307 protein-coding genes, 6 tRNA genes, 3 pseudogenes and 2 CRISPR repeat arrays (1 of these 318 running past the window's edge) are annotated in these 367,620 nt (G+C 57.8%); of the genes and pseudogenes, 183 read left to right on the top strand and 133 right to left on the bottom strand.

Annotation, left to right across the window (positions count from 1 at the left end):
- The first annotated feature begins 1,022 nt into the window (after nt 1-1,022).
- A complete protein-coding gene (locus MPN23_RS17005; RefSeq protein ID WP_243545427.1) occupies nt 1,023-1,421 on the top strand; it encodes a hypothetical protein in 399 nt (132 codons plus the stop codon).
- 567 nt (nt 1,422-1,988) lie between these two features.
- On the opposite strand, the gene MPN23_RS17000 is transcribed toward MPN23_RS17005, so the two are convergent.
- Nucleotides 1,989-2,276 carry a hypothetical protein gene (locus MPN23_RS17000; protein ID WP_243545426.1) on the bottom strand — a complete coding sequence of 96 codons (288 nt, stop codon included), beginning with the start codon at nt 2,274-2,276 and terminating at the stop codon, nt 1,989-1,991.
- An 857-nt stretch (nt 2,277-3,133) separates the two neighbouring features.
- Here MPN23_RS17000 and MPN23_RS16995 point away from each other — a divergent pair.
- Nucleotides 3,134-3,457 (top strand): hypothetical protein, encoded by a 324-nt coding sequence (locus tag MPN23_RS16995; RefSeq protein ID WP_243545425.1) that lies wholly within the window; start codon nt 3,134-3,136, stop codon nt 3,455-3,457.
- Nucleotides 3,458-3,879: 422 nt separating this feature from the next.
- On the opposite strand, the gene MPN23_RS16990 is transcribed toward MPN23_RS16995, so the two are convergent.
- A complete protein-coding gene (locus tag MPN23_RS16990) occupies nt 3,880-4,029 on the bottom strand; it encodes a hypothetical protein (RefSeq protein WP_243545424.1) in 150 nt (49 codons plus the stop codon).
- Nucleotides 4,030-4,807: 778 nt separating this feature from the next.
- Between MPN23_RS16990 and MPN23_RS16985 the strand changes: the two genes are divergently transcribed.
- Nucleotides 4,808-5,152 (top strand): hypothetical protein, encoded by a 345-nt coding sequence (locus MPN23_RS16985; protein ID WP_243545423.1) that lies wholly within the window; start codon nt 4,808-4,810, stop codon nt 5,150-5,152.
- Nucleotides 5,153-5,370: 218 nt separating this feature from the next.
- Nucleotides 5,371-5,808, top strand: a complete 438-nt coding sequence (locus MPN23_RS16980) for a pentapeptide repeat-containing protein (protein ID WP_243545422.1) — start codon at nt 5,371-5,373, stop codon at nt 5,806-5,808.
- 812 nt (nt 5,809-6,620) lie between these two features.
- On the opposite strand, the gene MPN23_RS16975 is transcribed toward MPN23_RS16980, so the two are convergent.
- On the bottom strand, nt 6,621-6,911 hold the full coding sequence (locus tag MPN23_RS16975) for a hypothetical protein (RefSeq protein WP_243545421.1): 291 nt from the start codon (nt 6,909-6,911) through the stop codon (nt 6,621-6,623).
- A 1,301-nt stretch (nt 6,912-8,212) separates the two neighbouring features.
- Here MPN23_RS16975 and MPN23_RS16970 point away from each other — a divergent pair.
- Nucleotides 8,213-9,448, top strand: coding sequence for a pentapeptide repeat-containing protein (locus tag MPN23_RS16970; protein WP_243545420.1), 1,236 nt, complete (start codon nt 8,213-8,215; stop codon nt 9,446-9,448).
- A 33-nt stretch (nt 9,449-9,481) separates the two neighbouring features.
- Here MPN23_RS16970 and MPN23_RS16965 read toward each other — a convergent pair whose 3' ends face one another.
- Nucleotides 9,482-10,129, bottom strand: a complete 648-nt coding sequence (locus tag MPN23_RS16965; protein WP_243545419.1) for a YkgJ family cysteine cluster protein — start codon at nt 10,127-10,129, stop codon at nt 9,482-9,484.
- 165 nt (nt 10,130-10,294) lie between these two features.
- Here MPN23_RS16965 and MPN23_RS16960 point away from each other — a divergent pair, with 165 nt between their 5' ends.
- The 3 genes from MPN23_RS16960 (at nt 10,295) to MPN23_RS16950 (ending at nt 11,762) form a co-directional block, all read left to right on the top strand.
- Nucleotides 10,295-10,525, top strand: coding sequence for a hypothetical protein (locus MPN23_RS16960; RefSeq protein ID WP_243545418.1), 231 nt, complete (start codon nt 10,295-10,297; stop codon nt 10,523-10,525).
- An 85-nt stretch (nt 10,526-10,610) separates the two neighbouring features.
- Nucleotides 10,611-11,330, top strand: coding sequence for an urease accessory protein UreH domain-containing protein (locus MPN23_RS16955; RefSeq protein ID WP_243545417.1), 720 nt, complete (start codon nt 10,611-10,613; stop codon nt 11,328-11,330).
- A gap of 15 nt (nt 11,331-11,345) precedes the next feature.
- Nucleotides 11,346-11,762: a MarR family winged helix-turn-helix transcriptional regulator gene (locus tag MPN23_RS16950; protein WP_243545416.1), complete on the top strand. Its 417-nt coding sequence runs from the start codon at nt 11,346-11,348 to the stop codon at nt 11,760-11,762.
- 421 nt (nt 11,763-12,183) lie between these two features.
- Here the strand turns inward: MPN23_RS16950 and MPN23_RS16945 are convergent, their stop codons facing one another.
- Nucleotides 12,184-13,890, bottom strand: a complete 1,707-nt coding sequence (locus MPN23_RS16945; protein ID WP_243545415.1) for a Na+/H+ antiporter NhaC family protein — start codon at nt 13,888-13,890, stop codon at nt 12,184-12,186.
- 331 nt (nt 13,891-14,221) lie between these two features.
- Between MPN23_RS16945 and MPN23_RS16940 the strand changes: the two genes are divergently transcribed.
- Nucleotides 14,222-15,589: a protein kinase domain-containing protein gene (locus tag MPN23_RS16940; protein ID WP_243545414.1), complete on the top strand. Its 1,368-nt coding sequence runs from the start codon at nt 14,222-14,224 to the stop codon at nt 15,587-15,589.
- Here the strand turns inward: MPN23_RS16940 and MPN23_RS16935 are convergent, their stop codons facing one another.
- From MPN23_RS16935 to MPN23_RS16925, 3 genes are all read right to left on the bottom strand, one after another.
- The gene (locus MPN23_RS16935; protein WP_243545413.1) at nt 15,590-16,873 is read right to left on the bottom strand and encodes a protein kinase domain-containing protein; all 1,284 of its coding nucleotides are present in this window, start codon (nt 16,871-16,873) and stop codon (nt 15,590-15,592) included.
- A 162-nt stretch (nt 16,874-17,035) separates the two neighbouring features.
- Nucleotides 17,036-17,371: a thioredoxin family protein gene (locus MPN23_RS16930; RefSeq protein ID WP_243545412.1), complete on the bottom strand. Its 336-nt coding sequence runs from the start codon at nt 17,369-17,371 to the stop codon at nt 17,036-17,038.
- Nucleotides 17,372-17,526: 155 nt separating this feature from the next.
- Nucleotides 17,527-20,391: a sigma 54-interacting transcriptional regulator gene (locus tag MPN23_RS16925; RefSeq protein WP_243545411.1), complete on the bottom strand. Its 2,865-nt coding sequence runs from the start codon at nt 20,389-20,391 to the stop codon at nt 17,527-17,529.
- Between the two features lie 173 nt (nt 20,392-20,564).
- Here MPN23_RS16925 and MPN23_RS16920 point away from each other — a divergent pair, with 173 nt between their 5' ends.
- From MPN23_RS16920 to MPN23_RS16905, 4 genes are all read left to right on the top strand, one after another.
- Entirely contained in the window at nt 20,565-20,807 is a 243-nt protein-coding gene (locus tag MPN23_RS16920; protein WP_243545410.1) for a hypothetical protein, read from the top strand.
- A gap of 216 nt (nt 20,808-21,023) precedes the next feature.
- Entirely contained in the window at nt 21,024-21,404 is a 381-nt protein-coding gene (locus tag MPN23_RS16915; RefSeq protein WP_243545409.1) for a response regulator, read from the top strand.
- A gap of 111 nt (nt 21,405-21,515) precedes the next feature.
- The gene (locus tag MPN23_RS16910) at nt 21,516-22,796 is read left to right on the top strand and encodes a glycosyltransferase (RefSeq protein ID WP_243545408.1); all 1,281 of its coding nucleotides are present in this window, start codon (nt 21,516-21,518) and stop codon (nt 22,794-22,796) included.
- Nucleotides 22,793-23,347, top strand: coding sequence for a peptidylprolyl isomerase (locus MPN23_RS16905; RefSeq protein ID WP_243545407.1), 555 nt, complete (start codon nt 22,793-22,795; stop codon nt 23,345-23,347). Before MPN23_RS16910 ends, MPN23_RS16905 begins: the two co-directional genes overlap by 4 nt.
- Nucleotides 23,348-23,430: 83 nt before the next feature.
- Here the strand turns inward: MPN23_RS16905 and MPN23_RS16900 are convergent, their stop codons facing one another.
- The 7 genes from MPN23_RS16900 to MPN23_RS16870 all read right to left on the bottom strand — a co-directional run bounded on the left by MPN23_RS16900 (nt 23,431) and on the right by MPN23_RS16870 (nt 30,938).
- A complete protein-coding gene (locus MPN23_RS16900) occupies nt 23,431-24,597 on the bottom strand; it encodes a pilus assembly protein TadG-related protein (protein WP_243547414.1) in 1,167 nt (388 codons plus the stop codon).
- A gap of 10 nt (nt 24,598-24,607) precedes the next feature.
- Nucleotides 24,608-24,994 (bottom strand): TadE/TadG family type IV pilus assembly protein, encoded by a 387-nt coding sequence (locus tag MPN23_RS16895; protein ID WP_243545406.1) that lies wholly within the window; start codon nt 24,992-24,994, stop codon nt 24,608-24,610.
- Nucleotides 24,995-24,996: 2 nt separating this feature from the next.
- Entirely contained in the window at nt 24,997-25,398 is a 402-nt protein-coding gene (locus MPN23_RS16890) for a TadE/TadG family type IV pilus assembly protein (protein WP_243545405.1), read from the bottom strand.
- Nucleotides 25,399-25,601: 203 nt separating this feature from the next.
- Entirely contained in the window at nt 25,602-27,407 is a 1,806-nt protein-coding gene (locus MPN23_RS16885) for a PAS domain-containing hybrid sensor histidine kinase/response regulator (protein WP_243545404.1), read from the bottom strand.
- A gap of 157 nt (nt 27,408-27,564) precedes the next feature.
- Nucleotides 27,565-28,467 carry an isoaspartyl peptidase/L-asparaginase gene (locus MPN23_RS16880; protein WP_243545403.1) on the bottom strand — a complete coding sequence of 301 codons (903 nt, stop codon included), beginning with the start codon at nt 28,465-28,467 and terminating at the stop codon, nt 27,565-27,567.
- 4 nt (nt 28,468-28,471) lie between these two features.
- The gene (gene rarD, locus MPN23_RS16875; protein WP_243545402.1) at nt 28,472-29,395 is read right to left on the bottom strand and encodes an EamA family transporter RarD; all 924 of its coding nucleotides are present in this window, start codon (nt 29,393-29,395) and stop codon (nt 28,472-28,474) included.
- A 97-nt stretch (nt 29,396-29,492) separates the two neighbouring features.
- Nucleotides 29,493-30,938 carry an aminotransferase-like domain-containing protein gene (locus tag MPN23_RS16870; protein WP_243545401.1) on the bottom strand — a complete coding sequence of 482 codons (1,446 nt, stop codon included), beginning with the start codon at nt 30,936-30,938 and terminating at the stop codon, nt 29,493-29,495.
- 127 nt (nt 30,939-31,065) lie between these two features.
- Between MPN23_RS16870 and MPN23_RS16865 the strand changes: the two genes are divergently transcribed.
- The 6 genes and pseudogenes from MPN23_RS16865 to MPN23_RS16840 all read left to right on the top strand — a co-directional run bounded on the left by MPN23_RS16865 (nt 31,066) and on the right by MPN23_RS16840 (nt 38,404).
- Nucleotides 31,066-31,788 (top strand): AzlC family ABC transporter permease, encoded by a 723-nt coding sequence (locus tag MPN23_RS16865; protein ID WP_243545400.1) that lies wholly within the window; start codon nt 31,066-31,068, stop codon nt 31,786-31,788.
- Nucleotides 31,764-32,090 carry an AzlD domain-containing protein gene (locus MPN23_RS16860; RefSeq protein WP_243545399.1) on the top strand — a complete coding sequence of 109 codons (327 nt, stop codon included), beginning with the start codon at nt 31,764-31,766 and terminating at the stop codon, nt 32,088-32,090. Before MPN23_RS16865 ends, MPN23_RS16860 begins: the two co-directional genes overlap by 25 nt.
- Nucleotides 32,091-32,264: 174 nt before the next feature.
- Nucleotides 32,265-33,512: pseudogene (locus MPN23_RS16855) on the top strand (PAS domain S-box protein); the annotation flags it as partial.
- A gap of 298 nt (nt 33,513-33,810) precedes the next feature.
- On the top strand, nt 33,811-35,877 hold the full coding sequence (locus tag MPN23_RS16850; protein WP_243545398.1) for a hybrid sensor histidine kinase/response regulator: 2,067 nt from the start codon (nt 33,811-33,813) through the stop codon (nt 35,875-35,877).
- A gap of 145 nt (nt 35,878-36,022) precedes the next feature.
- Nucleotides 36,023-37,738 (top strand): AMP-binding protein, encoded by a 1,716-nt coding sequence (locus MPN23_RS16845; RefSeq protein ID WP_243545397.1) that lies wholly within the window; start codon nt 36,023-36,025, stop codon nt 37,736-37,738.
- A gap of 105 nt (nt 37,739-37,843) precedes the next feature.
- Entirely contained in the window at nt 37,844-38,404 is a 561-nt protein-coding gene (locus MPN23_RS16840; protein WP_243545396.1) for a DinB family protein, read from the top strand.
- Here the strand turns inward: MPN23_RS16840 and MPN23_RS16835 are convergent.
- Nucleotides 38,389-40,077, bottom strand: coding sequence for a PAS domain-containing sensor histidine kinase (locus tag MPN23_RS16835; protein WP_243545395.1), 1,689 nt, complete (start codon nt 40,075-40,077; stop codon nt 38,389-38,391). The two genes, MPN23_RS16840 and MPN23_RS16835, sit on opposite strands and share 16 nt — an antisense overlap.
- Before the next feature lie 264 nt (nt 40,078-40,341).
- On the opposite strand from MPN23_RS16835, the gene MPN23_RS16830 reads away from it, so the two are divergent.
- The 3 genes from MPN23_RS16830 to MPN23_RS16820 are packed head-to-tail and all read left to right on the top strand — an operon-like array spanning nt 40,342 to nt 45,828.
- A complete protein-coding gene (locus MPN23_RS16830; protein ID WP_243545394.1) occupies nt 40,342-41,106 on the top strand; it encodes a transporter substrate-binding domain-containing protein in 765 nt (254 codons plus the stop codon).
- A gap of 20 nt (nt 41,107-41,126) precedes the next feature.
- A complete protein-coding gene (locus MPN23_RS16825; RefSeq protein ID WP_243545393.1) occupies nt 41,127-43,403 on the top strand; it encodes an ATP-binding protein in 2,277 nt (758 codons plus the stop codon).
- 55 nt (nt 43,404-43,458) lie between these two features.
- Nucleotides 43,459-45,828 carry a GAF domain-containing protein gene (locus MPN23_RS16820; RefSeq protein ID WP_243545392.1) on the top strand — a complete coding sequence of 790 codons (2,370 nt, stop codon included), beginning with the start codon at nt 43,459-43,461 and terminating at the stop codon, nt 45,826-45,828.
- 265 nt (nt 45,829-46,093) lie between these two features.
- Here MPN23_RS16820 and MPN23_RS16815 read toward each other — a convergent pair whose 3' ends face one another.
- The 12 genes from MPN23_RS16815 to MPN23_RS16755 form a co-directional block, all read right to left on the bottom strand.
- On the bottom strand, nt 46,094-47,599 hold the full coding sequence (locus tag MPN23_RS16815) for a sensor histidine kinase (RefSeq protein ID WP_243545390.1): 1,506 nt from the start codon (nt 47,597-47,599) through the stop codon (nt 46,094-46,096).
- A gap of 55 nt (nt 47,600-47,654) precedes the next feature.
- Nucleotides 47,655-49,301 (bottom strand): sodium/proton antiporter NhaB, encoded by a 1,647-nt coding sequence (nhaB, locus tag MPN23_RS16810; RefSeq protein WP_243545389.1) that lies wholly within the window; start codon nt 49,299-49,301, stop codon nt 47,655-47,657.
- A 68-nt stretch (nt 49,302-49,369) separates the two neighbouring features.
- Nucleotides 49,370-49,792 carry a response regulator gene (locus MPN23_RS16805; protein WP_243545388.1) on the bottom strand — a complete coding sequence of 141 codons (423 nt, stop codon included), beginning with the start codon at nt 49,790-49,792 and terminating at the stop codon, nt 49,370-49,372.
- Complete coding sequence (locus MPN23_RS17120; RefSeq protein WP_341540083.1) at nt 49,761-51,083, bottom strand: response regulator; 1,323 nt, start codon at nt 51,081-51,083, stop codon at nt 49,761-49,763. Before MPN23_RS17120 ends, MPN23_RS16805 begins: the two co-directional genes overlap by 32 nt.
- Entirely contained in the window at nt 51,080-52,753 is a 1,674-nt protein-coding gene (locus MPN23_RS16790; RefSeq protein WP_243545387.1) for a sensor histidine kinase, read from the bottom strand. The genes MPN23_RS17120 and MPN23_RS16790 overlap by 4 nt, the downstream gene beginning before the upstream one ends.
- Nucleotides 52,750-55,392 (bottom strand): PEP/pyruvate-binding domain-containing protein, encoded by a 2,643-nt coding sequence (locus MPN23_RS16785; protein WP_243545386.1) that lies wholly within the window; start codon nt 55,390-55,392, stop codon nt 52,750-52,752. Before MPN23_RS16785 ends, MPN23_RS16790 begins: the two co-directional genes overlap by 4 nt.
- 13 nt (nt 55,393-55,405) lie before the next feature.
- On the bottom strand, nt 55,406-55,789 hold the full coding sequence (locus MPN23_RS16780) for a response regulator (RefSeq protein ID WP_243545385.1): 384 nt from the start codon (nt 55,787-55,789) through the stop codon (nt 55,406-55,408).
- A 130-nt stretch (nt 55,790-55,919) separates the two neighbouring features.
- On the bottom strand, nt 55,920-56,468 hold the full coding sequence (locus MPN23_RS16775) for a YIP1 family protein (protein ID WP_243545384.1): 549 nt from the start codon (nt 56,466-56,468) through the stop codon (nt 55,920-55,922).
- A 27-nt stretch (nt 56,469-56,495) separates the two neighbouring features.
- A complete protein-coding gene (locus MPN23_RS16770; protein WP_243545383.1) occupies nt 56,496-56,645 on the bottom strand; it encodes a hypothetical protein in 150 nt (49 codons plus the stop codon).
- 68 nt (nt 56,646-56,713) lie between these two features.
- Entirely contained in the window at nt 56,714-58,564 is a 1,851-nt protein-coding gene (locus MPN23_RS16765) for an SLC13 family permease (RefSeq protein WP_243545382.1), read from the bottom strand.
- A gap of 24 nt (nt 58,565-58,588) precedes the next feature.
- Complete coding sequence (locus MPN23_RS16760) at nt 58,589-59,491, bottom strand: CBS domain-containing protein (RefSeq protein ID WP_243545381.1); 903 nt, start codon at nt 59,489-59,491, stop codon at nt 58,589-58,591.
- Between the two features lie 2 nt (nt 59,492-59,493).
- Entirely contained in the window at nt 59,494-59,946 is a 453-nt protein-coding gene (locus MPN23_RS16755) for a response regulator (protein ID WP_243545380.1), read from the bottom strand.
- A 1,042-nt stretch (nt 59,947-60,988) separates the two neighbouring features.
- Between MPN23_RS16755 and MPN23_RS16750 the strand changes: the two genes are divergently transcribed.
- The 4 genes from MPN23_RS16750 (at nt 60,989) to MPN23_RS16735 (ending at nt 66,336) form a co-directional block, all read left to right on the top strand.
- Nucleotides 60,989-62,122, top strand: coding sequence for an HD domain-containing phosphohydrolase (locus MPN23_RS16750; protein ID WP_243545379.1), 1,134 nt, complete (start codon nt 60,989-60,991; stop codon nt 62,120-62,122).
- A 134-nt stretch (nt 62,123-62,256) separates the two neighbouring features.
- The gene (locus MPN23_RS16745) at nt 62,257-64,155 is read left to right on the top strand and encodes a methyl-accepting chemotaxis protein (RefSeq protein ID WP_243545378.1); all 1,899 of its coding nucleotides are present in this window, start codon (nt 62,257-62,259) and stop codon (nt 64,153-64,155) included.
- 54 nt (nt 64,156-64,209) lie between these two features.
- Entirely contained in the window at nt 64,210-64,860 is a 651-nt protein-coding gene (locus MPN23_RS16740; RefSeq protein WP_243545377.1) for a DUF47 domain-containing protein, read from the top strand.
- 9 nt (nt 64,861-64,869) lie between these two features.
- Entirely contained in the window at nt 64,870-66,336 is a 1,467-nt protein-coding gene (locus MPN23_RS16735; protein WP_243545376.1) for an inorganic phosphate transporter, read from the top strand.
- An 84-nt stretch (nt 66,337-66,420) separates the two neighbouring features.
- On the opposite strand, the gene MPN23_RS16730 is transcribed toward MPN23_RS16735, so the two are convergent.
- Nucleotides 66,421-68,091 (bottom strand): sensor histidine kinase, encoded by a 1,671-nt coding sequence (locus tag MPN23_RS16730; RefSeq protein WP_243545375.1) that lies wholly within the window; start codon nt 68,089-68,091, stop codon nt 66,421-66,423.
- A 237-nt stretch (nt 68,092-68,328) separates the two neighbouring features.
- Between MPN23_RS16730 and MPN23_RS16725 the strand changes: the two genes are divergently transcribed.
- From MPN23_RS16725 to MPN23_RS16700, 6 genes are all read left to right on the top strand, one after another.
- The gene (locus MPN23_RS16725; protein WP_243545374.1) at nt 68,329-70,872 is read left to right on the top strand and encodes a sigma 54-interacting transcriptional regulator; all 2,544 of its coding nucleotides are present in this window, start codon (nt 68,329-68,331) and stop codon (nt 70,870-70,872) included.
- Between the two features lie 270 nt (nt 70,873-71,142).
- Entirely contained in the window at nt 71,143-71,835 is a 693-nt protein-coding gene (locus MPN23_RS16720) for a TetR/AcrR family transcriptional regulator (protein WP_243545373.1), read from the top strand.
- A complete protein-coding gene (locus tag MPN23_RS16715; protein ID WP_243545372.1) occupies nt 71,832-72,923 on the top strand; it encodes an efflux RND transporter periplasmic adaptor subunit in 1,092 nt (363 codons plus the stop codon). Before MPN23_RS16720 ends, MPN23_RS16715 begins: the two co-directional genes overlap by 4 nt.
- A 2-nt stretch (nt 72,924-72,925) precedes the next feature.
- Complete coding sequence (locus tag MPN23_RS16710; RefSeq protein ID WP_243545371.1) at nt 72,926-76,027, top strand: efflux RND transporter permease subunit; 3,102 nt, start codon at nt 72,926-72,928, stop codon at nt 76,025-76,027.
- Entirely contained in the window at nt 76,024-76,779 is a 756-nt protein-coding gene (locus MPN23_RS16705) for a hypothetical protein (protein ID WP_243545370.1), read from the top strand. Before MPN23_RS16710 ends, MPN23_RS16705 begins: the two co-directional genes overlap by 4 nt.
- A gap of 81 nt (nt 76,780-76,860) precedes the next feature.
- Complete coding sequence (locus MPN23_RS16700) at nt 76,861-77,502, top strand: DsbA family protein (RefSeq protein ID WP_243545369.1); 642 nt, start codon at nt 76,861-76,863, stop codon at nt 77,500-77,502.
- Here the strand turns inward: MPN23_RS16700 and MPN23_RS16695 are convergent.
- On the bottom strand, nt 77,490-80,729 hold the full coding sequence (locus MPN23_RS16695; RefSeq protein ID WP_243545368.1) for a PAS domain S-box protein: 3,240 nt from the start codon (nt 80,727-80,729) through the stop codon (nt 77,490-77,492). The genes MPN23_RS16700 and MPN23_RS16695 overlap by 13 nt on opposite strands.
- 156 nt (nt 80,730-80,885) lie before the next feature.
- Between MPN23_RS16695 and MPN23_RS16690 the strand changes: the two genes are divergently transcribed.
- The 4 genes from MPN23_RS16690 to MPN23_RS16675 all read left to right on the top strand — a co-directional run bounded on the left by MPN23_RS16690 (nt 80,886) and on the right by MPN23_RS16675 (nt 84,766).
- Nucleotides 80,886-82,301, top strand: coding sequence for a sensor domain-containing diguanylate cyclase (locus MPN23_RS16690; RefSeq protein WP_243545367.1), 1,416 nt, complete (start codon nt 80,886-80,888; stop codon nt 82,299-82,301).
- 235 nt (nt 82,302-82,536) lie between these two features.
- Complete coding sequence (gene glnH / locus MPN23_RS16685; RefSeq protein ID WP_243545366.1) at nt 82,537-83,283, top strand: glutamine ABC transporter substrate-binding protein GlnH; 747 nt, start codon at nt 82,537-82,539, stop codon at nt 83,281-83,283.
- Nucleotides 83,284-83,361: 78 nt separating this feature from the next.
- A complete protein-coding gene (locus MPN23_RS16680) occupies nt 83,362-84,030 on the top strand; it encodes an amino acid ABC transporter permease (protein WP_243545365.1) in 669 nt (222 codons plus the stop codon).
- Between the two features lie 7 nt (nt 84,031-84,037).
- Nucleotides 84,038-84,766, top strand: coding sequence for an amino acid ABC transporter ATP-binding protein (locus MPN23_RS16675; protein WP_243545364.1), 729 nt, complete (start codon nt 84,038-84,040; stop codon nt 84,764-84,766).
- Between the two features lie 233 nt (nt 84,767-84,999).
- On the opposite strand, the gene MPN23_RS16670 is transcribed toward MPN23_RS16675, so the two are convergent.
- Entirely contained in the window at nt 85,000-86,382 is a 1,383-nt protein-coding gene (locus MPN23_RS16670) for a multiheme c-type cytochrome (RefSeq protein WP_243547412.1), read from the bottom strand.
- Nucleotides 86,383-86,409: 27 nt separating this feature from the next.
- Nucleotides 86,410-86,955 carry a NapC/NirT family cytochrome c gene (locus MPN23_RS16665; protein ID WP_243545363.1) on the bottom strand — a complete coding sequence of 182 codons (546 nt, stop codon included), beginning with the start codon at nt 86,953-86,955 and terminating at the stop codon, nt 86,410-86,412.
- Nucleotides 86,956-87,250: 295 nt separating this feature from the next.
- On the opposite strand from MPN23_RS16665, the gene MPN23_RS16660 reads away from it, so the two are divergent.
- Nucleotides 87,251-88,237: a hypothetical protein gene (locus tag MPN23_RS16660; RefSeq protein ID WP_243545362.1), complete on the top strand. Its 987-nt coding sequence runs from the start codon at nt 87,251-87,253 to the stop codon at nt 88,235-88,237.
- A gap of 145 nt (nt 88,238-88,382) precedes the next feature.
- Here the strand turns inward: MPN23_RS16660 and MPN23_RS16655 are convergent.
- Nucleotides 88,383-88,459, bottom strand: a tRNA-Arg gene (locus MPN23_RS16655).
- A gap of 416 nt (nt 88,460-88,875) precedes the next feature.
- Here MPN23_RS16655 and MPN23_RS16650 point away from each other — a divergent pair.
- The 12 genes from MPN23_RS16650 to MPN23_RS16595 all read left to right on the top strand — a co-directional run bounded on the left by MPN23_RS16650 (nt 88,876) and on the right by MPN23_RS16595 (nt 102,160).
- The gene (locus MPN23_RS16650) at nt 88,876-90,288 is read left to right on the top strand and encodes a DegQ family serine endoprotease (protein ID WP_243545361.1); all 1,413 of its coding nucleotides are present in this window, start codon (nt 88,876-88,878) and stop codon (nt 90,286-90,288) included.
- Between the two features lie 58 nt (nt 90,289-90,346).
- The gene (ispE, locus tag MPN23_RS16645; RefSeq protein ID WP_243545360.1) at nt 90,347-91,210 is read left to right on the top strand and encodes a 4-(cytidine 5'-diphospho)-2-C-methyl-D-erythritol kinase; all 864 of its coding nucleotides are present in this window, start codon (nt 90,347-90,349) and stop codon (nt 91,208-91,210) included.
- Between the two features lie 11 nt (nt 91,211-91,221).
- Nucleotides 91,222-91,296, top strand: a tRNA-Gln gene (locus tag MPN23_RS16640).
- A gap of 37 nt (nt 91,297-91,333) precedes the next feature.
- Nucleotides 91,334-92,272 (top strand): ribose-phosphate diphosphokinase, encoded by a 939-nt coding sequence (locus tag MPN23_RS16635; RefSeq protein ID WP_243545359.1) that lies wholly within the window; start codon nt 91,334-91,336, stop codon nt 92,270-92,272.
- 66 nt (nt 92,273-92,338) lie between these two features.
- Nucleotides 92,339-92,950 (top strand): 50S ribosomal protein L25, encoded by a 612-nt coding sequence (locus MPN23_RS16630; RefSeq protein WP_243545358.1) that lies wholly within the window; start codon nt 92,339-92,341, stop codon nt 92,948-92,950.
- Nucleotides 92,951-93,080: 130 nt separating this feature from the next.
- Nucleotides 93,081-93,713 (top strand): aminoacyl-tRNA hydrolase, encoded by a 633-nt coding sequence (pth, locus tag MPN23_RS16625; protein ID WP_243545357.1) that lies wholly within the window; start codon nt 93,081-93,083, stop codon nt 93,711-93,713.
- Between the two features lie 68 nt (nt 93,714-93,781).
- The gene (locus tag MPN23_RS16620) at nt 93,782-94,297 is read left to right on the top strand and encodes a CarD family transcriptional regulator (RefSeq protein WP_243545356.1); all 516 of its coding nucleotides are present in this window, start codon (nt 93,782-93,784) and stop codon (nt 94,295-94,297) included.
- 298 nt (nt 94,298-94,595) lie between these two features.
- Nucleotides 94,596-95,903, top strand: a complete 1,308-nt coding sequence (rho, locus tag MPN23_RS16615) for a transcription termination factor Rho (RefSeq protein ID WP_243545355.1) — start codon at nt 94,596-94,598, stop codon at nt 95,901-95,903.
- Between the two features lie 160 nt (nt 95,904-96,063).
- Nucleotides 96,064-97,467 (top strand): M48 family metallopeptidase, encoded by a 1,404-nt coding sequence (locus MPN23_RS16610; RefSeq protein ID WP_243545354.1) that lies wholly within the window; start codon nt 96,064-96,066, stop codon nt 97,465-97,467.
- A 225-nt stretch (nt 97,468-97,692) separates the two neighbouring features.
- Nucleotides 97,693-98,670, top strand: coding sequence for a bifunctional riboflavin kinase/FAD synthetase (locus MPN23_RS16605; protein WP_243545353.1), 978 nt, complete (start codon nt 97,693-97,695; stop codon nt 98,668-98,670).
- Nucleotides 98,671-98,672: 2 nt separating this feature from the next.
- A complete protein-coding gene (locus tag MPN23_RS16600; protein ID WP_243545352.1) occupies nt 98,673-100,535 on the top strand; it encodes a chloride channel protein in 1,863 nt (620 codons plus the stop codon).
- 53 nt (nt 100,536-100,588) lie between these two features.
- Nucleotides 100,589-102,160: a tetratricopeptide repeat protein gene (locus MPN23_RS16595; RefSeq protein ID WP_243545351.1), complete on the top strand. Its 1,572-nt coding sequence runs from the start codon at nt 100,589-100,591 to the stop codon at nt 102,158-102,160.
- Between the two features lie 137 nt (nt 102,161-102,297).
- Here the strand turns inward: MPN23_RS16595 and MPN23_RS16590 are convergent.
- A protein-coding gene (locus MPN23_RS16590; RefSeq protein ID WP_243545350.1) for an IS3 family transposase occupies nt 102,298-103,385 on the bottom strand; the annotation gives its coding sequence in 2 pieces (ribosomal slippage) (nt 102,298-103,133 and nt 103,133-103,385; 1,089 coding nt in all).
- A gap of 184 nt (nt 103,386-103,569) precedes the next feature.
- Between MPN23_RS16590 and MPN23_RS16585 the strand changes: the two genes are divergently transcribed.
- The 4 genes from MPN23_RS16585 to hslU all read left to right on the top strand — a co-directional run bounded on the left by MPN23_RS16585 (nt 103,570) and on the right by hslU (nt 107,205).
- Nucleotides 103,570-104,580 (top strand): linear amide C-N hydrolase, encoded by a 1,011-nt coding sequence (locus MPN23_RS16585; protein WP_243545349.1) that lies wholly within the window; start codon nt 103,570-103,572, stop codon nt 104,578-104,580.
- 120 nt (nt 104,581-104,700) lie between these two features.
- A complete protein-coding gene (locus MPN23_RS16580; RefSeq protein ID WP_243545348.1) occupies nt 104,701-105,267 on the top strand; it encodes a macro domain-containing protein in 567 nt (188 codons plus the stop codon).
- Nucleotides 105,268-105,807 carry an ATP-dependent protease subunit HslV gene (gene hslV, locus MPN23_RS16575; protein WP_243545347.1) on the top strand — a complete coding sequence of 180 codons (540 nt, stop codon included), beginning with the start codon at nt 105,268-105,270 and terminating at the stop codon, nt 105,805-105,807.
- A 33-nt stretch (nt 105,808-105,840) separates the two neighbouring features.
- Nucleotides 105,841-107,205, top strand: coding sequence for an ATP-dependent protease ATPase subunit HslU (hslU, locus tag MPN23_RS16570; protein WP_279388681.1), 1,365 nt, complete (start codon nt 105,841-105,843; stop codon nt 107,203-107,205).
- A 940-nt stretch (nt 107,206-108,145) separates the two neighbouring features.
- Nucleotides 108,146-108,968: a CRISPR direct-repeat array (repeat unit 29 nt; unit sequence CGGTTCATCCCCACACGTGTGGGGAACAC).
- Between the two features lie 230 nt (nt 108,969-109,198).
- Here the strand turns inward: hslU and MPN23_RS16565 are convergent.
- Nucleotides 109,199-111,289 (bottom strand): molybdopterin-dependent oxidoreductase, encoded by a 2,091-nt coding sequence (locus tag MPN23_RS16565; RefSeq protein WP_243545346.1) that lies wholly within the window; start codon nt 111,287-111,289, stop codon nt 109,199-109,201.
- Between the two features lie 336 nt (nt 111,290-111,625).
- Between MPN23_RS16565 and MPN23_RS16560 the strand changes: the two genes are divergently transcribed.
- From MPN23_RS16560 to MPN23_RS16550, 3 genes are all read left to right on the top strand, one after another.
- A complete protein-coding gene (locus tag MPN23_RS16560) occupies nt 111,626-112,078 on the top strand; it encodes a 4Fe-4S dicluster domain-containing protein (protein WP_243545345.1) in 453 nt (150 codons plus the stop codon).
- A gap of 70 nt (nt 112,079-112,148) precedes the next feature.
- A complete protein-coding gene (locus MPN23_RS16555; protein ID WP_243545344.1) occupies nt 112,149-113,276 on the top strand; it encodes a sulfite exporter TauE/SafE family protein in 1,128 nt (375 codons plus the stop codon).
- Between the two features lie 54 nt (nt 113,277-113,330).
- The gene (locus MPN23_RS16550; RefSeq protein WP_243545343.1) at nt 113,331-113,942 is read left to right on the top strand and encodes a hypothetical protein; all 612 of its coding nucleotides are present in this window, start codon (nt 113,331-113,333) and stop codon (nt 113,940-113,942) included.
- 220 nt (nt 113,943-114,162) lie between these two features.
- Here MPN23_RS16550 and MPN23_RS16545 read toward each other — a convergent pair whose 3' ends face one another.
- Nucleotides 114,163-114,636 (bottom strand): PH domain-containing protein, encoded by a 474-nt coding sequence (locus tag MPN23_RS16545; RefSeq protein ID WP_243545342.1) that lies wholly within the window; start codon nt 114,634-114,636, stop codon nt 114,163-114,165.
- A gap of 183 nt (nt 114,637-114,819) precedes the next feature.
- Here MPN23_RS16545 and MPN23_RS16540 point away from each other — a divergent pair, with 183 nt between their 5' ends.
- Genes MPN23_RS16540 through MPN23_RS16520 form a run of 5 tightly spaced genes read left to right on the top strand, consistent with a single transcriptional unit; the run spans nt 114,820 to nt 121,722 of the window.
- Entirely contained in the window at nt 114,820-115,764 is a 945-nt protein-coding gene (locus MPN23_RS16540) for a phosphate/phosphite/phosphonate ABC transporter substrate-binding protein (protein WP_243545341.1), read from the top strand.
- A gap of 2 nt (nt 115,765-115,766) precedes the next feature.
- Nucleotides 115,767-117,839: an ATP-binding protein gene (locus MPN23_RS16535; protein ID WP_243545340.1), complete on the top strand. Its 2,073-nt coding sequence runs from the start codon at nt 115,767-115,769 to the stop codon at nt 117,837-117,839.
- A 3-nt stretch (nt 117,840-117,842) separates the two neighbouring features.
- Complete coding sequence (locus tag MPN23_RS16530) at nt 117,843-118,202, top strand: response regulator (RefSeq protein ID WP_243545339.1); 360 nt, start codon at nt 117,843-117,845, stop codon at nt 118,200-118,202.
- Nucleotides 118,203-118,208: 6 nt separating this feature from the next.
- Nucleotides 118,209-120,677 carry a PEP/pyruvate-binding domain-containing protein gene (locus MPN23_RS16525; RefSeq protein ID WP_243545338.1) on the top strand — a complete coding sequence of 823 codons (2,469 nt, stop codon included), beginning with the start codon at nt 118,209-118,211 and terminating at the stop codon, nt 120,675-120,677.
- Nucleotides 120,658-121,722: a protein-tyrosine phosphatase family protein gene (locus tag MPN23_RS16520; RefSeq protein ID WP_243545337.1), complete on the top strand. Its 1,065-nt coding sequence runs from the start codon at nt 120,658-120,660 to the stop codon at nt 121,720-121,722. Before MPN23_RS16525 ends, MPN23_RS16520 begins: the two co-directional genes overlap by 20 nt.
- 374 nt (nt 121,723-122,096) lie before the next feature.
- Here MPN23_RS16520 and MPN23_RS16515 read toward each other — a convergent pair whose 3' ends face one another.
- The 18 genes from MPN23_RS16515 to hmcA form a co-directional block, all read right to left on the bottom strand.
- Nucleotides 122,097-122,843, bottom strand: a complete 747-nt coding sequence (locus MPN23_RS16515; protein ID WP_243545336.1) for an amino acid ABC transporter ATP-binding protein — start codon at nt 122,841-122,843, stop codon at nt 122,097-122,099.
- Nucleotides 122,844-122,855: 12 nt separating this feature from the next.
- Complete coding sequence (locus MPN23_RS16510) at nt 122,856-123,968, bottom strand: amino acid ABC transporter permease (RefSeq protein WP_243545335.1); 1,113 nt, start codon at nt 123,966-123,968, stop codon at nt 122,856-122,858.
- 1 nt (nt 123,969) lies between these two features.
- Nucleotides 123,970-125,124 carry an amino acid ABC transporter permease gene (locus MPN23_RS16505; protein ID WP_243545334.1) on the bottom strand — a complete coding sequence of 385 codons (1,155 nt, stop codon included), beginning with the start codon at nt 125,122-125,124 and terminating at the stop codon, nt 123,970-123,972.
- An 80-nt stretch (nt 125,125-125,204) separates the two neighbouring features.
- On the bottom strand, nt 125,205-126,224 hold the full coding sequence (locus MPN23_RS16500; protein ID WP_243545333.1) for an amino acid ABC transporter substrate-binding protein: 1,020 nt from the start codon (nt 126,222-126,224) through the stop codon (nt 125,205-125,207).
- Nucleotides 126,225-126,910: 686 nt separating this feature from the next.
- On the bottom strand, nt 126,911-127,285 hold the full coding sequence (gene tmcA / locus MPN23_RS16495) for an acidic tetraheme cytochrome c3 TmcA (RefSeq protein WP_243545332.1): 375 nt from the start codon (nt 127,283-127,285) through the stop codon (nt 126,911-126,913).
- A gap of 9 nt (nt 127,286-127,294) precedes the next feature.
- The gene (gene tmcB / locus MPN23_RS16490) at nt 127,295-128,635 is read right to left on the bottom strand and encodes an electron transfer complex ferredoxin TmcB (protein ID WP_243545331.1); all 1,341 of its coding nucleotides are present in this window, start codon (nt 128,633-128,635) and stop codon (nt 127,295-127,297) included.
- A gap of 21 nt (nt 128,636-128,656) precedes the next feature.
- Complete coding sequence (tmcC, locus tag MPN23_RS16485) at nt 128,657-129,319, bottom strand: TmcC family electron transfer complex membrane anchor subunit (RefSeq protein ID WP_243545330.1); 663 nt, start codon at nt 129,317-129,319, stop codon at nt 128,657-128,659.
- 13 nt (nt 129,320-129,332) lie between these two features.
- Nucleotides 129,333-130,586, bottom strand: a complete 1,254-nt coding sequence (gene tmcD, locus MPN23_RS16480) for an electron transfer complex subunit TmcD (RefSeq protein ID WP_243545329.1) — start codon at nt 130,584-130,586, stop codon at nt 129,333-129,335.
- A gap of 542 nt (nt 130,587-131,128) precedes the next feature.
- Nucleotides 131,129-131,533: an RrF2 family transcriptional regulator gene (locus tag MPN23_RS16475; RefSeq protein WP_243545328.1), complete on the bottom strand. Its 405-nt coding sequence runs from the start codon at nt 131,531-131,533 to the stop codon at nt 131,129-131,131.
- Nucleotides 131,534-131,569: 36 nt separating this feature from the next.
- Nucleotides 131,570-133,117, bottom strand: a complete 1,548-nt coding sequence (locus MPN23_RS16470; protein ID WP_243545327.1) for a hybrid sensor histidine kinase/response regulator — start codon at nt 133,115-133,117, stop codon at nt 131,570-131,572.
- 90 nt (nt 133,118-133,207) lie between these two features.
- A complete protein-coding gene (divK, locus tag MPN23_RS16465) occupies nt 133,208-133,564 on the bottom strand; it encodes a DVU0259 family response regulator domain-containing protein (RefSeq protein ID WP_243545326.1) in 357 nt (118 codons plus the stop codon).
- A gap of 100 nt (nt 133,565-133,664) precedes the next feature.
- Complete coding sequence (locus tag MPN23_RS16460) at nt 133,665-134,570, bottom strand: universal stress protein (protein WP_243545325.1); 906 nt, start codon at nt 134,568-134,570, stop codon at nt 133,665-133,667.
- 64 nt (nt 134,571-134,634) lie between these two features.
- A complete protein-coding gene (gene hmcF, locus MPN23_RS16455) occupies nt 134,635-136,026 on the bottom strand; it encodes a sulfate respiration complex iron-sulfur protein HmcF (RefSeq protein WP_243545324.1) in 1,392 nt (463 codons plus the stop codon).
- Between the two features lie 31 nt (nt 136,027-136,057).
- A complete protein-coding gene (gene hmcE, locus MPN23_RS16450; RefSeq protein ID WP_243545323.1) occupies nt 136,058-136,735 on the bottom strand; it encodes a sulfate respiration complex protein HmcE in 678 nt (225 codons plus the stop codon).
- A 31-nt stretch (nt 136,736-136,766) separates the two neighbouring features.
- Nucleotides 136,767-136,898: a sulfate respiration complex protein HmcD gene (hmcD, locus tag MPN23_RS16445; RefSeq protein WP_243545322.1), complete on the bottom strand. Its 132-nt coding sequence runs from the start codon at nt 136,896-136,898 to the stop codon at nt 136,767-136,769.
- A gap of 17 nt (nt 136,899-136,915) precedes the next feature.
- Nucleotides 136,916-138,085 (bottom strand): sulfate respiration complex protein HmcC, encoded by a 1,170-nt coding sequence (gene hmcC, locus MPN23_RS16440; RefSeq protein WP_243545321.1) that lies wholly within the window; start codon nt 138,083-138,085, stop codon nt 136,916-136,918.
- Nucleotides 138,085-139,188, bottom strand: a complete 1,104-nt coding sequence (gene hmcB, locus MPN23_RS16435) for a sulfate respiration complex iron-sulfur protein HmcB (protein WP_243545320.1) — start codon at nt 139,186-139,188, stop codon at nt 138,085-138,087. Before hmcB ends, hmcC begins: the two co-directional genes overlap by 1 nt.
- Before the next feature lie 33 nt (nt 139,189-139,221).
- The gene (hmcA, locus tag MPN23_RS16430) at nt 139,222-140,784 is read right to left on the bottom strand and encodes a sulfate respiration complex hexadecaheme cytochrome HmcA (RefSeq protein WP_243545319.1); all 1,563 of its coding nucleotides are present in this window, start codon (nt 140,782-140,784) and stop codon (nt 139,222-139,224) included.
- A 669-nt stretch (nt 140,785-141,453) separates the two neighbouring features.
- On the opposite strand from hmcA, the gene MPN23_RS16425 reads away from it, so the two are divergent.
- The 3 genes from MPN23_RS16425 to MPN23_RS16415 all read left to right on the top strand — a co-directional run bounded on the left by MPN23_RS16425 (nt 141,454) and on the right by MPN23_RS16415 (nt 147,381).
- Nucleotides 141,454-142,845: a sensor histidine kinase gene (locus MPN23_RS16425; RefSeq protein ID WP_243545318.1), complete on the top strand. Its 1,392-nt coding sequence runs from the start codon at nt 141,454-141,456 to the stop codon at nt 142,843-142,845.
- 75 nt (nt 142,846-142,920) lie between these two features.
- On the top strand, nt 142,921-145,173 hold the full coding sequence (locus MPN23_RS16420) for a mechanosensitive ion channel family protein (protein WP_243545317.1): 2,253 nt from the start codon (nt 142,921-142,923) through the stop codon (nt 145,171-145,173).
- Nucleotides 145,174-145,269: 96 nt separating this feature from the next.
- Entirely contained in the window at nt 145,270-147,381 is a 2,112-nt protein-coding gene (locus MPN23_RS16415) for an acetate--CoA ligase family protein (RefSeq protein WP_243545316.1), read from the top strand.
- A 25-nt stretch (nt 147,382-147,406) separates the two neighbouring features.
- Here MPN23_RS16415 and MPN23_RS16410 read toward each other — a convergent pair whose 3' ends face one another.
- Nucleotides 147,407-147,757 (bottom strand): gamma-glutamylcyclotransferase family protein, encoded by a 351-nt coding sequence (locus MPN23_RS16410; RefSeq protein ID WP_243545315.1) that lies wholly within the window; start codon nt 147,755-147,757, stop codon nt 147,407-147,409.
- A gap of 104 nt (nt 147,758-147,861) precedes the next feature.
- Between MPN23_RS16410 and MPN23_RS16405 the strand changes: the two genes are divergently transcribed.
- On the top strand, nt 147,862-149,862 hold the full coding sequence (locus MPN23_RS16405) for a hydantoinase/oxoprolinase family protein (protein WP_243545314.1): 2,001 nt from the start codon (nt 147,862-147,864) through the stop codon (nt 149,860-149,862).
- A gap of 6 nt (nt 149,863-149,868) precedes the next feature.
- Here MPN23_RS16405 and MPN23_RS16400 read toward each other — a convergent pair whose 3' ends face one another.
- Complete coding sequence (locus tag MPN23_RS16400) at nt 149,869-153,165, bottom strand: cache domain-containing protein (RefSeq protein ID WP_243545313.1); 3,297 nt, start codon at nt 153,163-153,165, stop codon at nt 149,869-149,871.
- Between the two features lie 4 nt (nt 153,166-153,169).
- Here MPN23_RS16400 and MPN23_RS16395 point away from each other — a divergent pair, with 4 nt between their 5' ends.
- The 3 genes from MPN23_RS16395 (at nt 153,170) to MPN23_RS16385 (ending at nt 154,556) form a co-directional block, all read left to right on the top strand.
- On the top strand, nt 153,170-153,331 hold the full coding sequence (locus MPN23_RS16395; protein WP_243545312.1) for a hypothetical protein: 162 nt from the start codon (nt 153,170-153,172) through the stop codon (nt 153,329-153,331).
- Nucleotides 153,332-153,372: 41 nt separating this feature from the next.
- A tRNA-Thr gene (locus MPN23_RS16390) sits at nt 153,373-153,448 on the top strand.
- Nucleotides 153,449-153,560: 112 nt separating this feature from the next.
- Complete coding sequence (locus tag MPN23_RS16385; RefSeq protein WP_243545311.1) at nt 153,561-154,556, top strand: tyrosine-type recombinase/integrase; 996 nt, start codon at nt 153,561-153,563, stop codon at nt 154,554-154,556.
- Between the two features lie 97 nt (nt 154,557-154,653).
- Here the strand turns inward: MPN23_RS16385 and MPN23_RS16380 are convergent, their stop codons facing one another.
- Nucleotides 154,654-155,556 carry a DnaB-like helicase C-terminal domain-containing protein gene (locus tag MPN23_RS16380; RefSeq protein ID WP_243545310.1) on the bottom strand — a complete coding sequence of 301 codons (903 nt, stop codon included), beginning with the start codon at nt 155,554-155,556 and terminating at the stop codon, nt 154,654-154,656.
- A gap of 242 nt (nt 155,557-155,798) precedes the next feature.
- On the opposite strand from MPN23_RS16380, the gene MPN23_RS16375 reads away from it, so the two are divergent.
- The 3 genes from MPN23_RS16375 (at nt 155,799) to MPN23_RS16365 (ending at nt 158,159) form a co-directional block, all read left to right on the top strand.
- On the top strand, nt 155,799-156,908 hold the full coding sequence (locus MPN23_RS16375; protein ID WP_243545309.1) for a PDDEXK family nuclease: 1,110 nt from the start codon (nt 155,799-155,801) through the stop codon (nt 156,906-156,908).
- A gap of 40 nt (nt 156,909-156,948) precedes the next feature.
- On the top strand, nt 156,949-157,641 hold the full coding sequence (locus MPN23_RS16370; RefSeq protein ID WP_243545308.1) for a metallophosphoesterase family protein: 693 nt from the start codon (nt 156,949-156,951) through the stop codon (nt 157,639-157,641).
- A 143-nt stretch (nt 157,642-157,784) separates the two neighbouring features.
- Nucleotides 157,785-158,159 carry a hypothetical protein gene (locus MPN23_RS16365; protein WP_243545307.1) on the top strand — a complete coding sequence of 125 codons (375 nt, stop codon included), beginning with the start codon at nt 157,785-157,787 and terminating at the stop codon, nt 158,157-158,159.
- Between the two features lie 49 nt (nt 158,160-158,208).
- Here the strand turns inward: MPN23_RS16365 and mobC are convergent, their stop codons facing one another.
- Complete coding sequence (gene mobC / locus MPN23_RS17250) at nt 158,209-158,361, bottom strand: plasmid mobilization relaxosome protein MobC (protein ID WP_424450079.1); 153 nt, start codon at nt 158,359-158,361, stop codon at nt 158,209-158,211.
- A gap of 870 nt (nt 158,362-159,231) precedes the next feature.
- Between mobC and MPN23_RS16360 the strand changes: the two genes are divergently transcribed.
- Nucleotides 159,232-159,414 (top strand): hypothetical protein, encoded by a 183-nt coding sequence (locus MPN23_RS16360; protein ID WP_243545306.1) that lies wholly within the window; start codon nt 159,232-159,234, stop codon nt 159,412-159,414.
- Nucleotides 159,411-159,671 carry a hypothetical protein gene (locus MPN23_RS16355; protein ID WP_243545305.1) on the top strand — a complete coding sequence of 87 codons (261 nt, stop codon included), beginning with the start codon at nt 159,411-159,413 and terminating at the stop codon, nt 159,669-159,671. Before MPN23_RS16360 ends, MPN23_RS16355 begins: the two co-directional genes overlap by 4 nt.
- Nucleotides 159,672-160,419: 748 nt before the next feature.
- Here MPN23_RS16355 and MPN23_RS16350 read toward each other — a convergent pair.
- The 5 genes from MPN23_RS16350 to MPN23_RS16330 form a co-directional block, all read right to left on the bottom strand.
- Nucleotides 160,420-161,478, bottom strand: a complete 1,059-nt coding sequence (locus MPN23_RS16350; RefSeq protein WP_243545304.1) for a type IV secretion system protein — start codon at nt 161,476-161,478, stop codon at nt 160,420-160,422.
- Nucleotides 161,479-161,480: 2 nt separating this feature from the next.
- Nucleotides 161,481-161,726, bottom strand: a complete 246-nt coding sequence (locus MPN23_RS16345) for a hypothetical protein (RefSeq protein ID WP_243545303.1) — start codon at nt 161,724-161,726, stop codon at nt 161,481-161,483.
- On the bottom strand, nt 161,726-162,565 hold the full coding sequence (locus MPN23_RS16340) for a type IV secretion system protein (protein ID WP_243545302.1): 840 nt from the start codon (nt 162,563-162,565) through the stop codon (nt 161,726-161,728). The genes MPN23_RS16345 and MPN23_RS16340 overlap by 1 nt, the downstream gene beginning before the upstream one ends.
- Nucleotide 162,566: 1 nt before the next feature.
- Entirely contained in the window at nt 162,567-164,024 is a 1,458-nt protein-coding gene (locus tag MPN23_RS16335; RefSeq protein ID WP_243545301.1) for a hypothetical protein, read from the bottom strand.
- A gap of 182 nt (nt 164,025-164,206) precedes the next feature.
- Nucleotides 164,207-164,470 (bottom strand): hypothetical protein, encoded by a 264-nt coding sequence (locus MPN23_RS16330; protein WP_243545300.1) that lies wholly within the window; start codon nt 164,468-164,470, stop codon nt 164,207-164,209.
- Between the two features lie 616 nt (nt 164,471-165,086).
- Here MPN23_RS16330 and MPN23_RS16325 point away from each other — a divergent pair.
- Nucleotides 165,087-165,398, top strand: a complete 312-nt coding sequence (locus MPN23_RS16325; protein WP_243545299.1) for a V-type ATPase subunit a family protein — start codon at nt 165,087-165,089, stop codon at nt 165,396-165,398.
- Between the two features lie 18 nt (nt 165,399-165,416).
- On the opposite strand, the gene MPN23_RS16320 is transcribed toward MPN23_RS16325, so the two are convergent.
- Nucleotides 165,417-165,575 carry a hypothetical protein gene (locus tag MPN23_RS16320; RefSeq protein ID WP_243545298.1) on the bottom strand — a complete coding sequence of 53 codons (159 nt, stop codon included), beginning with the start codon at nt 165,573-165,575 and terminating at the stop codon, nt 165,417-165,419.
- A 1,196-nt stretch (nt 165,576-166,771) separates the two neighbouring features.
- Between MPN23_RS16320 and MPN23_RS16315 the strand changes: the two genes are divergently transcribed.
- From MPN23_RS16315 to MPN23_RS16300, 4 genes are all read left to right on the top strand, one after another.
- Nucleotides 166,772-168,382 carry a methyl-accepting chemotaxis protein gene (locus tag MPN23_RS16315; RefSeq protein ID WP_243545297.1) on the top strand — a complete coding sequence of 537 codons (1,611 nt, stop codon included), beginning with the start codon at nt 166,772-166,774 and terminating at the stop codon, nt 168,380-168,382.
- A gap of 126 nt (nt 168,383-168,508) precedes the next feature.
- Nucleotides 168,509-169,606 carry a tRNA glutamyl-Q(34) synthetase GluQRS gene (gluQRS, locus tag MPN23_RS16310; protein WP_243545296.1) on the top strand — a complete coding sequence of 366 codons (1,098 nt, stop codon included), beginning with the start codon at nt 168,509-168,511 and terminating at the stop codon, nt 169,604-169,606.
- 193 nt (nt 169,607-169,799) lie between these two features.
- Nucleotides 169,800-171,008 (top strand): tryptophan synthase subunit beta, encoded by a 1,209-nt coding sequence (trpB, locus tag MPN23_RS16305; RefSeq protein WP_243545295.1) that lies wholly within the window; start codon nt 169,800-169,802, stop codon nt 171,006-171,008.
- 157 nt (nt 171,009-171,165) lie between these two features.
- A complete protein-coding gene (locus tag MPN23_RS16300; protein WP_243545294.1) occupies nt 171,166-174,879 on the top strand; it encodes a DUF748 domain-containing protein in 3,714 nt (1,237 codons plus the stop codon).
- A gap of 10 nt (nt 174,880-174,889) precedes the next feature.
- Here the strand turns inward: MPN23_RS16300 and MPN23_RS16295 are convergent, their stop codons facing one another.
- The 3 genes from MPN23_RS16295 to MPN23_RS16285 are packed head-to-tail and all read right to left on the bottom strand — an operon-like array spanning nt 174,890 to nt 179,046.
- The gene (locus tag MPN23_RS16295) at nt 174,890-176,050 is read right to left on the bottom strand and encodes an HD domain-containing phosphohydrolase (protein WP_243545293.1); all 1,161 of its coding nucleotides are present in this window, start codon (nt 176,048-176,050) and stop codon (nt 174,890-174,892) included.
- On the bottom strand, nt 176,047-177,258 hold the full coding sequence (locus tag MPN23_RS16290; RefSeq protein ID WP_243545292.1) for a response regulator: 1,212 nt from the start codon (nt 177,256-177,258) through the stop codon (nt 176,047-176,049). The genes MPN23_RS16295 and MPN23_RS16290 overlap by 4 nt, the downstream gene beginning before the upstream one ends.
- A gap of 3 nt (nt 177,259-177,261) precedes the next feature.
- The gene (locus tag MPN23_RS16285) at nt 177,262-179,046 is read right to left on the bottom strand and encodes an ATP-binding protein (protein WP_243545291.1); all 1,785 of its coding nucleotides are present in this window, start codon (nt 179,044-179,046) and stop codon (nt 177,262-177,264) included.
- A gap of 167 nt (nt 179,047-179,213) precedes the next feature.
- Here MPN23_RS16285 and MPN23_RS16280 point away from each other — a divergent pair, with 167 nt between their 5' ends.
- Nucleotides 179,214-180,632: a PAS domain-containing sensor histidine kinase gene (locus tag MPN23_RS16280; protein ID WP_243545290.1), complete on the top strand. Its 1,419-nt coding sequence runs from the start codon at nt 179,214-179,216 to the stop codon at nt 180,630-180,632.
- A gap of 129 nt (nt 180,633-180,761) precedes the next feature.
- Here the strand turns inward: MPN23_RS16280 and MPN23_RS16275 are convergent, their stop codons facing one another.
- Entirely contained in the window at nt 180,762-181,280 is a 519-nt protein-coding gene (locus MPN23_RS16275) for a YchJ family protein (RefSeq protein ID WP_243545289.1), read from the bottom strand.
- A 96-nt stretch (nt 181,281-181,376) separates the two neighbouring features.
- Here MPN23_RS16275 and arfB point away from each other — a divergent pair, with 96 nt between their 5' ends.
- The gene (gene arfB / locus MPN23_RS16270; protein ID WP_243545288.1) at nt 181,377-181,823 is read left to right on the top strand and encodes an alternative ribosome rescue aminoacyl-tRNA hydrolase ArfB; all 447 of its coding nucleotides are present in this window, start codon (nt 181,377-181,379) and stop codon (nt 181,821-181,823) included.
- Here arfB and MPN23_RS16265 read toward each other — a convergent pair.
- From MPN23_RS16265 to ispH, 4 genes are all read right to left on the bottom strand, one after another.
- Nucleotides 181,817-184,729, bottom strand: a complete 2,913-nt coding sequence (locus MPN23_RS16265) for a bifunctional diguanylate cyclase/phosphodiesterase (RefSeq protein ID WP_243545287.1) — start codon at nt 184,727-184,729, stop codon at nt 181,817-181,819. The two genes, arfB and MPN23_RS16265, sit on opposite strands and share 7 nt — an antisense overlap.
- A gap of 183 nt (nt 184,730-184,912) precedes the next feature.
- Nucleotides 184,913-185,917 carry a GTP 3',8-cyclase MoaA gene (gene moaA / locus MPN23_RS16260; RefSeq protein ID WP_243545286.1) on the bottom strand — a complete coding sequence of 335 codons (1,005 nt, stop codon included), beginning with the start codon at nt 185,915-185,917 and terminating at the stop codon, nt 184,913-184,915.
- A gap of 82 nt (nt 185,918-185,999) precedes the next feature.
- Nucleotides 186,000-186,362, bottom strand: a complete 363-nt coding sequence (locus tag MPN23_RS16255) for a molybdenum cofactor biosynthesis protein MoaE (RefSeq protein WP_243545285.1) — start codon at nt 186,360-186,362, stop codon at nt 186,000-186,002.
- 425 nt (nt 186,363-186,787) lie between these two features.
- Entirely contained in the window at nt 186,788-187,636 is an 849-nt protein-coding gene (gene ispH, locus MPN23_RS16250; protein ID WP_243545284.1) for a 4-hydroxy-3-methylbut-2-enyl diphosphate reductase, read from the bottom strand.
- A gap of 157 nt (nt 187,637-187,793) precedes the next feature.
- Here ispH and MPN23_RS16245 point away from each other — a divergent pair, with 157 nt between their 5' ends.
- Together MPN23_RS16245 and MPN23_RS16240 are read left to right on the top strand one after the other, a co-directional pair.
- On the top strand, nt 187,794-188,444 hold the full coding sequence (locus MPN23_RS16245; RefSeq protein ID WP_243545283.1) for a TetR/AcrR family transcriptional regulator: 651 nt from the start codon (nt 187,794-187,796) through the stop codon (nt 188,442-188,444).
- A 126-nt stretch (nt 188,445-188,570) separates the two neighbouring features.
- Nucleotides 188,571-189,437, top strand: coding sequence for a glutaminyl-peptide cyclotransferase (locus MPN23_RS16240; RefSeq protein ID WP_243545282.1), 867 nt, complete (start codon nt 188,571-188,573; stop codon nt 189,435-189,437).
- On the opposite strand, the gene lgt is transcribed toward MPN23_RS16240, so the two are convergent.
- Entirely contained in the window at nt 189,354-190,139 is a 786-nt protein-coding gene (gene lgt / locus MPN23_RS16235; protein WP_243545281.1) for a prolipoprotein diacylglyceryl transferase, read from the bottom strand. The genes MPN23_RS16240 and lgt overlap by 84 nt on opposite strands.
- Before the next feature lie 124 nt (nt 190,140-190,263).
- Here lgt and MPN23_RS16230 point away from each other — a divergent pair, with 124 nt between their 5' ends.
- From MPN23_RS16230 to MPN23_RS16220, 3 genes are all read left to right on the top strand, one after another.
- Nucleotides 190,264-191,010: a hypothetical protein gene (locus tag MPN23_RS16230; protein WP_243545280.1), complete on the top strand. Its 747-nt coding sequence runs from the start codon at nt 190,264-190,266 to the stop codon at nt 191,008-191,010.
- 25 nt (nt 191,011-191,035) lie between these two features.
- Nucleotides 191,036-191,695: a tetratricopeptide repeat protein gene (locus tag MPN23_RS16225; protein ID WP_243545279.1), complete on the top strand. Its 660-nt coding sequence runs from the start codon at nt 191,036-191,038 to the stop codon at nt 191,693-191,695.
- Nucleotides 191,696-191,828: 133 nt separating this feature from the next.
- Complete coding sequence (locus MPN23_RS16220; RefSeq protein ID WP_243545278.1) at nt 191,829-192,440, top strand: 3'-5' exonuclease; 612 nt, start codon at nt 191,829-191,831, stop codon at nt 192,438-192,440.
- 106 nt (nt 192,441-192,546) lie between these two features.
- Here the strand turns inward: MPN23_RS16220 and dxs are convergent, their stop codons facing one another.
- From dxs to MPN23_RS16180, 8 genes are all read right to left on the bottom strand, one after another.
- Complete coding sequence (dxs, locus tag MPN23_RS16215; protein WP_243545277.1) at nt 192,547-194,439, bottom strand: 1-deoxy-D-xylulose-5-phosphate synthase; 1,893 nt, start codon at nt 194,437-194,439, stop codon at nt 192,547-192,549.
- Between the two features lie 21 nt (nt 194,440-194,460).
- Nucleotides 194,461-195,354, bottom strand: a complete 894-nt coding sequence (locus MPN23_RS16210) for a polyprenyl synthetase family protein (protein WP_243545276.1) — start codon at nt 195,352-195,354, stop codon at nt 194,461-194,463.
- Nucleotides 195,351-195,590, bottom strand: coding sequence for an exodeoxyribonuclease VII small subunit (gene xseB, locus MPN23_RS16205; protein WP_243545275.1), 240 nt, complete (start codon nt 195,588-195,590; stop codon nt 195,351-195,353). The genes MPN23_RS16210 and xseB overlap by 4 nt, the downstream gene beginning before the upstream one ends.
- Nucleotides 195,591-195,626: 36 nt before the next feature.
- Nucleotides 195,627-196,619 carry a M23 family metallopeptidase gene (locus MPN23_RS16200; RefSeq protein WP_243545274.1) on the bottom strand — a complete coding sequence of 331 codons (993 nt, stop codon included), beginning with the start codon at nt 196,617-196,619 and terminating at the stop codon, nt 195,627-195,629.
- A 7-nt stretch (nt 196,620-196,626) separates the two neighbouring features.
- Nucleotides 196,627-198,051, bottom strand: a complete 1,425-nt coding sequence (gene xseA, locus MPN23_RS16195) for an exodeoxyribonuclease VII large subunit (protein WP_243545273.1) — start codon at nt 198,049-198,051, stop codon at nt 196,627-196,629.
- Nucleotides 198,052-198,251: 200 nt separating this feature from the next.
- Nucleotides 198,252-199,991: direct repeats of the CRISPR family, unit length 29 nt; unit sequence CGGTTCATCCCCACACACGTGGGGAACAC.
- A 233-nt stretch (nt 199,992-200,224) separates the two neighbouring features.
- Nucleotides 200,225-200,301: transfer RNA gene (locus tag MPN23_RS16190), tRNA-Arg, on the bottom strand.
- A 78-nt stretch (nt 200,302-200,379) separates the two neighbouring features.
- Nucleotides 200,380-200,456: transfer RNA gene (locus MPN23_RS16185), tRNA-Arg, on the bottom strand.
- Nucleotides 200,457-200,506: 50 nt separating this feature from the next.
- Complete coding sequence (locus MPN23_RS16180) at nt 200,507-200,962, bottom strand: pyridoxamine 5'-phosphate oxidase family protein (RefSeq protein ID WP_243545272.1); 456 nt, start codon at nt 200,960-200,962, stop codon at nt 200,507-200,509.
- A gap of 58 nt (nt 200,963-201,020) precedes the next feature.
- Between MPN23_RS16180 and MPN23_RS16175 the strand changes: the two genes are divergently transcribed.
- The 9 genes from MPN23_RS16175 to MPN23_RS16135 all read left to right on the top strand — a co-directional run bounded on the left by MPN23_RS16175 (nt 201,021) and on the right by MPN23_RS16135 (nt 210,364).
- A complete protein-coding gene (locus tag MPN23_RS16175; RefSeq protein WP_341540082.1) occupies nt 201,021-201,740 on the top strand; it encodes a phosphoadenosine phosphosulfate reductase family protein in 720 nt (239 codons plus the stop codon).
- 371 nt (nt 201,741-202,111) lie between these two features.
- Nucleotides 202,112-204,010, top strand: coding sequence for an NADH-quinone oxidoreductase subunit 5 family protein (locus MPN23_RS16170; RefSeq protein WP_243545271.1), 1,899 nt, complete (start codon nt 202,112-202,114; stop codon nt 204,008-204,010).
- Nucleotides 204,010-204,858 carry a respiratory chain complex I subunit 1 family protein gene (locus MPN23_RS16165; protein ID WP_243545270.1) on the top strand — a complete coding sequence of 283 codons (849 nt, stop codon included), beginning with the start codon at nt 204,010-204,012 and terminating at the stop codon, nt 204,856-204,858. The genes MPN23_RS16170 and MPN23_RS16165 overlap by 1 nt, the downstream gene beginning before the upstream one ends.
- A gap of 5 nt (nt 204,859-204,863) precedes the next feature.
- A complete protein-coding gene (locus MPN23_RS16160) occupies nt 204,864-205,307 on the top strand; it encodes an NADH-quinone oxidoreductase subunit B family protein (protein WP_243545269.1) in 444 nt (147 codons plus the stop codon).
- A 76-nt stretch (nt 205,308-205,383) separates the two neighbouring features.
- Nucleotides 205,384-205,701 (top strand): NADH-quinone oxidoreductase subunit C, encoded by a 318-nt coding sequence (locus MPN23_RS16155; protein WP_424450078.1) that lies wholly within the window; start codon nt 205,384-205,386, stop codon nt 205,699-205,701.
- 10 nt (nt 205,702-205,711) lie between these two features.
- Nucleotides 205,712-206,794 (top strand): hydrogenase large subunit, encoded by a 1,083-nt coding sequence (locus MPN23_RS16150; protein ID WP_243545267.1) that lies wholly within the window; start codon nt 205,712-205,714, stop codon nt 206,792-206,794.
- 12 nt (nt 206,795-206,806) lie between these two features.
- A complete protein-coding gene (locus MPN23_RS16145) occupies nt 206,807-207,379 on the top strand; it encodes a 4Fe-4S binding protein (protein WP_243545266.1) in 573 nt (190 codons plus the stop codon).
- Nucleotides 207,380-207,547: 168 nt separating this feature from the next.
- Nucleotides 207,548-208,621 (top strand): flavodoxin-dependent (E)-4-hydroxy-3-methylbut-2-enyl-diphosphate synthase, encoded by a 1,074-nt coding sequence (ispG, locus tag MPN23_RS16140; protein WP_243545265.1) that lies wholly within the window; start codon nt 207,548-207,550, stop codon nt 208,619-208,621.
- Nucleotides 208,622-210,364, top strand: a complete 1,743-nt coding sequence (locus tag MPN23_RS16135) for a proline--tRNA ligase (RefSeq protein WP_243545264.1) — start codon at nt 208,622-208,624, stop codon at nt 210,362-210,364.
- A 97-nt stretch (nt 210,365-210,461) separates the two neighbouring features.
- Here the strand turns inward: MPN23_RS16135 and MPN23_RS16130 are convergent, their stop codons facing one another.
- The 5 genes from MPN23_RS16130 to MPN23_RS16115 all read right to left on the bottom strand — a co-directional run bounded on the left by MPN23_RS16130 (nt 210,462) and on the right by MPN23_RS16115 (nt 216,746).
- Complete coding sequence (locus tag MPN23_RS16130; protein WP_243545263.1) at nt 210,462-211,073, bottom strand: flavodoxin family protein; 612 nt, start codon at nt 211,071-211,073, stop codon at nt 210,462-210,464.
- The gene (locus tag MPN23_RS17245) at nt 211,042-211,179 is read right to left on the bottom strand and encodes a hypothetical protein (protein WP_424450058.1); all 138 of its coding nucleotides are present in this window, start codon (nt 211,177-211,179) and stop codon (nt 211,042-211,044) included. The genes MPN23_RS16130 and MPN23_RS17245 overlap by 32 nt, the downstream gene beginning before the upstream one ends.
- A gap of 341 nt (nt 211,180-211,520) precedes the next feature.
- Nucleotides 211,521-214,670, bottom strand: coding sequence for an efflux RND transporter permease subunit (locus MPN23_RS16125; protein ID WP_243545262.1), 3,150 nt, complete (start codon nt 214,668-214,670; stop codon nt 211,521-211,523).
- Between the two features lie 6 nt (nt 214,671-214,676).
- Entirely contained in the window at nt 214,677-215,891 is a 1,215-nt protein-coding gene (locus MPN23_RS16120) for an efflux RND transporter periplasmic adaptor subunit (RefSeq protein ID WP_243545261.1), read from the bottom strand.
- Nucleotides 215,892-216,242: 351 nt separating this feature from the next.
- Nucleotides 216,243-216,746 carry a hypothetical protein gene (locus tag MPN23_RS16115; protein ID WP_243545260.1) on the bottom strand — a complete coding sequence of 168 codons (504 nt, stop codon included), beginning with the start codon at nt 216,744-216,746 and terminating at the stop codon, nt 216,243-216,245.
- A 489-nt stretch (nt 216,747-217,235) separates the two neighbouring features.
- Between MPN23_RS16115 and MPN23_RS16110 the strand changes: the two genes are divergently transcribed.
- From MPN23_RS16110 to MPN23_RS16065, 10 genes are all read left to right on the top strand, one after another.
- On the top strand, nt 217,236-217,547 hold the full coding sequence (locus MPN23_RS16110) for an FmdB family zinc ribbon protein (RefSeq protein ID WP_243545259.1): 312 nt from the start codon (nt 217,236-217,238) through the stop codon (nt 217,545-217,547).
- 119 nt (nt 217,548-217,666) lie between these two features.
- Entirely contained in the window at nt 217,667-218,962 is a 1,296-nt protein-coding gene (gene purB / locus MPN23_RS16105; RefSeq protein WP_243545258.1) for an adenylosuccinate lyase, read from the top strand.
- Between the two features lie 7 nt (nt 218,963-218,969).
- The gene (gene pyrE, locus MPN23_RS16100) at nt 218,970-219,527 is read left to right on the top strand and encodes an orotate phosphoribosyltransferase (protein ID WP_243545257.1); all 558 of its coding nucleotides are present in this window, start codon (nt 218,970-218,972) and stop codon (nt 219,525-219,527) included.
- Nucleotides 219,528-219,550: 23 nt separating this feature from the next.
- Nucleotides 219,551-220,813, top strand: coding sequence for a L,D-transpeptidase Cds6 family protein (locus MPN23_RS16095; RefSeq protein WP_243545256.1), 1,263 nt, complete (start codon nt 219,551-219,553; stop codon nt 220,811-220,813).
- Nucleotides 220,810-221,514, top strand: coding sequence for a hypothetical protein (locus MPN23_RS16090; protein ID WP_243545255.1), 705 nt, complete (start codon nt 220,810-220,812; stop codon nt 221,512-221,514). Before MPN23_RS16095 ends, MPN23_RS16090 begins: the two co-directional genes overlap by 4 nt.
- Before the next feature lie 130 nt (nt 221,515-221,644).
- Complete coding sequence (locus MPN23_RS16085) at nt 221,645-223,324, top strand: M14/M99 family metallopeptidase (protein WP_243545254.1); 1,680 nt, start codon at nt 221,645-221,647, stop codon at nt 223,322-223,324.
- Between the two features lie 192 nt (nt 223,325-223,516).
- Nucleotides 223,517-224,614 carry a spermidine/putrescine ABC transporter ATP-binding protein PotA gene (gene potA / locus MPN23_RS16080; protein ID WP_243545253.1) on the top strand — a complete coding sequence of 366 codons (1,098 nt, stop codon included), beginning with the start codon at nt 223,517-223,519 and terminating at the stop codon, nt 224,612-224,614.
- Nucleotides 224,607-225,470, top strand: a complete 864-nt coding sequence (gene potB, locus MPN23_RS16075; RefSeq protein ID WP_243545252.1) for a spermidine/putrescine ABC transporter permease PotB — start codon at nt 224,607-224,609, stop codon at nt 225,468-225,470. Before potA ends, potB begins: the two co-directional genes overlap by 8 nt.
- Nucleotides 225,467-226,234 (top strand): spermidine/putrescine ABC transporter permease PotC, encoded by a 768-nt coding sequence (gene potC / locus MPN23_RS16070; protein WP_243545251.1) that lies wholly within the window; start codon nt 225,467-225,469, stop codon nt 226,232-226,234. The genes potB and potC overlap by 4 nt, the downstream gene beginning before the upstream one ends.
- Nucleotides 226,231-227,271, top strand: coding sequence for an ABC transporter substrate-binding protein (locus MPN23_RS16065; protein WP_243545250.1), 1,041 nt, complete (start codon nt 226,231-226,233; stop codon nt 227,269-227,271). The genes potC and MPN23_RS16065 overlap by 4 nt, the downstream gene beginning before the upstream one ends.
- 404 nt (nt 227,272-227,675) lie before the next feature.
- Here MPN23_RS16065 and MPN23_RS16060 read toward each other — a convergent pair whose 3' ends face one another.
- Both MPN23_RS16060 and MPN23_RS16055 read right to left on the bottom strand, forming a co-directional pair.
- A complete protein-coding gene (locus tag MPN23_RS16060) occupies nt 227,676-229,094 on the bottom strand; it encodes a sigma-54-dependent transcriptional regulator (RefSeq protein ID WP_243545249.1) in 1,419 nt (472 codons plus the stop codon).
- Complete coding sequence (locus MPN23_RS16055; RefSeq protein ID WP_243545248.1) at nt 229,079-230,584, bottom strand: sensor histidine kinase; 1,506 nt, start codon at nt 230,582-230,584, stop codon at nt 229,079-229,081. The genes MPN23_RS16060 and MPN23_RS16055 overlap by 16 nt, the downstream gene beginning before the upstream one ends.
- A gap of 277 nt (nt 230,585-230,861) precedes the next feature.
- On the opposite strand from MPN23_RS16055, the gene MPN23_RS16050 reads away from it, so the two are divergent.
- From MPN23_RS16050 to MPN23_RS15995, 12 genes and pseudogenes are all read left to right on the top strand, one after another.
- Nucleotides 230,862-231,269 carry a response regulator gene (locus MPN23_RS16050; RefSeq protein WP_243545247.1) on the top strand — a complete coding sequence of 136 codons (408 nt, stop codon included), beginning with the start codon at nt 230,862-230,864 and terminating at the stop codon, nt 231,267-231,269.
- A 4-nt stretch (nt 231,270-231,273) separates the two neighbouring features.
- On the top strand, nt 231,274-232,959 hold the full coding sequence (locus MPN23_RS16045; RefSeq protein WP_243545246.1) for a sensor histidine kinase: 1,686 nt from the start codon (nt 231,274-231,276) through the stop codon (nt 232,957-232,959).
- Nucleotides 232,960-232,972: 13 nt separating this feature from the next.
- A complete protein-coding gene (locus MPN23_RS16040) occupies nt 232,973-233,344 on the top strand; it encodes a response regulator (protein ID WP_243545245.1) in 372 nt (123 codons plus the stop codon).
- 25 nt (nt 233,345-233,369) lie between these two features.
- Nucleotides 233,370-233,777 (top strand): sigma-54-dependent transcriptional regulator, encoded by a 408-nt coding sequence (locus MPN23_RS16035; RefSeq protein ID WP_243545244.1) that lies wholly within the window; start codon nt 233,370-233,372, stop codon nt 233,775-233,777.
- Between the two features lie 67 nt (nt 233,778-233,844).
- A pseudogene (locus tag MPN23_RS16030) lies at nt 233,845-235,108 on the top strand (sulfite exporter TauE/SafE family protein).
- Nucleotides 235,109-235,111: 3 nt separating this feature from the next.
- Nucleotides 235,112-235,819, top strand: a complete 708-nt coding sequence (locus MPN23_RS16025; protein WP_243545243.1) for a hypothetical protein — start codon at nt 235,112-235,114, stop codon at nt 235,817-235,819.
- Between the two features lie 40 nt (nt 235,820-235,859).
- The gene (locus MPN23_RS16020) at nt 235,860-238,469 is read left to right on the top strand and encodes a PEP/pyruvate-binding domain-containing protein (protein WP_243545242.1); all 2,610 of its coding nucleotides are present in this window, start codon (nt 235,860-235,862) and stop codon (nt 238,467-238,469) included.
- An 85-nt stretch (nt 238,470-238,554) separates the two neighbouring features.
- Nucleotides 238,555-238,830 (top strand): acylphosphatase, encoded by a 276-nt coding sequence (locus MPN23_RS16015; RefSeq protein WP_243545241.1) that lies wholly within the window; start codon nt 238,555-238,557, stop codon nt 238,828-238,830.
- A 206-nt stretch (nt 238,831-239,036) separates the two neighbouring features.
- A complete protein-coding gene (locus MPN23_RS16010) occupies nt 239,037-240,014 on the top strand; it encodes a chemotaxis protein (protein WP_243545240.1) in 978 nt (325 codons plus the stop codon).
- Nucleotides 240,011-241,594, top strand: coding sequence for a DUF885 family protein (locus tag MPN23_RS16005; RefSeq protein ID WP_243545239.1), 1,584 nt, complete (start codon nt 240,011-240,013; stop codon nt 241,592-241,594). The genes MPN23_RS16010 and MPN23_RS16005 overlap by 4 nt, the downstream gene beginning before the upstream one ends.
- Before the next feature lie 102 nt (nt 241,595-241,696).
- Complete coding sequence (locus tag MPN23_RS16000) at nt 241,697-242,545, top strand: phosphate/phosphite/phosphonate ABC transporter substrate-binding protein (protein ID WP_243545238.1); 849 nt, start codon at nt 241,697-241,699, stop codon at nt 242,543-242,545.
- A 4-nt stretch (nt 242,546-242,549) separates the two neighbouring features.
- A complete protein-coding gene (locus tag MPN23_RS15995; protein ID WP_243545237.1) occupies nt 242,550-244,046 on the top strand; it encodes a sensor domain-containing diguanylate cyclase in 1,497 nt (498 codons plus the stop codon).
- Here MPN23_RS15995 and MPN23_RS15990 read toward each other — a convergent pair.
- The 6 genes from MPN23_RS15990 to MPN23_RS15965 all read right to left on the bottom strand — a co-directional run bounded on the left by MPN23_RS15990 (nt 244,036) and on the right by MPN23_RS15965 (nt 252,830).
- Complete coding sequence (locus MPN23_RS15990) at nt 244,036-245,775, bottom strand: HD domain-containing phosphohydrolase (protein WP_243545236.1); 1,740 nt, start codon at nt 245,773-245,775, stop codon at nt 244,036-244,038. The two genes, MPN23_RS15995 and MPN23_RS15990, sit on opposite strands and share 11 nt — an antisense overlap.
- 7 nt (nt 245,776-245,782) lie before the next feature.
- On the bottom strand, nt 245,783-246,163 hold the full coding sequence (locus MPN23_RS15985) for a response regulator transcription factor (RefSeq protein WP_243545235.1): 381 nt from the start codon (nt 246,161-246,163) through the stop codon (nt 245,783-245,785).
- A 91-nt stretch (nt 246,164-246,254) separates the two neighbouring features.
- Nucleotides 246,255-248,804 carry an ATP-binding protein gene (locus tag MPN23_RS15980; RefSeq protein WP_243545234.1) on the bottom strand — a complete coding sequence of 850 codons (2,550 nt, stop codon included), beginning with the start codon at nt 248,802-248,804 and terminating at the stop codon, nt 246,255-246,257.
- Nucleotides 248,801-250,063 carry an ABC transporter substrate-binding protein gene (locus tag MPN23_RS15975; RefSeq protein ID WP_243545233.1) on the bottom strand — a complete coding sequence of 421 codons (1,263 nt, stop codon included), beginning with the start codon at nt 250,061-250,063 and terminating at the stop codon, nt 248,801-248,803. The genes MPN23_RS15980 and MPN23_RS15975 overlap by 4 nt, the downstream gene beginning before the upstream one ends.
- A 90-nt stretch (nt 250,064-250,153) precedes the next feature.
- The gene (locus MPN23_RS15970; protein WP_243545232.1) at nt 250,154-251,308 is read right to left on the bottom strand and encodes an ATP-binding response regulator; all 1,155 of its coding nucleotides are present in this window, start codon (nt 251,306-251,308) and stop codon (nt 250,154-250,156) included.
- A complete protein-coding gene (locus tag MPN23_RS15965) occupies nt 251,280-252,830 on the bottom strand; it encodes a PAS-domain containing protein (protein WP_243545231.1) in 1,551 nt (516 codons plus the stop codon). Before MPN23_RS15965 ends, MPN23_RS15970 begins: the two co-directional genes overlap by 29 nt.
- A 245-nt stretch (nt 252,831-253,075) precedes the next feature.
- Between MPN23_RS15965 and MPN23_RS15960 the strand changes: the two genes are divergently transcribed.
- The 9 genes from MPN23_RS15960 to MPN23_RS15920 all read left to right on the top strand — a co-directional run bounded on the left by MPN23_RS15960 (nt 253,076) and on the right by MPN23_RS15920 (nt 268,952).
- Nucleotides 253,076-255,898: an SIS domain-containing protein gene (locus MPN23_RS15960; protein WP_243545230.1), complete on the top strand. Its 2,823-nt coding sequence runs from the start codon at nt 253,076-253,078 to the stop codon at nt 255,896-255,898.
- 121 nt (nt 255,899-256,019) lie between these two features.
- Entirely contained in the window at nt 256,020-256,844 is an 825-nt protein-coding gene (locus tag MPN23_RS15955) for a TnsA endonuclease N-terminal domain-containing protein (RefSeq protein WP_243545229.1), read from the top strand.
- The gene (locus tag MPN23_RS15950) at nt 256,828-258,915 is read left to right on the top strand and encodes a transposase family protein (protein ID WP_243545228.1); all 2,088 of its coding nucleotides are present in this window, start codon (nt 256,828-256,830) and stop codon (nt 258,913-258,915) included. Before MPN23_RS15955 ends, MPN23_RS15950 begins: the two co-directional genes overlap by 17 nt.
- Entirely contained in the window at nt 258,916-260,565 is a 1,650-nt protein-coding gene (locus MPN23_RS15945; protein WP_243545227.1) for an AAA family ATPase, read from the top strand.
- A gap of 4 nt (nt 260,566-260,569) precedes the next feature.
- The gene (locus MPN23_RS15940; RefSeq protein ID WP_243545226.1) at nt 260,570-262,081 is read left to right on the top strand and encodes a TnsD family Tn7-like transposition protein; all 1,512 of its coding nucleotides are present in this window, start codon (nt 260,570-260,572) and stop codon (nt 262,079-262,081) included.
- Nucleotides 262,078-263,682, top strand: coding sequence for a Tn7-like element transposition protein TnsE (locus MPN23_RS15935; RefSeq protein WP_243545225.1), 1,605 nt, complete (start codon nt 262,078-262,080; stop codon nt 263,680-263,682). The genes MPN23_RS15940 and MPN23_RS15935 overlap by 4 nt, the downstream gene beginning before the upstream one ends.
- 99 nt (nt 263,683-263,781) lie before the next feature.
- Nucleotides 263,782-264,816 (top strand): DUF3800 domain-containing protein, encoded by a 1,035-nt coding sequence (locus tag MPN23_RS15930; protein ID WP_243545224.1) that lies wholly within the window; start codon nt 263,782-263,784, stop codon nt 264,814-264,816.
- 149 nt (nt 264,817-264,965) lie between these two features.
- Nucleotides 264,966-267,245: an ATP-binding protein gene (locus MPN23_RS15925; RefSeq protein WP_243545223.1), complete on the top strand. Its 2,280-nt coding sequence runs from the start codon at nt 264,966-264,968 to the stop codon at nt 267,243-267,245.
- A 9-nt stretch (nt 267,246-267,254) separates the two neighbouring features.
- The gene (locus MPN23_RS15920) at nt 267,255-268,952 is read left to right on the top strand and encodes a hypothetical protein (protein ID WP_243545221.1); all 1,698 of its coding nucleotides are present in this window, start codon (nt 267,255-267,257) and stop codon (nt 268,950-268,952) included.
- On the opposite strand, the gene MPN23_RS17240 is transcribed toward MPN23_RS15920, so the two are convergent.
- From MPN23_RS17240 to MPN23_RS15895, 6 genes are all read right to left on the bottom strand, one after another.
- Entirely contained in the window at nt 268,942-269,316 is a 375-nt protein-coding gene (locus MPN23_RS17240; protein ID WP_424450057.1) for a DndE family protein, read from the bottom strand. The genes MPN23_RS15920 and MPN23_RS17240 overlap by 11 nt on opposite strands.
- A complete protein-coding gene (gene dndD, locus MPN23_RS15915; RefSeq protein ID WP_243545219.1) occupies nt 269,273-271,273 on the bottom strand; it encodes a DNA sulfur modification protein DndD in 2,001 nt (666 codons plus the stop codon). Before dndD ends, MPN23_RS17240 begins: the two co-directional genes overlap by 44 nt.
- On the bottom strand, nt 271,270-272,679 hold the full coding sequence (gene dndC / locus MPN23_RS15910; protein ID WP_243545217.1) for a DNA phosphorothioation system sulfurtransferase DndC: 1,410 nt from the start codon (nt 272,677-272,679) through the stop codon (nt 271,270-271,272). The genes dndD and dndC overlap by 4 nt, the downstream gene beginning before the upstream one ends.
- A 1-nt stretch (nt 272,680) precedes the next feature.
- Nucleotides 272,681-273,781 carry a DNA sulfur modification protein DndB gene (gene dndB / locus MPN23_RS15905; protein WP_243545215.1) on the bottom strand — a complete coding sequence of 367 codons (1,101 nt, stop codon included), beginning with the start codon at nt 273,779-273,781 and terminating at the stop codon, nt 272,681-272,683.
- 716 nt (nt 273,782-274,497) lie between these two features.
- Nucleotides 274,498-275,442 carry a phosphotransferase enzyme family protein gene (locus MPN23_RS15900; RefSeq protein WP_243545214.1) on the bottom strand — a complete coding sequence of 315 codons (945 nt, stop codon included), beginning with the start codon at nt 275,440-275,442 and terminating at the stop codon, nt 274,498-274,500.
- A 31-nt stretch (nt 275,443-275,473) separates the two neighbouring features.
- Entirely contained in the window at nt 275,474-275,920 is a 447-nt protein-coding gene (locus MPN23_RS15895; protein WP_243545211.1) for a hypothetical protein, read from the bottom strand.
- A 195-nt stretch (nt 275,921-276,115) separates the two neighbouring features.
- On the opposite strand from MPN23_RS15895, the gene MPN23_RS15890 reads away from it, so the two are divergent.
- Nucleotides 276,116-277,054, top strand: coding sequence for a sensor domain-containing diguanylate cyclase (locus MPN23_RS15890; RefSeq protein ID WP_243545209.1), 939 nt, complete (start codon nt 276,116-276,118; stop codon nt 277,052-277,054).
- 5 nt (nt 277,055-277,059) lie between these two features.
- Here MPN23_RS15890 and MPN23_RS15885 read toward each other — a convergent pair whose 3' ends face one another.
- Nucleotides 277,060-277,293, bottom strand: coding sequence for a hypothetical protein (locus MPN23_RS15885; RefSeq protein ID WP_243545207.1), 234 nt, complete (start codon nt 277,291-277,293; stop codon nt 277,060-277,062).
- Nucleotides 277,294-277,328: 35 nt separating this feature from the next.
- The gene (locus tag MPN23_RS15880) at nt 277,329-278,801 is read right to left on the bottom strand and encodes an alpha,alpha-trehalose-phosphate synthase (UDP-forming) (protein WP_243545205.1); all 1,473 of its coding nucleotides are present in this window, start codon (nt 278,799-278,801) and stop codon (nt 277,329-277,331) included.
- A gap of 260 nt (nt 278,802-279,061) precedes the next feature.
- On the opposite strand from MPN23_RS15880, the gene MPN23_RS15875 reads away from it, so the two are divergent.
- From MPN23_RS15875 to MPN23_RS15860, 4 genes are all read left to right on the top strand, one after another.
- Entirely contained in the window at nt 279,062-279,322 is a 261-nt protein-coding gene (locus MPN23_RS15875) for a co-chaperone GroES (RefSeq protein WP_243545204.1), read from the top strand.
- Nucleotides 279,323-279,352: 30 nt separating this feature from the next.
- Nucleotides 279,353-280,939 carry a chaperonin GroEL gene (gene groL / locus MPN23_RS15870; RefSeq protein WP_243545203.1) on the top strand — a complete coding sequence of 529 codons (1,587 nt, stop codon included), beginning with the start codon at nt 279,353-279,355 and terminating at the stop codon, nt 280,937-280,939.
- Between the two features lie 126 nt (nt 280,940-281,065).
- On the top strand, nt 281,066-281,611 hold the full coding sequence (locus MPN23_RS15865; protein ID WP_243545199.1) for a hypothetical protein: 546 nt from the start codon (nt 281,066-281,068) through the stop codon (nt 281,609-281,611).
- A gap of 44 nt (nt 281,612-281,655) precedes the next feature.
- Nucleotides 281,656-282,963: a right-handed parallel beta-helix repeat-containing protein gene (locus MPN23_RS15860; protein ID WP_243545198.1), complete on the top strand. Its 1,308-nt coding sequence runs from the start codon at nt 281,656-281,658 to the stop codon at nt 282,961-282,963.
- A 99-nt stretch (nt 282,964-283,062) separates the two neighbouring features.
- Here the strand turns inward: MPN23_RS15860 and MPN23_RS15855 are convergent, their stop codons facing one another.
- A complete protein-coding gene (locus MPN23_RS15855; RefSeq protein ID WP_243545196.1) occupies nt 283,063-283,224 on the bottom strand; it encodes a bacterioferritin-associated ferredoxin in 162 nt (53 codons plus the stop codon).
- A 138-nt stretch (nt 283,225-283,362) separates the two neighbouring features.
- Here MPN23_RS15855 and MPN23_RS15850 point away from each other — a divergent pair, with 138 nt between their 5' ends.
- Complete coding sequence (locus tag MPN23_RS15850) at nt 283,363-283,641, top strand: DUF2325 domain-containing protein (RefSeq protein ID WP_243545195.1); 279 nt, start codon at nt 283,363-283,365, stop codon at nt 283,639-283,641.
- 6 nt (nt 283,642-283,647) lie between these two features.
- Here the strand turns inward: MPN23_RS15850 and MPN23_RS15845 are convergent, their stop codons facing one another.
- The 3 genes from MPN23_RS15845 to MPN23_RS15835 all read right to left on the bottom strand — a co-directional run bounded on the left by MPN23_RS15845 (nt 283,648) and on the right by MPN23_RS15835 (nt 286,491).
- Nucleotides 283,648-284,604, bottom strand: a complete 957-nt coding sequence (locus MPN23_RS15845; protein ID WP_243545193.1) for a chemotaxis protein — start codon at nt 284,602-284,604, stop codon at nt 283,648-283,650.
- A 178-nt stretch (nt 284,605-284,782) separates the two neighbouring features.
- Nucleotides 284,783-285,877 carry an N-acetylneuraminate synthase family protein gene (locus MPN23_RS15840; protein WP_243545192.1) on the bottom strand — a complete coding sequence of 365 codons (1,095 nt, stop codon included), beginning with the start codon at nt 285,875-285,877 and terminating at the stop codon, nt 284,783-284,785.
- On the bottom strand, nt 285,877-286,491 hold the full coding sequence (locus tag MPN23_RS15835) for a winged helix-turn-helix transcriptional regulator (RefSeq protein ID WP_243545191.1): 615 nt from the start codon (nt 286,489-286,491) through the stop codon (nt 285,877-285,879). The genes MPN23_RS15840 and MPN23_RS15835 overlap by 1 nt, the downstream gene beginning before the upstream one ends.
- A gap of 508 nt (nt 286,492-286,999) precedes the next feature.
- On the opposite strand from MPN23_RS15835, the gene MPN23_RS15830 reads away from it, so the two are divergent.
- The 7 genes from MPN23_RS15830 to MPN23_RS15800 all read left to right on the top strand — a co-directional run bounded on the left by MPN23_RS15830 (nt 287,000) and on the right by MPN23_RS15800 (nt 294,367).
- The gene (locus MPN23_RS15830) at nt 287,000-288,697 is read left to right on the top strand and encodes a long-chain-fatty-acid--CoA ligase (RefSeq protein WP_243545189.1); all 1,698 of its coding nucleotides are present in this window, start codon (nt 287,000-287,002) and stop codon (nt 288,695-288,697) included.
- A 7-nt stretch (nt 288,698-288,704) separates the two neighbouring features.
- A complete protein-coding gene (cysC, locus tag MPN23_RS15825; protein WP_243545188.1) occupies nt 288,705-289,298 on the top strand; it encodes an adenylyl-sulfate kinase in 594 nt (197 codons plus the stop codon).
- Between the two features lie 250 nt (nt 289,299-289,548).
- On the top strand, nt 289,549-290,727 hold the full coding sequence (locus tag MPN23_RS15820) for an ABC transporter substrate-binding protein (protein WP_243545186.1): 1,179 nt from the start codon (nt 289,549-289,551) through the stop codon (nt 290,725-290,727).
- Nucleotides 290,728-290,854: 127 nt separating this feature from the next.
- Nucleotides 290,855-291,775: a branched-chain amino acid ABC transporter permease gene (locus MPN23_RS15815; RefSeq protein WP_243545184.1), complete on the top strand. Its 921-nt coding sequence runs from the start codon at nt 290,855-290,857 to the stop codon at nt 291,773-291,775.
- A gap of 9 nt (nt 291,776-291,784) precedes the next feature.
- On the top strand, nt 291,785-292,855 hold the full coding sequence (locus tag MPN23_RS15810; RefSeq protein WP_243545182.1) for a branched-chain amino acid ABC transporter permease: 1,071 nt from the start codon (nt 291,785-291,787) through the stop codon (nt 292,853-292,855).
- Between the two features lie 10 nt (nt 292,856-292,865).
- Complete coding sequence (locus MPN23_RS15805) at nt 292,866-293,633, top strand: ABC transporter ATP-binding protein (RefSeq protein ID WP_243545180.1); 768 nt, start codon at nt 292,866-292,868, stop codon at nt 293,631-293,633.
- Entirely contained in the window at nt 293,630-294,367 is a 738-nt protein-coding gene (locus MPN23_RS15800) for an ABC transporter ATP-binding protein (RefSeq protein WP_243545178.1), read from the top strand. Before MPN23_RS15805 ends, MPN23_RS15800 begins: the two co-directional genes overlap by 4 nt.
- A gap of 1,376 nt (nt 294,368-295,743) precedes the next feature.
- Here MPN23_RS15800 and MPN23_RS15795 read toward each other — a convergent pair.
- From MPN23_RS15795 to dsrA, 7 genes are all read right to left on the bottom strand, one after another.
- Nucleotides 295,744-296,235, bottom strand: coding sequence for a peptidylprolyl isomerase (locus MPN23_RS15795; RefSeq protein ID WP_243545174.1), 492 nt, complete (start codon nt 296,233-296,235; stop codon nt 295,744-295,746).
- A 40-nt stretch (nt 296,236-296,275) separates the two neighbouring features.
- Entirely contained in the window at nt 296,276-296,599 is a 324-nt protein-coding gene (locus tag MPN23_RS15790; RefSeq protein ID WP_243545172.1) for a hypothetical protein, read from the bottom strand.
- Between the two features lie 9 nt (nt 296,600-296,608).
- Nucleotides 296,609-297,739, bottom strand: a complete 1,131-nt coding sequence (locus tag MPN23_RS15785; protein WP_243545171.1) for a DegT/DnrJ/EryC1/StrS family aminotransferase — start codon at nt 297,737-297,739, stop codon at nt 296,609-296,611.
- Nucleotides 297,740-298,000: 261 nt separating this feature from the next.
- On the bottom strand, nt 298,001-299,395 hold the full coding sequence (locus tag MPN23_RS15780) for a cobyrinic acid a,c-diamide synthase CobB (RefSeq protein WP_243545170.1): 1,395 nt from the start codon (nt 299,393-299,395) through the stop codon (nt 298,001-298,003).
- A 68-nt stretch (nt 299,396-299,463) separates the two neighbouring features.
- Entirely contained in the window at nt 299,464-299,700 is a 237-nt protein-coding gene (locus MPN23_RS15775) for a dissimilatory sulfite reductase D family protein (protein ID WP_243547409.1), read from the bottom strand.
- A 75-nt stretch (nt 299,701-299,775) separates the two neighbouring features.
- Nucleotides 299,776-300,921 carry a dissimilatory-type sulfite reductase subunit beta gene (gene dsrB, locus MPN23_RS15770; protein WP_243545169.1) on the bottom strand — a complete coding sequence of 382 codons (1,146 nt, stop codon included), beginning with the start codon at nt 300,919-300,921 and terminating at the stop codon, nt 299,776-299,778.
- A 17-nt stretch (nt 300,922-300,938) separates the two neighbouring features.
- A complete protein-coding gene (dsrA, locus tag MPN23_RS15765; protein WP_243545167.1) occupies nt 300,939-302,258 on the bottom strand; it encodes a dissimilatory-type sulfite reductase subunit alpha in 1,320 nt (439 codons plus the stop codon).
- 378 nt (nt 302,259-302,636) lie between these two features.
- Here dsrA and MPN23_RS15760 point away from each other — a divergent pair, with 378 nt between their 5' ends.
- The 14 genes from MPN23_RS15760 to hydF all read left to right on the top strand — a co-directional run bounded on the left by MPN23_RS15760 (nt 302,637) and on the right by hydF (nt 315,957).
- On the top strand, nt 302,637-303,320 hold the full coding sequence (locus MPN23_RS15760) for a YkgJ family cysteine cluster protein (RefSeq protein ID WP_243545165.1): 684 nt from the start codon (nt 302,637-302,639) through the stop codon (nt 303,318-303,320).
- Entirely contained in the window at nt 303,317-303,574 is a 258-nt protein-coding gene (locus MPN23_RS15755; RefSeq protein ID WP_243545164.1) for a hypothetical protein, read from the top strand. Before MPN23_RS15760 ends, MPN23_RS15755 begins: the two co-directional genes overlap by 4 nt.
- Before the next feature lie 684 nt (nt 303,575-304,258).
- On the top strand, nt 304,259-304,816 hold the full coding sequence (locus MPN23_RS15750; protein ID WP_243545163.1) for a 4Fe-4S dicluster domain-containing protein: 558 nt from the start codon (nt 304,259-304,261) through the stop codon (nt 304,814-304,816).
- On the top strand, nt 304,813-305,691 hold the full coding sequence (locus tag MPN23_RS15745) for a CoB--CoM heterodisulfide reductase iron-sulfur subunit B family protein (protein WP_243545162.1): 879 nt from the start codon (nt 304,813-304,815) through the stop codon (nt 305,689-305,691). Before MPN23_RS15750 ends, MPN23_RS15745 begins: the two co-directional genes overlap by 4 nt.
- 236 nt (nt 305,692-305,927) lie before the next feature.
- Nucleotides 305,928-307,910 (top strand): CoB--CoM heterodisulfide reductase iron-sulfur subunit A family protein, encoded by a 1,983-nt coding sequence (locus MPN23_RS15740; protein WP_243545161.1) that lies wholly within the window; start codon nt 305,928-305,930, stop codon nt 307,908-307,910.
- Nucleotides 307,877-308,383 (top strand): hydrogenase iron-sulfur subunit, encoded by a 507-nt coding sequence (locus MPN23_RS15735; RefSeq protein ID WP_243545160.1) that lies wholly within the window; start codon nt 307,877-307,879, stop codon nt 308,381-308,383. The genes MPN23_RS15740 and MPN23_RS15735 overlap by 34 nt, the downstream gene beginning before the upstream one ends.
- Nucleotides 308,380-309,324: a 4Fe-4S dicluster domain-containing protein gene (locus MPN23_RS15730; RefSeq protein ID WP_243545159.1), complete on the top strand. Its 945-nt coding sequence runs from the start codon at nt 308,380-308,382 to the stop codon at nt 309,322-309,324. The genes MPN23_RS15735 and MPN23_RS15730 overlap by 4 nt, the downstream gene beginning before the upstream one ends.
- A 4-nt stretch (nt 309,325-309,328) precedes the next feature.
- Nucleotides 309,329-310,381, top strand: coding sequence for a 4Fe-4S dicluster domain-containing protein (locus MPN23_RS15725; RefSeq protein ID WP_243545158.1), 1,053 nt, complete (start codon nt 309,329-309,331; stop codon nt 310,379-310,381).
- A complete protein-coding gene (locus MPN23_RS15720; RefSeq protein WP_243545157.1) occupies nt 310,368-311,201 on the top strand; it encodes an FAD/NAD(P)-binding protein in 834 nt (277 codons plus the stop codon). Before MPN23_RS15725 ends, MPN23_RS15720 begins: the two co-directional genes overlap by 14 nt.
- Before the next feature lie 298 nt (nt 311,202-311,499).
- Entirely contained in the window at nt 311,500-312,759 is a 1,260-nt protein-coding gene (locus MPN23_RS15715) for a [FeFe] hydrogenase, group A (protein ID WP_243545156.1), read from the top strand.
- 11 nt (nt 312,760-312,770) lie between these two features.
- The gene (locus MPN23_RS15710; protein WP_243545155.1) at nt 312,771-313,109 is read left to right on the top strand and encodes an iron hydrogenase small subunit; all 339 of its coding nucleotides are present in this window, start codon (nt 312,771-312,773) and stop codon (nt 313,107-313,109) included.
- 395 nt (nt 313,110-313,504) lie between these two features.
- On the top strand, nt 313,505-313,747 hold the full coding sequence (locus MPN23_RS15705) for a TM1266 family iron-only hydrogenase system putative regulator (RefSeq protein ID WP_243545154.1): 243 nt from the start codon (nt 313,505-313,507) through the stop codon (nt 313,745-313,747).
- A 55-nt stretch (nt 313,748-313,802) separates the two neighbouring features.
- Nucleotides 313,803-314,828, top strand: coding sequence for a biotin synthase BioB (locus MPN23_RS15700; RefSeq protein ID WP_243545153.1), 1,026 nt, complete (start codon nt 313,803-313,805; stop codon nt 314,826-314,828).
- Nucleotides 314,746-315,957 carry a [FeFe] hydrogenase H-cluster maturation GTPase HydF gene (gene hydF / locus MPN23_RS15695; RefSeq protein WP_243545152.1) on the top strand — a complete coding sequence of 404 codons (1,212 nt, stop codon included), beginning with the start codon at nt 314,746-314,748 and terminating at the stop codon, nt 315,955-315,957. Before MPN23_RS15700 ends, hydF begins: the two co-directional genes overlap by 83 nt.
- 23 nt (nt 315,958-315,980) lie before the next feature.
- Here hydF and MPN23_RS15690 read toward each other — a convergent pair whose 3' ends face one another.
- Nucleotides 315,981-316,721, bottom strand: a complete 741-nt coding sequence (locus MPN23_RS15690) for an SGNH/GDSL hydrolase family protein (RefSeq protein WP_243545151.1) — start codon at nt 316,719-316,721, stop codon at nt 315,981-315,983.
- A 441-nt stretch (nt 316,722-317,162) separates the two neighbouring features.
- Here MPN23_RS15690 and MPN23_RS15685 point away from each other — a divergent pair, with 441 nt between their 5' ends.
- Entirely contained in the window at nt 317,163-317,429 is a 267-nt protein-coding gene (locus MPN23_RS15685; protein WP_243545150.1) for an RNA recognition motif domain-containing protein, read from the top strand.
- Nucleotides 317,430-317,517: 88 nt separating this feature from the next.
- Here MPN23_RS15685 and katG read toward each other — a convergent pair whose 3' ends face one another.
- The gene (katG, locus tag MPN23_RS15680; protein WP_243545149.1) at nt 317,518-319,713 is read right to left on the bottom strand and encodes a catalase/peroxidase HPI; all 2,196 of its coding nucleotides are present in this window, start codon (nt 319,711-319,713) and stop codon (nt 317,518-317,520) included.
- 445 nt (nt 319,714-320,158) lie between these two features.
- On the opposite strand from katG, the gene MPN23_RS15675 reads away from it, so the two are divergent.
- Nucleotides 320,159-320,845: a class I SAM-dependent methyltransferase gene (locus tag MPN23_RS15675; RefSeq protein ID WP_243545148.1), complete on the top strand. Its 687-nt coding sequence runs from the start codon at nt 320,159-320,161 to the stop codon at nt 320,843-320,845.
- A 134-nt stretch (nt 320,846-320,979) separates the two neighbouring features.
- Here MPN23_RS15675 and MPN23_RS15670 read toward each other — a convergent pair whose 3' ends face one another.
- The 8 genes from MPN23_RS15670 to MPN23_RS15635 form a co-directional block, all read right to left on the bottom strand.
- Nucleotides 320,980-321,705, bottom strand: coding sequence for a TetR family transcriptional regulator (locus tag MPN23_RS15670; protein WP_243545147.1), 726 nt, complete (start codon nt 321,703-321,705; stop codon nt 320,980-320,982).
- Nucleotides 321,706-322,088: 383 nt separating this feature from the next.
- The gene (locus tag MPN23_RS15665) at nt 322,089-323,636 is read right to left on the bottom strand and encodes an AMP-binding protein (protein WP_243545146.1); all 1,548 of its coding nucleotides are present in this window, start codon (nt 323,634-323,636) and stop codon (nt 322,089-322,091) included.
- A gap of 122 nt (nt 323,637-323,758) precedes the next feature.
- The gene (locus tag MPN23_RS15660) at nt 323,759-324,535 is read right to left on the bottom strand and encodes an electron transfer flavoprotein subunit alpha/FixB family protein (RefSeq protein WP_243545145.1); all 777 of its coding nucleotides are present in this window, start codon (nt 324,533-324,535) and stop codon (nt 323,759-323,761) included.
- 287 nt (nt 324,536-324,822) lie between these two features.
- Nucleotides 324,823-325,572: a putative electron transfer flavoprotein FixA gene (gene fixA / locus MPN23_RS15655; protein ID WP_243545144.1), complete on the bottom strand. Its 750-nt coding sequence runs from the start codon at nt 325,570-325,572 to the stop codon at nt 324,823-324,825.
- 217 nt (nt 325,573-325,789) lie between these two features.
- On the bottom strand, nt 325,790-326,215 hold the full coding sequence (locus MPN23_RS15650) for a MaoC family dehydratase (RefSeq protein ID WP_243545143.1): 426 nt from the start codon (nt 326,213-326,215) through the stop codon (nt 325,790-325,792).
- Between the two features lie 79 nt (nt 326,216-326,294).
- Nucleotides 326,295-326,912, bottom strand: coding sequence for an MBL fold metallo-hydrolase (locus MPN23_RS15645; protein WP_243545142.1), 618 nt, complete (start codon nt 326,910-326,912; stop codon nt 326,295-326,297).
- Between the two features lie 77 nt (nt 326,913-326,989).
- Nucleotides 326,990-328,516, bottom strand: coding sequence for a BCCT family transporter (locus tag MPN23_RS15640; protein ID WP_243545141.1), 1,527 nt, complete (start codon nt 328,514-328,516; stop codon nt 326,990-326,992).
- Nucleotides 328,517-329,098: 582 nt separating this feature from the next.
- Nucleotides 329,099-330,649 (bottom strand): BCCT family transporter, encoded by a 1,551-nt coding sequence (locus MPN23_RS15635; protein ID WP_243545140.1) that lies wholly within the window; start codon nt 330,647-330,649, stop codon nt 329,099-329,101.
- Between the two features lie 1,218 nt (nt 330,650-331,867).
- Between MPN23_RS15635 and MPN23_RS15630 the strand changes: the two genes are divergently transcribed.
- The 6 genes from MPN23_RS15630 to MPN23_RS15605 all read left to right on the top strand — a co-directional run bounded on the left by MPN23_RS15630 (nt 331,868) and on the right by MPN23_RS15605 (nt 336,820).
- Nucleotides 331,868-333,007: an acyl-CoA dehydrogenase family protein gene (locus MPN23_RS15630; RefSeq protein ID WP_243545139.1), complete on the top strand. Its 1,140-nt coding sequence runs from the start codon at nt 331,868-331,870 to the stop codon at nt 333,005-333,007.
- Nucleotides 333,008-333,126: 119 nt separating this feature from the next.
- Nucleotides 333,127-334,380, top strand: a complete 1,254-nt coding sequence (gene caiB, locus MPN23_RS15625; RefSeq protein ID WP_243545138.1) for an L-carnitine CoA-transferase — start codon at nt 333,127-333,129, stop codon at nt 334,378-334,380.
- Between the two features lie 10 nt (nt 334,381-334,390).
- On the top strand, nt 334,391-335,176 hold the full coding sequence (locus MPN23_RS15620) for an enoyl-CoA hydratase/isomerase family protein (protein WP_243545137.1): 786 nt from the start codon (nt 334,391-334,393) through the stop codon (nt 335,174-335,176).
- 71 nt (nt 335,177-335,247) lie between these two features.
- Complete coding sequence (locus MPN23_RS15615; RefSeq protein ID WP_243545136.1) at nt 335,248-335,385, top strand: FAD-dependent oxidoreductase; 138 nt, start codon at nt 335,248-335,250, stop codon at nt 335,383-335,385.
- Complete coding sequence (locus MPN23_RS15610; protein ID WP_243545135.1) at nt 335,382-336,536, top strand: FAD-dependent oxidoreductase; 1,155 nt, start codon at nt 335,382-335,384, stop codon at nt 336,534-336,536. Before MPN23_RS15615 ends, MPN23_RS15610 begins: the two co-directional genes overlap by 4 nt.
- Entirely contained in the window at nt 336,533-336,820 is a 288-nt protein-coding gene (locus MPN23_RS15605; RefSeq protein WP_243545134.1) for a 4Fe-4S dicluster domain-containing protein, read from the top strand. Before MPN23_RS15610 ends, MPN23_RS15605 begins: the two co-directional genes overlap by 4 nt.
- A 59-nt stretch (nt 336,821-336,879) precedes the next feature.
- Here MPN23_RS15605 and MPN23_RS15600 read toward each other — a convergent pair whose 3' ends face one another.
- Nucleotides 336,880-338,355, bottom strand: a complete 1,476-nt coding sequence (locus MPN23_RS15600) for a sigma-54 interaction domain-containing protein (protein ID WP_243545133.1) — start codon at nt 338,353-338,355, stop codon at nt 336,880-336,882.
- A gap of 737 nt (nt 338,356-339,092) precedes the next feature.
- A tRNA-Leu gene (locus MPN23_RS15595) sits at nt 339,093-339,179 on the bottom strand.
- Nucleotides 339,180-339,319: 140 nt separating this feature from the next.
- Between MPN23_RS15595 and MPN23_RS15590 the strand changes: the two genes are divergently transcribed.
- Nucleotides 339,320-340,003: a DUF554 domain-containing protein gene (locus MPN23_RS15590; RefSeq protein ID WP_243545132.1), complete on the top strand. Its 684-nt coding sequence runs from the start codon at nt 339,320-339,322 to the stop codon at nt 340,001-340,003.
- A 121-nt stretch (nt 340,004-340,124) separates the two neighbouring features.
- Here MPN23_RS15590 and MPN23_RS15585 read toward each other — a convergent pair whose 3' ends face one another.
- From MPN23_RS15585 to MPN23_RS15570, 4 genes are all read right to left on the bottom strand, one after another.
- The gene (locus MPN23_RS15585; RefSeq protein ID WP_243545131.1) at nt 340,125-341,783 is read right to left on the bottom strand and encodes a SulP family inorganic anion transporter; all 1,659 of its coding nucleotides are present in this window, start codon (nt 341,781-341,783) and stop codon (nt 340,125-340,127) included.
- Between the two features lie 442 nt (nt 341,784-342,225).
- Nucleotides 342,226-342,723, bottom strand: a complete 498-nt coding sequence (locus MPN23_RS15580; protein ID WP_243545130.1) for a hypothetical protein — start codon at nt 342,721-342,723, stop codon at nt 342,226-342,228.
- 59 nt (nt 342,724-342,782) lie between these two features.
- Nucleotides 342,783-343,748 (bottom strand): AEC family transporter, encoded by a 966-nt coding sequence (locus MPN23_RS17235; protein ID WP_243545129.1) that lies wholly within the window; start codon nt 343,746-343,748, stop codon nt 342,783-342,785.
- Between the two features lie 69 nt (nt 343,749-343,817).
- A complete protein-coding gene (locus tag MPN23_RS15570; protein WP_243545128.1) occupies nt 343,818-344,309 on the bottom strand; it encodes a hypothetical protein in 492 nt (163 codons plus the stop codon).
- Nucleotides 344,310-344,481: 172 nt separating this feature from the next.
- Here MPN23_RS15570 and MPN23_RS15565 point away from each other — a divergent pair, with 172 nt between their 5' ends.
- The 15 genes and pseudogenes from MPN23_RS15565 (at nt 344,482) to MPN23_RS15495 (ending at nt 358,993) form a co-directional block, all read left to right on the top strand.
- Nucleotides 344,482-345,750: a cyclic di-GMP phosphodiesterase gene (locus MPN23_RS15565; protein ID WP_243545127.1), complete on the top strand. Its 1,269-nt coding sequence runs from the start codon at nt 344,482-344,484 to the stop codon at nt 345,748-345,750.
- Between the two features lie 159 nt (nt 345,751-345,909).
- Nucleotides 345,910-346,884 (top strand): universal stress protein, encoded by a 975-nt coding sequence (locus MPN23_RS15560; RefSeq protein ID WP_243545125.1) that lies wholly within the window; start codon nt 345,910-345,912, stop codon nt 346,882-346,884.
- Nucleotides 346,885-346,893: 9 nt separating this feature from the next.
- Nucleotides 346,894-348,265, top strand: a pseudogene (atpD, locus tag MPN23_RS15555) (F0F1 ATP synthase subunit beta).
- Nucleotides 348,262-348,645, top strand: a complete 384-nt coding sequence (locus MPN23_RS15550; RefSeq protein WP_243545123.1) for a F0F1 ATP synthase subunit epsilon — start codon at nt 348,262-348,264, stop codon at nt 348,643-348,645. Before atpD ends, MPN23_RS15550 begins: the two are co-directional and overlap by 4 nt.
- The gene (locus tag MPN23_RS15545; RefSeq protein WP_243545122.1) at nt 348,642-348,968 is read left to right on the top strand and encodes an AtpZ/AtpI family protein; all 327 of its coding nucleotides are present in this window, start codon (nt 348,642-348,644) and stop codon (nt 348,966-348,968) included. Before MPN23_RS15550 ends, MPN23_RS15545 begins: the two co-directional genes overlap by 4 nt.
- Nucleotides 348,961-349,248: an ATP synthase subunit I gene (locus tag MPN23_RS15540; RefSeq protein WP_243545120.1), complete on the top strand. Its 288-nt coding sequence runs from the start codon at nt 348,961-348,963 to the stop codon at nt 349,246-349,248. The genes MPN23_RS15545 and MPN23_RS15540 overlap by 8 nt, the downstream gene beginning before the upstream one ends.
- A gap of 12 nt (nt 349,249-349,260) precedes the next feature.
- Nucleotides 349,261-349,977, top strand: a complete 717-nt coding sequence (locus MPN23_RS15535; protein WP_243545119.1) for a F0F1 ATP synthase subunit A — start codon at nt 349,261-349,263, stop codon at nt 349,975-349,977.
- Nucleotides 349,978-349,980: 3 nt separating this feature from the next.
- Nucleotides 349,981-350,259 (top strand): F0F1 ATP synthase subunit C, encoded by a 279-nt coding sequence (locus MPN23_RS15530; RefSeq protein ID WP_243545117.1) that lies wholly within the window; start codon nt 349,981-349,983, stop codon nt 350,257-350,259.
- Between the two features lie 4 nt (nt 350,260-350,263).
- Complete coding sequence (atpF, locus tag MPN23_RS15525; protein ID WP_243545116.1) at nt 350,264-351,004, top strand: F0F1 ATP synthase subunit B; 741 nt, start codon at nt 350,264-350,266, stop codon at nt 351,002-351,004.
- Nucleotides 351,001-352,557: an alternate F1F0 ATPase, F1 subunit alpha gene (locus tag MPN23_RS15520; RefSeq protein WP_279388680.1), complete on the top strand. Its 1,557-nt coding sequence runs from the start codon at nt 351,001-351,003 to the stop codon at nt 352,555-352,557. The genes atpF and MPN23_RS15520 overlap by 4 nt, the downstream gene beginning before the upstream one ends.
- Nucleotides 352,557-353,444: a F0F1 ATP synthase subunit gamma gene (locus MPN23_RS15515; protein ID WP_243545114.1), complete on the top strand. Its 888-nt coding sequence runs from the start codon at nt 352,557-352,559 to the stop codon at nt 353,442-353,444. The genes MPN23_RS15520 and MPN23_RS15515 overlap by 1 nt, the downstream gene beginning before the upstream one ends.
- 101 nt (nt 353,445-353,545) lie before the next feature.
- Complete coding sequence (locus MPN23_RS15510; protein WP_243545113.1) at nt 353,546-354,535, top strand: 4Fe-4S binding protein; 990 nt, start codon at nt 353,546-353,548, stop codon at nt 354,533-354,535.
- A 158-nt stretch (nt 354,536-354,693) separates the two neighbouring features.
- Nucleotides 354,694-355,350 carry a CBS domain-containing protein gene (locus MPN23_RS15505; RefSeq protein ID WP_243545111.1) on the top strand — a complete coding sequence of 219 codons (657 nt, stop codon included), beginning with the start codon at nt 354,694-354,696 and terminating at the stop codon, nt 355,348-355,350.
- Nucleotides 355,351-355,523: 173 nt separating this feature from the next.
- On the top strand, nt 355,524-356,681 hold the full coding sequence (locus MPN23_RS15500; RefSeq protein WP_243545110.1) for an ABC transporter substrate-binding protein: 1,158 nt from the start codon (nt 355,524-355,526) through the stop codon (nt 356,679-356,681).
- An 842-nt stretch (nt 356,682-357,523) separates the two neighbouring features.
- Nucleotides 357,524-358,993: an aryl-sulfate sulfotransferase gene (locus MPN23_RS15495; protein ID WP_243545108.1), complete on the top strand. Its 1,470-nt coding sequence runs from the start codon at nt 357,524-357,526 to the stop codon at nt 358,991-358,993.
- A gap of 121 nt (nt 358,994-359,114) precedes the next feature.
- On the opposite strand, the gene MPN23_RS15490 is transcribed toward MPN23_RS15495, so the two are convergent.
- Together MPN23_RS15490 and MPN23_RS15485 are read right to left on the bottom strand one after the other, a co-directional pair.
- A complete protein-coding gene (locus MPN23_RS15490) occupies nt 359,115-359,432 on the bottom strand; it encodes an IscA/HesB family protein (protein WP_243545106.1) in 318 nt (105 codons plus the stop codon).
- Nucleotides 359,433-359,544: 112 nt separating this feature from the next.
- The gene (locus tag MPN23_RS15485; RefSeq protein ID WP_243545105.1) at nt 359,545-359,871 is read right to left on the bottom strand and encodes an IscA/HesB family protein; all 327 of its coding nucleotides are present in this window, start codon (nt 359,869-359,871) and stop codon (nt 359,545-359,547) included.
- A gap of 201 nt (nt 359,872-360,072) precedes the next feature.
- On the opposite strand from MPN23_RS15485, the gene pyrR reads away from it, so the two are divergent.
- The 5 genes from pyrR (at nt 360,073) to corA (ending at nt 363,997) form a co-directional block, all read left to right on the top strand.
- A complete protein-coding gene (pyrR, locus tag MPN23_RS15480) occupies nt 360,073-360,612 on the top strand; it encodes a bifunctional pyr operon transcriptional regulator/uracil phosphoribosyltransferase PyrR (protein ID WP_243545103.1) in 540 nt (179 codons plus the stop codon).
- A gap of 3 nt (nt 360,613-360,615) precedes the next feature.
- Nucleotides 360,616-361,152 (top strand): homoserine kinase, encoded by a 537-nt coding sequence (gene thrB / locus MPN23_RS15475; protein WP_243545101.1) that lies wholly within the window; start codon nt 360,616-360,618, stop codon nt 361,150-361,152.
- Nucleotides 361,149-361,763 (top strand): hypothetical protein, encoded by a 615-nt coding sequence (locus tag MPN23_RS15470; protein ID WP_243545098.1) that lies wholly within the window; start codon nt 361,149-361,151, stop codon nt 361,761-361,763. The genes thrB and MPN23_RS15470 overlap by 4 nt, the downstream gene beginning before the upstream one ends.
- A gap of 67 nt (nt 361,764-361,830) precedes the next feature.
- Nucleotides 361,831-362,946: a mechanosensitive ion channel family protein gene (locus MPN23_RS15465; RefSeq protein WP_243545097.1), complete on the top strand. Its 1,116-nt coding sequence runs from the start codon at nt 361,831-361,833 to the stop codon at nt 362,944-362,946.
- The gene (gene corA, locus MPN23_RS15460) at nt 362,939-363,997 is read left to right on the top strand and encodes a magnesium/cobalt transporter CorA (RefSeq protein WP_243545096.1); all 1,059 of its coding nucleotides are present in this window, start codon (nt 362,939-362,941) and stop codon (nt 363,995-363,997) included. The genes MPN23_RS15465 and corA overlap by 8 nt, the downstream gene beginning before the upstream one ends.
- 28 nt (nt 363,998-364,025) lie before the next feature.
- On the opposite strand, the gene cobT is transcribed toward corA, so the two are convergent.
- Nucleotides 364,026-365,096 carry a nicotinate-nucleotide--dimethylbenzimidazole phosphoribosyltransferase gene (cobT, locus tag MPN23_RS15455; protein ID WP_243547408.1) on the bottom strand — a complete coding sequence of 357 codons (1,071 nt, stop codon included), beginning with the start codon at nt 365,094-365,096 and terminating at the stop codon, nt 364,026-364,028.
- Nucleotides 365,097-365,254: 158 nt separating this feature from the next.
- Here cobT and MPN23_RS15450 point away from each other — a divergent pair, with 158 nt between their 5' ends.
- Together MPN23_RS15450 and MPN23_RS15445 are read left to right on the top strand one after the other, a co-directional pair.
- Nucleotides 365,255-366,082, top strand: coding sequence for a WcbI family polysaccharide biosynthesis putative acetyltransferase (locus tag MPN23_RS15450; protein WP_243545095.1), 828 nt, complete (start codon nt 365,255-365,257; stop codon nt 366,080-366,082).
- On the top strand, nt 366,079-367,077 hold the full coding sequence (locus MPN23_RS15445; RefSeq protein WP_243545094.1) for a glycosyltransferase family protein: 999 nt from the start codon (nt 366,079-366,081) through the stop codon (nt 367,075-367,077). Before MPN23_RS15450 ends, MPN23_RS15445 begins: the two co-directional genes overlap by 4 nt.
- 79 nt (nt 367,078-367,156) lie before the next feature.
- Here MPN23_RS15445 and MPN23_RS15440 read toward each other — a convergent pair whose 3' ends face one another.
- Nucleotides 367,157-367,620, bottom strand: the 3' portion of a protein-coding gene (locus MPN23_RS15440; RefSeq protein WP_243545093.1) for a DUF47 domain-containing protein. The gene runs 211 nt beyond the window's last position; 464 of the gene's 675 nt are visible here — the last part of the coding sequence; its start codon lies off the right edge, out of view; its stop codon occupies nt 367,157-367,159.

Genomic DNA, 367,620 nt, shown 5'->3' with positions numbered 1-367,620 from the left:
GACAAAATGAACGGCTTGCAGTAATATACTGCAAGCTGTTTTTCTTTTGGTAATATATAGTGGTAATACTGGAAGGATTGCCTTCTGCTTTGCTTCGCCCTTCCCTTCTTTTTTTCATTCCTCGCAGTATGCTCCTTTTTCTCTCGGGATGCCCATGCAAATTGTTTCCGGCAATTTCTTGGGACTATTGACGACAGGTTATACACTCCCGTCGTTACAACCAGGAGTTCTCAATGACGTTGCAAATGCAGCGGAATATGAATGGGCCGACCCGCAGGAAGTTGTCCTACATAGATCCGGAAGGCAAGGGGTATTGTATCATGCTTTTGCTTTCTATGAAAAAGGATATCGAATGACGATTTCCAATAAGAGAGTGTTTTGGAGAGGTTACGAGAGTCGAAGCTTTTTTTGAAGGATCTGGACGTTTTTGTGATTTGAGCGGGTTGTTTTTCCAAAAGATTAAATTTCAAACAGGGTCGGGCAGTTTTTAAGGTGCTGTTCCCGATTCTGCCACATGTTTTGAAGGATTTGCTGATTTTTCCGAAGTCGAATTTTGGTGGGTTTGACGTTGTTTAAAACCATTTTTTCATAAGGAGTTAGCCTCTGCGAGGCTAAATTCAATGGTGTAGTTATTTTGAAAACAGGGTTCAGAGATTATGTATATTTTAATTCAATAAAGTTTAATAACCGTTCTGTTTTTAGCCGTTTGAGGCTGTATACGGTATTGATTTCACAGACTGTGTATTCGGGGGAAAGTCTAATTTTGAATCAATAGATGATGGTAAATGTAAATTTCATTTTTTTAATTGTATAATTTCAAATAGTGGTATTGATGTTATTGGATGTAATCCAAAAAAATTGATTCTTATAAATCAATATGATATTACCAACAATTATTTCATAAACTCTCTTTGTGGAAAAAAATGGCTGCATCGAGGCTTGTACAGAAGGTAGGAAAATTTGCTTCAGCCTACGCGCGATTTCTATCAGCGCATGAAGGCTAAGTACAAGGGCGGAGAACAATGAATATGAGGCTTCCAAGTGGCATATTGCCGAGAAGGAGGCTCAGCTCAAACTGCTGGGCGAGAAGCAAAGGACTGGTCGCTTTGTCCTTGGACGCAGGAGCAAGCGGCGAAGATCAGGAATATTTTCAGTGGGGAAGACGTACAGTGGATCGTGAAGGCTTGGCGGCAAGGGCTTCAGAGTTCCTGACCTGTTTTGTTCTTTGGCTGTACAAGGTGTCCAGCGGGTTCGGGGAAAAACTACTGTTCGTGGATTTGCTGGCTTTTGCTGCTTTTTGGTGCTGCCTTACTTCTTCCCGGGGACATGCGGGAATACATTCCCTTGATGCAAGCGAATATTGCGAACGCATCCTCTGTCTTGAAAATCTTTCGAAATGGCCGGGTGGCAACTATTCATAACCATTCAGGCCGCCCTGTTTGCCTTTGCCCAGCGAAATCGATTCCGAAGTTAGGCATCCGTGCCGGAGGAGGCAACGCAGCCGGATATCAGGCCTTCGACGTTGCATACCTCTCCCTCCCTCAGGCGCAGGGCCGTGGGGCAGCCGGTCATGGCAGCGTCCTTTGCGGGAGCCGGGATACTGGCGACAGATTTCCCGGCTTGCAGTCGTGGATGGAACAGACGCGACGACCGTCCTCGAGCGTGGTGAGGCAGGGGAGGTCTTCGTGCTAGAGGTCCGTGCCTGGACGGACCCAGATGCGGTAGGAACCGTCGGGCTTCCGCCCCACCCATTCCAGAATGTCGGTACGCCCACGCTCACGCCACAGCGCCATCCTCTTCAGTATAATCCCGATGATAATCCAGCACGGAACAACATCTGCCGCACTGGATGCAGACAAAGTCTGCGTGCCCGTGGGAACCCTTATGCCGAGCCGCCCGCTTCCGGCCCGGTGCCCGTATGCGCCTTGCACCAAAACACCGCGGAACCTATCCGCGCCAAAGGCTTCCGGATCGGGATCAGCTTCAATTCAACAGCTTGCGCGCTGCGGTACTGCTGTCGTGCAGACTTCAGGCTTGGAAACACCCAGATCAGCGCGTTTCTCAGACTGTTCGGGCTGGCCGATACTGGTAAAATCGATGTACAAAATGAACGGCTTGCAGTAATATACTGCAAGCCGTTTTTCTTTTGGCAATACAAAGTGGTAATACGCTGGAAGGATTGCTTTCCGCTTTGCTTCGCCCTTTCCTCGTTTTTTCATTCCTCGCAGTATGCCCTTTTTGCTCTGCGGGATGCCCACGAAAATGTGTGTTTCCATCTGCAATTTCGAGATTATTGACGACAGGTTATACAATTCGTCGATACAAATCCTCAGGAGTTCTCAATGACGTGGTGCGTAAATGCGTGGAATATGAATTTGGCCGACCCGCAGGAAGTTGTCTACACCGATCCGGAAGGCAAGGGGTATTGTGTGTTTCATGCACCGCTCTATGAAAAAAAGGATATCGAATGACGATTTCACTAAGAGAGTGTTTGAGAGGTTGCGAGAGTCGAAGCTTTTTGAAGGATCTGGACGTTTTTGTGATTTGAGCGGGGTTGTTTTTCCGCAAGAGATTAAATTTCAACAGGTCGGGCAGTTTCCAAAGGTTCGGTTTAATTCTGCGTGTTTTGGAAGGATTTGCTGATTTTTCCGAAGTCGATTTTGGTGGGTTTGCGTTGTTTAAAGAAACCATTTTTTCACAAGGAGCTAGCCTCTCGAGGCTAAATTCAATGGTGTAGTATATTTTGGGAAAACAGAATTCAGAGATTATGTATATTTTAATTCAATAAAGTTTAATAACCGTTCTGTTTTTAGCTGTGTTGAAGCTTTATATGGTATTGCTCTACAGACTGTGTATTCGGGGGAAAGTCTAATTTTGAATCAATAGATGATTTTGTAAATGTAAATTTATTTTTTTTAATTGTATAATTTCAAATAGTGGTATTGATGTTATTGGATGTAATCTAAAAACAATTGATTTTATAAATCAATATGATATTACAAACATTCATTTCATAAACTTCCATGGGAAAAAAATGGCTGCATCGAGGCTTGTACAGAAGGTAAGAAAGATTTGCTTCAGCCTACGCGCGATTTCTATCAGCGCATGAAGGCCAAGTACAAGGCGGAGGACAATGAATAAGGAGGCTTCCAAGTGGCATATTGCCGAGAAGGAGGCTCAGCTCGTACTGCTGTGGCGAGAAGCAAAGGACTGGTCGCTTTGTCCTTGGACGCAGGAGCAAGGCGAAGATCAGGAATATTTTCAGTGGGAAGACGTACGAAGTGGATCGCGATGGCTTGGCGGCAAGGCTTCAGAGTTCCTGACCTGTTTTGTTCTTTGGCTGTACAAGGTGTCCAGCGGGTTCGGGGAAAAGCCCGTTCGTGGATTGTGCTGGCTTTTGCTGCTTTTGGTACTGCCTACTTCTTCCCGGGGGACATGCGGGAATACATTCCCTTGATGCAACGGAATATTGCGAACGCATCCTCTGTCTTGAAATCTTTCGAAATGGCCGGGTGGCAACTCCTCATAACCATTCAGGCCGCCCTGTTTGCCTTTGCCCTGCGAAATCGATTCCGAAGATAGGCATCCGTGCCGGAGAGGCAACGCAGCCGGATATCAGGCCTCGACGTTGCATACCTCTCCCCCCTAGGCGCAGGGCCGTGGGGCAGCCGGTCATGGCAGTGTGTTTGCGGGAGCCGGGATACTGGCGACAGATTTCCGGCTTGCAGTCGTGGATGGAAGACGCGACGATCGTCCTCGAGCGTGGTGAGCCAGGGGCAGGTCTCGGCGCTGGTCCGTGCCCGGACGGACCCAGATGCGGTAGGAACCGTCGGGCTTCCGCCCCACCCATTCCAGAATGTCGGTACGCCTGCGTTCGCGCTACAGCGCTACATCCTCTTCAGTACAATCCCGATGATAATCCAGCACGGAACAACATCTGCCGCACTGGATGCAGACAAAGTCCCGCATGCCCGTGGGAACCCATATGCCGAGCCGCCCTTCCGGCCCGGTGCCCGTATGCGTCTGCACCAAAACACCACGGAACATATCCGCGCCAAGGCTTCCGGATCGGGATCAGCTTCTTCAACAGCTTGCGCACGGTACTGCTGTTTATGGAGCTTCAGGCACGGAAACACCCAGAACAGCGCACAACCTCGAACTGTTCGGGCTGCGGCCCATACTGGGAAAAATCGATGCACACGGCTTCAACGGCTTCCGACGGGGTCAGGAAAATTGGGGGTATTCCTGTTCCATATTCAGCTCCTCTGCCTTTATAGGCCTGCTTCCATTGGAACACTATCCACGATTAGTCAAACGTGATTCGGGATATCCCTTTCGGGATTGAAATTCCCTTGCCCACTTCCACGGCTTGGCCCAGGGTGGCACAAATGAAAATCTGTAACGGAAAAACGGTCATGATCACCCAGAAACTGGATCTTCGACGCGATTTTCATCCCGACGACAAGTTGGTGGCTGGCGGAACGGCTCAAACGGTTCGAATTGCCCGCCATGATCGTCCAGTTCACCGCCCTCGTGCTCATGGCCTTGTCACAACCATCATGGCCCCGTTCGGTCTGAAATGGGCCATCCATACCGGGTGTGTATAATAAACTCTTGCGCATCGCACCTGGGACCAGCCGTGACCGAACGGTTGCGCCCGCTTTTAGCTTGACATTCAAAAAATACACAATCTAATTTTTGATCTTCAAACAATAAGGAGATCAAATGTTTTCCGACACCCTGTTCCTCAGTGGCCCTGCAATCATCGCTCACACTCGGGCTGGTGCATAGGTGAACTCTCCTGCGGGTGTTCCGGCTGGTTCTGGCTCCGTTCGTGGCCGGGGACAAAAGCGTGCCGTCGCGTGTTCGGCCTGACCTCCGCATTCATACTCGGCACCTCGCTGGCCGTTTCGCCATCGGCTTTGCACTGGGGTCACTCTCCGCCACCCTGCCTCCGCAGGCCCGATACATCACGGACACGCTCACCGCAGCCATCATCATCGTGCTGGGTGCCATACTGATCTTCCGCCCGCACCTCCTGCACAGTCACGACCACGAGCATGACCATACGGATCACGATCACGAACACCATCATCGCGAGCATGGTTGCGACTGCCATGTACACGGTGACAAAATGAACGGCTTGCAGTAATATACTGCAAGCCGTTTTTCTTTTGGTAATACAAAGTGGTAATACGCTGGAAGGATTGCCTTCCGCTTTGCTTCGCCCTTCCTCGTTTTTTCATTCCTCGCAGTATGCCCTTTTTGCTCTGCGGGATGCCCACGAAAAATGTGTTTCCATCTGCAATTTCTTGAGACTATTGACGACAGGTTATACACTCCGTCGATACAAATCCTCAGGAGTTCTCAATGACGTGTTGCAAATGCGCGGAATATGAATGGGCCGACCCGCAGGAAGTTGTCTACACCGATCCGGAAGGCAAGGGGTATTGTGTGTTTCATGCACCGCTCTATGAAAAAAGGATATCGAATGACGATTTCAATAAGAGAGTGTTTGAGAGGTTGCGAGAGTCGAAGCTTTTTGAAGGATCTGGACGTTTTTGTGATTTGAGCGGGGTTGTTTTTCCGCAAGAGATTAAATTTCAACAGGTCGGGCAGTTTCCAAAGGTTCGGTTTAATTCTGCGTGTTTTGAAGGATTTGCTGATTTTTCCGAAGTCGATTTTGGTGGGTTTGCGTTGTTTAAAGAAACCATTTTTTCACAAGGAGCTAGCCTCTCTGAGGCTAAATTCAATGGTGTAGCATATTTTGGGAAAACAGAACTAGAGATTATGTATATTTTAACTTAACAAAGTCGACAACCGTTCTGTTTTTAGCCGTGTTGAAGCTGTATTATTTGCATTGATTTCACAGAGACTGTGTATTCTGGGAAAGTCTAATTTTGAATCAATAGATGATGGTAAAAATGTAAATTTCATTCTTTATTGTATAATTTCAAATAGTGGTATTGATGTTATTGGATGTAATCCAAAACAATTGATTTTATAAATCAATATGATATTACAAACATTCATTTCATAAACTTCCATAAAAAATACATCGAGGCTTATACAGAAGGTAAGAAAGATTTGCTTCAGCCTACGCGCGATTTCTATCAGCGTACGAAGGCCAGACCATGGCGGGAGAACAATGAATATGAGGTTTCCAAGGTATATTGCCGAGAAGGAGGCTCAGCTCAAACTGCTGTGGCGAGAAGCAAAGGAGGTCGCTTTGTCCTGACGCAGGAGCAAGTGGAAGATCAGGAATATTTTCGGGAGGAGACGTAGAAGTGGATCGCGATGGCTTGGCGGCAAGGCTTCAGAGTTCTGGACCACGATTTTGGTTATTGGCTGTACAAGGCGTCCAGCGGGTCGGGGAAAATTGTTTGTGGATTGTGTGTGGCATTTTTGGCTGCTTTTGGACTGCCCCATTTCTTCTCGGGGGATATGCGGGAATACATTCCCTTGAGGAACGGAATATTGCGAACGCATCCTCTGTCTTGGAATCTGAAATGGCGGGGTGGCAACTCCTCATAACCATTCAGGCCGCCCTGTTTGCCTTTTGCCCTGCGAAATCGATTCCAAGATAGGCATCCGTGCCGGAGAGGCAACGCAGCCGGATATCAGGCCTCGACGTTGCATACCTCTCCCTCCCTCAGGCGCAGGGCCGTGGGGCAGCCGGTCATGGCAGCGTGTTTGCGGGAGCCGGGATACTGGCGACAGATTTCCGGCTTGTAGTCGTGGATGGAACAGACGCGACGACCGTCCTTCGAGCGTGGTGTAGCCAGGGGCAGTGTCTCGGCAAGCAGGGTCCGTGCCCGGACGGACCCAGATGCGGGTAGGAACCGTCGGGCTTCCGCCCCACCCACTCCGGAAGGTCGGTACGGCAGCGCTTCGCGCCAGCTGCGCCACATCCTCTTCAGTACAATCCCGAGGATAATCCAGCACGGAACAACATCTGCCGCACTGGGGGCAGACAGAAGTCCTGCATGCCGTGGGAACCCATATGCCGAGCCGCCCTTCCGGCCCGGTGCCGTATGCGCCTTGCACCAAAACACCACGGAACATATCCGCGCCAAGGTTTTCCGGATCGGGATCAGCTTCTTAAAGCTTGCGCAGGTACTGCTGTCGTACGGAGCTTCAGGCACGGAAACACCCAGAACAGCGCACAATTCCTCGAACTGTTCGGGCTGGGGCCATACTGGGGTAAATCGATGCACACGGTTTTAACGGCTTCCGACGGGGTCAGGAAAATGCGTGATTCCTGTTCCATATTCAGCCCTTGCCTTTTACAGGCCTGCTTCCATTGGAACACATATCCACGATTAGTCAAACGTGATTCGGGATATCCCTTTCGGGATTGAAAACTCTTTGCCCACCACGGTCTTGGCCCAGGTGGGCACAATCGGAAAAACTGTAATGGAAAAAACGGTCATGATCACCCAGAAACCGATCTTCGACGCGATTCTCATCCTTGACGACAAGCTGGGTCTGGCGGAACGGTCTAACGGTTCGAATTGCCCGCCGTGATCGTCCAGTTCACCGCCCTCGTGCTCATGGCCTTTGTCACAACCATCATGGCCCCGCTCGGTCGGAAATGGGTTATCCATACCGGGTGCAAGTATGACAAACTCTTGCGCATCTGCACCCGGGACCAGCCGCGACCGAACGGTTGCGCCCGCATTTTAGCTTCCACCATTCGAAATACACAAATTCTAATTCTTTTTGATCTTCAAACAATAAGGAGATCAAAATGTTTTCCGACACTTCGTTCCTCGTGGCCCTGCAATCATCGCTCACACTGGCTGGTGCATGGCGTGAACCCCGCGGGCACTCCTGGCTGGTTCTGGCTCCGTTCGTGTCGAGAGACAAAGCGGGTCGTCGCGTGTCTGGCCTGACCTCCGCATTCATACCGGCACTGGGCTGTTCGCCATCGGCTTTGCACTGGGGTCACTCTCCGCCACCCTGCCTCAGACAAAATGAACGGCTTGCAGTAATATACTGCAAGCCGTTTTTCTTTTGGTAATACAAAGTGGTAATACGCTGGAAGGATTGCCTTCCGCTTTGCTTCGCCCTTCCTCGTTTTTTCATTCCTCGCAGTATGCCCTTTTTGCTCTGCGGGATGCCCACGAAAAATGTGTTTCCATCTGCAATTTCTTGAGACTATTGACGACAGGTTATACACTCCGTCGATACAAATCCTCAGGAGTTCTCAATGACGTGTTGCAAATGCGCGGAATATGAATGGGCCGACCCGCAGGAAGTTGTCTACACCGATCCGGAAGGCAAGGGGTATTGTGTGTTTCATGCACCGCTCTATGAAAAAAGGATATCGAATGACGATTTCAATAAGAGAGTGTTTGAGAGGTTGCGAGAGTCGAAGCTTTTTGAAGGATCTGGACGTTTTTGTGATTTGAGCGGGGTTGTTTTTCCGCAAGAGATTAAATTTCAACAGGTCGGGCAGTTTCCAAAGGTTCGGTTTAATTCTGCGTGTTTTGAAGGATTTGCTGATTTTTCCGAAGTCGATTTTGGTGGGTTTGCGTTGTTTAAAGAAACCATTTTTTCACAAGGAGCTAGCCTCTCTGAGGCTAAATTCAATGGTGTAGCATATTTTGGGAAAACAGAATTCAGAGATTATGTATATTTTAATTCAATAAAGTTTAATAACCGTTCTGTTTTTAGCCGTGTTGAAGCTGTATACGGTATTGATTTCACAGACTGTGTATTCGGGGGAAAGTCTAATTTTGAATCAATAGATGATGGTAAATGTAAATTTCATTTTTTTAATTGTATAATTTCAAATAGTGGTATTGATGTTATTGGATGTAATCCAAAAACAATTGATTTTATAAATCAATATGATATTACAAACATTCATTTCATAAACTCTCCATGGGAAAAAAATGGCTGCATCGAGGCTTGTACAGAAGGTAAGAAAGATTTGCTTCAGCCTACGCGCGATTTCTATCAGCGCATGAAGGCCAAGTACAAGGCGGAGAACAATGAATATGAGGCTTCCAAGTGGCATATTGCCGAGAAGGAGGCTCAGCTCAAACTGCTGTGGCGAGAAGCAAAGGACTGGTCGCTTTGTCCTTGGACGCAGGAGCAAGGCGAAGATCAGGAATATTTTCAGTGGGAAGACGTACGAAGTGGATCGCGATGGCTTGGCGGCAAGGCTTCAGAGTTCCTGACCTGTTTTGTTCTTTGGCTGTACAAGGTGTCCAGCGGGTTCGGGGAAAAGCCTGTTCGTGGATTGTGCTGGCTTTTGCTGCTTTTGGTACTGCCTTACTTCTTCCCGGGGGACATGCGGGAATACATTCCCTTGATGCAACGGAATATTGCGAACGCATCCTCTGTCTTGAAATCTTTCGAAATGGCCGGGTGGCAACTCCTCATAACCATTCAGGCCGCCCTGTTTGCCTTTGCCCTGCGAAATCGATTCCGAAGATAGGCATCCGTGCCGGAGAGGCAACGCAGCCGGATATCAGGCCTCGACGTTGCATACCTCTCCCTCCCTCAGGCGCAGGGCCGTGGGGCAGCCGGTCATGGCAGCGTGTTTGCGGGAGCCGGGATACTGGCGACAGATTTCCGGCTTGCAGTCGTGGATGGAACAGACGCGACGACCGTCCTCGAGCGTGGTGAGCCAGGGGCAGGTCTCGGCAAGCAGGTCCGTGCCCGGACGGACCCAGATGCGGTAGGAACCGTCGGGCTTCCGCCCCACCCATTCCAGAATGTCGGTACGCCCGCGCTCGCGCCACAGCGCCACATCCTCTTCAGTACAATCCCGATGATAATCCAGCACGGAACAACATCTGCCGCACTGGATGCAGACAAAGTCCCGCATGCCCGTGGGAACCCATATGCCGAGCCGCCCTTCCGGCCCGGTGCCCGTATGCGCCTTGCACCAAAACACCACGGAACATATCCGCGCCAAGGCTTCCGGATCGGGATCAGCTTCTTTCAACAGCTTGCGCACGGTACTGCTGTCGTACGGAGCTTCAGGCACGGAAACACCCAGAACAGCGCACAATTCCTCGAACTGTTCGGGCTGCGGCCCATACTGGGAAAAATCGATGCACACGGCTTCAACGGCTTCCGACGGGGTCAGGAAAATGCGTGATTCCTGTTCCATATTCAGCTCCTTGCCTTTTACAGGCCTGCTTCCATTGGAACACATATCCACGATTAGTCAAACGTGATTCGGGATATCCCTTTCGGGATTGAAAACCCCTTGCCCACTTCCACGGCTTGGCCCAGGGTGGCACAAATCGGAAAATCCGTAACGGAAAAAACGGTCATGATCACCCAGAAACTGATCTTCGACGCGATTCTCATCCTGACGACAAGCTGGTGTCTGGCGGAACGGCTCAAACGGTTCGAATTGCCCGCCATGATCGTCCAGTTCACCGCCCTCGTGCTCATGGCCTTTGTCACAACCATCATGGCCCCGTTCGGTCTGAAATGGGCCATCCATACCGGGTGCAAGTATGACAAACTCTTGCGCATCTGCACCCGGGACCAGCCGTGACCGAACGGTTGCGCCCGCATTTTAGCTTGACATTCAAAATACACAATTCTAATTCTTTTTGATCTTCAAACAATAAGGAGATCAAATGTTTTCCGACACCCTGTTCCTCGTGGCCCTGCAATCATCGCTCACACTCGGGCTGGTGCATGGCGTGAACCCCTGCGGGCACTCCTGGCTGGTTCTGGCTCCGTTCGTGGCCGGAGACAAAAGCGGCCGTCGCGTGTTCGGCCTGACCTCCGCATTCATACTCGGCACCTCGCTGGGCTGCCTCGCCATCGGCTTTGCACTGGGGTCACTCTCCGCCACCCTGCCTCCGCAGGCCCGATACATCACGGACACGCTCACCGCAGCCATCATCATCGTGCTGGGTGCCATACTGATCTTCCGCCCGCACCTCCTGCACAGTCACGACCACGAGCATGACCATACGGATCACGATCACGAACACCATCATCGCGAGCATGGTTGCGACTGCCATGTACACGGTCCGACAGCCAAACGGTCCACCATGTGGGGGCTCGGCACACTTGGGTTCGTGAACATGATCGTGCCCTGCCCCACCGTGGCCATCATGTATTCCTATGCCCTCGAATCGGGCAGCGCGACCAAGGCGATGTCGGTCTTTGCCATCTATGCCGCAGGCACGGCCGTGGCGCTCGGCGGCGTCATCTTCGCCATCTACAAGGTAACAGGGCTGCTGCGAAAGATGCAGCATCCGTGGATCGAACCGGCCATCATGCGCACCGTGGGCGTCATGACCATCCTGTTCGGCACCTATTCCCTGTACACGGATTTCGTTGCCTGATAGCAGGAGTACCTCATGACAAGAAATGCCGAACTCACACAACTCATCGTCGAATTCTATGAAAAGCTGTCATCATGGGAACACTGCGTGGTCCGCGATCAGGGCTTCACGCTGCCCCAGATTCACACGCTGGAAATCCTTGGCACGCACGAACAGTTGCGCATGAAGGAACTGGCCGAGCGCATGGGCGTGACCACGGGCTCGCTCACGGTCATGGTGGACCGGCTGGAAAAGGCCGGACTCGTTCGCCGCCGCCCGCACGAATCCGACCGGCGATCCATCATGGTGGAACTCACCGACACCGGCCGAGACCTGTTCCGGGAGCATGACGAACTCCATTTGCAACTCACTCGGGACATCACCTCCAAGCTCTCGGATTCGGAACGCGACGAGCTCGCACGAATGCTGCGCGCCATGAATTCGGAGTTTTAAGGCCTTCGGCGACCCTCCCGGGGGGCTGGGCGCTGCCCAGACCTGCAAGGGGACGGACATCCCCTTGACCCCATTCTGTTTTCGGGAAATCGAGCAGCCTGATGAATGCCCTGCCGGGACATTCCTCAGGCTGCTCGATTTCCCGAAAACGGGTGGTCCCAAGGATACACTTCCTCTTTTTCCATTGACCGATTTCCCCTGAATCCTGTCCCTCGACAGGGCAAGTCCGGCTGTCCCGCAACCAACTACGCCGCCAAACGGGGAAAACTGGTTCCCGCATCCTCACAGGCGGCGTAGAACCAGAAAGTTTTGAAGAGTCACGAGAAACTTTTTCAAAAGTTTCTCGTGCCGCCGGAGGCAAAGACAAAAAGGCCGGGACTCCGTGGAGTCCCGGCCTTTGCTATTGGCAAAGAGGTTCAGGCTAGGAAGCCTTGGGAAGCGGCTTGCCCACGAACCGGACCAGAGCCGCGGTGGCAACGAGGCCCACAGGCAGGGTGACGTAGGCAGGCATTCCCAATCCTGCCGGAATGTAACCGAAGATGATGGCCACGCCCGCCACGCCGATGGCGTAGAAGAGCTGCGTCCTGACGTGGTCGATGTGATCGCATGCCGACCCCATCGAAGACAGGATGGTGGTATCCGAAATCGGAGAGCAGTGGTCGCCGAAGATGGCACCGGTGAGCACCGCGCCCACGTTCAGCAGGACGTAGTTCGGATCGGCCTGCAGAGCAAAGGACAGGGGAATGGCCAGAGGCATGAGAATGCCCATGGTGCCGTAGGACGTGCCGGTCGCAAACGAGATGATGGAGCCCAGAATGAAGATGATGGTGGGCAGCAGGAACGGCGGCAGCGCGTCGGACAGCACGTTGACCAGATAGGCCGCAGTGCCCAGCTCCTTGATGATGCCGGACAGGGACCAGGCCAGCAGCAGAATGACGGCGGTGATGTTCATGGACTTCACGCCCGTGACCCAGGTTTCGATGGCGTCCTTGATGGGCATGACCTTCTTGAAGATGGCCATGAAGATCGCCACGAGGCTGGCCACCAGAGCGGCCTGGAACAGAACCACGGAAGCGTCGGACGCGCCGAAGCATTCGCGCATGGCCGTGAAGCTCATGGGCGAGGAGTGGATCAGGTCCAGCAGGGCCTGATCTTCAATCGCATGGTAGCCATTGAAGTAGAAGCCGAGAAAGGCCGTCACGATCAAGGTGCCGATGGGAATGATGGCGCTCCAGATGCTGGGCACCACATGGGATTCGGGCTCGAGGCCGGAAGCCTCCTCCGAGGCCATGGGCGTGGAGCCGTCAGCCACGAGCTTGCCCTCGGTGCGTGCGCGGACCTCGGCCTGCCGCATGGGGCCGAACTCGCGCAGAAACAGGATGGTGAACACAACAAAGGCCAGAATGAAAATGTTGTAGAAGCGGAACGGAATGGTTTCCACGAATATGCCATAGGCGTTGGCCTTGATCCCGATCATCTGGTAGCCGTCGCGGATCAGACCGACCTCGTAAGCAACCCAGGTGGAAATCAGGGCAATGCCTGCAATGGGAGCGGCTGTGGCGTCGATGATGAAGGCCAGCTTTTCGCGGGAAATCTTCATGCGGTCGGTAACCGGACGCATGATCGGGCCCACGGTCAGGGAGTTGGCGTAGTCATCGAAAAAGATGAACAGCCCCATGACCCAGGTCACGAACTGGGAACTGCGCGGGGTCTTGGCGTGCTTGGCCAATGCGTCGGCAATGGCTCTGGCACCGCCCATCTTGGAAACCAGCGCGATCAGGCCACCAATGGCCAGGCACTGAAGCACGATGCCTGCGTTCCAGCTATCGGCCAGAGAAGCCAGCACCTCGCCGGAAAGACGCAGAAACCCGTCGATTACTGCGGAATAGATATCCCAGCCCTTGAGGTCCAGCATGAAGCAGCCGGAAAACACGCCAAGAAACAGGGACAGCACCACGTTTTTGGTAATGAAGGCGAGAACGATGGCCAGAACAGGCGGAATCAGGGTCAGAACTCCGAACAGTTCGGCGTTTGCCGCCCCCTTGGAAGAATCCGCAGCCAAGGCGGGGGCGGCCAGAAACAGGCCCACGGCGGCGCAGGTCAACAGCAGCGTGAACAGCTTTCTCATGAACAACCTCTCCAAAATGAATTTGTGACATCAATCCCGACCGAAACCCCTTTCGGTCGAAAACGACATTCACCCAGAAAATACAGATAATTGCGGAAGGTCCCCCATAGACCCCGCCAGCATCAGCGCCCATCGTGATGATAGAAAATTCCGAACAAGTCAATCAAAAAATCCGAAGAAGCCGAATTGATCACGGAAAACCTGCATGTTGGGCGAAAAAACGTGCGAATATCGTTCTCCCGTTGTCGTTTTTTCAAAGTGAAGGGGAAAAAGACCGGTTTCCGGCGTTTCGGAGTGGACGCGACTCGTGCCGCCGGGCTAGATTCGGAGCATGAAAATCGGACGATATGCCATCAAGGGACTGCTCGGCAGGGGCGGCATGGGGGTCGTGTACAAGGCGGCCATGCCCGTGACAGGACGCATGGTGGCGCTCAAGGTATGCCGCCCCGCGGAAATCATGGCCGACATCATGGGCATGGACGCAATACGCGACCTGTTCCTGCGCGAGGCCGTGACCATGTCGCGCATCGAACACCCCAACGTGGCGGGCATTCTGGACGTTCACGACGGAAGCGATGACATCGAACCGCATTTCACCATGGAATACTTCTGCGGCAACCTCGGCGTGCTCATGGGCGAGACCTACGAAGTGGAACAGGAATCCCGCAGATTGGGCGTGGAGTTTTCGGTGCATGCGGCCCGTCAGATGCTCGCGGGGCTGGACAGACTGCATTATGAAGACATCGTGCACCGGGACGTGAAGCCCTTCAACGTCATGCTTGCCGGCGACGAATCCGGCATGGGGCAGGTCAAGCTCATCGACTTCGGGCTGTCCAAGCTCCGGGGCGAACGCATGACGCGCCACAAGGGCATGGTGGTGGGATCGCCCTACTACACGGCCCCGGAACAGGAAACCGATCCCGAGGCTGCGGATGCACGCTCCGACCTCTACTCCGTGGGCGTTGCCCTGTACCGCATGCTCACGGGACGGCTGCCGGAACCCCGGGAAGCGGATCGTCCGTCCATCTGCACACGGCATCCCGACCTCGGCTGCGAGTGGGATGACTTTTTCACCTCGGCTCTGGCCCCGGAGCCGGAACGCCGTTTTCCCGACGCCATGACCATGATCCGGGAACTGGACAGGATGGCCTCGCTCTGGGCCAAGCACCGGGACGCGACCTGTTCCGGGCTGGACCAGCTTGACGAACCTGCCGCACGGCCCGCAACAGCGCCCCGCAGCACGCCGATCAAGGCTCCGCTTGGATCGGCACGCCAGACTTTCGGGCTGGATGCATTGTGGCGGCCGAAACAGTATCCGCGCCACGCGTTCACCGACAATGGAGACGGTACCGTGACCGATGCGATTTCCGGCCTGATCTGGGAAAAGCACGGATCGCGCCATCCCCTGAGCTGGGAACGGGCCGAAGCGCACTGTGAAAGGCTGAACCGGCAGAAATACGCCAATCGTTCGGATTGGCGGCTGCCCACCGTGGACGAACTCGCCACGCTCTTTACGGGTCGCACCGAACCCGGGGAATTCTGCATGGAATCCGTGTTCGATCCGGCCAAGGCCCGACTCTGGAGTTGCGATACCAAGGCGTTCACCGCAGCATGGTACGCGGATGCGGAACTGGGATTCGTGTGGTGGCAGGACCGGACGTGCCGATTCCACGCCCGCGCGGTGTGTGGCAACGCCTGATCAGGCCACGAGCCTGAGGTTCGCGCCACACTTCTCCAGACACCGCACCACGCCGGGCGCGAGTCTGGACTTGATGCCGGAGCGTTCCGACCTCCCGGCCAGCACAATGTCCGGGCCGTACTGACAGATCAATGCCGGAGCCGCCCGCCCGGGGTCCACGTTTTCCAGCACGCGCAACCCCCAAAGCAGTTCCTGCTCCCGGCACAGCTGCAACCCGGGCGCAAGCGTGGCAAAAAGCGCAGCCTTGAACCGCTCCAGCTCCCCGGTCGGCAACTGCACCGGAACCAGACTCACGAACAGCACGGCGACCTCTTCCTGCGCAGCAAGATTCAGGGCCGTTTCGAAAATCAGAGGGGCACGCTCGTCCGGCTGTACAAAGGCCATGACCCTGCTCCGGGAAGCGGACGACGCAGGGGGCGGCAGATCAACGGAACAGGCGTCCGGGCCCGCTTCTCCGGGCAGATACGGTGCAAAGGCAGCCACGATATCCACCATGCGGGGACGCCCGCGAGGATCGAACTCCAGACAGGCTCGTACCACTTCAACCACGTCCCGGGGAACATCGTCCCGCAGCAGGGAGGGCTTGAACAGAAACATGGGCCAGCCGTCGAACAGACGGTGATGAAAGGCAAAGGGCAGCCGATTGGCAAGAATGCGAAACGCCAGCACGCCAAGGGAAAAGATGTCCGAAACCCGCGCTCCATGCCTGCCGCGCAACTGTTCCGGGGCCGCATACCGCACATCGGCCGGAGACGGAGCGCTTCCGCCCCAGAAATCATTCCACCCCCGCCTGTGGGCAAGGCCGAACTCCCGTATCCACAAAGGTCCGTTTGCCGGTGCCACGAGCAGATTCCCGGGATGCAGAGCCAGATGCGCGATACCCGCTTCGTGCAGATCGGCCAGCGAAGCAACGAGCCGTGCGCACAGGGAAAGCCCCTGCTCGATGCCAAATTCGGAATCATCCAGAAGATCAGCCAGAACAGGACGTTTGGGTGCCGGCAATATCAGTCCCTGCTCCCATTCCTCCACAGGCCAGAGAAAACGGCAGTCATGCGGCAGACCGGCAAACCGGGCCGCGTTCTGCCAGGAGAGAAACGCCGTGGTATCCACGTCCAGAAACTGCCGAATTTCAAGCGGTTCATAATCCCGTACCGCCTCATAGCGGCGAAAGCCCATGATGGAAGGAATGCGACGACGCACACGCGCGCCGTTGATCTCGCTCCCCGGCTCCAAAGGTTCCGGGGCAGCCCCCCGAATGGCCATTTCCTGTATCCTTGCCCACATGGTCACAGCTCCCGCTGGAGAGTTTCCGCATGATTTCAGGACAATGGTACAACAAAAACGATCTTCGGGCCAAGCAGGGATTTTTCAAGACCGGTCAGGTGGGAAATCAGCCATGGCAAAATGCCGGTTTTTCATGTGGGCAGAACCATGTTCCCGTGGAATTCAGGCGGCTGGCGGTTCGCTCCGCAAGACGGAATGGAGCAGTTCATCCAGACCATCGCTGTCGGTCTCACCGATGATTCTTCCGGTCTCCCTGCCCTGCTCGAACAGCAGAAACGTGGGAGTTCCGCGAACCATGAACCGCTTCATGGCCGCTTCCAGAAAATCCGCATCGAACAGGAAGCAGCGGACCCTGCCGGAATACCGACGGGCCACATCGTCAAGCGCCTGCTCCTGCATGCGATACCTGTCGTTGCGCTTGAGAAAGGCGACAAGCATGGGACGATCCTGAGTCCGCAACTCAAGATCGAACATGCCGGGATCAATGTTTTTCACCATACCGCCCCTCCCCCGCGGCAGCTTCCTCCGCAAAAAATGCCGCCACGGCTCCATTCCCTGTGATCTCATAGGGAATAGATAACAACTCCACGGCAAAGTTGCATTATCACAAGCCATTAGAACGATTATAAATCGAAAGGGCAGGCAGAATTCGGTCAGTAATCCAGACCGTAGGCGCGCAATTTCCGGTACAAGGTAGCACGATGAACCCCCAGAATGCGAGCGGCTCTGACCTTGTTGCCTCCTGCCTTGAGCATGGCCTCGGCCACGGCTTCCGGTCCGGTGTCGCGCCTGAAGGATGACAGGGGCGCTTCGTGCACATCGCTGGCATGAGACTGCCCGGCAAGACGTCGCATATGGTCCACGAGGTCCCCGCGGATGGCGGAAAGCCCGATTTTCCCGCTGGGGGACAGAATGCACGCATGTTCCAGCAGATGCTTCAACTCGCGGATGTTGCCGGGCCAGTCGTACTTCATGATCAGGTCCAGTACCTCCGGCGACAGCCCGGTGAAGGTCTTGTTGAACTGGTCCCCGAACACTTCGAGAAAGTGTTCGACCAGCAGGGGGATGTCGGCCTGCCGCTCCCTGAGCGGCGGCAAATTGATCGGCATGACGTTGAGACGATAGAACAGGTCCTCGCGGAATATGCCCTGCCGGACCTTTTCCATCAGGTCCGCATTGGTGGCGGCCAGAATGCGCACGTCCGCGGAGCGTGTCGCGGACTCCCCGACGCGTTCGTATTCCTTCTGTTCCAGAAATCGAAGCAGCTTGAGCTGGATGAGCGGTGCAATGTCGCCGATCTCGTCCAGAAACAGGGTGCCGCCCTGCGCGGCCTGAATGCGGCCCACCTTGTCCTTGACCGCGCCAGTGAACGCGCCGCGCACGTGTCCGAACAACTCGCTCTCCAGCAGGCTTTCGGTCAGCGCCGAACAGTTGACCTTGACAAGTGGTCCTCCGGCGCGCGCACCGCCATAATGCAGGGCCTCGGCCACAAGTTCCTTGCCCGTACCGGATTCACCAAGAATCAGAACCGTGGAGTCGAGCTGGGAAAGCTGCTCCAGCAGACGATAGATTTCCTGCATCCGGGAACTGCGCCCCACTATGCCCCGGAATCCCAGCCGCTCCTGAAGCCGTTTCTCCAGATCGGCAATGCGGGACACGTCGCGTACCACGAGCACGGCGCCGACATGGTGCGTCTCCTCGTCAATGAGTGGAGAACAATGGATTTCCACCATGCGCTCGCCCAGATTCGGCAGGTCCACCTGTGTTTCGTAGCCGCGCACGGCCTTGCCGGTCCGCACGACCTGATCGAGCACCCCGAGCCATTCCCCGGCTGTGGGCGGCACAAGGTCGCGCAGAGGCTTGCCCTGTGCCTCCTCGGCCCGGGCCGCGCACAGAACGGCGGCCGCACTGTTCGTGGCAATGACCCGCATCCGACTGTCCACCGCAATGATGGCGTCCGGAATGCTTCGAAACGTGGCTTCCAGATTCAGACGGTACCGTTCCTTTTCCAGATTGGCCCGTTCCAGAGCGTGCTCCGCCTTTCTCCGGTCCGTAATGTCCCGGCCCACGGCCTGAATCTCGGTCAGGTTGCCCCGATGGTCGTAAATGGCGCGATTGGTCCAGTTGAACCAGCGCCATTCGCCGTCCCAATGCTGCAGAGGCTGCTCCAGCTCGCACACGTCGTTTTCGGGAGACACGTTGTGCATCCAGTCCAGCAGGACGGCCCGTTCCTTTTCCGGTACCCAGGGAAGAAAGTTCTGGCCCACGAGATCATCCTCATCCCTGTTCAGAAATCGCGCACAGGCCGGATTCACGAACGTGAGCACTCCATCCGGCTGAAACCGGGTGATGAGCTCGGTCTGGTCCTCGACCACGGCGCGGTAAAGCCGTGCGCCCTCGCGCAACGCCTCTTCCGCGATCTTTCGATGCGAGATGTCCTGAATGTAGACCGTGCAGACTTCCCGGTCCTGATGCACGAAATGACTGGTGGTGATCTCCACCGGAAAGACCGTGCCGTCCTTTTTGCGGTGATGCCGCAGAGGCAGGCGTTCCAGCCCGGAACGGATCAGGCCCATGGATCGTTCCGGATCGGCAGAGAGGTCCATGTACTCGAGCCGGGCCAGTTCCTCGGCCTCGTATCCATACATGTGCTTGGCAGCCGTGTTGAAATCGAGAATGGCTCCAGTCTGCTTGTCGATCATGATGATGGCGTCACGTGCGGCCTCGTACACGCTCCGGTAGCGCTTTTCGCTTTCCGCAAGTCCCTGCTCGGACTGATATCGCGCGGTCACGTCCCGCGCCACCACCACGAATCCGAGAAGCTCCCCCTTGTCGGCCACGGGACGCAGCATGGCATCGTAGACCGCATTGCCCCGGTACTCCTCCACATGTCCGGGCGTGCCCCGGCGACGAGCCCGGTCCAGCAGCCTCTGGTACAGATGCACCGAGGCCTTGGGAAGAACACTCAGAAAATCGTTTCCCAGCAGTTCCTCGACGGTCCGGCCAAGATAGGCGGCTCCGGTGCCGCCCACATGGGTGATGCGTCCGGCAGGGCCCAGCACGAAAACGGCTTCGTTCCCGCCCTCCACCAGCGCCTCCAGAAGGCTGTGCATCCGGGTCATGTTGCCGGCAAGGCGTTTTTCCCGCTGCCTGCGCTTCCGTTCGGCAAGGCCGTGCCGGGTCAGATATTCCAGCCGGGAACGTCCCACGGGCTTGCCAATGTAGGCAAAGGCTCCGAGAGACATGGTCAGCGCGGGCGGATCGGGTTCCAGACGGTCGGAAACAAGAATGACAGGGGCCTCGCGACCGAAACGCGACATCTCCTCCATGAGTCCGCGCCGTTCTCCTCCCATGAGATCGACGGCGCAGAAGACCAGATCCGGGTCCACGCGTTCCAGAACCGCCACGGCCTGCTCAAGGTCCGCCGCTTCCACGACCGCATGTCCCGAACGCTCCAGCAGATCGCGCACAAGCCGCAGTATGTCGATGTCGCTTTCGGCAATGAAAATGGTGCTCACGTCCACTCCCGCATGGAGAATCCTGTTTTTTCGAGACTACATCATTACGAGTGCTTTGCCCACAGAGCAATGCATCATCCCACTTATCGGGTAGGAATACGACAAAAAGCGGACAAACGCCAAATCGTGTGCTATTGCTTACGCAAACCCTATATCAGTCAAGGAGAAGAGGTATGCCAAACTACAACGAAGCCGACCTTCCCGTCGACGTGCACCATGGGGAAATGGTCACCCTAAACGATGGCACGACCATTCGATTCGAATCCAACGGCGAAGCCAAGAACGTCATGATCAATGATGACTTCGCCCCGGCTGCGACTCTGTTTCCGGGCAATGAATTCACTGTTCAGGCGGGCGGCAATTCCTTTTGCATGACCTGTTCCTTTGAAGACTCCATGAAAATCGAAAAGAAGTAATCCGCCCAAATGCGGCCCCCGGCCCGGGACAGCCCGGGCCGGCCGATTCCGGCTGCATTCCCATCCCGGCCAGCCCCGGCCTTTTCCACGCCTCCCGACGCCCAGGGACTTTACTTTTGCCCGCATCATGCTACATTCGGGACAGTATCCACCCGAAAGCCGTCCGGACGTTCCCGACGGCAAAACGTCAATGTCCTGCGTCGGGAGACATCCATCATGGCCAAGATTCTCATAGCCGAAGACGACCGCATCTCCCAGAAACTCGCGGCCAAAATCGTCGAGGAAATGGGCCATACCGCCTTTGTCAGTCCGCATGGCAAACACGCTTACGAAACCCTGAACGCAAGCAATGAATTCGACCTGCTCATCACGGACATCATGATGCCCGAAATGGACGGCAGGCAGCTCATCCAGACCCTGCGCGGCGACCAGCGCTTCATGAACTTTCCGATCATCATCATGTCCGCAGTGGTCGGTCTCAGTGAAATATCCAACCTGCTCCGCCTCGGAGCGACTCTGTTTCTGGCAAAACCTCTGGAAAGAGAAGAGCTTCAGGAATACATTCGCCGATGTCTCAAGGACGGCGCGAACAACTGACGCAACAATGTTCCGACTCCCCACCCCGGCTCCTCCCGTCGTTTTCCGTGCCGAGACATTCAGGCCTCGGCACGCCCTGATTCGTTCACCAGCACAACCAGGCAGGCATCCATGCGAATCCTGATCACGCACAACAATTTCCCGGCACAATTTCGTCATGTCGCGGAATATCTCGGCCGTTCCCCGGGCAACCAGGTGGTCTTCGCCACCAAGAATCCCCGTCCCGAATGGGAGATTCCCGGCGTGCGCAAGGCCATTTTCTCCGAGGTCGGGGAAACCACCAGAGAAACCCACCCGTTTGCCACGTCTCTGGACACTGCGGTTCGGCACGGTGCCTCCCTTGCCCGGCTCTGTCACGAGCTCAGGAAACAGGGGTTCGTGCCCGACGTCGTGCTCGGACACTCGGGCTGGGGCCAGACCCTGTTCGTGAAGGACGTGTTTCCGGACACGCCGTTCGTGGGCTATTTCGAATGGTATTATGATGCACGAAGCGAGGAAATCACCTTTGACGGACGGGAACGTTCCGTCACGGAAAAGGCGCTGTTGCGCATGCGCAACAGCGCCATCCTGCACGACCTCGTGGCCTGCGACGTCGGCATATCCCCCACCCAATGGCAGCGCTCCCGGTTCCCCCGGGAATTCCGGGACAAGATCGTTCGGGTGCACGACGGCATCAACACGCGCTATTTCTCGCCCGCCGATCACAGTCCGCTTCCACCTTCGGCACTGACTCTGGACGGCGTGGACCTGACCAAAGCCACCGAGCTGGTCACCTACTGCTCCCGGGGCATGGAACCGTACCGCGGATTTCCCCAGTTCTACAGGGCCCTGCCCGCCATACTGGAAGCCCGGCCCGGCTGCCACGTGCTCATCGTGGGCGAGGACCGCATCTGCTACAGCCAGCCGCGCAAGGACGGCCGAACCTACCGGGAGGCCCTGACCAGCGAGGTCGAGCTTGACGAATCCCGGGTGCATTTCACCGGCCCCCTGCCCTACGGAAAATACCGGCAGGTACTCCGGGCCTCCAATGCCCATGTCTACCTGACATGGCCGTTCGTGCTGTCCTGGTCGCTGCTTGAAGCCATGAGCTGCGGCTGCCTGTGCGTGGCCTCGGACACTTCACCCGTACGCGAAGTCATTGCCCATGAGCGAAACGGACTGTTGACGGATTTCCGGGATTCGGAAAAGATCGCGGCCTCGGTGGTGGATGCGCTGGAACGCGGCCCGGACACGGGCCCCCTGCGCGAAAACGCCCGGCGTACGGTGCTGAACAGATTCTGTCTGACCAAATGCCTGCCGATCCACCTGAACCTGCTGGACCGGGTCGTTCGGAACAATATCCAGCTTCCGACGCCGGAACCCGCGACAACCGCAACACGGACAGCTCAATGAAAAGAATCACCCTTCTGCTCACCGCTTTCGCGACCCTGCTCGCCCTGACAACGCCCTGTCTGGCCTCGGCCCCGGAAAACACCCTGTACATGGATCTGGAATTCGGCAGGGTGGAAATCGAAATGCGGCCCGACCTGGCCCCGGCCCACTGCAAACGGATCAAGGAACTGGTCCGCACGGGATTTTACGACGGCGTGGTATTCCACCGCGTGATCGACGGCTTCATGGCCCAGACCGGCGACCCCACGGGCACGGGCAGAGGCGGTTCCGGCCAGAACATTCCCGCGGAATTCAACAGCGAGCCTCATGTGCGCGGCACCGTGAGCATGGCCCGCGCCTCAAGCCCGAACAGCGCGGACAGCCAGTTCTTCATCTGTTTCGAAACCGTGCCGAGCCTGGATCGCAACTATACGGTCTGGGGCAAGGTGACCAAGGGCATGGAATACGTGGACATGATCACCAAGGGCGACAAATGGGCCAACGGCATGGTCAAGAATCCGGACAGGATCGTCTCCATGAAGGTCGCTGCCGACGTGCAGAAGGCCCAATAGCCAGACAAGTCGAACCAATCGAAACGCCGCGCCCCCATTCGGGACGCGGCGTTTTTTCATCATGCATGCAGGCATCCGCGGAATCAACTGCGGCTGGAATCCATGAGCAGACGGCTCATGCGCAGAATGCAGTCATCGTTTCCCGAGGGGTCCGGGTCCACGGCCACGGCATTGATGAATCGGGCCGAGACATTGCCCTGCCCGTCCACTCCCTCGATGAAGAACGCACCCAGCTCATAGACATAAATCGAATTTCTGCCGGAAATCGGCGGCTGCCGAGGGTCGTAGAACGCCATGAGCGCGACCCGGGGGCTGTCCATGGGATCATCGTACACGCTGCCCTCGACCGCATTCCTGGACGAATCCCAATACGCATAGGGGTCCTCGCCCAGAAGATCGTTCACTCCCTGCTTGACCGGCCCGGCGCTGTTGCCCGGCTCCAGCAGCAGTTCGTCGCCCGGTTCCACCAAGGTGTCGTTGGACCCGGTGCACCCCGCGATGTTCTCGCGCACCGCATCCGCCCCGGTCACGGGATCGCCCTTGTTCACGGGCGGCAGGTCCACGAGGTTGTACTGCCCCGGAGCAATGGCGAGCTGCGGATCACCGGGCTTGATGATGATCTGCGTGCCCACGTCGCCCTGATCGTAGCCAAGCACGTTCACCGAAGCGAGCTCGCCCGGACTTTCCACGTCCAGTTCCCCGTTCCCGTAGCCCTTGGTGCCCGGGTCCGCATAGTCGTCCCACTCGAACTTGGTGGGTACCACGAACGGCTTGACGCACTTGGAGCCGCACACCGGAACCAGCCCGGCCCGGGCCGTGACCGAAAGGTCCACCACGGGCACGCCAATGACTCCGCCGAAATGCAATGCCAGGGGATTTTCCCGTTCCCGGCTGAGCGTAATGGTCACTTCCACCTGATCGGGATCATCAGGATCGGGCGCTCCGTTTCCGAGAAACACGATGTCCGCATCCTGTATCGCGACCGCAACCTGATCCGCCTCATCCATGTTTCTGGCGGCATATGCCCTGATCACGGCCCGCAGTCCCGTGAAATCCCGACCATAGGCAAGCAGGGAATTGGCCCCGGCAAGCGCGGCGGTATCAGCAGCGGTCTGCAACCGGGCCCGCTTGAGATGAATGTGTCCCAGATCCACGGCCAGAGCCACCATGCCCATGATCACGGTCATGGACAGGGCCACAACCACGCTGGCAAGCCCATGCTCATCCCTGAATACATGATGAAAACGCATCACGACGCCCTCACTCCATTTTGGCCACGGCTGCGGTTGTCACTCCCTGCGGCATGAACTCCTCCCACGGAAAGATCGTATATCCGGAAAAATCATAGGCCAGCTCGACCTGCACTTCCTGCCCCAGACCGGGATTCGAGGCCGTGGTCACGGCCACATCCAGATTCTGATCCATGAGTCCGGCACGGGAGACGCATTCCCGCACCGCCTCGGTGGGGTCATGGCCTCTGGAAGCCATGATCACGCCTTCCCGCGCGGCACGGGCAAGGACATGGTTGATGTCGATGAACTTGGAAATGTCCCAGACCCCGGCCATGATCGGAATCAGGACCAAGGCCAGTGCCAGGGCGAATTCCACGGCGGCCGCGCCTTGTCTGCCTTCCTGCGTGCGCTTCATGCTCACCGCTCCCGGGTCATGACCGCGGTCGCCGCGACCTGATTCACGCTTTCAAGGCCGGGCACGATGGAACCGACCACCACGAATTCAAAGGGGACGGAAACGGAAACCGACACGGGCTGGCCGGAATTTCGCTCACCCACGCTCACGTTCGGAGTCTGATCCAGACCGCCCGAAGCGATCTCCCCGATCACCCGGTCCAGTATGTCGTTTTCCTCGGCCTCGACCAGAATGGCCATGCGCGCGCCCTCGTTGGCTGCGCCGCGTACCACGCTCTGCGTCCAGTACAGCCGGGCGAAATCCATGATCCCCAACAGAACCACCACAAACAGCGGCAGGATCAGCGCGGTTTCCACCACGGCCTGTCCACTTCTGCTTCGCGTATTCCGTCTGTCGTTTCTCATGCTTTGCCTCGTCCGGTTTCGGGCACACGGCCCCACCCGAACCAAAGCAAGGCACATGCCAAATCCGGGCACCGACACCAGGTCCAAAAACATGTATTATTTCAAGATGGTTATGAAGAACAGAAAACAGGAAGGCAAAAGGAGTCAAACCGCCCGATCCACCAAAAAGAGAGTTCACCGGTCGCCAATACATGATTTATGGATCATTCGACATTCTCGCCGGCATCCTCGGCAGCAGGGCCCAGCACATGCTCCAACTCCCGACGGAGGTCCTCCATGGTCATGGGCTTGGCCACATAGCCGTCCATGCCGTGAGACAGAAAACGCTCCCTGTCGTTGGGCATGCTGTGGGCCGTCAGGGCAATGATGGGCACCCTGCCCCGCTGCCCGGGCAAATCCCGTATTGCCCGAACCGCTTCCAGTCCATCCATCTGCGGAATGCGGATATCCATGAAAATGCAGTCGAACGCCTGCTCCGAGGCCATTTTCAATGCCTGAGGACCTGTCGAGGCTGTCGCGACCTTGTGCCCGAGGATTTCCAGAAACCGGCGTGCGGCAAGCCGGTTCACGGCCTCGTCCTCGACCAGCAGAACCCGATGGCAAACCTGTGCCCCCGTCTGCGTTCCCGAACTCACCTGTTCCGGCAGGGGAAGCGACACAGGAATGGACAGAAGCGCTTCGGTTCCCTTGTCCGGTTCGCTGCTCAGGCACAGTTCGCCGCCCAGCAAAAACACCAGATCACGGACCACACGCAGGCCAAGTCCCTTGTGCAGATAATCGCCCGAGTACGGGAGTCCGTTCGTCGTCTCGAACCGGAAGAGATCGGCAAGCTGTTCCACATTCATGCCCTTTCCCCTGTCCGCGATGCGAAGGACAAAGACTGCACCGCGCTCCACCCGGGAGTCGGTCACGGCCAGCATTTCCAGATCGACGTCCTGACGGGAAAACTTCAAGGCATTGGAAAGCAGGTTGAACAGAATCTGCCGCAGCTTGTCGGCATCGCCACACAGCAGCGAAGGAGTTCCCCGGGCAATGGAAACGTGCAGCTCGGCACCGCACTGCTTCAGCGTGGGCCGAAAAATCCGCATGGCCCATTCAGCCAGTTCCGCCGGGACAAAATGTTCGTGACACGTTTGATCGCGTCGAGGGTCGGCATGAGTCAGGTTGAGCACGTTTTCCAGCGCGGCAAGCAAGGCCCGGCCCGAAGCCACGGCGCTGGCCGCATATTCGCTCTGTTCCTCCTCCAGACCGGAATATTCGAGCAATTGCAGCATGCCCAGCACGGCATTGAGCGGTGTTCGGATTTCATGACTCATGTTGGCAAGAAACAGACTCTTGGCCCTATTGGCAGCCAAGGCAGCCTCCCGGGCAATGATCAATTCCTCCTCGGCCTTTTTCCGCTCGGACTGGTCGATGTGAATGCCCACCACGCGAAGCGGTCTGCCCAGATCATCCCGCATGCAGACCCGCCCCTTGGCCAGAACCCATGTCCATCCGCCATCCGCGTTGAGCAGCCTGTACTCGCATTCGTAGCTTTCGGAATGCCCATCCAGATGCTCCTGAAGCAGCTTGAGCACCCGAGCCTTGTCATCCGGATGAAGCAGGGCCTCCCAACTCTCGAAAAACGGCGGGAACCGATCCGGCATGTACCCGATCATGGTCACGAGATCGTCGCTGAAATCCACCTCGCCCGAAACCACGTTCCAATCCCAGGTGCCGACTCCGGCTCCGGTCAGGGTCATGGTCAGACGCTCCCGGCTGATGTCCAGCTCCCGGGCAACCTTTTCCACACGCTTGAGATATCTGGCGGTCAGATGAAAAATCAGCCCCGCGGTTATCAGGATGTACAGCCACCCCTTCCAGGTCTGAATCCGTGCATAGAGGTCGATGTTTCTGACCAGCAAACCGAGAACGTGATCGGACAGCAGAATCCATGCACCGCCGAAAGCAGCGTAGATGCACGCAGTCTTGAGCGCGGGGTATTGGTAGCGAAATTTGAATCGTGCCATACCTTTTCATGTCAGTTCCCAAAAGGGATTCACATGATAAACACAATGCCGATCAATTCGCCCGGCTTGCCACCCGAGCCTTCCGTGCATGCCGAAATTTCGGCCACGATCCGGAATCATTCCCTCCGGATGACGGCAGCAACGGATTGTTCGAGAATCAGTTGATACGGATGAACGGCCGGGGAACGCCGTTTTCGTCGGCATGGCAGAACGCCATGCGCGGAGTGTTGTGAGCGTATCCGTATTCGCCGTCCCGCGAAATCACGATCACGCCGCCATACCCCTTTCCACGATCCAGAAGCCTGTTCACGGCCAGCCCAGCCGCATCCATGGCCGAGGCACCGTTCAGGTTGTCGCATGCGGTCCGGCAGAGCAGTACACGAAGAATGGATTCGCCGTACCCGGTGGCCGAGGCCGCGCCGAACTCGTTGTCCGCATAGCCTCCGGCTCCCACGATCGGGGAATCGCCCACCCGGCCCGGGTGCTTGCGCGGAGTACCACCCGTGGACGTGGCACAGGCCAGATTGCCGTCATGATCCAGAGCCACGGCCCCCACGGTATCAGACGGCCCGCTGAACGCCTTGATGGGCTGAAAGTCCCTGTCATCCCTGAGGCGTCGATACAGCGCCAGTTCCCGTTCCGTAAGCAGCTCGCAAGGGTCGAGTTCCTGAAATCCGCATTCCCGGGCAAACTGCATGGCTCCCTGTCCGGCCAGAAAACGGAACCCGTCGCCGTGCATGGCCCGACGCGCCAGGGAAACCGGATGCAGCAGGTTGCGCACCGCGCACACCGCCCCGAAATCGAGTGTCGCGCCGTCCATGATCAAGGCATCCAGTTCGATGTCGCCCTCGGCATTGAGAAACGATCCGCGCCCGGCATCGAACGTGGGGTCTTCCTCAAGCAGGTTGACCGCCTTTTCCACGGCGTCCAGAGCACTGCATCCCTGTTGCAGCAGGGGAAAGGTCTCGGCCACGGCATGCTCGACGCCCCGCAGGTGATCCTCGACGAACTCGTCGGGAATATCCCAGGCTCCACCATGCACGATGAGCTTCGGTTCCATGCGATCACGACTTCCTTGCACCCGGCAGTCGGGGCTGTCTGTAGTTCCAGAGGGTTTCCCCGGAGAACACGGCCAGTCCGGCCCAGATGCAGACGAATGTCACGAGATGGCCGGACGTGAACGGTTCCTTGTATACGAAAACGCCGAGGATGAAGGCAAGACTCGGGCCGAGATATTGCAGAATGCCCAGCGTGGACAGCCTGATGCACCGCGCGGAAAACGCGAATCCGAGCAGAGGCAGGGACGTGACAGCCCCGGCTCCGATGAGCAGGGCGTCCGTTGTGCGGGAAACGTGCAGAAATGCCATGTCCCCGCTCCAGTACACATAGACGAGATATGCCGCGGCCAACGGACTCAGCAGCAGGGTTTCCAGAAACAGGCCGGGCATGGATGCCACGGCTGCGATCTTGCGGATCAGCCCGTACAGGCCGAAGGACACGGCCAGAGACAGGGCGACCCACGGCAGTTGGCCGTAGCCGAGCATGGAATTCGCCACTCCGGCAGTGGCCAGAGCAATGGCCACGTATTGCAGCGGCCGCATCCGCTCGCGCAGAAACACGAACCCCAGCAGCACGGAAACCAGCGGGTTGATGTAATAGCCCAGACTGGTCTCCACCACCCGGTTCGCGGTCACGGCCCAGATGTAGAGCAGCCAGTTGCCGCCGATGAGCAGACTGCTGCACAGAAGCAGAAACACGTCGCGCCCGGAACGAAACGGGGCCAGAGCCTCGCGCCACCGCCCCTGAAACGTGAGGATGCCCGCCACGAAGACCAGAGACCAGACAATGCGATGACACAGGATTTCCACAGGAAAAACGCCCTGAAGGGCCTTCCAGTAGACAGGCAGCAGGCCCCAGGCCGCAAAAGCGCCCAGTCCCGCCATCACTCCGGCAACAGGACTTTCCGAAGACAGGGATTCTTTCTGCATGGCCGGGGAGAGTACGCGGAGCCCATGCCGAGGTAAAGCGAAATTCCGGCGGCAGCCGGCCAATCAGGCAACGGGAGGCAAGCAGGACCAGGCCGGATCAATCGGCCATGCGTCGGGCCATGTTGCCGAGGGTTTCCAGTCCCTGTCGTATCTGCTCGCTCCAGATCGTGCCGCAACTCAGCCGGATGTAGTTGCTGAACTTGTCCTGCGTGGAAAAGATCGCGCCCGGTGCTATGCCTATGGAAGCATCCCGGGCCTCGAAGAAGAGGTCCACGGCATTGACCTTTTCCGGCAGTTCCAACCAGAGCACCAGTCCGCCCTCCGGGTGCGTGACACGTGTTCCCCTGGGGAAATAGCGGGTCAGATGCAGATGCATGGTGTCCATCTGCTGCTCCACCGTGGCCCGCAGCTTGCGCAGATGCCGCTCCATGCGCCCCTGACGCAGGTATTCGGCCACGGCCATCTGCGGAAGAACCGAAGAATGCACGTTGGTGGTGGCCTTTATTTCCCACGCCTTTTCCCGATACCGTCCGGGCAGAAGCCAGCCCACGCGAAACCCGCCGGAAATGGTCTTGGAAAACGAGGAACAGAGCAGCACGCGCCCGTCCCTGTCGAACTGCTTGTAGGTGCCGGGCCGCCGTGAACCGAAATGCAGGTCCGTGACCACATCGTCCTCGATGAGGGGAATGTCCCGCCGGGCCAGCAGGCCCACGATCTCCCGCTTGGCACTGTCCGGGGTCAGGCTGGCATCGGGGTTGTTGTAGTTGGGCGCAAGAACACACGCGGCGATATCAAAGGTCTTGAGGGCCCGGGCAATGTCCGCCGGAGACACGCCCCGGTCGGGATGGGACGGGACCTCGACCGCCCTGAGCCCGAGATTTTCCAGCAACTGGAGAAAGCAGTAGTAGGTGGGGGACTGAATGAGCACGGTGTCCCCGGTGCGGCAGACCGATCTGAGCGAAATGTACAGGGCCTCCAGACACCCCGCCGTGATCAGGGTATCCTCCGGGATCACGCTCATGGAATGCTCCATGCACCGAAGCGCCACCTGCGTGCGCAGTGCAGGCACACCGGACACGGGCGCATAGTCCAATGCCTCCCGGGTGTGGTCGCGCAAGATCGCCGTGGTGATTTTCGTCACGTCCCTGAGCGGCAGCAGATCGGCATCCGGGGCTATCACGCCCAGCGGCACGGCGTCCGGCCTGCCCAGACATTCCAGAACTGTGCGAATCAGCCCGGAGCGCGTCACTGGCCGAGGTCCGCCCTGATTGCCGGGCGGCGGTCCTTCGGTGCGCGGCAGACGACGGGATTTCCGACTCACGAAAAACCCGGATCTCGGACGGGACTCGATAACCCCCTTGCGCTCCAGTTCCAGATACGCCTGATTCACCGTGGACAGGCTCAATCCGGTCTTGGAGCTCAGAATGCGCAGGGAGGGCAGCCGATCCCCAAGCCCCAGACTCCCGGATTCGATCATGTCCAGAACATGCCGTTCAACGGCCTGGTACAGATACTCGCCCTGTTCCTTTCCATGGGATTGCATATTGTCTCGCTGATCTGTTGTGCTCTTTTTTTCAAAAAACTGTATCTGTACTCATGACAGTTTTTCTGGTCTTCTGCAATCACAGGCTGAGGTTCCCTGCAAAACACCCGAGAGAAAGAGAGAAGCCATGTCCGCGCACACCGCGGTGAAAACGCAAACAACCAATCAGGCGCTCCTGTCCGCGCTCCAGCACTGCTCGCCCGTGATCATGGGATTTCTGCCCGTAGGCGCGGCCTTTGGCGTGCTGGCGCAGAAAACCGGCATGTCCATGCTGAACACGGTACTCATGTCCGTCATGGTCTATGCCGGATCATCCCAGCTCGTGGCCGTGGCCATGCTGGCAGCCGGACTGGCTCCAGCCACGATCATCGCCACCACCTTCGTGGTCAACCTGCGACACATGCTCATGTCCGCCTCCCTTGCCCCGAATCTGCGGGGCTGGAAAGCATGGCAGCTCGCCGCGTTCGGCTATGAGGTCACGGACGAGACATTCGCCCTGCACACCACCCGATTTTCCCGGGGCGACCACGATACGCGAACCACGTTTCTGATCAACGCGATCTGTCACGGCACATGGGTGCTGGCCTCATGGCTCGGCTACGCGGCCGGGACCGCGATTCCGGCGGTGGAACCGCTCGGACTGGACTACGCCCTGCCCGCCATGTTCATCGGCCTGCTCGTGGCCCAGACCGCCACGCGACTGCACGTGGCCGTGGCCGTGCTATCCGGAGCGGCAGCCGTTCTCATGACCCTGAGCGGAGCGGACAACTGGAGCGTGATTCTGGCCACCATACTTGGAGCAACCTTTGGCGCGGGAGCGGAAACATGGATGAAACGACACTCTTCCTGACCATCACGGGCATGACACTGGTCACCTGCGGACCGAGAATCCTTCCTGTGCTGGCATTGACCTCCCGGCCTCTTCCGGCTCCGGTGGTGCGCTGGCTCTCCTTCGTGCCCGCGGCAGTGCTGTCGGCCATGCTCGCCCCGGCCCTGCTGGTCCACGATGGCGCCATTGCCCTGAATACGGACAACTACTACCTGTGGGCCGCGATTCCGGCCTTTCTTGTCGCCTGGAAGACACGCAGCTTTTTCGGCACGGTTGCTCTGGGCATGGCACTGGTCGCCGGAGCCAGACACTTTTTCGGCTGATCATGCCCCGCATCCGACCAGAGCGGCATCCTCCGAACCGGGAGGATGCCGCTCTCTGCTTTTTGTTCAGATTATCATGGAGTTGCCGCCGAGGAGAGCATAACGTACCGGGACTGCTTGCTGAACCCGTCCTGACAAGGGGCTTGCCCGTTGAAACGTGTTGTCTTTCCGATTGTGGCCGTTCTGCTTTTCGGCCTGTCACCGGCTGTCTTCGGAGCCGGGCTCGACCTGCGCGTCGGCATCCATGACAACGCCCCGCTGCTTGCCGATTCCCCGCCCTCGGGCATCTTCGTGGACATTCTGTCAAAAACCGCTTCCCGCAATGACTGGCGCATCACCTATGTTTCCGGAACTTTCGAACAGAACATGGACCGCCTGTCGCAAGGAGAAATCGACCTGCTTCCGGCGGTCGACTTTTCCCGGGAAACAGACGAGGCGCTCGACTTCACCGGGGAATCCGTCTCTGTGGACTGGGCAGTCCTTTACACCCGTCAGGATGACACCATCACGGACCCTACCAGACTGAACCGCAGACGGGTGGCCCTTGTGCGCGGCGGCATGCACAACGAAAAATTCCGCGATCTCATGGCCCGTCTGGAAGTCGAGCCCGACCTCATCGAGTATCCGAACTACGCTCAGGTGTTCAAGGCGCTGGTCAAGGGCGAGGTCTTCACGGGGGTGGTCAGCCGCCTCTACGGTGTGCGCCATGCCCGGAAACTGGGGCTGCGCGCCACCAGCATCCTGTTCAATCCGGTATCCATGCGCTTTGCCGCATCCCGATCCACCCCTCCATCGGTCCTTGCCGAGCTGAACAACACGATCCGCACTCTCAAGGCGGAGCAGGATCCCGCATTCCATTCGACCGACACCACATGGCTCAACCAACGAAAAAACGCCTTCTGGCGGCTTGATTCGCCTTCAGCATGGGGATTGGCCACCCTGCTCGCCACCCTTGCCGTCCTCTGCATCTGGTTCGGCCGAATGCTCTACCGGAAATCCCATGAAGTCACCCTTGCCAACAGGGAACTGCACAAGGAAACGCAGGTCCGCAAGCTGGCGCAAAAGGCGTTGTGGGAAAGCGTCGAGCGCCACCGGGCCATGTTCACGGACAATCGGCTTCCCCAGTTGGTGATCGATCCCGCCTCCAAGAGCATACTGGAGGTCAATCCATCTGCCGAAAACTTCTACGGCTACCCTTCGGAACAACTACAGACAATGAAGGCATGGGACATCAATGCGGAAGTCCCGGAACGGTTCCAAGGTCTTGTCAGCAGTCTGCAAAGCGGAGAAAGGACGTCGGTGGACACGGTGCACCGCCTTGCCTCCGGGGAGCTGCGCAACGTGGAGGTCCATCTCAGCCCCCTGTTCGTGGAGGGACGGGAACACCATCTGGTCACGGTGATCGACATCACCGAACGCATGAGGGTGGAGCTGGAAGTCGCGAATCTGGCCCGATTTCCCGAGGAAAATCCGAATCCGGTTCTGCGAATATCCTCTGAAGGAAGGCTGCTCTATGCGAACAAGGCGTGCGAACCGCTGCTGGGGCTGCTCGCTTTCCAAGGAAATCGAGCAATGCTCTCTGCCGGACCAATATCTGGAAATCGTACGGCAGGTTTTCTCTTCCGGGAAGAATCAAGGAACCGAAGTTTTCCCCAATGGACGAACCTATGCCCTGACCTTTGCCCCGATTCGCGAAGCCGGATACGTGAATGTCTACGGCATGGACATATCAGGCCAGAAACGCACGGAAAAAGCCCTTGCCGAAAGCGAAGAACGCCTGTCACTGGCCGTGAAGGGCGGAGACCTCGGATTCTGGGACTGGGATATCGAGTCCGACGAACTCGTTTTCAACGAACGATGGGCCGAAATGCTGGAATACGAATTCGACGAACTGCGCGAACGGTTCGACATCTGGGAGCGCAGGCTGCACCCGGACGACCGCGAGGCGGCTCAGGCAGCCATCTGGAATCATGTGGCTGGCAAGGCCCCGGAATACCGCGCCGAATTCCGGCTCAAGGTCCGATCCGGCGGCTGGCGGTGGTTTGTGGGACAGGGACGCATCTCCAGCCGTAGCCCGGATGGGCGCCCCCTGCGCATGACCGGTGTCATGTACGACATCAACGAGCGCAAGATGACCGAGCAGGGCCTGACCATGATCAACGAGTGCATGCTGGGATTCGGCCCGGACCCGGAGGAGAATCTGGAACGCCTGACCGATCTGGCCGGGAAAATACTTCAGGCGGACGCGGCGTTCTACAACAGGCCGGATGCGCCACCGTACTGCTGGACCAATACATGGGCCCCGGACCTGAAACGGGAATGGGCTCCTCTGGAAAAGGGACACATCTCCGAATCCCTGTTTTCCTCCCGGGGACAGAAGACCATTGTCCTGCACAATCTGCAGGACTCCCGCTTCGCCTCGACCGACCCCGACGTCAACGCCTTCGGGCTACGGGCCTATGCAGGACAGGCCGTCATGATCGAGGATCGTCCGGTCGCGGTTCTCGCCACCCTGTTCCGTCGCGATTTCAAACCGAACAACAGCAACCTGCGACTGTTCGGCATCATTGTCGGGGCCATGCGCGTGGAAGAGGAACGCCGCATGGCCAAGGAACAGATCGTCAAGGCCAGAGACAGCGCGGAACACGCCAACCGCTCCAAGAGCGAATTTCTGGCCAACATGAGCCACGAAATACGCACGCCCCTGAACGGCATATTCGGCATGCTGCAACTCGTACGCGGCTCCGAGCTTGACGAGGAACAGGCGGAATACGTGGAAACCGCCCTGAATTCCGGAAGAAACCTGCTGCGGGTCATCAACGACGTGCTCGACTTCTCCAAGATGGAAGCCGGCATGCTCCTGTTTGAAAACGAACCCTTCAACATCGGCTCGACCATTCGCGAGGTCATGGACACCTTTACCGTGGCGGCACGGGAAAAGGACCTCCGCCTTGACATCTCCCTGGACAAGGACATGCCCGAAGTCCTGATCGGAGACGAAGCGCGCATCAGACAGGTTCTGTTCAACCTGCTGGGCAATGCCATCAAATTCACGAACAAGGGCGAGGTCTCGGTCAGGGCCTTCACGCTTCCGGCACCTGACGGAAAGCAGGCTCTGCACCTCACGATCACGGACACGGGAATCGGCATTCCCCCGGACAAGATTCAACAGGTGTTCACGGCCTTTTCCCAGGCGGACGGATCCCATGCCAGACGATACGGCGGCACGGGGCTGGGGCTTGGCATCGTTCACCGGCTCGTCAGCCTCATGGGCGGACACATCCACGTGGACAGCGAACCGGGACAGGGCACCAGCATCCACGTCTTCATGCTGGTGTCTCCGGGAGACGGCAAACTCGCCCCCGCGAAAATCACCACCACGCCCGGACGCGATCCCGCAGCGGCCATGACCGTTCTGCTGGCCGAGGACGAACGCGTCAACCGCATTTCCGTGACCCGCCAACTTGAAAAGATGGGGCACTCGGTAATCTGCGCGGAAAACGGGCCGACCGTGCTGGACAAACTTCGAAAGAATCAGGTGGATGTGGTGCTCATGGACATCCAGATGCCGGGCATGGATGGGCTTGAGGTCACCGGAATACTACGAAGCGATCCGGAATTCGCCGCCCTTGCCGATGTGCCCATAGTTGCGCTCACGGCCCACGCCATGAAGGGAGACAGGGAAAAATTTCTGGCTGCGGGCATGGACGATTATCTGGCGAAACCCGTGGAATTTTCCGATCTGGCCGCGATTCTGGCCGAAATCCGCCCGCGAAAGCAGGTCTGATTCCCTTTTGCGAATCAAGCTGAAGTATCCGATGGCGCATACTCATGCTTGACCCCGTCCGCTGAAATGGTATGCCTTCCGGGCGCGGACGACCCACGAATTCCGATTCGGGCTGGCCCGTGCAATAGAACCCGGGAGTTTTCTAGTGAATTCAACAGATATCCAGACACTGAAAGAAGTGTTGGAAGCCGCTGCCGAGCGGTTCCGGGACCGTCCCGCCTTTTCCTTTGTGGGCGGTCAGTCCCTTACGTTCTCCGAATTTGCGGAGCGCGTCGCCGGAGTGCAAACCCTGTTGCGCAATCAGGGCATCCGCCCGGGCGACAAGGTGGCCATCATCGGCGAAAACATGCCCAACTGGGGCGCGGCCTATTTCGCAGTCACCACCATGGGCGCGATCATTGTTCCCATTCTTCAGGAATTCCACGAGACTGCGGTACACCACATCATTCGCCACTCCGAGGCCAAGGCCGCGTTTGCATCCAGACGCTTTCTCCACAAGGTGGAGGAGGGCAACCTGCCGGATCTGGAAACCCTGTTCGTGCTCGACGACTTTTCCATTCCGGGCAGCGAAGAGCCGGAAACCACCTTTGGCGAGGCAGTGGCCGCGGCCCGCGAGCAGATGAACAAATGGGGCGAAGCCGCGCGCAAGCTCATGGACAGAGGCAAACCATTCGAAATCAGCCCGGACGACGTGGCCGCCATTCTCTATACCTCGGGCACCACGGGCCATTCCAAGGGCGTCATCCTGACCCACCGGAACATCGTTTCCAACGCCCTTGCAGGCCAATCCATGGTGGACATCCGGGACGATGACCGCATGCTGTCGGTTCTGCCCATGGCGCATACCTACGAATGCACTCTGGGGCTGGTCCTGCCCGTACTCTGCGGCGTGGCGGTCTACTATCTCCAGAAGCCGCCGAGCCCCCGCACCCTGCTTCCGGCCATGGCCGAAATCAAGCCGACGTTCCTGCTCATCGTTCCGCTCATCATTGAAAAAATCTATCGCAACCGCATCAGACCGAAGCTTTCGGGCAAGGGACTGGTCGGCAGCATCATGCGTCTGGGAGCGGCCCGGAAAAAACTGTTTCAGGTGGCAGGCAGGAAACTGCTCGATGCCTTTGGCGGCGAACTCCGGTGCATGTGCATAGGTGGCGCGGCCCTGTCCCCGGAAGTGGAGGAATTCCTGGCCGAGGCCGGAATGCCCTACGCCATCGGGTACGGCATGACCGAAGCCGCGCCCATGCTGGCGGGCATCGGCCCGGGACGGCAGAAGCTCCGTTCCTGCGGCCCCCCGGTTCCGGGCGTACAGCTCATGCTGGAGAATCCGGACCCCAAGACCGGGGAAGGCGAAATTCTGGCCAAGGGTCCGAACATCATGCAGGGCTACTACAAGGCGCCCAAGGATACCGAGGACACCTTCACCGAGGACGGCTGGCTCAAGACCGGCGACCTCGGCTATTTCGATCAGGACGGATACTGTTTCATCCGCGGACGCATCAAGAACGTGATCATCGGCCCCAGCGGGGAAAACATCTACCCCGAAGAAGTGGAGTCCGTGATCAATGCCTGCGACTATGTGCTGGAATCACTGGTCTTCAGCCGGGAGAACCAGCTCTTCGCCCGCGTCCATCTCAATTACGATGCTCTGGACGAGGCCTTCGGCGTAGGCAAGATGATCGAATCCAAGGTGCGCGAAAAGGTGCAATCCATGCTTGAGGACATCCGCAAGCGCGTGAACAAGAAGGTTTCCTCCTTTGCCCGGGTGCAGCGCATCATGGAACAGGCCGAACCCTTTGAAAAGACACCGACGCAGAAGATCAAGCGTTTCCTGTATCTGGACAAGCACGATACCGAACGGTAGCGTGCCGCGACAATGCATTCAAAGGCCCGGTCCGCACTTGCGGGCCGGGCCTTTTCTTCCGTTATCCGGCTTTTCCCGAGGAAACGAAAAGGATAGACCGAACAAATGCAACGCAGTGATGCCCGAATCAATGTCGAGGCGCAGGCCGAAAACCTCGATGAAATGCGCAAGGACCTGCTCTCCTCGGTAGAGGGCCTCCCCCTGCGCGTGCTGAACCATTGCAACGCAGGACACTGGTCGCCGCTCATGGTAATCGAACACCTGATTCTGGCGGAACAATCCGTGCTCCGCGAGCCTTTCAACGATTTTTCCGAGACGCTCCCCAGCGGAGCTTCCCTGCTCGCCTCCCTGAAATGCTCGGGAGTCGGGCTTGCCCTGCGCTGGCGCATCCCGGTCCCGCTGGCATCGCCGGACATGATGCCCTCCGGCGCATTGCCACTCGGGGCACTCGCCTCCATGTGGGGAGAAAATCTCGCATGGCTTCGACAATATGCCCAGCAGGCAACGAACGCGGAATTGCGTTACCCGAACTTTCATCATCCCGTTGCGGGCCAGCTCACCATGGAACAGGCCTTGCGCCTGGCGGTGCTGCATGCCAGAGCGCACGAACAGCAGCTTGCCCGGGCCGTTCGCCACGGACTGTCCGCAGCTCAGTCCTGCTCCTGAAGCCTTTCCGGCGGGACCAGCGGCAGGACAAAGACGAACTCGCTTCCCTTGCCCACTTCGCTTTCCACCCAGATGAATCCGCCGTGACGGCGCACGATCTCCCGGCAGATGGGCAACCCCAGCCCGGTCCCCTGCGGCTTTTCCGTCAACTTGTTTCCAAGCTGGCCGAATTTGCTGAACACGTTTTCGTACTCGGCTTCCGGAATGCCCGGCCCGGTATCGCGAACACTGAACCGAACCCCCTCTTCCACCGCAGCGACCTCGATGCGCACACTGCCACGAGGCGTGAACTTCACGGCATTGGAAAGCAGATTCACCAGCACCTGATGAATCCGGTCCGGATCGCACTCGATGTCCGGCAGGTCCGAAGCCGCTTCCACGGAAAACTCAAGCCCGGAATCATCCAGCAGCACGCGCATGGACATGACAGCGCGTTCCGCCATCTCGGCTGGTCGACTCTTTTCCATGCTCCAGATGGCCCGGCCCGATTCCAACCTGGAAAGATCGAGATTTTCGTTGACCAGATGAATGAGCCTGTCTCCCTCGGAAAGGATGATGTTCAGGTTCTCCCGAATGCGCAGCGCCCGCCGGGTCAATTCCGCCTCCCCGACGCACAGGGGCATGAAGTGCGTATCGAAATTTCTGGCGATGAGCTTGGCGAATCCCTGAACCGAGGTCAGCGGGGTTCGCAGTTCATGCGACACGGTCGTCAGGAACTCGGACATGAGCGAGCTGGTCCGTTCAGCCATGTCCCGGGCCTCGACCATGGCCATCTCGGCCTGCTTGCGCTCGGTGATGTCCAGACAGTTTTCAATGATGGCGCTCACTTCACCGTTGTCGTCGAAGACAGGATGCGCGTGTACCTCCACATACTGCGTCCCGGAAACAGGCAATTCATGGATGTGTTCCACGACCACCGGCTTTCCGGTCCGAACCACTTCATCCAGCGGGCAGGTGTGCCCCTCCGTCGCGCACGGCACCGAGCTGCCGTGCGCCACCTCGTGACACCGCTTTCCCAGAGGATCGCCGTATTTGCGCGCCGAAGAGTTGGCGAGCAGGATGCGGTAGTCCCGAGCATTGATGACGAGCAGGCCGTGACCCAAAGATTCGATGATCAGATGCAGGTAATCCCGCTGCTGCCTCGCCTCGCTCTCGGCCCGAGCCAGCTCGCGGGTCCGTTCTTCCACACGCGCCTCCAGCAGGCCGTAAGCCTGCTGCAAGTCCAGCTCCGCCTTCTTGCGCCGCGAGATGTCCACCATGACGCCGATCAATCCCGCCACCTTTCCCGCGCCGTCATGAAACAGGGACTTGGTGAACAACACGTCGCGCACTTCATTATCCGCAAAGCGGACCCTGGTTTCATACCGTTGGGTCCCGCCGCTCTCGTACAATTCCTGATCGGCCTTGTAATATATCTCCGCCAACTCCGGGGGGGCCACCTCGAACACGGTCCTGCCCACGACTTCCTCGGCTGTCCTGCCAAGCATGCGGTAGAAGGCCTCGTTGCCGCCAAGGTACACTCCTTCCCGCGACTTGTAGAATATGGGACTGGAAATGCTGTCGATAAGCATCTGGAGCAGCAGGTTCCGATCCCGGAAGGAGGTTCCGATGCGTCGTATGCGATGCAGCGTCCCAATCACGCCCAGAAGACAGATGACGCCGAAACCGACCATGCCCCAAAGCCACAGATACGAGGCCGAAGGCAAGGCAACCGGTTCCGCAGACGCAAGCGCGACATCTCCCGCAAGCAACGGAGACAAGCCCGCAGCGAACAAGGCCGGGCCGATCGATTTTGACAGTCCCTTCATTCTGCCTTTTTACCACGCATGAGGCCAAAAGCAAGCAAGGCCGCGCTTTATCATGGCATTACTCGCCTTGAAATGTTTCATCTATGGTGTAGAATGGTTCCAATACACTTTCACGACAGGAGAAAATCCATGTCTTTTGTCCGTGCACTGGCGGTGCTCCTGTTTCTGTCTCTCGGCAGCATCCCCACGGCCCGAGCCGAGGGAATGCTCAAGGTGGTGACAGAAGGAGCCTATCCGCCCTTCAACTATCTGGATGAACAGGGACATCCGGCCGGATTCGACGTGGACATAGCCCGCGCCCTGTGTCAGGCCATGGACGTTGACTGCCGGATTCTCGCGGCCGACTGGGACGACCTGCTTCCGGGACTGGCGCAGGGGCGTTACGACATGATCGTGGCAAGCATGGCCAGCACGCCGGAGCGGGAACGCGTGGCCGATTTCACGGACGACTACTACCGCTCGCGTTCCATGTTCGTGGCCCGGCAGGGGATTCCCTTCACCCAGACTCCCGAAGGACTTGCCGGGAAAAAGCTTGCCGCACAATCCGGCACGGTGCAGGCCGAATATCTTGAACACCATTTCAGCAGACTGTCTCAAGTCATGCTCACGGACACTCTGGATATGGCACTGGACATGCTTGTACGACAGAAAGTGGACGCCGTGCTCACGGACAGTCTGGTAATATTCAGTTTTCTCCAGTCCCCGGACGGCAAACGTTTCGACTTCGCCGGCACGGCCCTGCCTGTCGACGACCCCTCCAGCAAGGCCAAGATAGCCGTTTGCAAGGGGAATGATTCCCTGCGCCAACGCCTGAACTCGGCGCTCCGGGAAATACGCCTGAACGGCACCTATGATCAGATCAATCGCAAGTATTTTCCGTTCAGCATCTACTGACCCGACGCACGGAGCCTGCATTGAGTCCTGACAGCAAGATATTCTCGACGACCTCGCGCCCCGGCCTTGTTCCGACCGTGGCAGCCTACTCCGTCATCGTTCTGGTCACGCTGCTTGCCTTCGGTCTGGTGGTATTCCAATCCCTGTCCGACATCACGAATCTGGCCACGAACACGCGGGACGCCGTGCTGCCCGAGGTCATCAGCCGCCAGCGGACCGCCGTGAATCTGGAACGTCTGGGCCGGTTCGCGGAAACCGTATACCAATCCCGCTCCCGGCAGGTCAGACGACAATTCAAGCTGGCCGCCCGCATCCTGTCCCAGGACTCGGTGTTCGAAAAGGACGCCCGGGTCAACAGTACTGTGCTGGAGGCATATTCGGACATTGATTCCATCTACAAATTCCGGCTTGCACAGGATGACGCGCAAGCCAAGGCGGACGAAATAATCCGCACGTTCCTGCCCGGCGGAGCGGACAGCCGAATTCTCGAATCCCTGCCCGACAGCATCACGCTGGTCAATCTGCTCTACAGGACGGACAAGGCCAACACCATGCAGGAACTGAAGCAGCAGAAGAAGCTGCTGCTTCAGTTCATTCCGCAGCTCGGCCAACTCTCCGGACCTCAGGACGCCCTGCTGGCCAAGGCCAAGACCTATCTCGCCCTGCGTACCCAGGTCCTTGCGGATGAGGACAAATGCCGCTCGCTCTGGAAACGCGTGAATCGGAATCTGGAACAGCTCGCCGACAATCTCTCGATCAATGCGGCGGTCACGGCCAGCGACAGCTTCACCATGATCTCGGCCAACGCGGCCAGAGTCCAATATACCACGCTTGCCGGTTTCGGCTTTTTCCTGCTCATCCTTCTCGTGCTCGTGTATTTCACCAGCCGAAACCTCGTGAAGCCCATTGTTTCCTATGTCCATGGCCTGCGCAGCATGGAAAACGGTTCCCCGCTGACCCAGCCCAGAGCGCGCATCCGGGAAATGGATGAAATCCGCGCGGCAGTGGAACATACGGGCAAGCTCATGTCCGCGCTGGCCGAACGGACGCAACAGCTTGAAAGAGCCAACGAGAACATGGCCCGGGAGGTGCAGGACCGGATCAGGACCGAAGCCGAACTGGCCCGGGCCAAGGATGCCGCAGAAGCGGCGGACCGGGCAAAAAGCGATTTTCTGGCAGGCATGAGCCATGAAATCCGTACGCCCATGAACACCATTCTGGGCATGGCCGACCTCATGCTGGAAACAAATCCGACAAATGAGCAGCGACAATACATTGAAATATTTCAGTCTTCCGGCGAGATGCTCCTCGGCATCATCAATGACGTCCTCGACCTGTCCAAGATCGAGGCGGGCCAGATACGACTGGAGACCACGACCGTCGACCTGAAATCCCTGATCGAACGCACCCGCTCCCTTGTCGAGGCCAGAGTGCACAAGAAGGGACTGCGGCTGCGCATTGAAATCGATCCCGACCTGCCGGAACGGTTCCTTGGCGACCCGTTTCGCATCCGGCAGGTTCTGGTCAACCTCATCGACAACGGCGTCAAATTCACGGAAGACGGCGAGGTTGTCCTGAGCGTCACACACGAACCGGGCGCACCGGACAACGCGCTGACCTTCTCGGTCTCGGACACGGGCATCGGCATTCCCGAAGAGGCCCAGACCGAAATATTCGAACGCTTCACCCAGGCGGATTCCTCCACCACGCGCGAATATGGCGGAACCGGACTGGGGCTCGCCATATCGCGCAAGCTCGTCCACCTCATGGGCGGTGAACTGCTCCTGCAAAGCACCCCGGGCAAGGGGGCCCGGTTCCATTTCTCCCTGACCCCGGAGCTCGTGGAAATGCCGGCGGAACTTCCTCCGGAGCCCACGGAAAGCGTGGAGGAACTTCGGGACCTGCTCAGCCATCGCGCTCCCTTGGTGCTCGTTGCCGAGGATTCGGAAAGCAACCAGGCACTTATCGAACTCTACCTGAAAAATGCAGGCTGCGGCATCGAGTTCGCGGAGAACGGTCAGGAAGCCTTGGAGAAATTCATTGCCGGACATTACGATCTTGTGCTCATGGACATCCAGATGCCGGTAATGGACGGGTATGAATCCACTCGCATGATCCGCGAATACGAGGAGGCCAATGCTCTGCCTCCCACCCCGATCATCGCAGTCACGGCAAACGCCTTCACCGAAGACCGGAACAAATGCCGCCAGGCAGGATGCACCTCCTATCTTTCCAAGCCGGTAAGCAAGGCAAGCGTACTGCGAACCGTGGCGCGCTTCGCAGCACGACGGGAATGATTCCCAAATGTATCCGCCCCCTTGCCTTGACTGTGTCATGTGCGTATGAAGGAATATGGCAAAATACCAGGACTACGCGCCCGAACTGCTTTCCCAGGTCTTTGACCATCGCCTGCAACAGGACGACATCCGACGCGTTCTGGATAGCCTGAGTTCCCGGGATCGGGAAATGTTTCTGGACAAGATTTCGGAAACATTCGAAAAATTCACCGCACTTCTTGAAGTTTCCAATCGACTTGCCGACTCGCTTTCTCTGGATGTACTCTTTTCCAGACTGGTATCTCTCACCACCGAGGCCCTGCATGCGGATCGGGGCACCATCTTTCTGAACGACACCGGAACCAGTGAACTCTTTTCCCGCATGGCCATGGGCGAAGGCACGAGGGAAATCCGCTTTCCCAATCGGGCAGGCATTGCCGGAAACGTCTTCTCGAACAATCAATCCCTCATAATACCGGATGCCTACGCAGACCCACGATTCAATCAGGACATCGACCGTAAGACCGGATACCGGACACGGAACATTCTGACCGCGCCCATCAAGAACAAATTCGGCACGCCCATCGGTGTCATCCAGATTCTCAACAAGCTCGAAGGGAATTTCTCGGAGGGCGACCTGTCCATGCTCGAAGCCATGGGCTCACAGGCATCCGCCGCACTCATCAAGGCCCAGCTGTATGAAGAGGTGGAACGCTCCCGCAAGGAAGAACGCGAAATGTTCGAGGTCACCCGAGCCATTTCCACGGAAATCCATCTTCAGCCGCTCATCACCAGGATCATGCAGACCGCATCCGCCATATTGGGCGCGGACCGCTCCACCCTGTTCCTGAACGATCCCAAGACCTCGGAGCTGTGGGCCATGGTCGCGCAGGGCGTGGAATCCCGGCAGATACGTTTTCCCAACCATCTCGGCATTGCCGGGCACGTGTTCACCACCGGACAGACCGTGAACATCCCGGACGCCTATGCGGACCCGCGCTTCAACCCCGAGGTCGACCGCAAGACGGGCTACCGGACCGACACCATTCTATGCATGCCCGTGCTGAACAAGAAAGGCGACGTCATCGGCGTGATCCAGTCCCTGAACAAGAAGGACGGCCCGTTCACGCCCAAGGACGAAGGCCGCATTCAGGCATTCTCGGCACAGGCCGCCATTGCCATCGAGAACGCCCGGCTCTTCGAAAACGTCCTGAACATGAAAAACTACAACGAATCCATCCTCGAATCCATGTCCAGCGGACTCATTACCCTGGACGAGGAAGGCAAGGTGGAAAAATGCAACCGCAGAGCCGTGGAAATTCTGGGCATGGATGCGAACGCCCTGCTCGGCCACTCCCCGGAAACCGCGTTCACCGGTTCCAATGCCTGGGTCGCGGAAACCGTGTGTCACACCGCAACCACGCGCAAACCCGAACTCGTCATGGACACGGAACTGACGGCTGCGGACAACCGGACGGTTTCCGTCAACCTTACGGCCCTGCCGCTCATCAACGACAAGGACGCCATCATCGGTACACTCATCGCCTTTGACGACATCACCGGTGAAAAACGGCTCAAGGGCACGCTGGCACGCTACATGACCAAGGAAGTCGCGGAGCAGCTCATGGAGGCAGGAGAAAGCGAACTCGGCGGGCAGATGAAGCCGGTTACCATCTTCTTTTCAGACATCCGCAGTTTCACCACCATATCCGAAAGTCTGGGCGCACAGGAAACCGTGTCCATGCTCAACGACTATTTCACGGACATGGTGGACATCATATTCGAATACAATGGCATTCTGGACAAATACATCGGCGATGCAATCATGGCCGTGTTCGGCGCGCCCTTTCCCACGGAGCGGGATGCGGACAACGCGGTCACTGCTGCCGTGCGCATGATGCGCGCCCTGCACGCCTTCAACCGGCAGCGGCTCGAAATCGGCAAGCAGACGCTGGACATCGGCATCGGCCTGAATACCGCCGAGGTGGTTGTCGGCAACATCGGCTCGGAAAAGCGCATGGACTATACCGTGATCGGCGACGGCGTGAATCTCGCCTCCCGCCTTGAAGGTGCGAACAAGGTCTATGGCTCCAACATCCTGATCAGCGAATTCACCCTTGCCGAACTGCACAACGGCTACACCATTCGCGAGGCAGATCTCATCCGCGTCAAGGGCAAGACCCGGCCGGTCGCGATTCACGAAATCCTCGACTTTCACACGCCAGCCACCTTTTCGAACATGGATGAAGTGCTGGACGCATTCGCCCGGGGACTCGCCCTGTATCGGGCCGGAGACTGGAACAAGGCGCTCCCCCTCTTCCAAAAGGCTCTGGCCGCGAATCCCAACGACCGCATGTCGCAGCTCTACGTCCAGCGATGCGAACATTTCCTGAAGAATCCGCCACAGGACAAATGGGACGGTGTCTGGATCATGACCAGCAAATAAAAGCCCCTCCCGGGGGGGCTGGGCGCTACCCAGACCCGCCAAGGAGCAAGGCCCCTTGGATCCCCGAAACGGGTTGCCCAAAAAACAAATCCTTTCTGCTCCTTACAACCTGTTTCCCGGAAGCATATTCCTCGACAGGACAAATCCGCAGGACGGCAGATCTGGACGCGGCATTCGCAGCGCCCGAAGGGAGAGGCCCTGGACGGGGCGAATCAAAGTTTCTCGTGCCGCCGGAGGCCTCTTCTCTCATGCCGGAACGCACGCGTCAGTTCACGTTGCGAACCACGGAAGCCATGGCTGGCGGCAAAAGCAGAGTCACGGTGGTGCCCTGCCCCTGACGACTTTCCAGCCGGACCGAACCGCCCAGCTCCTCCACGATCTTCTTGATCATGGCCAGCCCGAGTCCGCTACCTCCGTTCTTGGTGGAAAAGAACGGGCTGAACGCACGATCCATTTCCTTTTCGGACATGCCGGTTCCGGTATCATGAACAGCCAGAGCAACGGAATCGCCGCGCAATTCCGCGGTCACTTCGACAATCCCGCCGGACGGCATGGCCTCAAGAGCATTCTTGATCAGATTGACCAGACACTGCTTGATGGTTTCCGCGCTCCCGGCCACCTTGGGCATTTCCTGCGAACAGTGGACTTCGAACTCATAGCCCTGCCCGGCGTAACCAATGGACATGAGTTCTATGGTATCCTTGAGCACGGCGCACAGGTCCGAGGCTTCATCCGCACTCGCGGTAGGCCGCACGAACTTGAGCATGCTGGTAAGCATGGTATCGAGACGCTTGGTCTCCTCCACGAGAATCGCCGCCTTTTCCCTGTCCTTGTCCGATATGGTTTTGGACTTGAACAGGGAATTGGCGAATCCGCCAATGGCGAACAAGGGGTTGCGAATTTCATGGGCAAGATACGTGGACATTTCTCCGACCACGGCCAGACGTTCACGCTTCTGCTGATGCTTTTCCCGATAGGTGCGGTCCGTGATGTCGCGATGCATGATCATCACGTGGGTCATATGCCCCCGAATGTCGAAAAGCGGATAGGAATAGATGCGGTAGTAGCGGAGTTGGCCATTGCGATCCACGCGGGTCATCATGGCCTCGTCCTTGGTTTCGCTTGCAAGGGTCCGATAGAAGGGACAGGAAGGCACCAGACAGTCGCAGAATGCGGAACCGTCCGGCAGCCGGGCCGCCTCCCAGCACTGATGCCCGAGCAAATCCTTGCGCCGCAATCCCGCGCGCTGCCACACGGGCCGGTTCAGGTCCACCACGTTGCCGGACTTGTCCAGCAGGAAAATGTCCTCGCGGATTTCATCGATGATGGACTTGAGCAGGACGCGCTGCCGTTCCGAGTCGTCCCGGAAATGCCCCTTGACCAGCGCCATGTCATGCAGGCCGCAGAAGAACACGACCTCCCGATGATCCATCAGGGACACGTCGTCCGGCAGGTTCCGCCGGATGTTGGTCAGCTTGCGCTGGCTTCCGGTCAGTTCCACAACCAGATTGATGTCGTGATGCTTGTCCAGCATGGCCTGCCACGAACGGTACACGGGCACGGTCACATTCTGATGCGGCCGCAGGGGAAAATTCAGTTCGGACAGGGCCACGAGCCGCATGTCCGGAAAAAACTCGTGAAATGCATTGTTGAAAATCACGTCGAGAATGGCGTCGAATCCGGACCGATTGCCTACGATGCCTATGTTGAACCCGGTCTCGTTGCCGTCCCAGTAGCAGGTGCCCAGGGAATCGTACGCGAAATCCGTCATTGTCTCAGCTCCCTTTGCGCCGCGCCGGAACCCCGGCGCGGCGCGATGCGTTGCGCTATCCTCCGAAGAATCGGATAATGTCTTCCATGTACCATGTAGCCACAAGTCCGGCCAGCGACATGGTTATCGTATAGGGCAGGGCCTGCAGCACCATGCGGCCGTAGGAAAGCCGGATGACCGGAGCCAGGGCCGAGGTGAGCAGAAACAGGAACGCGGCCTGCCCGTTCGGCGTGGCCACGCTCGGAATGTTGGTGCCCGTATTGATGGCCACGGCCAGCTTGTCCAGATGGGCGACGATGCTCAGGGCCTGCGTTGCTGCGGCCTGCGGCATTCCTGCCACCACGTCGGCGCGGTTCAGATGCGGGTCCGTGAGCTTGTCCATGAGCTGTTGGCCGGTCATGCCGATGTCCGGAACAGCAGCCAGCATGTTCACGAAATGCATCTTGGTTTCCGAGATGTACACCGTGGCCACGAACACGTTGTCCGAGATCATGGAAAGCAGGCCATTGGCCAGATAGTAGGCCGCCAACTGGGTCTGCCCGGTCAGGTTGAGCACGTAGTTGATGACCGGACGAAACAGATGCTGGTCGTGAATCACGGCCACGATGGAAAAGAAGACCACGAGCAGGGCCGTGAACGGCAGCGCCTCTTCGAACGCATGGCCGATGCGGCCTTCCTCGGTGATGCCGGTCAGGGCCGTGAGCAGCACGATCACGGACAGACCGATGATCCCGACCTCGGCCAGATGCATTGCCAGAGCGATGACCAGCCAGACACCGGCCAATCCCTGCACCACGAGCGAAGCCCTGCCCTGCGGCCCGCGCTTGGCTTCCATCGCCGTTGCGGTCTCCAGCAGATGGGACCGGATGTTGCCCGGCATCTGGTATCCATAGGAAAACAGATGGAATTTTTCCACCACCACGCAGGTCAGCAGCCCGGTCGCGAGTACAGGCATGGAGATGGGGGCAACCTGAATGAAGAAATCCGCAAAATGCCAGCCCATTTCCGAAGCGATAAGCAGATTCTGCGGTTCACCCACCAGAGTGCAGACCCCGCCAAGAGCCGTACCCACTGCACCGTGCATCATGAGGTTGCGGAGAAAGCCGCGAAACTCGACCAGATCTGCACGATCCTTCTGCTTGACCAGTTCGTCGTTGCACAGGTCATGGGTTCCTCCCATGGCCTTTCCCGAAGCATAGCGATGATAGACATTGTAGAATCCGTAGGCCACGGCGATGATCACGGCCGTGACGGTAAGCGCGTCCAGAAACGCGGACAGAAATGCGCCCGCAAAGCTGAACAGCAGGGAGATCATGATCTTGGACCGCACTTTCACCAGAATGCGGGTAAAGGTGAACTGAAGGAAATCCTTCATGAAATGAATGCCGGCCACCATGAAGATGAGCAGCAGAATGACCTCGAAGTTGTGCTGGGCTTCATGGTAGACCCCTGCGGGAGTGGTCATGCCCAGAAACACGGCCTCAATGGCGAGCAGGCCGCCAGCCGGAAGCGGATAGCACTTGAGGGCCATGGCCAGAGTGAAGATGAATTCGGCGATGAGCACCCAGCCCGTGACGAACGGCCCTACGGTATGCAGCAGGATGGGATTCAGGACGAGAAAGGCGAGTATGGCCCTTTTGTACCAGCCCGGGGCATTGCCGAGGAAGTTGGCCCCGAAGGATTCCTTGAGCGTCTTGACCACGTTGAAACTCCTTGGTGATCGCGTGAAAGTGAATGCAGTGGCGGCAGGCGTTCGGCCGAGGCCGCGTATCAGATCGTGCCGGGGGCGATGTCCGAGGCATCGGCTTCCCCCTTTTCCACCAGCCGCCGCTCGTGGGCGAGCCGCACCTTTTCCACGATCTCCTCCAGGGATGCGGGCTTGATCAGATAATCGAAAGCCCCCTGACGGATCATGGCCGTGGCGTCATCCAGAGACACGTGACCGGAGAGGCAGATCACGGCGCAGTCCAGGTCGCGCTCGCGGATGCAGAACAGGGTGTCTTCGCCGGAAAGCTCGGGCATCTTCATGTCCAGCAGAACCACGTCGAACGGATCCTGCATCAGCTTTTCCAAAGCGCGAAACCCGTTTTCCGCTCCCTCTGCCTCAAAGCCCTCGATGTGCAGGGCGCGCACCAGATTTTCCCTGAAACGCGCCTCGTCATCAACCACGAGAATCCTGGGTAAGCGCTGCATGTTCCACCTCTTCGGTCTTCAGGGGAAGTCGCACGGTAAATACGGCCCCCTGTGTGTTCTTGGAATCCACGTACACGTCCCCTCCGAGTTGGCCGAGTATCCTGCGGCACATGGAAAGGCCGAGTCCCGTGCCCTCGCCCGGCGGGCGGGTGGTGAAAAACGGATCGAATATTCTGGGCAGGTCATCCCGGGAAATGCCCGGCCCGGAATCCTTGATGCGAACAAAGGCATGGTTGCGGCTCTTGCTGGTCACCACGGTAATCACGCCACCGTGACTCACTGCCTGCACGGCATTGTCCAGCAGATTGAGCAGGGCCTGCCGCAGCAGGGGCGGGTCGGTCGTGAGCCGGGGCATGTCCCGACCAAGAATGTTGATGATCTCCACACCGTCCGGCGACACCTCGCGCCGCACGAGGTGCACCATGTCCGAAACCATCTTGTTCAGATCGACCTCCTGCAGCACGGGTTTCCGGCTCCGCGCGAAATCCAGAAGCCTGCGAGTGATGTCCGAACAGCGCACCACCTGCTTGCGCACCTGTCTGAGGCCGTCGCGAAGCTCATCCTGATCCACGGCATCCAGATACGCGTCCAGATACTCCACTTCCTGCAGAATGATGTTCAGGGGGTTGTTGATCTCGTGGGCTATGCCCGCAGAAAGCTGGCCGAGGGACACGGTCTTCTGGAAACGGATGAGCTGTTCGTTCAGACTGGCCCGCTCCCGGGCCGCATTGCCGAGATCAACCTGGGCGCGCATGAGCAGCCATGACACCGCAACCCCGGCCGCGGCCGTGATCACGGCCGCATGCACGGGGTGCCGGGGCATGATCAGCACGGCGGCGGCAAAGCTCAGGGGCAGGAGGATGCTGCCCCCGATGAGCATGTTTCTGGTGGAGTTGAGCCTCACGCCCCACACCTCGCTCCGGTTGCGCCGCACCCGTTCAAAGGCGGCCCGGATGCGTTCCAGCAGGTCGTCTATGGTGAACGGCTTGAGCACGTAGTCGTACGCGCCCCGGCTCATGCCTTCCAGCCCGGACTTCACGGAACCGTGGCCCGTCAGCATGATGACTTCCACGTCCGGGTGCCGCTTCTTCATTTCCTGGAGCGCGTCCAGACCGTTCATGCCCGGCATTTTCACGTCCAGAACAACCACATCCACGGGATTCGCGGACATGTATTCCAAGGCATCGCGCCCGGACTGGGCCACGGCAATCTCCAGATTGCGCTTGGCCAGACGCTTTTGCAGGAGCTTCAGAAAATCCCTTTCATCGTCAACGGCTAGAACCCGGATCATATCACTCTCTCCTCATGCCTTGCCACGGCCTCGCCAACAGGCAGATGCACCGTGAACACGGTTCCCTTGCCAAATTCGCTCTCCACCGTGATGTCGCCGCCCAGCTTGCGGAGCGTGCTGTAGATGATGGAAAGACCAAGCCCGGTGCCTTCACCCACGGATTTTGTGGTGAAGAACGGATCAAACACCTTGTGCAGGTACTCCTTGGGAATGCCGGTTCCGGTATCCTCCACGGAGAGCCGCACTTCCTGATCCCCGGTCGCGGACCGAACCGTGATCACGCCGTCCTGCCCAATGGCGTCGATGGCGTTTTCCAGCAGATTCAGAATCACCTGCTGCACCTGATTCACGTCCGTGGTGATCTCGGGCAGGTCGTTCAGATCGAATTTCACGTCGATATTGCGGTGCAGTACCTCGTTGTCCAGAAACTTTGCGGTTTCCCGCGCCAGATGGTTGAGGTCCACGTTTTCCTGCAACGGCTCCATGCGCCGGGCGAATCCGAGCATGCGGTGGGTAACCTGACGGGCGCGCTCCACATGGCGTTCGATGTCGCCCACGGCCTCCTGCAACTCGTCCAGCGCCTCGTATCCGTCCAGTTCGCCGTCATTGATGAGATCGCGTATCCACCCCGCGCTCTCGCGGATGATGGACAGGGGATTGTTGATCTCATGCGCCACGCCCGCAGCCATCTTGCCCAGAGACGCCATCTTGCTGGACTGAAGCACGCCCGCGTCCATGGCCGCCTTTTCCCGGTCAGCCTGAACCAGCTTGCGCACCACGGAATTCGTGGTCAGCAACGCCCCGACCGCAATCATGATCACGCCCGCGCCGAACAGCAGCCCGGCAATGGACCGGGAACGCATGAGCGGCGACAGTTCCTCGCGCGGGTCTTCCGTGACCACAAGCACCCAATCCGTGCGATGCAACCGCGTGGCTCCGGCAACCCGTTCGCCTTCGGGCGTATTGCAGCGAAAGACGCGCACGTCCCCGCCCACGTCACGCAGGGGAAGATCAACCCGGGTCAATTCATTGCCCCGGAATCGGGAGGGTGTCTGCAACTGCATTTCGCGGTTCACCAGATAGGCGTCCCCGCCCTCGCCGAGTTGCAGACTGCGGACCAGCGTGGAAAACACATGCGAATCAATGGTGGCGCGAAGAATCCATGTCCGCCCGGCCTCGCGTCGCGTCACCGCGATGATGAAATGCGGATACTGCCGAAACCCCATGAACACGTTGCTGATGTACAGCCCCTTGAGCAGCACCTGATGAAACCACGGCTGTTCCTTGTAGTTGAGGCCCTTGAGTTCATAGGGGCCGGCATAGGCGACCTGCTTGCCGGAACTGTCGATGATGCCGAGATCAATGATGGAGCGGGACGTGCCGAGCAGCGTGTCGAGCAGGGAGTCCAGATATTTCTGATCGGTCATTTCGGCATAGGTATGCGTGCCCGCCAGATTCCTGAGCTGAACCACGCGCTCGGCCAGAAACACATCCACGGCATCGCGCTTGTTGGCCACGATGAGGCGCAGATGGTCCTCGACCTTGGTGGTATAGCTCTCGCTGAATTCGGAGTGCAGAAAATATCCGAGAGCCAGCAGAGGAATGAGCGAAAAGCAGAGCGTGATGACGATGAGCTTCCAGCGAAGCTTGCGATACGTGGCGATGGTCATTGCGAATCCTCCCCGGATTCCGGCTCCCCGTCGGCCCCGGAACGTCCGGGGCCTTGGGGATGAGGGTGAGGAATGCTGTCAGGCTTTCCAGTCGGGTGAAGAAAGGTTTCGATTTCCGTTTCGATTCGCTTGAGATACGCGTCCACGACCTCGGGTCCGGTCATGGCCATGTCCAGTTGCCGGGTGTGCACGGCCAGATGCCCCAGCACGACCATGGCATCCAGCACCACGGAAGCTTCCTCGTTTTCCATGCGAGCATACAGGGCGTCGCCCCGGACCTCGGTCACGAATCCGAGCGGTTCCAGCACCCGCCGAATCAGTTCGGCCCGAAGCTCGCGTCGGTCCTGTGCCGCGGCCCCGCCCTTGAATTGAAAGAACACGTAATTTTCGCCGGAGTCCGGACCGGCATGGCCCTCGACCGTACTGAAATGAAATCCGTACCGGGATTGCAGATTGCAGTAGTGCCGGTCGATCATGAAATAGTTGCGATCCGCCATGGAACTCCCCAATTCCGGAGAGAGTGCGGGATTGGCCGCAGCCTGCCCGAACAGATCGACCAGCCCGCGCGCATCCGGCGCAGGCGGTCCCTGCCAGGGCATCGCGGTCATGCCGCGCCACAGGGCAAGCATGGGGTCGGAACAGATATGCTCAAGGTCCACGGTGTCGGATTCCGGGTCCGCATCCCGGGAAATGCCCTCGCCCAGATCAACAATCCAGTATTGCATGGTCCGTTCGGCCACGAGTCGCCTGCCCAGCGGCATGTCGCCGTTGCCGCGAAACATTTCGCGCACGCCCATTTCGTGACAGTAGCGGGTCAGATCATGCAGTGTCCGGCAATGTTCCGGCGCGAATTCGGGACCATCCGCATGCAGCAGATTGAGCGGCGTGACCAGGGGGACGACCTTCTGAAGCTTCTCCATGACCGGCGTGCCTTCCATGACGGATAGCCGACACACGGAATCCGGAAACATCTCGCTCCTCCGTCCGGAATATATTTCGCCATGCGTGCCCGACACGGTGACGGTCTCCACACCGGCCAGCATGTCCACCGCGCCCTTGAGTCCGACAACGGCGGGAATGGAAAACTCACGTGCCACATTGGCCAGATGCCCTGTGGCACTGCCGTTTTCCGCCACGAATGCCGCCGCCTTTGGCAATATGGCGGCCAATCTGGGGCGGGCATTGCGTGCCACAAGTACCGCGCAATCCGGAAATCCGAGCATGTCCGCGTCCTTGTCCACCACGTACGGTCTGCCTGCGCCCACGCCCGGGCTGGCCGGGATGCCGCCGGAAAGGAGCAGATGCTGCGCATCCCCCCGAGGGGCGACAAAGGCGTCCTCTTCCCTGTCCAATGGACGGCATTGTAGAAGAATCAGCCCGCCGTCCTCGGCCACGGCCCATTCCACATCCTGCGGGCCGTCGAACTCGGATTCGAGCCGAAGCACCAGTCGCGCCAGTCGATCAAGCTCCTCGGGGCCAAGCACGGAAGCGGAGCCATGTCCGTTCACGGGAACCCGCTCCAATCCTCCGCCTTCGGCCTGTCCGTATTTCCAGGTCTTTTCCGGCACCGAACCGGACACGATTTCAAGGGAATCACGATCCAGCGACCAGACATCCGGGCTGGCATTGCCGTCCACGACGCCGACCGGCAGCCCGGGGACAGCACTTACGGACAAGGTGCGTCCTGTTGCGTCCATGGGATCCACGGAATAGGCCACCCCACCGGCACGAGCCGGTACCATGCGCATGCACCCCACGCACATGGCAAGTTCCTCGCCGCCGATGCCCCGGTTGAGCCGATAGGTCATGGCCGAAACCGAATACATGCTGGCCACGACCTCGCGATAGGCTTCCAGCACTTCGGAGGGGACCACGTTCAGCACGGTCCTGTACTGTCCGGCAAAACTGATGCCCGGCAAGTCCTCGCCAACCGCACTGCTGCGAACGGCCAGTCGGAGTGATCCATCCGAATTCATCCGTTCCAGTTCCTCGGCGACCGCCTCTTCCAGCCCGTCCGGAAACGGGGCCTCGGCAATGAGGCGGCTGATGCGGGACTCCAGAGCGAACAGGGCGTCCAGTTCCTCGGCCTCGGCAACCTGAATCATGCGGTCGATCTCGTCGCGCAGTCCGCTCTGAAGCAGAAAACGCCGAAATGCGGCAGCCGTGATCACGAACCCCTGAGGAACGGTCACGCCCAGTAGATGCCTCGCCTCTCCCAGCATGGCCATCTTGGGGCCGATGTCGCCGGCCATCTGTCTGCGGGCACGGGACAGCGGCACGCACAAGGGACCGTGAATGGGGCCCTCCACTGGTTTGACGATCTCGTTTATTTCCAGAACGATGCGGTTGAAGACATCCTTGAGTGCATCATGACGGCCCGGGGCCATTCGGCAGAGCCGATCGATCATGCGACTGACTCCGGATGCGGCCTTGACGCAATGGGAGCGCACCTGGGTCATGCCGAAGGGGCGCTCCCCGATCAGGCTGTCGTTCATGTCGGCCATGGCATCCAGCGCCTCGGCATTGGCCGAAAGCAGCAGCCGGAAATTCTCGCAGCGCGCACGGCACTGCCGGATGCGCTCCTCGTCGCCCCTGCATGCGGTTCTGCGTCCCGGGCGAAGTGAGTCCAGGATCATCATGTCCGCCTCCGGGTCAGGCCACGCCCGCAACGCCCGCGCGCACGGCTTCCTGAATCTTGAAGTAGAGTTCGTCGGTTCCCACGGGCTTGAGCATGTAGTCGAATGCGCCGTATGCCATGCCCTGAAGCGCGGCTTCGGAATTGGCGTGTCCCGTCAGCAGAATCACTGGCAGACCCGGGGCGATCTTCTTGATGGTCTTGAGTGCTTCGATGCCGCTCATGCCCGGCATCATCACGTCCATGACCACCACATCGAAATGCGCGGCCTTGATGGCCTCGATCGCATCCCTGGCTCTGGGAGCCGTGCTGACCTCGACATTGCGGCGCGCCAGTCTGCGTGCATAGGCGATGAGGAAGTCACTCTCGTCGTCGACAAGAAGAAGCTGTATCCTGCGCATGGCGATCCTCCGGGTTCCGTCCCGATGGGCCGAGGCGTGCGGGCCCCGGCCCGGGGACAGGAATGGTGCTGCCTGAGCCGACAGCGATTATGTAAACGGGGGCCGGATGCCCCGGTCCCCGGGGCGGCCGTCAGGCCAAGAGGGCGCGAAGCTCCATGACCACCGGAGCCAGGGTCCAGAAAAACATGAGCAGCAGAAAGGCGGTGGCAACGACCATGGACGCGGCCTTGAGCTTGCCGAGGCCGCACGCCTTGACCAGCCCCACGCCCACCAGCAGAGCCCGCACCGGTTCCAGCACAATGGCCAGCCCGGGAATCCAGGACACGACCATCATCGCGCCCGTGGCATAGGCATAGATGTTGAAAATTCTGGCGAACTCGATCCGCTCGGTGTGAAACATGCCCACCAGAATGTAGGTGAACAGGGTTGCCAGCAGCGGCATGAGCAGGCCGTTGGCCATCATGACCACGCCCATCTGCAAGGAACTCTCGAAAAAATAGCTCATGCTGACCGAGGCATAGAACAGGGCCGAAATGAACAGGAACATCCACGCCCTGCGCGTGCCTGTCTCCCCGGCCACATCCGCAAAGAACACCGCTGGATGTCGCATCAAATTGATCAGAATCTCGAAATATTCCTTGATATTGAGATTTTTCACAGTTTCGGTTGCCGCACTCATGTTGAACCCTCCTGTCCCGTCGGGTTTCTACTGGATCAACGATTCCACCACGCCCCAGCACAGCATGCACAGGGTCAGCAGAAAGCAGATGATCCGCTCGGTTCGCTTGGAAAAATAGGTCACGCCTTTCTTGTGTTCGAAAAATCTGGTGTTGGTTTCATTGCTTGTGCCATTCATGTCCTGTCTCCTTGGATGGCCCGGCGGCCCTTGCGGACCGCCGGGGAGGTGAGTGAGGATGTGTCTCGTCAGAATCCGGGGAGTCCGGAGAATCCTCTGATGTTCCAGTATACGGCGGTGAGCACCACGATCATGATGTTCGCCACGAACCACATGGGCACGCCAACACGCAGGTAGTCCTTGGGCTCCAGATAACCGGAAGCGTAGACAATGGCGTTGGGCGGGGTGCCGATGATGAGGCAGTAGGCGAAGGAAGATGCCACTGCCGTGGCCATGGCCATGAAGGGCAGGAAGGTGGTGCCGGGATGCACGATGCCAGCCATGTTCAGGGTGATGGGACCGACTGCCGCAGCGGCCGGACCGTCAGCCATGAGGTTGGTCAGCACAGCGGTAAGACCGTTGGAGGTGAGCATCAGCGGGATGCCGTGGTCCATGCCCAGCGGGGCCAGGAGATCGACAACCGAACTGGCGAGCCAGTATGCTGCACCCGTGGAGTCCAGGGTACGACCGAAGATGATCGCGCCCGCGTACAGCCACACAACACCCCAGTCCACCTTTTCCTGATAGTCGCGCCAGTTGACCACACCGGCCAGCAGGTAGGCGACAGCACCGGCAACCGCAATCACGCCGATGCCGAGACGGACGGGGTAGATGCCCATGTTGAAGAAGATCTTTTCAGTGAACCATCCCCAGACCATGACGACGAAGATGATGACTGCCCAGATCTGGTTTCTGTTCCACTTGCCCATCTTGTCGATTTCGCTTTCCAGATGCTTCATGGCCGGAGCGAGGGACTTGATTCTGGGCTTGAACAGCATGTTCACGGCGATCCAGGTGATGGGGATCATGACGATGACAAAGGGCATGCAGTAGGTAACCCACTGAAAGTAGCCGATGTCGAAACCGAACATGTCGGTCAGGTAGGTCATCATGATGACGTTGCGTGCGCCGCCGGACGGGGCGCCGGGACCACCGATGTTGCACGCCATGGCAATGGTGATCATCAGCATCTTGGCAAGTTCCTTGTCCTCGGGGATTTCCTCGGTCAGGCTGTTCTGGTAGAGCAGCATGCCGATGGGCAGGAACATGGCGGCGAGGGCGTGGTCGGAGATGAACGCGGCCAACGGAGCGATCACGATGAAGAAGATCAGCGTGATCCACCGCACGTTGGGCACGGCCAGCTTCTTGAACATGAGCAGGCACATGCGCTTGTCCACACCGGTCTTGACGAATGCAGTGGCGAACATGAGTGAACCCATGATGAACCAGCATGCGTCGGACCAGTAGAGCATGGCCACCTGTTGTCGCGTGACGACGCCGAAGAAGACGAGGATCAGACCGATGCAGAATGCCACGCCCGGCAGCGGGATGCATTCCGTCATGAAGCAGAAGACAACGAAGACGACCATGGCAATGGCGACCTTGATGTGCCAGGCGCCCTTGTCGGCCTTTTTCTTGTCTCTGGCAGTGAGATCATCGTAATCCAGCGTCTTCATGCGATAGTCGAATGCATTCTGCATGACTTCCTTGTAGCGCTCGGCGCTGACGGTCTGCTGGATGAAATCCCTTGCCTGCTTGAAGTTGGCCTGATCAACAGGAATCTTGTACTTTGTGCACCACTTTTCGTTACGCTTGAGAAAACGCTCCTTGGAGAGCGCGCCCATGCGCATGTTGCGTTCCATCATCCGGGCCGTGAGAATCTCCCACTGCTCGGCCTGGGAGGAATCCTTGTTGAAAAGCTGCTCGGTAATCAGCCCGGTCACGGCGCTGGGGCCGACCTGGTACTGCATGCCAACCTTCCTCATGCCGTCCGGCGTGGGAAGAAGGACCATTATGGTGAACAGCACCACGGGTATGATGAACAGCTTCCAGTCCACATACTTGTCGTATCCGGTTGCTTTCTTCTTTGCTTGAGCCATGATTCACCTCTATTTCCGCTCGATTCAGCTTGCGGAAACGATCCGCGAGATTTCGAAAAAGAGTTCCTGTTCCCTGACCACGCCGACGTCCTTGCCGTTCTCGGTGACGATCAGCCGCCTGACCCCGTTGGTGACCAACGTGTCGGCCACGTCCATGAGGTTGGCTTTCGCATCGACCGAAGGCGGGTTGTCGGACATGAAGCTGCTCACGGGCTGAGCAACGACTTCACGGGTGCGGGAGGTGAACAGCCCCTGCCAGAACATGGCCGAGTACTGAAGACTGTCGGCCGTGGACGGTTTGGGGGCGGAAAGGTACTCGGGGCGAACCGCGCCGATCAGATTCCGGGGGCTGAGAATGCCGGCCAGCGAACCGTCGCGACGGCGAACCAGAACCGACCGATGCACGGAGTCGATGAGCCTGTCCGTGGCGAGCAGCCGTTTCTTGGCTTCCTGCAGGGCAAGGATGGCATCCTTGATCGTGCTGTTCTCATCGATGACCGTGTAATCCTCGATGGGAATCATCACTTCGGCTGCGGTCTTTTCCTTGTAGACGTGCTTGCCGCCATGAGCCACGGCGTCCTCGATCTTGGCGGCGAGAAGATCGATGTCGCAGGGTTTGGCCAGATAGTCGAAGGCACCGCTCTTGAGGGCCTGCTGCGCACTCGGCAAATCGCCGTGTCCGGTCAGCATGATCACCTCGAGGTCGGCCTTGGCAGCCTTGATCCTGGTCAGCGTTTCATGTCCATCCATTCCTGCCATCCGAACATCCAGGACAACCACGTCCGGGTTCTCGGACAGCATGGTGAGCGCCTGCTCGCCGCTTTCGGCGAGGATCGTCTCGAACCCCTTCCTGGCAAGTATTTTCGCAGTCGTGGTGCGAAAACGCTCCTCGTCGTCGACCATCAGAACTTTTATGTTCGTCGACATTGCTACCTCCTCTCGGTGTTTTCCGTGTCCCTGCCCGCAACCGGCAGCTCGGTCCGGCAGGCCTTAAGGATTTTTTGCTTCTGCCTTTTGACCTTTTCAAACGCGTCTTCAGCCTTCTCGAGAAAGTTCTTCATGCTCAGGGGCTTTATAAGGTAATCCATTGCGCCGAGTTTCAATCCTTCCACAGCCGATTCCATGGTTGCATGGCCTGTGAGGATAATGACTTCGACCAACGGGTTTTCCTTCTTTATCTTGCGGAGTGTCTCCATGCCGTCGATTCCCGGCATCTTGATGTCCATGAAAACGACATGAATGTTTTCCTTGTTTATGAGATCGACAGCCTCTTCACCGTTTGTGGTGGTAATGACTTCAATCCCCATCTTGTTGAAGAGTTTTTTCGTGGTCTGAAGCAATCTTTCTTCATCATCCACAAGCATTATCTTCATAGCTTCCATGTCTACACTCTCTGATGCGTTGTTTTACTATCTCTATGGGGATTACTTATTTGATTCGCATGTGCCATTACGCGATGCTGAACCTCCATTCATGCATGGATACAAAGCAATCACTATGCCACATGAAAGTAGCTGTTTTTATTGTATTTATTCATGCAAAAACAGACTTTGTGCCAGAATGGACCTGGCAGAACCGATGTGCGGATCGGGCTGGGAATCCTCATCGACGGGCAGGCCTCGGAACATGTCCTCACCCGGAAAAATCCACAACAGACTGGAATACTAGGGAAACAAAGGATTCAGCACGCTTGGGGAAAGCGCAAAACGGACATCGCGCAACTTTTTGCCATGAATTCGCAAGCGTCGTGCAAAGGCAAAAGGTCAAACAGGCCGCCTCAATCCACTAAAAATGGACAGCCCCGAGTCACCTCGGAAAAGCTCTTGGCAGGCCCTTGATAACAGCTCGAAAAAACATGACTTTATTTTTCCATTTATAACATGCCGTATTCGCAATGCGCAGCACCGGAGGCCCACGTCCCGCCATCCGGCACACCTGCATCATCCAAATTCACGCAATCCATACGCGCGGGAGAGAAAAAAGCACGAAAAGAACGCGCAAGCGACTTACGGCTTCTCGCCGTTGTCTCCCGGCATTTCCGGCAAGAGAAATCGTTGTTTTCCCAGCCGGGATTTATATCCAAGCATATCAGCATATAAAATCCGGCATATCGCTTGGAACGCATTTTGCCTTTGTCCACGGCATCACAACGCCTTCCCCCCGGGCACAAACTGCAACAGCGGTGCGGAGACCGCATTCGGCATGACAGAAATGGAATACAGAACGCTATTCAAGCACCTTCCTCAACCGGCAATCGTCATCACCCGGAACAACTGCATCGCCGATGCAAATGTTCGCGCAATGCAGGCTTTTGCCGACAAGGAAACAGAGTCTCCGGGACAGGGGGTTGAACGCATGGAAAAAATGCTGCTCCCATGCATTTTGAACGAACTGGACAGGTTCAGAAACAACAGAGCCTCGTCCATGACATTTGAAAAGACACTTGAAGGTGACGAGTCCCTGCCGCTCGAATTCAAGTTCAGGCTGGCCAAGGCCGACCCGAACATGAGCAGAAGCGGCATAGTCGCCGTACTTACGGACGTGACCACACGCAAACGCGCTCTGGAGGAGTGCAGTCGGCTGGCCACGATCATCAACACCACGGACGACGCCATCATCAGCATTGATCACGACGCGACGATCCGTACGGCCAACAAGGGTGCGGAAACCATCTACGGCTACTCCTCCGCGGAACTGTTGGGGCATTCGGTCTACGTGATGGTTCCGGATTCCCGCAAGGAGGAGATGGCCGCCATCCTCGCCAAATGTGCGGCCGGGGAGTCAACCTCCCGGTTCGAGACCTATCGAAAACGGCGCAACGGCGAAATATTCCCGGTCTCCGTCACCTACTCTCCCATTTTTCAGGGCGACAATGTTCAGGCCATGTCCGCCATTTCCCGCGACATTTCCGAACGAAAACGCGTGGAACACGAACTCAAGGACAGCCACGGCCGCCTCAACAACCTGCTGGAAGAAACCGTGAAGGCCCTGTCCACGACGCTGGAACAACGCGACCTGTACACGGCGGGTCATCAGCTTCGGGTATCCATGTGTGCACAGGCCATAGCCGTGCGCATGGGACTGGACAGAAACGACATTCAGGCCATCAGAATGGCCGGACTGCTGCACGATATCGGGAAGATTCGCATTCCCATGGCCATCCTGAACAAACCCGGCCGGTTGTCCCCCAGTGAAATGGCCCTTGTCCGGGATCACCCGGAAACCGGCCTCGACATAACCAAGAACATCCCCTTTCCCTGGCCGGTGGGCCAGATCATCCACCAGCACCATGAACGTCTGGACGGTAGCGGCTATCCGAACGGAGTCATGGGCGAGGACCTGTGCATCGGCGCACGGATCATTGCCGTGGCCGACGTGCTGGAGGCCATGTCCTCGCACAGGCCGTACCGGCCCGCGCTGGGGCTCGAACTGGCTCTGGACACGGTCATGGGAATGCGAGGAACGGCCTTTGACAGGAATGTGTGTGATGCGCTCAAGGATTTGATCGCAACCGGAACCATCATGATCCGACAGGGAGGACTGCAGGTATGTCCGTAAGATCAAAGCTCATCTTGTTGCTCTCAGTGTCCATTGCCGGCTTTGTCCTTGTTTTTCTCGCAAACATCGTGGGAAAAACCGAGACACGCCGAATTCAATGCCTACAGACGGCTTCCGAGTCCTGCAACCTCGCGGTGCTGCAATGCAGACGACAGGAAAAGAACTTCCTGCTCCGCAGGGACGAGGAATACGCAACCCGGTTCCAGTCCGCTCTGGGCAATGCCAAGGCTTCGCTCAATTACATTGCGGGAGCAGGTGACACCAATGCCACGGCCAGGGATCGGGAAATCATAGCCAAATCCCTTGAAGCATACGGAATAAGCTTCACCCGCGTGGTCAACATCGAACGCAAGGTGGGGCTCACCGAGTCCGACGGATTGCGCGCGGTGTTCATCGGCGCGGCCAGAGCAATGGAACGCAAGCTCAAGGCGCTGGACAAGGAAGAGGCGCTCATCGCCCTGCTTCAGGTCCGCCGCCACGAAAAAAACTACCTGATCCGCGGCACGCAGGTCTATGTGGACAAGACCAACAAGGAATACAACCGCCTTGTCGGACTCGTGGATGACATGATCCTGCCCGAGGGGACCAAGCTCGACCTCAAGGCCACGCTGACCGCGTATTACGATGCCTTCCGGGAACTGGTGCAGGCCAAGACGCAAGCAACCAGTTTCGTGCAGCAGTTCATCGAGAACGGCCGCAAGCTCGAACCCGCGGTCAAGGCGCTGCGCGATCATTTCCAGGCGGAAGAAGAACGTATCCAGAACATGGTCGACTACTGGATCGTGGGCATTGAAGTGGCGGTGGCCGCGATTCTTGGCATCATTTCTCTCTGGGTCTTCTTTGGCGTGACCAAGCCGCTCAAGGTACTGACCGAATATTCCCATGCGGTTTCCACCGGAGACCTCGACTCCAGCGCGGATGGCAAGTTCTCCAAGGAATTCGACATGCTGAGAAACGACATCAGCACAATGGTCGAACAACTCAAACTCAAGCTGGAAGATGTGCGCGAACAACGCATCGAAGCACAGCAGCAGGCGGAAAACGCCCGCAAGGCCATGGAAGAGGCCAAACGTCAGGAACAGGAAGTCCGGCTGCTCTGGGAACGCATGCAGGAATCCGCAGTGCTGGCCGAAGACTTTTCCGGCCGGGTCGCCCGATCCGCCGAGGAACTCGCGGCCATGATCGAACAGGTGCAGCAGGGCGCGCAGGTGCAGACCCAGCGCATGCGGGAAACGTCCACTGCCATGGAACAGATGAACGCCGCCGTCTTTCAGGTGGCGAAAAACGCCAGTGACGCCTCCACCAATGCCCAGGACGCCAAGGAAAAGGCGACTCGGGGCGCGGAGCTCGTGGAATGCGCGGTCAAGGCCATCGCCGTGGTCAACGAACACACCGACCACATGCGTGACGGCATGCAGAATCTGGAACGTCAGGTGGAATCCATTGGCGAAATCATGGACGTGATCAACGAAATCGCGGACCAGACCAACCTGCTCGCCCTGAACGCGGCCATCGAGGCGGCGCGGGCAGGCGAAGCGGGCAAGGGATTCGCCGTGGTCGCGGACGAGGTCCGCAAGCTGGCCGAAAAGACCATGCAGGCCACGCAGGAAGTGGATCGCAGCATCCATTCCATCCGCGAGGCTACCGGCGACAACATCAGGAACATGCACGACGCGGTGGAAGCCGTGGAGGAAAGCACGCGGCTGGCCACGGAATCCGGCCAATCCCAGCAGGAAATCGTGCAACTCGTTCAGGCAAACACCATGCAGGTGACGGACATAGCCTCGGCTGCGGAACAGCAATCCGCTTCCGCGGAACAGATCAATCAGGCCGTGGACGAAGTGAACACCATTGCCCAGGAATCCCTTACCGGCATGAACAGTTCCTTCGAAGCGGTTTCCGCATTGACTGGACTTTCCGAAGAACTCATGGAAATGATTCAGGATATGTTGCGTACGGATTCTGACAGAAAATCCGAAGCAGCCACAGAGCTGCCGGTAGGCATGCAACCCGAAACACAACTACAGGCTTAACACGGCGGGCGTCCCGGATTGGCCGGGACGCCCAATCGACCACAGGAGACCCACATGGAATTCAAGCTGCTTCGCCGCCAAGTACGACTCATCAAGCGCATCGACGAATTTTTCAACTACCTCAGCGAATCCGGCATCACCTTCAAACTCGGGGTAGCAGCCTATCTTCGTGGGGACATGGACACCTTCAACGACAAACTCAAGGCCATCGGTCGATCCGAGCATCTGGGCGACGAACTCAGACGCGAGATCGAACGGGACATGTACACCAAGACCCTGATCCCGGAATCCCGGGGCGACGTGCTCGAACTTCTCGAAAACCTCGACGCCCTGCTCGATCGCTTCAAGGCCGTGATGTGGCAGTTCGACATCCAGCAACCCGCCGTGCCCGAACCGCTTCACGAGGACGCCAACAATCTCTGCGCCTATGTCGTGGAAGCCGTGGAGGCCATCGTGCTGTCGTCACGCGCCTTTTTCACGGATCTCAATCAGGTGGCCAACACCCTGCACAAGGTCTCTGCCTGGGAATCCGAGGCCGACTACGTGAACACGCGCCTCCAGAAAAAGATATACCGCATGCCCGGAGTGGAACTGGCCTTCCGCAACCAGCTCCGGGATTTCGCCCGCCGCATCGACAACATTGCGGACGCGGCCGAGGACGTGGCCGACAGGCTCAGCATCTACGTGATCAAGCGGTCGCTCTAGGAGGCATTCATGACACCCGTATTCTTTTCCAGCGGGCTGTTCCTCGGCTGGTCGCTGGGCGCGAACAACATGTCCAACGTGTTCGGCACGGCCGTGGGAACACGCATGATCCGATTCCGCACCGCCGCCATCTGGTGCAGTGTCTTCGTGATTCTCGGTGCGGTGATCAGCGGTGCCGGAGCAACGCAGACCCTGGGCAAGCTCGGCTCGGTCAACGCCCTTGCCGGGGCATTCATGGTGGCCCTTTCCTCGGCCATAACCATGTTTCTCATGACCAAGGCCAGCTATCCGGTTTCCACGTCCCAGACCATTGTCGGGTCCATCATCGGCTGGAACCTGTTTTCCCAGTCCCTCATCGACTATGGTGCGCTCACGCAAATCCTGTCGACCTGGGTCTTCTGTCCGGTACTTGCCGCCATGTTCTCCATGACACTGTATCTCATCTGCCGCAGTTGCCTTTCCCTGTGCAAACCGCACATGCTGATGCAGGACGCCCTGACCAGAATGGGGCTGCTTCTGGCAGGCATCTTCGGGTCCTACGCACTTGGCGCAAACAACATATCCACGGTCATGGGCGTTTTCGTGCCCATCTCCAACTTTCAGGACATATCCGTCTTCGGACTGTTCACCCTGAATGCGGCACAGCAGCTTTTCCTGCTCGGCGGGCTGTCCATCGCTCTGGGCGTATTCACCTATTCCAAGAAGGTGATCATGACCGTTGGCGGCGGCGGAATCATGCGCCTTTCCCCGGTTGCCGCGTTCATCGTGGTGGTCTCCCATTCACTGGTTCTGACCATCTTCTCCTCGCAGGGCCTGAACACGGTGCTCAAGTCCTGGGGCCTGCCGCCGATCCCTCTGGTACCGGTATCCAGTTCACAGGCCATCGTGGGCGCGGTCATCGGCATAGGCCTGCTCAAGGGCGGCCGCACCATCCGCTGGCGCACCGTGGGAGCCATATGCAGCAGTTGGGCCGTGACCCCGGTCATTTCCGCGCTCATCTGCTTTGTTTCCCTGTTCTTCCTGCAAAACGTCTTTCAGCAGACCACGTTCAAGCCGGTCCGCTACAGCCTGACCGCAGACGCCATGACGCGGCTGGCCCGTTCCGACGTGGACACATCGCAGCTTGAACCGCTCCGCGACAAGCTCTTTCCCAATGCCGTTGAGTTCAAGTCCGCAATGCAGGAACACAGCTTCCTGAAGGACCAAAAGCTGGAACTGGCCATAGCGTCGGCAAAGCTGCACTCCATCGAAATCACGCAGGACAGGTTGAACGATCTGCCGCTGAAGTGGATCACCGGGGAACAACGCTCGGCGCTGGACACACTGGTTGGATCGCACTACCGCCACAACTGGCAATTGGCTGGCGCTCTGGCCCGGGCTTCCTCGCATTGGCGACCCATTACCGGCGACAAGGAAAATCAGCGCGAACTTCAGGACAAGGTGGAATACCTTCAGGACTTCTTTGCCGCGCCCTGACCAGCAAACCCCATGAACAGCAAAACGGCCGGGAATTGCAGAATTCCCGGCCGTTTCATTGTGATCGGAATACAGATTGCCAGATCAATCCGAGGCAGGCAGGACAATGACAAAGGTGGTTCCCTTGCCCGTTTCGCTCTGCACCGAAATTTCACCTCCGAGCGAGGTGATGATGCCATAGCACACGGACAGGCCCAGCCCGGTGCCCTTGCCCGGGGCCTTGGTCGTGTAGAAGGGGTTGAAGATTCGCTCCAGATTGTCCCGGGGAATCCCGGTTCCGTTGTCCGCTACCGTGATTCTGACCCGGCCCTGCTCGTCGCGAACAGCCTTGATGTCAAGGATTCCGCCTCTTGAGCCGTGCTGATCGACAAGAGCGTGAATCGCATTGTTGAGCAGATTCAGCATGACCTGCTGCAACTGCCCCGGATCGGCCTTGACCGCAGGCGTGTCCGGGGCCACGTCGCAATGCATGGCAATGCCGTGCACTGCGGCCTTCTTTTCAACCAGACCGCCCACGCCGGGCAGGTATTCCACCAGGTCGATGCGTTCCAGCACGGGTTCGCCGTACCGGCCGAACTTGAGAATCTTTCTGGTGATTCCGGCGCACCGCCGAATCTGAAGCATGAGCTGCTCCACGATCTCCCGCAGCTCGGCTATTTCGCCGTCGCACCGACCCTTCGTCTTTTCCGCAATATCCCCGGCCACGAACTCCATGAGCGCAAGATCACTTTTCATGACCTGAAGCGGATTGTTGATTTCATGGGCGAATCCGGCGGACATCTCCCCGAGCTCGGCCAGACGCGCGGCCCGGAAAAGCTGGTTTTCCAATCCGGACACGGCCTCGTCCTTGCTCCGCAGGCTCGCAGCGATTCTGCCGCTGATGTACACGGCCAGCCCCACGATGGCTCCACCGCCGATAAGCATGATGATCACGATGAGTACCGAGGCCCGCTGGATCGGAGCATAGGCCTCGTGCTCCTCCTGACGGACCATGAGCCGCCAGCGACCGTCATTGAGCGGGGAGGCCGCGTAGATGTAGTCGTTTTCCCTGTCGCTCAGGCGAAACGTATGCGTCGAAGCGGCCGGCTCGGGATACTCAAGCCCGTCCGGCTCCAGAATCACGCCGTTCGAAAGCCTGCTGATCTGCGGCACGCCCTTGCGGTTCACGATGTATGCCTCGCCGCCCAGAGCCGCACTGTCCACCAGCGAACTCAGGGCAAGGGGGTTGAGCGTCGCGCGCATGACCCATATCTCGCCCATGCGTTCCCGGGCCACAGCCAGAGTCACGTGCGGCTCGTTGCGGAATCCCAGATACACGTCGCTGATGTAGGACATGGTGCGCCGGGCGTTCACGTACCAGAGCGCGTCCGCATATTCGCGATCCTCCAGCTCGTATGGGCCGAAATACGCCACCTGACGCCCTGAACCGTCGATGACCCCGATATCGATGAACGCGGATGTGGAGGACTGCAGATCGTGAAACAGTTCCATGAGTCCCTGCTGGGAACGAAGCGTTTCCATGGGGGCCAATGCCAGAGCCAAATCCAGATCGGACCGGCACTCGTGCAGAAAATCCCCGATCTTCCGGGCATGATACTGGGACTGCTGCCGAAGCGAGGAAAACGCCATTTCCTCGATCGTTGCCGAATACGAGTAGTAGCCCACGGCAAGGGAGATCAGAAACGGGACCAGGGGCACGACGATCATGCCCGCGAGAATGTGATGACGCGCTTTTCTATACTGTTCGTGTTTCATCGTGCCAACCACGGTTTTGCGCAATAGCATGCGCGATTTTCGCAAACTCTTTTGCCAAAAAACGTCTATCGATTCCAATAAGTTGACCAGCAACCACATGCAAGCCCTTCATGAGGTTTGCGTTTTTATACAGAAAAAGCAATCAACATGCCGGAATCGACTTGACAAGGTGGCCGCACTTCTCCTAGTGCGAAAGGTGTTTGATTATTGAATATGCATTCACAGAAAGGCGGCGTCATGTCGGGCGAAAACTGGAAAACCCCGTTCCAATGGTTCTCTCTGCACTCGGTCAGGTTCAGCCGGATAGGCCTCAAGGGCAAACTCATGATCGCCCTGATCCCCGCGGTCGTCCTCATCCTTATTTCGGCGGCATACCTGAACTATCATGTGGCCGAGCGGTTCATCAACATAGCCATCGACCGCAACGTGCGCATGCGCAACCTCGCCATGACCCACGAGATCGAACGGGCCCTGGAAAGAGCCAGAGGAGACCTGCTCTTCTTCTCGCAAGGCGATCTTTCGCGGAATGCCATGGCCGCCCTTCTGAAACGCACGGTCGCTTCCGGCGGTCCGGCATACATGGAATTCGCCTTTCTTCCCGTGGTAGGCAACGATTCCACATATCTGGCCCAACATTCCGGCACGGTTGCGATTCCTTCCCGCGAGAAGTTTCCCTCTGTATCCCCGGACCCCATGCTGGACCTCGACCGACTCAAGAACCTCAAGCCGGGCATGGTGGACATATCCCCTGTCATGGAAGTGGAATTCCCGTTTCCGGCCAAGGGAAATGAGAACCAGCGTCTCAAGGAACACGTGATCCGGTTCTTCACCCAGGTCCCGGCCTCGGACACGCATCCGGCCGGGCTGCTCATGCTCTCTCTGGATGCCCGCCATCTGCGCAACATCCTGTCCCTGTACAACTCGGATCAGTCCCCGCTCTGGGCGTTTCCCCGAAGCGACGAGCTCCGCTTCAACTTCATGGTGGACGCCGAAGGCTGGATCCTGTTCCAGTCGGAACGCACGGACAAGCCCGAATCACCGCTGACCACCTACCTTGCCAGAACCGGCTATGAAGGAGCACTTGGCAAGCCCGGACACAAAAGCGCGTTTCGCCCCACTTCGGCATACAGTCACTACTGGGAAATGGTCGAGGCCATCCGCCGGGGCGGGCAGGGCCTGAACCGCGTGCAGGACAAGACCAATACGGACTCGGCAGTCAAGGAATACTTCTTTTCCTATGCACCGGTGTGCTACAGCCCCGGAGGCGACGCACCTTCCCGAGTCTATGCAGGCGTGGTCTATGTGGACCGCAGCCAGCTCCCCATCGTGGCCGGATACGAATACATGGATGCGACCCTGCTCTTCACCCTGCTGACCATCGCGCTCATCGCCCTGCTCATCTACTGGCTCGGACTGATTCTGTTCCGGCCCATCCGGGAGCTCACGGCACGCATGAACGAATTCGACTCGCCGGACAAGCTGGAGGAAATCCGGCTTCCCTACAGCGGATTGGACATCGACATGCTCACGTCCAGCATCAACGGCATCATCCGCAAGGTGAAATCCCAGCTTGAGGAAATCCGGCAAAAGGACAGGACCATCCAAAGCGTGAACCTGCGGGAACGCGCTTCACTGGCCCGGGAACGGCAGGTGCTGGCAGAGGCGCAGGACGGGGACATGCCGGAAATCGTCGGAACGGGCCCCATCATTTCCCGACTGAAGTCGGACATCCTCAAGGCATCCCAGGTGGATGTGGATGTCCTCATCACGGGCGAGACCGGCACGGGCAAGCAGCTCGTGGCCGAGGCCATCCACAACAACAGCGTGCGGGCGGGCAGCCCCTTCGTGGTCATCAACTGCGGCGCGCTGGATGAAAACCTGCTTCTGGACGCCCTGTTCGGTCACAAGAAGGGGGCGTTCACCGAAGCCCGCACCGACCGCAACGGCGCGTTCTCCGAAGCCAACGGCGGTACCCTGTTTCTGGACGAAATCCAGTCTGCCTCGCCCAAGGTGCAGCAATCCCTGCTTCGCGTGCTGGCCACGCGCAAGATCAAGCCTCTGGGCAGTGACGCGGAAATCAGCGTGGACGTGCGCATCATTGCGGCCACCAACATGGACCTGTCCGAGATGATCGAACGCGAAACCTTCCGAGAAGACCTGTACTATCGGCTCAAGGTGGTTTCCATCGAGACCCCCTCGCTACGCAATCATATCGAAAACGTGCCCCTGATCGCGGTGCATAACCTGATGCAGGCCGAACATCTCACGGGCAGAAACCGCCTCGGCCTGAGCAAGGGCGCACTCAGCAAGCTCTCCAACTACCATTGGCCCGGCAACGTGCGCGAACTGGTCAACGTGATCACGCGCGCCGCGGTCATGGCCGAAACCGAAACCATTCAGGCCGAGGAAATCCGTCTGGAAGAAGACCTGCACGTCATTCCGGATCCGGATGCAGCCATGCTCACCACGGCCCCGGCTCCGGAAACCGAAGCCCCGGATGCACCCAAGGCAGTGGAACCACCGCCTCCGGCACCGGATTTCCCGTCGTTTCACGAGGAAATGAACCCCCGGCAGAAATCGGCATGGTCCGAGCTGATCGCCAAGCCGAGCTTCAGCCGCAAGGACTATCAGGAAGCCGTGGGCGGCGGTCTGCCCTCCAGAACCGCGATCTACGACATCCAGAACCTCATGGAAAAGGGCATGCTCACCAAATCCGGCAAGGGCCCTGCCACCCGGTATTCGGTCCGGGACGACTTCCGCAGTCCGGTTCCGGAAAACTGATCCCGACCGCGAGAACGCGGCCCGGCTTGCCACACAGGTCGGACCGCGTTCTCGCGATTCATTCGCGCACACTGTTATTTTTTCCTTCCTCGCGCATTCGTTCCACACTTCCGTCAGTATATCACTCCAGAATCAGGACACATTTCTTCAAAGCCTCCATCTCGCAAACGACCTCTTCGTCCAAAACAAACGTTTGACTTATCCACAAGGAAAGCGTATTTTCAAAATCAGGAAACCGACAGAAAACAGATTCGACGAAACGGGGAGCTCATGACCAAAACAGCTGAAGGAATCAGGAGCAAGGGACGCAAGGCGCAGGGTGAGGAAACCCGCCGAAAGCTGCTCCTGACCGGAGCAAAACTGTTCGCGCTTCAGGGCTTCAACGGCGTAAGCATGCGCGAACTGGTACGCGAAGCCGATGTGAACCTCGCCACGGTGAGCTACCATTTCGGAGGCAAGGCTGGACTGTACGAGGCCATCCTCGACTACATCATCGAACGCCGAGAGGAACTTTTCCCCAAGGACGCGATCATTCAAAAGAAAATCGCGGAAGCAAACGGTGATCCCCATGCCCTGAGCGATGTTCTGGGCTGGTTCGTCGACTACTACATGCATGGAATCCTCTCGGAACCCGCCACGAATCTGGCCGTGCTCATCATCCTTCGCGAGCTGGCCAATCAATCGGAATTCTTTCCGAAACTGGAAAAACACTTCTTCGATCCCTCGTTCAGGACTCTGGGCAGCCTTCTGGCTGCGGCCATGCCCGGCATTTCCCAGCGGGAACGCTATGTGGTCGGACACGCCATCATCGGCATGTGCCTCAAGTTCGTGGACGCTCATCCCGTGATCAGAAAACAGTTGGGGTGCGAAAAATACGGCCCCGAGGAAATAGACCTTATAGCCCAGGTCCTGAGCACCCGCATCAGGCTGTTCGTGGGCCTGCCGGAGGGCAACAGGCAATGAAGAATTTCATCACGCTTCTTTTTGCAATGGCTCTGTTGCTTCCGGCGGCAGGCTGCAAGGATACCAAGGCTGGCCCATACAAGCCCATCCGCCCGGTCAAGGCCATTCGTCTCGACCCGTCCGGCGCAGGCAAGCTCTGGACCTTTGCCGGAACAGCCGAGGATGCACTGGAGTCCCATCTCTCCTTCCGCGTCAGCGGAAAAATCATCCGCTTCCCGGGCGACCAGATCGGCCGCCAGTTCAAGACTGGCCAGACCGTGGCCCAGCTCGACCCCACGGATTACGAGCTGGAGCTGCGTCAGGCACAGGCAAACCTGGAACAGGTTCGTGCCAATTTCATCCGCTCCAAGGCGGACGTGAAGCGCATCCGTCAACTCTTCGAACGCAAGGTCATTTCCAAAAGCGAACTGGATCAGGCCGAAGCGGATTTCAAATCCTTCGAAGCCCAGTTGAGCGCAGCCGCAAAGAAGCTGGACATTGCTCGCAAGCACCTGAGTTACACAACGCTTCCGGCCCCATTCGACGGCTGGATCGGATCGGTTTCCGTCAACGTGCATCAGAACGTGTCCGCAGGCCAGACCGTGGCCACCCTGACTGCAGGCAGACAGATGAAAATGTACGTTTCCGTGCCGGACACCCTGATTGCCATGGTCACCGAGGGCGACAAGGTCACCGTGTCCTTTGACGCGTTGCCGGACCGGAGCATGACCGGACGGGTCACGGAAATCAGCATGGGCGCGCTGGGCGGTTCGTCCTATCCGGTCAAAGTCCATCTGGACAACAAGGATCAGGCGATTCGCAGCGGCATGACTGGCCACGTCACGTTTCTTGGACAGGGCAAGGACACGCGCATCGTGATTCCTCCGGCGGCCCTGCGCAGCGATCCGGACGGAACCCGCTCGGTATGGGTCGTTGACGAATCCGATTCCACGGTTCATGCCCGCGTTGTCGATCCCGGCCCCCTGACGCCCTACGGCATTGAAATCAGGAACGGACTCGAGTCCGGCGACGTGCTGGTGATCCGGGGCGTGCACGCCCTGAGTGAAGGGCTCAAGGTGCGGCTCCTGCCGCACGATCTGGAGGGTTGACCATGAACCTCGCCAACTGGTGCATCAAGAACAACCGCACCGCACTGACCATATTCCTGCTCATCGCCATCGGCGGGCTGGTCACCTTCCTGAACATCCGGCGGGACGAAGACCCGGATTTCACCATTCGTGCCGCCCTGATCATCACCCAGTTTCCGGGCGCGTCTCCGCAACGCGTCGAGGAACTGCTCACGGACAAGATCGAGGAAAAGATTCGCGAGATGGACGACGTGAAGATCGTGTCCTCGGAATCCATGACCGGCCTGTCCATCATCAAGGTGGAGCTGTACGAATCGGTCAAGAACGTGGAACCGGTCTGGCAGAAGATGCGCAACAAGGTAGCGGATGCGACTCCGGATCTTCCGCCCGAAGCCTACCCGCCCATGATCAATGACGAGTTTGGCGACGTGTTCGGCATCTGCCTCGCCCTGACCGGCGACGGGTTCACCTATCGGGAACTCAAGGACGAGGCCGACGTGATCCGCGACCAGATTCTCAAGATCAGGGGCGTGGGCAAAGTGGAGCGCTGGGGCACGCAGGCCGAACGCATCTTCGTGGAATTTTCCAACTCCCGCATGGCCTCGGCCGGGATCAGCCCGTTTGCCATGGCCCAGATGATCGACCACCAGAACACGATCCGACCCAGCGGCAGCGCCCTGATCGGCCCGGAACGCATCACCATCGAACCCACGGGCGAATTCGCCGGGGTACGTGACGTGGCCGGTCTTTCCATTCGGCCCGAAGGCGGCAAGTCCAGCATCCGCCTGTCGGACGTGACTTCCATCACCCGTGGCTATGCCGATCCCCCGTCCACCATGATCCGCTTCAACGGCAAGCCTGCCGTGCTGCTCGCCATTTCCATGGTCGACAACGGCAACATCATGGAGCTCGGCGAACGGGTTCAGGCCAGACTGGATGAAATCCGGCCCACCCTGTACCACGGGCTTGACCTGGAGGTGCTGACATTTCAGCCAAAATTCGTGAACAAGGCGGTCACGGACTTCATCATCAACCTTCTGGAATCCTTCGGCTTCGTGATCATCGTCATTCTGGTGTTCGCAGGGCTGCGCACCGGCCTGATCGCGGGATCGCTGGTGCCCATGGCCATGCTGGGCTGCATCTCGCTCATGCCCTATTTCGGCGTTGGCCTGCAACGCATCTCCATTGCCTCGCTCATCATCTCCCTCGGCATACTGGTGGACAACGGCGTTGTGGTGTCGGAATCCATCCTCGTACGCCTCGCTTCCGGACATGATCGCCTCAAGGCCGTGACCGGAGCCGTATCCGAACTCTGGATGCCCCTGCTCACCGCTTCCCTGACCACGATTTTCGCGTTCCTGCCTATTCCTCTGGCGGAAAACGCCACGGGCGAGTTCTGCTTTTCCCTGTTCGTGGTGGTGTCCCTGAGCCTGTTCTGCTCCTGGGGACTGTCCATGAGCATGGTCCCCATGATGTGCTTCTATTTGCTCAAACCGAAAATCCGGATTCAGACCTTCACGGGCCGCATATACCGCTGGTACCGAAATCTGCTCCTGTTCTTTCTCAGGCGACGCATCCTGTTCCTGACACTGGTGTTTGCGGCCTGCGCCACCGCAATCTGGGGCTTTCGCTTCGTGCCCAAGATGTTCTTTCCGCCCAATGAACGCGCCCAGTTCACCATCGATTTCTGGCAGCCCTACGGCACGGACATCACGGCCACGGCACGCCGCACCGCCCGACTGGAGAAATTCCTGCTCGCAGACCCGGGCGTGGAAAGCGTGGGTTCCGTGGTGGGTCACGGCGGCCCCCGCTGGTATCTGAGCCTGAATCTGGAACAGAAGAACAGCAACCTGACCACGCTCATCGTGAACACGCATACCATTCCGGACGTGCGCAAGGTCATGGACCGCACCCGGGCCGAACTCAAGAACAAGTTCCCGGACGCGGAATTCAGCCTGAAGCAGCTCATGAACGGCCCGCCCGTCGGCGCGCCTGTCCAGCTCCGACTCTCCGGCCCGGACCTCAAGACCCTGTATGTGCTTCGGGACAGAATCGAAGACATCCTGTCCGACATCCCGGGCGTGGAACGGATATGGGACGACTGGGGCCAATGGACCAAGAAGATGGTCGTGGTGGTGGATCAGGAAAAGGCGCGTCAGGCCGGACTGTCCAGCTACGACGTGGCCATGAGCCTGCAAACCGGCATGTCCGGACTCAAGGCCTCGGACTACCGGGACGGTGATACCATCATCCCCATCATCCTGCGCAGCGACGACTCGTTCCGCAATCGGCTGGACAAGCTCGACAGCATGAACGTGTATTCCTACAAGGACGGCAAGACCGTTCCCCTGAGCCAGATCGCACGCACCGAACTGACATGGGAACCGTCCGACATCCGTCGAAGGGATCAGACACGGACCATGACCGTGAAGGCCGATGTGCTGGAAGGTTTCTACGCCGACCGCATCGTGGCTCAGGCCCGGCCGCGGATTCAGGCCCTCATGCAAAGCGAGGATTGGCCCCATGGCTACTACATGGAATACGGCGGCGAATTCGAAAAGAGCGACGAGGCTCAGGAGGCGCTCGGTGCGAACATGCCGCTGGCAATGGGATTGCTCGTGCTCGTGCTCATCTTCCAGTTCAATTCGTTCCGTCGGCCCGTCATCATCCTGCTGACTCTGCCGCCCATGATCTGCGGCATCACCGCGGGCATGCTCGCCACGAACGCCCCCTTCGGATTCATGGCCCTGCTCGGCATGATCTCCCTGCTCGGCATCGTGGTGAACAACGCCATCATGCTCATCGACCGCATCGAGATACAGCGGAGCCGGGGGATTGCCCTGACCGACGCCATCGTGCTGGCGGCACTGGAGCGCGCACGGCCCATCATCATGACCGCGACAACCACCATCATCGGCATGGTGCCCCTGTCATTGCAGGGCGGGGAAATGTGGCGGCCCATGGCCAACTGCATCATGTCGGGTCTGGCATTCGCCACGGTGCTGACCCTGGTTCTCTGCCCGGTGCTCTATTCCCTGTTCTTCCGGCAGAGCTACAAGGGGTACGCATGGCGGCAGGAAGTGGTGGAACTGGGAAGCGACCTGCACAGGAAGGCGGAGGCATGACCGAAGAGGCAACCCGAATCGGGTGCCGCGGCTTCTGCGCCCGCTGCGGCCGGGACCATTCGCTCCCGGCCGAACCGGCCCTGAAGGCCTGCCGCGCGCTCATGGCCGAACTTGAGGCCCAAGGCCGCATCGACCTGACAGTCCGGGACGGTCAGGCAGACCCGCGCCTCTCCCTAAACTACCTGCACGGCCCGGCCCGGGGCCAGATGTTCGGCGTCATGGTCTGCGAGACGCAACACCGCGAACAACTGACGTTCAAGGCCTTTTCCGGCCAGTACAACGGAATGTGGCAGGTGGCTGGCTGGGTTCCGCCCGTGCTTGACCCGGCCCGGTTCGAAAGCGTGACCCGTGACACCGAAGCCCGAATCAAGCGACTGGGACGGGCCTTGGAATTTCTTTCCCCGGATCAGAAGCACTATCGGGAACTGCACGAGGAGCGCAGGAGACTGTCCAGAAATCTGATGCGGAGAATCCATGACCTCTATACGCTGCACAATTTTCGCGGCCAAAGCCTGCCCATGCGCGAGGCGTTTCTCGGCAAAGGCAACATGCCCACCGGAACCGGGGACTGCTGCGCGCCCAAGCTGCTGAACCATGCGGCCTGCAACAATCTCCGCCCCATCGGACTGGCCGAATTCTACATGGGCCGGGAAAACCGGTCCGGCACACGGAAACACGGTGAATTCTCTGCTTCATGCCAGGGGAAATGCGCCCCCATTCTCGGGTTCATGCTCTGCGGACTGGAGGATTGATCGCCGGGCCGGATTGTGTCCGGGGCTGCGTTCTGCTATGCCGAACCGGTTGCCCCTCCATCCCGATCCAAAGAGGTTTTCATGCTGCGTCGACTTGTTTTGGCCTTTGCCCTGATTCTCGCCATGGTCCCGGCCGCCCTTGCCGGGAAATACGATCTGTCCAAGCTTGACGCCGTGTCGGCCAACGTGGAGAAACAACTTGCGGAGCTGGCACATCCTCTGGCTTTCGGCAACGGTCCGGTCGAGGTCATTCTCATTTCCGACCCATTCTGCCGCCACTGCCGCCGGACCTATGACTTTCTGCAGAACTCCCGGGACAGGGTGGGCACCCTGCGCGTCGTGCATGTCTCGCTGGTGGGATACGCCGGGTCGGACATGGCTGGAGCCTGCGCCGACTTTCTGGCGGAAAAGGGCAAGGGAATCAAAGGGCTGAATCTGGCCTACACGCTGACTCCCCCCGCGGACGAGGATGAGGAACAGGCAGCCCGAAAGGTGTTTCAGGAATTCAGGGATGCGTTTCCCGAAGAATTCGGCACCACGGATTTCCAGACGTTCGCCAGAATGACCATGCCCGAATTCTACAGACACGTGCAAACCGTGGCCGATTGGCGATTCACGGGCACCCCGCACGTGATCATCAATGGCCGCCACCTCAAGGGCTACAACCCGGCGTGGCTGGACGCCATGCTGGAAGCGGGCGACCAGACGTCTCAATTCCCCTGATGCAAGGGCAGGGTGAATGAGAATTCACTGCCCCTGCCGAGTTCGGATTCGACCCAGATCACTCCGCCGTAATGGGCGACAATCTCCTTGCAGATGGCAAGGCCCAACCCGGTTCCCTTGGTGGTGTGCCGCAGGGTATCGCCCATGGTCGCCTTGTGAAACCGCTCGAAAATGCGGGGCAGATCCTCCCCGGGAATTCCGGCCCCCGTGTCGGCAACAATGACGGTAAGCATGCTCGCGTCCGCTTTGGCACTGACGGTCACGCTCCCGCACGGCGTGAACTTGTAGGCATTTCCCAGCAGATTGAGCAGCACCTGCTGAATCTTGTCCGGGTCCGCATGAATGGCCGGAAGTTCGGCGGGCAAATCCGTGACGAGGCTCAGATTCGGATTGGCCGAGAACTGGCCGCGAACCGCATTCACGGCCTGCCGCACCATGACCACGGGATCAAGCGGCAGATCATGCCATGTCTCCTTGCCCGACTCGATGCGGTTCAGATCGAGAAAATCGTTGATCAGCCGGGTCAGCCGCATGCCTTCGGTCTCAATGATCTCCAGATTGTCGCTGATGCGGTTGCCCTTTCTCACGGCAAGTTCATCCAGCGAGGCGTCCGTCATGAAATACCTGCTGAAATCGCGCCCGGCGAGCTTGGCGAAACCGCGAATCGACGTCAGCGGTGTACGCAGCTCGTGCGATATGGACGAAATCAGCGTGGACTTGATGCGATCCAGTTCCTTGAGCCGGGCATTGGCCTGTTCCAGCTCGGCGGTGCGCTGTCGCAATTCCGAAGTGCGCTGCTCCACCATGACCTCCAGCTCGGCGTTGAGCTTGCGCACCTTTTCCTCATTGCTCTTGCGTTCGATGGCCAGAGCGACCTGTTCGGATACGGCCACCATGAAGTTCACGTCGGATTCCGAATAGTGATTCGGATTGTGATAATGCTGAACCGTCATGCATCCCCGGGTCTTGCCGTTGATGCGCAGGGGAACCCCGATCCAGACTGCGGCAAGGGTGCCCACCACGCGCATCTCGCCGCGGGCCATGCCTTCGTTGCATTGATCGCGGGTCAGGAAAATCGGCTTGCCCGTTCGAATCACGTCCAGCGTAACCGAGCCGTTCCCGGGCTTGCTCACATCATTTATGGCCAGCATCTCGTCCTTTTCATCGCAGAAGAAGGGAAAGACGATCCGGTCGTTTTCCTCGTCCAGAAGCGCGATGTAGAAGTTCGGCGTATCAACGGCTTCCGTGAGAATTTCGTAAATGGTACGATAAAGGTCTTCCAGATTCCGGGTAGTGCTCACGGCCCGGGAAATCTTGTACATGGCCAGCGAGGTCCGCTCGTTGAGCTTGCGCTCGGTAATGTCCCGAAGAAACCCCTCGTAATGGGTCAGTTCGCCGCCAGCGCCGATCACTCCCTTGAGCGAGGCCGACACCCAGATTTTCCTTCCGTCCGTCCGGCGGAGCTCCACCTCGAGCTGGTCGATGCTGCCGGAATCGCGAAGCCGGCTCATGACATGGTTCCGCAAGCTCGGGTCATGGTAGCACTGTATCCCGATGTTGCGCACCCGACTCATGAGTTCCTCGGGAGTGGAATACCCCAGAATCCGGGCCATGGCGGGATTGGCCGTGAGAATCACCCCCTCGGGCGTGGCCTGATAGATGCCATCGTTGGCCCGCTCGAAAATGGCGTGATACTTCTGCTCGGCACGCTTCCATTCGCTGATGTCCCGCACGGTCGAAGCGCGGATCAGCTTGTCCTTGTAGGGAAACACCCTGCCCTGTATCTGCACGGGAAACAGCGAGCCGTCCTTGCGCCTGACCAGCGCCTCGTACGGCGGTGAATAGTCCATGGACATGTGCCGCCTGACCACGTCTCTGGACCCTTCATCCAGCCAGTCCAGCACATTCGTGCCCACGAACTCGTCAAGCTCGCATCCGATCATGTCGCACGCCGACTGGTTCGCCTCGATGCAATACCCGTCCTCGGAAAGAACAATGGCCTCGAACGTGGCATTGGACAACGCGCTGTGCCGCAATTCGGAATCCCGGAGTGCCGCCTCGGTCCGCTTGCGCTGGGTCATGTCCGTATGCGTCCCGGCCAGTCGATAGACCTTGCCGCTTTCATCCCGGGAGCTGGCCCCCCGTCCCAGAATCCAGCGATACGAACCATCCTTGTGCCGCATGCGGTATTCCACTTCGAACTGACGCTTTTCCCCCTTGATGCAGGCGATGTTCGCATCCAGAGCCAAAGCCAGATCATCCGGGTGCACATGCGACTTCCACGAATCGGCATGGTTGGGAAATTCCGAATCGGCATACCCGAGAATCTGCTTGTAGCGCGGGGAAAAATAGACGGAATCCGTTGTCAGGTCCCAATCCCATATTCCGTCATTGGCCCCTCTGACCACCAGTTCGTACCGTTCCCTGCTCTTGCGCAAGGCCGCTTCACTCCGATGCTGTGCGGTAAGGTCGACCAGGGAGGCAACCCGGTCGTCGGTCCCGGGGATCATGTCCACGTACAGCCGGACATGCCGACGCCGACCACCACGCCCGACCAGCGTGAATTCATAGTCGTGCGGCGTCTGGTCCGGAAACAGGGAACGCTGCCGATACAGCTTCCGCATCCGCTCCACGTCCGAAGACGCCACGAAGTCGGTCCAGTGCATCCGGGTTTCCATCTCTTGCACCGGATACCCGGCCAGTTCGGCGAACCGCATGTTGCAACTCAGGATGCGAGCATCGCCGCCCACGATGACCGTGGCTGTCCCCGTGCTTTCGAAAAGACTCCGGTAGTATCTCTCCCCCCTGTTCCCGGCATTTTCGATTGCCCTTTCCTCTTCTCCGGGAAATGCGAGGCAGAGCACGGCGGCGCTACCGTCCACAGAGATGCGACGAGGCGCAAAACGAAATCCGAAGGAAGTGCCGTCACGCCGCATTCCCTGAAATGTCGACCAGACAATCTCCCGTTCCTGCAGTACATCGAGAAGCGCTTTCATGACCTTGTCCCGATACGCAGGATGAACCAGACGGGTACAGTGAATCCCGCCCTCCCAATCCGCCTCGGAATAGCCGAACCACTCTCTGGCAAAACGGTTCACCTGCAACACATTGCCGCCGGAATCGGCGACCATGGCCATGAGCGGCAGCATATCCAGCAATTCGGCATACTCGCATCCGGGCCGGGAAGACGTGCAATTGGATTCGGAATGGTCGAGACTGAAAGTCATGGGCTCTCCGTTTTCAGATTCCCGGGGAGATTAACCGTTCATGCGCATGAACGGCAAGATGTTATACGGGAAATGTTTTTGGTTTGACCCTCGATAGCGGAACATGTAATCAATCATTCGGAGTCATAGCCACATCGCAAAAAAACGAAATACGCCATGAAGCCCGGACATGTCCTGTTTCTTCTCGCCCCGGTTCTGTACCCGGCCACGGCCTTTGCGTCGGAAAACCATCCTGTCGGCTGGAAAATCTGGGTCATTCCCGTCATATCGGTTGTCCTGCTTGCTGCGGGATGGAAATACTTCTCCACCCGATGCAGGGCGGACGGCGCCCTGTTTCGCAGTCTGGTGGAAGGATCGCTTGCCGGAGTTGCCGTCATCCGGGGCGACACTGTGGTCTACGTCAACCCGGAAATGGGCGCGATCGTAGGCTATGATCCGGACGAGATCATCGGCAGCAGCCTTGACCGTTTTCTTCACGGTTCGAATCTGGCAATGGCACTGACCAACCAGTCGCTCCGCCTCTCCGGGGAATCGCTGCCCGACCTCTATGAACTATCCATCAAGCACAGGACGGGCAGAATACTGCGCGTGGAAGTGCATGCCGGGATCATCCAATGGCGTGGCGAGCGGTGTTCCGTAGCCTATGTCCGCGACAGGACCGAACGCGTGATCATGCAGGAACGGCTTCAGGAAGCCCATGACGAACTGGACTCCATCTTCACCAACAGTCAGGTCGGCATCATGCACCTCAAGGGGGGCCGGGTTCTGGCCAAGGGCAACCGCCGCCTTGCCGACATTCTCGGATACACCTCTCCGAATGAAATGCTCGGACTGGACATGCGCGCCCTGCACCTGACCGAAGAACGCTTCCACGAATTCGGGGAACGCTACTTCTACCCGCTGGCCCACGGCAGCCGCATTCACGTGGAATACCGGCTCGCGCGCAAGGACGGCTCCCCGGTGTGGTGCATGCTCTCGGGCAAGGCCGTGGATTCGGCCTCCCCTGCCGATCTGGACAGAGGCGTGATATGGATCGTGGACGACATATCCCGGCAAAAGGACCTGGAGGAGGAACTGCGCAGGCGCGCCTCCACGGATCCGCTGACCGGCCTGAACAACCGCCGCCGTTTCATGGAACGGGCCGAAACGGAAATGGGCCGCCACCACAGGTACGGACATCCGCTGAGCCTGCTCATGCTGGATCTGGACAACTTCAAGCACATCAACGACTGGTTCGGGCACGAAACCGGAGACCGCGTACTCGTCGCCTTTGCCGAACTTTGCGCAACGGAATTCCGGGAAGTGGACGTGATCGGCAGACTCGGCGGCGAGGAATTCGCAGCGCTACTCCCGGACACCGACATGCCGCACGCGCTGTCCGTGGCGGAACGGCTTTGCCGGGCCGTGCAGGCGCAGGAAATGACCTATGGAGAAATGCCCGTGAAGTTCACGGTCAGCATAGGCGTGGCAGAGGCCGGACGCTCCGGGGAATCGCTGGACAGCCTGATGCGCCGGGCCGACCTCGCCTTGTACCGTGCCAAGGGCAAGGGCAAAAATCGCGTGGAATCCTGAGAATTCCGCAACTCCTTCAAATGTTTTTCCAACCTTTCCCGATTTTGACCAAATTGGTCCTTTCTCCCCCTGGTTTGACCAGTTTTTCTCTTGCTTGCAGGGCGATTTTAGGGCAAATTGTTCCGGTTATGGGCAAGGTCGAGACTGGCATCCTTCGATCAGGCCCTGGTTCGCCCCTCGGCGAGCCGGTTTTTACAAAATGCGAAAATTCGCAACTCAGAGAGGAGAACCCCCAATGAAACGGATCATTTCCATCTGCATCGCCTTTGCGCTTGCGCTGTCCATGGTCGGCACCGCCTTTGCGGACAAACTGGTCGTGGGCACCGACACCAACTTCCCCCCGTTCGAATTCAAGGATCCGGCAACCGGCAAGCACACCGGCTTCGACGTGCAGCTCTGGGACGCCATTGCCAAGGAAATCGGCGTGGAATACGAACTCCAGCCCATGGCCTTCAAGGGCATCGTTCCCGGTCTCCAGTCCGCACAGCTGGACGTGGGCATTGCCGGCATGTCCATCACGGACAAGCGCAAGGAAGTCATCGACTTCTCCGACGGCTACTATGATTCCGGCCTGCTCCTTCTGGTGCGCGCCGACAATACCGACATCAAGGGTGTGGAAAGCCTGGACGGCAAGATCGTTGCCACCAAGCAGGGTACCACCAGCGTGGAATACCTGAAGAAGCACGCCAATCCCGCCGAAACCAAGCTGTTCCCCAATGACAACGCCATGTTCATGGAACTGCTCACCGGCGGCGTGGATGCGGTCATGTTCGACAAGCCGGTTGTGGAATCCTTCCTGAGCAAGCGCGGCAAGGGCAAGGTCAAGACCGCCGGTCCCCTGTACGCGGGCCAGCCCTACGGCATGGGTTTCCCCAAGGGTTCCGAACTGGCCGCCAAGGTCAACGCGGCCCTGAAGACCCTCAAGGACAACGGCTCCTACGCCAAGCTCTACAAGAAGTGGTTCGGCGTCGATCCCAGCTAGTCCGCAGTAATAACAGACACCATTCCCTGGGGGCGGCCTGTGCCGCCCCTGCGTTTTTTCCTACATCAGGGTGACACTATGGCTTTTGATTTCGACCCGTCCGTGATGATCGAGTCCCTGCCCATGCTCATGGGCGGCGCAAAGCTGACCATCATACTGACAGTGGGCGGCCTGTTTTTCGGATTCATCCTCGGCGCGGTGGCCGGGCTGATGAAATTGTCCCGCAACGTGTTTGTCCGCAAGATTGCCGGAATCTACGTGGAGTCCATACGCGGTACCCCGATGCTCGTGCAGGCCATGTTCCTGTACTTCGGCGTGCCCATGGCCCTTGGCATCCGCATCCCGGCTGTTGTCGCGGGCATCATCGTCATCGCTATCAATTCCGGTGCGTACATTGCGGAGATCGTGCGCGGCGCGGTCCAGTCCATAAACACCGGGCAAAGCGAAGCCGGACGCTCCATCGGCCTGAACCGCTTCCAGACCATGCGCTACGTGATCTGGCCCCAGGCCTTCCGCCGCATGATTCCCCCTCTCGGCAACCAGTTCATCATCAGCCTCAAGGACACCTCCCTGCTCATGATCATCGGCGTGGGCGAACTGCTTCGCACCGGCGATGAAATCGTGGCCGTGAACTTCCGTTCCTTCGAGGTCTACCTCACCTGCGGCCTTGTCTATCTCGTCATGACCATGAGCATTGCCAAGAGTCTGAAGGTTCTGGAAAAACGCCTGCACATTGCCGGCAAGTAGGAAACGCATGATCAGGATAGAAAAACTCCATAAAAGTTACGGGGACCTCAAGGTCCTCAAGGGCATCGACCTGAATGTCAAGCAGGGCGAAGTGGTCTGCGTCATCGGCCCGTCCGGGTCGGGCAAGTCCACCATGCTTCGATGCATCAACAAGCTCGAAGATCCCACTGCCGGACGCATTCTGGTGGATGGGTTCGACATCATGGACCCCAAGACCGACATCAACATGGTCCGCACCGAGGCCACCATGGTCTTTCAGCAGTTCAACCTGTTCCCGCACATGACCGTACTGGACAATGTCACGCTTGGCCCCATCAAGGTCCGCGGCATGGACAAGCCCGAAGCCTTGCGCCTCGGCATGGAACTGCTCTCCAAGGTCGGCATGGACGCCAAGGCCGGGAACTACCCGGAACAGCTCTCCGGCGGCCAGAAACAGCGCGTGGCCATTGCCCGCGCCCTTGCCCTGCGCCCCAAGGTCATCCTGTTCGACGAACCCACGTCCGCCCTCGACCCGGAACTCGTCGGCGAAGTGCTCGAAGTCATGAAGCAACTCGCCCGCGAAGGCATGACCATGGTCGTCGTCACCCACGAAATGAACTTCGCCCGCGATGTGGCCGACCGCGTCATCTTCATCGACAAGGGCAAGATTCAGGTGGACGCCGATCCGGAAGCCTTTTTCGCCAACCCGGAAAACCCGCGGCTCCGCGATTTTCTCGGCAAGGTGGTCGCGCACTAGGAAAGGGTCTCCGACGGCCCTCCCGGGGGGCTGGGCGCTGCCCAGACCCGCAAGGGGACGGACGCCCCCTTGACCCCATTCTGTCCGGAAAAGACGAAACGGCCCGGAGAATGCCCTGACGGGACATTCTCCGGGCCGTTTCGTCTTTTCCGGACGGGTGAAATCAAAGTTTCTCTGGTCGCCGAAAGCACAAAAAAAAGGGGCGCCGAGCGCCCCTTTCGTGTGTTGTCATCCTACTTTTTCCCGAATATTTCGGGTGGGCGGGTGGTATCACCCGTGGCATTGGGGAAGTTGGGATACTTGTATGCCTTGGTATTGGTTTCGATGAGATGGTGCGCTTCTTCCATGAATCGGTTGAAGCGGTTCTTGCATTCATAGAAACCGTGCCACCATGCGTAGTCCGGGGCCATCATCATGGCGCCCATGCGCGCCCGGCGGCCTTCGTGGTGCCAGAGTTCGTAGAACTCGACCTCAAGGCCCTCGTCAAAGAACTTTTCCTTGTCAAGCAAGCCCTTGCTGTACAGTTCATCCAGTGTCTTCTTGGCAGGCTTGAAGTAGACCTCGTTGTATTCCTCGACGGCCTTGTCGAAATCATCATAGAAACCATCGACCCATGCCGTACCGTGACATTGGAAGCAGATGGCCTTCATCTTGTCGCGCTCCACCTTCCAGTCGGTCTGCGCCGGGAAGGGCTTGAAGTCCTGCGGCCTGACCGTGAGCGGTGCCTGCGTTTCCCACGAAATGCGCTCGGTCACGTCATGCGTGGTGATCACCTTGCCCGAACCGGACATGTGGCAGGAAGCGCAGGTCGGGGAACGGTAGTCCACACCCGGGGTCCATGTGCCGGGAGCAGCGTTCCAGTTGTAGTCCTGCTTGAAGGCCTGATAGATATCGCCGTGCTTGGACTCGAAATAGATTTCGATCTGCGGATGATCCGGGCCGAGATGACACTGGCCACAGGTCTCGGGCTTGCGCGCCTCCATTACCGAGAAACGGTGCCGGGTGTGGCAGCTTGTGCAGCTTCCCAGACTGCCGTCCAGATTGAGCCGCCCCACGCCCACATTGGGCCATGTCGAGGAATCCAGCTTGCCGTCCTTGATCTTGAGCACGGTGCCATGACAGTAGTAGCAGCCGGTCTTGCGCTCGTTGTCGGAATTCATGCCGTTGTTCAGCCATGGATCGAGCTTCCACATGATCTCGATGGTATTGGCATGCTTGCTTTTGGCGTACTGCTTGGTCTCGTCCGGATGACAGCGGGAACAGTCCTTGGGCGTGACCACGGCAGCGATGGGCACGAAATACTGCTTTTCGCCCATGGGCAGATCGCCCCGGGAATAGTACTGTTCATGTCCTGTGGCGACATCCTGATCCCCGGGCTGGGCCTGATGACAGTCCAGACAGGTTATGTTGGCCGCAGCATGGCGACTCATGGCCCAATCCGCAAAAATGCCGGCAGTTTCCTGCTGATGACATTTTATGCAGGCCAAGGCCTGAGGCGGCATGCCGCGTTCCAGGCGAAACTCCCGCTGTTTGGGAAAATTCTGAGCCCATGCCGCACCGGCCATGAGCGCCAGAGCCGCGACCATCGCGGTCAGCACCAAATGTCGAATCCTCATCACGCAACCCTCCTTCCTGTGCGGCAATTACAGCCCGGTCGCCTGATACGGCGGGGCAAACTGCTTGTAATTGTAATATCCCCTGTCCACATGGACGAGATTCCGATGGCAATCCGTGCAACGGTACTCGTACCCCGGCCGGGGATAGAGCACCTGTCTGTGGGCAAGCATGGCCCCCCGCTTGCCCGGCAGATGCAGGATGTTCCGGTGACATTTCATGCACTGGCTGTTGTCCAGCGTATCGTAGACGCGCTGACGCATCACGGCCCTGTCATAGGTCTCGGCCCCACCCGTGAAATGGGCGACCACGTCCTTTATGCCGTGAAAGGTCTTGGAGTAGAAGAAGTCGTAGGTGTCGTGCGGCGCAGGCAGATGGCAGTCCATGCAGTCGGCCACGATGCCCTGCCCGTTGTTCACGTGCGTGGACGCCATCCACGCCAGATAGGCCGGACGTATCTCATGGCACGAGGAGCAGAATTCCGGAGTCGAGGTACGCACCATGGTGTAATACGTCATGCTGAACAGCGGAAACGCGATCAGCACGCCCACAGCCACAAGAAACAGGGATTTCATACGCCGCCTCATACGCCCTCCCGCAGGACGCGGACCGCTTTCCGGCATCCGCGCCCAAGGCTGGATTTGAATTTCGGCTATTGGCTGAGACTGTAGCAGGTTCAGGAAGGAAGAGGGTTATTATTTGAGGTGAGATGGCAAATCCCCCAAACTTTTTTTTGAAATAACAAAACGCATTGTCAAAATTCCACTTTTCGACATCAAAACAATTCGATATAAAAAGTCCAAATTCCATCTTCACCACAACGATTTCTCCAACTGCGATTCACATAGATACAACCACCACACACAACAGATGAAAAAAAACACATTCTATTTCGGAGATCGAATCGATGGCCCATCAAATCTTGAACCGCTTCCTGAAAACGTACTCAAAGCTATTATTGGATTGGTCTACTCAAAAATTGACAAAGATTGTTTTGCAAAAGAATTTCCTGAGAAATGCCCCGATGGAGACGCTACATGCGGGACCAATCGAAGACTATTCCAAGATCGCCTAAATGGAGAAATGAGAGGTTTCAAATGGTCAATTGAATTCCCTAACCCGTGTACTTTTCCTTGGGAAGAAGAGACAACTCCCACCACTGAGGGAATCCTCGAAATGCTAGAATTCTGCTACAATTTCTACCATGAACCCATTATAGGTAAGGAACACACGTTTTATAGTCATCATCACATCTCATTCAATTGTGACAACGGGAAAAAGAATTTTGCGGAGGACATAAACAGAATATTTTACAGAAACGAACTTCCTTATTTCATGTCCTCCCAAGGACAAATCCAGATGAAATTCAACGAGGCTCAAGAAGCCCTTCTTAAGCCCCCCCAATTCACTATTGAAGATAGAGTCTCTGAATTAATGAATGAAGCTATTTTATTGATCCGCCAACCAAACAAAGCCATGCATCAAACAGCACTTGAAAAAATATGGGATGCTTTTGAGCGAACAAAAAGTCTTGAAAACAGCGACAAGCGAAAGAGTATCACATGCATTCTTGACCGTGTCGCCGGAGACAACCAAACATTCCGAAATGTTTTAGAAAAAGAAGCACAGGAATTAACCCAAATCGGGAATCGTGACTTCGCTATTCGGCACTCTGAACCCAATAGGGTTCAACTAACAGAATTCAGCCACATAACTTATCTATTTTTTAGAATGGCAGCATTCTTAAGCATAATTTTTGAGGAACTAAACAAAACCTACGCCTCCCCCCGAGACACATATATAATATTCCCAAAAGTGGCAACAACAAAACAAGGGGCTAACCTGAAGACAGGTTAGCCCCTTGAACTTTTGTAAAATGATGCCCCCTGCACGATTCGAACACGCGGCACCGGGATTGGGAACCACGCATTTCCAAGGGCCTGAAAAGAAGTAAAGGGTTCGTCTCAAAAGAGAGACGAACCCTTTACGATTTATGAAAAAATGGTGATCCCGGAAGGAGTCGAACCTTCGACCTACGGCTTAGGAGGCCGTCGCTCTATCCAGCTGAGCTACGGGACCACTATGAAAATCAATTATTCCAAAATATTAAATAACGAAGCAGAAATGCTCCATTCTGCCATTTTACTCCTGAACACCCTGTTTGCGACAAGTGGATGAGGAATCTCGTGCTCTATCCACCTGAGCCAGGGGGGGGGCACACTTCGGGCTCCGTTGTCCGGGTGAGGCTGTCTAGCCGATGACCCGGAAAAATGCAAGCCCTTGTTGCGGGTTCCGGACGGATTCCGGTGGGATCACTCTACGCGAGGGCATGGTTCCGGACAAGCCCGGGGCCGAGAAAAATGTGGAGGCGAAATCGGGGCGGATGGTAAACTTTATGATGAGTTGCCTATTTACATGACACTAAAAAGACCTATACTCACCACGTGCGGCCAGCACCGCACTATTCCTGTTTTCCGCAGTCATCAGGAGGCACAATGACCCGCAAACTTTCAACCCTGACCATGACCCTCTGTCTTGCCCTGGCTCTGGCCGCCCCGGCCATGGCCAAACAGTCCCTGCCGGTCTTTACGGACCTGGCCGAGACAGCAGGAAAGGCCGTGGTCTTCATCAGCACGGAAAAGACCGTGCAGGGCGGGCCTCAGGGATTCCGACAGCAGATTCCCGAAGGGCACCCGTTCAAGGACTTCTTCGACCAGTTCGAACGTTTCTTCGGACCGCAGCCCAACCAGCAGCGCAAGATGTCTGCGCTGGGTTCCGGCTTCGTGATCACCCCTGACGGCTACATCGTCACCAACAACCACGTCATTCAGGGCGCGGACAAGGTGATGGTCAAATTCCAGGACGAGGACAAGGAATACGAGGCCGAAGTCATCGGCCGCGATCCGGAAACCGATCTGGCCGTGGTCAAGGTCAAGGCCCGCAAGGAACTTCCCTATCTGGAATTCGGCAATTCGGACAACGCCAAGGTCGGTGAATGGGTGGTGGCCATCGGCAATCCCTACGGCCACAGCTACACCGTGACCGCAGGCATCATCAGCGCCAAGCACAGATTCCTCGGTGCAGGCCCGTTCGACAACTTCCTCCAGACCGACGCGAGCATCAACCCGGGCAACTCGGGCGGCCCGCTCCTGAATCTCGATGGCGAAGTCATCGGCATCAATACGGCCATCGACCCGCGCGCACAGAACATCGGATTCGCCATCCCGAGCAACCTTGCCAGCAAGGTCATCGACCAGCTCAAGCAGGGCAAGAGCGTGAAACGCGGCTGGCTCGGCGTGACCATCCAGCCCGTGAGCGAAAACGACGCCAAGGCCCTTGGTCTGGACAAGCCCTACGGCGCGCTGATCAATTCCGTGGTCAAGGACCAGCCTGCAGACAAGGCCGGACTGCGTCAGGGCGACGTGATCATCGGAGTGAACGGCGAGACTGTTGAAAGCAACAGTGACCTGCTCCGCAAGATTGCGAACATGCCCCCGGGCCACAAGGCCAAGCTCACCCTGTGGCGCAGCGGCAAGGAAATCACGCGTACCGTCACTCTGGGCGAACGTGGTGAAAACACCATGGCTTCGGCCAAGCCCGGACAGACCAAACCCGCCACGGAGCTGGGCATGACGCTCCGCCCCGTGACCAATGACCGCGAAGCGCAGGCTCTGGGGCTGAACGAGCCCAAGGGACTGCTCGTGACCGGAGTGATCCCGGATTCCGTTGCCGGAGCCGAAGGCATCCGTCAGGGCGACGTGATCATTCAGGCCAACCAGACGGACGTGAATTCCGTGGCCGAACTCAAAAGCCAGATCGACAGGGCTCGCAAGCGCGGCGCCATCCTGCTTCTGGTCAAACGTCAAGGACAGAACAGCTTCATCGCGCTGCCTCTGGAAAAGAAATAGCATTCCAATCAAGGGGGCTCCGAACGGAGCCCCCTTTTCATTAATGATAGTGACACACATGCAGACGCACATTCTTGCAGCTCCGGCAAAAATCAACCTGCACCTGCGCATCCGGGGCCTACGGCCCGACGGGTACCATGAACTGCGCACCCTGTTCATGCCTCTGACCGCCCCGGCGGACGTGATCAGGATCGAACCCGGCGTGGACAGGGACTTCCATCTGCGCTGCCCGGGATTCCCGGAGCTGGAAAACGCGGACAACCTGATCCACCGGGCATGGACCGCGTTCGGCGAGGCCACGGGATTCCGGCCCGGCCTGTTCGTGACCGTGGACAAGCGCATCCCCATGGGCGGTGGCCTCGGCGGCGGAAGTTCGGACTGCGCCGCGATGCTGGCATGGTTGAACGAGAATGCCGAAGAAAGAGCGCTTTCCCCGGAAAGGCTGAACAGACTGGCCGCATCGCTGGGTGCGGACGTGCCGTTCTTTCTCTACGGCAAGCCGGCATGGGCGGAAGGCATCGGGGAAAAACTCGCTCCGGCAGATGTGGACCTGAACGGCATGACTCTGGTTCTGGCCTGCCCGGACATCCACGTGAACACGGGCGAGGCATTCCGGAAATGGGACGCTGTTCATTCGAAATCCGATTGCGGGGAACCCTTGACAACCGTGGATTCTGGTACTAAATGTCCAACTCCCGTTTTGCCCGCGCATCTGGTCAACGATTTTGAAACCGTGGTCATGGAGATGCATCCAAGACTACGGGAAATCAAAGAAAAATTTCTTCTTCAAGGTGCGGCTGCAACGGTCATGAGCGGCTCCGGTGCAAGTATCTTCGCTCTGTTCAGGAATGGGGAAAAAGCACGGTCCAGCTTTGATGCGTTACGCAAATCAGGGATGGACGCCTATATTCAGGCGATATGATTTTTCCGTGCTGGGGTGTAGCCAAGTGGCAAGGCAACGGGTTTTGGTCCCGTCATTCGCAGGTTCGAACCCTGCCACCCCAGCCATTCACCTTTTTATCATCTCCTTAACTGCGAGGAAGTCATGCACGGCGAGCTCAAAATCATCAGCGGCTCAGCAAATCCGAAATTGGCGGAAGCCATCTGCGAACATCTGGGCTGCAAGCTCTCCCCGGTGCTCCGCGAGCGCTTCAGCGATGGGGAAATCCGTATCGAAATCGGGGAAAACGTTCGCGGCGACGATGTGTTCATCGTTCAGCCCACCTGCTCCCCGGGCAATTTTCACCTCATGGAGCTCTGCCTGATGCTGGACGCGCTCAAACGCGCCAGCGCTGCCAGAGTCACTGCCGTGGTTCCCTATTACGGCTACGCCCGCCAGGACCGCAAGGTAGTTCCCCGCGCTCCCATCAGCGCCAAGCTCGTCGCCGACCTTCTGTCCACCGCCGGCATGCAGCGCATGGTCACCATCGACCTGCACGCCGGTCAGATTCAGGGCTTCTTCAACTGTCCGGTGGACAACCTGTTCGCAGCTCCGGTCCTGCTGGAACACCTGCGCAACATGGATGAGGACATGGTCATCATTTCCCCGGACGCCGGCGGCGTGGAACGCGCCCGTGCGTTCGCCAAGCGCCTCGGCGCCACCCTGGCCATCGTGGACAAGCGCCGCGATGCGCCCAATCAGGCTCAGGCCATGCACATCATCGGTGATGTCCGCGACAAGAAGGCCGTGGTCATCGACGACATGATCGACACCGGCGGCACCCTGTGTGCGGCGGCCAACGTGATCATGGACAACGGTGCCAGCGACGTCATCGCCTGCGCCACGCACCCCGTGCTTTCCGGCCCGGCCATCCAGCGCCTCGAAGAGTCCGTGTTCTCGGAGATCGTGGTCACCGACACCATCCCCCTGACCGACAGCAAGAAGTGCTGCAAGAAGATCAAGCAGATGAGCGTGGCCTCCCTGCTTGCCAAAGCCATCAACAATGTGCACACCGAATCCTCGGTGAGCGTTCTATTCGTATAACCCTTAAAGCGCGTGCGTCCGTCTTCCCGACCGGATGACGGCCAGGGCGTACAAGGAGCAATCCACATGGCCAACAAGATTCAGCTCAAAGCTGCCGAGCGCACCGAAACCGGCAAGGGTGCCAACCGCCGTCTTCGCAGGACCGGCATGGTTCCCGGCGTCTTCTACAACCAGCAGGGCGACAACGTCACCGTCATGACCTCTCTGGTTCCCCTGCAGAAGGCCTATTCCCAGCTCGGCAATTCCCAGGTCTTCGATCTGGAGCTGGAAAAGGACGGCAAGACCCAGACCATTCCCTCCCTGCTGTGGCGGGTGAAGTTCGACCCGGTCAAGCCCATGCCCATCCACGTGGACTTTTTCGGCGTGGACCTGGAAAAGGAACTCAAGGTCACCGTGCCCCTGCAGGTCAAGGGCGTGTCCAAGGGCGTCAAGCTCGGCGGCCGCATGGAGCAGTTCCGCGAAGTCGTGGAAATCGTCAGCAAGCCTGCCGACATCCCCGAGGCCATTGTCATCGACGTGACCGAAATGGATATCCTCGACACCGTTCGCGTTGCTGACCTGACCTTCCCCGAAGGCGTCACTCCGATGTACGATGACAACTTCGCCATCGTATCCGTCCTGCCCAAGCGCGGCGATGCCGAAGACGAAGAGGAAACTGAAGAAGAAGCCGCTGAATAGCGGGTTCCAAACTTCCCGAACCGTCCGGTCCCGGAGCGCTTTCAGGCGCTCCGGGACTTTTGATTCCCCGGCCCCGGAATGCTAGAATGGACGGCAACTCCTTTTTCCCTTTTCGACAAGGCGATTTCCGATGGACTACAAAAGCGTGATGGTCGGCCTGGGCAATCCGGGCGAAAAATACGCGGCGACCCGCCACAACTTCGGTTTCATGCTCATCGACTCCCTGCTCTCCCTTGCTGCCGAACGCAGGAACATGCGCCCGGAACGGCTCGAGGAATCCGGGGATTACGAGCTGTGGCGCGTCAAGTTCGCCGGAGCCTATCGCCTGCTGGCCAAGCCGCAGACCTACATGAACCTGAGCGGCAAAGCCGTTTCCAAGATTTGCGGGCGCCATGGTCTGACACCGGATCAGGTGGTCGTGGCTCACGATGATCTGGACCTGCCCTTCGGACGGATGAAGTTCAAGAAGGGCGGAGGCACCGGAGGCCACAACGGTCTGTCGTCCATAGACGAATGTCTGGGCACGAACGCGTATCACCGCCTGCGTCTCGGCATCGGCCGCCCCGACCAGCCTCATCCGGATATCACCAACTGGGTGCTCGGCTCCTTTGCGGACAAAGACGTTGAAATCATCCCGGAAATCCTGTCCGCTGCCCTCAAGGGTCTGGATATCTTCTACAGACGAGGCACGGGATTCGCCACGCAGCATATCAACGGTTTTTCTCCGAGAGAACGGAAAACACCCGAGGCATTGGACTCTTAAATCCATTTCGGGTATAATCGTTTTCAGCAAATCAGAAAACAGCATGTAGTCAAGGAGTTCCTGTCCCCGTGTTCGAAATCAATGAATTGGTAGTCTATCCCTCCCAGGGCGTGGGACGTGTGGAGCGTATCGAAAGACAGGAAATCAGCGGCGCCGTCGCTGAATTCTACATCGTTCGCATTCTTTCCAACAACGTCACTTTGATGGTTCCGGTAGCCAACGCAACCAACGTTGGTCTGCGGCCCGTGTGCAGTCTGCGCACCGGCCAGGCCATTTTCGAATCTCTCAAGGACCGTTCGGACTTCACCGGATACACGGGGCAGAACTGGAACCGCCGTTATCGCGAATATTCCGAAAAGCTGAAAAGCGGCGACCTCTTGGATGTGGCCTATGTGCTCAAGGAGCTCTTCCTCATCGGCAACGACAAGGAACTCTCCTTTGGCGAACGTCGGCTGCTTGAGCAGGCAATGGGTCTGGTATCCATGGAACTTGCCTACGCACTTGATCGCGATCAGGAAGTGATCAAGGAAGACATCAACGAAATGTTTGCCGATGTCATCCACAAAGATGACGAAGAGGAATAAAAACGGCTTGTCATGATGCCCTGTTTGCGCTAATTTTGTCCCGTCGATGCAGCCGCGGCGCACATCCTGTGTGCCGCATCACTGCAAATCACCTTATACAAGACGCAATTTACAACGCGAACGAGGTATTTCTGTTCCCTGCCTGACTGACTCAAGTCCGGCAAGACCTCCTCAATTTATTCCGCGCCGCATCTCCCCCCTGCCGCCGGATTATGATATGGTTATAGTGTCCATTGCTGTTTCAGCTTTTTTGAACGTTTGCATTCCGCAATTATCTTTTACCTTTTTTTAAACAGTCATGCCTAAACGCACGCCTAAGAAAAACAACGCCAGCACCAACGGAAATTCCGGAGAAAAACTCAACCTCACCGAGCTGAAGCTCAAGAACATGCAGGAGCTGACCGAGTTGGCCGTGCAGTTCGAGGTCGAGAACCCCAGTGGTATGCGCAAGCAGGAGCTGATCTTTGCCCTGCTGCAACAATGCGCTTCCCAAAACGGCCAGATATTCGGGGAAGGCGTTCTGGAAGTCCTGCCCGACGGCTTCGGGTTTCTCCGTTCCCCCATGTACAGCTACATGCCCGGCCCGGACGACATCTACGTGTCGCCCTCCCAGATTCGCCGATTCGGATTGCGCAAGGGCGATGTGGTCTCCGGCCAGATCCGCCCGCCCAAGGAAGGTGAACGCTACTTCGCCCTGCTGCGAGTCAGCGAAATCGGCTTCGAACCTCCGGAACATTCCAAGAATCTCGTTCTCTTCGACAACCTCACCCCTCTCTATCCCGACTCCATGCTCCGCATGGAAAACGGGGACAAGAATTTCTCCTCCCGGGTCATCGACCTTCTCGCTCCCATAGGCAAGGGCCAACGCGGCATCCTTGTGGCTCCGCCCCGCACGGGCAAGACCATGATGCTTCAGACCATTGCCAATTCCATCAACGCCAATCATCCCGATGTCGACCTCATCGTGCTGCTCATCGATGAACGGCCCGAGGAAGTCACGGACATGCAACGCACGGTCAACGCCGAAGTGGTCAGCTCCACCTTCGACGAACCGCCGCAGCGTCACGTCCAGGTCGCGGACATGGTGATCGAGAAGGCCAAGCGCCTTGTCGAGCGCAAGCGCGACGTGGTCATCCTGCTGGATTCCATCACCCGCCTCGGCAGAGCCTACAATGCAGTGACACCGTCCTCGGGACGCGTGCTTTCCGGCGGTATCGACGCCAATGCCCTGCAGCGGCCCAAGCGCTTCTTCGGCGCGGCCCGCAACATCGAGGAAGGCGGCTCCCTGACCATCATAGCCACGGCCCTGATCGACACCGGTTCCCGCATGGACGAAGTCATCTTCGAAGAATTCAAGGGCACCGGCAACATGGAAATCTACCTTGACCGCCACCTCGCGGAAAAGCGCGTGTTCCCGGCCATCGACATGAACCGCTCCGGCACCCGCAAGGAAGAACTGCTTCTGAGCGACGACGTGCTGAACCGCGTCTGGATTCTGCGCAAGCTTCTGGCTCCCATGAGCCCCATCGACTCCATGGAATTCCTGCTCGGCAAGATGAAGGGGTCCAAGAGCAATCGGCAGTTCCTGGACATGATGAACAAATAGGAACTGATCCTCATGCTTACTCAGGAGGCGCGGCGCAATGCTGCGCCTCTTTTTTTCCGCACGCGGCATGCCATGAAAATAATGTGCAGCACCTGTCACAAGGTTGCCATGCGCCCGTGAATGGTTAGAATACACGGCATCACCGAAACCCGAGGAAACCATGAAACGAACACTCACCGCCGTTCTTCTGGCTTTGTGCATATTCCCGCTCATAACGGGCGGAGCGTTCGCCCAAGGGATTTTCGGACCGTCCAAACTCACCATCCGCGACGAAAACAGGCTTGGCAAGGATTTCGACTCGGTCATCCGGTCCCAGATGGGTATCGTGGAAGACCCGGTGATCACGGATTACGTTCGCGGGGTGGTGGACAGAATCGTCAGGGCCAAGGCTCCCATGCCCTTCACCATCCGCAGCGCAGTGGTGGCGCATCCCGCCATGAACGCCTTTGCCATTCCCGGCGGCTACATCTACATCTTCACCGGCCTGATCCAGAACGTGGAAAACGAATCCCAGCTTGCCGCGGTCATTGCGCACGAACTCGGACACGTTTCCCAGCGCCACATGGCCAAACGCGTGGAGCAGGCCAGCACCGTGAGCAAGATCGCGCTCGTGGGATCTCTGGCAGGGCTGCTTCTGGGCATGTCGGGTTCCGGCGAAAGCGGAAGCGCGCTGATGATGGGTTCCATGGGTGCGGCTCAGGCCGCCATGCTCAAGTATTCCCAGGACGATGAAAACGAGGCCGACCACGTGGGACTGAATGCGCTGGTCAAGGCCGGATACAATCCGGAAGGCATGCCGCGCACCTTCGAGATCATGCAGAAGAACCGCTGGTTCGACACGCGCTCCCAGATGCCCTCCTACCTTTCCACCCACCCGGGCCTTGCCGAACGTACGCAATACCTCAAGGACCGCATTTCGCGGATGCCCGAAACCTTTACGGACCGCAGGGACGACACCACCCGGTTGAAACGGGTGCAGATGCTCTGCCGCGCCAAGATGTCGGACCCGGCCCAGGCTCTGGCCTATTGGGACACCAAATCGCCCGCCGAATTTTCCGCTCTGGACTGGACCGGCAAGGCCATCGTGCTGGACAGGCTCAAGCGCAAGGAAGACGCCAGAAAAGCGTTCGAAACCGCTCTGGCTCTGGATGACGACGACCCGCTGATCCTGCGGGAAGCAGGCGCATTCTTCTTCAAGCTCGGGGACAACAACAGGGCGTTCGTGCTCCTGCAAAAGGCGCTGATCAAGAACCCCAAGGACCTGATGGCGGTCTTCTTTCTGGCCCGGCTCCAGGCCGAGGCCGGAGATTTTCCGCGCGCCATCTCGAACATGAACAAGGTTCTGACCAAGGTTCCCAAGGACTGGGAAGTGCACTTCTACCTCGGCCGATTCTACGGCGAATCCGGGGACATGTTCCACGGGCACCTGCACACGGCGTATTCGGCACTGTACCAACGAAACCCGAAAAAAGCCCGCTATCACTACCAGCAGGCCGAGCATGAAGCAAAATCCGAAGTGCAGAAACAGGAACTCAAGAAACTGGACGAGCTCCTGAAGGGATGATTCCGGCTTCAACCTTGATGGCCGGGCTGTTTTGGAGTACCAATACTCTCTTTTCATTGTCGCGGCCCCTCACGAGAAAACTCCAATGAAAAACCGTTCGAAACGCCCTGAAAGCCGGATGCTGAAACATAGCGGAATACTGCATTTTTTTGCTTTATCCGAAGCAAGATCAGCCGTTGTCGGGCCGCTGGCCGCATTTCGAAACAGGTTTGGTAAATCGAAAAGATGATTGTCGTAAGAACCATAGACGAACTCAAGGACACCATTGCCGGGGCCTGCGTGACCATCGGCAATTTCGACGGCGTGCACAAAGGGCACCAGAAACTCATTGCCATGGCCAAGACCCGAGCCGAATCACTGGGGCTGGTCAGCGTGGTGGTCACCTTCGATCCGCACCCCCTGCGCGTGCTGCGCGGCGGCAAGACCCCGCCCTTCATCACACTCACGGAACAGAAACTGGAACTCATTTCCCAATACGGTCCCCAGGTCTGCCTGCTTCTGGAATTCACCAGGGAAATGGCCGCCCTGTCCCCGGAGGAATTCGTCCGCACCTATCTGGTGGAAGGATTGAATACCAAAGAGGTCATCGTGGGATACGACTACCATTTGGGCAAAGGCCGATCCGGCAACTACGAAACGCTTCAGGAACTGGGGCGCAAGTACGGATTCGGCGTGGACAGGCTGGACCCGGTGTCCATCGACGACGCCGTGGTCAGTTCCACGCGCATCCGCGATCTGGTCCATGCGGGCAAGGTCTGGGATGCCCACACCCTTCTCGGCCGCTTCTATCAGGTCAAGGGCGAGGTCGTGCACGGCATGAATCGCGGCGGCAGGCTTCTGGGCTTTCCCACCGCGAACATCAAGCTCGTGGACGAACTCTTCCCCAAGGGCGGCGTCTACGCCATCTGGGTGGAGATGGACGGCAAGGTGCACATGGGCGTGGCCAATATCGGCAAGAACCCCACGTTCGGCAACGAAGCCCTGTCCGTGGAAGCACATATCATCGACTTTTCCGGCGATATATACGGCAAGGACATCCGCGTCCATTTTGTCCAGCGCATCCGCGATGAACGCAAGTTTTCCGGCATTGACGAGCTCAAGGCCCGCATCAAGGTGGACACCGAGCTCGGCAGGAAAATCCTGTCCCAGCCCGAGGCGGAAATCCGGCTCACCAAACCCGCGGTCGCGCAAAAGGCATCCTGACCATGAATCCCCTGGCCTACCTTTTCAGCCGCTGGCGGGCGTTCGTCAAATCCTACCGGACCGTCACCTCGTTCCGATGGCTGATCATGGGGGTGATCACCGGCATCATGTCCGGTCTGGTCGCAGTGCTGTTCTTCGGCGCGGTCGAGCTGGGCAAGTTCCTGATCCAGCATCAGCTTGCCGGCATTGTTTCCCCGGAACCGGCGGGCGAAGGCATCTTTCACGGCACGCCCGGCGCATACCGGCCCTGGGTCATTCCGGCATTCACCACGGCGACCGGCCTGCTCACGGGCTGGCTGGTCAGCCGCTTCATTCCCGGTGCCATTCACGGCGGCACGGATGGCACGGACGCCACCATCGACAACTTTCACAACAAGGGCGGATTTCTCAAGCCCATCGTGCCGATCATCAAGGGATTCACCTCGATCCTGACCATTGCCTCGGGTGGCAGCGCAGGCCGCGAAGGCCCCATCACCCAGATGGGCGCGGGCGTGGGATCGTGGCTGGCCCAGAAACTTTCCCTGTCCGCCAAGGAACGGCGGCTGCTCCTGCTCTCGGGCGCAGCCGGGGGACTCGGCGCGATCTTCCGCGCCCCCCTGGGCGGCGCACTCACGGCCATCGAGGTCATCTACCGCGAGGACTTCGAAGCCGAGGCCATTCTGCCCTCGGTCATGAGTTCGGTGGTGGCCTACACCATATTCACGTTCTTCTACGGCTCGGAACCGATCTTCGGCATTCCCCGGTTTTCGTTCCACGATCCGAGGGAGCTGCCCTTCTACATACTGCTCGCCTTCGTGTGCGCGGCGGCCGGCTGGATGTACGTGAAGACCTTCTATTTCATCAAGTACCGCATCTTCTTTCAGCTCAAGGACAGGATCGGCCTGATGTGGGCCACGGGTCTGGGCGGCCTGAGCATGGGCATTCTCGGCGTGGTCTACCCGTACATTTCCGATGGCGGCATCCTGTCCGGCGGCTACGGCTGGCTTGAGCTCGCCATTCTGGGCCAGCTCCCCACCATGGCCATGGTCTACATCATCATTGCCAAGACACTGGCAACTTCCGTGACCATCGGTTCAGGCATGTCCGGCGGCATGTTTGCCCCCGCCCTTTTCGTGGGTGGCATGTCCGGCGGTCTTGTGGGCAAGGTCGGGCACCAGCTATTTCCGGACGTGGTGACCCAGCCCGGCGCCTACATTCTGGTCGGCATGGCCGCCTTTTTCGCCTGCGTGGCAAACGCGCCCATCGGGCCGCTGATCATGGTCACGGAACTGACGCAGGGCTATGGCCTACTCGCTCCGCTCATGCTGGCATCTGCCCTGTGCATCGTGCTGGGACGCGGCTTTTCCCTCTACGAACACCAGAAGGAAAACAAGTTCGAATCCCCGGCCCATGCCGAGGACGCGACCATCAACATCCTCGAACAGATGCACGTCAAGGACTTCTACAATCCCGGCGAAGTTACGGTGCTCAAGGAATCCACGACCCTCAAGGAGCTGACCGACTACATCGCCAACTCCAGCCAGCTCTATTTTCCGGTCAAGAATGCCGAGGGCGAGTATTCCGGCATGGTTTCGATCCATAACGCCCGCAACTGGATGTTCGAGGAAGGCCTGTTCGACCTGGTGGTCGTGCGCGATCTCATGACCCGTCCGGTCTATGTTCGCCCGGACTACGACCTGTATCAGGCCCTGCTCCGCTTCGTGAACACGGACTACGGTCAGGTGCCCGTGGTCGCCCCGGACGACACCAACGACATCATCGGCCTGATCAATCGCGACGACGTGTTTCAGGCCTACGCCGAAGCCATCATGGAAGTGAAAGGCGAAATCGAGGAAGCCGAAGCCGGGGGCGCGAAGGTGGAATAAAAGGCGTTGCTAATTCCATTTGGACGCCGAAAATTGCAAATCAAGAGTTAGGCATGTCAAACCTCTCTCCACTTCAATTTCTGTCAGCCAACAGAAATAAATTCAAGGAAATGGAAAATCAGTTTACAATAGCTCCCTCGAGCGAGGGGGCTGCCGAACTGATTTCCTTTGCCATGACGGATACGGCAGGAGTCTACTTCAGCTCGGAAGTGGAAAACTTTTTCATGGACCTCGCTCGAAAAACAAAATCTCTGCCGCCAGATTATAAGACACGAACGGGACGCAACAAGTCGTTTCTACACGTAATGACAGAGACACTGCTCCACGGGGGACACACTCGAATAGTGGAAAGATGGATCAATTCAGCCAGCCCTGACCAAACTCATTCCGTTGTACTGACAAAGCAAAACGATGTTGATCAAATTCCCGATCTATTGAAAAAATTCACCATCGAAAAAAACGGAAATCTTCATCTTTTGCAGCAAGGTTCTATTGAAAGCAAAGCCAATGAGCTACGCGACGTGGCACTCTCCTACGAGACAGTGATTCTGCATCATCATCCGTATGACCCCATTCCTCTCATGGCCTTTTCCGTTCCGGAATTTACCAGAACAGTAATATGCTTCAACCATGCCGGACATAGATTCTGGATCGGGAAAAATATCGTTGACTGGATTCTTGACATAGAAAAAGGGCAACAGGAAATTTCCTACAAAAAACGGGGAATCAAAAATTCAACACTGATAAACATGCCGGTGGCGGAAATTGCTTCCCCCCCGCAAGATATCAAACGACTTCGCCGGTCGTTGGGATTCGACGCCCATGACAAAATCATGGTTTCAATGGCCAGCAACTACAAATTTGATCCTATCAAGGACCTCTCCTTTACGGACACGCTCCAACAGATACTCTCGGCTGATAGCCAAGTGAAATTCATCGGCATCGGTATAAATCCCCAAAATCAGTATTGGGCAGCAATACTCCGAAAATTTCCTGACAGAATTCGCCTAATGGGAGTATTATGCCACAAAGACACACATACCCATTTGAAAATTTCGGATCTCTATATTGACTCCTTTCCAATGAACTCTTGGCTGTCGACCACTGATGCAATCAGCATAGGACGACTTCCCTGCCTTGTGCTCAAGACCCCTCTTGGCTATCTGCCCTACCTCGAAGGAAGCTCTGCCATTTGTGAAGATACTTCAAGCTTGGTGGAAAAAAGTCTTTTTCTTCTGGCCTCCCCCCAGGAAAGAGAAAAACTCAAGGATGAATTACTGTTCAGGGTGAAAAGGTACTGCTCTCCAAACCATTTCCAAGAAAAAATTGCCTCCTGTGTCGCATCTGCGCATAAGAAAACGCGAAACGACCCAAGCTTTATAGATTTTTCTTCTTTTTTTCCCCCCAACGACATATATATGGCGCAAATAAACATGACCATCAGAACACATAAAAAAGGAATCCCCTTTTTATGGGAAAAAATCGTTCATAAAAACGCCGTAAAAAAAACAACATTGTTCAAATTGTTTTCCTTTTGTATTCTTGCAATTGCAAAGGAAAACAAGAAAAAATCTCTGCTTTTCTTCCCAAAACCCAAAATTTTAGCGGACTTCTCCAGCCAATAGGCCTCCCCAATGGTCCCTCGCTTTTGGGTAAAAGAAAGGGACATTTACTCAATGAGCATCCCAACTTTTCTCTTCAGAGAACAATTCTGGCTTGATATGGCAATCCTCCCCTTTCTAAGGGGCCTGAAAAGTAGAGCCTATGCCACCTTGGCCAGTCTCGCTCTTGGGGGATATCCCCCAAGAGCGAAATGTGGTCGTTCGTTGTTGTAGGTCCAGAGCCACTTGGTGGCATAATCCTGGACCTCCTCTATACTTTCAAACAAATATTGGCACAGCCAGTCGTATCGTACCGTCCGGTTAAAACGTTCCACAAACGCGTTTTGTTGCGGCTTTCCGGGCTGGATGTACTCAATTCGGATTCCCTTGTGTTCTAGCCAAGTCTGAAGCCGATGGCTGATATACTCAGGACCGTTGTCACAACGAATGGTTTGAGGCTTGCCACGCCATTCCATGATTTGTTCCAAGGATCGTATCACGCGTTCCGCTGGCAGAGAGAAATCCACTTCGATCCCCAGTCCTTCACGATTGAAATCATCGATCACATTGAACAGACGATAGCTGCGACCATCCTTCAACTGATCATGCATGAAGTCCATTGACCACACTTGGTTGATAGTTTCGGGCTGGGCAAGCGGCTCAGGTTTTTCGCGTACGATGCGTTTTTTGGGCTTGATCCGCATGTTGAGCTCCAACTCACAATAGATTCGGTATACCCGCTTATGGTTCCATCCAAAGCCTTTGACATTGCGCAGGTACAAAAAACACAGACCAAAACCCCAATTGCGTTGGTTGTGTGTCAACCTCTGTAGCCAGTCGGCGATGCACTCGTTTTCAGCCGACAATTTTGGTTCATACCGGTAGCATGTCTGGCTGATAACGAAGGCTTCGCAAGCCTGCCGGATATTCAAACGACTTGTCGTCACGGCTGTTTTGGCCATCTCGCGTCGACGAGACGGCCTTACCAGTTTTTTGCGAGTGCCTCGGCAACGACTTCGGCCTTCATCTTCTCTTCGGCATACATGCGTTTGAGGAGTCGGTTTTCCTTCTCCAGCTCTTTCATGCGTGCCATCAGCGAGGCGTCCATACCGCCGAATTTGGAACGCCATTTGTAAAAGGTCGCGCTGCTCATGCCATGCTCACGACAAAGCTGGGCCACGGGGATGCCTCCCTCGGCCTGCTTCAATATGCCCAAAATCTGACTGTCGGAATAACGGGATTTCTTCATGTAAAATCTCCTGCGTTGGTCTTACGAGAAAATTCTACTTTTTGAGGACCATTAATTTTCGGGGGGATTACCATATTACTTGCTCCTCAAAATCATTCATACACAAATGAATATTTCTATTGACCATGGAAAATCCTGTTGATACCCAATCGGACTTCATGCAAACAACACACAGGAGCAAATCATGAAGATGAAGAATAATTTCATTGTGATGGCCGCATTGGCACTGGTCGCAGGTCTGCTCGTGGCCGGGACGGCGACAGCGTGTTCGGAAATTTACCTGAAGGCGAACAACGTGTCCTCGCGGACTTTCGACTTCATGGTGGACAGTGGCGTTGTTCTGTCCTCGCCGCGCGGTGTTGAGCATTGTTCCAACTATGCCCTGCCCGATGAAACGCCTCTGAGCTGGACCGCCAAGTACGGCAGCCTGACATTCTCCACCATTCTGAAAAACGATGCCGGAGCCATCGAAACCGGCGTGGACGGCATCAACGAAGCGGGCTTCAAGGTGGGCACCTACTACCTGCCCGAATCCGTGTACCCGGCAGGCAAGGGCGGCACCACTCTGTGCGTTGGCTCTCTCATCCAGTATCTGGTGGACAACTTCGCCACCGTGGACGAGGCCGTGGCCGACATGGAAAACCCGGCCTACCGCCTGACCTCATTCCCGGCTCAGGGACTGAAGATGATGCTGCACGTGTACATGCACGACGCACAGGGCAACAGCGCCATGGCCGAGTATGTGGACGGCAGACTGCGCATTACCCGCGAGCCGGAGATCCCGGTCCTGACCAACACCATCTACGCGGATGCCGTGAAGGCCCTTGGCGAATACGAGGATTTCGGCGGCACCAGGGCCATTCCCGGTCATCAGGAGTCCATCGACAGGTTCGTGCGCGGCGCGTTCTATCGCAAACACCTGCCCGAGCCGAAATCCGATCTGGAAGCCGTGCACGACGGGTTTGCCATGATCCAGACCATTGCCGTGCCGCCCATGTTTCCGCACGGCTGCACCTACTGGACCGTGGTCACGGACATCAAGGCGCGCAAGGTTTGTTTCCGCACCCTGCGCAACCCGGAAATCTGCACCGTGGAGCTGGACAAGCTGCCCCTTGCTGAAGGCAACAAGGAACACCGCCTGTTCCTGCCCATTCAGGGATTGTCCGGCGACATCTCCGCCAGCTTCAGCAAATAGTCTCTTTCCCGACCCCGCGAGCGCCGTCCGATCAATCCGGGCGGCGCTCGTCCCTTCCCCCGCAAAAATCCCGGCCCGCCCTTGCCATCCCGATTCAAGACATTATCTATCTGAATCAGTATGCACATCTGGACCATCGGCAGCGCCGCTCTCGCCATCCAGCAGGGCGACATCACCACTCTGGACATTCAGGCCATCGTGAACGCGGCCAATTCCCGGCTTGCCGGAGGCGGCGGCGTTGACGGAGCCATTCACACCGCTGCCGGACTCGAACAGCTTCAGGCCGCCTGTCAGGCCATCATCACGCACATTGGCAGCCTTGCCCCGGGCAAGGCCGTGATCACCTCGGGCTTCAATCTCAAGGCCGAACACATCATCCACACGGTCGGACCGATCTGGCGTGGCAATACGCAGAACGAACCGCAACGTCTTGCGGATGCATACCGCAATTCCCTTGAACTGGCCCACGCCAGCAACATCGACGCCATCGCCTTTCCCGCTATTTCCTGCGGGGTGTATGGCTATCCGGTCGAACAGGCGTCACGCATCGCCCTGACCGAACTTCGGCACGGTCTGGAGCGTGGGCTGGTGCACGAAGCGCGCATGGTCCTGCATGATTCGCGCGCACTGGAAACATGGTTGAACTCGGCCCGCATCCTGCTCGGGCCACACACAGGAGAACAATAGATGGAACTTAGAGGCACGACCATTCTCGCGGTCAAGGACGAAAAGGGAACCGCCATGGCAGGCGACGGTCAGGTCACGCTTGGCCAGACCATTGCCATGAAGCACACTGCGCGCAAGGTGCGCCGCATCTACAAGGACAAGGTCGTTGTCGGCTTTGCCGGGGCCACTGCCGACGCATTCACCCTTTCCGAACGGTTCGAAAGCAAGCTGGAGACCTATTCCGGCAACCTGCTGCGCGCAGCGGTCGAACTGGCCAAGGATTGGCGCACGGACAAATATCTGCGCAAGCTCGAAGCCATGCTCCTTGCCGCGGACGGCGAACACATCCTGATCATTTCCGGCACCGGCGACGTGATCGAGCCTGACGACGGTCTGGCCGCCATTGGTTCGGGCGGGGCCTACGCCCTTTCCGCAGCCCGTGCCCTCCGCCGTCACACCGACATGCCCGCCAGCGAAATCGTGGAAAAATCCATGGAAATTGCCAGCGAATTGTGCGTGTACACCAACAACAACATCGTGGTGGAGACCCAGGACAAATAGTCCGGCTCCCCAAACGCAGAACGAGAACAGATAATGAGCAATCTGACCCCAAGGGAAATCGTTTCCGAACTCGACAGGTACATCATTGGCCAGCACGAAGCCAAACGCATGGTCGCCATCGCCATGCGCAACCGGTGGCGCAGACAGCAGCTCGATCCCGAGCTTCGCGACGAAATCGCGCCCAAGAACATCATTCTCATGGGCCCCACCGGCGTGGGCAAGACCGAAATCGCCCGCAGGCTGGCCCGGCTTTCCGGATGCCCGTTCTTCAAGGTTGAAGCCACCAAATTCACGGAAGTCGGCTATGTGGGTCGCGACGTGGAATCCATGATCCGCGATCTCATGGAGGTCGGCGTGAGCATGGTCAAGAAGGAGGAAACCCAGAAGGTGCGCATCAAGGCGGAAAAGAACGCCGAGGAACGCATTCTGGATTTGCTGCTTCCCGCGCCCAAGTCCCAGACTCCGGCCTATGCCAATGGCAGTGAATACGAGCCAGCCCCGGAAAAGCCCAAGGACGATTCCACGCGCGAAAAGTTCCGCAAGATGTTCCGCGCGGGCCAGCTCGACGAACGCGAGATCGAGATGGAAGTCACGGTCCAGTCCGGTGCGCAGGTGGAGATCATGTCCATCCCGGGCATGGAGGAAATGGGCCACAACATGCAGGACATGTTCTCCCGCATGTTTCCGGGCAAACGCAAGACCCGCAAGGTCAAAATCCGCGAAGCCTACGAACAGCTCATCGAGGAAGAAGCGGACAAGCTGATCGACATGGACACGGTTGTGGAACTGGCACGCGAGCGCGTGGAGCAGACCGGCATCCTGTTCGTGGACGAACTGGACAAGATCGCCACCCGCCACGAGCATGGCGGCGGAACGGACGTGTCCCGCGAAGGTGTGCAGCGCGACATGCTCCCGGTTGTGGAAGGCTGCGTTGTGAACACCAAGTACGGCATGGTCAACACGGACCACATCCTGTTCATCGGCGCGGGTGCGTTCCACTTTGCCAAACCCTCGGACCTGATCCCGGAACTTCAGGGCCGTTTTCCCCTGCGCGAGGAACTCGCCCCCCTGCACAAGGAGGAGTTCTACCGCATCCTGACCGAGCCGAAAAACGCGCTCACGGTCCAGTACAAGGCCCTGCTCAAGACCGAAGGCATGGACATCGATTTTTCCAAGGAAGCCTTGGAAACCGTGGCCGAATATGCCGAACGCATCAACGAGGAATCCGAGAACATCGGCGCACGCCGACTCTACACCCTCATGGAAAAGCTCCTTGCCGAGCTGTCCTTCGACGCGCCGGACAAATCCGGCCAGTCCGTGATGATCGACAAGGATTACGTGAGAAATCAGCTGGAAGAGGTCACGGAAGACCGCGACCTTTCCAGATACATTCTGTAGATTCCTCGAATCACAAGATATCAAAAAAGCCCTTTCCCTTGCGGGAAAGGGCTTTTTTGTTGAGGCTGCACAAGCTTGGCGAGCCGTGCCGGGCGAAGCAATTCGCCGTAGACTGCGCACCAACTTGATAAGGGAAGATTTCGCCCTTCTCGGGCGAGTTCCTTTTATATCAAGGCGAATAAAAGGAACTAAAAGCCGCCTTTTGGGACCGCCCCGGCCGTGCGCGTTTCCTACTTGATCAAGGCTGGTCTACTGTGCGTCCGCCACTGGGACGGAAGCCTTGATCAAAGGGAAACGGTGGAAGGTTGGTTGGGCCGGGGGGACTCATCACGCCCGGAACAGTGTTCCTTACCCAGACCGGATTTCGGCTCGCAAGGGCTTGGAACCAGTCGAAGCGACCGAAGCCGTGGCGATGCGGTTTCCGGAGGAAACGTCGCAATCGCCCGGCGGGAGGGCGCTACTGGTTCCTGCCCGAGGGAGTCGGGAGCACAGTGCAAAGGGGCTTTTTTTTCGTTTATTTTTTTGCCCCAACAAAAAAATGAACTCGCCCGGGAAGGGCGAAATCCTCACCTTGCAGGATGGCACGGCGAAGGCGGCGCGGTTACGCGCCTTGAAGAGGTGGGGCTGTACGAGCTTGGCCTGCCGTGCCGGGCGAAGCAATTCGCCGTAGACTGCGCACCAACTTGATAAGGGAAGATTTCGCCCTTCTCGGGCGAGTTCCTTTTATATCAAGGCGGATAAAAGGAACTAAAAGCCGCCTTTTGGGACCGCCCCGGCCGTGCGCGTTTCCTACTTGATCAAGGCTGTTCTGCCGTGCGTCCGCCACTGGGACGGAAGCCTTGATCAAAGGGAAACGGTGGAAGGTTGGTTGGGCCGAGGGAACTTGTCACACTAAAATCCAACAATCAATCGCCATACGCCCCATAAAATCGCTGAACTCCGGTTCATCCCCACACGTGTGGGGAACACAGTCGAATTTTATCAGTCTTCATTATTGCCTGCGGTTCATCCCCACACGTGTGGGGAACACCAAAATCTTTCCGGTTCGAATTTCAGCCAGTGCGGTTCATCCCCACACGTGTGGGGAACACTGTCCGCCTGTTGGAGTTTCTACGCTCCGTGTCGGTTCATCCCCACACGTGTGGGGAACACAACATATTGCGGCTGGAACGGGTGGAAGTGGCCGGTTCATCCCCACACGTGTGGGGAACACAAGAAGTCCCGCATTTATGGCAAGGTAACCGGCGGTTCATCCCCACACGTGTGGGGAACACTGATGTTGGCAGGGGGCTATGGGATTTGGCACTGGTTCATCCCCACACGTGTGGGGAACACTGCCGTGGCGCGCGGCTGGGCTGGTCGGCCAGCGGTTCATCCCCACACGTGTGGGGAACACGGGACGCGGCCCGGGCCGCAATGATCCGAGCTCGGTTCATCCCCACACGTGTGGGGAACACGGTTCCAGACTTCGGCTCAGGCGGGGAAACAACGGTTCATCCCCACACGTGTGGGGAACACGGCGGAGTCAAGATCGGGGGGCAGTGGCAGTTCGGTTCATCCCCACACGTGTGGGGAACACCTGCTGGGTCCACTTGGTCAGGGTCGCTGCGCCGGTTCATCCCCACACGTGTGGGGAACACATGTCCACGAACCCGTTTGCCCCGCCTGCCGCCGGTTCATCCCCACACGTGTGGGGAACACCACCGGACTCATGACACATCAGGAGTTCTGGTGCGGTTCATCCCCACACGTGTGGGGAACACTCTTGCTGGAATCCGCCGAAATTTTTACGAAAAAGAGGGGCCTTGAAAAAAGCCAACTTTTATGCAGAATTTTGGCCCACCGCATGCATAGATGAAGATATATCAATTCGACAGCAAGTTTGGCAACATGCAGAAGCGGAAAAAGCCGTGCATGATGCGGCCTGTTCGCACGCAAAAAAAAAGGGCCGCCCCTTGCGGGGCGGCCCTTTGCGTTTACGGAACAGTCGCTCTTACGCCTTGGCAACGGAAACGAAATGTTCCTGCATGGCCACGGCACCGCCGCACTTGTCGTACTTGCGGATGCCCTTGGGCATGAGCTGGTTGTCGGCAACGCCCTTGCCCCTGGCTCGGGATTCCACGGGCAGGGTATGGCCGAATCCGTGAAGCATGAACACGGCCTCGGGGTGGATGAAGTCCGTGACAAAAGCCCTGATGGTGCCGGAATGACCGTTGGAGGAAATGGTCACCGCGTCACCATCGGCAATGCCCAATTCGCGGGCGCGTTCCGTATTGATCCAGAGCACGTTCTCACTCATGCGCTCATTGAGAAGCGCGTTGTTCAAGGTATGGCCCTGGGTGTGCAGAACGCACCGCCCGAAAGTGATGCGAAAACGACCTTCAGGCGGGCGTTCGGGCGAGGTGTATGGCTTGAGGGAGAGACAGCCGTCCTTTTCCAGCTTTTCATTGATCATTTCGATCTTGCCGGACGGTGTCTTGAAGGAACCTTCCTTCACGGGCTTGACCAGCGGCGCGTCGGCCAGAGGCACGAGACCGGTCGCGTCGAAGTCGGCCAGAGAGACTCCGGTGCCTTCGAGCTGGAAATTCCAGACGTCCTCGGCGGACTCGAAGGCAAGTTCCTTGAGCCCCATGCGCTTTGCCAGACCAGCATAGATTTCCCACTGGGCCTTGGTGTCGTACACGGGCTGAACCGCACGCCTGCGAATCTGGAAAGCGGGCTTGGGGCCGTTCTTGGTCATGATGATGGACTCGCGCTCCAGATACGGCGACATGGGCAGAACCACGTCCGCATTCCAGGCCGTGTCGGACCAGGTAAAGGTCACGGACACAAGCAGGTCCAGATTGTCCCACATGGCGCGAACATCATCCACATCCGGGTAGGCCATGAGCGGGTCGTGACGATGGGCGATGTACGCCTTGATGGGATAGGGTTCGCCGGAAACGATCGCGTCATAGGCCAGATGCACCAGTCCCGGCCCTGCGTCGAAGTGGGTGCGGCCTTCCATCCAGCCCACGCCGTCGACACGCTTTGCCTCGGGCTTGGGATACAGATTCATGAAGCTGTTGAGCCCCTTGCGATCGACGTCGCCGGGCTTGTTCATGAAGGGCAGGCCGCCCTGCGCGCCGATGGAACCGAGTAGCGCATTGATGATGTAGGCGGTACGGGACATATAGAAGGAATCGGAATAGCGTGCGGTCATCCAGCCCGGATGCCAGAGCACGGACGGCGCTGCCTCGGCCAGCTGGGCCGCGAAATCACGAATTGCGTCCGCGGAAATCCCGGTTTCCTCCTCGGCCCATTCCGGGGTGTACTGCGCCGCAAATTCCTTGAGCGCATCAAAATCCTTGAACCACTTGGCCACGTATTCCTTGTCGTACAAATCCCCGAAAATCAGGGCATTAATCACGGCAAGGTTGAAACCGTAATCCGTGCCGGGCCGGATCATGAAAAAGTTGTCTGCCTTGGTGGCGGTCACATTGGCGCGCACGTCGATGACCGTCAGCTTGCACCCTTTTTCCCGAGCGTTCATGAGGTTGTTGACCTCAGCCACGTTCACGGCCTCGAAAATGTTCCGCTGTTGCACAACCACGTGCTTGGCGTTCTTCAAATCATAGGAAACGCCCTTGCGGCCGAATCCGAACACGGAAAGTGCCGCGTTCTGAACGTTGCGCGCACAGGCAGAATCATGATTGTTGTAGTTGGGCGTGCCAATGCCACGCAGAAACGCGCGATGGAAATCGCGGAACGGTCCGCCGCGATCCGAGAACAGCACGGACTCCTTGCCGTACTTCTCCTGAATCGCGGTGAGCTTTCCCGCCACGTAATCAAGGGCCTCGTCCCAGGAAACGCGACGCCATTTGCCTTCGCCACGCTCCCCTTCCCGGATCATGGGGTACTGGGGACGCTCCTCGTCATAGGTCAGGGCCGTTCCCGCAGCTCCGCGGGGGCACAACGATCCCTCAATCCCCCCGGCATGGGAATTTCCCTGAATGTATACGGCCTTGCCGTTCTCCACTTCCACCTCAATGGGGCAGCGGACCGAACACATGCCGCATATGCTGTACACCTTTTTCTTACCCATGATCTGCCTCCTGAACGGATTTTCCCAAACCTGACGCCGAGTTCGGCACTCTTTGCAACTGTATTGTCAGATATCTGCGCACACAAACATGATTTTTACCGTATGCTGCAGGTATCAGTCCGCATATCCAATCGGCAATACTACAGCCGCTTGTTATATTTTTCACAAAAAGAGGTGTCAAATCAAGGACAACCTCTTGCTTTTTTGTCTCTTGTTTGTGAAAAATAGTGCAAGAAGGAAACCCTTTGACGATTATCATGTTTTGCCACACTCAGTCGTGTATACAAACAACCATGAGCAAAACCGGGCGCGCGCCCATAGCTTCAGAGGTATGACATGGCCATCTACCGCATCAAATTTGACAAGAATCGCTGCATAGCCTGTGACGCCTGCCTTGTTCACTGCAAGGTGAAGAACGGCATTCCCCGGGGGCTCTCCCTGAACCGCATGGAAAAGGAAGGCCCGATCCCCGACGAGGATGGCAAGCCCACCGCCAAACTCAAGTACGTGAACTGTAGACACTGCAAGAAGCCTCTGTGTGTCCCGGCATGTCCCACGGGCGCGCTGTATGTCCGGGAAAAGGACGGCCTGGTCCTGCTTGACGCCGACAAGTGCGACGGCTGTCAGGCCTGCGTGGAGGCCTGCCCCTGGAGCGTGCCGGTCTACAATCAGGCGACCAACAGGATCATGAAATGCGATTTTTGCGTGGACCGCGTTGACGCCGGGCTGGAACCGGCATGCGTCACGGGGTGCACGGCCAAGGCACTCACTTTCGTGCGCGGCAAGTAATCACGTGTTCTACCGGGTACCCATTCCCGGGGGGTGTATGTTTCAACCAAAAACAAAGTAGGAGGCAACGGTGTTACGTTCCAAAAGAATTCTTCTTCTCCTCGCCGTACTGGCTGTGGCCGTCTGGGCCGAGCCGGCCATGGCCGACCGGCTGTCCGACGCCATCGCCGAGGCCAAGGATCTGGGCAAGCTCTCGGGCGAGCCCGGCTATCTGGGCATTGAAGGCGCTCCGCAGCTCAACGTGATCCTCGGCCTTGTCTGGGCGATCTGGGTTGGCTGGATCTTCTCCACTGTCGGCGCATTCGGCGGCATCATGGCCGGTGTCGGCCACATCACCATCTACGGCCTCGGCGACTACGCCAAGGGTTTCGGCAAGATCAAGCTGAACAAGGTCGTGACCGACTCCATCCGCGTGTCCAACCAGTGGCTGGTCGGCTGCTCCGCTGCCCTGTCCACCTTCAACTACTGGAAGGCCGGCCGTCTCGTGGCTCCGCTGGGCATCGCCCTGGCCATCGGTTCGGTTGCCGGTTCCTGGCTGGTTCCCTGGCTCACCGCCGGCAAGATCAGCCTGAAGGCCTACCTCGGCTACTTCGGCCTGTTCGTCCTGTTCCTGGGCTGCTACCTGTTCTACGAGACCACCCCGGCCGCGCAGGGCAAGAAGAAGGAAGCCAAGGCCGCTGCAAAGGCGTTCGAGGACGCCGTGAAGAAGCAGCATGACGGCGCGCAGATCGACATGGCCGAGATGGGCGTCAAGGTGAAGTCCTTCACCCCGACCCGCTGCGAATTCACCTTCTTCGGCGTGGAATTCTCCTTCAATCCCCTGATCCCGGTCGTCGGCGGTTTCATCATCGCAGCGCTGGCCTCCTTTCTGGGTGTTGGCGGCGGCTTCCTGCTCGTGCCCTTCCTGACCTCCGTGGCCGGTCTGCCCATGTATCTGGTGGCAGGCACCTCCGCCATGGCCGTGTTCGTGGGCATGTGCAACTCCATCGCCTCCTACATGCTGCTCAAGGAAACCCCGGTCCAGTGGTCCCTGATCGGCGCCGAGCTCATCGGCATCGTGATCGGTTCCATGGTTGGTCCCCGCACCTCCAAGTACATCCCGGACATCTGGCTGAAGCGCATCTTCATCGTGCTGGCGGCCTACGTCGGCATGCGCTACACTCTCAAGGGCTTCTTCGGCATCAGCATCTGGCCGTAAACCGTACATACCTTTCCGGGGCCGTCTTCGGACGGCCCCGGCATGGAAAACGACATGAATATTACCGGCACGCAAATCTACGATTTTCTCGACCCGTTTCTCATCTGGGTCTTCCGCATTCCCGAGAATCCGTACATCGGTTTCACGCTCGGCCTTGTCTGGGTCGCCCTGGCCGCCACGATGATCGGCGAACTGTGCATGGCCGGAGTCTATTTCCTGAACAAGAAGCACTTCTCGGGCATCGACAGGGAGATGGTGCAGAATCACAATCTCTCCATCAAGGCTCTGGCCGTGAAGAACAAGGCCGCGTACAAAGCCTGCAACTCCATTGCCAACGAAGCGTTCGGCAAGAATTTCTTCGCGCATCTTGCGCTGTTCGCCTCGTCCCTGTGGATTGTGCCCTTTGCCATCGGCTGGCTTTCCTACCGTTTCGGCAAAGTGGATTTCATCATGCCCTGGCTCGGCAGTGTGGGACCTGCATTCCTGTTCATCCCCGTATACATTCTGGTCAGAATCGCGTTCGCCAAGTCCAAGCGGTTTCTGCCCGTGTTCCGCACCATTCAGCGCAAGATCAAGGAAAACGAGTCTCCGGAAGAGCTGATGAGCTTTCAGGACCTTGTCGATGAACGGCAGCGTCTGGCAGGCCAATCGGCCTCCGGTGAATGATCCGACATTTTTCCCAACCATGCGAAAACCGCCCGGCACACGAAACATCCCTGTGCCGGGCGGTTTCGCGTTTCAGTCCCATGCGTGGGAACCGTCCCTTGCCGAGCCCGACGCAGAGCCGTGGGCAAAACACACTGCGCCACGACTCCGTGCCATGCCCATGAAAAAAGCGCTGCCCGGACAAACCGGACAGCGCTCGGGAAAGCAGCGTTTGCCGAAACTACACGTCGGCGGGTTTTCTGGATTCCACGGCCTGAACCAGCCCGTCCAGATCGCTGGGGCCGAGCAGGTAGTAGCGATCCTCGGTCTGAATGCCGAGCACCTCGGGACCATTGGCCACGATCACGGCCTCGGGGCCGGATTCCAGCAGCACGATGCCGGAACGATATCCAGCGAAATTCATGAGACGCACGCTCTTTTTCACGGCCAGTTCGGGATCATGAAGGCTGGCCCGGAACACGCGGCTTACCGAGGCCCAGGGGATCACGGCGCTGGCAAAGGGCGGAGCCGCCAGCAGCAAGCCTTCCTCGGCCACGGCAATGCTCGTGCGATGCGGATTCACGTACAGCATGTACCAGTAGAGCAGGGACAGGGGGGCGGCCACGGCTATGAGGCATATGGCAGTCCAGAGGAATCCGGAGCGGAAACTCCAGACAACCAGACCGGCAGTCACGGCCACAAAGAGAAGAAACAAGGTCAATACCCAAGGTTTCATCGGGACTTTGAAACTGTCAGACATATTTTTTCGCTCCGTTCGTGTTGCGTATTCATTACGGCCAAACACCGGGATTGCCAAGTCGTTTGATTTCATCGGCTCCGGGCCGTATACTGTTCCACCAAGACTCGCAGGAAACCGTCAGCAGCAGGCAGATCGACAATGACCGGAAACCTCTCGAAACTCCATACGAAACTTGCGGCGCCACTGGTGGCCGCCGTCCTGCTGCTCGCCTTCCTCGCGGGATGCACGGACAGCGAACCCACGGTCGAGGTGGACCTGTCCAAACGCGAAACCATCACGGCAGCACGGTCCGGCGATGCCATCACCTATGCCTACCTGCCCCAATACGCACACACGGTCTCGTTCCAGCGCCACCGCAGGCTGCTCGAATATCTTCGTCAGGAAACCGGCCTGCCCCTGAAGCAGATATTCCCGGACACCTTCGACGAACACATCAAGATGGTGGAACGCGGGGAAATCGACATATCCTATTCCAACCCGTTCATCTACATCAAGCTGGCACAGGCCGGAGCCAAGGCGTTCGCCCGGGTGGTGGAGCCCTCGGGCAAACCGGATTTTCGCGGACAGATCATCTGCCGCAAGGACAACCCCACGGTGAGGAACATAGACCAGTGCCGGGGCAAGCGATGGATTGCGGTGGACCCGGGATCGGCCGGAGGGTATCTGTTCCCGCTGGGCCTTTTCTATGATCACGACATCCGACGCGACGACTTTTCCGAGGTCGCATTCGCGCCCGGCCCGGGCGGCAAGCAGGAAAAGGTCGTGCTCGCCGTATACGCCGGGGCCTACGACATCGGCACGATCCGCAAGGGCACCCTGGACGTGGTGCGCGGCAGAATCAATCTGGACGACCTGCGCGTGCTGGCCGAAACCCGTCCCTATCCGGGATGGGTGTACGCGGCGCGCAAGGGGCTGGACCCGACAGTGGTCCACCGCATTGCCGAGGCCATGTTCAGACTGACCCCGGTGGACCAGTCTCAGGCGGAAATCCTGAAGACAGCCGGATTCCGCGGCATCATCCCGGCCATTGACCAGGATTACGACCCGGTCAGGGAACTGGCCGGCAAACTGGGGTTGAAATAGTCATGCGTCCGCTTGCACGACTCAAATTCCGCACCAAGCTCAATCTGGGCATCACGGCCATCGTGGTGGCCATGGCGCTGGTGCTGCTGCCTCTGGTGGGCAGGATGACGGCCAAGGCGCTGGTCGAGGAAAGCAAGAAGCGCGGCTCGGCCCGAGCCGAAAGTCTGTCCACCCGAGCCGTTGAGCCCCTGCTTGCCGGAGACTTTCTCCGCCTCAAGGACATGGTGGACGAGCAGGTGCTCGTGGGCGACGTGGTCTACGCCTTTGTACAGGACTCGGAAGGCCATGTTCTGGCCCACAGTTATCACAAGGGATTCCCGATCGACCTGATCAAGGCCAATTCGGTCAGGGACGGTGTGCACGTCCACATCCAGCTTCTGGCGGACAAGAAGCTGCGCATCTATGATTTCGCAGCCCCGGTGTCGGTCACGGGCAAACGGCTCGGCACGGTACGCGTCGGGCTTTCCAAGACGCGCATCAACGCCTCTGTCCGGGAACTGGTCACGGCGCTGGCCATTCTGTTCGGCGGCGGCCTGTTTCTGGCAACTGCGCTGGCCACCCTGTTCGCCCGGCGCGTCACGCGCAGACTCGGCGATCTGCGGCGCCATGCCGAGGAAATGCTCAAGGGGAATCTGGACCCGGACATGGGCTCCCCGTCCGGCGTGAACTGCTGGGAAATGCGCCGTTGCGAACTCAAGGACTGTCCGGCATACGGCGAAACCCGCCGCCGCTGCTGGTACATTGCGGGCACCATGTGTCCGGAATGCCCGCCCGCAGCGTTTCCCTGCGGTCTGGATTCCTGCCGCGCCTGCGCCGTGTACCGGGAAAACGCCGGTGACGAATTGCAGGATCTGGCCGAAACCTTCGATGTCATGTCCCTGACCCTGAAGACGCACATCGACGAACTTCGGGACGCGGAAACCAACCTCCGCGACCAGCAGCGACTCATGCGCACCCTGCTGGACGGCACCCCGGACCGGGTATCTCTCATGGACACCCGGATGCGGTATCAGGGCGCGAACCGCAGCTTTGCCGAATCCGTGGGCCTGAGTCTTGCGGGAATCGAAGGCAAGACCGACTTCGACCTGTTCCCGGAAAAAGTGGCCGAGGAACGCCATCTGGACGCGCGCGACATCCTGGAATCGGGCACGCGCATCGACAAGCAGATTCAGATCATGGAAGGTGACAAGGAACGCTGGTTCCACGTGGTCTGCATCCCGATCCAGGACGACAAGAACCACATCGTGGGGCTGCTGCGCACGGACCGCGACATTTCCGACATCAAGCAGTACGAAGCGCAGCTCATTCAGGCCCAGAAGATGGAAGCCCTTGGTCAGCTCGCCGGTGGCGTGGCGCATGAAATCAACACCCCGCTCGGCATCATACTGGGCTATGTCCAGCTCCTTCAGGAGGATCTGGACCCGGAAAGCCAGATTCATCAGGACCTCCGGACCGTGGAAAGTCAGGCCAAGGTCTGCCGCAAGATCGTGGCCGACCTGCTGGGCTTCTCGCGTTCCGCAGCATCGCAGAAACGCGAAATGTGCTTCAACAATTCGGTCATGGAGGCGGTTCGGCTCGTGGCCCATACCTTCAGTCTGGACCGCACGGAAATTCTTACCGAACTGGATGATCGGTTCCCCATCATCTACGGCGACCCGGAAAAGCTGAAGCAGGTCTGGATCAATCTGCTCAACAACGCCCGGGACGCCATGCCCGAGGACGGCGGAACCATCGTGGTCCGCACCGAACTGGACACGCCCAACGGCAAGGTGTCCATCATGGTGGCGGACAGCGGTTCCGGCATTGCCGAAGACACGCTGCGCAAGATATTCGACCCGTTCTTCAGCACCAAGCCCGTTGGCGTCGGCACCGGACTCGGCCTGTCCGTGTCCTTCGGCATCATCGAGGACCATGGCGGCGAAATCACCGCCGCGAGTCCGGTTCCCACGGACTTCCGTTTTCCGGAACGTCCGGGTGCGCCCGAACGCGGACCGGGAACCCTGTTCGAAGTCCACCTTCCCCTGGACCTGGGCACGTACAAGCGCGTAGCCTCGCAACCTACCGAGGAGAATTAACTTATGGCAAAAATACTCGTTCTCGACGACGTCATGGACGCAGGCATACTGGTCAAACGCATTCTGGAGCGCAAAGGGCACAACGTGGACGCCTTTACCGAAGAGGAAGACGCGATTCGCCACGTTGCCGAACATGAGGTCGATCTGGCCATTCTGGACATCAAGCTCAAGAAGATGACCGGCGTGGAAGTGCTGGAGGAAATCAAGAAAGCCAATCCCACAGTCCGGGCCATCATGCTGACCGGCTATCCCACTCTGGAGACCGCGCGTGATTCCCTGCGTCTGGGCGCCGACGAATACTGCGTCAAGCCCATTGACAAGGACGAGCTGGAAACCAAGGTCGAAGACGTTCTGGCAAGGTAGGAAACCATGGACGCGAAACAGCTCTTCAAGCACTGGACCTATCAGATATTCGCCCCGGGCACCCTGCTCCGACGCAAGTACGAGGCGTTCAAGACCCTGCTCGCCCAGGACAACATCGCCCTGCAACTGATAGCGGATCTGGAAGAGCTGTTCTACGGCGACGTGCTTGCGGACCGCACACGCGCGGCATGGCTCTGTTCACGCCTCTCCGCTGCCGTCGGCAACATGGCCGGGCAGCTTGTGGAGATGAATCCGGGCCAGTACATGGACCTGCCCGAATATTACCGCAAGATCGATTTCTACGTGCGCATGGCTCTGGAACTGGACCAGCCCGAGGCCGGGCCGCCCTTCATCCTGTCCCTTGCCGAGGCTGCGGACGCGCGTCGGCTTGCCGGAGGCAAGGCCTCCAATCTGGCCCGCGCCCTGCGCGATGCCAACGCGCCGGTTCCCCCGGGATTCGTGGTCACGGCCAATGCGTTCCATTATTTCATCGAGAGCAACGGGCTCGGCCCGGACATGGAAAAACGGCTCCGCCGCATGGTGGTCGGCGATCGCAATCTTCTGGCCCAGCTCACTCTGGAAATGCAGGAACTGATTCTGGAAGGCGAGGTTCCCGAGGAAATCGCCCGAGGCATCCGGCTGGGCGTGTCCGAAATCATCGGCGAGGACGACCTGATCGCAGTACGCAGCAGCGCGCTTTCCGAAGACGGCGACATTTCCTTTGCCGGCCAGTACGCCAGCGAACTCGACGTGCACCCCAACGATGCGGTGGAAGCCTACAAGCGCGTGCTGGCGGGCAAGTACTGCCCGAGAGCCGTATCCTACCGCATCACCCACGGCCTGACCGACTCGGATACGGCCATGGCCGTGCTCATCCTGCCCATGGTCGAGGCCGAACATGCCGGAGTCATCTATACGGACGACCCGGACTGCAAGGGCGAACAGGGACGCACCATGGGCGTCTATGCGGTACGCGGTCTGGGCAACTCCCTTGTCGACGGCAGCGCCCGCCCGATCAAGGCGACCCTGACCCGTGACAAGCAGCCAGAGCCCATCGAAGGATGCGATCCGGACCAGCAGGGCATGCCCGATCCGGATGACCTGCGCAAACTGGGCCGCATCGCCATGCACCTGGAAAAGCGTCTCGACGGTCCTCAGGACGTGGAATGGGCCATAGATTCCACGGGCAAGATATTCATTCTCCAAACCCGGCCCCTGCAATCCGAACGTGAAGAGGCCGGACAGTCCGACCACTGCATTCTCGCCAAACCGTTGGCGCAGCAAATGGAACGCGCATCCGGCGGCGCGGGATGCGGCGAGATATACCATGCCGCCACTGGCGCGGATTTTGCCAACATCCCGGATGGCGCGGTCGTGGTCACGCCCATGCTCAAGCCTGCATTGGCCGGTTTCGTGGGCAGCCTGAACGCAGTGATCGCGCACACGGGCAGCCGGGCCAGCCATTTTGCCTCGGTGGCCCGGGAGGCAGGCATTCCCGTACTCATCGGCGACTACCCCATGGAGTCCCTGCCCGAAGGCCAACTCGTGACCGTGGACGGTGCTACCGGCTCGGTCTACGAGGGATGCGTGGAGGAGGTCCTGACCCGGGCCATGCAGCGCAAGGCCGCGCCCGAGCACTCCCTTGCCCAGTACAAGCCCATCATTCCCCTGACCGTGAAACTGAATCTGACCGATCCGGCTGCGCGCAATTTTTCGCCCGTGGGTTGCCGCTCCCTGCATGACGTGGTGCGGTTCTGCCATGAAAAGGCGGTCGGCGAGATGTTCACTCTGGTGGACAAGACCGGACGCGGCATGGGCGGGGCAAAACGTCTCACCACCAGCCTGCCCATCGTCATGTACGTGCTTGATCTGGGCGACGGCCTGTTCGAGGGAGCAGGAGTCAACTCCAGGGAAGTCTCGGCTGACGACATCCGCAGCCGCCCCATGTGGGCATTGTGGTACGGGCTGGCCGACCCGCGCGTCCCCTGGTCCAACCGGCTCACGCACATGGACTGGGAGGAATTCGACAGGATGAGCGGCGGCATATTCCGCTTCGATTCCAAGCTGCTGGCCAGCTATGCACTCATCTCCGACGACTATCTGCACCTCATGGTCCGGTTCGGCTACCACTTTTCGGTGGTGGATACGGTGTGCGGCAACGATCCCGGGGCCAACTACATTTCCTTCCGGTTCAAGGGGGGCGGTGCAGCCATGGACAACCGGGTGCTCCGGCTCGCCTTCATAACCCGAATTCTGGAACGCTACGGTTTCGAGGTTTCCGCAAAGGGCGACCTGCTGGACGCCAAATGCGCGCGCATGGATGAAAACGACACGCGCAAGCGGCTGGCCCGTCTCGGCTATCTCATGGCCGTGACCCGACTCATGGACATGAGCCTCAATTCCGGGGAAGACGTGGACAAGGCCGTGGACAACTTCTTCCGGCAGGCGGAAAACCATGAAGATTCCCAGGCATAAGCCCGTCTACGTCCTGACCTGGGTCACGGATCAGCTCGCCGTTGGGCAGGCCCCCATGAGCCACGCCCAGCTCGACGCGATCCGCGATCAGGGCATTGACGCCATCCTCAACCTGTGCGGCGAATTCTGCGATCTGCACGACATCGAGCACGGCGCGGGATTCGAAGTCCGCTACCTTCCGCTTCAGGACGAGGAGGCGCCCGGCCTTCAGGAGCTGGAAAAGACCCTGGCATGGCTGGACGAGGCCATCTATCTGGGCAAGAAAGTGCTCATCCACTGCCGACACGGCATCGGCCGCACCGGAACCGTGCTCAACGCCTACCTGCTCCGCCGGGGACTCGGGCACATGCTGGCCTACAAGACCCTGCGAAAACTCAAGTCCAAGCCCGCCAACTTCAACCAGTGGCGCACCATCCGCAAATACGGCAAATCCAGCGGCAAGCTCACCGTGCGCGAGCCCTGTCTCGAATTCAAGCGGCTTGTGGACCTCTCCCCGTTTCTCAACGACTACGAAGGGCTGGTGCAGACGCTGGAGGACATGTTCCCCTCCGAATCGGGCCAGCGGTGCGGCAGGGATCACGACCGGTGCTGCTCCACGCCCATCAAGCTCACGCTGGCCGAGGCCGTGCATCTCAGCCACAGCATAAACATGCATCTGACCAGCCAGCAACGGCTGGACGTGATCGAACGCGCCGTGGAAACCGCGCGAAAGGAACGCCAAACCGCGCGGGATTTCGGGCCGGAAGGCGAAAGCACCGAGTACTGCCTGTCGCAGGCCGGGGCGGTCTGTCCGCTGCTTGAGGAAGGCACGTGCCTGCTTTTTGCGCAGCGGCCCCTGCAATGCCGCTCCTACGACATGGAGGCCGGACAGCGCTCCGAACTCTGGGATTCGAATCTGGCACCGGGACTGACCCGGCTGTCTCAGGAAATCTATTTCGCCTACGTCGGCACCCTGCCCGGCGACAACCTGCCGAAATTCGCCCTGCCCGATGTGGTGTCCGGCAAGTTCATGGAAGCCATTTTCCGGTTCATGATGGACAACTGAAGGCCTTCGGTGACCCTCCCGGGGGGCGGGCGCTGCCCGGACCCGCCAAGGAGCAAGGCCCCCTGGATCCCCATTCTGTCTCGAGAATCGGAAAAGGCCCGATGAATGCTCTGGCGAGACATTCCTCGGGCCTTTTCCGATTCTCAAGACGGGAAGGATATCAGGAAAAAACTTTTCGCTTTCTTTCTCCTCATTTCCACGAAGCTCGGTTTTTCGACAGGACAAGTCAGGTTCTTCCGCATCTCCCTACGCCGCCGTGCTGATCGGACAAGTTTCCTCATCCCGTACAGGCGGCGTAGAACCAGCAAACTTTGGGAGATTCTCAAGAACCTTTTCTTGAAAAGGTTCTTGAGTCGCCGAAGGCATATCTTCTTCTAATGTTGGAGAATCTGGCTCAAAAAGAGGCGCGTGCGATCGAATTGGGGATTGTTGAAGAATTCCTCGGGGGTATTTTCCTCGACGATTTCTCCGCCGTCCATGAAGATGACGCGATCGGCCACGGTGCGGGCAAAGCCCATTTCGTGGGTAACGCAGACCATGGTCATGTCCTCTTCCGCCAGTTCGATCATGACGTCGAGCACTTCCTTGATCATTTCCGGATCAAGTGCGGATGTGGGTTCATCAAACAGAAGCACCGAGGGATTCATGCACAGGGCACGGGCAATGGCCACGCGCTGCTGCTGACCGCCGGAAAGCTGTCCCGGAAACTTGTCCGCCTGTTCCGCAATGCGAACGCGGCTGAGATAATGCATGGCCTGCTCCACGGCCTCCTTGCGCGGCATGTGCCGCACCCAGACCGGAGCAAGAGTCAGGTTGTCCAGCACGGACATGTGCGGGAACAGGTTGAAACTCTGAAACACCATGCCCACCTCGCGCCGGATTTTCTCCAGCCCCTTGAGATTGCCGGTCAATTCGATGCCGTTGACCACGATCCGCCCCTGCTGGTGGGTTTCCAGCCGGTTCATGCACCGGATGAGCGTGGACTTGCCCGACCCGGACGGGCCGCATACCACGATGCGCTCGCCCCGGTGGACCTGAAGATTGATATTCTTGAGAACGTGGAACGAACCGTACCACTTGTTGAGGTCTTTCACGTCTATGACGATTTCACGGGAAGGCATGTTCGCCACCTCTTACTTGTTGGTCTTGGGACCGCGTTTTTCCAGGGACCGCCCGTAACGGCTCATGCCGAAACAGATGCACCAGTAGACAAAGGCGCAGAACACGTAGGCTTCGGCGTCGCAGCCGAGCCAATCCTGATCCTGCGCCGCGGCCTTGGCAATGCCGAGAAAATCCAGCAGGCCCACGATGATGACCAGAGACGTATCCTTGAACAGAGCAATGCAGCGGCCGATGAGCGCGGGAAGCACATGCCGCAGAGCCTGAGGCAGCACCACGAGCAGGGTCAGCTTCCAGTAGGACAGACCAAGTGCCTTGGCCGCGTCAAGCTGTCCCTTGGGAACGGCCTGAAGTCCGCCGCGCACCACTTCGGCCATGTAGGCCGAGGAAAACAGAATGATGCCCACCTGAACGCGCAGCAGATTGTTCACCTGCATTCCCGGGGGCAGAAACAAAGGCATCATGACCGAGGCCATGAACAGGATGGTGATCAGGGGAACGCCCCGGATGGGTTCGATGATGGCGATGCACAGCGGCCGGATCATGCCGAGGGAGCTTTGCCGGCCCAGAGCCAGCAGGATGCCGAGCGGCACGGAAATCAGAATGCCGATGGCAGCCAGCCCGAGGCTGAGCATGAGACCGCCCCACATGGACTGATCCACATGCGCCAATCCCGCGCCTCCGCCGATGAGCCAGAAGGACAGGACCGTGAGCAGCCCCCAGCCCGGAACCAGATACCGCGCCTTGACCTTGCCCGAAACCGTGGCCGCAGCCATGAGCACGAACAGAATCCCGGCAATCGAAGGCCGCCACACGAATTCCGACGGATAGGTGCCGGTAAGCAGCAGCCGCATCTTGTGGAACACAAAGGCCCAGCATGCGCCCCCGGTCTGATCGCACTGGCCCGGTTCCCCGATCCAGCAGGCATCCAGCAACGCCCAGGAAACCAGAGGCGGGACAACCTTGAGCAGCAGTCCCACGCTGCAAAGCGTCAGAATGGAATTGAACCAGCCGTTGAACAGATTGGCCTTGAGCCACCCCGCAACACCGATGGAACTGGGCGGCGGAGGAAGCTGGGGCAAAGGACTGAAAACCTTGGGTTCATTCATCGCGTTTGTCGTTTCCATGCTACCGCTCCACCAACTGCACTCGGGCGTTGAACCAGTTCATGAACAGGGAAATGCACAGATTGATGGACAGGTACACCGCCATCCACAGGCCGATGATCTCCACGGCCTGATCATTCTGGCCGATGATGGTGCCGCCGATGGACACCATGTCCGGATAGCCGATGGCCACGGCCAGCGAGCTGTTCTTGACCAGACTGGCATAGTCGTTGGTCGTGGCGGGTACACAGACTCGCAGGGCCTGAGGCAGCACCACCCGACGCATGGTCAGCCCCGGCTTGAGCCCAAGCGCCTTGGCCGCCTCGAGCTGTCCCCGGCTCACGGACTGAATGCCGCTGCGCACGTTTTCCGCAATGAACGCTGCCGTGTACAGAACAAGACCAGTGAGCAGCGCGGTAAATTCGGGCCGAAGCACCATGCCGCCCTTGAAATTGAATCCCTTGAGCTTGGCAAAATCAAAGGTCACGGCTTCGGGTGTCACGAGCCAGGCAATGCCCGGCAACACCACGCACAGGCCGAGGGCGATCCATCCGGCATGAAACCCCTTGCCGGTTTCCTCCCGCAGACGACGCGCCCGGCGAATCAGCACAAAGGACGCAATCAGCGCCACGACCGCGGCAAGCGCCACCCACAGAAATCCGTCCTGAAATTCCGGTCTCGGCAGAAAAAGCCCCCGGTTGTTCAGGAACACGCCGGAAATCGGCTCCAGACTTTTGCGAGGATGTGGCAGGGAAGCCAGCACCACGGAGTAGCAGAAGAAAAGCGTGAGAAGGAGCGGAATGTTTCTGAGCACCTCGACATACACGGCCGCCAGTCTGGACACGAGCCAGTTGGTGGACACCCGCGCACAGCCCACGATAACGCCGAGGATCGTGGACAGGACGATGCTGATCACGGCCACGTACAGGGTGTTCAGTACACCCATGAAAAAGGCGTATCCGTAGGAGTCGCTCGGTTTGTACGGCAACAGGGTGTCGTTGATGGGCAGGCCGCCCTCCACGGACATGAAGCCGTAGCCCGACGCAATGTTCCTCGCCTCCAGATTGGCCTGGGTGTTGTGGAACAGGGTCAGGGCGAAATATATGAGAATGCCCACCACTGCGGTCTGCACCAGCAGCATGGGTATGCGGTCCTTGAAAGCTGAATCTGGGGACATAGTACTGCCTGTTTCAGGAAAAGCGAATCGGCCGAGCCGCACAATGGCGGCCCGGCCGGGTCGTATTCGGGTCTGGCGAACTAGCGGATGGGCATGGCGTACAGCAGGCCGCCACGGGTCCACAATTCGTTGCGTTCGCGGGGAAGATTCAGCTGGGTGTCAGGACCGAAGTAGCGATTGTACATCTCGCCATAGTTGCCCACGGCCTGAATGGCCCGGACCAGCCAGTCGTTGTCCAGATTCAGGAACGAACCGGTATCGCCGGTCACGCCAAGCATGCGCTTGACCATGGGGTCATCGGATTTGGTCTTCATCTCAAGCACGTTGGCCTGAGTGATGCCCTTTTCCTCGGCCTCGATCAGGCCGTACATGACCCAGGTGACCAGGTCCTTCCACTGATTGTCGCCATGGCGGACATACGGAGCCAGCGGTTCCTTGGAAATGCGTTCGGGAAGGATCACATGCTCACTGGCGTTCGGAGCCATGGCGCGCATGGCGGCAAGCTGGCTTGCATCCGTGGTGAAGGCATCCACGCGTCCGGCAAGGTACGCCTGAAACGCTTCCTTCTTGCTGTCGAAGACAACGGTCTCCAGCTTGATGCCGTTGGCACGGGCAAAATCGGCCACGTTCAGCTCGTTGGAGGTGCCGGAGGTCACGGAAACAGAAGCGCCGTCCAGTTCCTTGGCGGAAGTGAGTCCCAAATCCTTGCGGACCATGAAACCCTGACCATCGTAGAACATTACCACGGTGAAATCCACGCCCTGCTTGGCGTCGCGCTTCAGGGTCCAGGTGGTGGTGCGGGGAGCCAGATCGACCTGACCGGAGGAAACGGCCACGATCTTCTGCTTGGAAGCCAGCGGAACGAACTTCAGAGCATTGGAATCGCCCAGAACCGCAGCGGCAACCGCACGGCCCATGTCGACGTCGAAGCCAACCCATTTGCCATCGGAATCCGGAGCGGAAAACCCAACCACGCCTTCGCTCACGCCAAGAGTGATGTATCCCTTCTTCTTGACGTCTTCCAGAGTGCCAGCAAAGGCCGAGGAGGCGAACGCCACCATAAAAGCCAGTACCAACAAGGACTTGCACTTGAATTTCATGTATACCCTCTCTTTTAGGTAATGGACGGTTTTGTGCGACCGTTTACACCGTGACCGGGTGTTGTTACAACCCTGTTACAGAACTGTCAATGAAACCACTGGCAACCCGGTACCGAACACACAGACTTTCTCTTCCTGAAAAAAACAGGGAAATGTCTCCGACGGCCCTCCCGGGAGGCTGGGCGCTGCCCAGACCTGCCAAGGAGCAAGGCCCCTTGGATTCCCATATGTTTCAAGAATTTGAAGAGGCCGGATGCATGCCCTGCCGGGACATGCATCCGGCCTCTTCAAATTCTTGAAACGGGTGGTCCGAAAGAGAAAAACGATTTCCTTGTTTGTCCAATTTTCCCTGAATCCTGTTTCTCGATGAGACAAATTCGGCGCACCCACGACCAACGACATCGCCAAGACAGATGGACAGGCTCGCTTGCCCTTGTGGACGGCGGGAAGCAAAGGACATCGACAAATCCGCAGAACTGCGGATTCGGACGCTGGATTTGCCACGCCCGAAGGGTGAGGCCCCGGACAGGCCGAATCAGCTTCCGCTGATAGTCGGAGGCATTCCTTCCCCCAAAAAGAACTCCCGATTCCAGCGAACCGGAACCGGGAGTCGAGTGATGGTCAGCGAAAGCCGTCGAAGGGCGGTCCGACGGCCTGCTCTTTTTTATGGGCTGGAGTGAAGCCCGTTACCGCTGGTGGCACTCGCCACAGGCCAGCGGTCCCTTTTTCTCGGCAGCATGACAATCGCCGCACTGCTTGTGATAGGCCAGCATCAGGGGCAGGACGTCGCCGTCGCCCTCGACAGAATGGCATTCCGCGCAAGGCACGGGATCGCCTTCGACCAGCTCACCGTTTTCCTTGCCTTCATGGTGGCAGGGCAGGCAGCCGTCAAGACCGGCCTTTTCATTGTGTTCGTCGTGCATGAACGGCACTGCGGGCCGCTGGGGCTGTTCAAAAGCCGGGTCCGCAAGCTGTTTGATATCCTCCTGCGAAAAGGCGGGGAGGAAGAAGATGCACACCAGGGCCACCGCCAGCATGGAGATGATCGTCTTTCTGGTCATGTTGCCTCCCTATTCCTCGATGGCCTTGTTCTTAACCATGTTCGCATAGATGATATCGCCCAGAAACTTGAGTTCCAATCCCAGCTCGTAGCTGTGGATGATGTCTTCAAGTCCGCCGTGGCAGTTGTGGCAGGGGGAGATGACCGTGGTCACGCCCTGTTCCTTGACTGCCCGAAGCTGATCGGCCTTGGCCTTGTTGCCGTTGACGCGCACGTTCTTGAACGGCGGTCCGCAGTTGATGACGCCGCCGCCGGCACAACAACAGTAGTTGTATTCGCGGTTGGGAGTCATCTCGACAACGGTTTCGCAGATCTCGCCCACCACATAGCGCAACTCTTCCATGAGGCCGCGGCCACGAATCACGTTGCACGGATCATGGATGGTGACGGGTTCGGGATATTTTTCCTTCATCTTGATCTTGCCGGACCGGAGCAGCTCGGCAAAGAACTCGATGGAATGGACGACCTCGACCGGGTAATCCTTCCAGGCATTCCAGCGGTTGCCCATGTCGTAGACGGAACGGAACGCATGGCCGCACTCGCCCATGACGATCTTCTTGACCTTGAGACCCTGAGCGCATTCGAAATGGTCGCGCTTCAGACGGCCCATGATCTCGAAGTCGCCGGAGTACATGGCCATGTCCGAGTTGTCCCAACCGGTCGTGGTCGGCATGGTGAAGTCGATGTCCGCCTCATGCAGGATGGCCGTGGCCTGATAGATGAGGTGGGTCCGGAACTTGGGTTCCGGCGCGATGACCGAATACATGATGTCCGCGCCGTTCTTGTCCAGCGGGATGCGCATGTTCGGGAATTCGTCGCGGGCTTCCTCTTCCTGCCAGAGCAGGGCGTCGGTCCATTCGTCTTCCTTGACCCACATCTGGTTCATGGTCGCGGAATGGGAATGAGCGGTATCCTGAAGGTACTGCGGAGTCACGCCAAGCTTGTGGCAGATGCGGCGCACCGTGCTCATGATGTAGCCGGTGTCGATGCCCAGCGGGCAGTAATGCACGCAGCGGCGGCACAGGTTGCACTCGGTATAGGCGATCTGGGCGGCCTTGTAGATGAATTCGGCGCTGACCTTGCCCTTCTTGTCCAGAATGACGGACATGGTCTGGGCGACCTTGCCTGCCGGGGAATAGGACGGATCACCGTCGTGGGACACGTAGAAGTGGCAGGCCTGGGCGCAGAGGCCGCAACGCACGCAGGTTTCGTGGTAGGCCTTGAGCTTGGCGCCGGTTTCGCCCTGAAGCACTTCATTTATTGTTTTCTCGATTTTCTCGGGCGTGAGTTTGGCTATGCCGTCCTGCAGCCCGACGTCCTCGATTTTCCTGTCGAAAGCCTCGTATTTCATTCGTATATCCTCCTTCAGCCCTTACCAGTCCTTGCAGTGGCGAACGCCTTGGAACTCGGAGCCGATGTAGGCGCGGGAGTACCAGGAAATCAGCATGTGGCTCAGCCGGGAGAACGGAATGAACGCCAGCCATGCCAGGCCGCAGAGGATGTGCAGGACGATCATGACCTGATAGTTGAAAATCTGGTGGTATGCCAGAAATCCGGTGACGAACGGGCTCACGGCGATGCCGAGCGCCATCCAGTCCTTGTACGTGGTCAGAAAGGCCACTTCCTTGACCGCGATCCTGCGATAGGCAAAGAACGCGGCGGCCAGAATCACGGCCACGGTCATGTAATCGGCCACGGTGTCAGGCAGAGTGCCCCAGGAAACGCCGAAGAACTGATCCCAGAGCACCACATGGGCGGACAGGAAAATGGGAACCAGCACCAGACAGATGTGGAAGATGAACGTGGCCACGGTCACGGCCGGGTTCGACTTCCAACCGGTGGTCCCGAAGGGGATGAGCCACTGAATGATGGAACGTGCGCCATACCCGAACCTGGTGTAGGCGATGGAACTGCCGTCCTTTTTCTTGGCCAGTGCCCACATGGAAGCCAGCTTCCAGATGGAGCCGACCACGAACACGGTCCAGCCGATCCAGGCCAGGGGCCCGATAACGAACTCATAAATGCTGTGATACATGTTGCCCCCCTGCCTAAATGGAAGCCGTTTCGGCCACGATGCGGTAGTAGACGCCACCGGAGATGCCCTTGATCAGCACCTTGGAACCGTCCGCGCTGAAGACCGGAGCAAACGCCTGGTCGAAATCCTCGGAATACGGCTTGCCGTTGATCGCGATGGTCTGACGGCCGTTCCTTTCCACACGCGCGGCAGCCTTGGTCCCGTCCGCGCTGAAGACCACGGGCCAGACCATGTCATAGGCGCCGCCCCAGACATTGCCGTCCACCATGTGGGTGTAGCGGCCATCCTCGGTCTTGCAGATGGCACCGGCGTGATTGCCGTCCGGGCTGACGGTCAGATCGTAGACGACCGGGAACGTGGCGTTCCATGCGCCGTTGTTCTTGACCACCGTGAACTTGCCGAATCCGACGGCAGCCACGGCGTAGAGATTCGCGCCGTCCGCGCTGAACTGCTCATGCCAGAGCTGGGCGTAACGCGGGTCCCAGAGGATATTGCCGTCCTGGGCCATGCCCCACTGTCCTGCAACGCGAACCGGGGCCACGCAGGCGCCGGTGGACGGGTTGAAGGCGGGCTCCCACACGCACTGGAAATTCTGTCCCCAGGGCTTGCCGTCCACCACGATGGTGTAATCGTAGAGATTGCGGCGCACCTGGCAGGCCACATTGGAACCGTCGGCGCTGAAAACCGGGGTCCAGCAGTTCACGTAGCCGCCGTCCCAGGCCTTGCCGTCAATGGCAACGCTGAAAATGCCAGCCTGAAACGTATGAATGTCGGCCTGAGCCAAAGGCCTGGTCTGCACCACTGCGGCACAGTGGGCACCGTCCGCGCTCATGCTGAAATTGTTGGCGTTGTCGAACAGGGGATCCCACGCCTGCCCGTTCACGGACATGCCGTACCGCATGTCCTGCTGCACGGCGGCAGCCACGTTTCCGCCCGCCGAGAGAATTCCCCAGACGAATCCGTAGGTCTCGCCCCAGGCTTCACCATCAACGGCAACGGTCCACTCCATGTCCGCGGACACGCAGGCGACCAGCTTTCCGTCGGGCGTATACTCGGGGCAGATGATCTTTTCGAAAGATTCCTCCCCGATTTCGCCATTGGTGCAAAACCCGAATTCGTAGTCGCCCTTGTTGACGACACAGACACATTTCTCGCCATCCGGGCTCGCGTGCCATTCTTCAATCCACTGGACACCCTCGGAACATTTGGCCGTATTGAATACGTCCTGTTTTCCGGGCTGCCAATTCCAACCACTGGTATCGTGCATAGGCCTCCTCCTATCCGGTCACCTCGGTAACCGACCTGCATGCATTTCCTTTGGCAATGCGCCTTGGTTTGCGGTTATATATTGCATACCAAAACACTCCGATTAGGAACTTTATCGATTGGATACACCATTTTAAAGTTTATGCAAAGAAATTTTGATTTTCGGAATCAAACTCTACCTCGCCAGTATATATTGTCGAAAAAGGCGGACACTGCCCTGCAATGCAGTGTCCGCCAACCTTTTTACCTATTTCTGACTACCGAGGTCCACTATCAAGACCACATATTGCATCCAACATGGCAAAAGTGCTGCCTTTTCTATTTGCATACTACATAGGTATAAAATCACTCGTCCGGCATTCACGCGTTTCGTACGGAAAAGAACAAACATAAAGATAAACAATTCAGATGGATATGTCTTTTCATGAACACAAAAAAGACGCGAAGCTCCGGACATCCGGAGGCTTCGCGCCATCAGGAAGATTTTCTTGTCTCCCGAAGTAGAATTATCGCAGGACCAACATGCTCGGGATTCGCCGAAAATCAGACCAGATTCCCGATCACGTAGGAATCGAGTTTTTCATACATGCCCCGCGCGGTTTCGATCCATATGCCCCGAGTAATGCACTCTCCGGCGCGGGAGCAGGTGCCACAGACCTTTTCCGCGCAATCGCATCCGTCGGAATCCGGGGGACACTCCAGTACCCTGACAATGTCGCCCACCGTGATTTCCGAAGCGGGCCGGGCCAGCATGTGGCCGCCCTGAGGACCGCGCCTGCTCCTGATGAGCCCGGCCTTGCGCAGTTCCCGAATCAGCTTTTCCAGATACTTGACGGAAATGTTCTGACGCCGGGCAATGTCGCCGATCTGCACGGGCCCCTCATCGCAGTGCAGGGCGATGTCGATCACCATGCGCGTGGCATACCGGCTTCTGGTGGTTATCCGCATGACCCCTTCACTGTTCCCAGGCAGAAATCGCAGAGGCTACTTGTCGGCGGGAATCGGATTTTCCAGCAGCCGCACATTGCTCACGGGTTTGCCCTCGCCCGGCTTCCATGGGCACGACTTGGGCAGCGTGATGATGAAGCAGGTACCCTCGCCTTCCCGGGACTCGACCTTGATGTTGCCGCCGTGCTGGTCGATGACCTCGTTGGCGATGTACAGGCCGAGTCCGGTTCCCTTGCTGCCCTTGGAGGAAAAGAACAGGGAGAACATCTTTTCACGCGTGGCCCGGTCCATGCCCATGCCGTTGTCGCAGACGCGGAACACGATATCCCCGTTCCTGCGCATCACGGAGTAGGTGATCCAGTGCTCTTCCTTGGTGTCATCCCCGGCACACGCATCCACGGCGTTCTCGAGGATGTTGACCAGCGCGGACGACACCACGGACGGATCGATCTCGAAATCGCCAAGAGCCTCGTCGATCTCGCGAATCAGGGTGATGCCGGAATTCTTGGCCTTGGGCTCCACGGTGTTGGCCACTTCATGGGCAAAATCCACCACATTCACGGATTCCCAGTTCAGTTCGCGCTCCTTGGCGTAGTACAGGATGTCGAGCACGGTGTTGCGGATGCGGTTGACCATTTCCTTGATCAAATTCGTTCCTTCCTCGATCCTGGCGTTGTCTCCGCGCCGCACCCCGTTTTCCAGCTTGTACATGCCCCCGTCCAGTGCGGTGAGCATGCCCTTCACGCCATGGGACACGGAGCCGATCATCAGACCGAGATTGGTGAGATGATCCTGCAATTCGCGAATCTGGGTGATGTCCGTGGCGATTTCCAGCACCTGCTTGATGTCGCCGGACGCGTCGCGGATGGGCGCGGTCCACGTAAGCACGTTGTATCGCGTGCCGTTCCACGTGGTGACGATTTCCTCGGTCTGGTAGGATTTTCCGGTGCGAAAGGTGGCTTCCACAGGACAGTTCGGGCATGGCGCGGTCCGATGCTTGTATATCTGGTAGCAATACCCGCCGATGTAATCCCCGAAATCCTCCTTGAAACGCCGATTGGCGCGGAGGATCCGCTTGTCCGGACTCTGCACGGAAATGTAGCACGGCACTTCGTCGAAAAGCTGTTGCAGGGTGAGCTGCGTGGTGTGCATCAGTTCCAGATTCTCGCTGTACTTGCGGATATTCTGGCGAATGGCGATGCGCTCGTGCGCCCGGTCGAGGCACACGTCCAGAGCAGTGCGGACCACGGGCTTGATGATGTAGTCGGACGCGCCGCAATCCAGACATTCCACGGCAAGTTCGATTTCCTCGTAATCCGCCAGCACGATGACCTGCGTATCTGGCCGGTCGCGCTTCATCTGCCGGAGCAGGTCCGCGCCGTTCATGTCCCCGATGTTCAGGTCCAGCACGACGATGGACGGCCTTTCCTCCTGAAACAGGGCCAGTGCCTCCCTGTCGGACGAAGCCTTGAGCACGGTATAGCCTGCCGCAGCAAGATGCCCCTCGAACGCGAGGAGCACGCCTTCCTCGGCATCGGCCAGAAGCACGGAGTATCCCAGATATTTGTGGTTCAGCAGCAGCATGGCACTCTATGGAAATTTTGCCGGCCCGGAACAGACGCCACGGAACAGCGCGGTTCCGGGCCGGAAATCACAGCATGGCGACAGCCGGAGCTATTCGCCGAGAACGTCCTTGACGATGGAAAGAAGCTCGTCACGGTCAAACGGCTTGGTCAGGCTGGCGACAGCCTTCTGAATGGCGTACTTGTTGCCTTCCAGACCGCTGATGACGATGACGGGAATCTTCTTGAACTCGTCGTTCTGGGTCAGTTTCCGATAGAAGCGGGGCCCCCATTCCCTGGGCATTTCCAGGTCAAGGGTGATGAGGTCGGGCTGCTCTTCCTGAACCACGGTCAGGGCATCGGTGCCGTCCGCGGCCGTGCAGGTCCGGTAGCCGTTGTCGGTGAACAGATCGGTCAGATACGAGACGATGTTGGGATCGTCATCAACGATCATGATCTTCTTTGCCATGATTGCCCCCTAATGGTTGTATTTCCGGAATCCGCGCGTCCGGCCTTCCTCTCGGCCCGACATGGCCATTGCCGGGCGCGCGGACATGTTCCCTTGTCCGTTACGCCTTGGCGGCGCGATTGACGCAGATCACCGGGCAGTTGGCACGCATGACCACCTGCTCCAGCGTTGACCCGATGACACCGGCCTCGTCTTCGGTGGCCTGCAGGGCCATGACCACGAGATCGGCGCCACGTTCGCGGGCGTACTTGACGATTTCCACGTAGGGAATGCCTTCCCATGCCTCGAAATCGCACTCCACGCCCTTGAGCTGCGCGGAATAGTCCCGACGCATCTTGCGACGAATCTCCATGAGTTCGTCCTCGATCCGGTCCTGGGACAGATTGTGTCCGGCGTGGATGCCGGAAAGGTCCATGACGCTGAACACGCTGAGTTCGGCGTCATACCTTTCCGCAGCCGTGCGCGCGAACTGAAAGGCGTGTTCGCTGGCCTTGGAAAAGTCCGTGGCGAATACGATCCTGGAGAATCCGCCCCAGAAGGACGCAGCCGGACGGCCAACCACCAGCACCGGGCACTGGGCGCGTTTGGCCACTGCGTGCAGGGTGCTGCCTGCATAGATCTTGTGCCGGAAAGCGCCCTTGTCGTCCTCGGTCACGGCGCCGCCCATCACGATCAGGTCAACGTCTTCCTCGCGGGCCTTGCGCAGGATTTCCCGGTAGGGAACCCCGGAGGCCGCGTCCAGCACGCAGTCCGGGCAGGACTTGAGCTGGTTCGCGTAGTACTCCTTCATCTCGTCCCTGACGCAACTCACGTAGTCCTCGTCAAGGGTCACTTCCTCGCCGGTCTTGGAATCGGTGATGAGATGGCTGAAGGCCCGGGTGGGCACGCCCACGATATGCAATGCCCACAGCTCGGACTCGTAGCGCTCGGCCAGATCGAAGGCCACGCGCGCCGCTGCATCGCTGGAAGGCGAAATCGTGGTCGCAAACAGGATTTTCTTAAACATAGGTCACCTCGTCTGTTCGTGAAGCAAATCAACCGTCCTCGGCCGCGGGACAGGGGCTTGCGCCCTATTCGTCCCTTGGCTTGAGGTGGTCGGGCACAATGGCCATCTCGATCAGCAGTGGCTTGAGGAAACTCCACTCGATGCCGATGTGGTACTCTTCCTCGAGGTCGCGGATGGCGTCCCAGCAGTTGTGGCACGGGGCAATGACCAGTTCCGCGCCCGTGGCCAGAATCTGGTCGCGCTTCTTGCGCAGGGCCACGTTGCGCTGCGGGCGGTACTTGCCCACGCCGTTGAATCCGCCACCGCCGCCGCAGCAGTAATTGTGCTCACGGTTGGGTGCCATGTCGATGAAGTATCCCGGTTCCACCAGATAGCTGATGATCTCGCGGGTAATGGAGCCAAGGCCCCAGTTGCGCACGTAGTTGCAGGAATCCTGCAGCGTGACGGGCCGCTTGATGCGTTTGGCCGGATCGATCTTGATCTTGCCTTCGCGCAGGGCCTCGGCCACCCATTCCACGTAATGGCGAAACGGCGCAGGCGGCTGGCCGTCGGGACGGCCCGCCCAGTAGGGGCCTTCAATGGCGGAGGCGCGGTGCGCATGGCCGCATTCGGTGCCGAAAACCCGCTTGGGCTTGAGGCGCTCGATGGCCGCGTACACGTTGTTGACCTGCATGGTGCAGCCTTCCCAGTCACCGGCAAACATGGTCAGGCTGGTCTGCTCCCAGCCCTCGCTGGGAACGGTCCAGTTCTCGCCCGCCAGATGGAACAGGATCGCGGCTTCCGCAATGTCCTCGGGATAATGCTTGGGCTCGCGCGCATTGCAGGTGTACATGATGTCAGCGCCGACCTTGTCCACCGGGATTTCCAGCCCGGGCCAGTCGTCGCTGTACTCGTCCGCCATCCATTCGCAGGTCTCGACCCAGTCTTCGGTGGTGACGTTCATCTGGGCCTTGTACACGCGATGCATGCCGGAGCCGATCTTCAGCTCCCACGGCACGAATCCCTGCGAAAAGAGCAGGCCGCGCAGGTAGCTGAACATGACGCCCATGTCGATGCCGTGCGGGCAGTAGTGGCCGCAGCGGTTGCAGCAGGTGCACTGGGACCAGGCCACATCCATGCAATGACGCATGAACTCGTTGTCCACCTCGCCATTGCGCTTCACGATCTCGCCCAGCGTGGACTGTATCTTGTACGCGGGCACCTGCCTGGGGTCCTTGCCGTTGACTTCGTACAGAAAGCACGCGTCGGCGCAGAGCCCGCAGTGGGCGCACATGTCCAGCCATGTCTTCGTTCTGGACTTGAGGGTATTCTTCAGGGCAGCCTGCAGCTTGGGCACGTCAACGTCCAGTTCCTCCATCTCGGCGTAATACTGCTTGCCGCCGGTGTCGGAGAGGACCTCCTGCAGGTACTCCTCGGTATTGATCGGTTTTCTATTGCAAAGCTTTCCTTCAGGCATGATGCCACTCCTTGATTAAATCCGACCCTTCCTACCAGTGGAAGCCTTCGTAGTTCATGCCGCCGCGCTTGATGCCGAAGTCCATGCCGAGCTGGGCGCGGGACAGGAAGAACCCGACCACGTGAAACAGCTTGGTGAACGGCAGCGCCGCGATCCAGATCAGGCCGGTGATGATGTGGGCATTCAGCCAGAAGCCGTAATCGCCGTACTGGTGCACCGCGACATACCCGGTGACGAACGGGGCAATGGAAATGATCATCACGGCCCAGTCCCTGATGTCGGTCACGATCCTGACCTCGGGCAGCACCAGACGGCGCAGACACATGAACCCGGCGGCCACCAGCGTCACGATGGTCAGCAGGTCGGCCGCGGCCATGGACATGGCGGGCCAGCCAATGCCGAAGCGCTCCTTGAGGATCACGGCATGGCCTTCCAGAAAGAGCGGCACACCCAGCAGCCCGATATGGAACGCGAAGAACATGATCGTGAACCCGGGCTTGGTGCGCCAGCTGCGGTTGGCGAACGGCACGATGAAGGCGAGAATGGAGCGGAACGCGCCCTTGAGCCCCGCTCCCATGTGGGGACGGTAGGCCACGCGGTCGAGTTTCCAGTCCAGCCCTCTGATATACATAACGATTCGAAGCGCAAGGCCGACCACGCTCACCGTGAACGCCAGCCAGAGCATCGGACCAGTCAACAGTTCGTACATCTCGGTATCTCCTTACCGGGCAGTGCGCCGGTTAGTCCTTGTCCCTGCTGAACAGGAACTTCCAGTAGGCCACGAACACCACGAGGGAAACGCCCATGAGCACATAGGCCCACCCCTTGGTGTAGAGCATGAAATCCTGAAGCGTGTAGAATGCCTGTTCCATTGTTTCCTCCTCAGGGCCTAGTGGTGGTCCTTGTAATCGGGATGATCGTGGAAGATGGGCATTCTGGTCACGATGAACCGGAAGGTGACCACGATCAGGGTGCACACGAAGATGGTGATCCCGAATTCCTGCCAGCTCGGAAAGTACCGCTGGTCGGCAGGCAGGTGATAGTTGAAGGCGATGAGCGACACGTTCAGACGGTTCAGGATGATGCCCGCCACGGTCAGCAGCGCGGTCCACCTGATGAGCTTCAGGTTCTTCTCGCGCGCACCGATGGCGTAGAGCAGGCACGGCATGAGCACGAAGCCCAGCAGTTCGATCAGGAACCACTGGCCCCAGCCCGTGGCCAGAAGATGCCACTCGTCATCCACGGCAATGCCGATGACCTTGGCGAAGAAGTAGCCCAGCAGCACCCAGCTCGCGCCCTTGGCAAAGCCGTAGTACAGATCGTCGTGCTGGCCGAGGTATTCCTCGCTCATGTGATCATGGAACGCCTTGTGGGAAATCCACCCCTCGAACATGACCATGGACAGACCAGCGGCAATGGACGAGATGAAGAAGAACGTGGGCAGATAGGTCGAGTACCACAGGGGATGCAGCTTGCTCGGGGCGATGAGATACAGCGCGCCCAGCGAGGACTGATGCAGGGTGGACAGGACCACGCCGAACACGGTCAGGGCGATGGTGCCCTTGTGGATCCAGTTGCGGAGCCGCTTGAAGCCGAGCCACTCGAGCGCGGCCGGGCTGAACTCCAGAAACAGGACCGTCAGGTACAGGGCCACGCACAGGCCCACCTCGAAGAGCATGGAGGTGGTGCCGCTCTGCACCACGAAGGGATACGGCAGCCGCCATGGACGGCCAAGGTCGTAGGTCAGGGCCACGACCACGAAGAAGTAGCCCAGAAATGCGGTCAGCAGGGCCGGGCGCACCGCGGCGCGATGCTTCTTCATGCCGAACAGGAGCACGGCGGACGACGTGGTGTAGCCGCCCGCGGCCAGAACCACGCCGACCAGCAGGTCGAACCCGATCCAGATGCCCCACGGATTGTTGTTGTCGAGATTGGTGACGGTGCCGAGACCGTTGTAGAACCTCATGACCGTCAGGATCAGGCCCATCGCGATGATGGCGCCGGTGATCACGTTGAACGGAGTAAAGACGGATTTATTGGACACGGCTTCGGTAGACATTACGCGCCCTCCTCTTCCTTTTCGCCATTGTCGGCATTGTCGTCGCCCTCGGCAGCGGCTCTGGCGGCCTCTTCGGCCTCCCTGATCGCCTCCTGCCGGGCCTTTTCAACCTCGCGCTTGACAGTGGCTTCCTTGTCGGACTGGGCGCGTTGCATGGCAGCCTTGAGCTTGGTATCAGCCTCTGCCTGTGTCGTGGCGATCGCCTCGGCAACGGCATCGGCCTTCTCGTTGTCCGCAATCTTGTGCTGACGTTTGGTCATGCCGTACACCCCGGCCAGAAGCAGGGGCCACAGCGCGGGCACCATGGGCACCACGGACAGGGCGCCGGAGGTCAGTTCCGGGCCGGAATGTGTGCCCAGATCCTCGCGCATGCCCAGTTCCCCGAACGGCACACCCGAGAGGTAGAGCCAGCTCGTGCCCCCCATCTCGCGTTCGCCGTAGATGTGATCCACGTAGCGTTCGGGATGCGCCTCGATGCGACGGCGCGCAATCCTGATCAACTCGGAGCGCTCGCCGTAGACCAGCGCTTCCTTGGGACACTTGCCCACGCAACCGGGCACCTCGACCTTGCCGGACTGGATGTGCGGCTCGCAGAGGTGGCACTTGATCACCTTGGGGGTGATGGGGTCGTTGTAGGAATAGGTCGGCACCTCGAAGGGACACGCAACCATGCAGTAGCGGCAGCCCACGCACACGGACTCGTCATAGCTGACGGCACCCGAGGGCTGTTTCCTGAACGCGGACACGAAGCACGCGGAAGCGCAGGCCGGTTCCAGACAGTGCATGCACTGAATCTTGCGGAACACGGACCCCTTGCCGGTCTCGTACTTGTTGACCACGGTATAGGCTTCGTTTTCGGTTCTGCGCTCGGTATCGAGCACGGTCAGGTCGTCGAACGGCTTTTCCGGCGCGGGCAGGCCGTTGATCTCGTTGCACCCGACCTCGCACTTGCGGCAGCCGATGCAGCGGGTGGCGTCAAACAGCACGCCCTTGCTGCCCGGATACCCGTCGAACGACACGTTTCCGGCGGCTTCAGCCTTTTTTCCCAGCGTGGCGGAGACTCCCGCCGCTCCCATCAAGCCGAGAAACTTTCTTCGGTTCATGGATTGCTCCTCAGTATTTTCACCGGATTCGGATTACTTCTTCTTGTGGCACTCGACACACGCGGTGTTCCTGGGCTTTTCCAGCTTCATCGCGGTGTGGCAGCTCATGCACTGGCCGTGGTACGCGGCCTTGAGGCCGGGACGATCCGGGGTGGCCGGGTCAAAGGGCTTGGCGTGGCAGCTGCCGCATCCGGGCGGAGTCCTGGACGCCGGGCTCCTGTGATGGCACCCCTGACACATGAGGGTTTCCTGCCCGTGGAAGTAGCCCGCCAGCTTGTCGTCCTTCATGCCCTTGAGGAGCGAAAGCACGATCTTGCGATGCGGAAACTGGCTGGCCTGATACTTGTCCACGAGGCTGTCGATGACCACGGTCTCGGGAATCTCGTTCACCGAAATGGTGGAAACGGTCAGATCGCGACCGGCAATCACTTCCGCAGCCTTGGCCTCGGACACGTTCCTTTCCGGCATCTTTCCGTCGCGGTACAGGCTGTTCAGGGAATCATCATGACACTTGGCGCAGGACGCGGTATCCGGAGCGGCATTCCGCTTCATCTGGGCATGGCAGCCCGCACAGGTCGGGTCCTGCTGGCGGGTCTTGTGGCAGCCCACGCAGCCCTGCGTGTTGGAAGGCAGGTGCATGTCGCCGGCCAGCTTGAAGAAGTCGCCATCCATGGAGCCCTTGCCCACATGGCAGGAACGGCAGTCCTGCGCGTAGGTCTCATGCGCCTTGTGATTGAACGCGACCGCGCCCACATCGGCCCGGGGTCTGCCTTGAGTATCCCTGGCAACGAGCAGTGCAACGTCGGGCTGACCGCGCTTGAGCCGGGGAACGTCCTTGAGCTGCCTGATTTCGGTCTGGGCCTCGGCGCTATGGCAACTTGCACACCTGACCGGACCGGAGTCCCTTTTCTCGGCAGCGAACTTCTGGTGACAGGGCACGCAGGAAGCATGGGAAGCCTGAGCAAAGGAGAGCTTGACTTCCTCTGTCGGCATCTGCTCGTGACAGTTGCGGCAGTTCTGTTCCTTGCCCTTCTCGTAGACCAGCTTCTTGGAAGCCTCGTCATAGCGATGGTGGCAGGTGCCGCATTTTTCATCCCCGCCGGTCGCCGTGACATGGCGGGCGTGCAGGGACAGGTCCATTTTCACGGGCTGCCTGTCGCTCTGAAGCGGCTTGACCGTATGGCAGGAACGGCACTGGCCGTCCACCGGACCGGTCTTCTGGCTCAGATCAGCCATTTCCGTGTGGCAGCTGATGCAGCCGGAATGATAGATTTCCTTGACGCTGGCAGCGTTTTCATCCTTCAAGCGGTCGTACTTGAGGGACATTTTTCCTTCGGCATCCTTCTTGTGACATGCGGTGCAATCCTTGCCCTGCTTTGCAAGGGCATCCGTGTGCATGTCGTGGTAGAAGGCCACCGCCGGAAGTTCCAGTTTGCCGAAGTCGGCCATCGTGTCGATGGTGACAATGTCGGCGCGGGCGGGATCATCGGCTTTCGCCATCGCGTCCAGGCCCTGCGCTTCAAGGCAGACGATGGACACGGCAGCGAACACGAACATGATTCCAGCCCAAAACAGCAGTCGTCTTCCTCTCTCCATAACGCATTCCTTGATAGGTTAGTGGAAAACTGTGCGCCCTGCTCCACAGGGGGCGTTTCGGCATGTTGCCGAGGGCTCCCGGCAACAATCCCTTGTCAGACATCCTCGGATGCACCCCGTCCACAGCGCCCGCGTCAGGCGGAACGCTCGACCGGACCTTCCGCAATGCCTCGGTCCAAATGTGCTTGTCTGATAGCTCCTCGGCCATCCCCATTCCGGCCGGAAAAACACGCGCGGCTCATTACCCCGAAAGTCGCGCCCCGGTCCGGAAATCCGGTGTCGAATCCACGCAGATCGCGGAAATTCAACGCAAGCCCCCACGATCCATACTATCGCAGTATGAATCATTTCATACCGAGTTGGTATAGAACTCTCCACACTGCGTCAAGCACTATGTGAAAAAAATTATTATCGGAATATGTAGATATTTCATCGACAAATCACGATTTTCAGCCAGGAGGCCAGAAAAGTGAAAACCGTGAAAAGCCGGAGTAAACAATGATTCATACTCCCTAGGGAGTCATTAAACATGACTTTCTAGGTATACAATCAAGCTGTCCCGGGCAAGACTTTTGCCTGAAAAAAGGAAAAATAATATCGCAGTTCACAGCGGGTTCTGCCAGTTTCATAAAACCGCCATTTGCGTCGACTTTACGGGCGGAGGCACACATGACGAATGATAAGAGCCTGTTGGAAAGAATATGCCCGTTTCGGGCCTGCCACAACAAGATCCTGCTCGGCATGATCTTCGGCTCCCTGCTGCTCGCCCTGACCCTGCCCCTTGCCAATGCGATCTTCGTGTATCCGGCGTTCGAGGACGTGATCATCAAGGGCATCGAATCCGACGCCATGCGGCTCGCCCGCCATCTTTCTCCCGCCTCCCTCAAGCACAGCGAACTGACCAGATCCCGCATGACCGACACCTTCTTCGCGGAAATCTACAGACTTGAATACGCCTTCGGCCTGACCAAGGTCCGCTTCTACGCCCCGGACGGAGAAATCCTGTATTCCACCAATCCCCGGGAAATGGGACAGATCAACAACACCCCGTATTTTCGCGAGATCGTGTCCACGGGCACTCCCTTTTCCAAGCTGATCTCCCAGGAGAGCATCACGCTGAAAGGAGACCGCATTGAACACGATATCGTGGAATCCTATGTGCCCTACATGAACGGAGCCCGTTTTCTGGGCGCGTTCGAAATGTATTTCGACATAACCAAGCGCATGACCCGACTCCGCGGTCTGGTGTTTTGTTCCTCGCTGGCCATGTTCACACTCGGCGGGTTCCTGCTTCTGGCCATGATCATGCTCATACGCATTCAGGCCCGGCATCTGGTGGAACAGGAGCAGGCGCAGGAACTCAGGGAGGAGGTGGACCGCATTGCCCGGCACGACATCAAGACCCCGATCGCGGGCATCCTGAGCGGACTGGAATACATCCAGCACTTCACGCATCTGGACGCGGAACAGTCCGAGATCGCCGCCAGCATGCGTCAGGCTGCCAACTCGGCCCTGGAAATGATCAGCCGGGGGCTGGAGCTCTACCGCATGGAAACCGGAATCTACGAATACAACCCCAAGGAAGTGGATATTCTGGGAACCGCGCAGATATGCGCCAACAACCTTGCCTCACTGGCCGACTCCAAACAGGTGCGCATACTCGTCACTCTGGACGGAAGGCCGCCCGCACCGGGCAGGCAATGCCATTTCCCGGCCGAAGACCCCCTGCTCTATTCCATGCTCGGCAACCTGCTGAAAAACGCGATCGAGGCCTCCCCGGAAAACAATCGGGTAACTCTGGGAATCCGCAAATCCAGATCCGAACTCCAGCTCAAGATTCACAATTTCGGTACAGTGCCGGAATCCGTCCGCACCGCCTTTTTCGACAAGTACGCCACGGCCGAAAAAAGCGGAGGCACGGGCCTCGGCACCTACTCGGCCCGTCTCATGGCCCGAACCATGGGTGGAGACATCACCATGTCCACCTCCGAGGAGGAAGGCACCATGCTCGTGGTGACCCTTCCGCAGCCCAACCCTCTGGACATCCCTTCCGCGTCCTGACCCGTCGCGCTGGACACGGGACTCGCTCCTCATGTAACAATACCCCGAAACAGCATCCGAACCCGGGAGAAACGCATGCCACGGCTGGTCGCATCGATACTGACGCTCGTCATCTGTCTCTCCGTCCTCCCCTTTCCCGCTCATGCCGCATCCACGGGACTGGACACGCTCCCGGCAAACACCAGCCCGTCCGAAGCAGAACGCATCCTCGCGCAAATGAGCGATGAACAGGTGCGACGCCTCTTGCTCGAGGAAGTGAAAAGGGATGCTGCGCAAACCGCGACAACGCAACCGGACGGGCTGGACGCGATCGTCCGGAATTTCCAGACGCTCTCCTCCCTGACCCGCGACCGGTTCGACATGCTCTTTTCCGGAGCGGCATCGGCACCGACCGAACTTCCCGGCACGCTCAGGGCAATGCTTTCCGGGGTCGGCACGCTCACACCGGGACAACTGGCCGCAGGACTTGCCGCGCTCACGATTCTCTGGGCCGGATTCATGCGGCTCTTCCGCAACAGGACCCGGCGATTGCGCCGTCGCATCGAGCAGACGGCCGAAGACGCGCCATGGCGCAAACGCGCAGGACGCCTCCTGCTCAGGGCCGCCATCGACCTGTTCGGGCTGCTGATCGGCTCGGCCGTGGTTCTGACCGGATATCTGGCCTTTTTCGGCGATGCAGCGGGAAGCCGCCCGGTGCTCCTTGCCTGGCTTCTGGCCATCATCCTGCTGGAGACCGCCAAACTTGCCGGACGATTCCTTCTGGCACCCAAGGCGCCGGGCCTGCGCATCCTGCCGCTCTCGGACCATGCCGCACTCCTGCTCCAACGCTGGTGGACGAACCTGAACCGGATTGCGGCCCTGGGATTGTTCACCTGCACCCTGATCCGCATGGAACAGGGCAGCGAAGCCCTTTTCCTGCTCGCAGCCGCCTGTTTCGGATTCGCGATCGCAGCCATGCTCTACCTGCTGGCCCTGTGGCACAGAAACCCCGTGGCCAATGCCATCCGCAGCGCCACGCGCCCCGGCACGCTACCGCACCAGTTCGCAGACGTGTGGCACGCAATGGTCGTGACCTATGTGCTGTTCTTCTGGCTGTTCTGGGTGTTCGCACTCATCGTGTTCGGCGGGCGAGCCATGCTCCCCGGCGTCATGACCCTGCTCTTCATTCCCCTGTGCCTGCTTCTGGACTGGGGCACCCAGCGTCTCGTGACCTTTGCCGCCAACCTTGCCGGACCGGGCGTGCCGCTCGATCGGGAGGATTCCGCAGAAGCCGAAACACCCGCGCCGTCCATGTTCGAACCAACCCGCTTTCAATCGTTCCTGAGCAGCGGATTCCGACTCATCATCCTGACCGGAGCCTTCTTCGGTCTGCTTGCGGCATGGGGCATGGACATCGAGATCGGCCGCGCCACGGTGCGGGCCGCGTTCAGTTGCCTGATCACGCTGGTTCTGGCCTACATCCTCTGGGTCACGGCCAGCCGCTGCATCGAACGTCGACTCAGGGACAAGAGCGCGGATCAGGACCCGGGCGGCAGCCACGAAGGCGGCGGGCCGGGCGGCGACCGCTTCTCCACCCTGCTGCAACTGCTGCGCAAATTCATCTTCGCGGCCATCCTGGTCGTCACGGTGCTCATCATCCTGTCCTCGCTGGGCGTGGACATCGGGCCACTCATCGCGGGCGCGAGCGTGTTCGGCATCGCCCTCGGCTTCGGCGCGCAAACCCTGGTCAAGGACGTGATCTCCGGCATCTTCTTTCTCATGGACGATGCATTCCGGGTCGGCGACTACATCGAGACGGGCGGAGCCATGGGCACGGTGGAGGAAATCTCGGTCCGCTCCATCAAGCTGCGCCACCATCTGGGCATGCTCTACACCATCCCCTTCGGCTCCATGAACCTGATCAGGAACAACACCCGGGACTGGGCCGTGATGAAGCTCAACTTTCTGGTTCCGTTCGACACGGACATCCAGAAGGTCAAGAAGATCGTCAAGACCATCAACAGGGAAATCCGCGCCATTCCGGAGCTGGACGCCCTGATGCTCGACGACATCAAGAGTCAGGGAGTCAAGGCCATGGAGGAACACGGCATGCGCATGCGCGTGAAGTTCATGACCAGACCCGGCGGCCAGTTCACCCTGCGCAAGCTGGTTCTGGCCAAGCTGCGCAAGCATTTCAGGGAGCAGGGCATCGAATTCGCACGGCCTCGGGTGGCCGTGCAGATACCGAAAAACGCGGAACTCACCCCGGAACAGGCCGCAAGCGTATCCGCAGCCGCGTCCAAGGCCGTGGAAAAGCCCGCATCCGAAAAGGACGGGACCGATCGCTGACCGCTGTTTTGCGCCCTTGTTTCGCGACCCGGTTTCAGTGTAGGTTGACCAAGGCCGTCGCGTACTGCCGCAATCAACCGCATCAGGAGCATCCCGTTGGGAACCGCAGATAATCTTCAGGCATTCTTCACCCCCGAGTCCGTGGCCGTTGTCGGCGCATCCGCAACCCCGGGCAAGGTGGGACACACCATACTTTCCAACATGATCAACGCCGGATTCCGGGGCGACCTGCATCCCGTGAACCCCAGAGGCGGAACCATTCTCGGCCTTGAAGCCGCGACCTCCATTGCCGACCTGCCGCGCGGTCTCGACCTCGCCGTGATCGCCCTGCCGCGTCAGTTCGTGCTGGAAACGCTCCGGGAACTGGCGGAACACGGGACCAAGTCCGCCATCGTGATCACTGCCGGGTTCAAGGAAGTGGGCAAGGACGGCCACGATCAGGAACAGGCCATGGCCGACCTGTGCCGCAAGCACGGCATGGCCCTGCTCGGCCCCAACTGTCTGGGCATGATCAACACGGCTGCCGGGGTCAATGCCTCGTTTGCCGCGGGCCAGCCCAACGCCGGGTCCATTGCGTTCTTTTCCCAGTCCGGCGCACTCTGCGTGGCCATTCTGGACTGGGCTCTGGGCACGGACATCGGCTTCTCCAAGTTCGTGAGCCTGGGCAACAAGGCGGTCATGGACGATGCCGACATGCTCCGCTATCTGGACCGCGATCCGGAAACCAGCGTGGTGCTCGGATACATCGAGAACGTGGAGCACGGGGAGGAATTTCTCAAACAGGCGGCCATCACCAGCCGCAACAAGCCCGTGATCATGATCAAGTCCGGCACCACGGCAGCCGGGGCAAAAGCGGCCTCCTCCCACACCGGCGCCATTGCCGGGTCGGATCAGGCCTACTCCGCCGCCTTTGAAAAAACCGGCATCATCCGCGCCCGGGACGTGGAAAGCCTGTTCAATCTGGCTCAGGCGTTCTCGACCCAGCCCCTGCCCAAGGGCCCGAATCTGACCATTGTCACCAATTCCGGCGGTCCGGGCATCCTGTGCGCGGACGCAGCGGAAAAATCCAGCCTGAACGTGGCCCCGCTTTCCCCCCGAACCATCCAGCGACTTCAGGAATTCCTGCCCAGCCACGCGGCCGTGTACAATCCCGTGGACATCATCGGCGACGCGGACGCGCAACGCTATCGGCAGGCGCTGGACATCGTGGCCGAGGACTCCATGACCCACGCACTCCTGGTCCTGCTCACCCCCACGGCCAGCGTGCAGATCGACGAAACGGCCGAGGCCGTGGTGCGCATGGCGAAAAAATGCGGCAAACCCGTGTTCGCCTGCTTCATGGGCAAGACCCGGGTGGCGGGCGCACGAAGGATTCTCCGCGAGGCAGGCATTCCCTGCTACGCCTTTCCCGAGCCCGCGGTACGAGCCATCCAGACCATGTACGACTATTCCCTGTGGAAGACCCGTCCGGCCCCGTCCTATGCCTCGGTCAAACGCGACCCGGAACGGGCAGCCAAGGTCATCCACGAGCATGAACGCCGCAACGAACCCGAAATCGTGGAATTCGAAGCGCAGGAAGTGCTCAAGGCCTACGGCCTGCCCACCCCGCAGACGCAACTGGCACGATCCAGCGACGAAGCCGCACAGGTGGCGGAATCCATCGGATATCCCGTGGTGCTCAAGATCGCCTCGCCGCACATCTCCCACAAGTCCGACGTGGGCGGCGTGCGCGTGAACCTCGGAGACGAGGCCGAACTGCGGGAGGCGTTTCAGGACATCACGGCCAGAGCCCAGCGCATGCGCCCGGATGCGTACATCGCGGGCTGCCTGGTCCAGAAGATGGCCCCGGCAGGCGTGAAGGAAGTCATCATCGGATTCAAGCGCGACAAGCAGTTCGGCCCGCTGCTCATGTTCGGTCTGGGCGGCGTGTACGTGGAGATTCTCAAGGACATCGCCTTCAAGCTCGCGCCCATGTCCCGGCAGGACGCCTTCGAGATCGTCCGCGAAATCAAGTCCTACATGCTGCTCAAGGGCATGAAGGGCGAACCGCCCGTGAACTTCACGGCCCTTGAGGAAATCATCCTGACCATGTCCGAACTGGCCCGGGACTTTCCCCAGATATGGGAGGCGGAATTCAACCCGGTGCTCGTGAACCATGAAAAGGCCGTGGTCGCGGACGTGCGCATGACCCTGCATCTGAAGGACTGAGGGACACCGACCGCTCCGCCGCCTGCTACGTCAGCGGCGGATTCCATTCTCCCTCCGGGAACAGCCTGCCCGAGGCATGCGGGTAGAAATATATCCAGGCCGTGAGCAGGACCCCGGAATCCATTTCCATGACCGCCCTTTCCCGGTGGTAGAGATGCGGGTGAGCCTCCAGCAGGTCCAGTCGCTGCAAGGTTTCGTCGTCGAGGGCGTAGACCTCGCCGCGAATGCGACTGACGGGCTCGCCCGGGAACACGCCCGGATATTCGTCCTGATACAGGGCGTACCTGTCCCGGGTCCAGGCATAGCCGACAAAATCCGCATCGCGCAGAAATCTGTGGCTGGGAAATCCACGCTTGAGTGTTCCATAGACGAACACCTTGTGTTTCCTGTATTCTCTCGCAGTTCTCGGGCTTTCACATTTTCGCATACACGCCAGTCTTTTTTTGACAAATCCGTAGACAAGAAACAGCGGAGGCTCACGTGCTCATCATCGGCGTAGATACCGGCGGCACCTTTACCGACTTCATATACAAGGACAAATCCGGGGTTCGAGTGCACAAGGCCCTGTCCACCCCGGACAATCCTTCAAGAGCGGTGATTCAAGGACTGGGCCACATTGCCCAGCAGACCTGCGTGGGCAACTCGCTGGAACGCGTGGGCGCATCCATTGCACACGGCTCCACCGTGGCCACGAACGCCATTCTGGAACGCAAGGGAGTGAGGACCGCGCTGGTCACGAACGCGGGCTTCGAGGACGTAATCGAAATCGGCCGCCAGAACCGGGAAGACCTGTACGACCTGCACTATCGCAGACCCGAACAGGTGATTCCCCGGGAAATGCGCTTCGGTGCACCAGGTCGTGTCACCTCGACAGGCGAAATCGAATCCGATCTCACCGAAGCCGAGGCGCAGAAGGTCGTGCAGGCCGTGGCCGATTCCGGCGCACAATCCGTGGCGGTCTGCCTGCTCTTCTCCTTTCTCCGGCCCGAGCACGAAAACCTGCTGGGCAGGCTGTTCCGGGAAAAAGGGATTCCGGTTTCCCTGTCCCACGAAATCCTTGCCGAATTCCGGGAATACGAACGGACCTCGACCACCGTGGTCAACGCCTATGTCTCGCCCATCATGACCCGATACCTGACCGATCTGAACAGATGGGTGCAGGGCAACACGTTTCGCGTGATGCAATCCAACGGCGGGTCCATTTCCGCGGAAACCGCCATGCACGAATCCGTGCGGACCATCCTTTCCGGCCCGGCAGGCGGAGCCGTGGGCGCACTGGAAATCGGCCGCGCCGCCGGCATGGACAGATTGATCACCTTCGACATGGGCGGGACCTCCACGGACGTATGCCTGCTGAACCGCGGATTGCCCATGACCACCCAGTCCGCCATTGCCGGATATCCGGTCAAGGTGCCCATGATCGACATCCACACCGTGGGCGCGGGAGGCGGGTCCATCGCGGGGCTGGATCGTGGCGGCGCCATGACCGTGGGGCCGGAAAGCGCGGGCGCGGCTCCGGGACCGATCTGCTACGGCAGGGGCGGAACCCGGGTCACGGTCACGGACGCGAACCTCTATCTGGGCCGCATTGTCCCGGACTTCTTTCTGGGCGGCGGCATGGCGCTGGCCGAAGACGCAGCTCGCGCCGAGCTGGAACGCATGGCCCTCGACATGGACATGTCCCCGGAAAAACTGGCCTCGGGCATCCTCGACATTGCCAACGCCAACATGGAGCGCGCCGTACGCGTCATTTCCGTGGAACGCGGATTCGACCCACGCGACTTCACCCTGTTCCCGTTCGGCGGAGCAGGTGGCATGCATTGCGCGGAACTCGCCCGCTCGCTCGGCATGACCCGAATCCTGATTCCGGCCAATCCCGGCATTCTTTCGGCCGTGGGCATGCTCATGGCCGACGTGGTCAAGGACTACTCGCGCACGATCATGCTTCCGGCCCGGGAATTTTCCCCACAGAATGCGAAAACCGTGTTCAGGGAAATGGAGCTCAGGGGCGAGGACGATCTCGCATCCGAATCCGTGGCCCGCGAATCCGTCCGCCACGAGCGTTTTCTGGACATGCGCTACAAGGGGCAATCCCATGAACTGCTGGTGCCGTTCGAATCGGATTTCCACACGGCGTTCGAACGGCTCCACGAGCAGCGGTACGGCTATGCCGATCCCGGACGGGAAATGGAAGTCGTCAACGTCCGATTGGCCTCCCGGGGCGAACTCTCCCGGCCGGAGCTGCCGCAACTGCCGGACGGTGAAGCGACTCCGCCCGCAAATGCGAAACTGGGCACGCGCCCCGCGTTCCTGGGCGGAAAATGGCGGGAAGCCACGATCATGGACAGAAAGGCCCTGTTGTCCGGCAACCGCTTTTCCGGCCCGGCCATCGTCACGGAATACAGCTCCACCATCGTGGTGCCGCCCGATGCGGAATGCAAGGTGGACAAGCTGGGCAACCTGCTGATGACGCTGCAATGACGGGAATCAGGAGGCCGGGGGCAACTCCACGAAAAAAGTGCTGCCCTTGCCCCTGATCGAGGCCACGGTCAGTTTGCCACCGAAATGCTCCACGGTATGACGGGCTATGGACAGGCCCAGCCCGGTGCCCTTGTCGCTCTCGGTCATGGTATCCTTGAGCTCCACATGATGAAACTTGGAAAACAGGTTCTTCATGACCTCTTCAGGGATGCCCATGCCCGTATCCTCGACCTCGATGCGCACGCGGCCCTGCGGAGTCGCCGATGCCCGAAGGGTAACGGTTCCGGCCTCCGTGTATTTCACGGCATTGTCCAGCAGCTTTTCCAGAGCGCGAACCAGCCTTTCCGAATCCACGCGCACAAGAGGGATGTCCTCCGCCACCTCCAGAGAAATCGCGACTTCCGGCTTTTCCTCGAACCGCCACATGACGCCCTTCAGTGCCTGATCGAGCAGGCTTCGCACCGACACGACATGCTCGTCCCAATCAATACGACCGGCTTCGATATTGTAGAGGTCCACGAAATCATCCACCAGCCGATTCAGACGAACGCTCTCGTTCTCAATGACCTCCAGATTCGAGGAAATCCGATCAGCCTTGCGTGAAAGCGTGCCCTTCACCCCTGCCAATTTTCCGAAATATCTGTCGAAATCCCTGCGAGCCAGCTTGGCGAATCCCAATACGGAAGTCAGGGGCGTGCGCAGATAGTGGGACACGGTGGTCAAAACCGAAGTCTTGAGGTCGTCCAGATCACGCAGCCGTTCATTGGCATCGGCGAGCTCCTCGGCCTTTTCCGCCAGTTCCTGAGTACGCCGCGCCACTTCGGATTCCAGGTTGGCCTCGGCAATTTTCCGTTCGGAAATATCCATGAGGGAAATCAGGTCGGCAGGCTTGCCGCCAATCCACGCCGTCCGCGAATGAATCTCCACCCACCGAACCGTTCCCTGACGAGTCATGGCACGCCACTGGTAATGCTGAATGGCGCCGTTTTCTCCCTCCTGCTTGAGAAAGGCCTGACGAGTCACGAAATCGTGGTCATCGGGATGCACCAACTGTTGGTATCCGCCTGGAGGCAATCCCATGATGTTTTCCGGCGTATCCTCGAATATCTCGGCGAATGCCTTGTTCACGTAAGTGAACCGATCTTCCTGCAACACGCCGATCCCGAGAATCGTCTGCTCGGAAAAGGTGCGGAACCGCTCTTCGCTCTCCCGAAGCTGACGCAGGGAAAGCAGCGTGCTCAGCCCGTCCGCAAGGCGTCGGGCTATCTGACGGAAAAGCCGCTGGTCCTCGGCGGTCCAGACCCGCTCGAAACGGCATTGATGCAGGCCGAACATCCAAGGCTCCCCCACGGAAGGATACACGGCCATGACGATCTGCGACCTGATGGAAAACTGTTCCGCACTCATGGCCGGCAAGGGACGCCGGGTTTCCGGATCATAGATCACGGGCCCGTCAGTCTCCAGACAGCTTCGAACAACGTCCTGCACTTCCGGGACCATGGGCAGCGGGTCGCGGGTCTGCATGGCTCCGGGGAATTCCGATGCGCTCCGCTCCATGGGCACGCTCCAGGTCGATGCCGTCGGATCGCAGGGAAACAGCAGCCATGCCCGATCCGCCCCCAACGCCTTGCGGGCCGTTTCCAACGTCTCGAACAGCATGGCCTCGAGGTCGTCCGCCTTGCGGATATTCCGGTCCACCCGCTCCAGAGTTTCGAGAAAATGCAGGTACGAATAGTATTCGTCCTCGGCCCGCTTGCGATCCGACACATCGAGAATCACGCCGTCGAGCCGGGTATAGCCTTCCTCTTCGACCGCCGTGCCCTGCCCGCGCTCGAACAGCCACCGGGTCGAACCATCCGCCCGCACGATCCGATATTCCACGGTATACGTCTGATTGGTCTTCAGCGCCTCTTCGATGTCGCGCACCACCCATTCCCGGTCATCGGGATGAATGACCGACTCATACGTGCGCCTGCGGGTAAGAAAATCCTCGGCCGGATATCCCGTAATATCCAGAACCATCCCGCCCATGAGAATCATGGTCCATTCCCTGTCCGGGATGCAGCGGAACGCAATGCCCGGAATGCAGGCCACGAGAGCGGCATAGCGTTCCTCGGCCCTTGCGCCGCTGTCCTGCGCTTCACCACAAGCCTTGAGCACATGATTGGCCCCGTGGGCCAGCTCCCGGAATTCACTGTAATTCAGAAAGGCGGGATCAATCTCTTCGCCCTGCAGGGACGCATCTTCCCAGGCAGAGGCAAAGGCATTGATGTTGTCGCGCATCCGGCTGGCCAGCCGCAGGGAAATGAAAAGGGAAATCAGGCTGAGAACCAGCAGCCCGCCTCCGACCATGCCGAGCTGCATGAAAACATCATAACGCAAACGCTCCCTGTTGCGCGAAATCAGGGCATCGACATCATCCACGAACACGCCCGCACCCAAATACCAGTTCCAGTCCGGAACAGGCACGGCGTAGCTGACCTTTTCCCCACTCCTCGCCCCGGGAAAGGGAGGCAGCACGTAACGGACATAGCCACCGCCCCGCTTGGCCGCCTGAATCAGCTCGCGCACGATGCGCACGCCGTTTACATCCGTCACGTCAAGCACGTTGGTACCGCGCGCCGGTCCCAAAACAGCAAGCCCGTCCCATGAGCCAGCGAAAATGTACCCGTCGCCCTCATAACGGATCGTCTCCAGCTGACGAAGCACGCTCTCCTTGATGCGCATTTCCGCCGACTCCAGACAGGCCCCGGAAACAACGGTCATTCCCAAATCCGGCATGGGAATCACTTCCAGCAGCACGGTGCAGACCTGACCTTTCTCTGCTATCTCCAATGAATACTGACGTTTGCCAGCGGATGCCTCCCGAATGCTCTTCACCAGTTCCTTGAGGGACTTTTCACCGACTTCCCCGGGAAACGGTCCCAAAAGGAAAAGCATGCCTTCCGACGGCAGGACCTTGCTCTGAAATTCCCTGTTGTCCGCAGCATCAAACGTTTTCGCAACAATCCTGAAGACATCGGCAGCCCGCACCTGCTCTTTGAGACCGGCCTTCACGGCGCGAATCAGATTCACGGCCCTGTCGCCTCTGGATTCCAGCGATTGCCACAAGTTGCGCAACCCAACGGCCCGGGCTTCCGAAACCAGCAAGGCGGCACGCTCCGCCTGCTCCTTCACAATATTCTTGCGGACAGTGAAATGCTTTGCGCGCAAGCGATCGGACTCGGCGTTGAATTCCCTGAAATCGTTGTATACCCATGCCGCGCCCAGAACGAGGATCGAAATCCACGACAAAAGGAGCATACTGATGAAATTCGCTCTGCTTATGGACCCCTGTACCATCATCGTGTGCACGCTCTTTCGGCTTGAAATTCAGGAAAAGTTGCCAAAGCGTACAATGACACAAAAAAGTCCACCAGCCGATGATAATCCCAGCCACGACAACACCCTGCCCGCGCTTTTTCCTTGACCACTCCCCGCCCGATGGTTTATACGTCACTCCCTCATCCGGCCAGAGTAGCTCAGTTGGTAGAGCAGCTGATTCGTAATCAGCAGGTCGTGGGTTCAAGTCTCATCTCTGGCTCCAGGAAAATCAAGGGTTTAGCTTCAAGCTAGACCCTTTTTTTTTGTTGCCATATTGTATTTTTGGGACATTTCTGGGACAGTAATTTCAAACCTGCCTGAATAGAAGGAATGAAATGGCGACGATCCAGAAACGCGGCAAACATCAGTGGCAAGTAAAAATCCGCCGAAAAGGCTATCCCCAGCAAAGCAAAACGTTTGAACGAAAAACGGATGCCGAGCAGTGGGCGCGAGACATTGAAAACGAAATGGACCGAGGTGTCTTTGTCTCCCGTAAGGAAGCCGAAAGCACAACTCTATACGAGGCCCTCGACCGCTTCATTCAGGAATACATTCCGAACCTAAAAATGGTGGCAACGGAAACGAGAAGAGCAAAGGCCATCCAAAAACGGGACATTGCCAAACATTATCTCGCCACTATCCGCACCAAAGACATTGCCGACTTTATCAGGGAACGAGAGCAGGAAGGGGTTAAGGGCAACACCATCCGTCTAGACTTGGCGACTCTTTCCCGATTGTTTGAAATCGCAGCGACAGATTGGGGAATGGAAAGCCTCACCAACCCGGTCAAAAGGACTCGAAAACCCAAGTTGGAAGGGGGGCGAACTCGCCGCCTAGAGCCTGCGCAATCTGAAGAAGAACGCCTTCTTGAGGCATGCAGTATAAAATTTAGACCAGTGGTTCAGTTCGCTCTTGAGACGGCCATGCGTCGATCGGAAATTGCAAACCTGGAATGGAACAATATTGACCTCAAAGGCCGCACGGCCTACCTCGCTGACACCAAAAACAAATCGGAAAGGACTGTCCCACTTTCTCCCGCCGCCATTTGCATCCTTAAAGGCATTCCAAGACAACTTTCAGGCTCAGTATTCGGGATGAGCGAAAATGCCATTACCATTGCCATGCGCAGAGCACGTGAAGCGGCCGGCATCCCCAATCTAACCTTTCACGACCTTCGCCATGAAGCCACATCCCGTTTTTTCGAAAACACAGACCTAGACATAATGGAAATTGCCGAAATTACGGGCCATAAAAATTTACAAATGCTAAAGCGGTATACGCATTTAAGGACAGAGAGGCTTGCGGATCGCTTGGCAGGGAAGCAACGCTAGCACTTAGCTGTACGACTTGCTTACCAAAAGCCTAGGAATAGAAGATGGATAAAGCCTCAGACTGTGTCTCGACTCCCTCATTTTACAAGACTACAGTTCATTTCCTGTCGGTATCAGATACGGTATTCATGTTTTCAAACAGTCCATAGTCTGAATGGAAAAACAAATCAAAATTGCCAACACTACCGCTACGTTGTTTGGCCATGATTATTTCAGCTTTATTTTTCAAAGGATTATCATCAGAATTATTATAGAGTGCATCCCTATATATAAACATAATATTATCGGCATCATCTTCAATAGCCCCGGAGTCGCGCAAATCAAAAAGATAGGGACGCTTATCTTGTCGATCCTCACACCTTCTGTTTAACTGAGACAATAAAATAATATGCGTTTCTGTTTCTCTGGCAAGAATCTTAAGTTCTCTTGTCATATCCGCAATTTCTTGATCCCTCGGCAAGCGTGGAGTTGCCGGACAAAGCAACTGCAAATAATCAATAATGATTAATCCCAGCTTTTCTTTTTCAGCATATTCATGCACTATTTTAACAATTTTCTCCACCGTAAGTCGAGGTGTATCGTTAATAAAAAAAGGAACATGGCTCAATTCATTATTGACATTATAAAGCTTTATCCAATCTTCATCACCTAGATATCCCATCTTTAGATTATGAAAATGAATTTTTGCTTCAATAGAAAATATTCTCATCATAATTTGTTCGAGACTATGGGAAATGCTAAAAAACAAGCTCGGCACGTTAGATCGAGTAGCTACTCTTAAACCCAGATTCAAAGCAAAATTTGTCTTCCCAACAGAAGGTCGTCCAGCAACAACAGTCAAATCAGAGGGTTGGAGTCCTGCAGTAAAACAATCCAAATCCTCATAATACGTTGCAAATCCAGAACAAGTTGTTTTTTGTTCATAGCATTCCATACATTTTTGCAATGTGTAGTTCATGCTTTCGGAGAGACTGTTGGTTTTATCAATATGCTTTGCCATGAAAATTCCCACTTCATTACTATTTTTCTTTCATTCTAACGAACGGCAAAAAACAAGTCTATATTGACACCTTGACATTTTCTCTGACGACAGTTGAGGCTCCAACAGTATTCCGGCCAACGATTCCCAAAAAAATGTAAACCTCAGGCTAGACAAGCCCAATACACAAAAGCCGCTCAAAACCGGTTGAATAGATATCTTTCATGCGGTAGACGAGACCTCTAATGCTAAAGGAGGACATTGTGAATTCCCGCTATCCATCTGAATATGAGGATATTTTTCAACTGATTCTCAACTTGGTTGAAGAGGTAAAACGGGGCAATGACGCAGGCAAACGAATATCAGTTGCAGACCTAGAAAACTACTTCCACCGCATGACTGCTGGTTCTCTTGGCGAGTATGAGTTTATGCGAAGAATGGCTTTTTACGGACATCCAGTTATTCGAATAGCCGCATTACCTATCCTCTGGAACGATTACTCTCAGCCTGTTTCTCCGGACTTCATTGTGAATTTTGGTGACAGCAAAATCTGCGTTGAAGTTAAAAACTACAAGTGGGACAACCATTTAAAGGGATTTGTTGTTCCGAAACGTTCCATCGACAACTGCATACGATTTAAAAGTTTTTTCAAGTATGACCGAGCCTGCCTCGCAGTCAAACGCTTCGAACGATGGTATATGTTCGACTTGGAAAGAATTGAAAAAAAGGAATACTCTTCAAGCTACCTGATCGAATATGACGAAATGTCTAGGGCCGACATGTTGGGTGAGCCTGGGGTCATCTTTCAATTATGGACACCTCCACGGCAACAAAAAGCAGCTTTGCGATATGCCGACTGCCCTCCTGGCTTTAAAAACGAAGGAGTGATCTACTCAGACATACAACCAGACGAAGCACAAGATTACATTCGACTGCGTTTTTGCTTTGGCAATGGTCACGAATACCCTACTGAGGACAATTGTGAGATTCGCCAATACCGCAGCACGCAAATGGATATAGTCAATATAGTCTATCAAACGATTAAAACAAATCTGAAGGAAGTCTACTCTTGCGGTTATGATTGGCAATCAGCAGTCAAAATGAACATTGACGACGTTATCCCTTCGACTTTTTCAATTCATGACCGTCTGCGGGGAGAAGTTACAGCTGATGAGCTTCAAGGCGATATTAACACCCTTGCATCCAGTGGCATAATTTTCAACGCTAGTCGGAAAAGATGCCTTTTCTATTTGTATCGAATTGCATCAAAACTATATAATGATCTTAATGAACAGTTACAAAGGGATGGGCTGACATTCAAAGACATCATGGCATATATGCAGGCTATTCGTTCATTTAAAAACTCTTTCTAACCAAACACCCACAACATAGAACAATTTTGGAGAAATTCATGTGATTCTCGTTGTAGGAGATATTCACGCTACATGGGCGATGCTCAATGAACTGATCAGAAAGAAAAAACCGGAAATCATTCTCCAATGCGGAGATTTTGGTTTTTGGCCTGGGCATAGATTTTATGACCCTGCAAAGAAACTGATTCCCGGAAAAACCCAAATACATTGGATCGACGGCAACCATGAGGACCACAGATCAATCCGTACGGGGCTAAAAACCGGCACCCTGCCTGTAGCCGAAAATATGCCCAATGTTGTGTACCAACCGCGCGGTTCAACTCTCACTCTTCCTGATGGTCGCAAAATTTTGTTTGCTGGCGGAGCCTTTTCGGTGGACAACAAAATTCGGTTACCCGGAAAAGACTGGTTCCCAGACCTTGAAACATTGACAGAGCAAGATTGGAACAATTTTCCAGATGCTCATGAAGGACAAGTGGACATCATCATCAGTCACACAGCGCCTACTGAGTTTGCTGTAAAAGGTGTCCCGCTCAATGAATGGCCAGATTGGTGGGATCGGGATAGTGACCCTTCTTCCGAAATTCTCAGCAAAGCGCTTGCTCGGTACAAGCCTCAGCAATGGTATTTCGGCCATTTTCACAAATTCCAACGTGGCACTTATCAAGGATGCAACTGGATAGGTCTCGATTCAGCACAACCAGGGAAAAAGTGGTGGATAGAACTGACCTAGACGGCCAATACGCCGCCCTTGTTTCCCCTTTCCAAGAGCCATAAAATCTGGGTAGGATATTTTTCAACCACTACGTTAGCAAGGAGAGCCATGTTTTCGCTATTCAATCTCGACACCCTTCCATTTCATCAATGGGAGGTTATTTGCAATGTTTCGTCGAGACCCCATTCCTCGAACTGGCGGCAGCAATCGGAAATGGCACAATTTTTACAAGTTTCCTAAAACGGCCCAAGAACGGCGACAAGCCGAGGCCTATCCGGATTTGGTTCGCCCGAAACGCCGGGGCAAGCTTCTCCCCAGCGCTTGGAACGATGTCCCGCGTAGCGACTGCGGGAATCGCTGTTGGAAACTGGATCAAAAGCGCAAACGTCAATGGATGCGGTAAAGACTTGCTCCTGAGCAAAAAGGCCGGAAAAATCCGGCCTTTTTCATTTTCATCCTTCATGCCCTCCTTTTTGAGCCCCGCCGCTATTGAGAAGAAGAGCACGCTGACCAAGGCGGATGGAACCAGCCTTTGAACGCTTCGTTTTTTTGAATTCATCTTCAAAGCTCATCGTAATTCACACTCTATACGCCGACAAAGATGAACCAACTGGGCAAATGTTTGCGCAAGCTCTTCATGCGTGATTGAATCTGCGCGGTACTGACTGGATGATTGACGTTCAGATGGTATGCAACCTGATTCAGGTTGTTGCCAATCTTGGCTAATTCACGCCGCATTTGCTGGAATTCTTCCAAGGTTTCTTTTCGCAGAAAAGGACGGTCTGAAGACACGTAGTCGCTGGCAGCTTGGGCATGATTTCAGAAACGCTCTTTGCGTCTAGACGAAGTCGAATTTCTTCCAATTTGTTCTTTAATTCCTCGTCCATTCGGACGGGGGCACAGGCTTTTTCTTTCTCATCTGTGAATGAATCGCACTTGGTGCGTTCCGCCGGGCCCCTTTAGGGAAGGCGGAGTCGGGTGAGATGCGCAGCATCGAGGGGGGATACCCCCTTCTCGGCGGCTGCCGAGCGGGATCAACTGAAGGTTGAACAGGATTTTAATAAAAAATCCGTATCCCGCTAAAAGGAAAGACTCAAAAAAAGACACTCAATTTTGTTTTCAAAGAATAGCCAATTTCGACGAATTAACGCTCACACAGCCAACAAGCCACTCTACTCACAACACAACAGTTTGTTTTAATTGATTAATACAACTCATCATGTTCTTTTTGCCCCAAAAGTGTCCCTGTCGAATTCGGAAGTATCCCTCCTGAGATTGAAGGTGTCCCCTCTGAATTTGAAGGTGTCCCCCCCCTGAAAAGGGTGGTGTCCCTGCATTTTGAAAATGATCTCCTCCGGACCTACGCCGCTGATCCGGTTTTCGTCCTGTCACACCCTTGCAATGGGCTTGCAACCGCGCGCCAGCGCGTCGTCGTGCCTCCTCTGACGCTGTCACTATGCGCTTGCCGCCCGCAAGGGAGTGCCAGTCCAAAAGCCGGGCGGCTGTGGCCGACATGAACCCCGGAAAGGGGGCCTCACGAAAAGTGAAGGCCCCCCTCTTCCGGGGTTTATGTGGTTGGGGGGAAAACTCGAAAAAGGAGACAGCTCGATGTCGGAAAAAGAAACTCAACCCGATTGGGAAACTTTAAGAAGAAAGCGGGATACCTTGATGAAACGGTTGGCTCGGCGGCAGCACGTTACCAAAGAAGATCGACGCGAATTCCAAGCTTTGCGACAAGAATTTTTGGAGGCAGCGCGGAAATCAATCGATAAATTGAGGACAGAAGCATGAATACCGGACAAAATCCTTTTGAAGTCTTGGGAATGATTCGAAAGCTCAATGAGTTGCGAAAATTTACGCGACAGCTTGCCCGTGAGGGTAAATTTGGTGCGGAAATGCATGAATACTTGGATGCGTTTCAAGCGATTGAAGATATGATCTTAGAGGCCGCTGCGGGCAATTTTCAAGAGTCCGTTAGTGATGTGGCTGAACGTCTTGCCGAAATTCAACTGCGTTTGGCTTCAGTTCCCGACGGCGAATGCCAATGAGCCGAAGGCCCCGCCCACAAGGCGGGGCCATGTAATCATACACCCCTTACCTTCCGAATTTTCCATAGGCGCGAATTTTCCATAGGCCCGGGTCGGGCCTATGGGAAATCCGAAAAAGCCTGTGGTAAATTCGGCCCTAAAGGGAGCTGCGAGGGAGACGCTCCGCGTCTCTTTCGCATATCTGCCGAAACCCTCCTAAAAGAGGTGGAGGCCTAAGTGGGGTCCAGGGGGTGCGCAAGCAGCCCCTGGTGGATTGTCAAGGCAACGCCTTGACTTGGCAGTATGCTGGCCAGTCAGCATCGAGGAGATTCCAAAGGGTATTGCCCTTTGGTCGGGTCCAGGGTGGAAAACCCTGGCCGAGGACGTGGGCCTTGACACGCCCTCGGAACTTGTCCCCAATAGCCTATAAATACACCTTTTAATATAATAACAACTTTTTTTTCCGGAGCGAGCTTCGCGCATCATATCATTTTTCTTTTCGAATCGTCGCTTTTCGTGTCACGTTTTTTTGTTTTGTGCCTAGATAGACTTACGCTTGTCTGCGACTCCAGACGAATGCTGATGCGCCTGTGCTCAAAAGGCGGGGCAAGGCAAGAATCTCCGACCAACGCATGGCTTTACCGCGTTCATGGAACATTCTTTAGCAATACACAACGATCAACTTATCGACCTTCATTCAGTATTGGCAGAGCTCTGGTCGATATATCGACCAGAGCTCTGCCAATAAAAGCACGTAAACGACAGCATGTTATTTGGCATGCCGTTGAATTTTCAATTTTTCCAATGCATTCATTCCTATGTTTCCGGCAAAACCAGCACCCTTGCGAGTTAAGCCCCACGTTTTTCTTGCGGCCCAGCCTCCAGCCAATTTGCTTCCAGCAAGCATTCCGCCTCCAAGGGCAGAAGTTCCAGCCGAAAGGGCTCCGGCCACACCAGAGGTTGATCCAGCCATTGTGCCAGTTAAATGCGCTGCAAAATCAGGAGTTTTGAGAATCATGGCAAGGCAAAAAGTACACCAGACAAAGACCTTAATATACGCGTCCGAGACTATAACGGATGCAGTTTCAGCCTGAGCTGCAAATAAGGAAACAGCGTCATGAATACCCTTTCCACAAATTCCCATAACAACGGCCGCAAAGACCGCCAAAAGCATGTAATTCAGCAGTCCTCTGATCCAAGTGAAGCAGATATGCCTCGTTTCTTTAAAACCAACAAAAAGGAGACACACCCCGCCGATCATATAAAATATGAACATAGAAAAAAAGGCGATGCAGAATATCACAAAAAAAGCTGCATACATGGCGAGAAAAACCATGAACAAAGGAATCATCGCTATAATAAAACAGACATACCGCCAAGCATATGTCAGTATATTTCCTTTAGGCGAAAGATTTTGAACAGCGGTATAAAAGTCAATGAGCGTCTGGTCCAACGATTTAAATACATCGTGTATGCTGCCAAAGTTCCCCATCGCATCATTTGATGTCGCAGCAGAAATGAAAAAAGATGCCGTATCCAAAGTCATATTCAGTGTAGTTTTTATAATAACTGAATAAAACCAACTCCATTCAAACACAACAGAATACACCGATGCAGTTATTAAATATGATAAAATCATATCACATACGCTAAACCGACTTTCTGATTTATAGAAAACATAACCAACATATACAGTGTACAAAACAATCAATGCTCTGAAAAAAATTCCAAATGATGTCATTAACGATTCATACACAGAAAAAACGTATTGCGTATTCATCGCAAGCAAATTTGTGAATATATGAGCTGAAATTCCATACTCTTCCATTTCTATTTTTCCTTTTGCTTCACGCAGTACTGATTTGTTTTCTCTACTATCTCTCTAAAATCAAACTCTTTGTTTTGATCAATACCAATTTTATTAAGCGTATCTATTTCATCTTTGAAAACCTTCTTGTAATTCTTTTTATGATTTTTTTTATACCTCTTAACGAAATTTTCATTACTATTTGAAGAGCAAGCAAACATTCCTAACAATAAAAACACTAATAAAGTGCGCATAAATAGTTCTCCCATTACCTTATGGCTGCTTTTCCCACCACTTCCTTTATGTCAGTTATGTCGGTAACACCTATTTTGTGAAGATTATTCAACTCATATCCAAGCACATCTTTTCGCTGCAACACATTCCGCAATAGCTTTGCTCGCTTTGCAATCGATTCATCTGTTATTCCGGAATATGCCTGCAAAGACATGGCTTGCTGAAAACGCAAGCTGATCGCCAATTGCTCTTCAAGCACAGTCAATATCTCAAGAAGAATACTGTTCGTCAGGGCCTGTGCTTCTTTCACCCCCGAAGTCTTGCCAATCTTCCCGGCAAGTGAATTGAGCTTCTTCACACGATCCGGCATTGTAGCCAAAGTCTCTTCACCAACTTCAATCGCCTTTTTCAAAGCCTGTTGGCGAATCTGATATTCACGTTCGACACGTCTCCTATCCTGCTCTGGTGTAGCCGTACGCGGATCACCGAACACTCCTTCCAAAAGTTCCTTCATGGTTTCAAAATCCTTCTTGCCCGGACTTCGAAGATCGTCATATACCCCCTTGTAATGACGATACTGATCCACAACGGTATAATAAGAATCATTTAAAAAAGCCTTGGTTTGCATAATATCATCGTAAATGCCGGACACATGATCATAGGTACCTGTTGCAGCTTCATAGGACTTGGTAAGCGTTTCATTCGCCTTAATGGCTTCATTTAATTGACTTTGCATATTTTCAAGTTGCTGTGTGAGCTGTTTAACCTGCTCGGAAAGATAAATATGAGAAGTAGCATCAGATACACCAAGAGGAATTGCGTTGTTTGGAAAAACAACAAGTATACATATCAGCAAAACCATCTTTTTCATCATTTCAATCCCCTCCTCCAGAATCAACAGAATCACCTTTTGGCCGCCAATACCCACCTGACCCCTCTCTTCCCCACTGGACACCTAGAATTTCTTCACCGGTATCTTCACGAAAGGCTCTCTTTTCGACCACCCAACGTACCCGCCTAGCTTTGTGGTCCCATTCCCGGCCATATCGACGTTTTACGATAACCATTCGTTCTTCTAAAATTTCAGGCTCGGGATCTTCCACAAATTCCACCCCCAACAAGTCAACATACTTATTCCACTGATTCAGCAATCCCCAAGTGCGAAGGTCCCGCTGAGATCGAATCCACGCCCATCGCCGCGCAACCTGTTCAACGGAATAAACTCCATACCCACGCTCTCCTGCATTCAACACAACAAAATCATTGTCCGGATTGTAAAAAATTGGTGATTGGATCACGTCTTTGCCAAAACCTCGCAAGTCATATTTCAAGCGATGTGCGAGCTTGGCCTCGGAGTACGGTTTATCTAGCGGGATATACTGCGCGTGAAACTGAGCTTTTCCACGGGAAGTAATGGGGAATAGCTGTGATAGAATTTTTTCAAGTTGTTCCAAAACAAAAGTTGTTTGTATCAACCCATCAACATCGCATTTAAACAATTCTGGCTTCTTGTTCTTCCGGCGAACCGCGAGCGGCAATACGCCGACATGGACATGAAAACGATCCCGAAACAAATTTGAATCGCCTACGGGGTGAATATTCGCGTAAGCGCAAAGACCATCTTCAGTTTTGAGGGCAAAAATCTTACGGATAAGTTTTTTTATTTCCTTCATGAACTCCTTCCGAAATTCTGATCCTTTTGGAATCATAGCTTCAATTTCTTCAGGCAATGTGATGACGAAAGTCCAAAACCGCTTTATTCCATGCACCATTGACGCGTTCATAAACCTGTCTACATACTTAAGTGCTGTTTTTTGCTTGCTTTTTTCGGAACAAAACGGACAGCAGGATTCACCACATGAAAAAGAAACAACTACGTTTTTTTTCTTGTAGACAATTTCCCGGCCCCAACTCCTCTTTCCACCACACATTTTGAAGTTAAAAACTCTAAATGGATTGAAATCATTATCTTTAATATCAACTGTTTCGATGACTTTCTCCTTGAAAGACTCGACCCACTTCCACATGTATTTATTCGAAAGACTCCGCAATGTTCCTGGCAACTTTGCATCCCGGCAAACACCTCTGCACCAATCCCGCAAAGCCCATGGGCGTTCAACGAGCTCCGGCCTAGACAGCTTGACGGGACAGGACGCCAGTTGGTGAACAGCACCGCAAACCAAGGGGGCTCCCTTGGGGGTCGAAAGCTGTTCCCCATTATTCAGGATAAAACGGGAAGAAGATTTCCAATGAGACGCCAAGGCCTCATCACGAAAAACGACAGGATATTCAGCAAGAGCAGCATGCCGCTTCTGCGTAGGCGTAAGAGACAAAATGACCTCCGAATTCAGAGGGTTGATGACAACCACTCGATGCAGAGGAAGAGACGTGAAGAAACACGCCTTGTCTTTTCTGAACTTTTAGGGGAAAATCAGAAAATCTTCCGCTCTCGAGCGGGGACCTGGGGACTGCTACTTTGCTTGCTGGCTGGAGCAGTTCCCTTCTTTTTTTATCCTCAACAACATGATGACCTCCTCTTTTTCCGTGGACGACCAGGGCCACGCTTTTTCTGAGGAGGTAGCAACTCTTCACCGTTATTCACGGCTTCAAACCGAGCAGTTATCCACTCTGTAATCTTTTCATCTATCCATTTATAACGACCTCCAATCATAATAGGGACTGGAATGGCATCCCAATTTCTTTTGTAGACATGGCAACTTAACGCATGAGGAGTCATACCTAAACGTTTGGCAGCTTCAGCTCGACCGATAATTTTCATTAATATTTCTCCTTAATCTCCCTGCTCACAACATTTACTTTATTCTATCCCCCTTTCTAAAAAACATGTCAACATATCGTTTTTTAATGATATATTATTCCTTTTTTTGGCATATAGGCAAAACTATATGCACACATTCTCAACATTAACAACTGGGACAAATTTGGGACACTGAGGCAAAGACTTCCAAGAATTGAGGAGAGCCTAGAGAGGTCAGGTGCTACACTTTAAAACTAAAGAAAAAGACCACTTATAAAAGATACTAATGATAACACATGGATTTAAAATATTATGAAACAGATTCGTAATCAGCAGGTCGTGGGTTCAAGTCTCATCTCTGGCTCCAGGAAAATCAAAGGCTGACGCGGGTTTATACCTCGTCAGCCTTTTTTTCGCATTAGGCGGAAAACCGCCGATTCAGGGTCCCTGGGACCCAATTCGGGGTCCCTCTGGGGTCCCTCCGGGGTCCCTCGGCAAAGCATTTTGCGCCCCCCGACATTTCCTTCCGGGTCCCTCCAAGGGACCCTTTTTATATATTTCTTCCTTGACTAACCTCGCCCAGCCTATCAAATATTTTATATCAACAAAAATATAAAACACAGCAAAGGGGCATGTCGTGGACAGAGAACTAGGAAGGCTGGAAGGGGAGCTCAAGTTACTTGAACACTATAAGGCCGAGGCATACGAAAAATCCAGAATGCACCCCTATGTTTTCGGAGCATGGGCATGTGTTACGACTGGATTAGGGATGATCTCTGTTGGTTCTGGCAACGTCGACTTATATGGCTTGATTCTATTATTCTTCGGAGTTTGGCTCATCTACAGAGGGAAAAAAAACAACAAAGAAAAACTTGAAGAAGTCGAACTTCATGAAAGCCAAATAAAACATCTTATTGCACAAATAGAGGAATTAGAAAAAACGGTGTGATGTAACCTATTTTGTCCCCTAATCCACGTGGCCGAAGTCCACGGCGTTGATCAGGTCGAGGAGGTCTTCGTCGGCAACGTGGGCATAGGTGTCGGAAGTCATGCGGAATTCGCTGTGACCGAGAAGGGATTGCAGACAAAAAGCATGAAAACTGTCGAGATTACAGACAAAAAGCATTTATGACTCACTGAAACAGTATATATTTTCAAGAACGGACAAGTTTGCACCGTCTGGTAGAAGAAAAAATATGACTTGCCCCCTCTTCGCTTCAATCCTTTGCATCAAAACGAAAAAGGGCTAGACTGGTACCATGAAATCATCCCCATCTACCCCACCCCCAAGTTTCAAGCTCACACACGAAGAAAAAAAGCGCCGAAACCATGTTTTCAAGGATGCGCTGGCCTCGTGCGCGATCGAAGGCCTTCATCTTTCGAAACAGGGACAAGAATTGGTCAAAGAATTATACCGGACTTGTGAAACCAGTGAAGAAATGGTGGCGGAATTCAAGCGACGCATGAAATGCAAAGACAAATAGTTATCTCAAATTATTTCCAACACTTTTAAGGCATCGAATAGACAAATTTAAAAACTCACCAGGCCTTATCCGTCAAAAGGCTCGACCAAATGGTCGAGCCTTTTTTCACATCTCTCGGCAGACACTACATAGCTTGCACGTTATTGAAATCGGCATGAATAAAGTCGCACACGTACTCTTCCCTCTAAACACAATAGGAATAGCTGACATGGTGCACGATCCTAATCGTCTCAGCTTCTTTATTGAAGAATATTGCTACGCTACAGCCTCTTGGCTTCCACCTCACCCCCAACCATTAAGCATGCTTCTATTCCTAATTATGGGGGCACTGCTCCCCAAGAGCGAGACTGGCCAAGTGGCATAGGCTCTACTTTTCAGGCCCCTTAGAAAGGGGAGGATTACCTAAGTCGCCACTCGAAATGAGAAAATCGCCCATTCGAAACGAGAAATTTCGGGTGGGCTTTTTTTGTTGGCGCGGAGGTTGCCATCCCGGGGGATGAGGGGCTCTGAGGGAGGACCTGTTGAGAGCCGATCACCGAGTGACGCAGATGATTTTGCGGGCAACGTCTGGAAGACTTCCTTGGGACCAGGCACAAGAGGTTGGAAAGAATGAGCCGGAGGCCAGCACTGCCCGCCCCCCTTCGTCCACATGGATCGCAACGGCAAAAACCTGCAAAGACAAGCGCATTTGCACCATCCGACACGAACCGGACCGCTGTGAGCTGATTTATAATACGAACGCAGAATATCGATGATACAGTATTAAAGACATACGCATTTACCCGGGAATGCAACGATGAATTTCGGCGGAAATCCGGTTTCATACGGGGGGAGAAGCATGTTTCGAAATCTGAGCGTCAAATGGAAGACCCTTGGCATTGCCGTGGCAGGACCGATCATCATCGGGCTGATCATGGCCGTCCAGCAGATCAACGCCATCAAGCAGGGCGCGAACGAGTCCATACTGGAAAAAAGCCGGGCCGTGGTGTTCATGGCCGAGGCCGGACGCAACGAAATGGCGCGCAAGCTGGAGCAGGGAGTGGTCCGTCCCTTCGATGAAATCCCCGAGGACAGGATACTTGACGCAGTTCCCGTGATCACGGCGATCCGCATGGCGCAGCTCAATGCGGAAAAGGCAGGCTATGCCTTCCGGGTCCCCAAGATCGATCCCCGCAACCCGGACAATGCGCCCACGGAACTGGAAGCCGCCGTGCTCAAGGAAATGAAAGCGAAGAACATGGATGAAAAAGTCATCCGGGAGCCCGGCCGGATACGTTATTTCAAGGCAATCCGCCTGACCCGGGAATGTCTGTACTGCCACGGGAATCCGGCAGGTTCCAAAGATGTTACCGGGGGGACAAAGGAAGGCTGGAAGGTCGGGGAAATCCACGGTGCCTTCGAAATCATCAGCTCGCTTCAGGCCGCCAGGGACCAGGTTGTCTCGGCATCCATCTCCATTTCCTCCTGGACCCTGATCATTCTCGGCTGCATCGGCGTGGCAGTCTGGCTGCTCATGCGCAGCTCCATCCTGCGCCCACTGCTGAATATCCGAGGACTTTCCGAAGGCATGGCGGATGGCGATTTCACCAGACAGCTCGACATCCCGGCCAAGGATGAAATGGGCGCAGTGGGCCATTCCCTCAACACCATGGTGAACGCCCTTTCCGACGTGATTTCCGAAGTGCGCGACGTGACCGTGGGCGTGGCGCACATGAGCGGGGAACTCTCCTCCGCCTCCAACTCGCTTGCCGAAGGGGCGGCGCATCAGGCCGCGAATGTGCAGGAAGTGGCTGCGAGCATGGCGCAAATATCCGGCAACATCGGCCAGACCGCAAACAACTCCAGCGATACCGAAGCATTGGCAACACAGGCGGCCGGGGAGGCCGAGGAATGCGGCAGGGCCTTGACCGAAGCTCTGGGCGCGCTCAAGGAAATCGCGGACAGGATCATGGTGATCGAGGAAATCGCCAGACAGACCAACCTCCTCGCCCTGAATGCGGCCATCGAGGCGGCAAGGGCCGGAACGCACGGCAAGGGATTCGCAGTGGTTGCGAGCGAGGTTCGCCAGCTCGCGGAACGCAGCGGCAATGCGGCCGGGGAAATCGGCGAATTGTCGAACTCCAGCGTCAAGGTCGCGGACCGGGCCGGGAAGATGCTTGAACAACTGGTGCCCAACATTCGCAAGACAGCGGAACTGGTGCAGGAGATATCCGCCTCATGCCGCGAGCAGAACGCCGGGGCCACGCAGGTCAACACCGCGATCCAGAATCTGGACGACACCATTCAGCAGAATGCGGCCGCAGCCGAGGAAATCGCATCCACGGCGCAGGGGCTTTCGGATCAGTCCGCACACCTCAAGACCACGACAGCCTTTTTCCAGGTCAACGGCAAGGAACGCCGTTCGACGCCAGTCATTCTGCGGGACAAGCCGTACGAACTTCCCGATTGATCGGCAAAGGCTTCCAGTCCTCTCCTGACATGTGCGGGGAGCGCGGCCACTCCGGCCCGCTCCCCGCACACTTTGACCCGGAAACGGTTTTCCGCTACATGGTCGCTTTTTTCCACGAGGCACGCCATGACGCACGAACCGACCCGCATCCGGGGCAGATTCGCCCCGTCCCCCACAGGCCGCATGCATCTGGGCAACGCCCTTGCCGCGCTCTTGTGCTGGCTGGGCGCCCGCAGCGCCGAGGGTGATGTGATTCTGCGCATCGAGGACATCGACCCGGCCAGATCGCGAAGGGAATTCGCCCACGGGATCATGGAAGACCTGCAATGGCTGGGACTGGACTGGGACGAAGGCCCGGGCAGGGGCGGTCCATTCGGTCCGTACACTCAGAACGAACGACGCGCACTGTATGACGTGGCTGTCGCAAGCCTGAAAAGCCGCAACCTGATCTATCCGTGCTTCTGCACGCGCAGGGAACTGCGCAAGGCCGCGTCCGCTCCCCATCGCCGCAACGCAGGCCCCGGCTATCCCGGCTTCTGCCGCGACCTTTCCCCGGAACAGATACGGGAAAGACGGGCAACGGGTCGTTCCCCGGCATGGCGTTTCCGCTTCCCGGAGGAAATCGTCACGTTCCGCGATCTGTGCCTTGGCGACGTGACTCTGGACACGCGGGAACTGGGCGGGGATTTCCCGGTCCAGCGTTCGGACGGCGTACATGCCTACCAGCTCGCCGTGGTCACGGACGACATTGCCATGCACGTCAATCAGGTGGTGCGCGGCGAAGACCTTCTGGACTCCACGCCTCGGCAGACATGCCTGTACCGCGCCTTCAATGCCCAGCCGCCTTCCCATGCCCATGTCCCCCTGCTCGTGGACGAAAACGGCATGAAACTGTCCAAGCGCCACCACTCCCTTGAACTGGCAGCACTCCGCCAGCAAGGCATCCGGCCCGAGGCCGTGATCGGCCATCTGGCGCACCTGTCCGGCCTTGCGGATTCGCCTCGTCCGATCCGGGCTGCGGAACTGGTGGACGGCTTCGACTTTTCCCGCCTCAGGCACGGGCCGCTGGTCGTGTCGGAAGGCGTGGAACACAGCCTCGACTCCATGAGACCGCGCACCACCCCGCCGCCACGCAAAGCCCCGGGCGAACACCAACAGCTTCCGAATCCCGGCGCATCAATCCCGAAATCTCCCCGGGTTGACAAGCCGCGGCAAAGCCGCTAGGTGAATTTTTCATGCAGAACGAAATCGTGCTTTCCCTCACCTCCGGCAATTGGTGGTGGCGCTGCTAACAGCGCCGTGGGAGAGTCTTGGCCTGCAAACAGAGCAGGAACCAACCTGAATAGCAAACCGCGGCAGTGAAAACTGGCCGCGGTTTTTTTTGTCCGCTGGCCCGCTGCCCACAGGAGAGGAAACAATGACCACCGACAGCAAGGGATTCTTCGGCGAGTACGGCGGACAATTCGTCCCGGAACAGCTCAAACCCATTCTGGACAATCTGGCCGCCGAATACGAGAAGTACAAGGAAGACCCCGAGTTCATTGCCGAGTACAACTACTACGTGAAACACTTCTCGGGCCGGGAGACTCCGGTGTATTTCTGTGCCAACCTGACCAGAAAGCTGGGCGGCGCGAAAATCTATCTCAAGCGCGAGGACCTGAACCACCTCGGCGCGCACAAGGTCAACAACACCATCGGCCAGATCCTGCTGGCAAAACGCATGGGCAAGACCAGAATCATTGCCGAAACCGGCGCGGGACAGCACGGCGTGGCAACAGCGGCCACAGCTGCGCTCATGGGCATGGAATGCACGGTCTACATGGGCGCGGTGGATGTGGAACGCCAGAAGCTGAACGTGTTCCGCATGCAGATGATGGGCGCCAAAGTCGTCTCGGCCCAATCCGGCCAACGCACACTCAAGGAAGCCGTGGACGAGGCTCTGGATGCATGGATCAGCGACCCGGAAAATTCCTTCTACCTGCTCGGTTCGGCCGTGGGACCGCATCCCTATCCGGCCATGGTGCGCGACTTCCAGTCCATCGTGGGCCGCGAGACCCGTGCCCAGATCATGGAGATGGAGGGCAAGCTGCCCGACTGCTGCATCGCATGCGTGGGCGGCGGGTCCAACGCCATCGGCATGTTCACGGAATTCATCGGGGACGAGTCGGTCAAGCTGGTGGGCGTGGAGCCTGCGGGACGCGGCCTCGCCTACGGCGACCATGCCGCTTCCCTGTGTCTGGGCGAACCCGGCGTGATGCACGGCTTCAATTCCTACATGCTCAAGGACGACAAGGGCGAACCCGCCGAGGTCTATTCCATTTCCGCCGGGCTGGACTATCCCAGCGTCGGTCCGGAGCACGCCCATCTCAAGGATCTGGGCCGCGCCGAATACGTGTACGCCTCGGACAGGGAAGCCGTGGATTCCTTTTTCATGCTCTCCCAGATGGAAGGCATCATTCCGGCCCTGGAATCCTCCCATGCGCTGGCGCACGCCATCCGCATCGCTCCGGACATGCCCGAGGACGCGGTCATCGTGGTCAACCTCTCGGGCCGCGGCGACAAGGACGTTGCCCAGATCGAGGAAATGGTCAGTCAGGGCAGGTTCGCGATTCCCGACATGAAATAGTCCTTCCCTCCTGTTCCCTTTCACCCCGAACGCCCCGATTCCCCCGAGTCGGGGCGTTCTTCGCATCACATGATTTCCGGGGCCCCGGTCTGGTGAAACACGAACGTTTGCTGTAGGCTGTTTTCATCCTTTTCATTCAACGGACCAAGGATGTGTCATGCTCGATTTTCTGAACAAAGTCCCCTACGGCAGCCTCAAACAAAGAAAAATCGCATTCTGGATAGCCGTGTTCCTTGTCGCGTACACGAGCCTCGGCTTTCTGGTCGTCCCCATGGTCGCGCAGTCCATTGCCGAAAAGGAAATGAGCAAGGCCCTCGGCAGACAGACAACCATAAAAGGCATCTACTTCAACCCCCTGACCTTCCGGCTCGAAGTGGACGGTCTGAACGTGAAGAGCAGGGACGGCAGCACCACCTTTTTCGGGCTGAAACGGCTCTCCCTTGCGCCGGGCTTTTCCTCCCTGTGGGAATTCGCGCCTGTCGCGGCGGACCTGACACTGGACGAACCGGTCGTGAACCTGACCTTTCTGGGCGACGGCAAATACAATTTCTCCGACCTGATCGAAGCGGACAGCCAGACGCAGGCCCCCTCCCCGGACGCCCCGGTTTTCCCGTTTGCCCTCTACGAACTCGTGGTGAACAACGGACACATCGTCTTTCAGGACCAGCCGCACGGGAAACGGCACGAAATCAAGAACCTCTCCCTTCAGGTTCCCTTCATGTCCAGTCTGGAAAAATATCGCAAGGAATTCACCCAGCCCCATCTTTCCGCCGTGGTCAACGGCGACCCTCTCGAATTCCAGGGCAGAATACTGCCGTTCGACACCACCCTGCGCACGGAGTTCAAGCTCGGCGCCGTGGAAATCGACCTGGATCAGTATGACACCTACATTCCGGCGCACCTGCCCCTGACTCTGGAAAAGGGCACGCTTTCCTCGGAAATATCCCTGTTCTTTTCCAGACCGGAAGGCAAACGCATTCAACTCAAGGTGGGCGGCAAGGGACGTTTCGAGGATGTGGAGATCTCGGCCCCGGATCAGGGCAAGGTACTCGGATTCAAGTCGTTCTCGTTCGCGCTCAACGAATATTCGCTGGATGGCAACAGTCTGGCGTTCACGGAACTGGAGCTGGACACGCCCTTCATCAAGGTGATTCGCGACAAAAACGGCACACTGAACTGGCAGCAGTACTTCCCGGCCGAACCGATTCCTGCTCCGGAGGAAACGTCTTCCGACGACAACAAGCCAAAACCGGCAGCGCCGGAAACGCCGCAGGCTCAGGACCAAGCCATGGCTTCGGAGGAGACCCAAACCGTTCCCCCGGCCGAAACCGGAGAACAGGAGCGCCCGGTTCAGGATTTTCTGGCCAAGGTAAAGAGCCTGATCGTACGCAATGGAACCGTGGAGTGGCTGGACAACGCCCTGCCCAAGCCCTATTCCCGAACCCTCGGTCCCATTGAGGTCACGGCTCAGGAAATTTCCACAGCCCGTGAAAAGCCCATGCTCGTCTCGGTATCCGTGGGACGGGACCGGGAAAGGCTCACCACGCAGGGGTCCATCACCCTGATTCCGTTTTCCGCCAAGCTCACCCTGTCCGGAACCAACATCCATCTCGAGGATTTCGCCTCCTATGCCCGACTCGGCCTTCCCCTGCCCCTGCTCAAAGGTACGGCGCGCTTCAAGACCGATCTGGTGCTCCTTCCCGACATGGCAAACATGACCCTGTCCGACAGTGAACTGGGACTGGAAGGCCTTGCCCTGGCTGCACCCGGCGAAACAGAGGCTGCGGTGTCGCTGAAATCCCTTGCCGTGCAGGGTGCCGCCATGGACCTGAACGCCCGAAGCGTGGGTGTGTCCAGCGTGACTCTGGATGGCCCGAGCATTTCGCTGGAACGCAATGCCCGGGGCATTGATCTGATTCTGCCCTTCCAGAATTCGGAAACGAAAACAAAATCCGAAGACAGCGGCGAACCATGGAATGTGACCGTGGAAAAGACGGCACTGAAAAACGGCACGATCGCGGTGACCGACACCACGCTCAAACGCCGCAACAGCGTGGCCCTGAAAAACATTGCCCTGACCGTGGACAACCTCTCCACCAACGGCAAAGACAGGACTCCCTTCTCCCTGAATGCAGATTGGCCCGGGTCGGGATCGATCTCGGCCACGGGCAAGGCATCCCTGCACGATCTCCACGCGGACGGCGCGATCAGGCTGAAAAAACTGGCACTGTCTCCGCTGGACCCGTACCTTGATCTGTTTTCGGAACTGATTCTGACAAAAGGCTCGGTATCAGCCGAATTGAAATTCTCGGCCGACTCCACCAAGTCCGCGTACTCCGCAACAGGCTCGTTCGGGCTGGACGACCTGATGCTCAAGGACGGGCACGGCAAGGGCGAATTCGCCAGTCTGAACCACTTCCGGCTCAAGGAAATCCGATTCGACAGCACAGGCCCCTCGCTGCATGTCGGGGAAATCTCCCTGTCAAAACCGCATGCGCTCGTGGCCATAGACGACAAGGGCCGCCTGAACGTACGGCGATTGTTCCGCATCCCGGAACCGGAAGAGGTCAAAGCCCCCACGAACATCGAGGAAGCCGAAGCCATGCAGGCCGAGGAGAATCGGGAAATGGCCGAGCCCGCGCCAGCATCAAAGGAGGAACCGTCCTACTTCAAGACCGTGGATATCGGCAGGCTTGCCGTGCTGAACGGAGGATTTTCCTACCGGGATCAGAGCGTTGACCCGGACTTCTCTCTGGACGTGACCGAAGTCGGCATCTATCTGGAAAAAGTGACCATGAAGGACGGTGCCCGGCCCAAGCTCAGGGTCAGCGCGCATATCGGCCCGACCCCGATCTCGATAAGCGGGGCGTTCAATCCGGTCGTTTCCCCCATATTCTCGGACATGCACATTTCCGTGAACGGTCTGGAACTGGTGCCGCTCACCCCGTACATGGTCCGCCACCTCGGGTATCCCGTGGAAAAGGGACGGCTCTATGCCGACGTGAGTCTCAAGACCGAGAACCGGCTTCTGGAAATCGACAACAAGTTCTTTGTCCAGCAGCTCGTTCTGGGCAGGAAGGTCGACGGCCCCGACGTTCCCAACGTGCCAGTGAAGCTCGGTCTGGCCCTGCTTCAGGACTCCAACGGGGACATGGAAATCAACCTGCCCGTACGCGGCAGGCTGGACGATCCGAACTTCCGGATCGGCGGCATCGTGTTCCGCACCTTCGTGGGGCTTCTGTTCCGTGCCGTGGCATCGCCGTTCTCCATCATCGGCTCCATGTTTGGCGGAAGCGGCAGCCAGAATCTGGAATTCGTGACCTTCGAGCCCGGCCTTTCCCTCGTGGGTCAGGGGGCATCCCTGAAACTGGACACCGTGGCCAAGGCCATGACCGAGCGCCCGAAAATCAAGCTGGAAGTGGATGGCGCCGTGGACCCGGTCACGGACAGAAGCGGGCTCGTCGCCCACATCTTCCGCCGGAAGCTCATGCAGGCCAAATACGAATCCCTGTCCCGCAAGGAGCGGGCCGAGACAACGGTGGACGCCATGATCATCGGCACGGACGAATACGCGGACATATTGTACGAAGCCTACAGCGACGACCCGGCCGGGAGTGATGAAAAACCGAAGACCCTGTTCGTGGTCGACCGTCAGCCGGTCGAATTCATGGAAAAATTCATGATCGACCACATACGGGTAACCGAGGAGGACCTTCAGCAACTCGCCGTGGACCGCGCCAAGGCCGTGAAGCAGTACCTGCTTGACAGGAATCCGGAACTGGCGGAGCGCATCTTCCTCCTGAACCGCGCCACGGACAAGCCCGGAAAAACAGGCGTTCCCGGTCACAGAGCCGATCTGGGCCTGAAATAGTCCGGAAGGATCACAAACGGCAGAACTGGACCTCGCAAACGAGGATCGGTTCCTTGAGGCCGTTCTTCTTGAACGACATGAGGTAGTCGATCATCATTTCGGTAAGCTCGCTGCCCTCTGCCAGCAGCTTGACCTTCTTGCCGTCCTTTTTGGCATAAAGGTCCTCGCCGAGCACCATGCCGGGTTCCAGTCCCTGAAGGTAGACACGGTTCTCCCGGGTGGTCGCTTCCTCGCCGAGCAGGCTGAACAGGGAACCGAGCACGTCCGGGTCGTACCAGTCCTCGTTTTCGGACATGGCATTGAGCGCGGCACCGAAGCTCAATCCGGCGCAGACATGCCTGTCGAAATCGATGACGGCCTTGAGAATGCGCGCTCCCATGGGCAGCATCAGGCCCCTGAGCTCGTCCCTGGGATATCCGCCGCCGTCAAACCGCTTTTCCTGATAGCGGATGATGCGGGCGACCTCTTCCATGCGCGGAATCTTGCCCACGAACTTGGCGGCAAACGCCGCATGGCTGGCGAACTGGGCCTGCCGCTCGGTGGTCAGCCTTTCTCCGGCAAGGTCCTCCTGCACCACGGCCTCCGGCAACATGACGAACCCGATCATGGAGAGCTTGGCCGCGGTCACGGCCTCCCACAGATGCTGCGGAGCCAGTTCCCGGCTTATGTGGCGCACATAGGGAGTGATGCGCGAAATTCTGCCGTAGACCTCGGGCCGCACAAGGGAAACCAGATCACCAAGCACGGCGACACTGCTCTGCACGGTCCTTTCCATGATCTCATGCTCCGCATTCACCAGATCCACGAACCGAAGTCCATCCATCAGCGCCTTGGCCAGCACCTTGGGCGGACAGGGCTTGTCCAGCAGCCGGAAGATGTTGCCCTCGTTCACGGCCTTGATCGCCACCTGCACGTCGGCATGCCCGGTCAGCAGGATACGGACGGTATCCGGCGCCACTTCCATGACGCGAGCCAGAAAATCGACGCCGTTCATGCCCGGCATCCGGTAGTCGGAAATGATGATCGCATAGGGTTCTTCCGCCCCGATCATGGACAGGGCCCGGGTTGCGTTCTCCGCAACGGACACGTCGAATCTGGACCGCAGCACCCGCTCGAAGGAACGAAGCAGCTTTTCGTCGTCATCCACTATCAATATCCGGTGCCTGGTCATGAGCAATCCTCCAACACGGTTTCCGCAAGTTCGCTCCAGGTTGCGTATCGTTCCTCAAGACCCAATTCCCGAAAACGGCTCTCCGGCACCTCGGGCCTGAAATACTCATGGTTGAGCACGACAAGCTTGTGATCCAGAATGCTGGCCGAAAAAACGATGGTTCGCACCATCTTGTCCTCTCCGAGCATGTGCGTGGAATGGTGATCGGCAATGGCATCCACGGCCGGACTCTGCATGCCCCACAGTCCCATGAGATACGCCCCGACCTTGGCATGGGTCGTGCCGAAGTAGTCGCGTTCCAGCGCCGTGACCGTGCCCTTGCCGCTGCGCACGGCCTGCAGCAGCTTCCGATAGTCATCCGTGAATTCCGTGCAGAAGATCAGCTTGCCCAGATCATGCAGCAGCCCGGCCATGAACGCATGGTCCTGCCCCTGCCGATCCAGACCTTCGGTTCTGGCGATGGCTCTGGCGATGCAGGCGGTGCGCTGACAATGCCCCCACAACTGTTCCAGGGAAAATTCCGGAATGCCATCGGCATTGTAGGCGGAGAACACGTTGATGGACAGAATCATGGCCTTGATCACATTGGTGCCGAGCAGCACCACGGCTCGCTCGGGCTCCGCGATCTTTTCCCTGAACCCGAAATACTGGGAATTCGCCAGGGTCAGGACCTTGGCGCAAATGCCGACATCCTGCCGCATGAGCCGGGCCACGGCCTGCAAATCCACCGGCTCGCGGTGCAGTTCGTCCAGAATGGATTGATACACCTTGGGCAAGGTGGGCAGGGATGAGATTCGCGAAACGACCTCCTTCATGCGAGGCTCCAATCGCAGGTCAGCCGCGCGCAACGCTTCGCCAATGACCTTGAACAGGGTTCCGTTGTCGCACGGTTTGACCAGACTCTGGTGCGCGCAGTCGACGTATCCGTCCGCATAGTCCTCGTGCGGCTGCCCGGTCAGGGTCACGCGGATGACGCTGGGATAGCGGTCCTGCACCTTTCGCAGCAGGGTTATCCCGTCCATGCCCGGCATGCGGATGTCCGAAATGATCACGTCGATCTCGTTGTGCTCCAGCATTTCCAGAGCCTTTTCCCCGCCCTCGGCAAACAGCACGTCCCACTCCCGCCTTCTGGGCGAAAGCATGCGGCGAATCCCCTTGAGCACCATGGGTTCGTCATCCACGAACAATATGCGTCGCTTGTCGATCATGTCCTACCCGTCGTCGGTTCCGGCGGGAAGAAAGACCACGAATGTCGATCCCTTCCCTTCCTCGCTTTCCACGGAAATGCGGCCTCCGTGCTTTTCCACGATCACGCTGTAGCTGATCGCCAATCCCTGCCCGGTTCCCTTGCCCACCTCCTTGGTGGTGAAAAATGGGTCGAAAATCCGGCCCCGGATGTCTGCGGGAATGCCGATTCCGGTATCGGACACGCGAACCTCCACGCCGCCGTCCACTGCTGCGGTTTCGACCGAGATCATGCCCCGTTCCGAAGGAGCCTCGCCGATCCTGTCCTTGATGGCATCCACGGCATTGACGATGAGGTTCAGCAGCACCTGATTGAATTCGCCGATGAGGCACGGCACATCCGGCAGATCGTCGGCCAGTTCGGTTTGCATCTCGGCCACGTATTTCCATTCGTTGGTGGCCACGGTAATCGTGCTCTTCACGCTGTCGTTGATGTTCACGTACTTCTTCTCGGTCTGGCCCGGATGGGACAACCGCTTGATGGACGCCACGATCTCGGCAATGCGCTCCAACCCCTTCAGGGAATCGGACAGGGCTTCGGGAACGTCCTCGCGCAGTTCATCCAGAAATTCCTGATCCGGCACGCCCCAGGCAATGCGCTTCAAGGCCGCGACATCATCACCCCGCGACACGGCATCCGCCAGTTCCCGCGCGGTTTCCGCCATCTTCAGCATGTCGAGAAACGTGGTTTCGAGATAGCGGACATTGTTGTCCACGTACTGGGTCGGAGTGTTGATCTCGTGGGCAATGCCCGCAGCCAACTGTCCTATGGACTCCAGCTTCTGGGCCTGAAGAAGCTGACTTTCCAGCAGCTTCAGCCGGGTCACGTCCGTGACCACCCCGAAGGAACCGATGAACTTGCCGTCCTCGTTGAACATGGGGGTCGGAGAAATGAGCGTGAAAACCTTGGCCCCGTCCGCATTGCGCATGACGAGTTCATAGTTTCCGGTTCCGCCCCGCTTGCGGTCGTCCTGCGCACGCTTCCATCGCGCCCTGTCCTCGGGAATCACGAAATCATGCAGGGAGCGTCCCACTAGGTCCTTGCGCGATACCCCGAGCATGCTGCACAGCATGTGATTGACATAGGTAATCCGGGATTCGGCGTCATCGATGATGATGCCTTCCTGCATGAGTTCGACCAGATCGCGGTACCGCTCCTCGGTTTCCTGCTTCTTCTTCAGGTCCCGAATGCGACGGATGGCTATGGCAAACAGCCTGCCGAGCTGGCCCACGGCCTCCAGATCACGCTTGACGAATCCGCCCGGCTTGTTGGCCAGCGAAATCTGTCCCATGAGTTCCCCTGCCGCCACAACCGGATAGGAGAGCACGTTGACAATCGGCACATGCCCTTCGGGCGCTCCGGCCGAGGCCTCGTGCTTTCCCGGCTCATTGGTCACAAAAGGCTCGTGCGTGTTCAGGGAATGCCCCCACAGTCCGTTGTACCATCCGTTCTTGCCGGGAAAGAACTTGATGTTGCGTCCCTTTGGAGCAAGACGGCACTGCCCGCCGACCATTTCCGTAACCGCATGCACCACCAGCGCATAGGATTCCTGATCAATGCTGCCCGCATACCCGTCGCCACAGCCCACGATGTCCCGCGCCTCCTTGAGCAGCTTGTCCGAAACCTCCTCCAACGTGGCGTCCGGAGCCATGATGGGATCGAGCAGCACCCCAAGAGCCCGGTTGATGCGGGCGGCCCAGGCAAGATCGGCGATAACGACATCTATGTTTCCCGATTCGGGATTCTGCATGCGGCATGACTCCACTTTTTTCAGCAGCATCACCCTGTGGCAATGTTTGCACCATTCGATACCGATACATACATTTTTCAAGTTGAAATTCCATTTATTTTCTCGAATCAGTCGGAAGAATTTCTAACCTGGTACACAATGAAGCCACAATCTGGCACAGTGCAATCATGGTCCCCTTCCCTTACATGCTTTGGGGCGTTTTCCTCGCAGCCCTGATCCTTGCCGCGGCAATGCTGTCATGGCAGGCCGCAGCCGTTGCGGCTCTCGCGGGCATGCTCGGCCATGCCATTTTCCGACTGCGCAAATGCCGAAGGCAGCTTGTCGAGGACCACAATCATACGCTGGAAACCAGCGAAGCCACCATTCGACAGGTTCTGGACCTGCTGCCGGACATGGTCTACGCACGCAACGCCGAAGGCCGCATACTGCTCGTCAATCAGGCCATGGCCGACAGTCTGGGCAAAACGCCCCGGGAACTGACAGGCATGCTCTACGGGGACGCCCACCCGGATGCGACGCATGCGCAGCAGGAAATCGAAGACGACCGAAGCGTCATCGACACCGGCATTCCCAAGGTCGCGCTCCAGCAGGAATACCACGACCAGCAGGGCAACATCCGCTGGCTCCAGACCACGAAACTGCCGTTCGTCCCTCTTGGCACGACCGAGAATGCGGCTCTGGTCCTTTCCGTGGACATCACGAACCGCAAGCTGGCCGAGGAAAAACTTCGCCAGTTGAACGAGGAGCTGGAACTGCGGGTCGAGGAGAGAACCCGAAACCTGAAACAGGCAAAAAACGAACTGGAAACGTCCCTGGACACACTTCGTCGCACCCAGAACGAACTGGTCATGTCCGAAAAGATGGCGGCCCTCGGCGGACTGGTCGCGGGCGTGGCTCACGAAATCAACACGCCTCTGGGCGTAGCCGTGACTGCGGCCTCGTATCTGGACGCCCGCCTGATCCGGCTTCAGGGACTGTATGCCAAGTCCGCCCTGACAAGGACCGAGATGGAGGAATTCCTCAATGCGGCGGAAGAATCCACGCGCAGCATCAACATCAATCTGGAACGCGCGGCCCAGCTCGTGCGCAGTTTCAAGGAGGTCGCGGCAGACCAGTCCTCGGAACAGCCGCGCATATTCAATCTCAAGGGATACGTGGACGAAGTGCTGGTGAGTCTGAGTCCGGAATACCGCCGCACAGGCCACGTGATTCTGAACGATTGCGATGATCGGGACATATACAGCTATCCCGGCGCACTCATGCAGATCATTTCCAACCTGCTCTTCAACGCCCTGACCCATGCCTTCGACCCGGACCAGCAGGGAGAAATCCGCATCGGCGGCACCGTGGACAAGGGAATGCTGACCCTCACCTTCTCGGACAACGGCAAAGGCATGCCCAAGGAGATGCTTCCCAGGATATTCGAACCCTTTTTCACCACGCTCCGGGGAAATGGCGGCACGGGCCTCGGCCTGCACATCACCTTCAACACCGTGACCCAGACCCTGAATGGAACCATTTCCTGCGAAAGCACGCCCGGACGCGGAACCACCTTCACCATCACCGCGCCAATGAACACGGAGTGACGGCCCGCCCTCCCCCAAAAGGGAGCGGCCCGGAAACGCTCGCAACGTTTCCCGGACCGCCCGGAACAGCTCTGTCGACAGGGAGCACTCGGCCGAAGCCATTCCCCTGTCAAAAAAGCCGAAAACAGCCTATCTGCCGCAACACTTCTTGTACTTCCTGCCGGAACCGCACGGGCAGGGCTCGTTGCGGCCGATCTTGGGCGTTTCGCGACGAACCGGCGGACCGGCAATGGCTTCGCCGTCCACGTAGTACCAGATACCCTCATCACGCCGAAAACGGGAACGTTCGCGATGAATCATGGCGGCGCCATCCTGCTCGTAGGACGCGGCAAATTCGACCACGCCCTGATCCTCGGCGGCCGAACCGCCAATGGTGTCCAGAATCTGCAGGCCGAGCCATTTGGCGGAGTCGGCCCATTCACGCACCGCGTCCTCGTCATGGCTTTCCTGAAGCTCGGGGGCAAGGGAATGCCTGAGATAGTCAAGCTGTCTGGTCACGTAGGCGGAATAGCGGGCGCGCATGAGCGCCTCGGCAGTGGGGGCCTGAGCCTCCTGATTCAGATACGGTCCGCAGCATTCGGCAAGGGATTTGCCGGAGCCGCACGGGCACATTTCGGACATTATGGTTTCCTCGATTGTCAGGTTCATGGTTTCAATCTGCGGGATTGTATCGGAAGCGGTCCGCGTGTCAACGCGGAAAAACCGGTCCTTGCGGATGGCCGGAACGCGTGTCATGGTGCGGCCATGAGCCGATCCAATGAAATCCTCCAGATAACCGAACGGGTATCCATCCCCGTGAAGGAACTGACCTTTACCACATCCCGAAGCTCCGGGCCCGGTGGTCAGCACGTGAACACCACGGATACGCGCGTCACGGTCCGGTTCAATGTGGACCGCACCCAATCCCTGACCCAGCTCCAGAAGGTCGCAGTCCGGGGCAAGCTGCGCCGAAAAATCGACTCGCGCGGCGTGCTGAGCGTCACGTCCCAGAAATTCCGCAGTCAGAAATCCAACCGGGAGTCCGCGCTGGAACGATTCGTGGAACTGCTTCGCTGGGCGCTCAAGCCCGTTACCCCTCGCAAGGAAACCCTGCCCACTCTGGGCTCGGTGCGCCGCAGGCTGGAATCCAAGAAACGGCTGGCCCGCAAGAAACAGAACCGCCGAAGGAACAACCCGCTGGACGACTACTGATCGTCGGCATCCTTCCCGGCATCCCCTTTTTCCAGACACGCCTCCAGCCTGCCATCCTCGGAACGCAGGTACTCGATCATGCCTTCCAGCGGCAAGGGGCGGCTGAAATGGTATCCCTGCACCAGACCGCATCCGAATCCCTGCAACAGCGCAAGCTGTTCCTCGTTTTCCACTCCTTCCGCCACAACGTCGAGCCCCAGATTCCCGGCCATGAGAATGATGGTGCGGACAATCTGCGCATCGTTCGGATCAACGGCCACGTCGTGGATGAACGAGCGGTCGATCTTGAGCACACTGATGGGAAAGGCCTTGAGATAGTACAGGGAGGAATATCCGGTGCCGAAGTCGTCGATGGACACGGAGATGCCGTGCTCCACCAGACGGTTGAGCTTGTCGGTCGACGAAGCCACGTCGGTCATGAGCGTGGATTCCGTGATCTCCACTTCCAGCCGGGACGGCGGCAGGCCGTTGCGCTCCAGATTGGCCACGATGGTTTCCACCAGATCGTCCTGCCGGAACTGCACCGGTGACAGATTGACGGAGACCTTGAGACCGGAACACCCCATGCCGTCGAAGACCTGCATGGCCTTGCAGGACGCATCAAGCACGATTTCCCCGAGCGGAATCATGAGCCCGGTCTCCTCGGCCAGCGGAATGAATTCGCCGGGACTGACCAGAGTTCCGTCCTTTCGCTCCCAGCGGACCAGGGCTTCCATGCCGCAGACCTCCATGGAACAGATGTCCACCTTGGGCTGAAAGAACACGGTGAACTCCCGCTCATTCACGGCCCGACGCAATGCACTCTCCCGGGCCAACCGATCCGAGACACGATCATTCATTTCGGCCTTGAACACGAAATAATCGTTTCTGCCGCGCGCCTTGGCCTGATACATGGCCATGTCCGCGTTGCGGATCAGGGTGCCCGGCTCCTCTCCATCGTCGGGAAAGACCGTGATGCCTACGCTGGCCGTGACAAACAATTCGTTTTCCCGGATCAGGAAAGGCTCGCGCAACGCTTCGAGAATGCGCTCAGCAGCATTCACCACATGCCTGTCGTCCGCCACATCCTCGATCATGACCACGAATTCGTCGCCGCCCAGTCGGGCCACGGTGTCCTGACTGCGGAACTGCTCCGACAGCCGCAGGGCCACTCCCTGCAGCAGTTCGTCACCCAGTGCATGCCCGAGGCTGTCGTTGATGGTCTTGAAGTTGTCCAGATCGATGAAATACACGGCCACTCGCATGGGATCGCGTCTGGCATGGGAAATGGCCACGGAAAGGCGGTCATTGAGCAGAATGCGGTTGGGCAGACCGGTCAGGGCGTCATGGTAGGCCTGATGCTCGATCTGCTCCTCCTTGATCTTCATGTCCGTGATGTCGTGAAACACGGCGATGTAGTGCGTGGGGTCGCCGTTCTCGCCCCGGATGGCGCTGATGCTGAGCAGTTCCGGATAGGACTCCCCATCCTTGCGACGATTCCAGATTTCCGCCACCCAGCGCCCCTTCGTGTTCAGGGAGTGCCACATCTCCTTGTAGAAGTCCGCATCATGACGGTCGGACTTGAGCAGGCGGGGATTTCTGCCCATGACCTCCTCGGCGGAATATCCCGTGATGGTCGTGAAAGCCGGATTGATCTCCACGATATTGCCATGCACATCCGTGATGCAGATGCCCTCCAGTGCGCTCTCAAAGGCCTGCCCGTACAATCGAAGCTGCTGTTCCGCACTTCTGCGGATTTCGATCTCCAGCCGAAGCTTTTCCCGCGAAGCCTGCAACGCATCCATGAATCCGTTGAAACGCCGGGCAAGCTCGCCGATTTCGCCTTTGGCATCGCACTCCAGACGAGCCTGAAAATCTCCGGCTTCGGCCTGCTCCATCCTGCGAGTCAGACGGGAAAGCGGCCGGGTGATATCCGAGGCAAGAAGGAAGCTGAGCGGAATGATCAGAAGCAGGGTCATTCCGGCTGCGCCCCAGAACAGGCACTTGAACCGGAGCAGCGGGGCGTAGACCTCATCCAGATAGCCGCTCGCCCCAACGATCCATTCCAGATTCGGGATCGAGGTGAAGCGGACCACCTTTTCCCGGGCTTCTCCACGTCCCGGATCGACCAGTTCATAGCGAAGCGTACCGCGGCCCAGCGCAAGCATTTCCTTGACCAGAGGCCGTCCCGCAATGGTTCCCGAATCAGGGATGCCTTCGGCAATCCAGGGATGCAGTATGACTTCGCCCCGGGAGTTGAGCACGAAGACATACCCGTTCTCGCCAAGCTTCCGGTCCTCGATCGCGGCGCGGAAATCATCCACCTGCACCAGGGAAGCGAATTCCGCGCGGTACGAGGACACTGACACGATCCAGTCCCACGGCTCGAAATAGTCCATGTACAGGACCTTGTCCCGCGTCATGGTTTCCTGATCGTTGCGCCACTGATAGGCAAGAAATCCGCGCAACCGGCCGATCTGTTCGCGAATGAGCCATTCCCGGGAAATGTCGCGCCCCTCCATGGCCGCAACCGGATGCACGGCCAGCACGCCCCTGCTCGTCAGGCAGTAGATGTAGCCGGTATGGCCCACGTTCTGGGAAAGCAGGATGGATCGGGCCAGACTTCGGGCTTCGGCTTCGGTCATTTCCCCGGCGCGCGCCCGGGCGGCCAGGGATTCCAGAATGTCCAGATTCTTTTCCGCAATGGCGCGAAGTCGATTGCGCACGGAAACGTCCGCTGCCGTCTCCACCATGTCGGCAATGGCGTCCGTGGTGGTATCGAGCTGCATTTCAATGCCGCTCTCCACGATATTCCCGACTTCGGAAAACATCCACCAGCCGGCAACGGAAAAGACAAGCAGAAAGACGAGACAGTACCCGAGCGCGAGTCGATAGCGTATACGCATGTTCCCGAACAGTGCTGCCACGAGACATCCTTGAGAGTCCGAAGACCGCCCCATTGCGGCCGAAACGTGAAAACCTTTTTCTAATGAATACGAATTTCACGCAGTTTTGGGAAGGGAAACAGGGAAATTATCAAGCATGGTGCACGGGCCGGACCTTGCGGTCCGCCCGTGCACCGGAAAGAGAGAAAAGGGAAAGGAAGGGGATCAGCCGCCGATGGAGGCCATTCGCGTGCTGCACACGGACTGGCCCGAGGGCATGCGTTCCAGCAGTTCATGCCCGATGGGCTTCTTGCGTCCGGCACGACGAATGATGCGTTCCACGAATTTCAGGCCCAGAGCCGGATGGCGCAGGGCCGGGCGAAGCCGGAAGGTCTTGTCCGAAAACAGGCAGGTGCGCAGCTTGCCGTCCGACGTGATGCGAAGCCGGTTGCAGGTGCCGCAGAAATGGTCGGTGTACGGGGAAATGATGCCGAACCGCCCCTTGCCATCCCTGATGTCATACATGCGGGCCGGGCCCTTGACGCGGATGCCGTTGTCCTCGGAAGGAGTCAGGTCGACAAGGGATTGGGCCTGTTCCAGAATTTCCGAGGCCTTCCACACCGCCTGATCCGACCAGCCCGGTTCGCTGCCCACGGGCATGAATTCGATCAGCCGGAAGTCCAGTGCGTTGGACGCCGCAAAATCCAGAAAGCCCGGCAGTTCGTCGTCATTGGTCCCGTGCATGGCCACGGCATTGACCTTGACGGTCATGCCCGCGTCCACGCAACGCAGGATGTTCTCCATGACCGTGGAGAACATGTCCCTGCCCGTGATGGCCTCGTATTTTTCCGGACTCAGGGTATCCAGGGAAATGTTGATGCGATGAATGCCCGCGTTGGAAAGCGGTTCGACCCAGTCGCGGATCAGCGTGGCATTGGTGGTGACGCACATTTCCATGTTCGGGAAACGGCCAGCCGCCGCCACCATGAAGTCGGCGAATCCCTTGCGCACAAAGGGTTCGCCCCCGGTGAACCGAATCTTGTCCACGCCCATGGAATGGCCGAGGCCGATCAGGTCCATGATCTCCTCGTAGCGAAGAATCCTGGGGTGGGGAATGAAGTCCAGAGCCTCCCCTGCGCAATATTTGCAGCGGAGATTGCAGCGGTCGGTCACGCTGATGCGCATGTACGAGACCATGCGGCCGTGCGTGTCGGTAAGTGTCTTGTGCATGGATTCGCCTCCCGGCAATCCTGTAGTGATGCGGCGGATGGGAATTGCGTCCGCCCGCAAGCGCGGGCAGGACGAAAAACAGCTACGCGAATATCTCGCGCTTGCTCACGGCCTCGGACTTGACCCGATCCAGAAAATCCGCAAGCGCAGGCTTGACGTTTTCCCGGATGTCTCCGGCAACAACGAGCAGCAGCACGTCGTCGCCCGGTTTCATGCGACCGGAATTGGCCTGAGCCACGGCGCGAAAAATGCCGGGACGGGCCTCGATTTCCTGACGGATGGATTCGATCCTTTCCAGATCCGACGTGATTTCAATGGCCGTGACTTCGCTGTGATCCTTGCGAGACCAGGCGCGCACGACACCGTTGTGTACCAGCATCATGCCCACGTTCTCGGCGAACCCGGGCTCCTTCTTCAATTCGGCAATGGCTTTGTTGATGTCCATGTTTCTACTCCTGACAGGAAAGTATCCGCCTGCACTGTCCCCGTAGATACGACCGGAAGACAAGGGACGCAACCCTCGGGAATTTGCCCGGGATCAGGCACCGGCCTTCGCCTCATACAGGGACAGTCCCTGCCGGGCAAGGGAAAACGCGTGGGGATGTTAGAACGGGGTTATTATAATACCTGAGCGCCTGAATGCCGGTATGGTGAAATCAGCCGAGAAGCGTGCAAACGCGTATCGACCACCCCCATCCAGCAGGCATCCGGCCGGCTGGCCCGATATCCGGGCCGACATGCAGCCCTCCACTGTGAAATCGGGACCGGGCCGGGCGGAAAAAGCAGACGGCGGATGTCAGCGTAGGGGCCGGAAATCCTTCGTGCCTGGATTTCCGGCCCCGGATTTTTTCAGCAGACAAAACGTGCTGCCTACAACGCCTTCAGGCCCTGCACCACTGCATCAATGGACGACTTGGGCGTGGATGCGCCTGCGGTGACGCCCACCTCGGAACAATTGCGGAAATCCTCGGGATCGATCTCATCCCAGACTTCCACGTGACGGCACATGGCACCCTGCTCCGCAGCGACCTGAACCAGCCTGCGGGTGTTGCCGCTGTTTCTGCCGCCAACCACGACCATGCATCCCACATTGGAGGCCAGATCCCGCGCCTCGCGCTGACGAAGACGGGTCGCGTCGCAAATCGTGCGCAGTATGGTCACATCCGCGTCCGGGGTGTTGTCCAGCTTTTCGGCCAGTTCCTCGAAGACATGCCGATCCTGCGTGGTCTGGGCCGCAAGCACGTATTTTCGGTCCGAACGGATTTCGTCCATGTCCAGCTCGGCCGGATCATCGAACACGGTGAATCCGCTGCCGGCATAGCTGACCAGTCCCTTGACCTCGGGGTGATCGGCCTCGCCGTAGAGCAGCAGATGCGCGCCGTCCGCAGTATGACGTTCTATGAGAAGCTGGGCCTTCTTGACCCGGGGACAGGTGGCGTCCTTGACCAGCACGTCGCGGGAGCGCAGGGTCTCTTCCACATCGCGGGTAATGCCGTGCGCCCGGATCACGGCCAGAGAGCCATTGGGAATGACCTCGGGCTCCTTTGCCGTGGTCACGCCGCGGCGCGCATAATGCTCCAGCACCTGCGGGTTGTGAATGATGGGGCCGAGGGTGTATATGGGCCGATTCCCGGCCTCGGCAATGAGATTGTCCAGTTTGCGCAGGGCAAGCGCCACGCCCATGCAGAAACCGGCCGTTTCAGCAAGAATGACTTTCATGGAAATACCTCCGGTTTGTCCGGCCCGACTTCTGTATCCCGGCCCGCGCCTCTTGGCAACTTTCCGATATCGACAAAGCTTGACAAAAAGCGCCACAGTGGAATAATGACTTTAAACACGGATTTCAAACGCATGTTTGAATCCATGGAAACACGAAATGAGTAGCGAAAACGACCAATCAACCAAGGAAGCCCTGCTGGACAACGCCGTGAGCGTGTTCGCGGAAAAGGGGTATCACGCCGCCACCGTGCGCGAAATCTGCGCACGCGCAAATGCCAACGTGGCTGCGGTGAACTACCATTTTGGGGGCAAGGGGCCGCTCTATGAAGCCGTGCTCAGAAAGGTCTTTTTCGAGCAGGACGTGGTTCCGGACCTGACCGGGGAGTCCATGCCGCCGCAGGAGCGGCTCAAGGCGTTCATACGAGCGCTGATTCTGGACATCTACACGAGGAATCACGGTTTCAGCGCACATCGCTGGTCCATCTTCCTGAACGAGGTGGCCAAGCCGAGCGACCAGCTCGACTTCATCGTCAGGCAGCAGGTCCAGCCCCGGGTCGACGAGCTTCGCGCCATCATGCGCGGGGTGCTCGGACCGGACGCGCCGGACGAATACGTGTTTTTCTGCAGCTCCAAGGTGTGGTCCCTGCTGCTGGACTACCTCATGACCTCGCCCTTTGTGGCCCGACTCAAGCCCAGACGCGCCCCCATGCCGGAAAATGCCGAGGAAGTGGCGGAGCTGATCTACGAATTTTCCCTTGGCGGCCTTCAGGCCATCAAGGCGAAGACAATATCGCCGAAAGGCGTATAGGAGCACGGAACCGAACGCACTCCCCTTGACCAGCGTCCGGTTTCCTGCAAACTTCCCCCAGAGGCAGGGGGCGGCTTTCCCCAGAAGCCGCCCCCTGTTCCAGTTTCCTCTTCCCGGGTACTCATCATGACCAAAGTGCTTTGCCTTCTCGCCGCGGTATTGTCCGTGCTGTTCGTCCGGGTTCCGGCTCTTGCCGGAACGCCAGTCGTTGCATGCGAAATCGTGGCCGAACATCCGCACGATCCCGCCGCGTTCACCCAGGGGCTGTTTCTTGCGGATGGGCTGCTCTACGAATCCTCGGGCGGCTACGGCGAATCCCATGTCGCGGCCGTGGACATTGAAACCGGAAGACAGGTGCGCCGGGCCGACATCGACGCACACTGGTTCGCCGAGGGCATAGCCCCGTACCGGGACAAGCTGTACATGGTGACATGGCTTTCCGGGGACGGCGCAGTGTACGACCGGGCCACTCTCGAATATCTCGCCGGATTCGCCTACCGGGCACCGGACCGGGACAAGGAAGGGTGGGGCCTGACCTTTGACGGCACCGAATTCATCATGAGTTCGGGATCGGCCAGACTGTTCTTTCATGATCCGCGCGACTTCACGGAAGTGCGCAGCGTGGTGGTCCGCGACGGGCACAGGCCCGTGCGCCAACTCAACGAACTGGAATACGTGGGTGGAAAGGTACTCTGCAATGTCTGGAAAAAGGACCGCATTGCCGTGGTGAATCCGAAATCCGGCAAGGTCGAGGTCTGGATCGACCTGTCTCCGCTGCGCAAGCGCGTTTCCCCGGACGCCGGGGTGGCCAACGGCATAGCCTACGACAGCGAACAGGGGCGTCTGTTCGTCACGGGCAAGCTCTGGGACAAATTGTTCGAAATCCGGGTGGACAGGGTGCTCTGGCGGCTACCCGCGAGCCTGCCTCCGTCCGCGCAGCATGAAGAACAGGCCGAGGGCGATCATGGGCAGGCACAGAATCTGGCCCATTGACATCCAGTGCAGGGCCACGAATCCAAGGTGCGCGTCCGGTTCGCGGGCGAATTCCACAATGAAGCGGAACACGCCGTAGCCGGTCAGAAACAGGCCGCCCACAGCGCCGCGCGGACGCGGTCTGGATGAATACCACCACAGGATGCAGAACAGGGCCACGCCTTCAAGCGCGGCTTCGTAGAGCTGGGAGGGATGACGGTACACCGGGCCGCCGCCGGGAAAGATCATGCCCACGGGCAGATCGGTTGCCCGGCCCCACAGTTCCGCATTGATGAAATTGCCCAGCCTGCCGAAGAACAGGCCCGGCGGCACCAGCGGGGCCACGAAATCGCCCACGGCAAGCAGGGGCTTGTTCGTGGAGCGCGCAAACAGCCAGATGGCCGCGATCACGCCGAGCAGACCGCCGTGAAAGGACATGCCGCCCTCCCACACCGCGAATATCTTGAGGGGATGCGAAAGGTAGAAGGCCGCGTTGTAGAAGAATACGTAGCCGAGCCGACCGCCCGCCACAATGCCGATGATGGACCAGGTCACGAAGTCGTCCACCTCGGCCTTTGTCCATCCGCTTCCGGGCCGGGACGCACGCCAGCGGCCGAGCAGCCATCCGGCCAGCACCCCGAAAACATACATCATGCCGTACCAGCGGACCTGCAACGGCCCAACCTCGAAGATCACGGGGTCGAATTGCGGGTATATGAGCATGGACTCCCTTTGCGCGGCTTTGTTTTTTCAGGAAATTCGGATACACTGCTTCACTCCGACAGAGTCTCCGAGGGCACAGGCTGTACCCTTTTCCGCATCACGTCAACCCCGGGACGCGCGCGTCATGGCAAAACCGCAGGACCTCGACATTCTGGAAATGCCCTTCGAAGGGCTGGCAGCCTACTGGCTGTCCGTGAAAAAGCTCATGGATACCAGAAAGGGGCGAGCCGTGATCGATGAGGAAATGGCCACCATCGGGGAACCCTACATCCGCCATCTGCTCGACACCGCGTTCTCCGGCATGGAACGCGGCCTGATCCGCAGACTGGCCCGGGCCAAGCGGGAAACCCTGCTCGGCCAGTACCACCGCAAGATCGATCTGATGCGCGTGGTGCTCTACGCCATTGCCTCGGGCGAAAACCCGCGCATCACGCTGGTGCGCATGGACTCCAAGTTTCCGCACCCGCCATTGAGCGAGGAACGCGCTTTCGACATGGCCACGGCCATGTTCGACGCGATCCGGCCCCGGGGCGTTGATCTGAACACCCTGCTCTCCGTGGACCACAAGCTGGAATTCGACCGGCTGGTGGTCAAGCTGCTGTTCTTCACCATGTATGCCCGGCGCGAGGGCAAGCAGAGCCTCGAACGGTTCCTGCCCTACACCCGGTCCCGCTATTTCACGGAGGGGCTGTCCCTGGCCATCGACAACTTCGAACCGGATTTTCTGGTCAACCACCTTGAACAGATTCGGGACCAGACATTGGCCGAAACCGCCAGAAAAATGGAAATGGCCCTGGAAATGGCTCTGGCCATCAATGCCAAGGTGCCGTACGACGATGTTTTCCGCATAGCCCGGGCCTACATGCCGTAACCCGGTCGACAAGGAGTCTTCCATCATGCGCAGATCCATCACCATACCCGTAGTCGCGCTTTTGTGCGCCGCGTTTCTTTCGGCCCCGGCGTGTGCCGATCCCGTACGTTCCGGACGCAAGGCATTCGAACGAGCATGGCCCGCGTGGCAGCGCGGCAATCAGGAAAATGCCGCGAAATACTTCGAACAGGCAGCCTCGGCCTATGCAGAGATGCTCGCTGCCGGAGACAAATACCGGTCGGCCTCCTTTGCCTCGAATCTGGGCATGGCAGGCATGTCGTTCTATTTCACCGGAAAATACGCGGAGTGCATTTCCACCATGGAACAGGCAGCGGCTCGGGACCCGAACCTGTGGGAGGCGTATCTCTTTTCCGGCCTCGCCTCTGCCCGACTCGGCAATGCGGAAGCTGCCCTGAGCCAATGGAAACTGTTTCAGGAAAAAGGCACGAGCCAGCGGTTCATCCAGCAGTCCGTAGGCCTGCAGGTCACGAATCTGGAGACCGGAGAAGGTTCGCTTGAAGCTGCCGTGGCTCCGGTGGAAAAGGCCACCTGGAAACAGTTCCGCAACAATGCCACGTTTCGACGTGCAGATGACAATGAACCGAATTCCCGATGCTCGGGCAGCTACTGGTGGCGCAACAGCCGAACTCCATGCGAAGGAAGCCCGTTTCGCAAGTGGATTTGACCCGAAAGGGACAACGGTGTACTAAAGCTGGCCGCTGGCGCGGCTTTTCCCGGCTTTTCGGAAGGCACGGACGTGCTTTTCCGGCCCGGGACACGGCCCGTTTCCCATCAATCAACAAACCAAAGCATTCACAATGAGTACCGATCCGGTCATACCAGAAAAATATCTGCGACCATTCACCAAGGACGCGATCAATGCCATGCCTCTCAGGCGCTACGACGGTCCGGTGAAAGTGGTCCGCACGGAAAAACAGTATGCGCAGGCAGTCAAGGAACTGCGACGCGATCCCCTGCTCGGGTTCGACACCGAAACCCGCCCGGTCTTCAAGAAGGGCAAGAAGCCCGGCCCTCCCAATCTCATCCAGCTCGCAACCGCGGAATGCGTGTACGTGATTCAGCTCAACATCATTCCGCTGGAAAACGGCCTGTGCGAAATCCTGGCCGACAAAAACGTGATCAAGACCGGCGTGGCCGTACGCGACGACATTCTCGGCCTCAAGCGGCTCGCCCAATTCACGCCCCGGAGTTTCGTGGACCTGTCCGACATCTCCATGAACGCGGACATGCAGACCCACGGCCTGCGCAATCTGGCCGCCAACCTGCTCGGGTTCCGCATCTCCAAGTCCGCCCAATGCTCGAACTGGGCCAAGGAAACCCTGACGCCCCAGCAGATCAACTACGCTGCCACGGACGCGTGGATATCCAGGGAAATCTATCTGGCCATGCAGGACCTCTCCCTCGTGTAGCCAGCCAAACCAGGTTTGGAAAAAGCCGGGACCGAAGCATCGATGATGTTTCGGTCCCGGCTTTTTTCGGGCCATGGCGAAATCCTGCCCGCAATGCGGCGAACGGTCAGGGACAGAGCTTTTTCAGGGCCCGCTTGATGCCGTCCTTGTCAATGCCGAGCATGGCACGCAGTTCCTTTTGCGTACCGTGCTCGATGAATTCGTCGGGGATGCCGAGCCGATGCACCCTCTTGCCCTGCAATGCATCGTTGTCGGAAAGCATTTCCAGCACCGCCGAGGAGAATCCCCCGGCCAGCGCGTTTTCCTCGACCAGCAGAATGCGGTCATGATCGCGGACCAGTTCCAGTATCTGTTTTTTGGGCAGTGGCTTGATGAACCGGGTGTTGAACACGGCCACGTTCAGACCGGCCTTTTCCAGCTCCATGGAAGCCTCGATGGCCGGATACACGCGTGATCCCAGCGTGATGACCACGGCGTCCGCACCTTCGCGCACCAGTTCGCCCGTGCCGATGGCAATGCGACGCGGAGTTCTGGAAAACGGCGCCCCCACCCCGGTTCCGCGCGGGTACCGGGTTGCGGTCGGCCCTTCGTAGGCAAACGCGGTCACCATCATCCGGGCCAGCTCGGCCTCGTCCTTGGGTGCCATGACCACGAGATTCGGAATATGGCGCAGGTAGCTCATGTCGAACGCACCGTGATGCGTGGCCCCGTCCGCGCCAACAAGGCCGCCCCGATCCAGAAAGAGATTCACGTTCAGATTCTGCAGGCACACGTCGTGGATCACCTGATCATAGGCGCGCTGCAGAAACGTGGAATAGATGGCCACGGCAGGCTTGTATCCGCGCGTTGCCAAGCCTGCGGCAAAGGTCACGGCATGCTGCTCGCAGATGCCCACATCCACGAACCGATCGGGATGCTTCTGGCGAAAGCATTCCGTGCCCGTGCCTTCGGGCATGGCAGCGGTAATGGCCACGACCTTGTCGTCCCGGTCCGCGATATTGCACAATGTCTGGCCGAAAATCGCCGTGTACGAAGGATGTCCTTCGCCCGAATGCTTGCGGGCCAGTCCGGTTTCCGGAATGAAGGTGCCCACGCCGTGAAAATGCGCGGGATCGTGCTCGGCCGGCTCGTAGCCCTTGCCCTTCTTGGTCAGCACATGCACGAGCACGGGCTTGTCCAGCTTCCTGACTTCGTTGAAGACCTTGATGAGCTGCGCCGTGTTGTGCCCGTCCAGCGGGCCGACATAGGTGAAGTGAAACGCCTCGAACAGCATGCCCGGGGTGAAGAACGTCTTGATGGAATCCCCGGACCGCTTGGCATAGCCGGCCAGATCATCGCCGATGCCGGGCACGGTGCCGAGCAGGTTTTCCACATCGCTCTTGAGCCGCTGGAGAAACGGGGTGGTCATCTTGCGGCTCAGGAACTGGGAAAGCGCGCCCACGTTCTTGGAGATGGACATCTCGTTGTCGTTGAGCACCACCACCATCTTGCGGCCCATGTCTCCGGCCTGATTCAATCCCTCGAAGGCCAGCCCGGCCGTCATGGAACCGTCTCCGATCACGGAAACGACCTCGTAGTCGTCGCCTTCCAGATCGCGCGCCATGGCCATGCCGAGCGCGGCGGAAATGGATGTGCTGGAATGGCCCACGCCGAAGTGATCGTACGGGGATTCCTCCAGACGGGGGAACCCGCTCAGGCCGTTCTTCTGACGCATGGTATGAAACATGGCCTGACGACCTGTGAGCAGCTTGTGCGCGTAGGCCTGATGCCCCACGTCCCAAATGAGCTTGTCCCGTTCCAGATCAAAGGCGTGAAACAGGGCCATGGTCAGTTCGATCACGCCGAGGGACGGAGCCAGATGGCCGCCGTGCTCCGCGACCTGATCAATGATGGTGTCACGCAGTTCCTGGCCCAGAATGTCAAGCTGCTCGGCCGAGAGCTCCTTGACGTCGCCGGGTCTGCGGATTCCGGAAAGCAGGGTCGAGGGATTACTGTTCATAGGGCGCACACCTTAGGCCAATCAACACGCTCTGTCCACAATGTACCGTGCAAGCGCTTCCAGGAAAACGCATTCCTCGCCCTCGTAGCCGTGCAGACGCGCCACGGCATCGTTGACGTGCGCGGCCGCCAGTTCCCGGCTGCGTTCCAGTCCGAGCAGCGAAGGATAGGTGGTCTTGCCCTGTTCGACGTCGCTGCCAACGGGCTTGCCCAGAGTGGCTTCGTCGCCCACGATGTCCAGCACGTCATCCACGATCTGGAAGGCCACGCCAATGGCCCGCCCGAACTCCCGGGCGTTTGTCACGTCGTCCTCGCCCGCGCCGGACAGGATGGCTCCGCATTCGCAGGCCGCGGTGATGAGCGCGCCGGTCTTCATGGCATGCATGGCCCGCAGATCATCCAGCGGCACATCGGTCCGGCCCGTGAACTCCATGTCCACGGTCTGGCCCCCGACCATGCCCCCGGCTCCGGCGGCAACCGCGAGCACGCCAACGGCGCGCAGCACGCGCTCCGCATCCAGTCCCTGTTTCAGGCCGGATTCGCACATCAGGGTAAAGGCCTCGGTCAGCAGCCCGTCCCCGGCCAGAATGGCCGTGGCCTCGTCGAACTGCTTGTGATTGGACGGACGTCCGCGCCGCAGATCATCGTCATCCATGGCGGGCAGATCGTCGTGAATCAGGGAATAGGTATGGATGCATTCCAGACTCGCGGCAAAGGGCATGGCCCGGTCCGCATCCCCGCCCAGCAGGGAGCACCATGACAACGCCAGCACGGGCCGAAGCCGCTTGCCGCCTGCAAGCAGGCTGTATTCCATGGATTCCAGCAGCCGGGCCGGAACATTGCGGCCGCGCAGGCAGTCCTTGAGAAAATCTTCCACATTCACGGCCCGGGCCGCGAGTTTCTCCTTGATGATCATTGCTCGTCATCCTCCGCGCCCAGGCTTTCAAGGGCATCGAATTCGCGGACCAGTCCCTCGCTCACGATGCGGACCTCGTGCCGGGCCGCGTCAAGCTGCCTGCCGCATTCCTTGGACAGGACCAGCCCCTCCTTGTACAGGGCGACCCCCTCCTCCAGAGGCAGGTCGCCGCGCTCCAGCCGCTCCACGATCTCGCGAAGCCGCTCCAGCCTGTGTTCAAACGTCTCGTTCGCCATGACATGTCTCCGCAGCGGGATTGCCGCCCGTTCTCGTTAGTTGAGCAGTTCGTCGGCTCCGGCCTGAAACAGGGGCATCGGGTCCACGAGCCGGCCCTGCACGGCCAAGGAAAAATGCAGATGCGGCCCGGTGGCGCGACCGGTCATGCCGGACAGGCCCACGGCCTGCCCCCGGCGAACCTTGTCGCCCGCCTTCACAATGGGCTTGGAAAGATGGAAGTACATGGACACCACGCCGTTGCCGTGATCCACATACACGGATTTTCCGGCATAGTAGTGGTCGCCCACCAGCACGACTTCGCCATCGGCCACGCTCTTGACCGGATTGCCCATGGGCGAACGGAAGTCGATGCCCCGGTGCGGATTGCGGGGCTTGCCATTCAGGAACCGCTGCAACCCGTACGCGCTGGTGATCCTGCCGGAAACCGGACGTTCCAGAGGCAGGGCCCAATGCCGCAACGGGGTCAGGGTGTCCCGGGCCTCGGCAATGACCACGCGCTCGTCGGCAATGCGTTTCAGCACCTCTTCGGGCGGAGTGACCATCTTCTCGGGCAGGGTCAGGTCCTGACGCGGATATTTCTTGCCCCGCACCACCACGTTGCGGCGAAAGGTGTTCTCCTTGCCGTCAATGGCTGCGGTAACCACAAGCTCCTGCTTGCCGGGCTTGGCGGAAATCACGTCCGTGCCCAGCATGACCAGAGCCACATGACGGCTGTTCCAGACGGAAATGGACGGCTGCACGGCCTTGCCGCCCCAATGCACGGACACATCGTCCAGAGGCAGATCCGAGGTCAGCCGCACCAGAAAGGGCATGCCCAGCTCCACGCGGGAGGGCGCGGCCAGAACCAGTTCGCCGGAACGGGCCGGAGCCGCAGCGGGTTCGGCCTTTTTCCCGATCTCCGGGTCGGCCTTGGGCACGGCCAGATTCACGTCATCGCCTTCTTCCAGACCGAAATCCTGAGCAAAGGCGGGCATGGCGGAAACAGCCACAACAGCAAACAGCAAAAGGGAAATCCAGAGTCGTCTCATCAAACAGCTACCTGTCGGTTTCAGAATTGTCATCGGCAACCACGGCCGCGACCCGGCCGTCCCGCACCCGAATGTCCAGCCGATCTCCGGGCAGGACTTGGTCCGGGCTGCGCAGGAATCCCGAGGTCCGCTCCACGCGCACCAGGGAATAGCCGCGTTCCAAGGGCTTTTCCGGATCCAGCCCGGTCAGGGACGCGCCGGTCAGTTCCAGAACACGCGTCTTTGCCTCCACATGGTCATGGGCGGCCCGCATCAGCCGCCGGGAAAGATTTTCAAGTTCGATTTCGCGCCCGGCAACGGATTCCGGACCGAATGCGCGCTGCAACCGTCCGGTCCAGACAGCAGCTCGGGACGCGCTGGAAAAGAAATGCGACCACCCGGCTCCGCCGAGCCGTCCGAGCAGCGAGGAATACCGCTCCTCCAGCCGCTCCACGCGCCGCTGGGGCGAAAGCCAGACAAGGGCCTTGCGCAAGGACGCGAATTCGGCCCGTTTTCCGCGCAGCAACGCGGCATAGGCACGTCCCAGACGCATGTCCAGCACATCCACGCCCTGAGCCAGTGTCTCGCGCCTCGGCCAGAGTTCCTGCGCCGCATGGCTCGGCGTGGCCGCACGCCTGTCCGCCACGAAATCCGCAATGGACACGTCCGGTTCATGTCCGACACCGCACAGCACCGGAATTCTGGCCCGGAAAATCGCGTCGGCAACAGCCTCGGTGTTGAAGGCCCACAAATCCTCAAGGGAACCGCCCCCGCGGATGAGCACGGCAACCTCGGCCCAGTCGTCATCGCCCGCCGCGTCAAGGGCAGCGGCTATCTGTTCCGGGGCAAGGTCGCCCTGAACCAGTGACGGGTAAATTCGGATTTCCGATCCGGTTCCCCGGGTCTCGGCTATGCGCAGAAAATCGCGGATCGCAGCTCCACGCGGCGAGGTGATCACGGCCACGCGCGCAGGATTGCGCGGCAGCTCCATCTTGCGTTCCTCGTCGAAATACCCTTTGGCCGCGAGTTTGCGCTTCAAGGCCTCGAACTGCAGATGCAGGTCGCCCACTCCCTGATCCTGCACAAGTTCCGCGATCATCTGATACTGGCCGCGCGGCTCGTACACGTTCAACCGTCCGGCACAGAGCACGTCCAGACCGTCCTCCAGCCCGGAAGCCCGCATGGCCGATTCTCCGGACGATTCCTCGACCTCGCCGGTCAGGGGATTGATGCGTTCGCCGCCCACGGGCACGGCCCGCACCGACTCCTGCGCCGATTTGAACCAGACCACGTTCAGGGCGGCATCCCCGTCCGTCAGCGTGAAATACACATGCCCACTCGCAGGCCGGGCCAGATTGGTCACCTGCCCCCGCACCCAGACGAACGGAAATTCCGCCTCAAGCAGATTCTTGACTGATCGGGTCAGCTCGCTGACGGTAAGAATGGCGGCCAAACAACATCTCCACGGCCGGACACGCCCGGCATTTCCCGAGCACGCACACCCGCGCGCCCGAACAATTCGCAGAGCCTATCATTACAAGCCCCGGAGCGACAACCGCACGAACAGGAGAAATTATTTCAGACAAAAAATAAAAAAAATCCCCACACACGTGGGGAACACGTTGTTGCGGAATCCGCATCAGCCGGAGCAGCCGGTTCATCCCCACACACGTAGGGAACACTGAGTAACGCTGCTACTCATCGGTGCCCGCCTCGGTTCATCCCCACACACGTGGGGAACACTGAATCCAGCCATTGAAAACCCTCCAACTACACGGTTCATCCCCACACACGTGGGGAACACCGCCGGGGCCTAGTCCGGGGACAAGGTCGTCAACGGTTCATCCCCACACACGTGGGGAACACTAATTGCAGCTCGCGGAACCGGATAACTCTGCCGGTTCATCCCCACACACGTGGGGAACACTTCCAATTTTTGAAATGTGCGTCAAAATCGTGCGGTTCATCCCCACACACGTGGGGAACACGCCGCAGCCTGGTACGCCTCGTTGAACTCGCCCGGTTCATCCCCACACACGTGGGGAACACTCACACCCACACCGAGGGCAGGTGTAAACGTCCGGTTCATCCCCACACACGTGGGGAACACTTTGCCCAGCGGCTGGACGCTGAACTCGAAAACGGTTCATCCCCACACACGTGGGGAACACCCTACTCTCATGGTCAACTGCCTATCAATTCGCGGTTCATCCCCACACACGTGGGGAACACCTTTTGCCCGCGAGCGTGTGTTTGTGATCGATCGGTTCATCCCCACACACGTGGGGAACACATTGCAGCAACGCCACGGATAACGGCGACCTGCGGTTCATCCCCACACACGTGGGGAACACTATCGAAACGCTTCTTGAGACAGTATTTTCAACGGTTCATCCCCACACACGTGGGGAACACTGTTGACGTGAACGGGGTGTAGCATGGGACTGCGGTTCATCCCCACACACGTGGGGAACACCGGGCCATTTCCTGCGCCGCCTTGATGTCAGCCGGTTCATCCCCACACACGTGGGGAACACTCCAAGACCTCAAAAGCATGGAGACAAGCTATCGGTTCATCCCCACACACGTGGGGAACACATCATGGACCCCAAGCCGTTCATGACCATGGACGGTTCATCCCCACACACGTGGGGAACACTTCCCTGTATCGGAATCGCTTTGCTTGTCTCGCGGTTCATCCCCACACACGTGGGGAACACGCGTGCACGTGCGCGTGGTGCGTATGTGAATACGGTTCATCCCCACACACGTGGGGAACACGAGCGAGGCGAGGACATTCATTCTGTGGTGTTCGGTTCATCCCCACACACGTGGGGAACACTCACGGGTCTGGGCGTGACGGACTCCCCCGCGTCGGTTCATCCCCACACACGTGGGGAACACAACCATGCCGCAGCGCATAACGGCACCGACGGCGGTTCATCCCCACACACGTGGGGAACACCGCATTTGAGCACGATACGCCTCGACCTCAGCCGGTTCATCCCCACACACGTGGGGAACACCTCTCAATTTACAAACTAGGTTTCGTATGCTTCGGTTCATCCCCACACACGTGGGGAACACGGGGTGTAGCCATGGGAGGACTGCTTTCGTTTCGGTTCATCCCCACACACGTGGGGAACACCCCCCTTTACGCTGCGTCCCTGCATCTCGGCGGCGGTTCATCCCCACACACGTGGGGAACACATTTGGGTTCGGTACAAAACAACTCAATAGGTCGGTTCATCCCCACACACGTGGGGAACACGCCGACCTGACTGGCTCACTTTTGACGGAGTGCGGTTCATCCCCACACACGTGGGGAACACGGCATCCAACTTCGCCTTCACGGACTTCAGGTCGGTTCATCCCCACACACGTGGGGAACACCCTTGCTGGAACCAATGGCAATTGCAGGCAAAAAATGGGCATTTCAAAAAAGCCAACAAAAATGACTAAAAATGGCCCAATCAATGCATACAGAAAAACAATATGCGACAAACTATCACCAAGGCAGGGGTGGTGGCAACATGCGGCTACCAGAGAATGCGAAAAAAGGACTCAGCAGACCAAAAAGGAAAAGGGACCTGAACAAATTGTTCAAGTCCCTGTTTTTCCGAGAGTGGTGCGCCCGAGAGGATTCGAACCTCTGACCTACGGATTCGTAGTCCGGCACTCTATCCAGCTGAGCTACGGGCGCATATGGTAAAATCAAGTCCATGCGGACTCTGGTAAAAGAAAAAGGGCCAGGCTGTTTACCTAGCCCCTTGTTCTCCAATGGTGCGCCCGAGAGGATTCGAACCTCTGACCTACGGATTCGTAGTCCGGCACTCTATCCAGCTGAGCTACGGGCGCGTTCGAGAAGAGGGTTTAAGCTCAGACCCCGTTCCCGTCAAGAACTTTTTTCATGTTTTTTCCAGTTTCACGTGTCTTGCGGACTCGGGGCCACGCAGGAGCAGAAACGATTCCGCCCGAATTCGCAGGAACACGCTATCCTCCCGGGAAACGAATCCTTCCATGTCCGGATGACGATCCAGAAACCGCTCCATGCACGGGCCTGCCACCGTCGAATCGGTAATCGGTTCGGCCGTCCCGTTCACGCTCAGGGCGAGCATGGACGCACGGTCTTCTGTCAAATGTTCGTCCCGGGTGTCGATCAGCAGGCTCACCCGAGGCACGGTCAGAATGTTCAGGTACTTGCGCGATGCCTTGCGCGTCACCAGATACAGCACGGTCCCGTCGGTCTCGGCAGCATAGGCCATGAGCGAAGTGTGCGGTTCCTCGCCGTTGGTGGTGGCAAGCACGCAGATGTCCCGGGAGGCGATCAGCGCCCGGATCGTGGCAAGAGTCTGTTCTTCCATGCTTCATATATACAGAAACAGGGCATGGTGCACAATGATTTCGACAGGCGTTCATCCCTTGCCAAACCACCCCGCAACAGGCCACACTGCGCCCATGCCGACATGCTCTCTGGACAACCGCATCCAACAGACCGAGGAAATGCTGCTTTCCCTCTGCAAACAGGCCGACCCGCAAGCCATTCGCGTGGCATGGACCGGAGGCAAGGACTCCACTGCGCTCCTGTTCCTGTGGAAGGCCGTGCTGGACCACCTCGGTTCGGGCGCGCCTCGGGCCATCAATCTGGACACCGGATGCAAGTTCCCGGAAATCATCGAATTCCGTGACGCATTGACACGAGAATGGAATGTGGACCTGCACATTGCCCGCCCCGCAATCTCCCTGAAGGAATACCCGCTGGCACAGGACAAGGTGTCGTGCTGCCGCGACCTCAAGATCATCCCCCTGCAACGCGCCATCCGGGACACGAGCACCCGCATCCTGATCACGGGCATCCGCCGGGACGAAAACCCGGACCGCCATGACCGCGATTTCCTGGAAAACCGGACCGATCCCGACCATGTGCTCGCCAATCCCCTGCTGGATTGGACCGAAATGGACATCTGGGCCTTTCACGACCGCTTCGGCCTGCCCCGCTGCTCCCTGTATGCGGAAGGCTACCGATCCCTCGGCTGCATGCCCTGCACCACGCTCCCCGCCCCGGGACAGGGCGAACGTTCCGGCCGCTCCCGGGCCAAGGAACAAGCCATGCGCACCCTCACGAATCTGGGCTACTTCTAGCCGGTTTTTTTCAAACGAACGCTTCGCGAACAGAAACTTGGTGTCGATCCATGCGCAAGAACCAAGTTTCTGATTTTCCTCTTTCCCGGGGGTAATTAGTGCTCATGTTCACAAGCCACCCAAGAAGCTTGTGAAGGTCTATTTGCAGGAGCCCTTGCCAGTCCTCCCTCAAGGCAAAAGTCAAGCATTTTTTACCATTTAATGAGGGAATTTTTTCGGGCGACGGGTATTGACCAATTGGTTAACATTTCATAATAGGCCATGTTTACTAGGCTAAGGGTGAAGTGCAACTGCACTGACAATCGGTTGGAGGTGAGCCGATTAAGGGTGTTCGATTGTACTCGTGTCAAAACCTTTGAAACGAGGTCGTCATGTCGAATCTGCTGTTACTTCTCATTCTCCTGCCCGTTGCCGCCGCACTGGTTTGCTATTTTGTGCGGTCGCGCGCGGTACGGAGCCTGACGGTGACCGCCACAGGAGCCATTCTGACGGTGGCATCGCTGGGCCTGCTGGCCCAGGGAGAGTTCACGTACTCTCCGGGTTCGTTCCTCGGTATCATGAGCTGGGACGTGTTGATCACTGTCCTGGATTTCGCATTGCTCGTGATCATGTTCTTTTACGGCTTGAAACTCAAAAACCTGCTCATCCAGATTTTCGTGGCAGCCCAGTTCGTGCTGCTGCTCTGGCTTGAAGCAACCATCGACCACGGCATGGAAATTCCGGCACTGTACGGGGACAACCTGTCCCTGATCATGGTGGCCATCATTTCCATCGTGGGTTCCCTCATCTGCATCTTCGCCATCCCGTACATGAAGGAGCACGAAGAGCATCTGCACCTGACGAAGTCCAAGCAGCCCCGCTTCTTCTTCTTTCTGGTGCTGTTCCTGGGAGCCATGAACGGCCTGGTCCTGGCGAACAACATCCTGTGGCTCTACTTCTTCTTCGAAGTGACCACGTTCTGTTCCTTCATGCTCATCGGGCATGACGAAACCGAAATCGCCACCAGGAACGCCACCCGCGCCCTGTGGATGAACTCCCTCGGCGGTCTGGCCTTCGTCATCGGCATGATCCTGATGGAAGCCAAGCTCGGCACGGTCTCCATTCAGGCGATTCTGGCCGCTGGCCCGCAGGGCGCCATCATGCTCACCGGCCTCGGGTTCATCTGTCTGGCAGGCTTCACCAAGGCCGCACAGATGCCGTTCCAGAGCTGGCTGCTCGGCGCCATGGTCGCTCCGACCCCGGTCTCCGCGCTGCTGCACTCCTCCACCATGGTCAAGGCTGGCGTGTACGTCATCCTGAGGTTTGCCCCGGCCTATGCCGGAACCTTCCTCAGCTACGGCATCGCGCTTTGCGGAGCCTTCACCTTCGTGGCATGTGCCGCGCTGGCAATCGGCCAGTCCAACGGCAAGAAGATTCTGGCCTACTCGACCATCTCGAACCTCGGCCTGATCATCGCCTGTGCCGGCATCAACACTCCGCTGGCCATCACCGCAGCCATCATGCTGATCATCTTCCACGCCGTGTCCAAGTCCCTGCTGTTCCTCTGCGTGGGCACCATCGAACACGGCATCGGTTCCCGGGACGTGGAAGACATGCGCGGCCTGTACGCCCGCATGCCCCGCACCACGGTCATCACCATCGTGGGCATCCTGACCATGCTGCTCCCTCCGTTCGGCGTGCTCATGTCCAAGTGGATGGCCATCGAGGCGGCTTCCCAGTTCCTGATCCCGGTCGTGCTCATGGCCATGGGCTCCGCCCTGACCGTCGTGTACTGGGCCCGCTGGGGCGGCCTGCTCATGGGCACCCGTGAACGCGGCGCACAGCCCGAATCCCAGGCAACCCTGACCCGTCTGCCCCTGACCATCCTTGTCATCGGCTCCGTGGTTCTGGCCCTGATTGCTCCGGTGATCTACTCCGGCCTGATCGCCCCCCTGTTCCCGGAAGGCGCTCCCTTCCAGGTCAGCCTCGGCGTGCTCTCCAGCACGCAGGGCGGCTTCGCTGTCTACCCGCTGTTCCTGGTCCTCGGCGTGGGCCTGCTCTTCGCGCTCAAGGCCACCTCGGGCTGGCGCAAGGCCAAGGAAGTGGCTCCCTACGTATCCGGTTCCAATGTTGAAACTCCCGGCAGCTACAACGGCCCCATGGACCAGCCCGTGTCCTTCTCGGCCGGAAACATGTATCTCGGCGAGCTTTTCGGTGAAAACAAGATCACCGCAGCCGCGAATGCAGTAGCCATAGCCCTGATCGTGCTCATGATGGGAGGGGCGCTGTAATGAAAGCTATCATTCTCGCAATACTCGGTATCATCATCGCTCCCGTGCTCGGCGGCCTGATCGCCGGACTCGACAGGCGCTTGACCGCTTGGTTCCAATCCCGTCAGGGCCCGCCCATCCTGCAGCCCTTCTATGACGTGGCCAAGCTGTTCGGTAAGGAAAAAATGGTCGTCAACCAGTGGCAGGTTCTCTGCGCATGGGTGTACATGATCGCCGCGGCCGTGTCCGTGGGGCTGTTCTTCGCCCAGAGCGACCTGCTCCTGATCTTCTTTGTGCAGGCCATCGGCGCCGTGTTTCTGGTCATGGGTGCACTTGCCGCCAAGTCGCCCTATTCCCAGGTCGGCGCACAGCGCGAGCTGATCCAGATTCTGGCTTACGAGCCGATTCTGATCCTCGTGTTCGTGGGCATCTTCCTGACCACCGGCAGCTTCAAGCTCGAAGCTGTCTGGGCCCTGGATTCCCCAATGCTGGCCAAACTGCCCCTGCTGTACATCGCGCTGGGATATGCCCTGACCATCAAGCTGCGGAAGTCGCCCTTCGACTTCTCCACTTCGCATCACGGCCATCAGGAGCTCGTCAAGGGCGTCCTGACCGAGTTCTCCGGTCCCTATCTGGGTCTGGTCGAACTGGCCCACTGGTACGAGACCATTCTGGTCCTCGGCCTGTGTGCGATCTTCTGGTCCACCAACGTGGTGTGGATGGCCGTTCTGCTGGTCGCCACATACTTCCTCGAAGTGCTGGTGGACAACACCATGGCCCGCATGACCTGGCGCTGGATGCTCAAGCGCGTCTGGCTCATCGGCATGGGCATGTCCGTTGTTAACCTCATCTGGCTGTACGCGGGGTAACCACTATGTTCAGCTCGTTCATCAAGAAGTCTCGCGCCAAATCCCCGTGGATCATGCACTTTGATTGCGGGAGCTGTAATGGCTGCGATATCGAAGTACTGGCCTGCCTGACACCGCTCTACGACATCGAGCGGTTCGGCATCGTCAACGTCGGCAACCCCAAGCACGCGGACGTGCTCCTGGTCACCGGCACCGTAAACCACCGCAACAAGAAGGTACTCAAGAACCTCTACGATCAGATGCCCGAACCCAAGGCCGTCATCGCCATCGGCGCATGCGGCAACAGCGGCGGCGTGTTCCGCGACTGCTACAACGTGGTGGGCGGCATCGACAAGGTCATCCCCGTGGATGTCTACGTGCCCGGTTGCCCGGCCAAGCCCGAAGCCATCATTGACGGTGTGGTCGCTGGCCTCCAGAAGTTCGCGCAAAAGGTGGAAGAGGCCGGTTAGGCCCTCCTCAAAGAGGTGATTCGCCGTGATAAGCAATGTTACCGAAGTGACTGTTGACGCCATCGTCAACGAAGTCATGAAGATGAAAAACGACGGGTACAGGCTCGTGACCTTCAGCACCTACGCAGTGGGCGAGAAGGAACTGGGCATCATGTACCATTTCGATAAGGATCTCGATGAAGCGCATCTGCGTCTGGTCGTGGACAAGGAAAAGCCCATTCCGAGCGTTTCCGGCGTCTACTTCTGCGCCATGCTCGTCGAGAACGAAATCCAGGACCAGTGGAACGTCAAGTTCGACGGTCTGGTCGTTGACTTCAACCGCACCCTCCTTCTTGACTCCGAAGTCACCACGGTTCCCCTGGTGAACAACGTCAAGATCGAGCCGAAAAACTAGGGAGGCCGATATGGCGAGTACTGTTATTCCTTTCGGCCCGCAGCATCCCGTCCTGCCCGAGCCCATTCACTTGACGCTCAAGGTGGAGGACGAAATCGTCAAGGAAGCTGTCCCGGCCCTTGGCTACATCCATCGCGGTCTGGAAATGCTCTGTTCCATTCGCGATTACCATCACATGATTCAGGTGTGCGAACGCATCTGCGGCATCTGTTCCATGATTCACGCCACCTGCTACTCCCAGACCATCGAAGAGCTCATGAACATCGAGGTTCCGCCTCGCGCCGAGCTGCTCCGCATCGTCTGGAGCGAACTGCACCGCATGCACAGCCATCTGCTGTGGCTCGGCCTCTTTGCCGATGCGTTCGGCTTCGAAGCCCTGTTCATGCAGTTCTGGAAAATCCGTGAAAAGATCATGGACATCAACGAAGCCACTGCGGGCAACCGCGTGATCGTGTCCGTGAACGTAATCGGCGGCGTCCGCGCCGACCTCAGCCCGGACCAGATTCGCTGGATTCTGACCGAGCTGGACGACGTGGAAAAGCAGCTCAAGGCGATCCAGCCCACCATTCTGGACGACTACACCGTCAAGTCCCGGACCAAGGGCATCGGCGTCATGACTCCGGAGCAGGCCATCGAACTCGGCGCGGCCGGTCCGACCCTGCGTGGTTCCAACGTGGCTCAGGACGCCCGCATGCTCGGCTATGGTGCTTACTCCCAGCTCGACTTCGAACCCGTTGTCGAGCCGGACGGCGACTGCTGGTCGCGCTCCACGGTGCGCTTCCGCGAAGTGCTCCAGTCCATCGATCTCGTACGCCAGGCCATCAGCAAGTTGCCCGAGGGAGACATCAACGTGAAGGTCAAGGGCAATCCGCCCGAGGGTGGCGAAATCTACACCCGCGTGGAACAGCCTCGCGGCGAGTGCATGTACTACATCCGCAGCAACGGCACCAAGCACCTTGAACGCCTGCGTATCCGGACGCCCACTTTCGCCAACATTCCGCCGCTGCTGACCATGCTTCCGGAATGCGAACTGGCGGACGTACCGGTTATCGTCCTGTCCATCGACCCGTGCATCAGCTGCACAGAACGCTAAGGAGGGACCGATATGCTGTTTACGCCCAACGTACTCAAGAACCTGCTCTCCAAGCCGGCGACGCGCAAATACCCGTTCGAGGTTCGGGACCCGTTCCCGAAATACCGGGGCGAGCTGTACATCGACATCGAAAAATGCATCTTCTGCGGCACCTGCTCGCGCAAGTGTCCGTCCCAATGCATCGTGGTGGACAAGTCCACGGGCCTGTGGGAATGCGACCCGCACGCCTGCATCTACTGCGGCATCTGCGAGGACCTCTGTCCGGTCAAGGCCATCCACATGAAGGATGTGCATCGCAAGCCTCTGGTCGAAAAGATCATGATGACCGAACACGGCGAGCCGCCCAAGCCCAGAAAGAAGAAGGCTGCCCCGGCTCCCGAGGCAAAGGCCGAAGCCAAGCCCGAGCCTGCTCCCGAGGCCAAGCCCGAGCCTGCTCCCGAGGCCAAGCCCGAGCCTGCTCCCGAGGCCAAGGCCGAACCTGCTCCCGAGGCCAAGGTCGAGGAGCCCAAGGAAGAAACTGCCCCGACCACGGAAAAGGCTGCCAAGCCTGCTCCCAGGAAGGGCAAGAAAAAAGGCAGGAAGTAATTCCCTGCCGCTGACATGAACGTCAAAGCCCCGGTTCCTGCGAACCGGGGCTTTTTTTTCTGCACTTTCAAACCGATACGCATACGTCCTTTCCACTGGCAAGCCACGGGCCACTCCTGCGCGCCACGCTTGGCTTGCGCCGGGAAATGAAGTAACGTCTCTGCCCTTATGAAACGCAAGCCAACACGGGCCGTAAGCATCGGCGGCGTGGGCATCGGCGGAGACAACCCGGTTCGGGTCCAGTCCATGTGCAACACCGACACCCGCGACGTGCAGACTACACTGGCCCAGATCAACCAACTGGCCGAGGCAGGCTGCGAAATCGTCCGCCTTGCCGTTCCCGATGACACAGCCGCACAGGCACTTCGACAAATCCGTGCCCAATCGCCCGTTCCGCTGGTGGCGGACATCCATTTCGACTACCGTCTGGCCCTGTCCTCGCTTGAGGCGGGCATGGATGCGCTGCGCATCAACCCAGGCAACATCGGCGGCGAGAACAAGGTGGACGCGGTTGTACGCGCTGCCGCAGATCAGGGAGCCCCCATCCGCATCGGCGTGAACGGCGGCTCCCTTGAAAAGGACCTGCTCCGCCAGTACGGCGGTCCCACGCCCGAAGCCATGGTCGACTCCGCCCTGCGGCATGTGGCCATGCTGGAAAAGCGCGGCTTTCATGACACCAAGATTTCCCTGAAGTCCTCGTCCGTGCTCACCACGGTTGCCGCGTATCGGCTCATGTCCGAAAAATGCGACTATCCCCTGCACATTGGCGTGACCGAAGCAGGCACCCTTGTCCGGGGTGCGGTCAAATCGTCCGTCGGTCTGGGACTCCTGCTTGCCGAGGGCATCGGCGACACCATGCGCGTATCCCTGACCCACGACCCCGTGGCCGAAATCGGTGTATGCTGGGAAATCCTGCGCTCGCTCGGCCTGCGCGAACGCGGCCCGGAGATCGTTTCCTGCCCCACCTGCGGCAGAACCGAAATCGACCTCATATCCCTTGCCGAACAGGTCGAAGAGGCCCTGCGCGGAGTCGAGGAAGTCTTTACCGTGGCCGTGATGGGCTGCGTGGTCAACGGCCCGGGCGAAGCACGCGAGGCCGACATCGGCATTGCCGGAGGCCGCGATCTGGGCATAATTTTCCGCAAGGGCGAGGTTGTCCGCAAGGTCAAGGGCAAAGGCAACCTGCTGCCCGAATTCATGAGAGAAATTCAGAGCTTTCTGCAAGAAAGGAGAAACAAGTAAATGCGACTTTCCCGATACTATGTTCCGACCCTGAAGGAGGCGCCCTCCGAGGCCGAGGTCATCTCCCACAAGCTGCTGATCCGCGCGGGCATGATCCGCAAGCTCACCAGCGGCATCTACAATTTTCTGCCCCTTGGCCTGCGTTCCCTGAACAAGGTCGAAGCCATCGTGCGCGAGGAAATGGACCGCGCCGGAGCCATGGAAGTGCTCCTGCCCATGGTCCAGCCTGCGGACCTGTGGCGCGAAACCGGCCGCTGGGACTACTACGGCAAGGAACTGCTCCGCTTTCATGACCGCCACGACCGGGACTACTGCCTCGGCCCCACGCATGAAGAGGTCATGACCGACCTGATTCGCGGCGAAATCCGCTCCTACAAGCAGCTTCCCGTGAACCTGTACCAGATTCAGACCAAGTTTCGCGACGAAATCCGGCCCCGTTTCGGCCTGATGCGCGGCCGCGAATTCGTGATGAAGGACGCCTATTCCTTCGACCGTGACGAGCAGGGCGCAGAGGCCTCCTACTGGAACATGTTCGAGGCATACAAGCGCATCTTCTCCCGCATCGGGCTGCGCTTCAAGCCGGTCCAGGCCGACTCCGGCGCGATCGGCGGCGACTTTTCCCATGAATTCATGGTGCTGGCCGATACCGGCGAAGACACCATTGCCTCGTGCAAGGCCTGCGAATTCGCAGCCAACCTTGAAAAGGCCAAGGTCACGGCTCCGCAGGGCGAATGCCTGTGCGACGCGGAATGCCCGGCCATCGAGGAAGTGCCGACCCCAGGCCAGCACACGGTCGAGGAAGTCTGCAAGTTCCTGAACGTGGACGCCTCCGCACTGGTCAAGACCCTGCTCTTCGTGGTGGACGGCGAACCCGTGGCCGCACTGGTTCGCGGCGACCGCGAAATCAACGACGTGAAGCTGCGCAATCTGGTCGGCGGCAATGAGATCGAGTTTGCGGACGAGGCTCTGGTCAAGGAAATCACGGGCGCGCCCGTGGGCTTTGCCGGACCGCACTCCCTCAAGGAGGGCGTGCGCGTGTTCGCGGACAACGAGCTCTGTCTCGCCACGGACTGGATCGCAGGCGGCAACAAGGCCGACACCCATGTGCGCCACCTCTCCCTTGGCCGCGACTGCAACATCGAGAAGTTCGCCGACCTGCGCGTGATTCAGGAAGGCGACCACTGCCCGGAATGCGGCGGCGAAATCGAGTTCACCAAGGGCATCGAAGTCGGCCACGTGTTCAAGCTCGGCACCAAGTATTCCGAAAAGATGAGCGCCACCTATCTGGACGAGAACGGCAAGTCCCAGACCATGATCATGGGCTGCTACGGCATCGGCGTGTCCCGCATCATCGCTTCCGCCATCGAGCAGAACAACGATGATGGCGGTTGCGTGTTCCCGCCCTCCATCGCGCCCTTCGAAGCCTGCCTCATTTCCCTTGGTGGCAAGGATGAGGCCGTCAACGCCAAGGCCGAGGAACTCTACGAGGAAATTCGCGCTCTGGGCGTGGACGTGTGCTACGATGATCGCAAGGAACGTCCGGGCGTGAAGTTCGCGGACGCCGATCTCGTGGGCTACCCCATGCAGCTCGTGCTTGGCGGCAAGGGCCTCAAGAACGGCATCATCGAAGCCAAGAACCGCAAGACCGGTGAAAAGATCGAACTGCCTCTGGACGGATTCGCTCAGGCCTTTGCGGATTGGCGCACTCAGGTCTGGCAGAATTGGGGACTGGAACTGAACTAGTCCGAATCACATACGCATTGCGCAAAGGGTCGCGACGAATGCACTCGTCGCGGCCCTTTTCACGTCCGCACCAGCAAAGCCGAAAGGCTTTTTCCGCTCACGCCACATCCGAGGCCAATGCCTCAGCCAGCAAGGCCCCGCTTTGCACCGCCTTTTCCAGAATCTCCGGGTAGGATTTGATCCTGCCGCGATCGAATATCCGCATGATGGGAATCTCGGCAACGATCTCGTACCCCAGGGCTTCAAGAGGCATGCGCATGGCCTCAAGAGCAAAGCCCATGTCCCTCAGGTCCTCCTGCTCGCCAATGGCAGCGATCACTGCTTTCCGTCCCTGCCCGGCAAGATTGCTGGACCACTGGCGTGGCCGGGTGTCCTTGAACTCGTAAAAGCAGTACAGCCGGTCAATGAATGCCTTCATCCATGCCGTGATATTGTAGTTGTGCACCGGAGAAACGAGAACAAGCCCGCGGCTGCTCACCAACTCGGGATACAGCAGGCTCATGCCGTCATGAAACTGCGTGCATATCTTGTCCCTGCGACATTTCTCGCACCCGATGCACGGCTCGTACCGATAATCCCGCAGGTGAACGCTCTTTGCCGCACCGCCACGCCCGGCAGCTCCATCCAGAACGGCTTGAAGCAGATGGTGGGAGTTGCCACTTTTTCGCGGACTGCCTTCAACACCCAGAATCGCATTGGTAATATTCATTCTTCCAACATGCATGGTTTCCAGGACGGATGCAATGAAGAAGAAAGCGGCCTCCGGCGGCCCCTTCGGGGAGACCAGGGCGCTGCCCTGGACCCGCAAGGAGCAAGGCCCCTCGACTCCATTTGTGTCAGGTGGTCGGAAAGGTCCGGGGAATGCTCTGGCGAGACATTCCCCGGACCTTTCCGACCACCTGACACGAGACAATCGTTGCCAGCCAATCTGTCAAGACTGTACCCTCCGACAAAATTTCCTTCAAAAACAAACCCTCCTAATCTCGAACAACCTGTTTCAGGGATCGGGCCTTGCCGATCCCTGAAACGGAATGGGGATCCAAGGGGCCTTGCTCCTTGGCGGGTCTGGGCAGCGCCCGCCCCCCGGGAGGGTCGCCGAAGGCATCCCAAAAAACAAGACCCGATGCCGAAGCACCGGGTCTTGTCATATCCTGTTTTACGCCTTGTCGTCATCTGGCGGCTCCGGTTCCGGGACCTTTTTCCGGAACTCGGCAATACGCTGGATGGCCACATACAGGGCCGGAATCACGATCACGCCGAAACAGGTTGCCGCGATCATGCCGCCGAACACCGAAGTGCCGAGGGCGTGACGCGAGGCCGAGCCTGCGCCCGAGGCCGTGACCAGCGGGATGACGCCGAGAATGAAGGCAAAGGATGTCATGAGGATGGGGCGGAACCGCAGATGCGCGGCATGTTTGGCCGCTTCCACGATGGACGCGCCCTGTTCGCGGCGTTCCTTGGCAAACTCCACGATGAGAATGGCATTCTTGGCCGCCAGACCGATGAGCATGACCAGACCGATCTGGGCATACACGTTGTTGTCCAATCCGCGCATCCACTGGGACGACATGGCCCCCAGAATGCCGAGGGGCACGCAGAGGATGACCGCGAACGGGGTGGCCCAGCTTTCGTACTGGGCAGCCAGCACGAGGAAGACCATGATGATGGCCAACGCGAACACGAGGCCGGTCTGCCCGCCCGAGTTCTTCTGCTGGTAGGCGATGCCGGTCCAGTCGAACCCGTAGCCCTGCGGCAGAGTCTGCCGCGCCACGTCCTCCATGGCCTGCATGGTCTGGCCCGAGCTGAAGCCCGGAGGCGTGGCCGCGTTGATTTCCGCAGTCTTGAACAGATTGTACCGCTGGATGTATTCCGGCCCGGTGATGCGTTCCACATTGGCCACGGTGCGCAAGGGAATCATCTCTCCCTCACCCGAGCGCATGTAGAACTGGGCGAGATCATCGATCTTGCCCCGGAATTCGGATTCGGCCTGCGCCATGACGCGGAAGGTGCGCCCGTACTTGTTGAAGTCATTGATGTAATAACCACCCAGATAGGTCTGAAGGGTCTGGAACACATCGTTCACGGGCACGCCGAGCTTCTTGCACTTTTCGCGGTCCACTTCCACGTAGAACTGGGGCACGTTGGTGCTGAAGGTGGAGAACAGGCCGGTGACCTCGGGCCGTTTGGACACCTCGGCCAGATAAGCCCGGGTCACGGCAAACAGCTCCTCGGGAGTACCGCCCGCGCGGTCCTGCAATTCGAACTGAAGGCCGCCGGTGGAACTCAGGCCCGGAATGGGCGGCGCGCCGAACGCCACGATCGAGGCTTCCTGAATGCTCATGAACGCCTTTTGCGCCCGGCCCCTGATGCCGTCGAAACTGAGCTCCGGGGTCTGACGTTCGGACCAGTCGTCAAAAATGACGAAGACCGTGGCGGCATAGGAGGTGTAGGCGCTGTTGAGCAGGTTCAGCCCACCCAGCGCAACCCAGTTGTACACGCCCGGAGCGTCCTTGAGGTAGTCTTCGATCTTCCTGACCACGGCATCGGTGCGTTCGAGGGACGCGCCCTCGGGCAACTGCACGTTGATGATCATGTAGCCCTGGTCCTCGTCCGGCACGAAACTGGACGGCAGGATGGAGAACAGGCCCCAGCAGCTGACCGTGACCACGCCGATGATGGCAATGCCCATGAGGGCGCGGCGAATCAGTCCGCTCACGACCGCGTTGTACTTGTTGGTCACGGCGGTGAACACCACGTTGAACTTGTCGAAGAACCAGCCGAGCGGGCCGCGGATCGGCGTATAGGGCCGAAGCAGCAGCGCGGACAGGGCCGGGGACAGGGTCAGGGCGTTCACGGACGAAATGGCCACGGACACGGACAGGGTCAAGGCGAACTGCTTGTACAGCTGGCCAGTGATGCCACCCATGAACGCGACAGGCACGAACACGGCAATGAGCACGAGCGTACTGGCAATGACCGGACCGGTTACTTCGGCCATGGCCTTTTTCGTGGCTTCCTTGGGACTGAGCCCCTCCTCGTCGATGATGCGTTGCGTGGCCTCGACAACGACGATGGCGTCGTCGACCACGATGCCGATGGCAAGCACCAGACCGAACAGGGTCAGGGTGTTGATGGAGAATCCGAGCACCGGGAACAACGCGAACGTACCGATCAGGGAGACGGGCACGCAGACCATGGGAATGATGGTGGTGCGCCAGTTCTGAAGGAATATGAACACGACCAGAAACACGAGGACAAGGGCCTCGTACAGGGTTTCCATGACCTCGTCGATGGACGCGTTCACGAACCGGGTGGTGTCGTAGGGAATGGTGTACTGCACGCCGTCCGGAAAATACGTGGACAGCTCCTTCATGGTGGACCGCACCTGATCGGCCACATCCAGGGCATTGGACCCGGGCAGCTGATAGATCAGGATGGACGCGGTGTTCGAACCGGAAAGACGGCTGAAGGTATAGTAGTTCTTGGCGCCCATTTCCACGCGCGCCACATCGCCGATGCGCACGGTGGAACCATCGGGCTGCATCTTGACGATGATGTTGCCGAACTCCTGCGGATCGGACAGACGGCCCTTGACCCGAACGGTCATCTGGAACTGCTGGCCCTTGGGAGCCGGGGGCATGCCGATCTGCCCGGCAGGGGCCTGAACGTTCTGTTCCTGAACCACGCCGATCACGTCCCCCACGGTCAGGCCGTAGGTGGCGAGCTTGTCCGGATCGAGCCAGATGCGCATGCCGTAGTCCTGATCGCCGAACAGGGATACGTCGCCAACGCCGGGAATGCGCTTGAGCGCGTCATACAGATTGATCTTGGCGTAATTGTTCAGAAACAGGGTGTCGAACTGGCCTTCCTTGGAGGTCAGGTTGACGATGAGCACGATTTCCGGGGACTGCTTCTTGACCTGAATGCCCGAGTTGCGCACTTCCTGCGGAAGCTGAGGCTGGGCAAGGCTGACGCGGTTCTGTACATCGACAGTGGCGAGCTCCAGATCGCGTCCCAGCTCGAAGGTGACGGTCAGATTCATGCGGCCGTCGTTCGAGCTGATGGAATTCATGTACAGCATATCCTGCGCGCCGTTGACCTGCTCCTCGATGGGAGTGGCAACCGCCTCTTCCACGACTTCAGCGTTCGCGCCGGTGTACGAGGCCGAAACCTGCACCGACGGCGGCGAAATCTGCGGATATTGCGCAATGGGCAGGGAGAGCAGACTCAGCGTACCCACCAGAAGAATCACGATGGCCACGACCGAGGCAAAGATGGGCCGGTCGATGAAGAATCTGACAAACATGGCTACCTACCCGTTCTGGCCCGAGGTTTCGGTCTTGTCCTGTTCCGTGTTCGCCTGCGGCTGCTTCTGCGAATCTCCGTCGGACATGGGCACGGGGATGGGCTTGACCTTGATGCCGGGACGCACGCGGCTCACGCCGTCCGCAATGATCATGTCCCCGACCTTGATGCCTTCCGTGACCGCAACCACGTCCTGCTGCTCGGGGCCGAGCTTGACCGGCACGCTCTTGACCACGCCGTCTTCGCCGACAACGTACAGCGACTTCACGCCCTGAACGTCCACCACGGCGCGTGCGGGAACGACCAGCGCGTCCGGGATGTTGTCGAGAAGCGCACGCAGCTTGGCGTACTGGCCGGGCTTGAGCAGGCCGTCCGGATTGGGAAAGGTCAGTCGGATGCCGAGGGTTCCGGTTCTGGGATCAACCGCACGGTCGGCCATGTCGAACGTGCCCCCGTGCTCGTACTTCGAACCATCGGCAAGGATGATGCGCAGTGCGTTTTCATCCTTGTTCTGGGCATTGCGCAATTCGCGGTTGCGCATGGCGCGCACGTAGTCGGATTCGCTGATGGAAAAATTCACGTACACGGGGTCGGTGGAGGACACGGTCGCAAGCAGGGTGTTTTCGCCGCGTCCGACAAGATTGCCCACGTCCACATGGGCCTTGCCGATGACTCCGGTCAACGGGGAATGAATGCGCGTGTAGCCAAGCTGAAGCTGCGAATCCCGAAGCGCAGCCTGAGAATCGCTAAGTGAAGCCTTGAGGGTTTCCATGTCGGTCTGACGCACCTCGAACTCGTCGCGGCTGACCACGCCCTCGTCAAACAGCTTTTCGAAACGCTGGAAATCGCGTTCCGCCTTGCTCAACTTGGCCCTGTTGTAATTGACCGTGGCCTGAGCCTGCTTGATCTGCTCCTGATAGGTTTGGGGATCGATCTCGAAAAGCAGCTGATCCTTCTCGACCGTGTCGCCCTCCTTGAAATGCTTTTCGAGCAGAAAGCCCTCCACGCGGGCGCGCACGTCCACCGTGGCCTTGGCATTGATCTGGGCCACGAATTCCCCCCAGACCTGCACGGGCCGCTGTTCGGCCTTGACCACCTTCATGGGCACGGTCTCCTGCGAAGCCACGGCCTTCTTCTTGTCCTCTCCGCCCTTGCAGGCGACCAGCGAGGCCAGAACCAGCGCCACGCACAATCCGGGCAACAGCATTCCGATCCGTTTCACAACCCTATTCATATCCGGCATCCCCTGTTTCGGTTTCGCTTTCGTCGAGAAATCACCGAGATTCGCATGTATGCAATCTCTTTTCTTACGCACGTTTTGTACATAAATTCAAGCACAAACCCGGCCAGACTTTTGTCGATCGCAACACCAGATCGCGGAAAACGGTCTTGTCACGGCAATTCGCCGCGCCGAACAGCAGGGAAACCGGGTGGCAATGGTCGTTCAACTACCACAAAAGAAACGGGACCGGCACGCATTTTTCCATGCGCACCGGTCCCGGATTTTTCCGATGAGAATTCCCTTGGACGTCCCAGCCCTGCCGAGTCCGGACCGCCCCTTTGCCGAATCCGCCTATTGCGGAGTGGAGCAGGACGGAATGTTGGGGTCCTGACCGCTCTTGACCAGCTTTTCCCGATATTCCCTGATCTCGGCCATGTCCGACCATTCGCCGAACCATTCCTTCCATTCCGAAAAGCTCTTGAACTCCTCGTCAAGGTAGGCCTCGTGCATCTTGGTCCAGAGGTTGAACATGTACATCTCGATCTTGAAATCGCTGTGGTCGAAGACCTTGGGCATGATGGCGGGGTCATACTTGGCACCGTCGAGTTCCGCGCCCACAAAGGAGCAGACCGTATCCTGGGAGGTCCGGTAGTCAATGGCCGATTCATTGAGCATTTCGACCAGAGTCACCATTCTGGGGTGATTGTCGCGGATGTCGGCAAGCGCATCCTCGGACACGCTCATCCAGAGGCCACCGTCCTTTTCCTTGACGAAATAGAAGCGGAGCCACTGGTCGAACTGAAAGATTTCTAGCGCATCCCTGACCGCGCTTTTCACGCTGACGCTTTTGAGCATGGTAACCTCGCAATTTGCGTTGGCCGTTGCCGAAAATCGCCAATCTCCCCTTTTTCCGCCGCAAAAGTCGCTCCGCACCGGAAACGGACGGGGTTTCAAGCCGCTTTTCGGGACAACCGGCCTTATTATCGGTATTCAACAGGCTGTCGGGGTGGAAATATGGTCATCAAATCCGGATGCGTCAAGTCTTTATGGGGAAAGACGAGTTTTTGGGAAAAACCTGAGCATGCCGGACTGGACAAACCCGAGTGCGGTGTTATATGAAGTGCGGCTCGAAAGGCAAACAAGCCCGCTCGGGCTATAATATCCAAGGAGACATTTTCATGGCCAGACACAAGAAGCACGAACGCAAGAAGGAACTGGATCGCAAACGTCATCGCCGGGCCAAGGCTCTGAAGGCGAGGGTCAGGGAAGCGAAGGCCGCTGCCGCCAAATAGCGACGCGAGCCGACTCGAAAGCATCGTGCAGTGAACCGAGGGGAGGGGCGAAATGCCCATCTACGAATATCAATGCGAAAAATGCGGTCGAGTCTTTGAGGACTGGCAGTCCGGTTTTGAGGAACACGACATGGAATGCCCCGATTGCGGGGGCGTTTCCAGGCGTCTCATTTCCAACACCTCGTTCATCCTCAAGGGCTCCGGATGGTATGTCACCGACTATGCAGGAAAAAATCCCAGCAACGGGGCTTCCGGCAGCGGGGACAATGGAAACGGAAACGGCAAAAAGGACGCCGCCGCCAGCAAAGCCAAACCCGATACCGGGGGCTGCGCTGCTTCGGCATCCACGACTTCCGCACAATAGCGGCGGAAAAAGGCAGCCCCGGCTGCCTTTTTTTTGGTCGGTCAGGCACGATCCGTCCCGGGGACGGTTTGCCCGGCCGTAACAGAGAGACCGCCGACCGGCGGTCAAGCGAGGGAGCCATGATTGAACGGTACTCGCGGCCCGAGATGGCCGCGCTGTGGACTCTGGAAAACAAGTTCCGGGTCTGGCTGGAAGTGGAACTGGCCGTTTGCGAGGCCTGGCATGAAAACGGCCAGATTTCGGACAAGGCCATCAACGATATCCGGACAATGGCCGACTTCGACGCGGACCGCATTCTGGAAATCGAAAAAACCACCAAGCACGATGTGATCGCCTTTCTTACCGCAGTGGAGGAAAAGGTGGGACCGTCGTCCCGGTACATTCATCTGGGCTGCACCTCGTCCGACATCGTGGACACGGCCAACGGCGTGCTCCTGACCCGGGCCGGAAGAGTCATCGCCAAGAGCCTCGACCGCCTTCTGGACGTGCTCAAGGAACTGGCGCATCGCCACAAGGGCCTGCTCTGCATGGGCCGCACCCACGGCATCCACGCCGAGCCCACCACCTACGGACTCAAGTTCGCCGGCTTCCACGCCGAATTCCAGCGCCACCGCGAACGCTGGGAAGCCGCATGCGAAAACATCCGCGTGGGCAAGCTCTCCGGCGCAGTGGGCACCTTTGCGCACCTGTCCCCGGAGATCGAGGAACGCGCCTGCGAAATCCTCGGCCTGAGGCCGGACCCGCATTCCACCCAGGTTGTCCAGCGCGACCGCTACGCCCAGTTCTTCACCACGCTGGCCATGATGGCTGGCGGCATCGAGCGCCTCGGCGTGGAGCTGCGCCACCTGCAGCGCACCGAAGTCCTCGAGGTGGAGGAAGGCTTCACCAAGGGGCAGAAGGGCTCCTCGGCCATGCCCCACAAGAAGAATCCCATTTCCGCGGAAAACCTGTGCGGCCTGTCCCGCGTGGTCCGCTCCAACTCCCTTGCCAGCATGGAAAGCCAGGCCCTGTGGCACGAGCGCGACATCAGCCACTCCTCCGTGGAACGCGTGATCATGCCCGACTCCACCGTGCTCATGGACTACATCCTGAACCGCATGGCCGGCGTGCTGGAACGTCTGGTGGTCAAGGAAGACAACATCACCCGCAACCTGTACGGATCGTTCGGACTTTTCTACTCCCAGCGGGTTCTGAACAAGCTCATCGCCTCGGGCCTTCGCCGCCAGAAGGCCTATGAAATGGTCCAGCGCGTGGCCATGGTCTGCTGGGCCGAAAAGCTCCAGTTCGAGGACGAGGTGCGTAAGGACGCGGAAATCAAGACGCATCTGGCATCCAACGAACTTGACGACGCGTTTGACCCCTCGTATTACAAACGTTATGAAGACACCATCTTCGAACGAGTGTTCGGAGAATAAGGACAGCATGCAGAATCTGAAGACCAAACTTGCCAAGCTGCTTCTGGAGCGCTCCTACAAGGAGGGCGACTTTACGCTGACGTCCGGCAAGAAGAGCGATTTCTATTTCGATTGCAAGCAGACCGCCCTGCACCCCGAAGGCAGCTACCTCATCGGCAAGCTGTTCTTCGAGATGCTCCGCGACGTGGACGTCAAGGGCGTGGGCGGCATGACTCTGGGCGCCGACCCCCTGATCTCCAGCGTGACCGTGGTGTCGCATCTGGAGGACCGGGGCATGCCCGGATTCATCATTCGCAAGAAGGCCAAGGGCCATGGAACCGGCCAGTATCTGGAAGGAATGTCCAACTTCGAGCCCGGCGACAAGGTCGCCCTGCTCGAGGACGTGGTCACCACCGGCGGCACCCTGATCACGGCTGCGGAGCGTGTGCGCGACGCCGGGCTGGAGATCGTGACCGTGCTGAGCGTGCTGGATCGAGGCGAAGGCGGACGCGAGAACCTGCGGGATGCGGGGTTGGAGCTGCGCTCCATCTTCACCCGGCAGGAACTCAAGGACGCTGGCAAGTAACGTCAAGGAGCCCGTGGAGAGACATGCGCGTCATTGCCTGGAGCCTGACCATACTGTTATTGGCCGCCTCCGCTGTCCGGGCCGATGGCTGGAAGACGACCCTGTCGTCCCACAGTCTCGGTCCGGAGCGCATTGTCGCCATAGACAAGGCTTCCCAGACCCTGTTCCTTCTGGAACAGCGGTCTCCCCTGCACATGAAGGAAAGCTACCCCTGCACCACGGGGCAGGTCGAAGGCGACAAGCTCGTGCGGGGTGACATGCGCACCCCGGAAGGGGTCTATTTCCTTGGGGGACGCATCGGGCGGAAGCTCGACTGGACCTTGTACGGCAACGTGGCCTATTCCCTGAACTATCCGAACCCGGTGGATCGCATCAAGGGCAAGACCGGATACGGCATATGGCTGCATGGCCGGGGCAAGACCCTTGTCCCCCGCGATACGCTCGGATGCGTGGCCCTCAAGAATCCCGACATTCAGGCCCTTGGGGATGACATCACACCGGGCACCCCGGTGCTCATCGCCAGCGACCTGAAATGGACCCCGAAGAACAACCAGGACGATCCGCTTGCCGAGGAACTCGCCGAGCAGGTTCGCATCTGGGCTTCGGACTGGGAAAAGCAGGGACAGGATTTCCTCGACCACTACAACCCCGCCCTGATGACGCTCTCCGAGAACAGCGATTTCCGCAACTTTGCTGCGCACAAGCGCAACGTGTTCGCGGCCAAGCCCTGGATTCACGTAGTGGTGGACAACATCCACGTAATGCCCGGACCGGACTACTGGGTGACGTGGTTCGACCAGTACTACCGCACCACCGGTCTGATTTCCCAGACCGGCAAGCGGTTCTACTGGCAGCGCGACACGGATGGAAAATGGCGCATCGTGGGCCGGGAATTCACCCCCGCTTCCCAGGACCTCGAACCCCGCTACCTGAGCCGGGTCTCCACGCAGGCCGAGGAACTGGTCAGGACGTGGGCCGAGGCATGGCGAGGTGCGGACATCGATGTGTACACGACCTGCTACGCGGACGACGCCATGCAGGACGGACGGCGCGGTCCGAAACGCATCGCCGAGTACAAAAAGGCGTTGTGGGAAGAAAAACCTCCTGTTAAGCTGGAGGTTGAGCAAATGGAAATCGCGTTGCATCCCCGGGGCCTGAAAGTGAATTTTCTGCAGAAATACAGTGATGCCTCCGGCTATTCGGATGTGGGCGTGAAGACGTTGGTCCTCGCCCCCCGTGGTCGGGACTGGAAGATTCAAAGCGAGCACTGGAGACGGAGTAGATGAGCGACTCCAAATACAGCGTCCTGTTCATGCGCGACGATACCGACGTCAAGCGCTATCGCGTCAGCCCTTTCTGGCTGCGCATGTTTTTCCTTTCCCAATTCTTTCTCCTGCTCTGCGCCGGAATCGGCCTGTATGCGGGCGTGCGCGGCTATACCCTGAACGTGGGGCTGCAGGACGAAAACAAGGATCTGGAACAACGGCTGGTCGATGCCGAGGTTCGCCTCGAACGGCTCAGCAACATGGAAAAGATTCTCAAATCCTACGATCCTGCGGAACTGCAATCCCTGCTCTCCGCTGCCACGACCGAGCCAAGGGAACAGGCTCCAGTGGAAGAGGTGGACCTGAACAAGGTCTTCACCCGCGTGGACACCCGCGAAGTCGGCGTGGAAAACATGCAGGCCAAGATCGTGGGCCGCAAGGTCTCGGTATCCTTCGAGCTGAACAATCTCAACGCGGCCAAGGCCATGTCCGGTCAGGGCGACTTCACTTTCGTCAAGAAGGACGGCACCTTTGTCCAGGCGAAAACCAATCAGGGTGATCTGGGATTCCAGATTCAGCGATTCAAGCGCATCCGCACCACGTTTCTTCTGCCGGACGGCATGGACCGCAAGGACCTCTTCGGGCTGCGGCTGGACATAAAAGGCAAGGAAGGGAATGTCATTTTCTCGGAAACCTATCCTCTCTACCACATTCTGGCCTAGGCCGGATTGTTCCGAATTCCGGACTCGGCGAAACCGCTTCGCCGATCCGGTCCTTTCCGCATCGACTCAGCTTCGGTTCTGCGTCATCTTTCTCGCGCTGTTCCTCCTGATCGCGACAGTGCATCCGGCCATGGCCGACTCGTGGGAACACGTCTTTTTCCGCGGCACCCAATACCCCCTGAAGGTCTGCTACATCGAAGGCGCCCTGCCCGGCCCCACGGTCATGGTTCAGGGCGGCATTCAGGGCGACGAGACTTCGGGATTCGTCACGGCCCAGATTCTCTCCCGCGTCAAGGCGCTTCGCGGCAACCTGATCGTCCTGCCCCGGGCCAACGTGCCCTCCATCAACCTGCGCGCGCGGCAGGTCAACGTGGACATGAACCGCCGGTTCGATCAGGACTACAACCGATTCTACGAAGACCGCGTGGCCCGGGTCATCCGCTTTCTGCTCTCCCGCAGCGACGCGTTCATCCACCTGCACGAGGGCAGTGGCTTCTACACCCCGGTATGGGTGGATTCCATGCGCAATCCCAAGCGGTACGGTCAATCCATCATCATCGACAGCCTGCGCTACAAGACCATCGACCTTGCCGACACCGTGAAGGGTGTGCTTGAAGAGTTGAATCGACACATTCCCACCGGGGACTATCAGTTCCGCCTCTTCAACACCCGTACCTTCGAACGGGGCACGAACTACCCGGAAATGCGCAAATCCCTGACCTGCTACGCCCTGTCCGAGCTCGGCATTCCGGCCATGGCCGTCGAAGTGAGCAAGGACATCATCCAGCTCGACTGGAAGGTCCGGCATCAGCTCGCGGCCACGGTTCTGCTGCTGAAACGCCTCGGCGTGGACGCTGTGGCGCCCTCGATCAATGATGCGGACATTTCCGCCTATGCCCGGATGAACGTGGACGTGCAAGTGAATGGCAGGAGCCTGAGGGGAGGCAGCCTGAATCTGGCACCGGGAGCCACGCTTGCCGTGGAAACCCGCGCCGGTGGGTTGGAAACCTTCGAGCCCACGCTGGCCCTGTTCGCTTCGGACCGTCCCGGCGTCAACCTCATGAATGCCCGGCGCATGGTGCTTGAACCTTTTTCCGAACTGGAACTGCGCAGCGACGGCCGACGCGTGGCCCGGGCCCGGATCAACTGGACCGGACGACTGCCCGAATCCCCGGGCGGGGACAAGCCGGTTTTCGTGTGCTGGCTCAATGGCAACCCGACCTTTGTTCGTGAAGGCGAAGTGCTTCGCGCAGTCGAGGGCGACCAGCTCATTCTGGAGGGCATCTGGGGCAGCCATCGAGAGGAAGTCATCAACTTCAAGGGATTCGTCGCCATTCCATGGGCCAACAACGGCCAGGACATGGGCTGGGAAATCATCCTTGATCCCGACAACTTCATGGACAAGTACCGCATGAAGCACGGGAAAACCCTTGTGGCAAAATACCGCGTGGTCCGGGAAACCCCGGGGGTGCGCAGAAGCGAATTTCGGGTCGAGGTGGAGCCGAGGCGCGTTCTGGCCCTGCGTCTGGCCGATCCGTACGGGCAATCCCTGCTGATTCCCTGGACCCCGGGCGGCGCCTATCACCTCCCTGCCGGTGAATACGAGCTCGAAGGAACCTGGAGCAACGGCCCTTCCGACAAGATCGTGGCCACGGCCGGAAATTCCCCGGTGGAAACCGGTGGCAGATTCCGCCTTGATGCAGGCAGCCGTCTCACCTTCGAGGTGCGGCAGGCCACCACCTTTGGCACTCTCGGCAACATGACCTTTTCCTCGGGCGGGCTGGCCCTGAACACCAATCCGGACCAGTAATCATCGTTTCCCGCGTTTTTCCGCGGCCTTGCCCCAAACCTTTGCAAACAGACGTACGAAAAAACTCGTCCCGACCCTGATCTTTTCTGTTTCTTTTTTCCAAAAAAACCTATATTAGCTCAGGCCGTCCACCGGTGTACCAGTCTGGTAACGCAGGGTCCGGCGGAATATCTCATTTTCAGGGGGTATGCCATGGCAGAGAACAACCATGTCATACGGCTCCGGAATCTTTCCAAAAGATTCGGCGAATCGTTGGTCCTTTCGGACGTTAACCTCGACATTGAAAACGGCGAGTTCCTGACTTTTCTCGGCCCGAGCGGGTGCGGGAAGACAACGATCCTGCGCATCATCGCAGGTCTTGAGGAACCCACAACCGGCGACGTGTTTCTGGACGGCGTGCGCGTGAACGACGTGCCTGCGGAAAAACGCAAGGTGAACACCGTGTTCCAGAGCTACGCCCTGTTCCCGCACATGACTGTGCGGGACAATCTCGCGTTCGGCCCGAAAATGGCCGGGGCGAATCCCAGGGACACGGATCGCCGCGTGCGCGAATCCCTGGAACTGGTGGATCTGGGCTCCATGATCGATCGGATGCCCTCCCAGCTTTCCGGCGGACAGCAGCAGCGCGTGGCCATTGCCCGTGCCATCATCAACAATCCCAAGGCCCTGCTTCTGGACGAACCCCTGTCCGCGCTGGACGCCCGCCTCAGAAAGCGGATGCAGACCAGCCTGAAGCAGCTCTGTCGGGAACTCGGCATTACCTTCATTCTCGTGACCCACGATCAGGAAGAGGCATTCGCCATGTCCGATCGCGTGGTGGTCATGGACGAAGGCCGGATCGTGCAGGTAGGCACGCCGGTTCAGGTGTACGAGGAACCCGTCAACCTGTACGTGGCCGGTTTCGTCGGCGAAACCGCCATTCTGGACGGCAAGGCCGTTTCCCGGACCCAGGGCTTCCTGCAGGCCGAGGTCGAGGGCAAGCCCTGCGTCCTGCACACCAAACGCACCTTTTCCGAGGGCCAGCCCATCAAGGTGGTTCTGCGCCCCGAAGACATTCTCGTGGAAAGCGAGATTCCGGACAATGACGACCATCTCTGGCTGCCCGGCGAGATCACCGAGACCGTATACAAGGGCTCGACGTGGGACATGCTGGTCGAGCTGGATTGCGGCAAGGTCGTTCGCGTCACGGAATTCTTCAACGAGGACGACGACCGCATCTGGCACAAGCCGGGAGACCGGATTTTCATGAGCTGGTACACGGGTTGGGAAGTGGTGCTGCCCGATGAATAACAAAACCCTTTTCCGCCGACTGTCCGCCGGGATTCCCGGGCTGTGGCTGATCGTCTTCGGGCTGGCTCCCCTGCTGATCATGCTCGCTGCGAGCTTTCTTGCACGCAGCGAATCCTCGTTCATCACGCCCGCGTTCTCGCTGGAAGGCTATGCCAAGACGTTCAGTCCGCTGTTCCTGACCATCCTGCTCAAGTCCGCGTATCTCGCCGGAGGCACAACCCTGCTCTGCCTGCTGGCCGGATACCCGTTCGCCTATTGCGTGGCGCGCATGCCCAAAGCGTGGCGCGGCCCGCTGCTCATGCTGGTGATCATCCCGTTCTGGACCAATTCGCTGATCCGAACCTATGCGCTCGTGTTCATGCTCAAGTCCAAGGGCCTGCTCTCCCAGTTTCTGCTCTGGGCCGGAATCATCGAAAAACCGCTCTCCCTGATGTACACCGAGGCCGCAGTCTTCATCGGCATGACCTACACGCTTCTGCCGTTCATGATCCTGCCCATCTACTCCTCCATTGAAAAAATGGACAATCGGCTGCTGGAAGCGGCACGCGATCTGGGCGCGAACCGCTGGCAGGCATTCCGCAGGGTGACCCTGCCCCTGTCCATGCCCGGCGTGCTCGCAGGCTCCATGATGGTGTTCCTCCCGGCCCTCGGCATGTTCTACATCCCGGACCTGCTGGGCGGCGGCAAGCACCTGATCGTGGGCAACTACATCAAGAACCAGTTTCTCACGTCCCGGGACTGGCCGGCCGGAGCCGCGGCAAGCATGGCCCTGACCGCGCTCATGCTCTGCCTGCTCTCGGTCTACCGCTGGACAGACAGACACCGCAACGGCGGCAAGGGAGGCAACGGCATATGAACCGCTTCCTGCGCCTGATCCGACTGGTTCCTGTCTACCTCTTCCTGTACGTGCCCATTCTGGTGCTCATCGGATTCTCGTTCAACGACTCGAAGTATTCCGTGGTCTGGAAGGGGTTCACCTGGAAGTGGTATTCCCGGCTGCTGGACAATACCCAGCTCATGGACGCGGCCCTGAACACCCTGACCGTTGCCGTGCTGGCCGCGAGTCTGGCCACCGCCCTCGGCGTGCTGGCCGCCGTGGCCCTGCACCGCTACCGGTTCGCGGGCCGATCCGCCATGAAAGCCGGACTGTTCGTGCTCATGATGAGCCCGGACATAGTCATGGGCGTTTCCCTGCTCATGCTCTTCGTACTGCTGGGCATGGCCCCGGGGTTCTGGCCCCTGCTTCTGGCTCATGTCACGTTCTGTCTGCCCTTTGTGACCACAACGGTACTGTCGCGGCTCAAGGGCTTCGACCCGCACCTGATCGAGGCGGCCCAGGATCTGGGGGCCGGAGAGTTCCGCACCTTCCGACACGTGATCCTGCCCCTGTGCTGGCCCGCCGTGCTCGCGGGATGGCTGCTCTCCTTCACCCTGTCCATGGATGACGTGATCATCAGCTTTTTTGTAACGGGGCCGGATTTCGACATCCTTCCCCTGCGCATCTACTCCATGGTACGGATGGGCGTGAAGCCCGACGTGAACGCGCTGTCCGCGTTCATGGTGGGACTCACCGTCATCCTTGTATTCACCTCGCAACTCCTTTTGAGGAAAAAGAAATGAAGAAGCTCGCTTTGACCGTCCTTGTTCTGGCCCTGTTCGCGGCTGCTGGTCCGGCCATTGCCGCGGAACGCGTGGTCCATGTCTTCAACTGGACCGAGTACATTCCCGAAGGGGTCATCGAAGAATTCGAGGCCACGACCGGCATCAAGGTGGTGTACGCCACGTTCGAATCCAACGAATCCATGTACGCCAAGCTCAAGATGCTCGACGGCAAGGGCTATGACGTGATCGTGCCGTCCACCTATTTCGTCAGCAAGATGGCGCGCGAAGGGCTGCTCAGGGAACTGGACCATGCCAAGCTGCCCAACCTGAAAAACATGGATCCCGCCTATCTGGACAAACCCTTTGACAAGGGCAACCGCTATTCCATGCCCTACGCCATCGGCGGCACCGGCATCATGGTCAACAGGACCGAAGTGAATCCCGAAAGGATACGCTCCTGGAAAGGACTCTGGGATTCCTCCCTTGCCGGGCAGATACTGCTCATGGACGACATGCGCGACGTCTTCGGCATCGCCCTCAAGATCAATGGCCATTCCCTGAACGACACCGATCCCAAGCACATCGAACAGGCATACGAACTCCTCAAGAGCCTCATGCCCAACGTGCGCACCTTCAATTCCGACACGCCCAAGACCCCGTTCCTGAACGAGGAAGTGGGCGTGGGCATGATCTGGAACGGCGAAGCCTTCGTGGCCATGAATGAAATGGACACGCTGGAATTCATCTGGCCCGAGGAAGGCGGCCTGTTCTGGATGGATTGCCTGTGCATTCCGGCCGGGGCCGAGAACGTGGACGAGGCCCACGAATTCATCAACTTCATCCTCCGGCCCGAGGTCGCCAGGCAGATGGTCGAGGAATGGGGCTATGCCACGGCCAACCGAGCCACCATCGACATGCTCCCGGAAAACTACCGCAAGAGCAGCGTCATTTTCCCGCCCAAGGAAGTCATGGACAAATCCGAATTCCAGAACGACGTGGGCGAAGCCATCTTCGTTTACGAAAAATTCTGGAATCGACTCAAAGGCGGTCACTAGAATCAGCAAAGCCCCGATCCATGCGGACCGGGGCTTTTTTCATGGCCTTCGGCACCCCTCCCGGGGGGCTGGGCGCTGCCCAGACCCGCCAAGGAGCAAGGCCCCTTGGATCCCCATCTGTTTTCGGAATGTGAAGAGGCTGGTCTCATGTCCTGTCAGGGCATGAGACCAGCCTCTTCACATTCCGAAAACGGGTAGTCCTCAAAAATTCTTTCTTTTTTACCTGTTTCCCCCGAACTTTGCCTTTTCGACAGGGCAAGCCCTGCTTTTCCGCGTCCGACTACGCCGCCATGCGAACTGGACAGGTTTCCCCGTTCCTGCAGGCGGCGTAGAACCAACAAGCTTTGAAGAGCCACGAGAAACTTTCACGAAAGTTTCTCGTGCCGCCGGAGGCACTCTTCCCCCTATCCCTTGCCGTTGTCCTTGAGTCCGTACCTGTCGATTCGGGAGGCAAGGGTGGGCCGGGTCATGCCGAGGAGCTTGGCAGCGCGGGTGCGATTGTTTCCTGTGATGTCCAGGGCCTCGGCCACGATCAGACGACCGTAGCGATCCATGAGGGTTTCAAAGGCATTGTCGCCCGCGTGGGTGCCGAGTTCGCGGCGAATCATGGATCGCATGCTCTCGCGCAGGGATTCCGCGCTCTGGCCGGTCTCCACGTCCTCGCCCACGGCCTTGGCCAGATCCTTGCGGGTGAGGGCCACGCCCCGGTTGAAGATCAGGGCCTTCTGCAGGGTATTGGACAGCTCGCGCACATTGCCGGGCCAGTGGTAGGCACGCAGATATTCCTTTCCATCCTCGGCAACTCCTGGGGTGGGCATCTCCATTTCCGCACTGAGCCGGGCCATGAAATGGTCGGCGAGCAGATCGATGTCCTCGGGCCGTTCACGCAAGGGCGGCAGGTTCACGGTCACGACCTTGAGCCGATAGTAGAGGTCCTCGCGAAATCGTCCTGTTTCCACGGCTTCCTCAAGATTGCGGTTGGTGGCCGCAATGATGCGCACGTCCACGGGGATGGGCTCCCGCCCGCCCAGACGCTCGATCTTCTTTTCCTGAAGCAGCCGAAGAATCTTGGCCTGAATGTTCAGAGGCATGTCTCCGATTTCATCCAGAAAGATGGTGCCGCCGGATGCCTGTTCGATCTTGCCGGCCCTGCGTCGATCCGCTCCCGTGAATGCGCCCTTTTCATAGCCGAACAGCTCGGATTCCAGCAAAGTGTCGGGAATGGCCACGCAGTTGATGACCATGAAGGGCTTCTCGGACCGCAGGCTGTGCTGATACACGGCCCGGGCCACGAGTTCCTTGCCCGTGCCGGACTCGCCGCGCACCAGCACGAGCGCATCCGTGGGCGCGGCCCTGCCAATGGCCTTGTACACCGCGTGCATGGCCCGACTGTTGCCGATGAGCGCCCCGGCCTTGGCGTATTCCGGCGCATCGCCCATGTGCACCTGTTCCCGGGCAAGACGGCCCGCTTCCAGAGCCTGGGCAATGAGTTCGAGCATCTCGGGGATGTCGAAGGGTTTCAGAATATAGTCGTAGGCCCCCATCTTGGTGGCCTCGATCGCGGTCTCGGTGGTGCCGTAGGCAGTCATGATGAGCACGGGCAGACGCGACTCGACTCGGCGCATCTGGGCAAAGGCTTCCAGTCCGCTCATGCCGGGCATGCGCACGTCCATGATCACGAGATCCGGGGGCGCGCCCTTGACCTCGGTCACCCCGGCTTCGCCGGACGCGGCAGTGCGCACATCGTGCCCCTCCTGAGTCAGGAGCTTGCCGAAGCTCTGCCTGAGTTGCGAATCATCGTCTACGATCAGGATCTCAGCCATTTGCTCTTCTCCTTGAGAGGCAGGGCGAGCAAGAACGTGGTGCCCTTGGGCCCCGAGGATTGCAGATGCAGCCAGCCGCCGTGCTCGGCCATGATGCGGTTGGCTATGGACAGGCCCAGGCCCGTGCCCTCTTCCTTGGTGGAATGAAAAGGCTTGAAAATGTCGTCCTGCATGCCCTTGGGAATGCCAGGTCCGTTGTCCGCGACACGGATCACGGCCATGCGTCCGTGGGGTTCAATCACGCCCACGTCCTCGGCAATGGAGATGCGCCCGCCGTCGACCATGGCCTCGCAGGCGTTGAGCACCAGATTCATGAGTGCTTCCTTGAGCTGCTCCGGGTCCACCTGCACGTCGGGCAGCCGGTCCTCGCGCTCCACCACGGCCTCGACTTCCGAGGATTCCAGCCGATGACTGAGCAGCGCAAGGGTGGAATCCACCACATCGGAAGGCGACACGCGCTGCATCTTGAGCTTGGGCGGCCGCGAAAATTCCAGAAAATTGCGAATGATGGTGTCCAGATGCCGGATTTCCTCGGAAATCACGTCGAAATCCTCGCGCTGGAGATCATCGAGCCGGAGACTGCGCTCCAGAGAAAACAGCCGCATCTTGACCGAGGTGAGCGGGTTGCGGATGGAATGGGCCACGCCTGCGGCCAGCTTGCCCACCATGGCCAGCTTTTCGGACTGGGCGATCTGATCCCGGCTCTGCTGCAACATCTGATGGGCCATCTCCACATCGTCCAGCAGCGTATGCATGCGGTCGGACAATGCGCCCATTTCGCCGGAAAGATTGTCGTTCCTGCCGCCGTCGTCCAGATCGGCCAGCCTCCGGATCGGTCCGAGAATCTGCTTGAACAGGATGATGCCGAGCCACAGGGCCAGAATCGCGGACACGGGCACGGCGGCCAGGGACAGGATGGTCAGGGTCTTGGCCTGACTGCTGTACGCGTTCCCGGCCATGTCGATGCGTTCTTCATGCAGCCGCTTGTACTCCTCGCACATGTCGTAGATGGACTGGAATCGGCGCCGCACCTCCTGATGCAGGACCACGGCCTCCTCGCGCCGGTTGCGGGCATACAGGGAGATGACCTTGTCACGGGAGTGGGTGAACCGCAAATATGCGGACTCGATGCGATTGAGAATATCCCGCCCCTTGTCCAGATAGTTGGAGCGCCGCGCCTTGCCCAGCCAGGTTTCGAACGCCATGTGATGGCGACCGATCTCCTTGAGCCAGCGCTGGTCCTGATCCAGAGAATAATAGGTGGTGAGTCCCTTCTGGACCACAAGCTCGCTTTCCAACCCCTGAGCCGCAAGCAGAGCCTGAAGGTCGTATTCCTCCAGATGGGAAAACAGAACCTGGGTGCTGTGCGCATACCAGAAGGTCACGGCCGCACCCGACAGGGTGGCGATGAGCAGCGCACCAATCAGCCCGAGAAGCTGGCTGCGCAGCGAAAGCCGAAACGGGCCGAGTCGTTTGGTCAGTTGATTCATGTTGCGTCTCCGTACCGCTTTTCCCGGTACAGTTGTTTTGGTTAAACGAAATCGCGAATGAAAAAAAGCTCGATTCCCGAAAATCGGCCCGAACGATCGCTCAGGGTGTCAGGATTTTTTCCACTTGCAAAAATACCTGACGCCGCAAATTCGGACACTTCACCCTCACGCTTGTGAAAAAAGCAACAATCGGAACGAGTTGAGGATAATCGCAAGAGGTTATTCTTTTGGCATGCATGTTGCCCTTTACAGAAACAAGAATCTGTCGAGGAGCAACATGAAGGCGAGCGACATTCGCATACTCATTGCAGAACGCAACCGGAACATCCGCGACTTCCTGCGCCGCGAGTTCACCCGAAACGATTTTCAGGTGCTTTCGGCCCGGGACAGCGCAGAACTCTTCGACATTCTGGAATCCGACAATCCGCCCCACGTGATCGTGCTGGACGCGGACACCCCGAACATCGAAGGCGGGGACATGCTGGCGCGCATCATGGCGGCCAGACCGGACATCCCGGTGGTGGTACACGGCTACAACGGCGACATGCCCGCGACCTCCGCAGGCGAACGGGCAGCCGGAGTCGTGGAGAAAAGCGGCAATCCCGAGACCCTGACCAGAACGGTCCGGGACATCCTGCGCAAACATCAGCCCGAGCTGTCCGAAACCCAAGGCGAACAGGAGTAGTTCCATGTCCGAAGGAAGGCACTACCAGTCCATCACGCGCAACATGATGCTCACCATCATCGTGGTGTCTTTCCTGCCGCTCCTCGCCATCACCCTGATCGCCGGATACCAGTACAGCGTGGTCTACAAGAAGCGCGTGGTCCAGAGCCTCTCCGAACTGGTGCTCAAGCACGAGCAGGCAGTGGACACCTACCTGGACGAGAAACTCGCTCAGGTCCAGGTACTGGTCGACATCATGGATTTCGATTCCTTCCGCACTCCGCAACGCCTCGCGGCGTTGCACCGCTCCCTGGGCCTGCGGCACGGCACCGACTTCGTCGACATCTCCCTGATTTCCGAAGACGGCGTGCAGCAGGCCTATGTGGGGCCGTTCAAGCTGGGCAAGGCCGACTACTCCTCGGCCCCGTGGTTCAAGGAAGTAATGAAGCGCGGCGTGTGCATCAGCGATGTGTTTCTGGGCCTGCGCGGCGTGCCCCACTTCATCGTGGCCGTGAAGTTCAGCCACGGCGGAAGGGAATGGGTGCTTCGCACCACACTGGACTTCGTGGACTTCAATGAAATGGTCGAGCACATCAGCATCGGCGAAACCGGACAGGCCTTCATCATCAACCGGCAGGGCCAGTTCCAGACCCGGCCACGCACCCCCCTGAACTATGAAATTCCTTTTCTGCTCCAGCTCATCGGGCAGGCAGGCTATGGCGACACCCGGGCCATGGTCCGGGAAAATCCGGTCACGGAACGCGAAACCATTTTCGTTGCCACGGAACTCAAGCGCGGAGACTGGGCGCTCATCTACCAGCAGGAAGCCTCGGACGCATTTTCCGAGCTGAACCAGACCCGCAATCTGGCCATCGTGGTCATGCTTCTCGGCTGTCTGGCCATCGTGATCACCGCGCACATGATCACCCGGCGCATCGTGAGCCGCATCCGCTACGTGGATCAGGCCAAGGACATCCTGAACGAACAGGTGGTGGAAGCGGGCAAGCTGGCCTCGGTCGGCGAACTGGCCGCAGGCATTGCCCACGAGATCAACAACCCGGTCGCCATCATGGTCGAGGAAGCGGGCTGGATTCAGGACATCCTCAAGGAAGGCATCCGCAACGAGGACGACCTGAACGAAACCGCGCGCGCCCTTGCCCAGATTCGCACTCAGGGCGCCCGCTGCCGGGACATCACCCACAAGCTGCTCTCCTTTGCCCGCAAGATCGACCCCACGGCCATCGAAATGCAGCTCAACCTGCTCATCCGGGAAATGGAATCCCTGTCCGAGCAGCGCGCCCGGTTCGCCAGCGTGCACATCGAGACCGAACTGGATCCGGCCCTGCCCAGCATCATGGGCAGCCCGTCCGAAATGCAGCAGGTGCTCATCAACCTGATCAACAACGCCATCGACGCCATGGAAAAAAAGGGCGGCGACCTGCGCATCGCCACACGCAAGTCGGACGACGACATCGTGCTCACCGTGGAGGATCAGGGCGAAGGCATTCCCAAGGCCAACCTCAAGCGGCTGTTCGATCCGTTCTTCACCACCAAGCCCGTGGGCAAGGGCACGGGACTGGGCCTGTCCATCATCTACGGCATCGTGCGCAAGATGGGTGGGGACATTACCGTGGACAGCACCGTGGGCAAGGGCACCGCGTTCACCATAACCCTGCCCTCCGCGGACAAGGCGCGGCGGGAACAGGAATAGGACGGGGACGGTCATGAACGACGGCAGAACCATACGGGTGCTTCTGGTGGATGACGAAACCGGGTTCGTGGACGTGCTGGCCAAGCGCATGATCAAACGGGGATTTTCCGTGATTCCGGCCTTGTCCGGAACCGAGGCCATACAGATTCTCCGGCGGCACGACTTCGATGTGGCCGTGCTGGACCTGAAGATGGAGGACATGGACGGCATCGAAGTGCTGAAGTTTTTCAAGAAGATGGTCCCGGAAATGCCGGTGATCATGCTTACGGGCCACGGCTCGGAACAGGCGGCCAGAGACGGCGTTGCCTTTGGCGCATTCGACTACCTGCTCAAGCCGTGCGACCTGGACACTCTGGTTCAGAAAATCCGGGAAGCCGTGGAATGACCTGCGGCGGACACGGGAGGTGGATATGCGAATCCTGCTCATTGACGACGAAGTCGAATTCCTGACCCCACTGACCAAGCGGTTGAAGCGTCGCGGCATCGACGTTTCCGTGGCGGGCAGCGGCGAGCAGGCTCTGGAGTGGCTGGCCAGCCACGACATGGACGTGGCCGTGCTGGACATGAAGATGCCCGGCATGGACGGCATCGAGACCCTGCAGGAAATCAAGCGGCTCCATCCGGACGTGGAAGTGATCATGCTCACGGGCCACGCCAGCGTGGAAGCGGCAATCAAGGGAATGGAACTCGGCGCCTTCGACTACATGATGAAGCCCGTCGAACTGGACGAACTGGTCTTCAAGCTCGAAGACGCCATGCAACGCAAGAAGCTCCATGCCCCGGGGGGCGCGGAGCACGAGACGAATACAGCCGGATGACCGGTCCAGAGGCTAGAGGATTGAGGAAGCTGAACCTCAGACTGAAACACAAACCAAGGAAGCTGTCATGAACATCGGGAGAAGAATGTATGACTCGCTCATCGCGGCCGCACAGGCCCACGCACAGTGGGACATCCAGGCCACGAAGAGCATTGTGGGGAACAGGAAGAAGCTCCTGCTCGTCACGCTGATGGCGATCGTGCCCGTGGTCCTGATTTCCTCTCGGATTCGCCGAAGGTCTGGACCTCCCCGCCGCGCTGGGCGGCAAAAAGGCCTACACCCCGGCCTTCTATACCAACTCCATTTTCATCGCGTCCATCGGCATCGGTCTGTGTGCGGGCCTGATCACCGGCTGCATCGGCGCAGGCGGCGGGTTCATCATCACTCCGGCCCTGATGTCCGCGGGCATCAAGGGCATTCTGGCGGTCGGCACGGACCTGTTCCACATCTTTGCCAAGGCCATCATGGGCACTGCGGTGCACAAGAAGCTCGGCAACGTGTCCGTTGGTCTGGCTCTGGCCTTTCTGGTCGGCTCCGGCGCGGGCGTGCTCGGCGGCGGCGTGCTCAACCGCATGATCTACGAATCCAACCCCGTGGCCTCGGACACTTTCATTTCCGTGATCTACGTGGTGCTGCTGGGCTTTCTGGGCACATATTCGCTGATCGACTTCCTGCGTCTCAGGAAGGCGGGCGGTGGTGATGCGCACGGTGGCGGCGGCGATGCCTCGGTCGGTCTGCCGGCCAAGCTTCAGGCCGCGAAGATTCCTCCCATGATCACCTTTGATGAAGATCTGGTCCCGGGCGGCAAGTCCATCTCGGGCTGGTTCGTGGCCGCATGCGGCTCCATCGTGGGCTTCATGGCCGCCATCATGGGCGTGGGCGGCGGCTTCCTGACCTTCCCCATGTTCGTGTACATTCTGGGCGTGTCCTCGTTCACCACGGTAGGCACCGACATTCTCCAGATCATCTTCACCGCCGGTTTCGCGGCTGTTTCCCAGTATGCGATCTACGGCTTCATCTTCTACACCCTGGCCATGGGCATGCTGCTCGGCTCCCTCGTGGGCATTCAGGTCGGCGCACTGGTCACCAAGATGGTGCCCGGCATCTACATCCGCGGCTTCTACGCCCTGGCCATTCTGTCCGGCTTCGTGAACAGGCTGTTCGCCCTGCCCGGCAAGCTCGGAGACATGAAGATGATCTCCATTGACCCAGGGTTGGCCGGATTTCTGGCACAGATAGGCAACTGGCTGTTTTTCCTGGTCATCGGCATATTCGCCGTATGGGTCCTGGGCACGTTCTTTGGCAAGGCCAAGCAGCTGAGGGAGGAATAAACCATGTTGCGCAAGAAGAAGGAATTCACCAAGGGAATGGTGCTGGGTATCGCGTTCTTCGTGGTCCTTGCCTACATGTTCACCCCGAACTTCGGCGGTCAGAACGCATTCCACGCCTCGGATGCCCTGTTCAACTCCATCTCCAAGGGATCGACCTACTACATCCCGCAGGTGATGGAAGGTACGAAAAAGTTCGAAGGCAAGGCGTTCGAAGTCTCGATCTTCGAACATGATGCCAAGATGATCCCCTATGCCGCCGCAGTTCTTCAGGCCAACGGCCTGAACGTGGCTTCGGGCGAAGCCGGGCTCAAGGTCTCCGGCGACCTCGGCGACCTGATGCAGAAGGTCGTGAACGACTCGGACGCCATGTTCAAGAACGAAGGCGACGCCTTGTCCGCCAAGTACGGCATGGAGCCCCGTGAAGCCATGTACGTGTGGTGGAAGATCATGAAGGAAGTCAAGCTGGCTCTGGACCACCAGAAGGTGTTTGCCCCGGCCACCTTCATTTCCAAGTATGTGGTTTCCCGCGCCATTGAAGTAGGATACAACTACTACGGAATCGATGCCCAGGACGTGACCGAAAACGTCTGGATCATCGTCTTCGCACTGGTATTCTACGTGATCTACACCATGTGGTGGGGCTACTCCATATTCTTCATCTTCGACGGCCTTGGTCTGGAGATGAAGGCGGGCAAGAAGAAGGAAATGTAGCCAGAAGGCATAACCCTGAATCAAAAGCGGGCCGCGTCAGATGAACATTCGCAAGTGGTTTTCCCTTGGCAGAAAGGCCGAGAAGGAAAAGACCCGGGAGGAGCTTGCGGAACTCAAGCGTCTGTTCGCGGCCCGCTACAATCATTTCAAGCTGCTGCTCAAGGCCAACACCAGAACCCACGAACTCATCGCGGAACTGGAGGAGGCACTCCGGGGCATTCGGCCCTACGGCATGCATTACGTTCGCGCCCTGTGCACCCGCATCTCCACGGCCGTGTTCCAGATGATCCGCAATCTGGATCAGCTCGCGCCCGGCAAGTACGAAAACCTCTACCCGAGATTCAAGGACATCCAGCAGCAGATCAATCCGCACATCCAGCCAAAGCAGTATTCCGGACAGGGGGCGCTGGTGCTCCGCATCCGCGACCTGAGCCGGGATCAGGCCGACATGGCCGGATCCAAGATGGCCATGCTTGGCGAGGCCAAGAACAAGCTCGGGCTCAAGGTGCCCACGGGTTTCGTGATCACTGCCGCAGCCTACCGCCGCTTCATTTCCCACGGCGACCTGAAGGAGGAGGTCAACCGCCTGCTTCAGGCCACGGACCCGGATGACCGGGCCGCAGTGTTCAGCACCTCGTCCCGGGTCATGCAGCTCATCATGTCCACGCCCATGCCCCCGGAGCTGGAGGAAGCCATTCTGGCGGCCCACGACATCCTGCGGGAAATCGAGGGCGACGACGTGCGCGTGGCCGTAAGGTCCTCGGCTCTGGGCGAGGATCTGGAGGGTTCGACCTTTGCGGGCCAGTACCGCTCCATCCTCAACGTGGAACGCGAGGCCCTGCTTTCCGCCTACAAGGAAGTGGTGGCCTCGAAGTATTCGGTACAGGCCACGGCCTACCGCATCAGCCGGGGCATCAAGGACGAGGACGTGGCCATGTGCGTGGGCTGTCTTGCCATGGTTCCGGCGGAATCCAGTGGCGTGGCCTATTCGTCCAGCCCGGTGCATTCGCACGACACACGGGTGTCCATCCACTCGGTATGGGGACTGCCAAAACCTGTGGTGGACGGGTCGGCCGAAACCGACATGTTCATCGTAAGCCGCTCCCCCTTTTCCCTTGAGGAGCAGCACATCGCGGACAAGGCGGAAAAATTCGTGTGCGACCAGGAAAAGGGAACCTGCCGGATCGAAGTGCAGAACGGCAGACGGGACAAGCCCTCCCTGACCCCGGAACAGACCATCGAGGTGGCGCGCAACGCCGTGGCCATCGAGGAATATTTCGGCACGCCGCAGGACGTGGAATGGGCCATTACCAGTGACAACACCTTCACCCTGCTCCAGTGCCGCCCCCTGCTGCTCATGGAGGAACACGAAGGGCAGCTGCCGCATCCCACGGACCTGCCCGAGCCGCTCTTTCGAGGCGGGAGCACGGCCAGCCCGGGCGTGGGCGTAGGGCCGGTGCACGTGATCCGCAAGGACGCGGACGCCATCACGTTTCCGGACGGCGGCATCATGGTGCTTCGCCAGTCCCTGCCCAGTCGGGCCGCACTCCTGTCCCGGTGCAGCGCGGTCGTGGCGGAACAGGGCGGCATTGCCGGTCACCTCGCCAACGTTGCACGCGAATTCGGAGTCCCGGCCCTGTTCGGGGTCAAGGGCGCGCTGGACGGCCTGCAAAACCGCAGCATCGTGACCGTGGATGCGGATTCCCACGCCGTGTACGCCGGAGCAGTGGAACCGCTGCTTCAGGAAAAGCCGGTCAAGAAACTCATGCGCGGCAGCCCGGTGCAGGCAGCCCTGCGCGGCGCGGCCCGACACATCGTGCGCCTGAATCTGCTGGACCCGGATTCTCCCGACTTTCGCCCCCGCAACTGCCGGACGTTTCACGACATCATGCGTTTCTGCCATGAAATGGCGGTGCGCGAAATGTTCGAATTCGGCACGGAAACCGACTTTCTCCAGACCGCGTCGCGCCAACTCATCTGCAACGTGCCCAAGCAGTTCTGGGTACTGAATCTGGACGACGGCATCAGCGACGAAGGCAGGCAACGCCCGGACCGTTGCGTGCTGATCGAACACGTGGAATCCATTCCCATGCGCGCCCTGTGGGCCGGTATGCAGGCCGTTCCGTGGGAGGGACCGCCGCCCATTCACGGACGGGGCCTCATGTCCGTCATGTTCGAGGCGACCATGAACCCGAATCTGGAGCCGACCCAGTCCTCGCAGTTTGCCCAGAAGAACTATTTCCTCATTTCGCGCAACTATTGCAGCCTCCAGTCGCGGTTCGGCTTCCACTTCTGCGGGGCCGAAGCCCTTGTGGACGAGCGGGACAGCGAAAACTACGCGAGCTTCCAGTTCAAGGGCGGAGCCGCGAATCAGGAGCGCCGCATCCTGCGGGCCCGCTTCGTGGCCGACCTGCTGGAGGAATTCGACTTCCGGACCCGGGTACGGGGCGACAACCTCGCCGCCCGCATCGAGGGATTCGAACAGCCGATCATGGAACACCGGCTCAAGGTGCTGGGCTACCTGATCACCCACACCCGGCAACTGGACATGATCATGACCGATACCGCTGCCGTGGCACGGCGCAGGAAGAAGTTTCTCAAGGACATCGCCGCGTTCGACACGCCGGACCTTCCGGACGCCCGGGGCTGAAAGGTTTTTCCCTTCGCCCCTTTTCATGCGCGACGATATTCCGTACACTATTGTAACCTTGGATAATCACACCCGGAGGTGCGCAATGAAGAAGAGCTACAGATGCGTAATTGAAGGCAAGGTGACCGGAGGCAACTTCCAGTCATGGGCTCTGGCCACGGCTCAGGAACTGAATCTGACGGGCTGGATTCGCAACATCGAAGGCAACAAGGCCGAAATCCTGATCCAGGGAGAAGCCGAAGCCTACGCGGCGTTTCGCGAACGCCTCAAAACCGAAGCCCCTCTGCCGGAAATCAAGGACATTTCCTGCAACGTCATGGATTACGACAAGGTGCACGAGCACTTTGAAATGCGCGGTTGATCGCGCCCCGACTTCCAAAGGCACGGCCGTTCCCGGACCGCATGACCGGGAACGGCCTCCTCTTTTTCGCAAAGGTCGTGACTTTCGCCTTCCGCAAAGCGCGGCCCACTCCGCCACGGGCTTGCGTATCGCCTTTGCCTTGGTATAGATAGGGGTTGCGAATGGGAGTTCGCGCATACATCGAGTCCCGGCCAGGGGGGAACAGCATGACCAGCACCGGCATCCTGCTCGAATCCGGTACCAACGAGCTGGAAATCGTGGAATTCTATCTTGACGAAACCCGTGAGGACGGGTCCGGCTATCGCGGCTATTTCGGCATCAACGTGGCCAAGGTTCTGGAAATCATCCGGCAGCCCGAGCTCACGGACATGCCGGACACGTCCCATCCGGCCGTACTCGGCGCCTTCAACCTGCGCGACGAGATCATTCCGCTGATCGATCTCGCCAAATGGCTGGGCAAGAAGCGCTCCGACTCGGATGTGCTCAAGGTCATTGTCACGGAATTCAACCGTACCAAGAGTGCATTTCTCGTGTCCGGGGTCACCCGCATCCACCGCATCAACTGGAAACAGGTCGAAGCCCCGACCAAATACGTGTCCTCGCTGACCGTGAATTCCATCACCGGCGTGGTCAGATTCGGTTCGCGCATCGTGTTCATTCTGGACATGGAAAAAATCTGCGTGGACCTCAACCCGGCGCTTGAGCCGACCGAAACCGCGCCCGAGGCACTGACCACGGAAGTTTCCAACCGCCATGTCAAGGTGGTAGTGGCCGACGACTCCAGCATGGCGCGCAGAATGATCGCCCACATTCTGGAAAAGGCGGGGTATACGGTCCACAGCGTGGAGAACGGGGAGCAGGCATGGAGCTACCTTCAGGCCCAGAGCCGGAAATGTCTGGAATTCGGAGACGCGCTGAGCGACCATGTGGACGCGGTGGTGTCGGACATCGAAATGCCGGTCATGGATGGGCATACCCTGACGCGCCGGATCAAGGAAGACGCCATGCTCAGGAATCTGCCCGTGGTGCTCTGCTCCTCCATCATCACGGACACGCTCCACCACAAGGGCATTTCCGTGGGTGCGGATGCGCAGATATCCAAGGCGGAGCTCAATGAACTGGCCGAAACGGTTTTTCGGCTGGTGAAAGACACGGAACAATTGCGGGACGAACCACACCGATGAAATCCAAACTCGCGGACAAATACTTCGCATATCTTGCCAAGCACTTTCCGGTCATGTGCGCTTCGGCACGCTTTTCGTTCATGCCTGCAGTGCGGACCTCTGCGGACAGGCTGGACCGGCTGGAGGATTTTTCGCAAAGCAGCATCCGCTCCCGCATGGCCAAAATCCGCAAGTTCAAGAATCTTTTCGAAGCGGAACAGGCAAAAGCCGACACCGTCGAAGACCGGGCAAAAGCCGAAATTCTGGCCCAGAACGCCAGCGGCATACTCACGGAATTCGAACAGGCGCAGACATGGCGCAAGGCTCCGGAGCTCTATCTCTCCGTGGCGTTCACCGGGCTGGCCCAATGTCAGGACATGCCGGCGGAGACCGACTCGGTCCGAGCCAGACGCATGGCCAAGCGCCTTGTCAAGATTCCCGGATTCCTGTCCCGGGTCGCCAGAAACGTCGAAGCCATCAGTCATTCCAGCCGAGCCGCAGCCCAGACGCTGGTTCGGGACTGTGCCCGATTCCTCAACACCCTTGAGTCCGGTCCCCTGAGCCGGGAAGGCAGGATCGCCAGACTCGCGCAAAAGGGGCTTGTCTCGCTGCGCGACTTCGACAGATTCGTTGCCACGCGGCCCGAGGTGCCCGAACCCGAAGGACCGGACTTCACCACGGTCATGTCCGGCGTGCTGGGATCGGACAAATCCGCTGCGGAAATCTTCGAGATAGCGGAAACCGAATGGCGCATCCGCCTGCGCGAACTGGATCGGGCCTCCCGCGACTTCGGCAGGGACTGGCATTCCCTGCTCGAGGACTACACAGGCATGGATGGGACCGCCCCTCTGGACGAAATGGTCCGCACCATTCACGAACTGCGCAGCTTCGTCATGGAGTACGCCCTGCCCGGCATATTCCGGGACGCGGACCTGCACATTCACGAACCGCCCCTGCACCTGTCATCCATGCCCGATCCGATCCAGTACGAAGCCGGACTGCTTCCCGACATCCCAGCCAAGTGCTTCATCAATGTCCACGCCTTTTCCGGACGGGGATTCCGGGACGACCAGACCATGCTGGCACGAATCCGGCGGGAACACCTGTTTCTGGCCGCACGCTACACCTATCCGGGCCTGCACCTGCTCCATTCCAGCCGCCGGGCCTCGGACGACCCGGTGTTCAGCCAGACTGCGCATCCCCTGTTCGTGCATGGCTGGCTTGCCTTTGCCGAGGACATGCTCGGGGAACTGGACCTTCTCAGGGCTCCGCAGCCCCGACTCGTTCTGGTTCGCCGCGCCCTGCGCCGGGCCGGAACCGCCATGATCGACGCCGGGCTGGCCACCAAAGCCCTGACTCAGGACCAGTGCCTTGAAATTCTGGAACAGACCGGGTTTTCCCGCCATGAAGGACTGGAACTGGTCCGAACCATCCGGCTCATGCCCGGCAACAAGGTCTGCCCCGTGCTCGGCCTGCACGAGCTCCGTCAGCTCCGTTCGGAATCAGGCCTTGATCTGGGCGAATTCTGCTCCAGAATCCTTCAGGGAGGCCATGTATCCTTTGCTCTTGCCGGACATCTCGTGAACAGGGACAAATCCTGACAATTCACGATTATCACGCCGAGCCCGTGGTCATTACGCCAAGCTTCCGCTAGACTGCCTACAGTATCCTTCTGATCAACCATTTGCCGCAAGGGGGGAAGAATGCGCAGACTGTTCGCAATCCTGCTGCTCGTCCTGAGCGTATCCGCGCCCGCTGCGGCCGGGACCGTCAAGTTCGGCATGTTTCCGTCCAATGATCCGGTCAAGCTGCAAAAGGTCATGGACATGCTCGCCCAATATCTGGAGAAAAACACCGGGGACCGCGTGGAAGCGGTGATCACGAGAGACTATCACGAACTTGCGGATCGGCTGGAAAACCGGACGCTGGACATGGCCTGGACAAACACCCTCAACTACGTCCGCCTCAAGAAAGCCGTTCCGACAATCCAGTACATCACCACCTACAGGGAAAGGAACGAGGATTCCGGAACAATCCAGCCGTTCTACCAGTCCTATCTGGTCACGCTCGAATCCAGTGACATCCACGACCTTATTCAGGCCCGGGGCAAACGGTTCGCCTTCACGGACCTGGATTCCACCTCGGGCTACGCCTATCCCAACATGATGCTGCGCAAACAGGGAATCGATCCGTCCACCTATTTCGGCAAGGTCTTCTTTCTGAAGAAACACGACAGAGTGGTGGAGGCCCTGCTGGCCGGAGCCATCGATCTTGGCGCCATGTCCGACGGCACCTATTTCACAGCCACACGCAAACACGGTGAAAAATTCAGGATTCTCGACAAATCCGATCCGATCCCGCTGGACGCGATCATTGCGAACGAGGAAGTCTCCAGCAAAAAGGTTCTGGCCTACCGGCGAGCTCTTGAATCCATGCCCCCGGACCATGCCTTCTGCAAGGCCATGAAAAGCATCCTTGGCTGGAGCGCCGCAGGTTTTCAGGCCCGGGACGACGCGTTCTATGACTCGGTAAGAGAATCTCTGCGGAACTAGGGCCATGTCGCTTCGCATTCTCATCTTCCTCATGGTGTTCGTGCCGTTCATCGTGCTCAGCTCCATCAACACCATATCTCTGGAACAGGTCATTTCCAGATATGAACACTCGATCCGGTCCAACGCCAGAACCAAGGCCGACAGCGTTGCCAAACTTTTTGGAAACGTGGCTTCCGGCATCGCGCAGGTAGCGGTCAGCCTGTCCCGGCCCAACGAAATCGTCAGTGCGGTGGAGGTGGCGGACAACAACGAACTGTACGACTGGAGCATCGCCTTTGTGGGCGACATCGACTGCATATCCTTTGCCGACGTCAACGGCATGGTGCTGGCCCGCGCTCCGGAGGAATTCCGTTTCGGCGATTCCATCGCGCAAGCCGACTATTTCCGCGCCGCACTCAAGGACGGGGAATTTCTCGGTCTGGCCATGGTTGACGGAAAACTCGCACTGGTGGCCAGCCGCATCATCAACAAGTACAACGACACCCCGGTCGGCGTCGTGGCTGCGGCAATGCACCTGACCCCGGGCATGCTTGGCAGACTCGTGCCCGACAGCTGGACCATCCTGAGCATACGCAGCCCCGAGGGTGCCATGATCCATTCCCACCCCCCACCTCCCGGAAGCGACCAGGTGCCCCTTGCCCCGGGCGGTATCGGATTCGTGGGCAGCGAAGGCGTCTTCATCACCCTGCTTCCGGATGCGCGGCATGCGGACCTGCTTGAACTCAAGGCCTCCCTTCGCAAGAACAGCCTGATTGCAGGCGGCGTTACCCTGCTTTTCCTGCTGCTTTTCGTACAGTGGCAGATCGCTCCCTACAGCCGCCTCATGCAGATCATTCTGGCCTATTCACGCAACCTCACCGACTTGCCGCAGATGCGCAAAAGGCTGCTCACTCTCCCCAAACGGCACAACCTCGAAATATCGCGCCTTGCCGATGCACTGGCAGGCATGGCCGACCAGATTCAAGGCAACTTCGAACGCATCGGCGCACTCAACCGTCGCCTTGAGCAATTGGCCAGCACCGATCCACTGACCGGACTGCTAAACAGGCGGAGCATGGATACGACTCTGGAGCAGGAAATGGATCGCGCCAACCGGTACGGAACGCCGCTTTCCGTCGTCATGGCGGACATCGATCATTTCAAGAGGATCAATGACACGCAGGGACATCAGGCAGGGGATGAAGTGCTTCGCCAATTGGCAAGGGAATTTTCGGAAAACAGCCGGACCACGGACAGCATATGCAGATGGGGCGGAGAGGAATTCCTGATTCTCAGTCCCAATGTCGACAGGCTCGGCGCGTTTGCCTATGCCGAAAAGCTGCGCCTGTTCATCGCGGAAAGTTCGGACCCGGTCCTGAAAAACGTGACGGTCAGCATGGGAGTGGCGGAGTACAAGGCCGGGGAAGCGCTGGAAGCGTTTGTGGGCCGGGCGGATGCAGCTCTGTATCGGGCCAAGGAAAGCGGCAGAAACAACGTGCAGTCCGAAGAGATCACCGGCTGAACATGGACGATCCCGTTATCTCCGCAATGTGGTTGATCCGGGAGCCCTTGACCCGCTCGGCCAACTCCTCGACACGGGCAAGATTGGTCTGAAACAGGTTCACGAGAACGGCGTCGAGTTTGCCGCGCTCGGCATCCCCGGACAGGATGTTCATGGCCTCGCGCCGGGTATAGGCGGGCTTGTAGTGCCGCTCCTGGGTCACGGCGTCGTAGATGTCCACAATGGCCATGAGACGGCTCTGCAACAGGATTTCATTCCCGATCACGCCGTCCGGATAACCAGACCCGTCCATGCGCTCATGATGCTGGCGAATGATGGTCAGCAGATGGACAAAGCCTTCCTGCAAGGGAATGTGCTGAAGAATGCGTTCGCTTTCGGCGGGATGACGCTCGATCTCGCGCCGCTCGTCCGGGGTCAGGTTGCCGTAGGGCAAAAGCAGGGCTTCAAGCTCATCCGAATACAGAAGCGGCATGCGTTCGTCATCCACGCCCCAGTGCAACCCGCTCAGTGAACGGACAAAGTCCAGATCCTCCTGCCGCGGATTCATGGCCGTATTCAGGTTGCGCACGCACTCGAACGCTTCGACCCAGTTCAGCTTTCCGGCGTGAGCGGCTATCTGGAAACGGGAACGGATGACTTCCAGCCGCCGCTTCGGCAAGCGCGAATCCTTTGTCAGCACGTCCTCGCGAATGCCGATCTTGCCCACGTCATGCAGAATTCCTGCGTAATATATCTCCCGCAGGTCGGCATCGGAAAAATGAATGTCCGAGAATTCCGGGGATTCGTTCAAGACCAGAGCAAAGGCCACGGCAAGCTGGGCCACGCGTTCGGAATGGCCCGCAGTAAAGGGGTCGCGCGAATCAATGGCCTCGGCCAAGGCCTTGAGCATCGCATCCATGAGCCGTTGCACGCCCTCGAAGTTGAACGCGTTGCTCACGGAAATGCCGGCAACCGATGCCAGAGTGGACAGGCTCTTGGCGTGGGCCGCTTCGAACAGTCCGGTGTTTTCCGAGGCAAGCACGAGCATGCCTTCGCATCTGTTCGGCGAAACAATGGGAATCAGGGCCATGCTCCTGACGCGGGGAATCTCGCCATGCCAGCGCTCGTCCTGATCCAGATCGTCGACAATCTCGCTTCGCCCGAAGAAGATGACATTCTGAAAAATCCTGCTCCCTGCCAACTGTTCCGGGTTGCTGCCAAAGGGCAATCCGAACTGGGTGAAAAGCTTGAAGCGATTCGATGCCGGGTCGGACAGAAAAACCATGCCCACTTCACCGGGATAATTCTCCCGCCGACATTCATTGAGCAAGGCTCCGACCACATCCCGAAGACGCAGCGACGTGTTGATTTCGGGAACGGACCTATACAACAGGGCAAGTTCCCTGTACTTGGCCAAAGAATCCTCACCAATGGAACGACGCGCCGCCTCCATGTCCACATAGCCCTGAAGTGTGTAGGCCATGAAGGACAGAAGCCGCCCGCTCTCCTCGAAATCACCGCTTCGTTTCAGAAGCAGCCGTCCGGAGTGTATGGAATTGAAGGAAATCGGTTCGGAAAAAACATCTGCGCCCCCGGCATCGAACTCGGCCGGGGAATCGACTCCGGCCACCAGAATCATCTCGCCTTCATACTCGATGGCCACCACGCTGCCGGAACCGGCAGCATTCAGCGCCTTTTCCAGAAAACGCTTGAGGACCTGCGGACGGATGTATTTCTTCAGTGGCGTCATGCTGTGGTTACAAAGCCAGCAGGTCTTTGGAAACCTTCAGGATTTCATCCGGGTCAAAGGGTTTGGTCATGTACATCTTGGCGCCGAGCTCCAATCCCTGCTTGCGATCCACTTCCTGCCCCTTGGCCGTTAACAAAATGATCTGGGTGCTCTTGAGTTCGTCGTCATCCATGACTACCCGACAGACCTCGTACCCGTTCATCTTGGGCATCATGATGTCCAGAAAGACAAGATCCGGGCGCTCGGAACGGATGAAATCCAGTCCCTCCTCGCCGTCGGATGCAGTGAACAATTCGACGTCGTACTCGTCTTCAAGCTCCTCAAGCGTCTGCTCAAGCAGCATCTTGATATGGACCTCATCGTCTACTATGAGGATTTTTTTCGGCATCACTTTCTCCTTCGAACGAAAGATGTGCGGGTCCGGCATCGGCCCCTTTTCCCTTCATGCCACAAACCCCGTCAAGTGCGCAAATCATCTGTCAGGTCAGGTCTGCCGAAACAGTGGTGCCGGGCAGGATCACGACCTCCACCTCCGGAGTGCGCGCCAGTCTTTCCAGATCCATGCCGGAGGACACCTCGGCAGGCACGAAGACCATGCCCCGAAACCCCTGCTCGATGCGCCCCCATATCTGCCCCGGCGGACAGAAGGTTATGGTTCCCGGACAGATGACCTTGAGTTCCTCGTAGCAGTAGTCGCGGTCCTCTTCGCCCAGAATCATGCAGGAACGCCGCATGTCCTTTTCCAGAAGCAGGGCACGGACCACCTCCACGAGCCGGACATCGTCCACGGGCTTGACCAGCGCGACATCCCCTCCGGCTTCCATGGCGTCGCTCAGGGCACTGAGCACCAGAATGGGAATATGCCGGGTAAACGGGTTGCGACGCAAGCACGTTATAGCGGTCCGGCCGTCCATGCCCGGCAGCATCAGGTCCATGGTGATGAGATTGGGCAGCAGCTCCTTGGCCAAAGCCAGCGCCTGCTCCCCGTTCACGGCCACCCGAACGCGAAATCCTTCGCCTTCCAGAATCTGGGTCAACAGAGCCCCCAGGGAGGGATCGTCATCCACGACCAGCACCAGAGGCGCGGAATCCTGATCCCGCTTTTCCTCCACGAGCATGGCCTTGCGCTCAATGGCCCGGACCTGCTCTTCATCGCCGCACACCACCTTTTCGTCCGCAGGCAGGTCGTCAAGGCTGGATATGAACATGACCGGAAGGGAAAAAAAGAAGCGGCTGCCCTTTTCCGGCTCGCTCTCCACCCGGATTTCGCCCCGGTGGTGCTCCACGATCTGACGCGAGATGGGCAATCCGAGCCCCGTGCCGCTGGGCTTTTCGGTCAGGGTATCCCCGGCCTGCCTGAACTTGTCGAAAATCGAGGCCATGTCCTTTTCCGCTATGCCGATGCCCTTGTCCTCCACGCTGGTCACGATGCGGTCGCCCTTGCGAAAGACGCGGCAGACAATGGGACTCGCCTCCGTGAATTTCACGGCGTTGGAAAGCAGATTGACCACCACCTGCATGAGCCGGGCCTTGTCGCCCCGAACATGCGGCAGATCAGGTTCCACCTCGCACACAACCTGAAGCTCCTTTGCCGACCACAGGCCCTGCGTGGAGTCCACGGCCTGCCGCACCACCTCGCCCATGTCCACGATCTGATCCCGCCATTGGGCCCGACCCGATTCCATCTTGGCAATGTCCAGCACGTCGTTGATGAGTTCGGTAAGCCGCTCGGCTTCGGTCACGATGATGTCCAGATTCTCCCGGACCCTGCGTGACGCCCGGCTCGCCCGGGCATCCCCGACCACGGCCGGAAACACGGACTGATCCAGCTTCTTGCGAATGATCTTGGCGAATCCGAGCACCGAGGTCATGGGCGTGCGCAGCTCGTGCGACACCGTGGAAATGAATTCGGTCTTGAGCCGATCCAGCACCTTTTCTTTGGTGATGTCCCGAATCAGGATGACGCCGCCCAGACAGCGCGGCGCTTCGCCTTCGTCGGTCTGGATGATGGTGCCGACCGCCTTGCCCGTTCGCGACCGGGACAGGGGCAGTTCCGCCGCATGCGCCACGGGATCGCGCGACAGGACATGCCGGGCCAGCGCCTCGACCTCGGGCGGAAAGACGCTGCCAACGGGCTTGCCCGTAAAATCCCCGGTCTCCAGATCGAAACAGTCCCGGATGGCCGGATTGATGAGGGCAATGTCCCCGGCTGGACCGACCACCAGCAGACCGTCCGCAAGGTTGTCGATAATCGCCCGAAGATAGCTCATGCTCTCCCGAAGATCGGTTGTGGACCGGTTGACCTCTTCCTCCATTTCGGAAAACAGCACGGACAATTCGTGGGCCATGGCCTGCATGGTCCGGCCCAGCAGGCCCACCTCGTCGTTGGAGCGGATGTCGATATCCCCGGAGAAATCGTGCCGGGACAGACGTTCGGCGTATTCCGTCAGTTCACGCAACGGACGGGATATGCGGCGGGAAAAATAGTACAGCAGGGCCACGCACCCCCAGAAAATGAAGAAGAGCAACCCTTGCAGCTTGATCACGGCGGACCAGAAATAGGAAACGATCAGGTCCCTGCTCATGCCCACGTGCACGTAGCCGGCGACCCCGGCCAGAATCGGCGCGGAAATGTCGATGATCCCGCCGTACCCGCCGACCTCGAGTTCCGTGACCACGGTCCTTTCCCGTTCCTCCTGCAATCCGCGCAGCTCCTCGGGCATGACCGGCACGAACGTATGCGCCACTGCGGTCCGTTCCGCATCAAGAACATATACGTAGGAAACACCCTCGATCTCCAGAAACTGATCGGTCATGGCCTGCAACGTGGCCGCATCCCTGTTGAGCACGATCTCCTGACTTGCGTCCGCAATGCTCCGGGCAATGGCCGTGCCCTTGCTGATGAACTCGTCCGTCATCCGCGAATGCAGAATGTAGGCGGCCGTGCCCGACGTCATGTTGGCAATGACCCCGAACAGGCAGAAAGCCAGAATCATGGTCTTGGTGAACAGTCGGGATGCGCGCTTCATTTTTGCCACCGCGCCCAGTCTTCGGGCCTGATCGGAACGAACTTGCCATCGCGAATCGTGGTGAAATACACATTGCCCGGGCCCTGATGACAGTCCTTGTCAAACCCGATGCGAATACCGACGCCGACCTCCAGATTCCTGATCGATTCCGCGGCAGCAGCCAGACCATTTTCCGGAGATTCCGCAAACTTTCGCAGGATCGCGGTCATGACCCGCGCATTGAGATAGCCCTCCAGACTCACGAAACTGTAGCGGAGCGGCGCATATCCCTGCTCGGCCTTGTCCGGCGCAGCCTGTGCCAGGGAATCCATGTCCGCCCGGTACTCGCGGACCGCAGGCAGGGAAAGGTCCTCATAGCTGGGCACGACCTGGGAATTGACGATATCCCGGGTATAGACCCGGCCCGAATCCCTTTGGGCCGATTGCAGCAACTTGAGCATGTTCTCGCTGCCCACGAAGGACAGAGTAGCCACAGGCACGTCCAGCCCGGCATCCCTTGCATCCCGGACAAAGGCGGCGCAGGCCGCGTATGGTCCCACGGCAAGAATGACGTCCGGGGCTGCCTTGCGCAGGACCTCGACCTGCGCGTTCATGGAATCCCCGAAACAGGCTCCCCGGGAAAACGTGGCTTCTCCGGCAAGTTCGAGCCCGTGTTTGGCGAGGGCGCGACGCGTCCCGTCCCAGCCGCTCCGGCCGAATGCATCCACCTGATAGAGCACGGCAACCCGGGTTCGCCCCAGTCCGACAAACTTGTCGACAAGGCCGCGAATTTCCTGCCGGTACGATGCCCGGGCATTGAACACATGTCTTTCGTAGGGAAATTCCCGCTGCGGCTGAGCGCCGGAAAAGGGAAAGAACAGAAGCTTTCTGGTCCCGTCATACCCCTTGAGCAACGGAAGCACGCGCGTCACCGTGGGCGTGCCCACATAGCTGAACAGGCAAAGGACCTCTTCGTTTTCAAGAAAATGGATGGTGTTGTCGATGGCAGGGACAGGGTCGTATCCATCGTCCAGAGCAAGAATCTCGATCCGTCGGCCGTTGATTCCCCCGCCCTGATTCACATGGGCGAAACAGGCGGCCGCTCCCCGGTACAATTCAATGCCCAGCCCCCGACTCGGCCCGGAAAAGGGCGCGGACATGCCAAGCACGAAAGGCCGGGCCGCATCGCAGGGTTGAATCGTGGCCAGACTCAGGATGAAAACAGCAACAAGAACGAATCCGCACCGCAATGATACGGAATGGCAGCCGGACTTCCGCATGAGCTCCCCCTCTGATTGCAATCAGAATGCGGAAAAAGTGGCTCACGCTATCACGACATCAGGCCAATGAGAAGGAATTAATGAGGTTATTCACGCAACAGGTTCAACTGTCGCCAGCCCGGCAACCGGAGGGGCCTCGTTTGGCAAGGCCATGATCCTTACGCCGTTCCTGCGGCAGAGCCGGACAAACTCCCCGTCCTCGAAGAACCGGTCCGGAACCAGAACCGCACCGGAGAATCCGCCCGCCATTTCGGCGCGCAATCCGGCCTCGGAATATGGCCCGCTCTGCGCCGGACACAACGCCCGCACATGCCGCCAGCAATCCGAATGCACCAGAACATCGCGGTTCAGAAGCGCACCATGCAGCAGAACGTGAACCGCATCCAGAAAGCATTCCGAATCCAGCGGCTTGGCAAGACACAGGTTCGCACCGCTCCCCTGCAATGCTTCGGGAACCGAAACCAGCAGGATCGGCATTCCGGCAAGCTCGTGTTCCGCACGCATCTGCCGCACGATTCCTTCATTGCTCATGCCCGGCAGCCGCGGGTCCAGCACCACGAGGTCGGGCAGATGCCGTGCGGCCAGTTCCAGGGCCTCAGGCCCCTTGCCTGCCAGCAGGACATCGCATCCATCCTTTTCCAGAAGGATGGAAAGATAGTGCGAGGTGGTCTCGTCCGCATCCGCAATCAGAACGCAGGGCCTTGCCTCGCTTCCGGCCTCGGGCAGGGACACGGTCAGCAGGCTTCCCCTGCCGAGACGGGATTCCGCCCGGATGGTGCCCCTGTAATGCTCCACGATCTGACGGCAGATGGCCAGTCCGAGCCCCGTGCCCTGCGGCTTGTCCTGGAGCACGTTTCCGGCACAGGCCTGCTGGAACTTGTCGAAGATGCAGTCGAGATATTCCGGAGCAATGCCGGAACCGGTGTCGGCCACGGTAAACAGGACCTCGCCGGGCTCGCCAACCTCGGTCGACAGGGTGACGGTGCCGTGCTCCGTGAATTTGGCGGCATTGGAAAGCAGGTTGATGAGCACCTGCTGCAACCTGTCCGAATCCATGCGCAGATCAGGCATGACTTCCGGACACGTCACCCGAAGCTCCACGCCGGGCTTGCCGGGAAACAATCCCTGCGCGGAATCCGCAGCCCGCCTGACCGCGTCCACGGGATTCACGATCCCGTCGCGCCAACGTTCCTTTCCGGCCTCGATGCGGCTCAGATCAAGCACGTCGTTGATCAAGCGAGTCAAGCGTTCGCCCTCGCAGGCAATGATGTCCAGATTGGATTGAATGCGCGCGCCGTATCGCCGAGTCACGCCCTGCACGGCCAACGGGCTGAAATGCCGTTCGAAATCCCGGCCGGATGATCCGGGAAAATCCCAGAATCGAAGCCAGCGGGGTCCGCAGCTCGTGGGACACCGAGGAAAGAAACGCACTCTTGAGACTGTCCAGTTCCTTGAGCCGGGAGTTGGCCTTCTTGAGTTCACGCGTCTTTTCCAGAAGAACCCGGGTCCGCTCGCGCACCAGATGCTCCAGGTCCGCGTTCATGGAAGCAAGGCACTCCTCGGCGCGCTTGGTCTCGGTCACGTCCGCAATCAGGACCACGGTTTCCCCGTTCCCGGTCTTGTAATGCCGATACTGAAGCCAGCGGCCGTCTTCCAGCGGCTCCAGAAACGGGCCGCCCGGTTTTCGGTGTTTCAGGACATGGTCCTCGGCCCAGACGCCCTCCCGGCCCTGCGCATTGGTGAACATGCCGCTTTCCGCAAGCGTTTCGGCAATTGTTCCCAGCCCCATTCCATAGCGCAGGTTGGGCAGTCTGGCTTCAATGAACTCCATGACCCGCCGGTTGATCATGACGAGCCGATCCTGTTCATCGTACAGAACGAATCCCTCGGAAATGCTGTCAATGGCATCGCGCAGCCGAGCCGTAGCCCGGGCCGCCTCGGTTTCCAGCCGTTGCACGAGCAGGGCCATGCGACCGGCCATGCTGTTCAGGCTGTCGGCCAGTCGCCCGAACTCGTCATCACTGTCCACTTCGGCCCGCGCACGCAGGTTGCCCTGCCCGAATTCCGTCGCGGCCCGAGTCAGCCGCACCGCGTTGCGGGCGACATTGTGCAGCAGAGTACCGATGAATGCAGCCATGAGCAGCGCGGCCAACACGGCGACGCAAAACACGATGCGCGTTGCGGAACTGGTGGAAGCGATATGGGCGCGGGCAAGAATAGCCTCTTCCGCAGCCACCTGGGAAAGCCGATTCGCCAACGCGAAAACCCGGGCATATCGGCTGTCGATTTCCGCATGCTCCAATTCGGGACGGACTCTTTGCCGAAAGAGATTGCGAAACGCATCGCCGTATTCCTGCACGCTCCCGTTCAGATTCCGAACAAGAGCCGCAAGCAGTTGGCCGTCCGCCCCCACCTTGATCGCGGCGAGCCGATCCAGATTGTTTTCCGCCTGCGTCATGCAATCGAAAAACGCGATCTTGTGATCCGCAAAAAGCCCGGGCTCCCCCTGCATGGACCACAGGGCGCGGCATTCCTGTTCCGCATGCCGGGCGCGCTTGAGCTCGCCTATCGTGTTCAGGGCCAGTTCCTGTGCACGCAGGCTGCGGGACACGATGCTGTCCGCACTCTGTTCGAGGGATTGAAGGGAATGCAGCCCCACGGCCGCAACAAAGATGATGAGCGCTGCAAACAGGCCCAACGTCCAAGCGAATTTGTATACGAGTCCGAGGCCGCGCCAGCGTTCCCGAACGAGCCGAACCAGATCCATAAACCACCTTGTCGCCGAAACGCGAGCAGCCTCTGCGCAAAAACCCTCACTCCGGCATGGGGATATGGTGGGGTAGGCCATCCCGCAAAAAAAGTCCACCCTCCCCGATTTCCCGCGACAGACTTGCCAAGGGCCTTCATGTAACGTAATTCCCTAAGCCACCGGAGATATGCGCCCCGGCGCACGAAAGCCGTTCCCCTTGGCGGCTTTCCACCATGCAACCCAATCAGGAGAGACTATCCGGAATGTGTGGCATCGCCAGTTTTCTCAGCAACAGACGTTGGAGCGAATCCCAGGACCTGTCCTGGCTCGACACCTTGGCAAATGGCCTGAACACCGCGGCCGAATGCACGGACACCCTTGAGGCGTGCACGCCTCTGAGCGCCCTGGCCGAACGGTTTCAGGAACTCATGAGTTTCGACCTGCATATGGAACTCATGGAAAACGGGGAACGCATGGCGCAGGTCACGGCCCTGCGCGACGACCTGCGCAGATTGCGGAACACCACAGCCCTGCGGCTGGAACAGGGGCCGCGCACCGACGACCTCGAAGCGCTGCGCGAAAAGCTTGATGACTATCTCTGGCAGGTGGACCGCGAACTGCTGGACAATCTGGACCGCGTCCGGGCCATCATGCCCGACTCCCTTGCCCATGATGCATCGGCCCGGGACCGCCATTTTCTGGGCTGGGCAACGGAACAGGTTCTGGAATCTCTCGACAAGCTCGAAGTGCGCGGCCGGGATTCCGCAGGCATTGCCGTAACCTTTACCCTGCCCGCGGGCTCGTCTGCCGAAGCCGGACTTTCCACGGCGCTCAAGGCCGAACTCGAAGAACGCACCGCCATCCGCAACGCGGACAACCTGAACGTGCTGGTGCGCGATCTGGACGACGGCCGGACCGCCTGCCGCTTCCTGTACAAGGTGGCGCAACTCGTGGGCCAGCTCGGCGACAACGGCTCCGCACTCCGCAAATTCATCCGCGAAGATCGTCTGCTCTGGTCCATGGCCGAAGGGCTGTCCACCGTAAACATCATCGCCCACACCCGCTGGGCCTCCAACGGCATCATTTCCGTGCCCAACTGCCATCCCGTGGACGGCCTGATCGAAGGCGACGTGTCCACCGGACTGGAAAAGACCATGTTCGTGCTCAACGGCGATGTGGACAACTACCGCAACCTCGTGGAACAGACCGTTCTGTCGCGAGGTGCGGCCATCCCGCAGGTCATCAGCACGGACGCGAAAATCCTGCCCGTGCTCTTTCATCTGGACGCCCCGGACGGCGACGCAGAGGAACGCTTCCGCAGCGTATTGCGCCGGTGTCAGGGCTCCCTTGCCGTGATCATGCAGAATCTCGGCGACTTCGACAGCCAGTTTCTGGCCCAGAAGGGCAGCGGCCAGAGCTTCTACGTGGGCCGCACGCTGGATGGCTGGGTCGTGGCCTCCGAGGCATACGGACTTGCGTCCCGCTGCCGCAGCTCCTACCCCATCGCCGTGCATCGTCAGGGCGGGGTCAGCATGATCCTGCGCAACGACGATGCCGAAGACGCCATTCCCGTGGCCCGCTATCTGGACAATGGTGAAGGCGTGCCTCTTGCCGAGGAAAAAATCGAAATCTTCTCCCGCGACATCTTTCGGGGCGAGTTCAACCACTATATTGAAAAGGAAGTCCACGAGGCTTCCAGTTCGGTACGCAACACCCTGCACGGGAAATACGTGCGCCAGGACAACGCGATCCACTTTCTGGCCGAAGGGTTCGGCAACGGTCCGGCCCTGATGGAGCGGCTGCGGGACACATCCCGGCCCATCCGCCGCATCATTGCTCTGGGACAGGGAACCGCGGCCATCGCGGCCATGGGCATTGCCCAGCTCCTGCGCCGGAGCCTTGCAGGCAGCGACATCGGCATCGAGAACTTCACGGGATCGGAATTCGTCGGCTTCATGGGCGATTCCCGACTGGACGACGTGCTCCTGATTCCGGTCTCCCAGTCCGGCACCACCACGGACACGAACCGCGTGGTGGACCTCTGCCGAGACCGGGGCGCATGGATCAACGCCATCGTGAACCGCCGCAACTCGCCGCTGGTGCAGAAATCCGACTCGCACATCTACACCTCGAACGGCCGCGACGTGGAAATGGCCGTGGCCTCGACCAAGGCCTTCTATTCCCAGATCGCGGCAGGCAAGCTTCTGTCCCTGTGGCTGGCCTCGGAACTCGGCACCATGACCGATGCGGCCATTGCCGAGGAAATCCTCTGTCTGGAAACTTTGCCCGAAAAGATCGACCGGGTGCTGGAAAACAAGGCGGCCATCGGCGACATCGCGACCCGGTACGCGCCCACCCACCGCTATTGGGCGCTCGTGGGCAACGGCGCCAACCGCATCGCGGCCGAGGAAGTGCGCATCAAGCTTTCCGAGCTCTGCTACAAGTCCATTCCCTGCGACGTGACCGAGGACAAGAAGCACATCGACCTGTCCACCGAGCCGCTCACGCTGGTCATGGCCAGCGACCTGCCGGAAATGGTGGTCATGGACACGGTCAAGGAAACCACGATCTTCCGGGCGCACAACGGCAGCCCCATCGTGTTCTGCGCCGAGGACGAGACCCGGTTCGACGGCATTGCCGAAGCCTGCATCAAGGTGCCCCGCGCCGGAGCCGGTCTGGATTTCGTCATGGAAACCGTTGCCGGCCACTGGTGGGGCATTGCCGCGGCGCAGGCCATCGACGCGCATGCAGAACCGTTCCGCAACGCCCGCATCCTGCTGGGCGAGATCGTGGAAAATCCCGCGCTCTGGGATCGCACCCGATTCCTGAACAAGCTGAACAAGGCGCTGGAACGATGCGCCGCCGGAGCCACGGACTCGGCCCTGCCCACGCATGTCGCGGCCCAGCTCGCCAACTACATGCTCTGGCTCGTCAACCAGCCCTCGGCCATCCCGGCAGCAGATGCCCGGCTCGACGACATCCTCAACATCCTGAACAAGGCCATCGAGGAAATGACCCGGCCCATCGACACCATCCGGCACCAGGCCAAAACCGTAACCGTCGGGATATCGCGGCCCACGGACTAGAAAAATTGTGGGAGAACAATAAAGTTGTTAACAACACAATAAAGTCGTTAACAGCACAATAAAGTTGTTAACAAAAGCCGCTCCGGTTGCTATAAAGATGGCAAACTAGGAGCGGCTTTTTATGGCCAAGCGATATTCCCATTCCGAGGTGACCTTCCAGCGATGGCTGAAGGAAGGCCGTGGCAGCGGCAGGCAAGATGAGTATAAACCTTGGCTGACGGTACGGGACCTGCCTTCCCGAGGCCGATCCCATCGCGTCTTCGGGCACAAGGCACTACGAACCCACCACCTCTTCTCGGATCTCGAACTTGCCGTCTTCCTTCTCTTGGAATGGCAAAAAGATGTTACCGAGATCAGAGAACAGTTCCCGCTTCAAATAGAACTTACCTGCGAGCTCGCCGAAAAGCACGGCATCCCTCACCCGGCAATGTCCGGCGTGCCCCAATACATGTCGTCGGATTTCCTCGTTGACACATCCCGCCCCGGTGAGCCCCGATTTGCCTTGCAGGCGAAATATTCCAGCGAGCTTCAAAAACCTCGCGTGATCGAAAAGTTAGAGTTGGAACGCCGATATTGGGAGAACAAGGGAGTCCCGTGGCGGCTGATCACGGAAAAAGAAGTCCCGTCCACCGTGGTTGCCAACATCAAATGGCTCTATCCTGCACAACGGGACGACATCTCCGAACTCGACCTCGCACTCAGAACGGACTTCTACAGTCATCATTTCGCCCAAAGCAAAGCGACCACGCTCATCGATCTGGCCAAGTCCCTGGATGTCGCATACGCCCTATCCCCTGGTGAATCCCTGCGCGAAATCAGACAACTGCTGGCCTTGCGTTGTTTCCTCTTCGACATCCACATTGCCTACCGCAAGCTTGCGCCCAGCGAGCTCATTGTCGCCGAAGATACAGCCATGCAGGAGATGCTCCATGTTCAGGGTCAATGAAGTCCTCAAATATGACGAAAGGCTATTCCGTGTCCTTTCGGTGCTCGGGACGCATCTGGTTTGGATAGACATGGAAGAGCCCAAGGCCTTCCCATCATTGGTTAGTGCCGATGACCTGATGAAAGCAATCGATGACGAGACCCTTTCCCGGGCGAAAGACCCATATGCAGAACTCGCCATGGAAATGCCCGAACAAGGAAGCACAGCTCAAATCAAGCGGGACAACAATTATGCCTTGGTTCGGAAGGTTGCCGATGACCCTGAATATTATGACCGCAAAACACTAACCGCTCGAATTAAGGACGTCCTGGCAACTGGGAAAATCTCAAAACCTTACCTCTACAAGTTGCTCCGAAGGTATTGGCAAAGAGGGCAAACTCCCAATGCCATGCTTCCAGATTACAAAAATTCCGGCGGAAAAGGTAAAAGGCGTTTAGCACCCGACAAAAAACTCGGACGACCGCGTAAATTCACGCCCGGAATCGGGGCAATCATTGATGCACAGTCTGAGCGCCTTTTTAGAATGGCCATTGACAAGTACCTGCTTAAAGACAAGGGGTGTAGCTTCCCCTATGCGCATAGGCGATTCAAAGACCTATACGAGCAGTACTTCCCAGACGTTGAGGAATCGGAGATGCCGACACGCAGGCAGATGCAGCACTTTTATCAAAGTGAGTACCAATTACCCGAAACGTTGAGGAAACGGACAAGCAGCATTGAATACAACAAGGATGTCAGGCCGATGTCTTCCACGGCTAACGTGGACGCCCTTGGACCTGGCTCAAGATATGAAATCGATGCGACCATTGCCGACATTTACCTGGTTTCGGACAGCGACAGGCGCAATATCGTTGGACGACCGGTCATCTACTTCGTCATCGATGTCTTCAGCCGCATGATCACCGGACTCTATGTCGGGTTCGAAAACGCTTCCTACCCTGCCGCGCTCCAGGCACTCGTCGTGTCCATGACGGACAAAGTTCAGTTCTGCAAAGAATACGGCTTTGAAATAACCGAAGAAGAATGGCCCACAGTCGGTTTGCCGGACGCTATATTGGCCGACAGAGGGGAGCTGCTTGGACATCAGATCGAATCGCTGGAGGCATGCTTTTCGGTCAGGATCGAGAACACTCCCCCATACCGTGGTGACGCCAAAGGCATTGTCGAACGAAACTTCCGGACGATTCAGGCCGAGTTCAAGCCATTTGCGCCCGGCGTTGTCGAGAAGACTCTCGTAAAGAAGCGTGGTGGCCGAGACTACCGACTGGACGCCAAACTCACCGTACGAGATTTCAAAGAAATCATCCTCTCCTCTGTTCTGATGCATAACCAATATGATGTATTGGAAAAATACGACCGCGATTCGGACATGCCGGCAGATTTGGTCATGACCCCGCTTTCGCTATGGAATTGGGGCATCCAAAATCGTACAGGACGCCTGAGGACGGCTTCAGAGGAAGCAATCCGCATCAGCCTCATGCCGAGAACGAAAGCTACCGTATCCGAGCTGGGAGTATCCGCCTTCGGCGTTCACTACACTTCCAAGGAAATCGTCGAACGCGGCTGGCTCCACAGGGGCAAAGGGGTGCGCAGGCCTGTCGGGTTGCAAGCGGCATACGATCCATCCTCAGCAGACACCATCTACCTGTTCCCGTCGCAAAATAGCGGTGAATATTGGCAATGCAATTTGGCGCAACGCTCACGGGAGTTTGCCGGGGCCTCCTTCTGGGATGTCTGGCGAATCAAGGATAAGCAGAAAAAAGTCACTGCCCAAAGTCGGTTGGAAATGGAAACGCAAAAGCGAAAGCACGAACGCTTTATCGCGGATAAAATCAAAGACGCCGAGGAGCGGGCTCCTGAGACTGACGGCATGAGTAATGCTCGAAGGATCGGCAGCATTCGCACGAACAAGGAGCAGGAGAAGCGTCGGGAACGTAACCCCTTGATCAGCAAGCCCTCTCAACGGGACACGTCTGCCGGGGCCACAGTCACACCTTTACATGGCAATGAGGTTGAAAGCGGCGAGTATCCCGACTTCATTGAAGAGCTTTTTGGCGACGAGGAGAATTAAATGGCGCTCCCATCTGGACATGTAAAAGCGAGATATCAGGAATCTACCATTTCTCAATATCGAGGGAATCCCTTTATCGAGGCCCTGCCATCAACTTTTTCAATTGAGCAGGTCAGGGCTAGCATGACAGGAATCGTCCAGTATAACCTCAAAGACATTTTTGCAGAAGGACGTGACAGGGCACATATGATTGCCGCGTTGCTGGATGACTTTTTTCAGCCGCTTGCATCTCACATACAGTTGGAAGAAAAACTTTCGATTATGATCAGGAGGGGATACGTCGGAAGAAATCTCATAGACGGATCGCTCAATAGCCATATGCAAAATGGATATGAGCGTATCATGACTGGTGATTTGGATGTTTTTCGTTTCCATCAAGTCAAATCCACTGCATCAAGCTTGTCGCTGATCGGATGTTCTGGAAGCGGGAAAAGCACGTCACTGAACAGAATCCTTTCAGCGTACCCGCCAGTAATTTTTCATGAGGTCCATAATTTTACCCAAGTGGTTTACCTCAAAGTGGATTGCCCGCACGATGGTTCTTTGAAGAGTTTGTGTATCAATTTTTTCAGGGCCCTGGACGGAGCTGTGGGCACGGACTATGAAACAAAATACGTCAAGAAGCGGCATGGGATAGAGACCCTTTTGGCCCAGATGAGTCAGGTGGCAAACGCTCATGCCATCGGCGTGCTTGTCATAGACGAAATCCAACATCTCAGCCGCAAGCGGTCTGGCGGCGTCGAAAAGATGCTCAATTTTTTCGTCACCTTGGTGAACACTATTGGCTTACCTGTCGTATTCGTGGGAACTCCCAAAGCACGGCCGATTTTCGAACAAGACTTGCGTTCCGGTCGACGAAGTGCAGGCCTCGGTTCACTTCTCTGGGAACCGATGAAGCCCCCTGCCCAGGCCATAGATTCCGTAACGGGCAAGCCTCGAATTACTGAATGGAAAGCCTTTACGGATAAATTGTGGACCTACCAGTGGCTCCGGAACCGGGATGAAGTCCTGACTGATGACGTTCGTTACTGTTGGTACGACCTGTCGCAGGGAGTTCTGGACATTGTCGTCAAACTATTCGTTCTGGCCCAACTCAGGGCAATCGTGACCGGCGTAGAACGTATTACAGTCAACATCCTAAAAAAGGTCTATGAGAACGAATTGAAGCCGGTGCACCCAATGCTGGCAGCCCTCCGGTCCGGCGACCCAGATCGGATTGCGGAATTTTCGGACTTGATGATTCCTGACATCGAGAACAAATTAACCAAGCTTACAGCGGCCATATCAAAGCCCCGTGCCTCTGATCCATATCAAGGGAATTCTCAAGCACAACGGCTTCACAGCTTACTGATAGGCATGGACTTTGAGAGCGATGCAGTCGTTCCACTTGTAAGGCGCATAGTTGAAGAGCACCCGAACCTCACCACAAAAGATTTGGTATCAATAGCACTGGAATGCTATGAGTCTGATGAAAAGCCTCAAAAGAAAAGGCTGAAAACCAAGTCCGTCCCTCAAAAAGACTGGCACACGTTGGAATCAGACGACTTACGATTCATGTACTCCCAAGCTGACAAGAAATCTCTCCATGCGCATTTGAGCAAAAACTCCGTGATATTCAGGTTGGAGGACTGGCTGAACAAAACAGGGTAGCGGTATGCTCAATTTCCCCGTGCCGTATCCGGACGAACTGCTTTATAGCGTTGTGGCACGAGCAGGAGTCCATTTTGGCATAACAAGTCCCAAGCAGCTCCTCGATGCAGTCTTTGGCGACAGAAAAGTCGTGGCCACGATTGATCTGCCGTCCCACATAGAGGCCATCTCCAAACAATACCCGGAGTCATTAGGTCTTACCGCCGAAAGTATGGTGTACAAGCATACCCTCTTCCCGCTTTATGCTCCCTTCATACCGGAAGACAGGAGACTCGCAGCCCTTGATTGGATGACCCACCGAGCTAAAGGGGCAGTCCATGTGGGCTTAGGCGTCACGACATCTCGGATTCGCCAGCCTGAGTACCTCCGGGTATGCCCCCAATGTCTGGAAGACCAACTCATAGAGCATGGGGAGCTCTGCTGGCTACGTCAGTGGCAGGTTCCGGGTTGCAGCCATTGTCTCAAGCACGGCTACCTGTGCGACACGCAGTACAGACTGCATAATTACCACAGACATGCCTATGTGGCCCTAACCCCGACCATGATGTGTTTACCCGCCAACTCGAACAGTCCTCCCATTGGAAAACGTATAGAGAGGCGAGTGAAAGAACTTCTCGATCTGCCGCCTGCGCGATCCCCCAGCCTTGAGCAATGGAGCCTCTTTTACACACAAACTGCTCATGCAGCCGACATCACCAGAAAAAGCAAAGTCATCTACGATCTCCTCAAGCACAAAGTCCTCTCTTCCTGGACACCCCAACACCTTGCCCAATTGGGTATTCCCGTCACCGACAACAAGTCCAACTGGTTACGCCTTTTCATGCGAAAGCACAGGAAGTCACACAGCTTCCTGCAACACATAATAATCTTGGAAACACTGCTGGGGACGGAGTGGAATTTTGAAGATGTGATTTCTCAGGCCCGAAAGCAAATCGCCCAAAAACATCAGGTAGCCTATTTCCCATCGAAGAATATTTCGCAATCTGTTTTGCATACCAAACGCAAAGCATGGCTTGAGATGGTTAAAGAGCAAGGAACCAGGAAATCGCGAAAATCAGGCGGCGACCCAGTTTACGTCTGGCTTTACAGAAATGATCGAAACTGGCTAAATGCCATCAACAATAAATATAGAAGATCAACACGTTCGGAGAACCGACGAGTCGATTGGAATGAGCGTGATAGGTTAATTCTTGAGCGCCTCAAGGCGATAAAGCGAGAGCATATCAATAAACTGGAAGGTCCGCGTCGAAGCTCAAGCTGGTACCTGGCCCAATCCGAGTGCCGGCATCTTTCTCGCAAGCTCGAAAAAATGCCGCTCTCGGCTGCTTTTTTGGAAAGCAACAGCGAAGATGTTGCCAGTTGTCAAATAAGGAGAGTCATTCGAGCCATGATAAACGATGACTCACATTCAGGAGAAATGCCCTATTGGAGATTGCTACGGTTGTCTGGCCTGAGCGAACAGAGGATGTATGAGCGGACCAGACAATTCCTGCACTACCTCGGATGGTCGAAATGAATGAGTATCGATTCAAAAAATTTGATGACGATGTGAAGATTATGGGGATTGGCTCATTGTTCAGACGGCATTCCGGAAGCAAATGGAACGTCAATCTTCAACTCGCCCCTTCTCAACGCAATAGCTACCTGAGCTTCTCCAATGCCCCCATTCTCGCTAGAAGGCGCATAATTAATCCGACCACAGAATTCTTGAAGCCAGGGTACGACCAACGAATCAAGATCACAGATACGAGGACGTGGCTCGTCAAAAGGATCGGAGAATGTCCGATCGCAGGATTTCAAAGGAAGCTGGAAGCTGGCCAGTTCTGTTTTGTTTTCGAAAACTATGACGGCAGGACGATATTCCTCCCGCAGTTTGAGTTGGCTCGGACCCTGTTTTTTCACGGTAAGTATCTCTCCCGGACGGCAATCGAATCAGATTGTTTGAGAAGCGAGTTCGACGTTTTCGTGGACCATAAGCAAAATTGTGCGACCATTCGAGTCATGCCTTCTGCCGGTTATGCCGTATCTCATTTGAATGAGCCAAAATCGCAAAACTACCTGTCTTGGGTCCTGTTGGATGCTGATGCCCGTAAATCCTATGAAAGCATATGCAAATTCCAACGATTATACGGGAAGAATGCGCCAAGCTATCGAAGATGGACCTTCCAGTTCGAACCACCGCCGCTGGAAAATGTCTTTCTACAAGCTCGTGGGCAATTTGATCGAGAGGTGAACTGCTTTTTTGCCTGGGAGATCGATGCGATCAGAGGCGTCCCCAATGCGATGCCGCAAGAAATATATATTGAGCATCCAAAATTTGAGCACTCCGTCCCTGGGAGCGGACAAGTCGTTCATCCTGCAGGCAATGGCGAGCCGTCTCCGTTGTTCATCCATGACGACATTGCCGCGAACGCCAACACCACTTCAATCGAGCTGGAGGCTGAAAGCGTTGCCGTCGTATTCAAGAAGGCCTTCCACGTAAACCGGGTAGCCTCCAAGGCCAGAAAGAGGCCTACCACAACTCAGGGAGACGAGAGTGGCAACAAAGTGATTTCGGTCAGCACGGAAGAAGGAATTGCCGATCACGGCCTGCCTGCGGCAGACTGGAACACCTTGAACGACGAGACGGATTACAGCCAGTTCTTCGAAAACAAATTTGAATGCTTCCTGAACATGGTCAGAGTTCTGATTGGGACCTATGGGTGCGTCCCTGTCACAAAAGCAATCGTCCCACTTCCCAAAGTAGGGAGGTGCAAAAAGCACCTGCTTTCAACTACCGGAGAAGCAAGAAGTATCGCAGAGGTAGGCCTGAGAGTTGAAGGCAAGATCGTGCACCTGCTCGAAGTAGACACCTCAGACGCCGACAAAGCCATCTCCACTCAGGTCCTCGTTGTGAGGGACTTAAGAAGGTGGAAAGCAGACTTTGAGATCTTGAGGCGAGAACTCATTCAGGATTCCCTCAATTGGCCAACGAAGCTTCTTGATAACCTGTGCGGAAAGGAACGCCATTGTGGCGTCAACCATCCCCAGGCCCCTAAGGGCAGTAGAGGTGTCCTCGACCCAGAATCTATCGCAGGCTGGGCGACGCGGGTTTATGGCTGGATGGCGCAATTATAGCTGCGGCCACCCAAATAGTCCTCAGCTCTCAAAAATAGCTTTTGCAATAACGAGTACCATGTTACCTCGTGTAAAACTCAAAAAACGCAAGGCGCGATCATGTACATGTACTTAGATGAGTCAGGTAACACCGGCCTTCATATCTTTGATGAAAATCAAAGGCACTTCTACCTACTCACGACTCTTTCAAAATGGAATATTAACAGATTATTTTCCACCAGCCACAAACGAGCATTATCATTAGCTAGTTGCGAAGAGCTTCATGGGAATGAATTGGGACATCACGGCATAGAAAAAATTGCCCATGTCCTTAATCAGGTTATTAAGCGTTCTGGTTCAAGATTTATACTATGTAAAGCAGAGAAACTCTTCTTCGCGGCAGCACTTCTTTTTGATTCCATATTCGACCCTGACCAGAATCCAGCAGCGAGTTGGGAAGTGTATATGGATAACGGATTGAGGGACGACCTATTCCATTTGTTTCTCCAAAAAACACCTTATGAAACTCTGGATACTTTTTGGACTCAATGCGTTCGTCCGAACAATGCAGAGAGAAAACTGGAAGCGTTTTTCTCCCTATGTAGAGGCATATTAAACGACATCCTTCCCACACTAGCGAGCCAAGATCCCAGAGTCGAATATATGCTGATAGTATTATCAAATCTTGTCCCAGAAGCCTGCGACATTGGGATTTGCAGTCAGGGTCTCGATACAGCACGGGGCTTCTCTCCAAACGCAACATCGTTTGGAACACTTCTTACTGAAGCTTGCGTGCTTGCGAAAAAGATGGACAGGCCCATCATAGAGTCCAACCATGACGTGCAGAACGAATTTATGACGCACTTGGCTAGCGTCATTGAAATAGGCCAAAATTTCCCAGAAAATCCACGAGAAGATGTTTTGCTACCTGTGGACGGTTTAGACCTTAGCCCGCTGAGCAACACGCAATATTCTATGCGAGATTCGTCTCAGTGTTTCGGTATCCAGCTGACCGATGTGGTATTGTGGAGCTTAAAGCAACATCAAGAACGGAATCGACAGAACAGGTTAGCCAAATTCGTGAATACACGGTTGGTAGTTAGCAACTTCGGTTTCGGTCAATACGGCTTATCCGCGCCTGAACCTTTAGGTTAGGAATAAGATTATAACCAAGGTAGACGAATAACACTTCTAAATTGTGGATTATTTCTGGCTAACATAAATAGAAAGATATAATACACAAAGAGAAGTTTAATAATCAGATTTGCCATCGACCACCCTTTGAGATGTCAGAAGGATACGAGATGACCAAGAATTCATTTAGCATAATGCCAAGAGTGTTAGCTCATTTTGGCGATGAGCTTATTCGAAATGAAATCATCGCGCTAACGGAACTCGTGAAAAATGCATATGACGCTGGGGCAAAAAAGTGTGATGTAATTTTCTATTTCAAAAGGCCTCGTAACCGAGAAGATAAGATTAGCTACAAACCTTTTAGGATAGACATTGTCGACACGGGAAGTGGCATGTCTGAGGAGACAATCAAAGAGCATTGGCTAACAGTAGGGACTGACAATAAAAGAAAACTGATCGAAGAAATGGAGACTGAAGACAACTGCTCTATCGAGCAAAAGTTTGATGAAAATCAGCCCCTTCAAAGAGTGCCACTGGGAGAAAAGGGAATTGGGCGCTTTGGTGTCCATAAGCTTGGACAGCTTGTTATTTTGGACACAAAGAAAGAACACTGTAATGCCAAAAGACTCATAATTGATTGGAATAGACTTGATGGAGCAAAAACTCTGTCAGATTTCGACTTTGATATAACTGAATCTCGTGCACTTTTTCCTGAGAACAAAGGTACACACCTTACTATTCTAAATATTAAAGGCGAGGATAAGGACTGGACTCGGGCAAAGCTTCGAAGAATATACCGAGCATTAACGGCACTTAACATAAAATTTGACAGGGCTGATTGTAAACTCATTGATAATAAGGCTGTGGCTCATCTGCTCAAATTTACTAAAGCTTCAGGAACTAGCGATCAGTTCAATGTAAAGGTAATCCCTAGATATAATCGTTCAGTTTTTCGAGGCCTTAAAAACTTCGAAAGTATCAAAGATTCAGCTCTTTATGAATGTGACATTTTGATTAGTGATAATCAGATTAAAGATTTTGAATACAATTTCAACCCATGGAGTTCTATTGAAAAGAAATTCCCACCCCACTCCATCGCCTTTTCAGATCTCAAGAGCATAGAAAAACTACTGCAAAAGCCATCTGACAACTCTGGCCCAGAAGATGAAAAAGAAATGATTGAAGGCTTGGCCCCCAAGCATGAAGTCGTTGATTTATCAAAATCTAAAATTGGAAACATTTATGTAAAGCTCTACGCTTTTGAACAGACCCCTTCAGTTCGCCAACAACTAGACTCCAAAAAAGATGTCATTGATTTTTTAAAGCAAAGTAGTGGGATTAGAGTATACCGCGATGGCATGCGCGTTTATGATTACGGAGAGAAAGGTAATGATTGGTTAGGTTTAGTCAAGATAGGGGATATTGGTTCACAGCTTCGTTCCGAGCACGTTGTTGGCTACGTTTTTATTGATCGCAAAAGCAGCAGAGGGCTTGTTGAAAAAACAAACCGAGAAGGTTTTATTGAAAACAAAGAATACGAATTGTTCGTATATGCCCTCAAGTGGGCAATAAATTACACCTTTAGACTTAGAAGAAACTCAGACAAAGAAGCCCTTTCAATTTATTATTCCAAAACAGCAGAACCTGTTATTTCCCTTCTGGAAGACACTAAAAAATACATTGATAAGCATATTACTAACGACAAGCACAAAAAGAACTTAACAAGTTACGTCTATCGGATACAAAAAGAATATACAGATATTGTTGATACTCTCTATCACAGTGCAGGAATAGGAAGATTGAGTTCTTCAATTATACATGAAATTGAAAAACTTATTAAGGAAATCAATCTTCAGATAAAATCCTCCTCAGAGTCAAACAAGGCTCGTATACTTGTTAGACGTTTAGATTCAACAATTAAAAAATTCTCATTCTTAATTAAACGTACAGATATCAAAAAATCTTCTGTTGAATTCATCATCGATCAAACTCTATTGTTCATTGAGCTTCGGCTAGACAACCACTCCATAGAAGTGACAACAGACCTCGGAGATGAAAATTTCCAATGCTATGCATCCATAACTCATGCAACAAATGTCCTGTTAAATCTTTTAGACAACTCCATCTACTGGCTTAACTTAAAAGGAGAGTTCAAAAAACAGATAAAACTCTGTGCAACGAACTCTTATGAAGATGGGTATGTCAGCTTGATCGTTGCGGATAATGGCCCAGGCTTCTCTAGAGAGCCTGAACACCTGATAAGACCATTTGTTTCAACCAAGCCCTATTCTATCGGCTGCGGTCTTGGACTGTATATCGCCAACGAACTGATGGATGGAATGAAGGGGGCGCTTAAATTCCCCGAATACTATGATGTGGAAGATATTATAGATGACGAGGCTTTTAAAGAGGGTGCAATAGTCGTGTTAAACTTTAAAGAGGTTAGCTAGGTCTCTGTGATGGAAAATATTGATATTACGGACTGGGTTCGTTCCGCACTAATTATTGATGATGAATGGGAAGAGGTTAAGAATTTATACAGTGAATTAGTCCAACATGGCATATCTGTGAGCTACTACAATCCAAACCCTCAAAAAGCTAATTTTCTTAGCAAAAGTGTAGCGGAAGGGGTTGTCGCTCAAGACTTTGACTCAATTCTTGAAGAAAATCATGAAGATGAAGAAGAATATAAAGAATACCTAGAGAGCATTCTAACAGACGGTCAAGTTAGCGTTGATGGTATTCTGGACAGCTTGGATGTAAGAAACACAGAAGATCTTGAGTTTGCCACTAAGGCTCTTAACGCCTTGATTCGTAGAGATAAAATTAAAGCTGTGAGCGAAGAGCTTTCCTACACTCGGGTTAAAGAGCTTACTGAAGACATCTTCAATAATTACGATTTAATTTTTTTAGATATTGATCTTGGCTTTGAAGAAATCCCTGAGCCCAAAATACACGCGAGCAACGCCGTCACTAGGGTTAAAAATGCAGTTAATAAGGACTGCACTCCATATGGGATAGTTCTTTGGTCTAAGGAGCCAGAAAACCCAATTGAGGATAATGGCGAAGAAATGAAGATCCTTCAATACATGAAGAATTCATTTTATAGTCCGAAATTTGGCAATGATAAACCAAAGCCACTTTTTATCGTTGATAGTGAGAAAACAAAGTATTGCGGTCCACAAAAGTGCGATTGTAAAACCCTATTTCAAGAAATCAATGAAAAGCTCACAACCGATAAGATGGCAAAGTATTTTGCGTGCTGGGAAACGGGCGTACAATCTTCTTCGACCGAAACATATCACTTCATGCAAAGGATGGCGGAACGCCTAGCGGAAAGTGAAAAATTACATGAAATTGAATCATCTTTTTTGGATTTGATAAAGCATGCAACATATATGCATTTTGGTTTTCCAAGGTCTGACGACGAGGCTCTTCCTGGGCTCCTTGCCAGGTATTCTTTTTGCTACATCTCCCATATCCTTTACGATAAATTAAGTAGCCATTTTAGATCAAGGGATATTGATGGGATCTTTTTAAATGGAGTTGATCACCTAAACAGCGAAGAAGACACTAGCCCTTCAATTAATGATCTTCACAAGGCATTTCTCAAGCAATTGTCCAGCTGCAAAGTGGAGCTTGAAAAGGAGCACCATGAGGCTCTTGATTCAGCAGTAAAACAGGCCGCAGAACAAGAAGACACAGATGTAAAAGTCTACGATGCAATAATCGCAGAGCTAAACTTTCTTGAAGTCTTTGATATTGTGACGAGGGATGTCACCCAACTGCCTGGGGTCATTTATAAGAATGGAAAGCAAAAAGAAATATACATTGACATCACACCACCTTGTGATGTCGCAAACTCAAAAAATGATGGTAGACTCTTTTTAGAAGGAGAGTTCCATAATCACAAAGGAAGCCTTAAAAGGGCTAGAAACAACTACAACAGCCCTGCAAAAGCCCGTATTTGGAAAACTCCTCCAGTTCTCTATCAAGGCAGATACACCGTTTTAGATTTTTGTTTGACAAGAGTGATAAAGAAAAAGGAAGAGGGCTACGAGCCTGTGCTGAGGCTTAAGGACTCATCCTTTACAGACTTGATGCAAAAATTTGGAAACTATAATTCGAGGTTGGGGGCTACTAATTTTAAACCCTAAGAGTTTGGTCATCATCCAACAAATCCGCAATGTCTGCGAGCTGCTTCACTTTGGCAAAAAGAATGTCTACACCACGGTAAAGGTGAGCCCTAAAGCATGTATATGCATCAGGGTATTGGTCACTTTGTGTATGCCGCTGCATGGTTAGGGCACAAATGATTTGATCTAAATCGCCAAGGAGCACTGACCTGTGAAGTTCCATGCCATCGCAGACTTGATCTTCATAGATTGGGTCAGATTTGTCCTTTAGAGATAGAAGAACACCGTATCTCATCAACACGTTCGGATTGAGTCCGGTCTTGCCTTTTAAGTTCGTCAGTCTATTCGTTGTCTGCTTCGGAAGTCTGATTCGTGTAAATTTCATAACTTGTGCCTAAGCTGCGCTGAGCGCCTTTCTCTGTTTCTACCCGAACTATTTCAGTACACCCGTTAGTTTTGTCATGCTGAAGTGCATAGACTTTTGAAACTTTGGGACTGAGATCTGCTAGCAACTCAGAATCAATTTCCTCATCAGTTGAAAGGAGGATCAGCTGCTCAATTGCGGGATAATAGTTTTGGACTAGACTTCGACGGTGATAACTATCCAAACGGGCCAAAGGGGTGTCAATAATAGTGGGGATATTGCCGCTCGCAACAGAAGCTAAAGCCCATTGTATTGCGGTGGCCAACATCTGCTGTTCCCCTGCGGAAAGGCGTTTTAAATCAATGCAAGATCCTGCAGACCCTAATAGTTCAACAGAGAAATCATTTGAGATCTTAACATCATGAATAAGTTGATCCTTCCTAAATAGCCTTCTGATATTATGCAAAGTCAATCGCTGAAGGCTTTGCAACCTGCGCTCAAAAAGATCTTCTTTTATCCTAGCCAATACTCGAGGGAATCGCTTTACGAGCTCCTCAGATTTACTTTCAGAGCTACGCTTTTCAAGCTGCTTAGCCAGTTGTAGTAACTTGTTGTCGATCGCGCTTATATCACCTTCTACGCGCCTCTTTCGCTGAACAACCTCTTCAAGTTGCGCCTCTTGAGTTGAAAGCTTGAGATTTAATTTTCGCATTTCGGATAAAGTGTGTGCCAATGCAGCCTCATCAGGCACCTTTTCGATTGCAGAATCGATTGCTGCCAATTCTTTCTGGGCGTTATTTATCGAAGCAAATACATCCAAAGCTTGAGGTCGAATCACATCTTGAGCTTTCCCAATTGCTGAAAGAATCTCATCTGTCTGAGTGGCTGAGATATTATGGATAGGCTTGGAAGTAGGTTCTTCGGTAACTTCAAGAGCCTTTAGTGCAAATTGCCGAACCCTTTCCGGCACGCCTTCTTCCGATAGCGCTTTCTCAACAAGTGCGGCACGCTCTTTAGCAAATTCCTGAACAATACGTGTCGCTGCATCCTCTCTTTCCGACACTAACTGATCAGCTAATTCTTCTAACTCGTCAGACAGTACGCAAAGAGGTAGATAGCTCTGGGACAATTCTTTAATTTTTACACAATCTTCTTCCAACTGTTTTTCAAGTTGAGTTTTCCGAGCCTGCAAAGCCCCATGTGAAGACGCCAAATTGCCCCCAGTTTCATAGAAGGTAACCTCAGAGTTCCCAAGCTTCTTCCGATCCCTTTTGATTGCCTCATTCAATTCGGCGAACCTAAGGTGAAGCAACTCTCCTTCTTTATGATACTCGGCCTTCTCCTCTTTTAACGCCTGTTGAGCTTTTAGAATTGCTTGATAATCCTTTTTATTCTTCAGGCTATCATGCTGATATCTACCGATTGCTTCTTCTAACCCGCTCACCGCACTCAATCCGATCAGTTTCTTTACAGCATTGCTGATTTCTCCAGACCGTAACGACTCGCCAAGATTATTAATTTTTTCACCATCAAAGAAGAACAACTCCATCATACCTAGCGGTACAATGCTAAAAATGAACTCTTGATAAAACTTAGGGGTCACATCCTGGTACTTCTCATTGTCTTTCAAGATCAACAACGTCTCTTTAATCTTCCCATTATCTCTCTGCCAACTTCTTCTAACAGTAAAGTCTTCATTACCAGCGAGAGTACGTTGTCGAAACTCCATTTCTATTGATGCGAAAGCCTCACCGCTGCGAATGAAGCCATCAACATACTCTAAGTATTTCTTCTTATTGTTATTGAACAAAAACTGACCATATAAGTTAATTTTCATGGCTTGCAGAAGGCTAGTTTTACCTGCACCATTGTTCCCACTTATGACTGAAATTGAACGTTGCGGAGTGTGTTCAAAGCTGAGAACGTGCTCACCCTTGAAAGAAGTAATATTTGTAATTGAGATTCTGTTAAGTATCATTCGAGATCCCGATATATTTCTGATTCTGTACGCCACTCTTTCTTGAAGGACTTTGCCACCTTGTTCTTGAGTCGAACTTTGGACCGTAGGCCTTGGTGGTATTGAGCAGTGGTTAGTAGCTCCATTGCCAATTCTGCTGGGAAACTTTCCTCTTCGCAAATCTGTTGGACAGCAGTTTTGTCTTCTTTGGTGAGAAAGCCGATCTCATCGATGCCGTTGTCGATCGTTTTCCCATTTACTTCTTCGTATATGGCGTAAACACTGCTTTCCCAGTCATTCTTTTCCTCTTTCCACAGGCGCTGAATCTCATGTAGTTCTCTTTCTTCAATGAGATAAATATATTCTGAATCCGGATAGGGATTGTTTTCATTTATCTCCCTTTCCGTCTGGAGAAGAGAGCGTAAGAAGTCTTTTCTGAAGTCCATTGTATACGGACCACGCGCAAGTTCTTTGATTCCCTCTTCTTCCAGTTTGCCTCGAATGAAGAGCGATTGGCCGTTTCGTTTAACATGCTCCCGGAATAGTTTTTTGTTATCTGGAATCTGTGTAAAAAGTAGGGTTTCTCTAAGGTTCTGAAGAGGGGCAAGCCATTTCTCCCCGTGTTTAATCAGGGAGGACAAAGCTTTCTCCTTTTTTACTACCGTGCAACACCAACAGCCAAAACGACTTTTGCCACAGCTAGGAGCCTTGATGTCCAGAATGAGCGGACACTCTCCGTCACTCGCATTTTTGTACATGTAAACGAGCTCTTTGTTGTCCGCGCCCCAAGGGGATGGGTTATCAAGCAGGTAGTCCCAGACTTCTTCTGTTTCCCAATCCTCAATCAATGTATACACATGGGCAGTTGGAATTTCAGGATGAGGGTTGTACATCTTTCCTGAAATCTTGTGGCTTTCGATCCTTTTTTTTCTGGCAGTGCTTTCGCTTTTGCGGGAGCCAAGCAACAGTATCGCACCTGATGAGTCAAAAGCTTGGGAACGGATAAACTCTGATGTCGGATCGATTTTAAGCCGATCAGTGCACCACCTGAAGTTGTTGGTAGGGGCTGGGTAGCCTTTCCCCAAAAGGTTGACCCAAAAGGTGTCGCTGACATCTGGAAAAACCTTGATCGGATTGAAAGGAAGGTTTTGCTTGGTCGCGCCTTCCGACATCTTGGCGAGATTTAAATCTATGTGGTTTATAACTTTAGGAATCTCAACCAAGGTGTCGGACGACAAAATATATACGGGCTTAAACAGCTCCTCAGAACTTAGCTTTGCTAAAGCACTCCACACCAGTTGAACCAACACGGTGGAATCCTTGCCGCCGCTATATCCAAGTATCCAGGGCCAACTGTCCGCTCTATATCGCTCTTGGATTTCAGCATAGATGTCTGCTAATGGACGATTTGCGTATATATTATCCATACTATCCCAACTGCCTTTGATTTAAGTTGAACTTTTCTTCAGCAGCGATTTCTTTTTCATTCAGTTCAATGCCCAACTGCGTTTTCAGTACATTCGTAGTAAGGATAAAGCTGATGTTTGACTTCGTAATCTTGCCGTTGTTCAATGCTCGCCCTTCCCACAGCTGATTGTCCCGTTTCCAATTCGCATTCGCGATGACGGAAATAGCGTCATCAAGACCAACGCCGGCGTTTAACCCAGCATTAGTGACAGCTGCGGCTGTATTTAAGAAAATATTGTGGCCACTCAGATATTTTTGCCTCAGCGTACTTGAAGCCAATTCGCCTTTTCGAAATCGCCTCCATTCATCTAAGTTGTTGCCAAGTTTTTCCCAGAATTCGCATGCATATGCTGTACTTCCGTCTACATCATCAAGCTCTTTCCCCAATAATATTTTAGTCGCGTTGTAGATGCCGTTTAATGTGACTAGATTAACCGAGCGATTGGAAATCGTCGTTTTTTCAAATTCTGTGAAATCTTTAAAGAAAGAGACATCCACAGCAACAGATCTTATTATCTCTGCGTACGGATCGCGAGTGTCATAAAGGATGCTCAGGGATTGAGCTGGCTTGAGTGTATAGCGGTTCAAGTCAGTAAAGATTTGCTGACTCATCTTGAGACCAGGATCATTGAAAAAAATAATCGGTAGGAGTTCATACTCGTTGCTTCGCTGCTCTTTTAGAGACTCAATGATCGCAGAGATTCTGTGTTGACCATCATTGATAAGGTATCTAGCACGGTCCCTAATCAACAGTGATCCAACATTGGGAGACCCCTCCGCCTTTTCGAAAGTGACATCGCCGTCAATCGAAACTGTAACTGCAGAAAAGACATAACTATCGGTGTTGGATAGAAGATATTTTTTTATCGATTTGACACGTGTCTTGTTAAGAACTCGCTGAGCTCTCTCCGCTGGGGGGATGTCGTCATTGTCAATTTCATTAAATATTTCAGGCAAGAGGTAAAACGGGCAATTGGCAAGGTAATACTCTCGTCCAGCCTGAACCCCTTTCACCGCTGCAAAACGACGCTCATATAAGTCTGTTGGATGATTGGAAGACACAAAAACCTCACTTCATTGGAATTTGTAAAAACTGCGGTGGAAGTTATTTATTTCACTTCCACATTGACTACATCAAGCCCTTTCAACCGTCAAGAAACAGAGGCGGGGAAAAGGCGCTGAATTCAATTTTTTGAATAAGATACCTGAACAGTGTGTGCATCCAAAGCGGGGCAGGCTTTTTTCAAACACGGTGTCAGCTATCCCAGCCCAGTCGTCGGTTAACAACTTTATTGTTCAAAAAATGCCAAAAGAAAAATGAGAGCACCACCCAGTTAACAACTTTATTGTTTAAGCCTTGGGTTGTGACCACGGGAAATGATGAATTTTGGTTACTCCAGTAAACAACTTTATTGTCCTCCCACAAAAATGCCTTCGGCGACCAGAGAACCCTTTGAAAAGAGGTTCTCTGGACTCTCCGAAACTTTTTGGCACTACGCCGCCTGTGAAGGATGAGGGAGCCTGTCCGGCTCGTATGGCGGCGTAGGGAAATGCAGAAAAGCGAAACATTCTGCTACCGAAGAATACAACTCGGGGGAAACGAAAAAAGTTTTCTCTTTCGGACCTCCCCGTTTCAGGAAATTGAAGAGGCCGGATGCATGTCCCGACAGGGCATGTATCCGGCCTCTTCAATTTCCCGAAACATATGGAGCTCCAAGGGGCCTTGCTCCTTGGCGGGTCTGGGCAGGGCCCAGCCCCCCGGGAGGGTCGCCAAAGGCCTACCCTGTTTCCAGCACGTGTCGCAACAGCCGTCCCAGTCCGACACGGTTGTCGGCGAGCAATCGCATGTACTGAATTTCGAGGTTCACCATTTCGCCATCCCGGCGGCGCAGCCATTCGGCCATCCATGCGAACCGCAGACCGAGGATGAGATGCGGCAGCAATTCCAGACTCGCCGGGTCCAGACAATCCCGATCGCGCAGAACGCGCAGCATGGCCGGGGCCAGACCGTTGGCGAACGCATCCGGGTCCTCGATGCCGACGCACCCGAGACAATTGGCCAGATCGTAGAGCCGGGGACGCACCCCGGAAAATTCCCAATCCACGACAGCGGCAACAGTCCGATCCTGCCAGATCACGTTCAGGGGATGAAAATCCCCGTGCCGCACGGCCGACGGCAGATCGCTCCACGTCGAAAGCAACGGTTCCAGAACTTGACGTGGGCCGGCAAGCGCCTCGTGCACATCCGGATGTCTGCGCCGGAGTCCCGCCATGAGTTCATCGACAAAGGCGTGCAGGGCCATGTCCGGTTCAGGCGCATACTCCGGGAAATCGCGCACGGCACAATCAAGATCGGCCAGAAATCGACCGAGCGCCTCGCCGCGTTCGGCGTGATCCACATAATCGGGCTGGGGCAATGGAGTCCCGGCCACATACGGGGAAATCTGCCAGTGAAAACCGTCGGCCTCGGTAACGTATGCACCCCCGGGCAGTGCACGGTACGCGGGAACCGAAACCCCGGCCTGCACAAGGTGATCAAGCAGTGCGCCAATGCGCTGACGGCGTTCGGGCTGGGTCGCATGCAGACGCTCCAGCATCCAGACGCGCCCCTTGTGGTCCTCGACGGCAACGCGCTTCACGCAGCGTTCCGGGCTGCCCGGCAGATTCAGGTCCGGTCTGGGCCGCACCGGCACCAGTCCCCACAACGCCAGTTTCTCGTGCATGGAAATATCCGTTTCCCCTTTCAGGCTGCCACTACGGAAGCAGCGGTTTGTAATACATGCCGATCTTCATTCGACCGGAAATGCGCTGGCTCTTGAGCTTGACCTTGAGATCATCGGTTTCCCAGCGGTAATTCTCCCAGCCCTCCTCTTCCTTGTAGGACGGGATGCCATAGGTCTCGGTCAGCACGCCGAGCACCTTTCGAAAGTCGCGGGCCTTCCTGATCTCGACCAGCCGCACGGCCAGTTTGTTGTCCCGATATCCGTAGATGACTTCCGTCTTCTCCAATCGGGCAACGGGACAGGGACAGGTTTCGTTCACCCTGTAGAACCTGATGTCACCACTGTTGTGGGAAAATTCGTGCCCGTCGAGCACGGAAACGGGTTCTCCCCACGGAATGGACGCATCCTCCCCAGCCAGCACGGTCGAACCTGCCAGACAAAGCACGAGCAGAATCGGAATCACGAAATGACGCTTCACCCTTCCCTCCTTGCAAATGGCCTTGCGAAAACATCTTTCACCGTCACACGGAGTGTCCATGAGCAGCACGGGCATGTCAATACGGCACCCGGGAAAAAGATGCATCCTCCTGCCCCCCCCGGATCAACCCGGGAGTAAATCCCTTTCTTGCCGATAGCTCTGGATATGAGACGGCAAAAGGTATATGTAACCGCCATGGATTTTCAATGGCTGCTCCATGAATGCTCCGACCCGTACGTGTTGGAGCGACTTTTCTATTTCGAACGATACGCCTGGCTCTCCCTGGCCCAGGGCATGTGCGCCGTGATCTCTCTCGAAGGGCAGATCGAGGACGTGAACACGCACTGGGACAAGGTGACATGCTACACGCGCGAAGACCTTCAGGGCTCGTATCTCATCGAGTACATCCATTTCGACGACCGGGAACGGGTGCTGGCAGAATTGCAGAAGCTGATCACGTCGGACATCGGCTCCACCTCGTTTTCCTTCCGCTTTCAATGCAAGCGGAGCAAGGAAAAGCGGCTGAACTGGAACGTGATATTCTCGCCCGACCACAATGCCTATTTCTGCACGGCCACGGATGCCTCCTCAAGCTTTCCGGACTCCACGCAGCTCGCCTACCGCGATGTGCTGACCGGACTGAACAACCGGCTTGCTCTTGAGGAACAGCTCCCGACCTTTCTGGCTGAAGCCGCGGACACGGGAGCTGATCTGGCCCTGTTCTTCATTGATCTGGACGGGTTCAAGAAGGTGAACGACACGCTGGGGCACAAGGCGGGAGACACCCTGCTCGTGCGCGCGGCCCGCAGGATGCGCGCCGTGGTCGGAGAACAGGGGGCCATCTTCCGTCTGGGCGGGGACGAATTCATCGTGATGCTGCCCCACTGCAAGAACAGGGGAGTGGCCGCAGCTCTGGCCGGACAGCTCGTGGACAGACTCCGGACCAGCTACGCCCTTGACGGAGAGCAGGTCAAAACCGGGGCCAGTCTCGGCATCGCGGCATATCCCCACGACGCCCATACGCCCGAAACCCTTCTCGACTGTGCGGACAAGGCCATGTATCAGGTCAAGGCCCGGGGAAAAAACAACTTCGCATTCTATGAGGATGTGGTGACAGCGGAACGGACGGACTGAACCGCTCAGTTGCTGGTCTTGGTCCCGGAATACGTGAAGGCCTTCCTGTCCATGGTATAATAGGTTCCCCGATCAATGCCCACGGGATTGCCGCAGGCGCAACAGACCTTGCCGTCGCGCTCCACCATGTTCCAGACCTTGTCGATGCGATCCTTGTGGCAGCGATGCACCTCGCCCTGACCTATCTTGTGGTATCTCCAGAGCTTCCTGCGGCATTTTCCGCACTTCAACGTCAGCATATACGCTCTTCAGCACAAATCCGGGCAAACCGCAATCAGCCGCGCTCGTATTTCACGGTCTCCACCGGCGGAAAATCATCGAGATTCTTGGAAACTCCGGCCTGAAGAAAGGAATCCACCCACCAGTAGATGTTGTGATGGCGCACCTGCTCCCTGAGGTTGGCCATGTGGTCGCGGCGTGTGGCCTTGTCCCAGTAGAACGCCCGATGCAGCGCCTTGGCCACCCCCTCCACGTCATAGGGATTGACCAGATACGCGTCCTTCTGGAGCTGGGCGGCGGCTCCGGCGAATTCGCTGAGCACGAGCACGCCGTCCTCCCCGGTATTGCAGGCGCAGTATTCCTTTGCCACCAGATTCATGCCGTCGCGCAGAGGCGTGACCAGCCCGACATCGGCTGCGGCATAGTGCGCCACCAGCTTTTCCCGAGGCAGACTCCGGTAGTGATAGTGCACCGGCACCCACCCAGGAAAGGAATGCCGTCCGTTGATGCGGCCCACGAGCTGTTCGATCTCGATGCGCAAGTCCCGATACTCCCCGACCTCGGTACGGCTGGGCACGGCTATCTGCACGAAATTCACACGCCCCTTGAGATCGGGATAGCGGTCCAGCAGCGTGCCGATGGAACGGATACGCTCGGGAATGCCTTTGGTATAGTCCAGCCGGTCCACGCCGAGGATTATCTTGCGATGCCGAAGCGCTTCCTTGATGCGAAAGGCTTCACGCACGATATCCGGGCGATCGGCCAGCTCGTTGAACTGGTTGAAGTCGATGGATATGGGAAAGGCGCCGAGCCGAAAGCTGCGACTGCCGACATGCACGGTGATGACTGCGCCGCGTCCCTCGATGCGCGCCTCGGGCATGAGCATGTGCAGGCATTGGACGAAGTTCCGCCTGTCCTGCATGGTCTGGAACCCGACGAGATCGTATTCGGTCAAGGCCTGAATGACTTTCCAGCGCCAGGGCAGCTTGAGAAAGATGTCGGGTGTGGGAAACGGGATGTGCAGAAAAAAGCCGGTGCTCCGCTTCACGCCCATGCTCTTGAGAAAGAACGCCTGATGCATGAGGTGATAGTCGTGTACCCAGACATAGTCGTCCGACTGCGTGGAACGCGCCACCACCTCGGCAAACTTGAAGTTCACGTCCAGATACATGCGCCAGTAGTCGGGCTTGAACCGGCAGCGGGTCTGGAAATCGTGGAACAGGGGCCAGATGATCTCGTTGGAAAAACCGAAATAGTAGTCATCCACTTCCGCGGAAGTCAGGGGAACTGCCCGCAGGTCGTACCCGGCCTCGGCGGAGAAATCGGCCAGCAGGTCGCTCACGTGGTCGTCCGTGTCCGCAGCCCCGGACCAGCCGATCCAGATGCCTCCCCTGTCCCGCAGCACAGGGGCAAGAGCCGTGACCAGCCCACCGGCTCCGGCCTTGACGGTCCATTCTCCATCCACCTCCCTGACCGCAACGGGAAGTCTGTTCGAAACCACCACCAGCCGCCGTATGCCGGGAACCATGATCAAAAACTCCTTTGTCTCTCAAGATTTTATTTCCTATATGGTAATATCGGGGTTCCGAACGGAAGGCAACCGCGCCGGAAAAACGTTTCGGAAACTCCCGGCAAAAATAACGCCAGTGCGGTTCCGCGGACAGCCTGTCCCAAAAAAACCGGTCCCATCGGTTGACAACCCGTTTCCACTGCTTACTTTCCCGCAGTTGACGAAAATTCAAGGCTTGCGCCGCAAGGGCGCATATCAATTCATAAAGGAGAAACGACATGGGAATGAAACCGCTGCATGACCGCGTGATCGTCAAGAGGCAGGACCGTGAGGAGAAAACCGCCGGAGGCCTGTTCATCCCGGATTCCGCCAAGGAAAAGCCCCAGGGTGGCGAAGTCGTCGCCGCAGGACCGGACTGCGCCACGGTCAAGACTGGCGATGCCGTGTTGTTCGCCAAGTACGCCGGGACCGAATTCAAGGTGGACGGCGAGGACATGATCATCATGCGCGAGGACGACATCCTCGGCATTTTCGCCTAAGCAACCCCAACTTCCACCAGGTATTCCAACATGTCTAAAAGCATAGATTTTCAGGCCATTGCCCGCGAAGGACTGCAAAGGGGCGTCAATACCCTTGCCGACGCAGTCAAAGTCACCCTCGGTCCCAAGGGCCGCAACGTGATCATCGAAAAGACCTGGGGCGCTCCCCAGGTGACCAAGGACGGCGTCACCGTTGCCGAAAAGATCGACCTTGACGGCAAGCTCGAAAACATGGGCGCCCAGATGGTCAAGGAAGTGGCCTCCAAGACCAATGAAATCGCGGGTGACGGAACCACCACCGCCACGGTGCTGGCTCAGGTCATCTTCAACGAAGGCGTGAAGCTGCTGGCTGCTGGCCGCAACCCCATGACCCTGAAACGCGGCATCGACATGGCCGTGGAATCGGTTGTCGAGGAGCTGGACAAGCTGGCCAAGCCCGTGAAGAAATCCTCGGAAATCGCCCAGATCGGCACCATCTCCGCCAACGGCGACAGCGAAATCGGCAACATTCTGGCCGAAGCCGTGGACAAGGTCGGCAACAGCGGCGTGATCACCGTGGACGAAGCCAAGAGCATCGCCACCGAACTCGACGTGGTGGAAGGCATGGAGTACGACAAGGGCTACCTGTCCCCGTACTTCATCAATGACAACGAAAAGCAGTCCTGCGTGCTCGAAGAGCCCATGATCCTGCTTTCCGAAAAGAAGATTTCCTCGCTTCAGCCCCTGCTGCCCGTGCTGGAAATGGTGGTCAAGGCCGGACGGCCTCTGGCCATCATCGCCGACACCGTGGAGGACGAGGCGCTGGCCGCGCTCACGGTCAACGTCATGCGCGGCACGCTCAAGGCCTGCGCCATCAAGGCCCCGGGCTTCGGCGACCGCCGCAAGGACATGATCCGCGACATCGCCATCCTGACCGGCGGCAACGTGGTTTCCGACGACATGGGCGTGAGTCTGGAAAGCCTCAAGCCGCATGAGCTGGGCACGGCCAAACGCATCGTTGTCACCAAGAACTCCACCACCATCGTGGACGGCGGCGGCAACCAGGAGCTGATCGAGATGCGCATCGACGAAATCCAGGCCCAGGCTCAGGCCGCGGGTTCGGATTACGATCGCGAAAAGCTTCAGGAACGCATGGCCAAACTGACCGGCGGCGTGGCCGTCATCAAGGTCGGCGCGCCCACCGAAGTGGAAATGAAGGAAAAGAAGGACCGTGTCGAGGATGCGCTCAACGCCACCCGCGCGGCCGTGGACGAAGGCATCGTGCCCGGCGGCGGTACCGCGCTGGTCCGTGCCGGAAAGAATCTCGCCAAGCTCAAGCCTGCTTGCGACACCGAGCTTGCCGGCGTGCACATCATTCAGAGGGCCATTGAAGAGCCTCTGCGCCAGATCGCGGACAACTGCGGTCTGGAAGGCAGCGTGATCGTCGAAAAGGTCAAGGCCCTCAAGGGCGCTCAGGGCTTCAACGGCGCAAACGGCGAGTTCGAGGACCTGGTCAAGGCCGGAGTCATCGATCCCAAGAAGGTCACCCGCGTGGCCCTGCAAAAGGCCGCTTCCGTGGCCAGCATGCTGCTGACCACCGAGTGCGCCGTCTTTGAATTCGTTGAACAGGACGACTAGCCGGGACAACTGGTCGACATAGATGGAAAGCCCCGGGCCGAGCAATCGGCCCGGGGCTTTCGCGTTGTAGCACGGCAAGGGACGGGCGCACTTCCCTCCGGACCAAGTCTCGGGTAGGATGCGGACATGGGCTTTCTGGACAGACTGATCTCTCCGGCGCGAAAGGCCGAGCATGCGTTCGAACGCGCCCGCGATGCGGAAATGCGTGGCGACTTTGCCAAGGCCGAGGAACAGTTCTCCACGGCGTCCCGCGCCTTTGACGAGCATCTGGCAGAGGCCGGAGCGGATGCCAAGCCCTCGCGTCTGGTCATGGCAGGCATCAGCTATGTGCGCATGGGCAGGGACCGGGATGCCCTGAACACGCTCCAGCGCTGCCTGTCCCTCAAGGACATCCCGGACGCGTTTGCCCACGCAGGCTATGCCGCGGCCAAGCTTGGGCTGGCCCGCGAAGCCGCGGCCTTCTGGGAAGCCTACCCCAAATGGGCGGAGCAGCCCGTGACCGCACAGGCGCTCAGGGAGCAGGCCGAGCTCATCCGGGAATCCGAATCCCCGGACCTTCAGGCATGCTGCGAAGCCGTGGCAAAGGCCATGCACCAGCAGGACCGGCGAAATCGGCAGTCGCGCCCATTTCGTCGCGGCAGGCAAAGGGTTCCCCGCAACCGGGGCTATTGATTCACAACCAGCAACCTCGGGCATGCCCGGCAAGATACCGAACCATGAGCCACCATTTCCGTTTTTTTCCGATCATCCTTGTTCTGCTCGTTCTTTCTGCGCAAACCGCTCTTGCCGATGCAATGCTGACCGGTACGGGCGATCCGGCCCGGGATGTTGCCGCAGTACAGGCTGCGGTCAGGGACGGCGGCACGATCCGGCTCAAGGGCACCTTCGATTTCGGTCAGGAAGGCCGTGTTTCCATTACCAGAGACGTGCGCCTGATCGGAGTCCGGGATTCCCGGGGCGAGCCCGGTGCCGTGATCCGGGGCGGATTCTGGTCCCTGTATTCGCCCCTGCCGGTCAAGGGTGCACCGCCAGCCAAACGCGGACCGCTCATTGCCGTGCATTCCATCCGGTTCGAACACGCCAAGGGCACCCCCCTGCATTTTCCCAACATCGGCGGGCTGGACCTGCGCGACTGCATCGTGCGCAGCATCAGGCCGCAAACGCTGAAGGTGACGTGGAAGGACGGGGACTCCATGCTCTTTCAGGCCGGAGTGGTTGTGGGCAACCGGCTGGACTACCGCAAGGACATGCTCAAGCGCGCGGCCAGCGGCACCATCCGCATCGAAGACAACCGGTTTGAAATGGAGACCCCGGAACCGCACATGACGGCCGGTCGCGGCGTGATGATCATGTGGACCTGGGGCGCAGACATCGCGATCAGAAACAACATCATCAACCACGCCTCGCGCAACGGCGTGGAAGTGCTCGACAACACGCTGGATTCCAAGGGAAGAGGCTCCATCGAAATCACGGGCAACCGCATCATGACCGAAGACGACGGCTTCCTGCATCCCAACAGCTTCGGCTCGAACGGCATCACTGCCGGCTGGTTCACGGACACCTCCGGCGGAGCGGATTTCAGCCGCAACAGCCGAGCCAGCGTGACCGGGAACCGCATCGAGGCCCGGGGCAGCAATTCAACCGGCATCCTGCTCTACGCCAATGATCCGGTCGTCGTGTGCAACGACATCATTCTGGGTGGCGGATCGGCCAGCCACGGTATCATCCAGACTGGTTCGCGCGGCTTTTTCGCCAACAACCGGGTTCGCGGGGAAGGCAGGTACGCCTTCTTCTGTCACCCGTTCGAATCGCTCCGCGCCACGGCCAACACCTTTGCCTGGACCGATCTGAACGATTTCACTCCGCTTCAGGGGCAGGCCTACATGAACGGCGCGGTCAATGTGCTGATCGGCAACGTGTCCCTGCTCACTGACAAGGGCAAGGGCAACCGGGTGGTGGATGTGCCCCCCTGCTCCCTGCCCGAAGCCGATCCCGAAGGCGAGGCATGGGCTCCTCTAGACTGAGTCCTTTTCGCTGATCCCCGTCTTCCCGGCTCCGCCCGGCAAGGCAAGGCCGAGATCCGCGCACGCCTTGTCCGCCACCTGACGGACACGTCCCAGACATCACCGGCCCGAGGGATTGAGTTCGGCGCAGCGGCAGCGTCCGGCTCGCTTCTCCTCGAGAATTCGTTCATATATTCCGGAACGCCCCCGCCCCTGCTTCACGTCCCGGACAATGTCGGCTTCGGAATACCCGAAACAGTGACAAATCGGATTCGCACTCATCGCAACCTCCCCGTTCACAACGGCAATAGACCAGACTGAAAACACAATCCAATATTTTCTGTTCAATGACTTGACAGGCCCTGGCTTCGCAGATAGAAATGAAATCGATTTTCAATCTCAATAATAAGGAGAAACATCATGTGCGCAGCTCTCATCGGCGGAATGGACAGACTGAAAAGGGAGTACATGCAGGAAGCCAAGATCAGGGGCGTGAAGCTGAAATGCTACACGGGCAAGGAACGCTCCATCGGCGACACGCTGGGCAACGTCGACCTCGTCGTCCTGTTCACCAACAAGGTCTCCCACAAAGCCAAAAAGGACGTCCTGTCCGCAATCCGCGGCAAGGACATCCCCGTGATGATGAAGCATTCGTGTGGCATCAGCACGTTGCGCAAGTGCCTGGAGGAAGTGGCGTAGCGCGGATCAGTCGGTCGGTCTTTCCCACCGCCTGATCAGGTCGACGACCTTCCTGGTCAGGCTGCTGAATTCGGGCTTGGTGACCTGCTCGTCGGCCTTGACCGCTTCGCCCTTGTGTTCGATCCCCTTGGAAATGAGGGAGGAAAACAGGGCGACCGGAAGCACGTTGAGGACCGGGTCCTCCTTGATGTTGCGAGTCAGGGTATAGCCGTCCATCTGCGGCATCTCGATGTCCGACACGACCACATCCACGTAATCAAGCGGGCTTTTGCCTTCTTCCTGCGCCTTTGCCTTGATGGCCAGCAGCTTGTTCCACGCCTCGGCCCCGTCGTTCATCAGGGCCACATCGAAATTCGCCTGCTCGAAATTCCTGCGCAACACTTCGCGAACCGAAGTGGAATCGTCCGCAACCAGAGCGCGATATCTCTGATCCGATACGAAATCGCCAAGGTCCTGCTTGAAGATGTCCTTGGACTCGTCAAGTTCGGCCAGCACCTGTTCCAGATCAAGCATGAGCACGATGCGCTCCTTGATCTGCAACGTTCCCGTGATGCAGTTGGTGGCCATGTTGGACACGTAGCGGCTGGGAGGCTCCACGTCCTTCCAGTTCACCCGATGAATCTGGGTCACGCCCGACACCAGAAAACCGGTTATCATGTTGTTGAATTCCGTGACGATGATGGGCTCGTTCCGGGTCTTGACCCGTTCCATGCCCAGCCACACGCTGAGGTCGACCACAGGCAGAATCAGGTCCCTGAGCGGAATCGTGCCGAGAAAGCTTTTGTGCGCAGCGGCTTCGGACCCTTCCAGCCCTTCCGGCGCCTCCACAACCTCAAGCACCTTGGCCACGTTCACGCCGAAATAGTGCGTATACGTGCTTTCGCCCTGCTTTTCATGGACAAAAAACTCGATGATTTCGAGTTCGTTGGTGCCGGTTTCCAGCAGAATATCCTGTTCGCTCATGATTTTCCCCCTTGCGTGCAGCACAGGCTACGGGAAAAGAAGTAGCATGAAAAGACGTTTGAGATGAATGATTTTCTGAGGAAACCAATGGAGTTCGGGCAAAAGGACAGGCCGTTTCCCGCCCCCGGAAAACGGCCTGTCAACGGAAGTTCGCTTCCGAAATCACTCTGAAAAGGACTCAGGAAGAAGTGGCCTCGGCCGTGCACTGGGTATCAGGCAGGCTCAGCGTATCCCACTGGACCGGCTCCTCGTGCTTGACCGGACGCTTGAGCACGCCGCCCACCACTTCGTCCCAATGAATGGGGGAAACGCCGACGCTCGGGCTGCGCGTGGTCAGATCGGCTTCGGCGATGCGGTGCCCTGCGGGCAGATCGCGCGAGAACACGATGCACTTGCGCAGCTTCTTGGACGCGGCCTGCTCCTCGGCAAAAACGATCTTGCCCTTGACGCACAGTGCGGCTTCGACCTCGCGGATCATGGTCACCATCTGGGCCAGCTCCGCAGGTTCCAGAGAGACCTGATGGTCCGTGCCCTTGAAGGTCTTGTCCAAAGTGAAATGACGCTCCACCAGACAGGCTCCCAAAGCAGCCGCAGCCACGCTGGGACCAATGCCGCGCTCGTGGCCGGAATAGCCCACGGGCAGGCCGTAGCGTTCACGCAGGGAATCCATGACCGGCAGACCGATCTGCTCGTTGGGGCAGGGATAGGTGGAATTGCAGTGCAAAAGGACCACGTCGTCATGCACACTGCGGATTTCGCCGAGCGCCACGTCGATGTCGTCCAGAGAACTCATGCCCGTGGACAGGACGATGGGCACCTCGGCCCGCGCATACTTGCGGATGAGCGGCACATTGACCAGATCGGCGGAACACACCTTGAGCAATTCCACGTCCAGCCCGAGAATCTGCCGCAGACTCGGCTCGTCCCAGGCCGAGGCGAAGAACACCAGACCGAGGGATTCGCTGTATTCCTTGAGCCGCCCCATCTCCTCGATGGACAGCTCAAGGGCATTGCGATGTTCTCCGTAGGTGGGACCGAAGCTGTTGCATCCCGTGTACGGTGTGGCACGGCCCTCCCGGGTCAGCAGGGCCTCCATGTCCCGTTTCTGGAACTTCACGGCCTGAACTCCGGCCTTTGCGGCCTCGTCCACCATCCGTCGGGCGATGTCGAAATCCCCCTGATGGTTGTTGCCGATCTCGGCCACCACGAAACAGGGCTCGCCCGCTCCGATACGTACTCCCGAACGAAGTTCTATCGCACTGATCGTATTCATTAAAATCTCACTATTTCAAAACCCCTGCGGGTGGCGAAAGGTTCAACCTGCCTGAATATCTCGTCCTGCTTCCCGAACGAGGTGATGACCACGGCGTCGCAGTCCACTTCCTCCAACACATGAGGCGGGGAAACCACATGACCGTGATGAATGGCGCCATGCTTCCGGGCGTCGTTGTCCAGCAGGACCACGACCTGGAAACCGGAACTCCGAATGGCGGCCAGCACCACTTCGCAGGTTTCCGCAGCACCGAAAAGGGCAAGACGGCGTTTTCCCGATTCCAGAAGGGGCCGCAGCTTGTCCAGGACAAAGTTCTTGATGGTCGTGTACAAACGTACGGTTTCCGAGGAATAGTCGGAAAACATGCGCCGCCGCACCGCCTCTCCCTCCGGGGTCAGCTTGTAACGGTAGCTTTTTCCATTGACCGGTTCGAATTCCACGTATCCGTCGGTCTGAAGCTGCTTCAAATACTGGTTGACCATGGCTCCGGACAACTTGAGCCGTTTTCCGAGTTCGAACTGGGACAGACCGCAGTCGTGGGTGAGAGAATCGAGAATGGCGAGCATTCTGGTCTGCTTGCTCGGCTTGAGATACGTTCCCTCGGAAATCAGCATGGTGATCACCTGGTTCCCGGAACGTTCCTGGGCAGCGCCAGTCATTCGCTCGCTCAATGATTTGTCCATCGGACCAGGATGTGTTTTTTTCAACTTGTGCACTCTAGTACCCCTCATAGTCAGTGTCAACCGACCCAACCGTAACCTGGGGACATCCCGGGCAGCCTTTCCGATTGATCGTTGACATACTGAATAATCGGCCGGGTTCCGGGTTTCTTTAGTCACCCGGGCAAACTCTTCCGGTCTTTCACAGGCCAATCCCATGCAAGGCGTTTGCCATCGACATTCATTCTTCGGAAATATCATCCCTATCAAACTGAATTCATTCATCTTACATGACTCATTGGGTCAGAATTGCACCATCCCCCCTTTTGCCGGTGCATGCTTTCCGTCAATTTACCGGCGCATGATTTTTCCGGCTCCTTTTGTCAAAGTTGACCCCTCCCGAACCCTATTATACTCTCGCCGGGCCTTTTCGAGGCAAAATCCACACATTGAAGGACTCCGCATGGAACAGTTGGAACGTCCCTGGCTCATGTCATACGACCCCGAAGTACCCGTTTCTCTTGATTATGAAAAAATTCCGCTCTTCCGCTTTCTGGACAGGGCGGCCCGCAAATGGCCCAAACGCAAGGCCGTGGCCTTCCGCAACTGGTCGATCACGTATGAAAAACTGAAGAAGCAAAGCGAAATATTCGCAGCCAACCTGCGCAGGGAAGGCCTGCGCAAGGGCGACCGCGTTGCCATCATGATGCCCAACCTGCCCCAGACCATCATCGCCTTCTGGGGCACGCTCCGCGCGGGTGGCATCGTGGTCATGACGAATCCGCTCTACATGGAAACCGAGATCGTCCACCAGTTCAACGACGCGGGCATCCGGTTCTGCGTAACCCTGGACATGCTCTGGCCCAAACTCGACAAACTTCGGGCCGACATTCCGGTGGAAAAATTTCTGGTCACCTCCATCAGTGAAAGCCTGAAATTCCCCCTGAACTGGCTGTACAGATTCAAGGCCAAACGCGAAGGCCATCTTCCGAACATTCCGTTCGACAAAAAGACCGTGCTGCCGTTCAAGTCCATGCTCTCGGGCAAGGAGACCTACACGAACGACAAGGTGGACTCCACGGACGTGGCCCTGCTCCAGTACACGGGCGGCACCACGGGCGTGGCCAAGGGCTGCATGCTCACCCACGACAATCTGGGCGCCAATGCACAGCAGTGCTACGCCATGCTCTACAAGCTGGCCGAAGAGCCGCAGATATTTCTGGGCATCCTGCCCTATTTCCACATCTACGGGCTGACCACCTGCCTGACCTACCCCACGCTGCTCGGCGCGACGCTGGCCCCGTTCCCGCGCTATGTCCCGGCGGACGTGCTCGAAGGCATCAAGAAACTTCGGCCCACGGTCTTTCCCGGGGCACCAGCCCTGTACATTTCCCTGCTCCAGCAGAAGACCATTGCCAAGTACGACATCACCTGCATCAACTACTGCGTGTCCGGCTCCGCGCCCATGCCCGTGGAATACATCGAGCAGTTCAAGGAAAAGACCCAGACCGTGATCACCGAAGGCTACGGCCTGACCGAGGCATCGCCCGTCACGCACCTGAACCCGCTCTTCGGCAAGAAGAAATTCGGGTCCATCGGCCTGCCCTTTCCGGACACGGACGCCAAGATAGTGGATATGGAAGTCGGCGGCGAGCCCCTGCCCCCGGGCAAGATGGGCGAACTGGTCATTCGCGGCCCCCAGGTCATGAAGGGCTACTACAACCGTCCGGATTCCACGGCCGACGTGCTGCGCAACGGCTGGCTCTACACCGGCGACATCGCCTACATGGATGACGACGGCTATTTCTTCATCGTTGACCGCAAGAAGGATCTGATCATTTCCGCCGGATACAACATCTATCCGCGCGAAATCGACGAGGTGCTGGTGCAGCACCCGGACATCAAGGAAGCCGTGGCCGTAGGCATCCCCCATGAAGGCCGCGGCGAAATCGTCAAGGTCTTTGTCGTGCCCGAAAACGGTGCCGAACTTTCCAGAAACGACGTGATAGGGTACTGTCGGGAGAAACTCGCCAACTACAAGGTGCCCCGCAGGGTGGAATTCCGCAGGGAACTCCCCAAGACCATGGTCGGCAAGGTTCTTCGCCGCGCGCTTCGCGAGGAGGAAGAACAGCGCATGCAAAAACGGAAAAAAGACAAGTGACTGCCCAATGACACCCAAATACATCTGTAAATATCGGGGCGCGATTTCACGCCAGGACCGGGAAAACCGCAACCACCACAAGGCCGTGACTCTCTGGTTCACCGGCCTGTCCTGTTCCGGAAAATCCACCATAGCCCATGCTGTCGAAAAGCAGCTCTTCGATCTTGGCCGTCAGGTCTATGTCTTCGACGGCGACAACGTGCGCCACGGCCTTTGCCGCGACCTCACCTTTTCCCCGGAAGACCGCAACGAGAACCTCCGCCGCATAGCGGAAATGACCAAGCTCTTCATGGACGCGGGCATCATCTGCCTGTGCGCCTTCATCACGCCCCGGGAATCCGACCGGCAAATGCTCCGCTCCATGCATGCGGACGGCGACTTCCACCTCGTGCATGTGGACTGCCCGGTCGAGGAATGCTCGGCCCGTGACGTGAAGGGATACTACGCACTGGCCAGACAGGGAAAAATCAGGAACTACACGGGCATATCCGCTCCATTCGACACGCCGCAGAATCCGGAACTGACTCTGGACTCCCGCAATACGGACCTCCGGACCTGCGTGGATCAGGTGATGCACTATCTCACCCCGATCATCGGCTGACGTACAAGCCGCATCCGGATTGATTGATCAGTCAAGAAATGACAATAATGAAAAAACTTCGCGGCAGCCACATGCCGCGAAGTTTTTTTTTGTCCATAAAACCCTCGCCAAACGCCAGTTTACCCCCGGAATACCTGCACTTCCGAAAATGTAACCTTGAAAACGCCTTCCGTTTGGATGGGGATTAATGTATGACTCTAATCTGTTCCGATACCAGGTTCTGTTTTTTCCAATTCATGAGGAGGAAGGAATGAGAGAATTTTTTCGAAAATCCGGTATCTTGTCACTGACGCTCCTGTGCTGCCTGACCTTTGCCGTCACGGCTCTGGCCGAGGACGTCATCAAGGTCGGCTTCAACCTGCCCCTGACCGGCGACATCCCCGAGGTGGGGGAAGGCTCGAAAAAGGCTGCCGAGATGTATCTCAAGGACATCAATGCAAAGGGCGGTCTGGAAGTGGGCGGCAAGATGTACAAGCTGGATTTCGTCTTCATGGACAACGAATCCAAGGCCGAATCCGCAGTCAACGCGGCCCTGAAGCTCATCGAGCAGGAAGAGGTTGTGGCCATCATCGGCCCGAACTCCTCCAAGCAGGCAGTCCCTGCTGGCGGCACCTGCAACGACAACCGCGTGCCCATGATCTCGCCGTGGTCCACCAACCCGGACACCACCAAGGATCGCCCCTGGGTTTTCCGCGCCGCATTTCTGGACCCGTTCCAGGGCCCCGTGGTTGCCGATTTCGCAGCCAAGAAGTTCAATGCCAAGACCGCCGCCGTGCTTTTCGACATTTCCAACGACTACTCCAAGGGACTGGCTGAAATCTTCAAGGCCAAGTGGGAAGAGAAAATGGGCGCCGACGCAGTGGTGGCCTTCGAGTCCCACGGCACCAAGGACCAGGATTTCTCGGCCCAGCTGACCAAGATCGTGTCGGCCAGGCCCGACTTCATTTTCGTGCCGGACAACTACAATCAGGTGGCCCTGATCATCCAGCAGGCCCGCGACCTCGGCTACAAGGGCCATTTCATGGGCTCGGACGCCTGGGGTACCCCGGACCTGATCAAGCTGTGCGGCGATGACTGCTACGGTCAGTATTTCTCCACCCACTACGCGGCCGCAGGCGCACAGGGCGCCACCAAGGTCTTCATCGACCGCTACAAGGAAATGTACGGCGACGTGCCTGCGGACTACGCAGCCCTGACCTGGGATTCCATCGGTCTGCTCGTGGAAGGCATCAGGAACGCCGGCGAGGTCGACAGCAACCTGCGCAAGATGCGCAAGGCCGTGCGCGAGGGACTGGCTTCCATCAAGTCCTTCCCCGGCATCACCGGTTCCATGAAATTCGACGAGCAGGGCGACCCCATCAAGTGCGCCGTTGTCGTCCGGATTTCGGACAAGGGCGAATTCATGTTCGAGGAATCCGTCTGCCCCTAGCAACCTGTCGTGACATTCCACGGGCGGGAGCCGCAAGGCGCCCGCCCGTTTCCCATGCGCAACCCGGCTCCCGGGGGCAGACTGGCAGCCTGCCGGGAGCCACTGCAACACTCAAGGATCGACCGCAGTGGACTTCATCATCCAGAATATTCTGAACGCCTTGCAATGGGGAAGCTTCTATGCGCTCATCGCCCTGGGATACACGCTCGTGTACGGGGTGCTGCTGCTCATCAACTTCGCCCACGGCGACATTTTCATGGTGGGCGCGTACATCGCGTTTTTCGTGGCCACCCTGCTTCTCGGCGGGGACGGGCTCGGTCTGGGCCTGTCTCCGGCCGTGACCTTTGCCCTGTGCATTCCCCTGACCATGGTGCTTACGGCAGGCGTGGGCGTGACACTGGAACGCGTCGCATACCGACCGCTCCGGAGAAAGGGCGCACACCGGCTGTACGTGGTCATCACCGCGCTCATGTGCGGATTGGTGCTGGAGTACAGCAACCTCACCGTGCTGGGCGCAAGCCGCAAGAAATTTCCCGAGCTTCTCGAAAAGACCATCTGGCATTTCGGCGACATTTCCGTGACCAACCTCAAGGTACTGGTCATTGTCGCTGCCGTGGCCGTCTTCGTGTTCCTGAACTTCATCGTGACCAAGACCAAGATCGGCATGGCCATGCGCGGCATCTCGTATGACAAATTCGCGATTCCGCTCATGGGCATTCCCATCGACACCATCATTGTGTTCACCTTCATTCTCGGTTCCAGCTTCGCCGGACTGGCAGGGCTCCTTTTCGCCATGTCCTATCCCATTCTGGAGCCGTTCATGGGCATGATCATCGGCTGGAAGGCGTTCATCGCGGCAGTGGTCGGCGGCATCGGCGACATCCGGGGCGCGTTCGTGGGCGGTTTTCTGCTCGGCTTCATTGAAATCGGCGTGGTTTCGGTCTTTCCGTCCACCTACCGCGACCTGTTCGCCTTTTCCATCCTGCTGATGATCCTGTGGATGAAGCCCACAGGCCTGTTCGGCGTTGCCAAGACCACCAAGATCTAGGACGGAGTCATGCAGAAATACACGCTCAACATCCTTCTGGGGTTCCTGTGCGTCGGCATCCTGCTGCTCTGCCAGTACGACATCATCGACGCCTACATCCAGACCGTGCTCATGTTCGTGGGCATCAACATCATCATGTCCACCAGTCTGAATCTGGTGAACGGCAACATGGGCGAATTCTCGTGCGGCCATGCCGCGTTCATGTGCGTGGGCGCCTATGCCTCGTCCGTGGTTTCCGTGGCCCTGTTCGGCACCAAGCTGGGCGGCCCGCTCCTGCCGGAAGCCTGGGCCATGTTCGCTTTCCCGCTGGTGATCCTGTCCGGCGGCGTGGTGGCGGCATTCGCCGGCATCATCGTGGCCCTGCCTTCGTTCAAGACTCGCGGCGACTATCTGGCCATCATCACCATCGCAGTGAACTACATGATCATCTCCGCGATCGAAAACATGAGTTTCATCGGCGGTCCGCGAGGCTTTCAGGGCATGAAGGACACTGTCTGGGCCATGCTGGACACAGTGGAACTGCCGTGGATGCCCTTCTGGGTGCTCTTCTTCACCCTGTTCACCATCTGGATCATCCGCAGATTCGTCTCCTCGACCTATGGCAAGGGCGTGAATGCCATCTGCCAGGACGAAGTGGCCGCGGAAATCATGAGCGTGAACACCAACAAGATGAAACTGATCAACTTCATGCTGTCTTCGGGTCTTGCCGGTCTGGCAGGCGGCCTGTTCGCGCACATCATCGGCTATGTGAACCCGCAATCCTTCAACATCCTGAAGTCCACCGAAGCCCTTGTCATGGTCTATCTCGGCGGCATGGGGTCCCTGTCCGGCGCAGTCATTTCGGCCATCCTGTTCACTGCCCTGCTGGAAGTTCTCCGATCGCAGGCCATCATCGATTTCCTGCTGACGCCCGTCACGTTCTTCATTCCCGACTGGGAACCCTCGGCCGGCGTGATCAAATGGGTCATGATTCCCCTGCTGCTCATCATGATCATGCAGTTCCGTCCCGAAGGTCTCATGGGCAACAAGGAACTGGTCGACGTGTTCCCGCGTCTCAGGAAATTCTACAAGTTCAAGTAAGGAGCCTGCCATGTCACTACTCAAAATAGACGGACTCTCGCAGAAGTTCGGCGGGCTCATGGCCGTTTCCGAATTCGACATCGAACTTCGGGACGGAGAACTCGTGGGCCTGATCGGTCCGAACGGCGCGGGCAAGACCACCATATTCAATCTGGCGTCCGGGTTCTATCAGCCCACCGAGGGCTCGATCACCTTCAACGGCAATCCCACGGCCGGACTCAGGCCGCATCAGATCACGGCCATGGGCATGGCGCGCACGTTCCAGAACATCCGGCTCTGGCACGACATGACCGTGCTGGACAACATCCGCATCGCCCAGCACCACCGCCTCGGCTACTCGGTATGGGATTCCTTCCTTCGCACGAAAAGATATCGCGCGAGCGAAGACCGTATTTACACCATTGCCATGAAGCTGCTGGATGCCATGGGGCTGGAAGACTACGCGGAGGAACTGCCCAAGAACCTGCCCTACGGACTTCAGCGCCGTGTGGAAATCGCCCGAGCCATGTCCATCCGACCCAAGCTTCTCCTGCTTGACGAGCCTGCAGCCGGGTTGAACTCGGCGGATGTGGAGGACCTCATCAAACTGGTCCGCTGGATTCACGAAAACTTCGACATCACCATCTGGATGATCGAACACCAGATGAAGGTCGTGACCTCCCTGTGCCAGTGGATCAAAGTCATCGATTTCGGCGCAACCATCGCCGAGGGCACTCCCGAGGAAATCCAGAGCAATCCAAAGGTCATCAAGGCCTACCTTGGAGACGACAACATATGAGCACCCCGTTTCTCACCATCGACAACCTGTTCGTCAAATACGGCAACATCGAGGCACTGCACGGCATTTCCTTTACCGTGGAGCGCGGCGAAATCGTGACTCTGATCGGCGCGAACGGCGCAGGCAAATCCACGACGCTCATGTCCATTGCCCAGCTTCCGCCGCCCGAGGCACCGAAAATCACCAAGGGCGACATCCGATTTCAGGGCGAATCCATCGTGGGCATGGCCCCGGATCGCGTGGTCGCGGACCTGCATCTGGCCCTGGTCCCGGAAGGCCGCCACATCTTCGGCAATCTCACGGTGGAGGAAAATCTCAAGCTCGCAACCTATGCGCGCAAGGATACCCCTCAGGACATCCAGCGCGACTACACGCGGGTCTACGACCTGTTCCCCAGACTGGCGGAACGTCGCAGGCAGCGCTCCGAATCCCTGTCCGGCGGCGAGCAGCAGATGCTGGCCGTGGGCCGCGCGCTCATGTCCGGCTGCCGGTTCATCATGCTGGACGAACCAAGCATGGGCCTTGCCCCGCTGCTCATGTACGACATGTTCCGCACGCTCAAGGCCCTGAACAGCGAAGGCATGACCATCCTGCTCGTGGAACAGAATGCAAATCTCGCACTCAAATTCGCACATCGCGGCTATGTCATTGACACCGGAGAAATCGTGGCTCAGGGCACCAGCGAGGAGCTCATGGAAAATCCGGAAGTGAAAAAGGCCTACCTTGGCGGGTAGCCAATTTTCACTGTAATGAAAGGAAAAAGGCGGGAAGTGGATGCTTCCCGCCTTTTTTGATTGGCACAGAACCCTCGGCGCTGTCCCTCTTCGCCCGGCACGGCTGGCCAAGCTGGCACAGCCCCACCTCTTCAGGGCGCGTAGCCGCGCCGTCTTCGCCGTGCCATCCTGCAAGGTGAGGATTTCGCCCTACCCGGGCGAGTTCATTTTTTTGTTGGGGCAAAAAAATAAACGAAAAAAAAGCCCCTTTGCACTGTGCTCCCGACTCTCTCGGGCAGGAACCAGTAGCGACCTCCCCGCCGGGCGATTGCGACGTTTCCTCCGGAAACCGCATCGCCCCGGCTTCGGTCGCTTCGACTGGTTCCAAGCCCTCGCGAGCCGAAATTCGGTCTGAGTAAGGAACAATGTGTCGGGTGTGAAAGGTCGCCCCGGCTCTACCAAGCTCCCCCGCCCCTACCAAGCTCCCCCGGCCCAGCCAACCTCCCACCGTTTCCCTTTGATCAAGGCTTCCGTCCCAGTGGCGAACGAACGGCAGGTCAGCCTTGATCAAGTAGGAAACGCGCACGGCTGTGGCGGCCCCAAAAGGCGGCTTTTGATTACTTTTATCCGCCTTGGAATAAAAGTAATTCGCCCGGGAAGGGCGAAATCCCCACCAAACAAGATGGTAAAGCGCATACGGCGAATTGCTTCGCCCGGCACAGCCCGCCAAACTGGCACAGCCCCACCTCTTCAGGGCGCGTAGCCGCGCCGTATTTGCCCTGCCATCCTGCAAGGGGAAGGTTTCGCCCTTTCCGGGCGAGTTCATTTTTTTGTTGGGGCAAAAAAATAAACGAAAAAAAAGCCCCTTTGCACTGTGCTCCCGACTCTCTCGGGCAGGAACCAGTAGCGACCTCCCGCCGGGCGATTGCGACGTTTCCTCCGGAAACCGCATCGCCCCGGCTTCGGTCGCTTCGACTGGTTCCAAGCCCTCGCGAGCCGAAATTCGGTCTGAGTAAGGGACATCGCGCAAGGCGTGACAAGTTCCCTCGGCCCAACCAACCTTCCACCGTTTCCCTTTGATCAAGGCTTCCGTCCCAGTGGCGGGCGCACGGCAGGTCAGCCTTGATCAACTTGGAAACGCGCACGGCTATGGCGGTCCCAAAAGGCGGCTTTTGCATCCTTTTATCCGCCTTGGAATAAAAGGATGTCGCCCGAGAAGGGCGAAATCTTCCCTTATCAAGTTGGTGCGCAGTCTACGGCGAATTGCTTCGCCCGGCACAGCCCGCCAAACTGGCACAGCCCCACCTCTTCCGGGCGCGTAACCGCGCCGCCCCTCCAACAAAAAAAGGCCCTGCGCTCTCACGCAGGGCCTTCATCGTATCAATTGAAACCAAAACCTAGATAACACTGGCCTTGGTAATCACGATGGCCTCGACAGGCACATCCTCATGAAAACCGTGACGACCAGTGGCAACGCCCTTGATCTTGTCCACGACCTCGGTGCCTTCCACGACCTTGCCGAACACGGCATAGCCCCAGCCCTGCGGGGTCTTGGAGCTGTAGTTCAGGAACGGGTTGTCCTTCACGTTGATGAAGAACTGGCTGGTGGCGGAATGCGGGTCCATGGTGCGGGCCATGGCAAGGGTATAGCACTTGTTGGCCAGACCGTTGTCTGCCTCGTTTTCGATGGCAGCGCGGGTCGGCTTTTCCTTCATGTCGGCATCCATGCCGCCGCCCTGAATCATGAATCCGTCAATCACGCGGTGGAAAATGGTGCCGTCGTAATGGCCCTCTTCCACGTACTGCTGAAAATTGGCCGCGCTCTTGGGCGCCTTTTCCGCATCCAGTTCAATGACAATATCACCCATGGTGGTTTCGAGCTTGATCATCGTTGTTCTCCTTTGGCCGGAATCCGGCTGTTTGTGGTCGTTATTGCGGCCGGGACTGCACAGCCCCGGAGACCGCCCCGTCGCCGCTCTTTCCTTCGGTCGCGCCTCCGGCTCCATTGCCGGGTATGAGCACTTCCTCGGGATTGACGGCCAACGGGGTGCCGAGCTTGAAAATGTTCTTCTCCATCACGGTCTCGACCTGCGGTTTCACCAGCACTTCCTGCCGTGCGGAATACGCGGTTTCGGACTGGAACCGAATTCTGGGCGGGGCATCGAAAAAACCCGTGACCAGATAAGCCAGGCCCATTCCGGCCGCAACCGGCGCTGCTATGCGCAGCAGGATCGGGAAGAAACCTTTGGCCATACCGTCACACTATCCCTTGAGCACGCTCGCAATGTGTTCCTGCACCTCGACTTCGAGATACGGGTGCATGGGAAGGCTGAAAATGCGCGCACCGATTCCCTCGCACACGGGCAGGTCGCCCACGGCGTATCCGAGATCGGCAAACGCCTTCTGCAGGTGCAACGGCTTGGGGTAATAGATGGCCGTGGGAATTCCTGCCTCGGACAATTTTGCCATGCATTCCTCGCGATGCTCTGCGTCCCGGGCAAGCAGGGAATACTGAGCCCAAACCGAAGTGTTGCCCTCTTCCACATACGGCGTGGTCAAATCCGCCACACCTGCGAGCAACTCGTTGTACCTGTCGGCCACGGCCTGCCGCTTTTCGATCTCGCCCGGAAAAATGGCAAACTTGGCGAGCAGCACGGCTGCCTGAATGGAATCGAGCCGACCATTGATGCCAAGACGAACGTTTTCGTACTTGTTGTCGCCCATGCCGTGAATGCGCACGGATCGGAGCAGCTTGTCCAGCTCGGGCTCGTTGGTAAAGCACATGCCGCCGTCGCCGTAGCAGCCCAGAGGCTTGGCCGGGAAAAAGGAGGTGCAGGCTATGTCACCCACGGAGCAGACCGAACGCCCCTTGTACGTCGCACCAAAGGACTGCGCTGCATCCACCACGAGAAACAGGCCGTGGTTCTTGGAAAGCGGAGCAATGCGGTCGTAGTCCGCAGGCTGACCGAACAGGTCCACGGCGATCACGCCCTTGGGCTTGAGCTCGGAACGCCTGTCCGAGACCTCGGCAATCTTGCGGCGCAGATCCTCGGGATCCATATTGTAGGTTTTGGGATCGATGTCCACGAAAACCGGGGTCGCGCCGAGCAGGGCAACGGCTTCGGCCGTGGCCATGAAGGTGAAAGGCGTGGTGAATATGGCGTCGCCGGGGCCCACGCCGAATGCCATGAGTGCCATGAGCAGTGCGTCCGTGCCGGAACCGCAGCCAACGCCGTGGCGAACGCCGCAGAAATCAGCCAGCTTCTCTTCCAGCTCGGTGATTTCAGGGCCCATGATGTATGCACCGTGCTCCAGGACATTGTCGATGCCCTTCTGCACCTCGTCCTTGATTTCCTTGTACTGGGTTTTCAGGTCGATAAAAGGAATGTTCATCATTTTCTCTTTGTATAGTGAAGTGTTGTTCGCTTGTTTCGCAAATGGGGAATACCCGCGAAAACAGACGCGGAATTCTCCGCGCTCAAATTCGGAAGACTCGGAAGAATGTCGATCGCCAGAATCGAAGCCATGCCGCACGCGGCTTCGAACTGGAGGCAGGCCTTCTCCCCGGGGGGACAATACCCTAATAAGGGAAGGTCCCGCAAATGCCAAGAATTAGCTGCGTCCCGCCCCGGAAGAAAAGCACGGGCCGACGAATCACCGGCGCGCAGTGCAGGCGGACACGAAATTTTCCGCCCATTGCGGCACGGCCAGCGCATGGATGTGATTGTATCCGGCAAAGGTGTTGCGCATGATCAGTCCGTCATGCCCGTCCAGCATGCCCTTGCCGCGGAGCATTTTCAGGGAAAAGGACAGGTCGCCGGGCACCTCGGCCACGCACAGGGAATAATGAAATTCATGCCCGGAAATCACATCACCTCTGGCATAGAATACGGAATCCAGTACGGCTTCGGCCCGCGTATAGCCCAGTCCCTGCGGCCTGGGGCAGAACTGCGTGCGCACGGGAAACACTCCGGCCATGGGGTAGGTTCGCCCTTCAAATTCCAGCGCCTCGCACAAGTACATGAACCCGCCGCACTCGGCATAGATGGGCATGCCCTTTTCGGACAGTTTGCGGACATGGTTGCGGATCGACTCGTTCGCGGCAAGCGGTTCGGCCATGGTTTCGGGAAAGCCTCCGCCCAGATACAGGCCGTCCAGCTCAGGCCAAGGGGTGTCGGACAGCAGGCTCAGAGGAACGAGCTCGGCTCCGGCATGCTCCAGAGCTTCGAGATTTTCCTGATAGTAGAACCAGAGCGCGGCATCCAGAACATATCCTATCCGCGCACGTCGGGACTTGGGATTCGGCCAGAGAGGCGCGGGGATCGACCCGAAATCAGCCGCCTGCTCCGCAATCCGGACAATGGCATCCAGATCGGTCCATTCCTCGGCCACGCACGCCAAGGCATCAAGCGCTTTCTGCCCGGTTTCGTACCCCTCGCTTCCGAACTCCTGATCAGGCACGAGGCCCATGTGGCGCTCGGGAATGGGATTCTCCCCCAACTTGGGAAGCGCCCCCAGAACGGGAATATCAGTGTGGGTTTCAATGCTGCGCCGAAGAATGGATCGATGGCGCTCCCCGGCCGTACGGTTCAGAATGACCCCGGCCAGATGAAAATCCTCTTCAAAGGCCGCGCATCCAGCCACGATCGCGGCAACCGTACGGGTCATCTTGGTGCAGTCGATGGCCAGAATGACCGGAGCGCTCAACTGGCGGGCGAGTTCGGCAGTGGAACAACTGCCCTGCTCGTCCATGCCGTCGAATAGCCCGCGATTGCCTTCCACAACGGCAATGTCACCTTGGGCAGCACGGTGCGCGAACAAGGAGCGGAGCGTGTCCCGGTCCAGAAAATAGGGATCGAGATTCGAACAGGCACGACCAGCAGCAAGGCCGAGCCAGGCCGCGTCGATGTAATCCGGGCCCTTCTTGAAGGGAACCACGGATCGTCCCGAACGGCTCAAGGCGCGCGTCAGGCCAAGGGAGAGAATCGTCTTGCCGGTTCCGCCGGAAAGCCCGGCCAGAACCAGTCTGGGGAATGTCGAATTCGGCACTGTTTACAAGACACGAAAGCCTTGCCCACCAAAATGGGCAAGGCTTGTTGACAGTCGATCAGCGGGACTTAGGCCTCGCCCTCGGCGTTGGCCTGTTTGCCGGCACCGGCAACACCATACATGGTGGTGGAACCGGAAGACCAGAAGACCATCTTTTCCTCGTTGACGAGGGCGGTCAGGACCTTCTTGACTTCACGAGCCTTTGCGTCCGGAAACAGCTTGGTGAAATCGTTGAAATAAAACTTGCTCTTGGATTTGGACTTGGATTCGCAGAAGTCCAGAATCGTTTGCTTGGCAGTTTCCATATCGAGAGGCATGGTGCGCTCCTTCCTAATTTGAAACGGGGCGCGGCACAATGCCGCGCCCCAGTAATTACCTGTCTACCACTTGAACTGGGAAGTCTGGCGCCAGGTGTAATAGGCGGGATCGCGGAAGTCATCGATGAGGTGCTCGGTAAAGGGCAGCTCGCAGACCTCGAAGAAACGTTCCCAACCGATACGGGTGGCCCAGTCGCCCAGGCGTTCGTACTTGTTGGCACCCTTGGCGTAGGCATCCAGAATCTTCCGGATGGTCTTGGTCATGGTAGGCCAACGAGGCGGCTCGTTCGGGATGAACGGCACGACGACCTTGGAGAAGGCCGGCTTGGAGATGCGGTTGGAGATCTTGCCGCCAACCATCAGTGCGATACCGTCGCCTTCCTTGTCGGAAAGAGGCATGGACGGGCACATGGTGTAGCAGTTGCCGCAGAACATGCAGCGCTCTTCCTTGACCGCAACGGTCTTGAAGCTCTTGCCGTCGATCTCGACCTTGGAAGGACGAATGGCGCCGGTGGGGCAAGCAGCAACGGCCAGCGGGATCTCGCACAGGTTGTCCAGGTACTCGTGGTCAATCATCGGCGGCTTGCGGTGAATGCCGAGGATGGAGATGTCGGAGCAGTGGACGGCGCCGCACATGTTCAGGCAGCAGGCCATGGAGATGCGCACAGGCGCGGGCAGGCGCATGTGAGTGAATTCCTCGAACACTTCGTCCATGGTAGCCTTGACGGTACCGGAGGCGTCGGTGGCCGGGGTGTGGCAGTGGACCCAACCCTGGGTGTGAACGATGTTGGTCACGCCAGCACCGGTGCCGCCCACGGGGAACTTGTAGGATCCGCCGTCGAACTTCTGGTCGTTGAGGTGCTTTTTCAGTGCCTTGGCATCCTCTTCGGTCTCCACCATGAACTCGATGTTGTTACGAGTGGTGAAGCGGAGATGGCCACCGCAGTACTTGTCGGCGATGTCGCAGACTTCACGGATCAGGGTGACGGACATCAGGCGGGCAGCGCCGCAGCGAATGGTGTACACCTTGTCGCCGCTTTCGGCCACGTGAACCAGAAGGCCGGGCTCCAGAATCTCGTGGTAAAGCCACTTGCCGAAGTTGTTCTTGATAACCGGGGGCAGGAATTTATCGAAGTGCTGAGGCCCGATGTCGGTGATCCTGCCTTCCATCGGTTTTTCGGGATTGTATCCGGAAGAAATAAAAGCCATTTTTTTCCCCCTTTTGCTTAGCGCTGATGGCGTTCGCGGTAATCGTTGATGTCACGGTCCCATCCGCCCTCAACATCGTCTGCCTTCCAGAAGATGTACGGGTTGTGGCGGGGTTCCTGCACCTGGCGGGGATCGAAGGGCACGCCAGCGGCGCGGACCAGAGCACCGAAGCCGAGACGCTTCATGGTCTCGCCAACACGCTCACGGTTCTTGCCTTCTTCCATCCACCAGTCCCAAACGCCTTCGATGATGTCCTTGATGGCCTGATAGTCGTCGTCGGCGTTGACTTCGACGAAAGGCACGAGCAGGGAACCCATCTGGGGGCCGTCGAGGATCGGGGCCTTGGCACCGCAGAAGATGGAGGTGCCGCGCTCAACACCGGGCCTCAGGGCGCGAGGCATGGTATTGATGCAGTGCATGCAACGCACGCATTCGCTGTTGTCGATCTTGAGCTTGCCGTCTTCGTAGGAAATGCACTGGGACGGGCAGATGTCCACGACTTCCTTCTGGATGTCGAAAGCACCCCAGTCGCCGTCGGCATGAGCGCCGGCGTTCGGAGCGATCTCACCACCAACGTAGGCGGCAACCGCTTCCTGATCGATCTGGATGGCGCCCTTCCAGGTGCCGAGGAAACCGAGGTCGGAACGGGCGATGGCGGCCACGCAGCCGTTGGGGCAGCCGTCGAACTTGAACTTGAACTTGTAGGGGAAGGCCGGGCGATGCAGTTCGTCCTGGTATTCCTGAGTCAAGTTGTAGCACAGTTCCTGAGTGTTGTAGCAGGCGTACTCGCAGCGGGACATGCCCATGCAGGCGGCCGGGGTACGCAGGTTGGAACCGGAACCACCAAGGTCGTTGTCCAGATTGTGGGTCAGTTCGAAGAAGATTTCCTCGAGCTGAGGGGTGGTGGTGCCGAGCAGCACGATGTCACCGGTGGAACCGTGCATGTTGGTCAGACCGGAACCGCGAAGGTCCCACAGGTCGCAGACATCGCGCAGGAACTTGGTGGTGTACCACTTGCCTGCGGGCTGAGCCACGCGCATGGTGTGGAAATGGGCAACGCCGGGGAATTTCTCGGGCTGGTCACAGTACCGGCCGATAACGCCGCCGCCGTAACCGAACACGCCGACGATTCCGCCGTGCTTCCAGTGAGTCTCGCCGTCCTCGTAGGACAGTTCGAGAACACCAAGCAGATCCTCGGGGCAGTCCACGGGAATCTGGTAGTCGAGGCCCTTTTCATTCTTGGCGCGGGCTTCAGCCTCCTGTTTGACGTCGGATACAAAGCTGGGCCACGGGCCGCTTTCCAGCTGATCCAACAGAGGAGTTTTGTGTTTCGCCATTCCCTTAACCTCCATTGTTTGATTAAGATGTTGCCATCAACCGTCTTCGTCCGGGTCCGTCAAAATCCAATCACAATCGCTTCCGAAAGCCCGAACGCCTTTCCTCCACATTGAGTGCGGGGCGAATATGGCGTATTGCACCATAATTCACAAGGTATGCAGGGCTGCAAATGTACGGGAGGAACCGGTTTTATGTCAACCGATAAATCCCGAAAGTACTGTCAATCCTGCTATTGCGGCCTGAAGCGCCGCCCCTGCGCCGGGTCCTCCACATGGCCCCGGGGTTGCGTTCGCACCCCAGGCGGAGTATCGGTCCCGAACGCGGGAATTAATTCACGTATTGCGATACCCCAATTCATTTCCAGGAGCAACCCCAAGGTGAAAAATCAAGATTCCAATACCGCGCCCTGCAAAAGATGCGGGGAATGCTGTCTCAAGGGCGGACCGGCCCTGCACGTCGAGGACATGCCCCTGATTCGGGAGGGAATCATCGACCTGCGCCAGATCGTGACGATCCGTGCTGGCGAGCACGCATGGGACCAGCCGGCGGGCAAGGTCCTTCCCCTTGAAACCGAAATCCTCAAGATCAAGGGCCGCGACGGCACCTGGGCCTGCGTGTTCTATTCCCACGAGGCCCGCGCCTGCGGCATATACGACACCCGCCCCGTGGAATGCGAGGCCCTGAACTGCTCCGACCCGGCCCCGCTGCTCGCCATCTACGACAGAAACCGCCTCACGCGCGCCGACCTCGTTCCGGAGGGCCATCCCCTGCGCGAACTCATCGACGAGCATGACGAGCGGTGTTCGGCCGCCCTGCTCTCCGAACTGGCGAACAGGGCGATCGAAGGCGACACAAAGGCCGGAAACGAGCTGCACGCCATGGCCGTATACGATGCGGAACTGCGGCGACTGATCCCGGAACGTTCGGCCTTTGACAAGGAAGGTCTGGACTTTCTCCTCGGCAGACCGGTAAAGGCTCTGCTTTCCGGCCTTGGCATCAAGACCTATGAAACCGCCGGCGGCATCCGGCTCAACATTCCCAGCAAAGGAGACCGCGCATGAAGGACGCTCGCGGCTACTACTACACTCCATCGCTTCAGTTCCCGGATGTACGCATGTACGTGCGGGACAACAACGGCACCATAGAATTCCGTCTCTGGAATGCCAACGAACCCATCATCTGGGAAAAGCACCAGTGGCTTTCCTATGATGTGATCACTCAGGCCGCGAACATGTACGAAGAGCGCGGCACAGGCCGCAACCCTCTGGGATTGTACGACCTCGACATTGCCAAACGCCTTCTTTCCGACGCCTGACAACGTTGTGCCCGGGCCGCAGACGATTTTGCGGCCCGGACAGCGCGACGATTTCCCACCCCCCGGGAAAATGGGAAATTCTCCCAGTCATCTCCCGCAAATATGTGTTCCTCCCCTATTCCCTTTCCATTGGGCCGAAAGTAACGTTTCGTCACTGTCTTTATCCGACCATCAGGTCGGAGACTCCCCCGAAAGGCCCTGAACACCGCCACAGGGCCTTTCTTCCATTGGAGACCTGAAATGCATGGACAGATGCATACCTGATGACTGTTTTCAACAAATCATTTTTTTCACTTTTCCCCCCAAAAAGTCCGTTTGCACATTCCGATCCCGCTCTTTGCCGGATTCATGAACGCCCCGCTTGCCCCTGCGGGAACAGGCTCTGTTTTCGGCAACAAAAAAAATCAATAATATCGGCTTGTCATGAACATGCCTTCCGTTGTCCTTCCCGACATTTCCTCTCTGTGTAGTAGGGAAATATATAGAGAATTCATTTCGCCAACAGAATTACCGAATTTCATTCAGCGAACTTTCTTTTCAACAGAACATTTCCCGATAAAGACACGGCGTTGACGTATTCCCCTGAATCCTGTAACTGCCGAATGCCTGTCCGACCGAAGGTTTTACGGCATTGTCCTGCCGATTCCGAGGCGATGCCTGCAACTCACCGGGAGAGCTGAACAAATGAAGACAACCAACATGAACGCCCGGGATGCGGAGTTCATCCATGAAGTGGAGGAGCGGAGCGGCCAGCAGGTGGTGCGCTGCTACCAGTGCGGCAACTGCACTGCCGGATGCCCCTACAACTTCGCCTACGACATTCCCGTGAACAGGATCATGCGTCTGGTCCAGACCGGGCAAAAGGAAGTCGTGCTGGACAGCAAGTCCCTGTGGCTGTGCGGCTCCTGCCAGTCCTGCACCACCCGATGTCCCAACAATATCGACGTGGCCCGAATCATGGACGTGCTCCGGCACATGGCCCGGGAAACCGGGCATGCGTCCGAACGCAACATCAAGCTCTTCGCGGACACCTTTCTGGAGTCCGTGGAAAAACACGGCAGGGTGTACGAGGCAGGCCTCATGGCCAGCTATGTTGCCCAGACCGGCAAATTCCTGAACGATCTTGATCTGGCCCCGGCCGTGCTGACCAAGGGCAAGCTGTCCCTCAAGCCCCACCCGGTGCACAAGCGAGAGGCGGTCGAGGAAATATTCCTTCGATTCCGGGAGAAATCCAAGCAATGAGCGATCTTTCCGTAGCCTACTACCCGGGCTGTTCCGCTGTTGGCACTTCCGTGGAATACGAGAAATCAACCCGCGCCGTGTGCAAGGCCCTGGGTATTCGTCTGGAGGAAATCCCGGACTGGAGCTGTTGCGGCTCCTCCCCGGCCCATACCGTGAACCACGTGCTTTCCGCCGCGCTTTCCGGCCGCAATCTGGCCCTTGCCGCGGACATGGGGCACGACACCGTGGCCACGCCGTGCCCGAGCTGTCTGGTCAATTTGCGGACCTCGGCCCGCAAGATGGAGGACCCGCTGTTCCGGGGCAAGGTCAACGAGCTGCTGGACGCGCCCTGCGGTCCGGCGGTCGAGCCCAAGTCCGTGCTTCAGGTCATTGTGGAGGATTACGGTCTGGACCACGTTCGCGAACGCGTGCGCAAATCCCTGAACGGCCTCAAGGTGGCCTGCTACTACGGCTGCATCATGACCCGACCGCCCGAACTCATGCGGTTCGACGATCCCGAGAATCCGATGTCCATGGACAATCTCATGGAGGCTGCCGGAGCCGAGCCCGTGCCCTTTCCCCTGAAGGTGGAATGCTGCGGCGCGTCCTCGGGAATTCCACGCAAGGACATCGTGATGCGCCTTTCCGGCAGACTGCTCAAGGCAGCCGAGGAAAGCGGGGCCGAAGCCATTGTTGCGGCCTGTCCCCTGTGCCAGATGAATCTGGACCTCAGACAGCGGCAGGTGCGCAAGGCCAACGGCATCGATCGTGGCCTGCCCGTGTTCTATTTCACCCAGCTTCTGGGCCTTGCCCTCGGATTGCCCGAGCGCGACCTGCGCTTCGACAAGCTCGTGGTCAGCCCCAAACGCTGCCTCAAGCGAATCGCCGGAGCCTAGATGCATTGCGAAAGGACCCCGGGGAACGCCTTTCCGACCACAGGTTCCCCCAGCCCCGCCCCTTCACGCCCCAGCGTCGCCTCCTCAGCACGGATGCACGCATTTCCGGGGCCGGCACGGCCTTGCAGGCCGACATCCCGGCCCGCTGACGAAACGAGAAGAACAGCCTGCCCGAAACGGCTTTCCGGCCCTGTGGCCAGCCCGCTTCGCAGCTCCGGCTGTCAAGGAGTATCCCCATGCGCATAGGCGTTTTCGTCTGTCATTGCGGCAGCAACATCGGCGCGACCGTGGATTGCGTCGCGGTTGCCGAGTCCGCCCGGATGCTGCCCGACGTGGCCTTTGCCGCGGACACCATGTACGCCTGCTCCGAGCCCGGACAGCTCGCCATTGCCGAGGCCATCCACGAGCACGGTCTGGACGGCGTTGTGGTGGCGTCCTGCTCGCCCCGCATGCACGAGCCCACGTTCCGCCGAGCCGTGGAGCGCGCCGGGCTGAACCGCTACATGCTGGAAATGGCCAACATTCGCGAACATGTTTCCTGGGTGGGCAAGAACAAGGCCCTGAACACGAACAAGGCCGGGGAACTCATTGCCATGGCCGTGGCCAAGCTCCGCAACGACAGGCCGCTGCATTCCAGCAGGTTCGACGTGAACAAGCGCGTGCTGGTCATCGGCGGAGGCGTGGCCGGGATTCAGGCCGCACTGGATTGCGCGGACGGCGGCATGCAGGTCGTGCTGGTGGAGCGCGAACAGTCCATCGGCGGCAAGATGGCCAAACTGGACAAGACCTTTCCCACCATCGACTGTTCCTCCTGCATCCTCGGCCCCAGAATGGTGGATGTGGCCCTGCACCCGAACATCACCCTGTACACGGCCTCGGAAGTGGAGGACGTGAGCGGATATGTGGGCAACTTTTCCGTGCGCATCAAACGCCGGGCCACCTATGTGGACTGGGACAAATGCACGGGCTGCGGCCTGTGCATGGAAAAATGTCCGAGCCGGAAATCCCCGGACCCGTTCAATGAGGGCGTGTCCACCACAACCGCCATCAACATCCCCTTTCCGCAGGCCATTCCCAAGAAGGCAGCCATCGATCCCGAAGCGTGTCTCAAGTTCCAGAAGGGAAAATGCGGCATCTGCGCCCGGGTCTGCCCCACCAATGCGGTGAACTACAAGCAGATGGACACCTGGGTCACGGAAGAGGTGGGCGCGGTCATCGCAGCCACGGGCTACGATCTTTTCGACCATACCGCCTACGGCGAATACGGCGCGGGCCGCTACCCGGACGTGATCACGTCCATGCAGTACGAACGGCTCATGAATGCATCCGGCCCCACGGGCGGACACATCGTGCGCCCCTCGGACGGACGGGAGCCCAAACGCGTGGTGTTCGTGCAATGCGTGGGCTCGCGCGACCCGTCCATCGGCCGTCCCTACTGTTCGGGCTTCTGCTGCATGTACACGGCCAAGCAGGCCATCCTGACCCGCGACCACATCCCGGATTCCGAGGCGTACGTCTTCTACATGGACATCCGCTCGCCCGGAAAGGGGTACGACGAGTTCACGCGCCGGGCGCAGGAACAGTACGGAGTGCGCTACGTGCGCGGCCGCGTGGCCCACATATATGAATTGGGCGACCGGATTGTTGTGCGCGGAGCCGACACCCTTGCCGGGGAACAGGTGGAGGTCGAAGCCGACCTCGTGGTGCTGGCCGTAGGCGCGGAACCGTCCAAAGGCGCGCCCGAGCTGGCCGAAAAGCTGCGCATTTCCTACGACACCTACGGTTTCTTCATGGAAAAGCATCCCAAGCTCGGCCCGGTGGAGACCAATACGGCAGGCATTCTTCTGGCCGGTTCGTGTCAGGGGCCCAAGGACATTCCCGCGTCCGTGGCGCAGGGCAGCGCGGCTGCGGCCAAGGTCATGGCCCTGTTCTCCCGGGATCAGCTCGAATCCGACCCGCAGGTGGCCTCGGTCAATGCGGCACGATGCGTGGGCTGCATGAAATGCGTGCAGGTCTGCCCGTACAAGGCCATCAGCGAAACCGAGGACCGCTTCGGCAATCCCAAGGCGCAGGTCATCGAGACCGTATGCCAGGGCTGCGGCCTGTGCACCGCCACCTGTCCGCAGGGCGCGGTGCAGCTCAGCCATTTCACAGACAACCAGATTCTCGCGGAGGTCACTGCCTTATGTCCGCCGTTCCCGGCCGAGAGCTTCGAATAATCGGCTTTTTGTGCAACTGGTGCTCCTACGGTGGGGCCGATACCGCCGGAGTCTCCCGTTTCGAGCAGCCCACGGACCTGCGCGTGGTGCGCGTGCCCTGTTCGGGCCGCATCGACCCGCTGTTCATCGTGCGCGCCTTCCTGAACGGCGCTGACGGCGTGCTCGTGTCCGGCTGCCATCCGGGCGACTGCCACTATTCCGAGGGCAACTACCATGCCCGGCGCAGACTGGAGCTGCTCAAGCATCTGCTGCCCGCCGCCGGAATCGACCCGGCCCGGTTCCATTATACATGGGTCTCGGCCTCGGAAGGCGCAAAATGGCAGCAGACCGTCACTGATTTCACCAACCGCATTCACGAACTCGGCCCGGCGCCCGCCTTTTGTGGAGCCTCCACGCCCGAGGATTGGGCTGCGGTCGCGCTGGGCGCGGCCAACGGTCCGGGATGCAGCGATCATGGAGGCGATGGAAAATGAGCCTCGACCAACTCAGGCAATGCATCAAGGACGCCCTCCCCGATCTGGACTGCGTGATCGGATGGGAACAGGGCCATTCTCCGGCCACGGCCACCCCGCTGTTCATGTACGAGAAGCAGGATGTGGACCGCCTCGTGTTCGGCCCGCTCAGCGTGCACAACCTCGCCACCTATCTCCCCGGCCTCAAGGGGAAGAAGGTCGGCATCGTGGTCAAGGGCTGCGACAGCCGGGCCGTGGTCCAGCTTCTGCGCGAAAACCTGATCAGCCGCGAGGACGTGACCATCTTCGGCATGGGCTGCAACGGCGTGATCAGTCACAAGCGGCTGAATCGGACCGTTGACAACCTTGACCGGGCCTCGTCCCTGCGCATGGACGGCGATGACGTTGTCGTCACCATCGACGAAACCGAACAGCGCGTTGCCTTTGCCGAAGTCTGTCCGGACAAGTGTCTGACCTGCACGCACCCCAATGCGATGATTTCCGATCATTTCATCGGCGAAAAAAGCGACCGCGCTCCGATCTGCGAAACGCCGCCCGCGCTGGAACGATTTCAGGCCATGTCCATCGAGGATCGGCATGCATTCTGGGAAGAACAGATGAGTAGCTGCGTGCGCTGCTACGCCTGCCGCAACGCCTGCCCCATGTGCGTGTGCCGGGACCAGTGTGTTGCCCAGTCCCGCGATCCCCACTGGATGAGTCAGGAAACCAGCCCGCGCGAAAACCTCATGTTCCAGCTCGCCCACACCCTGCATCTGGCCGGGCGATGCGTGGAATGCGGGGAATGCGAACGCGCCTGCCCCATGGAACTGCCCATCCTGCTGCTGCGCCAGACCGCTGCCGCCGGAATCCGGAACCTGTTCGGCCACGAGGCCGGCGTGGACCCCGAAGCGCAGATACCGCTCCTGACCTTTGCGGTGCAGGAAGCGAACATCAAGGAGTAACGGCATGGGCCTGAAATACATCGCACGAAACGACATTCCGGGCTGGCTGGACGAACTGGCCCGCGACAGACAGGTCCACGCCCCGGTGCGCAACGGCGCGTCCGTGGCCTATCAGCACTATGCCCCGGGCTGCGACATCGAACTGAACCGCAAGCCCACGATCTCGCCCAAGGAAGCCGTGTTTCCCAGAACCGAGGAACTGTTCCGCTTCCGCAAGGTCAAGAATCCGGAAAATCCGGGACAGGTCAAGGTGGACCTGCGCGAGAACCGGCCCGAGGCGCAAACCGTGTTCTTTGGCCCGCGTCCGTGCGGCACGCGCGGCATTGCCATGATCTCCCGGGTATACGGTCCGGAAGGCAGACAGGATCCCTATTTCTGCGCCCGTCTGAAAAACGCCGCGTTCGTGACCATTGCCTGCGACCGGCCCGAGCCGACCTGCTTCTGCACCAGCGTGGGCAGCCATCCTGCCGACACCGAGGCCTCGGACGTGCTCCTCACTCCGGTGCAGGGCGGCTATGTTGCCGAGGCCGTCACTGACAAGGGCCGAGAACTGCTGACTTCCCCGCTGTTCTCGGACGCGGACGACCGCCGAAAGGAAGTGGAAAGCGTGCATGACGCGGCCCGGGAAGCCCTTGGCAAGCCACTGGATTTTTCCGGCGCGGAAAAGGCGCTGTACTCCCTGTTCGACGACATGGACTTCTGGGAACGTCAGGCAGCCAAGTGCATCGGCTGCGGCACCTGCGCCTATCTCTGCCCCACCTGCTACTGCTTCAACATCACGGACGAGAACGCGGGCAATGTCGGCAGACGCATCCGCACATGGGACAACTGCATGTCCGCGAACTTCACGCTGGAAGGCAGCGGCCACAATCCCCGGCCCACAAAGGCGCACCGACTGAAAAACCGGGTAGGCCACAAGTTTGCCTACTACCCGGACACGCAGGAAGGCCTGATCGCCTGCTGCGGCTGCGGCCGCTGCATCGAACGCTGTCCCTCGGGCGTGGACATTCGCGCTCTGGTCGCGGCGGCAAAGGAGAAATGCCATGAGCCGGAATAACAATCTGCTGCCCGAACCGGCCACCATTGTCGAAATCATTGACGAAACCCCGAACATCAAGACCTTTCGCGTGGTTCTCGACAACGAGGAAGCCATGCGCGACTTCACGTTCCGGCCCGGACAGGTGGGCCAGCTCACGGTGTTCGGCACGGGCGAGGCCACGTTCGTGATCAACTCGTCGCCCACGCGCATGGAGTATCTCCAGTTCAGCGTGATGAAGGTGGGCGAGGTGACCTCGGCCCTGCACGCGCTCCAGCCCGGCGACACCATCGGAGTCCGCGCCCCGCTGGGCAACGCCTTCGATGTCGAGGGCATGAAGGGCAAGGATATCGTGTTCATCGGCGGCGGCATCGGCATGGCGCCCCTGCGCACCCTGCTGGTCTACATGCTGGACAATCGCGCGGATTACGGAGACATCACCCTGCTCTACGGCGCGCGTACGCCCGTGGACATGAGCTTCCAGTCCGACCTTGACGAATGGATGGCCCGCGACGACCTGAACGTGACCCTGACCGTGGATGCGGAATATCCGGAATGGCCGCACCGCGTGGGCCTGATTCCCAATGTGCTCAAGGAACTGAAGCCCAGCCCGAACAATTGCATCGCTGTAACCTGCGGCCCGCCCATCATGATCCGGTTCACCCTGCTGGCCCTTCAGGAACTCGGCTTTCAGGACGAGCAGATCGTGACCACGCTGGAAAAACGCATGAAATGCGGCGTGGGCCTGTGCGGCCGCTGCAACATCGGCGACAAGTACGTGTGCGTGGACGGCCCGGTATTTACCTACGCCCAACTCAAGGCACTGCCCAACGAACTGTAGCCACCCCATTTCCCTTGCACTGAAAAAAACGGCCCGACGCACCATGCGCCGGGCCGTTTTTTTCGGGGCAACTCCGTGTATTGCGGACCATTCTTTTCCGTCCCCCCTCCTTGACACAACTATCAATTATAAAATAGTAGTTCTATAGTGTTATTGTTTTGAAATTCGTGTTAACAAGGGCACATTTGCGCCCGGCACGAACAAAGGAGGGTATCCGATGTCAGGATGCACACCCAAGGCCGCACCGGCAGTGGTGCCGGTGGACTTGTCTTCAATCCACCCGAACAAGGAGGGCACAATGCGACAGATTGAAGGCGTGATGTACCAGACCAACGCGCCCAAAGGCGTCGACCCGGACGGAATTTTCTTTGTCCAGGTCGATGCCACCAGGTGCGAGGCCTGCGGAAGCTGCGAGGAAGTCTGCGGAACCGGCGCGATCCAGGCCATCAACGAGGATGGCATCCGTCAGGTGGTGGACCCGGCAGCCTGCATGAACTGCGGGCAGTGTCTGATCAGCTGTCCCTATGGCGCGATCTACGAAGGCGTTTCCTACGTGGATGAAATCTTCGAGAAACTGAAGGACCCGGATACCATCGTGGTTTCCATGCCTGCTCCTGCGGTGCGCTACGGTCTCGGCGAATGCTTTGGCGCGCCCACCGGCACCTATGTCGGCGGACAGATGCACGCGGCCCTGCGCCAGCTCGGATTCGACTACATCTGGGACAACGAGTTCACTGCCGACGTGACCATCATGGAAGAGGGCACCGAGCTGATCCAGCGCGTGAAGGAACAGGGCAAAAAGGACGCTCGCCCCCTGCCCCAGTTCACTTCCTGCTGCCCGGGATGGGTCAAGTTCGCCGAGACCTTCTACCCGGACCTCACGCCCAACCTGTCCAGCTGCAAGTCGCCCATCGGCATGCTCGGCCCTCTGGCCAAGACCTATGGCGCGCATGAGACCAAAAGCGAAGCCAGAAAAATCTATACGGTTTCGATCATGCCCTGCATTGCCAAGAAGTACGAGGGACTCCGCCCGGAACTGGCCGACAGCGGATTCCGCGACATCGACGCGACCATCAACACGCGCGAGCTGGCCTACATGATCAAGACCGCGGGCATCAACTTCAACAGCCTGCCGTCCCAGCAGCCCGACCCGATTCTGGGCGATTCCACGGGCGCGGCCACGATCTTCGGCAACAGCGGCGGCGTGATGGAAGCCGCACTCAGACTGGCCTACGAAGTGCTCTCCGGCAAGAAGCTGTCCAATCCGGACATCAAGGTCGTTCGCACTCACGAAGGCATCAACACCGCCGATGTCAAGGTGCCGGGATTCGGCACGGTCAAGGTGGCCGTGGCCAGTGGTCTGGCCAATGCGGCCAAGCTCTGCGACGAAGTGCGGGCCGGCAAGTCCCCCTATCACTTCATCGAAATCATGACCTGCCCGGGCGGATGCGTGAACGGCGGCGGACAGCCCCTTGACCCGGAAATCCGCGCTTCCCTGTTCCGCAGCACCGTGGCCCAGATCAACAAGCGCTTCCGTGCGCGCAAGGTCGGGGCATAAGGAGGAAAACCATGAAAATGAACAGACGCGGATTCATCAAGGCCTGCGGCATCATGGCCGGATATGCCGTACTCGGACTGAACACGGTCAGGACCGCCGCTGCCGACGTCATGAACTTCGTGGCCCAGCGCCAGAAGTCCGTGTACGACGCCGACGCGAATTCCGGAATATACAAGTACAGGAAGTCCCAGGACAATCCCATGATCAAGAAGATATACGATCACAAGGACGGCTTCCTGCATGAAGGCCCCTGCGGCCACATGTCCCACCACCTGCTGCACACGCATTACGTTGATCGCAGTGCCAGGGTGGCTGCCCTCAAGGACAAGGGATTCAAGTTCAACCTCTAACAGCACCCCTGTCTCCTGCGGCGAGGACCCATCTGATCCAAGGGCGACATTTTCCGACCACATCCGATCCAGCAGAAAGCCCCCTTTTTCCCGGCTCCATGGCCATCTCTTACCACACGTTTTTCGTAATACTATTTTTAAAAAGTTATCCATTTTGTACAACCATTCCTTGACTCGTATTACGAATTCCCGTAATACTTGCCCCCGGAACACCTCCTACCGGAGAAATTCTGCCTGCGGGAAGGGTTGGCCTGAACCCCAGGGTGGAGCCATCTGGGCCCTCCCCTTTTGCAGGCAGGATCGACACCCGGAAGCTCCCTCCACCTCACTGAAAGACCGGACATCAAGGCTGCAACGCCTTTTTCGGCACCATTCCGAAAAGAAAGGACAGGCGCGTGGAAAAACGACTCGGCATCATCGGCATCATCATCAAGGACAGGAACAAGGCGGCCAATACCGTGAATTCCATCCTCAGCGATCACAGCGACATGATCGTCGGCAGGATGGGGCTGCCCTTCAAGGAACGGGGCGTGAACATCATCGACCTGATCATCGAAGCCACCACGGACGAAGTCGGCGCACTCACCGGCAAGCTCGGCATGCTCGACGGCGTACGGGTCAAGTCCCTTCTGGTCTGAAAAAACGCCAGCACACCACGAAACAGGCCGGGGTGGCCCGGCAGGCAAGAATCTCATGACGAAACACGACATTCTCGCCTCCCTTATGGGAGCCAACGACTCGGCGCTGTTCACCCGCGCGGACCGGATCAGGCAGGATGGCTTTGGCAACAAGGTTGCCATCCGGGCCATCGTGGACTTCTCCAACATATGCGACGGGGAATGCGGCTATTGCGGCCTGCGTGCCCCGAACAGCGCCCTGTGGCGCTACCGCATGACGCCCGACACGATCATGGATTCCGTGGACCGGGCCGTTGCCGGAGGAGCCGAGACCGTGGTGCTCAGGTCCGGGAAGGACACGGGCTGCGATGCCGCCTCTGTGGCCGCGCTTGTCCGCCGAATCAAGGATCGACACGATGTGGCCGTGACCCTTTCCCTCGGGGACAGGGGGCTGGAGGAATACCGGCTGTGGCGGGACAATGGTGCGGATCGCTGCATTGTGAAGCTGGAGACATCGGACCCGCGCCGCTTCAAGCGCATTCACCACGGAGAGGATTTCGCGGCCCGGCTGCACAGGGTGGAACGGCTTCACGGCATGGGCTATGAAATCGGGTCCGGCGTGATTGCGGACCTGCCCGAAACAGGTCCGCTGGACGCATTGCGCGACATCCTCTTTCTCACCGAGCTGGACCTCGACATCATTGCAGTAGGGCCGTTCGTGCCGGATCGGGACACGCCGCTCGGCAGACAGCGTCCCGGCTCGGTCAAGCTTTCCCACAGAATGACCGCCCTGCTGCGCATCCTCAATCCCCAGTCGAACATTCCGGCCGCATCCGCATTGGAGACTCTGGCTCCGGGCAGCCGGGCACAGGCCCTGCACCGGGGATGCAACGTGCTCACTCCCGTGCTGACGCCCGAAGACCTTCAACAGAATGATGCGCTGGAAAACGCGAAACAAACCATCCTTTCGGCCGGATTCGTCCCGTCACCCGCAAAGGGATTTTCACCCAGGAGCAACCATGTCGGACAAAGCGCCCAGAGGGATCAGGCTGGTCATCACCCTTGCCGGGCGGCGGAATGCGGGCAAATCCTCGCTGATTAACGCCCTGACCGGACAGGAAACCGCGATAGTCTCGGACATGCCGGGCACCACGACGGACCCGGTGGCCAGGCACTACGAACTGCTTCCGCTCGGTCCGGTGACGTTCTACGACACCGCCGGGCTGGACGATGCCGGGAAACTGGGCGAACTGCGCGTCAAGGCAACGCGGAAGATACTCGCAAGAACCGATGTCGTGGTGATCGTGATGGGCGAGGCCGGTTTCGAGGTACAGGACCAACGCATCCTGAATCAGGCCGGGGAACTGGGCATTCGCATGGTCGCGGCATTCAACAAGAGCGATCTGCGCGGCCCCACGGCCCGGGAACTGGAATTCTTCCGGAAACGCGACATTCCCTGCATCCCGGTCTCGGCCCTGACCGGGAACAATGTGGACGCCCTGAAGCAGGCGATCATGGATGCGGCTCCGCCGGAGTCCTCCGGGGAGCAGATTCTTGTCCGCGACCTCTTCGACAAGGGGGACTGGGTCGTATGCGTGGTGCCCATCGATGCCTCGGCGCCCAAGGGCAGACTGATCCTGCCGCAGGTTCAGGTGCTGCGGGACATACTGGACCGGAATGCCTTTGCGGTCACGGCAAAGGAGCATGAACTGGACAAGGTGCTGGCCGGACTGAACCGCAAGCCCGCGCTGGTTGTCACGGATTCCCAGGTCGTGCGCGAAGTGGCGGAAATCGTGCCCCGGGACATTCCCCTGACCACGTTTTCCACACTGTTCGCCCGGTACAAGGGCGACCTGCCCGGCCTGATACGCGGCGCCGAAGCCATTGATTCGCTTGCGGACGGCGACGCCGTGCTCATTGGCGAGGCCTGTTCGCATCACGCCATGGACGACGATATCGGCAGGGTCAGAATTCCCCGGTGGATGACTCGATACACGGGCAGGGACCTGCAATTCGAGCTGTATTCAGGCCATGACTTCCCGGACGATCTGGAACGGTTCAAGCTGGTGGTCCACTGCGGAGCCTGCATGCTCAATCGGACGGAAATGCTGCGCCGCATCCGGGAATGCGGACGACGCGGCGTCCCGGTGACGAATTACGGGGTAGCCATTTCCAAACTGCAAGGCGTGCTGGACAGGATCATCGCCCCGTTCGGCCCCGAGACAGCCTGAGCCGCCCCGCGCCTCACCGAAACCTATCTGCCCGACTCGCGCCCAAGCTCCTCCAGCGCGGCCTGCGCAAAAATCCGATGCATGGCCGTCATGGGATGCCAGTCGTCCCACCACATGTACCCGTCCGCCTCGGGAAAGGCATAGGTGCCGTTCCACGGCTCGGACAATCTGGTGAAACGCCCCTGCTCCACTGCGCATTCAAAGACGTCCCACGCCTTGACGCGATGCAGCGTCACTTCGGGATGACGATGGGCAAACCCGTCGGAAGCGAACAGCGCAGGTTCCAGAAGCGCGTTGATGTCATGCACCTTTTTCAGGACGATCTCCCTGCATGCCGCATATTCTCCAGCATAGGCAGGTGCATGGGTAATGTTCGGCACATTGGATACGAGCAGATGGCGCACGCCCTTGTCCACGAGCCGCTCCAGTGCAATGACGCTGTTTTCCACCACGTTTTCCGTGCTGCCGCTGCCGTCGTAGATGTCGTTGATGCCGATCAGCACGGTGCACAAGGTGTCTCCCAGCTCCCCCTGCGGCTTGAAATTTTGCACCTGCCAGTTCAGGCCCGACCAGTCCTTCGGTCCGGAGGCATTGCCCAGACCGCTTTGCGCTCCGCACCAGGCCCGGTCCTCGAGCTCCACGCCCAGCATGTCCGCCAGATGCTCCACCCACACCTTGCCATTGCTCAGCCGGTTGTATCCACACCCATTTGAAAAGCCGTTGTCCGAAAAACTGTCACCAAAAGCCACTATCCGTTTCACCATTTCAACATCTTCCCCAATGGTCCTGAAAAAGGGTTTCGATTCTCTTGACGCTTCAGAGACATTCGTCCTTGACCTTGCGGCGAATTACACTCACCGGACAGCTTCCGCAAGACATTCCCACACGGTTTCCGGGTCGGGCAACACCACTTCCCGACGCGAGCCCGCAAAAAGTTTATCAGTCAACAGACTGAAAATACGTACTTTTCTGAAAACACATCTCAAAAAAATCATTTTTTCTGAAAATAGATATTGACTTCCAAACAACATTAGTGGACTAGTAGCGCATCACCAGCGGCACCCGTGAAGGCGCGGTCAGAATGTGGCCAGTGCTGGTTGAAATGAAAACATGTATATCAGGACGTCTTGCACGTATCTTATGCACGACGTCCTTTTTGTTTAGTGCACGGGCGCTATTTCTCACATTTTTTAGGAGTATTTTGAATGTCCAAGAATCTTTATGTCGGCAATTTGTCCTGGTCCACTACTGAAGACGAAGTGCGCGCTGCTTTTGAAGCTTTTGGTGAAGTCACTTCCGTCAAGCTCATCGAGGACCGCGAAACCGGTCGCCCCCGCGGTTTCGGTTTTGTCGAGATGGACGATGCCGGCGCTCGCGAAGCCATTTCCAACCTGGACGGCAAGGAGCTCGGCGGCCGCAACCTCAAGGTCAACGAAGCCCGCCCCCGCGAAGAGCGCCGCCCCCGCTGGTAGCTTTCGCCCCAAGTCCTGAACAAGGCACATCAACGCCCATCTCCGTTACGGAGATGGGCGTTTTTCATTGTGCGCAAGCCGCCTGCCGTCAGGCAGAATCGAATCTGTCCAGATGCATGACTTTGGCCCAGGCCGCCACGAAGTCGTTCACGAACTTGCCGTGCGAATCCGAGCAGGCATAAACCTCGGCAACAGCGCGCAGCTGCGAATTGGAGCCGAACACAAGATCGATCCGTGACCCGGTCCAACGAAGCCGCCCGGTTGCCCGGTCACGCCCTTCAAACCGATTTTCATTGCCCGGCACAGGGCGCCACTCCGTGCCCATGTCGAGCAGGTTCACGAAGAAATCATTGGAAAGCGTTCCGGGCCGATCCGTAAACACGCCGAGTTCCGACTGGCCAAAATTGGCGTTCAGCACGCGCATGCCACCGACCAGCACCGTCATTTCCGGCGCCGTCAGGGTCAGAAGCTGCGCCCGATCCACCATGAGTTCCTCGGCCGAGACCGAAAACGGTCTCTTCAGATAATTGCGGAATCCGTCCGCAGCCGGTTCCAGCACGGCAAAGGACTCCACGTCGGTCTGCTCCTGCAACGCATCGGTTCGCCCGGGCGCAAACGGCACGGTCACGTCGAATCCCGCCCTTTTCGCCGCATCTTCCACTGCGGCACATCCGCCAAGCACGATCAGATCGGCCAGGGAAACCCTTTTCCCGTCTGCCTGCGCGTTGTTGAACTCCGCCTGCAGCACTTCGAATTTCCTGAGCACGGTCTCAAGCCGGGCGGGTTCGTTCACGTCCCAATCCTTTTGCGGGGCAAGCCGGATGCGCGCACCATTGGCGCCGCCCCGCTTGTCCGAACCGCGAAACGTGGATGCGGACGCCCATGCCGTGGAAACCAGATCGGCAACCGACAGTCCGGATGCAAGAATTCGGACCTTGAGTCCGACCACATCCTTTTCGTCAATCAGCGCATGGTCCACTGCGGGCAACGGGTCCTGCCAGATAAGTTCCTCGACCGGGACCAGTTTGCCCAGATAACGGGAACGCGGCCCCATGTCGCGATGGGTCAGCTTGAACCATGCCCGGGCAAAGGCATCCGCAAATTCATCGGGATTCTCGAGAAAACGCCGGGCTATCGGTTCATAAACGGAATCGTATCGCAGGGACAGGTCCGCCGTGGTCATCATGGGCCTGTGCCGTCTGGACGGATCGTGCGCATCCACGACCATGTCTTCCTCTTCCACATCCATGGCCAGCCACTGATTGGCCCCGGCCGGGCTCTTCACCAGCTCCCACTCGTACTTGAAAAGCACCTTGAGATAGCCCATGTCCCACGTGGTCGGACGAGGCTTCCATGCGCCCTCGATGCCACTGCCGATGGTATCGCCGCCCTTGCCGCTGCCGAAGCTGCTCTTCCAGCCGAGCCCCTGCTCCTCAAGCGCAGCAGCTTCCGGTTCCGGGCCGACATGCGCGGCATCGCCAGCACCGTGGCATTTGCCGAACGTATGTCCGCCAGCCACGAGCGCCACGGTCTCCTCGTCATTCATGGCCATGCGGGCAAAGGTTTCGCGCACGTCGCGCCCCGACGCCACGGGATCGGGATTGCCGTTCGGCCCCTCGGGATTCACGTAGATCAGCCCCATCTGCACGGCGGCAAGCGGGTTGTCCAATTCCCGTTCCCCCTTGTAGCGTTCGTCGCCGAGCCAGGTATCCTCGGAGCCCCAGTAGATATCCTTTTCCGGTTCCCAGACATCCTCGCGCCCGCCGGCAAAGCCGAACGGCTTCAATCCCATGGACTCGATGGCACAGGTCCCGGCCAGCACCAGAAGATCGGCCCACGAGATTTTCCGACCGTACTTCTGCTTGATCGGCCAGAGCAGCCTGCGCGCCTTGTCCAGATTGACGTTGTCCGGCCAACTGTTGAGCGGAGCCAGCCGCTGACTCCCGGACCCGGCCCCGCCGCGTCCGTCACCAACGCGATACGTGCCCGCGCTGTGCCACGCCATGCGGATGAACAGAGGACCGTAATGTCCGTAGTCCGCAGGCCACCATTCCTGCGAATCGGTCATGAGATCGAACAGGTCCTGTTTCAGGGCCTCAAGGTCGAGCTTCCCGAATTCGACGGCATACTTGAATTCCTCTCCCATGGGATTCGTTTTGGAAGACTGCTGGTGCAGAATGTCCAGATTCAACTGATTCGGCCACCAATCCCGATTCGATGTCCCGCCACCGGCGATCTGGCGACCGGGCTGTCCAGTCACCGGGCACTTTCTTTCGTCGCTCATGCTGCTTCCTGCCTTGCTGAGATTATGCTCTCCTCCTTTGCACAGGAAAAAGAGTCGTAGTTCCCTTATGGCACGACGATCCGACACAAGTCACGAAATATGGGACAAATCTCAGAAGAAGCGGGATGGGAAGAATTCCAGAGGCACAAAGGCTTCTGTCGACCGGGAAGTTCGCACGCCCCTGAGCGACAGGCTGTACGCCGTGCCACGGACAGTGCTCCGGGCTGACAGCGGAAACGGATTCAAGGGGCATTGGGCGTGCTGTTCCGATTCAAGGCCAGCCCCCGTAAGGACACGGAGGCCCGAGAACAGGAACCGCTGCGGTACATCCCACAAGGTCTGCCTCCTTTCCCGTGGGGTTCAAGCCGATCGGACAATCCACACCTTCCCAATGGCCTCACAGAGGCCTTTTGTACTTCTCCCGATATTCCTGTACGATTTCTCAATGATCAGGGATTGCCACAATGACATCCGCAGGAATCTTTTCAACCGATCTGATTTCAAGGGGAAAAGAATACTCGAGATCGGGTGCGGCGCAGGCGCGGTCACCAGAAGCTATGTGGACAACGCACGATTCGCTGTCGGCATCGAGCCGGACTTTGACGCGATATGCAAAGGGGCTGAAACGGTTCCCGACGCCTTCTTCATTTGCGGTTCGGGCATGAACCTGCCATTGGCATCCGGCTGCTTCGACATCGTCCTCTTCACCTTGTCGCTCCATCACCACCCGGACTGCCTTGCGGCCCTTGTCGAGGCACGACGAACCATGACCCGTGACGGACTGATCCTCGTCCTTGAACCGGCAATGGAAAGTGAAATTCAAAGGTTCTGCGGGATATTCGAAAACGAGGATCACCGGCTCATGGCCGTGGAAGACGCGCTTGCCCGGTGTCCCCTTGAAACAATTTCAAGAGAGGTCTTCACAACTCACTGGATGTTCACGAATTTTGCCGATGCTGCCAACTATGCCTTCACGTATTACAACCACCCGCCCGATGAAGACAAACGCAAATCCCTACGCGATTTTCTCGGCCCGAAAGCGCATGACGCCCCCATCATGATGACGGACACGCTTCGCCTGACATGTCTCAGGCTTCCCGGCCAGCCCCCTTCTGGTCGGCCTTCGTCCTGAGGGGCCGTCTTTCAATGATCGGCGTCGGAATTGCCGAAATTCATGCCTGCCCGCGACAACGGCGGCAACGGAATGCGAAACGGATGCAACACATGGTTCGGGGGACAGGGGGACATCGAAAGCCGGACTCCGGTTCACCCTGCTGCGGAAGGCTGGTCCCAGCGTTTCCTGGCCCTTGCCAGCAGGCCCTGCTTTTCCGGCAGCACGTAACGACTCATGAGCTGGAAAAAATACTTCATGATCAGGGCGACAGCAGTGTCCTTGTTTAGATTGCCGCTACGCACGTCCTGCAGAATGGATTTGAAAAGCCGAAGACTCACATCGAGATAATCCGCAGCGCGCTCATCCGTGAAAAAGCCTTCTTCCACGCAACAGGTCAGCATATCGCGATTGCATGCAGACATGTTGTTGATGTTGAGCACCTTGTTGAACGGAGCGGACCATTCCCGCGCCACTTTTCCCGGGAACAGATCATAATACTGATATGTGTATTCCTCGATTTTTTCACGGCTGAGCGTGAAAAAGATCAGTTCATACACCTCGGGATGGGCAAATGCGAACTCCGAAAAGCATTTGCAGACAGCCACATGCCCCTCAAGGGAATTGTCACACCCTTCCAGATAGCCTGACAAGGCGGCGTGATAGTCATCCAGACAGCTCATGGTTGCCAGAAAGACCAGATGGGGCAAGCTGTCGAAATAGTTGTACAGCGTTGCACTGGCATATCCGGCAAGATGCGCGGCCCTGCGAATCGTCACAGCGGCAATGCCCTCCTGCTCGACGATCTCTCTGGCCGCTTCAACAAAATACGTAATGGTACGCCGCTGCTTGAGCTTCGACCTGTCCTGAGATGTTTGCATGGCGTCTACAGCACCTTTTTCCGTCTTCAAGTATGCGTTCACCACGTGACGACATCCCCACCACCTGAACGCTTTCCGCAGGATTCAGGTCAAGGAAATCCCCCACGTGTCGGGGCGGATATCGCGCAGGGCAGGATGTCCCCGAATCAGGGATCGGGTCGCCATGAACAATCATGGCACAGCTGGGAAATCCGTTTTCGTGCGCCGGCGGGACGAGCGATCATGCCACGTCCCTGTCACGGTCGACAGGCTGGTCAGGACTACGTTGGGGCCTCTGGGGAAGGAGGAGGCCTTCCCCAGAGGCAAGGCAGGGCAAAGCAGGATAGGCTCTACTTCCCAAAGTTCCTTGCGGACGAATTCAACGCATCGGGTTTCATCAACTCCTACCAGTCCCTCACCAGATTCTTCCTGATCTTCCCGGTACACGTATGCGGGAAATCATCAACAACGGAAAAAAAGGAGGGAATCTTGAAACTCGCCAAATGCTGAGCACAGAAATCCTGCAACTCCTGCGTGTTCAAAGCCTTTCCGGGATTGAACTTGACGAAAGCCTTAACGGCCTGATCCCTGATCGGATCGGGAATGCCCACAACCGCAGCCTCTTCAATGAACTCATGAGCAGTCAGAACCTTTTCGATCTCACTGGCCGAGATGTTCTCTCCGGACCTCTTGATAAGGTTGTTTTTTCTGTCGACGAAATACAGCCAGCCCTCGTCATCAAGATACCCCTTGTCTCCGGTGTGCATCCACAGATCTTCGTCGTAGAGCAGATTCGTCTGCTCTTCATTCCTGTAGTACCCGGGGATGAGCGTCCTGCCTCTTTCTCCCCTGATGCAGATTTCTCCGATTTCATGCGCTGGAACCGGTCGATTCTCATCATCAACAATCCGAAGCTGATACGGATCGTAGATTTTGCCCACAGACGGCCATTTGGCTTCTCCGGTCTTGAAGTCGGCGACATTGCAGACCACGGTCTCGGTCATGCCGTAGCAGTTGAACAGGCGCACATTGAAACGTTTTTCAAAGGCTTCCTTTTCCTCCGTGGACAGGCACAGGGAAAAATACGCAAGCCGAACGTCATGGTCCCTTTCTTCGGCGACTTCCGGCTGAAGCATGGTGGTACGGGCAATCATGGGAATCAATTCGATTATGGTCGCCCGATGGTGACGAATCTTTGCCCAAAAGGCCCTCGCGCTGTAGCGTTCCTGCGCAATGACCGTCGCTTTCCGGGTAATGGTCGGCAAAATGGCTATCGCCTGCCAATCGATATGAAAACAGGGGAAAACCGTGAAAAACCTGTCGTCATGCTGCAACCCCATCTGGTCGGCATGGAACTCTCCGGCAAAAACGAGATTGTAGTGGTTGAAAATTGCCCCTTTGGGATTTGAGGTCGTTCCCGAAGTGAACAGGATTTCCGCGGGATCATCGGAAAAGACGTCCCTCTTCTCCTTCAGTTCGGTCGGCTGTTTTTCCATGCATTCCCGAAAATTGAGGTAGCCTTCCTTTTCTTCGTCCGAGCGGGTGAGAATCCTGGTCAGGGGTGCAAAGAATTCATCATCGTAAATGGGGACGAAATCGGATTCCGTCAGCACACAGTTCACGTCGCACTGGTCGATGATAAAACGGCATTCCCTGCTTGTATAATTGCAGTTGAGTGGCACCATGACAGCACCGATTCGCAGCAGGGCAAACCAGATGATCAGAAACTCCGGCGAGCTATGCATATGGACAGCAACCTTGTCTCCCTTCCGGATGTTCAAATCAAGAAAGAAATTGCTGGCCTGAACAGTCTTGCTGTACAGTTCTCCGTATGTATATTGGGATGTATGGCCGTCTTTGGATTCATAAATGATGAATACCTTGTCTCCATCCTTCAGCAAGCAGTCATCCCACAGTGCATTGATGCTTTCATGACAAATTTGCGTGTTCATTATTCCACCCAACACATTGTTAACGTTTCGTAGCATCCGATTTGCAAAATTCATGAGACAAGCAGGTTCGACCATGGAGAGAGACACGCTTGCCTCCATGGCCAAACCTGCATTTCATTCGTTTACTTCAGCTTCTCGATCAGCAGGGGGAGAATCTGGTAGATGTCTCCGACAAGTCCCAGATCGCAGGAATTGAAGATCGGAGCGCGCTCGTCCTTGTTGATCGCGACGATCTTCTTTGCCTGGTTGATGCCGACCATGTGCTGAACCTGACCGGATACGCACAGGGCGATGATCAGCTCGGGTTTCAGGATGATGCCCGTCACACCGATGTACACGGACTTCGGCAGCCATCCGTTGTTTTCCGCAACAGGACGGGAGCAACCGAGTTCCGCACCAAGCAGGCTGGCCAGTTCACGGCACATCTCGACGTCCTTTTCCTCCTTGAAGCCACGGCCCATGTCCACGACCTTTTTGGCCATGGCGATGTTGGAGGAAACGCCTTCCTTGGCCTGCGTCTCGACCTTCCTGATCCTGGTATCGGCGGCGCTCATGGTCTCGACGGCAGCGTCCGGGGAAGCCTGTCCGTCACTGACCTCGAAAATACCGGCGCTGCAGGTCACGACAGCGGTTTTGGCAGTCAGCTTCTGCGTTCTGAATGCGGCTCCGCCGTAGACCATTCTCCTGGTGGTTTCCTCATTCAGCTCGGAAATGCCGGAGATGACGCAGGTGTCGAGATACGCACCGAGCTTGCCCGCCAGCAGCCTTCCGCGCGTGGAGTTGCTCAGCAGGACGAGCTCAGGAGCTTGCGCCTGCAGCAGATCGGCGATCACGCGAGCATTGTCTTCGATGATGCCGGATTCAGGGGCCCTGAAAATTATAGATCTTCTCCGGGCCATAGGATGCTGCAACCGACTGGAGCTGCTCATCGAAAACGACAACGGAAAATTTCGAGCCCAATTTGGAAGCCCCGCAGGAGAGTTCCTGGAGGCTCGACTGTGTATCGGCAATTATGAAAATATTCGTGTACGACATAAAAAAATCTCCATTTGATTTTTGAGGTTCTTCAAGTCGAGCGTGGCAAGCTGTATGAAACGGCTGAAACCGGCTCCACTGAAGCACGCTGTGCTGTTCCCCTCGGAATGCCGGAACAGCAGCGAATGGCAACTGCTTGAAGGACGAGCCTCTAGCTGTTCAGGAACTGGATGAGGGCTTCGACCATTTCCTCGGGCTCGCCCTTGACGATCTTCTGTTGCCTGTCCCGCTGAACCGGAGCCAGATCGCTCACGACTTCGCTGTACTCGGAGATAGAGGAGATATCGGCGGAAAGCTCGTTCACCGGCTTTTTGCCAGCGGCCATGATGTCCCTCATTCCGGGAATGGTGGGGGTATTGATTTCCGAAGTCACGGAAAGCACGGCCGGCACGGGCAGCTCGAGAATTTCCACCTCGTTTTCCAGCATCCGCTCCACCTTGAGACCGGCTTCGCACTCTTCAATGGCATTGACTTCATTCAGGACCGGGAGATCGAGCAGCGCACCGACCTGATTGCCGGTCTGCTGGGAATAGATGTCGGAGGAACCGGTGCCGAACAGAAGCAGGTCGAACGAACCCATTTCCTTCAATGCTTCGGCAATCGCCTTGGCAGTGATCAGGGAATCGCTCAGCTTCTTGTCGGTAACAACGATGTTCAGCTCATCCGCACCACGGGAAAGGATGTCCTTGCGAATTTTCGTCTTGGAAAGGGCGTCGCCACCGATGGTCAGAACTTTCATCTTGCCACCAGTCTTCTTTGCCAGCTGCTTTCCTGCTTCCATGGCATTCAGATCATACTGACCGATTTTCCATTGGACTTTGTCGAAAGAAAGCTCATTATTGGGCAAAGTCACGATGTCTTGTTCCTCTGGGACAACTTTTATGCAAGCAATAATATCCATATTATTATCCTTAACTCTCTATTTTTATTTCAGCTTGATGTCAGCAGACTTCATCCCTTGCCCCAGGAGTTTTCCTTGGCCATGGAATTTGACTCAAGCAAATTACAGTGCGTTGTTGACTGCAAAAAAAATGGATAATGAAAGGCACATCCTGCCAAACAATCGGAGTATGTGCCTTTCATACATCCATTTTCACAGCATAAACAGCTAGACGTATCTAGTCGTCAGTCCGGGCAAGGCAGACAGCATCGCCAACAGCAACAGTGTCGCCATTCTGATTGACGCATTTCGTGTCAATGAAGAGCCTGTTCCTGTCCACCTTGATTTCCTTGACGGTACCGGTCGCGGTGATGGTGTCTCCGGCAAAGACAGGGGCGGTGTATTTGATGCTCAACTTTGCATCGATGCCGCCGCTGACGAGCTCGGACAGCATTCCGGAAATCATGCAGTCGAGGTACACGCCGTGAGCAATGCATTTGCCGTAGATGGTGGTCTTGGCATACTCGGGGTCGGTGTGGATCGGGTCATGGTCGTCAATCACATCTGCAAAAGCGGCCAGCTTCTCTGCAGTAATATCCTTGGTGATGCTTGCAGTGTCGTTGACCTTGAACTCTTCGATGGTCTTTCCCAGCTTTTCAGACATGTCGTATTCCTCTTTTTTCTGAATTAAACCTGCAAAATCTGCATACTGACAGATTCATGATTCCACTGTTGCCAAAATTCTATCGTATGAACGGATTGAACCGTCTTTCGTAGCCAACAGTCGTTTCCGGACCATGTCCGGGATAGAGTTTCGTGGCGTCCGGCATCGTCAGGATGACATCATGAATCGATGCCATGAGGGCGTCGTAGTCACCACCAGGCAAATCGTGTCTGCCGACCGCACCATGAAAAACCACATCACCGACAAATGCGAACGACAGCTCCGGGAAGTGCAGGACGACGCTTCCGGGGGTATGGCCGGGAGCGAGCATGACTTCACATTTTTCCTGCAAGAAATGTTTGGTGCCGGTCAGCAGGGGCTCATGCACTATCGGGCCGCAGGATTTCGAATACATGCACTCTTCCCACGTTTCGATTTCCTGACTGATAAGCACTTCATCGTCGGGATGAATGTAGATTTTTGCACCGGTGATTTGCGAAAGCCGCGTTGCTCCGTAAAAATGATCGAGATGCGTATGCGTGATAAGTATGTGCGTTACTTCCAACTGCTCGTTGGCGAGAGTTTCGAGCAACGGCTCGCAATCGTCGCCTGGATCAATGACAACTGCCTCATGTCCTTTCGACAGAAGATAGCAATTGGTCTCATAGGCACTGACCTGAAATGATCTGATCTGCATTCTGACTCCCTTTGATCTCTGTACAGAGTCTACGAAGCGATTGTTCTTCGTAGACTCTGTTTTTAATTGGGTGGAGGTTAAGACAAGTACTTATCCCAATTTTTGATATCCTTGAAAAAGGCGAACAGGACGATCAATGAAATCACAAAGGTTGGGTATCCTGCCCACACCATCGCGTTTTTCACGGTCTGCAATCCGCCAATATACAGGAATGCTATGGACAACACGCAGGTCACGACGCACCAGAACAGACGGGTGAACTTGGACGGATCCTCATCTGCAGGAAGGTTCGGCTGAGAAACAAGCGCATTGCCGTACACGGCGCTCTGAATGAAGGTCCATCCGGAGATGAATGCATAGATCAGCAGAAGGACCATGATGACATTGGAGAAAGGCAACGTTGAAATTACATACGTAATGGCCTGATAGGGATCCTGCTCGATCATGGCCTTGTACTGCGCCGGATCGCCAAGATAGGTCTCCAGAGCGTAGTTGCCCATGGTCCAGAAGAAGATCGCGCAGCCCACGGCACTCGCAAGAACAATGCCCAGAACGCACTCGCGGACAGTACGGCCCTTGCAGAGCTTGCTGTAGAACTGAGCGGCGCCCAGAACGGATGCAATGAAGAACATTGCGTAGAAGATGGTCCAGGACTGGGACCAGCTGCTCGTGTTCAGGCTCATGACCACGAAGTTCTGCAGCCACAGAGCCGTGGAGGAGACGGTGTTGTTGCAGGCCTGTCCGGTGTCGCCAACCAGGAAGATGAACAGCGCGATGCCGAAGAACATGTACAGTCGGGCATTACTGATGAAGGTCATGCCTTTTTTCAGGCCGGTGTACATGGCTATGGTCATGCACGCGACAACTGCGATGAGAATGGCGGTATCAAGCTCCAGCGTATGCTCGACGCCGAAGATCTTGCTGAAGAAGGTACTGATGATAGGCACACTGACAGCCAGAGAATATCCTGCGTTGGAAAAAATGATTCCGACGAGGAAGATGCAGTCAATGGCTTTGCCAAGAGGACCATTCGCCCGCTCTTCACCGAGAAGACTCGCACAAGCGGCGCTGACACGAGAGGTGTCCTTTTTTCTGACAAAGAGCAGGAAGGCGAAAGCGATGCCCATCATGGCGTACGGCGCAAAACCGAGGATGCCCCAATGGAAGATCGGGTAGGCAACACCCCACCTGATAGCTTCTTCGGAAAACGGCTCGATTCCAAACGGCGGACCAGCAATGTAGTAGTAGAACTCGATGAAGACCCAGTAGACGATACTTGCGGACGAACTGTACGCAAAAAGCATCGCATAAAATGAAAATGTGCTGGAATCCGGCTTTTCGTTGCCGAATCGCTTGTTCGCATATTTTCCGAAAGAGAAATACAAGCACAACAAAACGCATCCGAATTCAAAAACCAGAAGCATCCAGCCGAAGTTCTGATTCATGAACTGAAAAGATGCAGTCATGAACGCATTCATTCCTTCAGGGTTCATGAAGATCGCCAGCGCAAAACCCAAAACCATAAGAATTGCCGGGACAGTTACCCAGTAATCAATACTGCGATCGATCACTTCACCTGAAGTCTCGGAGACTTTATTAGCCATCTCGCTTTCCTTTTTTGTAACCTGTTCAGGAAGATACCTTACAACAAATTCCTCTACAGCCCTCTGCCATATCCCAGTACATCAATTTTCTCTGGCTACTGCTTAAAAGAAACGTATAGGGACAAAATTCACATGCTTCTCTAGCAACAAAAGGGCCAAACAGTATTTTCCCATTAAAAATCAGTATGTTAGCATATTATTTCGGAGTAGCTCAGGTTGAAGATCTGCTCGGGCCCGTGCTTTTGTCTTCTTGGAGTTTACGCTTTGGATGGGCCGCGCGACCCTTGATTTTCCGGCATGCCCCCCCCTGCTCCGGTCAGACGGCAAAAGCGCCCCACACAGGCCGGGGCGCTCCCAAAAGAACTCTGACTCAGAGGGGGGGTACAAAACGGACGGACTCACCCAACGTCCATCGAAGAATCCGAAAAATTCCTCAATGACGCGCCGAGTGAGTCCGGTTGGCAAGCCTGGCGAATCAATGGGTCGCCGAGTTGCAGGCGCTTTTGGCCTGCATGGCCTTGAATCAGGCCGTTTTCATTCCTTCCTGCAGCATCTTCCACGACGATGCAGGCGAACGTCCACCTAGGGCCGTTCCGATTGCAAATACTTGAATAGCGAGAAAAGCATCAGCAGCATCAGAATCGAAATCGGCAAACCGCCAATCACCGCAGCCGTCTGGCAGGCCTTCAGTCCTCCAACCAGAATGAGGGTGACAGCCAGAACCGCAATCGCGATGCCGGAAGCCATTCTGATCTGTCTGCTCGGCTCGGCTGAACCATTCGTCAACTGCATGGAGCAGAAATACGCGGAAGAGTCGGCAGAAGTGATCATGAAGACAACCAGCATGCACATGGTCAGGATCGAAAAGGAGAATCCCAGCGGCCACTGGCTCACCATGACGTAGAATCCGGCTCCGATGTCCTTCTGGATTTCCGCCCAAAGCGGGACCGTGCCGCTCATTTCCGTGTACACGGCGGAGATTCCGAAGGTGGTGTACCAGATGATGCAGGTGGCCGTGGGGATGAGGGTGCATGCCAGCAGGACCTCGCGCAAGGTGCGTCCCTTGGAGATTCTGGCCAGAAAGCCGCCGACAAACGGCACGAAGGAAAACCACCAGCCCCAGTAGAAAACCTTCCAGTAGCCCATCCACTTGCCCTCAAGCGCCTGCTCGGTGGCATCGGTGTGAAAGGTCAGGTAGACAATGTTTCCGAAATATTCGCCAAAGACCTGCACGATCCAGTTCAGAATGTGCAAGGTGGGGCCGAAAAGAAGCACATAGCAGAACACAACGCCGGCTATGTACGCATTGAAACTGCTCAACGTCTTGATTCCGGAATCGATTCCTCTCCATACGGACCAGCAGAAACCCGCGCTGACCAGACCGGTCAGGCATATCATTCTGAAGGTGTCGAGCTCGATTCCCAGGACATAATGCAATCCATACTTCAACGAGATCAGCCCCAGTCCGATGGATGTCGCGATGCCGAGGAAATTGACGATCATCGCAATCAGCTCGACCACGGCGGAAAAGGGTCTGGAATAGGCCTTGTCGCCAAGCAGTCCGTAAAAAGCCGTGGAAAAATTCAGCGGCAAACCTTTTCTGAAGGCCGGCAGGCCAATGCAGACACCCGCAACGGCGAAAATGCCGAATCCGCCGATTCCCGTGTGCATGATGGTGATCTGGAAGGATTGCTTCAAGGCGTCCATGCTTCCGGCCGCAGCCCCGAGAGGCGGCTGTTGCCAATGGAAAAGCGGCTCCGCAACAGCCCAGACAACGACCGAAACCGCAAATGCGCAGCCGATCAGCATGGCTATCCAGGAAAAAGTGGAATAACTCGGCACATCCTCGGCCTTGCCAAGCTTGAGAGCGCCATACCGGGTAAGAGGAATGATGAAGACGGGCAGGCAGAAGATACCATTCAAACCGATATACCACCAGCCGAAATAGTGGCTGATGAAGTCCTTGACCGAAGCCATCTGCCTTGCCATGAGCTCGGGATTTATGGCTGCATACCCAACAATGATCAAGAGGGCCAAGGCACTCGTTATGGCCAGAAGATAGTTGATGTTCGCAGTCTCTTTCTGCTTGTTCGCGACCCCTGCTCGGGCCATGGTGCCTAAATTAGCTTTCATATTTGCTCCTAACACATGTTAAATTGCCACCCCAAAACTGCCAAGGAGCAAAAAACACACCATCTCCACCGAGTCGCGATCGAGTCCATTCACATTAATGCATTGGAAAATTTTGGAAAATTCCTGTTTTCAACATACACGCTCGATCTATATCGAATCACAGCACCAGGCGAGGTTGTTCGACCGAAAAAATGCCATGCAGTCAGAGGAAAATTGGACGACGAATTCAACGAAGGAGCGGAGTTCCACGCTACATCACACTGAAATACAACATTAAATTTTCATGTCCACCATTCCGGCACCGGAAAGGAATGGACTATCGACTGTAGGTCGCCAGTCTTCGGCACTTCATGGTTTCAGACAACAATGACATTTTTTTTGCAAGTTGCGATTCGTCAAACAAAACAGCTGATTGTGAAATAAGGCTCACACTCTGATATAGAGACCATTGCGTAAAATAACGGATTACAAAAAGCAGTAAATACACAAGGACCGAACACCGCCTTGTGAAAAAAATCATTTTAATCGGGGTGGTTGTTTGAATTCCGGTGCACTTTCCCTGTTTCCGGATATCAAATGTTGAATTGAAAACGATGAAAAACCACTGGATTGCGGCCTTCCTTTCCCGTGAAAACACCTCGAAACACATCTTTTGAGCCGCCCAAATGCGACCCCATGTTTTTTTGTATCCGAGGCTCTGCCCGAAGAGCCTAACCCCTCATTTACATTCACCAAACACACAAATATCAAAAAAAGCAGTCTCGCCCTCCGAAAATCATCGGTTGGCAGCGCTTGTTTTTCCCTGCCCCTCCCCAATCTGACAGCAAGTGTCAAGCCGCACTTTACTTTGTTCGAAAAAGCGCAATCTCGCACTTTACACTAGGACAAAGCCTTCATTGTAAAATTGTGCTCTATTTCACTTCCGAAGCCCCACCGTGTGTATTTTTGCCGAAATTATTTTTATTTCTGCTTTGGCATGCTGATTGCTTAAGAAGGTTAGCTCTGTGTATCTCAAGCGATGTTCAGAATGATTGAAGGACATTGAATATACAATCAATATATTCAAGAGACTTTAAAATTTCATGCACGCTTTGAATTCACCATCGAGCTGATGTGTAATTGGGATGTGTAATTTTTATTTGAGCAAGAAAAGTAGTGGACCATCATATACATTACTAGATGTATTCGGATTACGCCACTCAAAGTAAGGAGTCACTCATGGCTAAAGCATTGACTGAAGAACAAAATCTGGTTGTCGCAAGCATGAAGGAACTCATGTCCCGTGAAAACTGGGATGACTATTTCAAGGAATGCGACAATGAGCACAAGTTCCCTGAAAGATTTTGCAAGGCCCTTGCAGAGCTTGGCATTCACCAGATCATCAATCCTGTGGAGTACGGCGGACTGGAAGAAGACGCCATGGTGACTTTCGTGGCTGCATGGGAAGAAGTCCTGCGCCTTGGCGGCAACGCTGCAAGCATCTGGTTCTCGACCACCTACCCCGTTCTGTTCAGGGAAGGTACCGAGGAACAGAAGAAACTCGGTGAAGAACTGATGGCTACCGGCCTGACCAAGATCGGCAATGCTGCGACCGAGCCCGGCGCCGGTTCCGACCTGGGCTCCATGAAGACCAACTACACCCGCAAGGGCGGCAAGGTGTACCTGAACGGTCAGAAAACCTTCTGCACGGACGCCACCTACAGCGACTACATCATCGTGACTGCTCTGGATGCCGAGACCATGTCCCAGTACACCAACTGGCTGGTCCCGACCAATGCTCCCGGCGTCACCATTTCCGGTCTGGAAAAGCTGGGCCTGAAGACCAACAGCGCTGGCGAAATCTACCTCGACAATGTCGAAGTGGACGAAAAGGACATGCTCGGTGCGGAAGGCGCCGGCTTCTCCATGCAGAAGGACGACTTCAACGTGGAGCGCATCATTTCCGGTCTCTACTGCTACGGATATGCCCTTTGCGCCTTCGAGGACGCTGCCAAGTACGCCAACCAGCGCATTCAGTTTGGTGAAGCCATCGGCCGCACCGAGCTGATCCAGCTCAAGCTCGCGGACATGAAGACCAAGCTGACCAACATGAAGCACATGGTCTACACCGGCGCCGAAATGGTCGATGCCGGCACTTTGGACAAGGGCTACGCCGCCATGTGCAAGTACTACTGCGTGACCGCTGCCCAGGAAGTCACCGACGACGCCCTTCAGGTTCTCGCCGGTGTCGGCATCTGCGGTGATCACCGCGCCAGCCGTGCCTGGAGAGACATCCGTGCTTCCCGCGTTTCCGGCGGCACCGATGAAATGATGATCCTGACTCTCGGCAGAAGCGTTCTCAAGGAATACAGAAGCTAGTCAGTTCAAGACAAGGCAGGAATTCCGACAGACTCGGGCGGAATTCCTGCTCTCGGATCAACCGCAGACTGGTTTCGAAACGACATTCTGAATTGCATAGACCACAAGTGAGTTTCAAAATGAAAAATAATGTAAAGGAATTTTTCGATAATTCGAATCACAGGCCCCCCCAGTTCGGCGTCCTGCAGGGCGTAAAGGTTGTCTTTTCCGCTGTCGAGGTTGCCGGTCCTCTGGGCCCCCACTTCATGGCCGAATGGGGCGCTGACGTAATTTGGCTCGAAAATGTCCATGGCGGCGACACCAACCGCAGCTACCGTCCCTCCGAGCATGAGCACAGAAACGACCGTTCCATGTCGCTGGACATCTTTTCCGAAGAAGGAAAGGAAGTCTTCAAGAAGCTCATCAAGGAAGCCGAGGTCTTTCTGGTCGCAGGCAAAGGCCCCAACTTCATCAAGAAGGGCATCACCGACGAATTCCTGTGGGAGATCAACCCCAAACTGGTCATCACCAGAATCTCCGGCTACGGACAGGAAGACGCCGACCCCAATTTCATTGATCGCCCCTGCTACGACGGCATTGCCCAGGCCATGTCCGGCTACATGAGCCAGAACGGCACTCCGGAATCCCCGATGCCTGCATACCCGTACGTCGGCGATCTGTTCACCGCCCTGTTCAGCCTGTCTTCCACCCTCGCTGCCCTCATTCGCGCCCGCGAAACCGGCAAGGGCGAAAGCATCGACATCGCCATGACCGAAGTGCTGATGCGCCTTTCGACCTACAACATGGTCGACTACCTCAATGACGGCCGGATGTACCCCCGCCCGGGCGCCAAGGACCCCATCCAGGGCGCGACCGGCATCTACAAGACCAAGGACGGCTTCCTGTTCACCAACATTCTTGGTCGCAAGCAGATGAAGACCCTCTTCTCCATGATCGGCTGCGAGGACATCTACGGCACCGGCGATTTCAAGGAAGGCTTCTCGTTCATCAACATGAACTGGGACAAGGCCGACTATGTGGAATCCAAGGTCGAGGAATACTTCAAGACCAAGACCAACGATGAACATATCGCCATCTTCGACGGCATGAAGGTCGCTGCCGCCCCCGTGCTCAGCTTCCCCGAAGTGGTCAAGCATCCCCAGTACCAGGCCCGCGACTGCTGGGTGGACTGGGAGACCATGACCACCAAGGAAAAGTACAAGGGCGTCAACGTTGTTCCCCGTTTCAAGGTGAACCAGCCCAAGATCTGGCGTTCCATGCCGCACGTCGGCTACGACAACGACGCCATTCTCGAAGACCTTGGATACTCCGCCGAGCAGATCGATCAGCTGTACGGCAAGGGTGTCATCTACAGGGATGACAAGGAAAAATAAGGAAAATACCATGGCATATTCTTACGAAACAATTAAGTGCGAACTCAGCGACAAGATTGCTGTCATCACGCTGAATCAGCCGAAATACAATATCCTGAGCGGCCAGATGCTTCGTGACCTTCGTGATGTCATGAACGAACTGGGCCGGGAATCCGATCTGCGCTGCGTTGTCGTCACCGGCGAAGGCGAAAAGGCCTTCTGCGCTGGCGCCGATGTTGGCGAACTGACCGACCCCACGGTTGACGATCTCGAGGAAACCGATGTCTGGGCGCGCGGCATTCTGACCAAGGTCGCCAACTTCCCGATCCCCATGATCGCCGCCATCAATGGCTACGCACTCGGCGGAGGCCTTGAGCTGGCTCTTTCCTGCGACATCAGAATCGCCAGCGAAAATGCCAAGCTCGGCCTTGTGGAAACCTCGCTCGGCCTTATCGCCGGATGGGGCGGAAGCCAGCGTCTGGTCAGGAACATCGGCGCCGGACAGGCGAAGAAGATGATGTTCACGGCAGAAAAGCTGACTGCTGCCAAGGCATTGGAAATCGGTCTTGTCCAGGATGTCTTCCCGGCTGAAAAGCTGATGGAGGAAGCAATGGAGCTGGCTCGCAAGATCAGCGCAAACGCCCCGATTTCGAACCGCCTGACCAAGAAGGCGATCAACTACTATCTGAACATGGGCATTCAGGAAGGTCTGGATCTGGAACGCCAGTTTGACAGAATGACCTATGAATCCACTGATTCGCAAGAGGGCATGAAGGCTTTCGAGGAAAAGCGGAAGCCTGTTTTCACCAACAAATAGATACCCGGAGATGGTACCCGTCTCGGGTACCATCTCTCTACATGATTTTCGTAGGAGTCAGGGCGTTCACGATGTCTGAAGATAAATTTGATGCTATCGTTGTTGGTGCCGGTCTGGCAGGCTCTACCTGTGCGTATCTGCTTGCCAAGGCCGGTTTGGAAGTCGTCGTTGTCGAACGAGGCAATTTCCCCGGTGCAAAAAAAACATGACTGGTGGAAGGTTGTATGCCCACAGTCTTGAAAGGATCATTCCCGGCTTTGCCGAAGAGGCACCCGTGGAGCGATGCGTTGTTCACGAAAAGATATCCTTCATGAATGAAGGCAGCTGCACCACCATGGACCATACGAATGTTGCGTCCGAGGATCCTGCCGAACGTTCCTATACCGTTCTTCGTTCGAAATTCGACCCCTGGCTGGCCGAAAAGGCGGAAGACGAAGGTGCCAACTACATTCCCGGCATTCGTGTCGACGACCTGATCATGCGTGATGGCAAGGTTTGTGGTGTCGTAGCCGGAGAGGACGAGCTTGAAGCCGATGTCGTCGTCCTTGCCGACGGAGTCAACTCGCTTCTTGGTCAGAAGGCCGGCCTTGTCAACAAGCTGAGCCCGCATCACTGCGCTGTCGGCGTAAAGGAAATCATCAAGCTGTCCAGACAGCAGATCAATGATCGCTTCGGCTGCACGGACAAGGAAGGCGCGGCATGGCTTCTGGCCGGATCGCCGTCCGACAACCAGATGGGCGGCGGCTTTCTGTACACCAATGAGGAAAGCATTTCATTGGGTCTCGTCTTTGGACTGCACAACATTTCCTCGGTGACCAAAAGCATTCCGCAGATGCTGGAAGACTTCAAGCACCATCCGATGATCGCTCCGCTGATTGAAGGTGGAGAACTTCTGGAATATTCCGCCCATGTCGTGCCCGAGGGCGGCCGCGCAATGGTTCCCAAGATGGTTGCTGACGGCGTGCTGATCGCTGGTGATGCTGCGGGACTTTGCCTGAACGTCGGCTATACGGTTCGCGGCATGGATCTGGCCATTGCTTCGGGTGAAGCTGCGGCCCAGGCTGTCATCAAGGCCAAGGAAGCGGGTAATTTCAACTCGGATTCCCTGTCTGCCTACACGAAGCTGCTGCAGGACAGCTTTGTGATGAAGGATCTTGATCTGTACAGCAATACACCGGAATTTCTGGATAACAGCCGCATGTACAACGAATATCCGGACATGGTCAATTCCATGATGCATGATCTGTTCACGGTGAAAGGACAGTCGACCCCCGTGCGCAAATCCTTCCTGGGACATCTGAGAAAGGCCGGAATCATGAATCTGCTCAAAGACGGCTGGAAAGGAGTACGGGCAATATGAGCGATATAGTCAATACCGATATAAAACTCGGCGTAAACAAGTTTTTTGTCGACGAAGAAGGCGCGCACATCAAGCTGAAGGATGATGCCGATCGTGCCGAAGTGAAGAAACTGATCGCTGCATGTCCTGCCGGACTGTACAAGATCGATGACGAGGACAACCTCCAATTCGACTATGCAGGCTGTCTTGAGTGCGGCACCTGCCGCATCCTTTGCGGAGATACGGCACTCGAAAGCTGGGAGTATCCGCAAGGTACTTTCGGCGTGGAATACCGTTTCGGATAACCTGAAAAAAGAGCAACCGTTGCATGCAACGGTTGCTCTTTTCCTTCAATCTCACGGCCCTAAAAATCAATATACTTTGTAATCAACCCGTGCAGATGCTGCCGTGATATGTTGATGGCCTTTGCAGTCTTCGTGACATTGCCGTTGAAATGTCCCAACGCGTGTCGCAAAAATCCCTCATTGAACTTGGTGTTGAAATCATCCAGCGCCTTGTGATGCGCGGATTTGTAATCACCAATTCTGTAGACGGGGCGTTGAGGATTTTCTCCCGAAGCGCCATTGCTTTGGGGACAACAGCAGCACCGCAGAAATTCATTGATGTAATACGGTAGATGACGAGGCTGAATAATGGTCTCATTGCTCTCCATCATATTCCCGGCATGCTCGATGACATGAGCCAACTCTCTGCAATTGCCGGGGAATTCATAGCGCAGGAATGTGGCATACGTTTCTTCCGAGCATCCGCATATGTTCGTCCCGAGTTTCCTGTTCACTTCGCTGATGAAATGATTTGCCAACAGCTTCATCTCGGCCAGACCACGCTTTCTCAACGGTGGAATTCGAATGCCGATCACGGCAATACGGTAAAACAGGTCAGGCTTCAAAAGGCCTTTTTCCATGGCCTCGAGAGGGTCGCAGTTCATGGAGGAAAGGACCCGGACATTGACCGGAGTCCGTTTGCTGCCGCCGACCTTGCGAACGGTTTTCGTCTCCAGCACTCGCAGAATCTTGCTCTGCATTTCGATGCTCAACGTGTGCAACTCATCCAGAAAAAGAGTCCCTCCATCCGCCTCTTCAAACAGCCCGTGCTTGTCAACAGCATCAGTGTAAGAGCCTTTCGTTGTGCCGAAAAGCGTGCTTTCCATGAGGTTTTCCGGAATTTCCGCGCAGTTGACGGCAACAAAAGGCCGTTTCCTGTCTCCGCAAAAGGAATGTATGCTCTGTGCAAACAGTTCCTTGCCTGTTCCAGTTTCTCCAATGATGAGAATGGAGGAATCCGCTTTTGCCACTCGCTTTGCAAGCTTGATGGCCTCCTCCATTTTGGGGCATGTGCAAATTATGTCATTGAAGGTGAACAAATCTTTATGCTGTGTCACCACCGACTTGATGTTGTCGAAAAACTGCTCCTTGGTCAGATCGACATATTGCACTGCTTTTTTCACGTCATCCATGTATCTGTAGATACATATTGCACCTATGGTCACATTGTCTTCGATGATCGGAAACGAATTGTAAAGAAATTCTATGGTTCTATTTGTTTTTGTTGATTTATACTTGAGAAGTATATCCCTGTAAGGCTTTCCGGATGCAATCGTGTTCAACAATATGCTTGAATCCTGCGTAAGATCAAAGGCATCGGTGGTATGCATCCCTACAAGTTCGTCCGGCGTAGTAAGGTCGTACGTGCAGTTTGGAGAAATATAGATGTAATATCCTCTGGCATCTATGACTTCTATGAAATTATTGAGCGCAGCAAGGCAATCGAGCAGATTTTTTGTTTGAGGCGAGAGCTTGTATCTTTCTTTCTTTTTCATAGTGGAACACCTGCGATAAGCATTGAAACGTAAAACAGTATTGAATCCACGTTAATATTCGCGTGTCAAATCAACGATCGTAGCAGACCATGGAAAAGCACACGGTTTTCCTCAATTCACACAGTTCTGTTGCGGATTGTTATAATCGGCACAAGAGTCTTGGTCGCTCTACTTGTGCCGCGAAATCGGGAGATGTCAAGCTTCATGTCGCCCATTCTCAGACAAAATCAGGGGCCCAACGCCGACAACTTTTTTCAGCCCGACGTAACCAATTATTTTTATTACAAGTAGGCGGAAATGAAAGCCTTCGGCATGAAAAAAACAGTATGTTTCAACGTTTTTTCATCCTCACGATCACGACGTTGCAATCCCGTTGGACTTGGTGATGACAGACGGATCGTCTTGCACGAAATGCATCAGACTCTCGTTCAGGCGCAGTTCGTGGAAGCTTTTCCTCGAAGCGCACGATGACGAATCAAACGAATTTCCCGAATGCCCAACCCGGCGCAAGAAAAACGAATGCCACGCTACGGCCATTGAGAATCAGCCCCATTCCACTGGATTGCTTCAATTGCCGCCGAAGGACGGCCGCAAAAGTCCTCGGAGGATCTGCAAGCCCCCCTTCCCGTAGGCCTCGCCACTGTACACCACAGCAAGCCACCCGGAAGAATTGCGGAAAGATTATGGGAACAAGAAAAGGCACTCGCAGAAATATCCTGCAAGTGCCTGTTTTTCCTTGGTACCGAGGGAGAGACTCGAACTCTCAAGGGGCGAACCCCGGCGGATTTTGAGTCCGCTGCGTCTACCAATTCCGCCACCCCGGCGCGGGAGAGGTTCTTCATAGGGGAAGAGTGGGGGCTGTGTCAATATTTTCGAGGTGTCGCAAACAAGAAGATTGTTGCCTTGGCATCGACGACCTGCTAGCTCTGGCCTTTCCAATCAACCTTTTTTCGGTAGGCTTGCCATGATCCCCGTCGGCTCCCTTGTCAATGCCCTGGCCATCATCTGCGGCAGCGTGCTCGGCTGCATGCTGCAAAGCCGATTTCCCGACCGCATCCGCACCATCGTATTTCAGGGACTGGGACTCTGCACCATCCTCATCGGCCTGCAGATGGCCTTCAAGGTCCAGAACATCCTCATTGTGATCTTTGCCATACTTCTGGGGGGAATTACCGGGGAGCTGCTCCGACTGGACTCCCTGTTCGAACGGCTGGCCGAACGCGTCAAGACCATGATCGGCTCATCCAACGAACGGTTCACGGACGGGCTGGTCACGTCGTCGCTCATCTTCTGCATCGGCGCCATGGCCATTCTGGGCTCGCTGGAGGAAGGTCTGCGGGGCGACACCACCATCCTGTTCACCAAATCCATTCTCGATGGTTTTGCAGCCATTGCCCTGTCAGCAACCTACGGGTCGGGCGTGCTGTTCTCCTTTCTGCCCGTGCTGATCTATCAGGGCGGCATGACTCTGGGCGCTGGCGTGCTGCAAAGCTACTGCACTCCCCTGCTCATCGACCAGGCAACGGCCTGCGGCGGCCTGCTCATTCTCGGCATCGGCATCACCCTGCTGGAGATCAAGGAAATCAAGCTGTTGAGCCTGCTGCCCTCGCTGGTCTACGTAGTCGCGCTTTCCCTGATCTTTTCCTGATCTTTTCCTGACAAAAAAAGAGCCGAAGCCCGGCGCGTTCCCCTTGCGCCCGGCTTCGGCTTTTTGCATCCCGGTCCATTGTCGCTGCACAGACCGGGAGCCCCCCTAGTGGGTCGTATCGCTACCCTTCCCAGACAAGCTCGAAAGCGTAGCGCAGTGAGTCTTCGTATTCGGCAAACACGTTGCCCGCGCCCACGGAATCCAGCACGCCCAGATTCCGCATCCGTTCCAGCACATTTTCCCGAACCCCGGAAATCAGCACGATGGAACCGCCCCTGCGGCACTGGCTGATGAAGGTTTCCAGAGCGAACATGCCGGTGGAGTCCACAAAGGGCACATGATCCATGCGCAGAATGTAGACCTTGGGCTGCTGCTGCATGGCGTTCATGGTGCTGCGAAATCGGGAGGCCACGCCGAAAAAGAACGGGCCGTCGATCTCGTAGGACTGAATTTCCTTGCCCATGTACTCGCCACTGTAGAAATTCTCTCCCTTTTCGCTGCGAACCGGCAGGACCTCGGTGGCCTCGCTCATGCGGCGCATGAACAGCATGGCGGCCAGCACCACGCCGGTCAGCACGGCCGTGGTCAGGTCCACCATCACGGTGACCGCAAAGGTCAGAAGAAGCACGAAAATATCGGTCTTGGGCGCATGCATGAGCCGAATGAACTTCTGGACCTCGCTCATGTCCCAGGCCACGACCATCAGCACTGCGGCAAGACTGCCAAGGGCGATGTAGGACGCCATGTCCGACAGCAGCAGGATGAAGCAGAGCAGGGTCAGGGAATGCACGATGCCAGCCACGGGCGAATATGCACCGGCCTTGATGTTGGTCGCGGTACGGGCAATGGCGCCGGTAGCGGCAATGCCGCCGAACGCAACTGCACCGAGATTGGCCACGCCCTGCGCGACCAGTTCCATATCGGAATTGTGCTGTTCACCGGTCATGCCGTCGGCAACAGCGCAGGAAAGCAGGGATTCGATGCCCGCCAGCAGCGCGATGGCCAACGCATCCGGGAACAGAAGCCGCATCTGGGCAAGGCTCACGTCCGGAAACGACAGCGCGGGCATGTGGTCCGGAATGCCGCCGAACCTGTCGCCAATGGTCTCGGCACCGGCTCCGAGAAGCAGAGCCAGACAGGATGCGGCAACCACGCCCACAATCGGTGCGGGAATGCGCGGGATGAAACGGCGGACAAGAATGATCACGGCCAGCGCGATTGCCGACACCCCGAGAGTGCCGAAGTCTATCTGATCCAGATGCCCGAGATAATAGCTCCATTTGCCCAGAAAATCCGGGGGCAGGTCCGCGCCCTGCATGCCGAGAAAATCCTTGACCTGTCCCGAAAAGATCAGAACGGCGATACCGGCGGTGAATCCGGTGGTCACGGGATACGGAATGTACTTGATCAGGGTGCCGAGACGGCAGAATCCCATGAGAATGAGCAGCACGCCGGCCATGAGCACGCAGACCACGAGTCCGTCGTAACCATGCTTCTGGATGATGTTGAACAGGATCACCACGAATGCGCCGGTGGGTCCGCCGATCTGGTAGCGGGAGCCGCCGAACAGGGAAATGAACACGCCCGCGACAATGGCCGTGAAAATGCCCCGGTCTGGGGTCACGCCCGAGGCGATGGCAAACGCCATGGCCAAGGGCAGGGCCACGATGCCGACGGTTATCCCGGCCAACACGTCCTGGCCCAGCTTTTCCAGGGAATACCCCTTTCTCAACGTCAATATGCTTTCCGGCACCAAATGTGCCGCTGTGAAACCAGCCATGAAATTCCTTGCCTCCTGATCGTTCGGAGCGCGAGGTGTACGCCTCTCCTGATCAGTTTGCAAGTCCGACCCCTCGAAAAAAAAGTACAATATTTCGGTACGTTGATTATGATTTTTTTCACATGCACAGGTATTTTACCCTTTTCCGGGACGGTTTTGTCCGGAAATCCAGCTTGCGATTCCCCCCAAAAGAGGCCCGAAAGACGTGCATGTACTCGAAATCACATTCCCGAAGACGAACGCAACCCGTTATCCTTTCAGCATTTCCGGATTCAGACGTGATGCGGGACAAGCCCTGCACCACTTCCCTGACCGCGTCTTTCCGAATCGACCGAGACAAAACGGGTTAGGAGGCCTTCAAAATTTTTTTGAAAAAAAAGCAAAAAAAACGTCCGCCACCCTGAAGTGACGGACGCGTGCATGTCGCATTCGCGAATTCGGACTATTTTGCCGGAGCAGGCGCGGGCTTCCCGGCCTTGGCCCCTGCACAGCCGCGACAGGCCTTGATATGCTTCATCTTGAGATTTTCGTCGGCCTCGAGAATGGTAATGTCATCCTCGGATTCCATGTGGCCCTTTTCCAGAGCATAGGCCAGCACGTCCTCATACAACTGCTGACAATGCTCGGTGGGAATGAATTCCCCGATCATGTCGCGCTGGAATTCCGGGCGGTCGAACGGCTTGGCCCACTCCTTTTCCTTGAAGGAATCCCATGCCCCGATCCCGGGTGTGTCCACGGGCTTGTTGATCTGACGGACAGTCACTTCCCACTGGGTGTAGGCATGAGGGTCATCAAGGGTTTCCGCGGGTTCGCACGCGTGCAGCGCACTGGCCTGAAACGACAGCACCAACTTCATGCCGAACCGGATTTCCTTGAACGTGCGCCCGAACTCCTCATGCCGCATGGCCTCGACCAGATGGTCCCGAAAATCTTTCGCCATATTCGTCACTCCTCACAGAGAATGCAGTTACAACAAGTAGCGGCATACTTGCTCATATTCTACCCGAACACAAGGGGTTTTTCCGAAAACAAGGACAGCTCCCACCGCCAAATCAGGCCAGCACCATGAGAGCCACGGGCAGGGTCGCGGCGGAAAGAAGGGTCTGAAACGTGATGATCTGGGCCATGAGCCGATGGTCCCCGCCCATCTGCCGGGCCAGAATGAACGCGGACACGGCAACGGGTATGGCGGTGTAAATCACGGCCGTGCGCACGGCCAGCACATCCCCGGCCAGCCCCCGGGCGATGATCGCGGCCAGCACGGGCAGAGCCACGAGATGCGCTGCCGAGGAAACCGCCAGCCCGCGCGCCGCCGTCCATGACTCCATCGAAACGGAATCCCGCGCCCACGGCAAGCAGACCCATGGGCAGGGCCGCAGTTCCCAGAATGGCGAACAGATTGTCCACCACCGGCGGCAGGGACCAGCCGCCCCAATTCATGGCGAGACCAACCACGCAGGACAGAATCAGGGGATTCCTGGCCAGTTCCTTGAGCACCTTGAGCAGCCCGCCACCGGCGTTGTTCCCGTGTCGGGCCAGCGCCAGCACGCAAAGCACGTTGACAAGGGGGATGATGGTAAGCAGAGCCACGGCGGACAAAGCCATCCAGTCCGGTCCCAGCAGGCCGGCGGCCACGGACATGGCGACATAGGTATTGGGCCGAATGCTGCCCTGAAGCACCGAAGTGTAGGCCGGACCGGACATGCCCAGCCGGGGGCGCAGCCAGCGCAGGCCGAGAAAGACCAGAACCACGGACCCGGCAATGGCTCCGGCAATGGGAAAACCGCCAGCCTGAATCTGCCTGCCGGACAGGCCGTGCATGAGCATGGCCGGAAACAATACATAATAGGTAAGGCGCTCGGAAACCGGCCAGAAGTCCGGTCCGGGAAAATCCATGCGCCGAAGCACGCAACCGAACAGAATCAGTCCGAAGATCGGGGTGATGGCAAGGATGATGTCCAACATGCCACTGCCTTACGCCCGCGCGCAAGGGGGGTCAACAGGATCGGGGGACATGGAGGGGAAAAAGGGAAATCAGATGTAGATGCACCGAAATTCCCGGCGCACATCCTCGAACTTACGGAAATGGCGGTACTCGCCGGCAGCCTTGTTCATGTAGGAGACCACATGGGCCACCAGCCGTCCGCGTTCCACCTTGCGGACCCACGACCGCACCTCGCAATCCTCTCCGGCATCGAGCACCATGGCCCAACTGAGCCGGGACGACTTGTCGAACACGCGAACATCCTCGACCGAGTCCAGATAAATATCCACGCTATCGAAAATGCCCCTGTGCGACCGGATGCAGGAATTCAGCTGGACAACCTCGGCTCTGGACAGGTCAAGCTCCCTGATCGACACATCTCCCTTGATGCGGATGTTCTCGGCAAGGGGCACCCTGTCCGGCGCATCCAGCACCACATGCTGGAGATAGCCGCCACCCAGCCCAGCGGCCAGGGCGGCGATGACAAAGATACCGCTGAGGACGATTGTCTTGAGTATTGGTCTGTTGCGAGATTTGCTCATGCTTCTCCATCAGTATCAAGACGGCTTTCCGTCATTCGATTATCATTTGCACGAACGATCTGGGTAAAGGAATTATTTCACTCTGACAATACGCAAAAACGAAACTTTTTCCTACTCTCGGACAAGTGCTCTCTATACTTGTACATTAAAAAGCGATTCCGTATACAGAGGCATGGTCAGCCCGGACATGCCCGAATACCGCATCAGCGTGGATCAGCTCCGACCCGGCGTCTTCATTCGCCTGGAACGGGCGCGCTGGTTCGATCATCCCTTCCTGTTCAACAGCTTCAAGATTCGCGACGACAAACAGATCGCGCTACTGCGCCAGCTCGGCGTCACGGAACTCATCTGCATTCCGGAAAAAAGCGACGTGCTGCCCCTTGCCCCCAAGGAACGAAAACCGGCACCGACAACTCCGCCGATTTCCGACCAGGACATCGAAGCACTGTGGGACGAAAAACGGGAACGCACGCGCCGCCTTCAGGAAAAAAAGCAGCGCATAGCCGAATGCGAGGGCAGATACGCCGAATGCCTTGCCGCGTTCTCCTCGATTCTCAAGGGGCTGGTCCGGGGCGACGCGCACTCCGTGGATCAGGCGCTGGCCTTTGTGGACCGGCTGACGGACAATTTTCTGCATGACACGGAATCCACCCTGCATCTGATGAACGTGATGGACCCCGGGGAACGGGTCTATTCCCACCCGCTGAATGTGGCCGTGCTCTCCATGATGACCGGACGACTCGCCGGTCTGGACAGGGATGAGCTCGTCTGTCTGGGCATGGGGGCTCTGTTCCACGACATCGGCAAGGAGCGGCTGGAAAGGAAACTGCTCAGGAAACGCGGCCCCCTGACCCGCCCCGAACAGGATCTCGTTGAAAGGCATCCGGAATACGGAGCCGACATGATGCGCGCCATTCCGGCATTTCCCGAACAGGCACTTCCGGCCGTGGCCCAGCATCACGAACGCATGGACGGTTCGGGATATCCAATGGGCCTCAAGGCCGATGGCATCGACAGGCTGGCTCGCATCACGGCTATTGCCGATGCCTACGACAACCTGTGCAACTCGCCGGACCCGGATGATTCCCTGACGCCCTATCTGGCCCTGTCCTACATGTTCGGCCAGCAGAAGCACCTGTTCGACGTGGAGTTGCTCGCCCTGTTCATCCGCTGCCTCGGCGTGTATCCACCCGGCACCGTGGTCCAGCTGTCCAACGGAGCCATCGGCATGGTCATGGCCGTGAATCCGCAGAATCAGCTCCGGCCCAGCGTGGTGCTCTACGATTCCGAAGTTCCCAAAAAGGAAGCGCTGATCGTGGACCTTGCCGACGGTGACGATCTGCGAGTGGAAAAATCCATCCGCCCCAAGCACCTGCCCCCGGAAATATTCCAGTACCTCTCACCCCGTTCCCGCATCAGCTATTTCGTGAATCAGAACTGACCGGTCATTTCCGAATCCCTGCCGCAGGCAGTCGCATTTCCCTTCCCCAAGCAGCCGCCCACCAGCACCGCCTTTTTCCGAGCCTTCCTTTTCGCGGAAAATATGTTTTGCGTTTCCCATTCATTAAGGTAGCGTATACCCAACTCAAGGGAGCCTATCATGGATCGGAAAGGCGATATTCTGAAGAAAGTGCTGGAGGCCTCGGGCTACGCCGCAGATCAGGGCGAGGAAAAGGCCGAGCTGGACACCCTGAACAGGCACCTGCTGCTTGCAGTCAGCCCCATTGCCAAGGCCCGGGCCGGGCTGGAATTCGTGTCCTCGTTCTTCACGAACAAGGACCAGGTCCGCCTGACCCTGATGAATGTGCTTCCGGCCCAGGGCGTTGTCTGGGACGAGGAAAAGGACTTCGAAAGTCTGGAGCTCATGGAAAGCCGAACCGAAGCCGGGGAACGCAAGGCCCACAAGGTACTGGACGATGCAAAACGGGGGTTCACCGCTGCCGGATTTCCTGCCGAAAACATCGAAATCAAGATCACGCCATCCCAGATGAGCAAGGGGCACCACATCGTGCGCGAAGGCCGCTCCGGCCAGTACGACGCCGTGGTGCTGGGCAGACGCACCCAGATGAAGATCGAGGAACTCATGGACAAGTCCGTGTCCCGCGAACTTCTGGAAAGCCTGTCCGACCGCATCAGCTTTCCCTTCTGGATATGCCGCCCGCCCGAACACGGGCGCAGGAACGTGCTGCTCTGCGTGGACGATTCCGCACCATCGGAACGCATGGCCGACCATGTGGGCTTCATTCTGGCGGACGAACCCGGGCAGGACGTGACCGTGCTGCATGTGCACGACTCGGGCAAACGCACGCTGGCCGAATCCGAAGCCACCATGGCCAAGGCCGTGGACATCATGACCACCGCAGGCATGCCCGAGGACCGCATCACCCGGCACATCCTGCACGCCTCCAACCCGGCGCGCAGCATTCTTCAGGAAATCCACGCCGGAAAATACGCGGCGGTCGCCATCGGCAGCGCAGGCTCGGACCGCGGGTTGCTGGACAAGCTGCTTGTGGGATCCGTGGCCCGGAAAATATTCAAGGAACTGCGCGGAGCCTCGCTCTGGGTCTGCTTCTAGGAGTGCTCCATGTCGGAATTCATGGGAAAGGTGTCCGCAATCCGTGGAAGCGTTGTTGACGCGTCGTTCGAAGGCGCGGCCCCGCCTTTGCGCTCCATGCTCAAAGCCGGTCCCGAAGGCCGCGTCGTTGTCGAGGTGGCCGACCACCCGGGCGCAGGCATTGCCCGATGCATCGCCCTGACTCCCACGGGAGGTCTGGCGCGCGGCGATGACGTGATTGGCGACGGCTCTCCCCTGCTTGCTCCCGTGGGCAAAGGGCTTCTCGGACGGCTGCTCAATGTGTTCGGCGAACCTGCCGACGGTCTTGACGCGCCGACCGACGTGGAAATGCGCCCCATTCACGCCCGGCCCATCGAACTGGCCGACCGCATGACTGCCGAGGAAATCTTCGAAACCGGGATCAAGGTCGTGGACCTGCTTTCGCCTCTGGAAAAAGGCGGCAAGGCGGGCCTGTTCGGCGGCGCAGGCGTGGGCAAGACCGTGCTCATCACCGAACTCATCCACAACATGGTGGGCCGCCATTCCGGGGTCTCCATCTTCTGCGGCATCGGCGAACGGTGCCGCGAGGGCGAGGAGCTGCACCGGGAAATGGCGGATGCGGGCGTGCTGGGCAACACGGTCATGCTCTTCGGCCAGATGAACGAACCGCCGGGCGCGCGCTTCCGCGTGGGCCACGCGGCCCTGACCATGGCCGAATATTTCCGGGATGAACGCGAACAGGATGTGCTCCTGCTCATCGACAACATCTTCCGCTTCATTCAGGCGGGCATGGAACTGTCCGGCCTGCTTGGCCGCCTGCCCTCGCGCATGGGGTACCAACCCACGCTCGGGCCGGAGCTGGCCGAAATCGAGGAGCGCATCGCGTCCAGCCGCAAGGGGGCCATCACCTCGATTCAGGCCGTATACGTGCCTGCGGATGATCTGACCGACCCTCTCGGCCACGCACACCTTCGCGCACCTGTCCGCGTCCATCGTGCTCTCCCGCAAGCGCGCGGGCGAAGGGTTCTACCCGGCCGTGGACCTGCTGGAATCCAAATCATCCATGCTCTCTCCGGCCGTAGTGGGTCAGAAACACTACGACGTGGCCCGCGAAGCCCAACGAATACTGGCAGAATACGAGGAACTCAAGGATATCATCGCCATGCTCGGTCTGGAGGAGCTTTCCCGCGAGGACCGACGCACCGTGAATCGCGCACGCCGTCTGGAGCGGTTCCTGACCCAGCCTTTTTTCACCACGCACCATTTCACGGGCATGGACGGCAAATCCGTGTCGCTGGAACAGACCATCGAGGGGTGCGAACGCATCCTGAATGACGAATTCGCGGACAGGCCGGAAAGCGCCCTGTACATGATCGGGTCCGCAGACGAGGCAAAGTCGTGAGGTTCAAGGTACTCCTGCCCTCACGCGTGCTTCTGGACGAAGAGGTCGTTCAGGTACGGGCCGAAGGCCCGAACGGCATGTTCACGCTCCGCCCCCGGCACATCGACATGGCCTCGTCGCTGGTGGCGGGCATCCTGACCTTTCGCACCCCGGACGGCCGCGACCATCATCTGGCCATGGATCAGGGCATTGTCGGCAAGCAGGGCAACTCGGTCACGGTTGCCTCGCGCATGGCCGTGCGTGGAGAAATGGGCCATCTGGAAGAGGAAGTGCGGCGCATGCAGGATGCGGCGCGGGAACGCGAACGCGGCGCACAGGGCGCCGTGGCCCGGCTGGAAGCGGATTTCGTCAGACGTTTTCTGGAGTTCGGCAAGACATGAGCACAAAACGCAAAAAGGGCTTTCCCGACCATGTGGGTGAACGGGAACGCCGAAGCCTCAAGGCGAAGAAGGCCCCGGACATCGGCGCGTGGTACGGCATGACCATGTTCGGCGTGGTGGGCTGGGCCGTGGCCGTGCCCACGCTCATGGGCGTGTTCGTCGGAGTCTGGATCGACCTGACATGGCCCGGACCGCGCTCGTGGACCCTGATGCTGCTGGTCCTCGGCATCGGTCTCGGATGCGCCAATGCCTGGTTCTGGCTGAACCGGCAGCGCAAAAGCATTCTGGAGGAACGGGACCGTGACGACACCCGGCATGACTGAGGCAACGCGAATTCTCGGAGGGCTTGCTGCTGGCGGTGCGCTCTCCCTGCTCCACTTCGGCGGACTGTGGATCACCCTGCGCGCCCTGCCGCGCGTGGCCCGGCCCCGCCTATGGTTCATGGGCAGTGCACTCACGCGCTACGGCCTGACACTGGGCGGCATGTGGCTGCTCATGCAATGGGGCGTGGCTCCGCTGGTCGCGGCCTGCGCCGGATTCTGGCTCGCGCGCTCCGTGTTCGTGCCCCGGGTCGTCAAGCGGTTCGAAAAAACGGTTTCGTAACGGGAAGGACGCATGGAAATCACGCCGGACGTGATCATCTACGCGCAATGGGGCGCTTTCAAGGTCAACGCCACCCTCGTGTTCACATGGGGAGTGATGCTGCTGCTCACGGGCTTTGCCGGATTCGTCACCCGCAACCTGACCGCATCCGTGGACATGAACCAGCGCCAGAACCTGCTGGAGATTCTCGTGGACGGCCTGCTCTCCCAGATTCGGGACGCCACAGGCCATGATCCGGAACGGTTCCTGCCCCTGCTCGGCACCCTGTTCATCTTCATCTTCACCAGCAACATCCTGTCCATGATTCCGGGATTCCAACCGCCCACAGGCTCCCTGTCCACCACCACGGCCCTTGCCCTGATCGTGTTCTTCGCCGTGCCCTGGTACGGCATCCGCGAACACGGGCTCGCCAACTATCTCCGAGGCTACATCCAGCCCTCGCCCCTGATGCTGCCCTTCAACGTGATGGGCGAGATCACGCGCACCTTCGCCCTTGCCGTGCGCCTGTTCGGCAACATCATGAGCGGCACCATGATGGGCGCGATCCTGCTCGTGCTGGCCCCGCTCTTCCTTCCCGTGGTCATGCAACTGCTCGGGCTGCTCATCGGCGTGGTTCAGGCATACATTTTCGCGGTTCTGGCCGGGGTGTTCATTGCGGCCGGACTGGAATCGCACACAACCGCACAACAGGAAACGCAAAATGCCGGGTCTGTCCCGGCCAAGGAGTGACGCATGGATTCTCTCGCACTCGTTGCCATCGGTTCGGTCGTGGCCGCCGGAATCTGCATGGGCCTCGGCGCCATCGGCCCGGCCATCGGCGAAGGCATGGCCCTTGCCCGCGGCCTCTCGTCCATGGCCCAGCAGCCGGACGAAACCAATACCATCGTGAAATTCATGTTCGTGGGCATGGCCATGGTGGAATCCACAGCCATCTACAGCTTCGTGCTCGCCATGATCCTGCTCTTCGCCAACCCCTTCTGGAACTACTTTCTGGAAAAGGCGGGGCAATAACCGAATGCTTATCGACTGGTTCACGGTTGCAGCGCAGGCCGTCAACTTCCTGATCCTCGTCCTGCTGCTCAAGCGTTTTCTCTATGGCCCGATCATCACGGCCATGAACGAACGCAGGCAGAATCTGGCCCGGGAACAGGAACAGGCGCGTCATGCGCGACAGGAGGCGGACGAACGGGCGCGCGAACTCGCCGACCAGACCGAGCAGACGCGCGCCCGGCGCGAACAGGTGCTGGAACAGGCCAGAACCGAGGCCGAGGCTTGGCGCGAACAGGCCCTTGCCGCAACCAGAACCGAAGCGGATCGGGAACGCGACCGCTGGCGCGACGAACTGACTCGCGAGCAGCGCGCGCTTCAGGGCACGCTCCGCCGCCGCATCGGGCATGAGGTGGTGGCCCTGTCCGCCAAGGCGCTGCATGACCTGTCCGGGGCCGATCTCAATGCCCGGGCCGTGGACGCATTCCTCGAAAAGCTGGATGCACAGCCAGCCCCGGAAATCACGGGCAACCTCGTGGTCCGCACGGGATTCGAACTGTCTCCGGACATGCAGCAACGTCTGGAAACCGAAGGTCGCAAGCGGTTCCCCCGGGCTGGAGACCTGTCCATCACCCTTGAGCCGAAACTCGGATTCGGCATTGCCCTGCTGGCCGGGGATCGCAAGTGGGAATGGAACCTGTCCGCGTATCTGGACTCCGTGGAGAATGCGGTATTTCAGGGACTGGCCGAAACGGAGGCCGACACATGAGCAAGGAATTTCTGGAATCCACGATGGATCAGGCGCTGGACGCAGTGCGCCAAAGCGTGGACGGATTCGCGCCGGACGCGGCCCCGTCCGAAGTGGGCCGCATCAAGTCCATTGCGCAGGGCGTGGCCCGGGCGACCGGACTGGGCGCAGTCCGGGCCGAGGAACTGCTGCTGCTCGGCGGCGAGGTCCCGGGCATGGCGCTGGACATCCTGCCCGAAGGCGTGGGTATCGCCCTGCTCGGGCACGGGGAGAATCTCGGAGCCGGGAACGAGGTGACGCGCACGGGCCGCGTGCTGGACGTGCCCGTGGGCAACGCCCTTCTGGGAAGGGTCATCGACCCGCTCGGCCGCCCGCTGGACGGCAAAGGCCCGGTCCGGGAGGAAGAACGGCTGCCTGCGGAGCGCGAGGCCCCGCCCATCCTGCACCGCGCGCCCGTGGATACGCCACTCATGACCGGACTCAAAGTGGTGGACACCCTGGTCCCCATCGGCCGGGGCCAGCGCGAACTGATCCTCGGCGACCGCCAGACCGGCAAGACAGCCATCGCCCTTGACGCCATCTGCAACCAGAAGGGCAGGGACGTGATCTGCATCTACTGCGCCATAGGCCAGCGCAGTTCCAGCGTGGCCCGCGCCCTCGAAGAACTGCGGCAACGGGATGCCATGAGCTACACGCTCGCCGTGGTGGTGGAAGGCGGCGACCCGTCCGGCCTGCAATACATGGCCCCCTACGCAGCCACGACCATGGGCGAACATTTCATGAGTCAGGGCCGGGACGTGCTCATCGTGTACGACGACCTGACACGCCACGCGCAGGCATACCGCCAGCTCTCCCTGCTCCTGCGCCGTCCGCCCGGACGCGAGGCCTTCCCGGGCGACATCTTCTACATCCATTCCCGGCTGCTGGAACGCTCCACCCACCTCAAACCCGAATATGGTGGCGGCACGCTTACGGCCCTGCCCATCATCGAGACCGAGGCTCAGAACATTTCCGCCTACATTCCCACCAATCTGATCTCCATCACGGACGGCCAGATATATCTGAACCCGGACCTGTTCCAGAAGGGCGTGCTTCCAGCCGTGGACGTGGGCATGTCCGTGTCCCGCGTGGGCGGCCGCGCCCAGTCCCCTGCCTATCGCAAGGTGGCTGGCGACCTGCGTCTGACCTACTCCCAGTTTCAGGAACTGGAGGCATTCGCCCGGTTTGGCACACGGCTGGACAACGAAACCAGAGCCAAACTGGAACACGGCAGGGTGGTACGGGAAATCCTCAAGCAGGACCGATTCTCTCCGCTCACTGCCGGAGAACAGACCGCCGTGCTTCTGGCCGTGAATCAGGGCAGTCTTGACGCGCTCCCGCCCGATCGCATGGCCGAAGCACAGACGCATGTGCTGAAACAGCTCGCAGACAGGCGTGGCGGTCTTGATTCCATTGCGGACATGAAACCCGATGATCCGGGCTGGGAATCCCTGTCCTCGGACATTGCAGCCATTGCCCGGGAGCTGGTGCCCGAGGATGCGGATCAGGAAGCACCCGAGGCGGAGGACGACTAGTGGATACGCTCCAGGCCCTGCAAAAGCGCATCCGCACCACCACGGATCTGCTCGGCGTGGTCAAGACCATGAAGAGTCTGGCTGCGGTAAACATCCGCCATTTCGAACGGGCTGCTCGGTCGCTGGAGGGATATAGGGACGTGGTGGACAAGGGCTGGGACGTGCTGTTCCTGTCCGGCGGGTCCGTGGCTCCACGCCGGGCCGGGAATCAGGCAGTGATCCTTGCCGTGGGTTCGGATCAGGGCATGTGCGGCTCATTCAATGAAGTGGTGCTGGATGCGGCCCTGAAAAGCGCGGGCAGCCTGCGCGCCGAAGCACAGGACGTGCTTTTCTGGAGCGCAGGCGAACGCATGCGTGCCGGACTTCAGGATGCGGGATTCGAGCCGGAACGCCATTTTGCCATGCCCGGCACGCTTGCCGGAGCCAATGAATCCGTGGAAACCGTGAGTCGCGCCCTTGCCCGCTGGGAACGCAGTCGGGCCGGAAACCGCTTCCATACCGTATTCAACAGCCCAACCGGGCTTCAGGGCTACGAACCGCGAAACGTCACGGTTCTGCCCATTGCCCGCGATGCAGCAAAACGCCCGGAATGGCCGAGCCGTTGCCTGCCCAAGGCCATGAACGGCGCGGAATCCCTGTTCGCGGCCCTGTTCGGTCAGCACCTGTTCGTGTCCCTGTACGGTGCGCTGGCCCGATCTCTTGCCGCGGAAAACGCGGCTCGGCTCGCAGCCATGCAGGCAGCGGAAAAGAACATTATGGAAATGCGCGACGCACTCTGGGCCGACTTCCGCCAGACCCGCCAGAACACCATCACCGGCGAACTGCTCGACATCGTGTCCGGATTCGAAGCCATGACCGCAGAACCGGGCATGGACAACGCCGACTGAGCCTTTCCCTTTCCGCCCTGCGCCCGCCGTGCGCAAAATCTGCACATGCTTGCCACCCGTCCGTGATGAAGCTAGAAGCCGAACCCCGCAAGGGAGGTTCCATGAAACACGTGCTTTTTTCCCCCAGAATTTTCCGTTTCGGCCTGCAGACGGGCTTCACTCTGTTCTGCATATATGCAGGCTGCCGATTCGCCCTGTTTCTGCAATGGGCCACCGGCGCATCCGAAACCTTTGTGGCCAAACCCGGAGCCGTGGAGGGCTTTCTGCCCATCAGCGCGCTCCTCGGATTCCGGCAGTGGCTGGACACCGGGCAGTGGGACATGGTGCATCCGGCGGGACTCACCCTGTTCATGGCGTTCATGATCATGGCCTTTCTGGCCCGCAACGGGTTCTGCGGCCACATCTGCCCGGTGGGGTTCGTCTCCTCCCTGCTGGAACGGCTTGGCAAAAGGCTCGGGCTGGCTCGCGCGCTTCCGAAAGTTGTGGCCGTGCCCCTTTCCCTGCTGCGCTATGCGGCGCTGGGATTCTTCCTGTTCACCATTCTGCTGGGCATGGACAGCGCTGGCGTATCCCAATTCCTGAAAGGTCCGTACAACCTGACTGCAGACGCTCGCATGCTGCAATTCTTCCTGAGCCCGAGCGCGTTCGCCCTGTCCGTGATCGGTGCCCTCGTCCTGCTGACCCTCATGATCCGCAATTTCTGGTGCCGATTTCTGTGCCCGTACGGTGCGCTGCTCGGCCTGATCGGCTGTTTCTCGCCCATGGCGGTAACGCGTACCCCGGAATCCTGTGCGCATTGTTCGCGCTGCACTTCGGCCTGTCCCGCAGGCATCGACGTGGAAAAAGGCATCACCATACGCTCCCCGCGTTGCATCGGCTGTGGGGAATGCGTATCCGCCTGTCCGGTGGACGGCTGCCTTTCCGTGACCCTTGCTGGTCGCCGACGCGTGCACTGGATGGCTCTCGGAGGAACCGCCGTGACCGTGCTTCTGGGCTTCTACGTCTGGGCCGTGACCACCGGACACTGGGACGTGCAGACCCCGGCATCCATGCTCCGGCGCATCTATACCCTGTATCTCGGCGGGCACTGACACCCGCCTTCCCCCTCTCATCCGGCCCGAAAACAAAAACGGGCCACACAAAGGCACCATTGCGTGGTTCGCGGAAAATGTGTATCCGGGCGCAGAGGAAGTTGCTTTTCATTTGTCACTCGTAACCCGACAACCCGGCCTGCAAGAGGAGACTGTACATGTTCGTCGGACTCAAGATGCTTCGTGATTTCGTCAAGGTCACTCCCAAGACCCTGGTCAAGGATGCCCAGAAAACGCTGGAAGACAGCAAGCTCTGGATGCTCCTTGTCGTAGACGAGGACGACAGGCTTGTCGGGTATGTGCGCAAGGAGGACATCAGCGCGGCCCTGCCGAGCATCATGACCTCGCTGGAAAAACACGAACTCAGCTACCTCATGAGCAAGCTGACCGTGGGCAAGATCGTCCGCAAGGACATCCAGACCGTTTCCCCGGAAACCGAGATCGAAGCCGCCGCGGACATGATGTATGAAATGAACCTCGCAGGCCTGGCCGTTGTGGATGAAAACGACGCCCTCATCGGGTACATCAACCGCAATGTCATGCTGGACGTGCTCACCGAGGAAATGGGCTATCGCGAAGGCGGCTCCCGCATCACCATCGAGGTGGCGGACCGCTCCGGCGTGCTCTACGAAGTGGCAGGCGTGATCGCCAACATGAAACTCTCCATCATCTCCACGGGCACGTTCTTCCACAACGGTCGTCGCATCGTGGTGGTTCGCGTGGACATCGAGGACCCGTCCCCTGTGGCTGCAGCCCTTCAGGAGCGCGGATACAAGCTGGTGGGCGCCTCGGATTTCATGGACGCCTGGTCCTGATACTTCCCGAACCGGCTCACCCCGCACGGTTCCGGCAGAAAATACACGCTTTCAGATTCTGAACGTGCTATGCCGGGACCATGAAAACCGGCTTTCAGCATCAGTCCCGTTGCGTCCGGAAAGACAACTTTTTTACACGGTTCCGGCACAGGCTTGCCCCAGTCGCATGTCTGATGCTGTTCCTCATCCTTGCCGCCTGCGACGGCAACCTCCCCTTTACCAACGCCCAAAGACCCATCAGGGTCGGCGGGCTGATCGACCTGTCCGGCCCGGGGTCGGCCGTTGGCGTTCCCTATGCGCAGGGCTTGCGCGCCGGGGTGGAATACATCAACGACACCGGCGGGATAAACGGCAGGCCCATCCATTTCGACCTTCGCGACACGGGCTATGACGTGGAACAGGGCGTGGCCCTCTACAATGCCATGGTGGAAGCCGACGAGCCGGTCTGCGTCCAGACCTTCGGCACAGGCCTGACCGACGCTCTGGTCCGACTGCTCCGGCAGGACAGGATCGTGGCGTTCTCCGCATCCTATTCCGCCCATCTCGCCGACCCGGCACTGGCCCCATACAATTTCTTCACGGCAGCGGACTATTCGACCCAGATTCGCGCGGCTCTCAAATATTTCCGCGAAAAATGGGAACAGAACCGCGCCCCGCGCCTAGCCCTGTCCTATCCGAACAGCCCCTACGGCAGATCACCCATCCCTGCGGCCCGTCATTATGCCCGGGAACTGGGCTACAGGATTGTCGGGGAATTCACCGCCAGCCTTTCCTCCACATATGCGACGGACGGCATGCTCAACCTCAGGAACGGGAAACCGGATTTCGTCTGGGCCGGCGGCTTCACGTCCTCCACGGCCGAAACCCTCAGTGCGGCCGGAAACCTCGGCATGAAAAGCACGTTCTTTACCAGCATATGGGGATGCGACGAAAGTCTGCCCAGATTCGCAGGCAAGGCGGCCGAGGGCACGTTCTGCAATCAGGCGGCAGCGGTTTATGGTCAGGATGTGCCGGGAATGCCCGTCATACTGAAGTATTCCGCCAACCAGCCACGCCCCACCCATTACATACGCGGCTTTGTTTCCAGTCTGGTCATGGCCGAAGGCATGCGGCATGCGGCCTCGGCCGGAAAGCTCAACGGAGAAACCCTGAAGGCCGCGCTGGAACGATTGCGCGACTACGATCCCATGGGGCTTGCCCCCAAAATCAGCTATTTCCGAGATGACCACAGGCCGAACATGTCCATCTTCCTGTATGAAATCGTCAAGGGCGAGCTGAATTTCGTGGATGAAATCTCCCTGGAACGCCGCCCGGATTGGCTGGGAAAATGACTGAAACGGAACCGCACCTTTCGACAATCTTGTCCGATTTTTGTTTCCAACACGATCCAACGACGCAGGAATGCTTCCCATTTATACGAAAAATGCAAAAAAACGCTCTTCATTCTCTCGCATTTCGATCGATTTTACGCTACGGTCGCGCAGAAAATGAGGGAGACTCATTTGTCAGAGGATAATTTCAGCAGGCTGAAACTGGCAAAAACGAATCACTCTTCGGTCCCCATCCGCAACGATTCGCTGCCTGTACCCACTTCCTTGAAACAGCAATTTCGACTGGCATTGAAACGCGTTCAGGGAATTTGAAACCACCCGCAAGCAGACACAGGCATTGCGCCATGCGGGACTCTGACAGACTCGAAAACGGTTCGGCGGCCCTATCATGAGAGGGTTTGAAGAGAATGGTCGCCACACGAAACCGTCTTTCGGACGCCGGGCAAACCGGTTTGCGGTCCAATTGAAAAGAGCGCCTTTGCAGGCGCTCTTTTCAATTGGACCGACATCTTTTGCCGAAAATCGATTTCAAAAAATGCGATTTTCGTACACCCCAAGGTCCGCTTTTTTTCATTTTTCGAATCCGTTCTCAGACATGTTTCGACATTTCTTCAATTCATGTCGTTGCATTTCTTCCGCAATCCGCATCCGGTATGCCGAAGAACCTCTCACCCTGCTGTACGTCACTCCGCACAGTGTGCAGCCGGATTGTGCGAATCGGCGCACCACTTGAACGTCTTTCCTGTCAGCCAATCGCCCCTGACACATAGGCTTCCATGATATTCCCGAAAGGCATGCTTCTTGCGATATTCACGAATCAAACTTTCCTTAGAGGAGGAAGCATGCATACGTTTTCACGCTATCACTATTCCGCATTGGCAGCATTGCTGTTGCTGATGTTCGCTGTTCCCGTTCACGCATACGAGGCGCTCGTGGGCCCGACGGGCGTCCTGAAATACGACAGGGACGCCGCTTTCGAAGGATACACGCTTTTCGATCCCGGCATGGGAACGACCACGTATCTGATCGACATGGAAGGCAACGTGGTGCACACATGGAGCCATGAGAACAAGGCCGGTGCACATTCGCAACTGCTTCCCAACGGCCACCTGCTGCGCGCCAGCCATCTGGACAAGCCCGCGACCGTCGGTTTCGGCGGCGAAGGAGGACTGCTCCAGGAATTCGACTGGGACGGCAATCTTGTCTGGCAATACAGGAATTTCAGTGACACCTCGCTTCAGCACCACTCCTTTCGCAGGCTCGCCAACGGCAATACCCTCGTGCTCTGCTGGGAACGGAAGACCAACAAGGAAGCCATTGCCAAGGGCCGTGATCCCAAGGCCATGCCCGAGGGCGGTCTCAAGCTCTGGGACATGACCTTCAAGTACACCTGGGTCGACTACATTCAGGAAGTGGACAGAAATGGCAAGGTCGTGTGGGAATGGCATGTCTGGGATCACATCGGTACCGGCCCCGATGAAATCGACATCAACTGGAGCCTCAAGGGCGACCGCGACGTGGTCGAACTGATGGACGTGATCGACTGGACCCACTGCAATTCGGTCGACGTCACTCCGGACAACAAGCACGTGATCCTGAACTCGCGCAATTTCGGCGAATTCTACGTGATCGATCGCAAGACCGGCGACATCGTGTATCGCTGGGGCAACCCGAGCACCCACGCTGCAGGCAAGGCGCCCACCTTCATCGACAACGGTGACCAGGAACTCTTTGGCGCGCATCATGTCAGTGCTCTGGAAAACGGGCACTTCCTGATTTTCGACAACGGCTGGAAGGCGCCCGAAGGCAACCGCTCCCGGGCCGTGGAAATGGACCCGAAAACCGGCAGGATCGTCTGGCAGTACAAGAGCAGGCTGAGCAACAGCTTCTACTCCATGTATCAGGGCGGTGCGCAGCGTCTGCCCAACGGCAATACCTTCATCACCTCCACGGGTCAGGGCCACCTCATCGAGGTCACCGGCGGCAAGACCCCCAAGGTGGTATGGGAATTCGTGAATCCGATCTTCGGCGATGAAGCCCATTGCCTGTTTGACGAGGGCAAGCAGTATGCCTCCAAGTCCGCAATGACTCCTTACGACATCGCCAACAACTACATCCATCGCGCCTATCGCTACGGAAAGGACTACCCGGCCTTCAAGGGCAGGAATCTGACTCCCGGCGCCTATGTCTGCGGCGACGACTGCCCGCGCTTCTACAAGACCTACAAGGCTGGCGCCGTGCTGACCGGCGGACAGGCAGCCGATGAAGAGGATTGGGAAGAGGAGGACGGTCCCACCATGCACGCCTACTAGGCGGACATGCCGCATGGCTTCCGGCCGGACCGGCATGGAAGGATGAAAGGAAAAAACAAAAGACCCCCTGCCGTATCAACGGTCAGGGGGCCTTGTCTTGTTCCATGCGGATCGATGTATATCAGCAGCCGCAGGCGCAGCCCGAGGAGCAGGCGCAGCTGCCGCTGGCACCGACCTTGTTTTCGGAAACAACCTGAAACCCGTATTCGCTGGCGTCCACGGAAATGTGGCCGGTGGATTCCAGCAGATCGGGATTGATCAGAAAGGAATAGCCTCCCTGTTCAATGACCTTGTCGTTATCCTTGCGCTGATCCAGTGCAAGGGTCAGGACCACGCCCGAGCACCCGCCGCTGGCAAGATATACGCGAATGTCGCTTTTCTCCTTGTCGGCAAAATAGGCGTCGAGATGATCTTTTGCAGTTTCGGTAAGGGTAAGCATGCCGGCCTCCTGTGATGTATTGGTTATGATTCATGGCCTTGCGGCCGGCCGGAGTTCAAAAAAACGCCTCCCGGAAGGGAGGCGTTGGTGGTCAGATTGTTCTGCCCCCGGTCTAGCCGCAGGAGCAGGAACCGGAACTGCAGCCGCCCGAAGAGCAACTGCCGCCACCACCGACCGGATTTTCGGAATCAACGGTGAACCCGTAATAGGTCATGTCGATTTTCACGTTTCCGGTCTGGGCCATGAGTTCCTTTTCTATAAGGAACGTGAACCCGCCAGCCTCAAAAGCCTCGTCCTTGTCGTTCGGCTCATCCAGAGCCAGAGTCAGGCGTGGGCCAGCTCAACCGCCGGCAGCAAGGTACACACGGACCGGAGTGGCCTCCTTGTCCGCAAAGTAGCCTTTAAGCTGCGACAGGGCAGCTTCGGTAACTTCGATCATAAAAAAGCCTCCTTTCGATGGTCGGAAATAGACAGGTAAGGACTCCCATGCTGTTTGTCAATCATCGATGCGATAATTATTCCTACAACACTTTATTTTCGGAAAATGTCCCTGCCCCGCCCGATCGCGCGGTTGACCGCTCCGAGCTGGTGGGATAGGTGGGTGAGTGCATGAATACTCCACCAGCGAGGATGTAAATCCATGAAGGAATGCGGCACCATACTGAGTGAGAAGGAAATGTCCCGGACTCTGGAACGTCTGGCTTTCGAAGTATACGAACGCCACGGCGAGGAATCCGGACTGGCCATCATCGGCATCCAGCGACGCGGCGCCGATCTTGCCGAGCGCGTCAAGGGCCTGCTCGACGAGCGGCTGGGCCGCAAGGTCCCTCTGGGCAAGCTGGACATCAATTTCTACCGCGACGACTGGACCACGAATCTGGAACTCCAGCCCACGATCAACTGTACGGAAATCCCGTTCGATATCGGAAACGCCACGGTGCTGCTCGTGGACGACGTGCTCTACTCGGGCCGGACGATCCGCGCCGCGCTGGAAGCCATTCTGGACTACGGACGCCCCAAACGCGTGGAACTGCTCGTACTCATCGACCGGGGCCACCGCGAACTGCCCATTCAGGCCGACTACGTGGGCAAACGCGTGGAGACCCATTACAACGAACACGTGAACGTACTTGTCTCGGAACGCGACGACGAGGACCGCGTCTGCCTGGTCAGGAGCTGAACAATGCCCTTTCCCAGACTGGAACGCGACGAGAAGTTGCGTCCCTGCGTCACTTTGGTGGGCATGGCCGGAGCAGGCAAAAGCACGCTCGCCCCGCTTCTTGCCGAACGCCTCGGCTGGGGCCATCTGGACACGGATCAGCTCATGGAGGCCTTTTACGGGCTGTCCCTGCAATCCATCATGGACACCTTCGGGCTGAAGGAATTCCTCCGCATCGAGGACAACCTTGTGGCCGACCTGAGCCTCAACCGCATGGTCATTTCCACGGGCGGCAGCGTGATCTACGGCAAACAGGCCATGAACACGCTCAGGACCCTCGGCCCCATCGTGCATCTGGAAGTGGGGAAATCCGCATTTCTGGAACGCGTGGGCAACGGCGAGGGCCGAGGTCTGGCCATTGCCCCGGGCACGTCGCTGCTCGACCTGTACAATGAACGGCAGCCCCTGTACCGGGCCGTCGCAGACATCACCGTGCATACGGACAGGGACACCCCGGACCAGTGCGCGGACCTGATACTCAAGCATATCGAAATGCCATGAACAAGCTGACACCCAAGGCCGCCTTCCGCAAGCTGGCTGCCATATACACCCGCATGTCCGACCAGTACGTCAAGGCCGCAGACGCCATGAACCTGTCCTGCGAGGGCTGCACCAGCAACTGCTGCCTGACCTTTTTCCAGCACCACACCTACATCGAGTGGGCCTACCTGTGGCACGGACTGAACCAGCTCGACGAATCCGTGCGCCAAACCATTGTCGAGCGGGCCGGGGACTATGTGGAGCAGGCCCGGTTGGCCTTTGCCAAAGGCGAGAGGCCGCACGTCATGTGTCCCCTGAACCTCGGCGACGAGGGGCAGGGCAGATGCGGACTGTACGAGCACCGCCTCATGATCTGCCGCATGCACGGAGTGCCCAACTTCCTGACCCGCCCGGACGGGCGCAAGGTGGAATTCCCGGGCTGCTGGAAGTGTCAGGAGCTTTCAGCGGCCATGCGCGAGGCCGGACGCGAACCGGTTGCCGTGGACCGCACGCCCCTGTATGCGGATCTGGCGAAACTGGAAATGGCCTTTGTGGGCAGAAAGCTGCGCAACCTCCCGCGCGTGGACCACACCATCGCGGAAATGATCGTTCTGGGGCCGCCGAAATTCTGAGGTTAGGGGAGTCGCACGAAACGGCTCCCTCTTTGTTTTCACCAATCGGACGTGCTATGCTGCGGCCATGGCAAACACATCCTCCAAGGCCGCAGGCCTGCTCGACTCGATTTTCCAATGGAACAGCGCACAGCATCCGGTGGAAGAGCTGCTGCTCACCGCCGGACTGTTCATCGCTGCCCTGATCCTTTTCTCCCTGCTCCGCAAGACACTGGGCAACAGACTGACTGCCTGGGCCGAAACCCATTCCGAGGCCATGGACTCCCTGGCGCTGCGACAGGTCCTGTCCGCATTCTTCTGGTTGGCCGTGGGCATCGCGGTCTATGTCTTCTTCAAGGCCTTTCCGTTCGCGCCCCGGTTCATGGAAATGGCGGGCACCGGATTCCTCATCTATTTCACCATACTCGGCCTGTCTCTTGGATTCGGCCTGCTCCGGTTCTTTCTGGACGTGTACCTGCGGCGCAAGGGCTCATCCCTCAAGGAGCACAAGGGCAGAGCCGTACTGCCCGTGGTCAAGATTCTGATATGGCTCGTGGCCGCCATGTTCATTCTGGACAACATGGGGCTGAAGATCGGCACCATCCTCGCCGGTCTCGGCGTGGCAGGCATTGCCGTGGGCTTTGCAGCGCAGGCCATCCTCGGCGACCTGTTCAGCTATTTCGCCATCCTGTTCGACAGACCCTTCCGCATCGGAGACTTCATCTTTCTTTCCGCGGACGTTCGCGGCACCATCGAGCACATCGGGCTCAAGACCTCGCGCATCCGCAGTCTGGACGGAGAACAGATCATCCTGTCCAATTCCGACCTGACCGGATCACGGGTCAAGAACTACCGCCGCATGTTCCGGCGCCGGGTGGTGTTCGGCTTCGGTGTGATCTATTCCACGCCCCATGCCGAACTTGCCGCCATTCCCGGATATGTACGCGAGATCATCAACGCCACGCCCAAGGCCAGTCTGGAACGCGCCCACTTTGCCCGATTCGGGGAATCCAGTCTGGATTTCGAGGTGGTCTACTACGTGCTGTCGCCGGAGTATCAGGACTACATGGACGTGCAGCAGGCCATCAATCTGGCTCTGGTCAAGCGGTTCGAGGAACACGGCATAGACTTCGCCTTTCCCACCCGCACTCTCCACCATGCGAGTCCGGCTCCGGCGGAAGGCGCGGAGGAAAACCATGCTTGATTTTCTGAAACGGCTCTCGGTCAAGGAAGGTCTGTCCCCGGGCAGTCTGGTCTATTCCGGGGTGTCCCGCGAATTCACGCCATCCATCTGCCTGCATGCCTACACGCGCGACTCCCTGCGGGAATACTGTGTCGCCCCGGATGCCCCCATCCCGGAAATCGGGGCCGAGGAAACCAGTTTCCTTTCCCTGACCGGGGTGCACGATGCGGACTTCATCAAACGGGTGGGCCAATGGGCCGGGGTGCATGCCCTGGCTCTGGAGGACGCCATGAACACGGGCCAGCAGACCAAGCTGGACTGGTTCGACAATGCGCTTTTCGTGGTGCTGAAGGTGCTGATTCCCGGCGAGTCCGGCCCGGGGACCACTGAACATCTGGCCCTGTTTCTGGGGCAGGAACGGGTCGTGGCGTTTCAGGAGGGAGAGGACGACACATGGACGCATGTGCTACGCAGGCTGCGCACCCCGGGTTCCCGGATCAGGCGTTACGGCGCGGCCTATCTGTTCATCGCGCTCATGGATAGCGTGATCGATCGGCATTACGCGGCCCTCGGCAGGATCAATGCCAATGCGGAACGCATAGAATCCGAGCTGGCGGACAGGGTCACGGAAGCCGCCCTGACCAACCTGTACCATGCCCGGCGGGAAGTGATCCTGCTCGGCAACGTGTTCACCGCAACCCGGGCCGTGCTGGATGAACTGGCGCGTGCGGACACGGACCTGTTTCCGGAGGATGTCCTGCCCTACCTCATGGACGTGCGCGACCACGCCCGGCAGGTGGCCGAGGCGGCCCAGACCCTGCAATCCCTGCTCACGGGCATGATCGAACTCCAGATTTCCCTTGCCGGAATGCGCATGAACAATGTCATGAAGGTGCTGACGCTGGTGGCCACCATCTTCATTCCCCTGACCTTTCTGGCCGGGATATACGGCATGAACTTCGAACACATGCCCGAACTCAGGTGGGAATACGGCTACCCGGCCCTGATTGCACTCATGGCCGCAATAGCTGTCGGGCTGGCCGCGATCTTCCGGATTCGACGCTGGTTCTGACCACGGCCCGCCCTTGTGTCTTCAAGGACTATTTCGTCCCGTCCGTGACCCCGGCCTGATCGAACGTGGCCATGTCATTGTAGATGTTGGCCGCGCCGCGCACCAGAAACATGGCGCAGGCCGCACCCGTGCCCTCGCCCAGACGAAAGCCCATGTGCAGGAGCGGCTCCAGCCCCAAGGCCTTTACGGCCCGGGCATATCCGGGTTCCGCGGAAGCATGGGACAGCACGCAGTAATCGCGCACCGCAGGACAGATTTTCGAGGCCGCGGCATAGGCGGCAGTGGAAATGAATCCGTCCACGCACACGAACTGGCGATTGCGCGCCCCGCCCAGAATCAATCCGGCCAGTGTCGCGATCTCCAACCCGCCCAGTGCGGCCAGAACCTCCACGGGATCACCGGACTCCACGGCCTCCCGGTTCACCTCCAGTCCCCTGCGGATGACTGCAACCTTGTTGGCCACGCCACGACTGTCCAGCCCCGTGCCCGGACCGGTGATTTCCTCGGGATCCAGCCCCAGATACGCGCAGTACAGGGCCGTGGACGGCGTGGTGTTGGAAATGCCCATGTCCCCGGTGCCCAGCGTGCGCACCCCGTCCGCATGGGCGCGATCAGCCAGCTCCACGCCCAGCAGCAGGGCCTTGAGGCACTGTTCGCGGGTCATGGCCGGTCCCTTGGCCAGATTGGCCGTGCCCGGCGCAACCTTGGCCTGAATCAGGGCGGGATGCTCCTCGTACGGACCGCCGCACGATCCCGCGTCCACCACATAGAGCTGCGCGCCAACGGTCTTTGCCAGCACGTTGATGCCAGCGCCGTCGTTCAGGAAATTCAGCACCATCTGCCGCGTGACCTCCTGCGGAAACAGGCTCACGCCCTCCTCGGTCACGCCATGATCTCCGGCCACGGTATAGATGCGCATGGGGTCGGCGGAAAAGGGCTCGCCATTGCCAACCAGAAAAAGTTGCAGCGCGATGTCCTCAAGCCTGCCAAGGCTGCCCTTGGGCTTGGTCAAATTGTCCAGATGAGCCTGTCCCCGGGCGGCCAGCGACCGGTCAACGGGAGAGATGGCCGACAGCACGGCCGCGAATTGCGTTTCCAGAGTCACGGGATTCTCCTTGAGTGTCTTTGATGGTCGCCATGAAATACACGCTCGGGCCACGGGTGTAAACGAACCCGGCCAAGTTGAATACCGGGCCGCGCCGTGGTACATGCGGGAATCGGCTTTTGCCGCTATTCCAACCTGTTCAGGAAACGCACATGAATCGGCGACTCTGCATTGTCCACGCCAACTGTCAGGGCCAGCCCCTGATGGACAGGCTGCATCTCTCCCGGGATTTCCGGGAGCAGTTCGCCTGCCAGCTGTTCACCAACTACATCCGGGAACCGATTCCGGCGCATGCTCTGGGGCGCTGTTCCCTGTTCCTGTACCAGCACCTCGGATCGGAATGGGGCGAATTGGCCTCGGCCCGGCTCATGGCCCAACTCCCGGATTCGGCAACGCGCCTGTGCGTGCCCAACATGTTCTTTTCCGGCTACTGGCCGCTCTGGTCCGGGGAAAAGGGCTTCGATTACCGGGACCGGTATCTGGACTCGCTGGTGGATGCAGGCCTGACACCCGAGGAAATCCTCGTCCTGTACCTGCGCTCGGACCCGGGCACGAAATACGATCTGAACGCGCTGCTGCGCGAATCCATCGACCGGGAACACACCCGGGAAAGCCGCACCCCGATCAAGTATCTCGACCTGATTCTGGAACGATACAGGACCGAACGGCTCTTCAACACCGTGAACCATCCCGGTCCCATGCTCATGAACCACGCCGCAACAGGCGTGCTGGCCGAACTGGGCATGGACCTGCCCGATCTTGATGCGCTGGCCGCACTGGGCGACCCGTTCCCGGAATTCGAACAGCCCGTGCATCCGCGCATAGCCGAGCACATGGGCTACGGATTTGCCACGGCCCAAACCCGATACATGGTATATGGCCGGCGCATGACCTTTGCCCAGTACACGGCTGCCTACGTGGAAGCACGTCTCGCCGGGGTCACGGACTTCATCGGCCATCTTCAAGGGGGATCGTCGTGATTGAACGCATCGTCTGGGTCGGCGGCATCTATTTCCATCACCACCTTGCCGCGCACGGCCTTTCGGTCACGCACATCCCGTTCGAGTCGCCCGGGCTCATGGACTGGAACGAGCTGGTGACCCGCACCGGATTCGAACCGGACATGGTGGTGTATGCGGACCGCAGCCTGCCCCCGCCACTGGCCGGCATCGAACGATTCCCGTGTCTGACCGCGTTCTACGCCGTGGATTCCCATATCCACGAGTGGTATCCCCTGTACGCGCAGGGATTCGACATGGCGTTCGTGAGTCTGCGCGACCACCTGCCTCGATTCCGCCAGCGACTGAAAGCGGATCAGGTGGTGTGGCTGCCGCCCTGGCCCCTGCGCAACGAGACCCGGCCCGACCCGAGGCCCGAGCCGGAATGGGACCTGCTCTTCGCGGGCAAGGTCGATCCGGAAACCACGCCCGAACGCCACGCCTTTCTGCATGAACTCGGCGAGCTGTTCCCGGGACTGACCGTACGGCACGGCAATTTTCAGGAGCTGTTTCCCAGAGCGCGAATCGTGCTGAACATCGCGGAACGCGGCGACCTGAATTTCCGGGTGTTCGAGGCACTGGCCTGCGGCTCGTGCCTGCTCACCCCGGCCATCGGCAACGGGCAGGCCGACCTGTTCGCCAATGGCGTGCACCTTGCCACCTATGAACCGGGCAACGCATCCGATGCCGCGCGCATCGCCCGCGAACTGCTGGCCGATCCCGAAAAGCGGGAACGCATGGCACTGGCCGGTTTTCAGGAAGTGGACCAGAAACACCGCCCGCAAAACCGGGCCGCAACCTTTGCCGAAACGATTGCCGCTGCGGACGCAGCCTCTCTTGTACGCGACCGTCTGACCCGATCCCGGGACATTCATGCCCGATATCTGCGGCTCGTGCATCTGCACTGGGCCAAAGCACTGGGAGACACCGGACTCGGACGCCAGCACCTTGCAGCGGCCCGCGCCGCAAGGCACTGAACTTCCATATTCATCATGAAAAAAGCCCCTGCCAAGGCAGGGGCTTTTGATTGGCCGACAAATCTTCGCGGACCGACCGCTAGCGGGCGATCATGGAACGCAGAATATCCGCGCAGTTTTCCGTGTTGTGGCCCATGTTGTCCAGACAATCGGAAAAATGCAGAATCTGGTAGATATCCTTGAAGTCCAGTTCGGAACTGTAGACCTTGCGCTGCAACGCGTTCTTGAGCTTGCGCACGTTGTCGCGTTCGCGGCGCACCTTGCGGTACTGTTCCTTGGTGCCTTCACGATCCAGAGACTCGCCGTGCACGAGGGCGATGGTGGCCTTGAGCGCCGGGCCAAGCAGCACGGTGGCGCGCGCCACGGAATCCAGCAGGTAGATCAGGTCCTTCTGGATGTCCTCGGGAATGTCCACCTTGCGCATGGCCAGCCACTGAAGCGCGTCCTGCGCCGAGTCCAGAATGTTGTCCTGCGCCTTGGTATAGTTCAGGAACAGGTGCTTTTCCACGGCCATGAAGAAACCGGTGGGCAGATGGTTGCGGA

This window comes from Pseudodesulfovibrio tunisiensis, from assembly GCF_022809775.1.
Classification (GTDB): domain Bacteria; phylum Desulfobacterota; class Desulfovibrionia; order Desulfovibrionales; family Desulfovibrionaceae; genus Pseudodesulfovibrio; species Pseudodesulfovibrio tunisiensis.
The sequence above is the reverse complement of the archived record's forward strand: the minus strand, read 5'-3'. Positions and strand labels throughout refer to the sequence as shown.

What these genes read in the sequence shown, in the direction of transcription:
- MPN23_RS16850 (WP_243545398.1), top strand. Translation starts at nt 33,811, where the DNA reads ATGGACATATCAGGCCAGAAACGCACGGAAAAAGCCCTTGCCGAAAGC.
- MPN23_RS15790 (WP_243545172.1), bottom strand. Translation starts at nt 296,599, where the DNA reads ATGGCCAAAGGTTTCTTCCCGATCCTGCTGCGCATAGCAGCGCCGGTT.
- MPN23_RS16970 (WP_243545420.1), top strand. Translation starts at nt 8,213, where the DNA reads ATGACGTGTTGCAAATGCGCGGAATATGAATGGGCCGACCCGCAGGAA.
- lgt (WP_243545281.1), bottom strand. Translation starts at nt 190,139, where the DNA reads ATGCTCATATACCCGCAATTCGACCCCGTGATCTTCGAGGTTGGGCCG.
- arfB (WP_243545288.1), top strand. Translation starts at nt 181,377, where the DNA reads ATGAGCCGATCCAATGAAATCCTCCAGATAACCGAACGGGTATCCATC.
- MPN23_RS15755 (WP_243545164.1), top strand. Translation starts at nt 303,317, where the DNA reads ATGAAGGACGCTCGCGGCTACTACTACACTCCATCGCTTCAGTTCCCG.
- MPN23_RS15540 (WP_243545120.1), top strand. Translation starts at nt 348,961, where the DNA reads ATGACTGAGGCAACGCGAATTCTCGGAGGGCTTGCTGCTGGCGGTGCG.
- MPN23_RS16000 (WP_243545238.1), top strand. Translation starts at nt 241,697, where the DNA reads ATGCGCAGACTGTTCGCAATCCTGCTGCTCGTCCTGAGCGTATCCGCG.
- potC (WP_243545251.1), top strand. Translation starts at nt 225,467, where the DNA reads ATGAACCGCTTCCTGCGCCTGATCCGACTGGTTCCTGTCTACCTCTTC.
- MPN23_RS15635 (WP_243545140.1), bottom strand. Translation starts at nt 330,649, where the DNA reads ATGAAAGCTAATTTAGGCACCATGGCCCGAGCAGGGGTCGCGAACAAG.
- trpB (WP_243545295.1), top strand. Translation starts at nt 169,800, where the DNA reads ATGACCACCGACAGCAAGGGATTCTTCGGCGAGTACGGCGGACAATTC.
- MPN23_RS16400 (WP_243545313.1), bottom strand. Translation starts at nt 153,165, where the DNA reads ATGCTCCTTTTGTCGTGGATTTCGATCCTCGTTCTGGGCGCGGCATGG.
- MPN23_RS16130 (WP_243545263.1), bottom strand. Translation starts at nt 211,073, where the DNA reads ATGAATATTACCAATGCGATTCTGGGTGTTGAAGGCAGTCCGCGAAAA.
- MPN23_RS17000 (WP_243545426.1), bottom strand. Translation starts at nt 2,276, where the DNA reads ATGGAAACACACATTTTCGTGGGCATCCCGCAGAGCAAAAAGGGCATA.
- MPN23_RS16060 (WP_243545249.1), bottom strand. Translation starts at nt 229,094, where the DNA reads ATGGCTGAGATCCTGATCGTAGACGATGATTCGCAACTCAGGCAGAGC.
- MPN23_RS16280 (WP_243545290.1), top strand. Translation starts at nt 179,214, where the DNA reads ATGGTCCCCTTCCCTTACATGCTTTGGGGCGTTTTCCTCGCAGCCCTG.
- MPN23_RS15900 (WP_243545214.1), bottom strand. Translation starts at nt 275,442, where the DNA reads ATGCACGAGAAACTGGCGTTGTGGGGACTGGTGCCGGTGCGGCCCAGA.
- MPN23_RS16975 (WP_243545421.1), bottom strand. Translation starts at nt 6,911, where the DNA reads ATGTGGCGCAGCTGGCGCGAAGCGCTGCCGTACCGACCTTCCGGAGTG.
- MPN23_RS15640 (WP_243545141.1), bottom strand. Translation starts at nt 328,516, where the DNA reads ATGGCTAATAAAGTCTCCGAGACTTCAGGTGAAGTGATCGATCGCAGT.
- ispG (WP_243545265.1), top strand. Translation starts at nt 207,548, where the DNA reads ATGAAACGCAAGCCAACACGGGCCGTAAGCATCGGCGGCGTGGGCATC.
- MPN23_RS16750 (WP_243545379.1), top strand. Translation starts at nt 60,989, where the DNA reads ATGACATTTGAAAAGACACTTGAAGGTGACGAGTCCCTGCCGCTCGAA.
- MPN23_RS16245 (WP_243545283.1), top strand. Translation starts at nt 187,794, where the DNA reads ATGAGTAGCGAAAACGACCAATCAACCAAGGAAGCCCTGCTGGACAAC.
- MPN23_RS15735 (WP_243545160.1), top strand. Translation starts at nt 307,877, where the DNA reads ATGTCCGCCGTTCCCGGCCGAGAGCTTCGAATAATCGGCTTTTTGTGC.
- MPN23_RS16815 (WP_243545390.1), bottom strand. Translation starts at nt 47,599, where the DNA reads ATGACGGATTTCGCGTACGATTCCCTGGGCACCTGCTACTGGGACGGC.
- MPN23_RS16275 (WP_243545289.1), bottom strand. Translation starts at nt 181,280, where the DNA reads ATGAACCTGACAATCGAGGAAACCATAATGTCCGAAATGTGCCCGTGC.
- MPN23_RS16065 (WP_243545250.1), top strand. Translation starts at nt 226,231, where the DNA reads ATGAAGAAGCTCGCTTTGACCGTCCTTGTTCTGGCCCTGTTCGCGGCT.
- MPN23_RS15750 (WP_243545163.1), top strand. Translation starts at nt 304,259, where the DNA reads ATGAAGACAACCAACATGAACGCCCGGGATGCGGAGTTCATCCATGAA.
- MPN23_RS15700 (WP_243545153.1), top strand. Translation starts at nt 313,803, where the DNA reads ATGACGAAACACGACATTCTCGCCTCCCTTATGGGAGCCAACGACTCG.
- MPN23_RS16965 (WP_243545419.1), bottom strand. Translation starts at nt 10,129, where the DNA reads ATGGAACAGGAATCACGCATTTTCCTGACCCCGTCGGAAGCCGTTGAA.
- MPN23_RS16675 (WP_243545364.1), top strand. Translation starts at nt 84,038, where the DNA reads ATGATCAGGATAGAAAAACTCCATAAAAGTTACGGGGACCTCAAGGTC.
- MPN23_RS16700 (WP_243545369.1), top strand. Translation starts at nt 76,861, where the DNA reads ATGCTGCGTCGACTTGTTTTGGCCTTTGCCCTGATTCTCGCCATGGTC.
- MPN23_RS15850 (WP_243545195.1), top strand. Translation starts at nt 283,363, where the DNA reads ATGTGCGCAGCTCTCATCGGCGGAATGGACAGACTGAAAAGGGAGTAC.
- MPN23_RS16840 (WP_243545396.1), top strand. Translation starts at nt 37,844, where the DNA reads ATGCAACGCAGTGATGCCCGAATCAATGTCGAGGCGCAGGCCGAAAAC.
- MPN23_RS15650 (WP_243545143.1), bottom strand. Translation starts at nt 326,215, where the DNA reads ATGTCTGAAAAGCTGGGAAAGACCATCGAAGAGTTCAAGGTCAACGAC.
- MPN23_RS15805 (WP_243545180.1), top strand. Translation starts at nt 292,866, where the DNA reads ATGTCACTACTCAAAATAGACGGACTCTCGCAGAAGTTCGGCGGGCTC.
- MPN23_RS15885 (WP_243545207.1), bottom strand. Translation starts at nt 277,293, where the DNA reads ATGCTGACGTTGAAGTGCGGAAAATGCCGCAGGAAGCTCTGGAGATAC.
- MPN23_RS15875 (WP_243545204.1), top strand. Translation starts at nt 279,062, where the DNA reads ATGGGAATGAAACCGCTGCATGACCGCGTGATCGTCAAGAGGCAGGAC.
- MPN23_RS16540 (WP_243545341.1), top strand. Translation starts at nt 114,820, where the DNA reads ATGACCGGAAACCTCTCGAAACTCCATACGAAACTTGCGGCGCCACTG.
- MPN23_RS16945 (WP_243545415.1), bottom strand. Translation starts at nt 13,890, where the DNA reads ATGAGAAAGCTGTTCACGCTGCTGTTGACCTGCGCCGCCGTGGGCCTG.
- MPN23_RS16775 (WP_243545384.1), bottom strand. Translation starts at nt 56,468, where the DNA reads ATGAGTGCGGCAACCGAAACTGTGAAAAATCTCAATATCAAGGAATAT.
- MPN23_RS16580 (WP_243545348.1), top strand. Translation starts at nt 104,701, where the DNA reads ATGCACATCTGGACCATCGGCAGCGCCGCTCTCGCCATCCAGCAGGGC.
- MPN23_RS15660 (WP_243545145.1), bottom strand. Translation starts at nt 324,535, where the DNA reads ATGGCCCGGAGAAGATCTATAATTTTCAGGGCCCCTGAATCCGGCATC.
- MPN23_RS16320 (WP_243545298.1), bottom strand. Translation starts at nt 165,575, where the DNA reads ATGCTTTTTGTCTGTAATCTCGACAGTTTTCATGCTTTTTGTCTGCAA.
- MPN23_RS16910 (WP_243545408.1), top strand. Translation starts at nt 21,516, where the DNA reads ATGCGAATCCTGATCACGCACAACAATTTCCCGGCACAATTTCGTCAT.
- MPN23_RS16095 (WP_243545256.1), top strand. Translation starts at nt 219,551, where the DNA reads ATGCGCGTCATTGCCTGGAGCCTGACCATACTGTTATTGGCCGCCTCC.
- tmcD (WP_243545329.1), bottom strand. Translation starts at nt 130,586, where the DNA reads ATGCACGATACCAGTGGTTGGAATTGGCAGCCCGGAAAACAGGACGTA.
- MPN23_RS16600 (WP_243545352.1), top strand. Translation starts at nt 98,673, where the DNA reads ATGAATCCCCTGGCCTACCTTTTCAGCCGCTGGCGGGCGTTCGTCAAA.
- MPN23_RS16730 (WP_243545375.1), bottom strand. Translation starts at nt 68,091, where the DNA reads ATGAAACACGAACAGTATAGAAAAGCGCGTCATCACATTCTCGCGGGC.
- MPN23_RS15570 (WP_243545128.1), bottom strand. Translation starts at nt 344,309, where the DNA reads ATGAGCAAATCTCGCAACAGACCAATACTCAAGACAATCGTCCTCAGC.
- MPN23_RS16995 (WP_243545425.1), top strand. Translation starts at nt 3,134, where the DNA reads ATGAATAAGGAGGCTTCCAAGTGGCATATTGCCGAGAAGGAGGCTCAG.
- hmcB (WP_243545320.1), bottom strand. Translation starts at nt 139,188, where the DNA reads ATGAACCGAAGAAAGTTTCTCGGCTTGATGGGAGCGGCGGGAGTCTCC.
- caiB (WP_243545138.1), top strand. Translation starts at nt 333,127, where the DNA reads ATGAAAAATAATGTAAAGGAATTTTTCGATAATTCGAATCACAGGCCC.
- MPN23_RS15450 (WP_243545095.1), top strand. Translation starts at nt 365,255, where the DNA reads ATGAATCGGCGACTCTGCATTGTCCACGCCAACTGTCAGGGCCAGCCC.
- MPN23_RS16790 (WP_243545387.1), bottom strand. Translation starts at nt 52,753, where the DNA reads ATGACCATCGCCACGTATCGCAAGCTTCGCTGGAAGCTCATCGTCATC.
- MPN23_RS16425 (WP_243545318.1), top strand. Translation starts at nt 141,454, where the DNA reads ATGACGAATGATAAGAGCCTGTTGGAAAGAATATGCCCGTTTCGGGCC.
- thrB (WP_243545101.1), top strand. Translation starts at nt 360,616, where the DNA reads ATGCCCTTTCCCAGACTGGAACGCGACGAGAAGTTGCGTCCCTGCGTC.
- MPN23_RS16860 (WP_243545399.1), top strand. Translation starts at nt 31,764, where the DNA reads ATGGATGAAACGACACTCTTCCTGACCATCACGGGCATGACACTGGTC.
- MPN23_RS15740 (WP_243545161.1), top strand. Translation starts at nt 305,928, where the DNA reads ATGCGCATAGGCGTTTTCGTCTGTCATTGCGGCAGCAACATCGGCGCG.
- MPN23_RS15855 (WP_243545196.1), bottom strand. Translation starts at nt 283,224, where the DNA reads ATGAGTGCGAATCCGATTTGTCACTGTTTCGGGTATTCCGAAGCCGAC.
- MPN23_RS17240 (WP_424450057.1), bottom strand. Translation starts at nt 269,316, where the DNA reads ATGAAATTTACACGAATCAGACTTCCGAAGCAGACAACGAATAGACTG.
- MPN23_RS15835 (WP_243545191.1), bottom strand. Translation starts at nt 286,491, where the DNA reads ATGCTGATTTCCGAGGGAACGTATCTCAAGCCGAGCAAGCAGACCAGA.
- MPN23_RS16895 (WP_243545406.1), bottom strand. Translation starts at nt 24,994, where the DNA reads ATGAAGCGCACGCAGGAAGGCAGACAAGGCGCGGCCGCCGTGGAATTC.
- MPN23_RS15785 (WP_243545171.1), bottom strand. Translation starts at nt 297,739, where the DNA reads ATGAACATTCCTTTTATCGACCTGAAAACCCAGTACAAGGAAATCAAG.
- MPN23_RS16690 (WP_243545367.1), top strand. Translation starts at nt 80,886, where the DNA reads ATGAAGCCCGGACATGTCCTGTTTCTTCTCGCCCCGGTTCTGTACCCG.
- MPN23_RS16885 (WP_243545404.1), bottom strand. Translation starts at nt 27,407, where the DNA reads ATGGCACGATTCAAATTTCGCTACCAATACCCCGCGCTCAAGACTGCG.
- potB (WP_243545252.1), top strand. Translation starts at nt 224,607, where the DNA reads ATGAATAACAAAACCCTTTTCCGCCGACTGTCCGCCGGGATTCCCGGG.
- MPN23_RS15505 (WP_243545111.1), top strand. Translation starts at nt 354,694, where the DNA reads ATGTTCGTCGGACTCAAGATGCTTCGTGATTTCGTCAAGGTCACTCCC.
- mobC (WP_424450079.1), bottom strand. Translation starts at nt 158,361, where the DNA reads ATGCGGCGTGAATTAGCCAAGATTGGCAACAACCTGAATCAGGTTGCA.
- MPN23_RS15580 (WP_243545130.1), bottom strand. Translation starts at nt 342,723, where the DNA reads ATGGCGAAAGATTTTCGGGACCATCTGGTCGAGGCCATGCGGCATGAG.
- MPN23_RS15710 (WP_243545155.1), top strand. Translation starts at nt 312,771, where the DNA reads ATGAAAATGAACAGACGCGGATTCATCAAGGCCTGCGGCATCATGGCC.
- MPN23_RS16225 (WP_243545279.1), top strand. Translation starts at nt 191,036, where the DNA reads ATGCGCAGATCCATCACCATACCCGTAGTCGCGCTTTTGTGCGCCGCG.
- MPN23_RS16510 (WP_243545335.1), bottom strand. Translation starts at nt 123,968, where the DNA reads ATGGAAACGACAAACGCGATGAATGAACCCAAGGTTTTCAGTCCTTTG.
- MPN23_RS16420 (WP_243545317.1), top strand. Translation starts at nt 142,921, where the DNA reads ATGCCACGGCTGGTCGCATCGATACTGACGCTCGTCATCTGTCTCTCC.
- MPN23_RS17005 (WP_243545427.1), top strand. Translation starts at nt 1,023, where the DNA reads ATGAATATGAGGCTTCCAAGTGGCATATTGCCGAGAAGGAGGCTCAGC.
- corA (WP_243545096.1), top strand. Translation starts at nt 362,939, where the DNA reads ATGCTTGATTTTCTGAAACGGCTCTCGGTCAAGGAAGGTCTGTCCCCG.
- MPN23_RS16330 (WP_243545300.1), bottom strand. Translation starts at nt 164,470, where the DNA reads ATGAAAATTATCGGTCGAGCTGAAGCTGCCAAACGTTTAGGTATGACT.
- dndD (WP_243545219.1), bottom strand. Translation starts at nt 271,273, where the DNA reads ATGATACTTAACAGAATCTCAATTACAAATATTACTTCTTTCAAGGGT.
- MPN23_RS16980 (WP_243545422.1), top strand. Translation starts at nt 5,371, where the DNA reads ATGACGTGTTGCAAATGCGCGGAATATGAATGGGCCGACCCGCAGGAA.
- MPN23_RS16740 (WP_243545377.1), top strand. Translation starts at nt 64,210, where the DNA reads ATGGAATTCAAGCTGCTTCGCCGCCAAGTACGACTCATCAAGCGCATC.
- MPN23_RS15545 (WP_243545122.1), top strand. Translation starts at nt 348,642, where the DNA reads ATGAGCACAAAACGCAAAAAGGGCTTTCCCGACCATGTGGGTGAACGG.
- MPN23_RS16220 (WP_243545278.1), top strand. Translation starts at nt 191,829, where the DNA reads ATGAGTACCGATCCGGTCATACCAGAAAAATATCTGCGACCATTCACC.
- MPN23_RS16355 (WP_243545305.1), top strand. Translation starts at nt 159,411, where the DNA reads ATGAATACCGGACAAAATCCTTTTGAAGTCTTGGGAATGATTCGAAAG.
- MPN23_RS16090 (WP_243545255.1), top strand. Translation starts at nt 220,810, where the DNA reads ATGAGCGACTCCAAATACAGCGTCCTGTTCATGCGCGACGATACCGAC.
- MPN23_RS16315 (WP_243545297.1), top strand. Translation starts at nt 166,772, where the DNA reads ATGTTTCGAAATCTGAGCGTCAAATGGAAGACCCTTGGCATTGCCGTG.
- MPN23_RS15730 (WP_243545159.1), top strand. Translation starts at nt 308,380, where the DNA reads ATGAGCCTCGACCAACTCAGGCAATGCATCAAGGACGCCCTCCCCGAT.
- MPN23_RS16585 (WP_243545349.1), top strand. Translation starts at nt 103,570, where the DNA reads ATGAAGATGAAGAATAATTTCATTGTGATGGCCGCATTGGCACTGGTC.
- pth (WP_243545357.1), top strand. Translation starts at nt 93,081, where the DNA reads ATGGACTACAAAAGCGTGATGGTCGGCCTGGGCAATCCGGGCGAAAAA.
- MPN23_RS16470 (WP_243545327.1), bottom strand. Translation starts at nt 133,117, where the DNA reads ATGCTGCTGCTGAACCACAAATATCTGGGATACTCCGTGCTTCTGGCC.
- MPN23_RS16865 (WP_243545400.1), top strand. Translation starts at nt 31,066, where the DNA reads ATGTCCGCGCACACCGCGGTGAAAACGCAAACAACCAATCAGGCGCTC.
- MPN23_RS16760 (WP_243545381.1), bottom strand. Translation starts at nt 59,491, where the DNA reads ATGTCGACGAACATAAAAGTTCTGATGGTCGACGACGAGGAGCGTTTT.
- MPN23_RS15470 (WP_243545098.1), top strand. Translation starts at nt 361,149, where the DNA reads ATGAACAAGCTGACACCCAAGGCCGCCTTCCGCAAGCTGGCTGCCATA.
- MPN23_RS15930 (WP_243545224.1), top strand. Translation starts at nt 263,782, where the DNA reads ATGTACATGTACTTAGATGAGTCAGGTAACACCGGCCTTCATATCTTT.
- MPN23_RS16135 (WP_243545264.1), top strand. Translation starts at nt 208,622, where the DNA reads ATGCGACTTTCCCGATACTATGTTCCGACCCTGAAGGAGGCGCCCTCC.
- MPN23_RS16520 (WP_243545337.1), top strand. Translation starts at nt 120,658, where the DNA reads ATGAAGATTCCCAGGCATAAGCCCGTCTACGTCCTGACCTGGGTCACG.
- MPN23_RS15675 (WP_243545148.1), top strand. Translation starts at nt 320,159, where the DNA reads ATGATCAGGGATTGCCACAATGACATCCGCAGGAATCTTTTCAACCGA.
- MPN23_RS15985 (WP_243545235.1), bottom strand. Translation starts at nt 246,163, where the DNA reads ATGCCGAAAAAAATCCTCATAGTAGACGATGAGGTCCATATCAAGATG.
- MPN23_RS16350 (WP_243545304.1), bottom strand. Translation starts at nt 161,478, where the DNA reads ATGGAAGAGTATGGAATTTCAGCTCATATATTCACAAATTTGCTTGCG.
- MPN23_RS16460 (WP_243545325.1), bottom strand. Translation starts at nt 134,570, where the DNA reads ATGTTTAAGAAAATCCTGTTTGCGACCACGATTTCGCCTTCCAGCGAT.
- hmcC (WP_243545321.1), bottom strand. Translation starts at nt 138,085, where the DNA reads ATGTCTACCGAAGCCGTGTCCAATAAATCCGTCTTTACTCCGTTCAAC.
- hslU (WP_279388681.1), top strand. Translation starts at nt 105,841, where the DNA reads ATGAGCAATCTGACCCCAAGGGAAATCGTTTCCGAACTCGACAGGTAC.
- MPN23_RS16515 (WP_243545336.1), bottom strand. Translation starts at nt 122,843, where the DNA reads ATGCCTTCCCGTGAAATCGTCATAGACGTGAAAGACCTCAACAAGTGG.
- MPN23_RS15880 (WP_243545205.1), bottom strand. Translation starts at nt 278,801, where the DNA reads ATGGTTCCCGGCATACGGCGGCTGGTGGTGGTTTCGAACAGACTTCCC.
- MPN23_RS16155 (WP_424450078.1), top strand. Translation starts at nt 205,384, where the DNA reads ATGAAGATGAAAAACGACGGGTACAGGCTCGTGACCTTCAGCACCTAC.
- MPN23_RS16830 (WP_243545394.1), top strand. Translation starts at nt 40,342, where the DNA reads ATGTCTTTTGTCCGTGCACTGGCGGTGCTCCTGTTTCTGTCTCTCGGC.
- MPN23_RS16735 (WP_243545376.1), top strand. Translation starts at nt 64,870, where the DNA reads ATGACACCCGTATTCTTTTCCAGCGGGCTGTTCCTCGGCTGGTCGCTG.
- MPN23_RS16360 (WP_243545306.1), top strand. Translation starts at nt 159,232, where the DNA reads ATGTCGGAAAAAGAAACTCAACCCGATTGGGAAACTTTAAGAAGAAAG.
- MPN23_RS16230 (WP_243545280.1), top strand. Translation starts at nt 190,264, where the DNA reads ATGGCAAAACCGCAGGACCTCGACATTCTGGAAATGCCCTTCGAAGGG.
- MPN23_RS16170 (WP_243545271.1), top strand. Translation starts at nt 202,112, where the DNA reads ATGTCGAATCTGCTGTTACTTCTCATTCTCCTGCCCGTTGCCGCCGCA.
- rarD (WP_243545402.1), bottom strand. Translation starts at nt 29,395, where the DNA reads ATGCAGAAAGAATCCCTGTCTTCGGAAAGTCCTGTTGCCGGAGTGATG.
- MPN23_RS15860 (WP_243545198.1), top strand. Translation starts at nt 281,656, where the DNA reads ATGAGCCACCATTTCCGTTTTTTTCCGATCATCCTTGTTCTGCTCGTT.
- MPN23_RS16935 (WP_243545413.1), bottom strand. Translation starts at nt 16,873, where the DNA reads ATGTGGGCAAGGATACAGGAAATGGCCATTCGGGGGGCTGCCCCGGAA.
- MPN23_RS15465 (WP_243545097.1), top strand. Translation starts at nt 361,831, where the DNA reads ATGGCAAACACATCCTCCAAGGCCGCAGGCCTGCTCGACTCGATTTTC.
- katG (WP_243545149.1), bottom strand. Translation starts at nt 319,713, where the DNA reads ATGAGCGACGAAAGAAAGTGCCCGGTGACTGGACAGCCCGGTCGCCAG.
- MPN23_RS16145 (WP_243545266.1), top strand. Translation starts at nt 206,807, where the DNA reads ATGCTGTTTACGCCCAACGTACTCAAGAACCTGCTCTCCAAGCCGGCG.
- MPN23_RS16055 (WP_243545248.1), bottom strand. Translation starts at nt 230,584, where the DNA reads ATGAATCAACTGACCAAACGACTCGGCCCGTTTCGGCTTTCGCTGCGC.
- MPN23_RS16005 (WP_243545239.1), top strand. Translation starts at nt 240,011, where the DNA reads ATGAAATCCAAACTCGCGGACAAATACTTCGCATATCTTGCCAAGCAC.
- hmcF (WP_243545324.1), bottom strand. Translation starts at nt 136,026, where the DNA reads ATGCCTGAAGGAAAGCTTTGCAATAGAAAACCGATCAATACCGAGGAG.
- MPN23_RS16960 (WP_243545418.1), top strand. Translation starts at nt 10,295, where the DNA reads ATGATCACCCAGAAACTGATCTTCGACGCGATTCTCATCCTGACGACA.
- MPN23_RS16650 (WP_243545361.1), top strand. Translation starts at nt 88,876, where the DNA reads ATGACCCGCAAACTTTCAACCCTGACCATGACCCTCTGTCTTGCCCTG.
- MPN23_RS15600 (WP_243545133.1), bottom strand. Translation starts at nt 338,355, where the DNA reads ATGAAAAAGAAAGAAAGATACAAGCTCTCGCCTCAAACAAAAAATCTG.
- MPN23_RS16595 (WP_243545351.1), top strand. Translation starts at nt 100,589, where the DNA reads ATGTCAAACCTCTCTCCACTTCAATTTCTGTCAGCCAACAGAAATAAA.
- ispE (WP_243545360.1), top strand. Translation starts at nt 90,347, where the DNA reads ATGCAGACGCACATTCTTGCAGCTCCGGCAAAAATCAACCTGCACCTG.
- MPN23_RS15865 (WP_243545199.1), top strand. Translation starts at nt 281,066, where the DNA reads ATGGGCTTTCTGGACAGACTGATCTCTCCGGCGCGAAAGGCCGAGCAT.
- MPN23_RS16805 (WP_243545388.1), bottom strand. Translation starts at nt 49,792, where the DNA reads ATGCAGCGCTTACCCAGGATTCTCGTGGTTGATGACGAGGCGCGTTTC.
- fixA (WP_243545144.1), bottom strand. Translation starts at nt 325,572, where the DNA reads ATGGATATTATTGCTTGCATAAAAGTTGTCCCAGAGGAACAAGACATC.
- MPN23_RS15820 (WP_243545186.1), top strand. Translation starts at nt 289,549, where the DNA reads ATGAGAGAATTTTTTCGAAAATCCGGTATCTTGTCACTGACGCTCCTG.
- MPN23_RS15940 (WP_243545226.1), top strand. Translation starts at nt 260,570, where the DNA reads ATGCTCAATTTCCCCGTGCCGTATCCGGACGAACTGCTTTATAGCGTT.
- hmcE (WP_243545323.1), bottom strand. Translation starts at nt 136,735, where the DNA reads ATGTACGAACTGTTGACTGGTCCGATGCTCTGGCTGGCGTTCACGGTG.
- MPN23_RS16565 (WP_243545346.1), bottom strand. Translation starts at nt 111,289, where the DNA reads ATGGGTAAGAAAAAGGTGTACAGCATATGCGGCATGTGTTCGGTCCGC.
- MPN23_RS15510 (WP_243545113.1), top strand. Translation starts at nt 353,546, where the DNA reads ATGAAACACGTGCTTTTTTCCCCCAGAATTTTCCGTTTCGGCCTGCAG.
- MPN23_RS16300 (WP_243545294.1), top strand. Translation starts at nt 171,166, where the DNA reads ATGCTCGATTTTCTGAACAAAGTCCCCTACGGCAGCCTCAAACAAAGA.
- MPN23_RS15810 (WP_243545182.1), top strand. Translation starts at nt 291,785, where the DNA reads ATGCAGAAATACACGCTCAACATCCTTCTGGGGTTCCTGTGCGTCGGC.
- MPN23_RS16045 (WP_243545246.1), top strand. Translation starts at nt 231,274, where the DNA reads ATGTCCGAAGGAAGGCACTACCAGTCCATCACGCGCAACATGATGCTC.
- MPN23_RS16085 (WP_243545254.1), top strand. Translation starts at nt 221,645, where the DNA reads ATGGCCGACTCGTGGGAACACGTCTTTTTCCGCGGCACCCAATACCCC.
- MPN23_RS15935 (WP_243545225.1), top strand. Translation starts at nt 262,078, where the DNA reads ATGAATGAGTATCGATTCAAAAAATTTGATGACGATGTGAAGATTATG.
- MPN23_RS16785 (WP_243545386.1), bottom strand. Translation starts at nt 55,392, where the DNA reads ATGATGATCCTGGACTCACTTCGCCCGGGACGCAGAACCGCATGCAGG.
- MPN23_RS16695 (WP_243545368.1), bottom strand. Translation starts at nt 80,729, where the DNA reads ATGACTTTCAGTCTCGACCATTCCGAATCCAATTGCACGTCTTCCCGG.
- MPN23_RS16550 (WP_243545343.1), top strand. Translation starts at nt 113,331, where the DNA reads ATGAATATTACCGGCACGCAAATCTACGATTTTCTCGACCCGTTTCTC.
- MPN23_RS16345 (WP_243545303.1), bottom strand. Translation starts at nt 161,726, where the DNA reads ATGGGAGAACTATTTATGCGCACTTTATTAGTGTTTTTATTGTTAGGA.
- MPN23_RS16395 (WP_243545312.1), top strand. Translation starts at nt 153,170, where the DNA reads ATGAAATTCGCTCTGCTTATGGACCCCTGTACCATCATCGTGTGCACG.
- MPN23_RS16165 (WP_243545270.1), top strand. Translation starts at nt 204,010, where the DNA reads ATGAAAGCTATCATTCTCGCAATACTCGGTATCATCATCGCTCCCGTG.
- dxs (WP_243545277.1), bottom strand. Translation starts at nt 194,439, where the DNA reads ATGAACAGTAATCCCTCGACCCTGCTTTCCGGAATCCGCAGACCCGGC.
- ispH (WP_243545284.1), bottom strand. Translation starts at nt 187,636, where the DNA reads ATGAAAGTCATTCTTGCTGAAACGGCCGGTTTCTGCATGGGCGTGGCG.
- MPN23_RS16725 (WP_243545374.1), top strand. Translation starts at nt 68,329, where the DNA reads ATGTCGGGCGAAAACTGGAAAACCCCGTTCCAATGGTTCTCTCTGCAC.
- xseB (WP_243545275.1), bottom strand. Translation starts at nt 195,590, where the DNA reads ATGGCGAACGAGACGTTTGAACACAGGCTGGAGCGGCTTCGCGAGATC.
- MPN23_RS16180 (WP_243545272.1), bottom strand. Translation starts at nt 200,962, where the DNA reads ATGGAAGAACAGACTCTTGCCACGATCCGGGCGCTGATCGCCTCCCGG.
- MPN23_RS15620 (WP_243545137.1), top strand. Translation starts at nt 334,391, where the DNA reads ATGGCATATTCTTACGAAACAATTAAGTGCGAACTCAGCGACAAGATT.
- divK (WP_243545326.1), bottom strand. Translation starts at nt 133,564, where the DNA reads ATGGCAAAGAAGATCATGATCGTTGATGACGATCCCAACATCGTCTCG.
- MPN23_RS16710 (WP_243545371.1), top strand. Translation starts at nt 72,926, where the DNA reads ATGAACCTCGCCAACTGGTGCATCAAGAACAACCGCACCGCACTGACC.
- MPN23_RS15920 (WP_243545221.1), top strand. Translation starts at nt 267,255, where the DNA reads ATGGAAAATATTGATATTACGGACTGGGTTCGTTCCGCACTAATTATT.
- glnH (WP_243545366.1), top strand. Translation starts at nt 82,537, where the DNA reads ATGAAACGGATCATTTCCATCTGCATCGCCTTTGCGCTTGCGCTGTCC.
- MPN23_RS15560 (WP_243545125.1), top strand. Translation starts at nt 345,910, where the DNA reads ATGGATCGGAAAGGCGATATTCTGAAGAAAGTGCTGGAGGCCTCGGGC.
- MPN23_RS16560 (WP_243545345.1), top strand. Translation starts at nt 111,626, where the DNA reads ATGGCCATCTACCGCATCAAATTTGACAAGAATCGCTGCATAGCCTGT.
- MPN23_RS15605 (WP_243545134.1), top strand. Translation starts at nt 336,533, where the DNA reads ATGAGCGATATAGTCAATACCGATATAAAACTCGGCGTAAACAAGTTT.
- MPN23_RS16605 (WP_243545353.1), top strand. Translation starts at nt 97,693, where the DNA reads ATGATTGTCGTAAGAACCATAGACGAACTCAAGGACACCATTGCCGGG.
- dndC (WP_243545217.1), bottom strand. Translation starts at nt 272,679, where the DNA reads ATGGATAATATATACGCAAATCGTCCATTAGCAGACATCTATGCTGAA.
- MPN23_RS16200 (WP_243545274.1), bottom strand. Translation starts at nt 196,619, where the DNA reads ATGAGACGACTCTGGATTTCCCTTTTGCTGTTTGCTGTTGTGGCTGTT.
- MPN23_RS16680 (WP_243545365.1), top strand. Translation starts at nt 83,362, where the DNA reads ATGGCTTTTGATTTCGACCCGTCCGTGATGATCGAGTCCCTGCCCATG.
- MPN23_RS15720 (WP_243545157.1), top strand. Translation starts at nt 310,368, where the DNA reads ATGAGCCGGAATAACAATCTGCTGCCCGAACCGGCCACCATTGTCGAA.
- MPN23_RS16255 (WP_243545285.1), bottom strand. Translation starts at nt 186,362, where the DNA reads ATGGACATCAACAAAGCCATTGCCGAATTGAAGAAGGAGCCCGGGTTC.
- MPN23_RS15685 (WP_243545150.1), top strand. Translation starts at nt 317,163, where the DNA reads ATGTCCAAGAATCTTTATGTCGGCAATTTGTCCTGGTCCACTACTGAA.
- MPN23_RS16665 (WP_243545363.1), bottom strand. Translation starts at nt 86,955, where the DNA reads ATGAAATCCCTGTTTCTTGTGGCTGTGGGCGTGCTGATCGCGTTTCCG.
- MPN23_RS16635 (WP_243545359.1), top strand. Translation starts at nt 91,334, where the DNA reads ATGCACGGCGAGCTCAAAATCATCAGCGGCTCAGCAAATCCGAAATTG.
- MPN23_RS16955 (WP_243545417.1), top strand. Translation starts at nt 10,611, where the DNA reads ATGTTTTCCGACACCCTGTTCCTCGTGGCCCTGCAATCATCGCTCACA.
- MPN23_RS15590 (WP_243545132.1), top strand. Translation starts at nt 339,320, where the DNA reads ATGATCCCCGTCGGCTCCCTTGTCAATGCCCTGGCCATCATCTGCGGC.
- groL (WP_243545203.1), top strand. Translation starts at nt 279,353, where the DNA reads ATGTCTAAAAGCATAGATTTTCAGGCCATTGCCCGCGAAGGACTGCAA.
- MPN23_RS16720 (WP_243545373.1), top strand. Translation starts at nt 71,143, where the DNA reads ATGACCAAAACAGCTGAAGGAATCAGGAGCAAGGGACGCAAGGCGCAG.
- MPN23_RS15630 (WP_243545139.1), top strand. Translation starts at nt 331,868, where the DNA reads ATGGCTAAAGCATTGACTGAAGAACAAAATCTGGTTGTCGCAAGCATG.
- MPN23_RS15945 (WP_243545227.1), top strand. Translation starts at nt 258,916, where the DNA reads ATGGCGCTCCCATCTGGACATGTAAAAGCGAGATATCAGGAATCTACC.
- MPN23_RS15500 (WP_243545110.1), top strand. Translation starts at nt 355,524, where the DNA reads ATGCTGTTCCTCATCCTTGCCGCCTGCGACGGCAACCTCCCCTTTACC.
- gluQRS (WP_243545296.1), top strand. Translation starts at nt 168,509, where the DNA reads ATGACGCACGAACCGACCCGCATCCGGGGCAGATTCGCCCCGTCCCCC.
- MPN23_RS16475 (WP_243545328.1), bottom strand. Translation starts at nt 131,533, where the DNA reads ATGCGGATAACCACCAGAAGCCGGTATGCCACGCGCATGGTGATCGAC.
- MPN23_RS15530 (WP_243545117.1), top strand. Translation starts at nt 349,981, where the DNA reads ATGGATTCTCTCGCACTCGTTGCCATCGGTTCGGTCGTGGCCGCCGGA.
- MPN23_RS15615 (WP_243545136.1), top strand. Translation starts at nt 335,248, where the DNA reads ATGTCTGAAGATAAATTTGATGCTATCGTTGTTGGTGCCGGTCTGGCA.
- hydF (WP_243545152.1), top strand. Translation starts at nt 314,746, where the DNA reads ATGTCGGACAAAGCGCCCAGAGGGATCAGGCTGGTCATCACCCTTGCC.
- MPN23_RS16295 (WP_243545293.1), bottom strand. Translation starts at nt 176,050, where the DNA reads ATGACCAGGCACCGGATATTGATAGTGGATGACGACGAAAAGCTGCTT.
- cysC (WP_243545188.1), top strand. Translation starts at nt 288,705, where the DNA reads ATGACACCCAAATACATCTGTAAATATCGGGGCGCGATTTCACGCCAG.
- MPN23_RS15840 (WP_243545192.1), bottom strand. Translation starts at nt 285,877, where the DNA reads ATGAATACGATCAGTGCGATAGAACTTCGTTCGGGAGTACGTATCGGA.
- MPN23_RS16890 (WP_243545405.1), bottom strand. Translation starts at nt 25,398, where the DNA reads ATGAGAAACGACAGACGGAATACGCGAAGCAGAAGTGGACAGGCCGTG.
- MPN23_RS16705 (WP_243545370.1), top strand. Translation starts at nt 76,024, where the DNA reads ATGACCGAAGAGGCAACCCGAATCGGGTGCCGCGGCTTCTGCGCCCGC.
- MPN23_RS16505 (WP_243545334.1), bottom strand. Translation starts at nt 125,124, where the DNA reads ATGTCCCCAGATTCAGCTTTCAAGGACCGCATACCCATGCTGCTGGTG.
- MPN23_RS16500 (WP_243545333.1), bottom strand. Translation starts at nt 126,224, where the DNA reads ATGAAATTCAAGTGCAAGTCCTTGTTGGTACTGGCTTTTATGGTGGCG.
- MPN23_RS16340 (WP_243545302.1), bottom strand. Translation starts at nt 162,565, where the DNA reads ATGATGAAAAAGATGGTTTTGCTGATATGTATACTTGTTGTTTTTCCA.
- MPN23_RS16385 (WP_243545311.1), top strand. Translation starts at nt 153,561, where the DNA reads ATGGCGACGATCCAGAAACGCGGCAAACATCAGTGGCAAGTAAAAATC.
- MPN23_RS15795 (WP_243545174.1), bottom strand. Translation starts at nt 296,235, where the DNA reads ATGATCAAGCTCGAAACCACCATGGGTGATATTGTCATTGAACTGGAT.
- MPN23_RS15995 (WP_243545237.1), top strand. Translation starts at nt 242,550, where the DNA reads ATGTCGCTTCGCATTCTCATCTTCCTCATGGTGTTCGTGCCGTTCATC.
- MPN23_RS16025 (WP_243545243.1), top strand. Translation starts at nt 235,112, where the DNA reads ATGTTGCGCAAGAAGAAGGAATTCACCAAGGGAATGGTGCTGGGTATC.
- MPN23_RS17120 (WP_341540083.1), bottom strand. Translation starts at nt 51,083, where the DNA reads ATGATCCGGGTTCTAGCCGTTGACGATGAAAGGGATTTTCTGAAGCTC.
- MPN23_RS15645 (WP_243545142.1), bottom strand. Translation starts at nt 326,912, where the DNA reads ATGCAGATCAGATCATTTCAGGTCAGTGCCTATGAGACCAATTGCTAT.
- MPN23_RS16835 (WP_243545395.1), bottom strand. Translation starts at nt 40,077, where the DNA reads ATGGTCGGTTTCGGCGTCATCTGTCTTCTGGGCGTGATTGGGACGCTG.
- MPN23_RS16015 (WP_243545241.1), top strand. Translation starts at nt 238,555, where the DNA reads ATGAAGAAGAGCTACAGATGCGTAATTGAAGGCAAGGTGACCGGAGGC.
- MPN23_RS17235 (WP_243545129.1), bottom strand. Translation starts at nt 343,748, where the DNA reads ATGTTGGACATCATCCTTGCCATCACCCCGATCTTCGGACTGATTCTG.
- MPN23_RS16870 (WP_243545401.1), bottom strand. Translation starts at nt 30,938, where the DNA reads ATGCAATCCCATGGAAAGGAACAGGGCGAGTATCTGTACCAGGCCGTT.
- hmcA (WP_243545319.1), bottom strand. Translation starts at nt 140,784, where the DNA reads ATGGAGAGAGGAAGACGACTGCTGTTTTGGGCTGGAATCATGTTCGTG.
- MPN23_RS15490 (WP_243545106.1), bottom strand. Translation starts at nt 359,432, where the DNA reads ATGCTTACCCTTACCGAAACTGCAAAAGATCATCTCGACGCCTATTTT.
- MPN23_RS16380 (WP_243545310.1), bottom strand. Translation starts at nt 155,556, where the DNA reads ATGGCAAAGCATATTGATAAAACCAACAGTCTCTCCGAAAGCATGAAC.
- MPN23_RS16160 (WP_243545269.1), top strand. Translation starts at nt 204,864, where the DNA reads ATGTTCAGCTCGTTCATCAAGAAGTCTCGCGCCAAATCCCCGTGGATC.
- purB (WP_243545258.1), top strand. Translation starts at nt 217,667, where the DNA reads ATGATTGAACGGTACTCGCGGCCCGAGATGGCCGCGCTGTGGACTCTG.
- MPN23_RS15665 (WP_243545146.1), bottom strand. Translation starts at nt 323,636, where the DNA reads ATGAACACGCAAATTTGTCATGAAAGCATCAATGCACTGTGGGATGAC.
- MPN23_RS16715 (WP_243545372.1), top strand. Translation starts at nt 71,832, where the DNA reads ATGAAGAATTTCATCACGCTTCTTTTTGCAATGGCTCTGTTGCTTCCG.
- MPN23_RS16920 (WP_243545410.1), top strand. Translation starts at nt 20,565, where the DNA reads ATGCCAAACTACAACGAAGCCGACCTTCCCGTCGACGTGCACCATGGG.
- MPN23_RS15690 (WP_243545151.1), bottom strand. Translation starts at nt 316,721, where the DNA reads ATGGTGAAACGGATAGTGGCTTTTGGTGACAGTTTTTCGGACAACGGC.
- MPN23_RS15745 (WP_243545162.1), top strand. Translation starts at nt 304,813, where the DNA reads ATGAGCGATCTTTCCGTAGCCTACTACCCGGGCTGTTCCGCTGTTGGC.
- rho (WP_243545355.1), top strand. Translation starts at nt 94,596, where the DNA reads ATGCCTAAACGCACGCCTAAGAAAAACAACGCCAGCACCAACGGAAAT.
- MPN23_RS15535 (WP_243545119.1), top strand. Translation starts at nt 349,261, where the DNA reads ATGGAAATCACGCCGGACGTGATCATCTACGCGCAATGGGGCGCTTTC.
- MPN23_RS15725 (WP_243545158.1), top strand. Translation starts at nt 309,329, where the DNA reads ATGGGCCTGAAATACATCGCACGAAACGACATTCCGGGCTGGCTGGAC.
- MPN23_RS15585 (WP_243545131.1), bottom strand. Translation starts at nt 341,783, where the DNA reads ATGGCTGGTTTCACAGCGGCACATTTGGTGCCGGAAAGCATATTGACG.
- MPN23_RS16240 (WP_243545282.1), top strand. Translation starts at nt 188,571, where the DNA reads ATGACCAAAGTGCTTTGCCTTCTCGCCGCGGTATTGTCCGTGCTGTTC.
- dsrA (WP_243545167.1), bottom strand. Translation starts at nt 302,258, where the DNA reads ATGGCGAAACACAAAACTCCTCTGTTGGATCAGCTGGAAAGCGGCCCG.
- MPN23_RS16670 (WP_243547412.1), bottom strand. Translation starts at nt 86,382, where the DNA reads ATGAGGATTCGACATTTGGTGCTGACCGCGATGGTCGCGGCTCTGGCG.
- MPN23_RS16050 (WP_243545247.1), top strand. Translation starts at nt 230,862, where the DNA reads ATGAAGGCGAGCGACATTCGCATACTCATTGCAGAACGCAACCGGAAC.
- MPN23_RS16110 (WP_243545259.1), top strand. Translation starts at nt 217,236, where the DNA reads ATGCCCATCTACGAATATCAATGCGAAAAATGCGGTCGAGTCTTTGAG.
- MPN23_RS16880 (WP_243545403.1), bottom strand. Translation starts at nt 28,467, where the DNA reads ATGGAACCGAAGCTCATCGTGCATGGTGGAGCCTGGGATATTCCCGAC.
- MPN23_RS16930 (WP_243545412.1), bottom strand. Translation starts at nt 17,371, where the DNA reads ATGGTGAAAAACATTGATCCCGGCATGTTCGATCTTGAGTTGCGGACT.
- MPN23_RS16285 (WP_243545291.1), bottom strand. Translation starts at nt 179,046, where the DNA reads ATGCAGAATCCCGAATCGGGAAACATAGATGTCGTTATCGCCGATCTT.
- MPN23_RS15960 (WP_243545230.1), top strand. Translation starts at nt 253,076, where the DNA reads ATGTGTGGCATCGCCAGTTTTCTCAGCAACAGACGTTGGAGCGAATCC.
- tmcB (WP_243545331.1), bottom strand. Translation starts at nt 128,635, where the DNA reads ATGAAATACGAGGCTTTCGACAGGAAAATCGAGGACGTCGGGCTGCAG.
- MPN23_RS15565 (WP_243545127.1), top strand. Translation starts at nt 344,482, where the DNA reads ATGGTCAGCCCGGACATGCCCGAATACCGCATCAGCGTGGATCAGCTC.
- MPN23_RS15950 (WP_243545228.1), top strand. Translation starts at nt 256,828, where the DNA reads ATGTTCAGGGTCAATGAAGTCCTCAAATATGACGAAAGGCTATTCCGT.
- pyrE (WP_243545257.1), top strand. Translation starts at nt 218,970, where the DNA reads ATGCAGAATCTGAAGACCAAACTTGCCAAGCTGCTTCTGGAGCGCTCC.
- MPN23_RS16770 (WP_243545383.1), bottom strand. Translation starts at nt 56,645, where the DNA reads ATGAATGGCACAAGCAATGAAACCAACACCAGATTTTTCGAACACAAG.
- MPN23_RS16020 (WP_243545242.1), top strand. Translation starts at nt 235,860, where the DNA reads ATGAACATTCGCAAGTGGTTTTCCCTTGGCAGAAAGGCCGAGAAGGAA.
- MPN23_RS16940 (WP_243545414.1), top strand. Translation starts at nt 14,222, where the DNA reads ATGAAAATCGGACGATATGCCATCAAGGGACTGCTCGGCAGGGGCGGC.
- MPN23_RS15495 (WP_243545108.1), top strand. Translation starts at nt 357,524, where the DNA reads ATGCATACGTTTTCACGCTATCACTATTCCGCATTGGCAGCATTGCTG.
- MPN23_RS16610 (WP_243545354.1), top strand. Translation starts at nt 96,064, where the DNA reads ATGAAACGAACACTCACCGCCGTTCTTCTGGCTTTGTGCATATTCCCG.
- MPN23_RS16535 (WP_243545340.1), top strand. Translation starts at nt 115,767, where the DNA reads ATGCGTCCGCTTGCACGACTCAAATTCCGCACCAAGCTCAATCTGGGC.
- MPN23_RS16525 (WP_243545338.1), top strand. Translation starts at nt 118,209, where the DNA reads ATGGACGCGAAACAGCTCTTCAAGCACTGGACCTATCAGATATTCGCC.
- MPN23_RS16660 (WP_243545362.1), top strand. Translation starts at nt 87,251, where the DNA reads ATGAAAAAAAACACATTCTATTTCGGAGATCGAATCGATGGCCCATCA.
- MPN23_RS16115 (WP_243545260.1), bottom strand. Translation starts at nt 216,746, where the DNA reads ATGCTCAAAAGCGTCAGCGTGAAAAGCGCGGTCAGGGATGCGCTAGAA.
- MPN23_RS16630 (WP_243545358.1), top strand. Translation starts at nt 92,339, where the DNA reads ATGGCCAACAAGATTCAGCTCAAAGCTGCCGAGCGCACCGAAACCGGC.
- moaA (WP_243545286.1), bottom strand. Translation starts at nt 185,917, where the DNA reads ATGCACAAGACACTTACCGACACGCACGGCCGCATGGTCTCGTACATG.
- MPN23_RS15925 (WP_243545223.1), top strand. Translation starts at nt 264,966, where the DNA reads ATGACCAAGAATTCATTTAGCATAATGCCAAGAGTGTTAGCTCATTTT.
- hmcD (WP_243545322.1), bottom strand. Translation starts at nt 136,898, where the DNA reads ATGGAACAGGCATTCTACACGCTTCAGGATTTCATGCTCTACACCAAG.
- MPN23_RS16755 (WP_243545380.1), bottom strand. Translation starts at nt 59,946, where the DNA reads ATGGAAGCTATGAAGATAATGCTTGTGGATGATGAAGAAAGATTGCTT.
- MPN23_RS16210 (WP_243545276.1), bottom strand. Translation starts at nt 195,354, where the DNA reads ATGATCATCAAGGAGAAACTCGCGGCCCGGGCCGTGAATGTGGAAGAT.
- MPN23_RS16125 (WP_243545262.1), bottom strand. Translation starts at nt 214,670, where the DNA reads ATGTTTGTCAGATTCTTCATCGACCGGCCCATCTTTGCCTCGGTCGTG.
- MPN23_RS15775 (WP_243547409.1), bottom strand. Translation starts at nt 299,700, where the DNA reads ATGGAAACTGCCAAGCAAACGATTCTGGACTTCTGCGAATCCAAGTCC.
- MPN23_RS16010 (WP_243545240.1), top strand. Translation starts at nt 239,037, where the DNA reads ATGACCAGCACCGGCATCCTGCTCGAATCCGGTACCAACGAGCTGGAA.
- MPN23_RS15715 (WP_243545156.1), top strand. Translation starts at nt 311,500, where the DNA reads ATGCGACAGATTGAAGGCGTGATGTACCAGACCAACGCGCCCAAAGGC.
- hslV (WP_243545347.1), top strand. Translation starts at nt 105,268, where the DNA reads ATGGAACTTAGAGGCACGACCATTCTCGCGGTCAAGGACGAAAAGGGA.
- MPN23_RS16290 (WP_243545292.1), bottom strand. Translation starts at nt 177,258, where the DNA reads ATGATCGACAAGCGACGCATATTGTTCGTGGATGACGAACCCATGGTG.
- MPN23_RS15955 (WP_243545229.1), top strand. Translation starts at nt 256,020, where the DNA reads ATGGCCAAGCGATATTCCCATTCCGAGGTGACCTTCCAGCGATGGCTG.
- MPN23_RS15830 (WP_243545189.1), top strand. Translation starts at nt 287,000, where the DNA reads ATGGAACAGTTGGAACGTCCCTGGCTCATGTCATACGACCCCGAAGTA.
- MPN23_RS15965 (WP_243545231.1), bottom strand. Translation starts at nt 252,830, where the DNA reads ATGGATCTGGTTCGGCTCGTTCGGGAACGCTGGCGCGGCCTCGGACTC.
- MPN23_RS15610 (WP_243545135.1), top strand. Translation starts at nt 335,382, where the DNA reads ATGACTGGTGGAAGGTTGTATGCCCACAGTCTTGAAAGGATCATTCCC.
- pyrR (WP_243545103.1), top strand. Translation starts at nt 360,073, where the DNA reads ATGAAGGAATGCGGCACCATACTGAGTGAGAAGGAAATGTCCCGGACT.
- atpF (WP_243545116.1), top strand. Translation starts at nt 350,264, where the DNA reads ATGCTTATCGACTGGTTCACGGTTGCAGCGCAGGCCGTCAACTTCCTG.
- MPN23_RS16150 (WP_243545267.1), top strand. Translation starts at nt 205,712, where the DNA reads ATGGCGAGTACTGTTATTCCTTTCGGCCCGCAGCATCCCGTCCTGCCC.
- MPN23_RS15980 (WP_243545234.1), bottom strand. Translation starts at nt 248,804, where the DNA reads ATGAAGCGCGCATCCCGACTGTTCACCAAGACCATGATTCTGGCTTTC.
- MPN23_RS16950 (WP_243545416.1), top strand. Translation starts at nt 11,346, where the DNA reads ATGACAAGAAATGCCGAACTCACACAACTCATCGTCGAATTCTATGAA.
- tmcC (WP_243545330.1), bottom strand. Translation starts at nt 129,319, where the DNA reads ATGTATCACAGCATTTATGAGTTCGTTATCGGGCCCCTGGCCTGGATC.
- MPN23_RS15975 (WP_243545233.1), bottom strand. Translation starts at nt 250,063, where the DNA reads ATGCGGAAGTCCGGCTGCCATTCCGTATCATTGCGGTGCGGATTCGTT.
- MPN23_RS16820 (WP_243545392.1), top strand. Translation starts at nt 43,459, where the DNA reads ATGGCAAAATACCAGGACTACGCGCCCGAACTGCTTTCCCAGGTCTTT.
- MPN23_RS15990 (WP_243545236.1), bottom strand. Translation starts at nt 245,775, where the DNA reads ATGACGCCACTGAAGAAATACATCCGTCCGCAGGTCCTCAAGCGTTTT.
- dsrB (WP_243545169.1), bottom strand. Translation starts at nt 300,921, where the DNA reads ATGGCTTTTATTTCTTCCGGATACAATCCCGAAAAACCGATGGAAGGC.
- potA (WP_243545253.1), top strand. Translation starts at nt 223,517, where the DNA reads ATGGCAGAGAACAACCATGTCATACGGCTCCGGAATCTTTCCAAAAGA.
- MPN23_RS16780 (WP_243545385.1), bottom strand. Translation starts at nt 55,789, where the DNA reads ATGCGCAGGATACAGCTTCTTCTTGTCGACGACGAGAGTGACTTCCTC.
- MPN23_RS16530 (WP_243545339.1), top strand. Translation starts at nt 117,843, where the DNA reads ATGGCAAAAATACTCGTTCTCGACGACGTCATGGACGCAGGCATACTG.
- MPN23_RS16900 (WP_243547414.1), bottom strand. Translation starts at nt 24,597, where the DNA reads ATGCGTTTTCATCATGTATTCAGGGATGAGCATGGGCTTGCCAGCGTG.
- MPN23_RS16765 (WP_243545382.1), bottom strand. Translation starts at nt 58,564, where the DNA reads ATGGCTCAAGCAAAGAAGAAAGCAACCGGATACGACAAGTATGTGGAC.
- MPN23_RS15845 (WP_243545193.1), bottom strand. Translation starts at nt 284,604, where the DNA reads ATGAGCGAACAGGATATTCTGCTGGAAACCGGCACCAACGAACTCGAA.
- MPN23_RS16035 (WP_243545244.1), top strand. Translation starts at nt 233,370, where the DNA reads ATGCGAATCCTGCTCATTGACGACGAAGTCGAATTCCTGACCCCACTG.
- MPN23_RS15520 (WP_279388680.1), top strand. Translation starts at nt 351,001, where the DNA reads ATGAGCAAGGAATTTCTGGAATCCACGATGGATCAGGCGCTGGACGCA.
- MPN23_RS16040 (WP_243545245.1), top strand. Translation starts at nt 232,973, where the DNA reads ATGAACGACGGCAGAACCATACGGGTGCTTCTGGTGGATGACGAAACC.
- MPN23_RS15670 (WP_243545147.1), bottom strand. Translation starts at nt 321,705, where the DNA reads ATGCAAACATCTCAGGACAGGTCGAAGCTCAAGCAGCGGCGTACCATT.
- MPN23_RS16915 (WP_243545409.1), top strand. Translation starts at nt 21,024, where the DNA reads ATGGCCAAGATTCTCATAGCCGAAGACGACCGCATCTCCCAGAAACTC.
- tmcA (WP_243545332.1), bottom strand. Translation starts at nt 127,285, where the DNA reads ATGACCAGAAAGACGATCATCTCCATGCTGGCGGTGGCCCTGGTGTGC.
- MPN23_RS16905 (WP_243545407.1), top strand. Translation starts at nt 22,793, where the DNA reads ATGAAAAGAATCACCCTTCTGCTCACCGCTTTCGCGACCCTGCTCGCC.
- MPN23_RS15890 (WP_243545209.1), top strand. Translation starts at nt 276,116, where the DNA reads ATGGATTTTCAATGGCTGCTCCATGAATGCTCCGACCCGTACGTGTTG.
- MPN23_RS15800 (WP_243545178.1), top strand. Translation starts at nt 293,630, where the DNA reads ATGAGCACCCCGTTTCTCACCATCGACAACCTGTTCGTCAAATACGGC.